At 33.3% G+C, this 461,373-nt stretch carries 390 protein-coding genes, 3 other RNA genes, 2 pseudogenes and 3 riboswitches (2 of these 398 running past the window's edge); of the genes and pseudogenes, 178 read left to right on the top strand and 217 right to left on the bottom strand.

Annotated features, from left to right (window positions below):
- From metG to QYS48_RS12910, 3 genes are all read left to right on the top strand, one after another.
- A protein-coding gene (gene metG, locus QYS48_RS12920; RefSeq protein WP_308356270.1) for a methionine--tRNA ligase crosses the window boundary here: on the top strand, window positions 1-867 show its 3' portion. The gene continues 1,206 nt to the left of window position 1, outside the view; 867 of the gene's 2,073 nt are visible here — the last part of the coding sequence; the start codon falls outside the window, past its left edge; the stop codon is at window positions 865-867.
- Between the two features lie 80 nt (window positions 868-947).
- A complete protein-coding gene (locus QYS48_RS12915; protein WP_308356269.1) occupies window positions 948-1,604 on the top strand; it encodes a phosphoadenylyl-sulfate reductase in 657 nt (218 codons plus the stop codon).
- A 425-nt stretch (window positions 1,605-2,029) separates the two neighbouring features.
- Window positions 2,030-4,021: a sensor histidine kinase gene (locus QYS48_RS12910; protein WP_308356268.1), complete on the top strand. Its 1,992-nt coding sequence runs from the start codon at window positions 2,030-2,032 to the stop codon at window positions 4,019-4,021.
- Between the two features lie 112 nt (window positions 4,022-4,133).
- Here the strand turns inward: QYS48_RS12910 and QYS48_RS12905 are convergent, their stop codons facing one another.
- The 4 genes from QYS48_RS12905 to QYS48_RS12890 form a co-directional block, all read right to left on the bottom strand.
- Entirely contained in the window at window positions 4,134-6,779 is a 2,646-nt protein-coding gene (locus QYS48_RS12905; protein WP_308356267.1) for a hypothetical protein, read from the bottom strand.
- 6 nt (window positions 6,780-6,785) lie between these two features.
- A complete protein-coding gene (locus tag QYS48_RS12900) occupies window positions 6,786-7,568 on the bottom strand; it encodes a GLPGLI family protein (RefSeq protein ID WP_308356266.1) in 783 nt (260 codons plus the stop codon).
- A gap of 82 nt (window positions 7,569-7,650) precedes the next feature.
- A complete protein-coding gene (locus QYS48_RS12895; RefSeq protein ID WP_302101345.1) occupies window positions 7,651-7,872 on the bottom strand; it encodes a hypothetical protein in 222 nt (73 codons plus the stop codon).
- Window positions 7,873-7,967: 95 nt separating this feature from the next.
- Entirely contained in the window at window positions 7,968-8,237 is a 270-nt protein-coding gene (locus QYS48_RS12890; RefSeq protein WP_308356265.1) for a helix-turn-helix transcriptional regulator, read from the bottom strand.
- Between the two features lie 216 nt (window positions 8,238-8,453).
- Between QYS48_RS12890 and QYS48_RS12885 the strand changes: the two genes are divergently transcribed.
- A complete protein-coding gene (locus QYS48_RS12885; protein ID WP_308356264.1) occupies window positions 8,454-9,380 on the top strand; it encodes an SDR family oxidoreductase in 927 nt (308 codons plus the stop codon).
- A 33-nt stretch (window positions 9,381-9,413) separates the two neighbouring features.
- Here QYS48_RS12885 and mtaB read toward each other — a convergent pair whose 3' ends face one another.
- Window positions 9,414-10,736: a tRNA (N(6)-L-threonylcarbamoyladenosine(37)-C(2))-methylthiotransferase MtaB gene (gene mtaB, locus QYS48_RS12880; RefSeq protein ID WP_308356263.1), complete on the bottom strand. Its 1,323-nt coding sequence runs from the start codon at window positions 10,734-10,736 to the stop codon at window positions 9,414-9,416.
- A 337-nt stretch (window positions 10,737-11,073) separates the two neighbouring features.
- Here mtaB and QYS48_RS12875 point away from each other — a divergent pair, with 337 nt between their 5' ends.
- On the top strand, window positions 11,074-13,236 hold the full coding sequence (locus QYS48_RS12875) for a glutamine synthetase III (protein WP_308356262.1): 2,163 nt from the start codon (window positions 11,074-11,076) through the stop codon (window positions 13,234-13,236).
- 58 nt (window positions 13,237-13,294) lie between these two features.
- Here the strand turns inward: QYS48_RS12875 and QYS48_RS12870 are convergent, their stop codons facing one another.
- From QYS48_RS12870 to tsaD, 5 genes are read right to left on the bottom strand one after another with little or no spacing between them, the layout of a single operon-like run.
- A complete protein-coding gene (locus QYS48_RS12870; RefSeq protein WP_308356261.1) occupies window positions 13,295-13,816 on the bottom strand; it encodes an HNH endonuclease in 522 nt (173 codons plus the stop codon).
- Window positions 13,817-13,860: 44 nt separating this feature from the next.
- Complete coding sequence (locus QYS48_RS12865) at window positions 13,861-14,652, bottom strand: C40 family peptidase (protein ID WP_308356260.1); 792 nt, start codon at window positions 14,650-14,652, stop codon at window positions 13,861-13,863.
- A gap of 1 nt (window position 14,653) precedes the next feature.
- Complete coding sequence (gene smpB, locus QYS48_RS12860; protein ID WP_308356259.1) at window positions 14,654-15,118, bottom strand: SsrA-binding protein SmpB; 465 nt, start codon at window positions 15,116-15,118, stop codon at window positions 14,654-14,656.
- Window positions 15,119-15,147: 29 nt separating this feature from the next.
- Window positions 15,148-15,543, bottom strand: coding sequence for a hypothetical protein (locus QYS48_RS12855; protein WP_308356258.1), 396 nt, complete (start codon window positions 15,541-15,543; stop codon window positions 15,148-15,150).
- On the bottom strand, window positions 15,540-16,559 hold the full coding sequence (gene tsaD / locus QYS48_RS12850; protein ID WP_308356257.1) for a tRNA (adenosine(37)-N6)-threonylcarbamoyltransferase complex transferase subunit TsaD: 1,020 nt from the start codon (window positions 16,557-16,559) through the stop codon (window positions 15,540-15,542). The genes QYS48_RS12855 and tsaD overlap by 4 nt, the downstream gene beginning before the upstream one ends.
- Window positions 16,560-16,565: 6 nt before the next feature.
- Here tsaD and QYS48_RS12845 point away from each other — a divergent pair, with 6 nt between their 5' ends.
- The 7 genes from QYS48_RS12845 (at window position 16,566) to QYS48_RS12815 (ending at window position 26,624) form a co-directional block, all read left to right on the top strand.
- Entirely contained in the window at window positions 16,566-21,173 is a 4,608-nt protein-coding gene (locus QYS48_RS12845) for a translocation/assembly module TamB domain-containing protein (protein WP_308356256.1), read from the top strand.
- Between the two features lie 57 nt (window positions 21,174-21,230).
- Window positions 21,231-22,532, top strand: coding sequence for a deoxyribodipyrimidine photo-lyase (locus QYS48_RS12840; protein WP_308356255.1), 1,302 nt, complete (start codon window positions 21,231-21,233; stop codon window positions 22,530-22,532).
- A gap of 26 nt (window positions 22,533-22,558) precedes the next feature.
- Entirely contained in the window at window positions 22,559-23,437 is an 879-nt protein-coding gene (locus tag QYS48_RS12835; RefSeq protein ID WP_308356254.1) for a DUF2279 domain-containing protein, read from the top strand.
- A 15-nt stretch (window positions 23,438-23,452) separates the two neighbouring features.
- Window positions 23,453-24,439 carry a Smr/MutS family protein gene (locus QYS48_RS12830; protein WP_308356253.1) on the top strand — a complete coding sequence of 329 codons (987 nt, stop codon included), beginning with the start codon at window positions 23,453-23,455 and terminating at the stop codon, window positions 24,437-24,439.
- Window positions 24,440-24,540: 101 nt separating this feature from the next.
- On the top strand, window positions 24,541-24,939 hold the full coding sequence (locus QYS48_RS12825; RefSeq protein WP_308356252.1) for a hypothetical protein: 399 nt from the start codon (window positions 24,541-24,543) through the stop codon (window positions 24,937-24,939).
- An 87-nt stretch (window positions 24,940-25,026) separates the two neighbouring features.
- Window positions 25,027-25,414: RNase P RNA component class A (gene rnpB / locus QYS48_RS12820), an RNA gene on the top strand.
- A 55-nt stretch (window positions 25,415-25,469) separates the two neighbouring features.
- A complete protein-coding gene (locus QYS48_RS12815; RefSeq protein ID WP_308356251.1) occupies window positions 25,470-26,624 on the top strand; it encodes a sigma-54 dependent transcriptional regulator in 1,155 nt (384 codons plus the stop codon).
- Between the two features lie 7 nt (window positions 26,625-26,631).
- Here QYS48_RS12815 and QYS48_RS12810 read toward each other — a convergent pair whose 3' ends face one another.
- Window positions 26,632-26,763 carry a hypothetical protein gene (locus tag QYS48_RS12810; RefSeq protein WP_302101366.1) on the bottom strand — a complete coding sequence of 44 codons (132 nt, stop codon included), beginning with the start codon at window positions 26,761-26,763 and terminating at the stop codon, window positions 26,632-26,634.
- Window positions 26,764-27,080: 317 nt separating this feature from the next.
- Between QYS48_RS12810 and QYS48_RS12805 the strand changes: the two genes are divergently transcribed.
- Window positions 27,081-29,018 carry an ATP-binding protein gene (locus QYS48_RS12805; protein WP_308356250.1) on the top strand — a complete coding sequence of 646 codons (1,938 nt, stop codon included), beginning with the start codon at window positions 27,081-27,083 and terminating at the stop codon, window positions 29,016-29,018.
- Here QYS48_RS12805 and QYS48_RS12800 read toward each other — a convergent pair whose 3' ends face one another.
- Window positions 29,019-31,040, bottom strand: coding sequence for a transporter substrate-binding domain-containing protein (locus QYS48_RS12800; RefSeq protein ID WP_308356249.1), 2,022 nt, complete (start codon window positions 31,038-31,040; stop codon window positions 29,019-29,021).
- A 129-nt stretch (window positions 31,041-31,169) separates the two neighbouring features.
- Here QYS48_RS12800 and QYS48_RS12795 point away from each other — a divergent pair, with 129 nt between their 5' ends.
- The 4 genes from QYS48_RS12795 to cysM are packed head-to-tail and all read left to right on the top strand — an operon-like array spanning window position 31,170 to window position 34,765.
- Window positions 31,170-31,997 carry an ion transporter gene (locus QYS48_RS12795; RefSeq protein ID WP_308356248.1) on the top strand — a complete coding sequence of 276 codons (828 nt, stop codon included), beginning with the start codon at window positions 31,170-31,172 and terminating at the stop codon, window positions 31,995-31,997.
- Between the two features lie 53 nt (window positions 31,998-32,050).
- Window positions 32,051-33,070 carry a pirin family protein gene (locus QYS48_RS12790; RefSeq protein ID WP_308356247.1) on the top strand — a complete coding sequence of 340 codons (1,020 nt, stop codon included), beginning with the start codon at window positions 32,051-32,053 and terminating at the stop codon, window positions 33,068-33,070.
- Window positions 33,070-33,882, top strand: a complete 813-nt coding sequence (gene epsC, locus QYS48_RS12785; RefSeq protein ID WP_308356246.1) for a serine O-acetyltransferase EpsC — start codon at window positions 33,070-33,072, stop codon at window positions 33,880-33,882. The genes QYS48_RS12790 and epsC overlap by 1 nt, the downstream gene beginning before the upstream one ends.
- Before the next feature lies 1 nt (window position 33,883).
- The gene (gene cysM, locus QYS48_RS12780) at window positions 33,884-34,765 is read left to right on the top strand and encodes a cysteine synthase CysM (protein WP_308356245.1); all 882 of its coding nucleotides are present in this window, start codon (window positions 33,884-33,886) and stop codon (window positions 34,763-34,765) included.
- Here the strand turns inward: cysM and truA are convergent, their stop codons facing one another.
- From truA to QYS48_RS12760, 4 genes are read right to left on the bottom strand one after another with little or no spacing between them, the layout of a single operon-like run.
- Window positions 34,766-35,548, bottom strand: a complete 783-nt coding sequence (truA, locus tag QYS48_RS12775) for a tRNA pseudouridine(38-40) synthase TruA (protein WP_308356244.1) — start codon at window positions 35,546-35,548, stop codon at window positions 34,766-34,768. It lies immediately after the preceding gene.
- A 6-nt stretch (window positions 35,549-35,554) separates the two neighbouring features.
- Window positions 35,555-36,028, bottom strand: a complete 474-nt coding sequence (locus tag QYS48_RS12770; RefSeq protein WP_302101376.1) for a hypothetical protein — start codon at window positions 36,026-36,028, stop codon at window positions 35,555-35,557.
- A gap of 4 nt (window positions 36,029-36,032) precedes the next feature.
- The gene (locus QYS48_RS12765; RefSeq protein WP_302101377.1) at window positions 36,033-36,461 is read right to left on the bottom strand and encodes a DUF2141 domain-containing protein; all 429 of its coding nucleotides are present in this window, start codon (window positions 36,459-36,461) and stop codon (window positions 36,033-36,035) included.
- Window positions 36,458-37,321: a hypothetical protein gene (locus QYS48_RS12760; protein ID WP_308356243.1), complete on the bottom strand. Its 864-nt coding sequence runs from the start codon at window positions 37,319-37,321 to the stop codon at window positions 36,458-36,460. Before QYS48_RS12760 ends, QYS48_RS12765 begins: the two co-directional genes overlap by 4 nt.
- A gap of 237 nt (window positions 37,322-37,558) precedes the next feature.
- On the opposite strand from QYS48_RS12760, the gene QYS48_RS12755 reads away from it, so the two are divergent.
- Window positions 37,559-39,283 (top strand): amino acid carrier protein, encoded by a 1,725-nt coding sequence (locus QYS48_RS12755; RefSeq protein ID WP_308356242.1) that lies wholly within the window; start codon window positions 37,559-37,561, stop codon window positions 39,281-39,283.
- Between the two features lie 101 nt (window positions 39,284-39,384).
- Here the strand turns inward: QYS48_RS12755 and QYS48_RS12750 are convergent, their stop codons facing one another.
- Together QYS48_RS12750 and QYS48_RS12745 are read right to left on the bottom strand one after the other, a co-directional pair.
- Entirely contained in the window at window positions 39,385-39,750 is a 366-nt protein-coding gene (locus QYS48_RS12750; RefSeq protein ID WP_308356241.1) for a hypothetical protein, read from the bottom strand.
- Window positions 39,751-39,923: 173 nt separating this feature from the next.
- On the bottom strand, window positions 39,924-40,781 hold the full coding sequence (locus QYS48_RS12745; protein WP_308356240.1) for a fructosamine kinase family protein: 858 nt from the start codon (window positions 40,779-40,781) through the stop codon (window positions 39,924-39,926).
- Window positions 40,782-40,961: 180 nt separating this feature from the next.
- On the opposite strand from QYS48_RS12745, the gene QYS48_RS12740 reads away from it, so the two are divergent.
- The 3 genes from QYS48_RS12740 to QYS48_RS12730 all read left to right on the top strand — a co-directional run bounded on the left by QYS48_RS12740 (window position 40,962) and on the right by QYS48_RS12730 (window position 46,508).
- Window positions 40,962-41,465: a dihydrofolate reductase gene (locus tag QYS48_RS12740; protein WP_308356239.1), complete on the top strand. Its 504-nt coding sequence runs from the start codon at window positions 40,962-40,964 to the stop codon at window positions 41,463-41,465.
- A gap of 116 nt (window positions 41,466-41,581) precedes the next feature.
- Entirely contained in the window at window positions 41,582-44,158 is a 2,577-nt protein-coding gene (locus QYS48_RS12735; RefSeq protein ID WP_308356238.1) for a PAS domain S-box protein, read from the top strand.
- A 67-nt stretch (window positions 44,159-44,225) separates the two neighbouring features.
- Window positions 44,226-46,508: a DUF5916 domain-containing protein gene (locus QYS48_RS12730; RefSeq protein ID WP_308356237.1), complete on the top strand. Its 2,283-nt coding sequence runs from the start codon at window positions 44,226-44,228 to the stop codon at window positions 46,506-46,508.
- Here the strand turns inward: QYS48_RS12730 and QYS48_RS12725 are convergent, their stop codons facing one another.
- The gene (locus QYS48_RS12725) at window positions 46,509-47,051 is read right to left on the bottom strand and encodes a DsrE family protein (RefSeq protein WP_308356236.1); all 543 of its coding nucleotides are present in this window, start codon (window positions 47,049-47,051) and stop codon (window positions 46,509-46,511) included.
- 158 nt (window positions 47,052-47,209) lie between these two features.
- Here QYS48_RS12725 and QYS48_RS12720 point away from each other — a divergent pair, with 158 nt between their 5' ends.
- On the top strand, window positions 47,210-47,962 hold the full coding sequence (locus tag QYS48_RS12720; RefSeq protein WP_308356235.1) for an isoprenylcysteine carboxylmethyltransferase family protein: 753 nt from the start codon (window positions 47,210-47,212) through the stop codon (window positions 47,960-47,962).
- Between the two features lie 32 nt (window positions 47,963-47,994).
- Here the strand turns inward: QYS48_RS12720 and QYS48_RS12715 are convergent, their stop codons facing one another.
- A complete protein-coding gene (locus QYS48_RS12715; protein ID WP_308356234.1) occupies window positions 47,995-48,657 on the bottom strand; it encodes a hypothetical protein in 663 nt (220 codons plus the stop codon).
- The gene (locus QYS48_RS12710) at window positions 48,657-49,343 is read right to left on the bottom strand and encodes an SGNH/GDSL hydrolase family protein (protein WP_302124131.1); all 687 of its coding nucleotides are present in this window, start codon (window positions 49,341-49,343) and stop codon (window positions 48,657-48,659) included. Before QYS48_RS12710 ends, QYS48_RS12715 begins: the two co-directional genes overlap by 1 nt.
- Before the next feature lie 298 nt (window positions 49,344-49,641).
- Here QYS48_RS12710 and QYS48_RS12705 point away from each other — a divergent pair, with 298 nt between their 5' ends.
- Window positions 49,642-51,216, top strand: coding sequence for an OmpA family protein (locus QYS48_RS12705; protein ID WP_308356231.1), 1,575 nt, complete (start codon window positions 49,642-49,644; stop codon window positions 51,214-51,216).
- Here the strand turns inward: QYS48_RS12705 and QYS48_RS12700 are convergent.
- The 6 genes from QYS48_RS12700 to QYS48_RS12675 form a co-directional block, all read right to left on the bottom strand.
- On the bottom strand, window positions 51,204-51,560 hold the full coding sequence (locus tag QYS48_RS12700) for an MmcQ/YjbR family DNA-binding protein (protein ID WP_302101395.1): 357 nt from the start codon (window positions 51,558-51,560) through the stop codon (window positions 51,204-51,206). The genes QYS48_RS12705 and QYS48_RS12700 overlap by 13 nt on opposite strands.
- 39 nt (window positions 51,561-51,599) lie before the next feature.
- On the bottom strand, window positions 51,600-51,830 hold the full coding sequence (locus QYS48_RS12695; protein ID WP_302101396.1) for a DUF6728 family protein: 231 nt from the start codon (window positions 51,828-51,830) through the stop codon (window positions 51,600-51,602).
- A gap of 32 nt (window positions 51,831-51,862) precedes the next feature.
- Entirely contained in the window at window positions 51,863-53,818 is a 1,956-nt protein-coding gene (gene ispG / locus QYS48_RS12690; protein WP_308356230.1) for a (E)-4-hydroxy-3-methylbut-2-enyl-diphosphate synthase, read from the bottom strand.
- A 102-nt stretch (window positions 53,819-53,920) separates the two neighbouring features.
- Window positions 53,921-54,505, bottom strand: coding sequence for a 3'-5' exonuclease (locus QYS48_RS12685; RefSeq protein ID WP_308356229.1), 585 nt, complete (start codon window positions 54,503-54,505; stop codon window positions 53,921-53,923).
- A complete protein-coding gene (gene nhaC, locus QYS48_RS12680) occupies window positions 54,502-55,944 on the bottom strand; it encodes a Na+/H+ antiporter NhaC (RefSeq protein ID WP_308356228.1) in 1,443 nt (480 codons plus the stop codon). Before nhaC ends, QYS48_RS12685 begins: the two co-directional genes overlap by 4 nt.
- A gap of 58 nt (window positions 55,945-56,002) precedes the next feature.
- On the bottom strand, window positions 56,003-57,133 hold the full coding sequence (locus QYS48_RS12675; protein WP_308356227.1) for an FAD-dependent oxidoreductase: 1,131 nt from the start codon (window positions 57,131-57,133) through the stop codon (window positions 56,003-56,005).
- 121 nt (window positions 57,134-57,254) lie between these two features.
- On the opposite strand from QYS48_RS12675, the gene QYS48_RS12670 reads away from it, so the two are divergent.
- Complete coding sequence (locus QYS48_RS12670) at window positions 57,255-57,761, top strand: DUF4442 domain-containing protein (RefSeq protein WP_302124125.1); 507 nt, start codon at window positions 57,255-57,257, stop codon at window positions 57,759-57,761.
- A 56-nt stretch (window positions 57,762-57,817) separates the two neighbouring features.
- Here the strand turns inward: QYS48_RS12670 and QYS48_RS12665 are convergent, their stop codons facing one another.
- The 4 genes from QYS48_RS12665 to QYS48_RS12650 all read right to left on the bottom strand — a co-directional run bounded on the left by QYS48_RS12665 (window position 57,818) and on the right by QYS48_RS12650 (window position 60,338).
- A complete protein-coding gene (locus QYS48_RS12665; protein ID WP_308356226.1) occupies window positions 57,818-58,471 on the bottom strand; it encodes a tetratricopeptide repeat protein in 654 nt (217 codons plus the stop codon).
- A 141-nt stretch (window positions 58,472-58,612) separates the two neighbouring features.
- Entirely contained in the window at window positions 58,613-59,167 is a 555-nt protein-coding gene (gene def / locus QYS48_RS12660; protein WP_308356225.1) for a peptide deformylase, read from the bottom strand.
- A 3-nt stretch (window positions 59,168-59,170) separates the two neighbouring features.
- Window positions 59,171-59,584, bottom strand: coding sequence for a Holliday junction resolvase RuvX (gene ruvX / locus QYS48_RS12655; RefSeq protein ID WP_308356224.1), 414 nt, complete (start codon window positions 59,582-59,584; stop codon window positions 59,171-59,173).
- Window positions 59,585-59,588: 4 nt separating this feature from the next.
- Window positions 59,589-60,338 carry an iron-sulfur cluster repair di-iron protein gene (locus QYS48_RS12650; protein ID WP_308356223.1) on the bottom strand — a complete coding sequence of 250 codons (750 nt, stop codon included), beginning with the start codon at window positions 60,336-60,338 and terminating at the stop codon, window positions 59,589-59,591.
- 105 nt (window positions 60,339-60,443) lie between these two features.
- On the opposite strand from QYS48_RS12650, the gene QYS48_RS12645 reads away from it, so the two are divergent.
- Genes QYS48_RS12645 through QYS48_RS12630 form a run of 4 tightly spaced genes read left to right on the top strand, consistent with a single transcriptional unit; the run spans window position 60,444 to window position 65,519 of the window.
- Window positions 60,444-62,069, top strand: coding sequence for a S41 family peptidase (locus QYS48_RS12645; protein ID WP_308356222.1), 1,626 nt, complete (start codon window positions 60,444-60,446; stop codon window positions 62,067-62,069).
- 9 nt (window positions 62,070-62,078) lie between these two features.
- Entirely contained in the window at window positions 62,079-63,239 is a 1,161-nt protein-coding gene (locus tag QYS48_RS12640; RefSeq protein WP_308356221.1) for a homogentisate 1,2-dioxygenase, read from the top strand.
- 4 nt (window positions 63,240-63,243) lie between these two features.
- Complete coding sequence (locus QYS48_RS12635; RefSeq protein ID WP_308356220.1) at window positions 63,244-64,122, top strand: SUMF1/EgtB/PvdO family nonheme iron enzyme; 879 nt, start codon at window positions 63,244-63,246, stop codon at window positions 64,120-64,122.
- Window positions 64,119-65,519: an exonuclease domain-containing protein gene (locus QYS48_RS12630; protein ID WP_308356219.1), complete on the top strand. Its 1,401-nt coding sequence runs from the start codon at window positions 64,119-64,121 to the stop codon at window positions 65,517-65,519. Before QYS48_RS12635 ends, QYS48_RS12630 begins: the two co-directional genes overlap by 4 nt.
- Here the strand turns inward: QYS48_RS12630 and dnaA are convergent.
- A complete protein-coding gene (gene dnaA / locus QYS48_RS12625) occupies window positions 65,516-66,931 on the bottom strand; it encodes a chromosomal replication initiator protein DnaA (protein ID WP_308356218.1) in 1,416 nt (471 codons plus the stop codon). The two genes, QYS48_RS12630 and dnaA, sit on opposite strands and share 4 nt — an antisense overlap.
- Before the next feature lie 395 nt (window positions 66,932-67,326).
- Between dnaA and QYS48_RS12620 the strand changes: the two genes are divergently transcribed.
- From QYS48_RS12620 to QYS48_RS12610, 3 genes are all read left to right on the top strand, one after another.
- A complete protein-coding gene (locus tag QYS48_RS12620) occupies window positions 67,327-69,132 on the top strand; it encodes a methylmalonyl-CoA mutase family protein (RefSeq protein WP_308356217.1) in 1,806 nt (601 codons plus the stop codon).
- Window positions 69,129-71,276, top strand: coding sequence for a methylmalonyl-CoA mutase (gene scpA / locus QYS48_RS12615; RefSeq protein WP_308356216.1), 2,148 nt, complete (start codon window positions 69,129-69,131; stop codon window positions 71,274-71,276). The genes QYS48_RS12620 and scpA overlap by 4 nt, the downstream gene beginning before the upstream one ends.
- Window positions 71,277-71,381: 105 nt before the next feature.
- Window positions 71,382-72,557 carry a sorbosone dehydrogenase family protein gene (locus QYS48_RS12610; RefSeq protein ID WP_308356215.1) on the top strand — a complete coding sequence of 392 codons (1,176 nt, stop codon included), beginning with the start codon at window positions 71,382-71,384 and terminating at the stop codon, window positions 72,555-72,557.
- 63 nt (window positions 72,558-72,620) lie between these two features.
- Here the strand turns inward: QYS48_RS12610 and QYS48_RS12605 are convergent, their stop codons facing one another.
- Window positions 72,621-73,205: a hypothetical protein gene (locus tag QYS48_RS12605; protein WP_308356214.1), complete on the bottom strand. Its 585-nt coding sequence runs from the start codon at window positions 73,203-73,205 to the stop codon at window positions 72,621-72,623.
- Window positions 73,206-73,362: 157 nt separating this feature from the next.
- On the opposite strand from QYS48_RS12605, the gene QYS48_RS12600 reads away from it, so the two are divergent.
- Genes QYS48_RS12600 through QYS48_RS12565 form a run of 8 tightly spaced genes read left to right on the top strand, consistent with a single transcriptional unit; the run spans window position 73,363 to window position 82,931 of the window.
- Window positions 73,363-75,783, top strand: a complete 2,421-nt coding sequence (locus QYS48_RS12600; RefSeq protein ID WP_308356213.1) for a YfhO family protein — start codon at window positions 73,363-73,365, stop codon at window positions 75,781-75,783.
- Window positions 75,780-77,066 (top strand): glycosyltransferase, encoded by a 1,287-nt coding sequence (locus QYS48_RS12595; protein WP_308356212.1) that lies wholly within the window; start codon window positions 75,780-75,782, stop codon window positions 77,064-77,066. Before QYS48_RS12600 ends, QYS48_RS12595 begins: the two co-directional genes overlap by 4 nt.
- Window positions 77,041-78,471, top strand: a complete 1,431-nt coding sequence (locus tag QYS48_RS12590; RefSeq protein WP_369592734.1) for a BFO_1060 family glycosyltransferase — start codon at window positions 77,041-77,043, stop codon at window positions 78,469-78,471. Before QYS48_RS12595 ends, QYS48_RS12590 begins: the two co-directional genes overlap by 26 nt.
- Window position 78,472: 1 nt before the next feature.
- Window positions 78,473-79,021: an acyltransferase gene (locus QYS48_RS12585; RefSeq protein ID WP_308356210.1), complete on the top strand. Its 549-nt coding sequence runs from the start codon at window positions 78,473-78,475 to the stop codon at window positions 79,019-79,021.
- Window positions 79,018-79,707: a hypothetical protein gene (locus QYS48_RS12580; RefSeq protein WP_308356209.1), complete on the top strand. Its 690-nt coding sequence runs from the start codon at window positions 79,018-79,020 to the stop codon at window positions 79,705-79,707. The genes QYS48_RS12585 and QYS48_RS12580 overlap by 4 nt, the downstream gene beginning before the upstream one ends.
- Window positions 79,697-80,719 (top strand): N-acetylneuraminate synthase family protein, encoded by a 1,023-nt coding sequence (locus QYS48_RS12575; protein ID WP_308356208.1) that lies wholly within the window; start codon window positions 79,697-79,699, stop codon window positions 80,717-80,719. Before QYS48_RS12580 ends, QYS48_RS12575 begins: the two co-directional genes overlap by 11 nt.
- Window positions 80,712-81,545: a class I SAM-dependent methyltransferase gene (locus tag QYS48_RS12570; RefSeq protein WP_308356206.1), complete on the top strand. Its 834-nt coding sequence runs from the start codon at window positions 80,712-80,714 to the stop codon at window positions 81,543-81,545. Before QYS48_RS12575 ends, QYS48_RS12570 begins: the two co-directional genes overlap by 8 nt.
- A 9-nt stretch (window positions 81,546-81,554) precedes the next feature.
- Window positions 81,555-82,931, top strand: coding sequence for a glycosyltransferase (locus QYS48_RS12565; protein ID WP_308356205.1), 1,377 nt, complete (start codon window positions 81,555-81,557; stop codon window positions 82,929-82,931).
- Here the strand turns inward: QYS48_RS12565 and QYS48_RS12560 are convergent.
- A complete protein-coding gene (locus QYS48_RS12560; protein ID WP_308356203.1) occupies window positions 82,926-84,281 on the bottom strand; it encodes an alanine/glycine:cation symporter family protein in 1,356 nt (451 codons plus the stop codon). The two genes, QYS48_RS12565 and QYS48_RS12560, sit on opposite strands and share 6 nt — an antisense overlap.
- 247 nt (window positions 84,282-84,528) lie before the next feature.
- Here QYS48_RS12560 and QYS48_RS12555 point away from each other — a divergent pair, with 247 nt between their 5' ends.
- The 5 genes from QYS48_RS12555 to QYS48_RS12535 all read left to right on the top strand — a co-directional run bounded on the left by QYS48_RS12555 (window position 84,529) and on the right by QYS48_RS12535 (window position 91,238).
- Entirely contained in the window at window positions 84,529-86,790 is a 2,262-nt protein-coding gene (locus QYS48_RS12555) for a TonB-dependent receptor (protein ID WP_308356202.1), read from the top strand.
- 12 nt (window positions 86,791-86,802) lie between these two features.
- On the top strand, window positions 86,803-88,179 hold the full coding sequence (locus tag QYS48_RS12550) for an HmuY family protein (RefSeq protein ID WP_308356201.1): 1,377 nt from the start codon (window positions 86,803-86,805) through the stop codon (window positions 88,177-88,179).
- A gap of 2 nt (window positions 88,180-88,181) precedes the next feature.
- Window positions 88,182-88,622 carry a DoxX family membrane protein gene (locus QYS48_RS12545; protein ID WP_308356200.1) on the top strand — a complete coding sequence of 147 codons (441 nt, stop codon included), beginning with the start codon at window positions 88,182-88,184 and terminating at the stop codon, window positions 88,620-88,622.
- Window positions 88,619-89,554 (top strand): DUF6607 family protein, encoded by a 936-nt coding sequence (locus QYS48_RS12540; protein WP_308356199.1) that lies wholly within the window; start codon window positions 88,619-88,621, stop codon window positions 89,552-89,554. Before QYS48_RS12545 ends, QYS48_RS12540 begins: the two co-directional genes overlap by 4 nt.
- A 979-nt stretch (window positions 89,555-90,533) precedes the next feature.
- Window positions 90,534-91,238: a hypothetical protein gene (locus QYS48_RS12535; protein WP_308356198.1), complete on the top strand. Its 705-nt coding sequence runs from the start codon at window positions 90,534-90,536 to the stop codon at window positions 91,236-91,238.
- Window positions 91,239-91,349: 111 nt separating this feature from the next.
- Here QYS48_RS12535 and QYS48_RS12530 read toward each other — a convergent pair whose 3' ends face one another.
- On the bottom strand, window positions 91,350-92,597 hold the full coding sequence (locus tag QYS48_RS12530; protein WP_308356197.1) for a sterol desaturase family protein: 1,248 nt from the start codon (window positions 92,595-92,597) through the stop codon (window positions 91,350-91,352).
- A gap of 147 nt (window positions 92,598-92,744) precedes the next feature.
- A complete protein-coding gene (locus QYS48_RS12525; protein ID WP_308356196.1) occupies window positions 92,745-93,557 on the bottom strand; it encodes a LytTR family DNA-binding domain-containing protein in 813 nt (270 codons plus the stop codon).
- Between the two features lie 403 nt (window positions 93,558-93,960).
- Between QYS48_RS12525 and QYS48_RS12520 the strand changes: the two genes are divergently transcribed.
- The 4 genes from QYS48_RS12520 to QYS48_RS12505 all read left to right on the top strand — a co-directional run bounded on the left by QYS48_RS12520 (window position 93,961) and on the right by QYS48_RS12505 (window position 98,559).
- Window positions 93,961-94,773 (top strand): DUF3108 domain-containing protein, encoded by an 813-nt coding sequence (locus QYS48_RS12520; protein WP_308356195.1) that lies wholly within the window; start codon window positions 93,961-93,963, stop codon window positions 94,771-94,773.
- A 14-nt stretch (window positions 94,774-94,787) separates the two neighbouring features.
- Entirely contained in the window at window positions 94,788-96,473 is a 1,686-nt protein-coding gene (menD, locus tag QYS48_RS12515) for a 2-succinyl-5-enolpyruvyl-6-hydroxy-3-cyclohexene-1-carboxylic-acid synthase (RefSeq protein ID WP_308356194.1), read from the top strand.
- On the top strand, window positions 96,470-97,315 hold the full coding sequence (locus tag QYS48_RS12510) for a 1,4-dihydroxy-2-naphthoyl-CoA synthase (protein WP_308356193.1): 846 nt from the start codon (window positions 96,470-96,472) through the stop codon (window positions 97,313-97,315). Before menD ends, QYS48_RS12510 begins: the two co-directional genes overlap by 4 nt.
- A 116-nt stretch (window positions 97,316-97,431) precedes the next feature.
- Complete coding sequence (locus QYS48_RS12505; protein ID WP_308356192.1) at window positions 97,432-98,559, top strand: nitric oxide synthase oxygenase; 1,128 nt, start codon at window positions 97,432-97,434, stop codon at window positions 98,557-98,559.
- Here the strand turns inward: QYS48_RS12505 and QYS48_RS12500 are convergent.
- The 7 genes from QYS48_RS12500 to QYS48_RS12470 all read right to left on the bottom strand — a co-directional run bounded on the left by QYS48_RS12500 (window position 98,545) and on the right by QYS48_RS12470 (window position 112,621).
- Window positions 98,545-99,264 carry a DoxX family protein gene (locus tag QYS48_RS12500; RefSeq protein WP_302101446.1) on the bottom strand — a complete coding sequence of 240 codons (720 nt, stop codon included), beginning with the start codon at window positions 99,262-99,264 and terminating at the stop codon, window positions 98,545-98,547. The genes QYS48_RS12505 and QYS48_RS12500 overlap by 15 nt on opposite strands.
- Window positions 99,265-99,275: 11 nt before the next feature.
- Entirely contained in the window at window positions 99,276-100,613 is a 1,338-nt protein-coding gene (creD, locus tag QYS48_RS12495) for a cell envelope integrity protein CreD (protein ID WP_308356191.1), read from the bottom strand.
- A gap of 53 nt (window positions 100,614-100,666) precedes the next feature.
- The gene (locus tag QYS48_RS12490) at window positions 100,667-100,957 is read right to left on the bottom strand and encodes a transcriptional regulator (RefSeq protein ID WP_302101448.1); all 291 of its coding nucleotides are present in this window, start codon (window positions 100,955-100,957) and stop codon (window positions 100,667-100,669) included.
- Window positions 100,954-101,571, bottom strand: coding sequence for a hypothetical protein (locus tag QYS48_RS12485; protein ID WP_308356190.1), 618 nt, complete (start codon window positions 101,569-101,571; stop codon window positions 100,954-100,956). Before QYS48_RS12485 ends, QYS48_RS12490 begins: the two co-directional genes overlap by 4 nt.
- A gap of 68 nt (window positions 101,572-101,639) precedes the next feature.
- Window positions 101,640-102,203, bottom strand: coding sequence for a hypothetical protein (locus QYS48_RS12480; protein ID WP_308356189.1), 564 nt, complete (start codon window positions 102,201-102,203; stop codon window positions 101,640-101,642).
- A gap of 114 nt (window positions 102,204-102,317) precedes the next feature.
- Entirely contained in the window at window positions 102,318-112,286 is a 9,969-nt protein-coding gene (locus tag QYS48_RS12475) for a gliding motility-associated C-terminal domain-containing protein (RefSeq protein ID WP_308356188.1), read from the bottom strand.
- Window positions 112,287-112,288: 2 nt separating this feature from the next.
- Entirely contained in the window at window positions 112,289-112,621 is a 333-nt protein-coding gene (locus QYS48_RS12470; protein WP_308356187.1) for a hypothetical protein, read from the bottom strand.
- Between the two features lie 368 nt (window positions 112,622-112,989).
- On the opposite strand from QYS48_RS12470, the gene QYS48_RS12465 reads away from it, so the two are divergent.
- Entirely contained in the window at window positions 112,990-115,260 is a 2,271-nt protein-coding gene (locus QYS48_RS12465; protein ID WP_308356185.1) for an aconitate hydratase, read from the top strand.
- A gap of 169 nt (window positions 115,261-115,429) precedes the next feature.
- Window positions 115,430-115,975: a ferritin gene (locus QYS48_RS12460; protein ID WP_302101466.1), complete on the top strand. Its 546-nt coding sequence runs from the start codon at window positions 115,430-115,432 to the stop codon at window positions 115,973-115,975.
- Between the two features lie 38 nt (window positions 115,976-116,013).
- On the opposite strand, the gene QYS48_RS12455 is transcribed toward QYS48_RS12460, so the two are convergent.
- Genes QYS48_RS12455 through QYS48_RS12440 form a run of 4 tightly spaced genes read right to left on the bottom strand, consistent with a single transcriptional unit; the run spans window position 116,014 to window position 120,667 of the window.
- On the bottom strand, window positions 116,014-116,850 hold the full coding sequence (locus tag QYS48_RS12455; protein WP_308356184.1) for an alpha/beta hydrolase: 837 nt from the start codon (window positions 116,848-116,850) through the stop codon (window positions 116,014-116,016).
- 5 nt (window positions 116,851-116,855) lie between these two features.
- Entirely contained in the window at window positions 116,856-117,590 is a 735-nt protein-coding gene (locus tag QYS48_RS12450) for an MIP/aquaporin family protein (RefSeq protein WP_308356183.1), read from the bottom strand.
- A gap of 4 nt (window positions 117,591-117,594) precedes the next feature.
- Window positions 117,595-119,094: a glycerol kinase GlpK gene (glpK, locus tag QYS48_RS12445; RefSeq protein ID WP_308356182.1), complete on the bottom strand. Its 1,500-nt coding sequence runs from the start codon at window positions 119,092-119,094 to the stop codon at window positions 117,595-117,597.
- A 7-nt stretch (window positions 119,095-119,101) separates the two neighbouring features.
- The gene (locus QYS48_RS12440) at window positions 119,102-120,667 is read right to left on the bottom strand and encodes a glycerol-3-phosphate dehydrogenase/oxidase (protein ID WP_308356181.1); all 1,566 of its coding nucleotides are present in this window, start codon (window positions 120,665-120,667) and stop codon (window positions 119,102-119,104) included.
- 136 nt (window positions 120,668-120,803) lie between these two features.
- On the opposite strand from QYS48_RS12440, the gene QYS48_RS12435 reads away from it, so the two are divergent.
- The 13 genes from QYS48_RS12435 (at window position 120,804) to QYS48_RS12375 (ending at window position 136,204) form a co-directional block, all read left to right on the top strand.
- Window positions 120,804-121,565 carry a DeoR/GlpR family DNA-binding transcription regulator gene (locus tag QYS48_RS12435; protein WP_308356180.1) on the top strand — a complete coding sequence of 254 codons (762 nt, stop codon included), beginning with the start codon at window positions 120,804-120,806 and terminating at the stop codon, window positions 121,563-121,565.
- Between the two features lie 98 nt (window positions 121,566-121,663).
- Window positions 121,664-124,405: a hypothetical protein gene (locus tag QYS48_RS12430; RefSeq protein WP_308356179.1), complete on the top strand. Its 2,742-nt coding sequence runs from the start codon at window positions 121,664-121,666 to the stop codon at window positions 124,403-124,405.
- A gap of 2 nt (window positions 124,406-124,407) precedes the next feature.
- Window positions 124,408-126,006 (top strand): mechanosensitive ion channel family protein, encoded by a 1,599-nt coding sequence (locus tag QYS48_RS12425; protein ID WP_308356178.1) that lies wholly within the window; start codon window positions 124,408-124,410, stop codon window positions 126,004-126,006.
- A gap of 33 nt (window positions 126,007-126,039) precedes the next feature.
- A complete protein-coding gene (locus QYS48_RS12420) occupies window positions 126,040-127,200 on the top strand; it encodes a cystathionine gamma-synthase (protein WP_308356177.1) in 1,161 nt (386 codons plus the stop codon).
- 6 nt (window positions 127,201-127,206) lie between these two features.
- Window positions 127,207-128,892 (top strand): 1-acyl-sn-glycerol-3-phosphate acyltransferase, encoded by a 1,686-nt coding sequence (locus QYS48_RS12415; protein ID WP_308356176.1) that lies wholly within the window; start codon window positions 127,207-127,209, stop codon window positions 128,890-128,892.
- The gene (locus QYS48_RS12410; protein ID WP_308356175.1) at window positions 128,870-129,925 is read left to right on the top strand and encodes an NAD(P)H-dependent glycerol-3-phosphate dehydrogenase; all 1,056 of its coding nucleotides are present in this window, start codon (window positions 128,870-128,872) and stop codon (window positions 129,923-129,925) included. The genes QYS48_RS12415 and QYS48_RS12410 overlap by 23 nt, the downstream gene beginning before the upstream one ends.
- 182 nt (window positions 129,926-130,107) lie before the next feature.
- Window positions 130,108-130,881, top strand: a complete 774-nt coding sequence (locus tag QYS48_RS12405) for an AAA family ATPase (RefSeq protein ID WP_308356174.1) — start codon at window positions 130,108-130,110, stop codon at window positions 130,879-130,881.
- 3 nt (window positions 130,882-130,884) lie between these two features.
- Entirely contained in the window at window positions 130,885-131,799 is a 915-nt protein-coding gene (locus QYS48_RS12400) for a ParB/RepB/Spo0J family partition protein (RefSeq protein ID WP_308356173.1), read from the top strand.
- A gap of 1 nt (window position 131,800) precedes the next feature.
- Window positions 131,801-132,406, top strand: a complete 606-nt coding sequence (locus QYS48_RS12395) for a DUF5683 domain-containing protein (RefSeq protein WP_308356172.1) — start codon at window positions 131,801-131,803, stop codon at window positions 132,404-132,406.
- Complete coding sequence (dapB, locus tag QYS48_RS12390; protein WP_308356171.1) at window positions 132,406-133,116, top strand: 4-hydroxy-tetrahydrodipicolinate reductase; 711 nt, start codon at window positions 132,406-132,408, stop codon at window positions 133,114-133,116. Before QYS48_RS12395 ends, dapB begins: the two co-directional genes overlap by 1 nt.
- A gap of 3 nt (window positions 133,117-133,119) precedes the next feature.
- The gene (gene lepB / locus QYS48_RS12385; RefSeq protein ID WP_308356170.1) at window positions 133,120-134,241 is read left to right on the top strand and encodes a signal peptidase I; all 1,122 of its coding nucleotides are present in this window, start codon (window positions 133,120-133,122) and stop codon (window positions 134,239-134,241) included.
- A 118-nt stretch (window positions 134,242-134,359) separates the two neighbouring features.
- Window positions 134,360-135,262 carry an RluA family pseudouridine synthase gene (locus QYS48_RS12380; protein ID WP_308356169.1) on the top strand — a complete coding sequence of 301 codons (903 nt, stop codon included), beginning with the start codon at window positions 134,360-134,362 and terminating at the stop codon, window positions 135,260-135,262.
- A 9-nt stretch (window positions 135,263-135,271) separates the two neighbouring features.
- The gene (locus QYS48_RS12375) at window positions 135,272-136,204 is read left to right on the top strand and encodes a D-2-hydroxyacid dehydrogenase (RefSeq protein WP_308356168.1); all 933 of its coding nucleotides are present in this window, start codon (window positions 135,272-135,274) and stop codon (window positions 136,202-136,204) included.
- 45 nt (window positions 136,205-136,249) lie between these two features.
- On the opposite strand, the gene QYS48_RS12370 is transcribed toward QYS48_RS12375, so the two are convergent.
- Window positions 136,250-136,630 (bottom strand): DUF3127 domain-containing protein, encoded by a 381-nt coding sequence (locus tag QYS48_RS12370; protein WP_308356167.1) that lies wholly within the window; start codon window positions 136,628-136,630, stop codon window positions 136,250-136,252.
- A 140-nt stretch (window positions 136,631-136,770) separates the two neighbouring features.
- Between QYS48_RS12370 and QYS48_RS12365 the strand changes: the two genes are divergently transcribed.
- Window positions 136,771-137,052, top strand: a complete 282-nt coding sequence (locus QYS48_RS12365; protein ID WP_308356166.1) for a DUF3817 domain-containing protein — start codon at window positions 136,771-136,773, stop codon at window positions 137,050-137,052.
- Window positions 137,053-137,112: 60 nt separating this feature from the next.
- Entirely contained in the window at window positions 137,113-138,456 is a 1,344-nt protein-coding gene (gene purB / locus QYS48_RS12360; protein ID WP_308356165.1) for an adenylosuccinate lyase, read from the top strand.
- Here purB and QYS48_RS12355 read toward each other — a convergent pair whose 3' ends face one another.
- The gene (locus QYS48_RS12355) at window positions 138,457-138,972 is read right to left on the bottom strand and encodes an HAD family hydrolase (protein WP_302101488.1); all 516 of its coding nucleotides are present in this window, start codon (window positions 138,970-138,972) and stop codon (window positions 138,457-138,459) included.
- A 69-nt stretch (window positions 138,973-139,041) separates the two neighbouring features.
- On the opposite strand from QYS48_RS12355, the gene QYS48_RS12350 reads away from it, so the two are divergent.
- Window positions 139,042-139,809 carry a polyprenol monophosphomannose synthase gene (locus QYS48_RS12350; RefSeq protein WP_302101489.1) on the top strand — a complete coding sequence of 256 codons (768 nt, stop codon included), beginning with the start codon at window positions 139,042-139,044 and terminating at the stop codon, window positions 139,807-139,809.
- Here the strand turns inward: QYS48_RS12350 and QYS48_RS12345 are convergent.
- From QYS48_RS12345 to QYS48_RS12300, 10 genes are all read right to left on the bottom strand, one after another.
- Window positions 139,799-140,440 carry a hypothetical protein gene (locus QYS48_RS12345; protein WP_308356164.1) on the bottom strand — a complete coding sequence of 214 codons (642 nt, stop codon included), beginning with the start codon at window positions 140,438-140,440 and terminating at the stop codon, window positions 139,799-139,801. The two genes, QYS48_RS12350 and QYS48_RS12345, sit on opposite strands and share 11 nt — an antisense overlap.
- A gap of 73 nt (window positions 140,441-140,513) precedes the next feature.
- The gene (locus QYS48_RS12340; protein ID WP_302101492.1) at window positions 140,514-140,942 is read right to left on the bottom strand and encodes a hypothetical protein; all 429 of its coding nucleotides are present in this window, start codon (window positions 140,940-140,942) and stop codon (window positions 140,514-140,516) included.
- Between the two features lie 8 nt (window positions 140,943-140,950).
- On the bottom strand, window positions 140,951-141,856 hold the full coding sequence (locus tag QYS48_RS12335) for a hypothetical protein (protein ID WP_302101493.1): 906 nt from the start codon (window positions 141,854-141,856) through the stop codon (window positions 140,951-140,953).
- Between the two features lie 131 nt (window positions 141,857-141,987).
- Window positions 141,988-145,077, bottom strand: a complete 3,090-nt coding sequence (locus tag QYS48_RS12330; protein WP_308356163.1) for an ATP-binding cassette domain-containing protein — start codon at window positions 145,075-145,077, stop codon at window positions 141,988-141,990.
- An 89-nt stretch (window positions 145,078-145,166) separates the two neighbouring features.
- On the bottom strand, window positions 145,167-145,529 hold the full coding sequence (locus QYS48_RS12325; protein WP_302101496.1) for a DUF1987 domain-containing protein: 363 nt from the start codon (window positions 145,527-145,529) through the stop codon (window positions 145,167-145,169).
- Window positions 145,530-145,576: 47 nt separating this feature from the next.
- Entirely contained in the window at window positions 145,577-146,119 is a 543-nt protein-coding gene (locus QYS48_RS12320; RefSeq protein WP_302101497.1) for a SiaB family protein kinase, read from the bottom strand.
- A gap of 94 nt (window positions 146,120-146,213) precedes the next feature.
- Entirely contained in the window at window positions 146,214-149,663 is a 3,450-nt protein-coding gene (locus QYS48_RS12315; RefSeq protein WP_308356162.1) for a PAS domain S-box protein, read from the bottom strand.
- 28 nt (window positions 149,664-149,691) lie between these two features.
- On the bottom strand, window positions 149,692-150,516 hold the full coding sequence (locus tag QYS48_RS12310; RefSeq protein ID WP_308356161.1) for a GAF domain-containing protein: 825 nt from the start codon (window positions 150,514-150,516) through the stop codon (window positions 149,692-149,694).
- A gap of 192 nt (window positions 150,517-150,708) precedes the next feature.
- Window positions 150,709-151,302, bottom strand: coding sequence for a chemotaxis protein CheB (locus QYS48_RS12305; protein ID WP_308356160.1), 594 nt, complete (start codon window positions 151,300-151,302; stop codon window positions 150,709-150,711).
- A 22-nt stretch (window positions 151,303-151,324) separates the two neighbouring features.
- Window positions 151,325-152,155 carry a protein-glutamate O-methyltransferase CheR gene (locus QYS48_RS12300; RefSeq protein WP_308356158.1) on the bottom strand — a complete coding sequence of 277 codons (831 nt, stop codon included), beginning with the start codon at window positions 152,153-152,155 and terminating at the stop codon, window positions 151,325-151,327.
- A gap of 282 nt (window positions 152,156-152,437) precedes the next feature.
- Here QYS48_RS12300 and QYS48_RS12295 point away from each other — a divergent pair, with 282 nt between their 5' ends.
- Entirely contained in the window at window positions 152,438-153,796 is a 1,359-nt protein-coding gene (locus tag QYS48_RS12295) for a saccharopine dehydrogenase C-terminal domain-containing protein (protein WP_308356157.1), read from the top strand.
- On the opposite strand, the gene QYS48_RS12290 is transcribed toward QYS48_RS12295, so the two are convergent.
- The 8 genes from QYS48_RS12290 to folP all read right to left on the bottom strand — a co-directional run bounded on the left by QYS48_RS12290 (window position 153,793) and on the right by folP (window position 159,866).
- The gene (locus QYS48_RS12290) at window positions 153,793-154,476 is read right to left on the bottom strand and encodes a methyltransferase (protein WP_308356156.1); all 684 of its coding nucleotides are present in this window, start codon (window positions 154,474-154,476) and stop codon (window positions 153,793-153,795) included. The two genes, QYS48_RS12295 and QYS48_RS12290, sit on opposite strands and share 4 nt — an antisense overlap.
- 44 nt (window positions 154,477-154,520) lie before the next feature.
- On the bottom strand, window positions 154,521-155,000 hold the full coding sequence (locus QYS48_RS12285; RefSeq protein WP_302101505.1) for a hypothetical protein: 480 nt from the start codon (window positions 154,998-155,000) through the stop codon (window positions 154,521-154,523).
- Between the two features lie 37 nt (window positions 155,001-155,037).
- Window positions 155,038-155,490: a ribonuclease HI gene (gene rnhA, locus QYS48_RS12280; protein ID WP_302101506.1), complete on the bottom strand. Its 453-nt coding sequence runs from the start codon at window positions 155,488-155,490 to the stop codon at window positions 155,038-155,040.
- On the bottom strand, window positions 155,490-156,053 hold the full coding sequence (locus QYS48_RS12275; RefSeq protein ID WP_302101507.1) for a MarC family protein: 564 nt from the start codon (window positions 156,051-156,053) through the stop codon (window positions 155,490-155,492). Before QYS48_RS12275 ends, rnhA begins: the two co-directional genes overlap by 1 nt.
- Window positions 156,054-156,106: 53 nt before the next feature.
- Window positions 156,107-157,159 (bottom strand): aminotransferase class V-fold PLP-dependent enzyme, encoded by a 1,053-nt coding sequence (locus QYS48_RS12270; protein WP_302101508.1) that lies wholly within the window; start codon window positions 157,157-157,159, stop codon window positions 156,107-156,109.
- An 8-nt stretch (window positions 157,160-157,167) separates the two neighbouring features.
- A complete protein-coding gene (locus QYS48_RS12265) occupies window positions 157,168-157,941 on the bottom strand; it encodes an enoyl-CoA hydratase-related protein (RefSeq protein WP_308356154.1) in 774 nt (257 codons plus the stop codon).
- Between the two features lie 216 nt (window positions 157,942-158,157).
- A complete protein-coding gene (gene cdaA, locus QYS48_RS12260; protein ID WP_308356153.1) occupies window positions 158,158-159,012 on the bottom strand; it encodes a diadenylate cyclase CdaA in 855 nt (284 codons plus the stop codon).
- Window positions 159,009-159,866 (bottom strand): dihydropteroate synthase, encoded by an 858-nt coding sequence (folP, locus tag QYS48_RS12255; RefSeq protein WP_308356152.1) that lies wholly within the window; start codon window positions 159,864-159,866, stop codon window positions 159,009-159,011. The genes cdaA and folP overlap by 4 nt, the downstream gene beginning before the upstream one ends.
- A 36-nt stretch (window positions 159,867-159,902) precedes the next feature.
- On the opposite strand from folP, the gene QYS48_RS12250 reads away from it, so the two are divergent.
- From QYS48_RS12250 to QYS48_RS12240, 3 genes are read left to right on the top strand one after another with little or no spacing between them, the layout of a single operon-like run.
- Entirely contained in the window at window positions 159,903-160,448 is a 546-nt protein-coding gene (locus QYS48_RS12250; protein WP_308356151.1) for a DUF1599 domain-containing protein, read from the top strand.
- A 1-nt stretch (window position 160,449) separates the two neighbouring features.
- Window positions 160,450-161,541, top strand: a complete 1,092-nt coding sequence (locus QYS48_RS12245; RefSeq protein ID WP_308356150.1) for a BT_3928 family protein — start codon at window positions 160,450-160,452, stop codon at window positions 161,539-161,541.
- Window positions 161,542-161,544: 3 nt separating this feature from the next.
- Window positions 161,545-162,042 carry a shikimate kinase gene (locus tag QYS48_RS12240; protein ID WP_308356149.1) on the top strand — a complete coding sequence of 166 codons (498 nt, stop codon included), beginning with the start codon at window positions 161,545-161,547 and terminating at the stop codon, window positions 162,040-162,042.
- 32 nt (window positions 162,043-162,074) lie between these two features.
- Here the strand turns inward: QYS48_RS12240 and QYS48_RS12235 are convergent, their stop codons facing one another.
- Window positions 162,075-163,634 (bottom strand): hypothetical protein, encoded by a 1,560-nt coding sequence (locus QYS48_RS12235; RefSeq protein ID WP_308356148.1) that lies wholly within the window; start codon window positions 163,632-163,634, stop codon window positions 162,075-162,077.
- Between the two features lie 106 nt (window positions 163,635-163,740).
- The gene (locus QYS48_RS12230) at window positions 163,741-165,309 is read right to left on the bottom strand and encodes a hypothetical protein (protein WP_308356147.1); all 1,569 of its coding nucleotides are present in this window, start codon (window positions 165,307-165,309) and stop codon (window positions 163,741-163,743) included.
- A 15-nt stretch (window positions 165,310-165,324) separates the two neighbouring features.
- Here QYS48_RS12230 and proS point away from each other — a divergent pair, with 15 nt between their 5' ends.
- The 7 genes from proS (at window position 165,325) to QYS48_RS12195 (ending at window position 172,225) form a co-directional block, all read left to right on the top strand.
- The gene (gene proS, locus QYS48_RS12225; protein ID WP_308356146.1) at window positions 165,325-166,803 is read left to right on the top strand and encodes a proline--tRNA ligase; all 1,479 of its coding nucleotides are present in this window, start codon (window positions 165,325-165,327) and stop codon (window positions 166,801-166,803) included.
- A 31-nt stretch (window positions 166,804-166,834) separates the two neighbouring features.
- On the top strand, window positions 166,835-167,296 hold the full coding sequence (locus QYS48_RS12220; RefSeq protein WP_308356145.1) for an NfeD family protein: 462 nt from the start codon (window positions 166,835-166,837) through the stop codon (window positions 167,294-167,296).
- Window position 167,297: 1 nt separating this feature from the next.
- Entirely contained in the window at window positions 167,298-168,308 is a 1,011-nt protein-coding gene (floA, locus tag QYS48_RS12215) for a flotillin-like protein FloA (RefSeq protein WP_308356144.1), read from the top strand.
- A 113-nt stretch (window positions 168,309-168,421) separates the two neighbouring features.
- On the top strand, window positions 168,422-169,336 hold the full coding sequence (locus QYS48_RS12210) for a PhzF family phenazine biosynthesis protein (RefSeq protein ID WP_302101522.1): 915 nt from the start codon (window positions 168,422-168,424) through the stop codon (window positions 169,334-169,336).
- Complete coding sequence (locus QYS48_RS12205; protein ID WP_308356143.1) at window positions 169,329-170,402, top strand: glycosyltransferase; 1,074 nt, start codon at window positions 169,329-169,331, stop codon at window positions 170,400-170,402. The genes QYS48_RS12210 and QYS48_RS12205 overlap by 8 nt, the downstream gene beginning before the upstream one ends.
- 68 nt (window positions 170,403-170,470) lie before the next feature.
- Window positions 170,471-171,499 (top strand): DUF6588 family protein, encoded by a 1,029-nt coding sequence (locus QYS48_RS12200; protein ID WP_308356142.1) that lies wholly within the window; start codon window positions 170,471-170,473, stop codon window positions 171,497-171,499.
- A 135-nt stretch (window positions 171,500-171,634) separates the two neighbouring features.
- A complete protein-coding gene (locus QYS48_RS12195; RefSeq protein ID WP_308356141.1) occupies window positions 171,635-172,225 on the top strand; it encodes an outer membrane beta-barrel protein in 591 nt (196 codons plus the stop codon).
- A gap of 53 nt (window positions 172,226-172,278) precedes the next feature.
- Here the strand turns inward: QYS48_RS12195 and QYS48_RS12190 are convergent, their stop codons facing one another.
- Window positions 172,279-173,736 carry a HAMP domain-containing sensor histidine kinase gene (locus tag QYS48_RS12190; protein ID WP_308356140.1) on the bottom strand — a complete coding sequence of 486 codons (1,458 nt, stop codon included), beginning with the start codon at window positions 173,734-173,736 and terminating at the stop codon, window positions 172,279-172,281.
- A 285-nt stretch (window positions 173,737-174,021) separates the two neighbouring features.
- Here QYS48_RS12190 and kbl point away from each other — a divergent pair, with 285 nt between their 5' ends.
- Complete coding sequence (kbl, locus tag QYS48_RS12185) at window positions 174,022-175,209, top strand: glycine C-acetyltransferase (RefSeq protein WP_308356139.1); 1,188 nt, start codon at window positions 174,022-174,024, stop codon at window positions 175,207-175,209.
- 37 nt (window positions 175,210-175,246) lie between these two features.
- Here the strand turns inward: kbl and QYS48_RS12180 are convergent, their stop codons facing one another.
- On the bottom strand, window positions 175,247-176,326 hold the full coding sequence (locus QYS48_RS12180; protein WP_308356138.1) for a hypothetical protein: 1,080 nt from the start codon (window positions 176,324-176,326) through the stop codon (window positions 175,247-175,249).
- Between the two features lie 603 nt (window positions 176,327-176,929).
- Here QYS48_RS12180 and QYS48_RS12175 point away from each other — a divergent pair.
- From QYS48_RS12175 to fmt, 3 genes are all read left to right on the top strand, one after another.
- The gene (locus QYS48_RS12175) at window positions 176,930-177,079 is read left to right on the top strand and encodes a hypothetical protein (RefSeq protein ID WP_302101530.1); all 150 of its coding nucleotides are present in this window, start codon (window positions 176,930-176,932) and stop codon (window positions 177,077-177,079) included.
- 35 nt (window positions 177,080-177,114) lie between these two features.
- Window positions 177,115-178,923, top strand: a complete 1,809-nt coding sequence (locus QYS48_RS12170) for a tetratricopeptide repeat protein (protein ID WP_308356137.1) — start codon at window positions 177,115-177,117, stop codon at window positions 178,921-178,923.
- A gap of 74 nt (window positions 178,924-178,997) precedes the next feature.
- Entirely contained in the window at window positions 178,998-179,915 is a 918-nt protein-coding gene (fmt, locus tag QYS48_RS12165) for a methionyl-tRNA formyltransferase (protein ID WP_308356136.1), read from the top strand.
- On the opposite strand, the gene lpxB is transcribed toward fmt, so the two are convergent.
- The 6 genes from lpxB to QYS48_RS12135 all read right to left on the bottom strand — a co-directional run bounded on the left by lpxB (window position 179,910) and on the right by QYS48_RS12135 (window position 186,638).
- Window positions 179,910-181,016: a lipid-A-disaccharide synthase gene (gene lpxB, locus QYS48_RS12160; RefSeq protein ID WP_308356135.1), complete on the bottom strand. Its 1,107-nt coding sequence runs from the start codon at window positions 181,014-181,016 to the stop codon at window positions 179,910-179,912. The genes fmt and lpxB overlap by 6 nt on opposite strands.
- A gap of 10 nt (window positions 181,017-181,026) precedes the next feature.
- The gene (locus QYS48_RS12155) at window positions 181,027-181,677 is read right to left on the bottom strand and encodes a response regulator transcription factor (protein WP_302101533.1); all 651 of its coding nucleotides are present in this window, start codon (window positions 181,675-181,677) and stop codon (window positions 181,027-181,029) included.
- A gap of 124 nt (window positions 181,678-181,801) precedes the next feature.
- Window positions 181,802-182,521: an ABC transporter ATP-binding protein gene (locus tag QYS48_RS12150; protein WP_308356134.1), complete on the bottom strand. Its 720-nt coding sequence runs from the start codon at window positions 182,519-182,521 to the stop codon at window positions 181,802-181,804.
- 83 nt (window positions 182,522-182,604) lie between these two features.
- Complete coding sequence (locus tag QYS48_RS12145; RefSeq protein ID WP_308356133.1) at window positions 182,605-185,613, bottom strand: hypothetical protein; 3,009 nt, start codon at window positions 185,611-185,613, stop codon at window positions 182,605-182,607.
- A 7-nt stretch (window positions 185,614-185,620) separates the two neighbouring features.
- On the bottom strand, window positions 185,621-185,908 hold the full coding sequence (gatC, locus tag QYS48_RS12140; protein ID WP_302101539.1) for an Asp-tRNA(Asn)/Glu-tRNA(Gln) amidotransferase subunit GatC: 288 nt from the start codon (window positions 185,906-185,908) through the stop codon (window positions 185,621-185,623).
- Window positions 185,895-186,638 carry a lysophospholipid acyltransferase family protein gene (locus QYS48_RS12135; protein WP_308356132.1) on the bottom strand — a complete coding sequence of 248 codons (744 nt, stop codon included), beginning with the start codon at window positions 186,636-186,638 and terminating at the stop codon, window positions 185,895-185,897. The genes gatC and QYS48_RS12135 overlap by 14 nt, the downstream gene beginning before the upstream one ends.
- Before the next feature lie 22 nt (window positions 186,639-186,660).
- Here QYS48_RS12135 and QYS48_RS12130 point away from each other — a divergent pair, with 22 nt between their 5' ends.
- On the top strand, window positions 186,661-187,440 hold the full coding sequence (locus tag QYS48_RS12130; RefSeq protein WP_308356131.1) for a DUF429 domain-containing protein: 780 nt from the start codon (window positions 186,661-186,663) through the stop codon (window positions 187,438-187,440).
- Here the strand turns inward: QYS48_RS12130 and QYS48_RS12125 are convergent.
- Window positions 187,422-188,786 carry an MATE family efflux transporter gene (locus QYS48_RS12125; protein WP_308356130.1) on the bottom strand — a complete coding sequence of 455 codons (1,365 nt, stop codon included), beginning with the start codon at window positions 188,784-188,786 and terminating at the stop codon, window positions 187,422-187,424. The genes QYS48_RS12130 and QYS48_RS12125 overlap by 19 nt on opposite strands.
- A 121-nt stretch (window positions 188,787-188,907) precedes the next feature.
- On the opposite strand from QYS48_RS12125, the gene QYS48_RS12120 reads away from it, so the two are divergent.
- Window positions 188,908-193,137 (top strand): CHAT domain-containing protein, encoded by a 4,230-nt coding sequence (locus QYS48_RS12120; RefSeq protein WP_308356129.1) that lies wholly within the window; start codon window positions 188,908-188,910, stop codon window positions 193,135-193,137.
- A gap of 8 nt (window positions 193,138-193,145) precedes the next feature.
- Here the strand turns inward: QYS48_RS12120 and QYS48_RS12115 are convergent, their stop codons facing one another.
- The 3 genes from QYS48_RS12115 to QYS48_RS12105 all read right to left on the bottom strand — a co-directional run bounded on the left by QYS48_RS12115 (window position 193,146) and on the right by QYS48_RS12105 (window position 195,164).
- The gene (locus QYS48_RS12115; RefSeq protein WP_308356128.1) at window positions 193,146-193,751 is read right to left on the bottom strand and encodes a carboxypeptidase-like regulatory domain-containing protein; all 606 of its coding nucleotides are present in this window, start codon (window positions 193,749-193,751) and stop codon (window positions 193,146-193,148) included.
- An 11-nt stretch (window positions 193,752-193,762) separates the two neighbouring features.
- Entirely contained in the window at window positions 193,763-194,818 is a 1,056-nt protein-coding gene (locus QYS48_RS12110; protein ID WP_308356127.1) for a M42 family metallopeptidase, read from the bottom strand.
- Between the two features lie 154 nt (window positions 194,819-194,972).
- Window positions 194,973-195,164, bottom strand: a complete 192-nt coding sequence (locus QYS48_RS12105; protein WP_013453300.1) for a cold-shock protein — start codon at window positions 195,162-195,164, stop codon at window positions 194,973-194,975.
- An 82-nt stretch (window positions 195,165-195,246) separates the two neighbouring features.
- Between QYS48_RS12105 and QYS48_RS12100 the strand changes: the two genes are divergently transcribed.
- Window positions 195,247-195,726, top strand: a complete 480-nt coding sequence (locus QYS48_RS12100) for a histidine phosphatase family protein (RefSeq protein WP_308356126.1) — start codon at window positions 195,247-195,249, stop codon at window positions 195,724-195,726.
- On the opposite strand, the gene QYS48_RS12095 is transcribed toward QYS48_RS12100, so the two are convergent.
- From QYS48_RS12095 to QYS48_RS12080, 4 genes are all read right to left on the bottom strand, one after another.
- The gene (locus tag QYS48_RS12095; RefSeq protein WP_308356125.1) at window positions 195,727-198,495 is read right to left on the bottom strand and encodes a glycosyl hydrolase; all 2,769 of its coding nucleotides are present in this window, start codon (window positions 198,493-198,495) and stop codon (window positions 195,727-195,729) included.
- 127 nt (window positions 198,496-198,622) lie between these two features.
- A complete protein-coding gene (locus tag QYS48_RS12090) occupies window positions 198,623-199,348 on the bottom strand; it encodes a hypothetical protein (RefSeq protein WP_308356124.1) in 726 nt (241 codons plus the stop codon).
- Between the two features lie 73 nt (window positions 199,349-199,421).
- Window positions 199,422-201,497, bottom strand: a complete 2,076-nt coding sequence (locus tag QYS48_RS12085) for a helix-hairpin-helix domain-containing protein (RefSeq protein WP_308356123.1) — start codon at window positions 201,495-201,497, stop codon at window positions 199,422-199,424.
- Complete coding sequence (locus QYS48_RS12080; protein WP_308356122.1) at window positions 201,494-202,309, bottom strand: hypothetical protein; 816 nt, start codon at window positions 202,307-202,309, stop codon at window positions 201,494-201,496. Before QYS48_RS12080 ends, QYS48_RS12085 begins: the two co-directional genes overlap by 4 nt.
- A 4-nt stretch (window positions 202,310-202,313) precedes the next feature.
- Between QYS48_RS12080 and QYS48_RS12075 the strand changes: the two genes are divergently transcribed.
- Window positions 202,314-203,012, top strand: coding sequence for a toxin-antitoxin system YwqK family antitoxin (locus QYS48_RS12075; RefSeq protein WP_308356121.1), 699 nt, complete (start codon window positions 202,314-202,316; stop codon window positions 203,010-203,012).
- Here the strand turns inward: QYS48_RS12075 and QYS48_RS12070 are convergent.
- Both QYS48_RS12070 and QYS48_RS17100 read right to left on the bottom strand, forming a co-directional pair.
- Complete coding sequence (locus tag QYS48_RS12070) at window positions 203,009-204,151, bottom strand: BamA/TamA family outer membrane protein (RefSeq protein WP_308356120.1); 1,143 nt, start codon at window positions 204,149-204,151, stop codon at window positions 203,009-203,011. The genes QYS48_RS12075 and QYS48_RS12070 overlap by 4 nt on opposite strands.
- Window positions 204,152-204,364, bottom strand: a pseudogene (locus QYS48_RS17100) (POTRA domain-containing protein); the annotation flags it as partial.
- 268 nt (window positions 204,365-204,632) lie between these two features.
- Here QYS48_RS17100 and yidD point away from each other — a divergent pair.
- The gene (gene yidD, locus QYS48_RS12065; RefSeq protein WP_302104279.1) at window positions 204,633-204,842 is read left to right on the top strand and encodes a membrane protein insertion efficiency factor YidD; all 210 of its coding nucleotides are present in this window, start codon (window positions 204,633-204,635) and stop codon (window positions 204,840-204,842) included.
- Here the strand turns inward: yidD and lgt are convergent.
- Genes lgt through QYS48_RS12040 form a run of 5 tightly spaced genes read right to left on the bottom strand, consistent with a single transcriptional unit; the run spans window position 204,839 to window position 210,105 of the window.
- Entirely contained in the window at window positions 204,839-205,921 is a 1,083-nt protein-coding gene (gene lgt, locus QYS48_RS12060; RefSeq protein WP_308356119.1) for a prolipoprotein diacylglyceryl transferase, read from the bottom strand. The genes yidD and lgt overlap by 4 nt on opposite strands.
- Window positions 205,922-205,972: 51 nt before the next feature.
- Entirely contained in the window at window positions 205,973-207,817 is a 1,845-nt protein-coding gene (locus QYS48_RS12055) for a nitrilase-related carbon-nitrogen hydrolase (RefSeq protein ID WP_308356118.1), read from the bottom strand.
- Window positions 207,818-207,854: 37 nt separating this feature from the next.
- Window positions 207,855-208,586 carry a ribonuclease III gene (rnc, locus tag QYS48_RS12050; protein ID WP_302123836.1) on the bottom strand — a complete coding sequence of 244 codons (732 nt, stop codon included), beginning with the start codon at window positions 208,584-208,586 and terminating at the stop codon, window positions 207,855-207,857.
- 9 nt (window positions 208,587-208,595) lie between these two features.
- The gene (gene fabF / locus QYS48_RS12045; protein WP_308356117.1) at window positions 208,596-209,846 is read right to left on the bottom strand and encodes a beta-ketoacyl-ACP synthase II; all 1,251 of its coding nucleotides are present in this window, start codon (window positions 209,844-209,846) and stop codon (window positions 208,596-208,598) included.
- A 22-nt stretch (window positions 209,847-209,868) separates the two neighbouring features.
- Window positions 209,869-210,105 carry an acyl carrier protein gene (locus QYS48_RS12040; protein WP_013453317.1) on the bottom strand — a complete coding sequence of 79 codons (237 nt, stop codon included), beginning with the start codon at window positions 210,103-210,105 and terminating at the stop codon, window positions 209,869-209,871.
- Between the two features lie 155 nt (window positions 210,106-210,260).
- On the opposite strand from QYS48_RS12040, the gene QYS48_RS12035 reads away from it, so the two are divergent.
- Window positions 210,261-210,686: an IPExxxVDY family protein gene (locus QYS48_RS12035; RefSeq protein ID WP_308356116.1), complete on the top strand. Its 426-nt coding sequence runs from the start codon at window positions 210,261-210,263 to the stop codon at window positions 210,684-210,686.
- Between the two features lie 15 nt (window positions 210,687-210,701).
- Window positions 210,702-212,138 (top strand): pyruvate kinase, encoded by a 1,437-nt coding sequence (gene pyk, locus QYS48_RS12030; protein WP_308356114.1) that lies wholly within the window; start codon window positions 210,702-210,704, stop codon window positions 212,136-212,138.
- Window positions 212,139-212,201: 63 nt separating this feature from the next.
- On the opposite strand, the gene QYS48_RS12025 is transcribed toward pyk, so the two are convergent.
- The gene (locus tag QYS48_RS12025) at window positions 212,202-212,489 is read right to left on the bottom strand and encodes a hypothetical protein (protein ID WP_302101569.1); all 288 of its coding nucleotides are present in this window, start codon (window positions 212,487-212,489) and stop codon (window positions 212,202-212,204) included.
- Window positions 212,490-212,844: 355 nt separating this feature from the next.
- Between QYS48_RS12025 and QYS48_RS12020 the strand changes: the two genes are divergently transcribed.
- Window positions 212,845-215,118: a patatin-like phospholipase family protein gene (locus tag QYS48_RS12020; protein ID WP_308356113.1), complete on the top strand. Its 2,274-nt coding sequence runs from the start codon at window positions 212,845-212,847 to the stop codon at window positions 215,116-215,118.
- On the opposite strand, the gene QYS48_RS12015 is transcribed toward QYS48_RS12020, so the two are convergent.
- The 3 genes from QYS48_RS12015 to QYS48_RS12005 are packed head-to-tail and all read right to left on the bottom strand — an operon-like array spanning window position 215,094 to window position 217,702.
- Window positions 215,094-216,164, bottom strand: a complete 1,071-nt coding sequence (locus QYS48_RS12015; protein WP_308356112.1) for a mechanosensitive ion channel domain-containing protein — start codon at window positions 216,162-216,164, stop codon at window positions 215,094-215,096. The genes QYS48_RS12020 and QYS48_RS12015 overlap by 25 nt on opposite strands.
- Window positions 216,165-216,209: 45 nt before the next feature.
- Window positions 216,210-216,497, bottom strand: a complete 288-nt coding sequence (locus QYS48_RS12010; protein ID WP_302101574.1) for a hypothetical protein — start codon at window positions 216,495-216,497, stop codon at window positions 216,210-216,212.
- A gap of 23 nt (window positions 216,498-216,520) precedes the next feature.
- Window positions 216,521-217,702, bottom strand: coding sequence for an acyl-CoA dehydrogenase family protein (locus QYS48_RS12005; RefSeq protein ID WP_308356111.1), 1,182 nt, complete (start codon window positions 217,700-217,702; stop codon window positions 216,521-216,523).
- A gap of 121 nt (window positions 217,703-217,823) precedes the next feature.
- Between QYS48_RS12005 and QYS48_RS12000 the strand changes: the two genes are divergently transcribed.
- The 5 genes from QYS48_RS12000 (at window position 217,824) to QYS48_RS11980 (ending at window position 224,962) form a co-directional block, all read left to right on the top strand.
- Window positions 217,824-218,819: a tryptophan 2,3-dioxygenase family protein gene (locus QYS48_RS12000; protein WP_308356110.1), complete on the top strand. Its 996-nt coding sequence runs from the start codon at window positions 217,824-217,826 to the stop codon at window positions 218,817-218,819.
- Window positions 218,820-220,658 carry a membrane-binding protein gene (locus QYS48_RS11995; RefSeq protein ID WP_308356109.1) on the top strand — a complete coding sequence of 613 codons (1,839 nt, stop codon included), beginning with the start codon at window positions 218,820-218,822 and terminating at the stop codon, window positions 220,656-220,658.
- 18 nt (window positions 220,659-220,676) lie between these two features.
- A complete protein-coding gene (locus QYS48_RS11990; RefSeq protein WP_308356108.1) occupies window positions 220,677-222,251 on the top strand; it encodes an FAD-dependent protein in 1,575 nt (524 codons plus the stop codon).
- Window positions 222,244-222,612, top strand: a complete 369-nt coding sequence (locus QYS48_RS11985; protein ID WP_302123812.1) for a CoA-binding protein — start codon at window positions 222,244-222,246, stop codon at window positions 222,610-222,612. The genes QYS48_RS11990 and QYS48_RS11985 overlap by 8 nt, the downstream gene beginning before the upstream one ends.
- Before the next feature lie 151 nt (window positions 222,613-222,763).
- Window positions 222,764-224,962 (top strand): GAF domain-containing protein, encoded by a 2,199-nt coding sequence (locus QYS48_RS11980; protein ID WP_308356107.1) that lies wholly within the window; start codon window positions 222,764-222,766, stop codon window positions 224,960-224,962.
- Between the two features lie 32 nt (window positions 224,963-224,994).
- Here QYS48_RS11980 and hisB read toward each other — a convergent pair whose 3' ends face one another.
- From hisB to QYS48_RS11965, 3 genes are all read right to left on the bottom strand, one after another.
- A complete protein-coding gene (hisB, locus tag QYS48_RS11975) occupies window positions 224,995-226,092 on the bottom strand; it encodes a bifunctional histidinol-phosphatase/imidazoleglycerol-phosphate dehydratase HisB (protein WP_308356106.1) in 1,098 nt (365 codons plus the stop codon).
- Window positions 226,093-226,154: 62 nt separating this feature from the next.
- Complete coding sequence (gene rnr, locus QYS48_RS11970; protein WP_308356105.1) at window positions 226,155-228,320, bottom strand: ribonuclease R; 2,166 nt, start codon at window positions 228,318-228,320, stop codon at window positions 226,155-226,157.
- A 66-nt stretch (window positions 228,321-228,386) separates the two neighbouring features.
- Window positions 228,387-229,085: a 3'-5' exonuclease gene (locus QYS48_RS11965; protein ID WP_308356104.1), complete on the bottom strand. Its 699-nt coding sequence runs from the start codon at window positions 229,083-229,085 to the stop codon at window positions 228,387-228,389.
- Between the two features lie 238 nt (window positions 229,086-229,323).
- Here QYS48_RS11965 and pgi point away from each other — a divergent pair, with 238 nt between their 5' ends.
- The gene (gene pgi / locus QYS48_RS11960) at window positions 229,324-230,976 is read left to right on the top strand and encodes a glucose-6-phosphate isomerase (RefSeq protein ID WP_308356103.1); all 1,653 of its coding nucleotides are present in this window, start codon (window positions 229,324-229,326) and stop codon (window positions 230,974-230,976) included.
- 18 nt (window positions 230,977-230,994) lie between these two features.
- Complete coding sequence (locus QYS48_RS11955; protein ID WP_308356102.1) at window positions 230,995-232,233, top strand: NAD(P)/FAD-dependent oxidoreductase; 1,239 nt, start codon at window positions 230,995-230,997, stop codon at window positions 232,231-232,233.
- Between the two features lie 37 nt (window positions 232,234-232,270).
- On the opposite strand, the gene QYS48_RS11950 is transcribed toward QYS48_RS11955, so the two are convergent.
- Both QYS48_RS11950 and QYS48_RS11945 read right to left on the bottom strand, forming a co-directional pair.
- Window positions 232,271-233,776: a DUF4301 family protein gene (locus QYS48_RS11950; RefSeq protein WP_308356101.1), complete on the bottom strand. Its 1,506-nt coding sequence runs from the start codon at window positions 233,774-233,776 to the stop codon at window positions 232,271-232,273.
- 19 nt (window positions 233,777-233,795) lie between these two features.
- The gene (locus QYS48_RS11945; protein ID WP_308356100.1) at window positions 233,796-235,619 is read right to left on the bottom strand and encodes a glycosyltransferase; all 1,824 of its coding nucleotides are present in this window, start codon (window positions 235,617-235,619) and stop codon (window positions 233,796-233,798) included.
- A 227-nt stretch (window positions 235,620-235,846) separates the two neighbouring features.
- Here QYS48_RS11945 and QYS48_RS11940 point away from each other — a divergent pair, with 227 nt between their 5' ends.
- The 3 genes from QYS48_RS11940 to QYS48_RS11930 are packed head-to-tail and all read left to right on the top strand — an operon-like array spanning window position 235,847 to window position 240,495.
- Complete coding sequence (locus QYS48_RS11940; RefSeq protein ID WP_308356099.1) at window positions 235,847-238,267, top strand: glycoside hydrolase family 31 protein; 2,421 nt, start codon at window positions 235,847-235,849, stop codon at window positions 238,265-238,267.
- Window positions 238,268-238,286: 19 nt separating this feature from the next.
- A complete protein-coding gene (locus tag QYS48_RS11935) occupies window positions 238,287-239,495 on the top strand; it encodes a glycosyltransferase family 4 protein (protein ID WP_308356098.1) in 1,209 nt (402 codons plus the stop codon).
- A gap of 1 nt (window position 239,496) precedes the next feature.
- Complete coding sequence (locus QYS48_RS11930; RefSeq protein ID WP_308356097.1) at window positions 239,497-240,495, top strand: hypothetical protein; 999 nt, start codon at window positions 239,497-239,499, stop codon at window positions 240,493-240,495.
- 3 nt (window positions 240,496-240,498) lie between these two features.
- On the opposite strand, the gene QYS48_RS11925 is transcribed toward QYS48_RS11930, so the two are convergent.
- The gene (locus QYS48_RS11925) at window positions 240,499-241,632 is read right to left on the bottom strand and encodes a glycosyltransferase family 1 protein (protein WP_308356096.1); all 1,134 of its coding nucleotides are present in this window, start codon (window positions 241,630-241,632) and stop codon (window positions 240,499-240,501) included.
- Between the two features lie 119 nt (window positions 241,633-241,751).
- On the opposite strand from QYS48_RS11925, the gene QYS48_RS11920 reads away from it, so the two are divergent.
- The 6 genes from QYS48_RS11920 to QYS48_RS11895 all read left to right on the top strand — a co-directional run bounded on the left by QYS48_RS11920 (window position 241,752) and on the right by QYS48_RS11895 (window position 248,138).
- Complete coding sequence (locus QYS48_RS11920; RefSeq protein WP_308356095.1) at window positions 241,752-242,990, top strand: pitrilysin family protein; 1,239 nt, start codon at window positions 241,752-241,754, stop codon at window positions 242,988-242,990.
- A gap of 1 nt (window position 242,991) precedes the next feature.
- Window positions 242,992-243,636, top strand: coding sequence for an O-methyltransferase (locus QYS48_RS11915; RefSeq protein WP_308356094.1), 645 nt, complete (start codon window positions 242,992-242,994; stop codon window positions 243,634-243,636).
- The gene (locus QYS48_RS11910) at window positions 243,633-245,669 is read left to right on the top strand and encodes a LysM peptidoglycan-binding domain-containing protein (RefSeq protein WP_308356093.1); all 2,037 of its coding nucleotides are present in this window, start codon (window positions 243,633-243,635) and stop codon (window positions 245,667-245,669) included. The genes QYS48_RS11915 and QYS48_RS11910 overlap by 4 nt, the downstream gene beginning before the upstream one ends.
- A gap of 176 nt (window positions 245,670-245,845) precedes the next feature.
- Window positions 245,846-246,262 (top strand): response regulator, encoded by a 417-nt coding sequence (locus QYS48_RS11905; protein ID WP_302101599.1) that lies wholly within the window; start codon window positions 245,846-245,848, stop codon window positions 246,260-246,262.
- Window positions 246,263-246,292: 30 nt separating this feature from the next.
- Window positions 246,293-247,204, top strand: a complete 912-nt coding sequence (locus QYS48_RS11900; RefSeq protein WP_308356092.1) for a DUF3078 domain-containing protein — start codon at window positions 246,293-246,295, stop codon at window positions 247,202-247,204.
- Window positions 247,205-247,226: 22 nt separating this feature from the next.
- Window positions 247,227-248,138: a CPBP family glutamic-type intramembrane protease gene (locus QYS48_RS11895; protein ID WP_308356091.1), complete on the top strand. Its 912-nt coding sequence runs from the start codon at window positions 247,227-247,229 to the stop codon at window positions 248,136-248,138.
- Here the strand turns inward: QYS48_RS11895 and QYS48_RS11890 are convergent.
- The 3 genes from QYS48_RS11890 to QYS48_RS11880 all read right to left on the bottom strand — a co-directional run bounded on the left by QYS48_RS11890 (window position 248,132) and on the right by QYS48_RS11880 (window position 250,326).
- A complete protein-coding gene (locus tag QYS48_RS11890; RefSeq protein ID WP_308356090.1) occupies window positions 248,132-248,653 on the bottom strand; it encodes a hypothetical protein in 522 nt (173 codons plus the stop codon). The genes QYS48_RS11895 and QYS48_RS11890 overlap by 7 nt on opposite strands.
- A gap of 62 nt (window positions 248,654-248,715) precedes the next feature.
- Entirely contained in the window at window positions 248,716-249,825 is a 1,110-nt protein-coding gene (gene dnaX, locus QYS48_RS11885; protein WP_308356089.1) for a DNA polymerase III subunit gamma/tau, read from the bottom strand.
- A gap of 84 nt (window positions 249,826-249,909) precedes the next feature.
- Complete coding sequence (locus QYS48_RS11880) at window positions 249,910-250,326, bottom strand: 6-carboxytetrahydropterin synthase (protein ID WP_302101603.1); 417 nt, start codon at window positions 250,324-250,326, stop codon at window positions 249,910-249,912.
- Between the two features lie 91 nt (window positions 250,327-250,417).
- On the opposite strand from QYS48_RS11880, the gene rfaD reads away from it, so the two are divergent.
- From rfaD to tsf, 7 genes are all read left to right on the top strand, one after another.
- Complete coding sequence (rfaD, locus tag QYS48_RS11875) at window positions 250,418-251,371, top strand: ADP-glyceromanno-heptose 6-epimerase (RefSeq protein ID WP_308356088.1); 954 nt, start codon at window positions 250,418-250,420, stop codon at window positions 251,369-251,371.
- Window positions 251,372-251,417: 46 nt separating this feature from the next.
- Window positions 251,418-252,239: a mechanosensitive ion channel domain-containing protein gene (locus tag QYS48_RS11870; RefSeq protein ID WP_308356085.1), complete on the top strand. Its 822-nt coding sequence runs from the start codon at window positions 251,418-251,420 to the stop codon at window positions 252,237-252,239.
- A gap of 131 nt (window positions 252,240-252,370) precedes the next feature.
- Window positions 252,371-253,522 carry a BamA/TamA family outer membrane protein gene (locus QYS48_RS11865; protein ID WP_308356083.1) on the top strand — a complete coding sequence of 384 codons (1,152 nt, stop codon included), beginning with the start codon at window positions 252,371-252,373 and terminating at the stop codon, window positions 253,520-253,522.
- Window positions 253,523-253,784: 262 nt separating this feature from the next.
- Window positions 253,785-254,228 carry a 50S ribosomal protein L13 gene (gene rplM / locus QYS48_RS11860; protein WP_308356082.1) on the top strand — a complete coding sequence of 148 codons (444 nt, stop codon included), beginning with the start codon at window positions 253,785-253,787 and terminating at the stop codon, window positions 254,226-254,228.
- 11 nt (window positions 254,229-254,239) lie between these two features.
- Window positions 254,240-254,626: a 30S ribosomal protein S9 gene (rpsI, locus tag QYS48_RS11855; protein WP_302101604.1), complete on the top strand. Its 387-nt coding sequence runs from the start codon at window positions 254,240-254,242 to the stop codon at window positions 254,624-254,626.
- Window positions 254,627-254,658: 32 nt separating this feature from the next.
- Window positions 254,659-255,453: a 30S ribosomal protein S2 gene (gene rpsB / locus QYS48_RS11850; protein ID WP_308356081.1), complete on the top strand. Its 795-nt coding sequence runs from the start codon at window positions 254,659-254,661 to the stop codon at window positions 255,451-255,453.
- Between the two features lie 123 nt (window positions 255,454-255,576).
- Entirely contained in the window at window positions 255,577-256,407 is an 831-nt protein-coding gene (gene tsf / locus QYS48_RS11845) for a translation elongation factor Ts (protein ID WP_302123767.1), read from the top strand.
- Between the two features lie 138 nt (window positions 256,408-256,545).
- Here tsf and QYS48_RS11840 read toward each other — a convergent pair whose 3' ends face one another.
- The 5 genes from QYS48_RS11840 to QYS48_RS11820 are packed head-to-tail and all read right to left on the bottom strand — an operon-like array spanning window position 256,546 to window position 261,134.
- The gene (locus QYS48_RS11840) at window positions 256,546-257,169 is read right to left on the bottom strand and encodes a TIGR04282 family arsenosugar biosynthesis glycosyltransferase (protein ID WP_308356080.1); all 624 of its coding nucleotides are present in this window, start codon (window positions 257,167-257,169) and stop codon (window positions 256,546-256,548) included.
- The gene (locus QYS48_RS11835) at window positions 257,162-257,650 is read right to left on the bottom strand and encodes a rhodanese-like domain-containing protein (protein ID WP_308356079.1); all 489 of its coding nucleotides are present in this window, start codon (window positions 257,648-257,650) and stop codon (window positions 257,162-257,164) included. Before QYS48_RS11835 ends, QYS48_RS11840 begins: the two co-directional genes overlap by 8 nt.
- A gap of 13 nt (window positions 257,651-257,663) precedes the next feature.
- Window positions 257,664-258,929, bottom strand: coding sequence for a hypothetical protein (locus tag QYS48_RS11830; RefSeq protein WP_308356078.1), 1,266 nt, complete (start codon window positions 258,927-258,929; stop codon window positions 257,664-257,666).
- Window positions 258,930-258,966: 37 nt separating this feature from the next.
- Window positions 258,967-260,442 carry a glycosyltransferase family 2 protein gene (locus tag QYS48_RS11825; RefSeq protein ID WP_308356077.1) on the bottom strand — a complete coding sequence of 492 codons (1,476 nt, stop codon included), beginning with the start codon at window positions 260,440-260,442 and terminating at the stop codon, window positions 258,967-258,969.
- A gap of 2 nt (window positions 260,443-260,444) precedes the next feature.
- Window positions 260,445-261,134, bottom strand: a complete 690-nt coding sequence (locus tag QYS48_RS11820; protein ID WP_308356076.1) for a glycosyltransferase family 2 protein — start codon at window positions 261,132-261,134, stop codon at window positions 260,445-260,447.
- A 234-nt stretch (window positions 261,135-261,368) separates the two neighbouring features.
- Here QYS48_RS11820 and QYS48_RS11815 point away from each other — a divergent pair, with 234 nt between their 5' ends.
- Complete coding sequence (locus tag QYS48_RS11815) at window positions 261,369-261,761, top strand: Hsp20/alpha crystallin family protein (RefSeq protein ID WP_302101610.1); 393 nt, start codon at window positions 261,369-261,371, stop codon at window positions 261,759-261,761.
- Between the two features lie 129 nt (window positions 261,762-261,890).
- The gene (locus tag QYS48_RS11810; protein ID WP_308356075.1) at window positions 261,891-262,532 is read left to right on the top strand and encodes a hypothetical protein; all 642 of its coding nucleotides are present in this window, start codon (window positions 261,891-261,893) and stop codon (window positions 262,530-262,532) included.
- On the opposite strand, the gene dnaE is transcribed toward QYS48_RS11810, so the two are convergent.
- Both dnaE and QYS48_RS11800 read right to left on the bottom strand, forming a co-directional pair.
- Entirely contained in the window at window positions 262,529-266,830 is a 4,302-nt protein-coding gene (gene dnaE, locus QYS48_RS11805; RefSeq protein ID WP_308356073.1) for a DNA polymerase III subunit alpha, read from the bottom strand. The genes QYS48_RS11810 and dnaE overlap by 4 nt on opposite strands.
- A gap of 128 nt (window positions 266,831-266,958) precedes the next feature.
- Window positions 266,959-268,176, bottom strand: coding sequence for an FtsX-like permease family protein (locus tag QYS48_RS11800; RefSeq protein ID WP_308356072.1), 1,218 nt, complete (start codon window positions 268,174-268,176; stop codon window positions 266,959-266,961).
- A gap of 106 nt (window positions 268,177-268,282) precedes the next feature.
- Here QYS48_RS11800 and QYS48_RS11795 point away from each other — a divergent pair, with 106 nt between their 5' ends.
- Entirely contained in the window at window positions 268,283-269,383 is a 1,101-nt protein-coding gene (locus QYS48_RS11795) for a DUF1343 domain-containing protein (RefSeq protein WP_302101614.1), read from the top strand.
- A 211-nt stretch (window positions 269,384-269,594) separates the two neighbouring features.
- Window positions 269,595-270,200, top strand: coding sequence for a hypothetical protein (locus QYS48_RS11790; RefSeq protein ID WP_308356071.1), 606 nt, complete (start codon window positions 269,595-269,597; stop codon window positions 270,198-270,200).
- Here the strand turns inward: QYS48_RS11790 and queG are convergent.
- The 4 genes from queG to QYS48_RS11770 all read right to left on the bottom strand — a co-directional run bounded on the left by queG (window position 270,197) and on the right by QYS48_RS11770 (window position 274,566).
- Window positions 270,197-271,129 (bottom strand): tRNA epoxyqueuosine(34) reductase QueG, encoded by a 933-nt coding sequence (gene queG / locus QYS48_RS11785; protein WP_308356070.1) that lies wholly within the window; start codon window positions 271,127-271,129, stop codon window positions 270,197-270,199. The two genes, QYS48_RS11790 and queG, sit on opposite strands and share 4 nt — an antisense overlap.
- Window positions 271,129-272,157 carry a Holliday junction branch migration DNA helicase RuvB gene (ruvB, locus tag QYS48_RS11780; RefSeq protein ID WP_308356069.1) on the bottom strand — a complete coding sequence of 343 codons (1,029 nt, stop codon included), beginning with the start codon at window positions 272,155-272,157 and terminating at the stop codon, window positions 271,129-271,131. Before ruvB ends, queG begins: the two co-directional genes overlap by 1 nt.
- A 157-nt stretch (window positions 272,158-272,314) precedes the next feature.
- Entirely contained in the window at window positions 272,315-274,096 is a 1,782-nt protein-coding gene (locus tag QYS48_RS11775) for a M56 family metallopeptidase (RefSeq protein WP_308356068.1), read from the bottom strand.
- Window positions 274,097-274,179: 83 nt separating this feature from the next.
- Window positions 274,180-274,566 carry a BlaI/MecI/CopY family transcriptional regulator gene (locus QYS48_RS11770; protein WP_302101618.1) on the bottom strand — a complete coding sequence of 129 codons (387 nt, stop codon included), beginning with the start codon at window positions 274,564-274,566 and terminating at the stop codon, window positions 274,180-274,182.
- A 153-nt stretch (window positions 274,567-274,719) separates the two neighbouring features.
- On the opposite strand from QYS48_RS11770, the gene QYS48_RS11765 reads away from it, so the two are divergent.
- Window positions 274,720-275,448 (top strand): VIT1/CCC1 transporter family protein, encoded by a 729-nt coding sequence (locus QYS48_RS11765; RefSeq protein ID WP_308356067.1) that lies wholly within the window; start codon window positions 274,720-274,722, stop codon window positions 275,446-275,448.
- A gap of 7 nt (window positions 275,449-275,455) precedes the next feature.
- Window positions 275,456-275,749 (top strand): cupin domain-containing protein, encoded by a 294-nt coding sequence (locus QYS48_RS11760; RefSeq protein ID WP_308356066.1) that lies wholly within the window; start codon window positions 275,456-275,458, stop codon window positions 275,747-275,749.
- A gap of 14 nt (window positions 275,750-275,763) precedes the next feature.
- On the opposite strand, the gene QYS48_RS11755 is transcribed toward QYS48_RS11760, so the two are convergent.
- Complete coding sequence (locus QYS48_RS11755) at window positions 275,764-276,837, bottom strand: mannose-1-phosphate guanylyltransferase (protein ID WP_308356065.1); 1,074 nt, start codon at window positions 276,835-276,837, stop codon at window positions 275,764-275,766.
- Window positions 276,838-277,236: 399 nt separating this feature from the next.
- On the opposite strand from QYS48_RS11755, the gene recQ reads away from it, so the two are divergent.
- The 4 genes from recQ to QYS48_RS11735 all read left to right on the top strand — a co-directional run bounded on the left by recQ (window position 277,237) and on the right by QYS48_RS11735 (window position 282,596).
- The gene (gene recQ, locus QYS48_RS11750; RefSeq protein WP_308356064.1) at window positions 277,237-279,414 is read left to right on the top strand and encodes a DNA helicase RecQ; all 2,178 of its coding nucleotides are present in this window, start codon (window positions 277,237-277,239) and stop codon (window positions 279,412-279,414) included.
- A 92-nt stretch (window positions 279,415-279,506) separates the two neighbouring features.
- Complete coding sequence (purD, locus tag QYS48_RS11745; RefSeq protein ID WP_308356063.1) at window positions 279,507-280,790, top strand: phosphoribosylamine--glycine ligase; 1,284 nt, start codon at window positions 279,507-279,509, stop codon at window positions 280,788-280,790.
- A gap of 97 nt (window positions 280,791-280,887) precedes the next feature.
- Window positions 280,888-282,135: a regulatory iron-sulfur-containing complex subunit RicT gene (locus QYS48_RS11740; RefSeq protein WP_308356061.1), complete on the top strand. Its 1,248-nt coding sequence runs from the start codon at window positions 280,888-280,890 to the stop codon at window positions 282,133-282,135.
- Complete coding sequence (locus tag QYS48_RS11735; protein WP_302104287.1) at window positions 282,135-282,596, top strand: gliding motility lipoprotein GldH; 462 nt, start codon at window positions 282,135-282,137, stop codon at window positions 282,594-282,596. Before QYS48_RS11740 ends, QYS48_RS11735 begins: the two co-directional genes overlap by 1 nt.
- 39 nt (window positions 282,597-282,635) lie before the next feature.
- Here the strand turns inward: QYS48_RS11735 and QYS48_RS11730 are convergent, their stop codons facing one another.
- From QYS48_RS11730 to QYS48_RS11635, 20 genes are all read right to left on the bottom strand, one after another.
- Window positions 282,636-283,385: a carboxypeptidase-like regulatory domain-containing protein gene (locus tag QYS48_RS11730; RefSeq protein ID WP_308356060.1), complete on the bottom strand. Its 750-nt coding sequence runs from the start codon at window positions 283,383-283,385 to the stop codon at window positions 282,636-282,638.
- A gap of 61 nt (window positions 283,386-283,446) precedes the next feature.
- Window positions 283,447-284,226 carry a hypothetical protein gene (locus QYS48_RS11725; RefSeq protein WP_308356059.1) on the bottom strand — a complete coding sequence of 260 codons (780 nt, stop codon included), beginning with the start codon at window positions 284,224-284,226 and terminating at the stop codon, window positions 283,447-283,449.
- A 30-nt stretch (window positions 284,227-284,256) separates the two neighbouring features.
- Window positions 284,257-285,585 (bottom strand): DNA recombination protein RmuC, encoded by a 1,329-nt coding sequence (gene rmuC, locus QYS48_RS11720; protein WP_308356058.1) that lies wholly within the window; start codon window positions 285,583-285,585, stop codon window positions 284,257-284,259.
- A 125-nt stretch (window positions 285,586-285,710) separates the two neighbouring features.
- Complete coding sequence (locus tag QYS48_RS11715; protein ID WP_302101625.1) at window positions 285,711-286,391, bottom strand: energy transducer TonB; 681 nt, start codon at window positions 286,389-286,391, stop codon at window positions 285,711-285,713.
- Between the two features lie 84 nt (window positions 286,392-286,475).
- Window positions 286,476-286,847 carry a VanZ family protein gene (locus QYS48_RS11710; protein WP_302101626.1) on the bottom strand — a complete coding sequence of 124 codons (372 nt, stop codon included), beginning with the start codon at window positions 286,845-286,847 and terminating at the stop codon, window positions 286,476-286,478.
- Between the two features lie 2 nt (window positions 286,848-286,849).
- Entirely contained in the window at window positions 286,850-287,230 is a 381-nt protein-coding gene (gene gcvH, locus QYS48_RS11705; RefSeq protein WP_308356057.1) for a glycine cleavage system protein GcvH, read from the bottom strand.
- Window positions 287,231-287,301: 71 nt separating this feature from the next.
- On the bottom strand, window positions 287,302-294,447 hold the full coding sequence (gene sprA, locus QYS48_RS11700) for a cell surface protein SprA (RefSeq protein ID WP_308356056.1): 7,146 nt from the start codon (window positions 294,445-294,447) through the stop codon (window positions 287,302-287,304).
- Window positions 294,448-294,460: 13 nt separating this feature from the next.
- Complete coding sequence (gene ruvA, locus QYS48_RS11695) at window positions 294,461-295,054, bottom strand: Holliday junction branch migration protein RuvA (RefSeq protein WP_308356055.1); 594 nt, start codon at window positions 295,052-295,054, stop codon at window positions 294,461-294,463.
- On the bottom strand, window positions 295,051-297,330 hold the full coding sequence (locus tag QYS48_RS11690) for an NADP-dependent malic enzyme (RefSeq protein ID WP_308356054.1): 2,280 nt from the start codon (window positions 297,328-297,330) through the stop codon (window positions 295,051-295,053). The genes ruvA and QYS48_RS11690 overlap by 4 nt, the downstream gene beginning before the upstream one ends.
- A gap of 111 nt (window positions 297,331-297,441) precedes the next feature.
- On the bottom strand, window positions 297,442-298,542 hold the full coding sequence (locus QYS48_RS11685) for a DUF4837 family protein (RefSeq protein WP_308356053.1): 1,101 nt from the start codon (window positions 298,540-298,542) through the stop codon (window positions 297,442-297,444).
- An 11-nt stretch (window positions 298,543-298,553) separates the two neighbouring features.
- Window positions 298,554-299,939 (bottom strand): LysM peptidoglycan-binding domain-containing protein, encoded by a 1,386-nt coding sequence (locus QYS48_RS11680; protein ID WP_308356052.1) that lies wholly within the window; start codon window positions 299,937-299,939, stop codon window positions 298,554-298,556.
- Window positions 299,940-300,027: 88 nt separating this feature from the next.
- Window positions 300,028-301,452, bottom strand: a complete 1,425-nt coding sequence (gene gatA / locus QYS48_RS11675) for an Asp-tRNA(Asn)/Glu-tRNA(Gln) amidotransferase subunit GatA (protein WP_308356051.1) — start codon at window positions 301,450-301,452, stop codon at window positions 300,028-300,030.
- A 2-nt stretch (window positions 301,453-301,454) separates the two neighbouring features.
- Window positions 301,455-301,700, bottom strand: a complete 246-nt coding sequence (locus tag QYS48_RS11670; RefSeq protein WP_308356049.1) for a twin-arginine translocase TatA/TatE family subunit — start codon at window positions 301,698-301,700, stop codon at window positions 301,455-301,457.
- Window positions 301,701-301,851: 151 nt separating this feature from the next.
- The gene (locus tag QYS48_RS11665; RefSeq protein WP_308356048.1) at window positions 301,852-303,057 is read right to left on the bottom strand and encodes a peptidoglycan DD-metalloendopeptidase family protein; all 1,206 of its coding nucleotides are present in this window, start codon (window positions 303,055-303,057) and stop codon (window positions 301,852-301,854) included.
- Window positions 303,047-303,793, bottom strand: coding sequence for a DUF4292 domain-containing protein (locus tag QYS48_RS11660; protein WP_302123697.1), 747 nt, complete (start codon window positions 303,791-303,793; stop codon window positions 303,047-303,049). Before QYS48_RS11660 ends, QYS48_RS11665 begins: the two co-directional genes overlap by 11 nt.
- The gene (locus QYS48_RS11655; RefSeq protein WP_308356047.1) at window positions 303,777-305,537 is read right to left on the bottom strand and encodes a tetratricopeptide repeat protein; all 1,761 of its coding nucleotides are present in this window, start codon (window positions 305,535-305,537) and stop codon (window positions 303,777-303,779) included. Before QYS48_RS11655 ends, QYS48_RS11660 begins: the two co-directional genes overlap by 17 nt.
- A 6-nt stretch (window positions 305,538-305,543) precedes the next feature.
- Window positions 305,544-306,554, bottom strand: a complete 1,011-nt coding sequence (locus QYS48_RS11650) for a sugar phosphate nucleotidyltransferase (protein ID WP_302101648.1) — start codon at window positions 306,552-306,554, stop codon at window positions 305,544-305,546.
- A 63-nt stretch (window positions 306,555-306,617) separates the two neighbouring features.
- A complete protein-coding gene (gene dut / locus QYS48_RS11645) occupies window positions 306,618-307,052 on the bottom strand; it encodes a dUTP diphosphatase (protein WP_302123691.1) in 435 nt (144 codons plus the stop codon).
- 25 nt (window positions 307,053-307,077) lie between these two features.
- Complete coding sequence (locus tag QYS48_RS11640; protein ID WP_308356046.1) at window positions 307,078-308,556, bottom strand: polysaccharide biosynthesis C-terminal domain-containing protein; 1,479 nt, start codon at window positions 308,554-308,556, stop codon at window positions 307,078-307,080.
- 149 nt (window positions 308,557-308,705) lie between these two features.
- Window positions 308,706-309,491, bottom strand: coding sequence for an enoyl-CoA hydratase/isomerase family protein (locus tag QYS48_RS11635; RefSeq protein WP_302101653.1), 786 nt, complete (start codon window positions 309,489-309,491; stop codon window positions 308,706-308,708).
- A gap of 268 nt (window positions 309,492-309,759) precedes the next feature.
- Between QYS48_RS11635 and QYS48_RS11630 the strand changes: the two genes are divergently transcribed.
- Complete coding sequence (locus tag QYS48_RS11630) at window positions 309,760-310,884, top strand: T9SS type A sorting domain-containing protein (protein ID WP_308356045.1); 1,125 nt, start codon at window positions 309,760-309,762, stop codon at window positions 310,882-310,884.
- 205 nt (window positions 310,885-311,089) lie between these two features.
- Here the strand turns inward: QYS48_RS11630 and QYS48_RS11625 are convergent, their stop codons facing one another.
- From QYS48_RS11625 to fabG, 3 genes are all read right to left on the bottom strand, one after another.
- Window positions 311,090-313,138: an OmpA family protein gene (locus QYS48_RS11625; protein WP_308356044.1), complete on the bottom strand. Its 2,049-nt coding sequence runs from the start codon at window positions 313,136-313,138 to the stop codon at window positions 311,090-311,092.
- A 46-nt stretch (window positions 313,139-313,184) separates the two neighbouring features.
- Complete coding sequence (locus tag QYS48_RS11620; RefSeq protein WP_302101659.1) at window positions 313,185-313,679, bottom strand: hypothetical protein; 495 nt, start codon at window positions 313,677-313,679, stop codon at window positions 313,185-313,187.
- A 156-nt stretch (window positions 313,680-313,835) separates the two neighbouring features.
- Window positions 313,836-314,588, bottom strand: coding sequence for a 3-oxoacyl-[acyl-carrier-protein] reductase (gene fabG / locus QYS48_RS11615; protein ID WP_308356043.1), 753 nt, complete (start codon window positions 314,586-314,588; stop codon window positions 313,836-313,838).
- Window positions 314,589-314,648: 60 nt separating this feature from the next.
- On the opposite strand from fabG, the gene QYS48_RS11610 reads away from it, so the two are divergent.
- The 6 genes from QYS48_RS11610 to QYS48_RS11585 all read left to right on the top strand — a co-directional run bounded on the left by QYS48_RS11610 (window position 314,649) and on the right by QYS48_RS11585 (window position 320,105).
- Window positions 314,649-315,812 carry a glycosyltransferase family 39 protein gene (locus tag QYS48_RS11610; protein WP_302101660.1) on the top strand — a complete coding sequence of 388 codons (1,164 nt, stop codon included), beginning with the start codon at window positions 314,649-314,651 and terminating at the stop codon, window positions 315,810-315,812.
- 57 nt (window positions 315,813-315,869) lie between these two features.
- On the top strand, window positions 315,870-317,264 hold the full coding sequence (gene lpdA / locus QYS48_RS11605) for a dihydrolipoyl dehydrogenase (protein WP_308358436.1): 1,395 nt from the start codon (window positions 315,870-315,872) through the stop codon (window positions 317,262-317,264).
- A gap of 198 nt (window positions 317,265-317,462) precedes the next feature.
- Window positions 317,463-318,026: a sigma-70 family RNA polymerase sigma factor gene (locus tag QYS48_RS11600; protein ID WP_308358435.1), complete on the top strand. Its 564-nt coding sequence runs from the start codon at window positions 317,463-317,465 to the stop codon at window positions 318,024-318,026.
- Complete coding sequence (locus tag QYS48_RS11595; protein WP_308356042.1) at window positions 318,023-318,835, top strand: anti-sigma factor; 813 nt, start codon at window positions 318,023-318,025, stop codon at window positions 318,833-318,835. Before QYS48_RS11600 ends, QYS48_RS11595 begins: the two co-directional genes overlap by 4 nt.
- 111 nt (window positions 318,836-318,946) lie before the next feature.
- Entirely contained in the window at window positions 318,947-319,600 is a 654-nt protein-coding gene (locus tag QYS48_RS11590; RefSeq protein WP_302101663.1) for a hypothetical protein, read from the top strand.
- The gene (locus tag QYS48_RS11585) at window positions 319,563-320,105 is read left to right on the top strand and encodes a T9SS type A sorting domain-containing protein (protein WP_302101664.1); all 543 of its coding nucleotides are present in this window, start codon (window positions 319,563-319,565) and stop codon (window positions 320,103-320,105) included. Before QYS48_RS11590 ends, QYS48_RS11585 begins: the two co-directional genes overlap by 38 nt.
- Window positions 320,106-320,271: 166 nt before the next feature.
- Here the strand turns inward: QYS48_RS11585 and QYS48_RS11580 are convergent, their stop codons facing one another.
- From QYS48_RS11580 to QYS48_RS11565, 4 genes are all read right to left on the bottom strand, one after another.
- Window positions 320,272-321,180: a rhomboid family intramembrane serine protease gene (locus QYS48_RS11580; RefSeq protein WP_308356041.1), complete on the bottom strand. Its 909-nt coding sequence runs from the start codon at window positions 321,178-321,180 to the stop codon at window positions 320,272-320,274.
- 5 nt (window positions 321,181-321,185) lie between these two features.
- Window positions 321,186-321,977, bottom strand: a complete 792-nt coding sequence (locus QYS48_RS11575) for a rhomboid family intramembrane serine protease (RefSeq protein WP_308356040.1) — start codon at window positions 321,975-321,977, stop codon at window positions 321,186-321,188.
- A gap of 88 nt (window positions 321,978-322,065) precedes the next feature.
- A complete protein-coding gene (gene mutL / locus QYS48_RS11570) occupies window positions 322,066-323,910 on the bottom strand; it encodes a DNA mismatch repair endonuclease MutL (protein ID WP_308356039.1) in 1,845 nt (614 codons plus the stop codon).
- An 8-nt stretch (window positions 323,911-323,918) separates the two neighbouring features.
- Complete coding sequence (locus tag QYS48_RS11565; RefSeq protein WP_302101666.1) at window positions 323,919-324,251, bottom strand: hypothetical protein; 333 nt, start codon at window positions 324,249-324,251, stop codon at window positions 323,919-323,921.
- A 178-nt stretch (window positions 324,252-324,429) separates the two neighbouring features.
- Here QYS48_RS11565 and QYS48_RS11560 point away from each other — a divergent pair, with 178 nt between their 5' ends.
- The 14 genes from QYS48_RS11560 (at window position 324,430) to QYS48_RS11495 (ending at window position 342,139) form a co-directional block, all read left to right on the top strand.
- A complete protein-coding gene (locus QYS48_RS11560; protein WP_308356038.1) occupies window positions 324,430-327,381 on the top strand; it encodes a glycoside hydrolase family 3 N-terminal domain-containing protein in 2,952 nt (983 codons plus the stop codon).
- A 109-nt stretch (window positions 327,382-327,490) separates the two neighbouring features.
- Window positions 327,491-328,621, top strand: a complete 1,131-nt coding sequence (gene bshA / locus QYS48_RS11555) for an N-acetyl-alpha-D-glucosaminyl L-malate synthase BshA (RefSeq protein ID WP_308356037.1) — start codon at window positions 327,491-327,493, stop codon at window positions 328,619-328,621.
- A gap of 101 nt (window positions 328,622-328,722) precedes the next feature.
- The gene (locus tag QYS48_RS11550; RefSeq protein WP_302101672.1) at window positions 328,723-329,346 is read left to right on the top strand and encodes a sterol desaturase family protein; all 624 of its coding nucleotides are present in this window, start codon (window positions 328,723-328,725) and stop codon (window positions 329,344-329,346) included.
- Window positions 329,347-329,348: 2 nt separating this feature from the next.
- Window positions 329,349-330,155 carry an NAD(P)-binding domain-containing protein gene (locus tag QYS48_RS11545; RefSeq protein ID WP_308356036.1) on the top strand — a complete coding sequence of 269 codons (807 nt, stop codon included), beginning with the start codon at window positions 329,349-329,351 and terminating at the stop codon, window positions 330,153-330,155.
- Between the two features lie 59 nt (window positions 330,156-330,214).
- A complete protein-coding gene (locus QYS48_RS11540) occupies window positions 330,215-330,964 on the top strand; it encodes an NRDE family protein (RefSeq protein ID WP_308356035.1) in 750 nt (249 codons plus the stop codon).
- Between the two features lie 95 nt (window positions 330,965-331,059).
- Window positions 331,060-332,157: a VWA domain-containing protein gene (locus QYS48_RS11535; RefSeq protein ID WP_308356034.1), complete on the top strand. Its 1,098-nt coding sequence runs from the start codon at window positions 331,060-331,062 to the stop codon at window positions 332,155-332,157.
- A 10-nt stretch (window positions 332,158-332,167) separates the two neighbouring features.
- Window positions 332,168-333,685, top strand: a complete 1,518-nt coding sequence (locus tag QYS48_RS11530) for a magnesium chelatase (protein WP_308356033.1) — start codon at window positions 332,168-332,170, stop codon at window positions 333,683-333,685.
- Window positions 333,686-333,729: 44 nt separating this feature from the next.
- Entirely contained in the window at window positions 333,730-335,481 is a 1,752-nt protein-coding gene (locus tag QYS48_RS11525) for a tetratricopeptide repeat-containing sensor histidine kinase (RefSeq protein ID WP_308356031.1), read from the top strand.
- Between the two features lie 45 nt (window positions 335,482-335,526).
- On the top strand, window positions 335,527-336,267 hold the full coding sequence (locus QYS48_RS11520) for a TerC family protein (RefSeq protein ID WP_308356030.1): 741 nt from the start codon (window positions 335,527-335,529) through the stop codon (window positions 336,265-336,267).
- 38 nt (window positions 336,268-336,305) lie between these two features.
- A riboswitch (TPP riboswitch) is annotated at window positions 336,306-336,401 on the top strand.
- The gene (pnuC, locus tag QYS48_RS11515) at window positions 336,398-337,003 is read left to right on the top strand and encodes a nicotinamide riboside transporter PnuC (protein WP_302101680.1); all 606 of its coding nucleotides are present in this window, start codon (window positions 336,398-336,400) and stop codon (window positions 337,001-337,003) included. (Overlaps the previous riboswitch by 4 nt.)
- A complete protein-coding gene (locus tag QYS48_RS11510; RefSeq protein ID WP_302101681.1) occupies window positions 337,000-337,494 on the top strand; it encodes an ATP-binding protein in 495 nt (164 codons plus the stop codon). The genes pnuC and QYS48_RS11510 overlap by 4 nt, the downstream gene beginning before the upstream one ends.
- Window positions 337,495-337,549: 55 nt before the next feature.
- Window positions 337,550-337,644: riboswitch (TPP riboswitch) on the top strand.
- Between the two features lie 6 nt (window positions 337,645-337,650).
- Complete coding sequence (locus tag QYS48_RS11505; RefSeq protein WP_308356028.1) at window positions 337,651-338,571, top strand: ABC transporter substrate-binding protein; 921 nt, start codon at window positions 337,651-337,653, stop codon at window positions 338,569-338,571.
- Between the two features lie 8 nt (window positions 338,572-338,579).
- Window positions 338,580-338,676: riboswitch (TPP riboswitch) on the top strand.
- Between the two features lie 58 nt (window positions 338,677-338,734).
- On the top strand, window positions 338,735-341,026 hold the full coding sequence (locus QYS48_RS11500; RefSeq protein ID WP_308356027.1) for a TonB-dependent receptor: 2,292 nt from the start codon (window positions 338,735-338,737) through the stop codon (window positions 341,024-341,026).
- A 57-nt stretch (window positions 341,027-341,083) separates the two neighbouring features.
- Window positions 341,084-342,139 carry a DUF6687 family protein gene (locus QYS48_RS11495; RefSeq protein WP_308356026.1) on the top strand — a complete coding sequence of 352 codons (1,056 nt, stop codon included), beginning with the start codon at window positions 341,084-341,086 and terminating at the stop codon, window positions 342,137-342,139.
- A gap of 56 nt (window positions 342,140-342,195) precedes the next feature.
- Here QYS48_RS11495 and QYS48_RS11490 read toward each other — a convergent pair whose 3' ends face one another.
- The 16 genes from QYS48_RS11490 to QYS48_RS11415 all read right to left on the bottom strand — a co-directional run bounded on the left by QYS48_RS11490 (window position 342,196) and on the right by QYS48_RS11415 (window position 361,228).
- Window positions 342,196-342,615, bottom strand: a complete 420-nt coding sequence (locus QYS48_RS11490; RefSeq protein ID WP_308356025.1) for a DUF5606 domain-containing protein — start codon at window positions 342,613-342,615, stop codon at window positions 342,196-342,198.
- Between the two features lie 194 nt (window positions 342,616-342,809).
- Window positions 342,810-344,390, bottom strand: coding sequence for a cell division protein FtsZ (ftsZ, locus tag QYS48_RS11485; protein ID WP_308356024.1), 1,581 nt, complete (start codon window positions 344,388-344,390; stop codon window positions 342,810-342,812).
- 123 nt (window positions 344,391-344,513) lie between these two features.
- Window positions 344,514-345,830: a cell division protein FtsA gene (ftsA, locus tag QYS48_RS11480; protein ID WP_308356023.1), complete on the bottom strand. Its 1,317-nt coding sequence runs from the start codon at window positions 345,828-345,830 to the stop codon at window positions 344,514-344,516.
- A gap of 24 nt (window positions 345,831-345,854) precedes the next feature.
- Window positions 345,855-346,619, bottom strand: coding sequence for a cell division protein FtsQ (locus QYS48_RS11475; RefSeq protein ID WP_308356022.1), 765 nt, complete (start codon window positions 346,617-346,619; stop codon window positions 345,855-345,857).
- Window positions 346,609-348,006: a UDP-N-acetylmuramate--L-alanine ligase gene (gene murC / locus QYS48_RS11470; protein WP_308356021.1), complete on the bottom strand. Its 1,398-nt coding sequence runs from the start codon at window positions 348,004-348,006 to the stop codon at window positions 346,609-346,611. Before murC ends, QYS48_RS11475 begins: the two co-directional genes overlap by 11 nt.
- Window positions 348,003-349,109: an undecaprenyldiphospho-muramoylpentapeptide beta-N-acetylglucosaminyltransferase gene (gene murG, locus QYS48_RS11465; RefSeq protein WP_308356020.1), complete on the bottom strand. Its 1,107-nt coding sequence runs from the start codon at window positions 349,107-349,109 to the stop codon at window positions 348,003-348,005. Before murG ends, murC begins: the two co-directional genes overlap by 4 nt.
- A complete protein-coding gene (locus QYS48_RS11460; RefSeq protein ID WP_308356019.1) occupies window positions 349,110-350,291 on the bottom strand; it encodes an FtsW/RodA/SpoVE family cell cycle protein in 1,182 nt (393 codons plus the stop codon).
- A complete protein-coding gene (gene murD / locus QYS48_RS11455; RefSeq protein ID WP_308356018.1) occupies window positions 350,291-351,655 on the bottom strand; it encodes a UDP-N-acetylmuramoyl-L-alanine--D-glutamate ligase in 1,365 nt (454 codons plus the stop codon). Before murD ends, QYS48_RS11460 begins: the two co-directional genes overlap by 1 nt.
- A 150-nt stretch (window positions 351,656-351,805) precedes the next feature.
- A complete protein-coding gene (gene mraY, locus QYS48_RS11450; RefSeq protein WP_308356017.1) occupies window positions 351,806-353,023 on the bottom strand; it encodes a phospho-N-acetylmuramoyl-pentapeptide-transferase in 1,218 nt (405 codons plus the stop codon).
- Window positions 353,024-353,029: 6 nt separating this feature from the next.
- The gene (locus QYS48_RS11445; protein WP_308356016.1) at window positions 353,030-354,496 is read right to left on the bottom strand and encodes a UDP-N-acetylmuramoyl-L-alanyl-D-glutamate--2,6-diaminopimelate ligase; all 1,467 of its coding nucleotides are present in this window, start codon (window positions 354,494-354,496) and stop codon (window positions 353,030-353,032) included.
- Complete coding sequence (locus QYS48_RS11440; RefSeq protein ID WP_308356015.1) at window positions 354,496-356,592, bottom strand: penicillin-binding protein; 2,097 nt, start codon at window positions 356,590-356,592, stop codon at window positions 354,496-354,498. The genes QYS48_RS11445 and QYS48_RS11440 overlap by 1 nt, the downstream gene beginning before the upstream one ends.
- Complete coding sequence (locus QYS48_RS11435; RefSeq protein WP_308356014.1) at window positions 356,582-356,965, bottom strand: FtsL-like putative cell division protein; 384 nt, start codon at window positions 356,963-356,965, stop codon at window positions 356,582-356,584. The genes QYS48_RS11440 and QYS48_RS11435 overlap by 11 nt, the downstream gene beginning before the upstream one ends.
- Window positions 356,962-357,867 (bottom strand): 16S rRNA (cytosine(1402)-N(4))-methyltransferase RsmH, encoded by a 906-nt coding sequence (rsmH, locus tag QYS48_RS11430; RefSeq protein ID WP_308356013.1) that lies wholly within the window; start codon window positions 357,865-357,867, stop codon window positions 356,962-356,964. Before rsmH ends, QYS48_RS11435 begins: the two co-directional genes overlap by 4 nt.
- 5 nt (window positions 357,868-357,872) lie before the next feature.
- Window positions 357,873-358,319 carry a division/cell wall cluster transcriptional repressor MraZ gene (gene mraZ, locus QYS48_RS11425; RefSeq protein WP_302101696.1) on the bottom strand — a complete coding sequence of 149 codons (447 nt, stop codon included), beginning with the start codon at window positions 358,317-358,319 and terminating at the stop codon, window positions 357,873-357,875.
- A 350-nt stretch (window positions 358,320-358,669) separates the two neighbouring features.
- Window positions 358,670-359,809 carry a CaiB/BaiF CoA-transferase family protein gene (locus tag QYS48_RS11420; protein WP_308356011.1) on the bottom strand — a complete coding sequence of 380 codons (1,140 nt, stop codon included), beginning with the start codon at window positions 359,807-359,809 and terminating at the stop codon, window positions 358,670-358,672.
- A 21-nt stretch (window positions 359,810-359,830) separates the two neighbouring features.
- Window positions 359,831-361,228 carry an MATE family efflux transporter gene (locus QYS48_RS11415; RefSeq protein WP_308356010.1) on the bottom strand — a complete coding sequence of 466 codons (1,398 nt, stop codon included), beginning with the start codon at window positions 361,226-361,228 and terminating at the stop codon, window positions 359,831-359,833.
- 130 nt (window positions 361,229-361,358) lie between these two features.
- Here QYS48_RS11415 and QYS48_RS11410 point away from each other — a divergent pair, with 130 nt between their 5' ends.
- The 5 genes from QYS48_RS11410 (at window position 361,359) to QYS48_RS11390 (ending at window position 365,419) form a co-directional block, all read left to right on the top strand.
- Entirely contained in the window at window positions 361,359-361,865 is a 507-nt protein-coding gene (locus QYS48_RS11410) for a Rieske (2Fe-2S) protein (protein ID WP_302123604.1), read from the top strand.
- Window positions 361,862-362,413 carry a YceI family protein gene (locus tag QYS48_RS11405; RefSeq protein WP_308356009.1) on the top strand — a complete coding sequence of 184 codons (552 nt, stop codon included), beginning with the start codon at window positions 361,862-361,864 and terminating at the stop codon, window positions 362,411-362,413. The genes QYS48_RS11410 and QYS48_RS11405 overlap by 4 nt, the downstream gene beginning before the upstream one ends.
- Window positions 362,403-363,278, top strand: coding sequence for a DUF5777 family beta-barrel protein (locus QYS48_RS11400; RefSeq protein ID WP_308356008.1), 876 nt, complete (start codon window positions 362,403-362,405; stop codon window positions 363,276-363,278). The genes QYS48_RS11405 and QYS48_RS11400 overlap by 11 nt, the downstream gene beginning before the upstream one ends.
- Window positions 363,279-363,347: 69 nt before the next feature.
- Complete coding sequence (locus QYS48_RS11395) at window positions 363,348-364,247, top strand: glycerophosphodiester phosphodiesterase family protein (RefSeq protein WP_308356007.1); 900 nt, start codon at window positions 363,348-363,350, stop codon at window positions 364,245-364,247.
- Window positions 364,248-364,414: 167 nt separating this feature from the next.
- Entirely contained in the window at window positions 364,415-365,419 is a 1,005-nt protein-coding gene (locus QYS48_RS11390; protein WP_308356006.1) for an adenosine kinase, read from the top strand.
- A gap of 59 nt (window positions 365,420-365,478) precedes the next feature.
- On the opposite strand, the gene QYS48_RS11385 is transcribed toward QYS48_RS11390, so the two are convergent.
- Together QYS48_RS11385 and QYS48_RS11380 are read right to left on the bottom strand one after the other, a co-directional pair.
- Window positions 365,479-365,850, bottom strand: a complete 372-nt coding sequence (locus QYS48_RS11385) for a VOC family protein (protein ID WP_308356005.1) — start codon at window positions 365,848-365,850, stop codon at window positions 365,479-365,481.
- Between the two features lie 435 nt (window positions 365,851-366,285).
- The gene (locus tag QYS48_RS11380; protein WP_308356004.1) at window positions 366,286-371,025 is read right to left on the bottom strand and encodes a tetratricopeptide repeat protein; all 4,740 of its coding nucleotides are present in this window, start codon (window positions 371,023-371,025) and stop codon (window positions 366,286-366,288) included.
- Between the two features lie 131 nt (window positions 371,026-371,156).
- Between QYS48_RS11380 and QYS48_RS11375 the strand changes: the two genes are divergently transcribed.
- Window positions 371,157-372,239, top strand: coding sequence for an isoaspartyl peptidase/L-asparaginase (locus QYS48_RS11375; protein WP_308356003.1), 1,083 nt, complete (start codon window positions 371,157-371,159; stop codon window positions 372,237-372,239).
- 494 nt (window positions 372,240-372,733) lie between these two features.
- Window positions 372,734-373,861, top strand: a complete 1,128-nt coding sequence (locus QYS48_RS11370; RefSeq protein ID WP_302101711.1) for an acyl-CoA desaturase — start codon at window positions 372,734-372,736, stop codon at window positions 373,859-373,861.
- Window positions 373,862-373,951: 90 nt separating this feature from the next.
- On the opposite strand, the gene QYS48_RS11365 is transcribed toward QYS48_RS11370, so the two are convergent.
- The 6 genes from QYS48_RS11365 to QYS48_RS11340 all read right to left on the bottom strand — a co-directional run bounded on the left by QYS48_RS11365 (window position 373,952) and on the right by QYS48_RS11340 (window position 377,996).
- The gene (locus tag QYS48_RS11365; protein ID WP_369592733.1) at window positions 373,952-374,767 is read right to left on the bottom strand and encodes an ABC transporter permease; all 816 of its coding nucleotides are present in this window, start codon (window positions 374,765-374,767) and stop codon (window positions 373,952-373,954) included.
- Entirely contained in the window at window positions 374,764-375,666 is a 903-nt protein-coding gene (locus QYS48_RS11360) for an ATP-binding cassette domain-containing protein (protein WP_308356002.1), read from the bottom strand. Before QYS48_RS11360 ends, QYS48_RS11365 begins: the two co-directional genes overlap by 4 nt.
- Before the next feature lie 5 nt (window positions 375,667-375,671).
- A complete protein-coding gene (locus QYS48_RS11355; protein WP_308356001.1) occupies window positions 375,672-376,262 on the bottom strand; it encodes a DUF4252 domain-containing protein in 591 nt (196 codons plus the stop codon).
- Window positions 376,263-376,334: 72 nt separating this feature from the next.
- Window positions 376,335-376,865 (bottom strand): DUF4252 domain-containing protein, encoded by a 531-nt coding sequence (locus QYS48_RS11350; RefSeq protein WP_302101715.1) that lies wholly within the window; start codon window positions 376,863-376,865, stop codon window positions 376,335-376,337.
- A gap of 110 nt (window positions 376,866-376,975) precedes the next feature.
- Window positions 376,976-377,494: a hypothetical protein gene (locus QYS48_RS11345; RefSeq protein WP_302101716.1), complete on the bottom strand. Its 519-nt coding sequence runs from the start codon at window positions 377,492-377,494 to the stop codon at window positions 376,976-376,978.
- Window positions 377,463-377,996 carry an RNA polymerase sigma factor gene (locus QYS48_RS11340; RefSeq protein WP_308356000.1) on the bottom strand — a complete coding sequence of 178 codons (534 nt, stop codon included), beginning with the start codon at window positions 377,994-377,996 and terminating at the stop codon, window positions 377,463-377,465. The genes QYS48_RS11345 and QYS48_RS11340 overlap by 32 nt, the downstream gene beginning before the upstream one ends.
- A gap of 330 nt (window positions 377,997-378,326) precedes the next feature.
- Here QYS48_RS11340 and QYS48_RS11335 point away from each other — a divergent pair, with 330 nt between their 5' ends.
- Window positions 378,327-378,845 (top strand): hypothetical protein, encoded by a 519-nt coding sequence (locus tag QYS48_RS11335; protein ID WP_308355999.1) that lies wholly within the window; start codon window positions 378,327-378,329, stop codon window positions 378,843-378,845.
- A gap of 106 nt (window positions 378,846-378,951) precedes the next feature.
- Window positions 378,952-380,061, top strand: a complete 1,110-nt coding sequence (locus QYS48_RS11330; protein WP_302101719.1) for an alkene reductase — start codon at window positions 378,952-378,954, stop codon at window positions 380,059-380,061.
- Between the two features lie 139 nt (window positions 380,062-380,200).
- On the opposite strand, the gene QYS48_RS11325 is transcribed toward QYS48_RS11330, so the two are convergent.
- The 4 genes and pseudogenes from QYS48_RS11325 to QYS48_RS11310 form a co-directional block, all read right to left on the bottom strand.
- On the bottom strand, window positions 380,201-381,637 hold the full coding sequence (locus tag QYS48_RS11325) for a TolC family protein (protein WP_308355998.1): 1,437 nt from the start codon (window positions 381,635-381,637) through the stop codon (window positions 380,201-380,203).
- Window positions 381,634-384,795, bottom strand: a pseudogene (locus tag QYS48_RS11320) (efflux RND transporter permease subunit). The gene QYS48_RS11325 and the pseudogene QYS48_RS11320 overlap by 4 nt, the downstream one beginning before the upstream one ends.
- 26 nt (window positions 384,796-384,821) lie before the next feature.
- Window positions 384,822-385,907: an efflux RND transporter periplasmic adaptor subunit gene (locus QYS48_RS11315; RefSeq protein ID WP_308355997.1), complete on the bottom strand. Its 1,086-nt coding sequence runs from the start codon at window positions 385,905-385,907 to the stop codon at window positions 384,822-384,824.
- A 121-nt stretch (window positions 385,908-386,028) separates the two neighbouring features.
- Complete coding sequence (locus tag QYS48_RS11310) at window positions 386,029-386,439, bottom strand: hypothetical protein (RefSeq protein ID WP_308355996.1); 411 nt, start codon at window positions 386,437-386,439, stop codon at window positions 386,029-386,031.
- Window positions 386,440-386,800: 361 nt separating this feature from the next.
- Here QYS48_RS11310 and ssrA point away from each other — a divergent pair.
- The 8 genes from ssrA to QYS48_RS11270 all read left to right on the top strand — a co-directional run bounded on the left by ssrA (window position 386,801) and on the right by QYS48_RS11270 (window position 395,592).
- Window positions 386,801-387,206: a transfer-messenger RNA gene (gene ssrA / locus QYS48_RS11305) on the top strand.
- Between the two features lie 195 nt (window positions 387,207-387,401).
- Window positions 387,402-387,499: signal recognition particle sRNA small type (ffs, locus tag QYS48_RS11300), an RNA gene on the top strand.
- A gap of 226 nt (window positions 387,500-387,725) precedes the next feature.
- Complete coding sequence (gene fsa, locus QYS48_RS11295; protein ID WP_308355995.1) at window positions 387,726-388,382, top strand: fructose-6-phosphate aldolase; 657 nt, start codon at window positions 387,726-387,728, stop codon at window positions 388,380-388,382.
- Window positions 388,383-388,455: 73 nt separating this feature from the next.
- A complete protein-coding gene (locus tag QYS48_RS11290; RefSeq protein ID WP_302104297.1) occupies window positions 388,456-388,659 on the top strand; it encodes a fructose-6-phosphate aldolase in 204 nt (67 codons plus the stop codon).
- A gap of 1 nt (window position 388,660) precedes the next feature.
- Entirely contained in the window at window positions 388,661-389,371 is a 711-nt protein-coding gene (locus QYS48_RS11285; RefSeq protein ID WP_308355994.1) for an ATP-binding cassette domain-containing protein, read from the top strand.
- 43 nt (window positions 389,372-389,414) lie between these two features.
- Window positions 389,415-389,804, top strand: a complete 390-nt coding sequence (locus QYS48_RS11280; protein WP_308355993.1) for a hypothetical protein — start codon at window positions 389,415-389,417, stop codon at window positions 389,802-389,804.
- 298 nt (window positions 389,805-390,102) lie between these two features.
- Window positions 390,103-391,830 (top strand): tail fiber domain-containing protein, encoded by a 1,728-nt coding sequence (locus tag QYS48_RS11275; RefSeq protein WP_308355992.1) that lies wholly within the window; start codon window positions 390,103-390,105, stop codon window positions 391,828-391,830.
- Window positions 391,831-391,866: 36 nt separating this feature from the next.
- Window positions 391,867-395,592, top strand: a complete 3,726-nt coding sequence (locus tag QYS48_RS11270; RefSeq protein ID WP_308355990.1) for a T9SS type A sorting domain-containing protein — start codon at window positions 391,867-391,869, stop codon at window positions 395,590-395,592.
- A gap of 61 nt (window positions 395,593-395,653) precedes the next feature.
- On the opposite strand, the gene cdd is transcribed toward QYS48_RS11270, so the two are convergent.
- The gene (cdd, locus tag QYS48_RS11265) at window positions 395,654-396,127 is read right to left on the bottom strand and encodes a cytidine deaminase (protein ID WP_308355989.1); all 474 of its coding nucleotides are present in this window, start codon (window positions 396,125-396,127) and stop codon (window positions 395,654-395,656) included.
- A 96-nt stretch (window positions 396,128-396,223) separates the two neighbouring features.
- Here cdd and QYS48_RS11260 point away from each other — a divergent pair, with 96 nt between their 5' ends.
- The gene (locus QYS48_RS11260; protein ID WP_302101735.1) at window positions 396,224-396,616 is read left to right on the top strand and encodes a hypothetical protein; all 393 of its coding nucleotides are present in this window, start codon (window positions 396,224-396,226) and stop codon (window positions 396,614-396,616) included.
- A gap of 69 nt (window positions 396,617-396,685) precedes the next feature.
- Window positions 396,686-397,189, top strand: coding sequence for a hypothetical protein (locus QYS48_RS11255; protein WP_302101736.1), 504 nt, complete (start codon window positions 396,686-396,688; stop codon window positions 397,187-397,189).
- Here QYS48_RS11255 and deoC read toward each other — a convergent pair whose 3' ends face one another.
- Entirely contained in the window at window positions 397,190-397,837 is a 648-nt protein-coding gene (gene deoC, locus QYS48_RS11250) for a deoxyribose-phosphate aldolase (RefSeq protein WP_308355988.1), read from the bottom strand.
- 22 nt (window positions 397,838-397,859) lie between these two features.
- Between deoC and QYS48_RS11245 the strand changes: the two genes are divergently transcribed.
- Window positions 397,860-399,116 carry an aspartyl protease family protein gene (locus QYS48_RS11245; protein ID WP_308355987.1) on the top strand — a complete coding sequence of 419 codons (1,257 nt, stop codon included), beginning with the start codon at window positions 397,860-397,862 and terminating at the stop codon, window positions 399,114-399,116.
- On the opposite strand, the gene QYS48_RS11240 is transcribed toward QYS48_RS11245, so the two are convergent.
- On the bottom strand, window positions 399,109-399,588 hold the full coding sequence (locus QYS48_RS11240) for a hypothetical protein (RefSeq protein WP_308355986.1): 480 nt from the start codon (window positions 399,586-399,588) through the stop codon (window positions 399,109-399,111). The genes QYS48_RS11245 and QYS48_RS11240 overlap by 8 nt on opposite strands.
- Window positions 399,589-399,734: 146 nt before the next feature.
- Here QYS48_RS11240 and QYS48_RS11235 point away from each other — a divergent pair, with 146 nt between their 5' ends.
- Entirely contained in the window at window positions 399,735-401,207 is a 1,473-nt protein-coding gene (locus tag QYS48_RS11235; RefSeq protein WP_308355985.1) for an SDR family oxidoreductase, read from the top strand.
- On the opposite strand, the gene QYS48_RS11230 is transcribed toward QYS48_RS11235, so the two are convergent.
- From QYS48_RS11230 to QYS48_RS11155, 16 genes are all read right to left on the bottom strand, one after another.
- The gene (locus tag QYS48_RS11230) at window positions 401,168-402,196 is read right to left on the bottom strand and encodes a glycosyltransferase family protein (RefSeq protein WP_308355984.1); all 1,029 of its coding nucleotides are present in this window, start codon (window positions 402,194-402,196) and stop codon (window positions 401,168-401,170) included. The two genes, QYS48_RS11235 and QYS48_RS11230, sit on opposite strands and share 40 nt — an antisense overlap.
- Window positions 402,197-402,313: 117 nt before the next feature.
- Window positions 402,314-402,964 (bottom strand): protein-L-isoaspartate(D-aspartate) O-methyltransferase, encoded by a 651-nt coding sequence (locus QYS48_RS11225; RefSeq protein WP_308355983.1) that lies wholly within the window; start codon window positions 402,962-402,964, stop codon window positions 402,314-402,316.
- 92 nt (window positions 402,965-403,056) lie between these two features.
- Window positions 403,057-403,794: a phenylalanine 4-monooxygenase gene (locus tag QYS48_RS11220; RefSeq protein WP_308355982.1), complete on the bottom strand. Its 738-nt coding sequence runs from the start codon at window positions 403,792-403,794 to the stop codon at window positions 403,057-403,059.
- A 321-nt stretch (window positions 403,795-404,115) separates the two neighbouring features.
- Window positions 404,116-404,562 carry a hypothetical protein gene (locus QYS48_RS11215; protein ID WP_308355981.1) on the bottom strand — a complete coding sequence of 149 codons (447 nt, stop codon included), beginning with the start codon at window positions 404,560-404,562 and terminating at the stop codon, window positions 404,116-404,118.
- The gene (locus QYS48_RS11210) at window positions 404,513-405,823 is read right to left on the bottom strand and encodes a hypothetical protein (protein WP_308355980.1); all 1,311 of its coding nucleotides are present in this window, start codon (window positions 405,821-405,823) and stop codon (window positions 404,513-404,515) included. The genes QYS48_RS11215 and QYS48_RS11210 overlap by 50 nt, the downstream gene beginning before the upstream one ends.
- Before the next feature lie 632 nt (window positions 405,824-406,455).
- On the bottom strand, window positions 406,456-406,878 hold the full coding sequence (locus tag QYS48_RS11205) for a hypothetical protein (protein ID WP_302101744.1): 423 nt from the start codon (window positions 406,876-406,878) through the stop codon (window positions 406,456-406,458).
- On the bottom strand, window positions 406,865-408,097 hold the full coding sequence (locus QYS48_RS11200; RefSeq protein WP_308355979.1) for a hypothetical protein: 1,233 nt from the start codon (window positions 408,095-408,097) through the stop codon (window positions 406,865-406,867). The genes QYS48_RS11205 and QYS48_RS11200 overlap by 14 nt, the downstream gene beginning before the upstream one ends.
- Before the next feature lie 593 nt (window positions 408,098-408,690).
- Window positions 408,691-409,815, bottom strand: coding sequence for a DNA polymerase III subunit beta (dnaN, locus tag QYS48_RS11195; protein ID WP_308355978.1), 1,125 nt, complete (start codon window positions 409,813-409,815; stop codon window positions 408,691-408,693).
- A 235-nt stretch (window positions 409,816-410,050) separates the two neighbouring features.
- Window positions 410,051-410,983, bottom strand: coding sequence for a hypothetical protein (locus tag QYS48_RS11190; protein WP_308355977.1), 933 nt, complete (start codon window positions 410,981-410,983; stop codon window positions 410,051-410,053).
- Window positions 410,976-412,667 (bottom strand): gliding motility-associated ABC transporter substrate-binding protein GldG, encoded by a 1,692-nt coding sequence (gldG, locus tag QYS48_RS11185; RefSeq protein WP_308355975.1) that lies wholly within the window; start codon window positions 412,665-412,667, stop codon window positions 410,976-410,978. Before gldG ends, QYS48_RS11190 begins: the two co-directional genes overlap by 8 nt.
- On the bottom strand, window positions 412,655-413,389 hold the full coding sequence (gene gldF, locus QYS48_RS11180; RefSeq protein WP_302101749.1) for a gliding motility-associated ABC transporter permease subunit GldF: 735 nt from the start codon (window positions 413,387-413,389) through the stop codon (window positions 412,655-412,657). Before gldF ends, gldG begins: the two co-directional genes overlap by 13 nt.
- 4 nt (window positions 413,390-413,393) lie before the next feature.
- Window positions 413,394-414,302: a gliding motility-associated ABC transporter ATP-binding subunit GldA gene (gene gldA / locus QYS48_RS11175; RefSeq protein WP_302101750.1), complete on the bottom strand. Its 909-nt coding sequence runs from the start codon at window positions 414,300-414,302 to the stop codon at window positions 413,394-413,396.
- A gap of 71 nt (window positions 414,303-414,373) precedes the next feature.
- On the bottom strand, window positions 414,374-415,501 hold the full coding sequence (locus QYS48_RS11170; RefSeq protein ID WP_308355974.1) for a site-2 protease family protein: 1,128 nt from the start codon (window positions 415,499-415,501) through the stop codon (window positions 414,374-414,376).
- Window positions 415,498-416,130, bottom strand: coding sequence for an HAD family phosphatase (locus tag QYS48_RS11165; RefSeq protein ID WP_308355973.1), 633 nt, complete (start codon window positions 416,128-416,130; stop codon window positions 415,498-415,500). Before QYS48_RS11165 ends, QYS48_RS11170 begins: the two co-directional genes overlap by 4 nt.
- A 78-nt stretch (window positions 416,131-416,208) precedes the next feature.
- The gene (locus QYS48_RS11160) at window positions 416,209-417,486 is read right to left on the bottom strand and encodes an N-acetylmuramoyl-L-alanine amidase (protein ID WP_308355972.1); all 1,278 of its coding nucleotides are present in this window, start codon (window positions 417,484-417,486) and stop codon (window positions 416,209-416,211) included.
- A gap of 113 nt (window positions 417,487-417,599) precedes the next feature.
- Window positions 417,600-423,431: an FG-GAP-like repeat-containing protein gene (locus tag QYS48_RS11155; protein WP_308355971.1), complete on the bottom strand. Its 5,832-nt coding sequence runs from the start codon at window positions 423,429-423,431 to the stop codon at window positions 417,600-417,602.
- A 156-nt stretch (window positions 423,432-423,587) separates the two neighbouring features.
- Here QYS48_RS11155 and QYS48_RS11150 point away from each other — a divergent pair, with 156 nt between their 5' ends.
- The 4 genes from QYS48_RS11150 (at window position 423,588) to QYS48_RS11135 (ending at window position 430,745) form a co-directional block, all read left to right on the top strand.
- Entirely contained in the window at window positions 423,588-426,647 is a 3,060-nt protein-coding gene (locus tag QYS48_RS11150) for a CHAT domain-containing tetratricopeptide repeat protein (protein ID WP_308355970.1), read from the top strand.
- Between the two features lie 62 nt (window positions 426,648-426,709).
- The gene (gene recJ / locus QYS48_RS11145) at window positions 426,710-428,419 is read left to right on the top strand and encodes a single-stranded-DNA-specific exonuclease RecJ (protein WP_308355969.1); all 1,710 of its coding nucleotides are present in this window, start codon (window positions 426,710-426,712) and stop codon (window positions 428,417-428,419) included.
- 67 nt (window positions 428,420-428,486) lie between these two features.
- A complete protein-coding gene (lptB, locus tag QYS48_RS11140) occupies window positions 428,487-429,218 on the top strand; it encodes an LPS export ABC transporter ATP-binding protein (RefSeq protein ID WP_302101760.1) in 732 nt (243 codons plus the stop codon).
- A gap of 3 nt (window positions 429,219-429,221) precedes the next feature.
- Window positions 429,222-430,745 carry a GH3 auxin-responsive promoter family protein gene (locus tag QYS48_RS11135; RefSeq protein ID WP_308355968.1) on the top strand — a complete coding sequence of 508 codons (1,524 nt, stop codon included), beginning with the start codon at window positions 429,222-429,224 and terminating at the stop codon, window positions 430,743-430,745.
- Between the two features lie 54 nt (window positions 430,746-430,799).
- Here the strand turns inward: QYS48_RS11135 and QYS48_RS11130 are convergent, their stop codons facing one another.
- The 4 genes from QYS48_RS11130 to QYS48_RS11115 are packed head-to-tail and all read right to left on the bottom strand — an operon-like array spanning window position 430,800 to window position 433,859.
- Window positions 430,800-431,396 carry a thioredoxin family protein gene (locus tag QYS48_RS11130; RefSeq protein WP_308355967.1) on the bottom strand — a complete coding sequence of 199 codons (597 nt, stop codon included), beginning with the start codon at window positions 431,394-431,396 and terminating at the stop codon, window positions 430,800-430,802.
- Between the two features lie 7 nt (window positions 431,397-431,403).
- Window positions 431,404-431,892, bottom strand: coding sequence for a TlpA disulfide reductase family protein (locus tag QYS48_RS11125; protein ID WP_308355966.1), 489 nt, complete (start codon window positions 431,890-431,892; stop codon window positions 431,404-431,406).
- Window positions 431,893-431,928: 36 nt separating this feature from the next.
- Window positions 431,929-433,089, bottom strand: a complete 1,161-nt coding sequence (locus QYS48_RS11120; RefSeq protein ID WP_308355965.1) for a hypothetical protein — start codon at window positions 433,087-433,089, stop codon at window positions 431,929-431,931.
- The gene (locus tag QYS48_RS11115; protein WP_308355964.1) at window positions 433,086-433,859 is read right to left on the bottom strand and encodes a hypothetical protein; all 774 of its coding nucleotides are present in this window, start codon (window positions 433,857-433,859) and stop codon (window positions 433,086-433,088) included. The genes QYS48_RS11120 and QYS48_RS11115 overlap by 4 nt, the downstream gene beginning before the upstream one ends.
- A gap of 218 nt (window positions 433,860-434,077) precedes the next feature.
- Between QYS48_RS11115 and QYS48_RS11110 the strand changes: the two genes are divergently transcribed.
- Complete coding sequence (locus tag QYS48_RS11110; protein WP_308355963.1) at window positions 434,078-435,109, top strand: RluA family pseudouridine synthase; 1,032 nt, start codon at window positions 434,078-434,080, stop codon at window positions 435,107-435,109.
- Window positions 435,110-435,253: 144 nt separating this feature from the next.
- Here the strand turns inward: QYS48_RS11110 and QYS48_RS11105 are convergent, their stop codons facing one another.
- Window positions 435,254-436,411, bottom strand: coding sequence for a 1-acyl-sn-glycerol-3-phosphate acyltransferase (locus QYS48_RS11105; RefSeq protein WP_308355962.1), 1,158 nt, complete (start codon window positions 436,409-436,411; stop codon window positions 435,254-435,256).
- Window positions 436,412-436,591: 180 nt separating this feature from the next.
- Here QYS48_RS11105 and QYS48_RS11100 point away from each other — a divergent pair, with 180 nt between their 5' ends.
- From QYS48_RS11100 to map, 4 genes are read left to right on the top strand one after another with little or no spacing between them, the layout of a single operon-like run.
- Window positions 436,592-436,819 carry a hypothetical protein gene (locus QYS48_RS11100; RefSeq protein WP_302101768.1) on the top strand — a complete coding sequence of 76 codons (228 nt, stop codon included), beginning with the start codon at window positions 436,592-436,594 and terminating at the stop codon, window positions 436,817-436,819.
- Window positions 436,820-436,853: 34 nt separating this feature from the next.
- Window positions 436,854-437,156, top strand: coding sequence for a hypothetical protein (locus QYS48_RS11095; RefSeq protein ID WP_308355961.1), 303 nt, complete (start codon window positions 436,854-436,856; stop codon window positions 437,154-437,156).
- Window positions 437,157-437,159: 3 nt separating this feature from the next.
- Window positions 437,160-437,561 (top strand): BT0820 family HAD-type phosphatase, encoded by a 402-nt coding sequence (locus tag QYS48_RS11090; protein ID WP_308355960.1) that lies wholly within the window; start codon window positions 437,160-437,162, stop codon window positions 437,559-437,561.
- Entirely contained in the window at window positions 437,558-438,349 is a 792-nt protein-coding gene (gene map, locus QYS48_RS11085; RefSeq protein WP_308355959.1) for a type I methionyl aminopeptidase, read from the top strand. Before QYS48_RS11090 ends, map begins: the two co-directional genes overlap by 4 nt.
- Window positions 438,350-438,364: 15 nt before the next feature.
- On the opposite strand, the gene QYS48_RS11080 is transcribed toward map, so the two are convergent.
- From QYS48_RS11080 to QYS48_RS11070, 3 genes are read right to left on the bottom strand one after another with little or no spacing between them, the layout of a single operon-like run.
- Window positions 438,365-438,760: a VOC family protein gene (locus tag QYS48_RS11080; protein WP_302101771.1), complete on the bottom strand. Its 396-nt coding sequence runs from the start codon at window positions 438,758-438,760 to the stop codon at window positions 438,365-438,367.
- A 36-nt stretch (window positions 438,761-438,796) separates the two neighbouring features.
- A complete protein-coding gene (locus QYS48_RS11075) occupies window positions 438,797-439,846 on the bottom strand; it encodes a lysylphosphatidylglycerol synthase transmembrane domain-containing protein (RefSeq protein WP_308355958.1) in 1,050 nt (349 codons plus the stop codon).
- The gene (locus QYS48_RS11070; RefSeq protein WP_308355957.1) at window positions 439,843-440,589 is read right to left on the bottom strand and encodes a segregation/condensation protein A; all 747 of its coding nucleotides are present in this window, start codon (window positions 440,587-440,589) and stop codon (window positions 439,843-439,845) included. Before QYS48_RS11070 ends, QYS48_RS11075 begins: the two co-directional genes overlap by 4 nt.
- Before the next feature lie 179 nt (window positions 440,590-440,768).
- On the opposite strand from QYS48_RS11070, the gene dxs reads away from it, so the two are divergent.
- A complete protein-coding gene (gene dxs, locus QYS48_RS11065; RefSeq protein ID WP_308355956.1) occupies window positions 440,769-442,694 on the top strand; it encodes a 1-deoxy-D-xylulose-5-phosphate synthase in 1,926 nt (641 codons plus the stop codon).
- Window positions 442,691-443,464 (top strand): alpha/beta fold hydrolase, encoded by a 774-nt coding sequence (locus tag QYS48_RS11060; protein WP_302123488.1) that lies wholly within the window; start codon window positions 442,691-442,693, stop codon window positions 443,462-443,464. Before dxs ends, QYS48_RS11060 begins: the two co-directional genes overlap by 4 nt.
- 2 nt (window positions 443,465-443,466) lie before the next feature.
- Here QYS48_RS11060 and galE read toward each other — a convergent pair whose 3' ends face one another.
- The 4 genes from galE to QYS48_RS11040 all read right to left on the bottom strand — a co-directional run bounded on the left by galE (window position 443,467) and on the right by QYS48_RS11040 (window position 449,303).
- On the bottom strand, window positions 443,467-444,492 hold the full coding sequence (gene galE / locus QYS48_RS11055; RefSeq protein WP_302101774.1) for a UDP-glucose 4-epimerase GalE: 1,026 nt from the start codon (window positions 444,490-444,492) through the stop codon (window positions 443,467-443,469).
- Window positions 444,492-445,484: an SDR family oxidoreductase gene (locus QYS48_RS11050; protein ID WP_308355955.1), complete on the bottom strand. Its 993-nt coding sequence runs from the start codon at window positions 445,482-445,484 to the stop codon at window positions 444,492-444,494. The genes galE and QYS48_RS11050 overlap by 1 nt, the downstream gene beginning before the upstream one ends.
- 3 nt (window positions 445,485-445,487) lie before the next feature.
- A complete protein-coding gene (locus QYS48_RS11045; RefSeq protein WP_308355954.1) occupies window positions 445,488-446,786 on the bottom strand; it encodes a UDP-glucose/GDP-mannose dehydrogenase family protein in 1,299 nt (432 codons plus the stop codon).
- Window positions 446,787-446,915: 129 nt separating this feature from the next.
- Complete coding sequence (locus QYS48_RS11040; protein ID WP_308355953.1) at window positions 446,916-449,303, bottom strand: TonB-dependent receptor; 2,388 nt, start codon at window positions 449,301-449,303, stop codon at window positions 446,916-446,918.
- 91 nt (window positions 449,304-449,394) lie between these two features.
- On the opposite strand from QYS48_RS11040, the gene QYS48_RS11035 reads away from it, so the two are divergent.
- Complete coding sequence (locus QYS48_RS11035; RefSeq protein WP_308355952.1) at window positions 449,395-450,048, top strand: MarR family winged helix-turn-helix transcriptional regulator; 654 nt, start codon at window positions 449,395-449,397, stop codon at window positions 450,046-450,048.
- On the opposite strand, the gene QYS48_RS11030 is transcribed toward QYS48_RS11035, so the two are convergent.
- The 6 genes from QYS48_RS11030 to QYS48_RS11005 all read right to left on the bottom strand — a co-directional run bounded on the left by QYS48_RS11030 (window position 450,045) and on the right by QYS48_RS11005 (window position 455,474).
- Window positions 450,045-450,530 (bottom strand): sterol desaturase family protein, encoded by a 486-nt coding sequence (locus QYS48_RS11030; protein WP_308355951.1) that lies wholly within the window; start codon window positions 450,528-450,530, stop codon window positions 450,045-450,047. The genes QYS48_RS11035 and QYS48_RS11030 overlap by 4 nt on opposite strands.
- A 17-nt stretch (window positions 450,531-450,547) precedes the next feature.
- Complete coding sequence (locus QYS48_RS11025) at window positions 450,548-451,393, bottom strand: 4-hydroxy-3-methylbut-2-enyl diphosphate reductase (protein ID WP_302123474.1); 846 nt, start codon at window positions 451,391-451,393, stop codon at window positions 450,548-450,550.
- A gap of 8 nt (window positions 451,394-451,401) precedes the next feature.
- Window positions 451,402-452,244, bottom strand: a complete 843-nt coding sequence (locus QYS48_RS11020) for a phytoene/squalene synthase family protein (protein ID WP_302123473.1) — start codon at window positions 452,242-452,244, stop codon at window positions 451,402-451,404.
- A 12-nt stretch (window positions 452,245-452,256) separates the two neighbouring features.
- Complete coding sequence (locus tag QYS48_RS11015; RefSeq protein WP_308355950.1) at window positions 452,257-453,732, bottom strand: phytoene desaturase family protein; 1,476 nt, start codon at window positions 453,730-453,732, stop codon at window positions 452,257-452,259.
- An 11-nt stretch (window positions 453,733-453,743) separates the two neighbouring features.
- Entirely contained in the window at window positions 453,744-454,247 is a 504-nt protein-coding gene (locus tag QYS48_RS11010) for an RNA polymerase sigma factor (RefSeq protein ID WP_308355949.1), read from the bottom strand.
- 291 nt (window positions 454,248-454,538) lie between these two features.
- Window positions 454,539-455,474, bottom strand: coding sequence for a MerR family transcriptional regulator (locus tag QYS48_RS11005; protein ID WP_308355948.1), 936 nt, complete (start codon window positions 455,472-455,474; stop codon window positions 454,539-454,541).
- A gap of 157 nt (window positions 455,475-455,631) precedes the next feature.
- Between QYS48_RS11005 and QYS48_RS11000 the strand changes: the two genes are divergently transcribed.
- The gene (locus QYS48_RS11000; RefSeq protein ID WP_302101779.1) at window positions 455,632-455,934 is read left to right on the top strand and encodes a DUF4286 family protein; all 303 of its coding nucleotides are present in this window, start codon (window positions 455,632-455,634) and stop codon (window positions 455,932-455,934) included.
- Window positions 455,935-456,029: 95 nt separating this feature from the next.
- Here QYS48_RS11000 and QYS48_RS10995 read toward each other — a convergent pair whose 3' ends face one another.
- From QYS48_RS10995 to QYS48_RS10980, 4 genes are read right to left on the bottom strand one after another with little or no spacing between them, the layout of a single operon-like run.
- Window positions 456,030-456,248: a hypothetical protein gene (locus tag QYS48_RS10995; protein WP_302101780.1), complete on the bottom strand. Its 219-nt coding sequence runs from the start codon at window positions 456,246-456,248 to the stop codon at window positions 456,030-456,032.
- A gap of 1 nt (window position 456,249) precedes the next feature.
- Window positions 456,250-456,549, bottom strand: coding sequence for a thioredoxin (gene trxA / locus QYS48_RS10990; RefSeq protein ID WP_308355947.1), 300 nt, complete (start codon window positions 456,547-456,549; stop codon window positions 456,250-456,252).
- Between the two features lie 6 nt (window positions 456,550-456,555).
- Window positions 456,556-456,753 carry a heavy-metal-associated domain-containing protein gene (locus QYS48_RS10985; RefSeq protein ID WP_302101781.1) on the bottom strand — a complete coding sequence of 66 codons (198 nt, stop codon included), beginning with the start codon at window positions 456,751-456,753 and terminating at the stop codon, window positions 456,556-456,558.
- Window positions 456,754-456,762: 9 nt separating this feature from the next.
- Window positions 456,763-457,074, bottom strand: a complete 312-nt coding sequence (locus QYS48_RS10980; protein WP_302123469.1) for a rhodanese-like domain-containing protein — start codon at window positions 457,072-457,074, stop codon at window positions 456,763-456,765.
- Between the two features lie 148 nt (window positions 457,075-457,222).
- Between QYS48_RS10980 and QYS48_RS10975 the strand changes: the two genes are divergently transcribed.
- On the top strand, window positions 457,223-457,564 hold the full coding sequence (locus QYS48_RS10975) for a hypothetical protein (RefSeq protein ID WP_302123466.1): 342 nt from the start codon (window positions 457,223-457,225) through the stop codon (window positions 457,562-457,564).
- A gap of 37 nt (window positions 457,565-457,601) precedes the next feature.
- On the opposite strand, the gene QYS48_RS10970 is transcribed toward QYS48_RS10975, so the two are convergent.
- The 4 genes from QYS48_RS10970 to QYS48_RS10955 all read right to left on the bottom strand — a co-directional run.
- The gene (locus QYS48_RS10970; protein ID WP_308355945.1) at window positions 457,602-459,083 is read right to left on the bottom strand and encodes a M28 family peptidase; all 1,482 of its coding nucleotides are present in this window, start codon (window positions 459,081-459,083) and stop codon (window positions 457,602-457,604) included.
- A gap of 18 nt (window positions 459,084-459,101) precedes the next feature.
- The gene (locus QYS48_RS10965) at window positions 459,102-459,998 is read right to left on the bottom strand and encodes a bile acid:sodium symporter family protein (protein ID WP_308355944.1); all 897 of its coding nucleotides are present in this window, start codon (window positions 459,996-459,998) and stop codon (window positions 459,102-459,104) included.
- Between the two features lie 70 nt (window positions 459,999-460,068).
- Complete coding sequence (locus QYS48_RS10960; protein WP_308355943.1) at window positions 460,069-461,100, bottom strand: quinone-dependent dihydroorotate dehydrogenase; 1,032 nt, start codon at window positions 461,098-461,100, stop codon at window positions 460,069-460,071.
- 179 nt (window positions 461,101-461,279) lie between these two features.
- A protein-coding gene (locus QYS48_RS10955) for a DUF3276 family protein (RefSeq protein ID WP_308355942.1) crosses the window boundary here: on the bottom strand, window positions 461,280-461,373 show its end. 209 nt of this gene lie beyond the right edge of the window; only the last 94 of its 303 coding nucleotides appear in the window; its start codon lies beyond the right edge, outside the window; the stop codon is at window positions 461,280-461,282.

Here is a 461,373-nt window from a genome sequence, read left to right as displayed (position 1 = left end):
ATCAACCGTGCAGTAGTCCTTACACACAAATACTACGAAGGTAAAGTACCTGCAAGAAATGAACTTTTTGATTACGATCATGAGGTGATAAATGAATTGAAAAGTTTCCCTGATGTTATTGAAGAAAAGATAACAAACTACAAATTCAGAGAGGCTTTAAGTGCAATGATGGAATTTGCCAGACTAGGAAATAAATATTTAGCGGAAACTGAACCTTGGAAGCTACAAAAGGAAAATCCTGAGCGTGTAAAAACCATCATGAATATTGCCCTACAGATTGCGGCTAATCTAAGTATAGTGTGTGAACCATTTTTACCCTTCACTGCTGAAAAATTGAGGAAAATGCTTAATATCGAAGCTTTTGCCTGGGATTTAGCAGGTAGTATTGATTTATTGGAAGCAAATCACACGATCAATAAAGCAGAATTACTTTTTGAAAAGATAGAAGATGAGGTAGTTGAAAAGCAAGTTCAAAAACTTGAAAACTCCAAAAAAGAAAATAAAATGACTGATAAGGATATAGAAGTAGCTCCAATAAAAGATGAAATCAAATTTGATGATTTCATGAAAATGGATATGCGTGTTGGCACTGTAGTAAAGGCAGAAAAGATTAAAAAATCTAACAAACTTTTAAAACTAACTATTGACACTGGCTTAGATACAAGAACCATTTTAAGCGGTATTGCAAAACATTTTACTCCTGAAGAAGTAGAAGGAAAGCAAGTAACTGTATTGGTAAACTTAGCACCACGCCCTATGATGGGAGAAGTTTCTGAAGGTATGGTGTTAATGGCCGAAGATGCAGAAGGAAATTTGCAGTTTGTGCAACCAGGAAATAAAGTGAATCCTGGAAGTACGATATCGTAAAGTTTAAATAGTAGTAGGTTTTAAGTCCATAGATATAAGTTTATACTTACAACCTACTACTTACAACCAAATACTTAAACATGACTTTTAAAGAACTGGATAAAAAACTCAACCAATTTCAGAAAGATGGGAAGAAATATTTCACAACATCTTCTTTTCAATCACATAGCTTAGTATTATTACATATGCTAAGTGAAATTGATGCTGATATTCCAGTTTACTTTATCAACACCGGCTATCATTTTCCTGAAACAGTGGCTTTTCGTGATAAAATCATGAATGATTTTGGGCTTACTAATCTAGTCGATTTGAAACCACTTACTCCTAAGAACATGCAAAGGGATGCTGATGGAAAAATGTTTTTCACTTCTGATCCGGATTATTGCTGCTATTTAAACAAAACACAACCAATGGATGCCATTTTAATGAAGCATGACATTTGGATTAATGGGGTAAGAGCTGATCAAAGTAAAACACGTTCCTCCATGAAAGTTGAACAAGCTGCCCCACATGGAAGTACTCGTTTACATCCAATGTTAGATTGGAATTCTAAAATGATCCATGATTATCGCAAAGCAAATCATTTACCTAATCACCCTTTAGAAGCAAAAGGATATTTCAGCATTGGGTGTGAGCCTTGCACCAGAAAGTTTGATCTTGATATGCAGGAAAGAGAAAGCAGATGGTATGGCATGAATAAAACTGAATGTGGTTTACACACTGACCTGATTAAATAATATATAAACAGGCTAAAATTACAATAACCCTGAACTCAAATTATAACTTATCTAAGTTTAAAAATTTAGTTTGAAGTGATTTTTATTATGTATGCATAATATTTCAAAGGCTTTTGGATGATTTTAACCAATTTTTTTATTCAACTTACTAATACCATTCTATATTAAAACATCTCCCCTATTATGATATAATAAAGGCTCATCTAATAAATCATTGGTTTTAAATAAAAATATATTGTATTAATCTATAATATATGCATACATGATTTATTTATACTTACAATAATTTAAGCTATTCACCATTATATCAGCAATATTGGACTATTTCTTTATCTTGTACTGTTTGTCCTAAAATGTGATCTTGATTCTCTGTTTCAATAAGTAATTTTGCATTTAGGTAAATTTACTTAGTAATAAGATATAGCATGGCCAATAGGTTTTTTTCCATTTTTATTCTAACATTCATTCTATCTTTTTCATTGATAGCACAGAATGCTGTTTTTGATTTAAGAGATTCCAAATTGAATGAAAATGTTATTTCATTAACTGGAAATTGGCAAATTGAATTTGGAAAATTATTATCGGCAAAACAAATGGCTAATATCGATTCAGCAATATATGTTGGTATTCCACATAGCTGGTCAAATATTGATCAAAAAGGAATAGATTTTCCTTCCACCGGTTTTGCCACCTACTACACTAAAGTAATTCCTGATCAAAATGTAAATCAATTAGCCATAAATGGTAATATAATCAGTACTAATTATAAAATTATAGTTAATGATATTGTATTAGGTGGAGTTGGCAAGGTAGGTAAATCAAAAGAAGAGGCAGAATCTAATTATCAAACCAAAATTTATCCGCTTCCTAAAGCAGATACATTGGAAATTATCATTCAAGTATCTAATTACCATTACAGAAAAGGCGGTATGACCATGGCTCCAAAAATTAGCAGCTACATTAACTTAATTGAGGAGAAAGGTCAAAATATTGTACTAGCTTTTTTCCTAATTGGATCTATATTCTTTATGGGACTATATCATTTAGGTGCCAATCTTTTCAGAACACGCAGCAAAATGAATACATACTTCATATTAGTATGTTTATTTACAATCCTGAGAACCTTAAGCGTAAATGAATATATTTTAATAGAATATTTGCATTTCCCATGGTGGTTGAGCACTCGAGTAGAACTTATCAGTTTCTATTTATTATTAGCATTTACAGTTCGCTTTATTTACTATTTATTCCCTGAAAATATCCCTAATAAGTTATCAAGCATTACATATGTGGTAGGTATTGTTGCTTCAGTAATTACGGTTTTTTCTCCGATTTACTATTCCTCTTTCTTAGTACCGATTATGCAGACAATAACCGTTATAGTATCATTTGGAATATTATATTTTCTATTAAAAGCTTGTTGTGGAAAGAATAAAGAAATCCTAATCGCATTAATCGGCTTCTTACTACTTTTTGCAGCTACCATGGTAGAAATCTTAATTCATCACTCTCAACTAGTGAGTGAAACTGTTTTTGCATTGGGTGTTTTCTTTTATCTCTTTAGTCATGTTATAATCTTAGCAAATCGTCAAAACAATACCTATGTGAAAAACTTAGAGCTCAGTGAAGAATTAAAATCCTACAATTCCCTTTTAGAAAAAACGGTGAATGAAAGAACTGAAGAATTAAATACAAAAAATTCTGATTTGATTCAAAAAAATGAAGAATTGAAGCGAATAAATGATGAAAAAAATGGTTTAACTCACGTTTTAGCTCATGATTTAAAGTCACCTTTAAATAATAATAATGGCTTGATCAACCTTATTAAAATGGATGATTCATTAAATCCTCAAGTAGAAAATTATATTAGTAAACTTCAAAAATCTAACCAACAAGGTCTTCAGTTAATTGAAGACTTACTTCAATTATATAAAATTGAAAGTCAACCTGATTTAGAAATTGAAGAGATCAATATTGATTATTTTTTTGAGGAAGTAATTCATTTACATGAGGATAATGCACGTCTAAAAAAAGTGAATCTAATATGTGATATATCAACTGAGGCAAAAAAGTTTAAGACAGATGTGAAAAAACTTCATCGCATCATGAATAATCTGGTTTCTAATGCCATAAAATTTACCCACCATAATAAATCAATTTTCATTAAAGTTTCTAATAAAAATAGTGATATTAAAATCGAGATTGAGGATCAAGGAATTGGGATTAGAGAGGAAGAAAAGGATAAATTATTCCAGAAATTTCAAAAAATGAGTAATAAGCCAACTGCTGGAGAAAGCAGTACTGGCTTAGGCTTATCAATAGTGAAAACTTTAGTAGAGCAATTAAGTGGAACCATAACCTTCATAAGTACCTATGGAAAAGGTACAACCTTTACTTTATCTCTACCTAACCTATAATAAGCTAGCAAGCATCATAGCCTTCATAATATAAATTAACTAAATTGATACTAGCCCATATATATAATCTAAATGGACTCAATTAAACCCATTTTTTGGATCAAAGATTATTTCAAAAGCTATATTTAATTGAAAAAAGATAGAAATTATTCATCAAAGGAAAGATATTAGCTGAAAAACTAGTCAACTCGATATTGTTGACAGCAAGATTATTGTTATTGAGAATGTTATTTGCTCTTAGCTCAAACGTAAATTTACCATTTTCTGATTCAGTTCTAACTAAACTATTCAATATTGGATTAAACCCATCTTGCAGATTTTGAAAATGTAAAGACATAAATTCAAAAGAAAATAAGGTTCTAGGCAAAAATTTTAAATTTAATTTCGAATTATAATTATTGTAAGTCATTCGTACATCACGCTCTCCCCAAATATTCAGAATTGAATTGTATTTAACACCTAAGCTTAAATTAATAGAAGAGGTTAGTGATGATCCAGAGGTAAAGCTTAAGGCTTTTTGGGAAAGAATACTAGAGGCTTCAATATCTTCGATTACCAATGGAGTACTACTCGTTTTATATTCATAAATGAATTTAAACGTACTTTTAATTGATGGCCAATATTTATCTAAAGAGGAAGAAAAAAAGGATTGCTCAACATTATCTGCCTGAGAATATTCGATTGAAACAATTTCATCTTCAAAGGATATTCTACTAAATAATTCATTTTCTGCTCTGACTAATCCAGCCTCAAGACTTCCGCTGATGAAAGTATTATTCATATCACTTAAAGCAATATTAGCAGCTATTACATCCCTTTTGACTAAATCTTCGACCTCAGCTTGATAAGTTGCTGTAGTTCTATTATCAATTAATAAACTCGTGGATAGTAATTGAGTAGGCTCTAGTAAATTGAATTCTCTATGACCCAAAACTTTCATTTCAGCATTTAAATTTTGAAAAAACTTATCCTTGAAAACTGCCCCGATTTGAGGTTCTACCAAAAAATTAGAATAATTTGATCCATCTTTTGTATAATTTAAGTTTTTGAATTTTGGTCTAAAAAAAACTTTATGGTTCTTAAACCGCTTAAGGATTTCAGTTTCAACAGAAGAATTATTTACTGTTAGCTCTGAACTCGGATAGAAAAAATCTTGACCATCACCAATGTCTATTTGAGATGATGAGTGAATAAAGGAAACAGACAAATTTGTTTGCCAGTTATTTTTTAGTAGTCCAATAAAAGATGAGGTTGCTCCTACATTATATAATGCCTGACTTGATTTTTGTTGTAGTGAAGAATCTACGATGTCAAGTTGATCATTTTGTATCGATATTTCCTCAGTCAGATTATCAAAATTCCCTTCAACTTCTGTAGTAAAAACCCATTTAGAATTTAATTGACGTTGATAACTCACATTAGAATACAATAAATCTTTCTGAACCAACATCTGATCTTCAATTGTATTGAAGCTATTAAGATTTATGGAAGAAATATCTTCAATACTTTTTCGAAATTGAATTTTTGCTTTTAGGTCTTCTTTTTTGGATAATTGAGAAGTATATTCTATACCCTGAAAAAATTCTAATGGTTTTATATTTTGAAGCCTTTCCTGCTCAAAAATGAAGAAATTTTCCTCATCAATCAGATAGTTAATTGAATCTCTAAAATTAAAATTTATGTCATTATTATAGAAAGTTGAAGTAGATCTAAGACTCGAACGCTCGGATAGATTTACCAACATAGTATTAGATAAAAATTGACCTTGGTGGAATGTAAATTTATCCTCTGGAAAAAATGGCGGAGCCTCCAAACGTCCTTCTAAAATTTCACTAGATCCAAAGAAACCTTTATATTCCGCCATATTGATATCCATATAAGTTTCCAAATCATAGCTCTCTAAATCATATCCAGTATTATTTGCTGAAGCAATAAAGTATAGCTTCATGGCTTTATTATAGGATAATATATCAGCATCTCCCGAGTAGCGACTATTTGTACCACCTCCAAGTTTTGCATTCCCGAAAAAAGGTGATTTTAGTTCATCTTTTATTTTTAGATTTATTGCTACATCTTCTGACTTTTTAATACCCTTAAGTAATCTTAGATCAGAAAAATTTTTAAGCACTTCTATTTCTTCTATTAGATCAGCAGACAAGTTTTTACTTATAACTTTATAATTTGTGCCCGTCAAATCATCTCCATCAAGGAGAATTTTCTTTATAGTTTTACCCTGATATTTAATTTCACCTGTTTCATTATTTATCGAAAATCCAGGCATTTTCTCTAACAAATCTTCAACATTACTTTCAGTGCCATCGATGAAGGAATTAGCAAAATAAGAAATTGTATCGCTATCCTCAGATGAGGTTATTACATCCGGTATAACTTTGACCTCCTTCAAGAAATTTGATGAATCCATCGAAAGAACAACTAATAATGAGTCATTATTACTATGTACCGTAAGCTCCTTTTTAACATATCCTAGTCTGGAAAAGGTCAATACTACGCTATCATTTTTTGAGACCAAATCCAGAGAAAAATATCCTTTATCAGAACTAAAGGTATAATTACATACTTTTCCACTCACAACTTCCTGCGCTATCACGTAAGCAAAATCAACTGCGCTAGAGTCTTCAGAAAGGACTCGCCCTTTTAAAGTAATAGTATTTTCAGGATCAGATATTGGCTCTTGAGAAAAGACTGAAAGGACGATGATCAAATTCATGATCATTTGGATAATCAGGAACTTCCTCATAGTCCGCTAGTTGAGTTCTGTACTCTTTCTTTCTTTGCTTAAACCACCATCTGAAATCTCTATATCATCTCCGTCAGCCTGAGCTTGGGCCTGCAACTGCGCTATTATCGCCTGATTTCTTCGGTAATATTTTTCATATTCAGAATCTAAGCATTCTATAAATTTCTCTCTAGTAATAGTAGTGTTTTGAAACGGATTAGATAGATCAGTTATTGAAGCGGATAAATTCAAATCAACTAATCTAATATGCACTTCATTTTTATTGTCTGTTACACTTACAATCAGGCCAGGTAATCCATTAAATTTCCAAGGACCAACACTTATGGGTATAGAGGTCGTATACCAAACTGTATATTCTCTGCCACGAAAAGAGGTTGTAGCTTTTTGACAGGATAGACCAGCAACCTCTTTCTCTTCGTTAACCAAGGTCCAATCAAATTTTATTGGATCCAAATAGACCTCTGGTCTTTCGGAGCCGCAAAATTCTCTTACATACATATTAGGGTCCAAAATCGATCTCCATACTATATATCCTTGGTTATCAGTGTAGACTACTTGTATAGGGCCCATAGGATCATCGGAGTCAACAACCCATTTCTTTTTGTCATTTTCTTTATAAATAAATTTGGAAAATTTCTCATTAAAGAAAAGTGAAGCATCGAAGTCGAACTTATCTTCGGCTAATCTTACTTTATATTTTGCAAGTCCGTTAAATTCCTGAGCTATCAGCAAATAATTGAACGGAAAATAAAGCAAAATAAAAAGGAGGGTCATTTTTAAGCTTTTCATATCAAATATTTAGAGGTCATACGATAGTTGAGTTATTTAATAAGAAAACCCAGGCTCTTTGAAGCCTGGATTTTAATTTAATTTATTGCATAGATTTCCATTGCTGGTAATGTTTCATTACGGCTCGGCAATTTCCAGTTGCATAAAAACCACCGGGATCTTTTACTGTACATTTAGCAATTTCATAATTTTCTACAGAATCAACAGTTGATACTTCTGTTGCTTCAGCATTTACGCTTACTACAAACAGCATAGCAGCTGCTGCTACTGAAGCCAAGACTGAATTTTTGAATTTCTGAATCATAATTTTTGAATTTTAGTTTAGAAAATTTATTTATTGTGATCACAGATTAAATTTGGAAACCAAAAATTTAAAATGAATCACCCCAAAGGGTGATTTTAGGGTGATATTGAAAATTCCCTTATTAAATCTTCTTTAAGTAATTCGATGATAAATTGTCTAAACTCTTGCTTTCCTCTTAAACCAAGTTTTTTAATAATCCTTTTTCTATGAGTTTTGACGGTTTCTAAGCTAATGAAAAGAAGGTCGCTGATTTCCTGACAGCTTAAACCTTTTTTACAAAGAGATAAAACTTCTAATTCTTTAAAAGTCAATTTAGCATGTGAAATACGAGAATGTATAACATATGAATTCTTATTCAATAACATAATTTTAGGTTTTGGTTTGTTGATTTTTCAACTAAAATATTTTATACGATTCTAAAAACAAAATAAAAAATGTAAAATTATCACAATAACATATCCGTTTATTCATATTTAAACCAAGGAAGTTTATAAAATTTAAAAGAGTATTTTCAGTATTCTAATTTTTACAACAATCATTAATCACTTACTTTTGCAACTTGCAAAAGAAACATCAATCCTATGAACATATTAATTACGGGTGGAGCTGGCTATATAGGTTCAGCCTTAATTGAACAACTTCTTCCAGATGAGAAAATCAATAAAATTGTTATTTACGACAACCTCAGTAGAAACAATTACCATTTCTTTCTAGGTAGCAAATTACCAAAGCACGAAAAAATAGAATTTATCCAAGGAGAATTATTGGATACTCGAAAGCTCTCTAAAGCTTTAAATGGTATAGATACTGTAATTCATTTAGCTGCAAAAGTAACAACTCCCTTTGCCGATGCTGATCCTCATTATTTTGAGCAAAGTAACCATTGGGGCACAGCTGAACTAGTTTATGCCGTAGAAGAATCAAATGTTCAACAATTTATTTTTGCGAGTAGTATTTCTGTATTCGGTTCATCAAACGATATGGTAAATGAAGATCATCCAGCCAATCCTAGAACCATTTATGGAATATCAAAATTGAGAGGAGAGGAACACGTTGCTCGACTTTCCGATAAAATCAATACTCAAATATTAAGATTAGGTAATGTTTACGGGTATGCTAATGCAGTCCGTTTTGATGCGGTGATAAACCGTTTCATGTTTGACGCAAACTTTAATAAAAGAATTGCCATTAATGGAGATGGTAAACAACACAGACCTTTCATTTCTATTCAAAAGGTTAGTGATATCATCAAGCAAGTAAGCATGAGTAAGGGGATCCCTTCGGGATTTTATAATGTGGTTGATCGCAATTTACAAGTACTAGATATTGTAGATGCTTTGAAAGAAATTTATCCTGAAATGGAATTTACTTTTATAAATCAGCACCTAAAGCTGAGAGAACTTCTGGTTAACCCGGAGACTAAACTTAGTGAATACATCGAAATTCCAGAAAATACAAAAAGCTTAAAAGAAGAATTAATTGATTTTAAAAATCATTTAAGATTTTAAAGAAGGGATGCAGAAACTGCATCCCATTTATTTTCAATGAGTTAAAACCTCCGTTTCAACTTCATCAATTTCCATTAATCCTTGTTCATTAATTGAAGTCAGTTTTACTTTCTTCAATTCATTAATCAATATCGGATCATATTTGGCCACTACCCTAACATAATTATCAGTAAAGCCTTCCATCAAACCATCGTGAATATCTTTTTCAAATAAAACGACCTCTTCCCTACCCACATTTTCTTCATAAAAAGCTCTCTTTTTCTTTTCTGAAAGACTTCTAAGCATTTTAGAACGTTCATTTCTTATTTCCATCGGAACTACACCATCCATTTCAGGGGCATCTGTATTGGCTCTTTCCGAATAGGTAAATACATGCAAATAAGAAATAGGTAAATCTTTTAAGAAGTGATAAGTATCTAAGAAATCATCATCACTTTCACCAGGGAAGCCCACAATTACATCTACTCCTATGCAACAGTTTGGCATTAATTGCTTGATTTTAGCTACCCTGTCTTCGTATAGCTCACGAAGATACCTTCTTCTCATTTTTCTTAATATTTTATTGCTACCACTTTGCAACGGAACATGAAAATGAGGAACAAATCTTTTTGATTGGCTTACAAATTCAATAATCTCATTTGTAAGGAGATTGGGTTCAATACTCGAAATTCTAAATCTTTCAATCCCCTCCACCTCATCTAGCTCTTTTACTAAATCTACAAACCTTTCTTTTCGCTTTCCATCCTGAATACCAAAATCACCAGTATTCACACCTGTTAATACAATCTCCTTTACTTCTTCCTGAGCAATTTTCTTAGCACTTTCTATAATATTTTCAATACTATCGCTTCTACTTTTCCCTCTTGCCAATGGAATAGTACAGAAAGCACAGTGATAATTACATCCATCCTGAACTTTAAGAAAAGTTCTGGTTCTATCATTAATTGAGAAAGCATTATTAAAGCTTTTCGCCTCCTTTATATCAGAAGCTATTACTTGAGGTTTATCCTTTTTAGTAAAACCATCTAGTTTATCTATCAATTGAAATTTTTCTGCAGCACCTAAAACGGCATCAACACCTTTTATTTCAGATATTTCTTTTGGCTTAAGCTGAGCATAACAGCCAATTATGGTAATAAAAGCATCAGGATTTATCTTCTTTGCTTCCTTTACCACCTTTTTACATTTCTTGTCTGCGTTTTCTGTTACAGAACAAGTATTGATAATAAATATATCAGGATTGGCTTGAAACTCCACTTTTTCATAACCTCTGTCTTCAAACATTCTTGATATGGAAGAGGTCTCTGAAAAATTCAACTTACAGCCTAGCGTATAAAAAGCAACTTTTTTATTCATGCTCTTGATTTTGCAAAATGAGGTGCAAAGTTAAGCTTTATATCTGTGAATGTAAATCTTTTTTAACTATAGCCTTACTTAGTGAATAAATATTTAACAATTATAAAATGTGAGGGTTAATTTTAACAGAAATAGCAGATTTTCAATTAAATATATCTTATCGAGGATTAAAAATTGAAGATTACTGAACAAGCTACGTAATTACCTCTATTTTTTAACCTAAAAATATGTTTTTATCATATTTTTCAGAAAATCATAAATATTCTGCAACCTCAAATAATTAATTCTACATATTTTTAATTAAATTTGCATTGAATTTAAACCAAAAATCATAAAAATGGCTCATTTAAGATTTAATGCCCTTGATATCGTTTCCAGAAGAACAACAGAAAGAATCGAGGCTCCTTCCAACAAAATATCTGACTATTTTGCACAGGATGTATTCACTCTTGACGAAATGAAAGCAACATTAGCTCCTGACGTTTTCAAAAAAGTCAGTGAGGCTATAGACAAGGGTAAGAAAATTGATATGGATACTGCAGATCAAATTGCTTCTGCAGCAAAATCATGGGCAATTTCAAAAGGTGTGACTCACTATACACACTGGTTCCAGCCATTAACAGGTTCAACTGCTGAAAAACATGATTCATTTTTCAACGCACAAAAGAAAATTGAAGTTTTTGCAGGTTCTATGCTTGTACAACAAGAACCAGATGCATCATCATTTCCTAATGGTGGTTTAAGAACTACTTTCGAAGCTAGAGGGTATACTGCATGGGATCCTTCATCTCCTATGTTTGTTTGGGGCAGAACATTATGTATTCCTACCATTTTTGTAGCCTATACTGGTGAGGCTTTAGACCATAAAGCTCCTCTTTTAAAAGCCGTTGAAGCTGTAGATAAAGCAGCTACTAAGGTGGTTCAATTATTCGATAGAAACGTAAACAAGGTAAATGCATCATTAGGATGTGAACAAGAGTACTTTGTTGTAGATAAGGCCTTATTCAATTCAAGACCAGACTTAGTAATGTCAGGAAGAACATTATTTGGTCATAACCCAGCTAGAGGGCAACAGTTAGATGATCACTATTTTGGTTCTATCCCAAGTAGAATATATAACTACATGAAAGACTTTGAAATTGAATGCTTAAAACTAGGAATTCCAATTTCAACTCGTCACAATGAAGTGGCCCCTAGCCAATTTGAAGCAGCTCCTCTTTTCGAAGATATAAACGTAGCAACAGATCATAATAGCTTGATGATGGATGTTATGAGACGTGTAGCCGAAAGACATAACTTACAAATATTATTCCATGAAAAGCCTTTCGCAGGGTTAAATGGTAGCGGTAAACACAACAACTGGTCACTAATCACAAATACAGGTGTTAATTTATTCCAGCCAAGCAATAGCGCAAGAGAAAACTTATTATTCTTAGTTTTCTTAGTGAACACTATTAAAGCAGTTGCTGATCGTGGCGAGCTTTTAAGAGCTTCTATTGCTTCAGCAAGTAATGACCACAGATTAGGTGCTAATGAAGCGCCACCAGCAGTAATGTCTGTTTTCATTGGTTCTCAGTTAACTGCTGTATTAGATGAGTTAGAAGAAAAAGGGAACATCAAGATTGACAAAGGGGAAAATATGTACATGAAATTGGGCATTGATAAAATTCCTCAAATTATCCTTGATAATACAGATAGAAACAGAACCTCTCCATTTGCATTTACTGGTAACAAATTTGAGTTCAGAGCGGTGGGTTCTGATCAAAATGTTGCACAACCTATGTCAATCCTTAACTTAATTGTTGCTGAACAATTAAACGACTTCTATGCGGCCGTGAAAGCTGAAATGGATAAAGGAACTGATAAGAAAATTGCTATCGTAAATATATTAAGAGATTACATTAAAGAATCTAAGAAAGTAAGATTCGAAGGTGATGGTTACTCTGAAGAATGGGAAAAAGAAGCAGAGAAAAGAGGATTGCCTAATATTAAAAATACTCCAAGAGCACTACAATCATTTGTAAAAGAAGAAACTAAAAAGCTTTTCTCAAAGCATAATGTAATGACTCCTGAAGAGTTAGAGGCTAGAAACGAAATTTATTTGGAGAACTACATGATGAAAATCCAGATCGAATCTCGTTTAATGGGTGACATTGCTTTAAATCAAATTATCCCTACAGCAGTAAAATATCAAAACACATTAGCTCAAAATGCTAAAAACTTGAGTACACTTAAGTTAGACAATTCAGAAATATTGAAAAATATTGAATTAATCAGCGGATATACTAAAGACTTAAGAAGCTTAGTTCATGAAATGATCGAAAAAAGAAAAGAGCTTAATAAAATAGACGATATCAACGAAAGAGCTATCAAATACTGTGATGAGGTAAAAGAAGCTTATTTTGATAAAATCAGATATGCTGCAGATAAATTAGAATTATATGTGGATGATGAGCTTTGGCCATTGGCTAAATACAGAGAATTATTATTTTTGAGATAATAATCTAAACCAACTATTCACTTTATTAAAAACCGTTCTTTAAAAAGAGCGGTTTTTTTTATGCACTTAACTGTTTGGTTTTCAAAAAGGGCATCCACTTTTCATCAATATTTCCAGAAAAATCTCTAATAAACATCACATAATTAGGCTTAAAAGGCATTCTTTTCAATTTCATATCACTTTCTTCTGGCGTACTATTACCCTTTCTGGTATTACATCTTTTACATGCTGTTACCAGATTCGTCCATTTAGATTTACCTCCTTTCGATCTTGGAATTAAATGGTCTAGGGTTAAATCTTTAGAGGTGCCACAATATTGACATTCATGACCATCTCTTTTGAACACGTTCTGACGAGTTAACATTACACCTTTATAAGGCATAGTTACATAATTGATAAGACGTATTACCGAGGGAAAAGGATAGGATTTATCTACTGATCGTAGTTTTAAATCATCAGTTTTTTCAATCAATTCAGCTTTTTGCAAATAAAGTAGCAGAAAGGCTTTTGGAATGCTACACACTGTAATCGGACTATAATCCTGATTCAAAACCAATGCTCTTCTTGTACTAATTTTCATGCTTTCAAAAATTTTATGTAGCATGAAAATCAATCTTTATCTTATCATGCTAATATTCTTTTAATATCGGTTAAATAATGTGTGTAACCTTTTTGTTCAGCATTGAAGATACCATTTTCATCAAGAAAATCAATTTTTACTCGCCCAGATGCATGAATAATCTCCTGATTCTCAAGCAAAATACCCACATGAGTTACTTTTTTATCTTCATTTCTAAAGAATGCTAAGTCACCTGGAAGAGCGTTCACTAGGCCATCCACCAGCTTACCTTGTTGCACTTGTTGAGAGGCATCTCTTTTCAAATTATAACCACAAATTTTGAAAACCATTTGGGTAAAGCCAGAACAATCTATTCCAAATGGAGATTTACCTCCCCATAAATAGGGTGCATTTAAATATTTTTTAACTACCCCTTTCAGGTATTCAAAATCTCTTTTTGCACTTAATGATTTAGCCTCTCCATTAAAGCCTAAGTGTTCCTCTATTGCAAAAATCTCATTAGTTGAAATAGGAATTACTGAGCCAAGTGTAACTGAAATTAAGTTTTTTTGATATAAAATGGATGCCGTTAAATCTGTGCAAATTTTATAATCTGAATTATTTATTTGATCGAAATACTCTTCAGAAATATAATGGAATTGTTTACTGTCAATCCAACCCTGATAATGGTCAAAGTAGATCTCTATCTTTACCCATTTTTGATCTTTTGATATATCAATTACACTGTAATGGTCTCCAAATAACAATTGTGTTACCATTTCAGCAGCATCAGAAGGCTCCGCTCTTACAGGAATTATACTTAATCTAGAAATACCCTTTTGCCCGATTGATGTCATATTACAATTTCATTTTAGACAGTTCTCTTTTCACATCTTTCTCTTTGATACTGTCCCTTTTATCGTGCAGTTTTTTACCTTTTGCTAATGCGATCTCAATTTTCGCAAGACCTCTACTATTAATATATAATTTGGTTGGAATTAAGGTTAAACCCTTTTCTTCCATTCTCTTTTTCAACTTTTCTATTTCTTGCTTTTTAAGCAAAAGTTTTCTTTCCCGCTTTTCTTCATGATTATAGTGAGTTCCTAGTTCATAAAGACCTATGTGCATACCCTTCACAAAAACTTCTCCTCTATGGATATAGCAGTACGCCTCTTGCAAACTGACTTTATTCAATCTAATAGCCTTAATTTCAGTACCTTGCAAAACAAGCCCCGCTTGATAAGTGTCTAACCACTCATATTCAAACCTGGCTTTTTTGTTTTTAACAGTTACTGATTTACTAAAATCTTTTTTATCACTCATAATCTACTATTCAAGCAAAATTGAATACTTTATTTCGATAAGTTATTAAAAATATGATTTAATTTCTCTTTAGGTAATATCTTTTGCCCTGTAGTTCCCTTACTCACAATCCTATCTCCTACTTTTGCAGTATAGGAACAAATAATTTCCTTATCTACTATATCGTTAAACTCAGCTATAATGTTTACTTCCTCTCCTATTAAAGCTGGAGCTACATGTTGAATGTTAAGATGTGTACCTATTCCTTCCTCTCCTGCTTCAAGCATATCCAGTACAAATAAGCGAGTGGCCCATTCAATTTCTCTAGCTAAAGTAAAAGTAGCACATACATCATGAACAGCTTGCTTTTCAAAATGAGCAACATCTTTTTCAGTTACAATAAAACTGTGCCTTTTAATATCTCCCTTTCTAAAAACTGATTTCATTTCTTTTCAGCTGTAAATTTCATTCTAGGAATTGGTGCAGCATTCATGTCCAAAAATTCTTGGTTTTGATATTTGAAATGAGCTGTCATAGCAATCATTCCAGCATTATCAGTACAAAACTCAAATTTTGGGATATAAGTATTCCATTTTAATTCTTCACCAGTTTTTGCTAAAACTTCCCTCAAATATGAGTTTGCTGATACTCCACCTGCTATTGCTACTTCTTTAATTCCAGTATGTTTTGAAGCTTTTTTTAATTTTTGAAGTAAAGTGGTAATTAGCCTATGCTGAACACTTGCACAAATATCATCAAGGTTATCTTTAACAAAGTTATTATCTTTTTGACTATTATTTTGTAGGAAGTAAAGCACTGCTGTTTTAATACCACTAAAAGAATAATTAAATCCAGGCATCTCTGTTTCTGGAAATTTAAACTTTTCAGGATCTCCATTTTTAGCATGTTTATCGATCATTGGTCCTCCAGGATATGGTAAACCAATTATCTTGGCGATTTTATCAAAGGCCTCTCCTACTGCATCATCTTTTGTTTCACCTAAAATTTCCATATCTAAATAGTCATTTACCTTTACTATTTGAGTATGCCCTCCACTCACAGTTAAGCATAAGAATGGGAAGTTTGGCTTAGGATCTTCAATGAAATGAGCCAAAATGTGGGCTTGCATATGATTTACCCCGATTAATGGAATTTTTAAAGCGGAAGAAAGTGATTTTGCAAAACTGCTCCCTACTAAAAGTGCACCTAATAATCCAGGGCCTTGCGTAAAAGCTACTGCATTTAAATCCTTCTTACTTATATTTGCAGCAGATAAGGCTTGCTCTACAACTGGCACGATATTTTGTTGATGAGCACGTGAGGCTAATTCCGGAACTACACCTCCGTATTTTTCGTGAACAGATTGTGTGGCAATAATATTGTTGATTACATTTCCGTTCTGAATTACTGAAGCTGAAGTTTCATCGCAGGAAGATTCGATCGCTAAAATATTGATATCCATAAAAATTTGAAAGAGGAGAATAATATAACGCAAGGTATTAAAAAAGGTATTGCAAAAGCAATATTATGGACCTTCCTTATCATATTTTTTTCCATGAGTGTATTGGTCTTGGCTATGCAATCCTCACGAATACAAACTTCGGTAGCCAAATATGGAAGTGATTATTTAAGCAAAAAATTAGGCTTTGAAATTACTATTGAAAAAATCAATATTGAGTGGTTCGATCAAATTTCACTAAGTGGTTTAAACGTTAAAAATAAAGACAATAGTCCGTTTATAGATATTGAATCTATTTCTATTGATTATGATATTAAGCAACTGATAAATGATGAAAGCGTCCTTTTCGATCAATTAGATCTTAAAAATGGAAGAGTAATGCTGATTCGAGAAAAAGGGAGTATTTATTTTAATATAGATGAATTAGCGTATGCCATTCGGAATTTATCTTCCTCAGAAAATGACAGTAGCTCAAAACCAGCTAAAAAGCTTCTAATTAGAAATGCTAATCTTGATAATATTATTCTAGGTGTTGCTAATTTAAATGCAGATTCTATTAAAGAAGGATTTAATTATAATCAATTTGTACTTCATGATTTAAATGCAAGGCTGAAGAATTTCTCTAGTAAAGCAGACACAATCCAAATGCAGGTTCAAAGCTTAACCGCTCATGATTCAGTAACTGACATGGCAATTAATAAGCTCATGACTAACTTTGAAATATCTCAGAGCAGAATGGCTTTAACAAACCTAGATTTGCACCTCAACAATAGTACAGTTAAAGATTCTATTGTATTCAATTATAACAGCATTAGTGATTTATCTTACATTATTGATTCCGTTGATATTAAAGCTAATATTAAAAACTCAATTATTTACGCAAAGGATTTGGCTTATTTCGCTCCTTATGTCAATAGATATAAGGATAAAATAAATCTAAGCGGGCAATTTAGCGGTAAGGTAAAACGATTTAAGGCTAAAGATTTAAACCTAGAGTTTGGTGAATCAAGCTTTATCGAAGGAAATTTAAGAATAGACGGTTTACCATATTTTGATGAGTCCTTTATCAATCTAGATTTAACTAATTCCTCATTACTACCAGCAGATTTACAGCAATACATTAACGATAGTATTGTTTTTGAAAGAGTTCAAAATGTAGGTTTAACCAATTTTAGAGGGAATTTTATTGGATTCCCTACTGATTTCGTAGCCAACGGTGTATTTACGTCACCATTAGGAAGAGTGGAATCCGACTTAAATTTAAAAATATCACCAGATTCAAAAACCTCTAGTTACAAAGGGGCTCTAGCCACTTATAATTTTGACCTTGGGAAATTCTTGGATGCAGATTCTATCTTCCAAAAGGTGCAAATGAATGGAAATATAGAAGGAACTGGGTTTACTGTTAAAACCGCGAAGTTGAAACTGAATGCGAATATTAGTTTAATAGGAATTAATGGATATGAATATCAAAATATAAAAACTAATGCTGAGTTGGCATCAGAATTTTTTAATGGTACAATAACTGTCAACGATCCACTTTTGAAATTCAAAATGGATGGTTCTATTGATCTTCGAAATAAAGCAAACTTAATTAATGTTAATGCTGATTTAGATACTATAAACTTTAAAGAATTAAATATAACTCAAGATGATTTTATTCTTACTGCTAGAGGAAATTTGAATGGCAAAGGTATTGTACTTGATAGTATAGTAGGAAACACATCTCTGCAAAAAATTTATGCAGCATATAAAGGTAACACCTTACAACTCGATTCCTTAGTTATTCAAACTTCAAAAAATGATGGGGTTCGAAAACTTAATATCAATTCCGATTTATTTAGGGCTAATATTAATGGCGCTTATCAGTTTAGTCAGTTGGAGACTGATTTAATTCGGACTGTTAAAGAGTACCGATTAAACATCGAAAATGATCAAAAAAATATTGAGGAATATTATAGTAAGTTAGACTCATCAACAATTCTCGAAGAGTATGATGTGACTTTTGATTTTATAATAAAGGAGATTGATCCGCTTATTAATTTATTTGTACCCGAATTGCATATTAAAGAAGGTGCCACAATAGCAGGTCAATTTCAAAATGGCAAAAACAGCACCCTATTTATAAAGTCTCATTTTGATTCGGTACAATACGAAAGCAATGTATTTCTTCAAAATGATATTGATTTGAACTTCAGTAAATACCACCTAAGTCAGGATGTATTAGGTATTGGTTTCGTTAATTCTCAAACACAAAAATTTGATAAATTAAAGACAGAAAATTTATCAACTGAATTATTTTGGACTGGTCGTGAAATAAATTTTAGCACTTTCATTAAACAATTCGATAACGAAAACCATATAGATTTATCAGGAAAGTTAGAATTTTTAGAAGACACCTTAGATTTGAATATTGAGCAATCCAACATTAGGATATTAAGTAAAAACTGGAGCTTTGTTGATAACAATAGTTTAAAAATAGCTGATAATAATTATCAATTTGAAGATTTTGGAATTATTGCATCTAATGAGCACATCATAGCGAACGGTCAACTATCTACTGATTCAACAAAATCACTTTTAATTGATATTGATAGTTTTAGTGTTGCAAACATCAATGAACTAGTTGAAGAACATGATTTTAAGGGAACTGCAAATGGTTTTATTGAAATTCAAAATTTCGAGAATGAATTCCTTCTTAACACTGAATTGAGTCTAGTTGATTTCTATCTTGATGAATTCCTAATCGGTGATATAAACGGCTTTTCAAATTGGCAGCCAAGCCAGAAAAAACTTTTGATGGATTATCTGGTAACTCGTGAAGACAAAGACATTATAAAAGTTGAGGGGGCCTATCAACCCGCTGTAGCAGAAAATTCACTAGATCTTTCTGCTACATTAAGAAAAACAAATCTTGTGATTGTTGAGCCTTTTATAAATGATATCTTTTCTGAGATGAGAGGATTTGTAGATGGACAATTTAAGATCACAGGAAATTTAAGAAGACCTGTTATCAATGGAATTGGTAAAATTTCTAACGGAGGAATAAGAGTAAATTACTTAAACACCTACTATGATTATACAGGAAGTATCCGATTTGATCAGGAGAAAGTGACATTCGAAAATATGCAACTTACCGATGAAATGGGAAATAAAGGATTCCTCTCTGGTGATTTGCTTCATGATGGTTTTACTGACCTAAGACTAGACTTAAAAGGAGAAATGAATAGCCTTAAAGTTTTGAATACCTCGGCTAAAGATAATGAGCTTTATTACGGAACTGCCTATGCAAGTGGAACAGTAGCATTTCTAGGCAGTGTGGGGAATCTTACGATTGATGCCCAAGCTAAATCAGAAAAAGGCACGAGAATATTTATACCCGTAGAAAGCACTTCATCTGTAGAGCAGGAAGAATATATCCATTTCATAAATGTAAAAGATACTGCCAACAATACAACTCAAGAAATCAATACTGTAGATGAGGTTGATATTAAAGGAGTGACCATGAATTTCGATTTAGAAATAACTCCTGACGCATATGCAGAAATTATCTTTGATATTAAAGCAGGTGATATCATCAGAGGTAGAGGAAATGGAAAGCTCAGTATGAATATCGATACGAATGGTGCCTTTACAATGATTGGAGATTACACCTTAACAGAAGGTGGCTATAATTTCACTTTGTACAACATCATCAACAAAGAGTTTAGCATCCAGCCTGGTAGTCAAATCACTTGGGATGGTGATCCATATCGTGCTAATCTTGATATCCAAGCCGTTTACGAGCAAAATGTATCCTTACTTCCAATAATTGATATTGGCCAAGATTCGACCTTGGCTAGTTCTCCTGAATTGAAAAGAAGGTATCCTGCGAAAGTGTTATTGGATTTGCAAGGAGATTTATTACAACCAGAAGTTGATTTTGATATAGAGTTTTCAAATTTCCCTGATTATGTGACCACTAATAATGGTCAGATTCCACTTAGAACTAGCATTATTGCATTTGAATCTGAATTAGAAGCTGATGAGCAAGAGCTTAAAAGACAGGTATTCAGTTTAATTATCTTAAGAAGATTATCACCAAGATCATCCTTCGCAGTGAGTGGTTCTGTAGGTAATTCTGTGAGTGAGTTTTTATCCAATCAACTAAGCTACTGGGTAACACAGATAGATGAAAATCTGGAAATCGATGTGGATTTAGGGTCTTTTGATGAAGATCAATTTAACACTTTCCAACTGAGGCTTTCCTACAGCTTCTTAGGAGGACGCCTGAGAATAACTAGAGACGGTGGTTTTACACAAGGTGAAACAGATAACGTAAACCAAGAAATTCTCGGAATTCTGGGAGATTGGTCTGTTGAATATCTTTTAACACCTGATGGAAAGCTTAGAGCAAAAATATATAATAGAACCAATTTTAATACGCTAGATCAGTTTACAAATACGGCTACTACAAGTACAGGAGTGAGTTTAGTTCACGTAACCAGTTTTAATCAGATCAAAGAAATCTTTGAAAGAAATAAAAAACAACAAAATCAAAGCTCTAATGACCAACCCGAAAAAGAAAACCCTTCAAATCAGGATGCTGCATTAAGAGAAGAAGACGAAAATTCTTAATAATATAAAACCAAAGCTAAATTCATTGGTTAAAAACTCAAATTAAACCAATTAAGCGTGAATAAAATATCAATTTTCTGGTTCAGAAGAGATTTAAGATTATACGACAACACAGGATTATATTATGCACTCCAAGAAGATAATCCTGTTCTTCCCCTATTTATTTTTGATACTGAAATCTTAGATGATTTAAAAGATAAAAAAGATGCGAGAGTAACTTTTATCCATAATCAAATCTCCAAAATAAATGATCAATTAAAAGAAATAGGTTCAGGTATAGTAGTGAAAAATGGGAAGCCGGAAGATATTTTTAAAGATCTGATTGAAAACTTCGACATTCAATCTGTATTTACCAATAGGGATTACGAACCTTATGCTCTAGAAAGAGATGAAAAAATTGATAATATATTAAAACATCACGGAATCGGATTTTATGATTTCAAAGATCATGTGATTTTTGAAAAAGATGAAATTCTAACGGGATCAAATGAGCCCTATAAAGTTTTTACTCCATTCAAAAATAAATGGCTTGAGAAACTAGAAACAGGCCATTTGCATCCGTTTGAAATTAAATTAGTTAAAAATAAATTTCATTCCTTCTTCCCATCTGTACCAACACTAAATGATATAGGATTTGAAAGATCAAGTATTGAAATACCTGAAAAAAAATATGATCGAGATATTATAAATAATTACGATAAGGATAGAGACTTCCCGGCTAAAAATGGCACGAGTAGATTAGGCATTCATTTGAGGTTTGGTACTATAAGTATTCGAGAGGCAGTAAGTATAGCGAAAGAAACCAATGACACTTGGCTAAATGAATTAATATGGAGAGATTTCTACAGCATGATATTGGCTAATTTCCCTCATGTAGTGAGTAAAGCTTTTAAAGAAAAATATGATGCTGTGCCGTGGAGAAATAATAAGGAAGATTTCCAAAAGTGGTGTGACGGTAAAACGGGTTATCCTATTGTAGATGCGGGCATGAGAGAATTGAATGAAACTGGCTATATGCACAATAGGGTGAGAATGATTACAGCCAGCTTTCTAACAAAGCATTTATTGATAGACTGGAGATGGGGTGAAGCTTACTTCGCAGAAAAATTATTAGATTATGAGTTAGCTTCAAATAATGGAGGATGGCAATGGGCCGCAGGAACTGGAACTGATGCTCAACCCTACTTTAGAATATTTAATCCCTATAGCCAAACTGATAAATTTGACAAGCAAAATAATTACATTAAAAAATGGATTCCTGAATTAAATACTGATCAGTATCCAAAACCAATAGTTGATCACAAAGAAGCAAGACAAAGAGCTCTTGACACCTATAAATCAGCTTTAGACAATGCTTAGAAGGATATAATCCCTAATTTTGATTTATGAAGTCAATTCTAATTTTCTTAGGGGTTTATTTCGGCATTATAAATGCTTCCTTCAGCCAATCTCAATCAGATTCCATTAACAATAAATTTTTAAATAGAGTCATAATAACTGAGGCATCTTTGTATTCCGTAAGTATGATTGGCCTTGGTGCAGTTTGGTATCAGGGGAATGAAAATCAAAAATTTCAATTCTTCAATGACAATCAACAGTGGCTACAAATGGATAAAGCAGGTCATATTTATTCAGCCTATCATATATCAAACCTTAACTTTAATTTACTACAAAAATCAGGCTATACTCCGAAAAAAGCTATGCTCTTTAGTAGTATTAGTGCTAGCTTGATGATGCTTCCAATAGAAATCTTTGATGGCTTTTCAACAGCCTATGGTGCATCCGTGGGAGATGCTGTAGCCAATACCATTGGTGCATTTTTACCCTATCAGCAGCTACTTTTTAATCAAAATTATATTTATCCCAAATTTTCATTCTCTCGTACAAATTATGCTGATTTAAGGCCTAATACATTGGGCAGTAATTATATAGAAAATATTTTAAAGGATTATAATGGTCAAACTTATTGGTTAAGTACTGATTTTAATCTATTTAGCAGCCAAAACCGATTCCCAAATTGGTTACAATTTTCAATTGGCTATAGTGGCAATAATATGTTGTATGGAAATCCTGATCAAAATCTAGAAAATGGCTATCTGGCTAACAGACAGTGGTTTCTAAGTTTGGATCTTAATCTTGAAAAAATAGAATCAAATAAAAAGTGGGTAAAAACTGCTCTTGCAGTAATCAATATTATTAAAATACCGTTCCCAACAGTTGAATGGAATGGAAAAACTGTAATTTTGCATCCCATTTATTTTTAGTTAAAAAAAATAGTAATGAAAATAGGCGATAGAGTAAGGTTAATGAAAGGAACTGAAGAGGGTGTGGTAGTAAAGCTACTAGATAAATCTTTAGTAGAAGTTGAAATTGAGGACGGATTCGCAATTCCTGTTTTACAATCTGAATTGGTGGTGGTTTCGTCTGATGAAAGCTCAGCTTTTGACAGACCACAAACACAACCTAAAAAAACAACCCATAAAAAAGAAAGCACCAGTCCTAAACCCCAATTAAAAGGCTACCATTTAGCTATTATTCCTCTTAATGATCATCTGCATAGTCTATATTTCATTAATCCACTAAAAGAGGATATTGTTTTATTAGCAAATGAGGTGAATGGGAAAAATGAGGAAAAAACGATTCTGATTGATAAAGTTTTAAGTGAAAATTATTCCAAAATAACTGAAAGAGATTTAGACCATCTTAATACTTGGAGCCCATTTACTTTTACAATCTTGGTTGAAAATCCAAAGTGGTCGATTCCTATTAGACCAGAAAAAATCACTTTAAAAATCAGAGCAAAGGATTTTCAAAAAGAACTGATAGATATCCCATTTCTTAATAAAAAAGGATACTTGATCCCTCTATTTCAAAAAAGTTCTGAGTCCATACAACCTGACAAAATAGATCCTGAAAAGTTAAAGAATAGCTTTTTTGAAGGAAATGAGAAGCCGGAATTTCAATTCAAAAAAAATAATAATTCAAATATTCCAGAAATTGATCTACATATAGAATCAATTGATCCTAATTATGAAAAACTTCCAAAAGAGGATATTCTAAATATACAGCTTCAGAAATTTGAGCAAAAGTTAAATGAAGCTATCATGGCTGGATTAGATGATATAATTTTCATTCATGGAGTTGGAAATGGCGTTTTAAGAAATAAAATACATAAACAACTATCTCAGCACGATAACATTCAATTCTTTAAAGATACCCACAAAGAAAAATTTGGATATGGCGCCACATTAGTAAAGATTAAATAAAATTATTTCTTAATTTTATACAATAATTTACTAAATTTGATACTATAATTATTTAATACGCTACAGAATTATAAAATCTTTTAACCTTAAAGAATAGCCGTATGAACTTTAACGAATTTATGGAGTCATATGCCAACGAAGTAGGCGGACAGTTTCAAGAATATGACACTAACAAATCTGTTGTTATTTATCCGTTGGGAGGAAACAGATATCAAGCGGTATTAGGTACTTTAAAAAAGAGTGACATAACGGGTAAACCCAGTATAGAATTTACTTCTAAGGTATGTGAATATGACTCTTCTATAAATTTAGAAAGTTTAATTAGAGCAAACGCTACTTTTTGTACCGCACGGTTTGTTTTAGTAGAAGATTTTATCAGAGTTGAGGCTGCTATTCTTGAAGAAAGTGCTACTGAAAATGTATTGAAAGACATTATCGAAGAGGTTGCCACTGTTGCTGATGCTTGGGAACATAAACTTACCGGTCAAGATGTTCATTAATTCTTTTCTCTAATAATTAGAAGTTAATCCATAAACCCATTCTTCATTCCATTTTTTGGTCTTATTTTTGTTTAAAAGATTTTTGAAATTGCAAGCTGTCTTATCGCTCTTCGTATAATCGAAGGGAGGAAAGTCCGAGCAACATAGAGCACCGTACCTTGAGAAACCAAGGGTCTTGATGATATCAGGAACAGATAGTGCCACAGAAAACAGGTAGCCTTTAAGCTTGCTTATAGGTCATAGTGAAAAGGTGAGGTAAGAGCTCACCGTACTGAATAGTAATATTCGGGTGCACGGAAAACCTTTCGGGTTGTAAGGTCACATATATTTTTGCTTCCGATTTATCGGAATAAGGGCTGCTCGTCCGAAAATCCTTAAGGATGGTAAAAAGGGGTAGACTGCGTTAGATAAATGATAAGAGCATTTTCATTCATTTGAAAATGGACAGAACTCGGCTTATAGGCTTGCATTTTTATTTCTTTTATCTCAAAATTTAAATTGTGAGACATTTATTCACTAATTAAAAAGCTATGTCTAAAATTTTATTAATAGATGATGAAGCTAGTATCCGCCAGACCTTAAAGGAAATACTAGAATATGAAAAATATCAAGTTGAGGAAGTTGCAAATGGTGAGGAAGGATTAAAAAAAATAGAAAGCCAGCATTTTGATTTGGTTTTATGTGATATCAAAATGCCTAAAATGGATGGAATGGAATTGCTAAATGCCGTTTATGATAAAGGAATTGAAATTCCATTTATCATGATTTCTGCACATGGCACCATCGATAATGCTGTAGAGGCTACCAAAAAAGGAGCCTTTGACTTTATATCAAAACCACCTGATTTAAACAGATTATTGGTTTCTGTACGTAATGCATTAGATAAATCAAATCTAATTGCGGAAACTAAAACGCTTAGAAAGAAAGTATCTAAAAAATATGAAATGATCGGCTCTTCTAAGCAATTAGGAGAAGTTAAAGATACTATTTTAAAAGTAGCTCCTACTGATGCCAGAGTGCTTATAATAGGTGAAAATGGTACTGGAAAAGAACTAGTTGCTCGACAAATTCACGAACAAAGTGAAAGAGCTAAAGCACCAATGGTGGAAGTGAATTGTGCTGCTATTCCATCTGAACTAATTGAAAGTGAGCTTTTTGGACATGAAAAAGGAGCTTTTACTTCAGCAGTAAAACAACGAATTGGTAAGTTCGAACAAGCTAATGGTGGAACATTATTTTTAGATGAAATTGGCGATATGCCTTTAGCTGCTCAAGCAAAAGTATTAAGAGCTCTTCAAGAAAATAGAATTAATAGGGTCGGTGGAGATAAGGACATTAAAGTTGATGTTAGAATTATTGCCGCAACAAACAAGAACTTGAAGGAGGCAATAGAAAACAATGAATTCCGTGAAGATTTATTCCATAGATTAAGTGTAATAAGAATTAATGTACCTCCTCTTAAGGATCGAAAAGATGATATTCCTGAATTAGTTGAAAAATTTCTTAGTGATATTGCAGAAGAACATGGTTCTAAAAAGAAAAGCATGGACAAGGAAGCGCTTAATCAACTAAAGAATTATGATTGGAGCGGAAATATTCGTGAATTGAGAAATGTAGTGGAAAGGCTGATAATATTAGGAGCTGATAAAATCACAGCCACAGATGTAAAGAAATATGTAGATTGATCTGTTATTAAACAGATTGATCTTCTACTGTTACTTCATTTATAGTATCCAAATCATTATAAGAATACGTAGGGCAAGTTTTTTGTGCACAAGCACCAATAAATAGAGCGGATAAAATGATTAATAAAAATTTCTTCATATCAAAAATTGAAATACATTACATTCAAATATAAGTCCATTAATCTAAATTTTAAAATCTATTATAAATTTAATTACATTATTTATTAATTAATGCTCATATTTTGGAAATATAGATTTTAAAAAATTACATATTAAATATATTCTCACATCAAATTTTATAGCTTCCTCCAAAAAGTTCAATGGGAAGCTTCAATAATAAAAAATTATAAACCATATTCGATTCTCTTTAAGATCAAATTTGCAATAAGTAACCTAATAATGTTAAAAAAGACAATTCAAATACTCTTTTTGATATTGATCTCACCATTAATACTAATGGCCCAGAATAGCCAAATTGCTACTGAGTGGGAATGGTTTACAAATTACATTGAAGAAATAGAAAATAATACTGCCGAAGATTTATTAATCAATAAGGAAGAAAAGCTCCAAGCTGCAAAAGATATTGAGAATAAAGAATTAGAGAGTAAGATTGCCAAAGAATTAGCCTTAATCCATATTTATAAAACCAACAATTTAGAAGAAGCCATGCCTCTTTTAATAAGGGCTATGGAAATAGATGAAGCTTCTGAAGATGAAATTAGTTTGATTTTTACCTACTTAGGATTTTATAGTTTATTCGAAAAGGTTGAAGACTATTATTATGGTAAGGAATTTCTTAATAAAGCCTCTACCCTACTAAGAAATTATAATTTTCCTCCTGTTCGAATATTTATTAATCAAAAATTAGGTTATAGCTATTGGTCAACCGGTGAGACAGGCAAATCAATTGAGGAGCATCAAAATATTTTACAATACGCTCAAAAAGAACGAATTCCTAAAGTAGAAGCAAAAGCAAATACAGATTTAGCTAACATATATAAAGATATTAGCTCTCTTGATAAGGCCTTAGAACATTATAAAAATGCTCTATCAATTTACCGCAGAATCAAATCTCCAGTTGAAGAAGCGAAATGTTTGAATGAAATTGGGGACCTTTATCTGATTCGAAATGACAGTAAAAGAGCATACGAGAACTACATTGTAGCATTAGATATTTTAAATGATCTATCAAATGTAGAAGCTAACAGAGCATCAGTTTATAATTCAGTTGCAAATTATTATCTAAAAGAAAACAATCCTGGAAAAGCTGTAGAAAATCTAGCTATTTCAAATCGATTAGCTCAAAAATCCCAAAATCAATTACTGATACAAGAGACCTATGCTATATTAAGTAAAGCTTACAAAAAATTAAATAACTATCAAAAAGCATTAGAATACAGTGAGCTTTACAAAGCTTTAGATGACTTTTTGCAGAAAGAAAAGAATGATAGAAATATTTTAAAGATACAGAGTAGGTATACCATTACTCAAAAACAGAATCAAATTGATCAGTTAGAGTTAAATAAAATTCAAAAGGAGTTTGAATTAGAAGAAGAAAGAAAATTCAAAAACTTCCTGGCGATAATGGTGGTTTTAGCTGCTATCATAATGATTTTGATTTTTATTCTATTTATATCTCAACGTAGAAGTAATGCAAAACTTAAGACTGCTAATGAAAAAGTAAAAACGCAAAATCAGGAATTAGAAGACTTAAACAATACAAAAGACAAATTCTTCTCTATCATAAGTCATGACCTTAAAGGACCTTTAAACTCTCTAACTTCATTCTCTGGTTTACTTATGAATCATACCAGCAGTTTAAGCACTGAAGAAATTCAAATGCTGGCTAAGGATCTAGATAAATCCTTAAAAAACTTATTTGCCTTACTTGAGAACTTATTACAATGGTCAAGATCACAAACGGGTAATATTGAATTTAAAGCTGAGGAAATTGACTTGACTGAAATGTTAAATGAAAATAAGAAGTTACTTGAAAAGCAAGCTGACAATAAAAACATTCAAATAGAGGTAAAAAACACTAAATCAGTTAAAGCAAAAGCTCATCCAAATTCAATTACTACAGTAATCAGAAATTTGCTTTCTAATGCTATTAAATTTACAGAAGATGGCGGTCAGATTAAAATGGGAGTGGTTGAAGAGGAAAATCAATTTGTAGTTAAAATAGCAGATAATGGTGTGGGCATGCCAAAAGAGGTTGCGAGTAAGATATTTAGGCTAGACACAAAACATTCTACACAGGGAACTGCAAAAGAAAAGGGAACCGGTCTAGGACTTATTCTTTGCAAAGAGTTCGTTGAGAAAAACGGTGGTCAAATATGGGTAAAGAGTGAAGAAGGAAAAGGTACAATCTTCTCTTTCTCAATCCCTAAATAATTAATTTAGCGATACTGCATCACTGTAACTATTAACGGGTATAACCACTTCAATTAGTGTCCCTTTATCTTCCTTATTTAAAATATTTAGTTCTCCATTAAGACGAAAGACCACTTTTTTAGCCATGTAAAGCCCCATTCCGATATTAACATCACTTCTCTTTCCCTTAAAAAATACTTCAAATACTTTTTTCTGCATTTCTTCCGGAATTCCAACTCCATTATCATTGAAGCAAAATCTATATATACTTGAATTTTCTTTCTCAAAAGTGATACTTAGTTTTGTGTCATAATAATTATTATGCTCAAAAACGTTTTCAATCAACTGAAAGAATAAGCGTTTTATCAATGCTCTATCAGAACTTATAAAGTTAGAATCAGATAATATTTCTATCTTAATTTGAGCTCTTTTCAAATCCTTATTTCTTTTGAGAAATACAGATTCCATCACTTCATTAATTAATTCTTCAAAATCAAATGTGGTGATATTTACATCTCCATGAAGAATAAAGCTTACCTCCTTGAAATCATTAAATATTCGTTCTAATTTTTGAATACTCTTATTAATCAATTTGAAATAATTAACAACCTCTAAATTATCAGTAGTCATTTGACCAAGGCTAACTAATCCTAATACATTAGCAATGGGGCCTCTTACATCATGTGAAGTTTTATACATAAAGTTTGATAATTCTGCATTCATATCTTTCAAATTGAGATTTGCTTGCATCAAAGGCGTAATATCTTGCATAAACTGTTTGTAGCCTACTATTCTTTTATTTTTATCATACTGTAAGGAAGTGCTAGAAGCGAAAAAAGAGGTAGTACTAGTATTAGTTTTAAATTCATACTCAGCATCAAGAAAAACTACTTCCTTATTAAGAATTAAGTTTTTAATTTCTTTATCCTTCTTTGAAGATTCAATTGACATTAATTGGTGAATATTTACACCAAGAATTTCTTCTTCTTTAAAACCAATAATGGAATAAAATAAAGAGGATGCCCTTACTATATGATTTTCAAGATCTGTTTCAATCAGCATGACTGATGTAAAATCTTCAATTTTCTTCCTTAGATTTTCACTTTCTATTAATTCTAATTCCGCTTTATTTCGGATTTCAATTTCTTTTTCAATAAGAATTGACTTCTTCTGAATTAATTTTTGAAGTGAATAGATATAAAGCATGGCTAATAAAATTAAAACAAGAATGACCAAGGAAATTATGTTTACTAATTCTTTATTTTTTTCCCACCAACTAACATTAGGGCTAAGCCATTTTTGATAAATTCTGTCATATTCACCAGATGCTTTAATTAATCGTAACCCCCAATTAAGTGAGTCTAGCAATAGTGAATCTTTTTTATTTGCCACAAAACAATACTCGGTAATAAAAACAGGATCACTAGAAGATTGAACATTGGTAATATTTTCAGACTCCATTTTATAATTGGTTGTCATAAAAGAAGTGATTGCACAATCAGCTTCACCTTTTACTACTGCATCTATTGCGTCTGATTCAGAGGCATAAGTTTTTAATTCCTTTAAATCTAAAAAACCAATTTGGTCAAAATATTCTTCTATGATTGAAGCCTCTTGAATGGCAACTTTTTTACCTGATAAACTAAACAAATCCTCCACAGGATTTTTATCTGATCTAGTAAAAATTGAATAGTACACTAAGCTAAAAGGCTTTGAAAATAATATCTTCTTCTCACGATCAGAAGTCTTAAAATAGGCTGCAATATCCAATTCATTTTCAACTTCTAATCTATTTCTGATGATACTCCACCTATCCGCATATATCTTTACATTCCAATTTAACTCAGTCCCTATTGCCCTTATGACATCAATATTAAAACCTTGAAATTCACCCTTATTATTTAAGTATTCATAAGGCTCATAAGATTTATCTATTCCATAATTGATTGATTTTTCTGGCAAAGTATTGTTACTTTTAGCTTGACCATTAGAAAAAGAAGGTAATGTCAATAATATATATGTTATGATAATTGGTAGCTTCACTAAAGGTTGATTAGGTTTCTTAACTATCTAGTTTTAACAATTAATTTATAAACTATATAGTATAAATACAATATTAGAAACCCTTATTATATAATTTTGTTATAGTTTAATATATAGGTAATCTTCAAAATGGAAGAAACTGCAAATACAAATGCTAAATGGAAGGTTAAGGCCTTTGATATCGTATTTAAAGCGGATAGTTTTTATGGGAAATTATTCGATGCTGTATTACTTATTGTAATATTTTTAAGTGTTCTGGCTGTTGTATTAGAAAGCGTTGCAGAAATTAGATTTAAATATGGAATTTATTTTCTGTGGGCAGAATGGATATTTACTGGCTTCTTCCTAATTGAATATATTTTTAGAATTGTTATTGTAAAATATTCCTGGCATTATATTAAGAGCTTTTTTGGAATTGTTGATCTACTTTCAATTTTACCCTCAATTTTAGCATTTTTTTTTGTTGGAGCGCAATCTTTAATGATTATAAGAAGCTTAAGGTTAATAAGGGTTTTCAGAGTATTTAAATTAACTCAGTATTTAGGGGAGGCTTCACAATTATCGGATGCTTTATTAGCAAGTCGAAAAAAAATAACTCTGTTTATTGGAACAGTGCTAATATTAGTCTCAATATTAGGGGCTGTTATGTATTTAATTGAACCACCAGAGAGCGGTTTCACGAATATCCCTAAAGGAATTTATTGGTCAATTGTTACCCTTACCACTGTTGGTTATGGAGATATTGCACCAATCACTCCTATTGGTCAAATGATTGCATCATTAGTTATGATTTTGGGCTATGGCATTATCGCAGTTCCTACAGGGATTGTTACTTCGGAACTTAACAAATCAAGATATGAAAGCATGAATATTTCATGTCCGCATTGCCAAGCTAAAAATCACAGTACAGATGCCCTATTTTGTTATAAATGTGGAAAAAAATTACAATCTGATTAAAAATGTAATGAAAATTCTGTCAACATAATTATAGGGTTATTCGTTGTACCTACATGGAAAATTCAGGAATAAATAAAATAGAAAAATTAAGCTTCCCTTGGCAAACTCAAGATCCGTTCTTGTTTTGTGTTCATCATGAAGATTTTTTTCCCAAGGGTAATAAGGATTTAGGGCCAGCTGCCTCTCTGGATGGGCGAATGATTGGCCAAGATTTTACAATAAAAGATGGATGGAGGATGTATCATGGAAGTAAAGTTCCAGGCTTTCCCGCACATCCTCATTGTGGATTTGAAACCGTAACTGCAGTAAGAAAAGGCTTAGTCGATCACTCAGATTCATTAGGTGCTGCAGGAAGATTTGGTAATGGAGATGTACAATGGATGACAGCTGGTAAAGGAGTGCAACATTCTGAAATGTTTCCATTATTAAAAGAAGAGGAAGAAAATCCATTGGAGCTATTTCAGATTTGGCTAAACCTTCCAAGAGACAGTAAAAAAGTTGAACCTCACTTCTCCATGTTATGGAAAGATACTATTCCAATTTACAAGCATGAAGATGCTAATGGAAAATTAACAGAGGTAGAAGTTATGGCTGGAAAGCTTGGAGATAAAACTGCACCAAATCCAGCTCCAAATTCTTGGGCAGCAAATCCTGAAAATGAAGTCGCAATTTGGCATATTAAAATGGAGCCTGGGGCTGAGTTTACTTTGCCAACATCCGAAAATAAGATCAATAGAAACCTATACTTTTTTAAAGGTGAAAGTTTCAAATTAAATGATACTGACTTTCCTCATTATCATGGCGCTGATATTGATCCAAGAGCCGATATCACATTAAAGAATGGCAATGAAGAAGCACGTTTATTATTACTTCAAGGAAACCCTATTAATGAACCAGTCGTTCAGCATGGACCATTTGTTCTTAATTATCCAGCTGAAGTGAGAGAAACGATAATGGAATTTCAAAAGACTGAATTTGGAGGATGGCCATGGCCTTCATATGAACATACTCATGACCGATTAAGAGGAAGGTTTGCAATTCATGCAGACGGTAAAGAAGAAATCAAAGATTAATGCAACAGGAATTTTTAAACGCTTTACATCAAGAACATAGAAATGCTTTAGGCTGTCCTTCACCAGATAGCATCATTGCTTTTTATGAATCACTTTTAGGCTTTATTTTTCCTGATTATGGAAACGAGAAATTATTAGAGATATCTCAAATAGAAGAGAAATATAGTCATCTGAAAAATGAATGGCACTCTTTACTTGAAAAGCGATGTAAAAAATTAAAAGAAGAGTTTCCAGGTGAAGAAGCGCTTCTATTTGATGATTTATTGAATATCAAATATGCTCTTGAAAAAGATGTGACTGCAATATTTGAAGGTGATCCGGCAGCAAAAAACAGGTTAGAAGTCATTAAAACTTATCCTGGGTTTAAAGCTATTGCTGCCTATCGAATTGCGCACTGTATATACAATGCTGGCTTCGTATTAATTGCCAGAATAATTAGCGAGCATGCTCACAGTAAAACTGGTGTAGACATACATCCAGCTGCAAAAATTGGGGCAAATTTCTGTATTGACCATGCAACGGGAATTGTAATAGGTGAAACCACTGAAATTGGTGATAATGTAAAAATTTACCAAGGTGTTACCTTAGGAGCAACAAGCGTTAAAAAAGAAAACGCTAGCCAAAAAAGACATCCTACTATAGGCAATAATGTTGTGATTTATGCTAATGCCACCATTCTTGGTGGTAAAACAATAATAGGTGATAATTGTATTATCGGTGGTAACAGTTGGATTACCAAAAGCATAGAGCCTAATTCCAGATTATATTATGATTCTGAAAATAAACATTTACACAAAAAATCATTAGGATAATATGTTTGTAGAAGACTTAGTGGGAAATACTCCAATTGTAGAATTAAAGAATATTCCCACAAATAAAAACGTAAAAATTTATTGTAAACTTGAAGGGCAAAATCCAGGTGGTAGTGTAAAAGATAGAGCTGCTTTAGGGATGATTAGTGCTGCCTTAGAAAGAGGTGATATAAAAGCAGGAGATAAATTAGTAGAAGCAACTAGTGGAAATACGGGTATTGCGCTTGCCATGATTGCTAAGCTTAAGGGCTTACATATGACTCTAATAATGCCTGAGAACTCTACAGCAGAAAGAATTCAAACAATGGAAGCTTATGGTGCTGAGGTAATATTAACTAAAGCTGAAGGCACTATTGAATATTCCCGAACAGTTGCAGAAGAAATGGCTGCAAGCGGTAAGTATTATATGCTTAATCAATTTGGAAATGCTGATAACTATAAGCAGCATTATAAAACTACAGGACCTGAAATCTGGAATGATACTCAAGGCAAAATCACCCATTTTGTTTCTGCTATGGGTACTACAGGTACAATAATGGGAGTATCGAGATATTTGAAAGAGCAAAATCCTGATGTTCAAATTGTGGGAACACAGCCAACTGATGGTTCAAAAATTCCAGGAATTAGAAGATGGTCTCCTGAATTTTTACCGAAAATATTTGAAGCAGAAAGAGTGAATAGAACCATTGATGTTAGTGAAGAAAACGCAACTGACATGACCAGAAGAATGGCAAAAGAGGAAGGTATTTTAGCAGGTATGAGCAGTGGAGGAGCTCTTTATGCTGCATTAGAAATTGCCAAAGAAATAGATTCAGGTGTGATTGTATGCATTACCTGTGACAGAGGAGATCGCTATTTAAGCTCAGGCTTATTTAAAGTATAATTATTTAAACTTTACATTTTTCACCATTAAACCTGAAGCTGCAGCATTGAATTTTTCAAAAGCAGCTTCTTTTCCTTTTAAGGTGTTTTCTAAATCTTTTATAGAAATCTCCCCCATCCCAATTTTAATTAAGGCGCCCATCATATATCGAACTTGATAACGCATAAACCCTTTTCCGGTAACAGAAAAAACGTAACTGTCCTCTGGAAAAAAACTAGCAGTTAATTCTTGATTAGGCTCTATCTTACTATCCTCAATGTATCGCTCTGTATTTTTATTTTCAGCATCTCCTGTCATAAAAAATTTGAAGTCATGTAAGCCTTTATATATGCTGGCTGCACTTATCATGGCCTCAATATCTAAAGGTGCTTGAATACAATTCATTAATGGCGAGGCAAAAGGATATTTTTCTTGAACTGAAGCAAAATAATAATGATAGGTTTTGAGTTCAACATCTTGAATAACATTGAATTTAGCGTCAACAACTGATATATTTTTCACTTTAATATCAGGGGGTAAGTTATAATCAAGCTCTTGAATAAAACTATCGAGCTCAAGCTCATGATTTGTAAAAAGCTCAAAATAAGAACTTTCAGCAGATACCATAGCGTCAGTCCTGCCAGATGCTAATATTTTAAATGTCTGCTGTTCGAAGAGAAATTTAAAAGTCCTTTCTAGCATTCCTTGAAGCGTTTTCACTTCCTTTTGAAATTGCCAGCCATGATATCTAAATCCTAAATATTGAATTTCAATTAAGTAAAAAAACTTATACCGTGAAGCCATTAATTTTTATTTACACAATACAGCGCTAACCTCAGAATGACCTCTATTGGTTCTGCAGCTCCAAGCATTCTTAATATCTACGACCTGCCAAATGCTTCCTCCTAATTTTAATTCAACCCTGTAATACTCATCTGCAATGGAATCATCTGGTATACTTTTCTTTTCAACCATCACTACCACATGAGTTATAAGTTCATTACCTGATAAACTTTTTGCTAAGATTTTCACATTTGGCCCTATCATTTGCTGTCCTGCTATTCTAATAGCAATCGTAATAGGGCTATATGCCCAACTAAGACGCATGCTACTTGCCTTTTCAATAGACTTATTGATTTCATCTATTTTAATATTTTCACCTTTTTCAAATACTTGTTCTTCTAAATCCCATAAAGGATCTTGAGTTTCATTTTGATCAGATTTTTGTGAGCATGAGAAAATAAATAATACAAATGCTAATGCTAAATATTTAGTGTACATCATTGAACTAATAAAATATTTTCATTTTGATTTTAAGAGGTTCTGTCCCCAAAGTGAATTTTGCTTCTTCATATTTTGGTGCACTGAACATATTCACAGCATCATTACTAGCACCATATCCTTCTTCAGGAGCACCTACAAAATTGGTATCCATTTCTTCATTTCCATTTTCATCATGTAAAAAAACAATGGCATAATCTCCTTCCGGAAGATTGTCTATAGATATCGTATGAATTTTTTGATTCACCTTAACTTTTTTATTGACCACTGCATTTTCGGCATTTCTTGGGAAGTCCTCAGCATTATCAAATACCGATAATAATATATGGCCTTTTTCATTTCTAAATTCACCTATTTCAATCTCTAATTGGGTTTGTGTATCTAAATGGAAGGATACTAATGCAAATAATAATGGGATAAATGAATTAATAATCATGGCTTAATGGTTAAAAGTTTATTTTCTAAATCAATATTTACTTTTCCAAATCTTTCCAATACATCAAAACTGATTAGCATAGATCTTGTCAAGTCTTTTGAAACAACGGCTTCCAGATCATTTAATTGTTGTTCTCCTAATCCTAATGAATTTAAATTAAAAACATGAGGGGGTTCAAATTCTTTCTTATCATCAATAAAGTGATAATAATTTCCTTGTTTCCATTCTTTATATCCCAATGTTTTGGTCTGAATTAAGGTCTTGGCAATATCTCGAGAAACAATTACCTCCTGTGAAGTTTTCTCTAAACCAATGTATATTTTTAATACATCATTAACCATCACAGGAATTTCAACTTCACCTGAATCACTCAATTGAATAGGAATTGAAATCTCATCCCTTTTAAAAGCCTCATCCATAAAAACCTTATCCATATTAGTTGGCTCTTCTGCTTTTTCAGGATATATCATTTTGAACTCATCAATTGACCAATCCGACCAGTACAAAATAAATTTTTTGTTCCCAAAAACGATTTTAATATCCTCCAGATTTGGCTTTGTTGGTTTACCAGCATTCCATCTTCCTTCGTACATCTCACCAGATTTAGCTATCATTCCTTTTAGGTCGCCATAAACCCAACTATCTAATCCACCTTGTAAATAAACTAATTTAAAAACATCGTCATTTTTAGCTAATGCAATTGAATAAGACCTGCTATTTCCAGATAAAGAGTAAACTCCTTCAATTGGTTCTCTGCCAACATTTATCCATTTCTGTTTTAAGCTGTCTAATTCAAACTGTGCTTGTATTGAAAAGATGGATATACAGCTGAATAGGAATGTGAGTAGTATTTTACGCATGATAAATAGGTGAAATTTTAAGATCAAGTCAAAGATAAAGGCAAATCCCTAAATAGTAAAAAATAGTAGAGTTAAAATCCACTTTGGCTTGGTTCGTTTAAAACCATTTATGTCTTAGAAATTTATCATTTCTACAAACCAATCATAAAAACAGTAGGATCAAATCATTTATCTAATGTAATTTTTGTTAGTTTTGTCACCATTCTAAAAAAAGTACACTAACTGAACTATAGCTTTATGCAAGAAGTAAATAATTTTCTGATTTTAATTGATAGCTTTATTGGTAGTGCAACTTGGTTTCCATACGCGCTATTAGGAACGGGTTTATTTTTCACGTTTTATCTTAAATTTCCTCAAATACGATTTTTTAAGCACGCTGTAAAAATTGTATCTGGTAAATTTGACCGTAAAGATTTACCTGGAGATACCTCTCACTTTCAAGCTTTAGCTACAGCATTATCAGGTACAGTAGGAACTGGTAATATTGCCGGTGTTGCATTTGCAATTCACTTAGGTGGACCCGCTGCATTATTCTGGATGCTTGTAACCGCTGCAATCGGTATGTGTACAAAATTTGTTGAAGTTTCACTTTCTCATAAATATAGAACAAAACTAGATGATGGTACAATGGCAGGTGGTCCGATGTACTACATGAAGAATGCAAACTTCACATTCAATGGTAAAAAAGTAAACTTAAAATGGTTAGCTGCAATCTTTGCATTTGCAACTGTTTTATCTTCCTTTGGAACAGGTAGTTTACCTCAAATCAATAGTATCTCTAGCACATTATTGGCTACTTTCGGAATCGACCAAGTTTTAACAGGAGCCGTATTAGCAGTACTTTTAGGTTTGGTGATTATTGGAGGTATTAAAAGAATTGCAGCTGTAACTTCTAAGCTTGTACCAGGAATGGCAATTATATATTTCATTGGTGCATTTGCAGTTATTCTATTTAATTATGAAAATATTATTCCTTCATTCATCGCTATTTTCGGAGATGTATTCACTGGATCTGCAGCTACTGGCGGTTTTATTGGAGCTAATATAGCATACGCATTTAACAGAGGAGTAAACAGAGGATTATTCTCAAATGAGGCTGGACAAGGTTCTGCCCCAATTGCGCACGCATCTGCAAAAGCAAATGAACCTTTATCCGAAGGTATGGTGGCAATTTTAGAGCCTTTTATCGATACTATCATTATCTGTACTGTAACTGGATTAGTTTTATTATCATCTGGTGCGTGGAATGAAAAGCATGTGAATCAATTTGAATATGCTGAAATTGAAATTCTTGAAAAAGAATATGTTGAGTCAAATGAGGGGCATAAAAATAAAATCTACATGCACATTAATGATGTAGAGAAGCTTCCTACTTATACAGGTGAGTTAAAGGTAGTAGACGGAAAAATTCAAAATGATGACTTTACTTTCATTCATAGTAGAAGTTTTGCCGATAACATTACAGTTTATAAAGATGAAGATTTATTAACCGATGAAGTGTTTACAGGATCTGTAGCCGTTACAAACGGAAAGATTTCTGATGATCGACCAATTAAGTTTATTGGTGAATCTTTGGTACATAGTGCGCCATTAACAGCTTTGGCATTTAAAAGAGGATTTTTTGGTGACTTTGGTCAATATATAGTTTCAATTGGTTTGTTATTATTCGCATTTAGTACAGCGATTAGCTGGTCATATTATGGCGACAGAGCAATGACATATCTATTTGGGCCTAAATCGGTTATTTATTATAGAATTGTATATGTTGTAGCCTTTTTCTTTGCAGCATTTCAAGATACTACTATTATCTGGACATTATCTGCGATTACCATTGCATTAATGACACTTCCTAACTTAGTTGGTATTTTATGGTTAAGGAAGGATATGAAGCGAACCATTTCTGAATATGGTGATTTCTTTGAAGAAAATTTCCCTGGTGAAGATCACCCTAAATTCAAATAGAAATAATTAAAAATACTATAAATAATAAAGGCTGTCCTCATGAGGCAGCCTTTTTTATAGATATTCCATAAAATTTTATTTTCACATTTTAGAAATTCATTTTAAAATACTTTGTAAAAGTTTTTGTTTCCTGAAGACATTAAATAATCAGCTTTAGTTAACAATCTTGTTAAAAACGCATTATTTTCATCTTCTAATTGATGGGATCCTTGATAAACAATCTCATCATTCTCTCCTAATACTACAATAATCTCTGCATTAGCACATTCTAAAATCCCTTCTCTTCTTAAATCATTTTCAATATTAGAAAATTCATAATCTAACTCTAACATTTCAATCATTTCAGTATCTGAATAGGAAGGAGTTTCTGATTTTTCCTTCGGATCAGCAAAGGCAGTTACACTAAAGGCTAAGCTAAAAATTAAGCTTAAAGCAATCATTCTGGCGGTGGTTTTAACAGTTTTCATTTTCTTAGATTTTTTGTGAATTTATTATTTTGTTATTGTTTCTATATCTAAGACGCTGCCAAAATTACAATAGTTGCAGATATGCATTTAAATGAATTAAACAGGCTTTTTGATTTTATACAAATGTAAAATAGTTCGAAATCGAACACATTTTCATTCACTTTCGTACATTTTCATACATATTTTTTCAAACTACTTATCACGGAATGGTAATACCCAGTACCAAATAAATTCAAATGGACTAATAAGGGATATAAGTTATATAAATCTATTCTTTCATTAAAATTTGGCTCTAACCGATATTGATTTTGATAACTATCATAAAACGTGCTATCAAAACCACCAAATAAATGAGTGAATGCCAAATCAATTTCTCGAAAACTGTAATGAACCGCAGGATCTATTAAATAAGGTCTATCATTTTCTCCTATTATGAAATTACCACTCCATAAATCGCCATGTACTAAGGAGGGTTTAGTATCTGGTAAAATTGAAGGTAAGTTTAAAAATAGTTTGTCAAACAATTTAAGTTCATTCCTACTCAGTAGATTCTTCTTTTTTGCTAACCCTAATTGTGGAGAAAGTCTTTGGTGTATAAAAAAATCACGAAAATTATCTTGCGGCTTATTTGATTGTTCTAAAGCTCCAATAAAGTTATTTTCTTCCCACCCATAAAATGGTGCTGGCTCCTTATGCATATTAGCTAATTGCCTTCCAAAATTTTCCCAAGACTGATGACTTTTTATTCCTGAATTGATGAACTCTAAAATTAATATTTCATAGCCATTCAGTTTTTTAAAACATATGATTTGAGGAGTTGCTATACAATTCAAATTATCTATAGCATTTAAAGCCTCCACTTCCTTTTCAATTATCCCCTCTATTTGATTATTAAACTTTACGAAATAACTTGTATCATTTAATGAATACTTATAAGCTTCATTGATACTCCCTCCTCCTACGGTAATAAAATTATTTACGCTTGCTTGATGAAAATCAGATATAAAAGCTCTTATAGCATTAGGAATCATAGCAATAAATTATTTGATGAACCCATTGAAGAAGATAAAATTTGATTAAAAATCAAAAAAGATAAAACCCTTAATAAATTAGTATTTTAAAACCTGAGTAAATGAATAAATTGTGTTTAATTCATAAAAGAATTTTAAACCTTAATTTTGAATACAAATTAATACTATAAATTTGATTCTATGATAATATCAATGATAGTCGCAAGAGCCATTAATAATGCAATAGGAAAGAATAATGACATGATATGGCACCTTCCAGATGATCTCAAATACTTTAAAGATAAAACACGTAACCACCACATTTTGATGGGTCGGAAAAATTTCGATTCATTAGGCGAGAAGTTCCAGCCATTACCCAACAGAATAAATATAGTCATTACCAGAAATAAAGAATGGGAACATGACGGCACCATTGTATTTCACAATATTGAAGAAGGAATACAATACGCAAAAGAAAATAAGGAAGAAGAATTATTCATAATCGGAGGTGGCCAAATTTACGAGCAAGGCTTACAATTTGCTGACAGGCTTTACATAACTGAAGTAAATGCAAAATTTCCTGATGCAGATGCTTTTTTTCCGGATTTTGACAAATCAAATTGGAAAGAAGTAAGTAGTGAGCATCACCCAACAGATGAGAAACATCAATTTGACTTTACATATAAAGTATATGAGAGAGCATAACTTATTCTATATGTTCGTGTACCTTTTCGCACCAATTAAAATTGCAAAAAAACTTGTAATCATGTAATTTTAGTAAGATAAAACTAAGTATTTTTTGCTGATTTAAATTTTTTAAAATGGTTGAAGAAAAGGCAATATCATTAAATAAAATTATGGCTTTAAGCCAAGATATTGCTTTTACACTTGACATATCAGGAAATTTCATATTCGTTTATGAGAATTGCGAAGAATTATTAGGCTATAAAGCTGATGAATTAATTCACCGCAACATTTCCAAATTCACTGCAAATAATAAAAATGAAATTGTTGAATTACTAAAAGAAATTCAGAATTCTAAATCTGTAAAAAATTATTCATTTTTATTTATCCATAAAAATGAAAATAGGCTCCCATTAAAAACAAAGATTCAATTTGATAAAAATACTGAGATTATATACTGCCTAGCCAGAAAAGAGGAGTTTGAAGACCCTGACAATATCAATAAATCTCAAATTCTACAATCCCCTATCTCCTTAATAAACAATACAAACAATCTGATATGGAGTATTGATAAGGATTATAAGCTATTAGCCTTTAATAAAAGCATGAAAGACAGATTTAAATCAAATTTGTATTATGATTTAAGTGTTGGAGTTAATATGCTTGAGATACCTCATCTAACTGAGGAATATTTAAAGATTTGGAAGGATCTTTATGATAGATGTTTCAAGGGTGAAGAAATTAATGTTGAGATTGCTCCTAACGGAAATCCTGAAATAGAGGAAGCTTGGATTCTTGCTAATCTTACCCCTATCTATGAAGACAAGAACATAATTGGCTTAGTTTGTCATTCCACTGATATTACCCATAAAAAGCAAATAGAAAACGAACAATTTAAAAGGTATGAACTAATTCAAAATATAATTGACCATATTCCCTTGGGAGTTGCTGTGAACATAATAAGTACAGGACAGCAAGTTATGATGAATAAAAAGTTTAGTGAGACTTATGGCTGGGAAGAAAAAGATTTAAAGGATGTAAATGCTTTCTTTGAAAAAGTATATCCTGATCCAACTTATAGGCATGAAATGATTGCCAAAGTAATGGGTGATATTGCAACAGGAGATGTAAATAAAATGCAGTGGAATGAAATCAGGGTTACCACTAAAACTGGAGATACTAAATATATAGATGCAAAGAATATTCCGCTCTCAGAATTAGATTTAATGATTTCAACTGTACAAGACGTAACAGAAAAGGTTAAAACTAAATTTGAAATTCAAAAAGCACTAGCCGATAAGAAAAATATTCTAGAAAGTATTTCAGATGCCTTTTACGCATTAGATAAAGATTATAATTTCACTTACCTTAACAAGAGCGCTCAAAAATTACTTAATAGAAATGAGAACGAATTATTAGGTAAAAACTTATTCAAAGAATTTCCGGAATTAAGCGAAACCGTTTTTAAAGGTTATCTAGAAAAAGTAAAAAAATCATCAAAATTAGCACAGTTTGAGTTTTATTTCCCTCCATTCAAAATTTGGTTTGATGAGTGTATTTATCCTAGTAAGGAAGGATTTTCCATTTACTTCAAAGACATAACCGAAAGAAAAATAATACAAGAAGAGCTAGAAAATGCGTATGAGAAAGAAAACGAAATATTAGAAAGCATTTCGGATGCTTTTTTAGCAGTTGATAATGATTATAATTTTATATATCTCAATAAAAAAGCTGAAAAACTCCTAAATCTTCAGAAAACAAATGCCATTGGTAGAAATATGTGGGATATTTTTGACTATACTAAAGATAGTATTGCTGCAAAAGAATATAATCTAGCAATTAAAAACAATGAAACTCGCTCTTTTGACTTTTATAATGATGTATTAAAAGTGTGGTTTAACATCAGAGCTTATCCTTCCAAAAATGGATTATCTATTTATTTTACGGATATCACACATGAAAAGGAGCATCAAAAAAAATTAGAAGCTTTAAACCTTAAGCTTAAGAAATACACAAAAAAGCTGGAAGAAAGCAATCAAGAATTAGAGCAATTCGCCTACATAGCTTCACATGATTTACAGGAACCGCTAAGAATGGTCTCGAGTTTCATGGAACAATTGCAAAATAAATATGAAGGTCAATTAGATGATAAAGCACAAACATATATAAACTTTGCAGTTGATGGTGCTAAAAGAATGCGGCAAATAATTATTGATTTATTGGAATACTCCAGAGCAGGTAATCAGGAAGAAAATTTAGAACAACTTGATTTTAATGAAGAGCTATCCGAAGTTTTAAGCTTATTGCATACTAGTTTAACTGAGAAAACAGTTGATTTAAATGTTGATGAACTACCTTCAGTTTTATTTAGCAAAACAGCGATAAGACAAGTTTTTCATAATTTAATAGGTAATGCCATTAAATACACCCTTAAAGATCAATCCATAAAAATTGACATCTCATGGAAAGAAGATAAAAGGTTTTTTATATTTAGAATTCAAGATAATGGCATTGGCATAGATGAAAAATATCATGATAAAATCTTTCAGATTTTCCAAAGACTACATTCAAAATCAAGCTATTCAGGCACAGGTTTAGGATTAGCAATATGTAAAAAAATTCTTAAGAAATATGGGGGTGATATATGGGTGGAATCAAAAGTTGGAGAAGGAAGCAGTTTCTTTTTTAGTATTCCTAAGAAAATAAAGTTGTAAAAAATTATAAGTCCGTCTATAAAATTGTTCAAACATGCGATCGCATTAATTTGTAGTATTGCCTCTTATGAATGTACGATCAATATATCTTACTATTGCATTTTTCTTTGCCTCAATAATTACTTCCTTTGCTCAAAATGTAGCTCAGGAAACAGTTTATAACCTTCAAAAAACAACTGAGAAGATTGTACTTGATGGAATTTTGAATGAATTAATCTGGCAAGAAACAGAAGTAGCTACTGATTTTTATATGGTAATTCCAGATGATAATAGATCTGCGGAATTGGAATCGGAAGTAAGAATGACCTACGATAATGAAAACTTCTATTTTGCCATTACTTGTTTTGATGGACAGGACGGCTATGTAGTACAATCCTTAAGAAGAGATTGGGACTGGCCCTTAAATGAAAATTTCAGCATATATATAGACCCTTATAATGATTTCACTAATGGCTTTTCATTTGGAATAACACCTTACGGTGTCCAAAGAGAGGGTACTATAGATGAAGGAACAAATGTTAATGAAGATTGGGATAACAAATGGAGTTCAAATGTAAAGAAATATGATGATAGATGGATAGCTGAAATCGCTATTCCATTTAAATCTATCAGATATGCAGAAGGTAATCGAAATTGGAATATCCAATTTTTTAGAAATCATTTAAAAAGAAATGAAAGAAGTAGCTGGATAGCAGTAGAACAACAATATACACCTTCCGCCCTTACATTTAGTGGTAAAGTATTGTGGCCAGAGGATCCTCCAAAAACAGGTAGTAATATATCCTTCATTCCTTATGTATTGGGAGATTTATCAAGGAATTATGCAGCCAATGAAACCAATTATTCTAAAAAAGCGAATGCTGGTTTCGATGCTAAAATTGGAATTACTCCTGGCTTAAATCTTGATTTAACGGTTAATCCAGATTTCTCACAAGTTGAAGTTGATAGGCAAGTCATAAATTTAAGTCGATTTGAAGTGAGCTTTCCAGAGAGAAGACAATTCTTTCTGGAAAATGCAGACCTTTTTAGCAAATTTGGCTTCCCTCAAAGCAGAGCATTTTTCTCAAGAAGGATAGGAATTAGTACCGATACATTAGGAAGAACTAGACAGGTACCTATAGTAGGTGGAGCCAGATTAAGTGGGAAATTAAATGAAAAACTAAGGCTAGGTTTACTAAACATGAGTACTGCTGAAAATAATGAATTAGGTATACCTTTTCAAAATTATAGTGTTTTGGCATTGCAACAAAATATATTTAGTAGATCAAATGTGGCATTCGTTTTTGCGAACAAGCAAAATATAAATATAGATAAAAGTAGAGAATTCAGTTCTTATAACCCTACAGTAGCCAGAAGGATAGTTCAAAATTCAGACACAACTGTAGAATTCAAGAGTTACAATAGAGTTGTAGGCTTAGAATATAATTTATTCTCTGAAGACACGCGCTGGGCAGGTGACTTTTATTATCAAAAATCATTCGATACCTGGAATGATGATAATACCTATAACCATGGAGCATTTTTAAGATACCAAGAAAGAAATTTTTCAATAAGATGGGTACACACAGCTATTGGAGATGGTTTTAATGCAGAAATGGGATTTGTACCAAGAGTGGGATATAATCAGGGATCTTTTAGTCCCAAATACATTCATTACCCCAAAAGTGATGCTATTATAAACCAAGAAATAAGCTTTGATATATCTTACACTTACAATAATGATTTTTCGAAAAATACTGATCGATCTTTCAGTGTAGATTATGGTGTATCCTTTACCAATACATCTTCCATTTCCGCACAATGGTCAAGAACATACCAATATATGTTCTTTGATTTTAACCCTATTGCTCCAATAGGAAATAGAATTTTACCGCAGGGAAGTGATTACAATTGGAATTCCATGAGATTAAATTATCAATCTGATAGAAGAAAACTTTTAAATATAGACGGATCTCTTACCTATGGTGGATTCTACACAGGAACTCGTTTTAATGCAGGAGGTCAGTTAGCATATAGATTCCAACCTTACGGTTCATTTGCTATTACTTATGATTACAATGCAATTCAACTCTCTGAAGGCTTTGAAAATGCTAACTTTTATCTCCTAGGTCCAAGGCTTGACTTTACTATGACGGACAAAGTATTTTTCACAGGATTTGCTCAATACAATAACCGATTCGATAATGTAAACTATAATTTAAGATTCCAGTGGAGATTTGCACCGGTTTCAGATGTCTTCCTCGTTTATACAGAAAACTTTGCCCCTGGTGGCCCGATAGATTTTGTACCTGGTGAGGACACAAAAAGCAGAGCCATCGTTTTAAAACTTAATTATTGGTTTAACCTTTAGTTAAAACTTAAAGAGTACATAGCCCTCTGAAACATTTTTAGAAATTGTAGTGAGTGCGGATGTAGCCACTTTAGTTTTAGACCATATTTCATCTCTTGCTAAATCCCGAGCCAATAAAGATTGACCGCACACAATCACTTCAGCACCGGCCTCATCCAGAGCTTCCAAAACTGGAATATTAGGATTTTTTGCAATTCTAAATTTTTCGAAATAATTACCGTTTGATAAAATATCTAATACTGCAGGTCCATGAACTACTACCTTTACTTTCAAATTTTCTTTTGGCACTCCTTGAATTCCATGTAAATTCATTAAGCGAGCAACATTATTGATCCAAAAGGAATGTTCTTCAGGATTTTTATTTTCAGATACTAATTCAATAAGAATCTTATATTCTTTATCGGGCTGAACTAATTCAACAGGATCCTCAATTTCATAAATACCACCATATCCTTTCACAATAGGATGTTGTGCTTCTTGAGCTAATATACTGGAGTAACTTAAAGATATTAATAGGGAAAGTATTAGTAATTTATGTTTCATTTTAGTGCGATTTTATAAGCTAAAAATAAGATGAATTTACTTTAATTCTGTATACTTATTGAGAAAATTGAAAACAATTGTCTTTTTCTCTTAATTGGCTTAATTATTTCACGATTTAGTAGTTACTTTGCGACCATAAATTTTGATATAAACAATTAATGGCTTTACAAGAAGAATTTGAAAAACAAGGAGTTTGGTTATTCAAATACAGAGGAACTTTACCTGTATTAATATTATTGATTGGTTTAGCAGTATATCTTTATTCTGTTTTAAACCCTGAAACATTCATAATTCAAGATTCACAAATAAAATCTTATTATTTAATATTCTGTATCGCTGTTAGTTTATTTGGTCAATACATAAGAGCATACACGGTCGGTCATACTCCAAAAAACACTTCTGGAAGAAACACCGAAAAACAACTAGCAGATTCATTAAATACAACGGGGATTTATTCTACTGTTCGACATCCGTTATATGTTGGCAATTTTTTCATGTGGTTTGGACCTGCTCTTTTAACAGAAAATATATGGTTCAATATTGCCTTCATATTATTCTATTGGGTGTATTATGAAAGAATTATGTTCGCTGAAGAACAATTCTTAAGGAGAAAATTTGGAGAAACTTATTTAAAATGGGCAGAAAAAACACCTGCATTCATTCCTTCATTTAAGAACTTTGTAAAACCTAATTTACCATACAGTTGGAAAAAGGTTCTAAAAAAGGAAAAAAATGGGTTTGCAGCAATATTTATAATATTTGCAGCATTTGATATTGCTGGGGAGTTATTAAAAGGATCTAAAAATTTTAATAATTATTTATTGATTGCAGCAGGCATTTCAATCATTTTATATTTAGTGTTAAAGGCTTTGAAGAAATCTTCATTATTAAGAACTGAGCCTAATAGATAATAAAAAAAGCTGTTTCAATAATGAAACAGCTTTTAATTTTCTTCATTTTTCTGTTCAGATTGATTTTCTTTCTTATCCTTTTTATTGAACAGATTCCCGAATATTTTTTTCTTATCATTTGAGGTTGAATCACTTGCCTGTTGATTTCCCTTACCTCCTTCTAATCTCTTTTCTTGTTTGGCTTGCGCTGAGTCTCTTTCAGCAGATTGTTGAATTAGAATATCATTTCCTACTAATAACATATAATTCACAAAATCAACATTGTAGTGAAAGCGTTTTGTATTATCCCAGGGATCAGCACCTTGTGCCAACTGTGCAGAATCTAATTCAGGTGTAAAAGGCACTTTTTCTGGAGCATCTCCCCCTTCAGCAATTTCAGGCAATCCATTTTCACTCACATTTAATAATGAATCAACCTCTTCGCTATATACATTCTTCTGATCGACTTGTAGCAATCCTTGTTCCTTCCAATAGCCGTATTTCTTTTCAGAAATACCATAGATATTGGTTTTATAGTGACCTGTAGATGTTGAAGCTGTTAAAACCAAAGAATCCCCTTGAAACAAGGAAAATCTCTTCCTTTGTTCTTCCTCATCTAGAATGTAGCTACTCTGAAATGCAGCACATACCATTTTATCTTTACAAGCCGTAAAGACAAAAACTAGGATAAAAAATATAGGGATATACTTCTTCATTATTTATTTAATAGCTGATACAAACCAGGTTCAATATAATCCGCCCATTCTTCATACATTTTGGCTGATGGATGTAAATCATCTTTAGCAACATAATCTGTATTCCAAATAGCCTTTAAAGATAAGGGAGTTATATCAAAAAACTCGACACCGTATTCTTCACATATGTTTCTTGCAACCTTATTGTATTTTTTAAGTTCTTTAGCAATTATAGCTCCATTTTTATTATTATTTTTAACAAAAGGAGTAACTCCATAATCTGGAATACTTACAACGAATACATTTTTAGCTTTCTTGTCTGCTAAAGTGATCGCTTTCTTTAATAACTCTTCAAACTCTTCTTCATATTGAATTATCCCATAACCTCTATATTGATTATTAACACCAATAAGAAGACTAACAATATCATAAGTAGTGTTTTCTAATGATTTATCTTTATTGATCGCCTCTATTAATTCATCCGTTGTCCATCCAGTGGTCGCTATTATTTTTTCCACTTCTATTTCAATCCCACGATCATTAAGTTTTTTGGAAAGCACAACTGGCCATCTTTCTTCTTCTTCAACTAACTCACCAATAGTGTAGGAATCACCTAATGCTAAATAGGAATATTTATCTTGTGACATTGATTTCATGCTAATCGAAAATACTATAAATACGATAAGGGCTGATTTAATGATTTTCATTGTTATTAATATAAATAAAATGCAAATTAAAATATATTTATTAGAATGGAAACAATCTTGATATGAACTTACAGTATTAATTACTATTCAATTGTCGAAAATTATGTACTGTTCATGCATTAGAATTGTACAAAAGTTCATATTAATGAAAATTTGATGGTTTTAGTGGATGAAAAGCTAAATTCATGACCTATAAGTATAGGTTTATCGAAAAAACTTATTTCATTCCATAAATTTTCCTTTTTTTTATAAATGTAATAAAATTCGAATAGTTGATTTGACTTTAACACGATAATTATTGAGACTCTTTTTAATCGCTACATATATATTACTTCCTTTTTTCGCTTTTACTCAAGATAAAATCACGACTGAAGGCCTGCCAGGTTCGGTAAATAGTAGTACCCAAGATGTACGGCCAGTAATTTCTGATGATGGAAAAAAAATATACCTAACCCGAAGATTTCATCCTGAAAACATCAGAGGAGATAAAGACTTTCAAGATGTATGGGTTAGTCAATTGGATTCTCGTGGCATATGGACCAAACCCAAAAACATGGGAGAGAAATATAATGATAAACGCCCAAATGATTTAGTGAGAGCTAGCAAAAATGATGATTCTTTGATTTTTGTTAATTCTAGATACAAAGGAATTAACTCAGAATTAGCATTATTTAAAAAAGGAAAATCAGACCCTATTGAACTGCCAATAGATGGATTTTACAATAAAAGTAATTATGTAGACTACGACTACAACTTTAAAAACAACATTATCATCATGGCGGTTGAAAGAAGCGATACTGAAGGAGATCAGGATTTATATTTCAGCATTTATGATGAAACAACAGGTAGATTTACCACACCTAAATCCATGGGGAAAGCATTGAATAGTGAAAAAGCTGACTTTGCTCCTTTCCTAACGAATGACGGATACACTATCTTTTTTGCTAGTTATGGCCATGGTGGACAAGGATCTGCAGACTTATTCATGTCACATAGAACAGGAGGCTGGGACGATTGGTCTGAACCTGAAAACTTAGGAAATGTAATTAATACTAAATTTGAAGAAACATATGTTTCTATTGATCCAAGCTTTAACTATTTATATTATGATTCTTACCCTCCAGGAGCATCTAATAGAAATATATGGAGAGCGACACTTTCAGATGAAATAAAAAATAAAATAACCGCAGCAAAAGAAAGAAAACAAAATAAGCCAGCCCCTCCTCCTGTTACAAAACAGGAAAAACCAATCCAAGAGCCAGAAGCAGAAACTAGTTTAACTGAAAATAACCTTGATGAAACTTCCAATGATACTCAGGAAGAAATTACCAAAACTGATGAAGTGCAACAACCGCCTGTGGAAACAGAAGAGGTAATTGCTGAAAATCCAGTTCCTATTTCCGTTAAAATTGACAGAGAGATGGATTATGTAAAAGAACAAGAGAGAAATAATAAAGGGTTTCTATCGACTTTAGGTAATAAATTAGGTTTTGGTGAGGATGAAGAGATTAATTTGATTGACGCTGGTGCAAAAGGTCAAAAAATCAATAGAAATATTTATTTCAAATTTGACTCCGAAAAAGTTCTAAGTAAATTCGACATGTTATTAGATGAAATTACTGCTATTCTTGAGGAGAAACCTCAATTAAAAATCTTACTTGAAGGACATACTGATGCAATTGGAGGTGAGGATATTAATATAGACTTATCATGTAAAAGATCTAATAATGTGAAGGAAGCATTAATCGAACGTGGAATAAATCAATACAGAATTGAAATTAGTTGTGAAGGTAAAGAAAGGCCAATTGCAACTAATGATGATGAATTTGAAGGTAGAGAATTAAATAGAAGAGTAGAATTTTATCTATTTTGATTTACTTCATCTCTTAGTTTTTTGGGAAGTTTTGATACAACCAAATCGTAGCTGTGATTTATCCAGTGATATATTTCATTATCAGTTAAACTCCCATCAAACTCAATTGTATTCCAATGCTTTTTATTCATGTGATAACCGGGTTTAACCGCTTCGTATTTTTCCCTCAACTTTATTGCTTCATTAGGATCACATTTTAGGTTTACACTTTGAAAAAGCTCAACATCAATCAGGGCAAATATTTTCCCTATTACTTTAAAAACCAATGTATCTTCATCAAAAGGGAAACTTTCCGTTACCCCATATTTTTGAAGGCAGAAGTCTCTAAAGTCTTCAATATTCATCTCTAATTATTAAAACTTCAGTTTTAAATAATGATAAAATTATCTAATGATCGCTCTAGTAACCATAATGATTAATGCAATTAGGAACATGACAATGGATATTTTATTAATGCCATGCATCATTTTAAGGTTAAAGTTATTGGGTGCATCTGGATCTTTTTTACCAAAAAGCCTGGCAAAATAAGTAGTAACTTCTCCTAATTGAAAATATCTTTTCCAATCTTGATTTGTCTCTTTATTTAAATCTTCTAAATCTTTCTGCTCTTTCATAAATATTTATTGAATTCGGTATTGTAACCAAACTAAACAGTTTCAGGTTCAATCCAATTACCATCTTCTCTAATAATATCAATTAATTCATCAACCGCTTTTTCAAAAGGAACCCCTCTTTTCATTACTTCTTGTCCTTTATATAAAGTTATCTTTCCTTTTCCGGAACCTACATATCCATAATCTGCATCCGCCATTTCCCCTGGCCCATTTACGATACATCCCATAATCCCAATCTTCACTCCTTTCAAATGATTAGTTCTAGATCTAATCATTGCAGTTGTTTCTTGTAAATCAAACAAGGTTCTTCCGCAGGAAGGACACGAAATATATTCTGTTTTAGAAATCCTAGTTCTACTTGCTTGCAATATATTGAAAGCCGTTTCATTTATAGCTTTGTCTCCTCCACAGTTTTCTGCTGCAATAAAGATTCCATCACCAAAACCATCAATAAGCAAACCTCCCATGTCAGTAGCTGAATATAGTTGAAGCGACTCAATCGGTAAATCTTTGTATGCTCTTCCAATTACGACTGGAATATCACAATTGCTTTCAGACAGCTCTAAGAATAGTCTTCTTTGCTCTGCCATACCATGTTTATTGTAGGTATCAATTAGCAGCACCGCTGTTTTATCACTTTTTAATCTTTGGATGAATTCTTGATTCAAATCACTTAAACAAGCGTAAATGAAGTTCAAAGAAGGATGCGTTTCTACTCCACCTAAATATTGGTCTGGTTTTATAAATGGAAATCTTCTGTCTTTATTTTTTTCTTTTAACCAAGTTTCATGAGAATGGATTATCCCCAAAGTACCAGGGATTTCAAAATCTACCTTCTTATGATTTGTAAAAATATAATCACATGCAAAGTCTGAGATTGACCATTTATCTAAAGGAACTGAGTAATTATAACCAACACCAAAGAAAGATGCAGGTGTAATTTTTTCTTTAGTTGAAAAATCAGCTATTACAACCGGAACCTCTTTACCTCCTATGTTTTCTGTTTGCCTTGTTTGTCTTTTCTCATATTCATAAGGGTTGAAATGGCAATTTTCAATGCTTGGGATTTCCTCATGGCCTTCCCTGTTTGAATATCGATCAGCTAATATTTTAGCAACTGGTATCTCTTCCTCTGGTTCCTCTGTTAATGAAACTCTTATGGTATCACCTAAACCATCTTCCAATAAAGTACCTATACCAACTGAACTTTTAATTCTACCATCCTCTGCTTCCCCAGCTTCTGTTACTCCCAAATGCAAAGGATAGGGTTTTAAACCTTCCTCATCCAATTTCTGAACTAATAAACGATAGGCTTGAACCATTACCTGTGGGTTACTGGATTTCATAGAAACTACTATATCATAAAAATCCATCTCTTCACAAATTCTTATAAATTCTAGTGCGGATTCAACCATGCCAAATGGTGTATCACCATACCGACTCATAATTCTATCTGATAGGGAACCATGATTGGTACCAATTCTTATTGCAGTACCATGCTCTTTACAAATCTGAACAAGAGGTTTAAATCGTTTCTTAATCCTGTCTAATTCAGCCTTATAGCTATCATCTGTATATTCTATATTTTCGAATTTCTTTTTATCGGCATAATTGCCAGGATTTACTCTAACCTTTTCAACTATTTTTGCGGCTAATTCGGCTGCGTTGGGTGTGAAATGGATATCCGCAACTAAAGGTGTATTGTAACATCTTTTTCTTAATCCCTCTTTAATATTTCTTAGATTCTCAGCTTCTTTTATGGAAGGTGCTGTAATTCTTACTAATTGACATCCCGCATCAATCATTCTGATGGATTGCTCAATTGAGCCTTCTGTATCCATTGTATCAACCGTAGTCATGGATTGTAGAACTATGGGATTATCACCTCCTATAATGATGTCTCCTATTTTTACGGGAATAGTTTTTCTTCTCTTATAAGAAACTAAGCTATTACAATACTTCTGAAATTTATTAGTTGAGATTTCCATATATGTTTACTTCCATCATTTAAACTTCAAAGTAAACAAATTGTTAGTATAACAACTATATTTAATTATTAATTTTAATGCTTTAAGGTGAGGTTAAGGAGATTATACCCAGCCAATTTCCTCAAATACTTCATATACTTTCAGGCCTAAATAGGCATCAGTAGCAGCATAATCCATTTGGGCCTCAGTTAATTCAGCTTTTTCCCAATTTGAAGTTTGTTGAGCCTTTGAAATTCTTTTCTTTAAAAAGATTGCAGTGAGATTTTTAGCTCCACTTTGTAGCATACCATTTTCTCTTGCAATAACGCCTATATCTTCAAAACCAGCAGGTTTGAATTTCCTTAATTTCTGTAAATCTTTTAAATCATCATGTATGGCAGCTCCTACTTTTATAATCGCAGGATCTTCAAAAATTCGAATTAGATCTCCAGGAAATCCACAAAGTAAATTTCTAATCAAAAATACTTCATCATCAGTTGCTAGTTGAATTAAAGAAACTGGATTGTATTGACCTTTTCTAAAAACAGGTTTTGCTTCGGTATCAAAACCTAAAATTTCAGCTCTCCACAATTTGGGAATAACTTCATCCCAATCTTCATCTTTCTCAACCAAGGTGATTTGACCTTCAAATTTCCAAAGCGGTAAATCCTTGATTTCTTCTTTCGAAATCTCCTTTACAATGTTCATTTATCCGAAATTCTTCTAATTTTTATATTTAGATAAGCAAAAAGAATAGTCATGAATGGACTTATAATATTAAAGAATGCATATGGAGCATAAGTCCAAGTTGAAACTCCTAACACCGAGGACTGCGTTGCCCCACATGTATTCCAAGGAATTAAAACACTGGTCACGGTACCAGAATCTTCTAAAGTTCTACTTAATACTTCTGGTTTCAACCCCCTCTCCTTATAGGTATCAGCAAACATCCTTCCTGGAACCACTATAGCTAAATATTGATCTGAAGCCGTTACATTGAAGAAAACACAAGTGGTAGCAGTTGAAGTAACCAAAGAGCCAGTTGAATTAGCTAATTTTATAATGGATCCAGTAATCACCTGAAGCATCTTAGTTGATTCCATAACTCCGCCAAAAACCATAGCACAAATGATTAACCAAATTGTATTCAACATGCCATACATTCCTCCTGTAGATAAGAGGTCATTAACCATTTGGTTAGATGTTGTAATACTAATGTCTCCATACATAGAAACCATTACTGCTCTATAAGATTGCTCAAAGAAGTTTCCCGTTCCACCTGAAATAATTTCGATGATTTGCGGTTGAAAAACTATTGCAAATACTCCACCTAACAAAGTACCGATTAATAAAGCAGGAATTGCAGAAATCTTTTTAACAATCATAAAAATTACAGCTGCAGGCACTAAAAACAACCATAAATTGATATTGAATTTATCTTGAATTGCTGCTTGAACCTGACCTACCTGTTCTATGTCTGTTTCAGAACTATTCATGAATCCTAAAACTAAAAATATAATTAAAGCTATTGCAATTGAAGGAATGGTAGTGTATGCCATATACCGAATATGAGTGAACAAATCTGTTCCTGCCATTGCTGGGGCAAGGTTGGTGGTATCACTAAGAGGCGACATTTTATCCCCAAAATAAGCGCCCGAAATAATTGCACCAGCCACAACCCCTTCACTCATCCCTAAAGTCTGTCCAATTCCTAAAAGAGCTAATCCTAAAGTGGCGATGGTACTCCATGAACTTCCGGTTGCAACCGATACTATTGCACTTACCACACAAGCAGCAAATAAAAATATTGTAGGATTTAAAATATTTAAGCCATAATAAATCATGGCTGGAACAATTCCGCTCAATAACCAAGTACCAGCAAGCGAACCTATCAACAATAAAATTAAAATTGATGACATTGCAGAACTTATACTGCTTACTATACCATCCAACATGGTTGACCACCTAAATCCAACTTTTAAAGCAATGACTGATGCTACACCAGCAGATAAAATTAACGCTATTTGATTTGATCCGTCTAATGTGGCGTCTCCAAAAAAGTAAACGTTTAAACTTAATAATGTGATTAAAAATAGTATAGGAATTAGTGATTGAATTAGGCTAGGCCTGATCTGCTTGTCCGTCATGTAAGTTAAATCAATATATTAATTTAAATTGAATTCGAAATATAATAAAAATAAGTCATCAGTCAGCAAGCAAATGATGTAATTCCTCTCCTACCTGAGTACCAATGGCGACTCCCATTCCTCCTAAACGCACACCAACAGCTATTCTATCTGATGTTTTTTTGATAATCGGTGATTTATTTCTGCCAAAAGCCATAATACCTGACCATTCCATATCAATAGTAAAATTTTGATTGGGTAGTATTAGATTGTTTAAATCATCTAGAATTGATGATTTAATTTTAGGATTGATTCCAAAACTGGTAGTGTTTTCTGTTTCTTTATCTAAATTTCTTCCTCCTCCAATCAACACTCTATTTCCAACATTTCTGAAATAAAAATAACCTTCATCATAATGAAAAACACCTTTAAACTTCAGATCCTCTATTGGTTTAGAAATCATTACCATTCCTCTTCCAGGATTTATATCTTCTTCCTTCAACCATTTATGAGCAAATGCATTCGTGCAAATTGCTACTTTTTCGGCTATTAGATCGATCGAATCAAAACTTGTTTTACATTTTAAAGACACGTGATGATCGTGCTCATTTATTTCTTCAACCTCAGATGCAGTGAAGAATTTTATCCCCAATTCACTACAAGCAGACCACCAACTTTTAATCATCTCACCAGTATTGATTTGACCTTCAAATGAATTTACTACAATGGTTTCTAATTCATCCTTATTAAAACCAAAATTATTAATGAGGGATGAGTCTAAACTGTATACATCTTTCTTGAATATACCCTTAAGTAAACTATTATAATGATCTATATATTCAAGAGCAGGCAATTCTGCCTTTCTAATCAATTCAAACCCACCGTTCTCTTCTAATCCAATGTTTTTATTTCCTAAAATATTTTGAAGTAATTGTAATCCCTTCCAGCGTTTTTCAACTAATGCTACCTGTTCATTTTCAGATAGACCCTTTCTATCATCTACCAGCTCGGTAATACTTCCAAAGCATGCAAAACCTGCATTTTTTGAACTAGCACCACTTGGAAAAATCCCTCTTTCAACAATAGCAATATCAGCTTTCGGATATTTCCTTTTAAGATGGTACGCAGTTGAGCAACCTACAATTCCTCCACCTATGATTATGTAATTATATTTTGATAGACTTTCTCTTTCCCAGAAACTTAACATCATGATTTATTTTAGAACAATAGTTGAAAAATAATTCGAATTAAGCGAGATTGCCCAATGAAACAGGAAGTATTTAATAATTATCCAATTCAAATTCAATTCAATCTGCTAAACAATCAATTTTATGAACTTAAATTCAATTGTAAATAAAGCTCAGCATTCAAAATTCTATTTATGGTTACTTAATCAAGGTTTAGATAGAATGATTCCTTTTAACAAACCCCACGGATTTAAAATTACATCTATAAATGAAGAAAAAATTCAAACATTATTACCCTATAAAAGGAGAAATCTGAATCACATAAAAGGAATTCATGCCTGTGCTATGGCTACAATTTCAGAATACACTACAGGATTGATGATTTTATATAAATTGGATGTTAAAAAATACAGAATCATCATGCAGAAATTAGAAATGGATTATCACTTCCAAGCAAAAATGGATGCAGTAGCAGAATTTAGTATAGATGATAATTGGGTAAAGAATCAGGTTGAAGAGCCATTGAAAACAAATGATTCAGTTGTGATACCTTGTGAGCTAAAACTATATGATAAAAAACAGAATCATTTAAGCACTGGAACTATTTATTGGCAAATTAAGCCTTGGGATAAAGTAAGAACTAAATTATAGGCACAAAAAAAAAACGCAAATGAATCATTTGCGGTTTTAAATTTATCTAACAAATTTTATTCAAATTCTGATGGATAACATTTAACATCATTACATCTTTCTCTGATCATCTCATACGCTTTCAAGTCCCCTAACTCTCCAGCTTTACTAAGGTCTAAACATCCTTCTGATAATTGACCGTATTCAATTCTTAAAACTCCTCTTAAGTAATAAGCATCTACATTGTCCTTATCTTTTTCAATGATCTTTGTACAGTCATTAATTGCATCTTGGTATGCTTCTAGTTGCTGTTTCGCCTGACCTCTTTTATAATATGCATCTAGATTATTCTCATTTATCTCGATAGTCTTTGAATAATCGTTGATGGCTCCGTAATAATCTTGAAGAAGATATTTTATATTACCTCTTTCAAAATAAGCTTCTGAAAATTCAGCATTTGCCTCAATCGCTTTATTATAATCTTTCATAGCACCATGTACATCAGCAAATTTTTGCTTAATATTACCTCTCATATAATAGGCTTGATAAGCATTTTCATCAAGCTTTATTGCTTCATTGAAGCTTACTATCGCTTCCATATATTCTTTATTTTCGAACTTCTTAATTCCGTTCTCAATAAATTCAGAAGCTTTTTTTGATTGAGCTTCTGCAAATGAAAAGCTGAATACTGTAATAAAGGCTATAATAAATACTCTAAATAATTGATTCATATCTTTTGAGAAAATGTTCTATTGCAATCATCGCAATAACTCTGCCACAATTTTATAGATTGTTAATATATTCTTTGATTAACAAAACTAATTATAAGTTTACTTAAAAATTCACCTAATTTCAAGCTGAACTTACATAATTTATTTTTTCATTGGAAACAGCATTTTATAATCGGCCTTAACCTTTCCTTTACTAATATTCGCTAATTTCCCTTTCAATAATCTTTTCTTAAAAGCTGAAACATGGTCTGTAAATAAAACTCCTTCTATATGATCATATTCATGCTGAATAACTCTCGCCACAAAACCATCAAATTCCTTTTCATGCTCATCCCAATTCTCATCAAAATACTTGATTCTGATATTTGGTTTTCTTTCTACATCTTCACGAATGTTAGGAATGCTAAGACAACCTTCTTCAAATGCCCACTCTTCTCCTTCTTCATCTAAAATCTGTGGATTAATGAATGCTTGCTTAATTTTAGGTTCATCACCATCATCAATAGGATCAGTATCAATTACAAATACTCTTAAACTTTTACCTATCTGTGGAGCTGCTAATCCCACTCCATTTGCATTATACATGGTTTCAAACATGTCTTCCACCAATGTTTTAACATCAACCTCCCCTTTTTCCAAGTCTTTTCCTTTTTTCTTCAAGACCGGATGCCCGTACGCTACAATAGGATATATCATACTTTAATAATCTTCTAAAAATTGTTGTAAAATGATAGCTGCGCTAACCTTATCTATATTACCTGATTTCTTACTCCTTTGTTTCCGTTTGGAACCAGAATTAATCATTGCTTGTAAAGCTTCTTGCGAACTGAAGCTTTCATCCTGCAAATGTAAGGGCATTGTGGGGAATTTCTTTCTAAAAAAATTAATAAATGCATTTACATGTCTAGTTGCATCCGTTTCTTCACCCTCTTCATTAGTTGGGTAACCGCATACCACGGCTTCTACCTCCTCATTTTGAAAATAATCCTGTAAATATTGAATTACATCTTTGGAATGAACGGTATCTAGTGGGGAAGCTATGATTTTTAATGGATCAGTGACCGCTAAACCAACCCGTTTAGTACCATAATCTATTGATAAAACCCTAGGCATTTTATTAATTCAATCTAATTAGAGAATCGTATTGCTTTCTTACTGATTTCTCTAACATTAAGGCTTTCGGAAATAAAACTTCATTTTCAATTTTAGCATGAACTTTCAATTTCTCTTCAAAGCGAGTCAATTCTGAAAACAAAACTTTAACATTTAATGGAGAGCTTTCCTCCACAGGATATTGATCCATTAAATAGCGGATTCCCTTCATTTCATCGTCATGAACCTCATGATCGATTGCAAATTTTTGCATATTGAAATTAGGGTATTTATAGAAAAAGGCTGATGGGTTATTTTTACGATCTTCAATTGCTTTTAATTGAGTAATGTAATCAAATAATGTATCCTCCTCCTCATATATATGGTGAACAAAGTCCTCAACAAAGAGAGGAAACACATCCTTAATCTCTTTTTCTACAGTAGCAAGATGATTTTCAGTGGTATTCAGTTTATTCACCAATTTTACCAAAAAAGGTAAATCTTTCTTAATGAAAATAAAGTGCGCATGCTTTAAATAAGTAATCACCAAATCAATCGGGAATGACAATAATTTAATATTTTCAATCTCTTCATTACGATTAATTTTTTCCAACTCAGCAATTACATATTTAACATCAACACCTTTGTTTTGACATACTTTTTCAAGTGTGTCTTCTTCAAACTCATAATATTCTATACCCAAATAATAAAGGACTGACGCAAAAACGTAATTATCAGCAACTAATTCCTTTATTTTCTTTTGAGAGTATTTCACTTTAACTAATTTAGGTAAATGACAAATGTAATTTAAAATTGGGGCTTTTCAACCCAACGATTTATTAATTTCGTGCGTTATTTATGAAAATAAAAATTCTTAAACGTGAATCAGAATAAAAATAGTTCATTTCAAATAAAATTGCCAATTATTGTTTTTACAACTCTGGCAGCTGGTATATTAATTGGTGCTACCATGGCCAATCCTTCAGCTAATAAGGACACTGTGCTTGAAGGAATTACCAGAATAAAAGAAATTCTTTTACAGGTAGATCAAAATTATGTTGAAGAGGTAGATACAGAAAAATTAGTAAACAGTGCTATCAATGGTATCATCAAAGAATTAGATCCCCATACTTCTTATATCCCTTCAAAAGATTTAGAAATGGTTTCGGCCGACTTAAAAGGTAATTTTGAAGGTATTGGAATTGAATTTAATATTTTTAATGACACCCTTTATGTAGTAGCTCCCTTAAGTGGTGGGCCATCAGAAGAAGCTGGCCTACAATCTGGAGATAAAATCATTAGTGTAGATGGTAAAAACATTGCAGGTGTTGGATTAACTAACCGACAAGTACATGAAAACCTGAGAGGTGAAAAAGGCAGTGAGGTAAAGTTAGAAATTATGAGGTCTGGCTTAAACGAAATAGTAGAATACACTATCATCAGGGATAAAATTCCTCAATATTCAGTTGATGTAAGCTATATGGTGGATGATGAAATCGGCTACATTAAAGTCAGTCGCTTTTCGGCTACCACTTATAACGAATTCATGGAGGCTTTAAATGGCCTTAAAGAGCAAGGGCTTAAAAAATTAATATTAGACTTACAGGACAATCCTGGTGGTTATATGGATAAGGCTATTAATATGGCTGACGAATTCTTAAAAGACAATGCCATGATTGTTTACACCAAAGGGAAAGAAAAGAGATATAATTCTGAAGCTAGAGCTATAAAAGACGGAAAGTTTGAAGAAAGTCCATTAATAGTATTAATAAATGAAGGCAGTGCTTCAGCTTCTGAGATAGTTTCTGGTGCTATTCAAGATAATGATAGAGGCTTAATAGTTGGCAGAAGATCTTTTGGTAAAGGTTTAGTGCAAATGCCTGTTCCTTTAAAAGATGGCTCTGAATTACGATTAACCATTTCTAGATATTATACTCCATCTGGAAGATCGATTCAAAAACCGTTTGGTGAAAATCCTGATGAATACAGACAGGAAATGAGTTCTAGATATGAGCATGGAGAGTATTTTGTTGCAGACAGTATAGAATTTAATGATTCACTAAAATACACAACTGCTAATGGAAGAGTGGTTTATGGCGGTGGGGGCATCATGCCTGATTATTTTGTTCCTCTAGACACAACTCAAAATTCCACTTATTTAAACCGATTATTCTTAAGCAACTCATTAAGACAATATACTTTCTCTTACTATGAAAAGAATAAGTCAAGACTGGAGAAGATGGGATTTGAGAAATATAATTCAGAATTTGAAATATCAGATAAAATGCTTGATGACTTAATTTCATTGGGCAAAAAAAATGATGTTCAATTTGATAAAGAAGGGTTTAATAAATCAAAAGAACTAATTAAGCTTTATTGTAAGGCATACATTGCAAGAAATGTTTGGAATAACAAAGGCTTCTACCCTATCTTTAATCAACAAAACGAAATCTTTAAGGAAGCGCTAAAACTTTTTGATCAAGCCGAAAGATTAGCAAAAAAATAACTTTTTAAAATGGCATATTACGTAAAGAAAGGAAACATCCCTCCAAAAAGACATACACAATTTCGTCAACCAGACGGGAGCTTGTATGCTGAGGAGTTGGTAAGTTCATTGGGATTTTCAGGTATTTATTCAAACTTATACCACATAAACCCTCCTACAAGGATAAAAGAAATTAAAAAATCAGTTGCCTATGGTACTAAACCTGATAAGGATTTAACCCTACAGCAAATACATCTTAATACTTCAGGTGTGAAAAACACAGGTAGTGATTTCCTTGATAGTAGAAAAGTTCTTTTAATGAATGATGATGTATCCATGGCTTTGTGTATGCCATCTAGAAAAAGTATGGATTATTATTATAAAAATGCTGAAGCTGATGAATTACTCTTTATCCACGATGGCAGTGGATATATGTATTCACAGTTCGGTAAATTGAAAATCCAGGCGGGTGATTATGTGGTAATCCCTAGAACTACTATATACAAATTAGAATGGGAAAGCAGTGATGTAAGATATTTAACAATTGAATCAGCTAGCCCAATAGAGACTGTAAGTCGTTATAGAAATCAGTTAGGACAATTATTAGAGCATTCCCCTTATTGTGAAAGAGACATTCATCCTCCTCAAGAATTAATCACAGAAGAAACAAAAGGCGATTATCATGTGAAAATTAAAAAAGGAGGTTACATACATCATTATGTATATGATCATAGTCCTTTTGATTTAGTAGGTTGGGATGGCTTTTTATATCCTTATACTCTATCAATTCATGATTTTGAACCCATTACGGGTAGAATTCATCAGCCACCTCCAGTACATCAAACTTTTCAGGCTCACAATTATGTGATTTGCTCATTTGTACCTCGACTATTTGATTATCATCCGCAAGCAATTCCTGCTCCTTATAATCATAGTAATATAGATTCAGATGAAGTACTTTATTATGTTGAAGGCAACTTTATGAGTAGAAAAGGAATTGATAGAGGTTCATTTACTTTACATCCTGGAGGATTACCACATGGCCCTCATCCTGGTACAGTTGAAAAAAGTATAGGCGCAAAAGAAACTGAAGAAATTGCGGTAATGCTTGATACGTTTAAACCACTTTATGTTACCGAAGAAGGAAAAGACTTTATGGATAAGAAATATCCTATGAGTTGGACAGAGTAGCACTATGATTAGATTTTTTTTATTTTCACACTTGTACCTCTATATGGTAGGAGTTTTTGCCCAAAATGATGATATATTAGTTGGATTTCAGGTTCCATTAGGAAACAACCTCTATACTTTTAAAACTGAGGTCCAAAATATCAACTATCTAGAGTATTTATATTATGTGAAAAAGGATTCCTCAACGGAATTTCATGAGTCACAATTACTAAAATTTGATCCCACGGATACTGTTTATAATGAGCAAAAGTATTTCAGAAACATTAAAACTAGATATTATCCTGTAGTATATGTAAACTACGAGCAAGCTACGAATTATTGCGAGTGGTTAGAAGATATATTGAATCAAAGAATGATGGATAATGAGGAAATAAGTGAAGAAGAATATAATTTAGATGTCAGATTACCAACCATTGAAGAATGGGTAAAAATGGCAATCAGATATGACTATGTACTTAAAAGAACACCTTGGTTGGAAAGTATAGCAGGATCGGATCAAGACAGATCGGAACTACAAGACATAATTAATAAGAATAATCTACGTATTTCTGCTGACGAGTATGAGGATAAAATTCAGATATACCTGAAAAAAAATCCAGTATTTATTATAGAAAACTTAGTTTATAAAGGCAAAGATGAATATTTAAATTATGTCCTAAATCTGAATGAAATTTGGGGGAGAAAAGATTATCAATCTTTGGAGAAGATACCTTATGATCTTAGAGGCAATGTGAGTGAAATGACTACTATCAATGGAATTGCAAAAGGTGGAAACTGGAAAACATCACAAGAAGAAATAGGTGTTTTTACAAACGTGAAATACAAAGAGCCTAGCAATATAATTGGTTTTAGATGCGTATGTGAACTGAAGAAGCAACAATGAAGTACGCAATTGTTGATATAGAAACTACAGGAGGATATGCAGCAAGAAATCGCATTTGCGAAATTGCTATTATTCTTCATGATGGGCAAAAAGTTGTTAAGGAATATCAATCTTTAATAAATCCAGAACGCCACATCCCTCCTCAACTATCTGCGATTCATGGCATTAATGATCAGATGGTGGCTGAAGCACCAAAATTTTATGAGGAAGCTAAAACTATTCATGAATTATTAGACGGTAATATTTTCGTTGCACATAGCGTGAATTTTGATTATTCCTTTGTGAGAGCTGCATTTCAAGATTTAGGTTATGATCTGAAATTAAAAAAACTTTGTACAGTCCGCTTAAGCAGGAAAATATTTCCTGGCTTAAAAAGCTACAGCTTAGGAAATATTTGTGACGACAGAGGCATACAGATTCATGATAGGCACAGAGCTTTTGGTGATGCTATCGCTACTGCCGAGCTTTTTACTCAATTAGTTGAAAATGATAGTGAAGGAATTATTGAGAAATCCTTAAAGAAAAATGCTTCTGTAGTGAATATTCCTGAAAACTTAGACCGGAAAGTTTTTGAAGAATTGCCAGAATCTCCAGGGGTTTACTATTTCCTAAATCAAAAAAATCAAATTATATATGTAGGAAAGGCTAAAAACATCAAAAAAAGAGTCAGCAATCATTTTGGTGGAACGAAATTAGAAGTCGCAAAACAAGCCTTTCAAAGTCAAATTCATCATGTAGATTACTACTTGACTGGCAATGAATTAATAGCATTACTTCACGAATCACATGAAATAAGAAAAAATTGGCCTAGATATAATAGAGCTCAAAAAAGCAATAATCCTGGTTATTCTATTTATTTATACGAAGATAGAAGGGGGTATAAAAGACTACAATTAGGTAGAAAGCAAACTGGAATGAAAAGTATAATACGATTTCCGAATCATGCATCAGGTTTTAGTTTTCTCAATGAAATGAGTAAAAAATTAAATATTTGCCCAAAAATGGCTGGAATACAGTCAAGCCCAGATGCCTGCTTTGATTTAAAACTTGGTTTATGCGAAGGAGCTTGTATTGGAGATGAATCATTAGAGGATCACAATGAAAAAATCGAAAAATTCATTGAGATCTGCAATATCGAAAAGAGTGATTATTTATTAATGGGTGATGGCAGAACCCTTAGTGAGAAAGCGTTTGTATTAGTTGAAAACGGGAACTATCAAGGCTTTGGCTTTTTCGATCAAGATGAATCTATCTCAGCCTGGAATGAATTCAAAAAATATTTGATACAATATCCTGACCATCCGGAAATAAATAAGATTTTAAATAGTGAACACGCCACAAAACACTACAAAAAGATTAAGAAGGATGCTTTTAAAAGTAAGGTTGAAAAAATTTAAACCTTTTTCATTTTAAATCTCTTTTTAAGCTCTTCCATTTCTTCTCTAAACCTTTTATCTACTTGCATCATATCATTTACTGATTGCACAGCATGAATAACAGTAGAGTGGTCTCTTCCTCCAAAATGGTAACCGATAGATTTTAAGGAGTGATTGGTATGTTCTTTACAGAAATACATTGAGACTTGTCTAGCGATAACTATTTCTTTCTTTCTTGTTTTCGCTTTTAAATCATCAATTTTTACAGCAAAGTGTTCTGAAACAGTCTTTTGAATGAAATCTATTCCAACTTCTGATTCAATATCGTGAACAATATTTTTGAGTGTCTGCTTCGCTAATTCTAGATCTATTTCTTTTCTATTTAGTGAAGCATGAGCAATTAAAGAAATCAAAACCCCTTCTAATTCTCTAATATTAGTATCTACTGAATACGCCAAATATTCAATAACATCTTCTGGAATGTGTATCCCATCACTTTCCATTTTATTTTGAATAATGGCAATTCTTGTTTCTAAATCCGGTTGTTGTAAATCAGCAGTTAAACCCCATTTAAATCTCGAAAGTAATCTATCTTCTAAGCCCTTCAAATCTCTTGGCGGTCTATCGGAAGTCATTATGATTTGCTTACCATTTTGATGTAAATGGTTGAAGATATGGAAGAATATTTCTTGTGTCCGCTCTTTACCTCCTAAAAATTGAACATCATCAATGATTAATGCATCTATATGAAGATAGTAATTTGAGAAATCTTGAATCTTATTATTTCGAAGAGCATCAATAAATTGATTTGTAAATTTCTCAGACGAGACATAAAGAACAAATTTCCCATTTAAAGTATCCTTAATCTCATTTCCGATTGCTTGCACTAAATGTGTTTTACCCAGTCCAACACCCCCATAAATCATTAAGGGATTGAAAGAAGTAATTCCAGGTTTTTTAGCCACTGCATATCCGGCCGAACGCGCCAATCTATTACAATCTCCTTCAATAAAGGTATCAAAAGTATAATTAGGATTAAGTTGTGAGTTCTGCTGACTTAAATCTACACCATTTAATGCAAATGGATTCAAAGGCTCTGGTCTCTCTTGTTCCTTTGGTTTATTGGATTTATTATTATTTGGAAGATTGATTGTAAAGGGCTTATACTGTTCGTTACCTTTATCTACAATAACAGAATATTCAAGTCTTCCCTCCGGCCCTAGCTCCTGGTGAATCACTTTTCTCAAAATATGAACATAGTGCTCCTCTAACCATTCATAAAAGAATTGACTGGGAACTTGAATCGTTAGAATATTATTTTCAAGTTTCACAGGCTCAATAGGAGAAAACCAAGTATTAAAACTTTGTTCTCCTACACTCTCTTTAATGGAGTGAAGACAATTATTCCATACTGATTTACAGTCTTTAACCATTCACATTAATAATTGGCGGATTTCAAATTTGAAGCCCTTTTTAAATCGGGGCTGACAAAAATGATAAAAAAATAGGTAAGAAAAAAATGGATTTTTACTTGACATAGCGTTAAATACATTTCAGTCAATATATGATATTATATAAGTTAAATTTTCTTTAAAAATTAACATTTTTTATTTGATTAAAAGATTTGGAGACAATTATCCAATTCAAAAACCTGACCAACGTTTAATATAATTAATAAATCTAACTCAAGATATAATCTTCTGTTTTAAATAGCTAAGTTATTCATAACTGAATTAAGCCATATCCCTAATTCACCTTTTATATTAATATCATTTAGGTATAGCAGGAAAAATATTAACTTTAACATTTAAACGACTAAATGAAGTAAATGAGCAGAAAAAAGCTATTCGAAGATTTTGGAAAAAGTTCAGCTATTGACTGGAAAAATCAGATCATTAAGGAGCTAAAAGACAAGCCTTTCGAAAGTCTTGTGACTAAAACAGTTGAAGGAATTTCGATACAGCCTTTTTACCATCAAGATAATTCAGATTTTAATTATCTAAACATTCAAAATCCGATACAAAATCAGCATGAAGCATTGCCTCCACGCTTTTGGGTTAATCAAGCTAAGATTGTCATAGAAGATGAAAAATCAGCCAATCAAAAAGCTCTACAAGTTTTAAATCAAGGTGCTGATGGCATCATCTTTAAAATTTCTAAAGTGGATTACGATCTTGAAATACTTCTTAAAGATATTAAAGCTGAATATTGCAGCATTTCATTTCAATCGGACGAACCCTTTTATTCATTTATAAAAAAATATATTAACTACATAAATTCTCACAATATCGATAGCCATAAATTAAGTGGGTTTTATTTATGTGATATTATAGAATGTAGAGATGCTGGAAACATCGGTTTAAATGATAAAGATTATGAAAGCATTGCCGAGCTAATTAAGCATGCCGATGAATACCCTAACTTTAAACCATTATGCATAAGTAGTAATCTATTTCACAATTCGGGTGCTAATATAACTCATGAGTTGGGACTAACTTTAACAAAGTCAGTAGAGTTTTTAGATAAATTAACTGATCAAGATTTAAAAGCAAGCAGTATTCTCAAATCAACCGTTTTCTCAATTGCAGTTGGTAAAAATTATTTCTTTGAAATTGCTAAACTAAAGGCATTAAAGCTAAATCTTCTAAAAATCGCAGAAGCATACGAAAGTAAAATTGATGCTGATGATATAAGTATTCACTGTGACACCAGTATCAGGACAAAATCTGCATTAGATTTCAATGTAAACCTTTTGAGAAATACTAATGAGGCAATGGCTGCTATTGTGGGAGGATGTAATAGTTTATGGATTCAACCACATGATGAAGCGGCTGGAAAACCATCTAGTGAAACTTTCAAAAGAATTGCTTTAAATATCTCAAGCATTTTAAAAGAAGAAAGCCATCTTGATAAAATAGTAGACCCAACACAAGGAAGCTATTATATTGAGAACTTGATCAATGAAATTGCTGAAAATTCGTGGAAAATATTCTTAGAATTTGAGGAAGATGGCTCGTACAATCATCACTATGAGAATGGTAATATCCATCAATTAATTGACACTGATGCTGGTAAGGCTGAACAAAAATTATGGTCTAGAAAGGATGTAGTAATTGGAGCAAATACCTTCCAACTAATTGGAGAGAATGTAAGCGAATATCTAGATACTGAAGAAAGTGGTAAAAGTTTAGAAGCCAAAAGACTTACTGCCACAATCGAACATATGAGATATCGTATTGAAAAATTAGTGAAAGAGAAAGGTGAAAATTCAAGACCAATGGCTGAAATCATTTCTTTGGGCACTGATCCAGTAACAAAAGCAAAAGCTGATTTTGCCTATAGCTTTTTAGGTATTGCAGGTATTGGTATAGCCTCTGAGAAAATTGAAAAAGAATTAAGCCAAGTAAAGGATTCAAATGAAGAGGTTTCAATTAGTGTTTTATGCTATTCTGACAAGCCTTCTGATTTAAATGATTTCATTACTAATCAAAATAAAATCATATTGATTGCTGGGCAAGAAGAAGATGAAGAGCAACTGAAAAAACTTGGTTTATATGGATGTATCAACAGAAATGTAGATACTAAAAGATTTTTAGATAATTTATTAAAAGACTTAGGAATAGCACTTATATGAGACCTGATTTTTCAAAAATTCAATCAAAAAACATAACTGCTGAACATAAGAAAGCAGAAGGCAGAACTGAATGGAAAACAGCTGAGAAAATTGTTATTCCACCAGTTACTGATAAAAGTAACATACAAGAAGCTGAACATTTAGGTTTTATCGCTGGTAAAGCACCTTATTTAAGAGGACCTTACAGTACTATGTATGTAAAGAGACCTTGGACTATTCGACAATATGCAGGTTTTTCTACTGCAGAAGAATCGAATGCTTTCTACAGAAGAAACTTAGCAGCGGGCCAAAAAGGACTTTCAGTTGCTTTTGATTTAGCTACTCACAGAGGTTATGATTCCGACCACCCAAGAGTTGAAGGAGATGTGGGAAAAGCGGGAGTAGCAATTGATAGCATTTTAGATATGAAAGTACTCTTTGATCAAATTCCTCTTGATAAAATGTCGGTTTCAATGACCATGAATGGAGCTGTAATTCCAGTTATGGCCTTTTACATTGTTGCAGCTGAAGAACAAGGAGTGAAACCAGAACAATTATCTGGTACTATTCAAAATGATATTCTAAAGGAGTTTATGGTGAGAAATACCTATATCTATCCACCTAAACCTTCAATGCGCATCATTTCAGATATTTTTGAATATACCAGTAGAAATATGCCAAAATTTAATTCAATCAGTATAAGTGGATACCATATGCATGAAGCGGGTGCTACGGCTGATTTAGAATTGGCTTATACCTTAGCGGATGGATTAGAATACATTAGAGCTGGTATTAAGTCTGGATTAAAGATTGATGAGTTTGCTCCTCGCCTATCTTTCTTCTGGGCAATAGGTATGAATCATTTTATGGAAATTGCCAAATTGAGAGCTGGAAGATTACTATGGGCTAAAATTGTAAAGCAATTCAATCCTCAAAACCCAAAATCTTTGGCATTAAGAACTCATAGCCAAACATCAGGCTATAGTTTAACTGAGCAGGATCCTTATAATAATGTAGCCAGAACTTACATTGAGGCAAAAGCAGCTGCATTAGGCCATACTCAATCCCTACATACAAATGCTCTGGATGAAGCTATTGCATTACCAACAGACTTTTCAGCTAGAATCGCTAGAAATACTCAGTTATTCTTGCAAAATGAAACGCAGATCACTAAAACTGTTGATCCATGGGGTGGCTCTTATTACGTTGAATACTTAACCGATCAATTGGTTCAAAAAGCTTGGAAATTAATTGAGGAAGTTGAAGAAATGGGCGGCATGACCAAAGCTATAGAATCTGGCCTACCCAAAATGAGAATTGAGGAAGCCTCTGCTAAAAAGCAAGCGGGAATTGACTCAGGACGAGAAGTTATTGTAGGAATTAATCGTTACCAAACTGATGAAGAGAGTGATATCGAATTGAGAGAAGTTGACAATACTGCTGTTTTAAAGTCTCAAATTAAAAGACTTGAAAAGTTAAAGGACGAACGAAATGAAGAGGATACTAAAGTCGCCTTAAATAATTTAGCTGAGTGTGCTAAATCTGGAAAAGGGAATTTATTAGAATTTGCAGTTGAAGCAGCTAGAAAGAGAGCAACTTTAGGTGAAATATCAGATGCTATGGAAGAATCATTTGGAAGACATAAAGCTACTATTCGATCAATTCAGGGTGTATATTCTGGTGAAGCGGGGAATAGTGATGAATTCAAACAAGCTCAAAAATTAGCGAATGAATTTGCTGAATTAGAAGGAAGAAGACCTAGAATTCTAATTGCTAAAATGGGTCAAGATGGCCATGACAGAGGAGCTAAAGTAATAGCCACTAGTTTTGCTGACTTAGGATTTGATGTTGATATAGGACCTTTATTCCAAACTCCTGAAGAGTCTGCTATGCAAGCTGCTGAGAATGATGTTCATATAGTTGGAGCTTCTAGTTTAGCTGCAGGGCATAAAATGTTAATCCCTAAATTGATTAATGAGCTTAAGAAAATCGGTAGAGAGGATATTATGGTTATTGCTGGTGGTGTTATTCCACCAAAGGATTATGATTTCCTTTACGAGGCTGGAGTTTCAGCAGTATTCGGACCTGGAACTAATATAGCAAAGGCTGCAATTCAAATATTACAAAAGCTTATGGAAGTAGATGAATTAGAAAACGATAATTAACATTTTACCTTCAATCAATTAAACATAAGTGAATATAATTCGAATAAATAATTAAACATTTAGGTATTTTATATCTTTAATTGAATACACATAAAACAAATGAATATGAAATTGTTAAAATTTATAATACCAGTCTTAGCCGCTAGTTTCCTAATTGCCTGTGGTGGCAATTCAAAAGAAAATAAAGCTGAGGAATCAACTAGTGAGGAAAAAGTAGAAGCAAAACCATCAACTGAGATGGATAGCTTATTATCAACTTTAAATCTTCCTGAAGGATTTGAAATATCGGTTTATGCAGAAGTGCCAAATGCTCGTTCGATGGCTTTATCTGAATCTGGAACTTTATATGTGGGGAACAGACAAGAAGATAAAGTTTACGCAGTAAAAGATACTGATGGAGACGGAACAGCAGATAAGAAATATATTTTAGCTGAAGGGTTAAATATGCCTAATGGTGTTGCATTAAAAGATGGTGATCTTTATGTAGCAGAGGTTAGCCGTATTTTGAAATTCGCTGATATAGAGAATTCTCTTGAAAGTCCATCATATGAAGTTATTTATGATGAATATCCAACAGACAAACACCATGGTTGGAAATATATTGCGTTTGGACCAGATGGTAAATTATATGTACCAGTAGGAGCTCCTTGTAACATCTGTAATAATCCAGACAAACCTGTATATGCAAGTATTACGAGAATGAATCCTGATGGAACTAATATGGAAGTATATGCACATGGAGTTAGAAATACGGTAGGCTTTACATGGCATCCGGAAACTCAAGATTTATACTTTACGGATAATGGTAGAGATATGTTAGGGGATGATATTCCTCCCTGTGAGTTGAATGTAGTCACAGAAAAAGGACAGCATTTTGGGTACCCATTCTGTCACGGAGGAACAATTAAAGATCCTGAGTTTGGTGACATGAGATCTTGCGATGAATTTAAAAAGCCATACAGAAACTTAGGTCCTCATGTAGCCCCATTAGGATTAAAGTTTTATACAGCTAATCAGTTCCCAGAGAAATATCACAATCAAATTTTCATAGCAGAACATGGGAGCTGGAATAGATCAAAAAAGATCGGATATAGAATTCAAATGGTAAGCAATACTGATGAAGGTGAACCAACATATGAAACATTCATTAACGGCTGGTTAGATCATGAAAAACAAGAAGCTTGGGGTAGACCAGTTGATGTATTATTAAATGATGCAGGAGATATGTTAATCTCTGATGACCTTAAAGGAGTTATATATAAAGTAAGCTACAAAGGATAATTTCAAATAATCTATAGAGTTAAAAAGGCGAATCAATCGATTCGCCTTTTCTTTTTTTGCTAATTATTTATTAACTGGAGTTATCATGATATGAGCTCTATGTGTACCCGGATCCATAATCCAGGCACCACCTGGCACCATAGGCTTAGTTGGCAATCCTGTTGACTCAGCCGTAGCAAAAGGAATATATACTACATATCGTAAACTTGCATTTTCTACTTCTCCTGTTTCTTTATTATAACTGGCATTTACTCCAGATAAAACATGTAATGTACTCGGGTGGTCAGGCATTTTGAGTGTTCCTGCCTTTGCTTCCTTTTCTCTTATTTCAAATATCTCGCCCCTCTCCTTTCCTTCTGCACGTAATTCATCTCCTCTTTTCATAAAAGGTTGTAAATCCTTATGGTAGCAAGCAACACTAAAACCTTCTTTATTAGGATCATCAGCCACACAAATCTGCTCATTTGTACCTTCTCTTAAAAGTACTTTTTTACCATCAGAATCAAATCCATAAACCGTGGCTCCCTCCTGCTTTTCAGGTGGAGCAGCCTGAACAGCTGCTGCTATCTGCCCTTCTTTATCAGGAATCTGAGCATCACAAGAAATTAAGCTTATTAAAAAAATCGGGATTAAAAAAAGTTGTTTCATGAGTATGTTAATTGGTCTAACTTATTAGACAAGTTAAGCAATTAGTAGATATTATCTAAATCAAGCTAAAAACACAATAAAAATGAAGCTTTAAAAGTCATGATCTTGGCCTAGGATCAAGAAATAACTATTATTGTAATTCCAAAACACAAAAAGCATGAATATTAAAAATATCGCTCCTCATATTATTGCTGTCCTTATTTTTATCATTTTAAATATGGTAATGTACTGGCCTCTTTTCATGGAAAATAAAGTCCTCAATCAAAATGATGTGATTCAGGGCAAAAGTGCTAACCAAGAAATTAATGAGTTTAGAGAAAAAACAGGCGAGGAAGCATTATGGACAAATAGTATGTTCAGTGGAATGCCCGCTTACTTAATAAACACGCAGTGGTCGGGTGAACTATTAAAATACATTCCACGAACTATAGAAAAAATAATACCGACACCTGCCAGCCACACATTTATTGCAATGGTAGCTTTTTATATTCTGCTGCTGGTATTTAAAGTAAATCCTTACCTGGCAATCGGAGGTGGATTAACCTACGGGCTCAATAGTTTTTTTCTTATATCAGTTGAAGCTGGGCACATTTGGAAAGTAGCTGCCATCAGCTGGATGCCAGCCGTATTAGCCGGAATAGTTTTAGCTTTTAGGAAGAAGTATTTATGGGCGTTTGTATTAACAGCCCTCACAATGGCTTTAGAGATCCGATCCAACCACCTTCAAATTACCTACTATTTATTATTAGTGGTATTGGTGTTTGGTTTATTCCAGCTAATTAACGCTATTAAAAACAATACTTTGCCTGATTTTGCTAAAGCGATAGGCGTCTTGACCGTTGCTGTTCTTTTAGGACTAGGAGCAAATCTCGGGAAAGTCTGGACTGCTTATGAATATGGTCAGTATTCAATTAGGGGGAAAGCAGAATTAAGCACCAATACTGAATCATCAGGCGGACTAGATAGAAGTTACGCCTTCGCCTGGAGCAACGGAATCTGGGAACCATTCACATTTATGGTTCCTAATTTCTACGGAGGAGCAAGTCAGGAAGAAGTGTCAATGACCTCAGATTTAGCCAAAGGACTTGAGTCACGAGGAGTCAATAAAGGACAAGTCAGGTCATTTGTGAAAAATGTACCTACCTATTGGGGTGATCAACCCTTTACTAGCGGTCCTTACTATATGGGTGCTGTTATTGTATTTTTCTTTATTCTGGGAGCTATATTTGTTAAAGGTCACATTAAGTGGTGGTTGATATCTGCCTCAGCCCTGGGCATCATATTATCATGGGGGAAAAACTTCGAGCTATTCAATTATTTTATGTTTGACTACTTCCCTGGCTACAATAAATTTAGGGCTGTTTCCATGACTGTAGCTATGCCTTTCTTGTGTATGCCGCTACTTGCTTTCCTAGGATTACGAGACATAGCCCAAGCTAATTGGCCGGCTGTTAAAAAACAGTTTTTGACGGCAGTTGCAATAGAAGCAGGCCTGTGCTTGCTTTTTGTACTAGCTTCTTTTTTAATGGGGTTCCGCGGTGATGTTGATGCTCAATTAGGAGATCAAGCCTGGTTAATTGATTTGATTCGAGAACATAGAGCAGATATGTTTAGAACCGATGCTTTCAGGTCTTTTGCTTTTATTATTGCAGCAGCGGGGGTACTTTACTTTTGGAAAGAAAACAGAATAAAAAAAAGTGTTGCTATAGGACTAATAGTAGGTATTCTAGTGGTTGATCTAGTACCCGTATCCAAAAGGTATTTGAACGATGAAAATTTCGTTAAAGAGAGTAGAGATGAATTAGTTCAGAAAACTGAAGCCGATAAAAAAATACTCCAGGAAGAGGGACATTATCGTGTACTGAATCTCAACAACCCTTTCAATGAGGCAAGAACATCTTATTATCATTCCTCAATTGGGGGCTATCATGGTGCGAAAATGAGAAGATATCAAGACTTGATTGAAAACCATCTTCAGGGAGAAATTAGCCAGGTGATTGAAAGATTGCGAAGTGGTAGCACAAACTTTTCAGATTTCAGTGTGATAAATATGCTGAATACCAAATACATCAAATTTGGAAATCAGGCCGGTCAGGTAATTGATAATCAATCGGCAAACGGAAATGCCTGGTTTGTGCAGGAAGTTGTGACCGCTTCTAATCCGGATGAAGAAATTGCAGCCTTGTCAAATGTAGATACCAAACAAGAGGCTGTTATCAATACGAATAGATTTGAACTATCTCAAAATCAGTTTACCGCAGGAAGTATTGAATTAGTTTCATACAAACCAAATGAACTGATTTATGAAAGCGTGAGTAAGTCTGAAGGCTTGGCTGTATTTTCTGAAATCTACTATCCGGAAGGCTGGAAAGCATATATTGATGGTAAAGAAGCAAAAATACTTCAAGCAAATTATGTTTTGAGGGCTTTAAAGATTCCTCCAGGAAATCATAAAATAACATTTGAATTTAAACCGGATGCTTACTTTATAAGTAATAAGGTGATGATGGTTTGTTCTATTTTGATTTTAGTTCTATTCATCGGAGGCTTAGCTTATCAGATCAAGAAATCCATATGAAAAGAGTCCTGATTATTACCTACTACTGGCCTCCATCCGGAGGTATTAGTGTATTAAGATCTTTAAAAATCGCCAAATATCTCCGGCAATTTGGCTGGGAACCAATAGTATTCACAGCAGAAAATGCCCATTACCCCTACTATGACGAAAGTGGCTTCAAAGATATACCACAAGGCATCAATGTGCTAAAACAACCAATAGTAGAACCATTTAAGATTTTTAAATGGTTAACGGGTAGAAAAAAAGAGGACTCGCTGAATTCAATAGTTCAGGTAAGAGATAAAAAACAAAATTTCTTGGACAAATTGGGAATCTGGATAAGGGGAAATTTCTTTATACCTGACGCTCGAAGTCTCTGGATCAAACCTTCAGTTCGATATTTGAAAAAATACCTTAAAGAAAATAAAATTGATGCTATTTTTTCTGATGGCCCACCACATACCAATAATAGGATTGCTTATCATCTTGCTAAAGATTTAAATCTACCCTGGCTTGCTGACTTTCAAGATCCATGGACACAAGCTGATTATTATCAGATGATGTATATCACGAATTTTGCTCATAAAATTCATTCTAAGATGGAGCAGGACATCTTCCGTAAGGCTAAAAAAATAACCATTGCGAGTCCTTCCTGGAAAAAAGACTTAGAATCAATTGGAGCAAAAAACGTGGACGTTATCTATTATGGATATGATGAGGACGATTTCAAAGACTTAAAAAGAGATCATGACAACAACTTTTTTGACATTGTCCATATTGGGCTACTAGGCATAGATAGAAATCCTGAGGGTTTATTAGAAACTTTATCACAGATTAAATCCTCGAGAAAAATTAGGATTATTTTAGCTGGTCAAGTTGATCAACAGGTAAAAAAAGAACTGAGCGCAAACAAATCGGTTGAAGTCATTTATAAAGGTATAATATCACGGAAGGAATCTCTGCAGCTGGCAATGAACGCTCATCTACTTTTATTACCATTAAATAAAGCTGATAATGCCGCTGGCCGTCTGCCTGGCAAGCTATACGAATATTTAAGGACATACAATCCTATTTTATGTTTAGGAAAATCAAATGGGGATGCAGCAAAAATTATTCAAGATTGCCAGATTGGAAACAGTTTTGAATATGAAGATTTAACCGGAATAAAAAACTTCGTGGAAACATTGCTGAGTCAACCTAATTCCATAAAGATCGATAAAAGTGTTATAGAAACATTTTCGAACGAAAATCAAACAAGAAAGCTTTCTCAATATCTGAATGAAATTTATGAGCCGCAATTCTAAAAAACTAAAGGTATTTTGCTTTCTTGATAAGGCCTTAGGACGAGATACAGAAATAATGTTACCCGTCTTGCATGGACTGGAAACAGCCGTGGCTTGCGAATTGCAAATATTATTTATCTGGGATATCTATAAAATAGAAATAGAGAAACCTGATCTAATCATATTGCCAAACGCCAAGGGCCATCATATGTATTTTGAAATTGCCAAGTATGCCTATCAATCAGACATCAAAGTCTTCGCCCTGGAATCTGAGGGCAATTTCAGAACAGATGGAAGTTTTCCCTATTGGGGCTACAATAAAGATCAATTCTTCTATCAGGACTGGGTTACGGCCTGGTCACCACGAACACTAAAATATATCAAGAATATTGCCCCTGCTGAGCAAAAAGATAAAGTTGTGCTTACCGGAGCAACCGGCTTCGATCGCTATGTATTCGGAAAATTTATCAGCAAGAATGAGTTTTTAAAGAAATATAATAAAGAAAAGTATAGCAAAATCATAGGTTATGCCGGTTGGGCATTCGGTAAAATTCATAGTGCCCATAAAAAAGAAGCGCTCACCCACATTTTTCCTGATGATATCCAAAAAAGATATGAATGGGTGGAGAAATACCGGCTATTTGTACGAAATATCTTAAAGCAAGCCATAGAGAACAATCCGGATGTTTTATTCCTTTTTAAAAGACATCCAAAAGAGGCCTTTGAATCTGATTTATCTGAAGGGCCAAATGAAATGAATGAGTTACTGAACTATGACAATGTGCTCTATTTTCGTCAGGATGAACAAATTCATGATCTAATAAATGTTTCTGATTTCTGGATGGGCTTTGAAACAACTACTGCCCTAGAAGCATGGATGCTGGGAAAACAAACCATATTAATCAATGATGATACAGATTTCCCAAGGAATAATCTTCACATCGGTTCCCCAAAAATATCCAGCTATCCCAAGTTACAGGAGATAATCAATGAATATTATAAAAAGCAAGATATTGAAATCTTTAATCAGCCAGAATTCAAGAAAAACAGAGAGCTTTTAGTGAGCGACACCATTGGCTATGCTGATGGTAAAAATCACCTCAGAGTACTGTATTTTTTGCTTAAGACATTTGATTCTATTGAGCCTGGTCATTCCCAGCCTAAATTAAATTTACGTGCTCTGAGACTGTATTTCTTGATGCATATGGGTAAGTATTTCTATAACAAATCCATTTTTGAAAAGCTCCCCTACTTCCGCAAAACTATATATGTTTTTGAAAGTATGTATTTATCCGGATTGAAAGAGAGGAGAAAAGAAGTACGCTCCGACATCGATAATTTCTACAAAAAACACCATATTAAAGAAAAATTAAAAGCAAGAGATTGGGAATCGATCTTGTCTTTAAATTTCTTGAAGCAGACTTGAAATGGCTAATCAACTTAGAAAACATCTGAAATTCAGCTGGAAAAATCGATGGAGGATTTTTGTAGAAAGAAAGCGTTTAAAGCATCTTGGTAAGGATGTTTTTATCGACAAAAATGTAGAATTACAGCGATTTCCAAAGAATATTTCGGTCGATAATAATGCAGTGCTTAAAGAAGGCTGTAGGATATGTGCGTGCAATGAAACAGCTACTGTTTCAATAGGTGAAAACACCACTGTTGGATTCCACACTTTTATTTTCGCCTCTAAGAAAATCAGCATAGGTGATAATTGCCTGATTGCCCCTTTTGTTTACGTAGTCGATAGTGACCATTCTTCAAAAAAGGGAACACTAATTAATCAGCAGGGAAATGTAACGGCTGAAGTCTCCATTGGAAATGATGTTTGGATCGGTACAGGGGCAAAAATTTTAAAAGGAACTATCATTGAGGACGGAGCCATAATTGCTGCAGGAGCGATTGTTTCGGGACATGTGAAGAGCAATGAAATTTACGGTGGTATACCAGCCAAGAAAATAAGTGAGAGAAAATGAAGGTTGGTATTATTGTAGTTTGTCGTTATAATTCATCACGTCTGCCGGGAAAAATCCTCAAATCAATAGAAGGAAAGCCTCTGTTAGCCTATATTCTTGAAAGACTGGAACAATCAAAGTACAGCGAAAATATAGTGGTAGCCACTTCTGATCAAGCCACCGATGAACCTATAGTAGAATACTGTAAGAACCATCAAATCCCTTACTTCAGAGGGGATTTGATTAATGTAAGCCAGAGGTTTGCAAATTGTATGAAACACTTCAATTTTGACTATGGTGTTAGAATTAACGGTGACAACATTTTCACCGACCATAAACTGGTTGACCAGGCTATAAAAATAGCCTTATCTGAGCAATATGATTTTGTTTCAAATGTGAAAGGCCGAACATTTCCTACTGGCATGAGTGTAGAAGTGGTTTCTTCTGAGTTCTACCAAAAGCAGATAGTCAATTTTAATGAAGATCGTTATTTAGAGCATGTTACTCTTTTTTTCTATGATCATGAGGAAGAGGGTCAGATGTATTTTTTCACTAATGAAGAAATGGAAGAAGCAAAAGGCTTAAAAATGGCGGTCGATACACAAAATGATTTTAACTTTGTAAGATCTATTATTAGCAAAATGGATCAAGCCCATTTTACTTATGATTGGAAAGCAATCACAAAAATATATTTGAATGCAAAATAACTGGACTGGTAAACACGGACCTTTATTAATAGCAGAAATCGGAGGAAACCATGAGGGTGACTTCGAGTATGCAAAAAAATTGACTCAGCTCGCTATTGATTCCGGAGCCGATTATGTGAAATTTCAGATTTACACAGGCGATGGATTGGTAAGCAAATTAGAAAGCCCTGATAGAAATAAGCACTTCAAAAAGTTCGAGCTCAGTAAAGAGCAACATATTGAACTAGCGAAAATGTGTTTAGATCAGAGCGTAGGTTATACTGCTTCAGTTTGGAATTTCGATGCTCTTGACTGGATAAATCCCTATATGGATTTTTTCAAAGTGGGATCAGGTGACCTAACAGCCTACCCTATGCTGGCAGAATTGGCGAAGTTTAAAAAACCAATTTTAATTTCTACAGGCTTAGCAAGTGAGAAAGAGGTGATTGATTGTGTGGAATTTATTCGATCACAAAATGAATTTTATAAAGATAAAGACAGCATAGCAGTTCTGCAGTGCACTTCCATGTATCCTATTAAGGCTTCAGATGCTAATCTGAATGTAATGGATAGATTCAGGGAATTGCTCGATTGCAGAGTAGGGTATTCTGATCATACTGAGGGAAGTTATGCTATGGAAATAGCAGTTGCTATGGGAGCAGAAATACTGGAATTTCATTTTACTGATGATAGGACTGATAAGACCTTCCGTGATCATAAAGTATCATTAACTAAAGATGAGGTTAAAGAGCTGATTCAAAAAGTGCAGTTGATAAAAGAATTACAGGGCTCTTCCGAAAAGAAAGCGCTACCCATAGAGATAGATAATGGCCATGATAAATCTTTTAGAAGAGCTATTTACCCTTCGCGAGATATTGAAAAGGGTCAGGTGTTAAGCGCAGAAAACCTAACAGTATTGCGACCAGCACATGGTATTGATCCTCGTGACTGGGACAAGGTGATAGGCAAAAAAGCCCGGACATCATTACAAAAAAATCAGAAACTCTCTTTTAATGATCTAAGCAATGAATAAGGAAGATGCATGTAATCTGTGTGGCAGCACAAACAATTTCAAAATTATTTCTGAAGTCACAGAAAAGCCTAAGCTTGAAACGGATTATGGAATAGCTGCTCAGCAATATTCCAGAAAAATCTGCCATTGCTTAAACTGTGGAGTTTATTTTAATTCTTATGCTCCTGAATTACTACCTGAGAATTTCTATACAGGCTTCTACAATAACTCCATAGATTCAGGAAAATTAATTGAAAGATTCAATAGAATCACCTCTTTGCCAATTGAACAATCGGACAATAAACAACGTGTAAGTAGAATTATTAATTTTCTATCTAACAATACAAGTTTTGATTTTGAGGAAGTAGAAACATTGGATGTTGGGACTGGTACTGGGGTTTTTGTTCACGAATTAAAAAAATATATTAATAAGGTAAACTGCGTTGATCCTGACCCTCATTCTATAAGGTTAGTGAAACAGCAAGTGCAGGTCGAAAATGCCTGGATTGGTTCAGTTAATGATATTCCTGACGAAAGTAAATTTGATTTTATCAGTTTTAATAAAGTATTGGAGCACGTTGAAAATCCTATACAATTACTAAAAACATCTGTTTCTTATCTCAAGATGGGCGGTATCATTTATATTGAACTTCCCTACTCAGACTTAATTATTTCAGAGGGAAAAGAAAAAGAAAGGGCTGAATTTTTTGTAGAACATCTGGCCATCTATAATGAACCTTCAATTAACTTCTTGATCAACAAAGCCGGATTAAAAAACCTGGAAATAGAGGTGATCATGGAAGCTAGCGGGAAAAACACCATCTTTGCATTTTGTGAAGTCAGTTAAATTCAATTTATGGTTTTAAATCCACTAATAACGGTATATATAACTAATCACAATTATGATGCTTATTTAAAGCAATCAATAGAAAGTGTATTACATCAAAGCTTTCAAAATTTTGAATTGTTGATTATAGATGATGGCTCAACAGATAATAGCAAAGATATTATTGAACAATATAGGGCCCATGAGAAAATATCTGTGATTTATCAGCAGAACAAAGGTCTGAATATTACCAATAATATCGCAATGAGGGCTGCTAAAGGTAAATATTTGATGCGACTTGATGCAGATGACTTTTTAGAAAAAGAAGCTCTCGCAGAGATGAGTGATGTTTTAGAGAGCGATGATGAATTAGGATTAATATTTCCTGACTACTATTATGTAGATGCAGAAGGCAACAGAACCGGGATCGAAAAAAGACATAATTTTGAAAAAGAAGTCTCTTTGTATGACCAGCCTGCTCACGGGGCCTGCACCATGATAAGACTTGAATTCCTAAGAAATTTAGGTGGGTATAACGAAAGCTTTACTTGTCAAGACGGTTATGATTTATGGATAAAATTCATCACTCATCACAAAGTAAGTAATATTAATATCCCTTTATTTTCTTATAGAAGGCATGGCCAGAATTTAACAACTAATGAAGACAAAATCCTAAAAACGCGAAAGCAAATTAAGTCTGCATTCGTTGATGAGCATTTTAAATCCCCAGCTACCCTTGCCATCATCCCCGTAAGAAACACTTTTATAGGAAATATAAATCTTCCACTCTTTGAAATAAATGGAAAAAGTCTCATCGAACAGAAAGTAGAATCTGCCCTTGAAAGTAAAAAACTAAAAAGAGTAATAATTTCCAGTGCTGATGAGGAAATTCTTGGGTACATCACCAACAAATTCCGCGACAAGAATAAAGTAGGTATTATTCAAAGACCTAAAGCTTTTGCAGAGAAAAACCAAAGTTTGAACGATACGATCAAGCAGGCTTTACAATTTGAACTGGAAAATGATCGAGCCTACGAAGCGATAATGACTTTGGCTATTGAGTATCCGTTTTTAAATGCTGAAACCATAGATGAAGCTGTGGATACATTAACTTTATTTAAATCCGATGCCGTTTTAAGTGTAAGGCCAGATAATCGTTTATATTATCAGCATAATGGGAAGTCTCTCAATCCAATTCTTAATCAGGAAAAATTTACTAAGTTGGAGAGGGAAGCTCTTTATAAAGGAGTAGGTGGCATTGTACTGTCAACCATGGATAATTTTCACAAACATGGAAATATGTCAGAAGGCAGAATCAGTCATGTAGTTGTTGACCAAAAATCTGCCTTCGGTATCTTTAGTAGTTTTGATTTTGAAATCTATCAAAACCTGAGAAAAAGCTTATAAATCCTCCCTAGCAAAATAAACTTTTGCAGCTTTCATCACTTTTGGAGCTAAAATAAAAGCTGAGATCATAGTTGGAAAAGCCATTAGCGCATACATGCCATCAATTAAGCCTATTACTGCTCCTAATGAAGCAACAGAACCCCAGACTACCATACCAATATAAAAGTACTGGTACCATCGAATATGTTTGGCTCCGAATAGATAAGCAAAACATTTACCTCCATAGTAGGAATAGCTAAATAAAGAGGTAATGGCGAACACAAATAGCGCTAATACTAGCAAATATCTTCCTCCCCAGAGCGAATCATCAAAGGCCTTTATTGTTAAGGTAACACCGCTAATTCCTTCTGTATGGTCTTGCCAAATTCCAGTGATGAGAATGGCTAATGCGGTCATCGTACATACAACAATAGTATCTATTGCAGGCCCCATCATTGCTACTAAACCTTCTCTAACAGGTTCATTTGTTTTGGCTGCACCATGTGCCATAGGCGCTGTACCTATTCCTGCTTCATTAGAGAAAGCAGCTCTTCTTGCTCCTGCAACCACTATAGCGCCTACTGCACCACCTAAAACTGAATTTGCGGTAAATGCATCAACGAAAATAAGCTTGATGTATTGAGGCACTAATTCATAATTCAACACTAAAATTGCCACTACAGCAATTACATACACTGCAACCATAGCGGGGACCATGCTACCCGCTACATTACCAATTCTTTTTATACCTCCTAGAATTACTAATGCAACGATTATCGCCAATACAATACCGATAGCTAATTTAATTCCAAAAGTTAATTCAATCCCTAATGGTAAAAGTAAACCCTCTCCTATTGCAGCTGTAAGTTGATTGGATTGAAAGCTTGGAATGGTACCAAACATTCCAGCTATACAAAATAGAACTGCTAAAGGCTGCCATTTTTTACCTAATCCTTCTCTAATTACGTACATGGGTCCACCTTGTAAGTGTCCTAAAGAATCTTTACCTCTATACATTACAGCCAAAGTGCAGGTGAAAAATTTAGTAGCCATTCCTACAAAAGCACTCACCCACATCCAGAAAATCGCTCCTGGCCCTCCCATGGTAATGGCTACTGCTACACCACTAATATTCCCCATTCCCACTGTAGCTGCTAGTGCTGTTGATAGGGCCTGATAATGGTTAATATCGCCTTCTCCCTTCTCTCCATCATACTTCCCTCTTAAAATTTGGACAGCATGTTTAAAATAGCGAAATGGGATAAACCTTGAATAAAGCAGGAAAAATAAACCACCTCCCATTAATAGTAATAAGAGTGGTGTTCCCCACATTACGTTGCCAAAACCAACTAATATCTCTTTTAATGTCATTTACCTTAAAATCTATGATTTGCTAAAGTAGTAAAGAAATGAAGAATAGAAATGAAGATTCTTATTTTATATTTCTTTCAATATTCAATCTAAACATACTTTTTGGCCCATTCTGATATTAAAGCAAAGACCTTTAATTGCTATTATCAATCAAATTTATAAAACACATAAATTATTTTTATTTGGATTGATTATAAATAGTGGATATGTTTGTGCTATTATTTTTAATCAATCTAAATAGACTTAAATGAAAGCAATTAGTACTACCCTATTTTCTATCCTATTTGCAATCAATTTGCAGGCTCAGCTTAGAATTGAAATTACTGACCCAAATAATAAGGGAATAGAGGAAGTATTAGTTGCTGTTACGGAAATAAACTCTTCTAAACAATATCTAAAATGGACTGATAAAAATGGGATCATCAAAACATCTATTAGCAGCCCAGTCATTTTAAGCATTTCGCATTTGGATTATAAAACATTGATCGATACCATTTCTATTACTGGAAATTATCAATATCGACTTTCACCAAAAAATCAAAATCTCAAAGAGGTGGTAGTGACGGGTCAATACGAACCAGAATCTGCAAAAAATGCAGTCTATAAAGTGAGAAGTATTGGTAAAGAACGCTTTGAACAACAAGCTGCAAATGATATACAGACAGTACTTTCTCAGGAACTGAATATCCGTTTTAGTAGAGATAATGCAACAGGAAATGCCAATTTTCAAATGCAGGGTTTAAGCGGCCAGTATGTAAAGGTTTTGGTTGATGGGATTCCCCTCACTGGAAAAAGTGGGACCAATAATGCTATTGATCTCAATCAAATTGATATTAATAATATTGAAAGAATAGAACTAGTGGAAGGTCCCATGGCCGTAAATTATGGTGCGGACGCTCTTGCAGGTGTCATCAATATCATTACTAAAAAGACTAATCAAGATAAGCTAGCGCTTGGAATCACATTACATGAAGAATCCGTTGGAGACAATTATTCCTTTTTTTCAGAAGGTATACATTCTCCTTCATTGTCAGTAAACGGGAAAATTAGTGAACATATCAGCGCTATGGCGAGTACAAGGAGATACTCGTTTGGAGGATGGGTAGGAAATGGAAGTGAAAGAGACCGAGAGTGGTATCCCAAAAACCAGTGGCTTCATAATGCCAAGCTGAATTATACTTCCGAAAAATTCGATATCACCTATTCTACCCAGAAGATGCAGGAGGAAATCTTAAATCTTGGCCCTGTCAATAACAATAATCCATTAAGAGATCCATTTTCAATAGATGAAAGTTATAATGCCAATCGATGGATGCATCAAATTCAAGCTAATTTTGACCTGGGAAAATGGAATCTTCAATCGGCTAATTCATTTACGGATTATGAAAGACTAAGCAAAGAGTTCCGAACCAACGCCATTACACAGGAAGAAAGTCTTACTTCCGAAAATCAACAGGATACCATTTTTTACAAAGACTGGTTTAGTCGAAATACTGTTCAAGGCAATATTCTACAGGTTGGAAACTGGAAAGTGAGTGGACAATTCGGTGCTGAAATTCAATATGAGCAAGCAGGTGGCACCACACTTTCTGATGGAAGTAAAGACTTATGGAATACTGCCTTCTTTGCTTCTACAGAAATCGAAATAGGCGAGTCTCTAAAAATAAGGCCGGGAGTAAGATATACTTTAAATAGCCTCTTTGAAACGCTACCGACTCCTGCTCTAAACTTGAAATATAATATAAGTGATAACCTTCAACTGAGAGTTGGCTACGGTAGAGGATTTAGAGCTCCATCAATTCGTGAACTATATCACGAATTTATTGATGCCAATCATAACATATTGGGGAATGCGAATCTACAGCCTGAAACTTCGCACAATTTCAATGCTGATTTCAACTTTACGATAAGTGGAAAGCAGGAATTTAATATCAGTGCTTTCTACAACGATATTAATAATATGATTACATATTTTATTCCACAACAGGCTACGGCTGCAACAACTTATAGGAATTTAGAAAATTTCAGAACCAACGGAATTAATGCGAGATGGAATTACACATACAGTAACTTCACTTCTAATTTAGGAGTAGCCTATATTGGTCGATACCAAAGACTATCTGACGAATATCAGGTGAACGAAATGCTTTACTCTCCTGAAGCAAATGCCAATCTTACTTATAATTGGCAAAATCCTGGAATTAATTTTGGACTGTTCTACAAATTCACTGGAGCAAATCAAGCTTATCGAGAAACTATAAATGAAGAAAATAATACCATTGTGGAGCTCCAACAAATGGATGCTTTTCACTGGCTAGACTTCACCCTGTCAAAAGCATTTAAGCATGGGATTCAAATTTCTAGCGGGATAAAAAATCTGACCAATATCACAAGTATCCAAAATAACTTTACTGGCGGTGGGGCGCACAGTGGCAATAATACTGGACAAACAGCCATGGCCTACGGAAGAAGCTATTTCCTAAGAATTAATTATCAGTTTAATCAATAAAAATAAATAAAGATGAATAAAATAAGTACCATTTCTTTAATGCTCTTAAGCTTCATAATTGCGATTTCCGGGTGTAAGGAAGAGGAGCAAATTGCCCCTATTAACCTCAATTTTAACAGTAGCAGTCTCAATATAAATGAGGAGAATCAAGAGGCCCAAATTTCATTAGTGTTTTCCAGAGCCACCACTGAAGCCGGAAGTATTTCACTGAGTATTGAAAGCCCCAACTTAGTTTATGGAGCAGATAATGATTTCTATACTGAACCGGCAGCAGAAGGTAATCAAATGATTCTTAACTATGAATCAGGACAGAGCGAATTAACTTTTACTGTTAAAGCGGGTAGTGGCCTTAACATTAACAATGATGAAAATATAGAATTTTTGATTAATTCAACTGAAGCTTTTCAAATTGGACAGAATGCTTCTATAGAAGTAGCATTTTCAGAGAATTTTATAGCACAATCAGGCACAATAAAAATGAATGCAGGTGGTCCTGATTTTACACAACAAGCCTTTGTTGATTTAAGCAAACTTCAATCTAACTCGCTAGATAAATCAATTTGGGACCTAGGTTTTTACAATGGATCAGGACATCATGTTAGGCTTAATTCCACCGCTCAGCTGATGGCTCGCCCTCTTGATAAAACAGATTTAGCTGCCGTTACTGCGGAAGATACGGTAGGTTTTGCCAATGAAATGCAAATTGGATTTACCGCAACACCGCCAGCAGCAGCTTGGATTGATGAACCAAATGGGGATCTTTCACAAACCGCTATAGCACCCATAGCATCAAATGAAGAGGAAAACAAAGTATACATCATCAAAAGAACAGGGGAAAATGAAGCTTGGAAGAAAGTAAAAATCACTCAAGATGGAGATGGTTATACTATCGCTTATGCAAATATAGGTGATACAAATTTCGAAACGGCTCAAATCAGCAAATCTGATAGCCACAACTTTGTCCATTTTGATTTGGATAATGGAATCGTGGACTATGCTCCTGAGAAAGAAAATTGGGATTTAATGTATGGAACCTACACTGAGAAATTCCCTTTCATGGGATCTAGTATTCCCTACAGTTTTAATGATTTTATCATCATAAACCGCCATAATACTTCAGCAGCTTTGGTAATGCTAGAAGGAAATACTACTTATGAAGGCTTCAATCTTCAGCAAGCAGAAAATTTAGAGTTTAAGAGCGAAATCAATTCCATTGGTTCTTCGTGGCGACAAGGAGGCGGGCCAGGAAGCTCTCCTGCTGTATTTGATGATCGGTTCTTCGTGATTCAAGATAGCCAGGGAAATTATTACAAAATCAGATTTATTAGTCTGACTGATGAAAACAATGAAAGAGGCTTGACCACTTTTGAATATAAAATTTTGAAATAAAGATGGGAAAGTTCATCAGCATATTCTTCATTATTGTGCAGTTAGGTTTAGGTAGTTTATTTGTGTATGCAGGTGTTCGGAAATTTATTCCGAGCCCTGACCGCAAATCATCTAATACCGAAATTGTAAAAGGCAGCACAAAGGATCAAATGATTCAATTCATCACAGGATTGAAAGCCAACACCTACTTCTGGCCATTTTTAGGAGTAGTTGAAATCATAGCTGGTTTGCTATTGGTGAGTCAATTTTTTGCAGTAGGGGGCGCTATTCTGCTAACTCCTATTACTTTAAATATATTCTTATTTCACATTTTCCTGAAACCCGATGATGTAACGGGAGGAATTATGTCAGGACTTTACCTCTTAGGGTCCATCCTAATCATTTTAAGAAAACATAAAACAATTACAAATTTAATTTACACTAAAAAACCCTTTCAATTATGAAAAGAATAAGTCTATTACTCATGCTTGTTGTATTCGTGATGAGTGCTCAAGCGCAGAAAAAGAAAAAAGCAGATGACGTAAAAGCCATCATGGATATGTGTGGCTGTTATGAAGTAGAGTTCAATTTTGCAGAGACCTTCTCCCCGATCAAAGATTACGAACAGCATGAGAACTATCGCTCTGCTGGCCTTGAATATGTATTTCCTGTGAAAAAATCTAAGGATAAAATTGTATTACAGCATTTATTAATAGTAGGTGATACAATGATCATCAAGCACTGGCGTCAGGATTGGCTGTATGAAAACACTGATCTTTACACATTCCAGAAAGACAACACATGGAAATACAATGGATTAGATAAAAAAGAAGTTGAGGGTCAATGGACTCAGAAAGTGTATCAGGTAGATGATGGACCACGATATGAAGGAACTGCTTCATGGGTTCATGTTGATGGAAAAAGCTATTGGGAATCTGTGGCTGATGCACCACTTCCAAGAAGGGAATTCTCTAAAAGAGATGATTACAACGTAATGGTAAGAGAAAATAGACATGAAATCACTGAATACGGTTGGCTACATGAGCAAGACAACCAAAAAGTGGTTAGAGGTGAAAATGACGAACTTATCGCCTGGGAAAAAGGATGGAACACCTACACTAAAACGGAAGATGGAAAATGCCAAGTTGCAGCAGATTGGTGGGAAGAGCATGAAATATACTGGGCCGATGTTAGAGCCGTTTGGGATGAATTATTTGCTTCAAAAGAAACGGTGAAAATCAAGAAGCGAGTAGACGATAAAGTATTATTCATGCAGCTATTTGCTTTGCAAGATGAACTACTAGCAAATGATTACGATAGCCAAAAAGCGCAAACTGAAATCAAAGTAGTAATTCAGAAATACTTAGATAGTGATCAAAGGCTATCAATGAAGTAATTCATTTTTAAAGTTAAACTCAATTAAATAAATCGATTGACTAAAGTCCTCGGGGGTCGGTTTTTTTTAAACCTTTCACCGGCCCTTTTGAGGCACAAAGCCATCAATCGGTTCATAAATATATATCGAATCTTAGGGTCTTCAATACTCCCTTCTATAGCTAGTATAAAAGGCTGATTGTCAAGTGTCGGTAAAGTTTTCAAAGATTAAAAACACCGAAAATACTTTTATACATCGCTTTCCAAGCATCAATTCAAAAGTCGTATACAGATTGTCATAACTCACCATCATTCAATTACTCAAGATTAAATTAATTCGCTTCTGAACCTAGCTAAAAATTCCATTGCTTCTTATACATCTATACTTTATTAAGCCAATGATTAGCTTCAAAAGGGATCTCAGTAATAGTACTTTATCTTAACTGATAACCATCAACAAGAGTAAAACGCGTAAAAGTTTAAAATCGTGATAATCCCATTTCAAATATAACTCCTCTCCTTCCGAACCTATAAAACCTAAAGACTGTAAAAATTCAAACTGAAAAGTTGTTGGAATAAGTTGCAATGGATTTAATGAATATTTTGAGTGATTTCAACAGCTAAAGCCGAAAATCATTTAAATATAGCACTTAAATAAAAAGTGCATTTGTAGTTACTTTATAATGCCTGCCAGATCTATATATACTTATTTATAATAATTGAGCTAACACAGTTACCGTAAGTAAAAACGGTGAAGAAGGTTCTTCACAATCATGGTCAGGGAAAGATTATTCATTTTTAGTACTATTTTGAATATCGTAACAATTCATTTCTTGAGTAATAATACAGAGAGCTGTTAATAGATTAAAAACAGAAGAGCTAAAGACCAAAATATTTTCAATGTAAAGGATGATTAATCATCTCTAAAATAAAGGTAAATCATCAATTATAAAATCAGTTTATACTTTATACTGTAATAAAGGTTTTTATACTTTTGTTACATGAATCAAATGAATATAGAGCAGAGCTCACTAATTTCTCAATTGCAACAATATCTTGAAAATGTTGAAGTAAGAACAGATTTTGAACTACAAGAAATTTCTGTTAATAAACTTTATGAGCATCATGGAGAAGAATTTGAAGAATTAGCTGATGATCTTGATTTTAGTTTAAAGGATCTTTTAAATAAAGATTTAAAGTTCAAATTTGAATTACTAAATCTGCAGCCTAGCAATATGAATCTATTTTTAGATCCTGAATATCATTTCAACCGCTACAGATTGAAAACCTTAAGGAACATAATTTATGATAAGATCCCATTTATGGATATTCAAAAATGGCGAAGCTATTGCAGGTCAAAAGAAAAAGAAGCATATAAAGGAGGCTTAGTAAAAGGAATTTGGGATCATAAGCTTGCAAAGGATATTTTTGGCAACTCTGAGGAGCCAGGTTACTTTGGCGATAATGGGAGTTCTGGTTGGAAACTCATTGCAATCGCAAACTACTGCCTGGATTTATATAGTAAAGATCAAAACTTACAATTTATAAGGCTTTGCCCATATGATAGTTTTATGAGCAATGGTCAAATTGAACTGCTGGGAAATTCTCTTAAACTGAGAAAAAATGAGAAAGCTATTCAAAAAATGTTAAGTCGGAAAATAGGTTTCCCGCTACCAAATGAAAATGATAAAAAAGAAGATGAATAAAATCAGAAAAGCGAATAAGAATAGTTGATTATTAATAATATAATCTAATTCATTCTTTCTGCTTTTCTGATTATTGTTCTATGAAATATGGAGTGAATTCATCAGCTTTAATTATATCGCCTCCTGATGCAGCTTTTGATTCTTATGATTAAAATGATACCCTGCATAGCTTATACTTAAACCACTAACGATTAAAATAAAGAAGGTAGACCAACTGGTAAAGGACATGATTTCAGCCTGATGAAGAACAAAAATTAAAGAAAAGGCCATAAATAAAATTCTAACCACTTCCATTCCTAATGCCCATCTTTTAGATTCTAGAATACCGCTCCAACTGATAATCATCATGAATAAACCTGATGAGAGGATGAATCTTTCCCAAAATCTAAGCGGTAGATTCATATTGATAGTAAAAGACATAAAAGCAAGCCCTATAATAAGCTGTACGATTAAATAATTTTTACTATTCTCAAGAGAAGAACTTTTATACTTTACTTGCTCAGATTTGTTGTATCCTATTACAGATGGTAATGGCTCGTCTACTAAATCCGCAGGTCTCCAACCAGTAGGCATAAACCAAATCCTTAATTTATCCTTAAAACTTTTTGTGTTTTTGGCATCATCCCATAACTGCTTCCAAAACTGAAAATTTAAATTAATAGGATGCCATGTTCTGGGAGGGTGAGTAACTCCATAGCATACTTCTTCTTCCTCAGGTTCAAAAGAACCAAATAGTTTATCCCAAATAATAAGGAATTCGGAGAAGTTCTTATCAATATATTGTGGATTTACACCGTGATGCACACGGTGATGAGATGGAGTTACAAAAAATTTCTCAAACCATCCCATTTTTTTAATAAGTGAAGTATGATGCCAATAAGCTAATAATAGATGAACAGCAGCCATTGCATAAACTATTTCAGGCGAAAACCCTATTACTACTAATACCCAATCAAAAAACAAAAACTGAAAAAGTCTTTGAGTAAAACTAGCCCTTATCCCTACAGATAAATTCATTTCCTCAGAAGAATGGTGAGCCATATGCGCTGCCCAGAAAATATTAATAGAGTGACCCAAACGATGAAACCAATAGAATATAAAATCTTGCAGCAATAATAAAAGTACCATAGTATACCAAGTAACTTCTATCCGGAATGGTGTTAACTCGAATAAAAAGCCGTACCACTTATAGACAAAGAAAGCGACTGCCAGATTAATACATTGATTCCCAATTCCAGTTCCCAAATTGGTAATTGTATCCTGAAAGGGGTAATTTTTCTTCTGAAAACGTAAGGTGATTATAATTTCAATTAAAAAGAGTAAAACCACTATCGGTGTGATATAGGTGTAAACGTTCATAACATAAAATTTAAATGAGAGTTGCTTTAAATACTTCTTAAAAGTTATTAAAAGCTACTTTTCCAAATAAATCAAAGTGGTTAAACACTATTTCATTATGGTCAAAAATGGAGATTTGGGACGAAATTGTATTTTTGTAGGGGCGAATTATTCCTTCTTTAAGCCAGAAATTGCTGTATAATACTTTCCTGATAGAGGTATCTCTGAATTATAATACTTAAGAACCAAACTAGCTTTTTGTCTATGACCTTTCAACTGTTGAATATACCAGGGAGCAATAAGATAGGACCGATGACAATAGTGTAAGTGCTTTACTTGCTTTTTCATACTTGATAAAGTACTTCTCATAAGTATTTCCTCAACATCACTTTTTTCGTTTAAAAAAACTATTCTAACGTAATTATCTTCAGCTTTTATAAAAATTAATTGAGTGAGTTTTATTTTTAATGTGTCATTTTGATTTTTGCCTATTAATAAAACTTCGGGGTTTTTAATTTCTTCATGGGATATTATTTCACCCTTAGTATACCTAACATATGCGAGTAAGGGTAGCAATAGCAAAGCTATAGGAAGTATAAATTGATATGAAAAAGTAAATAAATAGTCCCAAGAGATAGCAATTTGCTTAGTTACTATAATATCATAGGAGTAAACCAAAATTGATGATAACAAAAAAAGACTGAGAAAGTACAGTAGTTCAAAAATAAAAATCCAATATTTTTTCAGTTTGAACACTATTAACCTCTCTGCTGTCAACAGTAATAAATCTGCTATAAAAATGCACATTCCATAACCCGCTAACATTAAATTTTTAAATGGTAAATATTTTTCGCCCGTATCAAATGGTTTTAAAAATAATAGAATAAAAATAACTAAAATGGTTAATACTAGACTGATAGCTAAACGCAGTCTTAATTTGTAAATCCAAGGATATCTTTTTGTTAGTGAAAAATCAGACATTGTGATAATAAACGAATTGGATTATGCATCATTTAAAGAATAAAACTAATCAATTAAATCTTAGCAATCCACCGTTTGAATTAAACGAAAATAAAGTATTTCATTGCAGGAAGTGTTTCTTATTTAATAAAGCAAACTTATTTTCATTGAAATAAATGACCTTAAAGAAAAAAAAGAATTAGATGTTCTATTTCTTTTCAATACAATAGGGTGCATACAGATTGTTGAAAAATTGATACTAATATAGACTTTTATAGAAACCTATTTAATTTGTAAAACCAATAGAAGCCTTTGCAAAGCAAATGCATCCTTAAATTAGATATGAAGTTTCAATGAAAACCTCAAAAAACAAAATAAATTAAAATCACCTTAACAAAAGTGGTTAAAATCGTTTATTCATTTTATGAAGAAGTATCTACTTGTCCTCACAGTCTTTTTAGTACCAAATCTTATTCAAGCACAGTGCTTGGAGCAAAATCAAGCCTATAAAGCAGGCGAAGAAATCTGGTATGATGTAAAATATAATTGGGGAATTATTTGGGTAGATGCAGGTGAGGTGATGTTTGCAGTAGAAGACGCAAAGTGGGAAGGTTATGATGCTCATTGGTTTAAAGGCTATGGTAGAAGCATGCCAAAATGGGATTGGGTATATAAGGTAAGGGATACCTTTGATGCTATTGGTACCCTTGAACAATTAAAACCTCTTTATTTTCATAGAAACACTAGTGAAGGGAGCTATAAAGTCAATAATAAATATTGGTTCGAAAAAGAAAAAAACGTCATTAAGACAGAAGTTTACAATTCTGATGCGGAAGAAACCACAACAAAAACGGTCAGCTATGATGACTGTATTTGGGACGTACTTTCAGCAATCTATTATGCAAGAAATTTAGACTTTACAAACTATAATACCGATCAAAAAATACCCTTCAATCTCATAGTAGATGGAAAAGTTCATAACCTGTTTGTTCGATATCTAGGAAAAGAGCAATTGGAAATGCCAGATGAAAAAGTCTATAATACTATAAAGTTTAGCGCTCTTTTGGTTGATGGGACTATTTTTGATGGAGGAGAAGACATGACAGTATGGGTGACTGATGACCAAAACAAAATACCACTTAAAGTTCAAGCAAAAATTCAGGTAGGTTGGGTAAAAGCCTTTCTTAAAAAGACAAAAGGGTTGAAATATGGTGATATTACTCCTCTCAATCCCTAAATTGCAGTCTGATTATGGAACAGCAAATTATTAATAATATAGCAGAAATTTGTCATCAACATGGTATAGAAAAAGCCATTATATCCCCTGGTAGTCGAAACGCTCCACTTACCTTGGCTTTTGCACGTCACCCTAAAATTCAATGTTATTCCATAAGTGATGAAAGATCAGCCGCCTTTATTGGAATGGGTATGGCTCAAGCAGATCGTAAAACTGTAGCTCTGATTTGCACTTCTGGATCAGCTGCTCTAAATTATGCTCCAGCTATAGCTGAAGCCTATTTTCAAGAAATACCACTTTTAATTATTACAGCAGACCGACCACCTGAATGGATTGATCAATGGGATGGACAAACTATTCGACAAGAAAACATTTATGGTAAACATGTAAAAAAAAGCTTTAATCTTCCAGTCGATTTAACCCACAAAGATGCACAGCATCAAACTTACAGATTTGTAAATGAAGCTATTATAGAAAGCAGTTCAAATGTGCATGGGCCTGTTCATATCAATATTCCATTTCGTGAGCCCTTTTATCCTGAAAAGGATGCGCCATGGAAATATGATAATGAAGTACCTCTGATTAAAAAGTTTAGCGGTACAAAATCATTATTAACTTCAGAGATTAAATCCATTCAAGATGAGTTAAAGCAATATTCAAAAATAGCCATTGTTTTAGGTCAGGAGCAATATGAAAACGAATTTTTAATTGAATTAGATCATATTACCCAAAAGCTCAATATACCCATCTATGCAGATATCATCTCCAATGGACACCGCTTAAAAAATGCTATTCATTTTACTGATACCATCGGCTTGAGAATCCTTAAAGAAGGAAATCATGATTTAATTCCAGAATTAGTGATTAGTTTTGGAAAAAGTATAATATCCAAAAACCTAAAGTTATTTCTAAGAAAGAATGTCAACACGCAATGGCATATAAAAGAACATAATGCTTTCATAGCTGATCCTTTTCAAGCCATAACAAAACAAATTGAAATCAATCCACAATATTTTTTAGCTGTATTGAATAAAGAATCTTCTCAGCAGTTTTTAAAAGATTGGAAAGATCAAAATGATCAGGTATCGACTATAACTAATAAATTTTTAGCAACTCAAAAATTCAATGAATTTTCCATTCTAGCAGATTTAATAGATAAAATCCCTGATAAAAGTAATTTGCACTTAGCCAATAGTTTAAGCGTACGTTATGCCAATTTTATTGGCCTTAAAAACAGAACTGCAATTAAAGTTTGGGCAAATCGTGGAACAAGTGGTATAGATGGTTCTACAAGCAGTGCTGTAGGACATGCTATTTCAAAAGAAAAAGAAGCTCATTATTTAATCACAGGAGATGTGGCTTTCTTTTATGATAGAAATGCATTTTGGCACAAATACCCTTATCCAAATCTTAAAATCATTCTGTTAAACAATCATGGGGGTTCAATTTTCAGAATGATTAAAGGGCCTAAAGAACAGCAAGAATTGGAAGAATTCTTTGAGACAGAACAAAGGCTAGAAGCCAAAAATCTATGCAATGAATTTGGTATTGCACATTTTACAGCTGAAGATGAAGAAAGTTTTAATACTATTAAAGATAGATTTATAAGCTATCCTCAGTCTGCTTTATTGGAAATTAAATCCGACAGCAAAATCAACCAAAAAATATTTGAAGACTTTAAAAATCAATTTAAATCATGAGTAAAATAAACTGGACGACTGTAAAAGAATACAATGACATCACCTATAAAAAGGCAAATCATGTGGCAAGAATTGCTTTTAATAGACCTGAAGTAAGAAACGCTTTCCGCCCTAAAACTACTGCGGAGCTTTTTGACGCCTTATTGCATGCAAGAGAAGATGATGACATAGGTGTAGTACTGCTTTCTGCTGAAGGACCATCTCCTAAAGATGGAAAATATGCCTTTTGCAGTGGTGGTGACCAAAAAGCCAGAGGAGAGCAAGGCTATGTGGGTGATGATGGAGTAGCGCGCTTAAACATATTAGAAGTGCAGCGCTTAATACGCTTCATGCCTAAAGTTGTAATTGCAGTAGTACCCGGTTGGGCAGTTGGCGGTGGTCATAGTTTACATGTAGTATGTGATATGACTTTAGCCAGTAAAGAGCATGCTATCTTTAAGCAAACAGATGCTGATGTAACCAGTTTTGATGGTGGTTATGGCTCTGCTTATTTGGCTAAAATGGTAGGTCAAAAAAGAGCAAGAGAAATCTTTTTTCTAGGAAGAAATTATTCTGCACAAGAAGCCTATGAAATGGGTATGGTAAATGCTGTTATACCTCATGATGAATTAGAAGATACTGCTTATGAATGGGCTCAAGAAGTATTAGGAAAATCACCACTTTCAATCCGAATGCTGAAATTTGCCTTTAATGCTACCGATGACGGTATGGTGGGGCAACAAGTTTTTGCTGGCGAAGCAACTCGCTTAGCTTATATGACTGAAGAAGCTAAAGAAGGTAGAAATGCATTTTTAGAAAAGAGAAAACCTAATTTTGAAAAATTTAAAAGAGTAAGTAACTAATACTAACTCATATTTTCCTGAAGAGCTTTCTTGTATTAAGCACAGGAAAGCTTTTTTTATAAACAAAATCCGCTTCAATTATTTATTCGTAATAATTATTAGTCAGAACAATTCTAATGGAGACAGATTACAATAAAGCATCTCAGTATATCCATCAATATTATGAAGAAAATAAGCTTGAAGGTGTTGATAAAAGACTTCAAGAAATTCAAAATGAACTATCTTTAAAGTCATCTTACACTTTAACCAAATCAGAATTAGAATACGGCTGTAAGCTAGCCTGGCGAAATAGTAATAGATGCATTGGAAGGCTTTTTTGGAATAGCTTGAAGGTGAAGGATAAAAGGAAAATCAATACTGCTGAAGAAGTTTTCCAATCCTTAAAAGAACATATAAAATTTGCTTTTAATAAAGGCAAAATAAAATCCGTAATTTCTGTATTTAATCCTGAGAATGTCAAGATTTACAATCAGCAACTGATAAGATATGCGGGTTATAAACTGGAGAATGAAAGCATAAAGGGAGATCCTGATATGCTCGAATTTACTGAATACTGTGTTGAATTAGGATGGAAACCTTTATTTGGAGATTTTGATGTATTACCGATCGTGATTCAAATACGAAATGAAAAGCCTCAACTATTTCAGTTACCTGATGACTTAATACCTGAAGTGAAATTGGAACACCCAACTCACTCCTGGTTTAAAGATTTAAATTTGAAATGGTATGCTGTTCCCATTATCTCCAATATGGTTCTAGAAATTGGAGGTATTCAATATCAAGCTGCACCATTTAGTGGGTGGTATATGTCAACAGAAATTGCATCAAGAAACTTAGCTGATAGTTTTAGGTATAATAAACTACCTTTAATAGCCAAATTTTTAAATTTAGACATTTCTAAAAATAAAAGTTTATGGAAAGATCATGCTTTATTAGTTTTAAATGAAGCAGTACTTTATTCATTTGAAAAAGCTGGTGTTCAAATTGTTGACCATCATTCTGCATCAGAGCAATTTATGCAGTTTGTCAGTCTGGAAAATAAAAATGGAAGAGAAGTTACTGCAGATTGGAGTTGGCTAGTTCCTCCGATGTCAGGAGCTGCATTGGATGTTTTTCATAACGAATGGAGTAATAAAGTTACAAGTCCTAATTTTTATTATTGTTCACCCTACTGGAAAGAGGAAAATAAAAAGGACATCTCTACTGTGAAATGTCCTTTTCATATTGATTCAATAAGTATTTAAAGTTTCATAATTATCTATGCATTCATTTAATGAGTTGCCTTTAACATGGATACACTCACAAAATTCAAATCCTTTCTTCTCATTATCAGTATTCTCGAACTGTTTTTTACAATCCTTTAGGGAATTTCTTGGCATTAATTCAAAGCCTTTCAAGAAAACAATAATAGTAATTGCTACAGAAAGAAATACGATTGAAAAAAATATATAGGGAAAGCTGTTATTATATTTTAGCGGTTTTAATTTCTCAGGATATTTTACAAAGTTTTTAAAAGGTAAAATGAATCTTAATTTATCATAATGCCATGCTAAAATGTATAAGTTAGCTAAAACCATAAGTGGTGAAGTAATAAAAGAGCCTTCAAATCTAACAGCAATACTTAAAACCATAATATTTAAAATAATAGGAAGATAAATGAGTGCTCCTAATAAAACAGTTCTTGGTATTAGAAGTAAAATAGCTGCAATAACTTGAGCATAGCCAATGAAAGTGTAATAAAACCCGGTCTGATGTAAAGCCTCCAAATAGGCTCCCATGGGATGAATTACGGAAAGACCGCTTGCAAACCTCTCTCCTACTATTTTTACAATACCTGCTACTATAAAGGCATATGATAGAGCCAGTCTACAGAATATTGAAAATAACCAATACCACCTATTGCTTTTCACTTCTAAGTAGAATTGGTCTATTTTTGATAAATTATTCATAATATCATTATCTATTCTTCTTTTGAAGACTGAATATTATACCAGTCAATTTTTCTTGTAAAATACATAGTTAAAGCTAAAATTAAAGCCAATCCTATACTTCCAATTAATAAAGAATAATCCGCAAGTTGTAAAGTAACATATACAAATCCGTAGATAGCAATTAGCGTTATTACCAAAATAGTAACCATTTTAGGAGCTTTGATGATATAAAGTGCATAAAAAGAGATCATTCCGACTATACTGAATGTAGATATAATATATGCTAAATCGAAATTTGAATGTTCTGAAATGGATACGAGAAGAATGTAAAACAAACTAAGTGCAAGGCCTACCAAAATATATTGAAATGGGTGAATCTTTTTCTTATTAATAACCTCTACTAAAAAGAAAACTAGAAAAGTTAATGCAATCGTCATTACCGCATATTTGGCAGAACGTTCTGATTTCTTATAATCATCCACTTCATTTAAAAGGTTAACACCAAATGAAGAGGCTTCCATTTTGCTCAACATATTTCTGTTGGACCAACTTTGAGGATAATTTCTATTTAACTCTAATACATTCCATTTTGCATTAAAGCCATTTTCATTCAGCTCTCTTTCTTTTGGTAAGAAATTACCCGTAAAGCTTGGGGAACTCCATTCTGATTTTAAAGATACTTCAGTAGTTGAACCTAATGGAATAAAGGTTAAATCTTGACTTCCTTGCAAATCAACGGAAAAATTAAAATTGATGGTATTAGATGTATCTAGATTTTGAGGATACATGGTAATTCCAGAATTAATCAATTCAGGAATTTTACTGCCAGATTCTACTTTAAGAATTTTGTCTCCCCATTTAAATTTAATGTTATTTCCAATCCCCCTTAAATCAGAAAACCCAATAGTTAAAAAGGCTTTATTATATTGAATTTCTTTAAGATGATTTTCATCAATATTTAAATCAAAGCCAAAAGAACCCTTGACATCAATTTTGGAATCATAAACTACTACTTCATATATTCCACGTCTTAACTTCTGAGGATTTAAAACACCTTTAATATTTAAATCTTTAGGTAAAACATAATGATAAACTGTAGTTTCAACTAATTTATCATCTTCCTTAAATTCATATAAAAGTGGAATTACCAATACAGGACCATTTACCTGCTGACTATTCGCCCATTTAGCACTGACTTCATTTATGGCTTCTGTTTGTAAAGCCTGTCTTTCACGAATTACATCTTGAATCATTGCGGTTGGAATTAATAAAAGCAACATTAAAATTGTAATCGTTAGAAGTTTTAACATAACTGAATTTTTCAACCAGTTTGTCATTTTGTCGAATAATGTGTTTTCATTTTGCATAGTTTATATTTTTAAGAGTACTTTGTATTTCAAAGTAATAGGTTAAAAAAATATTATTTTAGTAAATTTTCAATTGCATTAATGTGAGCCTTAAAAGCACTTTTTCCTTGTTCAGTAGCTTTGTAGCTTGTACTTGGCTTTCTTTCTATAAATTCCTTTTCATATAGTATATAATTTTTCTTTTCTAAATTTTTCAAATGACTCGCTAAGTTCCCATCCGTAACCCCCAACAACTCCTTTAATGAGTTAAAATCAACTTTATCATTTACCATTAAAGCCGACATAATACCAAGTCGCACTTTATTTTCGAATGCTTTATCAAGTTTATCTAATATCTTTTTCACGATCCGTACTTCAAGCGCATTCTAATTCCATACACAATATGTAAAACTCCAAAGCCAAGAGCCCACAGAAGCAGTCCATATCCTATAAAATACAAACCAATTAGGCCTAGTAATATCTGAGCAATACCTAAGCTTCTTATATCATCTAAAGTATATTTACCCGCATTTACTAAGGCTAATCCATAAAAGATCAAAGTAAGTGGCGCTATGATTCCTATGAAGCCATTTGTCATTAAAATAATGCATACAATGCCGCCAGTAAATAAAGGAATAGCTAAATTAATTAAGAGTAATTTAGAGTGTTTATTCCATAATTTCTGATTCTTCTTTTTACTGGTTTTATGAGTTAAAAATATAACAGAAGTGACAGCTAATACTATCGTTATAAAGGCAAGAGTTAAAATATTTTGAATTGTATAATTTGAGTAGCTGATCATTTTATAGCTATAAAAGCTGCTTTCTACATATATTAGCTCATAAGCTATATAAGCAGAAATTAAAGCTATCACACCTGCGACAACACCAGATATTCCACTTAAAGAAACAAATCGACCAGATCGATCCATCATTTCTTTAATCTCTTTTATGTCCTGAATATATTTTTCCTGATCCATTATTTTACTTTGTATTTCAAAGTACATTGAATTAATTAATAATAACAAGAAAATATTAAATTAATTTTTCAATTTTTTGAATCAGAAAAACCATTTAGCCACTGATTTCTGTTTTCTCTTCGTTCCTCTCTCCTTTCTTGTCTGAGCTTACGTCTATTTCTCTTTTTTCTAGCTTTCTGCCTTTTCTGTTTTGTTTCTTTACTTAATACATAATGGATTGAAACTGCGGCTGAAAAATCAAACCAGTCTGTATGGTTAATATGATAAGAAGGTTTTACATCTGTAGAAATTGTAATAGGTAGTGTAGGTAATTTTAATTCCAATCCTCCTATTAAATCATAGCCATAGTAGGGGCCCAATTCTTTTTCATTTCCATAATGTATACCTAATCCAATGAATAAATTAAGGCCTTTTCCCAAAACTGGAATATGGTATTTTGGTAAGATGGAGAACTGGTAAGAGTTTGCTTTAAACTCAGTAATCGCCTCTGCACTAATCTTATTGTAGACTTTCTGCTTTAAGCTTATTCCATATTGACCCTCTCCTATTCTGCCCCCTAAAGCGGATCCATATTTCTGTCCTAATAGGTTCGTGCTAATTAAAAGTAAGATGAGAGTTAGATAAAATTTCATGCTCATCAAACGATCAGACTTAAAATACATTATCTAAAAACTGCAGAAGAGCTTAAATAAAAAATGCCAAGCTTGCTTAAGCTTGGCATTTCTACTGAAAATTTTATTGAGAAATTATCTTCGACCTCTTATGATTTCAACCCATCCACTTTGAGTATTACCATCTACGGTTAATTGATAGAAATAAACTCCATCTGGGTTATCTCCACCATCCCAAAGATTACTATTTCTATAATTACTATCTCTATACACGATAGTACCATTTCTGTTTGTTACAACTAATTCAGCACCATTATCTGGTAAATTCAAGATTCTAAAGAAATCATTCTTACCATCATTGTTAGGCGTAAATACGTTCGGGATAAATGGACTTCTGTCGAAATCAACTGTGATATCAGAAGAACCTTCTCCGTCAAATACTAGTTTACTACCGTCAGTACCACATCCGAATGAATCATAATACTCGATTTCATAAACACCTGGTAATAGGTTATCGAAAGTAATAGTTTGATCAGAACCGAATTCTATTGGCTCTTCGGGTAAAATATAATCCGCACTGTTATTACCACCTAATGGAGTTAATAAGAATATCTGAGCAGAGTATCCATTTGCGCCTGAAGTAGGCTCAACTAACCTAATACTGATTGAACCATTCGCTTGATCTGGCCTTGTAGTAGGCATAGGATTCATATCCGATCTTTCCCTTTCTATACCTGGAGGCAAGTTTGGTTCAGGTACAAGCTCTACATTCAATTGATTTACTGGTGCATCAATAAAGATCGCTGCATTATCAGACTCAATTACACTATTACAATTGTCAGGCTGCTGAGTCAATTTAATTATATAATCTCCTCTTGCAATCATTCCGTAGATACTTTGATCTATCAAGAACATTCTGCTTTCAGGAATTGAATTCAACGTAAAAGTTTGAGCCGGATCAACATCATTCCCTTCATACACTTCAATATTCAATGGAATAGTTTCGTCAGCCACAATATTTGATATTTCAATTGAACCAGACTCTTGGAAACAAGCTACATCATTCGATTGAATATCAAAAGTAGGGATAATGGCGCCACCATTTATGGTTACAAAATTATCTGCTGAACAAGCTTGATCATCATCAGTCGCTCTTATTGTCCAACGATATCTTGCCCCCTTCTCGAATGGAATATTATTATCTAAATCAAATTGAGAAATGATAAATTCTCTACTTCCATTTGTATTGATATTTAACACATATTCTGAAGTGGTAGTATCATTTACTTTATTTAATATTAAGTTATATGGGCCAGGAACATTATCAATTGTAGCTTGATCAATGGTTACTGAAATTCCTTCAGGATCATCCACACAATTATTAGTAGGATTTATTTCAACAACTTCCGCTCTGATCTCATTCGGAGAAACAATTGATCTAATATCAAATGTTTCAGAACAACCCGTGTTATCCGTAATAGTCAATTCATTAGCGTTCCTTGCCAATCCTGAAATATTTCTTTCGCCATCTAATTCAACTACGTCACCATCAATTGAATATACATAAGGCGCCACCCCACCTGTAACCTCAGGTACTTTAATTACTCCAACTTCTTCTGCTGTTGTACAACTCGCTTGAGTTACCAAAGTAATATTTGCATTACCTACAAATTCAATAGGTTGACTTAGATGTTGAATATCGATAGTTATGGATTGTTCACATTCTGAAGTACCTCCTTGATCACTCACAAGAATACTTCTTTGTGCTGTTAAACCTGTGATTGGTTCTCCAGATATAAATTCATTCCAAATAAATCCATCTAACGAATAAAAACCACTTCCAATACCATCCAATTCAATCGTAACTGAACCAGTATTATCACCAAAGCAAACCACATCAGTTTTATCTACGACAGTGGCAGTAAATCCTCCAGATCTTTCGATATTAAAGTTTCTACTATTTGGCTCACATACTCCAGGATTATCAATATTAGTAACTACTAATTCAAACAGACCTAGTGTATCCAACTCTAATGTCCATTCTCCAGAGTCAGTTGTTATGGAGTCAATAACTATTCCAGCGGTATCCAAAATTTGATAGAAATACTCCCCTTCTAACTCAAAATTGATTAAGATTTGAGCAGTTGTTGTATTACAACTTGGTTCTACTACTGTTAAATCAAGAGCACTATTAGAAACCTGAGTAGGTTCATTTATTATAATGTTCTTAACAGTATCAACCTGACATCCTCCAGTATTATTAAATGCAATACCATATTTAGCCGGAGCTAAATCAGTAAACAATCCTGTTGTATTCGTTTCAATCTGCGTATCTGTTGAATCTAATAATACAAAGTCAAATGTTCCATCTATCGTTACTTGAATCTGTCCAACTGGGTTATCACAGGTTGCATCAGAAGTATTGACTAATGGAGTTATAGATTGTTTTTGACCAACCAATACAGATTTAGCGCTATCACAACCTGTTAATGGGTCATACAAAGTGATATCATAACTTCCCGAGAAGAAAGTAGTATCTAACTCTACTAATCCTCCATTACCTGGGTTTGCAAATGATAAAGTATCAGTAGTATTAATTACTGCTTGTAAATTCGGTGCATTACTTACATTTTGAAGAAATAAGAATACTAAACCGTCTTGAACACCTGAACAAGTTGCATCTTCTGTAATAAATGAGAATTTAGTGTCTTCGCATTCAAAATTTAAGAAATTTATTACAACTGTTTCAGAATCTGTAGAACCAGAACACACTCCTACAGTAGTATTAACTGTATAAGTGAATTCATAAGTACCAGTTGCCGCTCCACTGAAATCTACATTCCCTGTTACACCGTCAACCGTCACGCTTGTTAATCCACTTATTTGAGACCAACTTCCTCCAGCATCCTCGTCATCCAATAGAGTAAATAAATCAAAAGGACTGTTAATAGATGTTAAATTTGCAGCAGGTGAACTATTAAATGTTCCTGCACTTAGTGGTTCGCTAACATTGACCGTTACTGTCGTTACGGCATCCACACATGGTGCCGTGCCACTTACTGTATACTCAAACGTATAAACGTCTGCTACCGCTCCGCTGAAATCTACATCTCCGGTTAAGGCTGTTACCGTCACCGCTGTCGTGCCAGTCGCCTGTGCCCAGCTTCCGCCTCCATCCTGGCTGCCGTCTAATAAACTGAATAAATCAAAACTTGAAGTCGTATTACATACATCTGCTGCCGGTTGCGCTACCCCTGAATTCGGACCTTCTACTATATCTACTTGTACGGTGGTTATTGATCCAGGTCCACAAGCATTGTTAACAGCATATTCAAAGGTATAAGTATCCGCTACCGCTCCACTGAAATCTACTTCTCCAGTTAGGCCGTCTACCGTCACCGCTGTAGTACCAGTCGCCTGTGACCAGCTTCCGCCTGCATCCTGGCTGCCGTCTAATAAACTGAATAAATCAAAACTTGAAGTCGTATTACATTCTGTTACTGGAGCTAAGGCTACTCCTGAGTTTGGTGCTGATTCTGATACATTCACCGTTACTGTCGTTACGGCATCCACACATGGTGCCGTGCCACTTACTGTATACTCAAACGTATAAACGTCTGCTACCGCTCCGCTGAAATCTACATCTCCGGTTAAGGCTGTTACCGTCACCGCTGTCGTGCCAGTCGCCTGTGCCCAGCTTCCGCCTCCATCCTGGCTGCCGTCTAATAAACTGAATAAATCAAAACTTGAAGTCGTATTACATACATCTGCTGCCGGTTGCGCTACCCCTGAATTCGGGCCTTCTACTATATCTACTTGTACGGTGGTTACCGCATCTAAACAGGCGCCTGCTCCTGTTACTGTATAGTCAAAGGTATAAGTATCCGCTACCGCTCCACTGAAATCTACTTCTCCAGTTAGGCCGTCTACCGTCACCGCTGTAGTACCAGTCGCCTGTGCCCAGCTTCCGCCTCCATCCTGGCTGCCGTCTAATAAACTGAATAAATCAAAACTTGAAGTCGTATTACATTCTGTTACTGGAGCTAAGGCTACTCCTGAGTTGGCATCCTCTGATACATTCACCGTTACTGTCGTTACGGCATCCACACATGGTGCCGTACCACTTACTGTATACTCAAACGTATAAACGTCTGCTACCGCTCCGCTGAAATCTACATCTCCGGTTAAGGCTGTTACCGTCACCGCTGTCGTGCCAGTCGCCTGTGCCCAGCTTCCGCCTCCATCTTGACTGCCATCCAATAAACTGAATAAATCAAAACTTGAAGTCGTATTACATACATCTGCTGCCGGTTGCGCTACCCCTGAATTCGGGCCTTCTACTATATCTACTTGTACGGTGGTTACCGCATCTAAACAGGCGCCTGCTCCTGTTACTGTATAGTCAAAGGTATAAGTATCCGCTACCGCTCCACTGAAATCTACTTCTCCAGTTAGGCCGTCTACCGTCACCGCTGTAGTACCAGTCGCCTGTGCCCAGCTTCCGCCTGCATCTTGACTGCCGTCTAATAAACTGAATAAATCAAAACTTGAAGTCGTATTACATTCTGTTACTGGAGCTAAGGCTACTCCTGAGTTGGCATCCTCTGATACATTCACCGTTACTGTCGTTACGGCATCCACACATGGTGCCGTGCCACTTACTGTATACTCAAACGTATAAACGTCTGCTACCGCTCCGCTGAAATCTACATCTCCGGTTAAGGCTGTTACCGTCACCGCTGTCGTGCCAGTCGCCTGTGCCCAGCTTCCGCCTCCATCTTGACTGCCATCCAATAAACTGAATAAATCAAAACTTGAAGTCGTATTACATACATCCGCTGCAGGTTGCGCTACCCCTGAATTCGGGCCTTCTACTATATCTACTTGTACCGTGGTTACCGCATCTAAACATGCCCCAGCTCCGGTTACCGTATACTCAAAGGTATAACTATCCGCTACCGCGCCACTGAAATCTACATCTCCGGTTAAACCGTCTACCGTAACCGCTGTAGTACCAGTCGCCTGTGCCCAGCTTCCGCCTCCATCTTGGCTGCCGTCTAATAAACTGAATAAATCAAAACTCGAAGTCGTATTACATTCTGTTACTGGTGCTAAGGCTACTCCTGAGTTGGCATCCTCTGATACATTGACCGTTACGGTCGTTACTGCATCCACACATGGTGCCGTTCCGCTTACTGTATATTCAAAAGTATAAACATCCGCTGCCGCTCCGCTGAAATCTACATCTCCAGTTAAGGCTGTTACCGTAACCGCTGTAGTACCAGTCGCCTGCGCCCAGCTTCCGCCTCCATCTTGGCTGCCATCTAATAAACTGAATAAATCAAAACTCGAAGTCGTATTACATACATCCGCTGCAGGTTGCGCTACCCCTGAATTCGGGCCTTCTACTATATCTACTTGTACCGTGGTTACCGCATCTAAACATGCCCCAGCTCCGGTTACTGTATACTCAAAGGTATAACTATCCGCTACCGCGCCACTGAAATCTACATCTCCGGTTAAACCGTCTACCGTAACCGCTGTAGTACCAGTCGCCTGTGCCCAGCTTCCGCCTCCATCTTGACTGCCGTCTAATAAACTGAATAAATCAAAACTCGAAGTCGTATTACATTCTGTTACTGGTGCTAAGGCTACTCCTGAGTTGGCATCCTCTGATACATTGACCGTTACGGTCGTTACTGCATCCACACATGGTGCCGTTCCGCTTACTGTATATTCAAAAGTATAAACATCCGCTGCCGCTCCGCTGAAATCTACATCTCCAGTTAAGGCTGTTACCGTAACCGCTGTAGTACCAGTCGCCTGCGCCCAGCTTCCGCCTCCATCTTGGCTGCCATCTAATAAACTGAATAAATCAAAACTTGAAGTCGTATTACATACATCCGCTGCAGGTTGCGCTACCCCTGAATTCGGGCCTTCTACTATATCTACTTGTACCGTGGTTACCGCATCTAAACATGCCCCAGCTCCGGTTACCGTATACTCAAAGGTATAACTATCCGCTACCGCGCCACTGAAATCTACCTCTCCGGTTAAACCGTCTACTGTAACCGCTGTAGTACCAGTCGCCTGTGCCCAGCTTCCGCCTCCATCTTGGCTGCCGTCTAATAAACTGAATAAATCAAAACTCGAAGTCGTATTACATTCTGTTACTGGTGCTAAGGCTACTCCTGAGTTGGCATCCTCTGATACATTGACCGTTACGGTCGTTACTGCATCCACACATGGTGCCGTTCCGCTTACTGTATACTCAAAAGTATAAACATCCGCTACCGCTCCGCTGAAATCTACATCTCCAGTTAAGGCTGTTACCGTAACCGCTGTAGTACCAGTCGCCTGTGCCCAGCTTCCGCCTGCATCTTGGCTGCCATCTAATAAACTGAATAAATCAAAACTTGAAGTCGTATTACATACATCCGCTGCAGGTTGCGCTACCCCTGAATTCGGGCCTTCTACTATATCTACTTGTACCGTGGTTACCGCATCTAAACATGCCCCAGCTCCGGTTACCGTATACTCAAAGGTATAACTATCCGCTACCGCGCCACTGAAATCTACCTCTCCGGTTAAACCGTCTACTGTAACCGCTGTAGTACCAGTCGCCTGTGCCCAGCTTCCGCCTCCATCTTGGCTGCCGTCTAATAAACTGAATAAATCAAAACTCGAAGTCGTATTACATTCTGTTACTGGTGCTAAGGCTACTCCTGAGTTGGCATCCTCTGATACATTGACCGTTACGGTCGTTACTGCATCCACACATGGTGCCGTTCCGCTTACTGTATACTCAAAAGTATAAACATCCGCTACCGCTCCGCTGAAATCTACATCTCCAGTTAAGGCTGTTACCGTCACCGCTGTAGTACCAGTCGCCTGTGCCCAGCTTCCGCCTCCATCTTGACTGCCGTCTAATAAACTGAATAAATCAAAACTTGAAGTCGTATTACATACATCCGCTGCAGGTTGCGCTACCCCTGAATTCGGGCCTTCTACTATATCTACTTGTACCGTGGTTACCGCATCTAAACATGCCCCAGCTCCGGTTACCGTATACTCAAAGGTATAACTATCCGCTACCGCGCCACTGAAATCTACCTCTCCGGTTAAACCGTCTACTGTAACCGCTGTAGTACCAGTCGCCTGTGCCCAGCTTCCGCCTCCATCTTGGCTGCCGTCTAATAAACTGAATAAATCAAAACTCGAAGTCGTATTACATTCTGTTACTGGTGCTAAGGCTACTCCTGAGTTGGCATCCTCTGATACATTGACCGTTACGGTCGTTACTGCATCCACACATGGTGCCGTGCCACTTACTGTATACTCAAACGTATAAACGTCTGCTACCGCTCCGCTGAAATCTACATCTCCGGTTAAGGCTGTTACCGTCACCGCTGTCGTGCCAGTCGCCTGTGCCCAGCTTCCGCCTCCATCTTGACTGCCATCCAATAAACTGAATAAATCAAAACTTGAAGTCGTATTACATACATCCGCTGCAGGTTGCGCTACCCCTGAATTCGGGCCTTCTACTATATCTACTTGTACCGTGGTTACCGCATCTAAACATGCCCCAGCTCCGGTTACCGTATACTCAAAGGTATAACTATCCGCTACCGCGCCACTGAAATCTACATCTCCGGTTAAACCGTCTACCGTAACCGCTGTAGTACCAGTCGCCTGTGCCCAGCTTCCGCCTCCATCTTGGCTGCCGTCTAATAAACTGAATAAATCAAAACTCGAAGTCGTATTACATTCTGTTACTGGTGCTAAGGCTACTCCTGAGTTGGCATCCTCTGATACATTGACCGTTACGGTCGTTACTGCATCCACACATGGTGCCGTTCCGCTTACTGTATATTCAAAAGTATAAACATCCGCTGCCGCTCCGCTGAAATCTACATCTCCAGTTAAGGCTGTTACCGTAACCGCTGTAGTACCAGTCGCCTGCGCCCAGCTTCCGCCTCCATCTTGGCTGCCATCTAATAAACTGAATAAATCAAAACTCGAAGTCGTATTACATACATCCGCTGCAGGTTGCGCTACCCCTGAATTCGGGCCTTCTACTATATCTACTTGTACCGTGGTTACCGCATCTAAACATGCCCCAGCTCCGGTTACTGTATACTCAAAGGTATAACTATCCGCTACCGCGCCACTGAAATCTACATCTCCGGTTAAACCGTCTACCGTAACCGCTGTAGTACCAGTCGCCTGTGCCCAGCTTCCGCCTCCATCTTGACTGCCGTCTAATAAACTGAATAAATCAAAACTCGAAGTCGTATTACATTCTGTTACTGGTGCTAAGGCTACTCCTGAGTTGGCATCCTCTGATACATTGACCGTTACGGTCGTTACTGCATCCACACATGGTGCCGTTCCGCTTACTGTATATTCAAAAGTATAAACATCCGCTGCCGCTCCGCTGAAATCTACATCTCCAGTTAAGGCTGTTACCGTAACCGCTGTAGTACCAGTCGCCTGCGCCCAGCTTCCGCCTCCATCTTGGCTGCCATCTAATAAACTGAATAAATCAAAACTTGAAGTCGTATTACATACATCCGCTGCAGGTTGCGCTACCCCTGAATTCGGGCCTTCTACTATATCTACTTGTACCGTGGTTACCGCATCTAAACATGCCCCAGCTCCGGTTACCGTATACTCAAAGGTATAACTATCCGCTACCGCGCCACTGAAATCTACCTCTCCGGTTAAACCGTCTACTGTAACCGCTGTAGTACCAGTCGCCTGTGCCCAGCTTCCGCCTGCATCTTGGCTGCCGTCTAATAAACTGAATAAATCAAAACTCGAAGTCGTATTACATTCTGTTACTGGTGCTAAGGCTACTCCTGAGTTGGCATCCTCTGATACATTGACCGTTACGGTCGTTACTGCATCCACACATGGTGCCGTTCCGCTTACTGTATATTCAAAAGTATAAACATCCGCTGCCGCTCCGCTGAAATCCACATCTCCAGTTAAGGCTGTTACCGTAACCGCTGTAGTACCAGTCGCCTGTGCCCAGCTTCCGCCTGCATCTTGACTGCCATCTAATAAACTGAATAAATCAAAACTCGAAGTCGTATTACATACATCCGCTGCAGGTTGCGCTACCCCTGAATTCGGGCCTTCTACTATATCTACTTGTACCGTGGTTACCGCATCTAAACATGCCCCAGCTCCGGTTACCGTATACTCAAAGGTATAACTATCCGCTACCGCGCCACTGAAATCTACCTCTCCGGTTAAACCGTCTACCGTAACCGCTGTAGTACCAGTCGCCTGTGCCCAGCTTCCGCCTCCATCTTGACTGCCGTCTAATAAACTGAATAAATCAAAACTCGAAGTTGTATTACATTCTGTTACTGGTGCTAAGGCTACTCCTGAGTTTGGTCCCGGGTCAACCGTAATTCCTGTGATAGTAGTGGTACAACCATTATCATCAGTGATTGTAACATCGTATGATCCTGGAGATAATCCAGAAATATCTTGTGTTGTGGCTGCATTGCTCCATGAATAGAAATAATTACCTCCTCCATCAGGTGTCCCGCCTGAAACATCTATATCTATGGATCCACTCCCAAGATTATCACAATCATCTGTAACAGTATTTACACTAGCGACTAATTGCGTTGGCTCAGTAATATTAAGATTTGAAACTTCCCTAATACGGAATGGTGCATCAGCAATTGCAGAAGTTACTCTGATTTTATATGTATATCCAGGACCTAAACCTGAAACCAAAGTTGGATTATCATTAGCTCTAATACCAAAGCCTGGAAAAGGTGGTTGATAAGTAACAGAACCATCAGAAGTTGAAATTGCATCATTAAGAACAATATTTGTATCAGTTGTACCTGAAATTGTTGCAATAGGAACATCTGAAAATCCATCCGTCAATGAAAATTCTACTGTAAAAGGTGCGGTTCCTGAAGTTATATTTAAAGTTATTTCGCCATCGCCTCCATCAAAACAACTTACATTTTGGGTTACAGAAGCATTAATGCTTAATTGAGCATATGTGCTCTTTGGAGAAAAAGCAGCTGCTATGCTGAAAAATAAAATTAATATTGCCGCGTAATTCTTTCTCATACTTATAATGTTAATCCAGATAATTGTCTTGTACTACAGAGAGGTTCAGCATTTGAATATTTAACCAAAATTTTATAAACCTTACCTTCTTCTATATTTAAGAATTCCAATTGAGAATTACCATTCCCACTTTTTTTCTCTTGAGAGAAATACTCTCCATTTTCAATATATAATAACTCGGCCGAAAATTGTCCGGATGCTTCAATTTCAACGAGAAAGCTTGATTCTTTTATCTCTTTTAATTCAAGTTTAGAATTGCATGGATTATTACTAAAACTTGAAAGAAAGAAAAAAGCCACTATTAAAAGGCATATATGAGTTAATTTACTTCGCATTTTAAACACATTTAATTTCAAAAGTAAAAAAAGAATTTCTTTTTAAACTACAAATCTAAACCCTTTTGGTACATGTATCATAATTTTATCGAAAGAATAATATAATTCCTTAAGATTAGATACATACGGAGACAATTCCCCAACTAGATTTTTTATCAATTCAAATATAAGTGATCCAATAATATAAACAATAAAAAACAAGTAAAACTTTAAGTACTACAACTTAACTTTCTATAAAACAGTATTTTATATCGATAATTAGAATTTTTACAAATATATATTAATTAATGTTTCTACTTCAATTAGCAGGTTCAATTTTATATCTTTGCAGAAAATTGATCAATTTTTAAAAATTAAACATACAAAATATGGCTTTTGATATAGACATGATTAAAGCTGTTTATGCTGGGATGAGTGAGAAAATTCAGGCAGCAAGACAGGTAGTCAACAAACCTTTAACTTTATCTGAAAAAATTCTTTATTCTCACTTATGGGATGGAAATGCTAAAACGGCATTTGAAAGAGGGAAATCTTATGTGGATTTTGCTCCAGATAGAGTAGCAATGCAAGATGCCACTGCACAAATGGCATTATTACAGTTTATGCAAGCTGGAAAAGATAAAGCAGCGGTTCCCTCAACTGTACATTGCGATCACTTAATATTAGCTAAAGAAGGAGCAAAAGAAGATTTAAGAAGTTCATTAACCGCTTCTGGTGAGGTATTCAACTTTTTAGAATCCGTTTCAAACAAATATGGAATTGGTTTTTGGAAACCAGGAGCTGGTATTATTCACCAAGTAGTTTTAGAAAATTACGCATTCCCTGGCGGTATGATGATAGGTACTGATTCTCATACCGTAAATGCTGGTGGTTTAGGCATGGTAGCCATTGGTGTTGGTGGTGCTGATGCTGTAGATGTAATGGCGGGTATGCCTTGGGAGCTGAAATTCCCAAAATTAATCGGTGTTAAATTAACGGGTAAAATGAACGGTTGGACTTCAGCTAAAGATGTTATTCTAAAAGTGGCTGGAATCTTAACCGTAAAAGGTGGAACAGGATCTATTGTAGAATACTTTGGCCCTGGTGCTCAGTCATTATCTGCTACTGGAAAAGGGACTATCTGTAATATGGGCGCTGAAATCGGTGCTACTACCTCTACTTTCGGATATGATGATGCAATGGAGCGTTATTTAAGATCTACAGATAGAAATGATGTTGCAGATGCTGCAAATGAAGTTAGAGAACATTTAACTGGTGACGATGAAGTATATGCTAATCCTGAGCAATATTTCGATCAAGTAATTGAAATCGATTTATCTACCTTAGAGCCTCACGTAAACGGTCCATTTACTCCAGACAGAGCAACTCCTATTTCAGAATTAAAAGCTGAAGCTGAGAAAAACGGTTGGCCTACTAAAGTGGAGTGGGGATTAATCGGATCATGTACCAATTCTTCATATGAAGATTTATCAAGAGCTTCATCTATAGCAAAACAAGCGGTTGAGAAAGGATTAAAAACTAAATCAGAATTTGGTATCAACCCTGGTTCTGAACAAGTTAGATATACGGCAGAAAGAGATGGTTTACTAAAAATATTTGAAGATTTAGACGCCACTATTTTCACTAATGCTTGTGGACCGTGTATTGGTCAGTGGGCGAGAACAGGTGCGGATAAAGGTGAGAAAAATACTATTGTACACTCTTTCAACAGAAACTTCTCAAAAAGAGCTGATGGAAACCCTAATACACATGCATTTGTAACATCACCGGAAATGGTGGCTGCAATTGCAATAAGTGGTGATTTAGGATTTAACCCTTTAACTGATACCTTAACTAATGAAAAAGGTGAACAAGTAAAATTAGATCCTCCTTTTGGTGCTGAGCTACCTGAGGAAGGTTTCGCAGTAGAAGATAATGGTTACCAAGAGCCTGCTAAAGATGGTAGCAATGTTGAAGTTAAAGTTGCTCCGGATTCAAAAAGGCTACAATTATTAGAAGGATTTGATGCATGGGATGGTAAGAATATCTCCGGTGCTAAATTATTAATTAAAGCTTTAGGTAAATGTACTACCGACCATATTTCTATGGCTGGTCCTTGGTTAAGATTCAGAGGTCACTTAGATAACATCTCTGACAACTGCTTAATTGGAGCTGTAAATGCTTTCAACGAAGAAACTAACAAAGTAAAAAGCCAGATTACTGGCGAATATGGTGCGGTTCCTGCTACTCAAAGAGAGTATAAAGCAAAAGGAATCCCAACAATTGTAGTGGGTGACCACAATTATGGTGAAGGTTCTTCTCGAGAACATGCTGCAATGGAGCCAAGACACTTAGGTGTTAAGGCGGTATTAGTTAAATCATTTGCTCGTATTCATGAGACCAACTTGAAGAAACAAGGTATGCTTGCTTTAACATTTGAAAACGAAGCAGATTACGATATAATTCGGGAAGATGATACATTCAACTTTACTGACTTAGAATCATTTGCTCCAGAAAAGCCAATCACTATCGAGGTAGTTCATGCTGATGGAAGCAAAGATGTAATCAAAGCAAACCATACATATAATGACACTCAAATAGGTTGGTTTAAAGCGGGCTCTGCTTTAAATAAAATTAAGGAAGAAGCTGCAAAAGCTTAATCATTTAATAAACTCCAAATTGAAAAGGTTATCATTTAATATGATAGCCTTTTTTTATACCCTATTTAAACTCAATCTATATTTAGATACAATCCAATTTCATATTAGGATTTAGGTCAACTAAATTGGTTTATATTATGTATAATGCATAAAGAAAAAGAAAAAAATCATGAAAGATATAATTACACCTAAACGTTCATTAACAGAAGAAACTGAAAAGAGATTAAATGAACAGATAGTAATGGAGGGAAAATCTTCTGCCTACTATCTATCTATGGCCTCTTGGTGCGAAACTAAAGGCTATGAAAATTCAGCTAAATTTTTGTATGAACATTCTGATGAAGAAAGAGGTCATATGCTTAAATTATTTAGCTACATAAATGAAGCAGGTGGACATGCTTTACAACCTGCCATCACAGACATAAGACATGAATTTAACAGCTTAAGAGAAGTTTTTGAGTTGATACTAGAGCATGAAATAAAAGTAACTAAATCAATTCATGAACTAGCTGATCACTGTTTCACAACTAAAGATTTTACAACTTTTAATTTTCTACAATGGTTTATCACTGAGCAAAGAGAGGAAGAAACCATCTCAAGAAGAGCCTTAGAAATATTTGATATTATTGGTGAAGAGGGTATGGGATTATGGCATATTGATATTGAACTAGGCAAACTTCATGGAATTGAATCCACTGGAGAATCACAAGTCTAACAAATATTTAAAAAGCAAAAAACCTCATAGCCATACGATTATGAGGTTTTTATTTTTTGCATCCATTCTAAAACATCTTGCATTAAGTTCTCAAAATCAACATCATGATGAATCTCATGCTTAGATTCAGGATAACTTTTAAAAGAAAACAATTTATTATCCTTAGATAAACTTTCAGTAGCATCGTGGGAAATTATATTATCCTTTTGCCCATGAGCCATAAAAATAGGATGTTTAAATTTACCGGTATTATGAATCAGGTACTCACCCCCTTTTGAAATGGAAGAAAACAGCTTTGCCGAAATTTTACTATGAATTAATGGATCATTCTGGTATTTCTTTACCTCCTCCTCAATACTTGAGATATCATTTGCATCCAACTCTGTTGATTGAATTAAGGCAGGTATAATATCAGCCACCCAATTTCCTAAATTCACCTTCCATTTTGGAGGTTCAAATGCTAATTTAATCCAGGGTGAAGTTACGATTCCTGCTGTAAGTTCGTCTGACTGATCATTTACCATATAATTCAGCACAATATTACCTCCCATACTATGACCATACAGGTATAGATCAGCTTCTAAAAAGCGGACCCTTACTGATCTTATAAAATATTCAACATCTGTCAAAAGCTGATCTAAACTAGGTGCATGCCCCTTTTTACCTTCAGAATTTCCATGTCCTCTTAATGTTAGAGCACATACTGCAATATTTTTCTCATTGAAGTAATTAGCTACTTTACTAAAGCGTCCAGCGTGTTCACCGTGTCCATGTATAATTAATATTATGGAATCAGGATTCTCAGAATGAAAGTATTCCTGAGTTTCTAATTTTAAATTATCCGAAGTATGGAAATGATTTATTTTAGGAATCATGAATGTTATTTTAGAATTAAAAAAATGAAGGCAGCAAAAGCAGCACCTGAAAGTGGGCCCACAATAGGAATCCAACTATAAGACCAATCACTGCTTCCTTTTCCTTTAATAGGCAAAAGCTGATGCATTATCCTTGGACCTAAATCTCTAGCTGGATTGATTGCATAACCAGTTGTCCCTCCTAATGCCAAACCAATTACCCATACTAAAATAGCCACAGGTAAAGCTCCTAAATCACCTAATCCAATGGGAGTTTCATCATGATTCATGAGCTGAGCGGGTGTTGAAAATAAAATCACGATAATCAAAACAAAGGTCCCAACAAACTCGGAAATAAAATTAGTCTTTACATCTCTGATTGCGGGTGCAGTTGCAAATGGAGCAAATAAGAGCCCTTGATCATCCGTTTCAAGAAAATGTTTCTGGTAGATTAACCATGCTACAAAAGAACCAACTGCCGCCCCAAGAATTTGAGCCGGTATATAGATCCAAAGTAAATCCCAGGCAAAATCTCCCGTAATAGCTAAGGCTAAACTAACAGCAGGATTTATGTGTGCCCCACTATACGGGCCCGCAACCACCACGGCTATAAAAACACCAAATGCCCATGCCGTTGTAATTACCATCCAACCAGACTGACTTCCCTTAGTTTTGGGAAGTACAACGTTAGCTACTACTCCTGAACCCATCAAAATCAGTAAAAATGTTCCTAAAAACTCTGCTATAAAATAATTTGTCATGATTTTATGATTCTAGCCAATCTTTGCTTCGTTCAACTGCCTTATTCCAAAAATGTAATATTTTTTTGACTTCTTCTCTATCCATCGCTGGTTCATATGATTGATCTGCTTCCCATAAAGATTGTAAATCATCCATACCCTTCCAGTATCCTACTGCTAATCCCGCCAAGAAAGCAGCGCCTAAAGCGGTTGTCTCGGTAATTTTTGGTCTTGTAATAGTGCAATCTACCAAATCCGCTTGGAATTGCATTAAAAAATTATTTTCAGAAGCCCCTCCATCAACTCTCATTTCCTGAGTTTTTTGACCAGCATCTTTTTCCATTGCAGAAAGGACATCATTAACTTGATAAGCGATAGCTTCTAAAGCGGCTCTTGCCATATGTGCTTTTGTGGTTCCTCTTGTAATTCCGAAAAATGTGCCTCTTGCATCCTGATTCCAATGTGGAGCACCAAGTCCTGTTAAAGCAGGCACGAAATAAACGCCTTCATTATTTTCTAAAGATGTAGCTAGATCTTCTGACTCACTTGCTTTTCTAAATAATTCAAGCCCATCTCTTAACCACTGAATAGCGGCTCCTCCAATAAAGACACTACCTTCTAATGCATATTGCACTTTATCACCTATTTGCCAGGCTACAGTTGTTAATAATTTATTATTAGATTTAACAGGCTTATCCCCGGTATTCATTACTAAGAAGCATCCCGTTCCGTAAGTTGTTTTTGCCATTCCTGGTTCAGAACATAGTTGACCAAAAAGTGCTGCTTGCTGGTCTCCAGCTATGCCTGCAATTGGAATTTTATGAGAAAATAAATCTCCAGCTGTTGTACAATACTGCTCACTACTCGGCTTTACTTCTGGCAACATAGAGGCAGGAATCTCAAATAAATCTAATAGCTCTTTGTCCCATTTCTTCTCATGGATATTGTAAATCATAGTTCTACTAGCGTTGGAAATATCTGTTATATGAGTTTTTCCACTAGTAAGTTTATATACTAACCAACTATCAACAGTTCCGAAACATAGTTCACCCTTTTCAGCTTTTTCTCTAGCGCCTTCTACATTATCTAATATCCACTTTATTTTAGTTGCTGAAAAATATGCATCAATAATAAGACCTGTCTTATCATTTATTTTATCGGATAAGCCTTTCTTTTTTAATTCATTACAATATGCAGCAGTTCTTCTATCTTGCCAAACGATCGCCTTATGTATTGGCTTTCCCGTATTTCTGTCCCATACAATAGTGGTTTCTCTTTGATTAGTTATCCCAATTCCTGCAATTTGGGTTGGAGTAATATTGGCTTTTGTAATTGCTTCCGTAGCTACTGAAGCTTGAGAAGTCCAAATTTCATTTGCATCATGCTCTACCCATCCTGATTGAGGGAAAAACTGTTCAAATTCTTTTTGAGCTACTGCTACAATTTCAGCTTTTTCATTAAAAAGTATAGCCCGAGAACTTGTTGTTCCCTGATCAAGGGACAAAATATATTGAGATTTATCCATAATAATATTAAGGTTCAATTAAATAACGTTTTGCCAATTTATTAAAATCTTTTAATTGCTTATCAACCCATTCTTGATCTTTTCCTAATTCTGCAGCCATTATTTCCGCCACTTTAGGTGCCATTTCAATGCTTGATTGGGCATCTAAAAATAATATTCTAATTCTTCTGGCTAAAATGTCCTCTACCTTCATTGCTATTTCATTTCTACAAGCCCAAACCACTTCTGCAGCAGTATAGTGATAATTAGGGTGCAGTCGCTCATTCATTTTTGAATCAGAATCTTGCAATGATTTTATATCAACTCTATCACTTCCATATACTCCTAAATAATCAATCGGCTTATCGTTGGTAAACCCATGAATTTTTAAATCTGAGGAAGTGCTTTTCTGTAATTTTTCTCCCGTGATTTTTGTAAAATATTCTACTGTATCTTCTCCCATTTTTCTGAAGGTAGTCCATTTTCCCCCAGTTAATGTTACCAGATTACTATCCGATAAAATTACTTTATGGCTTCGGGAAATCTCTTTCGTTTTTTCACTATCATCAGAGGGAGCAGCCAATGGTCGTAATCCTGCATAAACAGACTGAACATCTTTTCTTTCGGGTTTTTTAGTCAAATATTCCTGAGCAGTTTTTAACACAAAATCAATTTCCTTTTCTAAAGCTGCTGGCTCTAGTTTAGGTTTTTTTCGCATGGTATCCGTAGTCCCTACCACTATTTTATCATGCCAAGGAACCGCAAATAGAACTCTCCCATCACTTGTTTCTGGTATCATAAGCGCATCATTACCCGATAAGAATGATCGATCCAAAACCAAATGAATACCCTGGCTCGGTCTGATCATTTTCTTAGCTTCAGGATTATCTAATTGAAGTATTTTATCTGCAAATACACCAGTAGCATTCACCACCATTTTCGCTTGAATATCATAGTTCTTTTTGCTTAACCTATCACATACTGATAAGCCAGTGATTTTACCTTCTGAATTTTTATGAAGCGCATCAACTTTAAAATAATTCAAAACAGCACCTCCTTTTTGATCACAAGTTTGCGCAACATTTAACGCTAATCGTGCATCATCAAATTGACCATCATGATAAACAACCCCGCCTATTAATCCTTCTTGTTTAATTGTAGGTAGTTTCTCAATCGTTTTGGATTTTGAAATAAAAGTTGATTTCCCTAAGCTAAGTTTACCAGCCATCCAGTCATACATTTTTAAACCAATAGAATATTTCATTCGATCAAAAAATGAATAAATAGGAATAACGAAAGCTTGATTATGCGCTAAATGCGGAGCATTTTTTAATAACCTACCCCTCTCCTTTAAAGCTTCTAATACTAAGAAAACATCTCCTTGTGCTAAATACCGAACTCCGCCATGAACAAGCTTAGTACTTCTACTACTTGTTCCTTTAGCAAAATCAGCTTTTTCAAATAAAGCAACACTCAAACCTCTTGACAGTGCATCAAGCGCTACACCCAAGCCCGAGGATCCTCCGCCAATGACAGCTACATCCCATACCTTTTCTTGATTAGATATCTGCTTTATATTTTCTTTTCTTTTCATTTCCTTTCGTTTGTTTCAAATATATAACAAAAAGAAAACTTTCAAAAGCATAAAATAGATATATGAAAGTATTTTAGTTTCTATATCTTTGTTTTAATTTCTTTTTATTCCTAATAATTATATTTTTGGAACCGATATGACAATAGCTGAAAGACATAAATACATTCTAAATCAATTACAGGAAGATGGTTTTGTAAGTGTAAATAATTTAAGTGCAGAGTTAAATGTTACCAGAGTAACCATAAGAAAAGACCTTAGATTATTAGAAGAAAAAGGATTATTGTTTCGGTCTCATGGTAGCGCTACACTTGTTTCTCCCTATGTAAACGAAAAACCTGTAGATGAAAAAGAGTTGGTTAATGTAGAGGAAAAACAAGCGATAGCTAGAGCTGCTGCAGAATCGCTCAACATGAATGAGGCTATCATAATTGGTTCAGGAACTACCGTAAATGCCTTCGCTAGAGCCATACCAAGAAACATTGAACTAACAGTTTTGACTTCTGCGATGAACGTTACTATGGATCTTTTGGATTGCAAAGACATAGAAATTGTGCAGTTAGGTGGAGTGGTTCGAAAGGGTAGTTCTTCAGTGGTAGGTCATTATGCTGAAGAAATGATGCAAAATTTCGCATGTAGTAAACTTTACCTGAGTGTTGATGGAATAAGCTTAGAACATGGTTTCACTACATCAAATATGATGGAAGCTCACTTAAATGCCAAAATGATTGCTGCTGTACAAAAAACTATCGTTTTAGCGGATGCTAGTAAATTTGGTAAAAAGGGATTTGGTAAAATATGCAACCTAGAAGACGTTGATCAAATCATAACAAATAAAAGTGCTTCTAAACAATATATTTCAGCTTTAGAGTCAAAAGGAATTGAAGTAACATTAGTGTAAAATACAGAGATATTACCTTCAATATATTTAGCTGATGATACAGCCATAGTGATTAATAATCCTATATTTGCATAGTAACAAAATAAAGGCTTTTACATTTGAGAAGAATTTTAATCATACTATCTCTATTCATTATTATTTTGGCTAGTGGGTATGGAATTTATTACTACTGGGACAAGCAAAAAAGTTTAGACGCTTGGTCACTAGTACCAGAAAACACATTTCTAGTTTACGAAAATAAAAACCTTGTATCTTCCTGGAACGATCTTCAGGAAAACCCAATCTGGCAAGATTTACTTAAAATAGAATACTTTAATTCCTTAAAAGAAAATTTTGAGGCATTGGATAGTCTATCTGGAAATAATGGAATGCTCGATGAAGTGTTCCGAAATAATCAGCTTTTGATTGGAATGAATGTAGTAGCCAATGATGATTTTGATTTTGTATTCTATCAAACTTTAAAGAATACCGAGCAAATTCAAATTATTAAAAGCATAGAATCTAAGTTTAATGAATTTGATAAAACTGAGCGTGTATTTAATAAAAACACGATCTACGAATTAAAAAGTAAATCATCGGATAAGCTATTCAGCTATGTGCTATTGCGTGGCAATTTCGTGGGTAGCTTCTCTCCTATTCTGGTTGAAGATGTAATTAGAAATCTTGAAAAAGATGAAGTTAATTTTCAAGAAAGTATTGATGAGGTATTCAAAATAGCAAATTTTCAAGATGATCTTGGGAATTTATATATCAATTTCGAACGCTTAGATCGTTTTGTGAAAATTTTCACCAAAAGTAATGAAAGCACCTTTTACCAGGTATTATCTAATTTTTCTGAAGGTGCTTTTCTTGATTTGTTTTTAGATGGAGATGAATTGTACTTAAATGGCTATACTATTCCACAAGATTCTCTTAGCTTCTTAAACACATATCAAAATCAAAAAGGAGGAGAAGTGACTCTGGAAAACTTTTTCCCATCTAAAACTGCTTTTGTGATTCATGAGCGCTTCAGTAATCCGGCAATATTCGATAAAGCGAAAGTCAATTATTGGAATAGGATTGATGAACAGTATTCCAAGGAAAGGGATCAAATAGCTCAACTATACGAAACTGATTTCAGAGAATTTCATCAGTTTATGGCTGGGGAAAATGCTCAAGTAATATTAAATAGCTCACAATTTATCAATGAAAATAAAAAGCTGGTTTTCATTAAGATGAATGATAAAAACGAAGGGCTTAACAAATTTAACAAGCTATCTGAACAAGCTGCTATTCTAAATCAAGATACTTTATACTATGAAAACTACGCAGAAAATGAGATTAGAGAATTAGCCATTGAAGAATTCCCATATTTTCTATTGGGTAAGAATTTTGACGGTTTTAAGACCTCATTCTTTACCACTATTGAAGATAACATTGTTATCAGCAACGATATTCAGTCACTCAAAGAATTAATACTAGATATTGAAACTGAAAATACCTGGGGAAAATCAATAAAGGAAAACCAATTTATAGAATCCTCTCTGCAAGAGTCGAACCTGAATATTTTCATTAATCTACCTCAAGTATGGTCAATCATTCTCAAAAATTTAAATGATAAATGGAAAAAGAACCTACAAGAGAATGAGTACCCTTTAAAAAACTTTGATATGCTCGCCTTTCAATTCAGCAATGAAAATGAAAGATATTATAGCAATGTAGAAATTATCCATTCTAACAATAAGGTCAACAATGAGCTAAAGTATTTTGACGAGGTATTAACAGCTGAAATTCCAGCTCCAATTATTAGCAAACCATTTGTAGTCAGAAATCACAATACTGGCCTATTCGAAACTTTAGTCCAAGATTCAGCTTACAATCTACATTTAATCTCTTCTCAAGGGGATATATTATGGTCAGAACCTTTGAGTGCCCCTATTATTGGAGATGTATTCCAGATGGATTACTACCAAAACAACAAGTTACAATATGCATTCGCAACCACTGAGAAGGTTTATATATTAGATAGAAATGGGATTGCACTTGAGTATTTTCCTAAGTCATATGGAGACGAAAAAGTTGAAAATCAATATTTTAATCTAATTGATTATGATAAAAGTAAGACTTACAGATTATTGGTTGCTAAAGAAAATGGCGACATTTATTTAGTTAGCAAATATGGTGATCCTTTAGGTATTTGGGATCCATTAAAAATAAATGATAAAATAGCGGCTAGACCAGAACATATCCGAATTAGAAGCAAGGACTTCATGGTAGTTTTGCAGGAAAATGGCTTAATAAATGTCATGAGTAGGAATGGAGAAATGAAACCCAATTTTCCGATTGACATTAAGGATAGATTATCCGGTAACTTATTTTTTGAAGTAGGCAATAACTTTGAAAGTAGCTACTTAGCTACCATCACAAATGGTGGTGCGTTGGTTAAAGTTAGTTTTACAGGTCAGATAAAGGAAAAAGACCAATTGTATATGCCTAATAAAGAAACACTTTTTAAAATTGTTAAAAATGCTACTGAGCGTAATTATTTATTAGCACGACAAGACTTGAGTAGAGTTAGTCTGTTAAAACCTACTGGTGAAACCATGTTTGAAAAGGACTACATAAATCAGGAGGAAATGGAAATTCAGTATTATGAATTAACAGCTAACAAACAAATTATTGCTATAACAGATAAAAAGCAAAATTTCACTTATTTATACACCAGCGAAGGACAATTGATTAATCAGCAACCTATCGAAAGTGTAGCAAAAATAGCCATGATTTACTACAACAAAGATAATGAAGTTCATGTCTATAAGTGCCATGACAATACATTTAGCATACTAAAATTTAATATTTAAGAATGAGATACTTTTTAATTGCTTTCATATTCTTAATTCATAATGCATTAGGACAGAATAATGCTTCCACAAAGCTTAATAGTCCAAAAGCAACCGTAAATACCTTCTTAAAAAACCTTCAAGAAGACAACTTCAAACCTGAGGAAGCAGCTAAAACATTAAACCCCAATTATGTTAAAGGGATTGATAAAGAGTTAATCATCACGCAATTAAAACAAGTACTGGATGGTGCAGGTGTATTGATTGAGGCAGATGAAATTCCAGATAATCCTGATTACTCAGACTCTACGGGTCAAAATAGATACTATCTAACTGAAATTGAGTTTCCCGATATCTATATTGAAAAACAAAAAAGTAGATGGTACTTCAGTAAAAGAACAATACAAAAAGTTCCTGAACTTCATCAAAAAATATACCCATTTGGAACGGATAAACTGATGAACATCCTTCCTAAAATGGGATCACAGCGTATATTAGGTTTACATACCTGGCAATATATAAGCATATTAATCCTAATTATTATATGCGTATTGATTCATAAGGTATTAAGCTGGTTTTTTGACTGGCTCTTTTTTCAATTGCTAAAAAATAAAGGATTCGGAAATATCGCTCATGATTATATACTACCAGTAGCCAGACCATTCAGTTTATTGATTATTGTAGGCATTTTGATAATTCTAGTTCCAGTTCTACAATTACCCATTACATTCAATCATTACTTTATTCTTCTTTTAAACGCACTATTACCATTATTTGGCACCATAATGGCGTATAAGATAGTGGACATTTTGGGCGAATATATGCTTAAAAAAGCAGCTCAGACAGAAACTACAATGGATGATCAGATTGTACCTATTCTGAAAAGGGTATTAAAGATATTCGTGATCATTATCGGTTTCTTATACATCCTTAACAATTTAAGATTTGACATAACGGCCTTACTTGCAGGTATTTCTATAGGTGGTTTAGCCTTTGCTTTAGCTGCTCAGGATACAATTAAGAATTTCTTTGGATCACTAATGATCCTATTTGACAAACCATTTCAAATTGGAGATTGGGTTACAGCAGGAGATATAGATGGAACTGTAGAAGAGGTAGGTTTCAGATCTACAAGAATAAGAACTTTTAGAAATTCTTTAATTACAGTTCCGAATGGAAAACTTGCCGACATGGCCGTGGATAATCATGGTTTACGGAAATACAGAAGGTTTTATACGACTATTACGATCACTTATGATACACCTCCACATCTGATTGAAGCATTTACTAAAGGTCTAAAAAGAATTGTTGAAGATCATCCTTACACCTGGAAAGACTTTTACCATATTTATTTTAATAACATGTCTGCCTACTCTCTTGATATCATGTTTTATGTCTTCTTAGATGTACCTACTTGGGGAGAAGAGTTAAAATATAAAGAAGAACTATTATTCAGTATTATGAAATTGGCAGAGAAATTAGGAATTAATTTTGCGTTCCCAACACAAACTCTGCATATGGAAAACTTCCCTGGGCAGTCATCGTTGTCTCCGCAATACCAAGATCAGAATGAGATTTCAAAAAAGTTAAATGACTTTTTCGGTTCTTCTAATCCAAAATAAGGTTATTTTTAAATCTGAATTAAATTTAATGTCATGAGTAAGTCAAAGAATTACAGATTTGGAACTAAAGCAATTCACGCTGGGGTAGAACCCGATTCTGCAACTGGTGCTATAATGACTCCCATTTACCAAACTTCGACTTACGTTCAATCATCACCCGGTAAACATAAGGGGTATGAATATAGCCGATCTAATAACCCCACACGAAAAGCTTTAGAAAAAAGCATTGCTGCTTTAGAAAATGCTGATTACGGACATACTTTTGGTTCGGGCTTAGCTGCCATTGATGCTGTTTTAAAAACGCTAAAAGCAGGGGATGAAGTAATAAGTACTAATGATTTATACGGTGGTACCTACAGAATATTCACTCAAATATTTGAGGGGTTAGGAATCAAGTTTCACTTTATCGATATGAGTGATGCCAATGAAATCGAAAAATATATTAATGATAATACAAAATTGATTTGGGTTGAAACTCCTACCAACCCAATGATGAACATAATTGACATAAAAACCGCTGCAAACATTGCTAAAAAGCACAATAATATAGTGTTATGTGTAGATAACACCTTTTCAACTCCTTATCTTCAAAACCCATTAGATTTAGGAGCAGACCTTGTAATGCATTCTATCACAAAATATATTGCAGGTCATTCCGATGTAATTATGGGTGCGCTTGCAACAAACAATAAAGCCTTATCAGAAAAATTAGGGTTTATACAAAAAGCAAGTGGTGCAGTTCCAGGGCCTCAGGATTGTTTTTTAGTATTGAGAGGTATAAAAACTTTACATCTTCGGATGCAAAGACATTGTGAAAATGGCGTGACAGTGGCTAATTTTCTAAAAACCCATCCTAAAGTTAATAAGGTGTATTGGCCAGGATTTAAAAGCCATCCAAATCATGATATTGCAAGCAAACAAATGCATGACTTTGGAGGAATGATTTCCTTTTCATTGAAGGATGATACTCAAAAAGCTGCAATTGAAATTTTAGAGAAATTTGAAGTTTTCGCATTAGCTGAATCATTAGGAGGTGTAGAGTCATTATGTGGTCACCCTGCTAGCATGACACATTCAAGCATCCCCAAAGCTGAAAGAGAGAAGATAGGATTAACCGATTCACTCATTAGACTAAGTGTAGGAGTAGAAGATATAGAAGATTTAATTCAGGATTTAAAGCAGGCATTAGGATAAATCGAAATGAAATTAAAGCGATATAGAAGTAAACGTAAATATGAACCTATTCTTCCCGGCCCCAGGGAATGGCCAGTGGTACAGCTCAGTCGTAACCGAAAAAAATTCATAAAGGAGGTTATTGATGAAGCTTACGAGAGAATAAAAAGCAACACTCGAAATAAGACAGCTTTAATTGAAGAGTTAGAAACTACTTTATATAAAGAAAAAACCAGAATCAGACAAACCCCCTGGAAGGTAGACCCAGATGATGAATATGAGTTTTGGGCTAAGGTAAAGCACGATTTATTAGAAATTTCTCAACAGAAAACGAAAGATGAGAAAAAAGCAAATGAAATCCTTTACAAGATAATTGAAAGATATGCTGAAGAGATCGCTGGGAATTTCAATACGAGCCATTATAGATTCGCAAGAGGCTTAGCTACCTTTGGTTTTAACAGACTTTTGAATGCTGCTCGAGTTAAGAAATTAGGCGGCTTTTGGAGTAATCAACTTACCATGAATGATAAAATACAAATCAATGGTGAAGTTGAAAAATTAAGAGAATTAGCAAAAAAAGGCACTGTTGTTATAGTGCCTACACATTCTAGTAATCTTGATTCCATATTAATTGGATGGGTAATTTATACTTTAGGATTACCTCCAGTTATTTATGGTGCTGGCCTTAACCTATTCAACATTAGTATCATTGCCTATTTCATGAATAGTTTAGGAGCCTATAAGGTAGATAGAAGAAAAAAGAATATGATTTATTTAGAAACCCTAAAATCATATTCAGCATTAGCCTTAAAAAAAGGTTGTCAGAGTTTATTCTTTCCTGGTGGTACTAGATCGAGAGATGGCAGAGTTGAAAAAGATTTGAAATTAGGATTACTAGGCACTGCTATAGAAGCTCAAAGATCTAATTATCAAGAACATGGAGATAAGGCAGAAAAGATTTTTATTGTTCCTGTAAGTTTGAACTACCACTTTGTTTTAGAAGCACCTAGCTTGATTAGGCAATACTTAGAAAAAAGAGGGCAAGAGCGTTATTATGTGGAAAATGATGAGTTTTCTTCTTCCTACAAAATCATAACCTTCTTATTTAAATTCTTTACCAAAGGTTCCGATATTTCAGTATCAATTGGTGAGCCTATGGATATATTAGGCAATAAAGTAAATTGGGAAGGTGAAAGTTTTGATTCAACAGGCAAAGCAATATCACCTAAAGAATACTTTATTTTCCAAGATCAAATAACAGTAAACAAGCAAAGAGAGTCAGAGTATACAAGAATGCTCGCAGATAAAATAGTAGAGCAATACAGTATAATAGCTAGAGTTTTTTCAAGTCATCTAATTGCATTTACTGCTTTTGAAATGATTAAAAAACGAAATAAGAAGTTAGATCTATTCTCTTTATTAAGACTTCCTGATGAAGACTTAGTCATCAATTTTAATGAATTCAGAAATACTTGTCTGAGAATAAAAAATAAAATTGATGATAGAGTTTCAGAAGGGAGAATGTCTCAGGCAGAACATATGAATGAAGATATTGACAATATTATTCAACACGGTCTTTTAAACTTAGGAATGTATCATTCAAAAAGACCACTCATAAAAACCAAGGAAGGTGATATCACCACTATGGATATCAATCTATTATATTTTTACAGAAACAGATTAGATGGGTATGGCCTCGAAAAATATATTTAATAAACCGATTGGAGTTATTGGCGCTGGAAGTTTCGGCTTGGCGGTTGCAAATCTGTTGGCTGAAAATACTGATGTTATTCTTTATGCAAGAAATCAGGAAACATTAAAAAGTATAAATGAAACTGGAGAATGGAACAGTTATCAAATTAATAAAAAAATTGAAGCTACGGATGATTTAGAACACCTAGCCAAAAGTTGTGATATTATTTTTCCAGTGGTTCCATCGGCCAATTTCCGGGAAATGATTAAAAGCTTATCCCCTTTTTTACATCCCTACCATATATTAATTCACGGTACAAAAGGTTTAAACCTTAACCTTCCTGAAGGTAAAAGCTTACAAGATATGAAGATGCTCGAAAGGCACCATATCAAAACCATGAGTGAAGTAATAATGGATGAAAGTGTTGTAGTAAGGGTGGGTTGCCTAGCAGGACCAAACCTCGCCAAAGAAATCTCGCAAGGAATGCCTGCAGCCACTGTGGTAGCGAGTCATTTTAATGAAGTAATTCAAATAGGGCAACAATTATTAAGAAGCGATCGCTTTCAAGTTTATGGAAACCCCGACTTAATTGGTATTGAACTTTGTGGTGTACTCAAAAATATAATTGCTATCGCATCAGGGGCATTATCAGGTCTAGGATTAGGAGAAAATGCCCGATCTCTTCTTATCAGCAGAGGAATGGCTGAGATGATCTACTTGGGGAAAGCACTAGGCGGAAATGTACGTTCATTTATAGGATTAGCCGGTATTGGTGATTTGATGGCTACCTCCCACTCTACCTTAAGTAGAAACTTTACGGTAGGAAAAAGATTAGCAGAAGGAGAAAATCTTAATGCAATTTTAACAGACATGGCTGAGGTGGCAGAAGGAGTAAATACCATCATGATTGCCAAAAGAATAGCAGAAAGTTTTAAAGTTAGAGCTCCTATAACCGAAATACTTCATCGTGTATTATTTGAAGGACTTACAATGGAAGAAGCTGTGCAGTATTTAATGAAATATCCTCTGAATGTGGATGTAGATTTTATATAGATTCTGATAAAAGCAATATGAAAAATCCATTCAATTTCTCATATAAAATTTTATCTTTGTGGTTCGCTAAAAAATTTAGTAGCTGAAATAGAAACTTGCTCGGTTCTCCAATATTTTACGCAAGCCTAAATGAAAAGTCAGCTTACTGAATAACTTTTTTAAAGCTAAAATTTAAAAATCATATGGGTAAAGTAATTTCAATTGCTAATCAAAAAGGGGGAGTAGGTAAAACAACATCAGCTATCAATTTGGCAGCAAGTTTAGCCGCATTGGAGTATAAAACATTAATTGTTGATGCTGATCCACAAGCCAATTCTACCTCTGGTATAGGATATAACCCAAAAGAGATAGAAAGCAGTATTTATGAATGTATGGTGGATGAGGTTGATGCCCAAGACATCATCGTTGAGACTGATTTAGATTATTTACACATTTTACCTTCGCATATTAACCTAGTAGGTGCCGAAGTTGAAATGGTAAACATCAAGAATAGAGAAGAGCGTATGAAAGAGGCATTGAAAAAAGTGCGGAAAAAGTACGACTTCATTATCATTGATTGTTCTCCTTCATTAGGTTTAATTACGATTAATGCCCTTACTGCTGCTGATTCCGTAATTATCCCTGTACAGTGCGAATACTTTGCCCTTGAAGGTCTTGGTAAATTATTGAATACAATTAAAATTATTCAAACTCGCTTGAATAAAGATTTAGAAATTGAAGGAATATTGTTAACCATGTATGATGTTCGTTTGAACTTATCAAATCAGGTTGTAGATGAGGTAAAACAGCATTTTAACAAAATGGTATTTGAGACTTTGATCCCTCGAAATATTAAATTGAGTGAATCACCAAGTTTTGGATTGCCTGCAATTGCTCATGATGCTGAAAGTAAAGGAGCAATAAGTTATTTAAATTTAGCAAAAGAAATCATTAACAATAACGGATTAGGTAAATAGCGGATGGCAAAGAAACCCAGAAAAGCATTAGGAAGAGGCTTAGGCGCTCTTTTAGAAGATTCGGATTCTAATAAGGAATCTTCAAAAAAAGGTAATCAGGATATTACAGATTTCTCAGGCGGAGCTTCTATTAACGAAATTTCAATTGAGGATATTGAAGTAAATCCTTTTCAACCAAGAACTGATTTTGACAAACAAGCATTAGAAGAATTAGCGGAGTCAATAAAAGTTCAAGGAATTATTCAACCCATTACGGTTAGAAAATTAAGTAAAGATAGTTACCAGCTAATATCAGGTGAAAGAAGAACCCAAGCTTCAAAATTAGCAGGACTAAAAAGCATTCCAGCCTACATAAGAACTGCTGATGATCAGCAGATGCTTGAAATGGCTTTAATTGAGAATATTCAAAGAGAAAATCTTAATTCTATTGAAATAGCACTTAGTTATCAGCGATTACTAACAGAATGTGATTTAAAACAAGAGCAATTAGGTGATAGGGTAGGTAAAAATAGATCAACCGTTAATAATTATTTAAGATTGTTAAAACTTCCACCTGATATACAATCAGCTATCAGAGATAAAAAAATTAGTATGGGGCATGCTCGTGCTATAATCAATATTGATGATATATATAAACAGCTGGATGTTTTCAATAAAATATTGAAAGATGATCTTTCTGTAAGAAAAGTTGAAGCATTAGTTCGTGAACTCACAAGTGGTGAAGGCAAAGAAAAAGATAAGCAAGCAAAAGCTGAGATGCCATATGAAGCAAAACAAGTTCAAACTAAACTTTCTTCACATTTTGGCACTAAAGTTGGTATGAAAATTGATAAAAATAACAAAGGAGAAATTAAAATTCCTTTCTTATCTAAGGATGATTTAAATAGAATTTTAGACATTCTTTCAGTAGAACTTTAAAATGCAAAAATCTTTATTCGTTTTCATATTTTTATTTGCATCTGTATTTGCAAAAGGTCAAGAGTTACAAAGAGCTGATTCTTCAAACCTACGGTTAGCAAATGAAAATAAAGAAATACAGCAATTTCAATCTCAAGATACTATCCATTCCCCAAGAAGAGCAGCCTTGTATTCGGCTATTATTCCGGGAATGGGTCAGTTTTACAATGAAAAATATTGGAAAATACCAATCGTTTATGCATTAGGAGCCTTAGCGATTAATCAAATCAAACAAAATCATCAAAATTACTTATTGTTCCGGAATATATACATCAACTTGAATGATGGTATAGCAGAAAATAATGATCAAATTCAAAATTACATTGACATAGGATTCGATTTGGAAAGAAGTAATCGTACAATTGACCGATACAAGAGAGATAGAGATTACTGGATAATCCTTTCGGGCCTTTTCTATATACTAAATATTGTTGATGCTACGGTTGATGCCCATTTAAGGGAATTTAATATAAATCCCGATTTAAGTTTAAATGTACAGCCTGAAGTTAAAAGAAATCCTTACAATAATATGACTGCAGGTTTAACGCTAAATTTTAGATTGAAATAATGAAAATACTTCTAATTGGTCACGGTAAAATGGGAAAAGCTATAGAGGAATATGCCATTCAAAGAGGACATAGCCTAGTAGCCACAGTTGATGTAAACGATACGCTGATGCCTACTTTAGCTGAACAAGCCGATGTGGCGATAGAATTCACCCACCCTGAAGCTGCTTTTGAAAACATAAAATTCTGTTTGGAGCATAATTTACCTGTTTTATCAGGAACTACCGGCTGGTTAGATAAATTATCCGAAATCGAAAAAATATGTCAGGAAAATGATGGAACATTCTTATATGCATCCAATTTTTCAATAGGTGTAAATTTATTTTTCAAACTGAATAAGTTCTTAGCTAAGCTTATGAGTCCTCACGACCTCTATAAGCCCTCTATGGTAGAAGTACATCATACTCATAAGAAAGATGCGCCTAGTGGCACTGCTATTACTTTAGCTGAAGGTGTAATTGAAGAACATATAGGATATTCATCGTGGAAAAACGATAGCAATGTAAAAGATAATGAGGTTCCAATTACTTCAGAAAGAATTGGAGAAATACCAGGTACACACAAAATAACTTACAAGTCAGAAGTGGATCAAATTAGCATAGAACATGAAGCTTATAGCCGAGATGGCTTTGTTCAAGGTGCTGTTTTAGTAGCCGAGTGGTTACCAGCTCAAAAAGGAGTTGTTAAAATTGATGACTTCTTAAAATTATAAGATATGAAAATTCCTTTTTTCAATAAAAAAAAGAAACCTGCTAAGCCCAAATCTAAATTAAGAGAATGGGTAGATGCATTAATTTTTGCTGTAATTGCAGCTACAATAATAAGATGGGCTACTCTTGAAGCTTTTGTGATTCCTACGCCATCAATGGAAGGAACATTACTAGTTGGTGATTATTTGTTTGTAAGTAAATTACACTATGGACCAAGAACACCTAGAACACCACTTCAATTACCTTTAACTCATAGAAGATTTTATGGAACTGAAAATGTGCCTGCCTATTTAGACTGGATTCAACTTCCTCAAGTGAGAATTCCCGGGTTCAGTGAGGTAAAAAGAAATGATGCAGTAGTTTTTAATTATCCTGAGGAACTCCAATATCCATTAGATTTAAGAGAATACTACATTAAAAGATGTGTTGGAATCCCAGGAGATAAAGTGCAGGTTATTGATGCAACTTTATACATAAATGATGAAAAAGCTTATGTACCTGAAGATATACAGTTTAGTTACTTTATAAAAACTAAGCAAACCATTAGAGACAGGGTTTTTGAAGATTATAATATATGGGACAAGGTGTATGAACCAGGGTATGGATATCGAGTACATGCTGAACCAAAAGATATAGAAAGAATGAAATCATTAAATTTTATTGATGATATCATATTTTCTCCTACCTATAAAAATGGTCAAATCCTTTCTACAGACAGCACAGATGTAGATCCATCTACTTTCCCTAAAACACCGGAAACAAATTGGAATAAAGATTTTTACGGCCCTATTTATGTTCCGAAAGAAGGGCAAACCATAAAAATAAATCATAAAAACCTATTAATGTACGGTGATGTACTTAGGTATTACGAACACCTTGAAGATGTGCAAATTAAAGACGATAAATTATTCATTGAAGGCCAACAAGTAAATGAATATACATTCTCTCAAGATTACTTCTTTATGATGGGAGATAATCGTCACAATTCATGGGATAGTCGCTATTGGGGATTTGTTCCTAAAGATCACGTTGTGGGAAAAGCATTGTTTATCTGGATGAGTATGGATCCTAATCAGTCATTTTTCAATAAAATAAGATGGGAGCGTATATTTTCTGGAATTGAATAAGCATAACAAGTATTAAATAAAAATTTAAGAAAGCCCTTCAAAAGATTTTGAAGGGCTTTTTAATTGAATATGGTCTGCATATTTGTAAAGACCGCTACTTATATAGAATTTTGCATCTATGAACAAAAAGTCAATGCCTGCTAATCAAGAGCTTAAGCGCTATAAAATTGAAAAAGATAGTGAATTATTTAAGTATCTTATCGAATTCTTTTCTAGTAAAAAAAAGCCTTTACTAAAATCAATAATGGGAGGTGGTCAAATCCGAATAAATGGGGATGTAATTACTCAGTTTAATCATCCTTTAAAAAAGGGTGATACAATGGAAATCAATTGGTCTAAACCATCAAAAAAGGTAAAGCTTCAAAAGTTAAATATTATTTATGAAGACCAAGATTTAATTGTAATTGAAAAAGAAGCAGGTTTATTATCTGTTGCCTCTTTAAAGGAAAAAAAGAAAAATGCAGTTCAGATTTTAAAAGAACATGTTGAAGCTGTTGGTCCAAATAGCAGAGTATACATTATCCATAGGTTGGAAAGGGAGGCTTCTGGAATATTATTATTTGCTAAAAGTAAAAAAGTACAAGAGCTGCTTCAAAACTCTTGGGAAGATTATGTAATTGATAGAAAGTATGTTGCGGTAGTAGAGGGTAAAGTGAAGCAAGCAAATGGAACCTTGAAAAATTATCTAAGAAGCAATAAAAACAATCGAGTATTTGTAGTGGACACTCCAAATAATGCCACTGAAGCCATTAGTCATTTCCATGTCTTAAAACAATCTAATGCATATTCAATGCTTGAATTTAGATTAAATACGGGTTTTAAAAACCAAATTAGGGTTCAGATGGCTCACTTCGGACATCCCGTAACCGGTGATAAAAAATATACAGCCAAGAAAAATCCTTTGGGTAGAGTGGCTTTACATGCAAATCTTATTGAATTAAAGCACCCCATAACTGGGGAACATTTAAAGTTTGAACTAGTTCCCCCTTCAAACTTTCGTAATTTAGTTGCGAAGGCATAATCAAAAATTATGGCTAAAAAGAATATACTTACTTACGGGAAACTAGCTGAAGGCTTTCATGATTTCATAAAAGAAGAATATGAAGAATTGAATTGCTTAGTTGCACAAAACAAGGATGAAATCAGTACTCTACTTCCTGATTGTCAGTACATAGGAGGATTCAATTTTTTAAAAGATCAAAGCATAGACCATTTAGAATGGATACACTCTTTTGGAGCAGGAGTTGATAGTTTCATGAGATTAAACCTTCCAGAAAACTTAAAACTGACCAAAACAAAAGGTAAAATGGGCCAGAGAATGGCTGAATATTGTTTAACCTACATACTTGAAGATTTAAATAAATCTAATTTATATAATGTAAATCAATCAACTAAAACATGGGACCAAGTAGTGCCTAAATCCCTCTCAAAGCAAAGTGTTATCATTTTTGGAACGGGAAATATCAGTACAGACATAGCCCAAGTTCTACAACCGTTGGTTAAAAATATTGTGGGGGTAAACACCAGCGGAAAGAACAAGGAATTTTTTGATGTATGCGTCCCAATTGAGAAATTTGAAATTGATAATATTGATCCTGAAGCAATCATAATTAATACGCTACCTGCTACCGAAAACACCTATAACATTTTTGACTCTTCATTCTTTTCCTCTCTTCAAAATGCATTTTTTATTAATATTGGTAGAGGCCATTCTGTAAATGAAGATGACTTATTAATTGCTTTAGACAAAAATCAACTACGAAATGCCGTTTTGGATGTATTCAAAGAAGAGCCTTTACCAAAAAGCTCCAAGCTTTGGGAGCATTCTAAGTGCATAATTACACCTCATATTTCTGGAATAACTTTGCTTGAAGATGTGAAACAAAGTTTTAAAATAGCTTATGAAGCTGTAATCAAAGGTAAATCAAATAACCTAATGGTAGATACTGAAAGGGGCTACTAATTGCCTTCCTATTTATCAAGGTAAATAGGAAGACAATTTCTTTAATTAAAATGGTAATTCATCATCTTCACTTGGAGGTGGTGGAGTATCTTGAGCTCCGGAAGCTGGTGGGCCCGCAGGAGGTGGTGTAGATGCATTTGGAATTCCACCTAAATTCCCATCAGAAGCTTTTTCTACTGACCAAATTTTTACATTTGTATACCACTTGCCATTATATTCTCTGCTATCAATATTTATTTTTGCCGTTAGCTCTTCCCCTTTCTTGATATTGAAACCATCTATTTTATCACCCCAAGCCTCTGCACATACTTTTTTAGGATATTGTTCTTGAGTTTCAATTATATAAGATTGTTTTCTCCACTCTCCATTCTTTCCTTGTCCCTTTTCTTCAGGAAGAATGTCAATAACTTTTCCTTTTAACTCCATTTATTCTACTAATTTATTCAAAATACAAAAATGTTAAATATTATAACACCCACCTAATTACAATAGTTATTTATGTAAAAAACATTGGTTAAAACTAAACTAGCGACTTTCTTTGCATTTCAATATAATAATTAACAATTATGCTTCAGGCACTTAGAATAACCGCCATATTAGAAGGAATTTCATATTTATTACTAGGAATTACTATGCCGCTAAAATATTCAATGAATATGCCCCAACCTAATTATTTTGTGGGTATGGCTCATGGAGTATTATTTATTGCTTACTGTTCATTGGTAATCATTGTGGCTAGCAAATATAAATGGAATTTGAAACTTAGCTTTTTATCTTTACTTGCTTCCTTAATACCATTTGGAACTTTCTATGCTGACTGGAAATGGTTTAGAACTATAAAAGCTTAGTCAACATTCGCTTCTGCCTCGAATCTAAATTACTTATCTTTGCCCTTTAAATTTATAACCATGAAATTAACTACTTTAACTGCTATATCTCCAATAGATGGACGCTACAGAAATAAAACACAAAACCTTGCTGAATTCTTCTCAGAATGGGGTTTGATAAGATATAGAGTGCATATTGAGGTAGAATATTTCATTGCATTATGTGAGCTACCATTACCTCAGTTAAAGGATTTTGATAAAAGCTTGTTTCCTAAAATGAGATCCTTGGTCTCTGATTTTTCGGAAAAAGATGCATTAGTCATTAAGGAAATTGAAAAGACTACAAATCATGATGTAAAAGCAGTCGAATATTTTTTAAAACAAAAATTTGATGATTTAGGAATTGGAGGCCAAAAAGAATTTATTCACTTTGGTTTAACTTCACAAGACATCAACAATACCGCCACTCCTTTATTATTAAAAGAGGCTACTGAAAAAGTATATTTACCGCTCTTAGGAGAAGTTAAAGAGATCGTAAGTAAATATTCAAATGAGTGGAAAGGTGTTCCTATGCTGGCTAAAACACACGGGCAACCTGCTTCCCCTACGCGACTAGGAAAAGAAATTCATGTATTTGCAACAAGGATTGAAGAACAACTAAATTTATATAATACAATACCTTTTGCAGCCAAATTTGGTGGCGCTACTGGTAATTTTAATGCGCATCATGTTGCCTATCCTAATATCAATTGGAAAGAATTTGGTGATAACTTTTGTGAAAAATATTTGGGTTTAAAACGATCTGAACCCACTACTCAAATAGAACATTACGACCATTTAGCAGCTTTATTCGATAATTTTAAAAGAATTAATACGATTCTATTAGATTTAAGTAAAGATGTATGGCAATACATTAGCATGAACTATTTTAAACAAAAGATTTCTAAAAATGAGGTTGGTTCATCTGCGATGCCACATAAAGTAAATCCGATCGATTTTGAAAACGCAGAAGGTAATTTGGGAATTGCCAATGCACTTTTAGAGCATTTAGCAGCAAAACTTCCAATATCAAGATTGCAAAGAGATTTAACGGATTCTACCGTTTTAAGAAATATAGGAGTTCCTTTAGCGCATGGAGTCATTGCGTTTGAATCGCTTAAAAAAGGATTAAATAAACTGGAGTTAAATCAAGGTGCTATCAAATCTGATTTAAATGAAAACTGGGCTGTAGTAGCTGAGGCTATTCAAACTATTTTAAGAAGAGAAGCTTATCCATCTCCTTATGAGGCTTTAAAAGCTTTGACAAGGAAGAATGAGAAGATTACACAGAATACAATCTCTGAATTTATTGATCAGCTTGATGTTTCAGATACGATAAAAAATGAATTAAAAGATATAACTCCTTTTAATTATACCGGTATTTAATCATATCAATATAATATTTTGAACTGCACCCCATAGATTTTCTTCATGGGGTGTTTCTTTTTCAGGGCTTTCTTTATCTCCGATAAGTATACCTTTTACACCAACTCGCTCAGCAGCCTCAATATCCCTTTTTGAATCTCCTACCATAAATGAAGCATTTGGATCGATATTCCATTTTGCCATAGCCTTTTCAAGCATTAGGCTATCAGGTTTCCGTAATAAGGATTGAGTGGTAATTGGATGATGTGGACAATAATAAAGATCATCAATAAAACTTCCCGTTTGGCCTTGTAAATAATTATGACAATTCATAACATCTTCGGCTGAATATAGCCCTTTCGCAATTCCTGCCTGGTTTGTAATAACTATCAATAAATATCCGTTTTCCTTTAGCATTTTTAAAGCATCAGGAACACCATTTAATATATTAAAGTCATTTAATTTATATGTATATTCTCCTCTTTCTTCATTTAAAACTCCATCTCGATCTAAAAAAATACATTTTCTACCAGTCATAAAATTCTTTTGTGTAATTGATCGGCAATATCAGAAAAGATTTTTTAGTTTTGAAGTTCATAGCGTTTTATGAAAGAGAATTTAGTAATCATACCGACTTACAATGAGCGTGAAAATATTGAGGACATCATTCGCGCAGTTTTTCTTCTGTCAGAAAGATTTGAGATATTAATTATTGATGATAATTCACCAGATGGAACAGCTGAAATTGTAAAGTCATTACAAGAAGAATACTCTGGACAGTTACACATCATAGAAAGGCTTGGTAAGCTAGGACTAGGTACAGCTTATATAGAAGGTTTTAAATACGCTTTAAAGCATAATTACGAATACATATTTGAAATGGATGCTGACTTCTCTCATAATCCATTAGATCTCTTAGAATTGCTTAAAGCATGTAAAAAACCAGATATACAATTAACTATAGGTTCTCGTTACAAAACAGGAGTAAATGTAGTGAATTGGCCGATGGGAAGAGTTCTCATGTCTTATATGGCTAGCAAATATGTGAAATTCATAACAGGTCTTCCTGTTTATGATGCTACCGCTGGTTTCATCTGTTATCACAGGTCAATTTTAGAAACCATTAAACTTGAAGAGATAAAGTTTATTGGTTATGCATTTCAAATTGAAATGAAGTTTACTGCCTGGAAATACGGATTTGGAATTGAGGAAGTCCCAATAATTTTCACAGATAGAAGTAAAGGGGTTTCTAAAATGTCAAAAAAGATATTTAAAGAAGCTATTTTTGGCGTAATACAAATGAAAATAAAAAGCTGGTTTAAAAAATATAAACCAGCCTCCGAATTAAAAACACGTCAAAATGCTACTGCTTAATAATATCTTTTAATGAATCAATGTGAATATCATGTTTCCCTTTAAATTCAATATGATTCACTTTTAAATTTAGTTTATTAATCAATTCCTCTTGTTCTCTTTCCCTTTCTTCATTTATAAACTCATCCTGATCTCCTCTTAACATATACACTTGCTTATCTTTAAGTATATCTCCTAAGTGTTTAAAGCTAACATCTGGTGGAAAAGCACCTGAATGTAAAATGAGTTTCTCAAATTGAAAATCTAACTTCTCTGCCCATCTGCAGACAGTAGCAGTTCCTTGTGAAAAGCCTAATAAAGTGATTTTCATATTTGAGTTTACCTTTTCTAATAGTTGATCTGCTAGAGCATTTAAATAAACTATGTAATTTTCAATATCTAAAAGCCTTTCTTCTTTTGTCATCCATGATGACCCAACTCTGCCATAAAAGCCTTCTAAATAAAATTTTGATAACCCTCCTGGTGCTATTATAACCCTTTTCTCATTTTCAATATCCTTAAACTTCCTAATAAAGTATTGAGGCAATTGACCATAGCCATGTAAAACAAACCATAATTCTTTTGTGTGATCTGTTATTTCTCCAGTTTGATAATAAACTGCTTTATGTTGAAAACTTACTGTTTGTCGCATTATGATTCAATAAAAAAGATTATAAATAAAAAAAGCAGGTAAAACCTGCTTTTAAATTATAATGTAGTCACTATTAACGCTTAAATCCGAGGACACTACCACCACAATAATTGGAGCTTCCTTCAAAAGTAAAAGTTATATAATAAATGCCTGTTACCTGGCACGGAAATGCTATACTAGATAAAGTTGACCCCTCATATTTAGTGGAAGCTACTTTATTTCTATTTGAATCATATAATGTTAAAACGATTCCATCTGTACCAGAACCTTCATTACAAATCATTACTTGATATGTAGCTCCTTTAGTGAATACGTAAGAGTATTCTACCTTATCTTTTGCTCCACCTTGACCATCGATATTATAGCTCTTCAAAAAAGTAAAGCCTGATTGTAATTTAGGAATACATGCTTCAACATGTTTTTCAGTATTACACTGAGCAAACGATTGTTGTACAGAAGCAGTTACAAATATAATTCCTAATGCAAAGATTAGCTTTTTCATATAATTTCTTAGTTAATAATGTTCTTTCTAATTTCGTAAACCTGATTTCTGATAGACTCAATATTCTCGTCCTTCATTATAATTTCACTTGTACTGTTGTCCTTAACAACAAGCATGCCATCTACAACTTCATATGTAGGTTCACGATAAACAGTTTTAATTTCTATTTTATTAAATTCCTCCTGTAGTTTAGTAAATCGATCAGATAACTGCTTGATGTTTGGATCATTATCTTTGTAAAATGACATCAAAAGCACTACGTTATCCATAATTACTTTTTGTTCAGCTATTGTCTCTTTTAATTCTTCATTATCAGGATTTTTTTCAGACACCCTAGAAACTATATATAATGCCTCTAGCCAGCCACCTGATAACAACAAAATACTAAGGTTAGAACGTTTTTGCTCTTGTAAGTAATTGTTGATGTTATTGAAGTTCTTAGTTGTGATTAGCAATAAAGAATCTAAGTTTTTACTATTAGTAGCCAACCTTTTGATAGTACCAATATCAAAGAATTGTCCGATGCTTAAATCATCTGCTAGTGATTTGATTGAATTCAAATAAAATAAAGCATCTTGATTTTGCTCATAAATATTTGTATAACCTAAATCAGTACCATAAACACCAAGCGCTAATGCTTTTTTATAGTTACTGTTATAATCTGAAATCTTTTCCGGATCGTTCAGATATTCTTTATCGTATTTTGTCTCAGATTCTTTTAATAAGGTTGAAATTTCCAAAGGAGACGGAATCTGCTGAATGATATCAGATATGACATCCTCAGAAATAGATGGTTCTTCTATTTTAACAGAATCCAACACACCGGATATTTCATCTGCGGAAGGTTTTTTCTTCGAGTCACAAGAAGAAAGAACTGTAAGGATAGCCAACAGTCCTAAGAGTATGTTTTTCATATAATTCTTTTTTATCATAACAAAAATAGAAATTCCCTTAGTTAATACAAATTCTCCTTTTTTAAAATATTTATTTTTTTAACTCTTGCTATAAATCCATCTTTAACTGAAGCTAGCAAGTCGCACTCAACTTAGGAATCTTTTTTCTTCAATTTAATATTACCAAAAAACTCTAAAGCTTTTCTAAACAGCTCAAAATATAGCGTAATATATAAAATTAAAGACATGAACCATATAACAAGTATGTTAAAATAAAAAGTATCCATGTAAATCCCTGCAAAATACTTTTCAGGAGCAAAGAAATGTGTCCTATAATTTAATGGATTATTGGGTTTTTCCGGTGTATTGAAAACAGGATCAATCTGTTGAATCAATTCACCTTTAAATTCAATAACCCTATCCTCAACTGTGAGGTTTCTTACTAAATCAGATAAACTTTCATTAAAATATAGATCTTTAGCTTCATTTAGATTAAACTGATAAGCTGAATCATTTTCTAAATGGAATTGTAAGGTCTCTTTCTTTTTAACTGCTAAATTAAATTCATTTATATAATGATCTCTCAATTCATCGGTATAGCTACTGATCATTGATATTTTCTCCTTATTGATAGATTCTGGATTTAGCAATTGCTCTAAGTCCTTGCCTTCTAAACTACCTTTGAAAGGCTCTTTATTGATTGCATTATAGATAATCTCAATTGCATTTTCTGTCTCTTCCTTCGCTTTTATTTCATCAGAACCAAGATTATTTTCAATCACTCTAAGTTTTTCCCTGATTTTTTTAGTTAAGAAAGAAGATTTAAAATCAGCCGTCTTTTCATCAGACTCGATATCATAAAAATATTCCTGATATCCATTATTTTTAAACATGTCAACCGCTAACGCTTCATATGCCCATCTTGACGTCATTAAATCAGCTACAATAGGCACCTTACCTTTTGTACTTATGAAATCATTTAGCTTATCAAAACTAAATAATAAACCACTCAAAATCATTTGAGGTATTAATAATAAAGGAATTAGGATGTAGACTGTAACAGCTGATTTAAATGCTGCACTTACGTTCAGACCTAAAACATTGGCAAAGCATGAGGTGGTAAATAAAATAGCCCACATACTAATGGTGGCGTCTCGTATTTCCAGTACTAACACACCTATTATAACATAAGTTAAAGTTTGAATAGCTGATAACGTAAATAAAATGGTGATTTTAGATAGCAAATAGCTATTCCAGCTTAAATTCAAGAATGACTCACGTTTAAGAATTTTTCTATCCCTAATAATCTCTTCCGCACTAACTGTTAGCCCCATAAATAAGGCCACAATGATACTCATCAATAAAAATGCAGGTAAATTATCATTAAATCTGTAGATATAATCATCCCCTGTAGGTGCACTTCTGTATTTAATAATGAATGCAAGTAATAGAGCAAGAAATGGAGCTTCTAATAAGTTAATAAATAAATACTGTTTATTGCTTAATTTAGAAAGCGTATCCCGAACCGTGAAAATTACAGTTTGCTTTAATTTATTAGGAATAGCTAAAGTAGATGGTGGGGCTTTTTCTTCTTCTTTAACTGGTTTATGATCAAAATGATCATGATAAAATTCTCTCCACTGAGTTGGATTAACTTTTCTTTTATTGGTTAGCTGACCATATTCATCTACAACTTTCGCCTCAACTATATTAAAAATTTGTTCCGGGTTAACATTACCACATGTTGGACATACTCCCCTATCCGCATCAACTTGATTAGTTGTTTTCTTAAAATAGGTTACGGCTTCAACTGGATGTCCATAGAATATCTGGTAACCTCCTGTATCCATTATAACCATCTTATCAAACATTTTATAAATGTCAGATGATGGTTGGTGGATTACTACAAATATAAGTTTACCTTTCAAGGTTAACTCTTTCAGTAAATCAATTACATTTTCTGAATCTCTTGATGACAAACCTGAAGTTGGTTCATCCACAAACATTACGGCAGGCTCTCTAATTAGCTCCAGTGCAATATTTAGTCTTTTCCTTTGTCCACCAGAAATAGTTTTATCTAAAACTCCTCCTACTCTTAAATCTTTTCTTTGTTCCAGTCCAAGATTCTCTAAAGTATCCATCACTCTTTGATGAATATCTTCTTCAGACATATTAGCAAAGCAAAGCTTAGCATTATAATACAAGTTCTGGTAAACTGTAAGCTCTTCAATTAGTAAATCATCCTGAGATACATATCCTATGATCCCTTGAAGCTCCTCTTTATCTTCATTTAGATCTAAACCGTTAATTTTAATATGGCCGCTAGTTGGAGGATGAATTCCAGCCAACACATTCATTAGAGTGGTCTTACCAGCTCCTGAAGCTCCCATTATTCCGACTAATTCTCCAGGCCCTTCAAAAACATTAACGTTTCTTAATCCTAGTTCCCCATTTGGAAACTGAAGCACAATATCTTCTGCATTAAAAGATAAATTAACCTGTTCAGCATCGGATAAGAACTTTCGAATTAATTCAGAATAGTATAAGGCTGCACCTTTAGGTGTTTTAATAGTACTACCATGAGAAAACAGATAAACAGAATCTGTTTTCATGATAAAACCATTTAAATTTATTTCTTCAGTGCCAGTGTATTTTACAAAATACATATCGACACTTCTAACATTCAAGAATAGTATCTCTCCGTCTATATCAGCATGAACATGAAGTGCATCTTCAGCCGGAGTATCATTATTAACAGCTAAGATATCCTCAAATTGAACAAGTTCTTTTGAATCAGACTTGATTACAAAACTTTCAATTAGCTTAAACTCATCTTTAACAATGTTAAAGACATTGGAAACCGTATCAATGATTTCCATTCTTTGAGGAGTAAAGTTTTTGTCAGCAGAAACCATTTCCAAAAGCTTTATAAGTACAACAACTTTCTGCTTTTGGGTTAGAGTTTTATTGATCTTTTTACAGATTGCAAGAGTACGAACAGAGTCTCTTACTGAGGTGAGTTTTTTCTTTTTAGCTTTTCCATCTTCTTCCTCTTTTTCAGGTTCAACACCCCAGCCTACTAACTTATCGTAAAGCTCTAAATATTCTTTAATAGAGTCTTGGTCGAGCTCTTGCTGGAAGAAACCGATAACAAAATTTCTTTCTTTTTCGGTTACCCCTCCATCCTGCTTGGTGATAATTCCAAATAGTTGAGTTAAGGCTTTGAGTATCTCTTCACTCATATAAAAAGACGGTTTTTACTAATTATTGATAAAAAACAATAGGCCATTCTTATCTATGGCCTATAAATGATAAATAAATTTATCTAGAATTAATACGTTTTAAATTCGAATGGAATTTCAACCAATTCTGAAAATTCCTCTCCTGCTTCTTCCATATCTTCATCATCTTCATGGAAATACCAATCAATAGTAACCCCATCAATATCCTCTAGAGATGAAAGCACATCCAAAATTAATTTTGAAGAAGCCGTATTAAAATATTCTAGTTTAAAAGTAAATAAAGTTTCAGGATTAGGATCTTCTCCGTAAGCAGAAATCCAATCTAGTATTGGTTGATAAAACTCAGCTGAATCTTCAGGTAAAGAGCGTCCTGAAATTTCAAATATACCATTTCCTTTATCTAATAATATTTTGGGGGTATCTTCTGTTCCTTCTAGGTTAATGATTTCCATATTTAATTTTATATTTTATAATTTAAAGTTAAACTAAAATTTAGATTTTAAAATCTCAAAATCGTAGTGGTTAAAGAAAAGAAATAAAATCCTTCTCCCATGTCTTCAAAATCATATTCTAATTTTTGACCAGACTTACGCGCCATATCAACAAATCCTAAGCCAGCACCACCTTTATCGGATAAGCTATTTGATTTAATAATATCCTTATACATAGCCTTTAATCCATCTTTATCTAGTTTATTTATGCTATCAATTCTCTCTTTCAGAGAATCTGCTGTTTCCTTATCAACTGGATTACCACTAGTCACTACATATCTATCGTCTTCTTTACCAATAATAAAAATTGCAGCATTTCTTTTTGCTGAAAGTGGATTAAAATCATCAGAATGTTTTACAATATTTTGTAAACACTCTACCATTACATTAAATACTTTCCGTTTAATGCTAGACTCCTCACCCATAGAATCCATGTTTCTTTCTGCCATTGCCAAAACTGACTTGGTAATTTCCTGGGTGAACTCACCCTCATATACCAAAATAAGGTTTCTAGACAGCATGGTTTTATGTAGGTCGTATATATACTTCATGTTGTTAATAGGTTAAAAAGCCGATTTAAATAACAGCTAAATTTATTTCAAGCCTTAAATTAAATAATTTTATTAATAATTAAACTTTTACTAGTTAAAATCTAATACCGATTAACAACACATCATCTGTCTGTTTATAATCAGCTTTCCAGTTTTCCCAAGCTTCATCAAATATTACATGCATTTCATCCATGTTTTTACCATGATTATCGACTATAGTCTTTCTCAAACGCTTAGGTCCAAATTTTCTATTTTGTGGCCCACCAAATTGATCTGGGAATCCATCTGAACAGAAATAAATTGAATCTCCTGTTTTATACTTAATCTTATGATTATCAAAATTGGTTTGGTTACGATAAATACCACCACCAATTGGGAATTTATTACCTTTAATTTCATCTAACTCACCATTGGCATGTAAATAATATAAAGGCCTATGAGCTCCGGAGTATTCAATTTGATTTTTCTTCTTATCTATTTTACAGAATGCGATATCCATACCATCTTTTGTAGTGGAATCATCTCTATCCTGTCTTAAAGTTGATGTAACTCCTGCATCTAACTTATCTAAAATCACACCAGGATCAGTGATTTTTTGAGAGCGAACAATATCATTTAACAAGAAGTATCCAATTAATGATATTAAGGCACCCGGCACACCGTGTCCTGTACAATCCACAGCTGCTATGTAAATTACATCATCTACCTCTATGTACCATGGGAAGTCACCACTTACCACATCCTTAGCTTTATACAGGATAAATGAATCAGGTAGCTGTTGTCTAATCACTTGATTGTTAGGCAAGATTGCACCTTGAATCCTCTTCGCATAATTGATAGATTCCGTAATCTTTTTATTCTTAGAAGCAATTTCTAATTCAATGGCTTTACGATCTGTAATATCATGAGAAACTACTAATACAGACTCTAATACTTTCTCTTCGTCATATTCAGGAATAGCATTTACCTGCATGACCCTATCTCCCATTTCAGAAGGGAAATCTACCTCTTCAGTTACTTTTTCGTTTTCTTCTCTAACTCTATTTAGTAATTCAGCCCAAGCCTCAACGATTTTCGGCTCAATATCAGCTTCATGCAATCCCTTTTGAATTACTTCATCAGGCCTTTTACCTGTATAACGTTCAATCATCGGGTTCACATAGAAGAACTTACCTTCATTATCAATTCTGGTAATTAAATCTATTGAGTTTTCAGAAAGCGCCTGCATTTTACTTCTCATGCGCTCTTCCTGCTCAGCCCTTCTTCTTTCAGTAATATCTCTGGTATTGAATATAATACCTTGGATGGCAGGGTCTTCTAATTGATTAGTTCCTGTAACCTCTACCCATACATATTCATTATCACTGTTTAAATACTGATGCTGCATAGTGATTGATTCATCAGGATTATCAACCAAATGCAAGAATTGCTGATGTACTTCATCTTTAGAATCTGGATGAACTTTATCAAGCTCCGTGGTATCGATAATATCTTCCTGTTTGTATCCTAAAATCTTCTCTACTGAAGGAGAAATATATCGAACCGTACCGTCCTTTTCATAAATTGTAATAACCTCAGAAGCATTTTCAAGAAGCAACTGCATACGTTTCTGAGTTCTATTTACCTCTTCGATCTGATCCTCTAACCTTTGGTTAGTACGCTTCAACTCTTCTTGAGTAGCTTCCATCTCTTCTGCGTTTTGTCTTAAAACTTCTTGTTGTTCTTGAAGCTCCTGACTCATGGTTTGAGACTCAGCCAATAATTTACGCGTTCTTTCATTTACTTTTATGTTGAATACCGTTCTGGCAATAATCAAACTAATTTCTTCAACAAACTTTATTTGACTAGAATCGAATCTATGGAATCCAGCAAATTCTAAAACACCATATACTTTTTCATCTGTAATTAATGGTACAATTAGTATACAGCTTGGTCTTTTATCCCCTAGCAAACCTGAAGTAACACTTATATAGTCATAAGGAATTTCAGTTCTTAATAATGTATCTTGTTCAATAGCTGATTGCCCTACAAGTCCTTCGGCAAATTTGAATTGAGCCTTTAGATATTTCTTTTTATTGTAAGCGTAGCTTGATTTCATTTCAAGGAAATGATTATCTGAATCATCATCATTAAGCACATAAAATGCACCTTGAATAGCATCAATCTTCTTAGTAACATACATCAAAATTTCGTCACCAAGCTGCTCTAAATCATCATTACTTCTTAGGATTTCGCCAATTTCAGCAACACCGGTAACAATCCAGTTACGTTCCTTATCTCTAATTTCAGCTTCCTGAATAGAGTTACGCATGTTAATTAATGAATTACCTAATGTATCTTCCTCAGATATAGGTTTGAAGTCAGCTTTAAAATCACCTTCTCCAATTTGCTTTGCAAAATTTGCAGTATTCTTTAATGATGAAACATAACCATCTAAAATGGTAGCCATTTCACCAATTTCATCATCTGAATTTTTAGGTACATTATTCGGAAGTATACCTTTTCCTAATAGTTTTAAAGTTTCTTTTAATGATAAAATAGGGTTTAATAAAACTCTTGAGAAAATAACTGAAATAATAAGTGATAATATGAGAATGATAATTCCAGTATATACAAATTTGCTTATTAAGCCAGATAATTGCTTATTGACCTCCTCCTGCGTAATAAAGGATGAAATCCCCCACCCCACTGTTGGAATTGAAGTCCAGGCAGAAAGGACATCCTCATCCATATAATTAACATCTTTCGAATATCCTTTCTGACCCAGTGCTGCCTTTTGAACTCCAACAGAATTATTATCCTTTAGCATTACAAATGATGGAGCTAAACTGTCATTTTTATGCTTTAGTTTAGATAAATAAAGCGCTTTGTTATCTTCTTGAGCAGTTAGGATGCTCTCAAATGATTTGAAATTGGTTTGATTAGAATTCACTATTTCATAAATGGATTCCATTTTCTTTGCCATTATTAATAATCCTGCAGGACTATTATAATCATCAATTAATGGCATACCATATAAAACATACTCTGTATCACCGAAATTTTCAGGAGTATTAAAAGTAGCTGAATTAATAGCTAGTTTGTAGAATGATTCATTTAAATCCTTAATGTTTGAACCTGTATTAAGTTGTTCAATAGAGTTATTAGAATTGAAAATAATATCACCACTTAAATCAGTAATCATTACTGCATCAATAGAGTAATTTTCAACAAATGATCTGATATCAGTTTCTATTTCATATAATATTGCTGATTGAAGGCTATCAACATTTAAGGTTGTGTCTTCTTCCTGATATTTTCTAACCCCGCTTTGAATTGAAATCAAACCTGATATGTGATTGGCATTATTTTGAATCCCTTCAAATATATTATCAATCTTATCAGCCTTCTGATTAGTATGAGACATTAATTTATCAAAATTCAATTTTTCGATTGAATCTCGATTCATGTTATAGGTAATAAAACTAACCGTGATAACACTCACTAATACCACAAAAAGTAGAATTGCAGTAATTTTAGTCCCGATTTTTATGTTTTTAAACATATTGAATTCTTTGATACTAAAAAATGAATTATTTTTCCTCTGTTTCTTTTGGTTTAGCTTTATCTAAATCATTTGCAAGCAATGCTAAAGATCTTTCCACTAAAACTTCTTGAGTATTGTTAAAAGCTTTGAAAGAAGCTATTTCAGCAACACCTAATAATTTATCATCCTTCATGATAGGACATAAAATAAGATGAGCAGGATTAGATTCTCCCAAACCAGATAATATCTTGATGTAGCCTTTCGGAATATCTGTAATATTAATTAATTTTTGTTCTTTAGCTACTTGACCTGCAAGGCCTTCACCAAATTCGTATGATACTGTTTGACTTTCAGGTAACACGAAAGCATATGCAGCAAATAATTTGATTACATTTTTACCATCCAGTTTATCTGCTAAATAAATGGCCGCTTGACTCGCTTCCAATTCATCTGCTAAATGAGATAATAGCTTTTCGGCTTTGGCTTTAACATCAGAAATCTTCTTGAGGGTAGCATTGATTTCTTTTAAATCATCATCAATATTGGAATCATCATCTTGTGATTGCTCATTCTTCTTGTTTTCCTTCTTCTCTTTAAATTTCTCAATGTAGACTACATTATTGTCATTATCAGAGCTTTTATTGAATAAGTGAAGTAAAATAGCTAAAAATCCCAGTAAAACTGAAACACCAGCAAATAAATACAACTCATTCAGTATTGGCTTCATTTCTGATACCTCATCTAAACTGATTAAATGCGTAACATTTGCTATTCTTTCAGGAAAAATAAACAGATAGTAAGCTAACCCTATGATGCTCAGGGTAAAAAGTAAAGAAGTAATAAGCGCTAAATTTCTATATAATGCTTTCATATAATCACAACTCTGTTAATGAAAATGTAACATTATTTTCTGAAATCTAATTATTAAACTATCATCAGAAAGTAACTACATCTTACAATCAACTTTTTCAAATTGTTGAATTCTAAATAAATTACGTTTGTTAAAAAACAAACATTACCAAATATATATAATTGTATTGCTTTTAAGGCAATAAATTAAAAATCATTTATACATTTTGTCCAATTCTTTAAGGAATTGAACGATCTCTTGGACTTTTAAAACATAATCTATTTCTGTAATCTTTTTTGCTGCTGTTGGCATAGTATCAATCATACATTCTTCAGGATCTTGGATAATGGTCAAACCTTTTCGGTCTTTTATTCTTTTCATTCCTAAAGCTCCATCTTTATTTGCTCCAGATAGCAAAATACCGATTAATTTATCTCTATAATTATAGGCTGCAGTCTCTAAAGTAATATCAATTGCAGGTCTTGAATTATTAAACATTTCTTCGGTCGATAAAGCAAAAGAGTTTCCTAACTCAACGGATAAGTGATAGTTAGCCGGTGCTAAATATACCTTCCCTCTTTTAATGTTTTCCTTATCATATGGCTCAACAACTGGCTTAATACTTTTAATAGATAATGCCTCAACAAACCCATTTCGCACATGTTTTAGTCTGTGCAAACATAGGATAATAGGTAAGCTGAAATCAGCAGGAATTGAAGATAGTATTTGAGTTATCCCTTGAAAACTACCTGCAGATCCACCGATTACTATAGCCTTATATTTATTATCGAGATTAAATCGAGCCATTGAGTACTTTTTTGTACAGACCTCAGTCTTTAATTTTCTTATAAATTTTTTCTTCGTTATTAACTACGATAAACTTATTGGCAATTTCACACCATATTAAAGATTCTTTAGAGCCAATGACCAAATAGCCATATTTAAATAAGCTTTCATGATGTTTCTTTAATACTTCATTTTGCAGGTTTTGATTGAAGTAAATCATCACATTTCTACAAAGAATTAAGTCAAATTTATTGAAAACCACACCTTGAACTAAATCATGTTCCCTAAAAGATACATTTTCTATAAGTGATTTATCCATTACGGCTTTACCGTTTTCTTCCTTGAAATAATCTTTGAAATTATTCTTCCCTTCGAATCGGATATAGTTTTTTTCATTTAGCTCCATATTTTTCATGGAGTAATGACCTTTTTTAGCTTTTTCCAGTATTACTTTATCAATATCGGTTGCAATAATTTTTGCTTTATGTAAAATACCCATTTCCTTTAGTAAAATGGCCATAGAAAAAACTTCTTCACCAGAGGAGCAGCCAGCGTGCCATATACTAATAGTGTTATGATTTAATAGTATATTGGGAATTACGTTATCACGTAATTCTCTCCAAAATGGAGGATCTCGGAACATCTCAGTCACATTTACTGTGATCTCAGCAATAAATTCATCGAAAAAGGATCTATCATCTTTTAGTCTTTTGATTAACAAATCTGCAGACCCAAATTTATAGAGCTCCATAATTCTGAGTATCCTTCTTCGAAATGAGGACATGGCATAATTGGTGAAATCATATCTGTACTGTTCTTTCACCAACTCAGTTATGCGCCTCAAATCCGATATTTCTATATCCTGTCTATTCATTTGAATTACATCAATTCTACTTTAAAACTATATCTCATCCCAATTAATAAAAATCATCTTAAAAAATATGCTAGATGTATGATTTTATATTAATTTCTTTGAAAATCTAGTCAATACTTCGATTAGCTTAAAAATAATAAAATGTCATTTAATATTAAGATTAATTAATTATATCTGCAATAATTAAGCATTGTTCTTACAAATTGTTATGGAAATAACATATTTCAATATTTTTTACTCATCTGAGTTTTTTGTGCTTTTCATATTAATAACTTTGTCGTTGTGGAAACTAAAAAAACTATGCAAAACATCTTACTTTTAGGGGCGGGTCGCTCTGCAACTTCACTTATCAATTATTTAAAATCTAATGCTGAAAAAGAAAATTGGCATATTAAAATAGGAGATTTTGATATCAAACTAGCTGAGGAAAAAGCCGGAAATCATCCGAATACCTCTTTTATCCAATTCGATATATTAAATGAAATACAAACTCAGGATGAAATCGCTAAAGCTGATTTAGTTATTTCTATGTTGCCTGCAAGATTTCACCCAAAAGTAGCTACTGCTTGTGTTGATTCTGGAAAACATATGGTAACAGCTTCTTATAATAGTCAGGATATTGAAGATTTATCTGACATTGCAAAAAGTAAAAACATTCTCATTCTGATGGAATGTGGTTTAGATCCGGGTATCGATCATATGACTGCAATGGAAGCAATGGACAAAATTCATGAGCAAGGCGCGAAATTAACTTCTTTTAAATCCTATACAGGAGGATTAGTAGCGCCAGAAAGCGATAATAATCCATGGCACTATAAATTCTCATGGAATCCTCGAAATGTGGTATTAGCAGGACAGGGAACAGCGCAGTTTATAAGAAATGGGAAATACAAATACATACCCTACCATAAATTATTTAGCCGATATGAAAAGATTGAAGTAAATGGATTAGGAGATTTTGAAGGCTATCCGAATAGAAACTCACTTAAATATAGAAAAGTCTATGGTATTGAAGAAATCCCTACTCTTATTAGAGGGACATTCAGAAAAGCAGGATTCTGCGATGCTTGGGATGTATTTGTGCAATTAGGGGTAACAGATGACACTTACAAAATGGAGGCCCTTGATGAGATGACAATTCGTGATTTCTTTAATGCTTTCTTACCCTATGATAAAGTTAAGCCTATAGAAGAAAAACTATGTGATTATTTAGGTTTAGAAATGAACTCTGAAACCTTTAAAAAACTTAAGTGGTTAGGCATTTTCGAAGACAAGAAAGTACCCATTATGGAAGGAAGTCCTGCACAAGTGATGCAAGCTATTATGGAAGCAAAGATGAGTTTAGAGCCTGAGGACAAAGACATGATTGTTATGCAGCATCAGTTTGAATACGAACTTGATGGCAAGAAATATAGACTGGACTCATCAATAGTTTCAAAAGGAGATGATCAGTTAGAAACCGCTATGTCGAAAACTGTTGGTTGGCCAATGGGAATTGCTATCAAAAACATTCTTAATCATAACATCAATCTAAGAGGTGTTCAAATCCCAACAAAGAAAGAAATTTACGAACCCATTTTAAAAGAATTGAATACAATGGGTGTACAATTCAATGAAAATATAATTGAGATTGAAGACTAAAATATAGTTAAGAAATCTTTCATTAGTGATATATAAAAGGGGTGGAAATTATTATTTTCATCCCTTATATATATCTTCCCATTTTGGATTTTTGTACTAATCTCTTCTCTTTTAAAAGATTTAAATAACCTAATTGTCTTCGAATTAGGCTTATGCATTAAGCAAATACTTTTAAAACAGTTAAATCCTAATTTATTGATTTCCATTTCAAAGAGCTTCATTTCAAATTCCGGAAGCATAATATGAAGCTCTCCCCCATCAGCTATATTCAATTCTATTCCTTTTGCTAAATCCTGAAAAGATAATTGGTCAGTATGATATGCTGTATTTTTAGCTTGATTTAACTTGGACTGTAGATGGTTATTGAAAAAAGGAGGATTAGTAAATATTAAGTCATATTTTGAACCAATATTATATTGCCTAAAGTCTACATTTATAGCATTTAGCCTTTCATGCCAAACTGAATTATCAAAATTATAGCTAGCCTCATTGGAAGCTTTTTCATTAATATCAATTGCATCAATATGTATATTTTCAAATCTCTGAGCGAGTATTAATGATAATACACCAGTACCAGTTCCGATTTCTAATACACGATTTACCTTATCAGGAATTTCTAATTGTGTTGCAAAAACGGTTGCGTCTGTGGTTATTTTTGCTGCATTGTCTTTTTGCTTCACAGAAAACTTTTTGAATATAAATTCAGACACAACTGTAAGTTAAATTAGAAGTAAAATCTAAATGAAATTCCGCCTCCAAACCAAATACCAGGATTAGGAGTAAAATCATAGGTTGGTTTTAAGTCTATCCCCAACACCCAAGGAATATTAGTGAATACATATTCCAATCCAATAACTCCATCTAAGCCTATTGTAAATCCTCTTCCTCTGCCTTCGAAATAATAGCCTGGACGTGCAATATCAGCATTAAAAAAACCTGCATGAAAACCACCTCCATAATACCATTCTAAATATGGTATATCAAAAGCATTTGATTGTTTTTCATACAAAGCAGTAATTTCAAAACCTCCTCTATAGGCTGAAACTATTGCTTCTACAGCATCCTTTTTAGTAAAAAAATACTTAGCATTTAAACCGGTAGGAAATCCACCTCTTACTCCTACAGCTGTTTTATAATTTTGAGCTTTAGAAATAGAAACGCTTAAAATAAAGATACTGATTATTAAAAAACCTATTTTATTCATATCACCTTGAAATCAAAAAGCTTATATCAAATTAAGCTTATATATTTTTTTCAAATCCTTCATCAATAGCATGTGGGCCATTTTCAGCTTTAAACACTGCTAGTTGATCGCACCTTTCGTTATCAGGATTTCCAGCATGTCCTTTCACCCAGTGAAACTTCAAATCATAGCCTTGGCTTACTTCAAGATATTGCTTCCATAGGTCCACATTTTTCTTTCCTTTGAAGCCTTTCTTAACCCAGTTAGACAGCCATCCTTTTGTAATGGAATCCACAACGTATTTGGAATCACTATAAATATGAACAGGATATTTTTTAGTTTTTAAACTTTTAATAGCTACAATAATAGCTAATAATTCCATTCTATTATTAGTAGTATTTCTAAAACCAGCAGATAGCTCTTTTACTTTGTCTCCAAAACGAAGCACAATACCATAGCCACCAGGGCCAGGATTTCCTAAAGCAGAACCATCTGTATGTATTACAATCATTAAAAGAAGTTTTTAAATAGTTTTATTGAAATAGCTAATAAGATTATACCAAACACCTTTCTTAAAATACTGAAGCCTGCTTGACCAATTTTTCTTTCCAACCATCCACAAGTTTTCAAAACTACAAAAACTAAAAGTAAATTAATGACTACTCCAATAATGATATTTAAAGTTTGATATTCTGCCTTTAAAGATATTAATGTAGTCATCGTACCTGCTCCTGCTATAAGGGGAAAAGCTATTGGCATAATAGAGGCACTTGAAGCAGAGCTGTCTTCATGCTTAAATAGCACTATACCAAGCACCATTTCCATACCAATCAAAAACATTACAATCGCACCAGCAATGGCGAAAGACGCTACATCTAATCCAAATAATTTAAGAATAGATTCCCCTAAAAAAAGAAATACAATCATTATAATACCAGCCACAATTGTAGCTTTACCCGACTGTATGTGACCTAATTTTTTCCTTAGATCCATAACAATTGGCACAGAACCCAAAATATCAATTACCGAAAATAGGATAAGTGATACTGAAATAATTTCTTTAAAATTCAGCATGTCTAAAAATTTTGCGCAAAAGTACAATAAATAATTAGCTTCTTACTAAAAATTTATACTTGCTGAAAGAAATTAATTAATTCAATATAATGTTGGTTTGGAATAGCTGGGAAATTTGCAATTCTAAGGGTTGTATCTTTTAATTCCCCATAACCATTCCCTAAGATAAAACCCTTTTTATCAGCAACTTGCTTTATACTTTTTAGTTTACTTTCATCCGTAGACAGGCAAAAAACAGTATCAGATTGAAATTCAGGATTTGTTATAATGGGAGTTAAATAATCTATGTCATTTAATTGATTGAAAAATACTTCTTTACGCTCAATCAAGTTCTTATAAATCGCTCTGATATTTTCAACATTTTGCATCAATCTATTTAAAAGAAAGATGTTACTAATGTTAGGAGTGTAATGCGTTTCATTCTTGCGGGCATTTTTTAAAACGAAATTAAATGAATTATAAAATTTATTATCACCAATTTCTTTTGCTACCCCTATTGCTTTTGGGCTTACAACCATAATGGCCATTCCCGAGGGCAAGCCAAAACATTTTTGAACTGAAGCATACCAAATATCTCCTAAATCCCAGTTTAAGTCATAGCCAGCCATAGAAGACGTTGCATCATAAGCTATTAAGCTATCTGGAAAAAGATTCCGTATGTATTTTTGATAGCTTTCAGGAATTGCATAACCATTGGAAGTTTCGTTATGCGTTAAAGCAATTAATTCAGGAGAATGTGTTGGGTTTTTAAATTCAGGAACTTCGGAAATGTTAAATTCCTGCCCTTCAGATGAAGGATGAATCTTAGATGTATAATTAAACCACTTTTCCCCAAAAGCACCATTATAATGATGCATTGAGGCATTCTTAACAAAAGATTGTGCAATGATTTCCCAGCATTCCGTTGCTGAGGAAACCATTACAATCTCATAATCTAATGGGATATTTAATTTTGATTTTAATAAGGTTTTAGTAGAAGCAAAAAGCTCATGGAATGAATCTGATCTATGATTTTTCTCCAAAATACCCAAATCCATCGCCTCTTGAAAATATGTTGCGATTTGAGGATAGACTTTGGAAGGTCCTGGATAAAAATTATAATTCATTATTCGGATTATTTCCCTTTAAAATCAGGCTTTCTTTTTTCAACAAATGCATTCATACCTTCCGTTTGATCTTCAGAAGCAAATGTTAAATAAAAGTTTTTACGTTCGAAATGTAAGCCTTCATCCAAATGCGTTTCAAAGGCTCTATTTACTGATTCTTTAGCTAATTTTGCGGCTACTGGAGACATCTGAGCTATTTGTTCTGCTAAATCTGAAGCTGCTTCTAAATACATCTCAGTAGGAACAACTTTATTTACCAAGCCATAACTCATAGCTTCTTCAGCACTAATAAAGTTACCTGTTAAAACTAACTCCATTGCTTTAGCTTTTCCTATAGCACGAGTAAGTCTTTGAGTTCCTCCAGCTCCTGGCATTACTCCGATTTTGATCTCTGGCTGACCAAATTTAGCGGTTTCAGATGCTACTATCATGTCGCAAGTCATGGCTAATTCACAACCACCGCCTAATGCGAAACCTGACACTGCCGCAATTAAAGGCTTCTTTGTTTTTTTAATTTGATCCCAGGTACTGAATTGATCAACATTGAGCATATCAATTGCAGTTTTTCCTGCCATTTGCTTGATATCTGCTCCTGCCGCAAAGGCCTTTTCGTTTCCAGTTAGTATGATTACTCTAACGCTGTCATCTTCATCTAAAGTTTGTAATGCATTTTTCAATTCTGTCATCAATTGCAGATTTAATGCATTTAATTCTTTTGGTCGATTAAGATTTATTAGCGCTATATGCTTTCTATATTGATTATTTACTTTGATAAATTCCATAATGTAAATATCAAAAAGCAGTGGGGTATAAAAAAGAAAAACCTTCTTTTTTCAAAGAAGGCTTTTCGTGTTAAACAGGTGTATGAATAAAATTTGTGTTTGTATAGGTATATACTGTTCGCAATAAAAAAGTAACCCCTGTCTGAAAACTTTTTTGAATTTTATCTGAAATAAAATATAACTAATTGATTATCAATTACAATGATTTTATAAAATCTATTGAACTACCTCTTGAGGTGAAGATTCATTTTTAGAATCTTTAGATTTTTCCTTAGTGTCTTCAGATAGGTACTCATTTATTTTAGATCGTATTTCTTGGTTGGAAAGATTATGGAATATTGTACCGTTTCTGGCAACTGATAATTGTCCGGTTTCTTCTGAAACAATCAAAATAATGGTATCAGTAGCTTCCGACATTCCAATTGCAGCTTTATGTCTTAATCCAAATTGAGCAGGAACGTCTTTCTCTGTCACTGGTAAAACGCATCTTGCTGCAGTTATTCTTCCTTTATGTATTATTACAGCCCCATCGTGCAAAGGACTGGTTTTATTAAAAATTGAAATTAATAATCTTTTTGAGACAATAGCATCAATTGAATCACCTGATTCTGCATAAAACTTCAATTCTGATCCTTTTGATAATACAATCAAAGCACCTGTATTAGTACCTCCAAGAGATTTAGAAGCTTCTATCAAAGGTGTAATATTAAATTCATCCCCTCTTTTACGTTTTTTCCAAGGTAAATTAGATAAGAATCCGTTTTCGGAATTAAAAGAAGTAGTTTTCCCTAAGAGTAACAGGAATTTCCTAATTTCTTGCTGGAAAAGGATTATGGCTGCAATCACCCCAACCCCCATAAATTGTCCTAAAATAGCAGAGAGCAGTTCCATTTCTGCTGCACGAACAACCAAATAGATTAAATATAGTGATAGGAAGCCTACAAAAATACGTACCGCAACACTTCCTCTCATCAGGCTATAAACCTGAAATAAAAGAAAACTCACTAAGGCGATATCCAAAACATCGACAAAACTGACTTCTAAAAACCCTATGTTAAATCCAAATATCAATTTTTCAGTTGATTATATAATTTTATCGTTTCTTTCGCCTCTTTCACATCATGAACCCTTAATATACTAGCTCCATTCATTAATGCAACCATATTTAAAGCCGTTGTCCCGTTTAAAGCATTCTCAGCATTAGTCTCTAAAGTTTTATAAATCATTGACTTTCGAGATACTCCAACTAAAATAGGACAATCTAATACTTCAAAATAGGTTAAATTATCAAGTATTTCATAATTCTGCTCTCGACTTTTTGCAAAGCCAAAGCCAGGATCAATGATTACATCATTTATTGCTAACTTTCGAAGTTTATTAAGCTTCTGACTTAATTCAAAGGTTACATCTTTTATAAGGTGATCATATTGATTCAGTTTCTGCATTGTGGCAGGTGTTCCTCTCATGTGCATCAATATGTAGGGGACATTCAAATCTGCCACCCTTTGAAACATTTGATCATCTAAATTACCTCCAGAAACATCATTTATTATAGATGCCCCGGATTCAATAGCCTCTTTTGCTACATCAGATCTAAAAGTATCTATTGAAATAACTAAATCAGGGAATCTCTTGTTTACGGATTCAATTAAAGGTAAAACTCTTTGCTTTTCCTCATCAACAGCAACGTCTTTAGCGTTTGGTCTAGTCGAATATCCACCTACATCCAAAATATCTAAACCATCATCAAGCATTTTCTCTACTGTGTGAAGCGCATGATCCAATTTTAAGTTTTTTCCGCCATCATAAAAGGAATCGGGAGTAGTATTCAAAATCCCCATCACTTTGGGATCTGACAAATCCATTAAGTTCCCTTTTACAAGAAGTGTTTTTTTATGAGAAAATGCTTTATCTTTCGCTTCCAAATATTTTTAAAGTAGAATTTTAAATTAAAACGCTATTTGATGACCCAAACCGAGAGCGAATATAAGGAAGTTATTGCGCTGTGTAAAGATGTTTTTGAAAAGAAGACAAAAGATTACGGTACGGCATGGAGAATTTTAAGATTACCCTCCATAACTGACCAATTATTTATTAAAGCTCAGCGAATAAGATCAATTCAGGAAAAAGGTACTCAAAAAATTGAAGAGGATATAAAAAATGAATTTATCGGAATTATTAACTACTCTATAATAGCCATTATTCAAGAATCCTTAGATGAAAAAGCTCCCCTGGAAATTTCTGCAGATGAATTAATGCCCAAATATCAGGCAGTGGCTGACGAGACCTTAGCATTATTACTTGATAAAAATCATGATTATGGAGAAGCATGGCGTGATATGAGAATCAGTTCTATAACAGACATCATTTTAATGAAACTTTATAGAGTGAAACAAATTGAAGATAATCAAGGTAAAACTTTGATATCTGAGCCTGTAAAAGCAAATTATCAGGATATGATTAATTATGCCGTTTTCTGTTTAATCAAATTAAAAGAAAAAAAATAATATGAGAACAGTTATTGATATTGTTAGATATATAGTTGGAGGTTTATTCGTATTTAGTGGTTTAGTAAAGGTTGTAGACCCTGTGGGAACAGCCATAAAACTAGAAGAATATTTTGCGGTTTTTGCTGGGGATATTGCTTCATTCTTTTCAATTTTTGAGCCTTATGCTTTAGTTATAGGAATCGTTTTAAATGTGTTAGAAGTAACATTAGGAATTGCCCTAATGATTAGGTGGAGAGTAAGATACACAATGAATTTGCTAAGCATCATGATTGTATTCTTCACTTTTCTGACCTTTTATACGGCATACTTTAATAAAGTAACAGACTGCGGATGTTTTGGAGATGCCATTACTTTAACTCCTTGGCAATCCTTCACAAAAGATGTAATTCTATTAGTTCTAATAGGGTTCTTATATTTTAATATTGATAAAATAAAAGAAAGTACATTTGGGCCTAAAAATGTAATAGTAGTCTGCGTTACTGCAATTAGCTTACTTTTATGTATCTATTCTGTAAAGCACCTTCCTATTATCGATTTTAGAGCTTACAAAATTGGGACTAATATTCCTGATGCTATGAAAGCGAAAGAAAACCCAAAATTTCAATATACTTTTGAAAAGGATGGAGAAGAAATCAAGTCTTATGAGTATATGTCTGAGGAAGAGGGCTATAAACTAGTGGGACATGAAATTACAAACCCAGAAGCCTCTACTCCTAAAATAACTGATTTTGCTTCGTGGGATGAATCAGGTGATAAAACACAATATCTTTTGAATGGGCAGAAACTTTTGATAATTGCATATGATATTGCTAATGCTAATACTGGTGGCTTAATAGAAGTCAATGATCTTTTATCAAGATTAGGCCCAGGTATTGAACCCATCATATTAACTTCTTCTTCAGCGGAGGATGTACTCAGAATTAAAGCATTGCGAGGGCTAAAAGCTAATTTCTATTATGCAGATGCTACAGTTTTAAAAACTATTATTCGGTCTAATCCTGGCTTAGTTTTAGTTAAAGATGGAACTATTTTAGATAAATGGCATTTTAATGATGTACCTAACCCAATTGATGTCAGAGAAAACTTATAATTAATGCGATATTTTCTTTTAGGGCTTCCAGGAAGTGGTAAAAGCCACTGGGGAAAGATTTGGGCCCGTGAAACTAGAAATTCATTTTTTGACTTAGACGAGGTAATTGAGAATAATGAAGGAGAGAGCATAAAAAATATTTTTAAAACCGAGGGTGAAGACCATTTTAGAAACTTAGAAAGCTTTTATCTTAATAAATTAATAGATAATTATCATGGATTAGTTCTATCAACCGGAGGTGGTACTCCTTGTTTCAATGAAAATTTAAAACTTATGGCCAGTGCAGGAAAAACAATTTTCCTAAATCCACCCATTGAGGATATTGCTTCAAGAGTATGGAAACCTGAAACTAATGTGAGGCCAATGTTCAATCAATGCAAGTCTAAACAAGAAGCTTTTAGATTATTAGAAGATTTAAAAACTAAAAGAATTAGATACTACGAACAGGCTGAAATAATACTAGAAAGTTGGGATGAGACTATAATAAAAAAAATAAAGTAATAGAAGGCCAGTTCAGTACTGGCCTATTTTAATTATAAACTCTTACCTATTGTTAGCCTGAAATTTGAAATATCTGATTCCGATCTTATTACGTCACTACTCATATCACTACTAGAATAAGCAACAAAATCAGGATTATCAAAACTGCTCAATCGGTATGTTGCATCAATAAAAAATCCATTCTTTTTCATTATACCAATTCCAGCAGAAATTGATTGTCTATTAAGATTGAAATTTTTATAAGGATTATCAAAATAAGCGTAACCTACTCTGGCCCGAAAAATATTAAGCCTTCCTTCTGCCCCAACTTTTAAATTAAAAGTACTATTCAAATTATTTCCAACCTCAGGGACATCTCCATCAAATGCTCCATTTGTACTACTATATCTTGCCGAAGCATAATCAACATATTCCAAATCTGCTGTTATAAACCCATATTTTGATATGAAAGTAGTAGCACCAACAGACACTTTTTGGGGTAATCTTAGGCTATAAGACGGGACTTCATTAATTATTTCTTCTTCATAGCTAATATTCTCTTCACCTGTTTCAGGATTAAAGAAAAAGAAAGTTTCCATAGCTATGTCTTGTGTTTCGTTCATGGAAATAAAAGTTGGACTAGTATAAGAGAAGCCTACATTTAAAATGTTTATGGGTTTATAAATAGCTCCTAAAGTAAAAGCAGCTCCAGCACCAGTAATCATAGTTTCTTCATTTAAATCCATGTAGTTAAGAAATGAATTATCTGGGGTCTCTCTAAAACTCCGTACCATTCTATAATTAAGAAAATTCACATTAAGTGCTGCTCCTATATATATCTTGTCATTATAGTTTGCACCGTAGGAAACATCCAAAGTAGTAATTCCACTATAGGTGTCAATATTTTCTCTCTGATCTGCTGATTGTGTTAAATAACCACCCGTATCCCCATCAAAATCATATCGATCTATTAAAAATGTATTATTCTCAGTGTTAAAAGTCTGTAATAAATAAGTTTGATAAGCTAAGTAGGTATAAGCATTTGAATTAGCTACATCATCAATTTCATTTTGTGTATTAAATTCTCTGAAACCATTGTCACTTAAAAAAGGAGTTAGGGCATTTTCAGTAAAATCATAAGCAATTCCGTTTTCATTTTGACTTACAGTTCCGTTATAATTAATGTTATTATAGAAACTTTGCTTTTGATTTATTGCTAATCCAAAAGCTCCAGAAATCCATTTCGAATCTGCATATTCCTCAAATCGGTTTTGCAAAACAAATCCCAAATTAGGAATTTGAAAATTCCCTCCCACATTAAAAGTATTATTCCCTTCATAGGTTGAGTTGAATTGTCCTAGTCTTAAAACAGGAGAAATAGCCCATGAAGATCGATTATAAAATCCTAAACCAGCGGGGTTAGCTGAAATACTACTGATGTCACCACCTAAAGAAACATTAGCTCCACCTAAGCCGACAAAGCGAGCTGAACCTCCTCCATCGGTCTGACTGAACCTAACAGCGTCAGCAGTGTATAAAGGCACTTGAGCTGATGAATCAAAAGCCATCATTACACTCGCAAAAACCGCAAATATATAAACGGACGTTTTCATTTTACTAAATTTAAAAAGTTGAAGTTTAGACGTAGTTGTATTGTAAATACTCTGAAAAGTAAGGGTTAATTTAAAAAAAGCACCCTTTAACAGGTGCTCTTAAATATTATCTACCACCTCTTCCTCCTCGGGAAGAGCTGCTTCCTCTTGAACTACTACTAGAGGACCTGCTGCTAGAAGATGATCTACTACTTGATGAAGATCTGTTGTAAGAGCTACTTGATCTTGAAGAAGAAGATGATCTTCCAAATGAAGAAGAACTTCTACTCGAACCGGATGATCTTCCAAACGAAGAACTACTTCTACTTGCGCCAGTAGATCTACCAAACGAGCTGCTACTTCTGGAACTGGAACCGAAACCACTCGATCTATCAGAATTAGAGCTTCTTCCTGAAGAATATGTAGTTCTATTAGTTCTAGAACTATTGTAGTATATTGAATTATCTACAGCATTATTAGATCTACCTGTTCTACTACTCGTGTAAGAAGACCTAGTTCTATCTCCATTGTAAACTGCAGTTCTTGCTCCTCTATCAGAAGTAGATGCAGTTCTCGCATATTCTGCTGTCCTAGATGATCTACTGTAAACTGGATTATTTGAACTTCTAGGTGTAGAAACTCTACTGCTTGCAGTTCTTGCAGAAGTTGCAGCTAATCTTGATGATCTATCAGCTGTGTTGGTACTTCTTAATGCAGTTCTGCTTCTGTCCGTACCAACATTTCTACTTGCATTATACGAATTAACATTTCTGCTTCTTGTACTTGCCACTCTTGTATTATCTACAGATCTAGTAATTCTTGGCCTACTAGTATAAGTTCTGTTTCTTCTGCTATTGCTGTAATCACCATAAAATCTGTTTTGATATAAGCCAGTATAATAACCATCGTAGAAGCCATTTCTATAACCATTATGATAAGCCCATAAAGAATTTCCTCCCCAGTAAGGGTTTCTCCATGGATTCCCATAGGCATATGGATTACCCCAGAATGGGTCATAGAAAAATGGATCGTAGAAACCTCTTCCGTATCCTACAGACCAATAAGAACCACCCCATGAATTCCAACCAAATCCAACATTGAAACCTGGACGATAAAAGAAAGGGTCGTAAAAACCTCTATTAGCCCATGAATTAAACATCCACGGATCATTCCATCCATACATCCATGAATTCATACCATAATAATTATAGATCTGAGTTTGAGCCATACGATTCCCAGTTTGGGGGTTTCTCCCTTGTCTGGCTGCACTTTCATCATAATACCAGCCTTCCTCAGTGTTTTCAGCAACTGGTGGCGCTTGATTTAGCTCTGCATTATTTTCTTTTTCATTATTTTTTAAATCACGAAAATCTGAATCCGATTCAAATTGATCATAATCATAGCCCGATTTTTTTAATTGCTCTGCTCTGCGTTTCTCTTCCAAAGCAATCTTTTCATTCAATACTTTTCTATCTTTGGAATTAAAATAAAGGTCATCATTCTCAACTTTTAAATCAGATTGAGAAAAACCTATGTTCGGCATAAAAAATATGCTAATAAATAGTATAAAGCTTAAGGTTTTCATGGCTACATAATTTAATGTTTCTAATTTTACAACGTTTATCATCGCAAATTGATTTCCAATATATGAAATCTCTTTGTGATAATTAACATTAAATATTGATACAAACTTCATACCAAATTATATAAAATGGCGAAAGGATTACCAAAAAGAAGTGAAGATTACTCGCTTTGGTACAACGAATTAGTAAAAAGAGCGGATTTAGCTGAGAATTCAGCAGTTAGAGGAAGTATGATCATCAAGCCCTATGGTTTTTCCATTTGGGAAAAAATGCAAAGACAATTGGACGATATGTTTAAGGAAACAGGTCATCAGAATGCGTATTTTCCTTTATTCATTCCAAAATCATATCTTAGTAAAGAGGCCGCTCATGTTGAAGGTTTTGCAAAAGAATGTGCAGTTGTTACCCATTATCGATTGAAAAACGATGAAAATGGTAAAGGTATAATTGTAGATCCAGATGCTAAATTAGAGGAAGAATTAATTGTAAGACCTACCTCTGAAACTATCATTTGGAATACTTATAGAAATTGGATTCAATCCTATCGGGATTTACCTCTTTTAATCAATCAGTGGGCAAATGTAGTAAGATGGGAAATGCGTACTCGTCTTTTTCTTAGAACAGCAGAATTTCTTTGGCAAGAAGGACACACTGCTCATGCTACTAAGCACGAAGCTATTGAAGAAACCGAAAGAATGATCAATATCTATGCTGAATTTGCTGAAGAATTCATGGCATTACCAGTAATAAAAGGATTGAAATCTGAAAGTGAAAGATTTGCTGGGGCTCTAGAAACGTATTGTATTGAAGGACTTATGCAAGATGGAAAAGCATTACAAGCTGGAACATCGCACTTTTTAGGCCAGAATTTTGCTAAAGCTTTTGATGTAAAATTTGCCACAAAGGATGGTGGAAAACAAGAATATGTTTGGGGAACTTCCTGGGGCGTTAGTACCAGATTAATGGGGGCCTTAGTAATGGCTCACTCAGATGATGACGGGCTTGTCTTACCTCCTAGATTAGCTCCAATTCAAGTAGTAATTGTTCCTATTTTTAAATCAGAAGAAGATCAGAACAGAATTGCTGAAGTAGCAGAAAAGCTAAGAAAAAGCTTGAAGAAAAAAAGGATTACTGTGAAATTCGACAATAGAGATACCCATAAGCCTGGATTTAAATTTGCAGAATGGGAATTGAAAGGAGTGCCTTTAAGAATTGCAATTGGGCCGAGAGATTTAGAAAATGGAACTGTTGAATTAGCTAGAAGAGATACTAAAGAGAAGAATACAGTGAATATTGAAGGTATTGAATCAATTATTGAGGATACTTTAGAAGCAATTCAAAATAATATTTACAAAAAAGCCAAAGACTTTAGAACTGAGAATACAGTAAAAGTTGATACATATGAAGAGTTCAAAAATATTATTGAAAATAAAGGAGGATTTGTAAGTGCTCACTGGGATGGAACTGCTGAAACAGAAGAAAAAATAAAAGAAGAAACGAAGGCTACTATCAGGTGTATTCCTCTTGATGCTGAAGAGGAAGCAGGTACATGTATTTATACTGGAAAACCGTCAAATAAAAGAGTGCTTTTTGCAAAAGCTTACTAATTTTAATTATTTTTAGTTTTATTTGCATCATATGGTAGGTATAATATTTCTTATTTTAGCTGGCTTAGCATTAATTATAGCTGAGCTTATTTTTGTTCCAGGCACTACATTTGTTGGAGTGATCGGCCTTTTACTTACCATAGTAGGTATCTTCATCGTTTTTGATGATTATGGAAATATAGCTGGTTATTGGACAGTTGGAATCACTGGAATTGTTACTGTAGCAGCTATTATCTTTAGTTTTAAATCAGCATCTTGGGATAGATTTTCTTTAAAATCTAGTATTAAAAGCAAAGTAAATGATTCAGATGTTTATACATTTCAGGTTGGCGAAAAAGGTAAAACTATTTCTGATTTAAAACCTATTGGAAAAGCTGAAATATTTGGTAAAGTTTACGAAGTAAGAAGTAAGGGGGAATGGATAGGTGCAGGACAAGAAATTCAAATTATAAAAATAGATCATAAACGAATATTTGTAGAACCAATTAAATAATATGGACACATCATTAATCTTTATTGTAATCGCAGGAATAGTATTATTTTTTGTATTCCTGTATTTTGTACCTATCAACCTTTGGATAACCGCGATATTTTCTGGTGTTAAAGTAGGTTTATTCGAGCTTGTTTTTATGAGAATCAGGAAGGTTCCGCCAAGAATTATAGTGGAATCTATGATTACCGCTACAAAAGCAGGACTAGAAGTTACTACCAATGAATTAGAGACACACTACTTGGCAGGTGGTAATGTCCCTAATGTAATTAAAGCATTGATTTCAGCAGATAAAGCAAATATTACTTTAGGGTTTAAGCAGGCAACCGCTATTGATCTTGCGGGTAGAGATGTGTTTGAAGCTGTTCAAATATCAGTTAATCCGAAAGTAATTACAACACCTAAAGTTGCAGCGGTTGCTGCAGATGGTATACAATTAATTGCCATTGCAAGAGTAACCGTTAGAGCAAACATCCAACAATTAGTTGGGGGTGCCGGTGAAGATACAATCTTAGCTCGAGTAGGTGAAGGTATAGTTACTTCTATCGGTTCTGCTAACTCACATAAAAATGTATTAGAAAACCCTGATAAGATTTCTAAATTAGTATTACAAAGAGGATTAGATGCAGGTACTGCATTTGAAATACTTTCAATTGATATTGCGGATGTGGACGTTGGGGCAAACATTGGCGCCAAACTTCAAACTGACCAAGCATCAGCAGACTTAAAAGTTGCTGAGGCAAAAGCAGAGGAAAGAAGAGCTATGGCCGTTGCTGAAGAACAAGAAATGAGAGCTAAAGCTCAGGAAGCAAGAGCAAATGTAATTCAGGCGGAAGCAGAAGTACCTCAAGCTATAGCAGAGTCATTCAGAAGTGGAAATCTAGGGATAATGGATTATTACAGAATGCAGAATATTCAAGCTGATACTGATATGAGAGAGTCTATTTCTGGCAATGACAAAGGAACTAGTTCAGGAAAAAAATCTTCTGGTGGTAAAAAAGGAGACGATAAATAGACAATAATTAACAATTAATTTAAAGGCTCATTTTTTAAAAAAATGAGCCTTTTTTATGCTTTTCGGATACTTTATTATGCTATTTTGTTCAATCTTTTTTACTAATTTAGAGCATGAGCGAAACTATACAATTTCAAATAATTGATGTTTTTACATCTGAACCTTTCGGAGGAAATCCTCTAGCTATTTTTGATGATGCTGATAATTTATCCTCAGAACAGATGCTTAAAATTGCTAAAGAATTAAATCTTTCGGAATCAGTTTTTTTGAATAAGCCTGCTCATGATGGTGATGTAAAAATGAGAATCTTTACGCCAGGTATGGAATTGCCAACAGCGGGCCACCCTACTATTGGAACTGCATTCTATTTGTTGAAAATAAAAGATATAATACCTAAAAATGATTTAGAGCTAATTTTAGAACAAAATATTGGAGATTTAAAGGTTCAGTTCCAGAAAGAAGAGAGTGAAATCTCAAAAATATTAATGGAACAACCACTACCGAAATTTGAACAAACCTTTAAAGATAAAAAATTAGTGTCTTCTTTAATATCTGTTAAAGAAGATGATATTGAAGAAGATTTTCCATGCAGAATTGTGAATTGTGGTAATCCATTTCTAATTATCCCATTAAAATCAAAAGCTGCAATTGATAATATGAAGTTAAATAATGAGCTTTTCAGCGAAATCTTAGATGAAATATTTATTACAGGAGTAATGGCTTTTTCATTAGAAACAGTTAATAAAAATAATTTGACCTACAGCCGAATGTTTGCTCCACATATAGGAGTACCTGAAGATCCTGCAACGGGCAGCGCACATGGCCCATTGGCTTCATATTTACATAATTACAATATGGCTGATTTGAGTACCATCAGAATAGGCGAACAAGGCTATACTATGCAAAGGCCTAGTCAGATAAAAATGAAAATTGTACAAGAAGCAGGTAAAATTTCAAAAGTATTGGTTGGTGGATCATGTGTACATGTTGGTAGTGGTGAAATCATTATACCTCAAATAAATGAGTAAAAAGCAAATATTATTTGTTTGTCCTTACCCAACTGATGAAGCTCCTAGTCAGCGATTTAGATTTGAACAATATTTCGAAATTTTAAAATCGTATGGCTATAAATACGACATTGCACCCTTTCTTAATATAAAAGCATGGAATATTTTATATAAAAATGGTTCATCAATCCAAAAGTCAATTTGGATACTATTATCTTATTTCAAGAGAATTGCACTTTTATTTTTTATTAGAAAATATGACCGAATTTTTATACATAGGGAAGCATCTCCAATTGGGCCTGCATTTTTTGAATGGTTTAGCGTTAAAGTTCTGAAAAAGAAAATCATTTATGATTTTGATGATGCGATTTGGTTAGATGATCCTAATGAAAAAGGATCCTTAAAAGCAATTTTAAAATGGAAAAGGAAAGTCAGAAGTATTTGTAAATGGAGTTATAAGGTAAGTGCAGGGAATCAATATTTAGCTGATTATGCAAAAAGATACAATCAAAATGTAATTATAAACCCTACAACCATAGACACTGGCTATCATGAAAATAAAGTAATCCAAAAAGAAAATGAAAAAATCACTATTGGATGGACTGGAACGCATTCTACCTTACAATATCTATCTCCCCTAATTCCTATTTTAGATCAGCTTAATCAAAAATATGACTTTGAGTTATTAATTATTTCCAACCAAAAGCCAGATTTTAATGTCAATTACATACGATTTATAAAATGGAGTAAAACTTCTGAAATTGAAGACTTGAATCAGATTGATATCGGAATTATGCCATTATCCGATGATATATGGAGTAAAGGGAAATGTGGTTTTAAGATGCTTCAATATATGAGTATAAATAAGGCTGTCATTGCTTCTCCTGTAGGTGTCAATCAAAAAATATTAGAGGAGAGTAATGCTGGTATAATAGCTTCAAATGATTCTGAATGGATAAATGGTTTGAAAAAATTATTGGATAATAATGACTTAAGAAATGAATTAGGTAAAAGAGGACGGAAGTATATTCAAAACCACTACTCTGTCAAATCTAATACTGAAAACTTTCTGAAATTATTTGATTAATAAACTAAATTTAACTTTTAAATATAAAATCAATACTTTTACATACGTTTCTACTAAAATTAAATAATATGAAAAGAATAATTACAATACTTTCATTAGCGATTTTTTGTATTGCTAATATTCAAACCACTAAAGCTCAAGAATTTGAATCTTTGATTCAAAGTAGTTTAGGTGATGCCAATACTTATTTAAAAGACTATATGAATCCATTCGCTGCTTCATTAGGTAATGGATTAGCAAATGGTTGGTACAATACTGCAAAACCACACAAAACATTAGGTTTTGATTTAACTGTGAATATGAATTTTGCTGTAATACCAGATGCCGCTTCTCAGTTTGAATTTGTTGCTTCTGAATATAATAATTTAAGACTAATTAATTCATCTGATAATATGCTTCCTACTTTTACTGGTGGATCTACCGAAGCACAATTAGAGATTTTTGGATCTAGAGAAATTGATGGTCAAACTTATGATTTCGAACAAGCAATTGGTGCACCTGATGGTTTCGGTTTAAGTGATTTACCTGGTCCTCTAGCAGTTCCGACTCCTACTGTGCAGTTAGGTGTTGGCATTGTAAAGAATACAGATTTAATCTTAAGATTAACTCCTGAAGTTAATGTAGGTGATTTAAGTTTTAGATCATTCGGATTAGGTGTTAAGCATGATTTCAAACAGTGGATTCCTGGAATGAAGTTATTACCGTTTGATTTATCAGCTTTAGTAGGCTTTAATAGAATTACTACTACCTACCAAATTGATCAAGCAGCTGATCAATTTGCTGAGTTCAATGCGAGTGCTACTACTGTTCAAGCTATAATCTCTAAAAAATTATTATTCTTCACTCCTTATGCTGGTTTAGGTGTAAATATTGTGAATTCTAACTTCGCTATGAAAGGCGATTATGTATTCAACCAAGGTACTCCTGAAGAAATAGATGTTACTGATCCAGTTGACATTGCTTTCGATGGAGCTGGTGGCCCAAGATTTACTGTTGGAGCTAGAGTGAAAATTTTATGGGTTTTAGCTTTAAATGTTGATTATACTATCCAAAAATACAACACTTTATCTGTTGGATTAGGATTAAATATCCGTTAAAAAGAAAAAATAACAAAAAAGCTCAGATCAAAATTTTTGATCTGAGCTTTTTTGTTTATTACCATAATACACGTTTAACAATTAAATGAATATTTTTTAAGTTATAATTGCATCTGAAATTTAAAATCAACTAAAATGAAAAGTAAATTATTAATTATTGCCCTTATAGTTATAGCACATACTGGCTATACCCAAATCAGCTCTGGGAACTTATTAATTGGCGGAAGTGCTCAATTTAGAAGCTCTGATAATGCTGATATTCAAAGCATTACGATTTCACCCAATATTCATTATTTCATTAATGATAATATTTCTTTTGGTGGTACTTTAGGGTACAATACCCAAAGAAATAATATTGGTGCTAACGATTTTGTAAGGACTAATACATTTTCGATAGGTCCTGAAGCTCGATATTATATGGAATTAGGAGAAAGCTTATTTTTCTATGGAGCCGGAAGAATTGGACTTGGCTTTGGTGGATCAAATGCTATTACTGGTAATAGCAATACAGACCTAAATGATTTATCAACTTTTTCATTTAACCTAAATCCAGGAATTTTATTTACACCTGGATCTAAAATAGGTTTCAATTTTGAATTGAATTTATTTACTTATAGAAGAGTTTCGAATACACCGGCAGGAAGCAATACGAGTGCTATATCAAATGAAATAGTTTTAGGACCAAATACTTTCACACCTACTTTTGGTCTTTTTTATATTCTCTGAAACTAATTTTAAATAAAATATTGATAAAGCCTCATCTAAATTTTGATGAGGCTTTATTCTTTATTATTAATTGGAAGGTAAATTTTTGCTGTGGTCCATTCTCTATCTTTACTTTCCACATTCATAGTCCCTCCTATCTTTTTCAGTATCTCTCTACTGTTATATAAACCCATTCCATTTCCATTTGATAATTCTGTTCCTCTATAGAACATATCAAATATGTGAGGTTTAACCTTTTCAGGGATTCCAATTCCATTATCAGTAATTTCAATTAAATGGAAATCTTCATTTTGGGTAACAGAAACCTCAATTTTAAAAGCATCTTTCCCTGTATCTCTGTATTGAAAACTATTTTTAAGTATGTATTTAATGATAATTTCTAATCTATCATCATCAGTTCTAATGCTATAATCATTAGGTATTTTTAGTGTTACTTTTGGCTTAAGATTATAAATATTATTAACAAATAATATTAATTGCTCAACCAAATCTCTGAGGTTAACTTCTTTTAAATTAACATGTGTATGAATATTTGTTGCTACATTACTTATATCATTCACAAAGCCATTTAACAGCCTTAAATTCAATCTTAAATGATGTTTAAGTTCGTTAACTGTTTGAACGTCTGAAATCTCAATTACCTTCAATAGTCCTTCTAAAGAAGCAACAGGACCTCGTATGTTATGAGATACACTGTACAAAAACTTATCTAATTCGTGGTTAATCTGATTTAAAGCTAAATTCTGTTTTGTAATCTCTTCCGAAAAATGAATGTTTTCAGTTACATCTTTTAGAATAAAAACATAACCATTATCCGATTTTTCAATTGAGTCAACTTTTACAACTGTAGCATCAATGAATATTTCTTTTGATTTACTAAAATTCCTGATGACACAAGAGAAACTAATTTCCTGAAGGCCAGATTTAAGCTTATTAATTTTGTTCCAAAACGCAGAAATATCCTTTATATAAATGGCATCTATAAACTTAAATCTATTTTCAAACTCACGACCAAATAACTGTTTTATTCTTTCATTATACCAAATGGATTCAAATTCATCATTGGTGAAAATTATGCCACTAGGGATTTTGTTAAGTAATTTGTTTTTGTTTAATGAGGCTAAAAAGTGATTTTCTGATTTAGTTGCTTTATTCTCTAGGTTAAATTTTTCTAGATTTAATATTTGTACAAGAGCCTTACCATCTGAATTATATAATTTATTAAAGTAAATTTTAAACCCATCAGCTTGAAAATTAATAGTTTGATTGAGTCCAAACTCTTCAACTTTATTTTTAAAATAATCTAAAGCATCAGATAAAAGTTCTTTATTTTTTAAAAATTCATCGTTTATTTTTAAAATTTTGCAAGAATCCAGATCAATGATAAACATTGGATCATTACAATTTTCAAATACATCTGCAAAAGCGATAAAGCTCTTATCCATATCTTGATTTACGGAAAAGGGAACATTAAGATTCTTAATCAGTTTATGGTCTAAATGTTCAATCATATTTCAAATTTATACCCGATTCATAGTATAAAAAAATGGCTTAATCGAAATACATTACAGTTGTATAAATTGAATTGAAAATAAAAATAGTGCCTTTTATTTGGGTTATTAAGATAAAAGTAAGTGGAATTACTTATTGATCAGTTATTAAAAACTGTAATTTCACTTAGCTTACATTCAGAAAACATTAAAAAAAGGAATAAATAATACAGTTTTATTATTAAAGTTTTACTGGAGAATAATCCAATGAAACTTATCTTTGCTTAAAGTCAAAAAGAAAACAATATGTACGGAAATCTTCAAAGTAAATTACAAGGTGAACTTGAACAGCTAGAAAAAGATGGCCTTTATAAAAAGGAAAGAATTATTACTACTCCACAGGGAGCAGCTATTAAAACTGATACTGGAAAAGAAGTACTAAACTTTTGTTCTAATAATTATTTAGGTTTATCATCTCATCCAAAGGTATTAGAAGCTGCAAAAAAAACCTTAGATACTCATGGATTTGGAATGTCCTCGGTAAGGTTCATTTGCGGTACACAAGATATCCATAAAGAACTAGAGCAAAAAATAGCAGATTTCTTAGGCACAGAAGATACCATATTATATGCTGCAGCATTTGACGCTAATGGTGGAGTTTTCGAACCAATTTTAGGCCCGGAAGATGCTATCATATCCGACTCTTTAAATCACGCTTCAATTATTGATGGTGTGAGATTATGTAAAGCGGCAAGATATCGTTACCAAAATAATGATATGGATGATTTAGAAGAGCAATTAAAGAAAGCTGAGGGAGCTAATAGTAAAATTATAGTGACTGACGGTGTATTCTCTATGGATGGCTATGTGGCTCAATTAGATAAGATTTGCGATTTAGCTGAAAAATATGATGCCCTTGTTATGGTAGATGATTGTCATGCTACTGGTTTTATTGGTAAGACAGGTAGAGGTACCCACGAACTCAACAATGTTATGGGTAGAGTGGATATTATTACTGGTACTTTAGGAAAAGCATTGGGCGGTGCTATGGGTGGATTTACTTCTGGTAGAAAAGAAATCATTGATATGCTACGCCAAAAATCAAGACCTTATTTATTCTCCAATTCCTTAGCTCCTGCAATTGTAGGAGCATCTATAGCTGTTTTTGATTTATTAAGTAGCTCTACTGAACTTAGAGATAAGTTAGAAAATAATGTTAATTACTTTAAAGAGAACATTAAAAGCGCAGGTTTTGATATAAAGGATGGTGATTCAGCAATTGTTCCTATTATGGTTTATGATGCTGCATTATCACAAAAATTTGCAGACAGATTGTTGGAAGAAGGAATTTATGTCATTGGATTTTTCTATCCTGTAGTACCAAAAGAGCAGGCAAGAATCAGAGTGCAGTTATCAGCTGCTCATGAAAAGGAACATTTGGATATGGCAATTGATGCGTTTACAAGAGTTGGAAAAGAATTAGGAATTATATAAGTATAAAAACCGGAGCAATATTGCTCCGGTTTTATCATTAACCTAAGTGATATATGGAATCTTGTTTGGCCTCATATATCCTAAACATCGATCTTATATAATCTTCCATCTCTTCAGAAACTGTCTTTATTTTAGAAGATATTTCTTGAAGATCATTTCGATCGAATTTTTCAATGTCAATTAAATTAGTAAGACCTTTCATAGTTACTACAGGTCTTCTCATGATATGGGAAATATCAAATATAATTTGATCAAGCAAAGTAGAGTAAGCCTTTTGTAGATTGAAATCTTCAAGGACTCCAAAGAATTTAAATCTACCATCTTCAATTCTTTTGATATAAAGCTTAATCAAATAGTATCTTTTCTCCATTGTTTTGTTAGTACAACCATAAACATATTCCATATTATGATCTCCTCCTACTTGTCTGATATTTTCATAAAAATCAGATAGAGGCATGCTCAATAGCTTACTAAGCCTTTTACTTTTTGATTCCTCAAATTCAAAAGCAGGGTGCTTTCTCATAAGGTGCTTACTAAATTTAACATCTAATATTTCCGAATCCTGGTTAATTTCTGATTCAAAAAAAGAAGAGGGTAAATTATCAAAATTCAATTGGTAAAGTGAATGATTAATTAGTTCATCTAAATAGGAATGAAATATTGAATTAATATATTCACCTAATGATTCCATCTTTTGAAATAATTGATCAAAATCATTTTTATGATGATCAGGCAACATAATTCCTAGCATACCCTTAATTTGCTGATCATCATCTACTAAAGGATAAATAAGTAATTGTCTACCCTCTTCAAAATCATTAAAAATATCAATTTTATTAAATAATGTGTGCAGTTTAAAATCTGGCACATAAATAACTTCTTGTTGTAATCGAGCTATTTTAGACTTAAATGAATTTATATCTAAAGTTATTTCAGTATGTTGATCATTTTCAACAGAATAAATTTGTTGGAAATCTTCATCCCATAATACCAAAAATGAACGTGTAGAATCTGTAACTTCTGCAAGCATTTTTAATGCAGGATTCATTTTCTTTTGCAATAGATGATGCTTGGCTAGAAAGGTACTCTTTATGGATGTAGTACTGGAGTATGTCATCTTATGCGGTTTTAATGATAGCCCCTATGCTACATATGTATATTTTTTATTAAAGCTAAAAAAACCCTCTAAGATGGAACAAATGATATCTTAACAACAATAGGGGAGAAGTTATCTATCACTTTTAATATGTCCCATCTTATCGGGTGATGTCGCTATATAATTAAAGGTCTTGGTTGAATGCCTAAAGCATAATTGATTAACGACATTTCAAAGGTAGCACAGTGAGAACTTCTGTCAAACACCATAAATGGGGTATTTTAAACTATTTTAGGGGTAGTTCTATTTCAATTTGGTGGTTAATAATTTAATTTTAATCTGATGATATAATACTAATGAAAAGCCTAAGAAATAGTTAAAACCCAGCTTTACCATTGATTTTCAACAATTTAAAAATCTACATTATTATTTTATTATAAAGATTAAAGTCGATTAAAAACCCCATTTTTATTTTAATTTCACCCCTTTTTTATTGGATAGAATAAGAATAGGTAATAAATATAAGCCCAAATAATAATTTAAATAACCTCTAAACTAGTGTTTTCCAATTAGTTAAATAGTCCTAATATTGTAAAATCATTAACAACACTAAACAATAGGATTATGAAGACTTTAAAAACAATCAAATACGCATTAATATTAGCTTCAATATTTACATTCTCAGCTTGTGAATTAATCGAAGAACCAAATTTTGATACTACTGAATGTACTTCAGGATGTAGTGAATCTACAAATACTGATATCGAAGAGTAATTTTTTTTGTAATCTCATTATAGTATCTTAGAATAATGAGATCATTAATAATAATCTGGTTACTTTTCATCTATTCTCTGAATACCATTTGCCAAAAGTCAGAAAATACATTTTATGAAAAAGCTAAATCTTTACGATCTAGAAAAGAATATGATTCATCAATAAATTATTTTTTAAAGGCGGTTGAATTATTCAAATCAAATAATGATTCATTGGGGATCTCAAAATCATACAATTATTTAGGAATCAATTATAATCAAACAGAAAATAAAGAATTAGCTCTAAATTATTATTATGATGCCATAAGAATTAATAAAAAATTAAATTACGATAGAGGTTTAGTTAGTAATTATAATAATCTAGGTAATTACTATAATCCTTCCAATATAAAATTAGCACTTGAATATTATAAAGCTGCAAATAAATTAATAGGGAATACTAAAGATAGAAGAAAGGCAATAATAAATATGAATATTGGTACTATTTATGCCTCTAAAGATACTATTTTCTCTAATAATGATTCAGCAATTTATTATTATTTAAATTCACTCCAATCATTTAATAAAATAAAGGACACATTTAATATTGCTTCCATTTATCATAATTTAGGTGTCTTGTATGAAAATGAAGAAAATTTAGATGCATCTATCAAAAGTTATAACAAAGCATTAGAATTATCTAAATTTTTAGATAATGATTACATGGTTGCCCAAGAATATATGTCTGTTGGTAATATTTTATTAAAAGAAAAAAAATACCAAGAGAGCCTGGATAAATATGAAAAAAGTCTTCAATTGGCAAAAAAGGTTGGAGATGAATATAGAAAAATGCACTTATATTCAAATATTGTTAAAGTGAAAATGCAATTAGGTGAAGTTCAAGAAGCATCTAATTTTTTTGAAAAATTTAATAACCTCAGAGACTCTTTATATAGTACCGAAAGAATGAAAGAGGTTAAAAACCTGGAAACTAAATACGAAACCGAACTCAAAGAAGCTGAAATTAAAGAACAGCAAAAGGCTATTGAGCAGAAAAACTTTCAGAAAAATTTATTCCTTGGCCTCAGTTTCTTCTTAGTATTATTGGTCATATCTACTATATGGTTCTTCCTTCAAAAGCAAGATTACCTTAAAAAATTGAAGAATGAGGAAATTGCAAACATGAAGACAGAACAGGAATTAAAAGAGCTTAATGCTATGATGCACGGCCAGGAAGAAGAAAGGAATAGAATTGCTAGTGATCTGCATGACAGATTGGGTGCTCGACTATCCTCAATAAAATTATTATTTCAATCAGGTCAAAATGGAGATTCTGAAAGCTTAAGGGAAAAATTGCTAATCAATATTAATGAAGCCATAAAAGAAACCCGAGAGATCTCCCACAATTTATCTACCGATATGTTAAGTCGTTTTGGACTTGAAACAGCCTTAAAAGACATTGTTAGAACTATAAATGATGCAGAGAAAATAAATGCTGATTTATCAATATACGGTTTACAAAAACGCTTGAGTCTGGAAATAGAAAGGAATATCTACCATATAGTTTTAGAATTAATTAATAATACTATCAAACATGCTGAAGCTCAACAGATTTCTATTCAGATAAGCTTGGTAGATGATGAAATTAATTTGTTTTATGAGGATGATGGTAAAGGATTTGATGTACAAAATGTTGTAGATTCAGGCTTAGGTATGAGAAGTATTTACGCTCGTATTAATACTATTAATGGTGCTGTTTATTTTAATTCAAAACCTGGACAAGGTATTAATGTTGTCATGAATATCCCTGTAAAAGAGGTGGAAGAAAACATTAAAAGTCAAAATTACAAAAGCAAACTTGCTTAAAATTAACTCCTCCAATTTTAACTTAATCACTAGTTCCTCTTAATAATTCATATCTACATTCCTATCTTTGTGATATGAATAAATTAAGAATTGTATATATGGGTACTCCTGATTTTGCGGTACCTTCATTAAAAATATTAGTTGAAAATAAATATGATATAGCAGCAGTAATTACTGCTCCAGATAAGCCTAAAGGTAGAGGTCAAAAAATGTCAATTTCTCCAGTGAAGGAATATGCACAGTCTGTAGGTTTAAAAATATTACAGCCGACCAATTTAAAAGACCCGAACTTTCAAAAAGAACTTAAAGACTTGAATGCTAATCTACAAGTAGTAGTTGCTTTTAGGATGCTTCCAGAAGCGGTATGGTCAATGCCTGAAATTGGTACATTTAATTTACATGCATCCCTCCTGCCACAATATAGAGGAGCAGCTCCTATCCATTGGGCGGTTATGAATGGAGAAAAAGAAACTGGTTTAACTACATTCTTTTTAAAACATGAAATAGATACAGGGAGCATAATTATGCAAGAAAAAGAATCTATTTCAGATGTGGATACCACGGGAGAAGTTTACGAAAGACTTATGAAAAAGGGAGCTGATCTAGTATTAAAAACGGTTCAAGCTATCGAAAATGATGATTATGCGCTTACTCCGCAAGATGAGAATCAAAAATTGAAGCATGCTCCTAAATTATTCAAAGAAAATACTGAATTGAAATGGGATCAGCCTGCAGAAAAACTCTACAACTACATCCGGGGATTAAATCCTTTTCCTAGTGCATGGGCAATTATAAATGATAAAAAATATAAAATTCATTCCTCTTCAATAGTTGATAAAAATAAGACGGGAAATATTGGAGAAATTATAAGCGATCATAAAAGCTATTTACATATTCAATGCAATCCTGGTATTATTTCATTAGAGAATATTCAACCTGAAGGTAAAAAGAAGATGCCAACCGCTGATTTTTTCAGAGGAAATAAATTATAAAGAATCTTGCTGGATATTTTTAATGATTAACTCAGCTGTATTCTGAGAAGTATTTTCAGAACCTAGAATACTTCTCAGTTCTTCATATTCAGTTTTTTGTTTTTTAAATTTTTCACCTTGAGGTAATATCATTTGTAATTCATTTGCAATTTTTTCTACCGTAAAATCCTCCTGAATTAACTCTTTAACTACCTCCTTACCCATGATAAGGTTTACCAGAGATATAAACTTTACTTTAACTACTCTCTTCGCAATTGCAAAGGAGATCTTACCTGCTTTATAAACGACTACTTGAGGCACTTTAAATAAAGCAGTTTCAAGAGTTGCGGTACCAGATGTCACAATCGCAGCTTTTGCATGACTTAATAAGTCATAGGTTTGTTCAAATAATATATCAATGTTTGCTTCATTTTCTACATTTCCATATAATTCTGAATCCAGATTATTAACACCAGCAATTACAAATTGCTCTTTAGGGAATTTTTTTGTGACCTCCTTAAGGTTAGCAAGCATATGTAAAACCTCCTGCTCTCTGCTACCTGGTAAAACTGCTATCACTTCCTTATTTCTATATTTAAACTCAGGATTGGGCTCAAAAGCTCTAATAGCATCTAAAAGAGGATTGCCTACATAATCAACATCAAAATGAAAACGTTTGTAAAATTCCTTTTCGAAAGGAAGAATTACGTACATATGGTCAACATTGCGCTTAATGTTAAAAGCTCTTTTTTGATTCCAGGCCCATATTTTTGGGGAAATATAATAATGAACCGCAATATTATTTTCTTTGGCAAATTTGGCAATTCGCATATTAAAGCCAGCATAATCAATAAGAATTAAGGCATCTGGTTTATAATCCAGCAAATCCTTTTTACAGAATTGAATTTTCTTACTGATTTTACCATAATTTTTAAGTACCTCCCAGAAACCCATATAGGCCATTTCTTTATAATGGACTACTAAATCCCCTCCAGCTTTTTGCATTTTATCTCCGCCCCAGCAACGAACGTCAGAATTAGTATCAATTGATTTGAGGGCTTGAATTAAGTTTCCTCCATGTAAATCTCCAGACCGCTCCCCTGCTATTATGTAATACTTCATAATTCTAGATTTAGCCTAAATAACCTTTCTCATACGCCATTTTCACCATATGAGAAACGTTCTTAGCTTCAAATTTTTGAAGTAATAATTTTCTATAAGAAGTAATAGTATTGGGAGAAAGGTCAAGTTTATCTGAAATTTCACCGGATGTATCTCCTTCACTGAGCAGTTGCAATATTTTTCGTTCTGTATCGGTTAATTTAACACCACCATCAGATTCTCCATATACTCTCATTTTCATGGCCATTTTTGCCATTACATCCTGAGAAAAATAGGTCTTCCCTTCCATTAATCGTTTTACAGCCGATAATATTTCTGTTTCACTAACATTTTTGAGAACATAACCGTCCACTCCAACATCTAGTGCATTTTGAATATATCCTTCTCTATCAAACATGGAAAGGATCAATATTTTAGTTTCAGGAAATTTTTTCTTAATTTCTTCAGTAGCTTCAATACCATTTAAGACAGGCATATTTAAATCCATGATGACTACATCAACAGGATTTTTAGCAAGAAAATCTAATACTTCCTTTCCATTTGAAACCGTTCCAACTATTGACAACTCCTCTTTTGCAGATAATATTGATGACATACCACTGGCTAGTATTTCGTGATCATCCGCAATCAATATTTTTATTGGGTAAGATATCTCAGTCATAATCAATATTAAAATTAAGCAATCTTAATTAGAATTGTGCAATAATAAGGATAATTGAATGATTTCAACTATCCAATAATGAATCCTTGATTATAAGTAAAATAAGAATTGTAAAAAGTAGAATTTAAACCGCCTGTGTTCCAACTCTCGTGATGTTATCATTAACATTATCACTTTCAACTAATCCATCACGCATTCTGATAATTCTATGAGCGTATTGAGCAATATCATCCTCATGCGTTACCATCACAATTGTGTTGCCCTGATCATGTAATAATTGAAATAATTCCATGATTTCATAAGATGTTTTGGTATCTAAGTTTCCTGTTGGTTCATCTGCAAGAATGATACTAGGATTGTTTACAAGGGCTCTTGCAATAGCTACACGCTGTCTCTGACCACCCGATAACTCATTGGGTTTGTGATACGCTCTTTCAGCTAAGCCAACACTTCCTAAAACCTCTAATGCTCTTTCTTCTCTTTCAGACTTGCTATAACCCGCATATACTAAAGGCAGCGCTACATTTTCTAATGATGATTGTCTTGGTAATAAATTAAAAGTTTGAAAAACAAAGCCGATTTCCTTATTCCGAATTTCTGCTAAATCATTTTCGGAAGTTTCACTTACATCTTGACCTGCCAATTCATATTTTCCTCTTGTAGGAGTATCTAAGCAGCCAATGATATTCATTAGTGTAGATTTTCCTGATCCGGAAGGTCCCATGAATGCCACATATTCTCCCTTTTCGATATTGATAGATACAGATTTTAAAGCCTCCACAGTTTCAGTCCCCATTCTGTAGATCTTTGCAATATCTTGTGTTTTTATAACGGCTTGTCCCATTTATTTTAAATTAATTGATAGTTATTTAGTGAAATTTATGACAGAAGCATCAATTCCTCAAATTAAATTTGATGAACGGAATTTTACCACGGCATTTGTTCCATTTTATTTTTAATTGAATCGTATTGAGAAGAAAAATTCTCCCATTCGTCAGTACTTAACATGGTTGCTAGTTCTTCATAAGAATCTTCAGCATAAGAACTCAAATTTAATTGAAGTGCTTGTAAAGCATATAATTTTAAAATATTACTATTCCCTGAATTCAAACGGCTAGCTTCTACTAAAATTTCATAAGCTTTTTCTAATTTCTCCTGTTTATTAAAATACTTAGTACTCAAAATAACTGCGGACTCAAAAAATGCATTCTCATGTCCTAGCTTATTCATCACTTTATCTAATGATTTTCTATCATTAGTATTTTTCAATTTATAAGCTTCCCACACTAATTTATAGTTATAAGGATAAACTTGTAATTTAGACTCCTTTACTTGATTAACCAAACTCTCATCATCAGTAAAAGTAACTAAAAGTGCGATTAAGTTATTTTTATATATCGATAAGCCTTCTTCACTAATTGGTATATTCAAATTCTGCAATATATCCTTAGCTTGCTTGAATCGAGCATTTTTGATATGAGATTCAGCTTCATTTAAACGTAATAAGGATAAGAATGGAGAATTAGTTAAGCTATTTTTAATTGAATCAATTGATTCTTGTTGTAATGAAGTATTAGTTTTCAACCACAAGTATTTAAAACTGTCAGGTAATTGGTCTACATTTCCCAATAGCATTTGATAAAGTGGATCATTATCTAATAAATCATCAGAAATAGACTCCGCATTTACTTGTTTTTGATACAATTGAGCCGCTTCAAATAGTTGTTGATTCAAAATTAAAGCTATTGTTCTATACGTATTGGCTTTACTCATTTTTAAATCTGCTGCTTTAGCAAAATGATTTTCTGCTTCACTGTAAGCCTTTTGATCTAAATACCATAATCCATGAAGTAAATAATAAAAGCCGGCATCGGCAATGTTTTCATTTTCTAGTTCATAAATGTAACTATAAGCATCATTTATTTGACCAGAATAATTTAAACGAGCTGAGGAAACATATTTTAAAGATTTTGCGAAATCCTTATTCTCAGCTTTACTAATCAACCAGTTGATTGAATCAGAACTGAATGGTTTATTTTCGATCGTTTTATTTAAGGATTGATTAAAAATTAAAGAAAAATCATTGTAAGTTAAAACTTCAGGCATATCAGAAGCTGAAAGTACAACAGTGTCAATATACTTTCGCTTTCTATTTGCTAAAGCAAAGTAATTAGCCTTATACGGGACACTTTTTTCATTTAAAATACCAGTTTCAGGTAAATCTTCGTCAATACCTTTTTTAGTGAATAAAGCCAATCTATTTACACTAGACACTTCTTCAATTTCACTATCTGAGGCAGCTCTATTTGCTGCATCAAAATAAATAAAGGAGGAGTCGGTTTTATTAAGACGTTCGTAAACTAAGCCTCTCATGTTATGCAAATATGCATTATCAGGAAAGTCTTTTTGAGCCTCTTCTAACGTAAATAAGGACTCGAATATTAAATTTGCATTTAACTGCGCTTGCACTTTATTCAAATAAGCTTGAACACTCGGTCTTTTATAATTTGCTTGTGAAAAATAAGATGATGCTTCCGCCCAGTTTTTCTTCTCATATTCACTTTTACCTATCTCAAAGTTATGCTTGTGAGAAGTTACCGCATATTGTCTCGCAATTTTATAAGTAGTGAGAGCTTTCTCCTCCTCTCCTATGTATTCATAATAATCTGCAAGGCCATTATAATATCCTGATATTGCCTGATAGTAAGGTAAATAAGAAACTCTTAAAATTAACACTGCAACAATTCCAAAACCAACCGCTCTAACCAAATTGTAAGGAATATTAACTGGTCTGAATACTACAGGATATATTCCTAATCCAGAATTTAGTAATGCTACAAAATTATAGAGGACATAAAAGAAAAATAAAACGCCAAATCCAATATGAGAGAAGATGATCATATCTTCAAAAGTATCAATCAAGGGATCATTTCCAGTTCTAAAAATCCAGATCAAGACAGCAAAAGCCATAATTCCCATGGCTAAATACACATATCCACCTAGTGGCCTGAATATTAATTGCTTTTCAATTAATTCGCTTCTTTTTCTAAATCCCCAAATCCCTAGTATTGCAGATATTCCTAGAAGTACGAACTCATCCAAATAAATAATTTCAATACTGAGCAAGCCATCATTTTTAGCAAATGTTAAGCCTACATAAATTAAATAGAGCATTGAAATGATGATGAAGTGCACTAAATTTGAACTACCATCTCGATTCTTCTTTGCTGCCAACAAGTAAAGAATATGTAGAATTATATCATAAGCTACATTGAAAATAAAAATGATAGCAAGTATCACAGGAACTATAATACCATGGTGAGTAATAAATACTATTGGTGCTTCTACGGTTGAAGCTGTATTAATCAAAATCAATATTGCAGTTAATAAAACTGCAAAAAATAACCATCTTTTAAATAAACTAGCTTCTTCATTAAAAGCATGAAAGTAATAACCCACTGCTAAAATCAGAGTTACAAAAACGAAAGTAAATAACTGATTTTCAAAACCAAACAATCCGAGGAATTGTATTTTCAGTGTGATAATCCATATCACAAAAACTGATTGAAGAATAATAAACCACCATCTGCTTAGGTATGTTGAAGCGGTCATTAGGATAGAAAAAGCTAAAAATATTATAGCTGTTAATAAATAGGTATCTGATACTTGAAAGCCATTTCCTAATGATAAAAAAGATTGAAATACTATATAACTTCTGGCTGGAACCGCTAAGTCAAATACAAAGTTATGTACGTTTTGTAATGACAATTCTATACTTTGAGTCTTTCTTACCACTTCTTTAGGAAAAGCTATATCATAGCTATTCACCTGAGAGTAAAAACTAAAAGCCATTGTAATGACAAAAAGAAAAAGGAGCACCTGATAAATGCTCCTGTATTTATTTCTCCAGTTTTTCCAAAAATTAATATTATTCATAAGGTAATTATTCAATTACTTTTGGTACTCTAATATAGTTAGCATCCTTTTTAGGAGCATTTTTTAATCCCTGTTCATGAGAAAGTTGATTTTTTACTTCATCATCTCTCATTTGATTAACTTCAAATGACATAGAATCTAATGGTTCCACATTATCCGTATCTAACTCTTGAAGTTTCTCTACAAAAGAAAGCATATTATTCATGTCAGCAAGCATTTTATCCTTTGAATCTTCCTCAAATTCTAATCTCGCTAAATGTGCTATTTTCTCTAATGTTTCTTTATTGATACTCATACTCAATTTGAGTTTTTAATTCCTCAGAAATAATATCAAAAACCTTTTCTTTTAACGCTGGTACATCCTCCATATTGAGCCCCTCGGTAGAAATTGGTTCATGATAAACCATCCTCATTTTTCTTCTTGAAATCAATGGAATTTTTTCGTCTGGTAAAATTATCCAATTATCTGGAAGCGTCACAGGTACAATTGGAATTTGTTTTATAATTGCTGCTCTAAACGCGCCATCTTTAAATCGAGCCATTTCAGGAATTTTCCTTGACAAAATCCCACCTTCAGGAAACATCACTAAGGATCGATCCTCTCCCATTTTTTTTAATGCTAATTGAAATGCTTTGTAGGAATGCGTTTTACTTGCCCTATTTACCGTAACATGCAGCTTCTTAAACATATAACCGAATAAAGGTATTTTAGCTAAAGAACTTTTGCCTACATACACTACTGATTGAGGGGCAAAACCAAAGCTTACAATATCCAATAATGAAAAATGATTTGCACAATATACATATTGCTGCTTTACATCAATATATTCTTTTCCCTTAAATTCTTTTTTAATCCCTACTAAAAACAATGCGATATTCGCCCAAATTCTATTGACAACGATACAATGACGATGCCAATTTTTATTGAAAATTATAATCAAATAAAAAGGAAATAAGATTATGAATAATCCTACAAAAACAATTGCACACCAAAAAGTGTATATTTTCTTGAAAAAGTTTCGCATGCGTAAAGGCTAAAATTAGCAAATGACAAAAGAACTAAAAAATCAGGAAATATCCATTGGCTGGGATGTTGGTGGTTGGAGTGGAAAAAATCATGGACTTTGTATTTTAGAAACATTTAATGGTGAATTAAGGCTTACTATGGCTGAAAAACTCACTATTTATGCAATAAAAGAAGAAATTGAAAAAATTATAGCAGAAAAATCGGATACACATAAAATTACACTAGGAATTGATGCTCCCCTACAGTTTCCAAAATTATTTCAAGAGATTATAAAAAGTAATCCCATTAATATTTTTCAATCTAATCCAACTCAAAAGGAAAATCCTATTGCTTGGAGGCAAACTGACTTATTTATTAAAAAAGAATTTGGGAAAACTCCATTAAGTCCATCCTTTAGTTTTTTAACTAGCAATGCTACCGTTGCCATTACCCTATTAGGTGAATTAAAATCAAAAGGAATAGATTTATCTATTTTGCCCTTTGATAAAATCAGCTCTATAAATGCAATTGAGGTTTATCCAGGACTATTGAAGAGCAAAAAGATCAAAAGTAGTTTAGCATTTAATGTTTATCAGAAGATTTTAAGGGAAAGCCAGTTTCAAAATATAGAAGGGTTTGAATATTATTTTGGTGAGGCTAAAGTAAAAACAGATGTTGCAGACGCGGTAATATGTGCCTTGTACGGATTGGGTTTAAATGGCCATATAAAATCCATTCCTAATCTTGAAACAACCATTCCTTCTAAATACCTTGATATCTGCAAAAATGAAGGTTGGATTTATCATCCAGTTATTTCTTGATTAAATTTATGTGCTAATAAACGGGTTTTATTATTAAACCTAACAAATAAAATTATAGCCGTTACACTAAGTCCAATTAATAAACCATACCAAATTCCTTTTTCCTGAAAATCAAAAACAAAAGCTAATAAGTAACCTGAAGGGAGTCCAATCACCCAATACGCCATAAAGGTAACAGCAGTAGGTAATTTAACATCCCCCATACCTCTTAATGCGCCCAAACCCACTACCTGAATACCATCAGATAGTTGAAACAAAGCAGCTATGATTAACAATGATGAGGCGATTTGAATTACACTTTGATCTGAAGTATATAGAAAAGGCAGTAAATCATTCATGCTCATAAAAAGAATTCCAGTAAAACTCATGAAAATTATAGCCATCAAAAAACAGGTGAAAGCAGCAATTCTCAAGGTAGGAATATCTCTTTGTCCTAATTGATTGCCAACTCTTACCGTTGCTGCTGCTGAAATTCCCGTTGCCATCATATAACTTATAGAAGCTAAATTCATTGCTACTTGATGAGCAGCCAATGGTGTGGCTCCCATCCAGCCAATCATAACAGCAGCTGAAGCAAATGCACCTACTTCAAATATATACTGAAAACCAGTTGGGACACCAAGATTTAACAATTGTTTGAATGATTTTTTATTCCAAACTGTAACTTTAAAATGTGTCCAATACTTTTTAAATTGATGGAAATATAAAACAAATATAATCATTCCAATTGCCATCAAAACTCTTGATATTAAGGTAGCCCAACCAGCTCCTACCAATCCTAATGGTTCAAACCCAATTTTCCCAAATATTAAAATATAATTTAAAATGATATTAATGACATTTGCGGACAAAGTAATATACATAGCCTGCTTTGTCATAGATAAGCCTTCTGCAAATTGCTTAAAGGTTTGAAAAATCATAAAAGGAAGCAAAGAAAATCCTATTATGGCAAGATAGGGCTTAGCCAATATAATAACCTCTTTAGGCTGATTAAGAATATCTAATATATAGCCTCCAAATAATAATAAAATGAAAAGAAGTAATCCAAATATAAAATTGATCACGAAACTGTGCTTTAAAAACCGCATTGAAGCCCTATGGTTTCCTTCTCCGTCTGCTTGAGCTACCAAAGGTGTTAATCCAAAAGAAACGCCAATTCCAAACATCATCGTAACACTAAAAACTGCATTCGCTATTGATACCGCTGCTAGCTCATTTGTACCTACTCTCCCAACCATAACAGAATCAGCCGCTCCTACTAAAACATGGCCCAATTGGCTCAAAACAACAGGATAGGCTAATAAATAGTTGCGCTTGAAGTGTTCTTTAAAATCTCGAGCTTTCATTCAATTCAATTTGGAACGCAAAACTAAGCATATAAAACTGTATTTAAGGAAGAAAATAAAGAGGAATCCATAATATTTTTATTATCTTTATCTTATATTTTTTTGTAATAATTCAATTACTATGCGCTCATTAAGTATATTTCTAAGCTTTATATTTTTTACTATTCTGGTTTCCTCAATTCAGATTAATTGTAGCCTAGGTCAAAGTGTAAAAAAGTATAATAAATACATAGAAAAAGCAGCAAAAAGCTTTGAAAAAGGTAAGTATGAAAAAGCACTCAGCCTTTCAAAAAAGCTTGAGCAGAAAAGCACAGAGAAATTCGGCAATCAAAATCAATTTATAGCGGTAGCTAAACTTAAACAAGCAAAATACAATTGGGCCTTAGGTCAATTTACTAACTATTATAAGCTAAATGATGAAGCCATTGAAATCAGCAAAGCAGCAAATGGTGACAAATCTATTAGCCATGGAATCAATTTGATTGATGCTTCACAAAATATGGTGAATTATGGTAATTATGTTTTAGCCTATGATTACTTGATTCAAGCAATTGAAATATTTGAAAAATCACCTGAAGCTGGAGAAGCTTATATGAGTGATTTAAAACTCAGAAAAGCAGAAATATTAACAGCAATTGGACAATACAATCAAGCATTGAAATTAATTAATCAGGAAGAGCCCTTTTATTTACAAAGAACCTTAAATAAAGATGGTAATGTTGATAAGGATGAATTAGAAAGACGGTATCAAGATGCTGCAAGGCTTATCACTTTAAAAAGTAACGTTTTAAGACATAAGGGAGAAATCAGACGAGCTGATTCTGCTTTTTCTGTTGGTGAGAACTGGATAAAAGATAAGCTCAATAGAAGAAATAAATATTTTGCAGAACACCTTTATCTGTTTGCAGAATTCTTAGAAGAAAATGGAACTAGAGAATTACCATTTAGCTACTATAGTGATGCTTACGTTTTTTCTATCTCCTCAAATGGAGATCACCATCCTCAAACCTTAAAATATTTAGAAAAGTTAATTATAAACACAATTAATGAAGATAACATCAATAGAGCATTAGCTTACTATAAAGATTTAGATAAAATATTAAAATTAAATTTTGAAAAAAGCAGTTCTCATTTTGTAAAGCTTGCTTCCATCTCATTTATATCTGATCTTAAAAAAGGGAAAATAGAAAAAGTTGAAAAAGCAGCTCAAAAGCTTACTGAAGATAAAAATTTACTTCCCTCTGATCATCCGATTAATATAGACTTGCTATATACTTTGAAAGATGTGGCAAGTGCCAAGAATCAATATCAAAATGCCCAACAGTATCTAAAAGAAATTGTAAAATTAAAATCACAATTATACGGAGATACAAGTATAAACACTGCATTAAGTAGAATTGACTTAGCTCATCATTTATTAGACTATAGTGATAATTTTGAAGAGGCAGTTGGGATTTATGAAAAAGAATTTTTCGGAAAAGTAGAGAATGAAATCACATCTAAACATTATAAATATGTTCCACTCTTGAATCACCTTGCTTCAGCATATCAAATTGATGATGATTATGAAAAAGCTTCAAAAATGTTGGATGAAGCGCTTTTGGTGACAAGAGAAAAATATGATAATCAAGATATAGATTTTGGAAAAGAATTGAACCTGATTGCAGACCTTCAAATAAAAATTGGAGAGTATGAAAAAGCAGGTGAAAATATAAATGAATCACTAAAAATTTTAGAAAACTTCAATAGTGATTTTAATATAGTACATTATATAATGGCGCTAGAAACCTATGCGAAATTAATGTCTATAAAAGGTTTCTTTGATGAATCAGAAGAGGCTTTAGAACTTTCCCAAAAATTATATTCAAAGTCAGTCCCTAGTCCGGAATATAATCCTTTGACTTCTTCATTAGAATTAGCTTCTGTTTATATGCAAGTTGGTAAATATTCAGAAACTGAAGAGATTTTAACTCCAGCTTTAAAGAATTATGTAACGCTTTATGGAAAAGACAGCAGAAAACTAATACTCCCTTTGACTGATTTTGGTAGACTGGAGCTCATTAAAGGAAACTATACCAAAACCGAAGAATTAGCGAGAAGAGCCTTAGAAATATCTGAGAAGATTTTCGGAATAGAATCTACTAAAAATGCACCTGCTGTATTATTGTTGGGTGAGTTATACGAAACATTAGGTGATTTCGACAAATCTGAAGAATACTATAGTAGAGCTATTACTATTTTAGAAAAACAGTTTGGAAGAGATCATGTGGATGTAGCAACAACTATTTCAAAATTGGCAATCGTAATGTTTTATGAAGGAGGCGAAGAAAATGATGATGAAATCCAAAAGCTACTATTTGAAGCGAAAGAAATTATTGGAAAAAGATTTTCAACAAAAAGCCCTCTTTATGCTGATTTATTAAAAGACATGGCTCGTTTCTTCATATCCGAAAATAAGCTAGATGAAGCCCTAGATTATTTAGCTCAATCCGAAGAAATATGGATTGAAAAGGCAGGAAGAAGAAATAACATTAAAGCAGCAGATATACACATTTTAAGAGGTGATATATATTATAAACAAAGAAAATGGAGAGAAGCTGAAAATGAGTATGAAGAAAGCCAAAAAGTAAATGAAAAATTCTTTAACGATAAGCACCCAGAATATGTAAAAGCTACTTCAAGATTGAGTAAGGTTTACTTTATGAACGGTGATGAAAGAAAAGCAAAGCAATACATTGATGAGGTAATGTTTAATTACAATCGATTTATTAAAGAATATTTCCCTGCCTTAAGTGAAAGAGAGAAGACAAAATATTGGAATACTATTAAAAATGACTACAACTACTTTAATACCATTGCTTTAAAATTTTATGATCGCTATCCAGAAATGATTGAATCAGTGTATAACAATGCACTTAAAACAAAAGGATTATTGTTGAGCAGTTCTATAAAGATGCGAGAAAGAATTCTTAATAGTAATGATTCCACTCTTAAACAGCAATATTTTAATTGGTTAGATAAGAAAGAACTTCTATCTAATGCCATTTCTATGAGTTCGGAACAACTGGATAATGAAGGTATAAATGTAGGACAGCTATCAAGAGAAGTAGAATTAATTGAAAAATCATTAAGTCAGCAGTCGGATTTATTCAGTGAAGGTATAACGCAAGAAGATCTTGATTGGAAAAAGATTAGACAGACTTTACAGCCTAATGAAGTAGCAATTGAAATGGTAAGATTTAGATATTTCGACCATTATGTTACCGATTCTGTTGTTTATCTTATGTTAATTCTAAAAAATGACACAGAAAGTAAGCCTGAATATGTAGTGATGGAAAATGGAAATGATATGGAGTCCAAATTTTTCAACAACTACAGAAATGCTATTAAATACAGAGTAAAGGATAGCTTCTCGTACCGTAATTTTTGGGAACCAATTGAACAAAAAATAGGGGAAAATAAAACAATTTATATTTCAGCTGATGGTGTTTATAATCAAATAAACCTAGAAGCTATTCCTCTTCAAAATAATCAATACTTGATTGATAAAGCTAACATAGTACTACTTAGCAATACCAAAGATTTGTACCTAAAAAAGTCTGAAAAAGAAAATAATCAAGAACAAAAATCAGCTCTCTTATTTGGTGATCCAAAGTTTTATATAGCCTCTAGAAATGACTACATAAGTGAATTTAGATCTGGAGCTACTCAAATAAGTGATTTACCGGGAACCCAAAAAGAAATTAATGCGCTTACAGAATTATTCCAGAAAAATGGATGGAAAACCTCAAGATATACTAAAACAGAAGCTGCAGAAGAAACAGTAAAAAATACCAAAAGCCCAAATGTATTTCATATTGCAACCCATGGATTTTTCACTGAAAAAGAAGATCGAAATCCGGATAATAGTTTTGAAAATAATCAAATGAATCAAAACCCGTTACTTAATACAGGTTTAATGCTTAAAGGTTCTGGAGATTTATTAGCTAAAACAAGATATAACTATAATTTAGAACCCGGGATTTTAACGGCTTATGAAGCCATGAATCTTAATTTTGATAAAACGGATTTAGTCGTTTTGTCGGCTTGTGAAACAGGGCTTGGTGAGGTACACGGAGGCGAAGGAGTATATGGATTACAAAGATCCTTCTTAGTAGCAGGAGCTGAAACTCTTATCATGAGTTTATTCAAAGTTTCAGATGAAGCCACACAAAAACTGATGGTTTCATTTTATGAAAAATGGCTAGAAACTGGTGATAAAAGAAATGCTTTTATTGATGCTAAAAAGGAAATCCGTAATGAATACAAAGACCCAATCTACTGGGGTGCATTCGTTATGATTGGGTTATAAGTAAGTGATTAATCCTTATTGTATTTCTTCCAATCACGAATAAAATCAGTCCAGGTCATAGGATTTAAGAAATTATTAGGAGGAACTATGCCTGTCATTTCATAAAGGCGGGCATATCTCCATTGATCATAATAAGGACTATTCTGATCGTATTGTTTTTCTAATAAAAGATTGAGTTCTCTTTTAAAATTGTTTAATTGATATTGTTGAACATCCGTTAGTTCCTTTTTAACAATAGTATCCGTAAAATAATCTGCATCAGGTAATGGATAAACTGTTACCTCATCTAGTAATACATTTTCTCTTACCATTAATTCTATTAAAGAATACGTTTTACCCTCCAATAATTCTGGAATGATAAATGTAGACGTCTGGTATCCAACACTTCTAAAAACTATGGTATCTCCAGGAAACGCTAGAAATGAGAAATAGCCTGAGTTATCAGCAACCGTTCCAGATTTACCATCTCCCATCAGGATTGTGGTAAAAGGTATTGCTTCCATATTTTCAGCATCTAAAACGACTCCAGTAATATTAATTGGGTCATCCTTTTGAGCAGATGCGCCAAAAATAAACAGAAAAAAAATGACAGCTAAAAAAAGACTATTTCTCATAAAATTAAAAATTAATGATCCCAGTTATATTTATCTAAGGTTTCTAAACAAGCATTTAGTAATTGAACGGAATCCATAATATCTTGTTTATGGGCCATTTCAATTACTTGATGTAAATTACGAGTGGGAATAGAGATCGCTCCTGCAATCGCTCCATTTTTACCCATTCTTTGCAATCCAGCGGTATCTGTCCCACCTGCAGTTAAAATTTCAGGTTGCCATTTAATGCTATTTCTATCCGCTGTTTGTTTCATGAATTCTACCATTCTGTAATCACAAATGGTCATGGCATCTAAAACTTTTATAGCGGTACCCTCTCCTAGAGAGGTAACTTTTTCGTGTGATTGAGCACCTGGTAAATCAAAAGCAATAGTAGTATCTAAAGCAATACCAAAATCAGGATTGATTTTATGCGAAGCTACATTAGCACCTCTCAATCCTACTTCCTCTTGAACTGTAAATACCGCATAAACATCATACGGGTGGTCTTTCAAGGTTTTTAATGCTTCAATTAATACAAATACTGAAACGCGGTTATCAATTGATTTACAGTTTACACAATCCCCCATTTCAATCAACTCACGTTCTCTGGTTACAGTATCTCCTACTGACACTATTTTCTCAACCTCCTCTTTCTTCATCCCTAAATCAATAAAGTAATCTGTAGTTTTAGACACTTTATTTCGTTCTTCTGGAGTCATTACGTGAATAGGTTTGGATCCCATAACCCCAATTACATCCTTCTTACCATGAACAATTACTCTTTGTGCAGTCAAAGTTTTAGGATCGAAGCCTCCTAAAGTAGTAAACCTCAAAAAGCCATTATCATCAATATGGGTAACCATAAAGCCAATTTCATCCATATGGGCAGCTACCATCACTTTTTTGCCTTCAGGATTGGTAGATGCCTTTTTTATTGCATGCACATTACCCATATTGTCGACCTCCACTTCATCAACCAATGGTTTTACTTGCTCAATTACAAGTTCTCTGATTCTTTTTTCATGACCCGGGGCTCCAGGAGTCTCACATATTTTGGATAATAACTCTATATCTAAATTCTGCATTTTTATAATTTTTATTTCTCAAAATTAATTGAAATATACTGCTATAAAATAATTTAAAATGAAAAGAATTGTTTGAAGGATTAAAATATGGGCACAAAAAAAGCCGATTGAACAACAATCAGCTTTAAATTCAGAATTTATAAATTATTTAAAATTATACTCTTCTGACACCAATGGCATTTAAGCCTTTTTTTCCATCAGTAGTTTCGAAAGTAACTTTATCGTTTTTCTCGATATCGTCCTCTAAACCACTTACGTGAACGAAGATTTCGTTCTCTGTTTCGTCTTCAATGATAAATCCAAAACCTTTGTCTTCATTGAAGAACTTTACTGTTCCAGTACTCATAAATAAATTGTTAGTAATTAAAATTTGAGGCAATATACATTTTTTGATCTGTATCGTTACTATTGTAGCATATTTATTTTATATGAAAAAATTGTTAATAGTTAGACATGCTAAGTCAAGCTGGGATAATCCTTCCTTAAATGATTATGACAGACCTTTGAATGATAGAGGAAAAAGAGATGCCCCTAAAATGAGTTTTTGGTTATCGAAAAAAGCTAATGTTGACTTGATTCTATCGAGTGGTGCAAGAAGAGCTTTGGATACAGCAAAGGCATTTCAAGCAACGCTTCATAGCCCATTAGAAATAGATGATAAATTATATCATGCTAGCTCTAAACAGCTTCTTTCAATTATTAAAAGTGTTGATGATGAAATTAATTCTTTAATGATAGTGAGTCACAATCCCGGAATAAATGATTTGGTGCATTATTTAAATTCGGGATTTCAAGAGAATGTGCCAACTTGTGGAATCTTACATTTTGACTTTGAAGTAAAAAAATGGAGTGCCACATCTAATAAAAATGCCACACTCCAATTTTTTCAATATCCTAAGAATTTATAATTACTTCACTTCAAAAGCTTGCTCATAGGATTCTTTAGCCATTGATATCTTAAACTTATATTTTCCTTTTCCAATAAAGCTATTATTCAATTTACAATCCCATGTATATGAATTAAAGCCTTTCTGAGAGGTCTCAGTCCATGAATGAATAGAATTCCCTTCTTCATTAATTAATTCAAATTTTACAGCCGCTTCTTTAGAAGAATTATTATATAATGGTAATTCTAAACTTGGAACATATTCTTTAGAATAAGGATGTGTTTTCTCACCCCATCTTTCGCTGTAACGAATATTATCTAAATCAAATGTTATTAATTCTTGTGAATCAGATTTTTCAGCAATTTTTTGAATCGGCTTTACATCCAACACATACATACTTCTTCCATGAGTGGCCACGACCAATTCAAGATCTCTTGGGTGAACAATTAAATCGTAAGTAGCAACGTTAGGAATTGCTCCCATATGCATCCAGTTTTCTCCATCATTAATACTGGTATATAAACCATGATCAGTTCCTATATATAACAAACCTGCAACTTTCGGATCTTCGTATATCACATTAACTGATTCTTCGGGTAAATCGCCACTAATTGACTTCCAGTTTTCTCCAAAATCTGTGCTTTTATACACATAATTCTGGAAATTATCATTACGATATGCCGTTAAAGACAGGTAAACGGTACCTAAATCATGTTGAGATGGATGAATACTTGAAACCCATAAATCATCAGGAATTCCATTATTTAGCTTTTTAATACTTTGTCCTTCTTTTAATAACCAGACGTTACCATCATCAGTACCAAAATATAATGTACCAAAATCTAATGGTGATTCAGCAATTTCAGTAACCGTTGCAAAAGGAACATTTCCTTCTTTCGGACCATTGGTTAAATCGTTTGTAATGGCTGACCAGCTATCACCTTGATTTAAACTTCTATACACTTTCTGAGCTCCTATGTAGATAATGTCTGGATTATGATGACTCATTACAACTGGCGTTCTCCAATTAAATCGCAATCTATCTTCTCCTATATTATGCTTTGGAGTTATATACTTTCTATCACCAGTAGATCTATTAATTCTGTAGTAATTACCAAATTGGAATCCGACATATACAAGATCTGAATTTCTAGGATCAGCTGAAACGTACATACCGTCTCCACCAAAAAGTCTCTCCCATTGACCTCTTTCATTAGGAATAGTTCGGGAACTACCTACCATAGTTCCATTATCTTGAAGACCACCATAAATATTGTATGGTTTTTCCATATCCACATTCACAGTATAAAATTGCCCAACAGACATACTATTTTTATGATCCCAGGTAGCTCCGCCATCATATGAAATATATAACCCTCCATCATTTCCTAATATGATGTGATCATCATCCACAGGATTAATCCACATAGCATGATGATCAGCATGAACATCTCCTATAGTATCGGTTCTATTAAATGTTTTACCACCATCTCTAGAAACTACTAACGGAACACCTAATGCATAAATCGTTTCTGGATTTTCGGTGGCTACACGAATTTCACCGAAATAATAACCATAGGTATAATAAACACCTGATAAATCATAATCATGGGTCTTCTGCCATGTTTTTCCCTGATCTACCGATTTATACACTACGGCACCTTTCACATCAGTATCAAACAAAGCTGCATTTGCATCGCCTAAGTAATCACTTAATGCTTTAGGTTGATAAACACCTTTTTCAACATCATTCTTAACATTAACAGCAGTATATCTTTTAGGGAAATTATTGCTATCTAAGAACTCATCTAAAGCTTTATTATCTAATTTTAAAAAATCCTTAACAGACATTTCCAAAAAGTCTGCTTGAGTTAAACCTTCTTCACCAGATTTTTTTTCCCTTTTTTCTTCTTTTTGATAATCCATTAAGGCATACATGATATCAGGATTAGACAGAGAAATATCTAAACCAATTCTACCAGTAAACTCATTATCATCAATCCCATTCATTGAAAGTGTCCAATTATCACCTCCATCAGTAGACATATAAACACCTGAACCTTCACCATTGCCTTCAAAATCCCAAGCATATCTTTTTCTTTGCCACATACTCGCCCAAAGCATATCAGAATTTTCAGGATGAATAATTAAGTCTATAGCTCCCGTCTTTTCATCTACATAAAGTACTTTATTCCAGTTTTCACCACCATCTGTAGTTTTAAAAACTCCTCTCTCCTCATTATCTGAATACAAACCTCCCATTGCAGCTACCCATACTGTATTTGGGTCTTTAGGATGTACAATTATTCTTCCGATATGCTGACTCGCAGGCAAACCTATAAATTCCCAACTCTCTCCTTTGTTTGTTGATTTATAGATTCCAGAACCTGCATAACTACTTCTACTAGAGTTATTCTCACCTGTACCTACATATATAATATTCTCATTCGAAGGGGCCAATGCAATATCTCCAATAGTTAAGGCCCCTACATTATCGAAAATCGACTTAAAACTTATTCCATTATTTTCAGTATGATACAAACCTCCTGATGCATAAGCGATATAAAATTCTTTTATATTTTCATGATTAACCGCAATATCTACAATTCTTGCTCCTTGAATTACAGGTCCAACATTTCTAGCTGGATAATTTTTTAAAAGTGAGTTATTCGCTAACTGTTTTCTGTTTTCAATACCTTTCAAAATAGAAGATGCTTCTGTTGGCTGAACTTGAGCCCAAGAAAGATATGAAACCATCAATAGGATGATAGAAGTGAATATTCGTTTCATAGTTTTAGTTTTAGTATGAACCGAATATCGAATATTAAAAGGAGAAAATTAAATTAAAATATATAATCGGATAAAAAACTGGATAATATGTGTTTTCAAATACTATGTATATAAATTATAAACATAATTATTCGGACTTTTTGAAATAAACTCTGACTTGAGGTTGGTTCCTATCTTCTCGCTGCTTTTCGTACCAAATAGTATTATTTGCAATATTGAAACTTATAAAAGAGTTTTGCTTAGTCTTTTGATCGAAGAAATCTAATTTAGTTAGAGAACTATTTGCTTTCCAAAAGCCAACATTTTGATCCCCTTTTTCATTCCCATTATAAAATCTACCATCATCTGCGAGCAAAATCCACCGGTTAGGAAAAGCATATTTATCCGTATTGTTATAACCGTTCACAGTTACTTTATCAATAATCCACTTCCCAACAAGAGCCTCCTCTTGCATAATTTCAAGTTTTGGCAACTCCTTTTTACGCTTTAACTCAATTTGGAAATGATTATGCTTATCATTTAAAAAAACTAAATTATCAGCAGCTTTTACTTTCCATGTCTTAGTGTCATCAAATGGTGTCCCTTGCATCATAACCAATTCATTTTTATCAGGATGAATCAACCAACTCTTCTCACTTGCAGTATCTAATAAACCAATCTGATATGTTCCTTCTTCTTCGAAAACCAGATACCTTGTATTTTCATCTAAATAGTCACTTGTCATGTTATGCCCATTAGCTTTCACTGAAGCTATATACCAATTACCAAATAACATTTCTGGTGGGGTGGTATAATTACAGGATGTTATAAAAAAGATTATAAGTAATAAAGGAATCAGTTTTAAGGAACGCATTCAATATTTTTTTATCACTACAAATTATAAATTTAAAATGTTTCCGTTCAACTTAAAATAATTTCAGGAAAAATCAGATTTTGAGCATCATTTGAAATTTAACTTCAGACTTTGTATTTCCATTTATTTCCTCATTTCCTGAACCGATAGAATCCAGATCTAAATATCGAAACTGAGAATATCTAGCCCACAGCTGTAGATTTTTAGAAAATTTATATTGAGCTAATACGTAATTTCTAGTACCAGTATTTTGATATGCTGGAATTGAAAACGCATATAAAACATCTTTCTCATAAACATATTGCCTATTTTCATAATCATCCGTATCGAAAATAGAATAGCGTGTACTCAATCTGAAATTACCCAAATCAAAATTAATATCTTGAATTATAGCCATTCCATTTGTGTAAGATTCCTCAATTAAATACTCTGAAAACTGAGCTCTCATTTTAAAAGAAATAATACTTTTAGGCCTGAGATCTAAATTCACTATATAATTTCTTTTTTGACCATTTGCCAATCCATAAAGATTTGACTCATCTAAAGTTTCTACATTTCTCTCTTTATTTTCGATGCGAAATTGTGAATAGAAATTAATTTGTCTGTTGAATTTATAATTAAATCTAATCAATGATTCATTCCCTTTCGAAGGAGCATCTGCACGAAATTTTAACCATGGAAAAATAAATTGATCATGGTATGCTGATATACTTAACTTTCTAAACGGCTGGTATTCAAGCCCCCAATAAACTCCCTTTTCATTTATATTCCTGGTATTCTCACCAAATGCATTTCCATAAAATGAATGAAAATCTTTTTGATAATGCCTAAGAACAATACTAGTTTGCACATTAGATGCAAGAGAAGCTATAAAACCACCAACACTACCAATTCCCTTTGATGAACTCATGGCTGATTCTCCAAAAAAATGAAAATTTCGCCAATAGTAATTTACAAATAAGCCATAATTAGAGTTTTGATCTCCACTAAATTCAAATTGATTGTATTTAGTGTTTTGACGAAAATAGGGCCTATCATAAATAGTTTGAATAAAATTTAAACCCACATTTAATTTTTGATCTGTAGTTGTGAAAAGTAGATTTCCACCAAAATTCTGCGCATTGATAGCATTCTTTGCTTCCAATTCTGAATTTGTTCTATGAAACCCATTTAATCTTATGGATGAAAAATATTCTTCTTGGCTTAGTGCCGAATCTATTTCGGTGCTGGCATCTATTGAATTATAACTGTAAAATGAAGTGAAATCTAAATTACTATGAATTGAGTAGGTAGCAGCTATTCCTCTAAAAAAATTGGTTTCCAAAACAGAAGTGTAAGGCAAGGCCCCTAAATTACTTCTTCTGGCAGTAGCTACTGTTTGGCTACCTTTTCCTACAGAAAAACCTGCACCAAAAAGTAAAGACTGACCTAATTGCAATTGATAATCACCTAAAATTATATTTTTCAATTTCCCAATATTTTCTAATTGGGCATGAAAAGACCAATAATCCATACCATATTGGCTCTGGCCTGGATTCCATGACAATTTTTCTCCTGCATCCTTCTCGGCAGTAAACCCAAAGCTAAAATCATCATTATGACTTATCCTAAAGCGCGTATAAACTCTATTGGGGCTACCTAAATATGGATTATCTGTTTCAATATCATACCCAGCCTTAGGCTCTATTACCCTATCTGACCGAATAATCAAATAATTATTTTCTTCCTCTAATATTCTTCTCAATAAATATCTATTATCTGATTGTAAACCGTCATCAATAATACTTATAAAGGGTAAGATTGATTTTATGGTTTGCAAATCAAATTCAGGGACAGCTTGCAGTTCATAAATAGAAAGAAAATCTCCATTTTTTGCACGATAAGCTAAAAATTCATTTATCTGAATATTACTTAATATCAATAATGATTGTAAATCTTGTCTATTAGCCTTATTTAAGTTTATGGGTGATTGATAAATTTGAAATAAAGATTCATATACATCTTCATAATTAAGCTCAGAATCCTGAATTGGAAAGTTTCTTTCAATGAAATCTTCTAAGTCAAAGTCCTGTTGTTGCGCATTAATTATGTTTATTGAAAATAATTGAATCAGAATTAAAATACTCAATATGTAATTCTTGAGTATCATCTTCTTTTTAAACTGTAATGAATTGAAATACTATGGGAAATGCCTAGCTCGGCATGATTACTTAAAGCATAATCCCAATTAATATCTATAAATTCAATTCCAAGTCCGTAAAAGGTTTGATATGATGCGCTTCTCATGCCCGCTCTTAAGTAAAACTTTTTAAGAAAATTATATTCCGCTCCTATTTTTAATTGAGTAGGAAATAATATATCTTTTTCAAGTTCCACATTGAAAAGAATGTATTCCTGTGGAGTATAAGAAACTCCCATTTTTAATAGGGTTGGAATTCTTTGTGCTGAAACTGAACCCAACTTGGATTGAGATATATTCAAAGCTTGCGCTCCTATTTTTAATTTTGGTGTAAGGCTTGCTATTCCGCCAAAATCAAATGAAAATGCATTTCTAACTCCAAAATCAAGTACACTTACTTGAAGGTAATTAACATTGAGACCGATTTTAATTATTCCAATTTCGGTTGCATAGCCCAATGTAGCTTTATGCTCATTGTAAATATCTCCACCAAATCTCATTACGTTAATAGCCGTATATCCAAATGGTAATTTACTGGTAATTCCTACAGCCATAATATTCATGGAGGGCAATGAATATTTATTTTCATAAGAAGCTCCAACTTCAATTCCACTTGTTGAGGTTATACCAGCGATATTCCTGTAGGAGGACCAATATCCTTCCATTGCTACAGTAGCATCGGCAAGACCAATCACTTTAGCTGATACGGGCGAATAAATGGATTGCGCTTGTAATTGAACGACTATAAGAAGTAAGGTTAGGCTGATAGTTAAAAACTTCATGTTTTTGAATAAGAAAACAAAAGTATTTAATTTAGATAATAAATATATAGAAATAAATTTGATTAATAATATTAAATATTGCTTTTACACAATTTTGACAATTTGTTTATTCAAATATGGAACAGCAAATTCTCAAATTGACACAAGTTATTATGATTCAGGCAAGATAAAAGCTGTTGGAGAAGCAAAAAAGGGTATTAAGGAGAATGAATGGATCTACTATTTTCCAAATGGAGAAATCAATTCTATTGAGCATTATAAATCAGGTGAGCTTCATGGTAAATTGATAAAATTTCATGAAAACGGAAATTTAAATGCCGAAGAAAATTGGGTTAATGGAGATTTAGAGGGGAAAGCTACTTACTATTATAGGAGCGGAAGAATTGAGAAGCAGGGAGAATATTTAAATAGCAACTATGATGGATTATGGGAATTTTATCATAAAAATGGAAAGCTAAGACAAGCTGGCAACTATGAGAAGGGGCTTCCTGACGGTCCATGGAAATTTTATAATGAAGACGGTCAAATCATTCAATCTGGTAGCTATACCGAAGGTAAAGAAAATGATCATTGGGTTTATTATGACAATAAGGGTCGTAAAACTTATGAAGGAAATTACGAAATGGGAGAAAAAATTGGGGATTGGTACTACTTCAATAGATTTGGGAAAAAGAAATTAGTTGATAAAAATAAAATAGATTAAATACCAGATTTTACATTAATAAAGAAGCCAGTCTCATTTAATGCATTAATTGAATATTCTAACCTTAAGACTGCATCATAAAAAGTAACCAAATCAAGCCCAGCACCATAGCTGTATATGTATCTATTTGATAATAATGGACTAACTGATATTCTACTTCTATCACTAATATTATTTTGTACATAGCCATGATCAAAAAACACTTTAAAGTAAGCTGCAAAAGGTACTTTTCTAAATTGTTTCAATGGCATAAGCCTGCCCAAATTTGCTTCAATTGAAAACAGTTCTTTTTTCAATTCAGTTTTATGCATTACGTAATGTTGACCCTGGATTACGTATAGTTCATATCCTTTTAGTAAATTATTTGAAAAGCCTAAACCCTCAAAGTTATTATAGGGTTGAAATTTAGGGTAACTAGTGTAAGCAGTAAATGACGAGGCAATATTAAAATTGTACTTCAAAGGTTTATAGTAAGCTAATAATCCTCTAAAATTTCCTTGGTCTATATCTTTAAAAATACCTAATCCAATTTTTGTGAATCTGGCATCAATAAGAAACCCTTTTAAAGGGTAATTATTCCTATCTCTAAAATCTCTTCTAAACCTATAGGATAAGCCTATATAATCTTGTTCAACATCTTGATTTTGACCCAAATACTCACTATTAAACTGTAATACCTCATCAATTATGGTTGTTCTGGAGTATACCAAATTTAATGAGTGAGTATTATAATAAGATTCCCTGTAGTTAAAGAAAAGAAAGCTATTCATCGAGTTAGAGATGATTTGCCGTTCACTATCATCACCAAAAATGCTATCCGCATCAATGAATAAACGTTTATTCTCTACATTTGAGTAATCAACCTGATCAAATTCACTGTATGAAAAACCAAGCCCCATGCCAAACGTTTGAGCTTTATTCAAATATGGAATATTATAAGCAAAATTAAACCTCCTTTTAAATCCAAATTGAGCCATTGCGGAAAGGCGTTCATTTAATCCTCTTACATTAAACTGATCAAATTTAAATCCATATTCAAATCGATCAGTTGCTGCATTCTGATTAAAAAGCCAATCACTAAAATTTCTGTCTGCTAATTTAAATATCACACTAGGCCAGATATACCATCTTTCTTCCACAAAGAAAATTACTTGAATATGATTTTCATCTGAATTTTCAATAAACTCTATTTCTGCCCTTACAGAATTAAAAAGTCCGGTGTTAAAAATCTTATTCTCATCAAGCTTGATTAAGTCCTTTAATTCTTTAAAAGGATAACTTACATTAGTCTGTAAATCAATTTCTCTGGTAATAATCTTTCGTTTAGTTTTTTTATTACCTCTAATTTCAATTTTTTCAAGATATAGTATTTGATTTTGAAGACTATCTTTAAGCTTATTTTCAATGCTTTTATTATCGGAATTTAAATTAACTGAAACCTGACTTTTTGCGTTAGGTAGAAAGATCAGGGTTACTATACCTAAATATATAATATACTTAAAGATTAAATTAAATCTTAAGTGTTTTAGTAATTCAATATTTAGATTAGTTAATTTTATAATCTTTAAATTTAGTTTTAATCAATTGTCTAATTCCAGAAAAAATACTGTTACAAAAACCATACGAAAAGTAGCCACTTGGCCTATTCTCTTTTATCAATATGGGATTTCTCCTTTTTTTCCTTCTGCTTGTCGCTTCACTCCTACCTGTTCAGAATACACCAAACAAGCAATTTTAAAACATGGTTTACTTAAGGGTTCAAAATTATCAGCAAAAAGAATTTCAAAATGTCACCCATGGGGAGGGTCAGGTTATGACCCTGTTCCTTAAATTCTATTTTCAGCTTTTAATGATTGAAAAATGAAATATACTCCTGCCAAAACAAGTGGAATACTTAACCACTGCCCCATATTTAAGCTTAAATCATCTTCAAAAGCTACTTGATTTTCTTTTATAAACTCATATAAAAATCTTAACCCAAAACAAGCAATCAGGAAGATACCAAAAAGCCTTCCATCTGCCAACCCACTTCTGTTTTTATTCCATAAATAGAATAATACTAGAAATATAAATACACATGAAATCGCTTCGTATAATTGTGCTGCATGCCTTGGCACTCCATTTCCATAGGTGGTTGCATATATAAATCCGCCTTTTTCATTATAATCGAAAACTGCATCTTTAGGAACTATCAAATGCTGAGTAATACTTTGCTCTTGCAGTTTATCAAGAAGCTGATTTTCAGAAAATCTTTTCACATCTTCCAATTTATTTTTACTATTGAAGGCAATTTGCAACTTAACTGGATACTCATATCTGCTTTCATTTGATCCTTCTATCAAATTCGATCTCTTTACTTTTTCCACCTCTACATCTTCTATTGCAGATGTTAAATAATTCACTCTCAATTCAACTTCACGGCCAAAAACAACTCCATATGGTTTATCTGTTGGCTCGCCAATGATTTCGGAATTCATAAAATTACCAGTCCTAATCAACGCCCCAGTTATCGCCACAACAATAACGATTCTATCCAAAATCCATAAATAGCTTATATGCTTATACTTACGTGAGAAAAGATAAAGAGCAATTAATATCCCCGCTGCTCCACCATGACTTGCTAATCCACCTTCCCAAATTTTGAGAATATCCAGAGGGTTACTTAAGTATCTTGTGGGCTCATAGAATAATACATGTCCCAATCTTGCCCCTATGATAGTGGCTAAAACCATATATAAGGTCAGAATTTCAACTTGCTTTTCTTTCTTACCTTCTTTTTTGAAAATGTAGAACATTACTTGCTGAGAAATAATAAATCCCAATGCGAAGAGTAATCCATACCATCTTAATTCAGTAAATCCCAAATCAACAATATAAGGCTTGGGCGACCATACAATATAGCTAAGCATATTTATTTTAGTTTAACACAAAATTAGGGTAAAAAGAGAAATCTCAATGATTTATTCTGCTTTTTCAAGCTCTTCCAATTCTTCTTTAAATGAAGAAGACAAAATAGGAAACCTACACCAGGTTTTAGGATCTACATTATAATCATCTAGATGGAAAGAAACCGCTATTCTTTCTCTTTTCCACTGATTTCTTGACCATAATTTAAAAAACTTTTGAATAGAGGGCTTAAGTATAGATTTTTCACCATTCCAAGTTAATCTTAATTTTTCATATATTTCTAAAGGTGAATAACGATCTCTGATGGCTAATTCTTCTATAGATTGCAGTAATGGGTAGGGCATTAAATCACTTTCATCAGATTGCGATTTTTCGGAAGGTCTTAATTCGGCTGTAGGCCGAAGACTATTTACATAACTTAAACTAGCATAGCCTAACTCTTTTTCCGCCCACTTTAACCATTGAATAATGAAAGGCTTATCAATTGCAGCAATTGGTGCGATACTGCCACTTGTATCACCATCCATGGTGGTATAACCCACACTTCCTTCGCTTCTATTAGAGGTAGTAAGTAATAAAGCATTATTTATATTAGCTAAAATCCAAATAATTGGAGATCTAGCCCTTGCTTGAATATTTTGTAAAGCAATATCGTCTTGGTCCCAATTCAGCTGTCTTCCAATACTTTTAGATATCTTTTGAGTATACCCTTCTACCTCATCATCGATGGACCAATTATAAAAAACAGCTCCTATTTCATTTGCCAATTCCTTTGCTGATTTAAAAGTAGCTTCTCCTGAATTGACCGTACTTTGGTAGGCGGTTGTGAAAAGTCTTTTAGCTATCTCCTTTTCTGGAGCTTTTGAATCTTTAATTCCCTCGTACCATTCAATTTTATGGATTCTTTCGAGAAAAACTGATAGGCTCAATTCCTTAAGTCCCAGTTTTATCATTTCAGCTACCAAAACTGCAGTTGAAGAGGAATCTGCACCACCACTCAACGACAGTACAAAACCATTGCTATAACTTTTTCTTAAATAATCATATAGAGCCAGGCTAACAGCTCTTCTAAATTCTTGATTTATATCTACTTCAGGAATAGAAATTGATTTCTCATCATCGGTATCCCATGTTCCTATTTGAAAATTTTGAAAAGAAAGCAACTCATTTTTGAATTTTAATTCTCCGTGACTTGCTATTATCAATTCCCCATCATAGATCATTCTACCTGCCTCATTGCCTAATAAATTAGCATAAACATATATACAGTTATAGTTTTTAGAACTATCTAAAACTAAGTCGTTTCTGCTTTTAGTCTTATTAAGTGCAAAGTGACTAGCCGAGGGGTTTAAAATTATATCAACTCCTCTTTTACATAATCTATTGGCTGGACGATCCTCCCTCCAGGCATCTTCACATATCTCTAGTCCTATCGTGAAACCTTTGTAATCAACAGTATAATCTCCAATAGGAATAATTCTATCGTCTATTTTGATTTCCGTTTGCTTTCCAACTGGCCATTCCATAAACCACCTTGGTTCATAATGCACACCATCTTTTGCTAAGTTTTGTTTTGGAATGATATATTGTATTTCATTATGATCGCAAAAGGCAGCACAATTATATAAATCACCTTCAAATTTAATAGGAAGTCCCACAACAAATGCCATGTCAGGTGCTTCAGGTAATATTCTGCTTACTAATATATGTAAAGCCTTTTGCCACATCCAATCAGATAAGAAAACGTCTTGGCAACCGTACCCACAAATAGTTAATTCAGGAAAACATAAAAGTTCAACCCTTTGAGATTTAGCTTCTTTTAATGCACCCAATATATTTAGAGTGTTACCTGTCCAGTCTAATGGAATTTGATTAAGAGTTGCACCAGCAATTTTCATAATAATAATTTTAGAATTGCTGCTTAGAATTATAATTCTAAGACAGTTTTAATTTTTGGCAAGCTTTAAAGGCAGCATTTTGCTCTGCTTTCTTTTTATTAAGACCAGCTCCTTTTGCTATTTTTTCTCCATCAATAATGATCACGGCTTTGAATTCTCTTTTCATCCCTTCTTGTTTGTGGTCTTCTATATCAAAGCGTAAAGATCTATTTTTCTTTTGAGACCATTCAATGAGAATACTTTTATAATTAGTATTGTTTTCAATTATCTCATCTAAATCGAAATGGGGAATAATTAGTTTATTGATGATAAACTTTTTACAGTATTTATATCCTCTATCTATGTAAACCGCACCAATGAAAGCTTCCATCATATCACCATAAATCGACTTAAAGTGATATTTGCTTTTAGAAAAATCAGCCTCAAGCATCTGACCAATTCCTATTTTCTTTGCCAGTAAACTTAAAGATTCTCTGTTAACAATACGAGATCGGATTTCAGTAAGAAAGCCTTCATCTTTAAAAGGATATTTTTTAAAAAGGTAATCTGCTACAACTGCACCTAGCACTGCATCACCTAAATACTCCAGTCTTTCATTTGAAGCTTTAAATCCATTTGGTAATGTTTTGGCTACACTTGAATGTTGAGTAACAAGACGGAATAGCTCTAAACGAAAAGGCTTGTAGCCGACAATAGATTTAACTGCAGCTACAAGCCTTTTATCATTTTTATTTAATTTTTTGAGAGAAGAAAGAACGCGTCTGATCAAAGTTGGAAATTAATCTAACTTTCTTAAAACAATTGAAGTATTATGACCTCCAAAGCCAAAAGTATTACTTAATACTGTCTTTACTTCTCTTTTTTGCGCTTTGTTAAATGTGAAATTCAATTTTGAATCGAATTGATCATCATCAGTGAAATGGTTAATAGTAGGAGGTACTATTTGTTTTTCCAAAGCGAAAATACAAGCTAATGCTTCGATAGCTCCAGCTGCTCCTAATAAGTGGCCTGTCATTGATTTAGTAGAGCTAATATTTAAGTTATAAGCATGATCACCAAATACTTTCTTAATGGCTTGTGACTCACTCAAATCTCCTAATGGAGTTGATGTACCATGAACATTGATATAATCAACTTCAGTGGGATCAATATTAGCATCTTCCAATGCATATTTCATCACATTAGTAGCACCTAGTCCTTCTGGATGTGGAGCTGTCATATGATAAGCATCAGCAGACATTCCTCCACCTATTACTTCAGCATAAATCTTTGCTCCTCTGGCTACTGCATGTTCATATTCCTCTAAAATTAGTGCAGCTCCTCCTTCACCTAATACAAAACCATCTCTGTCTTTGTCAAATGGTCTAGATGCAGTAGAAGGATCATCATTTCTTTCCGATAAAGCCTTCATTGCGTTAAATCCACCAATTCCAGCTTCAGTAACTGAAGCTTCTGAACCGCCAGAAATAAAAATATCTGCCTTACCTAATCTAATGTAATTATATGCATCAATCAATGCATTTGTTGCTGATGCACAAGCCGATACCGTTACAAAATTCGGTCCTCTAAAACCGTATTTTATAGAAATGAGCCCTGCACAGATATCAGAAATCATCTTAGGGATGAAAAATGGATTGAAGCGAGGATTTCTGTCATTAGAAACAAAATTATCTACCTCGTCTTGAAAAGTTTTTAAGCCTCCAATACCAGAACCCCAGATTACTCCTGCTCTATCTAAATTAATTTTAGATAAATCCAGCTTAGAATCTTGGATTGCCTGCTCAGCGGTAATCATACCATACTGAGTAAAAGGATCCATTTTCCTGGCTTCCTTGCGATCAAGATAATCCTCAGCTTTGAAGTTCTTTACTTCGCAAGCAAACTGAGTTTTGAATTTGGATGCATCAAATTTAGTAATGGGACCGGCTCCGCTTGTACCCTTAGCCAAGTTCTCCCAATATTCTTCGACAGAATTACCAATGGGTGTTAAAGCACCCAGTCCCGTTACAACTACCCTTTTTAAATTCATAAATGAATTATGAGCTATTAAATTATTTTACGTTTTCTTCTAAGTAAGAAATGGCCTGACCTACAGTACCAATGTTTTCTGCTTGATCATCTGGAATAGAGATATTGAATTCCTTTTCGAATTCCATAATCAATTCCACTGTATCAAGTGAATCTGCTCCTAAATCATTGGTGAAACTTGCTTCTGCAGTCACTTCTGACTCTTCTACACCTAGTTTGTCAATGATAATTGCCTTTACTTTCTGTGCTATTTCAGACATTATTTTAGAATTTTAGTTTTAAATACACCGCAAAGAAATGTATTTCCCCCATTAATGTCAAACTATTTTTTTCCTTTCGTACAAGTATTTTCCTTTATTCCTCAACTTTGCACTTCAGACTTTAGATTAAATCGAATTATTTATAACTTAAGGTTATGGACAAAAAAATGTGGAAAGATACTTTTACGGTTGATTTCAAATTATTAGCCATCTCGTCTCCTATTCCTGATTTTCAAATGGCTTGGAATATTAATCAATATACAAACTTCACATTAAAAAGGGTAAAAGATCATTTTATTGAATTAAAAAAAGATCAATTTCTGAATACTTCATGTTTTCAGTTTAAAACAGACCATGTTTCAATAAAGTTATTGAAAAATAAATTAAATGATAGTGAGGCCAAACAAGTGTTTCTAATTCCTGAGATGAAAAATATTGATTATTTCCTTCTTATTCAAGATGATACGGAAGAATTACAAATACTTAATGTAAAAAGTACACTAAGTAAAATAAAAAATGTAATTTTGGTTCAAGTTTTGGATGCCGATCGCCTAAAATCGGTAGTTAACTTAATGACTTAAAAAAGATTATAGATAATGAAAAGAGAAAACATCAAATTCAACAAATCAAAAATTGTAGCGACAGTTGGCCCTGCTTCCAACACTAAAGAAATGCTACAAAAATTAGTGAAAGCAGGTGCAGATGTTTTTAGATTAAATTTCTCTCATGGCGACCATGAAACTCATCAACAAACATTAGGCTATATTGAAGAAATTAATAAAGAATGGGGAACCAACATCAGTATACTTCAAGATTTACAAGGCCCTAAAATTAGATTAGGGGACATTGTGAATGGTAAAACTGTCATAAAGGAAGGTGATGAATTCATTATTACGATTAATGAGATAGAAGGTGATAGCAAAAAAGCCTCTACCACCTACCAAGGATTACCATCTGATGTTAAAAAAGGAGACACGATCCTGATTGATGATGGTAATATTCAATTAGAGGTGATTTCTTCAGATAAAACTGATGTAAAAACCAAAGTGATTTATGGTGGTGATCTGAAATCCAAAAAGGGTATAAATCTTCCTTTTACAAAAGTTTCTGCTCCAAGTTTAACTGAAAAGGATTTAGAGGACTTAAAATTCGGGCTTAAAAACGAGGTTGATTGGATTGCTTTATCTTTTGTTCGTTCTGCTGCTGACGTTTTAGATTTAAAAAATAGAATCCGCTACAATGGTAAAGATTGTAAAGTAGTTGCTAAAATAGAAAAGCCAGAGGCTCTTAAAGATATCGACAATATCATAGCCGCTACAGACGCTGTTATGGTTGCACGTGGTGATTTAGGAGTAGAAATCCCAATGGAAGATGTTCCGTTAGCACAAAAAATGATCATTAAAAAGTGTAATGATGCTTGCAAACCTGTTATTGTGGCAACCCAAATGATGGAAAGCATGATTGAGAATCCACGCCCTACAAGAGCAGAAACCAATGATGTGGCTAATGCAATTCTTGATGGTGGTGATGCCGTTATGCTATCAGCTGAATCAGCGGCTGGTCAATACCCGGTTGAAGCAGTTTTGAGTATGTCAAACACTATAGCTAGCATTGAAAAACATACTTCTATTTACCATAAATATGGACATGTTCATCGAGATTCAGAAACCTTCTTTAGTGATAACCTGGTACAAACTGCATGCAAATTAGCAGAAGAGACAGGAGCCAAAGCTATAGTTGGGATGACCAAATCTGGTTATACAGCCTACAGGTTAGCAAGCCATAGACCTAAGGCTGGCATCTTTATATTTACAGGAAATAACGATTTACTAGAAACTATCAATTTGGTTTGGGGAGTAAGAGGTTATATTTATAATAACTATGAGAGTACGGATAAAACTTTTGCTGATATAGAAAAAATCCTTAAAAAAGATAAGCACGTTGAAACTGGAGATATTATAATATTGATGGCTAGTATGCCAATTAAGGAGAAGAACAGAACTAATATGTTAAAAGTAACTGAGGTGAAATAAAGTTCTTTTTATAGCATTAAGAAAGCCATTGAATTAGATTCCAATGGCTTTTTTTATTTAAGATTATTTAAAATTTTCTTTAATCTTTTCAAAAGAACTTTTAATTCCTTCTAATTGATCCTCTGCTTTCGACTTTAATTCTTCCCAATCCTTTTCATCAGCATTTTCAATTTTATCAAGAATCTCTCTAGCCTCCTCCATTTTTGACTCAAGCTCTTTACCTTCTGGGCTTGCTTCTAGCTGACCTTCAGCATATGCACCCTTTGTTTCTGCTTTGAGCTTATCAAAATCTGCTTTCCATTCTTCATATTGTGAAAAAATCTTTTGCTTTAAAGCATCTTTAGTATCCATAATTTTTATTCTATTAGTTTAAAAAGTTCTACTATTAATAACCCATTAGAATATATATTGTTACATTAAACCCCTAATCCTTCCTTAATGAGGTGTTTTCAAGCTTTTTCATGTCAATTAATTATACTATTAAATAAATGAAATAGAATTCAAATCATTGTTCTTACAAAAGCGTATATATTATTACGAATTAGGTATGAAAACCTAGATTATTAAATCCTTAATATTTAAAGAAAAAAAGTTAAGCACGGATAATTATAAAATAAAAAAAAGAAACACTATTATTAATCCTAAGAAAAGATAAACTTTAGCTATCGACTTTTAAACTAAATTTCAAATAGGAAATGATGTTTTTATGAAAAAACACTTTAATACATTTATCTATTCATTTCCGATACAATTGGTATTAAATCATTTTAAAAAAAACCAATTATTACTACTCTGTTGGGTTTTATTATTTTCAATTATAAATGGAGGATTCGGAAAAGGTCTTGGTATCCCCTACTTATTCTTATCACCTGAATATTTAAACTCAGTAAGTTTCTCCAGTTATTTTATTGTTGGCCTCACGGTTGGTGGATTAATCGTTGCCTTCAATATAGCTACTTATATATTAGATGGTTATAAATTCCATTTCATAGGAGTTATTTCAAAGCCATTTTCAAAATTCTCTCTGAATAATTCAATCATTCCAATAGCCTTTATCATAAACTATATCATTCAAATTATCCATTATCAGATGGTTTATGAATTTATTGGATTTAAAGATGCCTTATTCCTAGCCTCCGCTTTACCTATAGGTATTTCTGTATCAATATTTTTCCTGCAGCTTTATTTTTGGTTCACTAATAAAGACTTCAGAGAGGTTTTAGCTGAAAGAGTAGAAAAAAGAATTAAAAAACTTACAATAGGAAGAATAGCAGCAGTAAAATATCATAAAGACTTAAAGAAGCATGACCATTCGGTTGTAGGTTATTTCGATTTGAAATTCAGATGGATAAAAGTCCAGCACAAAACAAATCAGAAAATATTTCACGTAATCAATAGCATTTTTGACCAGAATCACCTTAATACTGTAATTGCTGAATTCTTCATTTTCTTTATCATATTAGTTTTAGGTGCCTTTAGAGATCACCCATTTTTTCAGATACCCGCAGCAGCCAGTGCAGTTTTATTTATTAGTATAATTTTAATGGCCATTGGAGCTATCACTTTCTGGTTTAGATCCTGGGCCATTACGGGTGCAATTGCCATTTTCTTTTTGATTAATTATCTGACAACTATAGATTTTTTAAGTAAAACCCATTATGCACATGGCTTAAATTATGACACCACAGCAGTAAAATATACTCAATCGAAAATCGATCAAATTATAAATGATAACGCCATTGCAGAAGACAAAGCAACCGGTCTAAAAATTTTAAATAATTGGAGAAGTCAATTTCAATCCAAACCTAAAATGATATTATTAACTGCCAGCGGTGGCGGACAAAGAGCTGCTTATTGGACCATGAAAGCACTTCAAACTGCTGATAGTATTACGAAAGGTGATCTATTCAAACATACTGTAAGTATATCAGGTGCTTCCGGAGGACTTATTGGGGCTGCTTATTTTAGAGAATTAAAATATTTAAAAGAAAAAGGCGAAAACATAAATATATACAGCTCTGAATATCTTTCAAATATTGGAAAAGAAGCGCTTAACCCTATAATTTTCAGCCTACTGACTAACGATATTTTCATAAGATATCAATATTTTGAGTATGAAGGTTTCAGCTATCCAAAAGACAGAGGATATGCATTTGAGCAAAAGCTAAATAAAAATCTGGGTGGAATTTTAGATAAAAGAATTAAGGATTATCAACAAGCTGAATTAAGTGCTAGAATCCCTATGCTCTTCTTAGCGCCTACTAGTGTAAATGATGGCAGGAAATTATATGTAACTCCTAATAGTAGCTCATATATGTCTAAAAAAGCGATTAAAGATGATTCACTAAATTCATTGATGGACAATCGAAGTATTGATTTCCTTCGGATGTTTGAGCATTATAATGCCGAAAATTTAAGCTTCTTGACAGCTTTAAGAATGAGTGCTTCTTTCCCTTATATTACTCCTAATATCAATTTGCCTAGTGAGCCAACACTAGAAATTATGGATGCCGGTTTGGCCGATAATTTTGGAGTTAGCGATGCCGTTTTATTTCTATACAATTTTAAAGAATGGATTGCGGAAAATACGAGCGGAGTTGTCATCTTAACTATAAGGGATTCTAAAAAAGCAGCCTACATCAATGATGGACAAAATCTGTCCATTATTGAAAAATTATTTACTCCTATCAGTAATATTTACAATAACTGGTCAAACGTACAGGACACCCGAAATGACCTTTTAATTGAGTATGCTCATGAATGGTTTGATGGTAACCTAAGCCATGCCATGTTATCATATGATGCTGGAATTGATCCTTCCAGTGATAATGGAAGCAATATGAAGCACATTTCAGAAAGAGCATCTCTTAACTGGAGATTAACAGGCAGAGAGAAATATAACATCCGTAATGCTATTAAGAGCAAAGAAAATCAAGAGACTCTTGAATGGTTAAATCAAGTTTTAGAGTCTGGCAAATGATTAAGTTCCAACCTTGTTTTAGGTAAAGCTTCAGGATATTCTTTTTGAATAAATGTAATAATCTCTTCTCTTACATGACATCTTAAATCCCATGAAATCATTGAATTCTTAGCAGACATGAGCAAACGAATTTCCATAGTTTTTTCAGAAGCTCCTGTAACTTGAACTATTTGCGAATTACCGTCCCAGAGTGCTGTATCTTCTAGTATTTGTTCAAACTTCCTTCTTATAGCATTAACTGGGATGGTGTAATCAGTGTAAATAAAAACAGTACCATTGATATCAGAATGTCTTTTAGTCCAATTTTCATATACCTGTTCAGTAAAATAGGTAATGGGTAAAACCAAGCGTCTTCTATCCCATATTTTTATCACAATGTAAGTGAGGTTAATCTCTTCTACCCAACCCCATTCATCTTCAACATAAAGTGCATCACCAATTTTAATAGGTTGAGTAAATGCAATTTGTAGGCCTGCTAAAAAATTGGCTAATGTCTTTTGGGCAGCAAAACCAATGATAATACCGGCTACACCGGCAGAAGTAAGTATTGTAGCCCCATACTTCCTCACACTATCAAATTGCATGAGAATTAGGCAAACCGCCACAAGAATTATCACGAAAGTGATTAACTTTCTAAAAAACACAATTTGAGTGATAACTTGCCTACCTTTTACATCACTATCATCATTAAATTTTCCATAAAGAACATCCTGAAGAAAAAACACAAGCCTTATTACGACTATAGTAAAAGAAACTATAATCAATACTTCGGTAATAATATGTAAGGCCGATCGGAAATCTTCTTCTAATCCAAACTTAGGGATAAGGGTATGAATGATGAGTACTGGTAGAAATAAAAATATACTCCCTTCAAACCTATCCTGTAACAGTTCTACAGTTCTTCTGCTTTTCTTTTTATTTAATAAAAACAGAATTTTAAAGAATAAGAACCTTACGATAATCCCTATTAATAAAGAAATGAATGAAACAACAAGTAATCTAAGATAAGGCTCTTTTATTCCTAATTCAGATAGTAATGATATCATAAAATTGATTTCTTCTAAAGAAAAAAAGTCGGGATTCCGACTTTTTTATTTTAAGTTTTCTTTGGTTTTGTTTATACTTTCTGAAAAAGCTTCAGCTGAAGTAAAGAATGCTTCACTGAGCTCTTCCACTGCGATTTCACCAAAATGCTCTATTCTATTATATTTTTCCTCTAATTCATTCTTCAAGCGATCCATACGATCAATGTGTTCTTGCAATTCATCCTGAATTTCTTGCTGATGACTTCTAGTTTGAGCCTTTAAAGCTTCGTAATCAGAAAGCAAAGATTCCATTCTTTTTTTAGAGGTATTTTTAAAATCATCTAGATTAGCCATAATACAAATGTTTGATTAAAAAATTATTCAAATGCAGGGATTCCAGTAATCTCTCTGCCTAGTATCAATAAATGAATGTCGTGTGTACCTTCATACGTTACAACAGACTCTAAGTTGGCCATATGACGCATCATTGGGTAATCTCCAGTGATTCCCATACCTCCATGGATCTGTCTTGCTTCTCTTGCTATGTTCAATGCTACTTCAACTGCATTTCTTTTCGCCATTGAAATTTGAGGCGTTGTAGCCTTGCCTTCATCCATCAATTGAGCAATTCTATAATTCAATAATTGAGACTTGGTGATTTCAGTAAGCATCTCCGATAACTTCTTCTGCGTCAACTGAAAAGAAGCAATTGGCTTTCCAAATTGATGACGCTCTAATGAATATCTTCTAGCTGAATCATAACAATCCATAGCCGCACCAATAGCTCCCCAAGCGATACCGAAACGAGCTGAATCTAAACACTTCATTGGTGCACCTAATCCAGATTTTCCCTCTAATAAATTTTCTTTAGGAACTTTCACATTATCAAATACTAACTCTCCTGTTGCACTAGCTCTTAAAGACCATTTCCCGTGTGTTTCAGGAGTTGTGAAACCTTCCATTCCACGCTCAACAATTAATCCATGAATTCTACCTTCCTCATTTTTAGCCCAAACTACTGCAACATCGCATTTTGGAGAATTAGAAATCCACATTTTAGCACCATTCAATAAGTAATGGTCGCCCTTATCTTTGAAATTAGTGGTCATTCCGCTTGGATTTGAACCATGATCAGGCTCAGTTAATCCAAAGCTACCTAACCACTCACCAGAAGCTAATTTCGGTAGATATTTATTTCTTTGTTCCTCATTACCATAAGTGTAGATCGGATACATCACTAACGACCCTTGAACAGATGCAGTTGAACGCATACCTGAATCTCCTCTTTCGATTTCCTGCATGATTAATCCATAAGAGATATAATCTAAACCTCCTCCACCATACTCTTCCGGAATAGTTGGACCAAAGGCCCCTACATCACCAAATTTCTTTACTATCTCATAAGGAAAATGCGCATTTTGGGCCCATTCTTCTATATTGGGACTGATTTCTTTTTTGACAAAATCACGGATAGATTGTCTAATTAATTTATGCTCATCCGTTAATAAGCTATCTAAACTGTAAAAATCAGGTGACTCAAATTGATCGTTAGTATTCATAAATATTAGTCGTTTTTATTTTTTTGCTTTGTAAGCTCAATTGAATAACGCAAATTTAAAAGTATTTTCAAGAATCCTTCAATATTGTAGGATTTTGAGCAAATTCAACACTTTTTTATAAATGGAGAAAAAACAAATTTCTGCAAGTCTCGAAAAACTAAATCTTAAATACCAATCAATGGGGCAAGATTTATCTGCTTATTTGGATGGCTTGCTTTTATCAAATTACACTACTTATTGGGATTACATAAATGTTGATACTTTATTGACTTTACAAACTCCCAAAACTGATTTTCCTGATGAAGAGATATTCATCATTTATCATCAAATTACTGAGCTTTATTTCAAAATGTGCTTAAATGAGATGGAGCAAATTGCACATAATGGAAAGGAAATCGGTGAGAATGGCGAGGACCTAGGTTGGAGATCAGAATTGGATGTAAATTTTTTCATCCAAAGATTAAATAGAATGAATCGTTATTTCGAAACGCTTACAAAATCATTCGAAATCATGGTTCAAGGAATGGAAAAAGAGCAATTTCAAAGGTTTAGAATGGCTTTACTTCCAGCTAGTGGTTTTCAGTCAGCTCAATATAGATTAATAGAATTTGCCTCTACTCCATTAATTCAGTTAGTGAGAAAAGAAAAAAAGCAGGAGTGTGAGAACAGTTCAATTGAAGAGCAATATGAATTTGTTTATTGGAAACAAGGAGCAACCGAAGTAGAAACTGGAGAGAAAACACTAACGCTAAAACAATTTGAGAAAAAATATAAAAATGAATTTATCAGCTGGATAAAGCGTTTTGAGAATATTAATATTTATAAGAAATATCTATCATTAAGTACTGAAGATCAAAATAAACCTGAATTAAAAGAAGCATTAAGGAATTTTGATTTGAATGTGAATGTTTTTTGGCCGTTAGTACATTATAAATCAGCAGTTAGGTATTTACAACAAAAAAACAAGGGTGTACCCGCCACAGGTGGTACAAACTGGCAAGAATATCTACCCCCAAGATTTCAAAAAAGAATCTTCTTCCCAACTCTATGGACAGAAAAAGAAATCGAAGATTGGGGAAAAGGCTGGGTTGTAAAAGAAATATTCGGAGAAGAATAAATGAAATTTGCTTTAAGTATCATATTATCCATTATTCCAATCCTTCTTTATTCCCAAAGTAAAGAGGTTAAGGTTTATTATGACGATGAGCGAAATATGTTGAAAGAAAGGTATTTCGTTAAAGATTTGGACCCTAGTGTGCTATATGGTACTTATGAATCCTATTACATTTCTGGAGAATTAAAAAGCAAAGGTCAATATGTGGATAATGAGACCTACGGTCAATGGAAATACTATTATGAAAGTGGCTCTTTAAAAATGCAGGGGCAACTAAAAGACAATTCTAATCATGGTCTTTGGTCTTATTATTTTGAGAATGGAAAGCTTAGAATGCAGGGTAAAATCTTTGATGGAAAAAGAGAAGGTAATTGGAAATACTATTACGAAACTGGGATATTAAAGAGTGAAGGTGAGTATGAAAATGATCTAAAATCTGGATTATGGTCTTATTATTCTGAAAATGGAGAGCTAAAAGCAAAAGCAATCTACAAAAAGGGGGATGGGATATATAAAGAATTTTATCCAAATGGAAGTTTAAAATCTGAAGGCTTTATAAAGGACGAAAAGAGCGATAGTCTATGGAAAAACTATTATGAATCTGGAAGTATAAAATCAAAAGGCAACTATAAAGAAGGGGCTAAACAAGGAAAATGGACTTACTATTATGAAAATGGTTCCCTATCCGGTGAAGGCGAATATATTGATAATTTGAGTCATGGGAAATGGGTATACTATCATCCTAATGGACAAATAAGTGCTGAAGGAGCAGAAAGAGAAGGAAAGAAAGAAGGGTATTGGAAATTGTATTTTGAAGATGGTGGATTAAAAGGTGAAGGAGTTTATGATGCTGGTAGCGGGGAATACAAAGAATTTTATGAAAGCGGTAAGCTGAAACTAAAAGGCTCTGTTGTTGATGGAAAAAGTGAAGGCACATGGGAATACTACTATGAAACGGGTGAAAAGGAAGGTGAAGCTGAATTTTCAGAAGGAAAAGGCGAATATACTGGATATTACCTTAATGGTGATGTCAAAATGAAAGGAGAAATTAATGATGGCATTAAAGTGGGGACATGGGAATTGTACGATAATAAAGGTGAAATTGCAGGTTACTATAAACCCATATATGAAGATTATGAACCTCTTTTAAGAACAGCTAAAAAGGATAATGATAGTACTGAATCAAATCCACAATACAACAAACCAGAGTATCGATATAAATCGAAGGGGAGTTCTTATTTCAAAAGTAGAAACAATGATTTCCCAACTTTAATACTGCAGGTAAACCCTTTCAATATGTTATTTGGCGATTTGCAAGTTGCTATAGAACATAATATTCAGCAAAGAATAGGCTATGAATTATTATACCACACTTTCAGAAACCCTTTCTTTGCAAACTCTCTAAACCTGAGAGCGGGAGATAACTTCTTTGAAGGATTTGGCTTTAGTTTTCGACAAAGATTCTACCATAAAGATTCAAAATTCGGAATGCCTTATTTCGGACATTCAATATCGTATACCAATGTTAATAGGTTTAAATTTTATGAAAACAGTGATGACCAGAATGAAGTACTTTCTGCAGAAATGAATGCGCAAGGAATTCGATATGGTTTATTGGTAGGTAGTAGAATACTTCAAAACCTCAATGACAATGGATTTACATTTGACATTAATCTGGGAATAAATTTTAATTATTATTTCTTCGGTGATATAAAAAACGAGGGGCAACAAACTGCTATATTTGCAGATATTACAGATCAGCCATTCAGGGTTCAACCTATAGTGGGGATTTCTTTTGGTTATGTGTTTAAACTGAAAAATGTAAAAACTTTGAATCCATAGCCATAAAACCAATTTAAAATGATAGAGAAAGAAGTAGTTTTAAAGCCAGAAGAGGCTTTCAACGAAGAAGTTGTATTATCAACTATAAAAAATAAGTTACAACTTAAAGACTCTCAATACTTCAGAATAGCAAAAAGATCAATTGATGCTAGATCAAAAGAAGTTAAGGTAAGAGTAAAAGTTGAAATCAATAATGATACTCCTTTAGCAGATAGAATAAACTATAAAATATCTGACTTACCTAAAGTTCATGAAGCCAAACAAACTGCAATTATTATTGGTGCAGGTCCGGCAGGATTATTTGCAGCACTTAGATTTATTGAATTAGGCTGGAAGCCTGTCATATTAGAGAGAGGAAAAGATGTTCGTTCCAGAAGAAGAGATTTGGCAGATATTAACAAAAAACATATTGTAAATTCTGAAAGTAATTATTGCTTTGGAGAAGGTGGTGCTGGCACCTATTCTGATGGAAAACTCTACACTCGCTCAAAGAAAAGAGGCGATATTTATAGAATTCTGGAAATTTTGGTTGCTCATGGTGCCAAAGAAGACATCATGATTGATGCACATCCCCATATTGGCACTAATAAACTTCCAAAAATCATCCAAAGTATACGTGAAAGTATAATTGAACATGGTGGTGAAGTACATTTTGACACCAAAGTAACTAGCTTTCAGGTAGAAAATAACGAGTTAAAAGGAGTAAAAGCTAATGATAAAAATTATATAGCGGATGCTTATATCTTAGCAACAGGTCATTCAGCCCGAGATATATTCCACCTGCTTCATGAAAGTAATATTTTAATTGAAGCTAAGCCTTTTGCTTTAGGGGTTAGAGTGGAACATCCTCAACGGATAATTGATCAAATTCAATATAAATGTGATGATAGAGGAGAATACCTACCTGCCTCATCTTATGCATTAGTACATCAAACCTATTTTAATGATAAAAAAAGAGGGGTATTCTCTTTTTGCATGTGTCCAGGTGGTTTTATTGTTCCAGCAGCCACCGAAAGTGGAGAAATAGTGGTAAATGGAATGAGTCCATCAAGAAGAGATTCGAAATATGCTAATTCAGGAATTGTTGTGGCAATTGAATTGGAAGACATGCTTCAGTATGAAGATAAGGGGCCTTTTAAAGGATTAACATTACAAGAGAGCATAGAGCAGCAAGCTTGTAAAATTGCTGGAAATACTCAAGCTGCACCAGCTCAACGACTAATTGATTTCACACAAGGAAAATTAAGTAAGGATTTACCTGACACTTCATATCAACCAGGATTGGTATCCACTCGAATGGATGAAGTTTTACCTCCATTTATTGCAGAAAGATTGAAAACAGCTTTCAAAGCTTTTGGAAAGAAGATGAAGGGGTATTTTACCAATGAAGCAATTATTGTGGGGGTTGAAAGTAGAACTTCCTCCCCAATTCGTATCCCTAGAGAAAAAGAATCGTTAGAACATACGCAAACGAAAAGGCTCTTTCCTTGTGGTGAAGGTGCAGGCTATGCGGGTGGTATTGTTTCAGCTGCAATGGATGGTGAAAGATGTGCGGAAAGAGCTGTTGAATTATACAAAATTAAAAATGAGTAAAAAAACAGTTATAATAGGAGCTACTCCAAATCCTTCAAGGTATGCTTATTTTGCTGCCGATAGATTATCCAATGCAGGACATGAATTTGTACCTGTTGGCATAAAAAAAGGAGAGGTATTTGGAGAAGAAATTCAAGATATTAGAAAATCACCTGAGGTTAAGGATGTGGATACCATCACACTCTATCTGGGAGCTCGACATCAACCAGAATATTATGATTATTTATTATCGTTAAATCCTAAAAGGATCATTTTCAACCCAGGTACAGAAAATCCTGAACTTTCTAAAATGGCTCAAGAAAAAGGAATAGAAACTGAAAACGCCTGTACTTTAGTGATGTTAGGCAGTGGGATTTATTAGTATTATTCAACGAAATATTTTTCAAAAAAGCAGTATATTAAGTTTTCAATAAATCTTTACAGAAAAATTAAACAATCATTAATAATGGTTTTTTAATAGCTTAACAGCTTAAGCTAATTTCGATTTTATCTTCGTAGAAAATTAACTATAAATGAAGATAAGAGATCTAGCTATCCGTAAAAAATTCATACTAGCATTTTCAATATTATTAATCGTAATGCTCTCAGGGGCATGTATTTTAGCCCTGCTATGGTCTCAAATCAATAATTATCAGAAAGTAAAATCTGATATGGCTGAAATCATGATGAAATTTGATAAAGCCCAGAAAATTGAGCAAGACTTTCTGATTTTCGGTTGGAAAGATCCAGATTTTTTAAATAATGGAAAAAGTAAGTTCACTCTAGATTTTTTCACTCAATTAGACTTAGTAGAGCAAGAAATACAATCTAAAATCTCTTCCGATTTTATAAATGATAAAAGTCTTAGTCAGGATTTTCATTCCATATTAACTTCTGCCAAAAGCTACCGCAGTTCTTTTGACGAGCTGCGAAAATTACTTTTGAAAAGAGGATTTAGAGATCATGGACTTGAAGGTGAAATGAGAACCTTTGTGCATGAGGTTCAAGAATGCATTTCTGCAGAGGAAAAAGTGTTTGCATTTAGTTTAAGAAGACATGAGAAAGATTTCGCTTTGAGGAAAGATATGGGCTATGTAGATAAACTACATAATACCACAGATGAATTTATTTCTTTTATTGAAAATGCAAAAACGGAAGAATTTCCTCATATGATAAATTCATACAAGAGGTCTACAATTAATGCTATTCGTGCCTACAGAAATCATTTCGACAAAATAGTTCAGACTGAAATTGAAATTGGCTTAAATGAGAGATCAGGTCAATTTTTAGAGTTAAATAGGTATAAGAACCAAACAGAACCGCAGATATCATTATTATACAGTAAAATCAACTCTAAATATCAAGAGATAAACCAAAAAGCATTTTATGTAGTAATTAGCACATTTATAATCCTATTAGTTACTATCGCACTATTAGTTTTTTATTTACGAAAAACTGTATCTAAACCTATCATAAAGTTGGATAACATTACAAAAAAAGTTCTTTCAGGTGATAGTAATGTTAGTAAAGAACTTAATCACCAGTCAGTTGATGAAATTGGAAGTCTATATAGAAACTTTCACCAAATGCTTGAAAATCTTGAAGAAAATCTTCATCTGATAAAAGAAAAAAATCAGTCTTTAGAAAAGAAGAATACAGAAGATCTAAAGCAAAATTGGATCATAAATGGATTGAGTCATATTAGCGATTTAATGAAATCAAGTCAATCTGACTTAAAAGATTTTTCTTACAAAATAATAAGTGAGGTAGTAAAATATATTGATGCTAATCAAGGAGCCTTCTTTATTCTAAATGATTCAAATGACCATAAAGAAGCCTTTATGGAATTGAAAGGCTCATATGCCTTCGACCGTAGAAAATACATAAAAAAAGAAATCAATAAAGGTCAAGGGCTTGTAGGGCAAAGCTGGCTTGAAGGTGATATACTATATCTAACTGAAGTTCCTACAGGATATGTTAACATCACGTCAGGCTTGGGAGAAGCACCTCCCCGATCTATTATAATTGTACCTTTAAAAACAGAAAACCAAATTCTTGGTGTATTAGAAATCGCCTCTTTCAAAGCTTTGGAAAAACACGAAAAAACCTTTTTAAAGGAACTTTCTTTGAGATTAGGGGCAGTTATTGAGTCGATTAAAATGCAAGAAAAAACGAATTATTTACTTAAGAATTCTCAAGAAATGACTGAACAATTAAGGTCACAAGAAGAGGAAATGAGACAGAATATGGAGGAATTGCAGGCTACTCAAGAAGAAATGAGTAGAAATGAAAAAACTTTGCACCATAAAATTAACTTCAAAAATCTTCAAATTGATATGATGGACGGGTTACTTGGTAAAGTTTATGAAGGCGTATTATTTTTTGATCATAATTTTAGAATTATATCTAGCAATAATTACGTTTTAAAAACCCTTTCATATTCAGAGGCAGATTTAAGTGGTAATCATCCTGATTTAATTCTAAAGTCGCACATTGAAAAAGAAATTGAATCACTCTATAATGATCCTTCTTTTATTTTAACAGGTGTATCTGAAAGAAAAGAAAGCAAAATAATGGATAAATATGGCAGTTCTTATGATTGCAGGTATGTACTGACTAAGGTTGAATACAATCAAAAGATTTATTACTCTATACTATTCAATAAAACTGAAGCTGAGTTTGGGAAAAAAGTCTTAAAACACCTGTTTCAAACAAAAAAAGTAAATATTTAGAAAGGCTAGATAACACTAGCCTTTCTTCTCTTTTATAATGCACCTTTTGTGGAAGGCAGATCATTCAATCTGCTTTCATCACGGCTGACTGCCATTTTTATAGCTCTGGCCCAGCCTTTGAATATGGCTTCAATCTTATGGTGCTCATTATCACCGCTGACCTTAATATCTAAATTACATTGAGATGAATCAGAGAATGATTTAAAGAAATGGAAAAACATTTCAGTAGGCATGTCCCCTACCATTTCTCTCTTGAATTCCGCATCCCAATTTATCCAAGGCCTTCCACCGAAATCAATTGCTACTTGAGCTAAAGCATCATCCATAGGTAATAAAAAGCCATATCTATATATTCCTTTTTTATTGCCCAATGCTTGTTTGAATGCCTCTCCTAATGCTAAAGCCGTATCTTCTATGGTATGGTGCTCATCAACTTCTAAATCGCCATCAACTTGAATACTTAAATCTAATCCACCATGCTTACCTAACTGATCCAGCATATGGTCAAAAAACTTTAAGCCAGTTGAATTATTGGCATTTCCGCTTCCATCTAGATTCAATTCAATCTTAATATCCGTTTCATTCGTTTTACGATTTATATTGGCAGTGCGAGCAGGCTTAACTAAATATTCAGCAATCTGTCTCCAATCTTGAGTTGAAAAAGTAGCTTCCTTTAAATCTTCTCCAATAAAAATAGACTTCGCTCCCAAGTTTTCCGCTAATTGAACATCCGTCTTCCTGTCACCAATCACAAAACTATTTGCCAAATCATACTCCTCAGAAAAGTATTTTTTCAAAAGGCCCGTCCCTGGTTTACGGGTATCTTTTCCTTCATCTTCAAAGGTTCTATCAATATGTTGCTCTGCAAAAGTAATCCCCTCAATTTCTAATTGCTTCAACATTTTATTATGAGCTGGCCAGAAGGTATCTTCTGGATATGAATCAGTTCCTAAACCATCTTGATTTGTAACCATTACCAATTCATAATCAGAGTTTTGAGCTATGAATTGCAATGCACTTATGGCATAGGGTAAAAACTCTAACTTTTCGAGTGAATCAACCTGAAAATCAATCGGTGGTTCTTGTATAATTGTTCCGTCTCTATCTATGAATAATACTTTCTTTTTCATCGTCTATAATTTGAAAGCCCAAAATTAGGGATTCAACTTAAAATTTAAATCTTGATTGTGAATTATACTTCTTCTTTCTCGCAAAACTCTAAATCGATAGTTCTTTTATCGATATCAGTCGCTTTTACTCTTACGGTCACAGGATCACCCAAGGTTATCATGCGCTTATTATTCTGACCAATTACACGGTAATTCTTTTCATCGAATTCATAGTAATCATCCGTCATATCAACCAAGCGAACCATACCTTCGCATTTGGTTTCAATGATTTCTACAAATATCCCCCATTCGGTAACCCCCGTTACTAATCCATCGAAAGCTTTATCCTCAACAGAAGCCATGAATTCAACTTGCTTATACTTGATAGAAGCACGCTCAGCATCAGATGCTCGTTTCTCCATTTCTGAAGAATGTAAACATTTGCTTTCATACTCTTCAGCATTTACTGACTTTCCTTCATCTAAATAATGTTGCAATAGTCTATGCACCATTACATCAGGATAACGTCTTATTGGAGAAGTAAAATGAGTATAATATTGAAAAGCTAATCCAAAATGAAATGAGTTTTTAGTAGTATATTTTGCCTTAGCCATGGATCGAATAGCTAAGCTTTCTAATACATTCTGCTCTGGTTTTCCTTGAATTTCATTCATTAATGAGTTCAATGATTTTGCAACCGCCTTTTCTTCAATTTCTAGTTCATGACCAAATCTTTTGGCAAACATTGAAAAGGTAGAAAGCTTTTCTGGATCAGGATAATCGTGCTGACGATAAACAAAAGTCAATTTTTGATCTCCTTTTTTCTGGGTGGCGACAAACTCCGCCACTTTTCTATTGGCTAACAGCATATATTCCTCCACCAATTTATGGGCGTCCTTCCTAACTTTTGGAATAACTCCCAATGGCTTTCCATTTTCATCTAACTTGAATTTCACTTCAACTGATTCAAATGCTATGGCCCCGTGCTTAAATCGGGTTTCCTTAAGCTTTTTCGCAATATTATTTAGAGTAGTAAGTTCTTCAGCATGATCACCAACTCCAGTTTCAATAACTGCTTGCGCCTCCTCATAAGTAAACCTTCTGTCAGAATGAGTCACAGTTCTCCCAAACCATTGATTATGAATCCCTCCTTTTTGATCTAATTCAAAAACAGCAGAAAAAGTAAATTTATCTTCATTTGGTCGAAGTGAACACAGTCCGTTTGATAATCTTTCCGGTAGCATTGGAATTGTTCTATCCACTAAGTAAACCGAAGTGGCTCTGTGGAATGCTTCTTCTTCTAATAATGTCCCGGGTTGAACATAATACGTAACATCCGCTATGTGGATACCGATCTCATAATTACCATTCTTTAGTTTCTTGAAGGAGATGGCATCATCAAAATCTTTTGCATCCTCAGGATCGATAGTGAAAGTCGTAGTTTCACGCATATCCCTTCTTTTGGAAATTTCTTTATCTGGCATTTTATCACTGATCTGCTCTGATTCTTTGATAACTGCTTCTGGAAATTCCATTGGCAGTTCAAATTCCGCCATTATGGAGTGAATCTCAGCCTCATTTTCTCCAGCCGGTCCTAAAACTTTCACAACTTTAGCTTCAGGCTTTCTATCCTGCCCACCCCAGCTAGTAATTTCAGCAATCACTTTATCTTGGTGTTTAGCACCTCCAAGTTTATCATGTAGGATAAAGAAATCAGTGTGGATATATCGACTGTCAGGAATCATAAATGCATAGCGAACAGACTTGTCTATTCTACCTACAAATTGAGTTTTAGCTCTTTCCACTATTTCAATTACTTTTCCTTCTTCCCTACCATCTCGGTTTTTCTTAATGACTACGACTTTGACTGTATCATTATGCAAAGCGCCTTTCAGATTATCAGTTTTAACAATGATATCGTCTTCTCGCTCAGCAGATATTATATAAGCTAATCTAGGATTAACATGATCAACTTTTCCAATTATAAACTCAGGCTCCTTGTTCGAAACATAACTCGCGCGGGAAGCTTTTTCAATTTTCCCTTCATTTAATAATTCTATTAAAACCTTATCTATTAATCTTTTAGCCTCAGCAGTATTGCTTCCTATAGCTTTGGCAATATTTCTTACTGTATACGATTTATGAAGATTAAAATCCAATATTTGCTGAACTTCATTTTTAAGTTCTGGTATACTCTTTATTGGCTTTTTAACCCTTTTAGGTCCTTTTTTATTTCTTTTTTTACTCATATTTAAATTTAAAATATTTAGCTCAGGATTAGATTAAGCCATTGTGAAGGAATTAATATAATTCAATCATCCTGAAACTTTAGTGATTTGCTCTTTTTCCAAGATAGGCTGCCCTTTTAACTTAAGGTACAATTGAGAAGTGAGCAATACATCTTTTTCACAATATTCGGCAATTCTATTTAAATCACCATCTTTATAATAAACTTCATATACTTGGCTTCCATCAATATCATCTTTGCTTGTTGGCAAATCAAATATATGGGCCAATAAATCTAACTTAGTGTAATTTTTTCGATCTCCAAACTTCCACAACTCAAGTGTATCTAAAAAAGGAGTTTGCCATGGTTTCATGGATGCAACGTCTAAAATAGAGGGAAGTTTTAATCCATTTATTAATATCCTTCTGCAAATATAAGGAATATCAAACTCTTTGATATTATGACCGCAAATTAAAGAGTCAGAGTTATCCACTTTATGTAATACTTGAATTAGTGCTTCTAGAAGCTCTTTTTCATTATGGTTCTTAAGAGTTAAAAGTCTTAAGGTTCGGTTATCATCTTCTCCATACAACCAGCCCATTGATATTACAATTATTTTTCCAAATTCAGCATATATCCCTGCTCTTTCATACAGCTCTTCCGCTGTTTCTTTTTCTTTAGCAAAAAATGATGATTTGTGTTGCCATAACTGCTTTTCTCTTTCACTTAATGCGTTATAATTTGGCGACTGCGGAATTGTCTCGATATCAATAAATAGTATTGCCATGATTATTATTTTAGGTTGAAAGCTGTTTGAATTTATGCAAAATTTCCATCTATAAATAGTACATAGCTTCGAAAGCAAATATTTCGTCTTAAATAATCAATGTTTGTTCTATTAGTGCAATAGGAATACTTATTGCCATCTAATACTTACATAGCTAAAACAAAAGTAATCTAAAGTTATCTTTTTAATGGATAGGCTTTAACTTTGCGGATTATTATTAGAAAAGAAATTATTTAGAATGAAATATATATCACCTATTCAGACATCTAATTGGAAAAAGCTAGATGAACATTTTCAAAATGTGAAAGATATTCATCTTAAGACTCTGTTTGAGCAGGAAAAAGGAAGATTTGAAAAATTCACCATCAATACAGAATCTTTATTTATAGATTATTCTAAAAATAAAATCAATTCAGTCACTTTAGATCTTTTACTTCAATTTGCAGAAGAGATGAAATTGAAAGAAGAGATTGAAGCAATGTTTTCAGGAGATAAAATTAATCAAACTGAGAAGCGAGCTGTGCTTCATACTGCTTTAAGAAATTTCTCTGGTAAAGCTGTTTATGAATCAGGAAATGATGTAATGCCTCTAGTTGAGAAGGTTAGAAAGCAAATGAAGGATTTTAGCAATAAAATTCATTCTGGTGAGTGGAAAGGATATACAGGTAAAGAAATTAAACATATTGTTAATATTGGAATTGGTGGTTCAGACTTAGGGCCTGTAATGGTAACCGAAGCTTTGAAACCTTATAAAGTTGAGGATATTGAAAGTTATTTCGTGTCCAATGTTGATGCTACTCACATTGCTGAAGTTCTGAAGAAAATAGATCCTGAAACCACCTTATTTTTAATAGCATCAAAGACCTTCACTACTCAGGAAACCATGACTAATGCACATACTGCTAGAAATTGGTTTCTTGAAAATGGAGGAAATGAACCTGATATTAAAAAACACTTTATTGCATTAAGCACCAATAAGGAAGGGGTTGAAAAGTTTGGTATTGATCCTGCCAATATGTTCGAATTCTGGGACTGGGTTGGCGGTAGATACTCACTTTGGTCAGCCATAGGTCTGTCTATTGCCTTAAATATTGGCTATGATAATTTTGAAGAACTCCTTAAAGGAGCTCACGAAATGGATAATCATTTCCAAAGCACGCCATTTGAAAAAAATGCCCCTGTAATTTTGGCACTAATCGGATTATGGTATAATAATTTCTTCAATGCAGAAACTGAAGCTATTTTACCATATGATCAATATCTACATAGATTCGCTGCCTATTTCCAACAAGGAAATATGGAAAGTAATGGTAAATCAGTCGATAGAAATGGTAATCCAGTGAATTATCAAACAGGACCAATCGTTTGGGGTGAACCTGGAACTAATGGTCAGCACGCATTTTATCAATTGATTCATCAAGGTACCAAAATGATACCATGCGATTTTATTGCTCCGGCTAATTCTCATAATCCTATCGGAGATCATCATCAAAAACTTTTAGCTAATTTCTTTGCACAAACAGAAGCTTTAATGAATGGAAAAACCGAGAAAGAAGCCAGAAAGGAATTAGAGAATAAAGGCTTGAGTTCTGATGAAATTGAGAAATTATTGCCGTTCAAAGTATTTAAAGGAGATAACCCAACCAACTCTATTTTATTAAAAAAGGTGACACCTAAATCATTGGGTAGCCTAATTGCATTATATGAGCATAAAATATTTGTTCAAGGGATTTTATGGAACATATTTAGTTTTGATCAGTGGGGTGTTGAGCTAGGAAAACAATTAGCTGGACTTATTCTACCTGAATTAGATCATGACAACCCAGTAATTGGTCATGATGCTTCTACAAATGGGTTGATCAATGAATACAAAAGAATGAAAGAAAAGTAAGCGTAACCTTATTATTCATTGACTAAAATAGTTGTTATAGGAGCTGGTGCAGCAGGAATTTTTGGAGCAATTAATATTGCTGCTCAAAATCCTGAAGCAGAAGTTATAGTATTAGAAAAGTCATCAAAGCTTCTATCGAAAGTGAAAATTTCTGGAGGTGGAAGGTGTAATTTGACTAATGTTATCTCTGAGCCTAAAGAGTTGATTAAGAATTACCCACGAGGTAATAAAAAGCTTAAAAAGGCTTTTGAAACCTTTGGCACAAAAAGTACTATTGAATGGTTTGAATCCAGAGGTGTGAAAACAAAAGCTGAAGCTGATGGCAGGATGTTTCCCATTTCGGATGACTCTCAAACAATTATTGATTGCCTTTTGAAAGAGTGCAATAAATTAGGCGTTCAAATTAAGACCAAAGAGGGCGTAAAGGAAATTAAGCCAACAGCTAAAGGATTCATTATTCATACTAATAATTCTAGCTATGAATGTGATAAAATATTAATTGCGACTGGGGGTCATAATAAGATAGAATCTTTTCAATGGCTAGAGAAGCTTGGGCATAATATTTCGGTACCTGTACCTTCCTTATTTACTTTTAATTTACCTCAATCAAATATCACTAAACTTTCAGGAATCAGTGTAGCTGAGGCAGAAGTTAAAATTGCCGGAACAAAGCTCTCTTATACTGGTCCATTATTAATTACACATTGGGGACTAAGTGGCCCCGCTGTACTGAAATTATCCGCTTTTGGTGCCAGGATACTAAACGAAAAAAATTACGAATACTCTGTAATTATTAACTGGGTTGGATTTAAAAATGAAACAGAAGTAAGAAATCATCTATCAAAATTTCAGTCAGAAAACCCTAAAAAGAAACTGTTTAATAGTAATCCTTTTGATCTTCCGAAACGGCTTTGGGAATACCAGTTGCAGGAATGTGAAATAGATGAGGATTTACGCTGGAATAACTTCTCAGGTAAAAAATTAAATAAATTGGTTAATAACCTGATTGCTGATTTATATGAAGCTTCTGGTAAAACTACTTTTAAGGAAGAATTTGTAACTGCTGGAGGTGTAAAGCTTGGGGATATCAATATGCAAACGATGGAAAGTAGAAAGTGCCCAGGTGTATATTTTGCGGGTGAAGTTTTAGATATTGATGGAATAACGGGTGGTTTCAATTTTCAAGCAGCCTGGACTAGCTCTTTTTTAGCAGCAAACGGAATTACTGAAAGTCTAAAAACTAAAAAAGCTTCCTAAATAAATTAAGAAGCTTTTTGATATGTATTTTTTCACTCTATCCTGCTTGATGTTCTTCTCTTAATAAATCATTAACTGTTTTCACAGGATTAAAAGTTGACAAAGGAACCTCTACAAAAAGAGTGATCCAATCTGACATAGCACCATTCCAAAGACCTGGTAGTTCTAATGCTTTCAATTCTTTTCCATCTTTCGATTTACTTGTTATAAATCCAGTTTCCGGATCTCTGTATTTAATTAAATCAAACTTTTTACCATGCATATCTTTAATCCCGCAAACCAAGTCCACAGGATTAAAATGAGTTGCATTTTGAAGTGCCTTTTGAGCTTCCGGATTGTCGGGATCAATTTGTGAAGTTTCTGCTATTTGTAAACTCAAGGATCCATCTTTTTCTTTAACCCAAAAAGGACCTCCACCTGGCTCACCCGTATTTTCTACCATACCGCATACACGAATAGGTCTGTGGAGTAAGTATTGTAAATACCCAACCTTTTCAGAAAATTCTAATTGATCATAATCATCTTTAAAAACTAAGAATAATTCCTTTTTAGCGAAAGTCTCAACTTCCAACAATTCTAATTCATTGATGTTTCTTTCCAATTGATTGAGATAGCCAAAAAGTTTACTCTGAACACTCATCAGCAAACCTGCCAGAGCTTTTTTATAATGGATAGTATTTAATTTAAGATGATCTGGAACTACATTATCAATATTCTTTATAAAAACGATATCGTGATCCAAATCATTTAAATTCTCTATTAAAGCACCATGACCAGCTGGGCGAAATAATAAACTTCCATCTGAATTATGAAAAGGCGTATTATCTGGATTAACTGCAATTGTATCTGTTTCAGGTTTTTGTTGTGAAAAGGTTATTTCAAAATCATTAAAGCCCTTTCTAACATGAGCTGCATGCTCTTCAAATAATTTCTGATGCTCAGGTGAGACTGTAAAATGTAACCTTACTTTTCCCTCAACTCCTCTAGCGTAATTCTCTCCTTCCGTAAAGTGCTCCCCTACTGGTGTTTTTACTCCAGATTTATAGTCATGAAAATCTAATAAGCCTTTAGGAAGGTTGCCGTAATTCAATCCATCTTCAAGCAGTAAAGATTTTATGATTTTATGGTACTCTTTATTTTTCAATGATGAATCCAAGCTGTTCCCACTTTCTTGCATCTTCTCATCTAACGCTTTCGAAAAAGCAAACTTATGAATATTGGTAAAGAAGGTTTTTAGAAAATCATCTTTCTCAGCCATAGATTCATCTTCTTCCAAAAAGGCATATAATCTTTTGAACATCCTGCTAGCAGCACCACTAGCCGGAACAAACTTAATCATATTGTATTTTTTGGATTGATTTTCAAAAATCAATATAAATTCATCAATGCTCTTTTCTGATAATTTTAAAAGCCCATCCCCCACAACTGCAGGCCTATCAATATTTAAATAAGGAAAGCCTTTTTTAAATCTACCTAATTGCTCTTCTACCACCTCAACATCTTTTCCAGCTCTTTTTATCTCTTCAGTTAATTGATTGTTCATTTGTTTTGGTTCTAAAGTTTTAAAAATAAGTTTCTAAAGCCATTTTGTAACTTTTTTCGTAGGCCTCATATAAGTTTTTCCAATCAAAAAATTCAGATAAATCCTCTGATCTATTTCGCATATCTATTCGTTCTCTGCTTGTAATCTGAGTAAAATCCCACATGACATTTGTTAATTCCTCTGCTGCTTCATCAAAACTCTTATTTGCTCTTTTTACTATGAACATTCCGTGTTTTCGATCTCCTATTTCTACATTCTTCATGTAATCCCCAAAGCCTGATAAATCAGAGGTGACCGAAGCTACTCCACGTGCTAATGATTCAAGAGGAGTATATCCCCATGGCTCATAATAACTAGGAAAAACCCCTAAATGGCAGGCACGTACAAAATCGTCATACTCCATCCCAAATAATGGGTTAGTAGAGGAAATAAAATCTGGATGATAAACTACTTTTACTTTATCAGATTCCTTGTTCACTAAATCTGAACTACGCAGAAAATTTAATATTGCATCCTTTTCATCATCCACCAAATTATGCGTCACAACGGGAGGCAACCCACCTGATTTCCAAGTTTGAATTGTCCTTCTATGTCTTAGTTTCCAATAATCATCCACTAAATCATTCAGGTTTGGAAGCTTATGGTCACCTGTACTTGCCGCAGCCTGTCGGTATAGCCTATTCTTAATTTGTTCTACGATAGCGTTAGAATTTGTGTTTATTTTATCCAGCATAGCCCTGGCATTCAATACTTCAGGGTTTATTGAAGTTATAGGCTGCTTAGTAATAAAAAACATAACGACAGTCAATGGGGACTTAGCCTCTTTGAGACGATGATTTAAGCGCGCCAAAGCTTCAAGAGTTAAATCATAGCCTTTATTTGAATACTCAAACCTACCCGATGTAAAAAAGTAAAGGGTTTTATTTAAGTCGAAAGAATAGCTCTTAAAAAAGTGTCCCATTATAAACTGCTCCAGTAATTGCTTATACTTATGATGCAAATTCTGTACTTCATGCAACACGGAAAAACGCTCAATGTTTAAACCGTTAGGAAGAATTTTATCCGGATTTCGTCCTAACAAATGAAAGCACTCCTTACCTGTCACCTCACTTACAGTAGTAAATACATGGGCTCCATGAACACAGGCTCGCTCTAATTTTACATTAGCTTCCACATTAAAATGAACCGCTTCTTTATGCCAATCTAAAAATGGAAGATGATCATAAAAGTTTGGATCATTCATTGCTAAATATCTACCTAATAAGGTAGCATGCGTTGTAAATACGGTTTGTAATGGAACTTGATCTTTTCTTAAGTTTGGAATCGCTGACCCTGCCATCCACTCGTGAAAATGAGCTAAAGGTTTGATTTTTTTATCTAAGGCCACTCGTGTTAATTCAGATAAGAATATGTGAACCATATAACCAAAAGCAAGCACTTCATCCATCAAAGGATCATAATTTTTAAAATCAATCCCATGATTTTGCCAGTAATAATACTTGATATTTCCTAGTTCATGAAATACAGATTTGTGATCGAATAAAAGTGTTTGGGGCCTGCCCGAAACCAACCAATAACCCGATTTAATATTTAATCCCTTTTGCCTACAAACTTCCAGCGCCTCATCAATAACAGCATGTCCAAAAGCAGCCTCTTCAAAATCAGTAGCCGCTTCTTTTGGAGCATATGGCCCTAACAACAAATAATTATTGCCCCAATTTTTAACCATTGTAGGGACTTTTGACCTAATAACAGTGTAAATTCCTCCAACTTGATTACATACCTCCCAGGCTATTTCAGTCAAAATGTGTTGACTGTTGTCAATGCTATTATTTTCTTTCATTATATGAGATTTTCCATAGAATAAACCAGATTTATCAATTTATAAGAATAATCTGAAATAAAGATGGAATAGCTAAAAAAACAGTAATTAAGGGTTTAATTATTGCATCCTTATTTATAAAACTTAATTTATAAAAAAATAAGCAAAATACTTAGTGTAAAAATTACAATAAGTAGTTAATTTGTATCAAATATTAGCTCTAAAAAGCTAAATACTAATACATTAATATGGAAGAGCAAAAAGATACCGCCCAAGAGTCTACTAAGGATTTTGAAGGCAACTACATAGAAAAATTTCAGGAGAAACAAGAGGAAGAATATTATCCTGGTGGGATAATTAGCTGGAAGCAAAAGAAAGGAAAACTTAGAATATATGCACAGCATTCCACAATGGAAATATCCATTATCAGTCCAAAAATTCTAAAGTTTAGATACGCTAACGATGGCTACTTCGAGGATGATTTTTCCTATGCAATCGATCCTGAGTTTGAAGTTGAAAACAATCACTATGATTTTGAAGCTCAGGATAAATGTTTATTGATTAAAACCGAAGTATTAAAATGCTTTATTGATAAATCAGACGCTACTATAAAGATTTTAGACCAGAATGATAAAGTCTTAGTAGAAGACGAAAAAGGCTATCATTGGAAGGAAGAAAAAAGATTTGGCGGACATGTTGTGATTTCTACTTTAAAATCTGCTAAGAACAAAAAATATTATGGCTTAGGGGATAAAACAGGGCGATTAAATCTAAATGGTACCAGACGGGAATTATGGGGAACTGATTGCTATGGATATGGAAATGATACTGATCCTGTCTATAAAAACATTCCCTTTTTTATGGGCTTGACTGATGGACAGGGATATGGTATTTTTTTGGATAACTCATTTAGAACTTTCTTCGATTTTGGACATGAAAGAGAAGAAGCTTTAAGCTTCTGGGCACAAGGCGGTGAAATGAGATACTATTTTATCTATGGCCCGCAATTAGAACACGTAGTGCAGCAATACACTACCTTAACAGGTAAATCTCCACTACCTCCTAAATGGGCATTAGGCTATCATCAAAGTAAATGGAGTTATTATCCTGAAAGCAATGTGAGAGAATTAGCGAAAACTTTCCGAGAGAAAAGAATTCCATGTGATGTTATTCATCTTGATATTGATTATATGGATGGATACCGATGTTTTACATGGAATAATGAACGATTTCCGCAGCCTAAAAAAATGATTGAGGATCTTAAAAATGATGGTTTTAAAACCATTGTAATTATAGATCCTGGAATAAAGATAGACCCACTTTATACGGTTTACCAACAAGGTGTTCACCACAACTATTTTTGCCAAAGAATGGATGGTGCTAGATTGAAAGGCAGTGTTTGGCCCGGGCCTTGTCACTTCCCAGACTTCACCAATCCTGCGGCTAGAAAATGGTGGTCAGGTTTATTTGGTGGATTATCGCAAGATGGAGTAGCCGGAGTATGGAATGATATGAACGAGCCTGCTGTTTTTGAAGAAGGTACTTTTCCAAGAGATGTAAGACATGATTATGATGGACATCCTTGCAGCCATAGAAAAGGGCATAATGTTTATGGAATGCAAATGGCCAGAGCTACCTACGAAGGACTAGATCAATTTGCAGGAAATAACAGAAGCTTTACTATCACGCGTTCTGCTTATGCGGGTGTTCAGAGATATAGTTCAGTATGGACAGGTGATAATTTAGCATCATGGGAACATTTGAGGATTGCGAATATCCAATGCCAGAGATTAAGTGCTTCTGGAGTTTCGTTTGCAGGATCAGATGTAGGCGGATTTATAGGTTCACCTGATGGAGAATTATATACTCGATGGATACAAATGGCCACATTCCATCCGTTTTTCAGAACGCACTCATCAGGAGATCATGGAGACAAAGAACCTTGGCAATTTGAAGAAAAGTATCTCAATATAGTTAGAAGATTCATTGAGTTTAGATATGAGTTAATGCCTTACATCTACACTACATTCTGGAGATATACCGAATATGCTACTCCAATGTTGAAATCCATTTCAATGGCTTATCAGCATGATACTGAGACTTTGGACAGAGAAGAGGAATTCCTATTAGGAAATCACCTTTTAATTTGCCCAGTATCGGAGCCAAAAGTAAAAGATAGAATTGTTTACATCCCTGAGGGTAACTGGTACAATTACTGGACTGATGAATTGGTATATGGCAAAAAAGAAGTTAAAGTATTGACACCTTTAGATCAAATTCCACTTTTTGTAAAAGAAGGTGCTGTGATTCCTATGCAAGACAAAATGCAATATGTAGATGAATTCATCCCTGAAAATATAAAGTTACATCTTTACAAGGCTCTTTCTGAAACCAAAAGTGAACTTTATGAAGATGATGGTTTAACCAAAGATCATGAAATGGGAATCAGCACATGGCATACATTTATTCAAAAACCTATTGATAATGGAATTGAGTTAGAACACATATTGGATTCTGAGTTTGAATCAGGCTCTTCCGGCTTTGAAATAAATCTTCATGGATTCGAAAGTATATCAAGGGTAATAGTAGATGATGTAGATATTAATTTAAATGGAAGCAGATCTTTCGTAGTGCAACGAGAATTTACTACATTAATAATACATAGCTAAAAACCTTAAAACTAAGAACATGGAAATTTTAATGATAGGCCCCGGAAAACCAAATCCTCAGAATAGTGGATTAGGAATAGCTTGCTATCATATAGCAGAAAATCTTGCTAAAAAGGTTCACTTAAAACTTTTTGCTGTACAAGAGGCTGAAGAAGTGGTAGAACAAGAATATGAGCAAAGTGAGGTGGCACATATCAATCAGCAAACCTTAACGAATAGAAAGCAAATTAATGCTGATCTAGTGCATTTATCTATCAAAAGTAAACTAAATCCATATTTTTATGCTTCCGGAGTTGAAGTTGAAGAGCATTACAATGAAAATATAGATTTATCAATCCATGAAGCTTTAGAAGATTTTAGCCAAAAAGTAATTTCAAAAAGCAGAAATCTAGATTTTGATGTTATTTATGCTCACGACTGGACCGCAATTCCATCTTCTATAAAATTACATGAGCTATTCAAGAAACCGTTTGTTTTGCATGTTCATGCATTAGATTATGATAGAAGCGGTAAAAAGACGAACTCATGGTTATTTGATTTGGAAAAAGAAGGAATGCAAAAAGCTGATTTAGTGATTGCAGTGAGCCATTACCATAAAAATGTGATGGTTGAAGAATACGGAATTGCTGAATCTAAAATTAAGGTGATACATCATGGATTAGCTCCTATGAATGTATCAAATTACCAAACTCCATTCAATGAACATATAATTCTCTTTTCAGGAAGACTTTGTGTTCAAAAAGGAGCAGATACCTTTTTAAAAATTGCCAAAGTATTGGCTGAAAAGGAAGAAAATATTCGTTTTATTATAAGTGGCCAAGGTGAGCTAATGGAAGAATTGATTGCTAAGGCCAATGAAAGTAATTTACTAGATAAGATACATTTTACTGGTCATATTCCCCAAGAAGACTTATTTTCAGTTATGCAATCATCAGATGTAATGGTTATGCCATCAATCTCTGAACCTTTTGGATTGGCAGCATTGGAAGCAACAAGTTTAAAAGTTCCAATTGTAACCTCAACTAATTGTGGTGTAAATGAGGTGCTTGAATACGTTCAAACTGCTGAAGAGAATGACATTGAAGCTTTTGTTATTGCTATAAGAAACGTAATAAATCATAAAAATAAATTTAAAAAAGTTGCCGAAAAGAATGCAGAACTCGTAAAATCTAGAAACTGGGAACATGTATCAAATGAAATACTTGACAGTATAAAGGAGGTTTTATAAAATGGATAATTACCAAATCATACATTTTAATCATCCTTTAAAATTAAAGGAATTATCATTTCTGGATATTGGAAAAGGTATTGAGGCAATTGATGAGTCTAAGAGTACTAGTCAATTCAAGTCAAACTTTCAAAGTAATATCCTGCCGCAGCTGAAAAAGGTTTTAAAAATGGCTAAGGAAGATCAATTTCCTATCATCTATTTTAGCATACCCTTTTTAGAAGCTCTAAAAAAAGAAGACAATAATACTTTACTAGAAATTACGAAAGCAGTAAACAAGGGTAAAATTCAGGTCATTGGGTCTTGCTACTTTCATTCCTTTAGTTATTTATGTTCTCCTATTCTTTTCAGAAAAGAAGCTGAATTATATCTTAAAGCTTTACACAACTTCTTTGATCAAAAACCTGGCTTATTTATAAATACAGCCTGTCTTTATGACGATACAGTTGCTGAAATCATAAGCAGCATGGGCTATCAAGCAATCATAGCTACCGCAAACCCATGGCATCTTGCTGGTAAGCATTCAGGCCAAGTCTATCGTTCAAACACTAAAAATCAGTTTAATGTATTGCTATCAAATGGTGATGGGCCTGATGATTTTCAAATTAGCCTTATAAATGCTTACGGAAGTGCTTATGAAGCGAATTTGATTGATGATAAATTAGGAAATAGTCACCAAATGCAAGAATTGTTCATGCATCAATCCGAAGAAGAACATTCTGTATATGCAGTGAGCCTTCCCTTAAGTTCGCCATCTTGGCAACATAAAATTCCAGATTATACAAACAACCCTTTACAAAAGGCATTACTAAAACAGATCTCAAATCTGGTGAAAGAACATGCCTCAAAACTAAAAGAGGAAGATTTAAAATTATTAATGTTATTAGTGCAACCAGATCACCTATTACAAATTAATCAAACCACCAAAGAAGATGGATATAATAATTTCATTAGTAGCATGAACTGGATTACAGATATTAGCCTACGAAATAGAAATTAAAATTTATTTTTTGTAGATTTTCATTAAATCATGAGCAATTTCCTCTTGAGTAAACTTAGCAAGATGCGATTCTACATTATTCAATAATTGCTCATTAAAATTATTGTCTTCGGCTAATTTAACCATTTGACTAGCTAAACTCTCATGATTTTTAGGATCAGCATAAAGTGCATGCTTCCCTCCTGCTTCTTTCATTGCTGATTGATTTCCCGCAACAACAGAAGTTCCCACTGATAATGACTCTAAAACTGGGATTCCAAACCCTTCAAAACTAGAAGGGTAAACTGAAGCTAAAGCACCTTTATAAAGATATGGAAGATCAGAAAAAGGTGTTTTATTATATATCCTGACATTATGGTCTAATCCCAAATTAGTAATTTCCTTTTCGACCTCTGCTTGATAGGCTGTTTTCTTGCCAACAATAAGGAGTAATAAATCATCTTTTACCTGATTTAGTACCAACTTAAATGCCATCACTAAATCTTTAGCATTTTTTCTATCCTCAATAGAGCCTACATATAAAAAATAAGGCTGATGTAAATTATAATGATCGAGGAGATACAATAATCTTCTCGTCTTTAATTCTTGATTATAAATAGGATGAACACCCTGATACACAACGCTTATTTTATCTTCAGGGTAACCAAAAAATTCAATTAGATCCTGCTTAGTTTGTTCACTTACAGCAATTACTTCATCCGCATTATTGCAAGCTGATTTAAACTTCTTCTTATAGATTTTCCTATCAATTAACGGATAAAACTCAGGATATCTTAAAAAGATTAAATCATGAATTGTAACAACTTTTTTAGTAGAATTTTTAAGGCCACTAGGCAATTCATTGCTCAAACCATGAAAAACATCCACATCGTGTTTTTCAGCAATTCGCCCAATTCTCTTTGATCTCCAAATATTTTTTAAACTGCCTAACTTCCATAATCCTGATGGTTGAATGGTTGATTCCTTATTTTCTTTAAAAAAACTTAATGCTTCCGAATGTTTAGATAATTTGGGAGTAAATATTGAATACTCTTCATCAGGGTAGTATTTTCTTAGTGAAGAAATAACAAATCGACTATAATTCCCTAAACCGGTAAAATTGTTAAAAGCACGTTTGGCTTCGAAAGCTATATGCATACTAAAAAATTAAATCCTTAATTTGATTTTGCCCAAAACTAAATAAAATTTCCTTTGTCCTACTCATTACTTCATTAAAAAGAAAGATAATTGTAGTTTTGCAGCTAAGTGGGGAATGAATGAATTTATATAATATTAAGACTTTAGAAAACGGAATCAGGGTTATACATCAACCTGTTAGCAATTCAAAAATTGTTCACTGTGGTTTCGCATTAGATATAGGGAGTCGCGATGAAAAACCACATCAAGTCGGTATTGCTCACTTTTGGGAGCATATGGCTTTTAAAGGGACTAAAAAGCGCAAAACTTTTCATATTCTAAATAGGCTCGATTCTGTTGGGGGTGAGTTAAATGCCTACACCACCAAAGAAAAAATATTTTTTCACGCTTCAGTGTTGGAACAATATCTTGATAAAGCAATAGACTTACTTGTAGATATTACTTTTGAATCCATATTTCCTGAAAAGCAAATCGAAAAGGAAAGACAAGTGATTTTGGAAGAAATGGCCATGTATAAAGATTCTCCTGAAGATGATATACAAGACCAATTTGACGCCTTAGTATTTTCAGGTCATCCATTGGGAAATAACATTTTAGGTACTGAAGAGAGCCTGAAAAGCTTCCACAGAAATCACTTCTTGGAATTTTTAGAAGAAAATTTAGATACTGAAAGGATAGTGTTTTCTATTGTAGGAAATATTTCAGAAAAGAAATTAGATCGTTTCATAAAAAAATATTTGGAACCTATAGCTCATCATAAAAGGAAAAGGGAAAGAATAAGTTTTGATCACTATTTACCAAGACGATTAAATTTCGATAAAGAAATATCTCAATCACAATGTGCTATAGGCACTACCGCCTATCCTATTCATCATCCAAAACGGCTAGCCTTTTTTATGTTAGTGAATATCCTTGGCGGACCTGGCATGAACAGCCGATTAAATATGGCCTTAAGGGAGAAATATGGCTTTGTTTATGCAATTGATGCCGGTTATCATCCGTTTACTGATACTGCCCTGTTCAGCATATTTTTCGGGACAGACCCAGGTCAACTGCCGAAAAGTATAAAGCTTGTAAAAAAGGAATTATTAAAATTACAAAATAAGCCTTTAGGCAGCATGCAACTTCATGTAGCCAAACAGCAACTTATGGGGCAATTAGCAATGGCAGAGGAGAACAATATGAATTATATGCTCATGTTAGGCAGGAGTTTATTAGATAAAGATAAAATTGAATCCTTAGATGAGTTATTTAATCAGATAAGGAATATTTCGGCTTCTGACTTACAAGACACTGCACATGAAATTTTTAATGAGGATAGATTGAGTATTTTAACCTATACAGCTAAAAGAAGATGAAATGGAATTTCTAGATCCAGACTTAGAGAGATATGTTGAAGCTCATACCGAAAATGAAAATGAGCTTCTCTATAGAATAAATCGAGAAACGCATACTGAAGTTTTAAAACCCAGAATGTTAAGTGGGCATTTACAGGGTAGAGTACTTTCCATGATTTCTCACATGATTCAACCTAAAAACATATTAGAGATAGGCACCTACACTGGTTATTCTGCATTATGTATGGCTGAAGGTCTTCAAAATGATGGTAAACTCATTACGGTAGATGTTAATGAAGAATTGAAAGACCGACTAACTGAATATTTTAATGAATCTGATTTTGCAGAAAAAATAGAGTTAAAGATAGGTAAAGCATTAGATATTGTGCCAAAGCTGGATGTTGAATGGGATATGGTTTTTATTGATGCTGATAAATCAAATTATCAAAACTATTATGACATCTGTATAGACAAGGTTAAAACCGGAGGTTACATTCTAGTTGACAATGTTTTATGGAGCGGGAAAGTTTTAGAAAAAAACAGAAAAAAGCTTGATAAAGATACAGAAGCTATGCTTAATTTTAACGAATTTGTACATAAAGATGAGCGTGTACAAAATGTACTATTTCCAATAAGAGATGGCTTAATGATTTTAAGAAAAAAATGAGATTGAAATTCCCTTTACTATTACTATTTATTTATCCATTGTGCTTTATTGCAAATGCTCAACAAGTTCCCTCAAGAATTGCATTTGCTAATATGGATTTAAGATTAACCTCCGATGCAATTCGTGACATTCAAGCAGATGTAGATGCATTAACAAGAAGTGAAAAATACTTTCAGAAAAAACTGGAAAGGGTAGATATGTACATGCCTATAATCGAAAGAATTTTTCAAGAAGAAGGCTTACCTGAAGACTTTAAATATTTAGTAATTCAAGAAAGTGCATTAGTATCAGACGCTGTTTCTAGCAGTAATGCTGTAGGCTTTTGGCAGTTTAAGGAAATATCGGGTTTAGAAAATAACTTAAGAATAGATCGCTATGTTGACGAGCGAATGAATATCGTTTCCTCTAGCCGTGCTGCTGCAAATTACTTAAAAAGTCATAATGAATATTTCGACAATTGGGCCTATGCCTTAATCGCTTATCAAAGAGGCCGTGGTGGCGCTATGGATGTGGTAGATGAAAGCAATTTCGGGAAAGATAAACTAAAGATAACTAGTGATACGTATTGGTATTTGAAAAAATATCTTGCTCATAAAGTGGCATTTGAAAATGTATTAGGAACATCTAAAACTCCCTACTATTTAAAAGAAGTATCCTCAAAAAAATCCGACAACCTAAAAACTATTGCGAAACAGGAAGAAGTACCCTATGAACTTCTTGTTGAATATAATAAATGGTTGAAAAGAAGCAAAATCCCTGAGGATAAGGAATATACTATTGTTGTTCCACTGAGTAATCTTGAAAAGATAACCAAATTACAGAATCAAAAAGAAGCTGAGTTAGATCATTTACCAGGAGATATAAATGATAAAGAGCAGCAAAAATTCCCCTTAGTAGACCACTACCCTAGTAAATCTGATCGATCTATCCCCCATAAGGTAGAAATAAATGGATTAGACGGAATTTATGCTCCAGCTGGTTATACAGTACAGAAATTAGCTGAAGTGGCAGGAATAGAACAATATAAATTTAGAAAGTTTAACGACCTTAAAATCAGAGAGGAGTTAACAACAGGAAGAATTTACTATTTAAGAAGAAAAAGAAATCGAGCTAAATTTTATTATCATACAGTTACTGAAAGTGAAACAATGTGGGATATCAGTCAGAAATATGGAGTAAAACTTAAGAAACTATATAGGAAAAATAGAATGGAACCACCTGCTCAACCGAGAGTAGGCAGAGTATTATGGTTAAGACAAAATCGTCCTGCTAACGTAGAAATTGAATACAGAACAGCACCAAAAGTAGAGAAAGATGAGCCAAAACAGCAAGAAGTGATAGAAACTGTCATCAATGAACAACAGCCAGATACAATTCATAATAATCATGATTCATCGAAAAATGCTATCAACCCAATTCATGAAAAACTTAAAGATTCAATAGTGATTTCTTCATCAGATTCACTTATTTCTGAAACATTATCCGATAGCAATAGTACAGAAGTAGATACTGTATTAATAGAAGAAAAGACAGAAGAAATTGATTCTACAGAAGTTGAAGTAGGTAAAAATATAATTGAAGAGTCAAGCAAAGAAGAGGATATTAAATTCGAAAATGAAAATGAGTCTGTCCAAGCTGATTTGATGGAATATACAATAAGAAAAGGGGATACATTTTTCTCTATTGCTAACCGCTTTAATATGAAAATATCTAATCTTTTAAGCGTCAACGAATTAAACATTAGAGACACCCTTTCAATTGGTCAGATTATTAAAGTAAATAAAGTAGAATATTTTGAAAACCCTTCAAAAGAGGGAAGTCAAACTGATGATGAAGCTATGAAAAACAGCGCTTCTGAGGCAGCTGACCAATCAAATGATTCAAAGACCATTGAACATAAAGTAGAATCTGGAGATACAATGTATGCGTTAGCAAGAAAATATAATGTTAGCTTAAAAGATATAATGGAGTGGAATAACAAAAATGATTACACCTTAAAAGAAGGTGAATTAATTCTAATCAAACAGAAATAAAAGAAACAATTACATTAATTCTTAACTACATTGTCTTACATTTGTGGCATCTATCGAAAAAATAGTGTATTTCGATAGAATTATGTTTCAAATAAAAAAAACTTTACTTATGTTTAGAAATAACTCTAAACAGAGTAATAAGAAAGTTGATCAATTAGATTACAAGGGTAAATTACATGGTAACAGCTACAAAAACTGTTGATTTAGTGATGCTTGTCGATGACAATGATACTGATAACTTCATCAGCAAGCGTATCATAGAAATAACGGAATTCGCAAAATATGTCGAAATTAAAAATTCAGGTAAAAGTGCCTTAGAATATTTAGAAGATCATAAAAATGATCCTGACAAACTCCCTAACATCATCTTTCTTGATATCAACATGCCTATAGTTGATGGATTCGTATTTCTATATGAATTCGAAAAATTCTCTGACATTGTAAAAGATAAATGTAAAGTTATAATTCTATCCAGTTCAGATAACAAAAGAGATATAGATAAGATCGTAAACAACGATCATGTAATTAAATTCATTACCAAACCGCTTACTGAGAACGCTCTTAACGAGATTCGTTCTTTGGATTTAAGCTAATTTTTAAATCAACATCAACATTTTCTGGCTATGAAAATAATTAAAGCTATTATTTTTCTGATTTTAGTGAGTGCAACAAATGCTATAGCACAAACTGATAGTATTGCTGCAAACACTGACACTTCATATTGGGATAAAGGCGGTTTAATTAACATAAATTTTTCTCAGGTTGATCTAACCAACTGGAATGGTGGAGGTAAAAGCTCTATATCCATTGGAGGACTATCAAACTTCAAAGCAAATTATGAAAAGGGTAAAAATGCTTGGAGCAATAGATTAGATTTAGCCTATGGTTTACTAAGACAAGGAGAAAATGAAAATCCTTTTATCAAAACAGATGATAATATAATTTTAACTTCAAGGTATAGTAGACAGCTAAAGAAAAGAATTTTCATCTCAGGAATGGTTGATTTTAGGACCCAATTTGATGAAGGTCTGAATGAGGAAAACGAAGTAATTTCGAGATTTTTAGCGCCTGGTTTTCTCTTAGCTAATATTGGCCTTACCTATCGATACAAAGAAATATTTTCAGCTTCTTTTTCTCCACTTTCATCTAAAACAACAATTGTAACCGATGATAGCCTATCTAACGCTGGGGCTTATGGTGTTGAAATAGGTGAAACCACAAGATTCCAAGGGGGTATTAACTTTTCTTCATCTTTCCAAAAAGACATTTGGGAGAATGTAAACCTTTCGACAAACCTAAATATGTTTGCTGATTATGAAAAATTAGGAAATATTGACATTAATTGGGAAACTGCATTAATCTTTAAAATCAACAGTTTCTTATCTGCTTCATATAGCACCCAATTAATTTATGATGATGATATTAAATCTAAAGAAATTGTAATTAATGAAGCTTTAGGAGAGTTCCGATACGTACCCGGCATTCAATTCAAAAGTGTAATGAATATCGGCTTAAACATTAAAATACCTTACTAGCTTTCAAACTTGTTAATCAATTTTGCTCAACCTTATTAGAACCAATTTTAAGGAATATGTGGCTTTCCTTAAAAACCCAGAACCGAACCCAAACAAAAGTGCAGATGACTCTGAAAGTAAATGGAGTAAGCTGTTTATTTTTTTGTTAATAGATGCGATACTTATTTCCCCTATTCTATTTCTTTTATACATATTAGAAGAATTTAGTAATATCGATTTAAATAACCATTCTGTTTCAAACATTGCCAATGAATATGGGATTATTATACTCATATTAGCAGGTGGTATTCTATCCCCTCTTATAGAAGAAATTATTTTTAGGCTTCCGCTTCATTATAAAAGAAACTATTTATTTAAATTTATTGGTCTTTTCATTGGGAAAGAGAGAGTTAAAAATTTTTGGTTAAAGCATTTCAGAATATTTTTTTACCTTTTTGTAATAGCGTTCGGTTTTGTCCATATTTTTAATTTTCAAGAAAAATCCATTTTGATATGGATTCTATTACCATTGCTTGTAGCCCCTCAAATTATAGGCGGTACAATATTAGGATACTTAAGAATAAAACTAGGATTCGGATGGGCTTTTCTACATCATGCAATTTATAATACTGTTTTAACAATTCTTGCTTTTTCTACACACTTAAATCAGGAAGTTTCTATTAATAACTCAGATTTTAAACTTAATATAGAAGTCGCAGAAAACAAGTACAACAACGAATCAAAAGTTGAAGATACTTCTGATTTTGATTTTAAAACTATTGTTAACACGCAATATGCAAGCTATAATTATATAGCGGATAAACTAGGTTGGGAAAAGATTGACAAAAAAGAGAATTATAAATATTACAATATCTCTTTGGAGATGAAAAACTTAGATTTAAATAGTGATTCTATTCTTCAGCATCATCTCATTAAAATAATTAAAAATCAATAATCAGGATCCAAGCCGAAAGTATCTCGCAATTTACCAAGAAGAGGATTTTCCTTCATCATAGCATCAAATTTCTCCTTTGGAGTGTACGGCCTTTCTGCTGCCTTCTCGATATTCACATGATGTTGCAATTGAATTTCCTGATTTTGAAATTTAGCTCGAATAAAGTTTAGAAAATCAGCCTTTATTTTTTCAATACCATCAACCTCAACGGGATTTGATAATTCAACCGTAATCATCTGTTCTTCTAAGTGAATGGAGTTTTTTAATGAGTTCTCAACTAAAGGTCCTACTTTATTTTGCTCAACGAACTGATTTACTACTTTCTTTAACTCCTCTGCATTTAAATCTAGCTTCTGAACAGTTGATGTACTCATTTCTTCAGATGATTCTTCAGAAGAAGTGCCAACTATTGGATTAGGTTTTTTCTCTTCAGTTTTTTTCTGAACGGACTCTCCTGGCTTTGGAATTGAAGGAGCTGACTTTAATGGCTTATTCTGTCTGGCCTTAGCAGCCATCTGGTCAGCAATGGAAGTCTTTTTTACTGAAGATGACTCATCTTCAGAGTCAGACTGCTCACTTAGCTTACTTTTTTTTTTAGAACTTCTTCCTGCTGCTTCGCTAAATCAATAGCACTATTGAGCTTTGCTAACTTCATCAAAGCTAACTCAACTGCCAATCTCTGATTTTTACTCGCTTTATAGGATTGATCCGTTTGATTGAGAATCTGTAAACCAGATAGCAAGAATGAAGCGTCAACATTCTTCGCTTGCTCCTGATATTGCGCTTTTACTTGATCCGAAACTTCTAATAACTCTAGAGTAGAGGCATCTTTGCAAACTAAAAGGTCTCTAAAATGCGAGGCTAATCCATTTACAAAATTATGACCATCAAAGCCATTCTTCAGGATTTCGTCAAACAGTAATAATGCTTCAGGAATTTTTTCACCATTTAAAGCGTCCGTCACCTTGAAATAATAATCATAATCTAAAATATGAAGATTATCAATGGTAGTTTGATAAGTGATTTTTTTATCAGGCGAAAAGGTAACAATTAAATCAAAAATAGAAAGTGCATCACGTAAAGCTCCGTCTGCCTTTTGCGCAATTAAGTGCAAAGCAGCATCTTCTGCTTCTATGCCTTCTCTATCAGCAATTTCCTTCAAATGATCTGATATATCAGATACTTTTATTCTATTAAAATCATAGATCTGACATCTGGAAAGAATAGTTGGGATTACCTTATGCTTTTCCGTTGTAGCCAGAATAAAAATTGCATAAGACGGTGGCTCTTCCAATGTTTTCAAGAATGCATTAAATGCTGCATTTGAAAGCATGTGAACCTCATCTATAATATATACTTTATATTTTCCGTGCTGAGGGGGTACTCTTACCTTATCAATAAGATTTCTAACATCATCCACGGAATTATTAGAAGCTGCATCTAGCTCATAGATATTTAAGGAAGAAGAACCCTCCATATTATCTACATCAAAATCGTTGATCAGTCTGGCCAAAATTCGAGCGCAGGTAGTTTTACCTACCCCTCTAGGACCACAAAAAAGTAGAGATTGCGCTAAATGATCATTATCAATAGCGTTTTTTAAAGTAGTAGTAATGTGTTTTTGTCCTACTACTTCATCAAATCCTTTTGGTCTATACTTCCTTGCTGATACAACAAAATTTTCCATTAGCGCAATTTATAAATACACTTTCGATTTTAAGGAATCATTGGCATTTTATTATGAAAAAAATTTAGAGGCTTTCATTATTAATTAGCCATAATATTCCACAAAATTCCTTGGAGTCTCATAAAGAGTTAATTTATGTAAACTCGCCCCTTTTTGTAATTCTTTAACTTTCGGCTCAAGTATTCTCCAGAATTCTGCAATAATGATCTCACAACTTGCCATTTTACCTTTAAGAAATGGCACATCCATGTTTAAATTTTTGTGATCGACCTTATCTATTACTTCTGATTTAATCAGATTGCTTAATTTTTTCAAATCTACCACAAAGCCAGTTTCAGGATCTGGCTCACCCTTTACTGTCACAATCAATTCAAAATTATGACCATGCCAGTTTTCATTTGCACAAGGACCAAAAACCTCTTCGTTCTTTTCCCTACTCCAGTTTGGGTTAAAAAGCTTGTGAGCTGCGTTAAAATGTTCTTTACGATTAACGTAAATCATGCCAATTTCAATTTTTAGGCTGCAAATATACGTTTATTCATTTATAATAAATAGTTTTGTTCAAATAGCTTAATTCAAAAACATACATCTCATGATAATAGTTACTGGCGCTGCAGGTTTTATAGCTTCAAATTTGATTAAAAAGTTAAATTCTGAAGGATTTAACCACATAATTGCGGTTGACAAGTTTGACAATGCCGATAAAAATAAAAACTTAGAAGGATTAAAAATTCAAGAAAAAGTTGAAAGAGACGTCTTTTTTAATTGGCTTGAAAAACAAGATCCTAAAATGATTGAGTTCATTTTTCATTTAGGAGCTAGAACGGATACCACTGAATTTGACAAAGAACTATTATCACAGTTAAACACCGAATATTCTAAAAAGATCTGGTTAAAGTGTATAGAAATGCAAATTCCATTAGTGTATGCAAGTTCTGCAGCCACATATGGTTTAGGAGAATTAGGCTATGATGATGATGAAAGTAAAATCCCTCATTTAAAACCACTTAACCCATACGGTGTTTCCAAGAACGAATTTGACATTTGGGCACTGAACCAAAAGGTAAAGCCTTTTTATTGGACTGGTTTGAAATTCTTTAATGTGTATGGACCTGGAGAATATCATAAGGGAAGAATGGCAAGTGTTATTCTTCATGCTTATCGTCAAATTTCAGAAAGTGGTAAAATGAAATTATTTCGTTCACACAATCCTGAATTTAAGGATGGAGAACAAATGAGAGATTTTGTTTTTGTAAATGATGTTGTTGATGTCATGATTTGGTTGATGCATCATCGTAAAAATTCTGGCATCTACAATCTGGGCAGCGGTAAAGCTCGTACATTTTTAGATCTAGTGAAAGCAGTATTCAAATCTATGAAAATGAAAGAAGATATTAGCTTTATTGATACTCCTGAAGATATCAGAGATAAATATCAGTATTTCACTGAAGCTAATATGGAAAAATTAAAGTCAATTGGATATCCTAAGGATTTTACCTCACTAGAAGAAGGAGTTGACCAATATTTACAAAACATAAAAAAATAATTAACTATATTCAGTTTATATAAAGTATCACTAAAACTATAAAACTATGTTAGAACAACTTGATCCAGATGTACTAGAGAAAATTCAATCTTATGGTATTGAATTTGGAATTGCATTGATAAAAGTGATTCTGATTTTCGTTATAGGACGAATTTTGATTAGTTACATCATGAAAGGAATCAAAAAAGCATTTAAAAAGTCCGAGCTTGATGTTTCTTTAGCTTCCTTTTTAACTTCTTTTTTACGTTTTGTATTTTACATTGCTTTAGTATTAGTTATAGCACAAAGCATTGATATTAAAATAGCAGCATTATTAGGAGTATTAGGTGCAGCAGGTTTAGCAATAGGCTTAGCCTTACAAGGAAGTCTATCGAACTTCGCAGGCGGTATTTTGATACTCATTACAAAGCCTTTCAAAGTTGATGATATTATTGAAGCTCAAGGGCATATGGGAGTAGTAGAAAAAATTGATATACTCCACACTCATCTTCGAACATTTGATAATCAATTAATCATAATTCCAAATGGAGGCTTAGCTAATTCAAGTGTTAAAAATGCAACAGCTAAAGATACCAGAAGAGCTGAATTGAATGTGGGAGTAGCTTACGGGTCAGATCTTCAAAAAGTAAGAGAAATTATTTTAGGTGTTTTATCGAAAGATGACAGAATTAATCCAGACCCAGAACCAGTAGTGAAATTTACTAATTTTGGAGATAGTTCTTTAGATTTAAGTGTTAGAGTTTGGACCTCTACGGACAATCTATGGCCAGTTTACTTCGATAATATGGAAGCCATTAATAACGAATTTGTGAAACAAAACATAGAAATTCCTTTCCCTCAAAGAGATATACATATGAGAACTAAATAAATTATTTAAAATCAGAAATTTAAATAGCCTTTGTAGTTTCAAAGGCTATTTTTTTTTCAAATATTTTTCAAAATATAGATGAAGATATACTTCAATATCGTTTCTTTGACTAAAGTTAAAAGAATAAAAGCTTGAATATATCATTATCGAATACTCTAAAAGTAATTTTCATAAGTACTTTAATAAGCCTTACTAATTTTGCACACGGACAGAACATCGTAAGCAAATACATTAATAGTATAATCAATGATACCAGTGACATTCAAAAACCCCAGTTCTTGATCTACCCTACCTTAGCTTATTCGCCTGAAACCAGTTGGGAATTTGGCTTAAGCTCACTGCTCGTTTATTATGCAAATCAAGATACCACGAATCGATTAAGTGAAATTAATGGATTTACTTTTTTCACCCTTGAAAATCAGTATGGCTTATGGTTCGATCATGCCATTTATTCCGATGAAGACAAATGGTTTTTACTGGGTAGAATAAGATTCCAAAGTTTCCCTCTCTTTTATCATGGAATTGGAAATGATACACCTGAAGAATATATTGCTCGAGTTGATGCCAATCAAATATTCATAAAAGAAAGAATATTACGAAAAATCAGAAAAGATGTGTTTTTAGGTTTTGAAACTGATTTTCAGCGCTTATCATCTGTGAATTTCAATCCTGCTGAAGAAATTAGCGAGCCACAAGAATTACCATTAGGAAGTAATGGTTCAACTAACCTAGGTTTTGGAATAGGTTTAGTTCATGATAATCGACATAATGTATTGAATGTTAGAAAAGGCTTTTTTTCAGAGCTTGCCATGCTTCACTATAATCAAGCCTGGGGCAGCACCTTTAATTTTACATCCATAATTTCTGATACTCGACTTTACAGATCGATAGGTAAACACAATGTATTTGCCTCACAATTATTAGGACAATTCAATTCAGGAGACGTTCCTTTTAATCAATTAGCTCTAATGGGAGGTGAAAGTATTATGCGCGGCTATTACTATGGAAGATATCGGGACAGAAACCAAATAGCCGCACAAGTAGAATATCGGTTTTTACCAATTCCTTTTAACTTCACCGATAGAATTGGAGCCGCTGTTTTCGCAGGAGCTGGCAAAGTATTTCCAGATATGCGTAATTTTAACTTAGATAATGTAGTAGTATCAGGCGGTGCAGGCTTAAGATTTCTTTTATTCCCTAAAAAAGATATTTACACTCGATTAGATGTTGCATTTACTGCTGAGGGCACAGGATTCTATCTTTTTATAGGTGAAGCTTTTTAATTATAGTAATTTAATAAAATTAGTTTCAAATAATTAATTCCAGAAAGGTTAAGACTTCATTTATATTTACTAATTTTGCAGCCACAAAAAATAGCAATTATTGACTGAAAACCAGCGCATTTTTTCCTTAGTATGTTGTTTTTCAATTAATAAGCTTCTATCTTTGTGTCCCTTTTAGCGGATAGTGCGCCCGATCATAAATGTTAACTATCTGTAAAAAGCTAATTAATAAGGAGTTAAGAACTAACAAAAAGAAAAAATAGTGGATACGCTTAGTTACAAAACCGTCTCAGCAAACAAAGCAACAGTTGAAAAAGACTGGGTTGTTGTGGATGCTGCAGGAAAAGTATTAGGTAGATTTGCCAGCGATGTTGCGAAAATCCTTCGTGGTAAAAACAAGCCGAGTTACACACCTAATGTTGATTGTGGTGATAACGTTATCGTTATCAACGCAGACAAAATATTGATGACAGGCAAAAAATGGGATGATAGAACGTATCAGACTTACACAGGATATCCTGGTGGTCAGCGTGAAATCACACCTCGCCAGCTAAAAGCTAAATCATCTACTTTATTAGTAGAGAGAGCGATTAGAGGTATGTTGCCAAAAAACAGATTGGGCAGAGACTTGTTCAGAAACCTTTATGTTTATGAAGGCGCTGAGCATGGTCATGAAGCACAAAAACCTAAAGTTAAAGAAATCTAAAAAATCAATAGATGGAAATTATAAACACCATTGGAAGAAGAAAAACATCTGTTGCTAGATTGTACATGCAATCTGGTAAAGGTGCTATTACCATTAACTCTAAAGACGTTAAGGATTATTTTCCAACTGAAATTCTTCAAGCTATCGTAAATCAACCATTTGCTACTACAAAAACTGAAGGTTCTTTCGACCTTAAAGTTAATGTTGATGGTGGTGGTGTTGCTGGTCAGGCTGAAGCTGTTCGTTTAGCTATAGCTAGAGCTTTATGCGAAATTGATCCTGAGCACAGACCTGCACTTAAAGCAGAAGGATTTCTTACTAGAGACCCTAGAATGGTTGAACGTAAGAAATACGGTAGAAGAAAAGCTAGAAGAGCATTCCAGTTCTCTAAACGTTAATTTTTACTTACAAACAATAAATATAAACACTTATGGCTAAGCTTGAGTACAACGACTTACTTGAAGCTGGTGTCCATTTCGGACACTTAACAAGAAAGTGGGATCCAAAAATGGCTCCTTACATTTTCATGGAGCGTAATGGCATCCATATTATTGACTTGAACAAAACTTTAGCTGCTTTAGATGAAGCATGCCACGCGATCAAAAATCATGTTCGTTCTGGTAAGAAAGTTTTATTTGTAGCTACTAAAAAGCAAGCGCAAGATATCGTTCAAGAAGAAGCGAAAAGATTAAACATGCCTTATGTTACTGATAGATGGCAAGGTGGTATGTTAACTAACTTCGCAACTATCAGAAAGTCATTAAAGAAAATGGCTAATATCGATAAATTACAGAAAGACGAATCTTATCTTAATCTTGCAAAAAGAGAGAGATTAATGATTCAGCGTGAAAGAGAAAAGATGGAGCGTGTATTAGGTGGTATCGCTGATCTTAACAGATTACCATCAGCTCTTTTTGTAATCGATATCAAAAGAGAACATATTGCAATCAAAGAGGCTCAGAAATTAAATATCCCAGTTTTCGCAATGGTTGATACGAATTCTGATCCTACGCAAGTTGATTATCCAATTCCTGCTAATGATGATGCATGGAAATCAATTAGCTTAATCTTGAAATCTTTCGGTAAAGCTATTGAAGAAGGCTTAATGGAAAGAAAGCAAGAGAAAGATGATGCTAAAATGAAGCAAGCTGAGGAAGAGAAAAAAGCAGTAGATGCTAAAGCTGAAACTAAAAAAGAAGACGCTTCTAAAAAATCAGCTGAATAAATCATTATTCATGTAGAATATTGAATAACAATAAAATTGAACATCGGACAAGATTCGGTGTTCATTTTTTTGTTTAAACCCATTCAAGAAATAAAGTATATAACACACTAAAATCAAATAAGCATGGCTATTACAGCACAAGAAGTAAAAAAGCTTAGAGAAATAACAGGTGCCGGCATGATGGATTGCAAAAAGGCATTAACAGAAGCTGATGGTGATTTTGACAAAGCTATCGAGATCTTAAGAAAAAAAGGTCAAAAATTATCTGAAAAAAGAGCAGATAGAGAAACTACAGAAGGTAATGTATTCATCAAAACGAATGATGATCAGTCACAGGCTTTCTTGATTTCTTTAACTTGTGAAACTGATTTCGTATCTAAGAATGAAGACTTCCAGAAATTTGGACAAGAAATCATTGAGAAAGTTGCTGCTGAAAAACCAGCTGATATGGAGGCTTTAAAAGCTATCCCTTACGAGGATATCACTATCGGTGAAAAAGTTATTGAAATGGTTGGTAAAATCGGTGAGAAAATCGAAATCAGCCACTACGAGACTTTAGAAGGAGAAAAAGTAGTTTCTTACGTTCACGCTGGCGCTAAATTAGGTGTATTAGTATCATTGAAAAACACTGGTGATGTTGATGTAACTGATGCTGGTAGAGATGTTGCGATGCAGATCGCTGCTATGAACCCTGTAGCTGTTGATAAAGATGGCGTTGATTCTTCTGTAGTAGAAAAAGAAATCGAAATAGGTAAAGAAACTGCTAGAGCTGAAGGAAAACCTGAAGAAATGTTAGAAAAAATCGCTACTGGTAAATTAAATAAGTTCTTTAAAGAGAATACTTTATTAAGCCAAGCATTCGTAAAAGATAACAAAACTTCAATTGCTCAATATTTAGATTCAGTGAACAAAGGAATGACTGTTACTGAATTCAAAAGAGTTGCAATTGGATAATCATAAAATCTAATTTTTAAATCTTTGCTAAAGCCTTTGAAATAATTTCAAAGGCTTTTTTTATATCCAATTTGTCTAGTCCTGAAAAATCAGAGAACCAGTATGTTAAGCGAACACAACGAGATTATAGTTACGCTTTCAAATTAAAAGTTTATTTCTCTCCTCTTCTGGAATAGTATTAAAATCCTCTTCATTATCAATATCGACTAATTCATTAAGCAATTGATGACTTAGGTTCAAATTTTTAAAATCTAAAATAGTATCCGGAGCTACAGTATCAGTACTCCACCTTTTATTATGAAAGAATTCTTTATAGAATTTATTCATCCCTAATAAATAATAGCCACCATCATTACTCGGACCTAAAACAACATCTTTATGCTCAAGAGCTAAAAAAGCGGATTCTAGAGTTTCTTTATTCAGAGAATAGCAATCACTACCCATAATGCAAACTGATTCGTATCCGTTATTAAATGCATCTTCAAATGCAGATTGCATCTTTACTCCTAGATCAGGATTTGAGTTTTGAATATGCTTGTAGAATGGTGGGTTATTGGGCCATAAATCATCTTTATCGATAAAGGAGGAATAATAAACAGCCTTATCAAAGGCTAATTCTTCTACTTCCTCTTTAGTTTTTTGAAGCATATTTTTATAAAAAACTAAAGCCTTTTCATCTCCTATTGTAGCTGCAAGTCGAGTTTTACATTTACCTAGCTCAGGATTCTTAACAAATATGATTAATAGTCTTTTCTTATTCATATACCTTAATCCCTTTACCTTCTTCTAACCATTTCCCCCATCTTTTATTATAGGTATGCACACTATCTGTCACTTCCCCTTCTTGATTCACTACATCAAAATTTTCATTCTTCCACTGGAAAATACCTCCATATAGGTTTTTAACATTTTGATAACCAGCCTCCTTTAACTTCTCTCCTATTTTCTCACTTCTGTAGCCAACTGAACAATAAACAATAATCTCCTTATCCTTATCAATTTCACTTACTTGTTCTATTTCAAATCGATCGTAATCAATAAATTTAGCATTAGGCAGATGGCTAACAGCATATTCCTTTGCTGAACGTGTATCAAGTAATACAGTATTTTCGTCATTAAGCTTTTCTGACACCTCTTTAGGTTGAACTAAGTTTACCGTATTGCTGTATATTGATTTTAATTTCTGATCATAAGTTTGTTGACCACAGGCTACTAATGATTGCAGAAACGAAAGTATCATCATATTAATTAGTATTTTATGCATAAGAATTACTTTTCTTTATTCTCCTTTTATAGAATAACTCAAATACGATAAAAATGATTAAAGAGATGTATTCAATTGATATCAAGGATAAATTCTGGATATAACCACTTTCGGTGTATCCCCAATACGTTACAAAAATTAGAAATGACCATACGATCGGGAACCAATATTTTGAAATAATACCTAAGACTAAAAGAGGTAAAATGTACCAGGGGTGCACGGTAGTAGCAAAAAGTAGATATATGAAATAAGTCCACATCATTCTCTCTGCAAGCTTCATATCTTTAATATTAATCAAATTAAATATTACCATTGTTGAAAAAGAAATAAGTCCTAAAATGGGGCCTGCAGTGCCAATTATATTATATCCCTTAGCTAGGAAACCAATTTCACGAACCAAGAAATATATACTTGCATTGAATTCAAAGTTCTTAAAATATAAAGTAGAGCTACTGAATATGGCTTTGAACACATCCGAAAATATAAAGGGTAGAAATATAATAGCTACTAGGAATAAGCTTAATACTATGTATTTGAGATAGTCTTTTAGAGATAAATATTTAAAGAAACTAGCTAAAAAGATTAGAGGAAATAATTTGAAGCTAATTGCTAAGCCAAGCGACAAGCTACTTATTGATTTTTTTTTCTGATTAAAATAATAAATGCATAATACTAAAAAGAAAATTACAAATACTTCAAAATGAAGATTACCTACCAATTCTAAAACCACAAGTGGATTAAATGCATAAAACAATAAGGATTTGCCATTCAAATTTAATTGCTTGAATACCTTTAATAAAAAATAAAAGGTCCCAATCTCAGTAAAAATTATAAGTAACCTCAAAGCAATTATACTTGCGAACAGCTTATCAAATAATGTAATTACAATAAAAACGAGCTGGTTAATAGGAGGATAAATACTGAAGTATTCGGGTGAGTTAATTTTTTCGAATAAAAATTTAGCTGATTCCGATCTTTTTAAAAATTCTGAAGGGAGAATACTGTAAGCATCATATCCATCCCACCATAATCTTCCATCCCATATAAAACGATACACATCATCAGATAAATTCGGGACTAGAATTATTAATAATAACCTGAATAAAATGGCATAAGAAATTATTTCTCGAACATTAAATTTCTCCTTTTGCAAACAGAGATATAGGTAAATACCAAACAGTAAAAAGTATTGAGAAATTAATAATGTACTTTCAAATCGCTCTGTAAAATAGCTAATACTAATAAGCAAAAAACTCATTATTAGTATCGCGATATACTTCAAATATTGGTTCAAACTATTTGAATTGAGGCCTTACTGAATGGTAAAAAACGGTTAGGAAGCCTAACATCAACATTAGGTGAAAAATCACTAAACCGTAATCCTTTAAATTAAATCCAAGGTAAATAGCAAAGGCAAAATAAATTGCAAGGAAAGCTTCTAAAACACTTAACCAGCTAAATTGTAATTTGATGTATTTATTATCTTTCCAACTTTTGTTTTTATCAGAAATATTAAATTTTGGTGTTCTAATAAATGCAGATTTAAAACCTAACAAACCCTCAGCAACAGCTAATGCATTGTGTAGAGACAAGCCCATTGATACCGTAATGAACAAGGGGAAAGTTTTAAAGAAATAAGCCGCATGTTTTTTAGTTTTCATTAAATGCTTATTCGCCACCCAGTAAAATATTGCAATTGAAAAGAACCCTAATAAAAATACGCTCCCAATTTGAAATAGTATTTTTAATTCAGGGTGAATACTCTTAATCCACAACATAGGGACACTTAAAATGGCAGTGATCAAAATAGCTATAAAAATTGAGCTATTGAATAAGTGAAAAAAAGCATGAAGCTTATTGGAGATCGAAAGATTCGATTTAAAAACTTTAGCAATATTTTTTCTGGCCGTTTCCGCCCCACCTTTATTCCATCTAAACTGTTGTGATTTTATGGCTGGCATTATAATGGGGAGCTCTGCCGGAGATTCTACATCCTCTTTATATAAAAACTTCCATCCTTTTAATTGAGAGCGGTAGCTTAAATCCAAATCTTCGGTTAATGTATCGGCTGACCATCCTCCCGCATCTTCAATGGTTTTTTTTCTCCAGACCCCGCCTGTTCCATTAAAATTAATAAAGGAACCTGCATTATTTCTTCCTACTTGTTCGATGGTAAAATGGGCATCAAGTCCAAACGCCTGTAATCTGGTCAAGATAGAATAATCTTTGTTTACATGACCCCAACGAGTTTGAACCACACCGATTTTTTCATCTTGAAAATGTGGGATGGTAGCTTTTAAAAAATAAGGCTTTGGTAAAAAGTCAGCGTCAAATATGGCAATAAAATCAGCATCCGTTTGCTGCATTCCATACTGTAAAGCTCCCGCTTTAAAATCAACTCGATCAGGTCTAAGAATTAATTCTATATTCTTTCCATACGCCTTCCACTCCTGAACTTTTTCCATAAGAATAGAAGTTGTTTCATCAGTAGAATCATCCAAAATTTGAATTGAAAGTTTATCATTTGGATAATCTAATTGACATACAGAATCTACCAATCTGCTTACTACATACTTTTCATTATAAATGGGCAACTGAACACAAACTTTTGGATATTCAGATTGCATTTCAGGAGTTGCACTTTTTTTATACTTACGACTCCTTTTTTGCTTCAAATAATGATAGGTAAGATGCAATTGTCCTAAGCTGAAGAAAAATATAAAGAGCAAGCTAATTGCATACAATATGATGATAAGCCATTCCCAAGTCATGCTTATATATATTTAAAAATCGTGTATAATATTTTATATCCAGCCATAAAAGTACCGTAAACTGTACCCGAAACTTTAGATTTACCAATTCGGTTCCTGTATTTCATAGGAACTTCTGTACATTTCAATCCTTTCTTTGCTGCTTTCACCTGCATTTCAACAGTCCAACCAAATGTTTTATCACTCATAGCTAAATCTTGAAGCTTTTCCCATTTAATTGCTCTGAAGGGACCTAAGTCGGTAAATTGATAACCGTAAAAAAGTCTAATCAAACGTGTTGCTAACCAATTACCAAATACTTGTGGAATGGTCATACTCCCTGATTCCCTATTGCCTAAAGCCCTTGAGCCAATAACCATATCCATATTATTTTCAATGATAGGTGCCACAAGTTCATTTAATTGTTCAGGGTAATCCGAATAGTCCGCATCCAGAAAAACAATAATCTCTGGATTACTATCCTTGTTGCTGACATAATCTAATCCTTTTAAACAAGCATTACCATACCCTTTAATAGGCTCATCTAAAACTATAGCCCCGGCTAATTCCGCTGCAGCTCTAGTCTTATCAGTAGAATTATTATTAACCACAATAATCTCCTCAACAGAATCTTTTGGAATATCATTCACAACTTTTCCTACTGAATTTTCCTCGTTAAAGGCGGGTATAATAACAACTATTTTTGAGTCCATTGGCTTAATTAGAGTGCAAAAGTACAAATTCAAGCGTTCTAATATGTCTTACTTTAGACAAAAATCCTGTTTAACTTATAAAAAATAACTATTCCAAGATATGTGAATCATATCCTGCAGTCCTTTTGTCAGTTTGTATTGTAATTAAATGTCATTTTGACCTATATCAGCAAGTATTCTTATTTGGAACAAGCTTTGATGTAAGTACATCAATTATTTAAAAATTCAGTGATTATGAATTTATTAGAAAACAAAGACATATTAAGAAGCTTACTATTTCAAGGTGATCAATTAAATACCCTTGCTGGTGGAATTGCAAAAGTGAATTTCAATATAGAAAATCAAAATGATGGGTTTTTAATTACTGTTGAAGCGCCAGGTATTTCAGCAGATCAGCTTAAGGTGATTTCAGAGCGTAATTCGCTTCATATATTTGCAAACATGAATCATCCAGCTGAGAATTTAGGTGTTATGATTCCTTTGTTTTACAGAAAGGTTGATTTACCAATTTTTGCAAATACAGATGAAGTAGAGGCCGTTCATCATGACAGAAAACTAGAAATATTTGTTCCAATTGGAAAAGATAGTGCTAAAAGCAAGAAAGAAATCAATATCAAACAAATATAATGCTGCGTGACAGGAAGATACCTGGCATTGAATTCTCCCTAAAAAGTCCGATCATTAAAATGAACGGGCTTTTTTTATGTCATAATTATTTATAATTTTATTTATTATCAATTCTTAAGACCAAAACCAATGAATAAAAAAGCAACCCTACTTTTAATTTTATCCTTTTACTTTTTCAACAGTTTTTCACAATTAGAAGAAGAAAAGCCATCTTTATCGTATTATGGAGGGAGAGGTATACTAAGTCATGATTTAATTATTGATGGTAGTCATTATTTTTTTGGCGTTGATAGGCCTGTTTGGAAGTTTTTCTACCTAGCAGGTCAATTCAGCTACATGCATGCGAAAAATGACAATCTTTTTAAACCTGAAGGTTTATTTGTAACAGGGCATTCTTACAACTTAGTAGCACAAATGGATATCAATGCAAGAATTAAAATAGGTCCAATTGTAATCATTCCTCATGTAGGATCTATGATAAGATATTCAGATGAAATGATACAGTATTACAGTGTAGTTTACAGAGGGAATTCAGAATATCCGTCTTCAATAAACCCTGAAAGGCTGGAGGAATATCAGGGATTTACTAGAGGTTTAGCAGTTGGACTAAATCTTGAGTACATGATTTATGATCACACCTCATTAGGAATACGAACCGATTTCCAGGAATATAATAATGCGGCAACAAGTCTAAATACGATATCTTTTCAGTTTCGAACTAACTTTAAAGCACTTATAGGCGAAGTAAAAAAATCACTTTGTTCTAATTAAGTCAAAATTCTATAATTCAAATCTGGTATTCTACCTAAACCTTCTAATAACTCATTACTAGGGTTCACCTTATATTTTCTAGATTTGGTTTCAACTCTGTAGCCATTTGTTTTATCAAGAAATTCTAATTTTACTTCACATTCGCCCTTAAAGGTTTGGCATAGATTATCTAATTCTACAATTAAATCTTCAGTAATAGCATTCAGATCTAAACTGATCGATAAACTTTTAGTACGTTTATCTCTTAATTCCGACAGGAGTTCGATATTACTAATCTTGAATTCTAAGCCTTGATCTCCCCACTTTTTACGAGCTACTCTTCCTGAAATAAAGATAAACCAACCATTTTCTAAGAATTGCTTATTGCCTAAATAATCATCTCCAAAAAGGAAAAAGGTAAACGATCCACCGTAATCTTCCAGTTGTAGGGTACCAAAAGGTTTACCAGTTTTGGTTTGCCTATGAGCAACGGCAGTTACGATACCCCCTACTTTCACTTCATTTTTGGCAGCCAGACTTTCTAAATCATTTAACTCTGAAACTGGAGTATTGCAGAAACTTTCCATTTCAAATTTAAACTCATCCAACGGATGACCGGAAATGAAGAGCCCTACTACTTCTTTCTCAATATTTAGTTTTTCTAGCTCAGAATAAGGTTCCATCTCAGCCACTTTCGGTGGCGGAATGGCAACACCTGCATCTCCACCAAAAAGTGATGTCTGAGCGCTGTCTTTCTCTTGTTGAAGCTTTTGAGCATATTTAATTATCTTTTCAATGAGTGTTCCTTCACCATTATCAGATACTAGGAATTGTTTTCTGTGATAATCTTTAAAGCAATCAAAGCCACCTGCCATAGCTAAGGCTTCAAAAGTCTTTTTATTCACACTTTTTAGAGGAATTCTTTCTGCAAAATCAAAAACATCCTTGTACTGACCATTTTCTTTTCGCTCTTGGATTATACTTTCAACAGCTGCAGCACCTGCTCCCTTAATTGCAGCTAAACCAAAACGAATCTGACCATTTTCATTTACTGTAAACCCTGCATTTGATTCATTTATATCAGGACCTAAAACTTCAATACCGGCTCGCTTACATTCTTCCATAAAGAAAGTAACATCAGTGATCTGGTTCATATTATTACTCAGTACTGATGCCATGTATTCTGCTGGATAGTGAGCTTTTAAATAAGCCGTTTGGTAAGCTACCCAAGCATAGCAAGTTGAATGAGATTTATTAAATGCATATGCTGCAAATGCTTCCCAGTCTTTCCAGATTTTTTCTAAAACATCTTTTGGATGACCTTTTTCTGCACCCTGATTAATGAATTTAGGTTTTAATTCTTCTAGTAAAGCAAATATCTTTTTACCCATTGCTTTACGTAAAACATCCGCTTCACCTTTGGTAAAGCCTGCAAGCTTCTGTGATAATAGCATCACCTGCTCCTGATAAACCGTAATACCATAGGTCTCCTTCAGATATTCTTCCATTTCAGGAAGGTCATAGCTGATTTCCTCACGGCCATTTTTACGATTAACGAAATTAGGAATGTATTCTAATGGACCAGGACGATAAAGGGCATTCATCGCAATCAAATCCGAAAACTCTGTTGGTTTTAATTCTCGTAAATATTTTTGCATACCAGGAGATTCATATTGGAAAATACCAACCGTTTCTCCTCGCTGGAATAGCTCATAGGTTTGCTGATCATCTATTGGAAAGGCATCAGGATCTAGTTTAACCCCATGTCTTTCTTCTACAATCCTGACTGCATCCTTTATTAGAGTTAGGGTTTTTAAACCCAAGAAATCCATTTTTAGTAAGCCAGCATTTTCCACCACAGCATTATCAAACTGGGTGCAATACATGTCAGAATCCTTGGCTAAAGCTACAGGAACAAATTTTGTAATATCATCTGGTGTAATAATTACACCGCAGGCATGTATTCCTGTATTACGAACCGAACCTTCTAATACTCTAGCTTGATTAATCACCTTAGCAGAAGCATCATTAGCTTTAGCAAGATTTAATAATTCTTCTGCTTTGCTGATGGCCTCACCATTATTCTTAAGCTTTGCTGAAAGTTTCTTTTTATCAGGCGCTAAATCAAAAAGTGCTTTTAATTTTATATCTGGCACCAACTTCGCAATTCTATCAGCATCCATCAATGGTAATTCCATAACTCTGGCAGTATCACGAATTGCAGATTTAGCTGCCATTGTACCATAAGTGGTGATTTGGGCTACTTGATTGGCTCCATATTTATCAATTACATAATCGATAACTTTTTGTCTACCATGATCATCAAAGTCAATATCAATATCGGGTAATGAAACCCTGTCTGGATTTAAGAAACGCTCAAATAGTAAATCGTATTTAACTGGATCGATATTCGTGATACCGATACAATAGGCTACTGCTGAACCAGCAGCTGACCCCCTACCCGGCCCAACTGATACTCCCATTTCGCGAGCGGCTGTAGTGAAATCCTGTACAATCAAGAAATAACCAGGATATCCCGTTCTTTCTATTGTTTCTAGCTCAAAGTTGAGCCTTTCTTCAATTTCAGGAGTAATGGTTTCATATCTCTTTCTGGCACCTTCAAACGTAATATGTTTTAAATAGGCATTTTCCCCTCTATTTCCACCATCCTCAGCATCTTTAGGATCAACAAATTCTTCTGGAATATCATATTTAGGAAGAAGTACATCTCTTGCTAACTCGAATCCTTCAATTTTCTCAGCTATCTCAGCAGTACAAGCAATTGCTTCAGGATAATCAGCAAAAAGCTTTTTCATTTCATCAGGTGACTTGATGTAGAATTCATCATTGGGTAAACCAAAACGATATTCTCTTCCTCTTTTGCCTACATATTTTTTAGGTTTCCCCTGAGCACCTGTAGTTTCTCCATCCTTTACACAAAGTAAAATATCCTGCGCTTCCGCATCTTCCTTATTGGTGTAATACGTATTATTAGCAGCAAAATATTTAACATCATATTTCTTAGCAAACTTCAGTAAAACTTCATTTACTTTTTGCTCTTCAGGGATACCATGTTGGTTTAATTCAATGTAAAAATCTTCACCAAATTGTTCCTTCCACCAAACAAAAGCCTCCTCAGCTTGTGCTTCACCTGCATTCAGAATTAAAAAAGGAACCTCACCCCACAATCCACCTGTAGTAGCAATAATATCTCCTTTGTATTGAACTAAAGCTTCTCTGTCAATTCTAGGTACATAATAAAAACCTTCTACAAATGCGATAGAAGATAATTTAGCCAGATTATGATATCCTGCCTTATTCTTAGCTAACAAAACGGTTTGGAGGCCATCATCCTTATTTTTTTTATTTTTTCTATCCTGCGTTAAGAAAAATTCACAGCCCACAATGGGTTTAATTCCAGCTTTATTAGCATCTCGTACAAAATTATAAGCTCCCATCATGTTACCATGATCTGTCATGGCTATTGCAGGCATCCCTAAATCTTTTGCTTTATTTACCATTGAAGGGATTTCTGTAGTAGACTGCAAAATAGAAAACTGAGTATGACAATGCAGGTGTACAAAAGGCGTTTCGCTTAATTGTGAGATATCTGCATTTTTAGCTTGCTTTAAAGCATCAGCTGCTGCCTTTTCTTCATTTTTTGAACTAGAAGCAAAATTTGCAGCATCTAATTTAGGTGGCTCATAATTAATAGCTTCAATAGGGGTATCGCCTAATGGTTGAACCGCTTTTTCAGAAATTAAGCCAAAGAAACATTTTGCAGTAGCATCAACATCATATGCAGCATCATGCGCATCTGCAAAATCTTTACCGAATAGCTTTTGATGAAGCTCTGTTAATGTAGGCCATTTGTACTGTCCTCCTCTTCCACCAGGTATTTTACAGAAATTTGTACCTGCATCTTTGGTATCGATTATTGGCTTATCCGTTAATACAGTTTCCGATAGTTCTTTGCGAAGCATCTCTGCTCCCATAATTGAAATATCAAAGCCTATATTATGACCTACTACCACATCTGTCTTTTCTAATATGGCTTTAAAGGCTTCCAGTACTTCAGTTAGTGGCTTACCCTCTTTATGTGCTCTTTCGGTTGAGATTCCATGAACCTTCTCAGCATTGTATGGAATATCGAAACCCTCTGGAATAATGATATGATTTTGAGCATCTAATAACTCACCCTTTGCGCCATGTAATTGCCAGGCAATTTGCACACATCTTGGCCAATTATCTGCATCACTCAATGGAGCATTATAATTTTTAGGAAGTCCTGTGGTCTCGGTATCGTAAATTAAATACATAGAATTATAGCTGAGAAGAAAATATTTTTGAGAATTTGAAATTAGTGAAACACCAGCAAAAACGGAAAGCTAAAAAATGAAATCTTATCAAATTTTCGATGGATATTAAACTGAAACTTTAGTTTCTTTTAATCAAACCGAATGGCTTTTATAGGCTTCATTCGAGCTATAAACCAGACGGGTATAAACAATGATATTAGAACAACAATAAGCACTAGTAAATTCAATCCTAATATCATTCTAAAATCCCAAAGAATAGGAACAAAATCCATATAGTAGTTCTCTTGATCGAGTGGGATTAGATGAAAATAATATTGCAAAACTGCCGCCCCAATAGCCACTAAATTACCCCATAATAATCCTTTAAAAGTTAGTCGTAGTCCACTCATCAAAAAGACTTTCCTAATTAATCTATTTTGAGCTCCCATCGATTTCAACATTCCAATCATTGGAGTTCTTTCCATTGTTAAAATGAAGATAACAGCCACCATGTTGAAGCAAGCAACAAAAAGTATTAAGGCTAAAAATAACTGGACGTTTTGTCTTAATAATTCAAGCCATTCAAAATATTGCGGATATTTTTTACTGGTAAGATTCACAAAGTGATCTGCTTCTACTGCATCAAAAACAACAGATTCAGCTTCCTCTTCATCAGCATCATCGTTTAAAAAAACTTCATAACTGCCGACTTGATCATCGGACCAATCATTAAGACGCTGAATCATTTTAATATCTCCAATGATGATTCGCTCATCAAAATCTTCTAGTCCTGTTTCATATATTCCCACTATCTCTAATTGTCTATAGCGTGGCGGATTTTGGACAAAATACATAAACACTTTTTGTCCCATTTCTAACTTTAATAGTTTAGAAATCTCTTTACTGATAATGATCTCGGTTGTATAGCTATCAGTTTCTAACTTAGGGAATCTTCCTTCAATTAAATTAGATTTGAAGTTGGTCGAGTCATAATCTACTCCAATCCCTTTAATGACAACGCCTTCTACCGCCTCCTCAGTCTTTAATAATCCAGCCTTATAAGCGATACCTTGAAGATGATCAATAAAGGGAAAATTCTTATGATTTTGAAAAAAGTCAGTTTCAGTAGAAATTGGAGATTCATCAAACGAGTTGCTTAAAGTATATTTGGTCACTTGCATATGACCTGCAAAACTGTAAACCTTATCTTTTATGGTTTTCTGAAAACCTCCTAAAATTAATAATGCCAATAGCATTATGCCTAATCCTATGGCAATACTGCTAATTGCAATCTTGTAAATACTAGCTGAAAATTGCCCAGTTTTAGAATTAATCGTACGTTTCGCTATAAAATCAGGTAGATTCAAGAATAAACTATATTTTTGATTTATGATTCAAACTGCAAATTACAATATCATAAGGAAACTCATTCCGCTTTTGGGACTAATTTTTCTGCTTTTAATAAATGCTTGCATGGCTCAAGAGAAACCACCCGTTCCAGGTGCTTATCAGATGAATGAATATTTGAAAATATTGGAAGGTAAAAAAGTGGGAATGGTAGTGAATCAAACCTCTGTGATTAATGATACTCATCTAGTGGATTCTTTAAGATACTATGATATTAATATTAAAAAAGTTTTTGCTCCAGAGCATGGTTTTAGAGGAAAAGCAGATGCAGGCGCTACTGTGAAATCTGGCTATGATGAGAAAACTGGCTTGCCTATCATTTCATTATATGGAAAAAACAAAAAACCAAGTAAAGAGCAGATTGAAGATTTAGATATAATAATATTTGATATTCAAGATGTTGGCACTCGTTTTTACACCTACATCAGTACTATGCATTATGTTATGGAAGCATGTGCTGAAAATAATGTAGAATTATTGATTTTAGATCGCCCGAATCCTAACGGAATGTATATCGATGGACCGATTCTAGAAATGGAAAACCAATCTTTTGTGGGTATGCATCCCATTCCGATACTTCATGGACTAACAGTTGGTGAACTAGCAAATATGATTGAGGGAGAAAAATGGTTGAAAAATGAAGTGAGTTGTAATTTTATGGTTATTAAGAATCAAAATTACTCGCATCAATCAACTTATTCTTTACCTATAAAACCCTCTCCAAATCTTCCTAACGATTTAAGTATTGCTTTATATCCATCTTTATGCCTTTTCGAAGGCACAGTTGTAAGTGTAGGAAGAGGAACTAAAAAACCTTTTCAGCAAATAGGGCATCCGACTCTAACGAATTACACTCATCATTTCACTCCTGTGAGTATGCCAGGAAGTAGCAAATACCCTCCTTTTGAAAATGAAAAATGTTTTGGTTTAGATTTTACTTCAAAGGAATTTGAGAATGGTTTCACATTGAAATATCTGATTGACTTTTACAAAGCCTTTCCGAATAAAGATGAATTTTTCAACAATTTCTTTATCAAATTAGCTGGTACAGAATCCTTGCAAAAACAAATTGAAGCTGGGTTTTCAGAAGATGAGATTAGAATGAGTTGGCAAGCTGAGCTTGAAGCTTACAGAAAAAAAAGACAGAAATATTTAATTTACAAATAAACCCATTCCATAATAGAATTTTTAAAAAGTTGGTTTTCAATATATTGAAAGTAACACAACTAATTTTTAAATAAAAAAATCAGACACTCACTAAAATTTCAAGCTCAAAAATTTGTAAAAAAAAGTATGACATTAATCATGTTTGCTCCTTACTAATCTCAGTGCAAGGTCGCTCTGTTTAACCGATTTTTGTATAAAACAATTGGAAAAGATGGAAGGCACTGTAGTTAAAAGTCAAGAAAAGAGTACTAAAGTAGATGATTGGAAAGCTGCAAGATCATTTTATTCCTGTAAAAATGGCATATGTGATGGTTGTCTTTCAAAATATGAATTTAAAAACCAACTCATTTTACCATTGTCTAAACTGAGTGACAAAGACTTTAAATTTGATATTAACAACTTTATCAAAAGCCTTGCTAAATTCAAAAGACCTATTTTATTCTACCATCAAAATATCCCCATTGAACAAAATGCCTTAATTAAATTCACAGGTCATGAAAACTTTGAAGATTCATTTAAAGTTTTAAAACCCTTTTTGCCTGAAACCACTATTCCTGCAACCATTATTTCACCTTACAACCTAAGTAAAAATAATAGACTAAAGGAGCAGCAATTAGTGAAACTAACAAAGAAATTTTTTGAACCTTTGGGCTTCATAAAACTTCATTTACATTCTGTTGCAGAATTTCACAATTATGGTAAACAAGAAAATATAGGCTTACTCTGCATGCCTTTAAAAGATTTACCTGATTACATTCAGTTTGCTAGAAATGCAGAAGCAATTGATGAGATTATCCCAACAATTTTTCAGCCTTAAGCATTATTGATATAATTTATATTTCGCATCAAACCAGAATACTTCGTTCTTTTAACCGCTGATTTTCGAAAGATTTCACTAAAGACTTCTTGCGTAAGCTCTTGCCAATCTCTTTTATTCAATTCTTTAAGTTTGGAATGAGGTTTAAATAGGGGTTCTTGATGTGGTTTAGAAAATCTATTCCAAGGGCAAACATCCTGACAAATATCACAGCCGAAAATCCAATCCTCCATTTGATTTGAAAACTGTGATGGAATCTCATCTTTTAATTCTATGGTAAGATAGGAGATACATTTTGAAGCATCAATTACACCGTCCGCAACAATTGCATCAGTGGGGCAAGCGTCAATACATTTTGTACATGTACCACAGTAATCTTTTATTGGTCCGTCTTCTTCAAGTTCTAGATCAATGATTAATTCTGCTAAAAAATAAAAACTCCCTCTTTGTTTATTCAAGAGTAAACTATTTTTACCTAACCAACCCAATCCACTTTTAGCAGCCCATTGTCGTTCCATGACTGGTGCAGAATCTACAAAAACTCTTCCATCAACCTCTCCTATCTCTTGGTGAATTCGGCTCATGAAATCTTTTAGCTTATCCTTTACTACAAAATGGTAATCTTTCCCATATGCATATTTTGCAATTTTATAGGAATCACTTTTTGAAATATCTTCCTCAGGATAATAATTATACATTAAAGAAACCACCGATTTAGCTCCTTCCACCAGCTTAGTAGGATCTAGTCTTTTATCGAAATGGTTTTCCATGTATTTCATTTTTCCATGGTATCCTTTCTTTAACCAGTTTTCTAATTTTGGAGCTTCTTCTTCTAGAAAACCAGCTTTTGATGTACCGCAAAAGTCAAAGCCTAAATCTGAAGCAATGGATTTGATGAGCTTAGTATTTCTTTCTTTAAGGGATAACATTAATCAAATAAACTACCAATTCTTCCAGGAGGAACACTTCCGATATGTTTATAGGCTAACTCAGTAGCTTGTCGACCTCTAGCAGTTCTTTTAAGATAACCCTCTTGAATAAGAAAAGGCTCATATACTTCTTCAATTGTATCCGCTTCCTCACCCACTGCAGTAGCAATGGTTCCAAGTCCAACCGGCCCACCTTTAAATTTATCAATAATAGTGGTCAAAATTCTATTATCCATTTCATCAAGACCGTGCTGATCTACATCCAAGGCATCTAATGCAATTTCTGCTATTGATTTCGTAATCGTCCCATCTCCTTTAATTTCTGCAAAATCACGAGTTCTACGCAATAATGTATTCGCAATTCTAGGAGTTCCTCTACTTCTTCTTGCAATTTCAAAGGCTGCATCTTCCTCCAAAGGGGTGTTCAAAATGGCGGCTGAACGTTTTATGATTTTCTTTAATAATTCAGCATCATAATATTCCAACCTGGCATTAATACCAAAGCGGGCTCTCAATGGTGAAGTTAGTAATCCAGAGCGAGTAGTTGCTCCTATTAAAGTAAAAGGACTTAAGCTGATCTGAACAGACCTTGCATTGGGACCACTATCTAGCATGATGTCAATTCTGAAATCTTCCATGGCAGAATATAAATATTCCTCCACTACAGCATTTAATCTGTGGATCTCATCAATAAATAAAACATCTCCTTCCTCAAGATTAGTGAGCAATCCTGCTAAATCACCTGGCTTATCCAACACAGGGCCAGATGTTATTTTAATATTTGAATCTAATTCGTTGGCAATAATATGAGATAAAGTGGTTTTCCCTAAACCTGGAGGGCCATGTAGAAGAACATGATCCAAAGGTTCAGCCCGTTTCTTTGCTGCCATAACAAAAACCTGAATGTTATCTACAGTCTTTTGTTGACCTGTAAAATCACCAAATGACAGGGGTCTTAAAGCTTTTTCAAACTCCTTTTCCTCAGAGTTCATATTATCATCATCACCAGTCAAGAAATCTTCTCTCATACCATTTTTAGATTTGTGGCAAGTTAATCAAAATTGAGCATTGAGATAAATTAAAATTTATCAATGAAGTAAATTTTAATTGGAGAATATTTCATAAACAAAAAAAGCCTGATATTTCAGGCTTCTTTAAAGTTGATAGTCTACCCGTTTAATTTTTTTATTTGAGATTTATTTCTATGGCTCCGTTTTTAGCTCTTTGACCATATTTATCAATAGCCTTTTCTCCTTTTAAAACCACTATGTTTTTTATGTCATTTGGAACTATCAAATCAGGCTTAAATCCTAGTTCCTGTGCCTCTCCATCAATTACATAAAGAATATTATATCCATTAACACCCAAAACTCCTAATACATTACCCTCTTTCGATTCCATGCTTACTTCATCTGTATAATTTCCTGAAGGAGTTAGGTAGGCCACCTTAATGAGTACTTTATTCTTTGCAGAATTATTTTCTTTATTTGATTTCTCTTCATCAATAGTCAGAATTTCTATGGTTCCTTCACTTGATGATTTATTCTTCATTACAATTCTGATCTCTTTAATGTATTTACCAATAAGATACTTTTCAAAATTGTAATAAAAATCTATTAACTTACCATCAAGCTTAATTTTGATATTTGAATCTTTGTCATTTTTATACTTTTCAATAAGCTGTTCTAATAATTTAAGATTGTCTTGATTAAAAGGTTTTAAATAATCAAGATTTAATGATTTAAAGCTGCCTGTTTGAGATATTTTTCTCGGAGCAATTCGAGTAATTTTTAAGCTCTCCTTTTTATCTAATAAATTCTCTTTATCACTATTAATTATATCAGAAGATAAATATATTTCTGTAGCAGCATCTTTATTTTCTGATGATTTATAATCTAAATTTGAGATATCCTTCTGTTCTTCTGAGTCTTTATCATGAATTAGATTATTTTCGGTTTCATCATTCTCATCAGGCTTGAATATATCAGTAGATACATTTTTTATTGATTCTTTCACTTTATAATTATCAATTTTAAACAATGTAAAACTGGTTAATAAAATGAATGATAGCATTAAGCTTATTATAGGCTTTAACCCTATATTTCTTTCTGGCTTTTGATCAAAAATTCGCATGATTCTAATTTTAAGGTTTGAATTTTTATTTGAAAATGGAATAGCCAATGATATAGATTGTCTGTAAGCTTCCATATTTACCAATGCATTTGCATATACTTTTTTGTTTATCAATTTAATGACGTGGTCATCGCATCGGTTTTCTCTTTCATATCTAATATTTTTGGCTAAATACCACATTAAAGGATGATAAAATAAAACCACTTCAACCAACATAACCAGCATATTGACAATATAATCATTATGCTTAATGTGATATAGCTCATGAAGTATTACAGCCTCTAGTTGATCTTGGGGTAATGTTGAGAAAAAGCCTATTGGAAAAACAATTATTGGTTTGATAAAGCCATATGTAAAAGCTGAATTAAAGTTTTTACTTTCTATTAATTTTATTGATTTATTAATATTTAATTGTTCAGCTTTTTCTTTAATAAAACGATACCAATAATTTGGAATACAATAATGGGAAGAGTTTAAAAGTTTTTGAGAATAAAAATAAGCCCCGCTTACTTTAAGCAAGTACAGAACTACTCCAATTATCCAAAATAAGCCAATAATTTTAGAAATATAATCATAGGACCATAAATGTACAGATTCACTTAGATTAAGGTTATTATTTGAATTTGTATTATTGGATTGAATAAATGAAATAATTGTAAAGCTATTCTCTTCTTGATTATTCTGAACTAATTTTAAAGATTGACTAGTATTATCATTTAAAAAAAGAGTAGCCCCAATATTTAGTGATAAAAAAATGATTAAAATGAATACATTCTTATAGTATCGATCTGTTGAAGTTTGCTTAGTAAAAATTAAATCAAAAAACTTAATCAATGGATATAAAATTAGGCCTATAAAAGCACTAATTATTACCCAGTTACCAAAAGTTTTTATAATCTGAAAACTTAGAATATCCATTACTTATCTTTATTTTCTTGTTGCTCAATCCATTTTTTCAGCTCAGAAAGTTCTTCTTTACTGTTCGTTTGATTCCCCAATAGGTGGAGCATCATTTCTTTAGATGAACCTTTGAATAACGTTTTAGTCAATCTATTAAAAATGCTGTTTTTTGTAGTAGTCTCATCCAAAATAGCGAAGTATATAAATGACTTTGTCTCCTTTGTTCTACTTACCATTTTCTTTTCAAACATTCTTTGAATCTGTTTCAAAGTGGTTGTATATCCTACTTTCTTTCTCAGCTCGATTCTTGAATGAATTTCCTGAACTGTTTGGCCCGGTTTAGCCCATAATTCTTGTAGAATTTCAAGTTCCCCATCAGATGGTTTTTGATCCGCCTCTTTCATAAAAATTTATTTACACTTCAATTATACGACAATTGTCGTAATAAAAAAATAATAAAACGACATTTGTCGTATTTTCAAAATATTTGTCCAAACACCTCTTTAAGTTTAGCCTAAATCCGTATATTAAAATACAATTAGGCTTTAAATAAAGAAATGAAATCGATGGAGGAAGACATCCATAGCGGAAAAGGTTTTTTCGGAAGACAGCAGAATTACTTATCGGAATTTGTATATGGAGGAATAGATGGAAGTGTCACTACTTTTGCAGTTGTTGCTGGTGCTGTAGGAGCAGGACTAGATAATAGCATAATTATCATATTAGGATTTGCTAATTTGTTCGCTGATGGATTTTCCATGTCTATTGGTGCATATATGTCTGCTAAATCTGAAATACAGCATTTCGAAAAACAGAAAGCGATTGAGTATTGGGAAATAGAAAACTTACCTGAAACTGAAAAGCAAGAAATTAGAGACATCTATATTGATAAAGGATTTAAAGAACCATTATTAAGCCAAATTGTAGATGTAATTACAGAAGATAAAGACAGATGGGTGGATGTAATGATGAAAGATGAATTAGGCATAGTTAAAAATGATAAATCACCTTTTCAAATCGGACTATTTACTTTTGTTTCTTTTTTAATTATAGGATTAATTCCTCTTTTTGTTTTTGTAATAGACTACTTTAATGTAAATGTTGATAACAAGTTTTTATGGTCCAGTTTAATGACTGCCATGGGATTTACTATTATAGGTTACTTAAAATCAAAAGTGACTAATAACTCTATATGGAAAGGAATATTAGAAACTTTATTATTAGGTGGATTAGCGGCAGTTGTAGCTTATTTTGTAGGAGATTTCCTAGAACAAATAATAAACTGAAATTAGTATGAAGCACATAAAAGAATTACATGAGAAAAATAAAGGTGTCTCTGCTAAACCGATTTTTAAAAGCAGTTTAGGAGGTAATACCACATCAATTCAGTTATTGAAAAATGAAAAGCTAAAAGAACATAGCTCTAAAACAGATGCACTTTTAATCTGCATTGAAGGCAAGGTTTTATATCAAGATAAGGACAACAATAAATATGAACTAAAGCCAGGATATTATGTCGAAATCAAAGCTAATGTAAAACATGAACTAGAGTCTATACTAGAAAGTCACTTGATCTTGATAAGATAATCCAAAAAAGGAGATTATATAAAACTGTCTCCTTTTTTAAGTTTAACAGAATTTACAATTTCTTTAATTTCTTTTTCTGCGTCTTTTTTACAGATTAGGATTATTCCATTTTCTTCTGCCACTAAAAAATCATGTAAATCTTGGATAACCACTAGATCACTTCTATCAGTTGTCACTATATTACCTGTAGAATTAAAACTCATTACATTTTCATCTAAGGCATTATCATATCTATCCTTTTCTCTAATCTCATGAAGGCTTTCCCAATTTCCTAAGTCTGACCAACCGATATCTGTCAATAAAACCTTTACATTATCAGCTTTTTCCATAACACCAAAATCTATGGAAATATTAGGGCTATGAGAATAGGCCTTATTTACAAATAGCCTTTCATTTGAACTGTAGTATTGAGTATTCCCCTCATTAAAAATTTCAGCTAAATCAGGTAAATACTCCTCAAATGCCTTTAAAATGCTTTTAGCTGACCAGATGAAAATACCTGCATTCCATACAAAATCTCCACTTTCTATAAACTTCTTAGCTAAGCCAATTTCTGGCTTTTCAGTAAAAGTTTTTACTTTCTTTATTGTAGCTGAATCTGGAATATATTGAATATATCCATAACCTGTTTCAGGTCTGTTTGGATGCATGCCCAATGTAATAAGCTGATCATTTTTAGAAGCACTATCTAAGGCTACTGCAACTGATTGTAGAAAAATATCCTCTTTTAATATTAAATGATCTGCAGGAGCAATTACCATATTCGCATCTGGATTTTTACTCGCTATTTTGTAGCTAGCGTATGCAATACAAGGAGCTGTATTTCTTTTATACGGTTCCAGTAATAATTGATCACTACCAATCCCTTTGATTTGGTCTTTTACGATTCCTTCATAATCCTTATTAGTAACTATAAAGATATTTTCTCTAGGAAACTTAGATAAAAACCTCTCATAAGTCATTTGAAGTAGCGTTTTTCCAACCCCTAGTATATCATGAAATTGTTTTGGTTTAGTAGATGTACTAACTGGCCATAAACGCGTACCTGTTCCGCCAGCCATTATAATTACATAATTATTATTGTTCATAGAGTTTATGGTTCTGAGATGAGCTGAAAATCAAAATAAGAGAAAAAAAATATTTGATTTTATAGCATCAGTAAGCTTAACGCTTAGACTGAAAAATAAGTTGTATTATGAAATTTCAAGAGCTCAAAACTGCAAAATTATATATAAAAATTAAAAGTCAACTTGCGATACATATTTTTTAAATTCACTTTAAACAGAGTAAACCAATAATTACCCTTCGAAAATGATTATTTCGCGCATTACCTTACACTAAATGAAATATAATATGACAGTTTTCGCTTATACTTTTTAATAATTTTTACTAAATTCAAAGTATCTCATAATTAGACATTAACTTTGAGATAACATTAGCAAATAGAAGAAAAAGTAAAGTTAAAATAAGCAATTTGTGCTAAAGAGATGATAGAAGAGCAAGAAGCTACTTTAAAACAAAAATTAAAAGAGGTATTTGGATATAATCAATTCAGAGGAAATCAGGAATTGATTATGCAAAATATAATAAAAGGCCATAATACTTTTGTTATTATGCCTACAGGAGCAGGTAAATCCCTTTGTTATCAATTACCTGCCATTGCCCAAGAAGGAACAGCATTAGTGGTTTCACCCCTGATTGCCCTAATGAAAAACCAAGTTGACACTTTGGTAGCCTTAGGTGTGAATGCGGCATTTTTAAATTCAACCCTAACAAAAACAGAAACTAAAAGGGTGAAAAAAGAAGTAATGAGTGGAGACTTAAAACTTCTTTATGTAGCACCCGAATCTTTAACGAAAGAAGAAAACGTTGAATTCCTTAAGCAAGCAAACATATCATTTGCTGCTATTGATGAGGCTCACTGTATTTCAGAATGGGGTCATGATTTCCGTCCAGAATACAGAAAGATTAAATCGATCCTTCAGCAGATTTCTAATATTCCAATAATTGCATTAACTGCAACCGCTACTCCAAAAGTGCAACTTGATATACAGAAGAATCTTAATATGGAGGAGGCTAATGTATTCAAATCTTCCTTCAACAGAGAAAATCTCTATTATGAAGTTCGCCCTAAAAATCAGGCGAAAAAGCAGCTTATAAGATTTTTGAATGAACGGAAAGGAAAATGTGGTGTAATCTATTGCCTTAGTAGAAAAAAGGTTGAAGAAATTGCAGAATTCCTGAATGTTAATGGCTTTAATGCAGCTCCATATCATGCTGGATTAGAAAGTGGTGCTAGAATGAAAAACCAGGACGACTTTCTAAATGAAGATGTTGACATCATTGTTGCTACAATTGCATTTGGAATGGGTATAGATAAACCTGACGTTCGTTTTGTAATTCATTATGACACTCCAAAATCAGTAGAAGGCTATTATCAAGAAACGGGTAGAGCTGGTAGAGATGGCTTAGTAGGTGATTGCTTAATGTTTTACAGCTATAACGATATCTTAAAGCTTGAAAAGTTTAATAAAGACAAGCCAGTAACAGAAAAAGAAAATGCAAAACTCTTATTAGAGGAAATGTCTTCTTATGCTGAATCATCAGTTTGTAGAAGAAAACAGTTACTTCATTATTTCGGTGAAGAATTTGGTGATTACTGTGGTAAATGTGATAATTGCTTACATCCTAAAGAGAAATTTGAAGCTAAAGAAGAAATGATAACAGTTTTAAAAACTGTAAAACTCACGAAAGAACGTTTCGGAATTAATCATTTAGTAAATGTAATAAGGGGCTCAAATGATCAATATGTTACCAGCTACGGACACAATGAGCTTGAAGTTCATGGAGTAGGCTCTGATAAAGATCAAGAATTTTGGAAATCTGTAATCAGACAAACCATGCTTTATGGATACCTTGAAAAAGACATTGAAAATATTGGAGTCCTTAAATTAAATGATGCAGGAAAGAAATTTTTAGAAGCCCCTACTGATATTCAATTCACAGTTAATCATGTTTATACGGATGATGGAGACGAAGACCAAATAGAAAAAGAAACCGTTTCAGCCAATTCATTTGATGAAACATTATTTTCTCAATTAAAAGCTTTACGGAAGAAGGTTGCAAAGTCTAAAAATCTTCCTCCATATGTAATTTTCCAAGATCCATCTTTGGAAGAAATGGCTACAACCTACCCTACCACTCAGGATGAACTTGCAGCAGTGAATGGTGTAGGTTTAGGAAAAGTCAGAAAATTCGGAAAACCTTTTATGGAGCTTATAAAAGAGTATGTGGATGAAAATGACATTATAACAGCAGCAGATGTAATGGTGAAATCATCTGTTAACAAGTCAAAAATGAAAATCTTCATCATTCAGCAGGTTGATAAAAAAATCGACCTTGAAGAAATTGCTGAAATGAAAGACATATCCTTTGAGGAGTTGATAGATGAAATTGAACTAATCTGCTATTCAGGTACAACCTTAAATCTGGATTATTACTTAAATCAAATCATTGATGATGAAAAGCAAGAAGAAATTATGGATTATTTCTTGTCATCAGAATCAGACAGCATAGATGATGCAATGGATGAGTTTGAAGATGAATTCAGTGAAGAAGATTTAAGGCTGATGAGAATTAAGTTTTTATCAACTTACGCAAACTAATTGCTGTCCTAGTTAAATCTGGGACATTTTTTTCATTAGTTTTACTATTAAAATCTCATCCTTAATAGGATGACTAAATTAGAACAAAATAGATGAATATATTAGTACTAGGCTCTGGAGGCAGAGAATATGTTTTTACTGAAAAAATTAAGGAAAGCGAGAACTGCGGGAATTTATTTGTAGCACCAGGTAATGCGGGAACTGCTCAAATTGCTAAAAATATTGATATTAACCCCACCGACTTTGATAATATTGCTGATTTCTGCTTGAAAGAAAATATATCTATGGTAGTTGTAGGACCTGAGGCTCCATTAGTAGCAGGAATTACGGATTACTTTTCTGAAAAAGAAGAATTAAGGAATATCCAAGTAATAGGACCAGGGAAAGAAGGTGCTAATTTGGAGGGGAGTAAAGAATTTGCAAAAAGCTTTATGCAAAGACATAATATCCCAACAGCAGCTTATGCAAGTTTCGAACAAGCTACCTTATCAGAAGGACTCAATTACTTAAAATCTTTAAATCCACCATACGTACTGAAAGCAGATGGACTTGCAGGTGGAAAAGGAGTGGTAATCTGTGAGAACTTAAAAACTGCTGAAAAAACTTTAACAGAAATGCTTCAGGACAAAAAATTCGGTGAAGCTAGCAGTAAAGTAGTTATTGAGGAATTCCTGAATGGTATAGAATTATCCGTATTCGTTTTAACTGATGGCGAAAATTATAAAGTTTTACCAGCTGCTAAAGATTACAAAAGAATAGGAGAAGGTGATACTGGCCTAAATACTGGAGGAATGGGAGCTATTTCGCCAGTGAAATTTGCTGATGCTGATTTCATGCAAAAAGTAGAATCTAAAATCATAAACCCTACAATAAAAGGCTTAAAGAAAGATAAAATTAATTATCAAGGTTTTATTTTTATTGGCTTAATGAATGTGGCAGGCGAACCTTATGTTATTGAATATAATGTAAGAATGGGAGATCCTGAAACCCAGGTAGTATTAGCCAGATTAGAAAGTGATCTTTTGAAGTCATTTGAAAGTTTAAGATCTAAATCACTACATAAGGAAGAATTTAAAATAAGTGATAATACAGCAGCAACTGTTGTATTAGTAGCAGGAGGATATCCTGAAAGTTATCAAAAAGGCAAAGTCATAAAGGGACTTAATGAAGTTGAAAATGCTAAAGTTTTCCATGCAGGCACCTCTTCTAAAGATGGAGAAGTAGTAACAGCGGGTGGAAGAGTATTAGCCATTACAGGCATGGGTGAAGATTTAAAATCAGCCCTAAAGAAGGCCTATGATGGTGCTAATAAAGTTTGCTGGGATGACATTTATTACAGAAAAGATATTGGCCAAGATTTATTGGCTCTAGAATAGAGATTAATGAATATCCCTCTACTTGTCTTTTGAGGAAAAGGTATTCAGAATAATCAATGTATAACACTGCATTAAGCAGTTAAAAATAAAATATAGTATGGGATGCTCATCATGTGGTACTAAAAATAAAGAAGGAGCCACTAGTGGTTGCCAGAACAATGGAGGTTGTAGCACGGGAGGATGTAATAAAATGAATTCTTTCGATTGGTTGTCCAATATGGATTTCCCTAATTATGATAACTTCGATGTAGTTGAAGTTAAATTTAAGGGTGGTAGAAAAGAATTCTTTAGGAATATACATAATCTTGACTTAGTAACAGGCGATCCAGTGGTGGTGGATGTCCCAAATGGACACCATATTGGTTATATTTCTATGCAAGGCGAGTTAGTACGCTTACAAATGCAGAAGAAAAAAGTTAAGAATGATGATGAAATAAAAGCCGTTTACCGTGTTGCTACTGATAAAGACCTTGAAAAATGGTATGAAGTCCAGAACAGGGAAATGCCTACCATGTACAAGGCAAGGGAAGTTATTCAAGAGCTTAAATTAAAAATGAAGCTCTCTGATGTTGAATATCAAGCTGATAATTCGAAAGCAACCTTCTTTTACTCAGCTGAAGAAAGAGTTGATTTCCGTGAATTAATCAAAAAACTTGCTAGCGAATTCAAAATCAGAGTAGAGATGAGACAAATCTCCTTACGTCAGGAAGCTGGCAGATTAGGGGGTATTGGAAGTTGTGGAAGAGAATTATGTTGTAGCACTTGGCTTACAGACTTTAAAAGTGTTTCTACTAGCGCAGCCAGATATCAAAACCTGTCTTTAAACCCAAGTAAGTTATCTGGTCAATGCGGAAGGCTTAAATGTTGTCTTAATTATGAGCTAGATACCTATATGGATGCATTAAGTAACATCCCTGAGGTAGAAAAGCCAATTCAAACTAAAAAAGGCACTTTGACTCTTCAGAAGACTGACATATTCAGGAAAATTATGTGGTTTAGTTATTCTGAAGACAATATTTGGCATCCTGTAAAAGTAGAAAGGGTAAGCGAAATTATTGCACTGAATAAACAAGGCGAAAAACCAGACACTTTGATGGAAGACGTGCTTGAAATTGAAGACTCAGTGCAGATTAATAGCGATTTAATAAAACTAGACCGGAAATTTACAAAGCCCAAAAAGAAAAAGAAGAAAAGCGGAAAATTCAGACCAAATAAGGTGAAAGCTGTAGAAAAGACTATAAACCAAACCAATAAAGACAAGTCTCAAGCGAAACCTAAAAAACATAAAAACAAGAAAAAGTTTAATAAAAACAGAAACCCACAAAATAAAAATAAGAAAGATTGATGAGGTTTATTTATATTATTTCAGCCATAATATTATTCACTTCGGCTTGTACTGAAGATAGATATTTTGAGGAAAATATTGATTTCACCGACAGAAGTTGGAATATGCAGGATTCCGTTCTATTTCAATTTGAAATTGACAGTATAGAACTCCCCTACAGAGTTAAACTCAATTTAAGAAACACAATGGATTATCCCTACAGGAATATATATGTCCAGTATTATCTAAAAGATTCAAGTGAAATTCTAAATGAAAATCTTCAAAATATAAAGCTATTTGAAGCCAAAACAGGAAAACCTTTTGGTGATAGACAAAGTGAAATATATTCCCATCAATTATTAATTCAGGATTCCGTTTATTTCCCCAAAAAAGGAAAATATACTATTCAACTAGAGCAATATATGCGTGAAAAAGAATTAGAAGGAATAGTTTCTGCGGGAATTAAGATTGAGCAATTATAATAATTTGATTGCTTTATCTTTATTATATTTAATACTCGATTATCCTTTCAGAGTTTTATACTTTTCAAATTCTTCCAAAATTCTGGAAGCAATTTCATAATCACTAGATCGTTGAACAAAGGCTTCATCCAAATCAAGATATTGAATAAAATCTGTTAACTCATCTCCTTTTAAACCGGTTAAATCTTGAACTAATCCAGAATTATACTTTTTACTATTTTGAATAGCATTACCCTGATTGGCAACTGTCTGGTAATACTTTAGCTTTTCTTTATGAGACTTACTTAATTTCTTTACTATAAAGGAAATGGGTTTATTAATAGCATAGCCAAGTGAATTAGTATAGCTAGGGTCATAATTTTTAGGAATTTTTGACATAGGTTTATTAGGTTTCATTCCATATGGTACAAAAGCATCATCCTCAACAACTCCCATATCTACAATTTTCCTACGAAAATCTGATTCTGTTTCAGGCATATTACTGACCCTTACCTCATCTAATTGAATATTTGCTTCGCTTAATACAATTTTCAAATATTTCTGATCCCCTACAATTAATTGCTTTGTATTATAATTGATATTTGAAACTACTAAAGTATCTCCTTTATTAACAGCTAATTTGAATTCTCCTACATCAGTTGAGATTGCCATTATATTTGCACTAATATTCACAATGTGGGCTCCTGAGATAGCTTCTCCAGATTCGGATAAAACGATACCATTATGATCTTGAGCAGTAATTGCCGTAGAAAAACTAAATAACAATATGAAAAGTAAACTTAATCGCATTAACTCTAAAAACGTATTTAATTTAAGACTATTATATAAATTAAATTCAAAATGTGAAATCCTAATCCTTAAACTTTTCTAATTTATATTCCTTAAACGAATTAATTATCAATAAGGTAATTTCGTAATCTGAAGCTTCCAAAATATATTTGTTATTAAGATTTAAATAACTCATAAAGTCCATTAAATCTTCACCTTCCAAAGCTGTCAGTTTATGGATTAGTTCCTTATTATATTTTTTATCAATTATAATACGATCATCAGATGTGGCCTTTAACTCATAGTATTCCATTTTAGATTGGTATTTTTTATCGAACCTCTTTCTAAAATAAGACAATGGAAGTGTAAATGAGGGATTAAAATCTTCATCAGCCCAAAACTCTAAACCGGACTCTTTCTCGAATTGCTTTGGTATCTCTCCCATTGACTTAGCAGGCGTTACTCCGAATGGGATGAATTTTTCATCAGTTTTTACTTCTGTTTTTAATATTCTCCTTTTAAAAGCAAATTCATCATTAGGTAAATTATAAACTTTAATTTCATCTAGTTGAGTAACTTCTGCATCTAGCTCAATATTTTGAAAGGATAATTGTTTTACAACAACTAATTTAGATTGATAGGATATGTGAGAGATAATTAAAGTATCACCAATTGAAGCCTCAATTTTAAACTTCCCATCCTTAGTTGAAATAGACTGTGTATTGGTATTTATATTTCTTAAATGGGCACCAAATATTGAAGAATAATTATCAGCATCATAAACTAAACCTGAAATCTGACTTTGACTAAGTACAACTTGACTAAAAATTAAGATTAGGTTGATAGTAAAAAAGATACGCATGTAACTGCAAACGCATCTCTTATGTTATTATTACTCACTTGACCTATCCAGTAATCGTTTATCTATAGTTTTGGTGGTTTTTGCACCCAACTCTCTCAAGATTTCTGTCCTTCTGATAAGATTCCCTTTACCCTCATATAGCTTCTTCATAGCATCAGAATAACTATTTTGAGTAGTTTTAAGATTATTACCCACTTTTAGTAAATCATCTGTGAAATTAGTAAACTTATCATATAAGGCTCCTGCCTGAGTAGCAATTTCTATCGCATTTTTATTTTGAAGATCCTGTTTCCAGATATAGGATATAGTTCTCAATGTGGCCATCAATGTGGTTGTACTAACCAATACGATATTCCTATCTAATGCTTTTTCATATAAACTGTGGTCTTCTTTTAAAGCAATAGTTAAAGCAGGTTCATTTGCAATAAACATTAGTACATAATCAGGTTGATTGATATCATATAAGTTTTGATAGTTCTTATCTCCTAATGTTTTGATATGAGTATTAATGCTATCTAAATGATTTTTAAGAAACCTAGCCCTTTGAGTATCATCATCAGCATCAAAATAATTACTATAAGCCGTTAAGGATACTTTTGAATCCAATACCAAATACTTATCATCTGGCATTTTAATGATATAATCTAGCCTTTGGTTGGAGCCTTCTTCATTTTTATAGTTTTTCTCTTTTTCATAATGAACATCCTTTTGAAGTCCAACTTTTTCTAAAATAGCTTCCAGTTGCATCTCACCCCAATTACCTTGAGATTTTGAATCACCCTTTAATGCTTTAGTTAAATTTTCAGCTTCTTTTGTAATCTGCTGGTTCAATTCTTTCAAAGAAGATATTTGTTCTTTAAGTGCACTGTTCCAAACTAAGCTGTCTTTATTACTTTTCTCAACCTTCTCTTCAAACTTTTCAATACGTTCTTTTAGTGGATTTAATAGCTCTCCTAAATTCGTTTTATTCTGATCTGTGAATTTCTTGCTCTTCTCTTCAAAAATTTCTTGAGCTAGATTTTTAAACTCATTTTTAAATTGTTGTTGTAGTTCAGCTAGTTCAGCTTTATGTTCATCTAACTTAATTTTAAGATTTTTATAATCTGATTCAACAGTGGATAATTGTCTATTTAACTGTACATTTTTTTCTCTTTCTTTGCTATGAGCATCTTTTTCTTCTTTTAATTCAGCGTATAAGTTCTCCTTTTGGCTCATGGCTACGGAAAGATCCGTTTGCAGCTTTTGTTTTTCATTATTTATCTGATCAATTTCAGCACTATTATTATTTTGGGATTTTAGGATAAAATAAGCTAATACTCCTCCAATTACTAAACCAATTACAACTGCAATAATTTCCATAAGAATCCTAAGCTAGATTTCAATAACAAAATTAAGTATTCCAATTAAATGACCAGTGTGAAAATAAATTAAAAGACAAAAAAAAAGCCGGATAAACCGGCTTTTCTATATCATGATATTTTCAATTAATTCAATACAAAACGGATAGGTATAACTCGCTGAGAACGAACTGCTCTACCTCTTTGTCTACCTGGCGTCCATTTTGGAGAGTTTTTCACCACTTCCACGGCTACTTCATCACAACCTCCACCAATTCCTTTAACGGCAGTAACGTCTGTTAATGAACCATCTCTCTCGATCACGAACTGAACGTAAACTACACCTTCAATACCCATACGCTGTGCTTGTCTTGGATATTTATCGGCAAGTTCGTTACCTACATAATCGTAGAAAGCTTGAATACCACCTTGAGGCTCCGCTTGTTGCTCAACAATCTGGAATACCTTATCAACTTCTTCCTCTTCACCTTCTTCTTCGAAAACGAGATCTTCAATAACTGTCTCTTCAGTCATATCCATATCCAAGTCTAATTCGATATCTTCTTCAATCTCTTCCTCATCAGGAATCTCGATGATTTCAGGAAGCTTTACTTTTGGTGGCGGTGGGGGTGGCTGCTCCGTTGGTGGAATCTCCATGATTTCCTCCATGTCATCATCAACCGTACCTAAATCCATGGCCGGCCCTTCATCGTAAAATTTGTACTCGAAAGCAAAAAACACCAAGGAAATGGAAATAACCAATCCTATATTCAAAAAAAGCGTTGACTTTTTGTTGATGTCTGCTCCCGGATTCTTTTTAAGTTCCATAATTAAACATCGTTTAGATAGTAAAACTATTATTTAATGATTTAAATTCAAATTATACTCTTAATCTTTTCGAATAATTTCAAATTAAATTTTATAAATCAGATAAAATACAAACCATCCTGCAAAAACTCCAACTGAGTTTGCCATTATATCTGTAAACTCCAAACCTCTTTCAGGAATTAAAGTTTGACCTAATTCAATTATCAATCCGTATAAAAAGCTAATACCTGTTGCCAGTATTTCAGCATTATAACGAAAATACAAAAAGGTATATTGTTTGGAAAACCCTAGAATAAAAAGGAAGGTCAGTAATGCAAAAACAATAAAATGAGCAATCTTATCGAAGCTAAGAACATCCCATATATTAGTTAGCGGCATTGACTCCCCTGGCGTTAAACCCATTAATAGTATGAGTAAAGACCAAATAATCCCAAACAGATTATACCTTAAAAACATCCTTACTCTCCAATTAATTCTTTATAATCAGCTGCTGATAATAAAGAATCAACTTGTGATGCGTCAGAAAGCTTTACTTTAATCATCCATCCTTTTTCATATGGGTCTTCATTTACTGATTCTGGTGCATCTTCCAACTCTTCGTTGAATTCTAATACAGTTCCTTCTACTGGCATAAATAAATCAGAAACAGTTTTTACTGCTTCAACTGTACCAAATACTTCACCTTCACCAAGTTCGTCATCTATAGTTTCAACTTCTACATATACAATGTCACCAAGTTCTCTTTGTGCAAAATCAGTAATGCCAATAATAGCAGTATCACCTTCCACTTTAACCCATTCGTGATCTTTGGTGTATTTCAGATTTTCAGGTATGTTCATCCGTTAAATATTTAAATGATTATTAATTAATGTTTCTCAAAATTACACTCTTTTTTCGGATGCAAAAATAATTATTGCAATCCAAATCGAACTTGTACACCAAAGGAGGTATTTGTGGTTGGAAATGAGTTTTGAACCCTCGGTTCATTGAAATTTCTTTGAAAATAAAAATTCAAATTCAATCTATCATTCACTGTATAATTTACCGTTGGTCTTAATTGGAAATTAATTGTACCGTCTACCAATACATTTCGACCATCGTCTAATGTTCTTTGAACTACTTCGGTATCTCTGACAGTAACACTTAATTGCATTGTTAAGTCATTATCAAGAGAAACCGTTCTGCCACGTACTTTGAAAGGTAATGTGAAATTTGGATCTGTAAAGCCTATATCTATTACTATATCATTGCTTTTTTGATCTGTTATTTGAGAAGTTTCTGTACTTAAAGCTACATTTCTCTCTTTTTTGTATTCAAATTTAGCTGTCAGCCTTCCTGAACTTCTCATACTCACTCCTATTAATGGAGAAAATCTTTCTGAAATTAGAACTTGGCCAATAGTATAAACGGGCAAATAAAATCCGCTATCTGATACTGCTGATGGTAATGGGTAATTATTTTCAATGTTATTACTTAAGTTAAGTTCTTGTTCATTCCCATAAAATGCATTATTAATAAAATTGTTAATGGTTAAAGTAGATACATAAGCATGACTAAGACTGATACTTGGAAAAACCTCCTTAATCGCTTTAATATTTGACAGGCCCTTATAGTCTACTCTCCAATTTGGCAATGGTAACCGTGGAAACGGATTGGTCTCTATTTCTGAAGCTCCTACTCCTGTGTAAGCAGCCAAAAAAGAAGGAATCAAAATATCCTGATGATTTAATTGATACTCTCCACCATTTTGATTTGCGGTTGATAATCTTTGCCTTAAAACTTCTCTGTTTTCTCTTACTTGTTCAAATAATGGAGAATTATCTACCTCAGTTCTTACAAAAGCAGTATTGATCATATTGTAGCTCATTACAAAATTTCCACTTCTTGTTGGCGTAAGATTTACAAAAGCATCTTCATCATCACTAAATCTAAATAACTCACTGTAATTCTCATTAAGCGTTCTATTTACATCTAATTGGACACTTAAATCTTTTGCCGGTTCTAAGGTAGCCTTAATATCTAGCGTCTTTACAATAGACTGAGTGTAAAAATTAGATTGGGAATTTGATCTTGCTAACCAGTCATTTTCTGCAGCTCTAAATCGTATAGTAGGATCCTGACTTCCTAATATAAATGGTATTCCAGGAGCCGTTAAAGATGAATCTAACCCGAATAAATATGCTCTGTTTCTAAAGCCAGGCAGCAATGTACCGCCACGTTCCGAATAGCTTCCAGTAATATTCTTAACTGACATTAATAATTTCAATAAGCCTTTAACAATGGGGGCCCCGGGTTTATTCCAAGTTGTATCTGGCTGATTCGCTCTTCTACGCGGAGGATTATTGATGCTATTCAGGATTTTAACTTTATTGTAAAGCTTATTCATATCTAACCTAGAGTTCAATCCCCATTCACTGCTATTTTGTATGATATGTCCTAAAGTATCAATTTGATTTAAAGATCCAGATGTCCAGTTGAAATCAACTTTATAACGTGCTTCAGCCGAAACCCAATCGGTGAATGGAATTTTTGCTAATGGCAATTGATAACCTGTTACTACCGATTGGTCAAAATTTTTCATTCTACCTAAATTCTGAAGATTAGTTAAAATACTATCGCGTTTTACTTCAGTATTAATCTCTCCGGGAGCCTCATCAATTATAGAAAATGCTCTTGCAGAATAATTGATATTCACATTCTCAGTCAAGTTCCAGTCTAAATTATAAGTTCTATTTAAAGTAAATGATTTCTGAAATTGAGGCTCTATTCCTTCTATACCCAATCTGTCGTTTCTTAATTGTGTTTTAACATAACTTCTATCTAAGTCAGCTCTTAGTCCAAAAGTTGAAGGTAGTGGATTGATATTGATATCCTGGATTAATTTTAAATATGGAGAATTTAGAAAATCAACATTTTTCAATGGTGCAATATTGGCATTTGGAAAACCATAATTATACCCCACTGCCCCTTTGTAATTTCTGGTCTCGAAAGAAGCAGTTTGAAGATTACTTCTATTTATATCGCTATAAGCGTAGGTGAAATCGAAGTTTGAAATGGCAAAAGGTAAAACCAACTTATCGGTTTGCTTTCTTTCTTTCCTAACATTTGTAAAGTTGATACTTCGCCTTACTTCTTGATCAATCACTAAATTCCGGTACTCCTCAGCTTCACTTACTGTTTCAAAACTCTCTATTGCTTGGATTAAAGGAATGTCTGGGTCTCTCGGATCAAAGAAAGGCGTAGCTGTAAAGGTTTGATAGCCTAAATAAGCTGGGATTTTTATTCCTGATTCATCGCCAAAGAATTTGCCTAAGCTAATATTAGCTGAAACATCATAGGCTTCAGTAGTTTCTCTTGTTCTTTGTGCAATATTTTGTTCAATTCCTCCAAAGCCTACTGTTGAATAATTTGTACCTAATGTAATATTAGCAAAATCAGCTAATTTAGCATTTAAGGTAGCATTGGCAGCCCATCCGTTAGTTTGATCAAAGTCTGTTACTCTCATTTCATTTGCCCAAACACAAACGTCTTTTGGTAAAGTACTTCCCCCATCAGGATTTCTGATACCTATCATAATGGTTTGAACGGAACTCATATCGGGCCTACCTCTTACAGTTAATGTGTATTTACCCACTTGCTCTGAATAAGGAAGAAGAATATTTTGATTTCCTAATACTCGGTTCCTTCTTGATTTAAGTCTATATAATTCATTAATATCCAGATCAATTTCATTTTCTAAAGGCCAGATTTCACGAGGATCAGTAGTTTGATAAGGCGTGACTTTTAAGGGGAGTTCAATCTCATAGTAGTTATCATCAAAATCAGTTCCCAATCTTACAAAAGCAGTAACATCATCATCATTTACATTAGCTCCCTGCGCATGAAGGAATAATTTTAATGTGTTATAGTTCACTAGATCAAAATTCACATTTTTGAATGCCGCTACTGCTTTTCCATCTTCCAAATCATCTACACAGAGCTGTACTGATTTTTCATTTTGACGAACAGGATTCGCTACAGCCGCAATATCTTGATCTCGGGTAATTCCAGGTGGTAATTGATAAGGTACTTTACCTGGACCATTTTCCGAGTTGGCTTCAATACTTACTGCAGATATCACTAAGTTGGAAGGCTTTTGCTCTGGAGTTTCAATTATTCCTGATCTTGACAAAGCGCCATTATATTTTCTCCATTGAGAACCTACCAATCTGAAATCAGCCATTCTTAACACTACCGGTTGTTCAAAATCTGTCAAAAGAGTTCTGATATAGCGAATAGTTTTAAATCCTTGAATTTCCCCTTGAGTTCTAGTTGGGTTCCTTACGGGTATTCTAAATAGATACCATTTTACATTTTCATTTTCACTTGATGCAGTTACTTCATCTACAATCAATGGGTTATTCGCTACATTTAATGTGGATTGTCTTAAATCCACTTCATATTCGTAATATTCTTCTAGAGTAGAAACTGTTCTATCATTATTTAAATCTTCAGAATCTGGGTATCGGCTTCCTGAAGGATTAAAACTTCCTTCACCACTACTAGCAGGAGTGTTTCCTTCCATATTACTGAAATTTTTATATCTTTCTACTATTGGCGCTTGTTCTGCATCAAATTCATCGCCCAAGAAATACCTGAAATTATCAGCAGATATATCACTGAGAATTCTGTTTTTAGCCTCATCAGATATCGCTGAATTACTATTAATCTCGTTTACAAAATCACTATAAAATTCTTCCTCTTGATCATTTCTCACCCCATCTAAACCTACATCTTGATTTTCCCTTGCATCAGGATCCGTTGAGAATACATCTGTTATCGGTGCATTAGAAGGTACTCTTGCCTCTTCTGTAATGTCCACTTCAGCAGTATTATCATAATTTGCAGGTAATCCATTTTCATAGGCTAGCTTATTATCGGGTAAAATATCTTCTGAGACACTCCCCAGATTAAAGTACAATTTACCTCCTGTTGTATTATTAGTAGCATCTTCAGTTCCATCATCCACCACACCTCTTTCTGTTTCAATGAATGGATCAAGTAACCAAAATTCAATGTATTCAATATTATTTTTATCAAAATCAACCTCAGAAGTAATGGCTCTGGTAATACCTGCCCAGTTTTGTCTAGGATTTTTTAGCCTACCCTCAGCAGTTAAATCAGAATTGAAGTTATACATACCACGCTCTTCTGGGAAGTAAGCCAAGTCGAATGTCTGTTGGGCGTTGATTCCAATGTTCTGATCCCTGTTTTTATAAATTTCTTGTGCGGGTACATATCTAGCGTAATGATTTTCCTTTGCCTCATCAGTTAATTCGGGTATATTTTGCCCACTTCTATTATAAAAACTTAAATCGATGTTATACCAAGCTAGCTTAGCTCTTTTCTTATTAGCTCCCCATTTACCTTGTCCAAAAAAACGATTGTCTTGTGTAGCTGGAGTGGCTGCCATATTCCAACTCACAAAATCACTTCCGAGATTATTAACCGTTACAGATTGCTCAAAATCATCTAAGTAGGCTGTACCTTCACCATCCACCTGACTACTAGTACCCGGTATTAATTGGGCAAACTCTCCTCTAAAAGTTAAAGAAGAAGGCACTTTGGTATCTATAAAAGGAATGAAATCGACCATTTTGGTTAAAAATGGAACTTCATCATTATAATTTAAATCCACCCCCCATTTGGTATTACTAGATGGTTCTGAACCTATTGTATATCGCGATACTCCCAATGGCCTTTGGGTATGCCTTAAGACAGTAGCTCCAACATTAAATTTATCACTTACTACATAATCGAAACGAGTACCTATTAATGTTTTAGACTGGAAATTAAACATATCCTCAGTTTCAAAGTCAATATCCAAATCTCTTCCTGAGTTCAAAATACCTTCATTCAATATGATAACTCTGCCTAAATTATAATCTACGCGATAATCAATTCCCTCTTGAAGAGGAGTTCCCCCTGCACTAACTCTAACAGAATTCTCAGCTATATTTAATCCAGGAAGTGCAATTTCAGTAGAAGAACCACTTTCATATTGCCCTTTAATAAAAAATTTATCTTTGGAAGTAAGCTGCTGAGCATCATTTTTAGTAGACTCATAAAGCGTATTAAAAACATATTTACTTTTAAAGGTTTGCTCATCATCCCTAAACTGCTGATCTAAACTGCTTCCGAATGGCTCCAATACTGGAAATATAATTTTTCCTTCTTGCTCATTGATAGTAAGTCCATTTATATAATCGAAATTTCCATCAGGTTGCGGATCATTATTTTGATTTAAGCTATCCAAATTGAACAGTCTTAATAATGGAATATCTCTTAATGAGCTTTCATGAAGACTAGGATTATCCTGTCCTGTTCTATCATCACGATAGATGATTCTAAGTTGAAATCCTTCCTGACTTATCTGATTTCCTTGAAGATTGTAGATGTTTTTCATCATCAAATCCCAGCTAGGAACATCCACATTGATTTTTGACGGTCTTAATAGCTTTAATAATACTACTTCATCATCCGAGCGGCTACCATAATTTTCAGCCATTTCCCCTACTTGATAGCGCTGCCCATTATATGTATACTCATAGGCAACAGCTAGCATCTCATCATTTTGAAGTTGTCTTCTTAAAGAAAGATACCCCAATTCCTTATTAAAATTATACTCCGTAGCATCTAGCTTTCTCGCTACGTTAATAATTTCATAATCGACTGTTCTAGCTAATTCTGGACTTGAGGTTTCTAAGGAATTAAGGAAATTATCATAGCTTTTATTGTAAGTATTGATTTCCTCCCATAGTCCGTTCGCATCATTATCTGTGGGACTATTATTAGGTGTGCCAGAATTTAAGTATTGCAATTGGTTGGTATTATTAGGATTTGCTTCTCCCAAATCCATAAAAGCAGCAATTGATCGAAGATTTTGAGTATTTTGATTTCTATTTAGTATATAGACCTCTACCCTTCTAATATCTAAGCTGGAATTAATTCGAGGCAGTCCTTTTAACCATCTTTCATAATTATTTCTGAAAAAATGCCCTAAAAAGAAATGCCTATTTTCATCATAATCAGATGATCTCACCTGGAACTCTTGCCTTTGTGCCCCTCCTTCTACTTTTACGCTTTCTGCCTTTCCTCTTTGAGTAGATGCTACACTAGTTACAAACAAATGACCAAATTGCATTTGAGTTTTAACTCCAAAAAGGTTTTGTGCTCCTGACATTAAAGAATTATTGACTGGCATACTCACATTACCGATCTCAATTTTCTTTAAAATCTCTTCTTCATATCCAGTATATTCAACCTTTAAGTCATTTTGGAAATCAAAAGAGTTGTTATTTGCAAAATTTGCTGTTACAGCTAACTTCTCTCCTACTTTCCCTACTGCATTCATATTGATTTGCTGATCGAATTCAAAACTTGAATATCGTTGCTGCTGAACGGGCAAGTTTGGATTTTCATTTTTAGTAAATCGGCCTCCAAAATCAAGGGTAATAAATCCATTTGGAATGAGCTCAACAAAACTACCCCCAAAAATTCGATCAAATACAGGACTTACATACAAAGGCGGAATCAAGGATCTGCCACTCACAGCACTTTCTCCATCTAATCCTAATGATCTTTCCTTCCAATATTCTTTTAAAATTCGATCATCTTGATAATTGGAAAACTCCTGAAATGACATAGAAGATGTTGGTCGGAAATCTATATCACCTATAGTTTCATAAATGGAATAATTAAAACCTGTATCAATTTCAACGTCTACATTTAATGCCGCAGGATCTTCCAATAGTAATGGACTATTCCCTAAATCATTAGAAAATGGATCACCGTATCTATCTTGCGCCTGATAAGTAGGTCTTCTACTGGGTTGATAGTTACGTACACTATCTACTTTAGTAGTATCAGATTTAACAGTGTCTTGTTGCTGCTGAACTTCCTGAAACAATTCAAATGAATGCTCGTTTGAATTAGCGTATAGGTATATCTGTCCTACTATTAAGAATAGGAAAAAGAGTACTGTCCGTAAAAGAAGTTGAAAGCTCCTACTTTGCAAAATACAATTTAGTTTAAGCTGATTTTAAGGCTTGCTTTATTAATTGCTCTAAAGTAATATTTTCCTTATTAGCTTGCAATATCTTATCAATAACCTTTTCAGCAGAATTTTTAGCGAATCCTAAATTTATCAATGCTGATAACGCTTCCTTGCGCAAGCTATTGTTTGAAATAGTAGAAGTTTGAGCAGATTCAGTAATTAAATCTTCTTTTTTATATCGATCTTTTAATTCAAGAATTACCCTCTGGGCTGTTTTTCCTCCAATTCCTTTAATCGATTGAATTTGTTTTACATTTTCAGCTACAATTGCTGACTTAATTTCATTAGGATTCATAGCGGAAAGCATCCCAATTGCTGTGGATGGACCTATTCCTGAAATCCCAATCAAATCTAAAAATACGGCTCTTTCTTCTGGCAGAAAAAAACCATATAAAGTTTGAGCATCTTCTTTTACATGGAAATGTGTTAATACGCGGGCTTCCTTTTGACTTTTGAAAGCATCATAGGCAGAAAGCGGAATATTAACATGATAACCTACCCCCCCAACTTCAATGATGAGGTGAGTAGGTTCTAATTCTATTATTTGGCCTTTTAAAAATGATATCATGATTTCATCCTATTCTGATGGTCTTGAGCATCTACTACAGAAATAGCTACCATATTCACAATTTCACGAATAGAACTGCCAAGTTGTAGAATGTGAACTGGCTTATTCATACCTAATAAAATTGGTCCTATTGCTTCCGCATTTCCTAATTCCATCAAAAGCTTGTAGGCAATATTACCAGAAGCTAGATTAGGGAATATAAAGGTATTAGCCCCTTTTTCGGCCAATTCAGAAAAAGGATAAGTTTCCTTTAATAACTCTTCATTAACGGCTATATTGGCTTGAATATCTCCATCAATAATTAAATCTGGCCACCTTTCTTTTGCTATAGCTCTTGCTTTAGCTGTTTTCTCTGGTATATCACCTTTACTACTTCCAAAGTTAGAATATGAAAGCACCGCCATTCTTGGCTCAAAACCAAAAACTTTTGCTCCTCTGGCAGTTAAACCAATAATCTCCACTAATTCATCTACAGTTGGGTTTGTATTTACTGTAGTGTCTGAGAAGAAGAAAGTTCCCTTTTTGGTAAGTAAGATATACATACCTGCAACTCGCTTTCCTGCCTCTGCTCCAATTATTTCAAGTGCTGGACGGATAGTTTTTGGATAATCCTTAGTTAAACCAGAGATCATAGCATCTGCTTCTCCTAACTCTACCATCATACTACCAAAATAATTTCTTTCACGCATAATTTTGACAGCTTCGTATTGGGTTACCCCCTTACGTTTTCTCTTATTGTAGTAGACTTTACCATATTCCTCTCTTTTCTTGTCATCAATGTAATTATCAATGATTTTTACATCGTGTAAGTCTAGTTGATGCGTCTTAATTAAGGATTCAATTTTCTGCTTATTTCCTAAAAGAATTGGTTCAGCAATACCCTCATCTATTACCATTTGTACCGCTTTGAGTATGTTGGCATTATCCGCTTCTGCAAAAACTACTCTCTTAGGATCTTTTTTAGCAATGGTTAAAATTCTATTCATCAACTTCTGATCAACCCCAATTCTCTTTTGTAAATCTACATCATATTGAGACCAATTAGTGATTCTAGTTTTAGCCACTCCAGAATCCATTGCAGCTTTTGCAACTGCAGGTGAAATAGTAGTAATCAATCTAGGATCCAGCGGTTTTGGAATTAAATACTCTCTACCAAATACAATCTTTTGATCATCATATGCTTTATTAATCAATTCTGGAACTGGCTGCTTTGCCAATTCAGCAATGGCATAAGCAGCGGCCAATTTCATTTCCTCATTAATTGCAGTAGCTCTAACATCTAAAGCTCCTCTAAAAATATAAGGGAAACCAATAACATTATTCACCTGATTAGGATGATCTGATCTGCCAGTGGCCATGATAATGTCTTTTCTAGCCGCCATTGCTTCCGCATAAGGTATTTCAGGATCAGGATTAGCTAATGCAAATACAATTGGATTATCCGCCATGGCTTTTATATGACTTTTATCAATAACATTTCCCGCAGAAAGTCCCAAAAATACATCGGCTCCTTTCATTGCATCCTTCACATCATTGATATCTGATTTATCCTGAGCAAATAGTTTTCCCATCTCACTCAAGTCATCTCTGTCTTTAGTAAGTAAGCCCTTTCTGTCAAACATATAAATGTTTTCAAGCTTAGCACCTAAGGAATTATATAGTTTAGAACAAGATATAGCAGCTGCTCCTGCACCTAATACAACAATTTTGATGTCTTCAATTTTCTTATCAACTAACTCCAATGCATTGATTAGTGCAGCACCCGATATGATAGCCGTTCCATGCTGATCATCATGCATGACAGGAATATTCATTTGTTCCTTTAATGCGGTTTCAACTTCGAAGCATTCGGGAGCTTTTATGTCCTCTAAATTGATCCCACCAAAAGTAGGCTCTAAGGATTTTACGATTTCAATAAGCTTTTTAGGATCTTTTTCATTGATTTCAATATCAAATACATCAATTCCAGCAAATTTTTTAAAAAGTACTCCTTTCCCCTCCATTACAGGTTTTGAAGCATCCGGACCAATATCCCCTAATCCTAATACTGCTGTACCATTTGATACTACCCCTACTAAATTTCCTTTAGCAGTATATTTATAAGCATTTTCTCTATCTTTTTCAATCTCCTTACAAGGTTCAGCAACCCCAGGAGAGTAGGCCAATGCTAAATCAGATTGAGAACTTAACATTTTTGTAGGTACAACCTCAATTTTACCTGGAGTACCCTGCATATGATAATTTAAAGCATCTTGCTTACGAACTTTTTTAGCCATAATAGTAATATAAAATATCAGAAATGACTCAATTGAATTTGAAAAATATATCCAATTGAATAAGTATAAAATTATTTAGAATTGCCTACTTCGATAGTAGGTTTAAATGGATTAATCCTCTATACTTTCAGGAAATTTAGCGGTACCCATAATTGCTTTTAATTTACGCATGGATTCACGCTTTGATTCTCCTGGAGCATCAAGATAGCCTTCCATATAGTACAAATCACCGGAGTCTTCATTTGCAAATAAATAACCTACAAAAGCACCCCCACGAGAATTATCGGAATACTTCCATAACCCTCTCGTTCTTAATGTGTAGTTATTATTTAAATTGATTGTATCTATCACAAATTCTACTTCATCCTGACTGGTTAAGTATAAATCAGGTATGTCTTCATCTGTGATATACTTTTGTCCTAATTCATTTCTTAAAGATTTAATATTAGCGGGGTCAAAAATTGATTCATCCGTATAAGGCATTTTTACAATCCAGATATTAAATTCTTCATCATTGCCCAATTCTCTTAACCAAACAAAATCATCTTGTTTGATTGCAATATCGAATCCTGCTGGAATCATTAACTCAAGATTTAATGAATCCTCAATATAATTCATAATCCCCTTCTGAGCTGTTTTCTTATATTTTGAAATTAATCTTTCTGCTTCCTTATCATTGAAAAACTCTTTAATTCCATCACGGTTGGCTTTTATATTCTTGATTAACTCTTTCTCATTACGACCAAATAAATACAATACCTCTTGACCACGAGCATAAACGTCCTCTTGATTAAAAGAGAAAAGGTTTGGATTTTGCTCAATTTGATTCAATGAGTTTTCAGTAAAATACTTTTTCATGTATTTCCCTTCCGGCTTATTATTATCTAGAGTTGCCACAAACATCAAATTCTGTGAGGCTTTGAAGACACTATTAAATTTACTCGGATCTACAGGTTTTAGATCATAAAGGGCTTCATCTTGTGGTAGAACTTCAACTTTTGACACAAGAATTTCTCTTAATAAATTTCCTAGTTCACCATCCCAAAGGCTAGGTGGTATTACTAATATTACCTCTCCTGATTCACCTCTTGCCTTTTGCATAGTGGAATTTTCACTTTTCTCACCAGCTTTTTTATCATTACTACATGAGAAAATAAAAAGAGATAGTAATACTATTAAAAATAGATTATATAATTTTTTTAATAAGTGCATAATGAAAGTTTTTATGAATTTTCTTTAATCTTAAGAATCTGTCCGGGCTTAATCCCATTACCCTCCAAATTATTCATTTTTTTCAACTTCTCTACAGAAAGACCTTCAAATTTTCTGGAAATATCCCATAAGGTATCTCCGTATTGAACTCTATATTGGCCAGATTTAAGTGCTACCCTCTGGCTATTTAAGTTATTCTGGCTTGCTGCTTTTAATTGCATATTCACATTATCATAAAAGCCATCCTCAATCCAAATATTTAAGTTTTGTCCTACTCTAATAGTAGTTCCTCTAATATTATTCCATTGCTGAATATCCCCTATTCTGACATTATAAGTTTGAGCAATTTTACCGAGAACATCTCCTGGCTTCACCTTGTAAGCTAGCTTTTGTCTTCCATAAGTACTCCCTAATTCATTTCTTGCTAATCGTTCAAAATGCTCTTTTCCTTGACTCGCAAACTTCATGATCTCATCGAGATGGGAATCAACAAATTCTTTTTGATCAGAAGGGATTCTTAATTGATAACTTGCGTGATGATCAGAAATAGCTCCATGCTTCAATTCAGGATTAAGCTCATTTAAAGTTTCTATGCAAATACCACTATGCTCTGCAAATAAAGATAGATTTAAAAATTCATTTATGGTTACAGTGGAGTATTCCGGCAAATATTCATACTCATCAATAAATAAATTATGCTCCTCTAAGTAATTCATACTGTACATAATGGCTATAAATTGAGGAACATATGACCGGGTTTCTCTATATAAATAAGGGTATATTTCCCAGAAGCTTTTTTTATACCCACTTCTTCTGATGGCTTTTCTAACATTACCTGGGCCTGTATTGTAGGCTGCAAGGGCTAATTGCCAATCATTATAAAAATATTTGTAAAGGAATGATAAATAACGACAAGCAGCATCAGTGGATTTTTCCATATCCATCTTTTCATCCATGTACCAGTTTTCATGTAGTCCATAATCTAATCGTCCTGTAAGAGGCATAAATTGCCATAAACCAACTGCTCCAGCTGGTGATTGAGCTTTTGGATTTAAACCAGATTCTACAATTGCTAAATATTTCAACTCTTCAGGCAAATCGTATTGCGCTAAATATTTCTCAATCATAGGAAAATATTTGGTCTGCAGTTTAGCTACTTTTCTAGTATAATCTCTATCAGTTACAGTAAAATAATTGATAAATGAATTAACTATACTATTATAAGTTAGGGGGATTTCATTTTCAATGGAGGAAAGTCTTTCCTGAATAATTTCATTATTGAATTCAGGAATAAATTCGTATTCATGATTTAAAACAATCAAACTATCTGAAACAGAATCCATTTGAATTTCAATAGTATCTGATTCCTCAATACTATCTGCTTGTTGTAAATTCATTTGATATGCTTCTACATTCAAAGAAGTGTAAATCAAAAAAAGCACAGCGATATATTTACTGACAATCTTCACCCACATATTAATAAAATTAGGAATTCATCAGATAATTAGAAAATGCATACAACTCATTTTCTTTAAAAACATCCGTCATCACCTGAAGTCCAATCGGCATGTTTGATTTATCTCTACCATTTGGAATCGAAATTGCTGGTATACCTGATACATTAGCTTGAACGGTAAAAATATCTTCCAAGTACATCTCCGCAGGATTTTCTCGATCAGAATTAAGTGGAAATGCGGTACTTGGAGTCGTTGGCATTATGATAAAATCATATTTTGAAAGAATATCTCGAGTTTCATCTCTAATTATTCTTCTTACTTTTTGTGCTTTTGTGTAGTAAGCATCATAATAACTAGCTGACAGCACAAAAGTACCTAGCATAATTCTTCTCTTGACTTCCTCTCCAAATCCTTGAGTTCTAGAAAGCTTATACATGCTTTCCATATTATAGGCTTCTGGGGCTCTATATCCATATCGGACGCCATCAAAACGAGATAAGTTTGAACTTGCTTCAGCTGTTGTTAATATATAATAAGTTGGTAGAACATAATCTAAATGAGGAAATGTGACCTCCTCAACTTCATGGCCTTGTTCTTTTAGCCAGTTTAACCTTTCTAAGGTTGAGTTTTTAATTTCTTCTTGCAGGGCTTCATTTTCAATTGTTTCTTTTATAAAAGCAACTCTAGCCTTTTTATTAAAAGATAATTGCTTTGAATATTCAGGTACTTCCTTATTAGAAACGGTACTGTCATAATCGTCTGAACCTGAAATGACTTCAAGAATAAGAGCATTATCTTCAATGTTCTTTGAGAACACTCCGATGCAATCGAAGGAAGAAGCAAATGCTATTAATCCATATCTAGATACTCTAGAATAGGTAGGTTTAATGCCGACAACACCACAGAATGCTGCTGGTTGTCTAACTGAACCGCCCGTATCAGTACCTAATGCAGCCATGCATAATCCAGCTTGAACTGAAACAGCTGATGCTCCTGAAGAACCTCCTGGTACTTTTAAATTATCATCAGCATTTAATGTAGGACCGAATGCTGAATTTTCATTTGAAGAGCCCATTGCAAATTCGTCACAATTCTGTGATCCAATAATGATGGCATCCTCGTCTAAAAGTCTTTGAACTGAAGTAGCGGTGAATTGAGATTCAAAACCTTCTAATATTTTAGATGCAGAACGAACTTCTTTATTCTTCTGCACTAAAACATCCTTAATACCTATCACTAATCCGAATAGCTTGCCTAAAGATTGACCAGAATCTATTTTATTCTGTAATTCTTGAGCTTTCGAAATAGCTTCAGAATGGTAAACATCAAGAAAAACATTAAGATGTTTATTCTCCTCTATTGATTTAAGATAATGTTCTACAACTGAAACAAGGGTATAGCTCCCCTCCCTCAGCTCATTCTGAAGCTGCTGTAGACTGTGATAGGTCTCCAATATTATTGGTCTTTAGTATTGCTACTTTGAGTGCTATCAGTTTTAGAGGTAGTGTTATGAGAAGTACCTCCGTCTTCAATATTGTCTTTAATTTCTGTAGTAGCATCCTTAAATTCTCTGATACCTCTACCTAAACCTCTAGCTAAATCAGGTATTCTTTTAGCACCAAAAAATATTAAAATTACTAACATGATTAAAAGGATTTCCCATCCTCCTAAACCACCTAAAAATGCAAATACTGTGTTCATTGCTTGTTATATTATAAATGTAAATGTAAAGTTAAAGAATAATTGATTGCCTAACCAACCCCTTATCAAAAATTGAGTAATTCTATTTCAGAAAGTCTTATTATCACACAATAGTTCATCTAATCTCAAAAAATAATAGGTGAGAATACTTTTATCTTCTAAAAAGCCATTGTTCAGGATTCATCTTTTGATTGTTTTTCCAAACCTGAAATTGAATTTCTGAAGTACCGTCATTGTCGGTATAAACTATCCCTAGTGGTTGTTTTGCGGTGACTTTATCTCCTTTTCTAACGCTCACCTCTTTTAGCTTAGCATAAACTGTAAAATACTCACCATGTTGAACCATAACCACATTATTCATACCTGGTATAAATGCTACATTTCTGACTTCCCCATCAAAAACAGCTCGTATCTCTTGATTTTCATTAGTTTGGATATCTACTCCGTCATTTTTGATTTGAATATTTTTATAAACAGGGTGCGGGTGAGTACCGAATTTTTGTGAAATAAAGCCAGAGCTTACAGGCCAAAACAACTTATTTCGGTTACCAGCAAATGAATCTGATAATTCTTTTGCTTCTGGTGTTAAAGCAAACTTTGTGGAAGATGCTCCCTTTGAGCTTTTCTCAATTTCCTTTTTAATTAAATCAGCAATTATTTTCTCTAAGTTTTTAACTGATTTTTTTCTATCTTCTATTTCAGATTTTATTTGTTTCTCTCTTTTGTTGAGCTCTGTTACTAAAGAGCTTTGTTGTTGCTTTAATTTATTTAGCTCTCTATTTCTGAAAATTTGTTCTTGCAAAAGTGTACTTTTTTCTAGTCTAACTTCTTCTACACTTTCTTTTTGACCTATCAATAATTGTTTGATTAACTCAATTTGTGCAGCTTGTTCTCTACGAATTTTCCCATAATATTCCATATACTTTAAACGCATGAACATTTCATAAAAAGACGAGGATGCAAACACATATGCTAGCTTACTAAGCGATTGATTACTTTTTTGAGTGGCATACAACATTTTGGCGTACTCAACTTTCATTTTTTCCAAATCACTCTCCATTGAATTGATAATACTTCCAATCTCATTGAGCTTTTGATTCAATAAATTCAGTTCATTTGAAATGGAATTTGTTAAGGATTGCTGAGCCTGAATTTTATAATTCAAAGCATTTAATTGACCAATTGTAGCCCGCTTTTTGGAAGTTGTTTGATTTAAAATTTTCTCCGCTTCACTTATCTTTTGGAGATTCTCCTTTTTTTCTTTTTCTAACTCCTCTCTAGATTTTTGAGCATAAGAATCGTACCCAAAAATTAAAAAAAGACTTATAAGGCTAATATGGAAAAAATTAATTTTCATATTTACTTGGTACGCTGAATGGGAAAGAGATTGGAGTATTTCCTACTTCTACTTTTGAATGTTCGATTTGCACTTGGGTAGATTCTTCACCTTTTGTGCCTGCAGATATGATTTCAACAATTGCATTGAAGGGAAAGGCTTGTTGATCAACCAAATTAAATTCTGAAAATATAATTTCCATTTTACTTCCATCTGGAATTTCTCTCACCTTAATATTTTGGACTTTTCTGTCTTTAGCAGAGGCAGTAGTTTCCAATTCAAACCTTCCTCTTTTTTGATTAATCATTAATTCTCCTGCCTTTTTTGAGAAGTTATCATCATTTTTAAACTCAAAAACCTGATTTCCTAGCAAAATAGACTGTATCATTTCAAAATCTATTTCAAAATTCAAACTATTACTCAAGGATTTGAAATTATACCGATAAACATCCTTATTCACTCTATCCAGAAAAACTATTGTATCCTGACTTATAAAGCCTCTTGCCGCTTCAATCCCGAAAATAGGTGATACAGAAACCCAGATTATGCTATCTCTCTTCATTCTTATGCTAGCACTTGAGCTTAGGTTTCGGTCGGGAGAACTAAACCGAATTTTAGATTTTGCTTGTAGATAGTCAAAATCAAATTTTTCTAATGCATATTCCTTTTCCACAGATGAAGTAGGTAAAATCTTTTTACCACATGAAGTGAAGACTAAAACTGCGAAACAGATTAATACACTAAATAGACGCGTCATAATATTTTTTTTCAGATATTTTTTTGTCAATTAAATCAGAAGCCCCTCCTAAGGATTTTGCCTTCTTCCATACCTCTAAAGCCCTATCCTTATCGCCAGTTTTGAAAAGCGCATCAGCATAATGTTCAACTATGGTAGCGGAATTACTATTTTCCGCAGCTTTTTCTAAATACTTAAGAGCCTCTTCATACTCTTCCTTTTGGAATAAAACCCATCCGTGGGTATCTAGGAAGGTAGCATTATCAGGGTTCGCTTGCACCATTCTGGATGACAGTTCTTTAGCTCTGTCTAAATTTTCTTTTCTTAGAGATAAATAGTAGGCATAATTATTTATAGCAAAATAATTACTAGGATTAGCTTCAATTGCTTCTTCATAAGACCTAAATGATTTATCAAACTGCTGATTAGCATGGTAGGCATCACCCAATTGAGCCGCAAAAGTGCTTTTTAATCTTGGGTTACCATAAACAATAGATTTGCCTTGCTCCCAGTTCATAATGGCCATTTTATAATTCTTTAATGAAAAATGACCTGATCCACCATATAAATATAATACAGGCTGATTGGGGAAATAGGTCAAGGCTTCATCAGCATATTTTACCACATTTTTATAATTGGCACTTTCCATCTCAATGGATAATAAGTTTTGCCATAATTGAAGATTATCACCATTAATGTTTACTGCTTTACTATAAAAATATTTTGCACTATCTTTTTGATTCAATGCGAAATATAAATCACCATTTGCTGCATAAGCATTTGCATCAGTAGAATGAATTTTTATAATATTTTGACCTAATGCTTTCAGTTTTTTTTGTTCATTTTCAGATGTTATTTTTTGAATTAGTGCAACGAAATTATTCAGTTTATCTTCTAAAGGTATTTCCTCTGAAGTAAAAGCCTTTTCAAAATATGGTAGTGCTAACTCAAATTCTCCATTTTGCCTGTAAAGCTTAGCTAATTCCATTTGAACCAAAGCTTGATTTGGATAATCGTCCAAATATGATTTCAAATAATTAATAGCATCATCTTTTTTATCATTTGACAACATGATCTGAGCTACAGAAACAGCATAATCACCAATTTTCGGATAAGCATTTACTAATCTTTTTCCTTCCTCAATGGCTTCTTTTAATTTATTCTGCTTTAAATAAATTTTTTGCTTTTGAGTACTTACTTCTTCTAAAATACCTATCCTACTTTCGATTCTGTCATACGTATTCAGCGCCATATTAAGATCATTACTATATAAATAAAGCGCTGCAAGCTCTAATAAATAATCATCTGGAGCATTTTCAGAAAATTTATATAAATTTTCGTAAGTCTGAATTGCTTCAGAAAGACTTCCTAATTCGGTTTGTATTTCTGCTTTTAAAGCTTGGTAGTAATAATTGGATTGATCTTTCTCAGTTGATTTAGAGATGTAAAAAAGTGCTTGATTCTTATCATCACTATCCTTTAAAATTTTAGCGATTTGATAATTTAAAGCGGCATTTTCAGGCATAATTTGATGAGCCTTCATAAAACTATCCAAAGCTTTTGCTTTATCATCGATAGCTAAATGATGCATACCTTCAACGATTAGGAATTCTACATTAAAGCGATCCACTTTTAAAGGATCAGCTTCAGGTAATATATCTTCTTGTTGAGGTGTATCAGGAACTTGAGCGTACCCAAGTTGAGCCATCGCAATTAAAAGCAATACAAAAATGCTACTTACACTATTCCCTACCCTATTTAACACTATAAATTATTCAATTACTTTGTTGTAATCCCCTATACTCAAATCTTTAGCTGCTCCATTGTAAGAAACAAAATTCCCGAGCATACTGTCTTTAATTTGAGCTTCAGTAATATTTGTATTCGTTTGAATTATACTATTCTTAATTCTGCTATCTGCCACCTTAGTATCATCTCCTATGGAAACATGAGGACCAATAACTGAGTTCTCAATACTTACATTTTCACCCAAATACACTGGCGGGATAATAACTGAGTTGTTTATACTTGCTGATTCACTAATTAAATTCTCATGCTTAATAAACTCTAAATATCTTTGATTGGTATAAACGGTTGCATCTTTATTTCCGCAATCTAACCATTCAGTTACCGTACCAGGGCGTAATTTTACACCCTTATCTTTCATATTCTCAAGCGCGACAGTAATCTGAAATTCGCCTCCTGCGTCTTTAATATCATTATCTAAAAGATACTGTAACTCTTTTCTTAAATCTTCTCCTTTTTGGAAATAATAAATCCCGATGATTGCTAAATTAGAAACAGGAGTTTCAGGTTTTTCAATAAAATCAGTAATGACATTATTATCATCCACTTTAACCACGCCAAAAGCTGAAGGATCATCTACTTTCTGAGTCCAGATTATACCTTCTTCAGAAGTATCTAATTTAAAATCCGCTTTAAAGAGTGTATCCGCAAAGGCTACGACTGTATTTCCATCCAATAACTCTTTAGCACACATGATAGCGTGTGCTGTACCTAAAGCTTCTTCCTGATAATGGATAGAACCTTTTGCACCTACCGATTCAGCTATTTTTAGAAGACTTGCTTCAATTTCTTTGCCGAAAGATGATTTAATTATAAATCCTATTTTATCAACGTCACTTCCACAAACCTTAGCAATATCTTCAACTAACCTTTGTACAATAGGCTTACCCGCAATTGGCACTAAAGGTTTAGGGACGGTAAGTGTATGAGGTCGCATGCGTTTCCCCATGCCGGCCATAGGTATAATTATATTCATTTTTCTATATTTTTATTGAACCATAAGGTTCTTTTAACATCGATTTTATAAAACTTCTTCAAGTTATGATTTTCCAGTGCTACCAAATCCACCGGCACTTCTTTCAGAATCTTCTAGAGTTTCTACTAAATTCCAATCAATTTGTTCATGTTTAGCTATGACCATTTGCGCTATTCTTTCTCCATTTTCGATCAGAAAGCTTTCATCTGAAAGATTAACTAATAAAACTTTCAATTCCCCTCTGTAGTCAGCATCAATTGTACCAGGACTATTAAGCACCGTTATTCCATGCTTGTAAGCTAATCCACTTCTGGGTCTGATCTGTGCTTCATAACCTTTGGGTAATTCCATAAATAGGCCTGTAGGAACCAATACTCTTTGCATGGGCTTCAAATTAATAGGCTCTTCCAAATTAGCTCGTAAATCTAAGCCTGCTGAACTTTCTGTTTGATAAGCTGGAAGTTCATTATTTGATTTATTGATAACGTTTACTTTCATAATTAGAATTCTAAATTCAAAAGTATCAATTTAATTTATTGGAAAAAACCCTTTTGCGTTCATATAAATATACAATTAGGATAAAAATCAAAGTAATAAGTACTCCTAACGTATAATTCAGCCAAGATGAATCAGGTTTGAAATAAAAATAAGTAGCAATAAGTATTCCTGAGATTAAAATATTTAAAAATATCTTCCCTACCTGATATGGAATTTTAAAATACTTTTGACCGGTAAAATAACAATACACCATCATGCTAAAATACGCTAAAAGTGTTGCGATAGCTGCTCCAGTATAACCTAAAATTGGTATTAATATCAAATCACCTACTAACGTAACCAAGCCTCCTAAAACACTAATATAAACTCCATAATAAGTCTTATCTGTAATCTTAAACCAAATACTTAAGTTTACATAGATTCCAAAGAATAATTTTCCTAAAAGTAAAATTGGAACTAAGAATAAAGCATCTCGGTATCCTGAGCCTCGAAGGAAAATCTGACCAATTAAATCAGCATTTAAACTCACCCCCACCCATATTATCAAAGAAAGAGAAACAAAATAATACAATACTTTCGCGAATAACTCTGGCGCTTGTTTATCTTCTGCCTGACTAAAAAAGAATGGCTCTCCTGCATAACGAAATGCTTGTACTGCTAGCGCCATAAAAACACTTAACTTAAAGGCCGCAGAATAAATACCTATTGCAGCTTTTGCGTTTATTCCAGCATAAAAATCTTCTGGAAGAAGAAATTCGAATAATATTTTATCTAATTGTTCTACTGCAATACCAGCAACTCCCATTAATAATATTGGCCATGCATAAACCAACATTTTTCTTAATTTTATCCACTGTATTTGAAGATGAGCAGAAAAGATCTCTTTGTATAAAATCAAAATCATTGAAATATTCGCTAAGAGATTTGCTAAAAACACATAACCAATTCCAACGCTTTCTTTCGAATCCCAATTCATAAATCCTTTTTTTGCCAAATATGGGAAAAGCATTAAGAAAAGAATGTTGAAAGCTATATTTAAGACTATACTGCTCATTCTGGTAAAAGCAAATTTCTTTGCTTTATGCTCTAATCTTAATTTAGCAAGAGGAATAGCAATAATTGCATCGATAAAAAAGATTACCGCAAGGTAACGTACAATGTAAGTTTCAACAGATAATTTAAGAAAATCGATAATCTGTTCTGAGAATAAAAATATTGCTGTACTGAAAATTAAGGAGCTTATTAAAATGGAAGTAAAGGCCTGAGAATAATAGCTATTATCTTTCTCTTTTGTAGAAAACCTAAAAAAAGCGGTTTCCATTCCATAGGTATAAATAATATTTAAGAAAGCAGCATAAGCATAAAGCTGATTTAGACTACCATATTCCGCCTCCAAAAAAATTGCCGTGTGAATGGGTACTAATAAGTAATTTAACAATCTTCCCAAAATGCTGGGTAATCCATATAAACCGGCTTCAGATGCTAACTTTTTAAGTGGATTCATCGCTGGGGGTTGGATGTTGGAAGATGGAAGCAGGAAGTTGAGATAAAGAGATTAAAAATAGGGAGATAACTACCAAAAAGATAATTTAACTCCCTATTTACCATTTCTATTTAATTACTAATTAAAAAATTACTAATTATTACTTAAACCTACTCTCCTTTGAACTCTGCAGCTCTTTTCTCTAAGAATGCTTTAGTACCTTCTTTAAAATCTTCAGATTTACAGCAAGCAGCAAAACTATTAGCCTCCGTTTGATAACCATTCTCTTCACCAGCATAGTAAGCATTTACGCTATCGATTACCATACCAATTGCTAATGGTGCTTTACTATTAATTTTATGTAAAATAGAATTAGCTAAAGTCATTAATTCTTCTTGACTTTCGGCTATATGATTCACCAAACCTAAATTTTTAGCTTCTTCGGCACCAATAAAATCAGCAGTCATCATTAACTCTAATGCTTTACCTTTTCCAATAAGCTGTGTTAATCTTTGGGTACCTCCATAACCTGGGATTATTCCTAGATTCACTTCAGGCTGCCCAAATTTAGCATTTGGTGTAGCAATTCTCATGTGGCAAGACATGGCTAATTCACATCCTCCACCCAGAGCAAAACCATTAACCGCTGCAAGCACAGGTTTATGGCATTTCTCAATCATTTCGAAAACTTCCTGACCATTCTCAGAAAACTTTCTGCCATTCATCTCATTTAATTCTGAAATTTCAGAAATATCAGCTCCCGCCACAAAAGCTTTTTCACCAGCTCCTGTGATGATTACTGACTTTACTTCAGGATTATCATAAATATCTTGAAAGGCTTCACGCAGCTCTTCAATGGTAGCTATATTTAAGGCATTTAGTTTTTCGGCTCTATTGATGGTGATGGTTAATACACCATTGTCATTAGCCAGTTGTAGGTTTGCAAAATCAGCCATAAATGATTTAAAGTTTCTATGAAATCACAAATATAGCGTATGTAGCCCCAACCACAAAGGGCAAATGGTATTATTGAAAATTGAATCAAGTGCTTTTATTAAGAAAATAAGCCTTTATCGAACCATATCTACATTTAACCTATTAAAATAACTCATTTAAATCCAACTATGTGCTGATTATCGTAAATAGTCATACTTATGTAAGAAAGGCTAGTATTTCAACTAGTTTTTAAGAACTGAATAGTATCATTAGACGTATATTTGCATTATGAAAAAGGTAGGAATATTAATTCTGTTATTAACAAGTTTTCAAGCTTTTAGCCAATCAAGTTTTGATGAGCAAACTGGAGCCTGGACTGCAAACTCAACCTGGAATGGAAGCAATGCGCCAGGAACCACTGGTTTGAAAAATATAAATATTACGATTAACGGTACTGTTACTAGGACTGGTAGTTTGGATTTTGATCAAAATGCAAACATAACCATCAACAACAATACAGATGACAGTGATACTCTAATAGTTACGGGTGATCTTATTTTTAAAAACAATACTGTTTTAACAATAAGAGGATCCAGTATATTAATTATACTTGGCAACTTAGAATCTAATAACAATATTAATGTTTCTTCAAGTGGTAAATTGGTAGTAGTAGGCTCTGCTTCTACAGGAAATAATACTAACATATCGAACAGTGGTGATTTTTATATTTTAGGTACAAATAATTTAGGAACTGGAGGAGGCAGTAATTATGCTGGTACTACACCTGGAGATGCTCAAGATTTGGTAGATAATGATCAAGCTTTAGCAGATTATCTTGTTAATGATCTAGGAGTAGTAAATTCAACACTACCCATTGAACTAAAATCATTCTCAGCATCGATATTTAACAATAATATTAATCTAGACTGGATCACAGCCAAAGAAGAGAATTTCTCACACTTCGAGCTTGAGCGTTCTTTAGATCAAAAAAATTGGGAGCAAATAGGAATAGTTCAAGGACTAGGTGAAAGTAATTCAGATGTTTATTATGACTTTACTGATGAAAACGCTCCTTTTGGTAAGCTTTATTATCGTTTAAAATCTGTCGACATTGATGCTACTTTTGAATATTCACCAGTTTTAAGTATTGAAAAAGGTTTTGAAGGGAATTTAAGAATAATGCCGAATCCTGCTCAAAATGCTTCAAATTTAAAGATATATGTTCCTGCCAAATTCAAAGAAAATATTGATTACGTAGGTTTATTTGACTTATCAGGAGTTAAAATTCAAGAATTCAGAAATTTTGATACTCAATCAAGTCTACAAATTGAAAAAGAATTGAAAGCCGGTATGTATATTTTAAAAGTAAATCACAATAGCTTACAAGAAAATATCAGAATAATAATTCAATAACAAAATATAGATCAACAATAGGGTTAGCCTCGCAATTATTGCGGGGCCTTTTTATTTTAATAGGTGACAAATTTACAGGTTTTCAAAAGTTGTCAAGTTATTGATAAAGAAAAGATTTTTTCTGATTAATTGATTCTGACCACTTAAAAATATTGCCATAATTAAATACTTGACAACAAGTCAACATAGTAACTTGTCAACTTGATTAGTTAAAATCAAATTCATCAGATGATGATTGCTCTGGTACTTCTTCCTCACTCTTAATTTCTACCTCTGTGGTTCCTTTTTTGAATTTAGCTTCTTCGGCTTCTCTCATTTTACGAGCAATCTCCTTATCGTATTCCGTTACTTTAAATTCAGTTCTACGATTGGTTTCATGTTCCTCTTCGGTTTGAGCATCCTGAATTATAAGTTGACTTTCACCATATCCTCTGGCCTTAATTCTAGATGGATCTATACCCTGAGATATTATATAAGCCACTGCAGACTCTGCTCTTCTTCTTGAAAGATCTTGATTATAAGCTGCCTCTCCACGTGCATCGGTATGTGAACTTAATTCAATTTTAATTGGAGGGTTGTCTTCCAAAATTGTAACTAATCGATCTAATTCTTTTGCGGCATCCGCTCGGATATTAGCCGAATCAAAATCATAATAAATATTTTCTAGCTCAAAGGCTTTATCTAAGATGATTTCTTCAAGCAAAATTTCGGTTTCAAAAACCTTATTAGTGATCAAAGCATCTAATTTAGATTTATCCAGGGTTTTACCTATAGTCGAAAAGGTTTTTCGAGTGGTGAAATAATTTTCTTTCTCGGCTATAATGAAATAATTTTCTTCTTCTGACACTCTGAAATTAAATTTCCCATCTTGACCCGTCATAATTTCCCCTAACAATACACTATCAGAAGAGAATAATCTAACGCTAGTACCTGGTAATATCACCTCATCATTATTTTGATTACGGGTTGTACTAACTCCTGCTAAAAAGTAATTAACGATTTTAAGGTTAGGGTCTTCGTTTTTCCAAGTATAGATATCATCTCTGCCTTCTCCACCTGGACGATCGCTCGAGAAAAAGCCTCTATCTGGGGAATACATAAAAACGGCAAAATCATCCTTATTAGAATTCATAGGCTTTCCAAGATGAGATATAGTGATTTTACCTCCTTTTCTTTCCGCTACGAATATATCTAGCTTTCCTAAGCCTGGATGGCCATTTGATGAAAAATATAGTTTCCCATCTTGGGAGGTTGAGGGAAACATTTCATCACCTGGTGTATTAATTCGATCTCCTAAATTTCTAACATTACCCCATTGTCCACGACTATTTACTGTAGCAGAATAAAGATCCACTCCGCCAAAACCTCCCTCTCGGGTGGAAGAGAAGTAAAGTGTTCGGCCATCTTCACTAAAAGCAGGAGTCGAATTCCAAGCATTTGGATCATTAATCCGCATTAATTCAGGTTCAGACCATTGTCCACTGCGATAACGAGTAATGTATAAATTTACATCGTTTTGGCCTTTACGCTTGCCGGTATTTCCACGAGCAAAAATCATAGTTCTACCTCTAGGACCAATTGCTATTGAGCCTTCATTTGCATCAGGCCAATTTATAATAGGAGGTAATTTTTCTATAGTAGTAGTATCAACATTTGCCCCCCTTGATTTCACTTGATAGATATCAGAAAAATTATCTCCTGTAGCTTTATAAATTCTACTGTCTTCATCACGGGTTGAAGTAAAATAAAGTTTATCATCATTAAAAAACGGAGCATACTCAGCTGCCGGTGTATTTATTTCCTGAAGGTTTTTAACTGTGTAAAAAGTCTGATCTTCTAATATTTCATCAATATTGTAAAGATTATTTAATTGAAAATTAGCTAATTTTTTAAATTCATCATTATTAGCATTGGGTAAGTAACTCTCTAATACTTCTTTGGCCTTTTTATAATTTGAATTTGCTTTTAATGACAAAGCATAATTATAATATACCTCATCTTCCTGATAACCTGAATCAATTGCAGCTTTATAATAAGGGGCTGCAATTTCTAATCTATTGGAAAGCCTATAGGCTTCAGCCGTATAAAACAATGCTTGAGCAGCATTTTCATTTTTCCTAATAGCTGATTGATAGAGATCGATAGCTGAATTATACTCTCCTTTTTCAAATTTCTTTTCTGCTTTTTTATAAACAGAACAAGCATTAACAATTAAAAAGGTGAATATTAAAAATATGTACGCTTTGGTTTTCAATAGTTTAGTTTTTTACACTACTATAAGAACGAAAAATAGTATAAAATTATACTTTCTCTTTAAAAAATCTTGACATCCAACTTTCAGAAGCTGGTATTAACCATTTTGAATTAAAATCAGCTTTTGTTGTCACCATATTATTAAAAGTAAGTAAATCAGCTGATATTTCGTTTCCTTCAACCTTAGATTTAATGGAAGGAAGATTTTCTAAAACTACCTCCTCACCTTTTAGGAATGCAACTTTACTTTTATCCAATAAATTAATATTTAATTCATTTTCGATTGCTCTAATAAAGTGAACCGATTTATCAATTGAACAGCCCGTAGCTTGTGATTTAGTTTCATCCACTGCGAGTACTATAAATTGATCATATTTCACTTCAATGCTAGCATGTAAAGTTTTGTTATGGGCCGTCCAAGAATCAACAAATGCTTTACCATTCATTAAAATGAATTCCTTTTCATTTTCAGTTAATTTTCTATCGGCTTGATAAACCCACAATCTTGAATTATCATCTAAATCACTAAAATCGGTATACATATCTAAAAGTAAATTATATCTTATTAATCGATCAGCTTAACGAGCATTCTCCTCATTAAGTTTGAAGAATTTGTTTAACTACATAAGAAGAATTTGCTGAAAAAAGTTTCTAGCTATAATCATTGATATAGCTAGAAACTTAATTTTGAATTTTGATTAGGTTAACATTCCACCGTCAACCTGAATTACTTGACCCGTAATGTAGGATGACATATCAGAACCTAAGAAAACGCATAAATCAGCTACGTCCTCAGGTCTCCCGCCTCGTTTCAACGGAATAGCATCTCTCCATCCTTGTACGGTTTTTTCGTCTAATGCATCCGTCATTTCAGTTTCAATAAATCCCGGAGCTATGGCATTTGATCTAATGTTTCTGGAACCAAGCTCTAAAGCCACTGATTTCGTAAATCCAATTATACCAGCTTTTGAAGCAGCATAATTCGCTTGACCAGCATTACCTTTTACCCCAACAACTGAAGTCATATTAATAATAGATCCGCTTTTTTGCTTCATGAAAGTTCTGTTGGCTGCTTTCACAGTATTGAAACATGATTTTAAATTGATATTAATGACGTCATCCCACATTTCCTCCGTCATTCTCATCAATAAATTATCTTTAGTGATACCCGCATTATTTACCAAAATATCTAGGCTACCAAAATCAGCTACAACCCCTGCAATTAATTCTTCTGCTGCTTTAAAATCGGAAGCATCAGAACGATAGCCTTTAACTTTTACTCCATAAGCATCAGCCAATTCCTTTTCTAAAGCCTGACCTTTTTCCATACTTGATAAAAACGTAAAAGCAACATTAGCTCCTTGCTCAGCATATTTTTGGGCAATGGCTTTACCAATCCCTTTAGATGCACCTGTTATAAGTGCAGTTTTTCCATCTAATAGTTTTGTCATAATAGGTTTGAAGTTGATTTTAAAAAGTCTAAAATTACAAGGAATAAGCTAATTAAGAAAATGAATATTAAAATAGCCTCTAAAAGAATATTTAATCGGTACGAATGGTATTTCCTTAGCTTTATTCTTCTTTTAGCGTTAAGTACTCATTTATACTCTTCATGGGGTGGTTTAATTTGGACTATTGACTCAAATACTTATTGGACAGCTTCAAGAAATATTATAAATGAAGGGAAACTAACAGCTGCTGATGGAGGCGCCTATGTTTTCTGGCCACCACTGTTTCCCATTACACTAAGCTTATTTAGTGAAAGTAGTTATTATGTATTTCACAGCTTCAGTTTCTTACTTGGTCTATTCTTTATTTATCGATTCTTAAAATTAAAATATTCAATTACGCTTAGTTTGATGGTCTTATCGGTATATACACTAACAGTATATCCTTACTTACTATCAAGTTTCCTATGGACTGAAGTTAATTTTATACTATTCCTATATTCAGGATTGTATTTTTTTCAAAAGTGGAACATGGATGAAAATAACCACAAATATTTAATGCTTGCTGGAATCCTGTTTTGCTTAATGTGTTTGCAGAGGAATGCTGGAGTTTTTATAATGGTAGGATTGTCGATTTATTCTATCGTTTTATATTTTAAAAACAAAGACTTCAAAAAATTATTTTCAACAGGATCCGCATTAAGTATATCTGTAATACCAGTAATTCTTTGGAATATCAATAGAAGAATATTGTTCCCTGAAGAATATTACATTTATCAACAACCATTTTTGGCTGATTTTTTAAAAAATTTTAAAATGGTTTCAAATGAACTAATAAGATTAGTTTTGCCAACCGATACTGGATTAAACTCCTACATCATTATCATTCTGCTTTCAATAATAATGATGTCAATTATTTACAAAAAAGAAAACTCTTTAATAATCACATTAATTACAACTTACATTTTTCTTTTTATTACACTACCGTTACTTGAAAAAAGCGAGATTGGAAGATTCCTAGCTCCAATCATACCATTAATAATTCTACAAACAATTTCATCATCAAAATATTACATAATTAAATTAGACAATAACAAAATTAAAAATGCTTTAATCTTATTTTTCTCAATCGTTCTATTATATAATATTGTGAGAACTGTAAATAATGTTGAACAATGGAATTATAGAAGTGTTCATAATCCTAAGTCTGCTAAAATTTTTTTCTAGTCCCTTTTCCATTAAATTTGTCAGCAGAAAAAAGATTTCAAAATTTAACTAATCAATATTATGGCATCAAAATATGATATTATTGTTGTGGGTTCAGGCCCGGGTGGTTATGTAGCAGCTATACGTGCTTCACAGTTAGGTAAAAAAGTAGCGATCGTTGAAAAAGAGAGCTTAGGAGGTATATGCTTAAACTGGGGATGTATTCCTACAAAAGCCCTATTAAAAAGTGCCAATGTATTTGAATATATAAGCCATGCAGAAGATTACGGTATTAGCGTAAAAGATGCAAAAGCTGACTTCACTGGAATGGTAAAAAGAAGCCGTGGAGTTGCTGAAGGAATGAGCAAAGGTGTTCAGTTCTTAATGAAGAAAAACAAAATTGAGGTTATTGATGGCTTTGGTAAACTTAAAAAAGGCAAGAAAGTAGAAGTTGACAATAACGGTAAAAAGACTGAATACTCAGCTGATCATATCATATTGGCCACTGGTGGTAGAGCAAAAGAATTACCGAACCTTCCTATTGATGGCAAAAAAATCATTGAATATAGAAAGGCTATGAGCCTTGAAAAACAGCCTAAGAAAATGGTTGTGGTAGGTTCTGGTGCAATAGGTGTTGAATTTGCTTATTTCTACAATTCAATCGGTACTGAAGTTACCATTGTAGAATTTATGGACAGAATCGTTCCAGTTGAGGATGAGGAAGTTTCTAAAGCATTAGCAAAAACTTATAAAAAAGCTGGAATTAATATCATGACTAGCTCTGAAGTAACTTCAGTTGATACTAAAGGAAGCGGTTGCAAAGTAACCGTTAAAACCAAAAAAGGTGAAGAGAAGTTAGATTGCGATGTAGTTCTTTCTGCAGTTGGAGTAGCTACTAACTTAGAAAATATTGGTTTAGAAGATGTTGGCGTTTCAACTGATAAAGGAAAAGTATTAGTTGATGATTATTACAAGACTAATGTAGATGGGGTTTATGCTATAGGTGATATAGTTCATGGACCAGCATTAGCTCACGTAGCTTCAGCCGAAGGTATTATCTGTGTTGAAAAAATAGCGGGAGAAAATCCAGAACCTTTAGATTACAAGAATATACCTGGATGTACGTATTGTAGCCCTGAAATTGCTTCTGTTGGATATACTGAAAAACAAGCAAAAGAAGCTGGATACGATTTAAAAGTTGGTAAATTCCCATTCTCTGCATCAGGAAAAGCTAGTGCAGCAGGCGCTAAAGACGGTTTTGTAAAATTAGTATTTGACGCGAAATATGGTGAATTACTAGGTGCTCATATGATTGGTGCTAATGTTACTGAAATGATTGCTGAAATTGTTGCAGTTAGAAAATTAGAAACTACAGGACATGAATTGATCAAAACGGTTCATCCTCACCCAACTATGAGCGAGGCCGTGATGGAAGCTGCGGCAGCTGCTTATGATGAGGTGATTCACATTTAAGAGACATCCTCAACCCTGTCAGGTTTTATTCTTAAATAAGGAGTAAACAGGATAACAAACTTCCACCTTGCTTTCAAAGTGAAACCTGACAGCTTACAATACCAATAAATTAAAATAAAAAGCTGTTTAGCAGATTTAATCAAATGAATCTAATAAACAGCTTTTTTATTGCCATAATATCATTTATTTTAGCACAACATTCTTAAACTTATACCTATAGCACAACAAATTAAAATATCTGAAGAAGTTCTTATATCAGAACTTAAAGCACAAAAAGAGAGTGCATTTGAATATCTTTATGATAATTACAGTGGTGCTATATATGGTGTTATACTTCGAATAGTAAAATCTGAGGATGTAGCACAGGAGGTACTTCATGATTCCTTTATAAAAGCATGGAAAAATATTAATTCATACAGTGCCGAAAAAGGTCGATTATACACTTGGTTAGTCAATATTAGTAGAAATGCTTCAATTGATAAGTTAAGATCAAAAGAAATAAAGAAAACTAGCAAAACCGATTCAGTATCAGACAACGTACATAAGATTGACAATGCAAATTCAACTGAACAATCTATTGATGGAATAGGCTTAGATAAGGTTTTAGATAAGCTACCTGAAGATTTAAGATTTGTAATTGAGCAAATGTATTATAAAGGGTATACGCAATCTGAAATCGCAGAAGAGTTTGATATTCCTTTAGGAACTGTTAAAACGAGGGCAAGAACTGCTATGCGTTCATTAAGAGAATTATTATTGTGAGTAAAATAGAAGCATACATATCGTCTGGAGTAATAGAAGCTTTTGTTTTGGGTCAGTTAAATGAATCTGAAACAAAAGAGCTATTACAGTATGCAGAAGAGCATGAGGAGGTAAAGCAAGCGCTTGATGAAGCGGAAGAAACTTTATTTCTTTTAGGAGAAAAAGATAAAGTCGTTCCACCAGCCCATGTGAAAAATACACTTTTTGATGAATTAGGGATTAAATCATCACAAGCTAATAATGGGGTTAATGTAGAAACTCCAAAATCATCAAATACAATTAATTTTTACCCATATTTTTCAGCGGCTGCCAGTATTATTGCCATATTAGGTATTGTATTAAGTGTTTATTATTACAATTTATGGCAGGATACAGAGTCAAGGTTATCTACCATCATTGCTGAAAACCAAACGATGGCCCAGCAATACAATGTGGTTAAAAACCAGATGGATCAATATGCCGCTAATATTGAAATTTTACGTCAGCCAGGGATTGAAAATGTTCCAATGAAAGGGCTGGATATTGCCCCAGAAGCTCAAGCAATAGTGCATTGGAATAAGAAAACGAACGAAGTCTTTTTAAATGCTAAATCTATGCCTTCCAATGATGTGAACAATCAATACCAATTATGGGCTATAGTAGATGGAAATCCTGTTGATATGGGCGTTTTTGATGTAGCAGGTGACATGACCAGCTTTTTAAAAATGAAAACTACAGAAAATGCTTCTGCCTTCGCTGTTACCCTAGAGCCAAGAGGTGGTAGCGAAAACCCTACCCTAGAAAACATGTATGTAATCGGACAGATATAACCCCTATACTCTAAAATTAGGTTACCGCATATTCTCCTACTAATCAGATATTTAAATAAATAAATCTTTTTATTACTTTTGTAGTTGCAATAACTAATTAATGCTACTGCTATGAAAAGATTAATATTAATTTTCATATCACTATTTTTACTAGATAGTAAATTATTAAAATCACAGGATTTTCAAACTTTCTCTGATGATTTTACAAATTGGAGTAATAATGCAGGCTGGAATGGTACAGATAGTCCTGGAAGGTTCATCAATGGAGATGAAGTGGAAATTAATGGAAATGTCATTTATGATGATTCAAATTACGGAGGTGGCCCGCTAGTTATTGATGGGACTGACGCGACCGTTTTTGGCAATGACTTAAGAGGATACCTTATTATTTCTAGTGGAAGTACCTTACTAATAAGAGGAGATTTAGAATTACCTGCTGGAGGTAGAGTAGTAGTCGAGGATGGCGGTACTTTAATTATAGATGGTAACTTTAATAGTACAGGTGGTGGGTTTTTCTTTAGTGGGGGTGATACTAGTAATGAAGGAAGAGTTGCTGTAACCGGAAATTATACCCAAGGTGGATCAGGAAGCTACAGTGGCGGTGGTGAGGTAAACGTAGCTGGTACAAGTACAGAGTCCGAGCCTGATGGCACTGGCAATCCTCAAGGAGGTCAAACAATCCCAGCTGATTTACAAGCTATCATCGATGATCCTACTACTTTACCAATTGAGCTTAAAAAAGCTCGAAGGAACCTTAACTCATAATAACGCTATAGAACTTAACTGGGTAACTGCTAAAGAAGAAAACTTTTCCCATTTTGAAGTTCAAAGATCAATTCATAATAAAGATTTTGAAGTAATTGGAACTGTTAAAGGACAGGGAGAAAGCAATAGCGATGTTTCTTATAACTTCACTGACAATAATGCTCCTTATGGAATCATCAGGTATAGATTAAATGCTATTGATATTGATGAAAGCTTTGAAATATTTGAGGCCATTGAAATTAAAAAAACGTTTAGTAATCAGCTAAAAGCATATCCAAACCCATTTCGAGAAATCACAGACTTGAAAATAGTAGTTCCTGAAGATTTAGGAAAAAAGCTAGATAAAATAAATTTATACAACTATTCAGGTAAGTTAATTTACACTGAAATGGATTATGAGCCATTTAACAGTCAAATTGTAATTGGCAATCTCAAAGCAGGAATGTACATTTTGAATATCACTCATAATGGCTTAACAGAAAGCATAAGAGTGATAAAAGAATAAATGCTCTGAAAACAAAAACAGTTTAAGTTGATCTCTTAAAAGGTTTTTTATCTGTTATTAGAATTATGTTTATGTCTATCAGAGCATAATCTAAAATATAGATATCAAAACTCTATTTTAGCACTAACTCAATAATTCGTAATAACTAATTACTAATTATGATTCATCACTTCTTACTAGCGTTAAAAAGCTTTTGCTTTTCATCTTTGCTTAAGCTTTCATAGCCTTTTTCTGAAATCTTATCTAATATTCTATCAATCTCTTCTTGTTCAGATGCAGAAGAAGAACTACTTGATGTTGAAGTACTGCTTGACTTTTGATTAGATGATTTACTCTTTTTGTAAGTCACTTTGATCTTTGGCTTTGATTTGAAAAGATTCTGAAAAAAACCTAAGGTCATTTGAATCCACAGACCGAAGTCCGTCCCTGCTTGAAGACCTCTAACGTAAAGAAAGCCAATTGCAGCACCCCCTAAGTGAGCAATATTACCCCCTGCATTCGGGCCAGCAGAATTCAATAAAGATAACACTATGTAAACCGCAACTATGTATTTTATTTTAACTGGTCCTATTAATATCAAATGGAATCTATGATCAGGCAATAAGGTTGCAGATGCTGTTGCCACTGCATAAACTGCAGCTGAAGCTCCTACCATACCAGAGGTGGTTCTGTCTGCAAGAAAAGGTATTAGGTTATAGGCTAAAATAAATACAACCGCTCCTGCCAGTGCTCCTAAAACATATAAGTTGACTAATTTGGCACTACCCAAATATTGAGAAATGAGCATTCCAAACCAATATAAAACCAACATATTCAATAATATATGAAAAAAGCCGGCATGAGAAAATGCATAGGTAATGATGGTCCATGGTCTGTAAATAAATCGACCTAAATCAGGTGGGATAGTAAATTGAGCATCTACTATTGCATATAATTCATTAGTACCAGAAAAAGCTCCTATTACTCTAATTAATCCTAAACCAACAAACACAATGGCGTTGATAATGATTAATTGATTTAATGCATTATTTGGTCGCTTAAAGTTTTGTCTTAATTCATCAAAAAATCCTGCCATCTTATTTAATAAAATCTCTTATTATCTTTCTGCCATACCTTTAACAGAATAAATCCAATTAGCATTCCCCCAAGGTGAGCGTAATGTGCAACATTATCTCCAGGAGCATTCTGTATGCCTGCATATAACTCATATAATCCATAGAAGGTTACAAGGTACTTTGCTTTGATGGGTATTGGTGGAAATAACAAAAACAGTTCTGTATTAGGAAAAAGCATACCAAAAGCTAATAATATCCCAAAAACTGCACCTGAAGCACCAATTAAAGGTACATTTGCCTGAAATCTTACTACTTCCTGAACTCTTTGAATACTCGCATTTAAATACTCCTGGCTGTTCGGGTTTTCACCGAAAGCATCTATGAAATCATACCACTGGCGGTACACATAATTAGCATTATTATTGATGAAAGATACGAAACCTTCATAATTAGGATTATTTATATATTGTTGAGCTGCTGATTCTAATTGTTGCATTTCAATGAAATTTACAACTCCAAATAGCATTCCTGCCCCTATGCCGGTCACCATATAATAGATGAAAAAGCGCTTAGAACCCCAAAACCTTTCCAACATTGGACCGAAGATAAACAAGGCAAACATATTCCCCAGTAAATGGCCAAAACCTGAATGTAAAAACATATAGGTTATAAACTGAAAGGGCTTAAAAGACTCTGCAAATATGTAGCGTAATCCAAAAAGGTTGGCTAAATCAAAATTTAGAAGCGATGGGATTAAAAGTAATCCAATATTTATCAGTAAAAGGTTTTTAACAACCGGAGTTAATCTCGCGAACATAAAATAATTTTAAATCAATAAAGTTGATCGACTTATTAAATACTTAATCAACTATAATAAAGTTACCAATATCTAAAAAAGATAATTTTTAATTGAAAAAGCTGCCAATTTTATTCAGGTCAAAAATAATAAAAGTCGAATTACCTGAAGGTGCATAATTAGGGTTTTGACATGCAAATAATTTATCTATTAATGCATTCATTTCTTCCGCGTTAAGTTTTGCCCCAGCTTTAACAGCTGATCGCTTGGCTAATGATCGAGCAATATTTTCGTTTTTAGATACACTTAAGACATTTTTATTATGCTTAAACTGATCAATCAATCCCTCAAATACAGATTTCACAGAGGTATCGGTTAATTCAGTAGGTGCTCCATTAATCACTACCGTATCCTTACCAAAGGAAGTAATTACAAAACCTAAGGCTTTTAATTCCTCCTCCATATCCATTACTAAGGCATAATCTGAAGCAGACAATTGTAGTTGCTCTGGAAAAAGAAATTGCTGTGAACTTCCATCATTATTTTTCAAGTGTTGATTAAACTTCTCAAACAATATTCTTTCGTGAGCAGCTTGCTGGTCAACCAACATTAAACCCGACTTTACTTGAGTTGCAATGTATTTATTATGAATCTGAAAAATGCTGGTTTTACTATCTCCCCATTCCTGATTTGGGCTTACGGCTTTTACCTCTTCATTAATAGAACTTCCAAAAGTCAGTGATTGCTGACTCTCATCTATCACTTCTTTTTGATCCTCTTCCTTACTTATTTTATCACTTAATTCTTGAAAATTTGATAGGATTTTATCCCATTCACTATCGCTATCCTTCGACTTAAATTTTTGATAATTTGATGACTTTGTTGAAAATTCATCTACCCTACTTCTTCTTGGTGCATTAAAACTAAAATTCACATCACTATCAAAATCTAAAGCAGGTGCAACATTGTGAGCACCTAATGCCTGACGGATAGCAGCAGCTAATATTCCATACACCATACGCTCATCATCAAATTTAATTTCAGTTTTCGTAGGATGGACATTCACATCAATCTTTCTAGGATCAATTTCCAAACACAATACGTAGAATGGATGAGCATCATTTGCTAATAAGCCTTCAAAGCCGTTTACGACTGCATGATGTAAATAGCCACTTTTTATATATCGATTATTGACAAAGAAAAACTGCTCACCTCTGGTCTTTTTAGCATATTCTGGTTTTCCTATATAGCCATAAATTTTAAGCTGGTCTGTAGTTTCTTCACAAGCTACCAACTGCTCTTGATAGTTTTTGCCAAATAAACCGACTATTCGTTGGCTTAATTTTCCTGCATTTAACTGATAAACATCGGTATCATTTTGATGAAGACTAAAAGCCACTTGAGGATTAGCTAATGCCACCCTTTGAAATTCATCAATAATATGACGCATTTCTACAGGGTTGGATTTTAGGAAATTTCTTCGTGCCGGAACATTATAAAACAAATTCTTAACGGAAATCGAAGTTCCACCAGTATAGGCAGTATGGGTCTGCTTTTTTACTTCAGAGGCCTCAACTTCTAACAAAACCCCTAGCTCTGCATCCTCCTTTTTAGTTTTTAGCTCAACTTGGGAAACTGCAGCAATAGAGGCCATAGCTTCACCTCTAAACCCCATCGTTTTGAGTTCAAATAGATCTTCGGATTTACGAATTTTTGAGGTAGCATGTCTTTCAAAACACATTCTGGCATCCGTTTCAGACATACCTATTCCATCATCAATTACTTGAATTAATTGTTTACCTGCATCTTTTACAACTAATTTAATTTTTTTACTCCCGGCATCAATTGAATTTTCCAAAAGCTCCTTCACTACAGAAGCTGGTCTTTGGACTACTTCACCTGCTGCGATCTGATTGGCAATTGCATCAGGCAGTAATTGTATAATATCAGACATTTAAAAAATTAACTTCTTCGTTTTCTTAATATGATGTATAAAGGGATTAGGAGAAAAAGTGCGAAATATACATTCGCTCCATACATTAGATACCCTCCTATTGATAATCCTACAATTACTATCATCAATAATTGAAACAAATCAGCAGATCGGTTTGAACTTCTCCTATTCCTGTACGCTTCTCTAATACTTTCTACAGAACCGCCATTACTTTCATTTTTTATTTCCTGTCGAATTCTAGCTGTTCTCTTATCTAGATCTTCTTTTACGGGATCGTAATATCTTGGCTGGATTTCAAATCTTTGATGGCGTGGAAGCCTAAAAATGGATGGAAATTTCATAATTATTCAATTTAAGTCTGATAAATTAAGAACTAAGATGTTTATATGTAAGTTAAATTTAAATTCTATTGAAATGATTCCAAATTAATTCAACAAATTAGCGTAGTAAAGAATAATTAATCTTTACATAACAAACTTAGCGCTTATTTAGCTTTTATCATAAAATCAAAACTGCCTCATGATTAAAAAAGTTTTATACCTTCTTTTTCTTTCGAGTTTAAGTGTTTTAAACACAACGCTATCGCAAACTAAATCTTATCCTAATTGGGTAAATCAAACCTACAGGGATATGACTTTAGATGAAAAGATAGGTCAACTTTTTATGGTTGCGGCTTATTCCAATAAAGATGCTCAGCATGTGGAAGACTTAGCGATTTTGATAGAGAGTTATAATATAGGAGGCTTAATATTTTTTCAGGGCGGACCAGGCAGAGAAATTGATATTACGAATTATTTACAATCAAAATCAAAAATACCTTTATGGATCGGAATGGATGCAGAATGGGGATTAGGCATGCGGTTAGACAGCACCATGAATTTCCCAAAGCAAATGACATTAGGCGCTATTCAGAATAACGATTTGATATATAAAATGGGTGCTGAAATTGCTCGTCAAGCTAAATTAATTGGTGTACATGTCAATTTTGCACCAGTTGTAGATGTCAATAATAATATCAAAAATCCTGTGATAGGTTATCGTTCCTTTGGTGAAGACAAGGAGAATGTAGCTCAAAAAGGAGTGGCATACATGAAAGGAATGCAGAATAATGGATTGCTAGCAAATGCTAAACACTTCCCTGGTCATGGTGATACTGATTCTGATTCTCATATGACCCTTCCAGTAATCCGCCATTCTAAAGAAAGATTAGATGAAATTGAATTATACCCTTTCAAAAAATTAATTGAGAATAATGTAAATAGCATGATGGTGGCGCATCTACATATTCCTGCTTATGATAACACGCCTAGCAAAGCAACCACTTTATCTAAAAATGTGGTTACAGATTTACTTAAAACCAAATTAGGTTTCGATGGACTAATTTTTACCGATGCCCTTAATATGAAAGGAGTTAGTAATTTTTATGAACCAGGAGAAACAGATTTACTTGCTTTTAAAGCAGGAAATGATGTTTTATTGTTTCCGATGAATGTGCCCAATGCAGTTAAAATGATTAAAACTGCTATTAAAAATAAAGAAATTACGGAAGACAGATTAGAAGAGAGTGTAAAGAAAATTCTAAATGCAAAATATAAACTAGGACTAAATGAAGGTTTTAAAAAACTAGATAAGGAAAATATTTTTGAAAAACTGCATACTACTGAAGCACATAGCTTGAATGAAAAGCTGTACGCTGAGGCTGCAACACTAGTGAAAAATAAAAAGAACTTTATCCCAATTCATATACTGGACACCACCACTTTCGCCTCACTTTCTTTAAGAGGAGAAAAGAATAGCACTTTTCAGAAATTCTTAAATAAATATGCCGATTTCACTCATTATGATCTCCCAAAAGGAAATTATGATCTTGGCGATTACACTCGATTAATGGATCAATTGAGCCAGTATGAAACAGTAGTAGTAGGATTACACAATATGAATAATTCTCCATCGAAACGATTTGGGCTGAAATCTGAGGACTTATTATTTCTCCAAAACTTATCTGAAAAATCAAATGTAATCATTACTGTATTTGGAAATGCTTACAGCTTAAAATACTTACAAAATTTCGAGCAGGTTTTATTAATGTATGAAGACAATGATTATACACAAAAACTAGCACCCCAAATGCTTTTTGGAGCAAAAGCTATTAAAGGGAAACTGCCTATCAGTATTTCAAATGACATTAAGGTAGGAACCGGTATTATCACTAAACCTTATGATAGATTTGGTTACAGCAATCCGCTTGATGTGGGCATGGACCCTAAAATACTTTCAGAAATTGATGCTATTGCGCAAGAAGCAGTAGATACCGAGGCAACTCCAGGTTGCCAAATTTTAGTAGCCAAAGATGGCCAAATCATTTACGAGAAAGATTTTGGTTTTCAAACCTATCATAAATTTTCTGAGGTGAAAGAAGAAACCATTTATGACTTAGCCTCCATCACAAAAGTTGCTGCTACACTTCAAAGCATTATGTTTTTATATGATAGAGGTATAATCGATCTAGATGAGAAAATAGTAAAATATCTTCCTGAGCTTAAAGGCAGTAATAAGCAAAACATGACTTTGAGGAATATACTAACGCATCAGGCAGGTTTAGTGCCTTACGTTCCATTTTGGAAGCAAACACACGATATGTTTGGTTTAAAAACACCGCTTTACCAGAATTATGAAGCTTCTCTTTATCCTAACCAATTAGCTTCTGGGCTATATGGTCATCAAGTTTTAGGGGATTCCATTTGGCAATGGGTAATTGATTCAGAATTATTAGAAAAGCCTAAGTGGAAAAAAAGATACGATTATCGCTATTCTGATATGGGCTACTACATTATGCAAAAAATCAGCGAACGCATGATGAATATGAATTATGAAGAATTTCTGTATGAAAACTTCTATAAACCATTAGGTATGAAAACGATGGGATTCTTACCCTTATGCAGATTTCCAGAAACACAAATTGCTCCTACAGAAAATGACTTACTATTCAGGAATGATTTAATAAAAGGCTGGGTACATGATCAAGGTGCCGCAATGGTGGGTGGAGTTGCAGGACATGCTGGTTTATTCAGCAATGCCAAAGACTTAGCCATATTAATGCAAATGAACCTATGGGATGGGTCTTATGGTGGAGTCCGATATTTTAGTAAGGGAACAGTTCCCTATTTCACCAAAAAGCAATTTGATGAAAATAGAAGAGGCTTAGGCTGGGATAAACCAGTAGAAGAAGATGGCCCTTCTCCTACTTCACATTACGCATCTTCCTTAACTTTTGGCCATACTGGCTTTACTGGAACCGCAGCATGGGCTGATCCTGAATTTGGATTGGTTTTTATTTTCTTATCTAATAGAATATACCCTGATGCATCAAATAGAAAGTTAATAACCTCTAACATCAGAACTCGAATAATGGATGTGATTTACCAATCAATTTTTGAATACGAATCGCAGCATGAAGAATACGTAAACTAAGTTACAAGCAATAATATACTTGATTGGTATTTTTGATTTTTTAAACATATTGAGTGAGCCTTACGTTTTAGCTTTCATCAATAAAAGATTATTACTTAATAGAGAATAAATGAATATTGGAATAGTGTGTTATCCTACCTTTGGGGGGAGTGGGGTTGTAGCAACAGAATTAGGAAAAGCTTTAGCAAAAAACGGACATAATGTTCATTTCATCACCTATTCACAACCTACCAGATTAGATTTTTTTAATCAAAATTTATTCTATCATGAAGTAGATATTAGAACTTATCCTTTATTTCAATATCCACCCTATGAGCTTGCCTTAGCCAGTAAAATGGTTGATGTAGTGGAACATGAAAATCTGGACTTATTGCATGTGCATTACGCCATACCTCATGCCTCAGCAGCTTTCATGGCAAAGCAGATATTAAAAGAAAAAAATATTAATATACCTGTAGTTACCACACTACACGGAACTGACATCACTCTAGTAGGTAAAGATCCTTCTTATGAACCTGTAGTAACCTTTAGTATTAATAAATCTGATGGCGTTACTGCAGTATCAGAAGACTTGAAAAAAGACACTTTGGAACATTTTGATATCTATCAACATATTGAAGTTATACCAAATTTCATCGATTTAAGCAGATTTAAGAGACAAAAGAAAGAGCATTTTAAAACGGCTATTTGTCCTAATGGAGAAAAATTAATGGTACATACTTCGAATTTCCGAAAAGTAAAGAGAGTTGAAGATGTTATCCATGTTTTCAATAATGTGAGGAAAATTATACCTGCAAAACTCCTATTAGTTGGAGATGGGCCTGAAAGAATAAAAATGGAAAAGCTATGCCGTGAATTGGGAACATGTGAGGATATAAGGTTTTTAGGGAAATTGGAGGCAGTTGAAGAAGTATTATCGGTTAGTGACTTATTTTTAATGCCTTCTGAAAAAGAAAGTTTTGGATTAGCTGCCTTAGAAGCAATGGCATGTGAAGTTCCAGTATTGTCTTCAAATGCTGGCGGTATTCCTGAGTTAAATATAAATGGTGTTACTGGCTTTACTTGTAATGTTGGTGATGTGAAAGATATGACTGAAAAAGCATTGTATATACTTGCAGATGAGCATTTGGATACATTTAAGAAAGCTGCCCTTGAAAGAGCCAAAGAATTTGACATCAGCAATATCTTACCACTATATGAAAATTTCTACGATAAAATTTTGAAGACAGAACCAGCCTAGAAATTTTCTATCCAATTATATAGAACAATTAAGTAGTTTGATCGTTTCAATTTCATATTTAACCGAAAACATACTTTTTAACACTGTCACTTTTATTGGATATGGAAATAGCACAAGACAAAAACATAAAGGGCTCTGGTACAAAAAGATTATTTAACAACCCTATTTTAGAAAAACTATCAAGAAGTCATTTTTCAATTCCACTGAGCATTTTAGCGATAATCTCTACCTATCTTGCTTACTTAGCATTAACTTATTTCAATATTGAATTAGCCAATTTTCTAACCTTATTTTTTATTGGTTTTTTTAGTTGGACTTTAGGTGAATATCTCATTCATAGGTTTGTGTTTCATATGGATGACGACAAAAGATGGAAAAGGTGGATAACCTATACCTTTCATGGAATACATCATGACTATCCAAAAGATAAAGATAGGATAGTGATGCCCCCTGCTGGTGCCATTCTTATCAGTAGTATAATTTTTGGTGCCTTCTGGTTGATAATAAAGGAATACGCTTTTGCATTCGTGCCAGGCTTCCTAATTGGATATTTATTATATGCCTTTATTCATTATGCAATTCATGCATATCAACCACCCAAAAACTTTTTAAGATGGTTATGGATATATCATAGCATCCATCATTACAAACATCCAGATAAATATTTTGGAGTTTCTTCTCCTATTTGGGATTTTGTATTTAATACAATACCTAAGAAGAAGTAGTAATGTCTTCTATTAGCATTTTAGGTTGTGGTTGGCTTGGATTAGCCTTAGCTGAAGAAATTATCAAAAGAGGTTTTAAGGTGAAAGGAAGTACAACCACAACTGAAAAAATATCACAGTTACAATCAAAAGGAATTGAGGCTTATGAAATTGAATTACCAAATAATAAATTTGATAAAAGCTTTTTCGATACAGATTTTTTAATAATTGACATCCCTCCCAAAAGCTCAAAAGCAGGTGTAAATCATCACTTTGAAAGTATTAAAAGCATTATTCCCTACATAAAAAACGATCAAAAAATAATATATATAAGTTCAACCTCTGTTTACCCTGATGTTGATCACCCTATAAACGAAGATCATGAATTAGATAAAAATTCAGATAGAGCCAATGCTTTAATACAAGTAGAACAACTACTCCTCAACACTTTCTATGATCGCTTAACCATTATAAGATCTGGAGGATTATTAGGCTATGATAGAATACCTGGCAAATATTTCGCAGGTAAAAAAGTAAACCAATACGATCAAAAAGTAAATTATTTACACAGAGATGATGCTGTTGGAATAATAATAACTGTGATAGATAAAAAAGCCTGGGGCTGCATTTTGAATGCCGTTGCTCCACAGCATCCAACTCGGAAGGAAGTTTACTTAAAAAATGCAGATGATTATAGCTTTGAATATCCCATATTTGAAAATACACCTCAAGAATTAACTAACAGAATAATTGAAAACTCTAAAATTGAACAAATCTTAGATTATTCATTCATTTACCCTGACCCTCTACACTTTTTTTATATTAATTAAAGAAATCACTTCCATTAATTTTTATATTTTAGTATCATTCGAAAGTATTTTCAAAAACTATGTGTACACTTACCTATTTACCACTTTCGGAAGAGCAATATATTCTCACCACAAATAGAGATGAAAGTCCTGAACGAGGTCAAGCAGGTTTCCCCTCTTATCATCATGTTGAAGGGAAAAACATCATATATCCAGCTGACCCTAAGGCAGGTGGTACATGGATTGCAACTTCTGATAATGGAATTAGTGTATGCTTATTAAATGGTGCAAATGAACCACATGAGTTCAATCCTCCGTACAGAATGAGTAGAGGAAAAGTGGTAATTGAAGCCATTGAGTGTATAAAACCAGACGAGTTTTTTAAGAATTATGATTTCTCAGGTATTGAACCCTTCACAATGGTGGTTCTTTTCCATGATCCTCAATTGAAAATACTTGAATTCAAATGGGATGGTAATAATACATCTCTTGAAGAAAAGGATGTAAGCAAACCTCAAATATGGGCTTCTGCTCAACTTTACACTCAACAGGCTATTAACAATAGAAAAGAATGGTTTGCAAAATGGTTAAAAGAGAATCAGAATTTCACTGTTGAAGCTATTAGAGATTTCCATAGAAATGCAGGTTCTGGTGATTTAGAAAATGATATGGTAATGGACCGGGGTGAAGTAAAAACAGTAAGCATTACCAGTATTTATTCTTTAAAAGGTGTGATTAATATGGCACACAAAAATTTATTAAATGAAAAATATCAAGAAATCACATTATCTCAACACGTAAACCAAGAGTTTTCACATCATATTCTATAGCTCAGGCTACTACCAGAAAATTTTAATTCCAATTCTTTTACAATTTTCAAGCTTATCAAGTAACATTCATCTTCTCCTTTTAGTTAAGGAAAGATATGTTAGGTTACCGATTCACTAAATATTTAGCCCACAAAGATTTATCAGACACAACCTTTGATCAATTATTCAATGTATTCAATGAATTATTGATCATAACTGGAGGTGATGTAAGTGAAGCTTTGAGCTGGCTTACTAATATTGATAAACAATATAATATCACAGATGACAAATATGGTCTTGGTGATTTTATAGAAGACCTGAAAAAGAAAGGGTTTATATCTGATAAGACACCCGATGGGTCGTTTGAAATTACAGCAAAGACCGAACAAACTATCAGAAAAAGTGCATTAGAAGAAATATTTGGTAAACTTAAAAAATCTGGAAAGGGAGAGCATAAAACTAACTTTACAGGATTAGGAGAAGAGCCAGGTACTGACAGGAGGAATTATGAATTTGGTGATCTCTTGCATCAAATTTCAATGACCGATTCTTTGCGAAATGCTCAAATTAATCATGGTCTTGGAGATTTTCAACTAACAGAAGATGATCTTGAAATAGTAGATAGTGAATACAAAACGCAGACTTCTACAGTCTTAATGATTGATATTTCACATTCTATGATTTTATACGGAGAAGACCGTATTACGCCTGCTAAAAAGGTGGCTATGGCATTGGCTGAGCTTATCACTAAGAAGTATAAAAAAGATACACTAGATATTATCGTATTTGGAAATGACGCTTGGCAAATACAAATAAAAGATTTGCCTTACCTTCAGGTTGGGCCTTATCACACTAATACGATTGCTGGCTTGGAATTGGCCATGGACTTACTAAGAAGACGAAAAAATAAAAATAAACAAATTTTCATGATTACGGATGGGAAACCTACCTGCATGAAACAAGGTATTAAATACTATAAAAATAGCTTTGGATTGGATCCTAAAATCCTTAATAAAACCTTGAATTTAGGAGCTCAATGCAGAAGATTGAATATTCCAATTACAACCTTTATGATTGCCTCTGATCCTTATCTACAAGAATTTGTAAAAGAATTCACAAGTGTAAATAACGGAAATGCTTATTATAGTAGTTTACAAGGATTAGGAAACTTAGTATTTGAAGATTATAAAAGAAATAGAAAAAAACGATACTGAAAACAATTTTATGAGCTACGAAAAACTCTTATCATCAGATAAATTAAAAATTACCACTCTCAAAGATTTAATGCAAAGTGGGTATCAACCAAAATCAGTTAAGGAAGAGCTCAGAGATAACCTCATAAAGAAAATGAGGGCTGGAGAAAATGTTTTTGAAGGCATTTGGGGATATGAGGATACAGTTATCCCTGATATTCAAAGAGCAATACTATCTCGTCATAACATTAATTTATTGGGTTTAAGAGGTCAGGCTAAAACTAGAATAGCCAGGATGATGACCTTATTGCTAGATGAATATATACCTGTATTAAAAGGATCAGAGCTTAATGATGACCCTATGCAGCCATTATCCCGTCAAGCAAAAGACATACTAGAGGAAAAAGGAAATGATGCTGAGGTAATATGGATGCATAGAGAAGAAAGATATACAGAAAAACTCGCTACTCCCGATGTATCGGTAGCAGATTTGATTGGTGACGTAGATCCTATTAAAGCAGCAACTTTAAAATTACCTTATTCAGATGAAAGAGTAATCCATTATGGATTAATACCACGCTCTCACAGAGGTATATTTGTGATCAATGAGTTACCGGATTTACAAGCAAGAATTCAAGTAGCTTTATTTAATATATTACAGGAAGGAGACATCCAAATAAGAGGGTTCAAGTTACGTTTACCATTGGATTTACAGTTTGTGTTTACTGCAAACCCAGAAGACTATACGAATAGAGGAAGTATAATTACACCTTTAAAAGATAGAATTGATGCACAAATTATAACGCATTATCCTGAATCAATTGCCATTGGTAAGAAAATCACTTCTCAAGAAGCAGCTATAAAAGAGGTTCAGGATGAAACAGTAGAGCTAAATGATTTATCAAAAGACTTAATTGAACAGATTGCAATAGAAGCTAGAAATAGTGAGTATATAGATGAAAAAAGTGGTGTATCAGCAAGGCTTACAATTTCTGCTTACGAAAGTTTAGTAAGTGCCGCAGAAAGAAGGTCATTGATCAATAATGAGAAAAAAGTTTATGTTCGCATGTCTGACTTCACAGGAGTTGTTCCTGCAATAACGGGTAAAGTTGAGCTAGTATATGAAGGAGAACAAGAAGGGCCTGGTATTGTAGCTCAAACATTAGTAGGCAAAGCGATACGATCTCAATTTGATCATTATTTCCCGAATCCTGAAGAATTAAGAAAAGATAGAGAGAAGAAAAACCCATACAGACCCATCAGCAAATGGTTTAATGATGGAGAAAAAATAGACCTTCTTCATGATGACAATGAAAAAGAATACAGAAAAAAACTGGATAAGGTTCCAGGCTTAAAAGATTTAGTAAAAGAACATCATAAAAAGCTGAATGAAAAAGAAACTTACTTTATGATGGAATTTGCACTTCATGGAATGGCTGAATACAGTTTATTGAGTAAACATGCCTTGGCAAAAGGACATAGTTTTAAAGACCTGTTAAGCAGCATGTTAAACTTTGAAGAATCAGATGAAAATGAGGATGATTTTTAATTATAAATTGTATATTTGATAGGAACCATCAATTTATAATCTAATTGAAAATTGCTGAAGACCTTATTGGGGGAATAAAGGAACTATTAGCTGATGCTCATAAATTATCAAAACAGAATATACCTTTAGCGATAAGCATCACTGAGAAAGCGCTTTTCAAATCCCAAAAAATCAAAGAAAAAAACATCATTCATGCAGATGCATTGAATCAATTATCCTTGTTGCAGAGAAAAAACAAGGAATATGCAACCGCTAGGTCTTTGGCAGAAAGAGCTCAAGCCATTTCTATAAATATAGATTATGATAGAGGAAGAGGTGATGCATGTTATAATTTAGGGACTATATTTAAAGCCCAAGGTAAGTTTAGCGATGCATTGCCTCATTTTATTGAAGCAATCAATCATTACGAAAGCATCCAAAACAAAAATTTCCACTCAAAATCCCTATGCCTTTTAGGTAACATTTATGAAAAGTTTCAAGATTTCAAAAATGCTAAAATCGCTTATGAAAAAGCTTTAGATGAGGCAGAGGCGCTTAAAAATGAAAATCTGATTAGCGATATTTATTTAAATCTAGCAAGTGTAAATCTTAAAATTGATAGAATAAGTAAGGCTTCCTATTTGATAGAAAAATCAATAAAGCTAAAAGCTAAATTAGATCAGAAAGAGAAGCTAGCTAATGCACATTATGTAGCAGGAAAAATCAAATCAAAATCAGGCGATCTTAAAACAGCCGAAGAATATTTTAAAACAGCTATTTCTTTATATTCTGAAGGCGATTTTAAGGATGGCTTGGTGGAGTGTATGGAAAAACTTGGTGGAGTTTACATACAAGAAGAAAAGATTAAAGAGGCCATTTTGCTTTTAGAAGATGCGGCTGAAATTGCAGAGAAGATGGATTTAAAGAATAGTCTATTTAAATGCCACCATTTATTGTTCAGATGCTTCAAATCCATTAATACCTCCAAAGCGCTATTTCACTTAGAAGAATATGTACGATTAAAAGAGGAAACCAATCAACTATATATTCAAAATCTTGTAAATGGTTATGAAATTATCTCCCAACTAGAAGATTTAGAAAAAGAATCGGAAATCGAGCAAGAACGTGCTTCTATTATTGAGAAGAAAAACACTGAATTAGATTCTTTTTTTTATCGTGTTTCACATGATTTAAAAGGCCCTATAGCTTCTTTATTGGGCTTAAGCGATTTAGCAGATAAGGATATCAAAGACGCAGAAGCACGTCAATATTTCAAAATGTACGATCATCAAATCAGAAGATTGAATATGATCGTGATGGAACTCATTAATATTACCGAATTAAATTATAAGGACATAAAGCTGACTCTAATAAATTTCTATGAAATTGTTGATAATTGCATCTCAGCCTATACTTACCTGCCTAATTACTCAAAAATTAGCTTTTCAATAGACATTGAAAGTAATCTATCCTTTAAATCAGAATGGTATATCATTAATACAATCCTTCAAAACCTAATTGAAAATAGCATAAAATATATTGATGCTGAAAAAGACCAGCCGCGAGTGGAAATATCAATTTTCAAGAAAAAAGAGCTTATAAATATTAAAGTAAGTGATAATGGAGAAGGAATAGATGAAAAATACCATAGTAAAATATTTGATATGTTCTATAGAGCAAGTGAAAACGCAAGTGGTACTGGCTTAGGTTTATTCATCATGAAGAGAGCTATAGAACGTCTCAAAGGAGAAGTGTCAGTAGAAAGTGAAAAGAATGTAGGCTCTACATTTCTTGTAAAAATTCCAATTACACATTAAAATTTATAAATTTAATGTTTATTAATTTATCTTTTTAACGTCTTTATGGAATCACTCTTGACTGTCGATGGGATTATTAGTCTTTTGTCTTTAACCCTGATGGAAATTGTTTTAGGTATAGATAATATCATATTTATATCCATTTTATGTAATCGACTTCCTGAAAGCCAACAGTCACAGGCTCGAAATTTAGGGCTGTTTTTAGCCCTAATCATGCGAATTGGATTATTATTTGCCGTTACTTGGTTAGTCGGACTAAAAGAGCCATTTCTAAGTGTATTTGATTTCGATTTAACCTATAGAGATGCCATCTTAATGGCAGGTGGTTTGTTTTTAATATACAAGAGTACAACCGAAATCCATGATAAACTTGAAGGGGAAGAAACTGATGTGAAAAATTCACAAAAGATAAGTGGCTTTACATCCGTTATCTTTCAAATCATTTTACTTGATATCGTTTTTTCATTCGATTCTATTTTAACTGCAGTAGGATTGGTGGATAACGTTGCCATTATGATAGTAGCTGTAATTATCAGTATAGGTATTATGATATTAGCCGCAGGCAAAATTAGCAGTTTTGTAAATAAACATCCAACAGTTAAAATGCTAGCTTTATCCTTCTTACTGCTAATTGGGGTTTTATTATTAGTAGAAGGTTTCCATGTACATGTACCAAAAGGATATATATATTTCGCAATATTCTTCTCATTATTGGTTGAAGTATTAAATATGAGGATGAGAAAAAAAACAAAACCAGTGCATCTAAAAGAAAAATTCAAGGAGTAAAAGAATTTTGCCTAGTCGAAAGCTTATGTTACCTTAGCATAATTATTAAGGGGTGCCACATGATAACGGGCTGAGAACATACCCTGGACCTGATCCTGATAATGCAGGCGTAGGAATTAATGTTATTCAAATGGAAATTTTACAAGAACTTTATAAAGGCCTACTCAATATGGGATGGCTTGAAGGACTAGGTGTATTCTTTGGAATACTCTATATCTATTTTGCTGCAAAAGAAATGATTTGGTGTTGGTATGCTAGTCTGATTAGTGTTAGCATTTATTTGATAATATGCTACCAAGTACAGCTTTACGCAGAAATGGGTTTAAATGTGTACTATTTAGGCACCACAATATATGGATGGTGGCACTGGCGTAATCCTAGTGAAAATAAAAAAGAGTTACCGATCTCTAAAATGAAATTGAAGGAACATATTTTATTTATTTTAGTCGGATTTACATTTACCTTCGGATTAGGATATTTTCTTATTGAAAATACAGATGCTCAACTCCCCTATCTAGATTCATTTACTACTGTTTTTGCAGTGCTTACCACTCTCTTAGTTACGCGTAAAGTCCTTGAAAACTGGATTTATTGGGTATTTATTGATACTGTAGCCGTTTACATCTATTTTCAGAGAGAATTATATTTGACTTCCTTATTAATGGCCGCATACGTAATTATAGCAGCAGTCGGCTATTTGAATTGGCGTAAGCTTTACCGTACAAAATACGCATGAAAAAGATTGCCATAATAGGACCAGAAAGTACCGGAAAAAGTACGATTACAGCCCAATTGGCTAGATATTACAATGAACCATTTGTAGAAGAATTTGGAAGGAAATACCTAGAAAAAACCAATGGAACGTATAATCGAGAGGATTTATTAGCCATTACTAAAGGTATGATTGAATCAGAAAAATCTCTTGAGAAAAAAGCAACTAATTTTCTTTTTTGTGATACTGATTTAATTATGATGAAGGTATGGTATGAGGTTAAATATGGTGAATGTCATCCTTTGATTTTGGATCAACTTAAAAAGAAACCTTATGATTTCTACTTGCTATGTACCCCAGATTTACCTTGGGAAAAAGATCCCTTGAGAGAAAACCCTAATATGAGAGAAGAGCTTTTTGAACGCTATGAAAAAGAATTAAAACAATATGGGTTCTCTTATGGTATAGTGAGTGGAACAGATAACCGATTTCAGAATGCACTGAAAAAATTATAAAATTGAAGAATGAGGTTTAATTTTTGCAAAGCATAAAAATCCATCTTATACTTGCAGCATCAATAAGGGGTGCCTTAATATAACGGGCTGAGAGTATACCCTTGACCTGATCTCGGTAATTCGAGCGTAGGAATTTTGAACTTTAATTTACATACAATGGAACTAATAAGACTAGCATTGGATTGGACTCCTAACACCAATCATACTGGCTTTTTTGTAGCTCAAGCAAAAGGTTTTTATGATGAAACAGGAATAAAAGTGGAGATCCGTTCTCCGGAATTAGATAATTACTCCAGGACTCCTGCAAAATTAGTAGAGGAAAAATCAGTTGAACTTGGCATAGCTCCTTCTGAATCGGTTATTAGTTACCAAACTTTAAAAAACAAGCCAAATTTGACAGCCATAGCAGCCATCCTGCAAAAAGATGCAAGCGCGATTGTGAGCTTAGCTGATGGAAGTATTCAAAATATTAAAGATTTGGATGGGCAAACCTATGCTTCATATAATGCTCGTTTTGAAGACCATATAGTAGAAGCAATGATTAGGAAAGATGGTGGCAAAGCGGAATTCAATAAAAGTACTCCTGATAAATTAGGGATCTGGGATACATTATTAGAGGGCAATGCGGATGCAACATGGGTATTCATGCCATGGGAAGGTATCTTAGCTAAAAATAACGGAATAAAATTAAATGAATTCAGACTTGATGAATACAACATTCCTTATGGATACTCTCCTATTTTGATTGCCCACTCTGAAACTCTAAATGAAAAAGAAGAAGCGATTTCTAAGTTTTTAAAAGCTTCTGCAAAAGGATTTCATTTTACCCAAAATTATCCTGAAGATGCTGTTAAAATACTAGCTGCTTCAGGAGAACAAGAAGAGCTGAAGGATGAAGAGTTTTTATTAGAAAGTCAAAAGGCAATCAATCCATATTATACCAATGAAAATGATGATTGGGGCCTAATGCAAGATAGTAGATGGAAAGATTTCGTAGATTGGATAAAATCTGAAAAACTAATTGGTAAAGAAACTTTATCTAATCACAAATCATTATACACTAATAAGTACTTATAAAATATTACTCTTTTGAGTAGGGGTGCCTTAATACAACGGGCTGAGATTATACCCAATGAACCTGATGCTGGTAATGCAGTCGCAGGGATTTTGGTTAAGGAAAATGAAGGAAGTAGTTACCCCGCTTCCGCAAGTTTCACTAACAATTATTTAATTTATCAACATGTTACATTTAGTCAAAAAAGCAATTTTAATTGCTACAGCAATTTTATTGCCACTGACAGTTTTTAGTCAGCACACAATCAAAGGAACTGTAAAATCGGAAGGAGAAAATGAACCTTTAATTGGAGCCAATGTGATTCTATTGCCAATCTCCAAAGGGAATACCTCTAATCAAAATGGAAAATTTGAAATCAATAATATTCCAAATGGTGACTACACCCTGAAAGTGAGCTATGTCGGCTATAAAACGCTCGAAAAAAGCATAACTATTAATGAGAACAGAACTTTTGAATTTCAACTTGAATCAGATAAGGTATTATCTGAAGAAGTAGTAGTAAGTGCTATACGTGCAGACAAACTTGCTCCTATCACACAAACAACTTTAAATAAAAAGGAAATCAATTCTGTGTTTAATGGGCAAGATGGGGCTTTTGTATTAGAACAATTATCTCCTTCTATACAAGTAAACTCAGATGCTGGAACTCGTTTCACCAATTATGGCAGCATGCGATTAAGAGGAATTGACCAAAAAAGAATTAACATTACGCTAAACGGAGTACCTCTAAATGATATGATGGATCAGGGGGTTTTCTTTTCAAATTTCACGGATATCACTAGGAGCATGGAAAGTGTGCAAATACAAAGAGGAGTTGGAACAAGTACTAATGGAACAGCCTCTTACGCAGGTTCCATCGGCTATGAATCCGAAAAAATTAATACCGAAAAACCTGAAGCAACCGTTACTTTACTAGCTGGATCGTTCAATACTTGGCAAGGAACAGCAGAAGCTAAAACAGGATTGATGGATAATAACACAGCCTTTTATACAAGGTTAAGCAGAACTTATAGCGATGGGTACAGAGATCATTCCGGAAGTGATGCCTATTCTTTCTTTTTCAGCGGAGGATGGTTTGGTGAAAAGGATATTATAAAGATCAATGGATTCAACGGGAGAACTAAAAATGATTTGGCTTACTCTCCTGTTCCTGAATCTTTAATTGAAGAAGATCCAAAAACGAATATTAATAACCCCAATGATATTGATGATTTTGGTCAATCATTATTACAATTAGAGCACACTCATTTTTTCGGTGATAATTCCACATTAACTTCTTCTGCCTACTATGGTGGAGCTGGTGGAGATTTTCCCTTTACATATAATCTAGATAGTGTTACTCTTCAAAGCATTAACTACCCGCTTTTTAATGACCATTTTGGAGTAATGAGTTACTTCAATCAAAAATTCACAGATTTTGAATGGACAACTGGTGTTCATGCTTATCGCTTCAAAAGGGAAAATATTGAGCAATTGGTACCTAATTTCAGTAATCCTTATTATCAAGACCAATCAACAAAAGACGAAATAAGTGGTTTTATAAAGGGAACTTACAGAATTGGAAAATTTAGCCTTTTGGCAGATGTACAAGCTCGTTATGTCACCCTGGAAATGATTCCTGACATTGATTTTCTAGGGGAAAATAGAAGCATCCCTACTTACGACTGGACTTTTATCAACCCTAAAATAGGTGTTACCTATGAAATTAATAGCACTTTAAATACTTATGCATCATTTGGTCGTTCAGGCAGAGAACCTACAAGAAGTAATTACTTAGGCGACACTCAGATAAATGAAGGAAATATTGACAGTTTACAAAATCAGGGCTTTGTGAAACCAGAATTTGTAAATGATTTTGAAGCTGGGATTCGTTACAATACGCAAACAGCGAAATTCAATTTCAATGCCTTTTATATGGATTTTGAAAACGAAATTGCTCCAATTGGTGAATTCATCCCTCAATATTTTATCCAACTTTATGAAAACCAAGCTGCTTCCTTCAGAAGAGGAGTTGAGTTCGATTGGCAATTCATTCCGTTGGAAAACTTTATATTTTCAGGTAATGCTACTTATATGCAAAGTATCATCAGTGAATATCGACCAGAGGGCAGCAATGAAGTTTTTGAAGATATCAAAACACCTTATAGTCCAGAATATTTTGTGAATGCCCAAATTCAATATCAACCCATTGAACAATTTGGTTTAAGCTTTCACACTAGATTTGTGGGAATGAGCTATACTGAATTAACCAATACCGAGAATTTTGTGCTACCGAGCTATTCAGTCGCAAATGTAAAGTTGTTTTCTAATTTATCTGAAAACTATCGGGTAGAATTAGAACTCAATAATATTTTTAGTGAACAATATTATACGGACGGTGCTCCAGTTGGAAATGAAATGGGATTCTTTGTTCAAGCTCCTGCACATTTTTATGCAACTTTCATTGCCAAGTTCTAAAATGATCAAGGTGGTTAGGAAGTAAATTCCTAACCACTTTCTTAATACATAAAGCTCATGCAAAATAAAAAATTCATTCCTTTCTATGACATTCGAAAATATCCAGATGATGTATTAGTAGTAGATGCTCATCATCCTGAAGCTTTTGATTTATCGCATTGGAGAGGTGCAGCTGTTCCTGATAATTGTGAAGCCGATACCAGTACGGAAGTAGTTCTTAAAGCCATTAAAAATAATTTAGCTGAACTTAGTAGAACCTATGTTACTAACAATCATTATGATATTGATGGATTTTTAGGCGTATGGGCTCTATTCAATCCTGATATTGCAATTCAGCGATATGACTTATTAGTTGAAATGGCTCAAATAGGAGATTTCAGAGAAATAAACTTTGAAAACCCTAATTGGAAAAAAGCTCTAAAACTTGTTTGTTGGCTGAATGAGGAAGAAGCCCAATTGTTCTACCCTCCTTTTGGAGCTCCAGAAATTGCAGAAAAAGAAATGGAAGCCTCAGTCCCTAAATATTTGCATTTCCTTGAAGCATTTACTGAACAAATAAATTTAGTAATAGATGAAATCCCTAGTACTGAAGAATATGAGATAGTATCTGAACATCTAAACAAAAAAATAAATAAAGAAACACTCTCTGATATTAGATTGCATATAGTTCAGGCTGAACAACCGCTTCATTATTATGCCTTGTATAGCGAAAGTTCTTCCTCAGATATTGTAATGAGTATTTACTCCAATAATAGATATGAATTAGAGTTCAAATATACTACCTGGGTAAACACTACGAGAATGCATTATCCTAGAATTGGCTTAGATAAGCTATGCGATCAACTGAATGCAGTTGAAACAAGCGGTAAAAAATGGGAAGCTGAACATTTTACGGATACTGCCCCTATTCTTAGACTTAAGGGTAAAAAATTAAGTAAGAAAGAGAGATTTCAAAGTCCTTGCTTTAGGCCTATCTATCCGTCAAGTATCAAGGCAGATGAGTTTAAAAATATATGCATTGAATATTTCCAACATTACTATAAAGGCTTAGAAAAAGGAGAAACACTAGATTGGAAAGAAGTAAGAAGAATCAATCGAGAACTATTTGAATAATAAAAAAGGCATCTGTAATCACTCAGATGCCTTATCGTTTATAAATCAAATCAAAATCACTTACTCTCCTCTTCACTTTTTGCAGTCAATACTTCAGGAGCTTCTTTTAATAAGATGTTATACCAGCTTACTAATTTTTTAACATCTGAAGGATATACCTGATTTTCATCATAATTAGGCAACACATGCTTTAAAAACGCCATTATTTCTTCTTTTGAAGATTTATTATCAATACCTAAATCATCTCCAAACTCTTCATTCATAGTATTAAAGATTTTCTGTAAGGCAACGTTTCCTTCGGCATCGGTAGTATATATAGATATTTCATCTAGTATAGATACTCTATCGTGAGCGTGAGCTACTAATTTCTGTTTTTTATTGTCCAGAGACTCTAGAATAACACCTGTTCTTGATGGTTTAACAACTTTAAATAAACCTCCTTTTCCACTTACTGATGCAATATCTTTTAATTCCATGTTTTAATATTCTTAAAATTGATTGACGAATTTACAGTAAAGATTTTCGTTTTCACAAAATTAAGGAGCTGTTTTTAATTGATATTAGTTTTACCATAAATTCTCATGGATTATGGATATTTTAACTTTTAAAATAAAAAAGCAGCTCCGATTGAAGCTGCCTTAACACCTGTTTATTATGACTTAAAATAAAATCAATCTACATTATCATGTAAAAACTTATTATTGCCTAGTATCTGATTATCATCATTTAAATTAAAACGTGATATGTTCTTTTCAGAAGAATGCGGAACATCTTTCAATTTTACTTGCTTACGCTTATAAGCGGGTACTTCCATTTGCTTGTAGGCTTCAGGAGTATTCGTATGACCACCATTTAAGTTTTTAAGCTTCTCTATTCTTTCAATAGATCTTCTTCTTAACATTTCCTGATGTTCAGCTTCACGTTTATCTAAATCATCTTGGTTCCCCATATTTTCCGTATGATCTACAATTTCATAATCATGAGATAAACTTTCTGTGAAATCATCAGCATACTCATTTTCTTCTTCTATATATTCAGGCTCTTCCTGTTTTTTAGAAGGAAATCCAAATGAATAGCCTCTTTCTTCATCAGCATTAGGTCTAGATTCTTGCTGTGTATTTCTTTTTTCAAAAGTAAAGGGTCTAGAGTCAGTTTTTGGTTCTTGCTTAGGCTTATCTTCCTTTTGTTCGTCACCAAAAAGCGTTATCTGCTTATTAGAATCTAAATCATATACCTTACGGGCCTCTTTATGAGGAATAGCATTTTCTTTGTATCCAGTTTGATCGAAACCAGTTGCAATAACTGTTACAGACAATCCTTCACCTAAAGTTTCATCCACACCATGACCGAAAATCACCTCAGCCTCATCTCCAGCTCTTTCTTGAATATAATCTGTGATCTCAGTTAATTCATCCATCTGGAGTTCTGCTTTTTCACCAGAAATGATGGATAACAATATTTTTTGAGCTCCCAAGATATCGGTATTATTCAATAAAGGAGAAGATAATGCTTCCTCTGCTGCTCTTAATGCTCTACCGTCACCATCGGTTTTGGCAGATCCCATAACAGCTGCACCAGCATTTTTCATAACAGTTTTAACATCTTCAAAATCCACGTTTACCTGACCTGGAACTGTTATGATTTCAGCAATCCCTTTTGCTCCTGTTGTTAATACATTATCTGCTTTCGCAAATGCATTCCCAATAGTAAGATTTCCGTGAATCTCTCTCAACTTATCATTGAGAATAACCAAAACCGTATCACAGTTTTCCTTTAATTGACGAATACCTTCTTCCGCCTGTCTGACTTTTTTCTTGCCTTCAAAACTGAATGGAGAGGTTACAATTCCAACCGTTAGGATATCCATTTCTTTAGCTATACGGGCGATTACAGGAGCAGCTCCTGTACCAGTACCTCCGCCCATACCAGCCGTAACGAAAACCATTTTGGTATCATTACCTAGTAAGTCTCTAATATCTTCTTTGCTTTCAAGGGCCGCATCTTTTCCTTTTTCAGGATTAGCACCAGCACCCAATCCGCTTGTCAGATTAGTTCCAATTTGTAATTTGTTAGGCACAGGACTTGATTTGAGTGCTTGTGAGTCAGTATTACATACTATGAACTCTACATCTCTGATGCCCTGATTAAACATGTGATTAACAGCATTACTGCCACCGCCACCAACACCTATTACTTTAATAATAGATTTATGGTGTTTTGGAATTTCGAATTTATAAGCTCCTTCAGTCATAATATCCGTGTTTTATATCCTTTCGATATCATTCGATATATAATTTTCTACATTAAAAATCTCTTTAGTACTCAACATTAGTAACCTCTAAAGATTTTCTTGTAATTGCCTAATAGGCACTAATTAATAGTCATCTTTATCGTCAAAATCATCTATCAAAAAGCTCTTGGTCTTATTGATAATTTTTGAAAAAAAGTCTCCTTCTCTTTTTGAACCTTTCTGCTTATGGTTGATAAACATATTCTGATTATTCAACTTTGCTTCAAGGTATCTATTTTCTCGTTCATCAATGGAACGATAACCTGCCAATACTAAACCAACTGATGTGGCATACATCGGGCTTTTAACAGCCTCTATTTTTGTTCTTCCTAAATGCTCATTTGGATATCCAATACGAGCATCCATTCCTGTTAAATATTCTACTAATTGACGAGCACTATGCATCTGCGACCCACCACCAGTTATTACAATTCCACCAGCAAGGCGACCTTCATAACCTGACGCTAATATCTCTGCATGTACTAAATCAATAATCTCTTCCATTCTAGCTTCAACAATATGAGCTAGGTTTTTAATGGATATTTCTTTTGGCGCTCTATTTCGTAAGCCAGGAATTGAAACAATTTCATTTTCACTTGCTTCAGTTGAGATAGCTCTACCAAATTTAGTTTTAAGTAATTCAGCCTGCTGTTGCATTACCATACATCCTTCCTTGATATCAGAAGTAATGATATTACCTCCAAAAGGAATTACGCCTGTATGTCGGATTATATTTTCATGGAAGATCGCAATATCAGTTGTTCCACCCCCTATATCTACTAAGCAAACTCCCGCTTCTTTTTCATCATCTGATAATACAGCCAAGCTAGAAGCTAAAGGCTCCAATATCATATTTTCTATATCCAAACCTGCTCTTTTTACACATTTTTGGATGTTATTGATTGAATTAATATCAGCAGTGATCACATGGAAATCAGCTTCAAGGCGAATACCTGTCATTCCTACAGGATCTTTTATACCGTCATCATAATCAACCGTATATACCTGTGGCATTACATGAATTATCTGATTACCAGCAGGAATTACCATACGATGCATATCGTTGGTAAGGCGATTAACATCCTCCACGGTAATTTCTTCCTCTCTATCATCACGTGTGATACTACCTCTTTGTATTGAACTTCTGATGTGATGACCTGCAATCCCTACATTCACCACTTTTATATCGATACCGGAATTATCTTCTGCTTCTTCCACAGCCTTTTTGATGGCCAGAATAGTCTTCTCAATATTGATGACTTTTCCTTTTACCACACCATCAGATACGGCCTTACCCATACCTAAAACATCTAGTTTACCATAATCATTTTTATGGCCCACTATCACGCATATTTTAGTGGTTCCTATGTCTAATCCGACTACTATTTTATCATTTTGCATATCCATGTATCGCCTTAGGTTATTCTATTCACAAATGATTTGTTCTTTAAACTGTAAATTTACACGATCGTATCGATTCCACCCGCGATCGGGCAATATCTTATCATAAAAAATTTTAAGTTTTGATAATTTATCAGAATAATTATACACCGTCCCAAATTCGATCAACTGTTTAGTAACCTGTGGGTATATATTTATTATCCCTCTATCATCTACTTCTAATTGTGCAAACTGTGCACTCCAAAATTTATCTTGCTCTATAAACTTAATAAAATGAAACAAATCTTTTCCAGCTTGATCAGCTAGCATATCCTTTTCTAAATAAGGATTAAAAAAATCTCCAGACAACACCATTACTCTAGCAGTAAATCGATCTGAAACTGGAAGTATTTTCCCTTGATCACTTATATAGTGATCTTCACCGTTTGGATCAAATATTCTTGCAATAGGTCTGGCCTGAACTGCATCTACCATCATGTTCCCAGCCAAGTCTCTATATACCTCTGCCGTTTGGATAAACTTATGTGCATTAACCCTTTCTTCCAAATCTTTTAATTTAAATTTTTCATATGGAAGATTCATAATCATTTCATTGCCATTCTTGGTTAAAAGGCTGTTAATATCAGCTTCATTTAAGAAAAAGTTTCCTTGCTGATTTTCAATATTAATAATGATCTTTTTGCATAAGACTTCATTCTGCTTTTTGCTTACAAAGCCAATAGTTACCAAAAATATTATAATTGGTAAAACGATCTTCAGGGCAATATTTAAAGACTTTTTAAGCTGCATACTGCTTTTCAAATATATTTTTTAAGGGTTTTACTAATTGATCAATATTTCCTGCTCCCATAGTGATAAAGACCTCGAAATCTTTATTTTGTAAATACTCAATTGCCTTTTCTTTTTCAATCTTAATCTTTTCATTAGCTTGGATTGATTCCAGCAACATATTGCTATTCACACCTTCTATTGGCAACTCTCTTGCAGGATAAATATCTAACAATATGACTTCATCCGCCAGACTTAAACTTTGTGAAAATTCAGAGGCAAAATCACGAGTTCTTGAAAACAAATGAGGTTGAAATAATACACTCACTTTTTTACCTGGGTATAAAGATCTCACGGATGTAAGCATGGCTCTGATCTCACTAGGATGATGAGCATAATCATCAATGAAAACAAAATTTTCTGATTGAACTATATATTCAAATCTTCTCTTTACACCCTTGTATGACTTTATTCCCTTTTGAATTAATTCAGGTTTAATTCCAAGTTGATACGCTACTGCAATAGCCGCAACTGCGTTTTCAACATTATGAAAGCCAGGAACTGACAATTCGAAACCTTCAATTGTATTATTTCTAAAAGCTACATCAAATACAAATTTCGCATTCTTAACCTGAACATTTAAAGCTCGTATATCTCCAGCATTAATGCCGTAAGATTGAGGTTTAGCTTTTATCTTTTTATTAGCTATTTCATCCCAAAGACCATCCTTAATATAAATATCACCATTTGGATTCACCTTCTCTAAAAATAAAGAAAAAGACTTTTTAAGTTCTCCTATTTGACCATAAATATCTAAGTGATCAGCATCTGTAGAAGTAACAATTGCGATATTAGGTTTTAAGGTTAAGAATGACCGATCATATTCATCAGCCTCTACCACAATAATAGCTTTTTTATAATCCTTTTCATTCATGACCATATTAGTACCATAATTGGTAGTAATGCCACCTAAAAATCCTGCGATATCTTTATTGCCACTTTTTAACAAATGAGCCACCATTGAGCTTGTAGTCGTTTTACCATGGGTACCCGCAACTGCAACTGTAAACATGCCTTCTGTTAGCAATCCTAAAACTTCAGATCTTTTCAACATCTCAATCCCTTTTTCTTTCAGAAAATTAAAACCAATATGATCTTTAGGAATTGCAGGAGTATACACTACAATATTTTTGGTACTTGATTCAAATACAAATTCAGGAATTGCCTCTACTTCATCATTAAAATGAATGTGAATTCCTTCTTCAATTAGTTTATTTGTAAGGTCGGTTGATGTTTTATCATAACCATAAACATTTATCCCATTATGGTGAAACCAGCGAGCAAGTGCACTCATACCAATCCCTCCAATCCCGATGAAATATGCGTTATGTATATTTTTTATATTCATTCAATCATTTTAAAAATAATCGATACTATATCTTGAGTGGCGCTTGGTTTTGCCATTTTCTTAATATTTTTCGCTAATTCAGTCTGCTTATCTTCATTTTGCAACAGTGATAAAGTAGTAGGCAATAGTTCTTTTATAGAATTCTCATCTTTTACTATTTCAGCAGCATTTTCTTTAACCAAAGCCATTGCATTTTTAGTTTGATGATCCTCAGCTACATTAGGTGAAGGCACAAATACAACAGGTTTAGCTACTACCGCCAATTCTGAAACAGATAGTGCTCCTGCTCTAGAAATAATAATATCAGCTGCAGCATAAGCAGCCCCCATATTTTTAATGAATTCTAATATTTTAACATTATCTAAATTAGCCTTGTCAGATCTTGATAGCATTTCTTTATGATAAAGTCTGCCTGTTTGCCAAAGCATTTGAATAGTATCATTATTCAGTAATTCTAAATTCTGAACAATGCTTTCATTAATTGTCCTTGCTCCTAAACTTCCTCCTAAAACCAGTATAGTTTTCTTACCTTCTTCTAAATCAAAACTTTTTAAAGCTTCTTTTTTAGCAGGTAAGTTCAATAAATCTTTCCTAATTGGATTACCAGTTATATTAAGCTTCGATTGAGAAAAATATTTTTCCATTCCATCATAAGCCACACAAATTTGCTTCACCTTTTTTCTTAACCATTTATTGGTTAAGCCAGCATAGGAATTTTGCTCCTGTAATAAACATGGTATTCCAAGATTTGAAGCGGCTCTTAAAGTAGGGCCACTAGCATAGCCACCAACTCCAATAACAGCATCTGGCTTGAAGTTTTTCACAATCTTTTTTGCCTGCTTTAAGCTATTCAATAATTTAAAAGGGAAACTCAAATTCTTTATGGACAAACTTCTTTGAATGCCTGCTATCGGTAGGCCAAATATTTTATATCCAGCTTCTGGCACTTTTTGCATTTCCATCTTACCCTCAGCACCTACAAATAAAATTTCAGCATTAGGCAATTGATTTTTAATCTCATCAGCAATAGCTAATGCAGGAAATATGTGACCGCCAGTGCCTCCTCCACTTAAAATAAATCGATATGGTTTTTGCATATCCATTTAAGCTGCTTCTTTTTTAGGTAAGTTTGAAAATTGTTTTTTACTCAATGCATCGGGAGTTTCTTCTATTTCTCCTCTGCTTACGCTTAATATTATTCCCATTGCTATACCTGTAAATAATAAAGAAGTCCCTCCCATACTTAATAGGGGCAATGGTAAACCTGTAATCGGCCCTAAACCAACCGCGACAGCCATATTTACCATGGCTTGAATTACGATCGCGAAACTCAGTCCTGCAGAAAGTAATCCTCCGTAGGCCCTACCACTGGCAGCTGCCGCTTTCATTCCTCTATAGAGAAGAGTGAGATACAATAAAATTACAATGCCCGCTCCTATCATTCCATATTCCTCCACTACAATGGCAAAAATGAAATCAGAAAATGCCTCTGGCAGGAAATTTCTTTGTGAACTATTTCCTGGACCTTTACCTGTAATCCCTCCAGTGGCTACAGCGATATAAGATTGCTGAGCTTGATACGGTACATTTTCTTTATTGATGAAATTTTCAACTCTACTGATTGCTGTCTCTCCCCTTTGCCCTACTACCATTGCTATACTAACCGCAAAAACACCCACAAAAGCCAACATGGCTAAATACTTCACGGGTATTCTACCAATAAATAAAAGTAGCATACAGGTTAAGAATAATAATATTGCGGTCGATAAATTAGTCATGGCAATTAAACCACAGATTAAACCACACCACCCTAACATTGGGATAAGTGACTTTTTAAAATCATGAATATTTTGTTGCCGCTTCGAAAGCATCCCTGCCAAATTGATGATTAAGGCTAGTTTTGCTAAATCAGATGGCTGAAAAGATTGATTAATGAAAGGAATCGTGATCCACCGTGATGCACTATTCAAATTCACACCAAACTGCCATGCAAAAATTAACAATGGAACAGATAACCATAAGGCCAATCTTGACAATTTAGAATAATATCTATAATCTATTTTATGGGCTACCCACATAGCTAAAAAGCTTAACAATACTAAAAAGCTATGTCTTATTAAGTAGTATTCAGTATTTCCACCAAATTTGAAATACGCTATACTTCCAGTGGCACTGTATACCACCAAAATACTAAGCATCCCTAAAGCAAAGACCACAGACCAAATTACCGGGTCTCCTTTAAGGTGTTTATCTGTCCAAGCCTTTATGTTTTGAATATTAAGCATTACTGTGATATTTTCTTTAATTCGATTTCTCTCTCTAATAATTGAAAAGCTAAACGAAACTGATTTCCTCTATCTTCATAATTTTTGAATAAATCAAAGCTGGCACAAGCTGGAGATAATAAAACTACCTCTCTATCTTTCGATAGATGATATCCAATTTTTACCGCTTCCTGCATAGATTGTGTTTCCTCTATTATTGGGCATCTATCCTTAAAGTGCTTCTTAATCTTATCATTATCTTTTCCTAAACAGATAATAGCTTTCACATTTCCACTAACTGAGTCTAACTGGCTATAATCATTTCCTTTGTCGACTCCACCTACTATCCAGATAATTGGTCGACTAAAAGCTTCTAGGGCATAATAAACTGCATCTACATTAGTAGCTTTAGAATCGTTTATAAATTCAACACCATGTATGTTACCAACAGATTCAAGTCTATGCTGAATGCTCTTGAATTTTGGTAAACTCTCTTTAATTTGATCATCTTTAATTTTAGTCAGTTTCGCAGTTAAAATAGACGCCATAGCATTGATTTTATTATGTCTTCCTTTTATGGGAAGCAGTGATTGTGAAAAATGATGTTTTTTGTCCTCTATATTGATTACGATCTCAGAAGAATCAGCAAATGCATTTAATGATTGATTTGTAAAGCCAACATTTAGGATTTCCGCTTCAATATTATACTTCGGTAATGCTTCATTAATCAGTTGATTGCCTTCAACCAAAATGGCAAAATCTTCCTCAGATTGATTTTTGAATAGTGAAAACTTAGCGTTCACATAGTTTTCAACTTTATAGTGATAACGATCTAAGTGATCTGGTGTAATATTCAAAAGTACCGCGATATGAGGCTTAAAATCAACAAAGCCATCAATCTGGAAACTGCTACACTCCAATACCCACCAATCATAATCCTGATCAACTAATTGAGCAGCCATACTTTTTCCAATATTCCCCCCTAAACCTACTGACAAAGCTGCTTCTTTTAGCAAATGATATGTCATCATGGTAGTAGTAGATTTACCATTGGTTCCCGTAATCGCAATTATTTTCCCTTTTGTGAATTGGTAAGCAAATTCAAGCTCATCTATCACTTTGATGTTTTTAGCTACAGCCTTTTTAATTATCTCAACCTCTGGATTTATTCCAGGGCTTTTAATAATCGTATCTGCATTTAATATTTTTTCTTCAGTGTGTTTACCTTCTTCAAATTGAATATGAGCATTGTATAATTTTTCTTTAAATGAGTCAGATATGGTTCCAAAATCAGACACAAAAACATCATATCCCTTTGCTTTTGCTAGCAAAGCAGCACCTGTTCCGCTTTCTCCTGCTCCTAATATGATGATTCTTTTATTCACTGTCTATTTTCTTATTTCTATTTATTTCTAACTTACTTCTATCTATTTCAATTTTATCTAACTCCGGTCTGACCTAAGGTACCGACCTACTCATGATTCAATTTTCTCTTTTAATGCTATCCCAATTTCCCCTTTGGGGATTAAAGGGCTTTATCTTAATTTTAAAGTTGCTACTGAAATAATGGCTAATAATATTCCTACAATCCAAAATCGGTTTACAATTTTTGATTCATGAATTCCTTTCTTTTGATAATGATGATGAAGCGGAGACATCAAGAATATTCTTCTTCCTTCTCCGTATTTCTTTTTAGTGTATTTGAAATAACTTACTTGAATAATCACAGATAGATTTTCAATTAAGAATATCCCACATAAAACAGGTATTAAAAGTTCTTTTCTGATTACAAGAGCCAGTACAGCAATTATCCCCCCGATAGAAAGACTACCTGTATCCCCCATAAAAACTTGAGCTGGATGGGTGTTATACCATAAAAAGCCTACGCAGGCCCCAACAAATGCCGCACAGAAAATCACAATTTCTCCACTGTTTGGTATAAACATGATGTTGAGATATTGCGAAAAAATAGCATTACCCGATACATAAGCGAAAATGGCTAGAGCTAAACCTATTATAGCTGAAGTTCCAGCCGCTAGACCGTCAATTCCATCAGTGATATTAGCTCCATTGCTAACTGCTGTAACGATGAATATCACCCATAAAACATAAATGATAACCGTATAACCATCAGGTAGAAATGGGAAAATATTGCTGTAATCAAATTCATTGTTTTTGAAGAAAGGGATAGTCGTAACCATCGACTTCACATCTTCAAATGAGCTTTCTGTCACCATTTCAACACCATCAGAAACGCTTACGGGATCCCCAAATTCCCTTACTGTCACATCAGGGTGATAGAACAAAGTTAAGCCCACAATAAGCCCTAAACCAATTTGTCCGAATACTTTGAATTTACCCTGTAAACCTTCTTTATTCTTTTTAAAAACTTTGATATAGTCATCTAAGAAGCCTATTAACCCCATCCATACGGTTGAGATTAATAATAAAATGATATAAATATTATCAATTTTTGAGAACAGTAATACTGGAATTACTATAGCAAGAATAATCATTATCCCTCCCATCGTTGGAGTTCCAGCCTTTTCAATTTGTCCATCCAAGCCTAAATCTCGAACCGTTTCGCCTACTTGCTTTCTTCTTAAGGCATTGATCAATTGCTTGCCGAAAGTAATTGTAATCAAAAGTGAAAAAAGCGTAGCCATTCCAGCTCTGAAAGAGATGTATTGAAACACCCCTGCTCCCAGAAGATCTAATTTTTTATTTAAGAAGTCGAATAAATAATATAACACCCTATTCTATTTGTTATGTATTAGATTTAACATTTCATTTACTACTTCCTTATCATCGAAATGGCTTCTTTCTCCTTTAATTTCCTGATAAGTTTCATGACCTTTCCCGGCCACTAATATGATATCTCCCTTCTGAGCGAAGCTGCAAGCAAGCTTAATAGCTTCTTTTCTATCAGGAAGATTTGTTACTTTTCTTATTTGCGAAATCGGCACTCCTTTTTGCATATCTGCAATAATGGCTTCAGGCTCTTCATATCTTGGATTATCCGAAGTGAGAATCACTCTATCGCTATATCTGCAAGCAATCTCAGCCATAACTGGCCTTTTTTCTGTATCTCTATTCCCACCACAGCCTACTACAGTTAATACTTGTTCATTACCCGTTCTGATGTTATCAATAGTATTCAACACATTTTCTAATGCATCAGGAGTATGTGCATAATCCACTATTGCAGTAATACCTGCTTTATTGGGTACTTGCTCAAATCTCCCATTGTTCAATTCTATTTGAGATAAGTGCATCAATACTTCTTCACTATCTTCTTCTAATAGATTAGCAGTTGCGTAAGCCGCAAGTAGATTATATGCATTGAAATAACCGATCTGTCTGAACCAAACATCTTTCTGATCCACTGTAAGCTCTAATCCCTGGAGTGAATTGTTCAATACTTTTGCTTTGTAAGTCGCCATCATTTTTAAGGAATAAGTATTCTTTGAGGCTTTACAATTCTGAAGCATCACCATTCCTCTTTTATCATCCACATTTACTAAAGCAAAAGCATCTGATGGAAGATCATCAAACAACTTTTTCTTAGCTTTTATATAATTATCAAAAGTCTTGTGATAATCTAGATGCTCATGGGTAATATTGGTGAAAATAGCACCTGCTAATTTTAGACCCGCCATTCTTTCCTGAGCAATCGCATGGCTACTAGCTTCCATGAAAACCATAGTGCATCCATGATCTACCATCTTGCTCAATAAAGCATTCAACTGTAATGCATCAGGAGTCGTATGAGTTGCAGGAATTACCAGATCATCAATTTGATTTTGAACCGTGGATATCATTCCGGTGTGATATCCTAAACTCATAAATAATTTATGAAGCAAGCTTACGGTAGTAGTTTTACCATTAGTACCTGTAACTGCAACTAATTTTAATTTTTCAGAAGGATGATCATAATAGTTATCGGCCATGATCCCTAAAGCCTTAGCAGAATCCTCAGTTTGAACATAAGTAACTTCAGGATGAATATTATGCGGGATATCTTCACAAATTACAGCTACAGCACCTTGCTCAACAGCTTTGCTTATATAATCATGACCATCTACTTGAGTACCTTTAACGGCTACAAAAACATCTCCTGATCCTACAATCCTCGAATCGAATTGAATAGCATCAACAGAAATATCAGTAGCACCAGATATGCTCACTAATTTTACTTTGTATAATATGTCTTTTAAAATTGCCACTAACCTACTTCTAATTTAATAGTGCTACCTTTTAATGCTCGCGATCCCGGATATTGAGATTGCTGCATCACTCTACCTTTACTTCCTTTTACTTGTACTTGAAGACCTGTATTTTCTAATAAATAAAGTGCATCTCTTAAAGTCATTCCTCTAACATCTGGCACTAATCCATTTTGATGTTGATTATTTGGTTTCCATTTAATTGAATTGTTATGAATAGAAGCTCTTACCCAGTCTACATCTTGAGATTCTGCGTGGTTAGAAACACCTAAATAGTTAAGCATCGAAGCTAAATCACTTCTATTCCCTGCTTGTACTACAGGGAATATTCCTTCCTCAGGCTTCTCCTCCAATTCGTACTCATCGTGCATATTTAAATCTAGCGCATAAATCTTATCTGCAATTTCTTTGAATACCGGAGCCGCTACATCAGAACCATATTGCTGATATCCCTTAGGATTATCCATCACAACTATAGCTGAATATTTTGGATTATCCGCTGGAAAATACCCAGCAAAAGAGGTGTAATACTGCCTTACATATCTACCATTCTTTAGACTTTGGGCTGTACCCGTTTTACCAGCAATTTTATATTCTGCATTGTTGATATTGGAGGCTGTTCCTTCCTCAACAACTCCTTCAAGCATTTTTTTAAGTTTTTTAAGTGTTTCTTCAGAGCATATTTGATCACTGATTACACTAGTTTTGAAAGTATTAATTTCCTTATCTGTCTTTTTAATTGATTTCACTAAAAGCGGACGGATCATTTTTCCATTATTTGCAATGGCATTATATAAGGTTAGTGTATGAAGCGGAGTTAATTCCAAACCGTAGCCATAAGCCATCCATGGCAATGTAATACCACTCCATTTTTTAATAGGTGGAATATTAGGTTTACCCTCTCCTACCATTTGAAAACCTAAAGGCTGTGTTAAACCCATAATTTTCAAATAGTCCAAAAATCTTTGAGGATTTTCTCTAAAGGTTTCATCAATTAATTTAGCAATTGCAATATTGGAAGATTTTTTAAAAGCTTCTTCTATAGTAATGGTACCGTAACCACCCGGCTTATGATCTCTTACCGTTTCTTTATAAAATTTTAATTGGCCATCACCAGTCTCTATGGAGTCTGATAATTGAATTTCTTTCTCTTCCAATAAAGCCATATAAGAAGCTAATTTGAAAGTAGAACCAGGTTCTCTTAATCCATGACTTCCCACTGCATAGTTATAAACCTCACCATACTTACCATTCTTCAACTTTTTAAGATTAGAAATGGCTTTAATTTCACCCGTTTCAACTTCCATTACAACCACACAGCCCATATCCGCATCATGCTTTATCAAATGTCTTAAAAGTGCTGATTCTGATACATCTTGTAAGTTTATATCAATAGTAGTTTGGATATCAAATCCATCTTTTGGTCTTATTTCAGATCCATCATTTACAGGTCTCCAGCTACTGCCAGATATTTTTTGAAATAATGCTTTGCCGTTAGTGCCAGCTAAATATTTATTAAAACTGTATTCTAATCCTGCTCCATAATCATTCTCATTCAAGAAGCCTATTGTTCTAAAAGCTAGATTAGAGAATGGACGGAATCTTTTATCTGTTTTAGTAAAAATTACTCCTCCACCTAATCTTCCTTCTCTGAAGATAGGCCAGGTTTCCATTTCCTTTTTCTTTTGATAACCAATTAAATCTCTTGTTAAGAAGATATACTGCCTTCCCTTTTGTCTAGCAGAAGTAATTTTTTGTTTATAATAAGTCTTACTATTTCCAAAGTTTTTAGCTAGCATTAAGCTTAAAGAATCAATCCCTTCTCTAAAAAGTTGTTCGTCAGCGATAGTCGGATCAAAAGCCACCTTATAAAAAGGCAAAGAAGTAGCTAACAAGCTCCCATTATCGGAATATATATTTCCTCTGGTAGCTTTCACTTCCTGATAACTCATGGTAATTTCTTCTGCCATCTTTTTCCATTTTTCACCATCCATCCATTGGATATGGAAAATCTGATACATGATAGCCCCAGCAAAAATTACAATTGCCAAAAATGCTAGTCTTACTCTTAGTAATATGGACTTCTTAATATTCACCTTTCTCTACTACTATTTTAAAGGGTGGTTTTTCTGACTCTTTTAATCCTAATTTTTTAACTTTTTTAGCCACTTCAGATTGCTTCGAAGCAAACATATATTCTGATTTTAATGTGGTATAATCTGCTCTAAGATCTTCTACTTCTTGGTGCAATTTGTCAATTTTTCTAGTAGTTTTATCAGCATAATGACTGTTCCCTATGTAGAAAATACCCATAGCCACTAAAAAAAGAACATAGGGAAGATACTTTACTGGTAAGCCAGCATCTTGAGCATTTCCACCTATTCTCTTATCTAATCTGGAAAAGATGCTTCCAGAAGATGAGTCCTTTGCTTTATTTTTATCCTTTGCTTTAAAAGTGTTCCCTTTCATAACTTTTCAGCAATTCTTAATTTTGCACTTCTTGCTCTATTATTTCTCTCAACCTCTTCTTCATCAGCTACTACGGGCTTGCGAGTTAAGGCTTTAAAAGGTTTTAATACATTACCATAAAAATCTTTCTCTTCATGGCCGTCTAATTTCCCTTTATTGATATAATTCTTTACTAGCCTATCTTCAAGACTGTGATAGCTCATTACAACCAATCTCCCACCTGGTTTTATTACTTCTTCCATTTGAAGTAGAACCTCCTCTAAAGCCTTCAATTCTTCATTCACTTCAATTCTTAAGGCTTGAAATACTTGAGCATAATATTTATTCTCTCTACCTCTTTTGGCAAATTTCTCCAAAACAGCTTTAAGCTCTCCTATGGTATTAATGGGATTATTATTTCTGGCTGAAACTATAGCAGCTGCTAAAGTTTTTGCATTTCTAACCTCACCATATAGCCCAAAAATTTTATGTAAGTCTGCTTCACTGTATTCATTAATGACCTGTTTGGCAGATAATGAAGCATTTTGATCCATTCTCATATCCAATTCAGCGTCAAAACGAGTAGAAAATCCTCTTTCTGCTTTATTAAACTGATGGGAAGAAACTCCCAAATCAGCTAAAACTCCATCGAGCTGTTTAACTCCATACAGTTTTAAATACTTCTTAATATATCTGAAATTTGCTTGAACAAATTCAAAGCCTGGATGATCAATGGTCTCAGCATTTGCTTCAGCATCTTGATCTTGATCGAAGCTGAATAACCTACCATCGGTTAACTTCTCTAAAATTGCTTTAGTATGTCCGCCTCCGCCAAAAGTTAAATCGGCATAAACTCCAGATGGCTTTATAGCCAATCCATCCAGACATTGCTGTAACATAACCGGTTCGTGATATTCGCTCATATTGATTAAGATTCAAAAAGGTGTTTCTCAGCTAATTCAGAAAATTCTTTCTGGTCCTTAATCAGGTAATCATCATATTTAGATGGTTCCCATATTTCAACTCGATTTCCCATCCCCACAACAATTGACTCCTTTTGAAGTCCAGCAAAGGACATCATATTTTTAGGAATCAAAATTCTTCCTGCACTATCAAGTTCAACGATTGCATTGCCCCTAAAGAAATTACGCTGAAGATTTCTGTATTCAGCATTAAATTCATTCAAGCCAGCGATTTTAGAAAATATCTTTTTGTATTCAAGCATAGGATATAATACCAAACATGGTTCAAATCCTCTGCGCACGACAAGCTCATCACCGCTTCCCTCTGGAAGGCTGTTTTTGATCTTGGCTGGCAAGACCATTCGCCCTTTGGCGTCTAGCTTACAATCATATTCACCGGTGAAGAATGCCATGCTTACATTTTACACAATTTCTTATATGCAAAGCTAAAACAATATGCGACATTTCATACCACTTTCCCCCACTTTTTTACACTTTTCTTCAAAAGATTACATTTTCATCCCCAAATTTTAAAAGAAAATATAGCTTAAAAGCATTTTAAGGCCAGGAAATAAAAAATTAGAAGTGAAATTTCAAGAGGTATTAATACGACATAAGATACTGATAACCAGAATAATAAGACTGTATATAATTATTGAAAGATTAGAAGGTAAAGGATTGTAAATCAGAGAGAAGTGAAAATTATTAATTATTTCAGCACGTGTAATATTTGAAATTAAGAATTTTTCAGAAAAAGTGATTTTCATCTCAATAAGGATAGAATTTCGGCTCTATTCGCATCTAATTCTGGTGGTGGGGGAAGGTGGGAGATTTTTTCCATAAATTGAATTTCCCCCACAAAATGTCTTAATCCGTGGGGGGTTTCACCTTCTTGAAAAATCATTTCGGAAGCTTCTTTTGTTTCAAAAACTTCATCAATCGATTTCAAAACTCCAGCGGGTACATTTGCTGAATTTAGTTGATGAATCAATTCTTCAGCCAGAATATTTTCAGCTTTTTCTAAAAGATATTGATTTAAGATTTCCCTATTTTGAACGCGCTCAGAATTCGATTTAAACCGCTGATCATGAACAATATTTCCCAATCCTAAAACCTTACAGAGGTTCCTGAATTGTTTATCAGTTCCAACGGCCAAAATTATTTCTTTTTGGTTTTTCGTTCTTAACACTGTTCCATAAGGAGCAATATTAGGATGCTCTGTACCCATCTTTGTTGGAATATGTTTAGCAACCAGATAATTCGTAGCTTGATTTACCAAGGCTGATACAGCTGATTCAAATAAAGAAATGGAAACTTTTGAACCCACCCCATTTTTTAAAAGGTTTATATAGGCCAGTAAAATTGCTTCTTTAAGCTGATGAGCTGCTAATACATCCACAAGGGCAACCGGCATCTTTAAGGATTTCCCACCAGGTTCACCATTCATCTTCATAAATCCACTTTCTGCCTGAATTATAGCATCATAACCTACCCTTTTATCATGCTCACCATAACCAGTAATTTGACCATATATAATTTTTGGATTTAAAAATTTTAAGGATTCAAAATCAACTTTAAGCTTTTGAGCATCGCCTGACTTATAACTTGCAATCACTACATCTGAGATCTTTACAAGTTCATAAAATACAGATAAATCCTCCTGATTCGATAGATCTAAAGCAATGGATTTTTTACCGCAATTCGCTGAAGAAAAATAGGCAGAAACAGAGCTTTCGTTTTCTTCATTCTTTAGTTTCCAGGATCGAGTTACATCTCCGCAACTTTTGGGATTCTCTATTTTGATTACTTCAGCCCCCAACTCAGCAAAAAACTGACCAACAGATGGGCCTGCAAGCACATTTGCTAGTTCTAAAACTCTCAATTCTTTAAAAATACCCTCCATAAACTTTAGATCATTACGATTCTAAACTTCTGTTAACTTCCATTTACCTCTCTTAAACCAAATAATTGAAATAATGGCAAGAAGAGCGAAAGCCGAAACAATCCCAATATAGACACCATTTGAACCAAAACCCATTTGATTTGCTATATAATAAGCCAAAGGGATTTGAAATAGCCAGAAGCATACAAAATTGATGATAGTTGGGGTTTTAGTATCTCCAGCTCCGTTGAAGGCATGACTCAACACCATTCCGTAAGCAAAAAAGATGTAGCCAAAGCAAATGAATCGAACTGCTTTAATGGCTTCAGCTTTTACTGCTGCTACATCTGTAAAAATTCCAACGATTTCATTTGAAAAGATGAAAAACACTAAAGAAACTGTAAATAGGAAAATCACATTATAACGAGCAGCGAGCCAAACTGACTTCTCTGCTCTTTCGGGAAATTTAGCCCCCAAGTTTTGACCCACTAAAGTTGCTCCTGCATTACTGATTCCGAAGGAGGGCAGTATGGTAAAAATAATAATGCGGAGTGCAATGGTATAACCTGCTAAAACTTCACTGCCAAAATTTGAAATGATTCTAACCAAAAATATCCAACTGGCGGATTCAATTAAAAATTGTCCTACCCCACCCGAAGCAATTTTCACTATTCTTTTTATAATAGAAAAATCAGGTTTTAAATGATGAAAAGAAACGCTTATTACTCCTGTTCCTTTCAATAAATGATAAAGTTGATACAAGACTCCAATACTTCTACCTATGGCCGTGGCAATTGCAGCTCCAGTAACTCCCATTTCTGGGATTGGCCCAAATCCAAAAATGAATATTGGATCCAATATCATGTTTAAAATATTGCTCACCCATAAAGCACGCATTGCAATGGATGCGTTTCCAGCACCTCTAAAAATTCCATTTATAAGAAATAGAAGCATTATAGTTCCATTACTGGCAAATAGAATTTTAGTATACCATTTCCCTTCTTGGATTAAAGCCTCAGAACCTCCCATCAATCGTAATATATCTTCCCCGAAAATGAAGCCTGAAACACTTAAAACAATAGAAATAAACACAGTTACAATTATCGCTTGTACTGATGTATGAGCGGCTTCTTTGTTTTTCTTTTCCCCTATTCTTCTTGCAACCATAGCAGTTGCAGCCATACTAAGCCCAATACCTAATGAATAAACTATTGTGATCACGGACTCGGTTAAACCTACAGTTGCTACAGCATTAGTGCCAACTTGAGCAACAAAAAATACATCAACCACTGCAAAAAGTGATTCCATAACCATTTCCAGAACCATAGGAACTGCCAATAAAATTATAGCTCTGCTAATCTTTATATTGGTTAAGTCTTCATTTGTTCCTTTTATGGCATATTGAAGGAAAACAATATATCTCTTAATTCTTTGTAGCATAATTACAGATGAAAATGCAAAGTAAATCTATTCTCAACTTAAGTTGACAACTTATACGCCTTTTTTCAGAGAACTGTATATCAAAACATTAAATGAAAGTGGCGGTTATTGAGGAACTAAACTAAAGACTATGGAAAAGATTAAAACTAGAATTAAAAAAGGCTCCTTAACCGAAGAAAGAAGAGACTTTCTTAAAAAAGCAGGTGGCTTTGCTGTAATGAGCATGTTTGGATTATCATTTTTCACTTCATGTAGTGATGAAAATGACCCCACTCCTGACAATAATTCTTCTAATCCAACTGATGGTGGAAATACAACAGAAGGAATTCAAATTGATGGAAACACAATAACTATTGATTTAACTGTAATAGATGAATTAAATTCAAATGGTGGTTGGGTACTGATTGAAGAAGCCCAAACTTTAGTGGTTAATGATGGTGAAATTAAAGCCTTAACTTCTGTTTGCACTCACTCCGGTTGTGATAAAGATTGGTCCTTACAAGGAGGAAATTTTGTATGTTCTTGTCACGGATCTGTATTTACAACAGACGGAGAAGTAGTTAGCGGCCCAGCAAATGGTGATTTACAAAAATTTAGTGTTATTGTTGAAGAAGATATAGTTACAATAACGAAATGAAGAAAATTCTTATACTATTTCTTATATGGTGTTTTTCAGAGAACGCATTGTCACAAGCCTATATTACTGATGATGGTTCTATCAAATTTATCTCCAGAGCGCCACTTAATGAGTTTGATGGAAATTCTAGTTATTTGAATGGTTTAATTGATTTAGATAAAAACCTAGTTGATTTCTACATTGATTTGAACACCATAAAAACTGGGATTTCACTTAGGGATTCTCATATGAGGGATAGCTATTTAGAAACTAATGATTATCCTTATGCAGAATTTACAGGTACGATAGAGAATATTGAGCAGATTAATAAACAAACTTTAAAGCGTGGTTTAAAAGTGGTTGCTAAAGGAGATTTCACCATTCATGGTGAAAAACAACAAAAAGAAATAAATGGAAGGTTAAAATTAAATGATGAAGGGAAATTAATTCTAGAAGCTAAATTTAAAGTAGCCTTGAAAGACCACAATATTGAAAAACCTTCCCTCCTAGGTTACGAACTTGCTGATGTTCAAGATGTAGAAATTAAAGCCATTTTAAATGAAAAATAAAAAATATTATTTTTTAGCATTAATATTAGTCTTCTCAATGGTGCAAACTAGTTATGCACAACTAGAACGTAAACTTGTAAATAAAAATCCTGATGTTGAACTCACATTTGAGGCCCCAAGAAATATAAATTTACTTACAGTTGAACCTTTAGGTACTAACAATCTTCATTGGGCAATTATGCATACTTTTGGCACCATTGATAATGGAGGACAAAACCTTTGGGGCATAGATAACGGAGCAAATATTAGATTAAGTTTTGAATATGGAATTAGTGATAGATGGTCTGTTGGCTTTGGAAGAAGTAGTTTAGACAAAGTATATGATTTTTATACACGATATCATATTATTAAGCAAAAGCTAGATGATTCAACACCACTTTCAATATCCGCTGTGTTGAATTATGCTGTTAATACTAGCAATTATAAATTTTTAGGAACGGAAAACCCCACATTCAGACAACGTTCCTCTTACTTCGGTCAAATTATGTTGGCAAGAAAGTTTAATAAAAAATTAAGCCTTCAAATAAGTCCTATGGTCGCATATTTTGAAGACCCTCAAGATATATTCCTTAATAACAGCACGGAAGAAATAAATGCGGCTTTAGGCTTCTCTGGAAAATACAGAGCATTCGGCAGAAGTACATTTACCGTTCAATTCATTCCTAATTTAACTAATGGCTTAAGACCAAATGTTGGGATTGGCTATGATTTGGAAGCTGGTGGTCACGTTTTTCAAATGTATTTTGTTACAGGCTCTAGTTTAAATGAACAATATTTACTGAGCTCACAAAATGGTGTTGTTGGCGAAGGTTTTCGATTAGGCTTTAACGTTAATCGAGTTTTCTCATTGGGGTCAAATGAGTAACATTTAACATTTGGATAATTTATATCTAAATTAATTTTTAGTAATTAGGAGTTATAAAACTACTTTAAAATGAAAAACCTAATAATTGTCTCATCAATTTTATTCTCGATCATTAGTTGTAAACAAAACTCTGAAAGCTATGAAAACATCGATTGGCAAGGTCATCGAGGTGCACGTGGGGTTTATCCTGAAAACACTTGGGCTGCCTTTCAATATGCTTTAGAACAAAACATGAATACTTTAGAAATGGATGTTGTCATTTCAAAAGATGGCAAAGTCGTTCTATCTCATGAGCCATTTCTAAATCATAAAATTTGCCTAGATACTGCAGGAAACCCAATTCCTGAGGCAGAGGAAAAAGAATGGAACATTTACAAAATGAACTACTCTGATTTACAAAAATGCGATTGTGGAACTATTCAAAACCCTGATTTCCCTAACCAGAAAACTGCCAGCTCATCGAAACCGCTTTTAATTGACATTATAAATAAAACAAAGTCTTATTGTGGTGAAAAAGGAATTGAATTACCTCATATGAATGTTGAAGTAAAATATGAGGAAGAAATGAAAGGTGAGTTTCATCCTGAAATTAAAGAATTTAACAAACTTGTATACAATGTGCTATCTGCAAATTACCCATTAGAGAAATGGAATATTCAATCATTTGATTTTAATGTATTAAAACACTTTCATGAAAATTACCCAAAAGTAACTTTAGCAGCTTTAGTATTTGAAAGTGGTGCATATGAGCAACAATTTGAAGACTTAGGCTTTACACCTGAAATTTACAGTCCTTATTTTCAATTAGTTGACAATAAAATGTTAACTGAATTACACGAACAAAATGTAAAGGTGATTCCGTGGACGGTAAATGAGGAAAAAGATGCCAAGAGACTTATAAAATTAGGCATAGATGGCATCATTACAGATTATCCGGAATTAGCCGACAAATTCCGTAAGAATCCTTAATTTTGCCTAAATATTAGAAATTAAAAAACCTGTTAGCTTTGAAAATTTAATAGCGAATTCGCTATTTTATTCCTCTTTAATTTTAATAGAAAAACCTAACAGGTTTCTGTTTTCGTTAAACTAAAGCGATCTCAGATTCACTAATTATAAAATACTAATTAATATTTATGTCTAATAAAAAATACGACATTTACGGGATTGGAAATGCCTTGGTAGATATCATAACTGAAGTTTCAGAAGAGTTCGTTTTGGCAAACAAGGTCGAAAAAGGCGTTATGACCTTGGTAGAAGAAGAAAGACAAGCGGAGCTATTAAATTCTATGAAAATCACTGAAGAACACATGCAAGGTGGTGGTTCAGCTGCTAACACATTGGTTGCTTCTAGTCAATTTGGCGCAAAAGGATTTTATTCTTGTAAGGTAGCTAATGACATGGAAGGTAAGTTCTTTTTGAAAGATTTAAAAGAAAATGGAATTGACACGGTTTTAACACCTGAAACTGCGCCTCACGGTAATACAGGAAAAGTATTAGTGATGACTACTCCTGATGCTGAAAGAACAATGAATACTTTTTTAGGGATAACCTCTGATTTTTCTGAAAAGGAAATTCATGAATACGCATTAAAAGATTCAAAATATTTATACCTAGAAGGCTATTTAGTAACATCAGAAAGTGGTTTAGCAGCTATGCAAAAGGCTAAAAAAATTGCTGAAGAAAACGATGTAAAAGTAGCCCTTACATTCTCTGATCCATCTATGGTTAAGTATTTCAAAGAACAAATGGAATCAGTAGTGGGTGCAAGTGTTGATATGTTATTCTGTAATGAAGAAGAAGCAGCACTTTTCACAGGAGAAAATGATATAAAAAGTATAAGAGAAGAACTTAAAAAAGTAGCAAAAAAGTTTGCAATCACTCAAGGTAAAAATGGAGCTATCATTTACGATGGTGATACCTTTATAGATATTGAACCTTATCAAGTTCAAGCAATAGACAGCAATGGTGCTGGTGATATGTTCGCAGGAGCATTTTTATTTGCCATTACACATGGGCATAGCTTCGCAGATGCTGGGAAATTAGCTTCTTTAGCAAGTTCTAAAATTGTAACACAATTAGGCCCAAGGTTAACCTGGCCAGATGCCAAAGAAATCCTAAGCAGATGGACAGCTGAATAATAGGATGAAAAAATGATCAAATGCCTTTCGATTTCTCGAAGGGCATTTTTTTTTTCAAATCACCTATGCTGGTCTATTAAAATCGTATTACCATCAGGATCCTTTAAGATAATATTTGCAGGACCTTCTTTACTTCCATCAGTTTCCTGTATTAGTTCTAATCCTTTTGATTTCAAATCCTTTTCAATTTTTCTAACATCATCACAAGGATTGATATCTTCTCCATTCTCATTCCATCCTGGATTAAAAGTCAGAATATTTTCTTCAAACATTCCTTGGAATAAGCCTACTAAAGAGTTCTCATTTTTCATGATGAGATAATTCTTATCTAAATCTCCACTTAAAACTTGGAAGCCTAACTTTTCATAAAATTCTTTGGAAACTTTAAGATCTTTAACTGCTAAGCTTATTGAAAATGCTCCTAATCTCATAATTTGATTGTATTGGTTCTTCAATCAAATTACAATTTTTTCAATAAAAAATGCATTCCGTAGCTGAATGACTTAATGTTTAGCAGATTTTAATTTCAATATTAAAAGATTAACTACAAATAAAGCGATCATTGTTATAGATATCATCAATATGTAAGTAGTTGCAAATGCAAGATTATGGCCAAAATTTAACCCCACTTCATATACAGAAGCACTATCGAAATTAGTGAAAATCGAATAAACAAAAGTGAGTAAATAGGCAATGCCAATGAAGCTAAAAATAATTTTGAGGAATTTTTTAAGGTTTAGGTTGATCATAACAAAAGTATTTAAGGTTATTAAAATTCTAAGTCATATGAATTCATAAGTTTTCATTTATATTTTTAAAGTTAAAAAAATATGGCAAGATCAGCATTCCTGATCCTGCCTAATATCTTAATTACAATATTGATTTAAATAATAATTAACGCTGCTGTCACCTAAGCTTTTCGCTTTATTCCAATCTTCACAAGCTTCAGCATCATTTTCCAATTGATAATTTATATTTCCTCTTAACTTATAATAAGAAGCGTCATCATTTTTTAATTCAATTGCTTTGTTTAAATCTTTTAAAGCTGGAAGAAAATTTTCAAGAACAGATTTAACATTTCCCCTGTAGTAATATGCCGAAGCATCCTCTGGGTTTAACTGAACTACTTTATCATAATCTTGTAAGGCCCCTTCCCAATCTTCGGTTTCTTCTCTTAAAATTGCTCTGTTGTAATAAGCATCTGTATTATTAGGATCTAAAGTGATGGCCTTAGAATAGTCTTCAGCTGCATATCTTACATTCCCTAAATACAAATAACACTGAGCCCTATACAAATAAATTGAAGCATCTGCTGGTGATGCCTCAGCAGCTTTGTTAAAATCATCTAAGGCTGCTTGATAATCTTCTAATTCTAAATACGACCTACCTCTTTTAAAATAAGAATCTGATTTAATAACATCTCCTTGAATTGCTCTTTCGAAGTAAGATACTGAGCCCACCCAGTCTTCTATTGCATAATATGATTCTGCTTTTATGTAAAATACTTGAGGGTTTCCTTCATCTAAATCTTCCAAAGCATCCACATCATCAATTACACCTTGATAGTTTTCCTTTTCATATCTTGCTACTGCCCTATTTTCATAAGCTCTGGCATAATCTGAATCTAAGGATAGCGCTTGATCATAATCTTTTATCGCTTCATCAATGTTCCCTTGGAGCTGTTTAGCCTTACCTCTATTATTAAAATAAACCGCCTCATTTATTCCACCAGAAATTGCAGTATTATAATCGCTAATAGCTCCCGACAAATCATCCAATCTAAATTTAGTATTCCCTCTTAACGCATAAGCTTCATACAATTCTTTGTTGGCTGCAATTGCAATGTCAAAATCCTGAAGTGCATTCTGCCAATTGTTTAATGCATAATTGGATTTCGCTCTAAACAAATAAAGTTGATCCGCTTTGCTGCCAAATTCTTCGGCTTTATCGAAATCAGATAAAGCAATTTCATATTGCTCATTTCTAAAATTAATTACCCCTCTGTGATAATAGGTTTCAGGGTGCTTATCACCAAATGTAACTGCTTGATTCAAATCACTTAAGGCCGGATCAAGTTCTTCCTGTTGGAAATAGGCGTTACCTCTACCATAATATAAATCTGATGATTGATTCCCCATTTGAAATGCTTGATCCATCATATTAATGGTTTCACCATAATTCTCAAGATTATAATAACTCAATCCCATGCGCACATAAGTGTTATTGTCAACCTGACCCAATTCAACAGCCTTATTAAAATCAGTTAATGCACTCTCCCATGACTCTAAAAAGAAATGAGCATTTGCTCTATTTAATACACCTTGCGGATAATTAGGATCTATGGTAAGCGATTGGTTATAATCCTGTAAAGCTGCTTCGTAATTTCCAAGCTTTGCTTTTGCTTTACCTCTGTTGTTATAAATGATTTCATCTTTTTGCCCTAAAGCAATAGCTTGATCATATGATTTAATTGCATCCTTAAACCTATCTTGACGGAATAAGGTATTAGCATAATTAAAATGAGTTGTTGGATTCTGAGACCCAAAACCTATCACTCTTTGAAGGAATTTACTTGCTTCCTCATATTGTTTTCCTTCGTATAAAGCATTACCCAAGTTTTCAACTACTTCTTTGTCTGTAACACCTTTGTCAATTGCTTTAGATAACTGTGTTGCTGCTTCTCGGAAATTTTCAATTGCAAAAAATGCATTCCCTATGTTGGCATATAATTCAGCTTCATCAATTCCACCTTCAATTGCTTTTTGATAATCGCTTATGGCTGGTCTATAATCTTCTTTGTTATATAAGATATTTCCTTTGAAATAATGTAATTGTGCATTTTTAACACCACCCGAAATAGCTGCCTCCATGTTTTCAAGCGCTTTATCAAACTGCTGTGTTTGATAATAGGCTAAACCTAGCATTTCAGCTACTTGAGGACTTTTATTTTCAATTTTCTCAAGATCACTGATGGAACCACTATAATTCTTTTGCTGATAATAAGCAGTACCTCTATTGAGTAAGGCTTGTTCATAATCTGGCTTTTCTGTTAAAGCCAAATCATAATCTTTAACGGCTTCAGCTACCTTATCCTGTAAAAATTTAGCTTTCCCCCTATTGTTAAATACAATAGGATCTTTGGCTCCTAAATTCACAGCTTTTGTATAGGCCTCTTCAGCTCTAATTAAGTTTTGATTTCTAAAATATAAATTGCCTAAATTAAAATAAACATCAATAGATTTACTTCCCATATCGGAGGCTTTGGACAAGTCCATAATAGCCATATCTGCTGATTTCATTTCATTGTAGGCCAAGCCTCTTTTCTCATATAAGTTTATGCTTGTTTCACCTTGCTCTTCTGCTTTTGTTAAAGCTTCAGCAGCACTTCTAAAATTTCCAGCTTCAAATTGAGACTGACCTAAAGCATAGTATACTTGCTGTGTATTTTTCCCGCCTTGAATAGCAGAATTCAAAGCTCGCACTGCCTCTTCATAATTTTTCGTTTCGAAATAAGACAAGCCTATTATTTCATAATTATCTGCAGATCTATCCCCTCTCTGAAAAGCTTGCTTAACCGTTTCAATGGATTGCTCATACTCCTTTTTATTGAATTGAGCTTTTGCTAAAGCAGAAAATAAATCTGCTTCATTATAGGAGGCTTCTTTTGCTTTATTTAATGCAGCTATAGCTTTATCCCAATTTTGATTGGCATTTGCCATAAAGCCTTGATAGAGGAATAGCTTAGCCCCCGATGAACCTGATGCGATTGCTCTTTCAATGTTAATTTTAGCTTCTTGAGTATTCCCTGCTTCATATAATAAAATAGCATATTCTTCAAAAACTTCTGGTGACTTTGCTCCAGCTGCAATGGCTTTTTTGAAATACGAAATGGCTCCTTCATTTTGATTTAATTCAATTTTAGCTTTTGCTGCATTTTTGAAAAGAGTAGTATCGTTTACACCAAATGAAATAGCCCTTTCTAAATTTTGAATTGATTCTTGATATGCTCCTCTTTCATATTGAGCTGTACCTAGCAATTGAAAAATCTCTCCATCATTCGCACCTCTTTCTACAGCAGCTTTAAAATCAGCTATTGCTCTATCACTTTGGGAATCCTTTAAATAGGCAATCCCTCTGTTTTTGTAAGTTTTAACCTCATTATTGCCTCCACTAATTGCTTTACCGTAATTAATGATCGCTTCACTGTATTTCTCAGTATTAAATTGAGCTTCTGCTAATTGAAGAAATACTTCTTGATCATTAGTACCTTGCTGAATTGCTTTTTTGTAATCTTCAATTGCTTTTGACCAATCCTCCGTTTTGAAATAAGCGGCTCCTCGGTTTTCTAGTGCAGTTTGATAATTAGCTTTTAATCCTAATGATGTAGTATAATCAGCAATTGCAGCCTCATATTTTTCAGTTAGAAATTTAGCTTTTCCTCTATTATTGAATAAGATCTCAGATTCATATCCCAACTTCTCTGCCTGATCATAAGCATTTATTGCGTTGGCATATTTCTCATTTTTGAAGTACGCATTCCCTAAATAATAGCTCACTTTCGGATCTTTGAATTCTAATTCAACTGCCTTTTCCAAATCAGGAATGGCTTGACTTATTTGATCCAATTCGTAATGAGAAATCCCTTTGTAGGCATGCCATTTAGCTTCATTAACTTTTTCTTTTTGAGCTTGTGCAAAATCATTAATTGCTTCAGTATACTTATTAAGCTCAAAGTATGCGAAAGCCCTAATTGAATAAGCTCTAGGGCTAGATTTTATTTTAAAAGCATTGGTTAGATTTGAAATTGTCTTATTATAATCTTTAGCTTCAAATGCTGAGAAGCCTGCCATCTTCCATGCAAAATCATCTTTCGGATTTTGGTTAGCAAACTTTTCAAATGTATTAATTGAATTAGCCCAATCTTCACTTGCATAAGCATTCAATGCAGATAATAAATGTGCGTTTTCACTAATCCTATTGGTAAAATTTGAAAACCCATTGGTGATTGGGTTGGCCTTTTCTAATCGAGATATATCAATAATTACGGCTCCATTTATGCCATCCGCCTTATTTAAAATAAAGCCTTGAATTTTATCATTTTCTACAACAGCTGCTCCAATAGCATATTTATTCAGATTATCAGGTATTACGGCAAAAACACCATATCCTTCTATTTCAGAAGCACTCGCTACACTAACATTCGATTTTTTCACATCCTGTATAGCATCAGCTCTTAGCATATTAAAACTGGCTCCTTTCTTAATAATTCCTTCCCCAAGATTAGCCTTTTGGAATTTAGTAGTCAGATTATTATCGACTGCAAATTTCACTAAGCCACTAGCTGGATCATGAGCATTTATAGTAGAAATATTATGAACGCTGCTATCCTGAGTAAATACTTTAGCGCTCGTGGCTCCTAAAAAAAGGTTCTGATGTGTGACCCCAGTTCCTTGGCCATCAATAATTATTGCAGTTCCTTTTTGAAGAGGTTGACCAGCACCATTATAGGTTTGAACAAAATATAAACTTTGCTCAGTTTGAGAAAAAGCAATTGCTGAACTAATAAAAAGAATTAGGGTCAGTATATTTCTATATATTTTCACCATGAATTAATGATTTAAAAAGATTGACGAAAATTATTGAATTTTTGGCGCTTATGGAAGAAAATAACCGCTTTAGTTATACATCTTGGTTAAACTAATTCTGTTAATTAAATTGAAATCTAAATTTTATAACTATGAAAAAGACATACCAAATCATTTTTCCCTTATTCATTATCTTAATTCTAGTGGCTTGTGATCCTACAACAAGGAAATCCCCCGAAGAAAACGAAATTAGTACAGAACAAGTAGGTGGACCAAAAGAAGTAATGCAAGGCCCTATAAGCCTTGTGATTCATGGAGGAGCAGGTACTATTAAAAGGGAAAATATGACTGAAGAAAAAGATGCTGAATACAGAGCTAAGTTAGCAGAAGCATTGGAAGCAGGTTATGCTAAACTAGAAGATGGTGCTCCAGCAATGGAAGCGGTTATAGCAGCTATTCAGATTATGGAAGAATCACCACTTTTTAATGCGGGGAAAGGAGCAGTTTTTACAAACGAAGGTAAAAATGAGCTTGACGCGGCCGTTATGGATGGAAAAACAAGGAATGCAGGAGCAGTTGCGGGTGTATCCACTATCAAAAGCCCTATTGAAGCTGCTTTATCTGTTATGAAAGATAGTCCACATGTGATGATGGCTGGAAAGGGAGCTGAAAAATTCGCTGCTGAACAAGGCTTAGAAATCGTTGACCCAGAATATTTCTTCACCCAAAGTAGATATGATGCACTTCAAAGGGTAAAAGCAAGAGAAGAAGAGAAAGGAAGAAGTGCGGCATTATTAGATTTTCCAGATAGTAAATTCGGTACAGTAGGCTGTGTAGCGTTAGATAAAGATGGAAATATTGCGGCTGGAACTTCAACAGGTGGAATGACCAACAAAAGATATGGCAGAATTGGTGATGCACCTATTATTGCAGCAGGTACTTATGCCGATAATCTAACGTGTGGTGTTTCTGCTACGGGCCATGGAGAATATTTCATTCGATCGGTAGTAGCTTATGATATTGCCGCTAAAATGAAATATGCAGGAATGAGTTTAGAAGCTGCTGCTAACAAAGTAGTGTATGATGAGTTAGTTGAGTTTGGTGGTGGCGGTGGAATCATTGCCTTGGATAGAGCAGGAAACATCACCATGCCTTTCAATACATCCGGAATGTACAGAGGCTATATGAATGAAAAAGGCACACCTAAAGTATATATATACGAAGACGAAAAATAGAATATCTCAATACAGTAAAGAGCTATGTTTCATACGCATGGCTTTTTTTATTTTAATCTATCTGATTTAAATACTTTTGTATACACCTTCCCCCCCTTCTAATTTTGTATAGATTATGTAGAGGTCATTCCTCTAATGATTAAACAAAACTGTATTTTTTTAATATATCTCAAATATTATTTGGCTGGGAATTTAATCTATCCTATGTTGAAGTTTTAAGAATACTTTAATTACTTATGTATAAGTAATTAGCTATAATACAATATAAAAGAGATATTTAAGAATCTACACATATTGAATAAGTAAAAGCTAAATAAAACTAATCCCCAGCTTTTCAAAAATTTCAATCTCTGTTAAAATCTTGAAAATGTATTTTTTTAATACACCAAAATCCCTTCGATATAAAATTGATGGAAAGTTGATTCGTCTAAAATATCCCCAAATATGGTATTAATGCTTTATTTAAAGGTAACTTGTAAGATTAATAATTGCATATGACCAAGAACACAGTAAAATTTAACACAACAGACAATCGGGAATTTGTTAGCACTTTAAGATTAAGAGTAAATCAATATTTCAAAGATCAAAAAATTACAAAATACGCGAATAACCGAATGAAAATTAAAACAGCTTTTATGTTATTGCTGTATTTTATTCCGCTAGTACTAATGCTTAGCGGTATTATCAATAGTGTTGGATTAGTAATTGCTATGTTTTTTGTAATGGGATTTGGAATGGCAGGAATAGGCTTATGCGTTATGCATGATGCAAACCATGGCGTTTATTCGAAAAATAATTTAGTAAATAAAGCTTTAGGCTTTACAGCCAACTTTATTGGTGCTTATCATATTAACTGGAAGATACAACACAACGTATTACACCATTCATTCACCAATATTAATGAATACGATGAAGATATTGACAAAAAGGGCATCATAAGATTTTCACCACATCAAGAAAGAAGAAGCTTTTTTAAATTTCAGGCATTTTATGCTCCAATACTATACGGCTTAATGACCTTTTATTGGTTGATAGCTAAAGATTTAGATCAATTAATACGATACAATAAGCGAAATTTATTGAAAGCTCAAGGTTTAAGCTTCTCAAAAGGACTGGCCACAATGCTATTTCATAAAAGCTGGTATATTATGCTTACGTTGGTAGGTCCAATATTAATGACAAGTGTAATTTGGTGGCAAGTAGCCTTAGGCTTTTTATTAATGCAATTTATTAGCGGTTTGATCCTTGCTTTAATTTTTCAACCCGCACATGTTATAAATGAAACTCAGTTCTATGAAGTAGATGAAAAAGGAAGTGTAGAAAATAATTGGGCAATTCATCAATTACATACTACTTCAAATTTCGCTAACTCATCATCATGGTTTTCATGGATTGTTGGTGGCCTTAATCATCAAATTGAGCATCATTTATTCCCAAATATATGCCACATTCATTATAGCAGTATAGCTCCTATAGTTAAGAAAACAGCAAAAGAATTTGGCATACCTTATCATCATCATAAGTCATTCTATGCAGCTTTAAAGAGTCATTTTTCTTTATTAAACCAATTAGGAAATGGGGAATATGATAAAAAATTAGCTTTAGCTACTGTTGCTAGTTAAATAGCCTTTACATCAAAAAAAGCCCTGAAGTTGATGAATTTCAGGGCTTTTCTATTTCAGGACGTCTCAACGTCACAAATTATTTAAAATCTAATTTACATCTCTCTTTGCAATCAATACATAATTTAATGCAACACTGATGACCAACCAAGCTAAGGCAATAATTGCACTACTTACTTTTACATAATCTTGAATTTCCATGAATACATACCGTTGAAATGGGATTTCAATCAAATTATTTACCGCATGAATTGGGAAAAGTGTAATTAACCAATGATCATCAAATTTATAATTTAGAATCCCTACTATGGCTGGTTCCAAAAATATGGCGTAAAAACACAGTCCTATTATAGCAAAACCTGCTTTTTTCAATAAAATAGATATGAGCATAGCCAGATTAAGGAATGTAACCAGCTCTAGAAAATGAGCTAATAAAAACTCCATATCGTTTATATACATACTGAAAACGAAATTAGTCCCGTAAAACAGTCCCATTAAAGTACCTGCAAGCCAAATCACCAACATATTAAACAAACTAAATCCAAAGATTAAAGTCTGTTTGGCAATTAAGAACTGAGAGGGCGACATTCCATCAATAATGTTCTGTCGGATCGTCCTATAACTATATTCATTAGTTACTGAAATGATCACTATGAAAGCTAAAAAGAACTTTAAGTAGGATGCCAAATAAGTGAGATTTTGCCATACATCCGGAAAATCATAAAAAGGAATAATATTTGGGCTAATCCCTTGAAATTCAACACCTGAATTGGTCATCCAGGAAAGTAAAATTTTAACGCTACTCATGATCAGCAATAGCAATAAAAAATACAGAGAAGCTAACCTTATGAAGGTTTTATAATTTTTCAGCTTTAGCCATTCGATTTGTAAATATTTCAATATCATTCGTTTCCGGATAAAAGTTGTAAAAATTGTTTCTCTAATGACTTATTGATATATGAAAGATGAGTTAAGATGATTCCATTTTTAATTAAATATTGATGGAATTCATGAATAGGGGTGTCATTAGACAATTGCACCTCTAACCTACCTAAATTATTAAGTTTCATATCAACAAAAGCAGGGAATTTACTGGCTACTGATTTCAGATTATCTAAATCTTGTGCCATTAGTTCAATCCCTTCATTTCCCATTAGGCTTTCGGCAACAGTTCCTTGGAATATCTTCTCACCTTGCTTTAATACAGCAAAATGAGTGCATACTTTTTGCACTTCATCTAGCAAATGACTCGCCAAAATAATGGTCTTACCTTTTTCAGCAATATTGATAATCAGCTCTCTGATTTCAGCTATACCTTGAGGATCTAAACCGTTAGTAGGTTCATCAAGTATTAACACTTCAGGGTCCGACAGCAAAGCAGAAGCAATGGCTAAACGCTGTTTCATACCCAAAGAATAACTTTTAAATGGCGAATCCGCTCTATTCCCTAAACCCACTTGGGTTAATACTTCTAAAATTCTTTTTTCTGGAACCTCCTTAATTTTACAAACAATCTTCAGATTTTGAATCCCTGATAAATAAGGATAGAAAGTAGGGCTTTCTAAAATAGCACCCAAATTTCTTCTTTGAGCTGCTGTGGGTTCCTTACCAAACCATTTATAAATACCAGAATCCTTTTGAACAACCCCTAATAAAATTCCTAAAGTAGTACTTTTACCACTTCCATTTGGCCCTAACAAGCCAAAGACTGTTCCTTTTTCAACTTTTAATTCAAGATTATTAACAGCCTGAATTTTGCCATAGCGTTTATTCAGTCCTGAAATCTCTAGTATATTTTCAGCCATAAATTTTATTCTTCGGTTGTCGTATTTTTTTCTACCTCTTCATCAATTTCATCCTTGTAAGCCTCTCTTATTTTGCGCGCTTTCTCTCTCTGCTTTTCTCTTTTATCCTTATCTTGGATGAAATCTCCGATAGGGCCAAAATTTAAATCTGACTTCATGAGTTGAGGAAGTTTAGATATATCAAAGGCACCTTCTAAAAAGCCTACAAAAATACCTTCTTTCGTTTCTGCAGTCGCAAACAAAATATCATCTCTGCCCTCAGGAGTTTTAACCTCTATATCTGATCCTTCAATTCTGGCGGTAAAAATAGATTCCCAACCCGTAAAGTCCTGATTGCTTTTCCATTCCTGAAATTTCATTTCATTTGAATCTGATTTCAATTGTATCTGAAGAATATGAAGCTTTTTGATTCCTTTTGTCGCCTCTGCAAATTCAGGATTATTATTAGCATTAATCATCTTTATATTGCTAGGATAAAGATTGATGTTTAAAGTATGAATACCTTCTTCTTGAAGGCTTTTTAATGGGTCTTCTATTTTCTTCTCGCAAGAAAATAAAACTAATGTTGTTAGTAGAGATAAGATTAGTAGTCGCATAGTTATTTTTAATTTAAATAGAAATAGCAAGATAGGCTAAGCCCATCTTGCTAAAGAAGATTTTACCTTAAATTATTTATTATTCTCATCCATTTCTTCAAGCTTTTCTAAATTTTCCATTCCTGAAATATTTAAACCATTAGCCATTTTCGACATTTGTTTCAAATCGATATCTCCAAATATACTAGCGGCTACGAAACTACTGTCACTACCCACTAACATTACTAACTCACTTACCATACCTCCTTTTTCTTGAATTAGAAATCGAATATCAGAATCACCGTCTCTCACGGTCATCAATTCGTCATAACCTCTGGCAAAGGCTTTATTTGCTTCAGAAAATAAAGATGCTCCATCACTTGTTTTACTGTTAGCAATCAACTTAATACCTTTTAAACCACTTACTGCCTTCTTCATGGCTTCACCATCTTCTCCTTCTACTTCAAAATTTGAGAATAATTCAATCATTCGCTGGTTCACTGAAACTATAGTAAATGATTCGTTCGAAGCATATTTATCATAAAATTTCATGAACTCCGAGTTCTGTGCTTGTGCTGCCAAACTTACTAAAGCTAAAACAACTATTAATCCTATCTTTTTCATTTTTATTCTATTTTTATTTGTATTCACTTATAATTATTAATCACTAAGGTTTTAGATATTTTAAGTACAGTATTCGAATTTATGTCTAGACTCCAGTACTCAAATCTTTTTTAACTATCTCCTTTTTCTTTATTCTGTTTTCTTTCTGGTTGAAATGTATTTTTCACTTTCTCCTGTGCTGTATTGATCATTTCCAACGAGCTTAAATGTTTTCTACTATGATTCATCATAGAAGCCATCAGTTCTAAAGTAGCTTTAGCCTCTAAATATGCTTTTTCTTCTTGCTGAGCTAGTTCCCTTCTTTCTTGTTGCATCGGCATCCACCAAGCAAAGAAACCAAGGGCAAAGGCAACTAATACAGAAGCTGCTATTTTCATCCAATTCCACTGGTCTTTTGATTTTGACTTTTTATGAATTTTATTCATCACTTGATCATCAAAATCATCACCCAGCGTTAGGTTTTGTTTCAGTTCTTCCTGGCTTTCAAACCATTCCGCCATCTGTAACAACTCTCCCTCTAATTTATTTTTATTGGCTTTCAGTTCACTTTTGAACTGCATTTCTTCTACTTGGCTAAGCTCTCCTAACCAGTATTTTTCAAGCCAAATTTCTAAAGTTTTTAATGCCATGATCATTTATTTTTTGCATGCTAGCTTTCAAATATTTTCTTGAGCGATATAAATCAGTTTTTACTTGTGACTCTGAAATTTCTAAAGTCTCAGCAATTTCCTGATAACTATTACCCTCTACTTCTCTTAATATGAAGACTGTTTTTTGCTTCTCGCTAAGTTGCTCTAAAACGTCTTGCAATATTTTCCATTGGTCTTGCCAAACAGAAATTGTGCCTGGATCTTGACCAAAAGTCTTTTCTAACTTGAGTGAATCTTGATGCTTTTGAACTGTCTTTTGCTTTCTAAGTCTATCAAGGCAAATATTTTTTACAATTTGCATCCCCCAAGCTTCAGGGTTTTCCACCCTATCCCAATCCGATCTTTTATCCCAAATCTTAATTAAAGCCTCTTGAACTGCATCTTTAGCCTCTTCTTCATCTTTCATGTAAAAGAAGCTGAAGCGATAAAGCTTATTCTTTTGACTCAGGTAAATATTTTTAAAATAGTTCTCTTCGTTCATTTCATGTGTTTAAAAATGTTATTCATCGGCCACATGGAACTTGACAAAATAAAAGAGTGAAATTCTTAATTCTTTTTAAACTCTCGTTTTGTTTCGTTTCATAAAGTAGATGCACAAGTGAATTAAAAGTTACAGCAAGTTGAAGTAATTTTTTAAATCTTATCCTATAACGATATAATTTATTGATTTTCAGTTAATTAATTTTATTAAAAATATTAAAATTAATTTAGATAGTGTCAGGAATAGTAGAATCCGCTATATTCAGATTTATTTATCTGTATTATGAGATCGATTTTTTGTCTATTAGCGATTAGCCTATTTACTAATTTTATGATATATTCTCAGGAAAGAGAAAATCATCTAATCTTCTGGGAGAAATTAGAAGCACATTGTGGAAAAGCATATGCCGGAGAAGTAGTAACCGCTCCAGTTCCTGAAGATTTTCAAAAGAAAGATCTAATCATTCATTTTAAGTCATGTGGGGAAGGTCAAATAAGAGTCCCCTTTGTAGTAGGTGAAAACAGGTCAAGAACCTGGGTTTTTACATTAAGCGATCACAATATTGAATTAAAACACGATCACAGAAATAAAGATGGAAGTCCTGCGGAAATAACTATGTACGGAGGTACCAGCCCTAATACAGGTTTTGAACAAATGCAGTATTTCCCAGCAGATCAACAAACAGTAGATATGATTCCATATGCTGCTGGCAATGTATGGTGGGTTAGTATTTCAGATTCAGTATTCACTTACAACCTTAGAAGAGTCAGCAGTGATGACCCAATCCGATTAGAATTTGATTTAACTCAAGAAGTAGAAGCACCTGTATCACCCTGGGGTTGGGAATAATCCGAAATTGTCAGCTGGCTTACAAAGAATAGTCCTTCTTACTGTAACCTAAACTTCAATTAGGGAGTGTACTAGTTTTATCAATAAATAAAAGATAAAACTTAATATGGATTATAATCAAGCACTCTTAAAACCTTTCAAATTAGGAGACTTAGAATTAAAGAATAGAGTTGTAATGGCTCCAATGACCAGAAGCAGAGCAGATAACGAGCAAAAAGCTGCGAATGCTGAATTACAGGGACTGTATTACAAACAACGTGCTTCTGCAGGATTAATCATTACAGAGGGCTCTCAGATATCAGAAAAAGCGGTTGGATATATTAACACACCAGGAATTCATACTAAAGCTCAAACTGAGGGATGGAAAGAAGTTACCAAAATGGTGCATGATGAAGGAGGTAAAATATTTCTTCAATTATGGCACGTAGGTAGAATGTCTCATCCAGATTTTCATAATGGTGATCTCCCACATGCACCCTCTGCGATAAATCCAAATTCAAAATCTTATACTCCAGAAGGATTTAAAGAAACTGAAACTCCGAAGGAAATGACATTGGAGGATATCAAACAAACCATTCAGGATTTTAAAAATGCTGCAGCAAATGCTTGGGAAGCTGGATTTGATGGTGTTGAAATACATTCTTCTAACGGATACCTGTTACATCAATTCTTTAGTTCTACTTCTAATAAAAGAACTGATGAATATGGCGGTTCAAAAGAAAATAGATCAAAAATCCTATTCGAAATTATAGATGCAATTAAAGAAGTAATGCCTGAAAACAGAATTGGCTTGAGGTTAAATCCTTCTTTACATGGCATTTTTGGAATGGAATTAAATGAAGAAACAATTCCAACCTTTGATTATATAATAGAAAAATTAAATGATTACGATTTAGCTTATTTACATTTATCAGAACCATTTAATGATGTTTCTGAGGTTGAACATGCTGTTACTGATATAGCAAAAAGATATAGGCCGATTTACAAAGGGAACCTGATGATCAATGCTCATTTTGATAGAGAATCAGGCAATAAAGTAATTGAAGAAGGTGATGCTGATATGGTAGCATTTGGCAAACCTTATATTTCAAATCCTGATTTAGTGGAGCGATTTGCTGCGAAAGCTGAGTTAGCAGAATATGATACTGACACCTTCTACACCCCTGGTCATAAAGGCTATACGGACTATCCTAAAATGGAAGAAATAGAAGCATAATGAATGAAAAAAACCACTCCAAAATGGAGTGGTTTTTAGTAATCGAATCAAAAAGTCCCGACTCAAGCGAATAACCATAAATAAAAATCACTTGAAGTCGGGTATTAAATAGAACCACTATTTAACTATGAAAAAGTAATTAATTCCAACCACCACCAAGCGCTTGATAAATATTAACTTTAGCATTCATTTGTTCTCTTTTAGTTTCTACCAATTCAAACTTAGACTCCAAGGCATCTCTTTGAGTTAATAGTACCTCCATATAATCTGCCCTAGCAGATTTGAATAGATTATTCGCTATCTCAATGGATTCATTAAGTGCCTGTACTTCTTGCTGTTTTAATTCATAGCTTTTATTCAAGTTATCAACTTTGGAAAGCTGATTTTTCACTTCCATGAAAGCATTCAATACCGTTCTATCATATTCATAAACTGCTTGAATTTGCTTAGCATTGGCTGTATAATAATTCGCTTTAATTGCCCTTCTATTAATTAAGGGAGAAACTAAGTCTCCTGCCAAATTAAATAGCATCGACTCTGGAGTTTGAATTAAATAAGTAGGATTAAAAGCTTGCAATCCTATACCGGCAGTAATATCGAGAGTAGGATAAAAATTAGCTTTAGCTACTTTAATATTTAGCTTTCTAGCTGCTAATTCCAATTCTGCTCTTCTTATATCCGGTCTGTTTTCCAATAGTTGAGACGGAATACCTGCCTGAATACTGTCCGATAATATTTCTATAATATCTTGAGTACTTCTTTCAATAGGCTGCGGATATCTACCAAGCAGATAATTGATTTTATTTTCAGTCTCAATTATTTGCTGCTTAATTCCATACTGCAAAGAGCGCGTATTTAATACTTCAGCTTGAAATTTACGAACTGCTAATTCAGTAACCCTCGATGCTTGTTTCTGAAGTTTTACAATCTTTAAAGCATTTGATTGAATCTGGATATTCTGATTTAGAATTTGCAATTGATTATCTAAAGCCAGTAACTCATAATAGGAATTCGCAATTTCTGCTACCAATTGAGTGATTAAGAAATTCTTACCTTCTTGAGTTGCTAAATACTCCTTTACTGCAGATTCTTTAGCATTTCGCAATTTACGCCAAATATCAACTTCCCATGATGCAATAGCACCTAATTGAAAATCTGGAACAGGTTCCGGCATTTCTCTACCGGGTTCAATATCGGTAGTAGCCTCACTGGCTCCTTCTGGAGTATAGCGCGCTTTTTTTTCAACACCACTTCCTGCTTTAAGATCTAGGTAAGGAAGATACTCTCCCTTCCTAGCTCCTATTTCAAATTTTGCAATGGCGATTTCCTGAAACATAATATTCAATTCCTGATTTCTATTTAGCGCAGTATCAATTAAGGCCAGCAAATGTGGGTCAGAAAAGTATTCTTTCCAGTTCAGCTGAGCCATATTAGTACTGTCTTGCTTTGCACTAAATTTTTTAGGAATTGAATTATTAACCGATTTTTCTATTAATGATGGGGTTTTACAGCTTGTCATAAAAAAGACTGTAAAAACAACCCCCAATCCTATATATAATAATCTTTTATTCCTCATTTTTTATCTTGATGTTCTGTTAAAGGATATTCTTCTTCATATTTGATGAGGTGTTTACCATCTGCTAGTTTCGCAAAAATGTAGTATAAGCCAGGTACTATAATTACACCGAATACAGTACCAAATAGCATTCCTCCTAAGGCTGATGCCCCAATCGTTCTGTTACCTATTGCTCCTGCACCAGAAGCTAACACCAATGGAATTAGACCTGCAATAAAAGCGAATGATGTCATTAAGATTGGCCTAAACCTCACTTTGGCACCTTCAATTGCTGCATTGAATATACTGGCTCCTGCTTGTCTTTTCTGAACAGCAAACTCAACTATCAATACAGCATTTTTACCTAATAGACCAACCAACATTATCAAACCAATTTGAGCATAAATATCATTGTCCAATCCTAACATTTTAAGCAATAGGAATGAACCAAATACACCCACCGGTAGTGAAAAGATAACAGTTAAAGGAATTATGAAACTTTCATATTGTGCTGCTAATACTAGGTAGACGAATATGAGTACGATTACGAAAATGTATAATGACTCATTTCCTCTTTGAGCCTCATCATAAGAAAGGCCTTCCCAGGCTATATCATAACCTTTTGGCAGTGTTGTACTGGCTACTTCTTTTATAGCCTCAATTGCATCTGCAGTAGTATAACCCTTTGCAGGCAAACCTCTGATTGCTGCAGAATTATACATATTATATCGAGTCACCTCATTGGGCCCTTGTTTTTTCTTAAGCGTCATAAAGGCCGAATAAGGAACCATCTCGCCCTCTTCATTTTTAACATATAAGTTTAGTACGTCCTTAGGCAATCTTCTAAACTTCGGATCAGATTGTACATACACTTTAAAGAATCGTCCAAATCGGATGAACCCTTGTTCGTAGGTACTACCAATCAATATGTTCAGATTTTCCATTGCTTTTCCAATAGAAACCCCCTTCTGCATGGCTCTTTCATTGTCAATCACCAATTCATATTGAGGATAGTTGGCTGCAAAGAATGTGAATAGACCTGAAAGCTCTTTTCGTTCTCTTAGGTTATCCATGAATTGATTATTTATCTTTTCAAATTCCTGATAGTCAGTATTCGTTGTTTGATCTAATAATCGCATGGAGAAACCACCAGAGGAACCGAAACCTGGAATTGCAGGTGGCTCAAAGAACTCAACTATGGCTCCTAAATTCTTTGATTTTTCCTCGAGTTCTTCCATAATTTCTTTTACAGAATGCTCACGTTCAGACCAGTTTTTTAAGTTAATCAAACAAGTACCAGCATTTGAACCTCTACCTTCTGTCATGATTTCATATCCAGCTAAAGAAGATACGGTTTCTACTCCTTCAATTTCTTCACAAATTTCCTGAAGACGTTGCGAAACTTCATTGGTTCTTTCAAGCGTTGAGCCTGGAGGAGTTTGAATGATCGCATAAATAGTACCTTGATCTTCACTTGGAATAAAGCCTGTTGGTAAAATTTCATTTTCTAAAAAGATACCAGCACCAAAGGCTAATAAAATACCAAAGGTCAATACTCTCCTATTTACTATTCGCTTCAATAGCCCTGTATATGATCCCGTTAATTTATCAAACCCTCTATTGAAACTATCTAAGCCTTTGGTAAGGAAGTTTTTCTTTTGCTCTTTACCATGATTATTTTTTAACAACATTGCACAAAGTACTGGTGTAAGCGTTAAGGCTATAATTGCTGAAATCACAATCGCACTGGCCATTGTAATAGAGAACTATCTGTAGAAAGTACCTACAGGACCGCCCATAAAAGATATTGGTAAGAACACCGATACCATAACCGCTGTAATAGCGATAATTGCACCACTTATCTCTCCTAAAACCTTTTGCACTGCCTTATAAGGTGTGATCTTAGGGTTTTCTGCAAATTTAGCATGAACAGCCTCCACTACTACTATGGCATCATCTACCACAATACCAATGGCGAGAACTAGAGCGAAAAGCGTAACTAAGTTGATGGAGAGTCCAAAAAATTGTATGACAAAAAATGCTCCTATCAGAGATACTGGTACCGCTAAAATTGGGATCAAAGTAGAACGCCAATCGCCTAGAAATATAAACACTACAAGAGCAACCAAAATGAAGGCATCTCTTAAAGTATGTGTTACCTGTTCAATTGAAGCATCTAAAAATTTAGATACATCATAACTGATTTTATAATCAACACCAGGAGGAAAATCTGCTTTCATTTCCTTCAAGGTTTCTTTTACTTCAGCAATTACCTCACTGGCATTACTACCGTAGTTTTGCTTTAGTACGATCGCAGCAGAAGGCTTACCATCTAGATTAGAATAGATATCAAAAAACTCACTTCCTAATTCTACTTTGGCTATATCTCTTAAATGAATACTCTCCCCTTCAGCATTGGCTCGAATGATAACATCTTCATATTCCTCCGGTTGATTTCGCCTACCCTTATAAGTTAAAACATATTCTAAGGATTGTGCTTCAATTCCGGAACTTCTACCAATTCTACCAGGTCTACCCACAATACTTTGTTCTTCCAAGGCTTTCATTACCTCTTCAGTAGAAATATCATATGCTCTCATACGATCAGGATTCAGCCAAATTCTCATAGCATACTTCCTACTTCCTAGTATTTGAGCTCGGGCTACCCCTTTAATCCTTTGGATTTCGGGGATCATTTTCACATTAGCATAATTATATAGGAATTTTTCATCCATATTTTTGTCTTTCCCATATAAGTTGACATACATCAACATACTTGGCTGTATAGGGGTGATCACAACTCCCTCTCGTTGAACGAGTTCCGGAAGGAGTGGCATCACCTGGTCAACCCGGGTCTTGACTCGAATTACAGCTTGATTGGGATCTGTTCCAGGTTCAAAAATAACCCTTAATGTGGCCTCACCAGCACTGGTGGCATCTGTTGCGATATAACGCATGCCTTGCACACCATTAATTGAGTTTTCCAATGTAACTAGTGTAGATTTCACTAATACGTCAGCACTAGCACCTGGATAAGCAATAAAAATATTAACTGTAGTAGGTGCAATCTTTGGGAATTGAGAAATAGGCAATTGCCTAATCGCTAGCATTCCCACGAATACGATTATAACCGATATCACAATAGCCAATACCGGTCTATGTATAAACCTTTTAAACATTAATTCTTAAGTTTTAGGATTATAAATTACTCTGCGTAAAGCGCTAATTGTGCAATTGCTTTAGAAGGCTCTTCGAAATCGTAATGGATTTCATCATTATCTCTTACTAGCCTTAACCCTTCTAGCAAGATTTTGTCGCCTTCATTCAAGCCATCTGTTACAGCGAAAAGATGTGGTATCTCTTCACCTATCTTTATTTCACGTTGGTGAACACGGTTTTCCTCATCAATAACGAAAACATACTTCTTTTCTAAGTTTTCGAATGTTGCTTTTTGCGGAACTAATAATGCATCCGTTAGAGGAATATTCATTAATATATTTCCTGTTTCACCATGCCTTAATAATCCTTTTGGATTTGGAAAAGTAGCTCTGAACGGAATATTACCCGTTTCGTGATTAAAATCAGCCTCAATAGTTTCAACTATTCCGGTTTGATCAAAAACTTTATTGTTAGCCATGAGCAAATTCACACTTATTGTGCTGTCTCTTTCAACATTGCTCATATAGTCAAGATATTCTGCTTCAGGTACATTATAATACACCCACATTTTAGTATTGTCGGATAAATGTGTAAGCAGTTCTCCTTCTTCAATTAAACTACCCTGACGAACATGGAAACGGTCAATAATCCCATCAAATGGAGCCCGGATTTCAGTGAAGTCGAGATGTACTTTTGCCAAGGCTAACTCTGCCTTAGCTTTTTCATACTTTGCTTTGGCCATTGCTAATTCAGTAGGTGATACAATATCACTATCGGCCAAATTCTTGGTGTTTAAAAATTCAATCTCTGCAAAATTCACTTCTGCTTCAGCTTTTTGAAGCTCAGCCTGATAAAGCCTAGGCATGATTTTGAATAATAATTGGCCTTTTTTTACAAATTGACCTTCATCTACATATATTTTTTCTAAATACCCTCTTTCCTGAGCTCTTAATTCAATATGTTGAATGGAATGAATTTGACTTACATATTCTTTTGTAAATGATGTATCCATTCTAACCGGAGAAGTAACTCGAAATGTTCTTTCAGCTTCTTCTTCATGATGTTTATTTGATTCACAACTAGTAAAAACTACCAAACTAGTGAAAGTGAATAGCATGAGTAATTGCCTCATAATATGATAACTAATTTTAATTTTTTAAATGAAATTGGTTTGAGCGATCGATAAGATGCGCTTAAAGTGCATAGATTAGATGCGTAACATCTATTAAATTGCGATTTGTGGTTTTAAAAAATTAAACTAGGTAGTCTTTCCAGCAATGGAATAGTATGTAAAGGGGAATTTTATAACTCTTTGCAACTACAGTATTAAAAGTAGTATCAAAAGAATTTAAGAATGGATCTGCTAAACCTTCTAACTGAGTATTAGAAAATTCACTATCATAATCATTATCTGAATTTTCTTCATTCTCTTCTTCTCCATTTTCTTGTGAAGATGTATCGTCTTGAGGTAAATCTGATATGGGAGAATGATCCTTGGAATCTTGATTTGAAAAGAAAGTAGAAAATTCTTTTGTTGGCGTATCAAAAATAGAAATTTCAGAATCATCATTAACAACTGCTGCATTGGCAGATACAATAATTCCAATTGACAATAAAATGTGCCAAAAGAATTTTTGGAATATGTTGCTAGTTGATTTCTGCATTTACTTTTTTGAATTATCCGCAAATATAGATTTTAATCGTTGAAATAAAGAAAAAGTTTTTGAAATCTATATTTTAATGATTTTACATATGTTATAAATAGCTCATTAAAATAATATTATAAAACTATATGGATTACATGAAGCACATTAAAAATCAAATAAAACGGGAATTATTGTGGACGAACCCTTAAGTTTAAAAGCTAAATCTGTCTCTATATCATTCACTTACAAAAGTAATATTTATTATAAAAAACTTTATTTTAAGATAAACGTGTCAAAGAATTGAGTAATACAGCTTGCAATTTTATGTAAAGTTGTACATTTGTAGCCCTTTAAAAGGAAGGAGCAAAAATTGACTTATGGGGTTGACCGGTATTGACGGTAAGTGTGAATTATGTATTAGCATGCAGGGTGGAGAATGTACATCCTTAAGTAATTCATTCCAACTATAATTGGCGAATCTAATTACGCCATGGCTGCATAATCTTAAATTTTATTTAAGATAAAGCTTTAAGGGTTGAGTCCCCAAAGGGATTCCCCGGCCACATTCCTCGTTCCTTCGTTTTTCCGGGAGCGATCAAGGAGTGTCGACTAGGAGAAACTAGCGTGGCGATGCTATTAAGCCATTGCGAAACTAAAATAGCTAAGGCCTGCCACAGGACTGTTACTTTCCATAACAGGCTCGAAAACCCAATTAGTAACTAAGCATGTAGAAAATGCATCGTTTCCTTATCCGGACGAGGGTTCGAATCCCTCCAACTCCACAATAAAAGCCTATTGATTGATTTCGATAGGCTTTTTTCGTTTATTGGGGACTACATTGCGGGCTACAATAATTGTTTCACTTTGAAAGTGATTTCTCTAGGCAGAATTAACCTACTGTAATTCAACCGATTTAATAATTATTTAATATTTTTCTCCATTCACTGTTTACATTTCCAATCATTCTTCCTACCTTTGCATCGGCAAATCGGCACGACCAGCTCCTGCTGAATTCCCCCAGGACCGGAAGGTAGCAAGGGTAGGCGGTCGTAGCGGTGCGATGTTGGTTTGCCATTTTTCTTTCCCCTCCCTCTTCTATAATAAATCAACTTACGATTGTAAACTCTTAATAAGACTAAGGTCAGACTTAAATCTGTCAGGTTTTGTTTTGGCTTTTTATGATAGTTAATGTCATTTTGTAGTATAGTTATTTCTAGTAACCTGACAGGTTTGAGATAAGTTTTTTTCAATTAATCTCTTACCTTTGCATCAGATTAATTGAATTCAAAATAACCTTTCTACAAATGAAATTTTTTATCGATACTGCTAATTTAGACGAAATCAGAGAAGCCTATGATATGGGGGTTCTTGATGGCGTTACAACCAATCCTAGCCTAATGGCCAAAGAAGGCATTACGGGTGAGGAAAACATTAAAGCACATTACAAAGCCATCTGTGATATAGTGGATAATAATGTGAGTGCTGAAGTAATCTCAACTGATTACGAAGGCATGTTAAAAGAAGGAAGAGAACTCGCTAAAATCGATGATAAAATCGTGGTGAAAGTGCCCATGATCAAAGAGGGTGTAAAAGCAATCAAGCAATTCTCAGCCGAAGGCATCAGAACCAATTGCACTTTGGTTTTTTCTTCTGGTCAGGCTTTATTAGCCGCTAAAGCAGGCGCTTCTTATGTATCTCCATTTATTGGCAGATTAGATGATATCTCAACGGACGGCTTGACTTTAATTGAAGACATCATCCGCATTTATGATAATTATGGGTATGAAACTGAAGTTTTAGCAGCTTCTGTTCGTCATACTATGCACTTAATTGAATGTGCAAATATGGGAGCTGATGTAGTAACATGTCCATTGAAAGTAATCACAGGATTATTGAAACATCCATTGACTGATTCTGGTTTAGCTCAATTCTTAGCAGATCATAAAAAAGGAAATAAATAAAAGAAGAAATATGAAAGATGAAATTTGAAAATATCCTTTCTTATTTCATCTTTCAACTTTCATATTTATAAATATGTATATAATAAAAGTAAAAGGTAAAGCTAAAATCCCTGATTACATTCAGTTAAGGGACGATAACTTCGTTCTCATTGCCTACTTCAGAGCCGACAGACCCTTAAAGAATTTAGATAAATATGGATTGGAAGGTAAAGAAGAAGCCTTGACAAAAGTTATAAATGAGTTACCTTTCGGAAAAATTCAAGCTCTAGATATATAATATGTCTTTCTCTAACGAACCTGTAATCCGCATTGAAAACGCTACTATCTTTCAAGAAGATAGAGCCATTCTAAGTGACATCACTCTTAAAATTGAAAAGGGGGAATTCGTTTACCTTATTGGGAGAACAGGAAGTGGAAAAAGTTCATTTATGAAAACCCTTTATGCTGACTTAGATTTAAGACTTGGTCAAATGGAGGTTGCAGGATTTAAAATTAATGGCATTAGCTCCAAACAAATAGCGCAGCTTAGAAGGAAAATTAGCGTTATCTTCCAGGACTTTCAATTACTAGCCGATAGAACTGTAGCTGAAAATCTTTATTTTGTAATGAAAGCTACTGGCTGGAAGGATAAGTCGAAAATGAAAAATCGAATGGCTGAAGTTTTAATGCAGGTTGGATTAGGTTCTGTAGATAATAAAATGCCTCATCAACTTTCAGGTGGAGAACAACAAAGAGTGGTTATTGCACGAGCTTTAATTAATGAACCTGTGCTACTAATTGCTGATGAACCAACTGGTAACTTAGATCCAGAAGTTTCAGAAGGTATTTTTAAATTGTTTACCGATATCAATAAAAGTGGTACTGCAATTTTAATGGGTACGCACGATCACAGCTTTCTAGATACTCATCCTGCAAGAGTATTAAAATGCCAAAATGGTAAGTTGTTAGATTCTAAAAAAGAAGATTTTGATTTTAAAAGTAATTATTAATCAATTCTGATAACTTTTAATTGCATTTCTTATTATTAAGAATATGCAAACATCTAATCAAAGACCTGAAATTTCCTCCATACAAAATGGGGCTGAGAGCAATCCAATTGAAGCCTTTCAAAATCAATGTTTAAGACCCATCATTAAGCAGATACATCATCAAATCTTATTTCATTTCTCGATTTGTATTTCGTTAAAACATAAAGGGAAATACTTTGAAACTCCTGAAGACCAAAAAGCAAATTATATTCTTAAAGTCTTAAATACTGATCAAAATTATAAGTTAGAGTTGAAAGGCATGATATTAGGACATTTTACAGAGCAAGAATTCCAGATTTACGCCAATAATTACAAAAAAATAGACAAAAGAATTTTCTCAATTGTAACCGAAAGAATCCTAACTAATCAGCAAGACTTAAAGAAAATTTACTGAACTCATATTTTGAAAGAAATAAAAATTATTATCAAACATAAAGTATAATTATAACTGGCTTTAATTCAATTTCGAACATATCTAATTAGATAAAACCATAAATTAAATAAACATTTCTACCGTTCAATCTTGCAGCAAATACTCATCCCTAATAATGTAAGTTTTATCGAAAAATGTAAGGTAAAGCATACTTACTTATAGGTATATTATTCTATATCAGTAGCATATATAAACTCCTTTTAGTATTTTAAATAATCGTTACAGTAAGAAACTGACTTTATTTAAATATTATTCTAAAATGAAAAAATTATTTACTACACTCGTTTTATTATTTTTCATAGCTACTTCCATGCTAGCTCAAAAGCTTCCTTTCCAAGGATATTTGGAGGAATCTGGAGTACCAGTGGAAGGAACTCGCGACTTCACCTTTAACTTGCCAGCTTACGGCTGGATAGAAACCTTTTCAGCAGTACCTGTTACAAACGGGGTATATAATGTGGTTTTGGGTTCAAATACACCTTTACCGAAGAATATCTTTGGAGGAGTTAGTGAAATATCTATGAATGTTGGTGTAAATAGTACCCCAATTGGCAGTATAACCTTGTACAAGCCATTGGTTAGTGCGAATACACTATTAGATGCAGAACGTGACATGACTATCATTGGCCCAAATGATAGTACTAACCTTAAAATGGGTAGTAATAATTTATATTATGGTAGTGTGAATTTTTACGACTCTTTAGGGGTTCAACAAGGCTTTTTATCAGCGGATCCTGCCGGTGGAAGGCTACAATTAAACCAAAGAGATGGTGGCGGTAATTTTTCAAGTGCCGTTGTAATGAGAACTAATAACACTTCAAGTACTGCACAATTCTGGGGCCAGAATACTACTGCTGATGGAATCACACTGATGATAGAAAATTACATCACAGGAAATCAAATTGACCTTGGCCCTCAAATGTCAGGGAATTATAGAAGATCGGGTACAGACTGGAAAGATAATGCGGGAAATTTATTAGCTGCAATTGGTAATACAAGAGACGAAGGAGGATCTGATCCTACAGGTCATTCCGGTTATTTATCGTTATGGGGTACCAATAGCTTTAATGCACAACTAACTGGAAAGAGATGGATAAATAATGATTTACCTATTTTAGAATTATTTGGTATTAATGATAATGGTTCAGGATTTTGGTTAAGCAATGTTATTGCTGAGGTAAATCCTGGTACTGGAACTGATAATTACGGCAGTTTGCTAATGAGGAATACTGATAATGGCAACATTAGTACAGATGGTCTATTCTTAACTTCAAATTTAAATGCAACTAGTGGTGGTGGAATTGAGGTAAAAGATAACACTAGTGCAAATAGAATTATTTTAGAAGGACAGACTGGTCTTATCTCATCTGAAAGACCATCCGGTGGATCAGCAGTTCGCCTATTCCAAAACTCAGGAAATGGTGGCATTTCGATAGAGAATGCTGCTCAAGATGTTAATTTTAATTACGAGGCGGAGATCAATATACTCGACATGTCAAATGCAGGGGCACCTACTATAACAATAGATGGTTCAATCGGAGACATTACAGCAATAGGCCAAATTGATGCCGATATTTTGTCATCAACATCGGGTACAGTAATTGCATCAGACAGGAGATACAAAAAAGAAATTAACACACTTGAAAATGCGTTGGATAATACATTAAAAATGAGAGGTACTTCATATTTCTGGAAGGACGAGAAAAAAACTCAGAAAAGACAAATAGGAGTAATTGCACAGGAAGTAGAAAAGATATATCCTGAATTTGTCCATACAAATAAAGATGGATACAAAGCCGTTAACTATGCTCAAATGACTGCCGTTCTAATTGAAGCAGTGAAAGAACTGAATGCTAAAATTGAAAACCTGGAAGCTGATAATAAAGAGTTAACTACAGCTTTAAATGAACAACAAAAACTAAATGATAGAATCACCAAGTTAGAAAAACTGCTTTTGGAAAATGCAAAGCTTGCCACTAACGAATAATAATCAATAAATGGTTTCATCTTAAAACGAAACATTATGAAAAAAATATTATCGTTAATCATATTAGCAACACTTAGCTTAAATGTGTTTTCTCAATCATTGCAGAATAACACCTATACAATAAGTGGCGAGAAGCTGGTGAATGGAACTACTAGCATGACTGTGAGCGGAAGTGCTTATAGCACCTCTCCTATTTCATCTGGAGGAACCATTTTGGCACCGGGTTTTCAAAGCTTGTTTAGATCGCAGAATAATCCTGTAACAGCGAGCATTATTGATTCATTGGCTTTGGTTGATTTATATAATGCGACCAATCCAGGAGATACAGCTTGGATTTCTGCAACAGGATGGTTAACTGCTCCGCTTGCGGATTGGCAAGGCGTTTCTTTAGGGCCTACAGGAAGAGTAGAAGAAGTTTGGCTGGCTGATAACAATTTAACGGGAACGATGCCCGAGTCAATCAAAAATTTAGATTCACTCAAGCGTTTCTATTTTTGGAACAACCCTAGCTTGGAAGGTAATCTTTTTGATATCCTTGTGAATTTCTCAGCTTTAGAAAGAGCCTCAGCACATGATTGTGCGTTCACTGGCCCTATTTTACCAGAGATATTTAGACCTGGCTTACTAGAGCTAAGATTATTTAACAATCAAATTACAGGACCTATCCCGACTGAAATTGGAAATGCTCCAGATCTACAGCAGTTTCATTTTGCCAACAATCAACTTAGCGGGCCTATTCCAAATACAATAGGCAACTTAGATCTACTAACAGAATTAAATTTAAGTCAAAATGATAGCATATCGGGAACAATACCTCCAGAGATAGGTCAAATGGAATTATTGACTTTTCTTTTCTTGGAAAATTGTAGCCTTTCAGGAGCAATACCGGCTGAAATCTTAAATGCCCCTTCATTAGTAGAATTATGGATATCGGGAAATGATTTTTCAGGAACTTTACCTGATGTTTTAAATATGCCTAATTTCAGAGCACTCCATGCAGGAGGAAATAGAAACCTTTTAGTTGATTTACCAGATAATCTTGGAGAATTAACTCAATTGGAAGTGTTAATTATCTGGAATACAAGACCAAATGGTGGTCCTTTTCCTGAAGGTGTTTACAACCTAACAAATCTCAGAGATTTAGATTTGTCTGAACAACGTTTCACAGGTTCAATTGATGATAGAATAGGAAATCTAACCAATTTATTTTCCCTATACTTGAGAAACAATTTACTTTCAGGAGCTTTTCCTATTGAAATTACCAATGCAGCAGAGTTGCAAACCCTAGATTTGCGTGGAAATTCATTCAACTTTTTACCAGATATCAGCAGTTTATCAGGTTTGAATTTTGTTTTTCTGGATAGAAATAATTTTCAATTTGAATCACTTCTTCCATATGTAGGAACTACAGTTGATTTCTCATATGCACCTCAAAATCCAATTGGTGCTCAACAGGATATAGATGTTACAATAGGTGGTTCCACTACTATTGAAAGTGCAATTAATAATGAAGCAGATGCAGAATATATCTGGATTCAGAATGGTGATAGCTTGACTAGTCAAATTGATATCAATTTAACTATTGATAATTACAATACGGCAAAATCGGGTAGATATGTATTAAGATCAACCCATCCATCTTTACCTGATTTAGTTTTAAATAGCGCCCCTATCAATTTAAAAATCCAAGGTGGAAGAAGAAACTGGTATGTCGATAACAGAGCGGGGACTATTGCTGATTTTAGATCCTTATTTCAAGCAGTTGCAGCAACTAAGGCTGGTGACACATTATATATAGCAGGTTCAAATGAAATATATGGAGGAGTTATTATTGATGGTGCCAGAGTATTAATTGGGCCAGGCTATTTCTTGGCTGAAAACCCTAATACTCAATTCAATACTCAAGCTGCTAATATTGATTTCATTGATTTATCTTTTGCAGCAGCAGGTACTGAAGTTTACGGCATATCTTCAAGATTATTGAGATTAAATAACCAGTCTTCTGCAGCACCGGATACCTTGAAGAATGTTAGAATAGTTGGTAATAGAATTCGACAATTGTCATTAGGTGATAAAAATGATGGGATTGATGTAGAGAGAAACTATATAGGTAGATTTGAATTCACTGCAACATCAGTACAAAATGTATTTAGATCTTACGATAACATTAATGCATCAAACAATATTATCGACACTGTAAAAACCTTCTTCGATGTAATTAACTCGAGTCGAAATGGCTTAAATAATGTTGTTTTCAATTATAATAATATAAGAGTAATAAATGACAGTATTAATGATGTTAGCTTTACCAATAACATCATTGGTAATCAAGGAAGCGGAAGTAATACTTTTAGCGGAAATATAGCTTACAATGCTGGTCTCTTTACAAATGGCTCAGGTTCATTTACTATTGATAATGATTTTGTACCAGTTGATGCGGCATTACCACAAGGTGCTTTTGCAGGAACAAATCCCTATCAATTAAGTGGCTTACCCCCTGTTCCGTCTATTTATAATATTACAATTGGAACCAGATTATCCGCTGCAGTTAGTGTGAAGAGTAATTCTTCAGAAAATATTCAGAGAATTCGGTATCTCTACAGAAGAAATAATGCATCCTCTACTCCATTTAATGTGAGAGGTTTTACACCTGCTGATGATATTCAAATAGAATTCCTTCCAAATAGATCATCTATTGAACCTAATCAGACTTATAATTTAGTATTTCAGGCAGTAGACGAAAGTGGGAAAAGAAGTCATAGAACTTATATCCCTTATGAAACGATTGCAGGGAATGTTTCAGGTTCAGTAGTAGATATTGAAAATATTAATGTAAATACAGGAAATGTTAGATTATTTGCCATAAATCCATTTGCTAATAAGTATGATACTGCAGCAGTTCAAGCTTTAGGAGGTGCTAACACCTTTAATTTTGAAAATCTAATTTTGGGAGATTATATAATTTTAGCTGATCCTGATCCAGTTGATTATCCTGATTTGATTCCAACTTATTTGGGGAATACTTTGGACTGGCAATTAGCTGATACTTTATTCTTAGAAACAAGTGTTTCAGATATTATAATAGAGGTGGAAAAAGAACCCGCTCCTTTAACCGAGCCAGGCTCAGAAATCGCTGGTTTCCTAGAAGAGGAATTTGAAGAAGCAGATTCTACACTTAGAGCTTTGCCAAGAAGAAGAGTTTCGGGAGCTGGTGTAAGTGTAAGAAGGTTAACGGGTTCTTCGCGAAATACAAATGGTAGTCTAAGGCTTATAGAAAATAATTATGTTTTGGTAGCTTATTTAAAAACCAATGAAGATGGTGAGTTTGTTTTCCCTAATCTACCAAGTGGTGACTACAGAATACGAATAGAATATCCAGGGGTTGAAGTAGATGAAGCTACGGATATTGATTTTAATTTAAGTGGACAACAAGGTGAAGTAGTCAGTGTAGAAGCAGTGGTGGAAGATGGTAAAATTACAGTTACTGAAACTGGAAGAGTAACTGCAAACGAACCTAATAAAAAGGTTTCATTTAGTTTTTATCCGAATCCTGCTCGAGATGAATTAACCTTAAAATTGAAAAACTCTGCAACATCAAATGAGATATTAATTTATGATGTTAAAGGTGTTTTACATAAAAGGATGAAGCTTATAGAAGGTGAAAATAAATTTAGTATTAGCGATTTAGCTGTAGGAACTTATATCATTCAAATTAAGGATGATGCAGGTAATTATATGATGTCAAAGATGATAAAACAATAAATCGTTAAAGAGTCTAACCCACTGAAAATACTCACTCTATACTTTAGGGTGAGTATTTTTTTTAAAAGACAAATGAGAATGGGAATAAATCGGTTGGCTTATCGATTAGGATAAAATTATCATCTGCATCCGTAAAAAGTATTTCAAATCCTTGTTGATGTCTTTTTTCAAATTCTAACATAACTTGTCTACATCCTCCACAAGGTGGCGCACTTGCTAACGCCTCCTCTCCTCTTCTAGTAGCTACAATTGCAATCCTTTTAAATTTCTTGTTTGGGGCTTGAATTCCAGCTCTATACATAGCCGTTCTTTCAGCACACAATCCGGCTGGGAAAGACGCATTTTCCTGATTGGTTCCAGTTATTATTTCACCATTTTCTAATTCAATTGCTGCCCCTACAGTAAAATTTGAATATGGAGAATGTGAATATTTCCGCGCTTCTAACGCAGCTTTCCATAATTTTTGATAATCCTCAGAGAGTTCAGTTATTGAACCGTATTTTTTATAATCAATTTGAATCGTATCCTTTTTCAACTGTCATTTTTGTTTAAATGGGTTACAATATACTATTTACTTCAATTTATGTTTCCTAATGATCACAATATTTTTGGCACCTAACGTTTAGTAAACATGAATAAATTTTGTTTTGTACTTGTAATTATGGTGTTATTTATGGCGAGTTGTAAACAACAGCCCATTAGCCAATCAAAATCAGAATATCAAAGTCCTTCTAGTTTAAACCCTGAGGAACAAACTAATAGGTATAGCAGAAGAGCTCCAGTAGCTCAGGAAACCTGGTTCTTTGGTTTATTGAAAAAGAAACAAAAACTAGACTGGGGAGATCAATTAGTATTGGAATATTACGAAAGAATGGAAGAAAATGCCAAAGAAAAGCGTAAACAAGCCAAAGAAATGGAGAAACCTCAATATTCTGATTGGACCTACTTCGGTCATAAAAGAAAACCAAAAAAACGACCACCTGAAAAAATGAAGTTCTGTGAAGAATGTGGCATTAGGCATTAAACTTTTATTTTAAAGCCAAAGCCTTCACATTTTATGGTTTTGGTTTTATATTTGAAAAAATAAATTTTAATGAGGCGCAGATTTTTTCCTTTTGATAAAAATTATCTATTAGAAAATGCTCAAATGGAGCTTAAAGATTCCTTACTAAATCATATAGTTGAGATAGTAAAGGATATTTATCTACTGAGATATAATCCTTTGGGTTTAAAAGATAAATCAATTGAAAAAATCATAAATACTACCGATTACAATCTTCAGGAACTTTCCAGTTTTTATGATGAGTTAGCAGGATACTATAGATATAAGTATAGCTCTAACCAGTTAGAATTGCTATTCGATGGTAGAGACCATCAAGATAAATACCAAGAAGATTGGACTGAAGCCTTGAGGAACTGGATTATAGAATTTTCAAAATCAAGACACTTTTTAAAAGCTGTTTTGGAAACTGCTATTTTTTACCCAAATGACAAACAGTCTCAATTAGCCTATTCTAGATTAAAAAATTACATTTCAGATCACTTTCAAATTAAAATCTATAAGCATAAAGGAATTGTTCCTTTAAAAATTGCCTAATTATTTTTTACAAATAGCTGGGCCAGATGAAGTTCCTATTCTTTCTGCTCCGGCATCAATTAATTCAATAGCTTGATCATACGTTTTAATACCTCCACTAGCTTTAATCCCTACATGATCAGGTAAAACAGATTTCATTAGTTTCACATCTTCTACCTTAGCCCCTGATGAGGCAAAACCAGTTGAGGTTTTTACAAAATCAGCACCAGCATCAGCACATAATTTACAAGCTTCAACTATTTCCTCATTATTTAAATATGCTGTTTCAATAATAACCTTTAATATTTTCCCATGCTCGTGCGCTAACTTCCCTATTTTTGCCACTTCTATTTTTGGCCACATCATTTCCGATTTAAAAGCAGAAATATTTAAAACTAAGTCTAATTCATCAGCACCATCTTTAATAGCCTGTAAAGCCTCTGCTTCCTTTGTTTGACTCATTTGATACCCAAGTGGAAATCCTATTACGGTAACCAATTGAATATCTGATTTACCAATATCTCTTTTTGCTTTTTTAACCCAAAATGGTGGTACACATATTCCATAAATATTATAATCAATTGCCTCTTGAAGTAACATTTCAATATCAGATGATGTTATTGTGGTGCTTAAATTAGTATGCTCAATGTATTTTTGTATATTTCTCATATTGTTTACTTAATTGATTAAAATGATTAAAAAGTGTATTCTTCATGCTTTTTTAACCTTACTATTAATAACATCTGAATATAAAAATGTTTCAGGTCAAAGTATAAGATTTGGCTTTGAAATAAACGAAGGTAAAAATAGTACTATAATCCCTTTCAAGCTCAACAGTAATTTAATCATTGTAGACGTATTATTTGAAGGAGTTATTCCACTAAAATTTATAGTAGATACTGGTGTTACTAATACAGTTTTAATTGATAAAACATATAGCGATATTTTAAATATAGAGCCTGACAGAAAACTAACACTAGTTGGAGCTGCTGGCCTAAGAGAAGTTGAAGCATTTATAGTTAATAGAACCAGTATAAAAGTTGGAGAGGTAACTGGAAATAATATATCATTATTAATACTTAAAGAAGATTACTTAGACCTAAAAGAAAGGATTGGAGTTAAAGTTCATGGCATTTTAGGATATGATTTCTTCAAAAACTTCATTGTGAAAATAGATTATCATAATGAAATATTGAAGATTTTTAATCCATATAATTTTAATCGCCCTTTATTCTTTTATGAAAGAATTAATATGTCTGTTGAAAATAGTAAACCCTATATTTTTCAAAATATTGCTGTGAATGATTCAACAGTGATAAAAACGAAGTTAATGATAGACACTGGCGCTTCACATCCTTTAATGCTGCATAAAAATAGTAATGAATATCTAAACCTTCCTGAAAAAAATGTCCGAGATATATTAGGTGCCGGTATCGCTGGAAATATTGAAGGTCATGCAGCTAGAATTCCTAAACTTTATATTGATAAATATAAACTTGAGCAAGTTGTAACGAATTATCCAGATTCAGGTGCTTATCATGATATCATTGTTAATACAGGTAGAAATGGAACTATAGGGGGTGGTGTTTTAAAAAGATTTAAAATGTATTTTGATTATGGCAATGAAACACTATACATAAAACGAAATGGTTTTTTAAAGAAAGAATTTAAGCATGATATGAGTGGCTTATCAGTAATTGCCAAAGGTGAATATTTTTTAGAACCCTATTATGAAATTGAAAGGGTTCGTGAAAACACACCCGCCTGGGAGGCAGGAATAAAAGTAGAAGATAAAATTATGAGCTTAAATGGAATAAGAGGTAAAGATCTAAGCCTAGAACTAATTAATAATACTTTAAGTAAAAAAGACGGTAAAAAGATAAATCTTACCGTCAAAAGAGGTGATCAAATTCTGGAATTCACTTTTTACCTAGAAGCTTTTATATAAACATTCTTTTTAAGCTTCTTTTACCAGATCTATACTTAATTTTGAAATACTGTTGAGTCTTCTTGAATTTTACAGCGTTCCTTAATGCATTATATATTCTAAGCTCACTAATTCCATCTTTCATCAAATACTCTTGTACCCCAGATGTAATTTCTTCTCTATTCTCTGATTTCAATAAGGTTATAGAAATCATGTCTTTACTTAAAGCATTAACATTTTTAATAATAGTTTTCAAAGGGGCAATACCTAAATTATCATCCAAAACTATGCAGTTAGGGTGCATTAAAGTAATTTTACTTAATACATCTTCCTGAGTAAAAGCTGTCTCAATCCTTTTAATTTTACCCTTTAATTTCGACAGCTTGTCATAAATACTGCTCATTTCAATAGGGTTATTTCCCACTAATAACACACTGATATCGTGATTCATATTTGCTTTCTTCCCAAGACTAAGTGTTTTTATCCCTTCCATAACCCTATGACTATATTACAATTTATTATTTATTTTATACAATATACAAAAGCAAACAGACAAATACTAGACTATTTCTATAACTCACAATATTTTATCGACAAATATCAATTACAACTTTTATTGCTTGAGTTGGTTTTTAACTTATGAAGATTTTATTAACTGGTGCGAATGGATACATAGGTAGAAGACTATTGCCAATTTTAGTCATGCAAGGGCATGACGTTATTTGTTTTGTAAGAGATAAAAGAAGGATTGAATTAGAGGACAGATTAATTGATAAAATAGAGTTTTATGAGGCTGACCTTTTAAAACCTGAAGAACTAGAAAATCTTCCAAAGGATATCGATGCAGCATATTATTTAGTTCATTCAATGGGTAGCTCTTCAAGAAAATTCCAGCAAATGGAACAAGAGACTGCGGAGAACTTTGTAAAAGCAATAGACACGACAAATTGTAAACATATTGTTTATCTAAGTGGAATATCAAATGACGAATATCTCTCAAAACACCTAAGCTCAAGAAAAAAAACAGAGTCTATTCTTAACAATGCAAAAGCCTCCCTTACAGTATTAAGAGCAGCAATCATAATTGGCTCAGGTGGTGCATCCTTTGAAATAATTAGAGATATAGTAGAAAAACTACCTGTAATGGTGGCACCTAAATGGTTAAGAACAAAATGCCAGCCTATTGCGATCCGAAATGTAGTAAACTATCTCTCTGGTATTATTGGAAAGGAAGAGGCGTATGGCAAAACATTTGACATTGGAGGGCCAGATATACTTACTTATAAACAAATGCTTCTCATTTTTGCAGAGGTTCGTGGTTTAAATAGGTATATATTAACATTACCAGTATTAACCCCACGTTTAAGTTCTTACTGGCTTCATTTTGTTACCTCAACTTCCTACAAAATTGCAAGAAGCTTAGTTGATAGTATGAGAAACGAAGTAATTGTTCAAAACAAAGGAATAGAAGAAATAGTACCTCAGCAGCTTATTACATACAGTGATGCAGTACAAATGGCATTTGATAAAATTGCACAGAATGAGGTAGTGTCAAGTTGGAAAGATGCATTAGCCAGCTCTAAAATCAATACAGAATTATTAGAATTCGTCAAGGTTCCTTTTCATGGTTGTTTTGTAGATAAAAGATCATCTTTCTTTGAAAGAGACCGATCTGAAGTTTTAACAAATATCTGGAAAATAGGTGGCGATAGAGGTTGGTATTATTGGAATTTCTTATGGAAGATTAGAGGATATATGGATAAAGCAGTTGGAGGCGTTGGACTAAGGCGTGGAAGAAGAAGTCCTGATCAATTAGTCGCAGGTGATTCATTAGACTTTTGGCGTGTATTAGTTGCAAATAAAGAAGAAGGTAGACTTTTATTATTTGCAGAAATGAAATTGCCTGGAGAAGCATGGTTGGAGTTCAAACTTTCAAAAGAAGATGGAAAGAATAAGATTACACAAACCGCTACATTCAGACCCCACGGGTTATTAGGACGGCTTTATTGGTATAGTATCATAGTATTTCATGAATTTATTTTCAATGGAATGATGAAGAGTATTATCAATCATCAAGAAAATGATAATCTAGAATTAGCTGATATCAATTGAGGATTGTGAATATGCTGATGTAAAATACTAACCAATATATCTTCTGTTTCATTTTCATAATTTATACTAAAATAATCTTGCTGTAGTATAAAGTTTTCAATATCACTGATATATTTTAAACTTAATTTTTTTAATACAGAAACTCCCATTTCTTCCAATGCAGCGGCATTGCATTTTTGCTCATACTGTGACATCATTGGAATGACTAATAACTTTTTCTTTAAAAATAGAGCTTCAGCAGGACCTTCAAATCCTGCTCCGCAAATTAAGCCTAAACTGGATTCTAAACTTTTAAGATATGACGTATTATTAATTGGTGTAAATTCAATATTATCTCTATTGTATTTCTTATTACTATGTTTTGTAAAAACTTGAAATTTAGCTTCAACTCTCATCAGTACTTTGGCTATTCTCTCATCACTATAAGCAGGTAAATAAACTGTAAAATAATCCCCCTTTTTGGGTTTTAAATTTCTGATTTCTTTACGTATAACCGGGGTAAAAGTGTTTTCTGAATACCTTCTAAAGTGAAACCCATAGTTAATTTTTGATGGTGCGTAATATTTTAAAATTAGGTGAGATAAAAATTCAAACTTTTGGGGTCTTGGGGAAAAAGGATGAATAACTGAAGATTGATGACTCAAACCAATACATTTCTTAAAACGAAAAACGCAAGCCCATGCAGATACTGGTTCAAAATCATTTATAATAAGATCATATTGAGAAAGTTGCAAACTCATAATTTCTCTTATTAATCGAATCGGCTTAAATTTTTTAATGGTCTGCCATATATCAATACCTCCATTTTTTCCAAAAATGAAACTTAAGCCATAAAAATGATATTGTATTGAATATTCTAATTCAACATCTGCTTGAATTCCACTGATCAAAACATCTACTGATGCATACTTATTCAGAATAGGAATTATTTCTCTTGCTCTACTCACATGCCCATTTCCAGTACCTTGAATTGCATATAATACTTTCATTACTTTTCATTTTTCAGAAAGGTACTTATGTAATATGACTTGAATATCAACTCAAAATCATGAAATGATAATGGAATTATTAACTTACTTAATAGTATAGAAAATGGTAGGCATTAATTATCTCCAGCCCTCTTCACCTTTTAGTGGCACAAAACTAAAATTGGAAAATACTTCTTTGGATATCTTTCTGTCAGAAACCTTTGTGAGCCTTAACATCTGTTGAGTCGTATTATCACCTACAGGGATAACAAGACACCCTCCTATTCTTAATTGCTCAATTAACGAATTAGGGACTGTTGGAGCACCAGCAGTTACTATAATCTTATCGAATGGCGCATGAGCCTTCAATCCTTTTGAACCATCTCCTTGAAAAAAATGAATTTTGTAACCTAATTGAGGTAGGAAGTTCTTAGTCCTCTCATAGAGTGGCTTTTGATATTCAATCGTATATAGGTTGGCTCCTAAATCATGCAAAACCATTGCTTGGTAACCTGATCCAGTTCCAATTTCTAAAACTTTATCACCTGGTGAAATATTGAGTAGTTGAGTTTGAAAGGCTACAGTGTAGGGCTGTGAAATTGTTTGCCCATGGCCAATCGGAAAAGCTTTATCCTGATAAGCATGTTCAAGAAATGCATTTTCAAAGAATATATGTCTGGGTATATTCCCCATAGCTTCTAATACTCTTTCGGAATTTATCCCTTTCTCTCGCAGCTTCTGAATAAGCCGCCTACGCATTCCCTTATGTTTATAGCTATCCTCAACCATTTTTCAAACTTATAAAATTTTGAGGATTAGAAGTGAACAATCATAAAAATAAAAGGTAGAATCTCATTAAGAAATCCTACCTTTTCTGTTGTTTAATCAATACTAATGGGTTCCTTTTTTAACCTATCCTCAATCACTTGCTCAATTTCAGGTAAAGAACTGTATAATTGTTCGTAGTCATCAATAATGAAGTACTTCGTTTGAAACTTATCTTTTCTGTAACTACTATCAATTATTTTTCCTACATCGTAATTAAAATGCTCTGGTTCATCAGAAATTGAAAATTTAGTTTCCCCTGGTGAAGAAATAATACCAGCACCATAAATTCTTAAATCCCCCTCTTCACGGATTAAGCCAAACTCAATTGTAAACCAATAAATACGACTGAGTAAATGAATTGCCCACTCATTATCCAAATGTTTTAATCCAATTTTAGCTAATCCTTGTAAGAAGTCTACAAATGGCTGGTTCGTTAATAATGGAATATGTCCAAAGACATCATGAAACATGTCTGGTTCTTCTAAATAATCTAACTGTTCACGAGTTCTCAACCAAGTGGTAGCTGGAAATATTCTATTACTTAATAATTCAAAGAATTTATCATCTTCGACAATACCAGGAACAGCCGCTACTTGCCAACCTGTTAGCTCTTTTAAATATTTATTAGTTTCCTTGAAGTTAGGAATAGCTTTTTCAGTAAAATGGATTTTATCAATTCCATCTACAAACTCCTTAGTAGCTACTTTTTTAATATTTTGAAATTGCCTTCCAAAAAGGATTCCCCAAACATCTTGGTCTTCAATTGTGTAATTTTCATAAATCTGTTGCATGTTGATAATAATTAAATTTTAATGTTAGTGTTTAAATTTGGACATAAAAAAAGCCCGATTCCATTGGAACCGGGCTTGGTATATTTTTTATTTAAAATATGTCTTACAAAATATGCATAACACTACCATTACCGATTCCTTTCGGGGACTGATAATAGTAATAATATGTGTTGTGCGTAAAATTCATTGAGGCAAATATATGTAGTGATAATTATAAAACCAAATTAATTTCAATTATACATAATTATTTAATATCACTGGCATAACCAATAATAAGATATCTTCATTTTCATCCATATCAGAAGGGAATAGTAAGCCTGCTTAATTAGGCTCTTCATAATTAATTAAGGGTCTGTTGTCTTGCTCAAGATAAAATTTCAAATAAATTGAATCTCCTTTTTGAACTTTTAAATTTTCAAACACAACCCATTTATACCCAATGAACCCTCCTGATATCTCAAAATCACCTGGCATGACATCTAACATAAATTTCCCAGAATCAATATTAATTAAAACTCCATTAACTGAAGCTCCAGCATCCACTGTCTGATTTGAAGATTCTTTCAAATAAAATGCTCCTCCCAATTTGGTATATCCATCATTAGACCTTTCTCGACTAATCTGATAACTTCCTCCTTTTGCACTATCGGGAATTCGGACGTACCCACCTCTATTAGATGAACACGACATCAGCAAAAACAACATCAATAATCTAACATTAACAGCCTGCATTGTTCCCCTTCTGATTTGCATTACCTTCTTGTTCATCTTTAATTATATTTAGTACTCTATTCCTACTGGAACTAAAACGATACTCTGATTGAAACCAAGTTGTTTCTTCAAATATAACATTACCCTGGTCATCTGTTAAGGGATCTCCATTTTCATCAAGTTTTGTCCAATGTGTTAATCCTCCCCAAGCCAAATCTTTGTAATATTGTGGAGAGAAATTTTCTTCACTAGAGTACCCCTTTAATGTTCCATATTGATTCAAAGCTACTGCAATTTCATTTACAAAATTTCTCACAAACTCTGCATGCTGAATAGAATTTGCATCACCTCCAAATTTTTGCAAAGCATAATCTCTAATTAAATCTGGATACTTAGTCCCCACTTCAGTAGGAATATTTCTTGAATCAGCTAAAATAATTGCATGTACTGCTTCATGTAAAATCGTTCTAGCGATAGATAAATCAGAAGCATTTTGAAATTTATCCGTATCAAATGTAGATGTAACAGTCCCCGTTACACTATTATATTGCTGACTAGTGAATGCATTTTGATTTTCTGGTAAGTCTCCATCTTTCACCTCCCAATTATATCCATTCAGGTCTCCAGCAAATTTTTGTATGATTTCACCTACTCCTTTATTTAAATTCTTTAAGTCAGTCATAATTGACTGCATACATGGTTCAAGCTGAGAATCATCAATCTTTTTTTCCAAATTATGTGCTTCCACTGCATCTTCAACAGTAGGATTACCTACAATGCTTATACTTCCATCATTATCATCTATTCCTTCGGAGCCCCCACCAGTTGGTATTGGAAATGTCTCACCACCACCACTCTCTCCAGTGCTCCCAGAAGTACCTCCCCCATCATTGCAAATCAATTCAGTATGTATATCGGAACCATGAACAACTGTACCACCAACCTCAATCGACCAGGGAATCTCAAACATAATTTCATAACAATCACCTATTATCCTGCCTGTTTCATTTTGAGCATTACTTTGACTTGTATAATTATATTTCTCCTCCAAATCATGAATGGTGTATATAGTTGCATCATCCTTATAAGTGATTTTAACAACAGCATAATTCAAATTATCAGTATTCCTGCTTTGAACTATAATTAAATTACTTATGATTAAATTATCTCCTTCCTTTTCTACTGGTAATGGCAAAGTGTAATTGATTTGGGCTTCCTTAGGGTCTCTTAAAACATTTAGCCAATCAGCATTTTCTGTATAATTTGTACTATTTCGAGAACTCACACTGTTTAACTCTCCGCTTACTTTCTTTTTCAATCTCTGAATTTCGCTTGATGATTCAATAGATAATTTAATTTTAGCATTTTCCTCAATTTCAAAATCATTTGGGTTTATCTAATCTTGAACACCACAAGAAAATAAAAAAGAAAGGAAAAGAAGATTGAATAATATAGCTTTAAAAAAATTCATCATATTAGTAATTAAGGTTTGATTTTTTTCTTCAAAACTCAACCTTCAGTGGCTCCAATATCAAAAAAACTTAGCTAGCATTTTTAGTCTGTCAATTGGGGTTTTCTGTAAGGTTTTATTTTGAAATTTTACAAATCAAAAAAAAAAATACATAAAACCAAAGTAAATCACATAATATATTTAGTTTTTAGTTTGATGTTCCAACATTAAAAAGTAATACATTAATACCAAAAAAGCTTTAATGGGACTTAGAGGATTATTTATTCAAATTATTACACCCTTAATAAATTGAAAAAATTAATATAAATTACATCCTGTTTTATGAGATTCTTGACACTTATTGACAATTAAAACCAGAACAATAATCATTTGAAATACAAAAAAACCTCTAGAAGAGGCTTCCAGAGGTTTCGAATAAATACGCCAATTTGACTTCAAAATAAAAATCAATAATATTTTCCATACCATTTAAAGCCTTATTAATTGCAATGAAATATTGGCGTTTCGTCCTTATCCAAATAAAAATCAATAATTAAAGTATCAGATTTAATTAAAGGTATAATTTCTGTATTTACTGTTTTATACCCAATTGAAATGGCTCTAAAAAAATATTCAACATCCAAATTTAAGTGAATTTTGAATTGATAGAAACCCGTAGCATCTGTTTGAACTTTTTCACAATAAAAATTAATGAATGTAGCAGCTAAAGGCTTTTTTGAATCTTGATCATAAACATTTCCCTTAACTACCAATGAGTCTCTCTCTTTGTTTTTAGATGATTGAAATTCAACGGTATATCCGCCCTTGTTATCATTAAGTCTAAAATCTCTATCATTATATCTATTACAAGACGTGCAAATAAAAACAATGTAAACCAATAAAAATAATTTAACATCCTGCATCTGTTCCTTTTTGAGTTTGTGAGATTTGACTTAAATCTTTTCCAGTTAGTTCAATAGAATTAACATTTAATATACGTTCCCGAACTGCAGAAGGTAGCTTCTTAAATATTTCAGTTTCCTGTAATCCAGCCCATGACATATCCTGATAAAATTGTCTGTGATGTGAATAACCTCTTTGAATTCCAAATTCTTTAAGAGCATCAGTAATTCCTTTAATAAGGCTTCTAGCAAATTCTTCATGATGTACAATTTCCCAATTTTGGTAAGTATTCCAATCTTGAACCATATCAGTATAAGTTCCTAAGAAATCTGGTCTATCAACATTATAATGAGCAACTAACTTAGCGTGTACAGCTTCATGCAAAATCGTCCTTGCCCAAGATAAATCAGAAGCATTTGGCCAAGATTTCGAATCGAATATTGATGTAGTAGTTCCTGTAGAGTTATTATAACGCGTTAAAGTCATACCTGTACCTTGACTTAGCTTACCTTCTTTTACCTCCCAATTATATCCATCCAAGTCACCAGCAAATTTTTGTATAATTTCACCTACTCCTTTATTTAAATTCTTTAAGTCAGTCATAATTGACTGCATGCATGGTTCAAGCTGAGAATCTTCAATTTGCTTTTCCCAATTATGTGCCTCCAACGCATCTTCAACAGTAGGATTACCTACAATGCTAATGCTTAAATCAATACCTTCGGTACCATCGGGTTCTGCTCCTGTCAGTTTTGGAAATGTCTCACCACCACCACTCTCTCCAGTGCTCCCAGATGTACCTCCCCCATCATTGCAAATCAATTCAGTATGTATATCGGAACCATGAACAACTGTACCACCAACCTCAATCGACCAGGGAATCTCAAACATAATTTCATAACAATCACCTATTATCCTGCCTGTTTCATTTTGAGCATTACTTTGACTTGTATAATTATATTTCTCCTCCAAATCATGAATGGTGTATATAGTTGCATCATCCTTATAAGTGATTTTAACAACAGCATAATTCAAATTATCAGTATTCCTGCTTTGAACTATAATTAAATTACTTATGATTAAATTATCTCCTTCCTTTTCTACTGGTAATGGCAAAGTGTAATTGATTTGGGCTTCCTTAGGGTCTCTTAAAACATTTAGCCAATCAGCATTTTCTGTATAATTTGTACTATTTCGAGAACTCACACTGTTTAACTCTCCGCTCAATTTCTCTTTCAATCTCTGAATTTCGCTTGATGATTCAATAGATAATTTAATTTTAGCATTTTCCTCAATTTCAAAATCATTTGGGTTTATCTCATCTTGAACACCACAAGAAAATAAAAAAGTAAGGAAAAGAAGATTGAATAATATAGCTTTAAAAAATTCATCATATTAGTAATTAAGGTTTGATTTTTTTCTTCAAAACTCTACCTTCAGTGGCTCCAATATCAAAAAAACTTAGCTAGCATTTTTAGTCTGTCAATTGGGGTTTTCTGTAAGGTTTTATTTTGAAACTTCACAAATCAAAAAAAAAAAAAAATACATAAAACCAAAGTAAATCACATAATATATTTAGTTTTTAGTTTGATGTTCCAACATTAAAAAGTAATACATTAATACCAAAAAAGCTTTAATGGGACTTAGAGGATTATTTATTCAAATAATTACACCCTTAATAAATTGAAAAAATTAATATAAATTACATCCTGTTTTATGAGATTCTTGACACTTATTGACAATTAAAACCAGAACAATAATCATTTGAAATACAAAAAAACCTCTAGAAGAGGCTTCCAGAGGTTCAAATATTTTGAAGTTAATTATTGTTCTTAAACGTAATTATTTAACATCACTGGCATAACCAATAATAAGATATCTTCATTTTCATCCATATCAGAAGGGAATAATAAACCAGCTTTATTAGGTGCTGACATATCAATACTAATTTCTTTGCTATCAAGGTTATTCAGCATCTCGATTAAGAATTTAGCATTAAATCCGATTTCAATATCATCTCCATTATGTTCACAAGCCATTATCTCACTTGCTTCATTAGAGAAGTCTAAATCCTCTGCGAAGATTTGTAATTCACTCCCATTAATTTTTAATCGAACCTGATGTGTCGTCTTATTCGCATAAATGCTAATCCTTTTCAAAGAAGCCATAAACTCTTGACGGTTGATGGTCATCTTGATGTTGTTTTCCGCAGGAATTACATTTTCATAGTCTGGGAAACGCTCATCCACTAATCTACAGATTAGTTTAATGTTATTAAACTTGAAATAAGCATTAGACATATTAAATTCTACCGCTACGTTTACATTTTCAGCAGGCAGGCTATTTTTCAATAATGAAAGTGCTTTTCTAGGAATGATAATTCCAGTACCTGCATCAGAAGCCACATCCACTCTTCTGTAACGGATTAATCTGTTACCATCGGTTGCTACAAAAGTTGTATTGGTTTCATCAAACTTAACATAAACACCACCCATAGCAGGACGAAGCTCATCGTTGCTTGTAGCATAAATGGTATGATTGATAGCGGTTGCTAAAACATCTGCTGAAATATCTACTGTATCAGGGTTTTCAACCTCCTGTACTTTAGGGAAGTCTGTAGCATTTTCTCCTGCAAGCTTATAGCGTCCATTGTCAGAGCTAATTTCGATACTGTAGGTTTCCTCATCTATTGAGAAAGTTACAGGCTGCTCTGGTAAATTTTTAAGCGTATCCATCAAAATCCTAGCAGGTACCGCAATACTTCCATTTTCCGATGATTCTACATCAATTTCAGTAATCATGGAAGTTTGTAAATCTGAAGCTGTAATGGTTAATAATCCATCTTGAATTTCAAATAAGAAATTCTCTAAGATGGGAACCATTGGATTGGTTGAAATAACTCCATTAATGGATGAAATTTGCTTTAATAATGCAGATGAGGATACTAAAAATTTCATAGTTTTTTATTTAGTGCTAGCTTTTAAAATAATTGTAAAAGCTCAGCTATAAACTTCTTGATTTTTTATTACCAACAAAGTTAAAAATTAATTTGCAAATCTATACTTTATAGCGCATTTCCCAACTAAAAATTAGTAAATGAAATCAATTTTTAATAAAAGACTGAAATGTGATATAAATTTAGTTAAGGAATTTGAGCTAAAAGCTTAATATGATAGAATAAAACTGGTACACTTAAAGCAATTTCTCTAATTCAATCCATATTTTCTCCATCCTTTCGTTTCGGATAGCTGCCCATTCCTTATCATTAATATGAACTAAATACGCATTAAAATCAGGGTTTTTAAAGAGCTTCAAATCTAAATCCTCATTATCATCTAAGGCATCAATGGCGATAGAACCTGCCTCTTGGAAGCTTTCTTTCTTTTCTAATGCAATATGATCAGAAGGTAAAAACTGATCCACAAAAAAATAATTGAATCGTTCCACAAAATTCATGACTTTGGCTGTATCTGCTTTTTCGTTCTGTAAGCGCAATAACTGATCTTCATACTTAAATACTAGTTCTTTTTGATTGGGCCTATCAATTGTAAGTGTCACCATATCTTGCCAAATCCCATCAAAAATAACTCTATCTCTCCAATCACTTTCTGATACTTCAAATATTCCTGCAACATAACTTTGGTAACCTGGCAGCTGTACTAAATAAACATCATCACCTTTAATAAAATAAGATTTTAAAGCTTGAAAATCTCCTCCCACCGTATAGGAATTAATTAATTCATTTTGACCATAAATATTAACACTCACTCCAGTATCCAATACTTGCTGTTTAATTTCTTCTGCAGTTTCATTTACCAAAGCTCTTTGAATACTAATTTCTTCTAATAATTTAAAAAACACTTGCTGCATAGAAGCATCTAATCGATATTCTTCATTTACTGTCCAATAGCTTGATTTCTTTTCAATTGTATTAGATATACCCTCTCCATTAATCTCTATTCTTGAAATATTTTCAAAGGCATTTTGAATTGAAAACAGATCCTTTTCAAAAGTAGTAGTACGCCTTTCGTATGGGTTATAATTATATACAATTATGGTACATAAGACCATAACAATTAAGATCGACAATAAAGATATATTCTTTTTGGATTGAGCTTTATTCATTGAATTTGGCATATTTTCTTTTCCTCCAATAAAATCTTATTAGTCCGAATAAAACAATCAAAAGGATTGGTAAGGCAACATTCAATAGTTGCATCAAAAGCTTATCTTCTTGAGCTTTCACCTTATCTAAGGGTCTAATTTTTAAATCTTTACTCCTAGAGATTATTAATCCGTCATCATCCAATAAGTAATTCAACATATTAAGAATTAACTGCTCATTAGCAAAGTTAGAGGGGCGATTGGCATAAGGATCAACACCTAATGGAAATGGTTGATTATTCTTTTTATTAATTTCACTTAAAAGCAAGTCACCATCAGAGGCCACAATAATTGAATTACTTTCACTTTTATTTAATCTTTTACTTTCATCTTTACCTTTAGGCACCAGTCTGTTTTGATAGGCTGAATTAAATTTCCCCTCTAACAAATAAGTGACCGGAACATTCTTTTTATTAAAATTCTCAGGTTTAACATCTTCTTTTAAACTTTCAAAACTGATATGGATAGGTCCATTTAAAACTCGAGTATAATCAGAAGTAAAAATTAATGGAGTTTTAGTTATGTCAGGAGCTAAAACAGTATCAATGGAACTTACAAATTTCCCATAAACTGCATCCATATTTCTAACTATGGGATGATCAGCGTAATTATTTAAGATGATATAATATGGCCATGGCAAAAGTTGTATTTGAGCATCCTTTCCCAAATTACCTGTAACAATAGGGAAATTTCCACTATTAACATCTTGAATGATATCCTTATTGACTCTTACGCCATATTTAAATAGTAAATCATCTAAGCCTGTTTCTACAGGTAATGCCAGTGCTCCATAATCCTTTATGGAGTCCACATCCATCATTAATCCATCTAAAAAGAATAAACTTTTACCACCATTCATGATATATTGATCAATATCGTATAATTCAGAATTAGAAAATTCCTTAGTTGGTTTTATAAAGATTGCAGCATCAAAATTCTGAAGTCTTGCAGTATTCTGTACCGGAATTAAATCATATTTCTGAGATACGGCATCCTTCAATCCTTTTAACACACTTCCTGATGCAGATTCTTTAGATTGATAGAGAGCAATACTTTTTCGATCTACATTTGCCAAGCTTTTAATAGCATTAGCGAGCTCATATTCAATATTCTCAATAGATTGAGTAATAGCTTCGCTAGCCCCAGCTGCATTATTACCGTTTAATAAAATTACAGGTAAGCTTTTTCCACCATATGATATTTCTGCTCCTGGAAAAATCAGTTTCTGAGATTTCTTTCCATCCTTATTATCGAAAACGGTAGTAGGCTGAATTCCCTTATCAATAAGGTATCTATAAAATTCATTTCTAGCGTTTGCTGAACTAGCTTGATCAGGATTCACAAAATTGTATTGCAGATTTCCATATGCATAAGTTTTGAATTGCTCTAAGGTTTGCTTTATGGCCGTCTGTAATCTTGTAAATTCAGAATTAATATCACCTTCTAAATAGACTTCAACATAAACGGGTTCTTCTAGATTTTTTAAGAGCGTGATCGTAGCATCATTCATAGAAAACCTATTCTCCTCTGTCATATCAATACGAAATATCTGATATCGAAAACCGAGATTAACTAAAACTACTAATGTGAATAGTATTAGAAATTTAAGTATGTATTCCGTTGATTTCCTTTTTAAGAATTCCATTTTCTTAATTTTAATACCATATAGGTGGCTCCAAGAAACAAGCTACTGATAGAAATGAAATATAATACATCTCTAAAATCAATCACTCCTTTACCCAATGCATCATAATGTGCCAACATACCAATTTTATCAATTTGAATATCCAACTCAGAAACAAAAGCTAAATCAGAAATAGAGGAGAATCCCATAAAAACTATGAAGCTTATGAAAACGGCAATGATGAAGGACACGATCTGATTTTCAGATAATGAGGATGAGAAAATACCAATTCCAGTATATGAAGAAGCTAGAAATAATAAGCCAATATAGGCTCCAATTATCCCTGCAGTATCTATATTCCCTACAGGATTACTCAAATAAGACAGTGAGAAATAGTATACTAATGTTGGAATAAGAGAAATAACAACAAGAACTAATCCTGCAAAATATTTACCTAATAGAAGTTTTAATTCTGTAATAGGTTTTGTCATCAATAGCTCAAAAGTACCGCTTTTGGTTTCTTCAGCTAAGGCCTTCATGGTTATGGCAGGAATAAGAAACATCAAAACATAAGGAGCTAGATTGAAAAATATCCCCATATCTGCATAGCCAAATTCAAAAATCGCAGTATCAGGAAAAACCCATACAAGCAGCCCCATACTGACTAAAAAAACACCCATTACCAGATAGGCAATTAGTGAATTTAAAAAGCTATTTATTTCCTTTTTAAAAATACTCCACATGGGATTAATTATTTTGAGTAAGTTTTCGAAACACTTCTTCCATATTCCCTTTCTCTAGAGAGATACCAATCAATTCTACATCATTTTGACCTGCCCACTTAAATATTTCTTTCCTAATATCACTTGTTGTCTCAAACAAATACTCAACCTTATTAATCATTTTAAGATTATTAACCTCAGCGTGTTGCGACCAATATGATAAATCAGATTCAGATTCTAATTCTACTTTAATAGTGAACTTCTCCTTTTCATCTGTTAATTCATTTACCAGCTGATCCGCTACAATCGTCCCTTCTTTAATAATGATTGCTCTATTACACATGGCTTGCACTTCCTGCATAATGTGAGTGCTAAGGAGCACTGTTTTATCCTTACTTATCGATAAGATTAAATTCCTTATTTCAATAATTTGGTTTGGATCAAGACCTGTGGTTGGCTCATCTAAAATCAAAACAGAAGGATCATGGACCAAAGATTGAGCTAAGCCTACTCTTTGTCGATAGCCTTTTGACAGTGTTCCAATTTGCTTATTCTGCTCTTTAGTTAATCCGCAAAGCTCAACTAATTCTGTAACTCTGTTCTTTAATTCAGAACCTGATAATCCATAGATACCTCCACAAAACCTAAGGAATTCATGAACATACATATCTAGATATAAAGGATTATGCTCTGGCAAATAACCAATATGTTTTTTTACTTCAAGAGGATTTTGGGAAACATCAATTTCATCAACCAATATTTGTCCAGAATCAGAGGGTAAAGTTCCCGTTATCATTTTCATGCTAGTTGATTTACCAGCACCATTCGGCCCTAGGAAACCTACTATATTTCCTTTTTTTATTTCAAAGGAAATAGTATTCACTGCGATTTGCTCGCCAAAAGTTTTAGTAAGATCCTTAACGAAAATGGACATTCAGAATTCTGTGATTTTGTTTGATGAACGCAAAAATAGCGTAATAATTATATATAATTCAAGTTCCTGAATTAATCTAATATTAAAGGTTCAAAACTAAAGCAGATGATAAATATTATAAGACATAACCATCCTAAAACTTTTCTTCCTGTACTCAAGGATCTATCATCTGAAGCTATCGGATGTTTTACCCCAATAAATCTACCTAATAAAAACACAAACAATAAATAACCAGAAAAACCTGTGATGGAAGGAAACAAATAGGTAGTTAAGTATTGGGCAGCAAACATACCAACCGCAATCATCCAAGTAGTACTCTTATCAAAGCCTAATCCTCTGAATGACATAAATAAAAAACCGATGTAGAAAACACTATATAAAAGCATTGAACTTATTGGAATTCCAGCAGTAATTAGACCCAGTCCTGCCATGAATGTGAATATCATATATAATCCAAAAGCGATATAAAAGTGGTTTTTTGCTCCAAAAAGACCATATATAACATGCCCACCATCTAGTTGACCGATAGGGATTAGATTTAAAGCAGTAAAGAAAAGTGCAAGAAATCCAGCAAATAAATAAGGATAATGAATAATCTCTTTATGATTTGGTAATCGATCAGGATCTGCAACATACTTTTCAAACCATGAGAATAATAGATTATTTCCTAGACTTAAACTAACTATCTCTTCATCATCATATACATGATTAGCGTAATCTAAACCATATTGCTCATACTCTGGATGAATTTCAAATATATATTCAGGTTCTGGTAAATTTGTAAATCCATAAAATAATACACCTAATGCAGCAATAAAACCAGCAATCGGACCTGCTATTCCAATATCAAAAAATTGTTTTCTTGATCGTATTGGTCCAACAATTCGAATTAAAGCGCCAAATGTACCGAAAGAAACTGAGCCGATAAATCCTAGCCACATTGGAATGTAATTGGGTAAAGTGACTTCAACTTTATGGTATTTAGCCGTAAAAAAGTGACCAAATTCATGAACAGTTAAAATAAATAGAAATGGGATTGAATACTCCATCCCAGCAATAAAATCTGTCCAAGAGTAATCAGGGGAATAAAATATGATTCTATTCGTAATCCATTCTGAACCCGCAAGAGTAGTGGTAATAAAAGTAATTACAAATAGTAATATCTTTTTTAAGTAGTAGCGAGCATTTTTCTCAATCATATTTCAGATAATTTACTGTTTAACAGCTCTATAAAGCCTCCATTTCTAGGTATATGAAGTGTATGAATACCTAATTGAGTAGCTGATTCTAAATTTAGTTTTGAGTCATCCATAAACAAAGCTTCCTCTGCAAGTGTTTGAGACTGCTTTAGAACATTTTCATATATTTCAGAATCAGGCTTTCTTTGATTTAACTCATGAGAAAAATAAACTTCATTGAATAAATCGTTTAAATGAGAATAAGGAAATGAATCTGATAAAATCTTATGAAACGCTTTTTCATGAATTGCATTCGTATTACTTAATACAATACATTTATATTCTTTTAGCAAAGCTTTCACCTCTTCTACCCTATTTATTGGAATTTGACCCAGCATAGCATTCCATGCCTTTTTTATCTCACTTTCATGCGCCTCTATCTTAAATTCCATTTTAAGTTGAGATATAAATTGATCGTCTGAAATTAATCCTTTCTCATATTCTTTAAAAACTGAGGCTGATAAATAAGCGTCTTCTACTTTTTGATTTGACAACCCAGATAAGTCTGAAAATGCAATGATTGTTTTCTCTACATGTAAATCAATAATAACACCCCCTAAATCAAAAATTATAGTTTTTATCTTCTGCAATTTTTCTCTTTATTTTAATGAATGCAAATATGGCTGTTCATCCCCCTAATTCAAAATAAGATATAAGCATTAGGTTTATTATAGGATCATAAAACGTTGTAGTTCCTGCTGATGAGAATTAAAAACTATTTGTAGAAAATAAATTCCTGATGTTAAAGTATTAGGTAATAGTACTTCAATCTTATTCTCCCTAAAATATAATTTCTCCCACTTAATATATTTACCTCTTTGGTCAAAGATCTGAATATATTGAATATCATTTTGTTGATTTTCATCTAATTCCAGATTAAATGAGAAGTTGTTTCGAATAGGGTTCGGATATAAATTAGTACTTAGAAGTGTATCAAATTCTATTTCAATAACTGGTTTATCTTCACCTCGACAAGTCGATACTTGAACATCTACATTTTGCCTAATCTCGTCAAGTTTTTCATAAACATTTATACCAGGGCATAATGTATTGCATCCGTCTTGATGACCTGCAATTACTCCAAGATTTGAATTTAACGGGTGGGAATTTGTAGCTAAAACTTCTAAATCATCTTTAAAAGCTTTCCAACTCAAAAGATTCTCCAAACTATTGAGCATGTCTTGCTCTGGATCAACAGTCTCATAATTCCCTAATAAACAAACTCCCATAGTAGTAGAGTTTGATCCACAAAAATGAGCGCCTATAACTAAATCCTGTTCACCATCTGCCGGATCCCTGCCGGCATATATAGCCCCATTGGGAGCTATCAGATAATTGTAACCTATATCAGACCATCCATTTTCCTGAGTATGAAAAATGTAAATATTTCGAACTGCAAGCGTATAGTCTGTAATATTATTTGAACCCGCTGAGTGATGGATTATTAAATTTTCAGTATCTGTGAAGCTTCTACTATAGCTTGGTTCAGCTAATCCTGACCTCCATTCATCTTGCGTTATAACACCTTCGAGCTGGCAATTATTCGAATCCTGCTTCGTTCTCATTTTTAATGAACTAGCGTAATTACCTTCTCCATTGATTAAAATAGCTTCAATCTGAAGTTTTGATTGATTTTTCAGCATCAGCTTTAGCTCAGATGTAGATTCGTTAAAATGAATTATTGTAGAGTAGAAATAATTTGAATTATCTAATTGGTGTGGACTGTTATGAAAAACTATACTCTCATCTTTTAATAAAAAAGAAATTTCCTTAAAGTCTATCTCATTTTTAGATTTTAGAGCAATTGCAGTAAATTCAAAATTCGATCTCAAATTAAATCTCTGGTTTGAGGAAATTTCTATTGGTATGGTGGTCAATCTTTTTTGTTGTGCCTTTAAGGAAGAAAGAGATAAGACTAAACATGAAATAGCAATGATTCTAAACATAATTCAATAATCTAATTATTATAACTTTAGTTTTGTAAAATTATTGAATATAGATCAAAAAAATAGGTCGATTCAAAAAATCGACCTATCTAAATTAAGAATTGAATTTAAATCTATTCTTTAATTACTTTATAAATTCCATTAATACCATTTGTTGATATTATCTGAATGAAATAAATGCCTGGAGCTTGATTACTTAAATTAAACTCATACTTATTATTTACATTCTTTTCATTAATGGACTGGATCAACTTGCCTTCCGCTGATAATAAACTAATCTTGGATATATCGGCCAAACTTATTACCTCAATTTTATCTTTTGCTGGATTAGGAAATAGCTTAACCTCCAAAAATTTATTAGGATTATTTGCCGTGTATCTAACTCTTTTTACAGAAATTTTCCCATTCTCAGAAGTTGCAGAAATTTCTAAAGCTTCTTGATCTTCGCCCGTTAATTCAAACACAATATCTGAATCTTCATCCATAGGAACACCTGGTCTGTCAAATTTTACCGTATATTTCCCAGCTGGGAGATTAGGAATAATAAACTCCCCATTTTCATCCGTTTCAAGATAAGCAACTAATTCTCCTTCCTCCATAACGGTTCTAAAGGAAATTTCTCTACTTGAACCTGTTAAACGCCTAACACTTACTCCCGCTCCCTTCACTCTCCTTCTAGGGAGCATTCTTTCTTCTTCACCAAATACCTCTTCAAAATATCCACTAAACCTAGAGGTACCATTAAGTTCCTGTGGCTCACCCTCCATGGTTACTGATAAACCATCTTGATCACTTCTATGCTGAATGACTTCAGCTAATTCCCAATCAATCGTATTTGGATAGTAAGTATTGATAAGATTAGGATAATCACTTTCATTATTATCAACATATAAAATGTAATCTCCCAAATCAAGATTTAGGATATCAAAAACACCTCCAGCTTTTAGATTAACAAAATATTCTCCGTTCGCCATTTGAACGCTGTCATACTGTTCTCCTTCTTGAAATTTGAATAGATGTACTTTTCCACTTTCCGTTGGAAACTCATTGGTATCAAACATTAATCCTGAAAGATTTGCGGTGGCTATGATGTTAACAGGATTTGATTTGATTCTAAAGTCTGGGCTAAGAATATTCAACATTTCATTCCCCACTTCTAATTGGTAACTACCCATCAATTCATAGGTAATTGAATCATATAAAATAGAGCTAGAATCTTTACCGTTCACTAAAGTACCATCCTTATACCACTGATAAGTGTTTGCTGAACCTTGAACCAGATAGTCAATTAAGAAGCTTGATCCATGTGGGAATCTTTTATCTTCGGTTACACCGAAATTCGCTTGGTTTTCAAAATTGAAAGAAGGCACAACCACTTGTGGTTCTAAATCATCAAAACCTAAAGCATTTCCACTAACATTTAAGGTCTCTAGAATTGGTAACGTACTCAAATCAGCCAAATTTTCAATAGCGTTATTGGAAACATCTAGAACTCTTAAACCCAGTATTTCTGCAATTTCCTCTGGAACAGAACCAGTTAAGTTATTTTCCGGTAAATTTATTTCTACTACTCGATTATCTTGAACAATTATATCATTAGGGTCATCCGACCAAGTTTCAGGATTATTTGCAGTTGTATCCCATACAATCGTGCTCCAATTTTCTCCACCCGTTGATTCGTATAATTTTTTTAATGCTGCAATATCACGCTCTAAGGATGAAACCTTTAAGTTGGTAATATTAGAATTGAGAATAAGGCCTGGAAAAAGTGAGTTACTTACTTCTACATAATAATTACCCTCGTCTGATCTTGCTACGCTACCAAAAGTAAGAATCGAATCCGTTGCACCAGCAATAGCTGTACTATCTTTAAACCATTGGAAAGTGTTAGAAGAAGCTGGCGCACTAACTTCTAAGCTTACTTCCGCAGCTAAGAAATCAATGTAAGATTCTGGAATAACATAGCTTGTGTCTTGATTGGAATAACTGAAGTCCGAAATTGATCTGTAGGCTTGTAGTTGCTCAAAGGTTAATCTATTTGAAGATACATTAAATGAATTCAGTTGCGCTGAAATGGGTACTAATGAAAGAATACTTGTGATATTATTTGATGCTAAATTTATTTGATTCACAAAATTTAGGCTCCCTAATTCAGCTGGTAAAGCTCCACTTAATTGTTTATTGCTCAGATTAATCGCAAATAAGCTATCATTCTTCATGCTTAAGCCTTCCCATGTGTTTAATTTACCTGTTAACCAATTTGTAGAGCTTGTCCAATTTGCGCCATCAAGACTATCATACAATGCAACCATTGCTAAAGAGTCTGATTCTAAATAATTAGATACTGGCAGCTTAATACTGTTAACAGCACTGTAGTTTGATGAATCACCGCTATTTGTATAAGCTTTTACAGCATAAAAATATAATTCAGAATATTCTGGTGCGACATAAGTCAAAGAATCGCTAAATACGGTTATAGTGGAATCTCCTGAAGATAAAGTATTGGGGTTATTGTCCCTTCCTATGTAAACTTTATAATTAACAGCATCATTTACAGCCGACCAGTTAAGACTAAAACCATTTGAATTCAAATTACTTAGGCTGACAGATGGTGGATTAACTTCCGTTGATTGTGGTGAAAAATATGCTACCGCTAAATCACCGTTTTCACGAAGCATAATTATATCTTTAACTTCATCTGCATTTAAATCTGCAACGGCTAAACCAGAAATTTTTGATCCAGGGTAGTTATAGGTATTGGATTCAGCAAAAGATCCTGCACCATCATTCAATAAAATATGAATTGCAGGATTATTATAATCTGAAATCACTAAATCTTGTAAGCCATCACCATCCATATCCTCAGCAACCATAACAGCTGGAGCAAAACTTAAAGCTACAAATGAATAACTAGTGCCGTCAAAAATTCGGATTTCATTGTTTATAAAATTAGAACTTACAATATTGTCTAATCCATCTCCATCGGGTGAGACTACAATTGATTGAAAAATCTCACCTACTGCAAAATTTGATCTGAAACTGGAGTTTGATTGACTGAAAAAATTTGTATTTGATAAATACCCACTATCTAGATCAATATAATTCAATTCCAAATCATTTTGACTCTCTGTAAAAAACACAGGATTCAAATCTGTTATTTCCTGGTTAAAGGCAGTACCAAAAGCAGGAGGTATGCTTGCATATGGAGAACAATTTTCTCCTGAAGAGATAATATTTGCTACTGCGATATTACTATTAATTCCCTCAGAAAAATCATAGATTGGGTAAATTATGTCCGTGAAGCCATCGTAATCTAAATCTCTTAAATCAAAGTCATTATAATTTATATTTGGATCATTAGCCCCATCCCCTAAATTTGTAAAGTTACCATTTCCATCATTTTGAAAATAAATAATACTGTTTATTGAAGAAAATGAAAAAGAAAGAACAAAATCGAATACTGGATTACCAGAAATATTTGAAAGCTCCAAGTCAATATCTGTTGGATTCAGTTGATTTCCCTCCACTATTAAATTGAAGGGTTCATAGGTAGTTTGACCTTCTAAATTCCTAAAATAGGCGACAGAGTCATAACTAGCAGTAGTAATGACCGCATCAATAGTATTGTCAGCATCTATTGTCCCTAATTTAAGAGTAGATTGCCCCAATGGAGCAGAACCATTTACATTCCCAACTACTGTTAAAGTATCGAATGCTGCGTTTAAATTACTTATAATTGTTGAATTCGAAACGGTGAAATTTCTCCTGCTATAATAAATTTTTCCATCATTAGCCACGGCCTTTAACTGACCTGATTGAGCACCAAACGGAACAGTAACTGTAACGCTATTTTCAGTTGATGATACAACATTTGATGACTTTGAACCAAAATAAACTGATTGTATAACCGGTCCAAAATTACCTGATAAATTTAAGGTTACACTTTCACCTGGCGCAGCAGAATTCTGCGAATAACTTACTATTTCTTTACGGTAATAGAATGGGTTTTGATTAACCGAAGTCGAAGCTAAACCAAGTCTTGCAGTATCAGCTAACGCAAATGAATATTGAACTCCACTAACAAATGAAGAATCTGTTGATGAAGAAATCCCAAGAACACTACCATTTTGAAAATTAACTAGAGCTAAAGAGTCCAAATTAGTAATACCCTCCTCTATTAAATCATATATGATTGGTTCAAAACTAGCATCAACATTTACATCGGTTAAACTACTCGTTATTTCCCAAGTATCCTTAAATCGATCCCTAGCTAATCCAGATGAAATAAAGAGTGTATCAAACTCACCACAGTAATTTGAAATGGGGTTTACCCGCACTAAATCAGTTTGTTGAAAGTCTTCATTATTATTAATTCTAATTTGCTTTAAACCAGTCCCATTACCAACAGCAAAGGTAAAGGGAGTATTTCCAATTTTTCCAAGTGGGGCTTGGACATAACTATCTTTCTGAATACCCGAAACACTTCCATTAGATCCAATGATGACCTCTCTTTGAAATCCTTCATAGAGATCAAAACCTCTAATTACACCATTTATAAAATTCAACTCATTTTTAATATATAGTTGAGAGATCGTTTCACCATAAGAAGCTGATATTTCTACACGGGTTCTACTATCTGAATTGGGTTCATCAGCTAGATTAATAATAAGATCATTATAGATAATTGAATCCTGAGCTATACCAAATCCGCTTAATTGTTGATATCCATTTCCAACCATATGAAGAATGGATTGATCTTGAAAATTAATTTTCCCTCCTGCTCCATTTCTTAAAAAATCGAAATACACAAACATCTCTGTATTTCCAGTGAAATTAACTTGAAACTCTTCATTTGTTTGCTGAATTGCGTCCATTTGAAATGACCCCACAAACACTTTTGAATTAAATATATTCGACTTATAAAATTGAGCACTATTAGTTCTATCATTAAAAAATGTTAACCTCCCACTTACATCTAAGGTCACGTTTTGAAGATTGAGATAATTACCCATAAAAGGTGAAAGAGCGGAGCCCAATTGTCGAATATCCATATTCCCTCCTACTTTTATTAATAAAGAATCCCCATTATTAAAGCCTTCTAATCTTAATGGAGTATCAGACAATATCTCATTTTTATCTATTATGAAGTTATTTCCAACAACAAGGCTTGCCTGATTTAAAGGGTTAGCGGTAATAAATACACCAACTGAATCGCTAATCTGAGCCCCAAAAACATCAGAAATTTTTAAATTATTATCAATGGTTAGATTCCCATCATTGATCCAAATTCCTGTATGGGGTGTCTCTTCAAAATTACCTACTATATTAACCTCATCAATTAAAATATTCTCTCCTGAATTAATAGTAACCTTATGATAAATATTTACTGCAGAATCAGCCGGTGGCACTACTCCTCCTGCCCAAATACTCGGATCTGACCAATCGCCATCTGCTATAGAGTTTATAAAAAATGGGTTGGTTTGAGTTTGAATAATCAGGGTATCACTATTTTCGTTACCTATTCTTTCTCCCCAAATTTTTATAAAGTAATCTTGACCAGTATTAAGTCCAGTAATTTCAAAGGAAGTGTTTAAACTACTTACGATAGCTGGATTATATAGGGGCAGAAAGGTGGAAAAGCTGTCTGCAGAAACTAAAATATTAAAATCAAATTCTGTAGCCGTTGAATTATTGAGCGATAATAATATGGAATTCTGTGTGGTTGATGAAACTTGTACATCTGGGCTTGGGATGGGATCTGCTACATCGAAGCCTTTGTCTGAAAGAAAACCTTTATCATGGGCTGTTCTTCCCTTTTCAATAATAATTGGCTCTGAGTAAGTCATTACACCAGAGCTACCGCTATTTAATTCAGAAGTATTGTTTCCAATAGCAATAAATTGAAAAAAGATGCTTGCCAATAAAAGTACAATAAATGTTTTCATGTAGTTATATAAAGTAATTCTTATTTTAAATCGAAATAAAAAACAAACAATAAAGTCTTTACAAAGTAAAAAAATATATAATATTAATCCTAATTATTATTTTTTTATTACTATTTTTTTGTAGTATCTTTAGCCTTACAATTGATTAGAATATTTATGAAAAATATAATCTCAACCTCTATTTTGTTTCTGCTTTTGCTTACAAGCGTAAATATAATAGCTCAAAATTCAAATTCTTCAATTTTCATCGAAATACAAGAAGCTTTTAATTCAGAGGATTACGAGAAAATTATTTCGAAAAAGTCAGAAATATACAAGCAGGTTAATTCCAAAGCTGATACTATTTCTGCCGAACTATTATATTATTTAGGAGACTCTTACTTAGCTTTTGATAGTCTAAAACTCGCGCTTCAGATTATGGAAGAGGAATTAAAAGTAAGGAAAAACATTAAACATACTGACCCATTATTGATTGGTGACATCCATTTTAACTTAGCCTATTACCAACAGTTGAATAGTGACTATCAAAAATCCATCGAAAATTTTAATGAAGCATCTGAGATTTATAAAAAACAATCCGGAGTAGCTGATCCAGGGTACGTAGAAAGTAAGATTGAATTAGCAAAATCTTACGGAATTATTGGAGATCATAGAACTTCAATGAAAATATTGGAAGATTTACTAAAAATTGACTTTGTTAAAGAACAGTATCAACATGTTGTAAACAAAGAATTAGGAATGGCTTATTTTGACATCGGCTACTATTCTAAATCTGAAGAAATACTAAAGCAAAATTTAGAATTTATTAAGAAAGTATTTGGTAAGGAAAGTATTGAATTTGCTGAAGGCTTAATAACTCTTGCTATACCTTATTATTACAGGTCGCAATATTCTGAATCTGAATTATTATATACTCAAGCCTTAGAGATCATATCTAAATTAAGTGGAAATGAATATTTAACAGAGAATACAAAAAATAATCTTGCGTTATTGTATTGGAAGATAGGTTTATATGAGGAAGCTATAGAAATTTATGAAGAAATCATTGAGAATGAGCCTAGTTTACAAAACGCTAGTACCTACAGTAATTACGCTCAAAGTTTAATTGCCGTAAATCAAAAAGAAAAAGCAATTGAATATTTCGATAAGTCTTTATCAATAATTAAGGATATTTTGGGAGAAGGAAGTGAATTATACATCAGAGTTTTAAAAGAAAAAGCCTTAGCCTTAAATGATGTTCTGGATTTAGAGAACTATTACAAGCTTATGGGTGAAAGTTATAGTGTCTCTAAAAAAATATTAGCAAAAAGTAATCCAGAATACTCTAAATACGAATTACGATGGGGAATAGCCAATTTTAGATTAAACGATATTAAACAAGCAGAGAAACACATTAAAGCTGCCCACAACCTAAGAGCAAAATATCTGAGTAAAAACCATCCTCTTTATGCTGAATCAAGTAAAGAGTTAGCTGAATTAAGTTGGTACAAAAAGGACCCTAAAAAAGCTAAGGAGTATTTCAATGAAACTTTTGATAATTATTTTGCTCAGATAGAAGCATATTTCCCTGCATTAAGTGAACAACAAAAGGCCAACTTTTATACCAATATTTTAAGATCAACTTTTGAGGAATTCAACTCCTTTGCAATATCCTATTACAAAGAAGATCCAGAATTACTGGAAGAGATGTATGATTATCAATTAGCAACTAAAGGGTTAATCATGTATGCTACTGCTAAGGCTAGAAAAAATATTCTAAATAGTGAAAATCAAGAATTGATTGACAAATACCAAAACTGGATCAGCACAAAAGAGCTAATATCGCAACTTTATTCGATGTCGAATGAAGAAGTTGAACAACAAGAATTAAAGCTCGACTCACTATTAAGCGTTTCGTCAGATTTAGAAAAAGAACTTAGTAGAGCATCTTCCGAATTTGCAGATGCATACACTGCAAAAAAATATAGCTGGAAAGATGTTCAAAAAGAACTAAAACAGGGTGAAGCCGCTATTGAGATGATCAGATACAGAGAATTTGTTCCCGATAGCAGCGGAATATTTATGAATAGAATAAACTATGCTGCATTATTAATCGATAAAAATTCTAAAAATCCAGAATTGATTCTTTTTGAAAATGGACTTGAATTAGAAAATAAATACATTAAAAACTATAGAAATGCTATCCGATTCAAGGTAAGAGATAATTACAGTTATAAATTTTATTGGCAACCCATAGCTGAAAGAACTAAACAATATGAAAAATTATATTTTTCTCCTGATGGAATTTATAATCAAATCAGTATAAATGTATTGTTTAATACAGCCAGTAAGAAGTATGTGTTAGAAGAACAAAACGTACAATTACTAACCAATACGAAGGATTTATTAGCCTACAATAAAACAAAATCGAATTCAAATTTAGCTGCTAACCCTACATTATTTGGATTCCCAAATTATAATAAAGGAATAACTGAAAGTATAACTGAAAATCAGCAAAGCGCTAGCGATATAGTTGAAAATGCAAGTTTAAATAGAGGTTTAAGAGGAAGTCTTCAGAGGTATATAAGAGGAAATGCATTAGTAACCGAACTTCCAGGCACAAAAGTAGAAGTAAACCAAATTGATAATATTTATAAAAGCAACTCTAATGAAAATCCGGAAACCTATTTGGAAAATGATGCAGATGAACTACAATTAAAAAGTGTAAAAAGTCCAAAAGTTTTACACATAGCCACTCATGGCTTCTTTTTAGAAGACAATGAAACTGCTAATACTGAGGAAGAAGATAAATACAGTGAAAATCCATTATTGAAATCGGGATTGATTATGGCTGGTGCTAATTCATTTATTTCTAGCGGACTAAATGAAGGAGCAAGACAGGATGGAATATTAACAGCCTATGAGGCCATGAATCTAGATTTAAGTGATACAGAATTGGTTGTTTTATCTGCCTGCGAAACAGGATTAGGGGAATTGAAAAATGGTGAAGGCGTTTATGGTTTAAGAAGAGCCTTCCAAGTTGCAGGGGCTGATGCTATTATTATGAGTTTATGGTCGGTTGATGATGCTGCTACTCAAGAGCTTATGACTATTTTTTACGAAAATTGGGTAAATGGAATTGACAAATTAACTGCTTTCAATCAAGCTCAGAAAACCATTAAGGAAAAATATAAGTCGCCTTTTTACTGGGGAGCTTTTGTAATGGTTGGTCAATAAATTAAAAATATAATTAGAGTAAAGGCTTCGTAAAATCACGAGGCCTTTTTTATTTTTGTGATATGTCAACTGAAAAAAAATGGATTTTAGCTCCTGAACCTGCCAAATCGCTGGTTTCACAACTAAGTGAATCAATCAATATCAACCCGATTTTATCTAAAATTTTAATAAATAGAGGTGTAACTAATTTTGAGGAAGCTAAAACATTTTTCAGACCTTCTATAGAGGATTGCCACGATCCATTTCTTATGAAAGATATGGATATTGCTGTAAATAGGCTACAAAAAGCCATTCAAAACAATGAATCAATTTTAGTATTTGGAGACTACGATGTAGATGGCTCTACATCTGTTGCCATGATGTATAGTTTTTTACAAAACCATTGTGAAAATTTATACTATTACATTCCTGATCGATATTTAGAAGGTTACGGAATATCTTATCAGGGAATTGATTATGCAGTTGAGAAAGAATGTAGTTTAATAATTGCATTAGATTGTGGTATAAAAGCCATTGATAAAATTCAATATGCAAATGAAAATAATGTTGACTTTATTATATGTGATCATCATAATCCAGGCGCAGAACTTCCTGAAGCAAAAGCTATATTAGATCCTAAAAGAAAAGATTGCAAATATCCATTTAAAGAACTATCTGGTTGTGGCGTAGGATTTAAGTTAATTCAAGGGTTTTGTATTCAAAATAATATTCCAGAACATCATGCTTTTGAATTATTAGACCTAGTAGCGGTTAGCATAGCATCAGACTTAGTATCTGTTACGGGTGAAAACAGAATTTTAGCTTTTTATGGATTAGAAAGAATTAACTTTAATCCAAGACCTGGCATCAAAGCACTATTAAAATCCTCAGGTCTTAATGAAAAAATCACAATTTCTAATCTAGTTTTTCAATTAGGACCAAGAATAAATGCAGCCGGAAGAATAGATCATGCACATTTAGCAGTTAAGTTGTTAACTGCCATTCATGAAGATCAAGCCTTATTAATTGCCGAAAAAGTATCCAGTAAAAACAATACTCGCAAAGGCTTTGATCAAAGTATTACTTCGGAAGCCCTTAAACTTATTGAGGATGATCATAAAATCCTTCATGCAAAAAGCACTGTATTATTTAAAGAAACCTGGCATAAGGGTGTAATTGGAATTGTTGCGTCCAGATGCATTGAACATTATTACAGACCAACCATTATTCTTACCGAATCAAATGGAAAAGCAACTGGTTCAGCACGTTCGGTTGATGGATTTGATTTATATAATGCTATTGAATCGTGTAAAGAACATCTTGATCAGTTTGGAGGACACAAGCATGCTGCTGGCTTAACCTTACCCATTGAAAATATCCCTCAATTTTCTAATGCATTTGAATCTGTAGTACAACAGAATATTACCGAAGATCAGCTTATTCCTAAAGTGCACATAGACTCCTATGTTAAAATTGATCAAATTACGGATAAGTTCTATTCAATTTTAAGTCAAATGGATCCATTTGGTCCAGGAAATATGCAGCCTGTTTTTGCAGCAAAAGATCTAAAATTGATAAGTAAACCTATCCTTTTAAAAGAAAAACATTTAAAATTAGAAGTGATGAACAAAGAGGGTCATCATACAATCAAAGCAATAGGATTTGGTTTAGGTCATTTAAAATCAAAATTAGAGGCTAGCAGTAATTTTGAATTAGCCTTTACCATACAAGAAAACCATTTCAATGGTACAAAATCTTTGCAGCTTTATCTAAAAGATATCCGCATTGAATAATTATTTTCGTTAATTTGCCTTTTGGGTATGTTTGTTGCTTCTCATGCAAATAAACAAAATAGACAAAATGATATTAAGAGCTGATAATCTTGTAAAAATATATTCAAAAAGAACCGTAGTTGATCATGTTTCAGTTAGTGTGGAACAAGGAGAAATTGTAGGACTACTAGGGCCAAATGGAGCAGGTAAAACTACCTCATTTTACATGATAGTAGGTCTAGTAAAACCGAATTCTGGAGAAATATTTTTAGATGATCAAAACATCACGGATTTACCAATGTATAAGCGAGCTAAAAAAGGGGTTGGCTATTTAGCTCAAGAAGCCTCTGTATTCAGATCCTTAACAGTTGAAGAAAACTTAATGGCTGTTTTGCAGATGAGAAAAATTAGCAAAGAAGCCAAGAATGAAAAAATGGAAAGCCTGCTTGAAGAGTTTAGCTTAAACCATGTGCGAAAAAATAAAGGGATGGTACTTTCTGGTGGCGAAAGAAGACGTACTGAAATTGCCAGAGCTTTAGCAATGGATCCTAGCTTTATATTATTGGATGAGCCTTTTGCAGGGGTAGATCCAATAGCTGTTGAAGAAATTCAAACGATAGTAGGACAGCTCAAAAATAAAAACATTGGTATTTTAATCACAGATCATAATGTAAACGAAACGCTATCCATTACTGATAGAGCCTATCTAATGTTCGAAGGTAAATTATTAAAAGCTGGTACTGCTGAAGATCTTGCGAATGATGAACAAGTAAGAAGAGTTTATTTAGGGAAGCATTTCGAATTAAAAAGAAAACTATAAACTATGGAATTCCTTCATTCTATTATGACATGGGTGATGAAGAAAAGAATCCACGAAGTGGAGCTTTTCATCAAATATCCTAATGAAGTTCAGAGTGAAGTGCTTCATAAACTAATTTATAGAGCCAGGAATACAAAATTTGGCCAAGAGTATAAGTTTGATGAAATAAAAGACTTTGAAACTTTTCGAGAAAGAGTTCCTTTACATACTTATGAAGAATTATTCCCCTATATAGATCAACTTCTAAAAGGTGACCAAAATATACTTTGGCCAACTGAAATTAGATGGTTTTCCAAATCTTCTGGAACTACTAACGATAGAAGTAAATTTATTCCTGTTTCAGATGAAGCCCTTGAGGATTGCCACTTTAAAGGGGGAAAAGATTTACTATCTATATACCTTAACAATAACCCAGAATCCAGACTATTTACAGGTAAAAACCTGAGCATAGGCGGTAGCCAACAAGTAAACCAATTCGACAATAATTCAAATTCATTTTATGGTGATGTCTCTGCCGTAATTATGAAAAACCTTCCGTTTTGGGTTCAGATTATTAGAACGCCAAGCCTTGAAATTGCTCTCATGGATGAATGGGAAGGTAAGATTGAAGCCATGGCAAATGCAACCATGAAGGAGGATGTAACCAGTTTAACGGGCGTACCTACCTGGACTGTAGTTTTACTACAAAGAATATTAGAGCTTACAGGAAAAAATGATATTTCAGAAGTATGGCCTAATTTAGAGTTATTTATACATGGTGCTGTTTCTTTTGTCCCTTACCAACCTCTATTCAAAGAGCTGATCAAATCACCAAGAATGAGTTATTTGGAGACTTATAATGCTTCAGAAGGCTTTTTTGGAATACAAGACTTGAATGATTCTGATGAGATGCTCTTAATGTTAGATTATGGGATTTTTTACGAATTTATACCATTAGAAAATGCTAATGAAAAGCAACCTAAAACTCTTCGTTTAGGAGAAGTTGAACTTCATAAAGTATATGAAATCGTAATCAGTACCAATGCTGGATTATGGCGCTATAGAATTGGTGACACCATTAGGTTTACTTCATTAGATCCTTACAGAATCAAGATCAGCGGTAGAACCAAGCATTTCATAAATGCATTCGGAGAGGAGCTCATGATTGAAAATGCAGAAAAAGCAATTGCAGTGGCATGCAATAAAACTGGAGTAATCATAGATAACTTTACGGCTGCTCCTAAACATTTAGCACAAGGAAAAAGAGGAGCGCATGAATGGGTAATTGAATTTTCTAAAGAACCCAACAACATAGAGGAATTTGCTCAAATTTTAGATGATGAAATAAGAAAGATAAACTCTGATTATGACGCTAAACGATATAAAGACATTGCCTTGCATTGCTTACTAATTCACAAAGTTCCTCAAGGAACGTTCTATGAATGGATGAGAAAAAGAGGGAAATTAGGAGGACAAAATAAAGTACCTCGCCTTTCAAATAGCAGAAAATATCTGGAAGACCTATTAGGCATGGTTAAACAGAAATAAAAAAAGCTGATTATAATATCAGCTTTTAAATAAATACCTTTCAAATGTAATTGATTAAGATGCCCATTTAATAGTGCATCCTATAGCTTTAGTTTTCTTTTCTGGTACTTCCTCGCCTTTCAAAACTGCATTAACTGCATCCTCTACATATTTTTTATCAGCCAAATCTGCTGATTTAGTATTATTATCAATTGCTCCAATATACTTTACTGTTTTATCAGCATCTAAAACATACACATGAGGTGTATTGGTAGCACCATAAGCTTTCGTAATTTCTTGAGTTTCATCATACACATAAGGAAATTCAAATCCCTTTTCTTTTGCTCTTACAATCATCTTATCATATGAATCCTCAGGTGATCTTTCATCATCATTTGGATTGATTGCAATTACTGGAACTCCCTTGTTTGCATACTTTTCATGTAAGGCTATAATTCTATCTTCATAAGCAACAGAATACGGACAGGAGTTACAAGTAAAAATAACCATAAACCCTTTAGCATCTTTATAAGAGTCTAAAGAAACCATTTTTCCATCTACATTTTTGAGGGAAAAATCTCTAGCGGTATCCCCTACTTTATATCCATTTTCTTTAATACTAAATGCAAAGAGAGCAGTTAAAATAATCGATAGTGCTAATAACTTTTTCATAGTTGTATTAATTTAGTTTTTGTTTTATTAGTGATGTTAATTCTCCTTCATGAAATTCCTTTTCATAAAAAAATTTCTTGCCATCTACAATCAGTAAGGTTGCTGGAATTGCTCCGGACCACTCAGGACTAACTTTGTCTATCCATGAATTATAGTCAAGGTTATTAATTAGATAAAGTCCTTTAGGATTCAATCCTTTTTTAGATGCAAACTTATCAGCTCTTGTAGCGTTTTCTTCAAAGTCTAAGCTCATATAGATGAAATCAACCTCCGGGAATTCAGCCTGAGCTTCTACAAAATAAGGTAACTCCTTAATACAAGGTTTGCACCATGTTGCCCAGAAATTAATCACAGTAATATTCTGAGAAGAAGTAGGTTTCATGAGCTCTTCTAATTGAGGGACATCAATAATTTTAATATTTTGATTCTGAGAAAAAAGTTGATTTGTGAAAATGAATCCAGAAAGGAAAATTATGACAGTGATTATCTTTTTCATAACCAAATATAAACGATAATTACTGCAAAATGTTGATCACAAAATCTCGAGTATCTCTTCTTTTGGGATTTTGAATATATTAATTCTTTCCTTGGTTCCAGCAAGAGTAATTTTAGAGAGTATAATCATACCTTCATCTTGGGTCGGTGCAATCTTAACCACCGCTAATGGATCAATTCCTCCAATGTACTTTATAGCCACTAGATCTCCTGAATTTTGATCATAAAAGTTCAATTTAATTCTACCATCTAGAGTAGTATAAGCATTGACCAAATATTCAGAATTGCCAACTGGAATGACTGCTGAAGTCGCTTTTTGTATACTCAGTCTGTCCCTGACATTTCCTCCACCTAAAAATTCTATTTCAACAGTATCCTGAACAATAGGGCTATAACTATTTACAAAGTACGACTGATTATTATAAAAATAATTAATAGCAAGTAGACCACTCCCAATCTCCGTAATTGAGTTGATTTTATCTTGAGCTTGACTTTCAATTAGTCCTGATTGAATACCCTGATCATTTGTATAGGTTAAATTTAAACTATTACCACGCAATCCATTAAAATATAATACCGAACCAGAATTATATGCACCTACAAAAAATTCTTCCTTTTTGGTTCGTCTAAAGGTTAAAATATTTTGATCCGTTAATTTCACAGTATCAAATCTTCTGGCCCATTCCATTGCAAAACCATCTTGTATTTTACTTAATACCATTCCTGTGGTGTCATTATAGGTTAAGAGAAGATATGTATTGGGATTGATAGTATTAAAAGCAAGAGGATTAGGATAACTATCATACGTTCTTAAAGGCTCAATTTTTTGCTCTAGATCATTTATCTCAAACAAAGTGGAAGTAGCATTTGGGTTAGTAGCTGCAATAAAATAATATTTATCTCCTTGCTGAACCAATCCCGCAATAGGATCTACGTACTGAGGTTCTAATTGTCTGCTCCACTGAAAATCTCCTCTGTTAGATACTTTCAAAACAAAAATTGTATTATTCGCTAGCTTAGAGAGTACTATATAACCACCTTCATTAGTTTCTATAACATCTAATGGAGTGTAATTGATCCCCTCTGATGGGTTATCAAAAATGCTATTAAATTTCTCAGTTGAATTATATTCAACAATATCCTCATCGCAGGCAGATAATAAAAAAAGAATTATAAATAAATAGATTAAACTTCTCATATTTCTACTGGCATAAATTCCTTTTTACTTAAATATTTTAGTGGGAAAATTATTCCAATTAGTGCCTCAACCGTCTGGAAATTTATATCATCCATTACGTCATAAGCTTCATTTTGTAAATTTTCATTAGCATATCTTGCATTTTGATTGTTTGCATTACTTAATCCATATCGAAAATTGGCTTCAGCCGTAATGTAAAAAGTATTGACTCTAAACCTAGCACCTACTCCAACAAACGCATCGGCTTTAAAAGGTGCCATAATTGATTTAATATCTTCATTTTTATTAAACTCTTGGCTTTCAATACCATTTTGAATAGTGTATTTAGTGTATTCCTTATTTGCATTTAACAAGAGTGAAAAATTTATGCCCGCTTGAGCAAAAGGAATTATAGCAGGCACACTTGGTTTTCTGCCTTTTCTATCCCAAAATCTACTGTTAACTTTTCTAAACATAAATCGAAAAAAAACAGGTAGATCCAGATAATTTAAACCATGATTATGAGTGAAATTAACGCTGTTGGATGTACCAGGCTGTTCTTGTAAATATTGAAATCTTACTCTACTAACTGAAGCATTTGTGCCTAATACCAATCTTTGTTCAAATTGATACATATAGGTTATACCGTATATCACACCTAAATTATTAACCTCTTGATATTGCTTATTATACAAGCCTTCATTTAGATTATTAGTTGGCTTTATAAGAGAATAACGATTGATTACATTTATTGTATTGTAGTTCGCACCAGCTCTAAATCCAAAATACATTTGAGAATTTTGAAAGGGATCTTTATTTAATTTATCCCAAACTGATTGCGCATTACATGTAATACTTATAAGCAATATAAACACACTGCACAGATACTTAAACATCATTTTTTTATCAAACACCGCATTAAAGATCAAACTTTTTATACTTCAATCAAAATAAATAGAAGGGTTCATTCGCACTATCTTTTTACTAACTTTACGCTCAAGAAAAAATTATGCAAGAAGATATATCAAACAATGAACAGGAAGATGATGGTTTATTTGAACATCATCAAATAAAAGTTGATCCTAAACAAGAGTTACTACGGATAGATAAATTCTTAATGGATAGATTGCCTAATGTAACCCGAAATAAGGTTCAAAAGGCAATAAAAGATGGGTTTGTACAAGTAAATGGCGACACAATTAAGCCCAATTATAAAGTTCATCCTAATGACAATATCAGAATTGCGTTACCTGAACCTCCACGAGACACGGAGGTTGTAGCTGAAAACATTGAGCTTGATATTATTTATGAAGATGATGATCTTCTTATTGTTAATAAAGAGGCAGGAATGGTAGTTCATCCTGCTCATCAAAATTGGACTGGTACGCTCGTGAATGCATTAGCATATCATTTTCAACAATTACCAGAAATGGAAGGAAATGAAGGCAGACCGGGATTAGTTCATAGGATAGATAAAGATACTTCTGGTTTATTAGTGATTGCCAAAACTGAACAAGCCATGACTCATCTTGCAAAACAGTTCTTTGATCACAGCATTGAAAGAACCTATTATGCTTTAGTTTGGGGGGAATTGGAAAATGAAGAAGGCACTATTGATGTGAATTTAGGCCGAAGTTTTAAAGATAGAAGAATAACGGATGCATTTCCTGAAGGGGATTTTGGAAGAACTGCGATTACCCATTATAAAGTAATTGAAAGACTCCGTTATGTAACACTAATCAAATGTAATCTGGAAACAGGAAGGACACACCAAATTAGGGCTCATATGAAATATATTGGTCATCCTTTATTTAATGACGCTACTTATGGTGGTGACAAAATTTTAAAAGGAACTCAATTTTCTAAATACAAGGCTTTTGTTGAAAATTGTTTTAAAGTAATACCAAGGCAAGCTTTACATGCGAAATCACTGGGTTTCATTCACCCTACTCAAAACAAACACGTTCAGTATGAAACTGAATTACCAGAGGATTTTAAAATGGTACTTGAAAAATGGAGGCATTACATCCAGTTTAATTAAACATCTGGATATTCATGTATTGCTACCATTAGTTTTAAATATTCAAAGATGGTTAAATTGATTGAACAGGCAGTAAATTAGGAAACTAAAGACTTAGATCTTACAATTCAGCATATAATGACTTTTGAAGTAAAGGCGAAAGTTTTATAACTCACTTTCAGCCAATCCTTCAACTTTAAGTTTGTTCTTAACAGGATTTGCATACATGGCTAATAATGGACCTTTCAATTCATCAAAGTCTGCAGAAAACATTTTAGCTTGATTTCTAAGATAATCTTCAAATTTCTCAGCTTCTTCTTTAGAATAGTAATCTGAAAAACGATTTTCAAACAACCAGTCATATGCGATGAAGTTATTAGGCCATAGCTTATAATTTTTATGAATTCGTTCATCAATCAAATCCGCTAATGCCTGCATTTGATCATTTTTATTCTTGATCTCTCTTATTTCTTGAAGTTTCTCATCCACTATTTTACCAATGGAAATATGAACTCTTCCTTTAACACCAGTTATACCTGCAATCATGCTTTGTAAATCATCCTCAGGAGTTTTTTCTATAGGTTGTCCTGCCAATTTGGAAGCAATTTCTCTTGCCTTTAAAACATCACAAGGATCATATTCATAAGAAATAGCCATTGGGGCAATTCTTAATGGAGCATAATTTTCATAAAAATCTTTCCCTCCACTTAAACCTATCATTTTCAATAAGCCCTGTTGAGTTTGATCATCTCCATCTTTTGTTCTACCCTCTCTTTGAGCAATCCAAATCGAGGTTTTTGCCTCTAAAATAGTATAGCGAATGTAGGAAGATAAAGTCTGTGAATAGGAATACATCTCCCTTGGAGCTACATTTCTATTCACAATAAAGTTTTTATTAAGTTTAGCTAAATCGGTCACCCATTGATTCACTAGTAAATTATTTCCAATGGCAACCTCTGTCGTATCTATGCCTAATTCAAATAGTAATACATTCAGAATGGTAGAGTCCAATACAATATCTCTGTGATTAGATATAAACAGGTAGGCATTTTCAGGGTTTATTCTATCGAATCCATCATTAGTAATTCCTTCTGAACTACTATCTAATACTCTTCTAGCAGTAGGATACATCATTACCTTCTGAAAATCTTTAACTGAACTCACCTCAGATAAAGACTTTTTTAATTCATCAATTGATTTTTCAGGAAATAATCTATTGGTAACCTGATCAAAAAAAGGATGCTGAATGAAACGCTTAACCGCTTCATTAACTTCAGAATCTTTATAAGGTCTAATCGAATCAAATACTTCCAAATACTCCATAAATCAAAAAATAGAAACACGAAATAAATGATTTTTACGTTAAAATCCCGAAAATAGATAGGAAATTCCCTATTTACACTCAAATTATCACTCTGGGAAAACTTCATATTCATTTAACAAGCACTTAATAATAAGTCGGTTACAAAATTGTAGCTTTGTATAAATTCAAAAGTATCAACCATGCATAAAGTCACTCCAAATTTTTACGCGGGTGTTAATTTCATCCAGATTTCTTGTTTACCTCAAGAGCAACAAGAACTTTTTAGCAATTGGATTCATAAAAGTTCTGTTATGGAAATGGAAATTAATAATATCAAATTAAATGATTGTGTAGATTATCAGGAATATACGTATTGGTTTGATTTTCAAAATCAGAATCAAAATTCATACTTAGATTCCAGTATTTAATATATCTTATTAGATTTGTGGTAAACCTACATCTATGGATTACCAAAAAGAATTAGTTGTTGTTTCACAAAAATTAATTCCTGATTTTGAATTTAATCAGCAGACCATCTCTGATAAAAATGGCTTTGTTAAGTCGATTAGTCCGTACCTTTCTCACCTATTAGATAGTGACTTTCAGAAATTAGTACAGATAATGTACCGTATAGATGTGTCAGAAAAAGAATTTGCCTTAACTTTGCAAGCTGGAAATGAGAATATAGCTGAAAAGCTGGCGGAATTGATTTATAACCGCCTTTGCTTAAAAGCTAAAATAAGAGCAAAATACAAAGCAAAGTAATTTATGCTAAAAATAGCAGTTGATTTTGATGGCACTATAGTTGAAGATCGATACCCAAATATTGGCAAACCTCAATTATTTGCTTTTGAAACTTTAAAAGCCCTTCAATCTCAGCAACACTTGTTAATATTATGGACGGTACGCGAGGGCAGAGCTTTAAAGGAAGCTATTGAATTTTGTAAAAAGCATGGTGTTGAATTTTATGCTGTAAATAAAAACTTTCCAGAAGAAGAATTAGAAGAAGGACAAAGTAGGAAATTAAATGTTGACTACTTTATAGACGATAGAAATATAGGTGGCTTTTTGGGTTGGAGTAAAACATGGGAACTATTAGGTAATTCACCTGTTGATTACTCATTACCAAAAAGATCATTTTGGGATAAATTAAAAGACTTGTTTAGATGATTCACTTGAAGACAAAAGAAGAAATAGAATTAATTCGTAAAAGTGCATTGCTAGTTTCTAAAACACTCGGCTTAATGGCCGAATTACTTGAACCAGGAATCACTACTTTAGAATTAGATAAAAAAGCTGAAGAATTTATCCGAGATAATGGTGGTGAACCAGGTTTCTTAGGTCTTTATGATTTTCCTAACACCCTATGCATGAGTCCTAATGAGCAGGTTGTTCATGGCTTTCCGAATAAAGATCCTTTAAAAGAGGGAGACATAATATCAATAGACTGTGGCGTTAAAATGAATGGTTTTTATGGAGATCATGCCTATACATTTGCTGTAGGGGAAGTAAAACCTGAAATTGAGCAATTATTAAAAGTCACTAAAGAATCATTGTATTTAGGTATTGAAGAATGTAAAGCGGGCAATAGAATAGGTGATATTGGATTTGCCATTCAACATCATGCTGAAAAACATGGCTATGGCGTAGTGCGTGAATTAGTAGGTCATGGATTAGGTAGAAAGATGCATGAATCTCCTGAAGTACCTAATTATGGTAAAAGAGGTAGAGGTGCCAAGCTGAAAGAAGGCTTAGTCTTAGCAATTGAACCCATGATCAACTTAGGTGGTAGAAGTATTAAGCAATTAGCTGATGGATGGTCAATCGTTACTGCTGATGGAAGATATTCTGCTCATTTTGAACACGATGTCGCGATAGTAGATGGAAAGCCCGACATTTTATCAACATTTGATTATGTTGAAGAAGCATTAAAGAAAAAAGGGTTAGCTATTTACTAACCCATATTAATAATATTAAACCTTTTCCCATAAGCCAGTGGGAACAATTTCTAATACATGGCCAATTGGGTCCTCAAAATAGGCAGAGAATTTCCCATTAGGCCATTTATGCTCGTAGGTTACCTCAATTCCTTTTTGCTTTAGTTCTTCTTTAGCTGATTCATAATCCTCAACTGGAACTTCAAATGCGATATGTTGCTTTCCTCTAGCAAAATGAGGAGGTGGAACATCTTGATGCTCACTAAAATCTGGATTAAAACATAATAATACAGAGGTACCTGATCTAAAAAAAATAAGCTTTTCTGGAACGTAAGTCATGATAGGTAATCCTAACTTACCATTATAAAATTCTTTAGCTTTTTCTAAGTCTTTAATGTAAAGACATACTTCTTTAATTTGATTGATCTGCATATCATCAAATTAGCAAAAAGCCTAGAATTATAAAACTTAATGTTTTTTCTTGAAGACTTTAGCGATCCAACGTGGCAAAACAATTGCTCCTAAGAAAAGATACGGATAGTAAGTCATTAATCTCCAGAAAATATTCGTGATAAATGTAACTGAGCCTAAATCTTCTTTAAAAAATTGCGTGAAAATGAATTCCGCAGTCCCGCTACTTCCTGGTGTTGGAGATACTAACATGGTAATCCATATCACTACGTGACGAGCAAATATTACAATATGATCGAAAAAGCTCTGATCAGTAAAGGCTTCAATAACACAATTAAGCATAGCATAACGAGCAGACCAGATAAATAAAGTAGATAACGAGATCTTTAGCCAATACGTAAAGCTTCTTCCTCTCAATTCTTTAGAAGCCATCATAATTTCAGAACCTTGCTCATAGGCTCCCTGTCTCCACCTTCTTAAGAAACCTATAGAGGTAATTTTTAATAAAATCCATCTGAACCACCGTGGATTTACTAATACTGCAAAAGCCATCACAAAAGTGTAAACCGCAATTAATGAATAACTTATAATAAAAAGTGCTGGTAAGCTTCTACCCAACTGACTTTCTACCATTGTATTTTGTGGAAAAATATAGCCCGATGCAATTAAATAAACGATTGGAGCCATCACTACAAAGTAAAGGTTGTCAAAAATGGCCGTAATCATGGTATAAGCCAAGGCTTTACCTAATTTCAAGCCTTCTTTCATGAGTATAAAAACAGCCACTGCTGTACCTCCAACTACTGAAGGTGTAACCGCTGAAGCAAATTCCCATAATATAATCACATAAATACTACTCTTCCATGACAGCCTTTCACCAGTTATCATTCTGATTCTGTAGACGTAACCAAGATCACGAGCAAATAAAACAAAAAAGGCTAAAGCAACAGGAAATATCTCAGCCTCAAATATTTTTGTTAGGTTTTCAACCGTTACAGAATCGTCTTGATAAAAAAGAAATGCGACTATAGAAACACCTAATAAAACGGGAATCCAAACCTTATTAGGATTTAAGGTTTTAAATACTTTCTCTTTCTCTAATTTCATTCAGCGACTTTTTCAATTTTCTCAAGCCAAAAATTATTGAATCCCTCCCCTACTGTGATGGTAATAAGTGAACTTTGTAATAATTCTAGAATAGCTAAAAAATTAAATATTACTGCGATTTTTTCTGGCTTCTCCTCAATAAAACTTGTAAAGGCCATCCGTCCATCTAATTCTAATCTCCCAAGGATATGAGTTTTCTGTCCTTCAATAGTATAAGGATATTGGACCACTTTATGCGAAGGTTTATTTTTCTCCAACTCATAGCGAGCCATTACATCCCTAAAAACACGTAACAATTTATACAGGTCTACATTCTGAAGTTCAGCTTCTACATTTATAGTTTCAGATAATGATCGAACCTCTTTCTTAACATTACCTCTTTTTTCTTTTTCCTGCATTTTGCCTTCCATTTCGGAAAGTTCCTGCAAAACAGATTTATATTTTTTGTACTCTAATAAATGTCGAACAAGTTCCTCTCGAGGGTCTATCTCATTTCCTTCTTCATCCATTTGAGGTCTGGGAAGCAGCATTTTAGCTTTTATTCTCATCAAAGTAGAGGCCACAAGGATAAATTCACTTGCCACTTCGATATTCATCTGTTCTAAATGCTTCAAATAATCAAGGAAATCATTCGTGATTTTAGAAATAGGAATATCATAAATATCCAACTCATCCCTTTCAATGAAGAAAAGAAGCAAATCGAATGGCCCCTCAAAAAGTGGTAATTTTATTTCAAAGCTCAATGTAGATGAATATTTAGTCGTTCTAGATTTTCAAAGATAATTGAATTTGAAAATATTGTAGGTTTATAAAAGGATTTTATCAAATAATTAGCTTTTTTAACGCAAAAAATTCGGTAATTTGTAAGTTGAAAAACATTTACGAGTAGTTTTTGTTTTTTGCATTAAACATTTGAAAACTTATGCTTATTCAACCCGGAGAACTTTTATCTAAAATAGATAGCCCTGCTCAACTTAGGGAGTTAAATCAATCACAATTAGTACAGCTAAGCCAAGAATTAAGACAATTCATTATTGATAACGTATCAATTTATGGTGGTCATTTTGGCGCTAGTCTTGGTGTTGTAGAATTAACTACTGCACTTCATTATGTATTTAATACTCCAGAAGATCAAATTATTTGGGACGTAGGACATCAAGCTTACGGTCATAAAATCTTAACTGGTAGAAAAGAAAAATTTCATACCAATAGAGTGTACAAGGGAATTTCGGGTTTCCCTAAAAGAAAGGAAAGTGAGTACGATGCTTTTGGTGTAGGACATTCTTCTACTTCTATTTCTGCTGCTTTAGGTATGGCTTTAGCCTCTAATTTAAAAGGAGATTTACAAAAACAGCACATTGCTGTTATCGGTGATGGCGCTATGACAGGCGGGATGGCATTTGAAGGAATGAACCACGCAGGTGCTTCTGATGCTAATATGATTATTATTTTAAATGATAATTGTATGTCAATTGATCCTAATGTTGGAGCTTTAAAAGAATATTTGACTGATATCACAACCTCTCACACTTACAATAAAATGCGTGATGATGTATGGAAGTTATTAGGAAAAGTATCTGGTTTTGGGAAAAGTGCTCAGGAAGTAGTTGGCAAATTAGAAAACAGCATTAAATCATTCCTTTTAAAGCAAAGCAATTTATTCGAATCATTAAACTTAAGATATTTTGGTCCAGTTGATGGGCATGATGTAAATCATTTAGTTCACGTTTTAAGAGACTTAAAAGATATTCCTGGACCTAAAGTATTACACTGTGTAACTACTAAAGGTAAAGGATTTGGCCCTGCTGAAAAAGATCAAACTAAATGGCATGCTCCAGGTAAGTTTGATAAAATAACTGGTGAAATACAAAAGAAACCTGTAACAAAACCTTCAGCGCCAAAATATCAAGAAGTATTCGGACATACTATTGTTGAATTAGCAGAGCAAAATGAAAAAATTGTTGGGGTTACACCAGCAATGCCTTCAGGTTCTTCATTAAATATTATGATGAAGGCCATGCCTGACAGAGCATTTGATGTTGGGATTGCGGAACAACATGCTGTTACCTTTTCTGCAGGTTTAGCAGCACAAGGATTGGTTCCATTCTGTAACATTTACAGTACTTTCATGCAACGTGGTTATGATCAGGTTATTCATGATGTTTGTATACAAGATCTTCCAGTCAATTTCTTCTTAGATAGAGCTGGATTTGCGGGAGCTGACGGTCCAACACACCATGGTAATTACGATATTGCCTACATGCGTTGTATTCCAAATATGATTGTTGCTTCACCAATGAATGAGGCAGAATTGAGAAATATGATGTATACCTCTCAACTTCCAAGAGAAGGGAAAGCATTTACTATTCGTTACCCAAGAGGTAAAGGAGTTATGCCAGAATGGAAAACCCCTATGGAAGAAATGGAGATTGGTACTGGAAGACAAGTAAGAGATGGAAAAGACATTGCTATTTTAAGTATAGGTCATATTGGAAATTATGCTTTAGAGGCTGCTGACAAACTAGCTGAAGAAGGAGTTGAAGCAGGTGTTTTCGATATGAGATTTGTTAAACCTTTAGATGAAAAACTTCTCCATGAGGTATTTTCCCAATATAAAAAGGTAATTACCGTAGAAGATGGATGCCTTATGGGAGGATTTGGTAGTGCAATACTTGAATTTATGGCAGAAAATGATTATTCTTCACAAGTGAAACGTTTGGGTATTCCGGATAGAATAGTTGAGCATGGTGAGCAAGCTGAACTACATGCAGAATGTAACTTCGATCCGGAAGGCATTTTTACCACAGCGCTTCAAATGGTTGAACAATCTGTACATGCTAAACTATGAGCATTCACTTTGAAGTATCCGGAAAAGGTTATCCGGTAGTTTTTTTACACGGTTATGGCGAAACACATGCCATTTGGGATCACTATAGAGAGAGATTATCTTCAAAATATAAGGTAATCACTCCTGATTTGCCTGGTTTCGGTAAAAGTGATAGCTTACCATATGAGCATAGTCTTGACATGGTAGCAAATTCCGTTTACGATTGTTTAAAAAGACAAAACGTTTCTGAATGTATCATCATGGGACATTCTTTAGGCGGTTATGTTACTTTAGAAATTGCTAAGAGATTTCCCAATATTGTTTCTCATATAGGATTAATACACTCTACTGCACTTTCTGATACAGAGGAAAAAAAAGAAGGCAGAGTAAAATCTATTGAATTTATACAGAAATACGGTGTAGCTAAATTCATCGAGAGTTTCGTCCCAATGCTTTTTCATGAAAATCACAGGGAAAGACTTAAAGATACTATTCAAACCATAGTTGAAGAAGGTAGTAAAATACCAGAGAAAACTTTAACGGATTACATGTTATCGATGAGGGATCGTCCTGATAGCATTGAATTTATTAAGGAATTTGAAGGCTCTATTTTATTTATCTATGGTGAAGAAGATGCCAGTATTCCTGTTGCCTTAAGTAAATCTCAAATAAAATTCATGAAACATCCCTATCTGAAAAACTTACCTAAGACAGGTCATATGGGAATGTTCGAACAAGAGGAAGAAGTATATCAAGCTATCTCAAAGTTTATTGAAGTAACTCATAAATAAAATTAGCTTTCTTTAGCTAAGGCTTGCTCCCAATCCCACGCAGACTTCAGCATCTCTTCTAAACCTCTTTTGGTTTTAAAACCTAGTTCGGTTTCAGATTTTGTCGTATCAGCATATACTGCTTCAACATCTCCTGGTCTTCTCTCAACTATTTCATAAGGAATTTTAATGCCAGTAGCTTTCTCAAAGCTATTTACCATGTCAAGTACTGAATAACCATTACCTGATCCAATATTGAATACATTAAATGAATTTTCGGATTGTTTATTAGCAAACTCCATCGCATCGATATGGGCATCTGCTACATCAGATACATGTATATAATCTCTAATACAAGTTCCATCAGCAGTATTCCAATCCCCACCAAAAATGTTGAGTTTATCCCTTTTCCCACTTGCTGTTTCAGTAATATAAGGAACCAAATGATGAGGTGGTCCTGACTGAAACTCTCCTATTAATGATGATTCATGAGCTCCAATTGGATTAAAGTACCTTAATGAGACTACCTTGATGGGATGTGCGACACTTGCATCTCTTAAAATATCTTCACATATTTTTTTTGTATTTCCATATGGAGAAATAGCTGGTTTTATTGGAGCCTCTTCAGAAACAGGTAAATTATCAGGATTACCGTATACAGTGCATGAGGATGAAAAAACAATAGAATGTACATCAAATTCATTCATACACTCCAATAAGTTAATAGTTGAAGTGAGGTTATTATAATAATAATGTAAGGGTTGTTCAACTGATTCTCCGACTAATAATACAGCCGCAAAATGAATAACCCCTATAATCTGGTTGTTATTACTCCAAAAGACTTCTTGTAACTGCTCCTTGTCCCTCATTTCTACTTGTTGAAATTCAGGACGCTTTCCAGTAATTTTTTCGATTCTTTCTAAAACAGAAACATCACTGTTAGAAAGATTATCAATTATCAAGGGGTCGTATCCTTGATTTATCAATTCTACAACCGTATGAGAACCTATATACCCTAAACCACCTGTAACTAATACCTTATTTGCCATTACTTCACTATGTATTTATCAAATTCTTTATGCTCCTTTTGGAATAACTTTTCTTTATCAAGTGACTTAAAATAATCATAAGTTATTTTCAAACCTTCTTTTCTATTCACTTTTGGTTCCCAACTTAATAATTCTTTCGCTTTAGTAATATCTGGTTGTCTTTGCTTAGGATCGTCTTTAGGAAGATCTTTATAGACCACCTTTTGTTTAGTACCAGTAAGCTTGATAATTTCTTCTGCAAATTCTGATATAGTAATCTCATCAGGGTTACCAATATTTACTGGGTATGCATGATCACTCAAAAGTAAACGATAGATTCCTTCTACTAAATCATCAACATAACAGAACGATCTAGTTTGAGAACCATCTCCAAAAACAGTCAAGTCTTCCCCTCTTAGGGCTTGCCCAATAAATGCTGGCAATACTCTTCCGTCATTTAACCTCATTCTAGGCCCGTATGTATTAAATATCCTTACGATTCTAGTTTCTAATTGATGGTAGGTATGGTAAGCCATTGTAATAGATTCCATGAATCTTTTAGCTTCATCATAAACACCTCTTGGGCCTATTGGATTTACATTTCCATAATAATCTTCCGTTTGAGGATGGACCATAGGATCCCCGTAAACCTCAGAAGTTGAAGCCACTAATATTCTAGCTTTTTTCTCCTTTGCTAAACCTAATAAGTTATGAGTTCCGTGAGCTCCTACTTTTAGAGTTTGAATCGGGATTTTCAGGTAATCAATGGGACTTGCTGGTGAGGCGAAGTGAAGTATATATTTTAATTCACCCGAGACATGAACATATTTACTCACATCATGGTGATAAAATTCAAAATATTCATTTCCCATTAAATGGGAAATATTATCCATAGAGCCTGTAATAAGATTATCCATTCCAATTACGTGATAACCTTCTTTAATGAATCTATCACAAAGATGAGACCCTAAAAAACCTGCTGCACCAGTGATTAATACTCTTTCCTTTCCCATGACTTATCGTCCTATACTAAAATATGTCAATCCTAATTCCTGCATCTGATCTACTTCATACAAATTCCTTCCGTCAAGAATTAAAGGCTCCGAAAGCTCTTCCTTAATAACATCAAAATCGGGCGTTCTGAATACAGGCCACTCTGTCATGATCATTAAAGCATCTGCTCCTTTCAATGCATCATAAGGATTTTCAGCATAAGTGATTTTATCACCTATCTGCCCTTTTACATTCTCCATTGCTTCCGGATCATAAGCCTGAACTTTGGCACCTGCACTAATTAAGGCTTCTATATTGTATAAGGCAGGGGCTTCTCTGATATCATCTGTATTCGGTTTAAAAGCCAATCCCCACATAGCGATGGTTTTTCCTTCTAAATTATTTTTGAAATACCCATTCAAATTATCCATTAAACGTGTTTTTTGTGTGGTATTTACATCCATCACAGCATTTAATATTTTGAAATCATATTGGGCATCTTTAGCCGATTTTGCTAATGCCTGCACATCTTTAGGGAAACAACTTCCTCCATATCCTATACCTGCAAATAAAAACCTTTTACCTATTCTGGTATCGGTACCAATTCCTTTTCTTACCATATCTACATTAGCACCTAAGCGTTCACATAGATTGGCAATTTCGTTCATAAAGGTAATTTTAGTTGCAAGGAATGAGTTAGCAGCATATTTAGTTAATTCTGCAGATCTTTCATCCATGAAAATAATAGGATTACCCTGACGCACTAATGGGGCATATAAACGCTCCATGATTTTTTTCGCCTTATCAGACTGAGTTCCTATCACTACTCTGTCGGGTTTCATGAAATCATCTACTGCAACACCTTCTCTTAAGAATTCAGGATTAGACACAACATCAAATTCAACCTTTGCATTTTTTTCAATAGCGTTGTGAACCTTATCAGCTGTACCTACAGGTACAGTGCTTTTATCAACTATTACAGCATATTTATCTAGAATATGTCCTAGATCATCCGCTACTTTTAATACATATTGTAGATCAGCTGCACCATCACCGCCTGGAGGGGTTGGCAAAGCTAGGAATATTACTTCAGCATCCTTAACACCTTCCTTAAGATCAGTGGTAAAATCTAATCTTTTTTGCTTTATATTTCTTTCAAAAATGGCTTCTAAGCCAGGCTCATAAATCGTTACTTTTCCTGATTGAAGCTTTTGAACTTTTACTTCATCTATATCAACACAAGTTACATGATTGCCTGTTTCAGCGAAACATGTTCCTGTCACTAAGCCCACATAGCCTGTTCCAATTACTGCTATCTTCATTTATATAGTAAAATTTTAATCCCGTGATTTAAACAAAGGATTGGTTAAATCCAATCCTTTATATTTTGATTCAAAATTAAACTATAATTTGATAGAAATTAAAATATTCTGGGATTTATGAGTACTAATTTAAAAATCTATAACTACTCCTAAATTCGGGAGTAATGAACTATTGCTTACGTCTTCAATCCTTACTAATTCCCTAGGTTGAATAATATCTCCCATATCATCTCTTCTCAAGCCAAAGCTAGGTTCTGACGGTAAGTCTTGAACAAATGCATTTTGTACTTCAAAGAATATGTTGAAAGTCCAATTGTCAAAGTTCCATTTTTTATCAATTCTAATATCGGTTTGGTTAAATGGATCTAGTAATAAATCACCTTGTCTTGAATAATCTCTTACAATAGAAGGATAAGCTCTAAGCGTTGCTTCCTGATCGACTGGTGCTAGTGGAGTTCTACCTAAGTATCTGACTCTTGCACTTAATTCCCAATTATTCCCAAACTTATAGCCCCCAGTAAATGTGATTAGGTTTTGATTATCCCATGTCGATCTTAAATATTCATCCTTATCAAAGCCTGTAAACTCACTTCTATAAAGCGTATAAGCTAAAATCGCATAAAAATCTTTTGTTAATTTACGTTGGTATAAAAATTCCATTCCATAGGTTCTTCCCAATCCAACGCTTTCAATTTCTTCATTACCTAAGACTGAAAAGCCTCCTCCTAAATTGGCAAGTGAAACACTGTCTATAACAGAAACTGGATAGTTATCATATCTTTTATAAAACCCTTCAATACTAAACCTAGAAGAAGGGGTTACTAAATATTCAATTCCAGCAACTAAATGATCACTTTGAATATATTCAGCATCACGATTTAAAAACTCTCCATTTTCATTTGCGAATCCTAAAATGGTATATGGAGGGATTTTATAATACCTACCAGCTGATGCATTTATAGTCCATTTTCGCTTTTCATCCAACGTATAAGAAATTGACGCTCTCGGACTGAAGGTTTTATAAATTTCATTTCCACTTTCCGTAAATGTGTTTCCATCAAACCTAAAACCAGCAGATAAACCTAATCTATCATTTAGAAAATTTCTAGAAGCTTGAGCATTTGCTCCATATCGGGTAAAGTTGAAGTTATTTTCATAACTAAACCCTCTTCTGTCGCCTGCAAAATCAGTGCTATTTGTATAAATAGCTTCTTGAACAATAAAACCGCTATTGATAGTCCAATCTTCCAAGAATTTAGTGTAATTATATCTCAATTTTATTTCTTGCTCTTGGGAATTATTGCTGAACACTAAGCCTTCTTGGTTTACATTATCTTGAAATTGCTCAAATTGATTATTTAAAATATTAGTGCTTAGTGCAGTTGTCATAAAGCCTGAATTATCTTTAAACCTTCGTTTCCAACTAAGACCAGATGTGGTACTCCATTGCTTAATTACAGGTATTTGGTCTAATACTGCTTGTTGTTCAGGACTAAAATCATCTGGCGCATTAATAGTTAAATCATCTATTGAACCTACACCTGTAAAAATTAACTCATTGTAATCATCAATTTTATGAGAAAGCTTGTATTGATAATCCCAGTAATCGGGTAAAAAAGGTAAATCAATCGCTTGAAACAGTAATTGCAAATATGATCTTCTTACTGATGCTATAAACGAAGTATTACTTCTTTCTTCATCTTCCTTCTTAAATAACGGACCTTCAGTTGTGATAGCCGCCTCACTACTACTTAAGCGAAAATTATTTCTAAATTCTCGTCTATTCCCATCTCTTTGGTCAAATTGTAGCACGCCTGACAAAACATTATCATATTGACTTGCAAAAGCACTTGAAGAAAGTGTAACTCCTTCAAAAAAAGAAACATTTAATAAGCCAACAGGACCTCCTGCACTACCTTGCGTACTAAAATGATTGATATTTGGGATTTCAATACCATCAAGATAATAAACGTTTTCATTTGGAGCACCTCCTCTAATAATGATATCATTCCTAAATCCTCCTACAGAGCCACTCACTCCAGGTAATGATTGCGCTACTTTCGCTATATCATTATTTCCACCAGGATAAGTAGCTATTTCTTCAGGAGATAATTTCTGTATTGATAAAGGTGTCTCTTCATTCTTTATAAAGGGATTAGCTCGCACTGTAACGCCTTCTAACTTTTCTATATCTTGACTTAATTCGAAATTAACGTTTGGAATACCCCCTGATCTTACTGTTACATTAAACCTAGAGCTCTTTTGATAACCAACATATGAGGCCGTAACTGTATAGGACTGAGGTTCAATATTTTTAATTTCATAATAACCATCAATATTTGTAACAGCACCTAACTGAGTTCCTTCAATTATTACACTAGCACCAATCAGAGGTTCTTCAGTTTTGGCATCCCTTACATATCCTCCGAAACTAGCCTTAGTCTGCCCGAATGATTCAAATGATGTTGTAAAAACAATTAATATTGTAATAACTAAGCTAAAAATGTAGCGTTTCATTTTTGTTTAAGTTTTAAATTTATTTTTATTACAAAACCATAACTTTTTTATTACAATGTTGTTTCAATATCGATAAAAATATTTTCAAAAAATGTTAGATAACGGAATCAAGCTTCTCCAACTTTATCAAAATTTCCTAAAAAAGAATCCAAATGCTAGTCTTAGTGACTTTGGGAAAAGTCTAGCATCATCTGATAAAAGTGAAATTCATGAGGATGAGATTGAAGAAATGAGTAAAAAAATGCCATTTCCATTTCCCGCTAAATCAGCAGATGAATATATAGGTTGGGCTTGGGGAAGATTAATGAATTTCAGTCAAATATGGGAGAAAAAAGCATTTGCTAATCAACCCATTCATAATTTAACTGAATTTGGAGTAGCTCTTTATGTATTAAGCCATGAAAACTGTAGTAAATCAGAAGTTGCAAATCATTCCTTACAAGAAAAGACCACCATTTTTGAAACTATAAAAAGATTGGTCAGAAATGGTATTATTAATGAGAAGGAGAATCTTAAAGATAAAAGAAGCAAACAACTATCCATATCTAAAAAAGGACAAATCGCTTGTTTTAGTGTTATGGGCACTGCAAATGATATCAGTAAACACCTGGTAGGAAATTTAAGTAAAGAGGAGAAAATCAATTTATTTGACTATCTGATCAAATTAGATGAATACCATCGATACTGTTATGATAATTATAAAGATGAAAACTGGGAGAAACTGAAAGAGGAGATGCTAGGCTAGGCTTTTGCTCTACTTTTATTTTCTTTTACCTCATACTTTTTAGGTGCATATAGAAACCCAAAAGCTTCAGCACCTTCCTTTGTATGGACTTCATGATGTATATAGTGTGCACGAATCATTCTTCTTAAATATGAATTTTTCGCTTTAAACTTAATTTTAACTCTTCTATGTACTAATATATCATGAAATAAAACATAGAAAACCCCATAGCATGCTACTCCTATTCCAACAAAAAGCAACCATCTAACTTCTGGAAACTCAATACCTGCCATTATTAAAGAAGCTGAGGGAATACTAAAAACCACTGCAAATAAATCATTTCTTTCTAAAGCATGGTTATGCACTTTATGATGAGATCTATGCCAAGTCCATAAAAATCCATGCATTATATATTTGTGGGTAAACCACGCTACCCCCTCCATGAAAAGAAATGTACCTACAACTAGAAAAGCGTAAAATAAAATGGTTAATACTTCTGACATATTTCTACAATAACACCTTAATATTTTAATAATTCATCTCTCACTTGCTCCATTAACCACATTGGAGTAGAAGTAGCTCCACAGATTCCTACAGAGTCGTTATTTGAAAACCATTCTTTGTTTAGTTCAGATATATTGGAGATGAAATAAGTATTTGGATTTTTATCTTTACAAACATTATAAAGCACCTTACCATTAGAGGATTTAGTGCCTGAAACAAAAATAACCTTGTCAAATTCTCCAGCAAAAGAACGTAATTCTTTATCTCTGTTAGATACCTGACGACAGATTGTATCATTTGCATTTACACTAATTCCTGCTTCAGTGAGTATCTCTTTAATTTTATAAAAGTTATCCGTACTCTTTGTAGTTTGGCTATATAAAGTTAATTCTTTAGGTAAGGTCGCAATATCCAGTTCATTTATATCCTGAAAAACAACTGCTTCCTGATTTGTTTGTCCTAAAAGGCCTTCCACTTCAGCATGCCCATGTTTACCATAAATATAGATTTGCTCTTTCTTATCAAAAGAATTCTTAATTCTATTTTGTAGTTTTAAAACAACAGGACAAGAGGCATCAACTAAAGTTAGATTATTCTCAATTGCTAATTTATAGGTTGAAGGAGGCTCTCCGTGTGCGCGGATTAATACCTTTTCATCTTTTAAATTTTTTAAAACCTCTCTATCAATTATTCTAAGTCCTTTTGCTTCTAATCTTTTTACTTCTTCATCATTATGAACAATATCACCTAAACAATATAGGTAGCCCTGTTCTTCAAGCATATCTTCTGCCATTTCAATGGCATAAACTACTCCAAAGCAAAAGCCTGAACTATTATCGATTTTTACATTTAGGTTCATCATGGGCAAATTTAAAGAGTGTTCAACTGATGTTTTACATAACTACCCAATAACAGAAATAGTTTTTTTGAATCTGGAACTCTTACTCTTTGTTCCATTATTTTATTTGGTGAAAACCGCTTAATCTTATCAAATAATTTCAAATAATAAGTATAGGCTAAATAAACACCCCATCTGGCACCTCTTGGTAATTCAACTATACCTTTGTAGGCATGATCAAAATCCTTTTGAATATCTGCTTCTATTTTTTCCTTGTGAGAAACGGAGAAATCATTAAAATCTACTCCTGGAAAATAAACTCTACCTCTTTCATAATAATCTGATTTAATATCTCTAAGGAAGTTTACCTTTTGAAAAGCAGACCCTAGGCTTTTTGCGAAGGGTAATAATCTTTGATATTCCTTTTCATCACCATCGCAAAAAACTTTTAAACACATTAAGCCCACTACTTCAGCAGAACCATAAATGTATTCCTCATAAGATTCCTGCTGATAATCAATATCTAGCAAATCCATTTCCATACTATGTAGGAAAGCTTCAATTAAAGCATGATCAATTTGGTATTGATTCACTACCATTTGAAAGCAATGTAAAACAGGATTTAAACTAATTTCATCTTTAATAGCAGTATAAGTATTACTTTTAAACTCTCTTAATAAGGACGCTTTATCCTTTTCATGAAAAGTATCTACGATTTCATCTGCATATCTAACGAAGCCATAAATTGCATAAATAGGATAATGAAATTTCTTATCTAGGCTTTTAATTCCTAAACTGAATGAAGTGCTATATCGATTAGTAATAAGCTTACTACACTCAAAAGTGGTCTGATTAAAAAGTTCTTTAGCATCCATAAGCTTTTATTTCTAACTTATATCTTTCATTACTTCTTTTCCAACCACTTGCCCTGAAATCAATGAAGGTGGTACTCCTGGACCAGGAACTGTGAGTTGGCCAGCGTAATAAAAGTTTTTAAGCTTTTTATTCTTTAATGATGGTTTTAAAATAGCCGTTTGTTTTAAGGTATTAGCTAAGCCATAAGCATTTCCTTTAAACGAATGATATTCATTAATAAAATCCTTATGGGCAAAACTTCTCTTATAAATTACATGATCTTTTATGTTTTCTCCTAATATTTTCTCCATTCTATCTAAAATTAAAGAAAAATATTTTTCCCTAATCTCCTCAGTATCCTCAAGTCCAGGGGCTACCGGCATTAAGATAAAGATATTCTCCTTTCCCTCTGGAGCTACCGAATCATCAGTTTTTGAAGGAGCACTCACATAAAATAAAGGCTCGTCAGGCCATTTAGGATTTTCATATATTTGTTTGGCATGAGGACCAAAATCATGATCAAAAAATAAATTATGATGAACCAATCCTTCAACTTTTTTGTCTAATCCTAAGTAGAAAATTAGTGAAGAAGGAGCCATTGTTCTATTTTCCCAATAATTTGAAGTATAGTTTCTGAACTCCATTGGCAAGATCGACTGATCGGTGTGCTCATAATCAGCTGAAGAAACTACAATATCAGCATCATAGGAATCCGTTTTAGTAATAACCTTTTTAGCCTTATTGCCTTCGCATTCAACCGAAACTACTTCTTGCTCTGTAATAAATTTAACCCCTTTCTCTTCCGCTAGTTTTACCATCCCCTCTACTATTTTATGCATCCCTCCATCTGGATACCAAGTACCCAAACTAATGTCCGCATAATTCATTAAACTGTATAAAGCGGGGGTGTTTTCAGGCAATGCTCCAAGAAATAAAATTGGGAATTCCATAAGCCTAATAATGCGCTCATTTTTAAAGAACTTTCTAACGTGGCTGTAAATGGATGAAAAAATGTCCATTCTTACCATATCAAAAAGTAATTTGAGACTCATAAACTCTGTTAATGATCTGCCAGGTTTATATACCAGGTCATTAATTCCTTTCTCATATTTATATGCAGCTTGTTTTAAGAATTCATCCAACTTAGGACCACTTCCGGGCTCAAGCCCCTCTAGCATATTTTTGAATTCTTGAAGATTTGCAGGAACCTTTAAAACATCATTTTTCCCAAAAACAACATGATAAGAAGGATCAAGTCTTTTTAAATTATAATAGTCCGAAACATTTTTACCAAAGGTTTGGAAATACTTTTCAAAAACATCGGGCATCCAATACCAACTTGGCCCCATATCAAAAGTAAAGCCCTCAGCTTTAAACTGACGGGCTCTTCCTCCTAGGTCTTTATTCTTTTCAAGAACTGTTACATCTAATCCTTTATCGGCTAGGTATGTTGCAGTAGATAAACCTGCAAAACCTGCTCCAATAACTACTACTTTATTTTTTGCCATTAAATTTTTGATTAAGCATAAATCTTTAGAGCACTTTTCAACTCTTTTCTGGCAATATGTATTCTATTTTTTACAGTTCCAATTGGTATCTCTAATTTTTCAGCTATCTCATGATATTTAAATCCTCTGAAATGCATCATGAAAGGTTCTTTATAAACATCATCCAATTTTGCAATCTGTTTCACAATATCAGCCATCGCAAAAGAACCATAAGCTGAGTTTTGAGCAATATTTTCTGTTGAATTGATAAAGTGTAAATTTTCTGTAGTATCAATGAAAGTTTTTCTTCTTACCATTCTTTGATAATTGGTAATAAAAGTATTTTTCATGATAGTAAACAACCAAGCTTTAAGATTTGTGCCTTCCGAAAATTTTTCACGGTTAGAAAATGCTTTCAGCACTGTTTCTTGAATCAAATCGTTTGCCTGCTCCATATCTTTCGTCAACCTCAATGCAAACGGTTTCATAGATTTTGTCATATTGTTAATCGCGTAACCAAATTCTAATGCTGTCATGATTGTTTAAGTTTGATGTTGTTTAACAAATCTACTTTTTAATTAAACAACTTCCAAATTTTTTGTTTAGTTTTTTAATTATTCTATTAAACAAAGTAGCGATAATCGAAAGCATATATTTTAAAAAAGCTATTTAGAATAGCTTAAAGCACGTTTTTATATGTACATACATAGATATATAAAAAATCATTATTGTTTAACTAAAAAATTTTTATGCTAAAGTTTTATTAAGGTAAATAAAAAAAGCCGCTTAATTGCGGCTTTGTTATTATCATTATATAATTACTAATACTATTCGTATTTCATATTTTTATTAGCTTCAGGTCTTTGGGGTGATAATTCAATATCTTTTTCATTAATAAAATCAATTAGATCTTCCATTTTCATAATGAACTCAACATTTTTCTTTCTTTTGATGTCTTGCCCAATCACCTGAAAACCACCTACAAATAAAGTAGCACTATTAAATAGTTCAGCTATCTCATCAATATATCCTTGTACCTCTGACTTTCTTGGGGCTGCAGTACAAATGGTTAAGACATAATCAGGAGTATGGATATCCTTTACAGAATAAAGATCAGATTTAGGAAGATTTTGACCTAAGTAAATCACCTTAAATTTTCTTGCTCTTAGTAAGTAAGAAGCAAACATTAAAGACAACTCGTGTAACTCTCCTTCTGGAAGAAACAGTAACCACTTCCCTTTTGATTCACTTTCAGTCACATATTGCCCATCAATAGCAACTGTCATTTTCTGACGAATTAAATTAGATATGAAATGCTCCTGAGCTGGAAGAATACTTCCAGTTTGCCATAGCATCCCTATTTTTGCTAAAAATGGATAAATAACATTCAGCATGGTTCGTTCAAAACCATACTTTAATATATTGTTATTTAAAATGTTTTCAAATCTATCTTCATCCATATCAATCATACTCAAGGTTAATGAGTTTATTTGATCTGGAAATCTTAGATTCGTTTCTGCAATTTTAAGAACCTCCTTATTAAGCTCATCTTCACTCATCTTAGCAATTTTGGATATTTTATATCCATTTTCTTTGAGTGTAGAGATGTTCAGTACTAATTTCAAGTCCTCATCGCTATAATATCTGATGTTTGTATCAGTCCGCTTGGGTTCAATGAAATTATACCTCTGCTCCCATATCCTTAGTGTATGGGCTTTAATTCCTGATAAGTGTTCTAAATCTTTAATTGAATAACTGCTCACAATGCTCCTCCTTTCGACTTACCTTTTAAGAATAAAAGTTTATTTCATTAGCTTAAAAAAACGGGTTGATAAGTAAAAAAATAACCACGTTTGTCTAAAAATGTTTTAAAAAGATTAAACTTAAAGTCAAATTTGTAAAAAAAAAATTTAAAATGCTATGATAATTTATAATGTGACCGTAAATGTTGAGAAAGATATAGAAGAAAGTTGGGTTAAATGGATGAAAGAAAAGCATATACCTGATATTTTGGCAACAGGCTTTTTCAATGATCATAGAATGTTGAGACTCTTAAATGAAACGGAAGGAGATGGCGAAACATACGCTATTCAATACTTTACGGACGAATTAGACAACTTAGAAAGGTATATGATGGATGAGGCTCCCAGACTAAGAGATGAGCATATCAAGAAATTTCAGGATAAATGTGTTTCATTTAGAACTTTCCTGGAAACGGTTTAATTAAATTTATTTATTTTAAACATTAAATATTTTAATCAAAAAAAATACAACCTATTAATTTAGGTTGTATTTTTTTATCATTTTGATCACAAAAACTATTTAAACTTCTTAACTGCTATAGAAATCAAAGTATATATTAGATAAACCCATGGTGCACCATGAAGAACTAAATCAAAATAATCCATACCTCCCATTCCTTCAGCTCCACCCAATAACCATTTTACTTTTCCAAAAAAGTGTGGTTCAGGCACATAAGGAGCTAAACCCAATGTAAGCACTGCTAATATTGGGTAAAACAAATTGTTCTTTTTCATATCACTTCGCTACCTGATTAATTTGATTCATTATGGTATTTGGGTCAACCACTCCTGCCTGACGCCATTTAATTTGACCATTCTGAAATAGAATTAAAGTAGGTATGCTTTGTACTTGATATTTCATTGATGCTTGCTGATTTCTGTCTACATCAACTTTAATAACTTTTACTTTCCCTTTCATTTTTTGAGCCACCTCTTCTAGATAGGGTGCCATCATTTTGCAAGGGCCACACCAATCAGCATAAAAATCGACCAAAACAGGTGTTTCGCTTTTAATTAAATCGCCAAAACTCGCCATAGCTTATTATTTTGCAGGATAACCTAAATTATCCAGTTTTGCTTTTACGTCTTCAAGAGAGGTTTCACCCTTTGAATCAAAATCTAACTTACCTGTAGGTATATCAACATTGTTTACTTGAATACCTTTTAAATCAGATAATCCATTCTTTATAGCTTCTACGCAACCTCCACACTTTACATTTTGTAGCTCTAATGATTCCATAAATATAAATTAAGAATTAGCGTATTGATTCCACGCATTAATTCCACCGTCTAAATTATATAATTTATCAAAGCCATTACTTGCCATAAAACCACATGCAGTACCGCTTCTGTTTCCACTTCTACAGTACACTAAATATGTTTTATCTTTATCTAATGCATTTATTTCGTTGGCAAAATCAGGCCCCATTATATTGATCATTTTAGCGCCTTCAATAAACCCTTCCTCCTTTTCTGCCGGAGTTCTTACATCAATTATTTCTGTATTAGGCTCTTTTGATAGCTTATCAAATTCCTCTGGACCTATATTTTTATGGTTCATAATAAAATTTTATTTATTAAACATTATTTTTATCAAAGATACGTTTTTTATGAGGGCATTGTTTGTAACTGGTGTTACAAATTACCAAATTGGATATAAAAAGTGCACACTAGGCTAATTAAAATTAATAAATCAAAATCCCATTAAAATGAAATATTATTTAATCATATTACTGTTTACCTCCATTTTTGTAAGTTGTAATGAAAACCCAGATGAAGAATTGGATTCAGAAATAATTAAGGTAGAATTATCCGGTACGGAAAAGTATTCTTTTACATTAAGGAAGGCAATTCCTGTTGAGGGTGGATTTGAAATAAGGGAACAAGCTAAAAACTTTCAAATCAGTAATGTTCAATTTGGAAAGTTTACTTATCAGGCTAAAGAAGGTTTTAAAGGAGATGAAATTATTGAGATTGTAGAAGTTGGCAGCATAGGTGATGATAATTTCACCGACTATTATAAATGGGTATTTAAAATAAAAGTGAAATAGCCCTCTACCGATAATAAAGGGCTATAGAATTTATATTTTAATCTTCATAAAGCATTTTTCCTGCTTCATAGTATTTATCACCTTCTACCCAAAATGGTGTTTCTTGGTCATTTGCAATTAGGCGAGCGGATAATACAAAAGCTCTAAAAAACTTCTCCATATAATCGTAATCTATGCTTTCCGGATTATCAGATTGCTGGTGATAATACTTCCCTATCTCTGCATCAAATGCAGTAAATCCCAAACTAAAAGTTGGTGCAGGAATACCTTTTCTAGCAAAATTCACATTATCACTTCTATCAAATAAGCCTTGCTCACCAGCAGGATCGTCTATTGCTTTTAATCCAAAAGCTTTAGAAGCAGTTTTTATATGTTTACCAGCGGTAGTTCTTTCCAACCCAATAATTGTAGTTAAACTCGTATCATTATATCCTCCATTATCACTATTGAAACAGTAAACCATATCTTCTAAAGGCAATAATGGATTTTCGACATAATATCTACTCCCCAATAATCCTTTCTCTTCAGCTGTAAATAAAATAAATAAGGCTGACCGCTTAGTTGGATTTTTAGCAATGCTTTCAGCGGCACTCATAACGGTAACCACTCCTACAGCATTATCTCGAGCACCATTATAGATTGAATCTCCCTCAGAATTTGCTTTTCCTATCCCTAAATGGTCATAATGAGCAGAATATATGATAAACTCATCTTTTAACTCAGGATCAGTCCCTTCAACCATGCCCACTACATTTTTTGAAGGCATTGGTAAGGCCATTGCTTCAGAAATTGAAACTTCAATATTCTTTCTGTTTCTTGCCATATAGGTTTTTAACCATTCTTCTTTAAAATCTTTAATCCATAATCTAAAGAAACTATTAGCTTCCTCTTTATCAGCAAAACCAATACCGCTTCTCCCCATAAAACCTTTAAATCGATCCCAATTTTTAGATTCCTCTGTATGAAGTTCAATTAAACCTAAAGCCCCAGCATCTTTGGCATAAACAGATTTTTTAGCACTTAATTGATAAACAAAATTTAGATCTTGATTATCCTCAGAACCTGCTTTAGCAACCGCTATTTTCCCTTTTAAATCTTTTCCAGTAAAATCCTCCTCTGAACCGTAGTCAACAAAAACATATTGATCAGTCGTTAAATTAACATCGGAACCTTCCGCCCTAATTAAATCTTCTGGAGCTACTTGCTTGCCACCTATTTGTAGAGCATAGGTTTCTGGAGCTACATTTTTTACTAAAGGAACTTCTTGAAAATATCCTTCAGTAGCCCCTGGCACTGGAGATACTCCATATCTTTGAAATGTGGTAGCGATATAACGAGCAGCTACATCTATTCCATGAGTCCCAGTTTCTCTTCCTGCTAATTCATCAGAAGCCAAGAAATATATATGACCTTTAATAGTATTTTTCTTTATAGTATTTCTTACTAATTCTTCATCTGATTGGGCAAATATGACAAAGCTCATCAGCATGAAGACTGATAAAATTGATAATTTCTTCATTATAGTTTTGTTATTTATTTAAGATAAAGATAATTCTTTTAATGCTTCTGCAGCATTTTGTTTTTTAGAGATCGCAATAACTACAGCAGCGGTAATAAACATCAATAAACTATAGATAGCAGCAGGAATTGCCATCTCTGTATTATTTAAAATTGCAGGACTTAGTGCCAATGCAATGGCAAGCGTACCATTCTGTATACCCGTTTCTATTGCAATCGAACTTCTTTGTCTTTTATTCAGTCCAAACAATTTCCCTAAGGCAAATCCCATTACCAATGCAGTTAGATTTAAAATTATAGCTGCTACTCCTGCCTGTTCGAAGTAAGGTATAATATTCGCTCTTTCCTTTAAAATTGCGGCTACTAAAATCAGTACAAAAAATACTGTAGAAATAATATTCATTGCCTTTTCAGATTTCAGAGCAAAGCGAGGCCTTTTTTGTTTAATAATCATACCGATTGCTACTGGAAAAATTGTAACTAAAAATATCTGAATAAAGGTTTTAAAAAAAGGCAAAGAAATGGCTTTTTCACCTGTCATATAGTGAGCTAAGGCGATGTTCAAAAGTATTGGAATGCTAAAATTAGTAACAATACTGCTAATTGCTGTTAAGCTTATCGATAAGGCTAAATCTGCTTTTGCTAAGTGTGAAATAAGATTTGAAGTTGCTCCTCCTGGACATAGTGAAATTAATATTAAACCTACTGCCAACTCAGGGACCGTAAATAATAAGGCAGCCAATCCGAATCCAATAAGTGGAAGTAATAGTAATTGACTAACTAATCCTATAATTGCAGCTTTTGGATAAAGAGCAACTTTCTTAAAATCATTAACGGTTAATGTCATTCCCATTCCTAGCATGATTATTCCTAAAGCCAGAGGGAGAAAAATGGCAGTTACAGCACTTTGTTCCATAGTTTAATTTTTTCTATGTAAAATGCTGAATTTAATTTTAATCTGCAATTCATGATTAAACTTTTGAATACTAAGCTTTTAGAATTGCCTTATTAATCTCCTTTATTAATGATGGTCCCTCGTATATAAATCCGCTATATAATTGAACAAGACTTGCTCCTGCCTCAAGCTTTTCAATTGCATCTTCTGCTGACATTATTCCGCCTACTCCTATAATGGGAAATGATGCGTTTGAATTAACATGCAAATATTTGATAACTTCTGTAGATCGGTTCCTTAAAGGTTTTCCACTCAATCCACCATTTCCAATACTTTTTACTCTTGTTTCATCAGTACTTAAATTATCTCTGCTAATAGTGGTATTAGTTGCTATTACCCCATCAATTTTTGTTTCGTTAACAATCTCAATTATATCATCTAATTGCTGATTAGTTAAATCAGGTGCTATTTTTAATAAAATAGGTTTAGCCTTTTCTTGTTTTTTATTTAGAGCCATTAAGTGATTAAGTAGTTTCATTAGAGGCTCTTTTTCTTGTAGATCACGCAAACCAGGAGTATTTGGAGAGCTTACATTTACCACAAAATAATCTACAAAAGGAAATAATTGCAGAAAACATTTTTCATAATCGTTAAAAGCTTCCTCATTAGGAGTCATTTTGTTTTTACCAATATTACCCCCAATAATCACTTTACTTTTCCTGTTTTTTAATCTTTGGATGGCAGCATCTAAGCCTTCATTGTTGAATCCCATTCGATTAATAATTCCTTTATCTTCTTTTAATCTGAATAAACGTGGCTGAGGATTGCCAGGCTGAGCTTTTGGAGTGGTGGTTCCTATTTCAATAAATCCAAAACCTAAAGATGCAAGTTCATCGATTAACTTTGCATCTTTGTCAAAACCTGCCGCTAGTCCAACGGGATTTGGAAAAGTTAGTCCAAAAAGTTCCCTTTCAAGTTTGGGAGATTTTAACTGAAAAAGGCTTTTATTAATAAAATTTGCACCCGGTAGGTTAAAAAAGAATTTTGTTAATGAAAACGCTAAATGATGAGCTTTTTCAGCTGAAAATAGAAATAGAAATGGTCTTATTAATGCTTTATACATCAGAAATATGTTGAGACTTTAGAATTGGTTCCAAAGTTCTAATATTGATTTAATAAAACCTTAATTTTGGTTAAAAATGTATAGGAGGAATGTAGAATAATCAAATAATATAGCCTCTAACAGAGGTAGAAGCTATATTATGTTTTAATAAATTTCATATAAAAGTAATAAGCATGAGATTAATCCCAACTCATGTCATCTTCGTCTTCTCTATCAAATTGAGTAAAGTCAAAGTCGGGCATTAATTCAGTTTTGATATGATCAACGCTCTCA

The organism is Marivirga arenosa, from assembly GCF_030503895.2.
GTDB classification, from domain to species: domain Bacteria; phylum Bacteroidota; class Bacteroidia; order Cytophagales; family Cyclobacteriaceae; genus Marivirga; species Marivirga arenosa.
Note: the sequence above shows the minus strand (reverse complement) of the source record. Positions and strands in the feature narration are given on the sequence as shown.

Excerpts from the sequence above, each read along its gene's own strand:
- QYS48_RS12915 (WP_308356269.1), top strand. The coding sequence starts at position 948 with ATGACTTTTAAAGAACTGGATAAAAAACTCAACCAATTTCAGAAAGAT.
- QYS48_RS12910 (WP_308356268.1), top strand. The coding sequence starts at position 2,030 with ATGGCCAATAGGTTTTTTTCCATTTTTATTCTAACATTCATTCTATCT.
- QYS48_RS12905 (WP_308356267.1), bottom strand. The coding sequence starts at position 6,779 with ATGAGGAAGTTCCTGATTATCCAAATGATCATGAATTTGATCATCGTC.
- QYS48_RS12900 (WP_308356266.1), bottom strand. The coding sequence starts at position 7,568 with ATGAAAAGCTTAAAAATGACCCTCCTTTTTATTTTGCTTTATTTTCCG.
- QYS48_RS12895 (WP_302101345.1), bottom strand. The coding sequence starts at position 7,872 with ATGATTCAGAAATTCAAAAATTCAGTCTTGGCTTCAGTAGCAGCAGCT.
- QYS48_RS12890 (WP_308356265.1), bottom strand. The coding sequence starts at position 8,237 with ATGTTATTGAATAAGAATTCATATGTTATACATTCTCGTATTTCACAT.
- QYS48_RS12885 (WP_308356264.1), top strand. The coding sequence starts at position 8,454 with ATGAACATATTAATTACGGGTGGAGCTGGCTATATAGGTTCAGCCTTA.
- mtaB (WP_308356263.1), bottom strand. The coding sequence starts at position 10,736 with ATGAATAAAAAAGTTGCTTTTTATACGCTAGGCTGTAAGTTGAATTTT.
- QYS48_RS12875 (WP_308356262.1), top strand. The coding sequence starts at position 11,074 with ATGGCTCATTTAAGATTTAATGCCCTTGATATCGTTTCCAGAAGAACA.
- QYS48_RS12870 (WP_308356261.1), bottom strand. The coding sequence starts at position 13,816 with ATGAAAATTAGTACAAGAAGAGCATTGGTTTTGAATCAGGATTATAGT.
- QYS48_RS12865 (WP_308356260.1), bottom strand. The coding sequence starts at position 14,652 with ATGACATCAATCGGGCAAAAGGGTATTTCTAGATTAAGTATAATTCCT.
- smpB (WP_308356259.1), bottom strand. The coding sequence starts at position 15,118 with ATGAGTGATAAAAAAGATTTTAGTAAATCAGTAACTGTTAAAAACAAA.
- QYS48_RS12855 (WP_308356258.1), bottom strand. The coding sequence starts at position 15,543 with ATGAAATCAGTTTTTAGAAAGGGAGATATTAAAAGGCACAGTTTTATT.
- tsaD (WP_308356257.1), bottom strand. The coding sequence starts at position 16,559 with ATGGATATCAATATTTTAGCGATCGAATCTTCCTGCGATGAAACTTCA.
- QYS48_RS12835 (WP_308356254.1), top strand. The coding sequence starts at position 22,559 with ATGAAGTCAATTCTAATTTTCTTAGGGGTTTATTTCGGCATTATAAAT.
- QYS48_RS12830 (WP_308356253.1), top strand. The coding sequence starts at position 23,453 with ATGAAAATAGGCGATAGAGTAAGGTTAATGAAAGGAACTGAAGAGGGT.
- QYS48_RS12825 (WP_308356252.1), top strand. The coding sequence starts at position 24,541 with ATGAACTTTAACGAATTTATGGAGTCATATGCCAACGAAGTAGGCGGA.
- QYS48_RS12815 (WP_308356251.1), top strand. The coding sequence starts at position 25,470 with ATGTCTAAAATTTTATTAATAGATGATGAAGCTAGTATCCGCCAGACC.
- QYS48_RS12810 (WP_302101366.1), bottom strand. The coding sequence starts at position 26,763 with ATGAAGAAATTTTTATTAATCATTTTATCCGCTCTATTTATTGGTGCT.
- QYS48_RS12805 (WP_308356250.1), top strand. The coding sequence starts at position 27,081 with ATGGCCCAGAATAGCCAAATTGCTACTGAGTGGGAATGGTTTACAAAT.
- QYS48_RS12795 (WP_308356248.1), top strand. The coding sequence starts at position 31,170 with ATGGAAGAAACTGCAAATACAAATGCTAAATGGAAGGTTAAGGCCTTT.
- QYS48_RS12790 (WP_308356247.1), top strand. The coding sequence starts at position 32,051 with ATGGAAAATTCAGGAATAAATAAAATAGAAAAATTAAGCTTCCCTTGG.
- epsC (WP_308356246.1), top strand. The coding sequence starts at position 33,070 with ATGCAACAGGAATTTTTAAACGCTTTACATCAAGAACATAGAAATGCT.
- cysM (WP_308356245.1), top strand. The coding sequence starts at position 33,884 with ATGTTTGTAGAAGACTTAGTGGGAAATACTCCAATTGTAGAATTAAAG.
- truA (WP_308356244.1), bottom strand. The coding sequence starts at position 35,548 with ATGGCTTCACGGTATAAGTTTTTTTACTTAATTGAAATTCAATATTTA.
- QYS48_RS12770 (WP_302101376.1), bottom strand. The coding sequence starts at position 36,028 with ATGATGTACACTAAATATTTAGCATTAGCATTTGTATTATTTATTTTC.
- QYS48_RS12765 (WP_302101377.1), bottom strand. The coding sequence starts at position 36,461 with ATGATTATTAATTCATTTATCCCATTATTATTTGCATTAGTATCCTTC.
- QYS48_RS12760 (WP_308356243.1), bottom strand. The coding sequence starts at position 37,321 with ATGCGTAAAATACTACTCACATTCCTATTCAGCTGTATATCCATCTTT.
- QYS48_RS12755 (WP_308356242.1), top strand. The coding sequence starts at position 37,559 with ATGCAAGAAGTAAATAATTTTCTGATTTTAATTGATAGCTTTATTGGT.
- QYS48_RS12750 (WP_308356241.1), bottom strand. The coding sequence starts at position 39,750 with ATGAAAACTGTTAAAACCACCGCCAGAATGATTGCTTTAAGCTTAATT.
- QYS48_RS12745 (WP_308356240.1), bottom strand. The coding sequence starts at position 40,781 with ATGATTCCTAATGCTATAAGAGCTTTTATATCTGATTTTCATCAAGCA.
- QYS48_RS12740 (WP_308356239.1), top strand. The coding sequence starts at position 40,962 with ATGATAATATCAATGATAGTCGCAAGAGCCATTAATAATGCAATAGGA.
- QYS48_RS12735 (WP_308356238.1), top strand. The coding sequence starts at position 41,582 with ATGGTTGAAGAAAAGGCAATATCATTAAATAAAATTATGGCTTTAAGC.
- QYS48_RS12730 (WP_308356237.1), top strand. The coding sequence starts at position 44,226 with ATGAATGTACGATCAATATATCTTACTATTGCATTTTTCTTTGCCTCA.
- QYS48_RS12725 (WP_308356236.1), bottom strand. The coding sequence starts at position 47,051 with ATGAAACATAAATTACTAATACTTTCCCTATTAATATCTTTAAGTTAC.
- QYS48_RS12720 (WP_308356235.1), top strand. The coding sequence starts at position 47,210 with ATGGCTTTACAAGAAGAATTTGAAAAACAAGGAGTTTGGTTATTCAAA.
- QYS48_RS12715 (WP_308356234.1), bottom strand. The coding sequence starts at position 48,657 with ATGAAGAAGTATATCCCTATATTTTTTATCCTAGTTTTTGTCTTTACG.
- QYS48_RS12710 (WP_302124131.1), bottom strand. The coding sequence starts at position 49,343 with ATGAAAATCATTAAATCAGCCCTTATCGTATTTATAGTATTTTCGATT.
- QYS48_RS12700 (WP_302101395.1), bottom strand. The coding sequence starts at position 51,560 with ATGAATATTGAAGACTTTAGAGACTTCTGCCTTCAAAAATATGGGGTA.
- QYS48_RS12695 (WP_302101396.1), bottom strand. The coding sequence starts at position 51,830 with ATGAAAGAGCAGAAAGATTTAGAAGATTTAAATAAAGAGACAAATCAA.
- ispG (WP_308356230.1), bottom strand. The coding sequence starts at position 53,818 with ATGGAAATCTCAACTAATAAATTTCAGAAGTATTGTAATAGCTTAGTT.
- QYS48_RS12685 (WP_308356229.1), bottom strand. The coding sequence starts at position 54,505 with ATGAACATTGTAAAGGAGATTTCGAAAGAAGAAATCAAGGATTTACCG.
- nhaC (WP_308356228.1), bottom strand. The coding sequence starts at position 55,944 with ATGACGGACAAGCAGATCAGGCCTAGCCTAATTCAATCACTAATTCCT.
- QYS48_RS12675 (WP_308356227.1), bottom strand. The coding sequence starts at position 57,133 with ATGATGTTAAGTTTCTGGGAAAGAGAAAGTCTATCAAAATATAATTAC.
- QYS48_RS12670 (WP_302124125.1), top strand. The coding sequence starts at position 57,255 with ATGAACTTAAATTCAATTGTAAATAAAGCTCAGCATTCAAAATTCTAT.
- QYS48_RS12665 (WP_308356226.1), bottom strand. The coding sequence starts at position 58,471 with ATGAATCAATTATTTAGAGTATTTATTATAGCCTTTATTACAGTATTC.
- def (WP_308356225.1), bottom strand. The coding sequence starts at position 59,167 with ATGATATATCCTATTGTAGCGTACGGGCATCCGGTCTTGAAGAAAAAA.
- ruvX (WP_308356224.1), bottom strand. The coding sequence starts at position 59,584 with ATGCCTAGGGTTTTATCAATAGATTATGGTACTAAACGGGTTGGTTTA.
- QYS48_RS12640 (WP_308356221.1), top strand. The coding sequence starts at position 62,079 with ATGGCATATTACGTAAAGAAAGGAAACATCCCTCCAAAAAGACATACA.
- QYS48_RS12635 (WP_308356220.1), top strand. The coding sequence starts at position 63,244 with ATGATTAGATTTTTTTTATTTTCACACTTGTACCTCTATATGGTAGGA.
- QYS48_RS12630 (WP_308356219.1), top strand. The coding sequence starts at position 64,119 with ATGAAGTACGCAATTGTTGATATAGAAACTACAGGAGGATATGCAGCA.
- dnaA (WP_308356218.1), bottom strand. The coding sequence starts at position 66,931 with ATGGTTAAAGACTGTAAATCAGTATGGAATAATTGTCTTCACTCCATT.
- QYS48_RS12620 (WP_308356217.1), top strand. The coding sequence starts at position 67,327 with ATGAGCAGAAAAAAGCTATTCGAAGATTTTGGAAAAAGTTCAGCTATT.
- scpA (WP_308356216.1), top strand. The coding sequence starts at position 69,129 with ATGAGACCTGATTTTTCAAAAATTCAATCAAAAAACATAACTGCTGAA.
- QYS48_RS12610 (WP_308356215.1), top strand. The coding sequence starts at position 71,382 with ATGAAATTGTTAAAATTTATAATACCAGTCTTAGCCGCTAGTTTCCTA.
- QYS48_RS12605 (WP_308356214.1), bottom strand. The coding sequence starts at position 73,205 with ATGAAACAACTTTTTTTAATCCCGATTTTTTTAATAAGCTTAATTTCT.
- QYS48_RS12600 (WP_308356213.1), top strand. The coding sequence starts at position 73,363 with ATGAATATTAAAAATATCGCTCCTCATATTATTGCTGTCCTTATTTTT.
- QYS48_RS12595 (WP_308356212.1), top strand. The coding sequence starts at position 75,780 with ATGAAAAGAGTCCTGATTATTACCTACTACTGGCCTCCATCCGGAGGT.
- QYS48_RS12590 (WP_369592734.1), top strand. The coding sequence starts at position 77,041 with ATGAAATTTATGAGCCGCAATTCTAAAAAACTAAAGGTATTTTGCTTT.
- QYS48_RS12585 (WP_308356210.1), top strand. The coding sequence starts at position 78,473 with ATGGCTAATCAACTTAGAAAACATCTGAAATTCAGCTGGAAAAATCGA.
- QYS48_RS12580 (WP_308356209.1), top strand. The coding sequence starts at position 79,018 with ATGAAGGTTGGTATTATTGTAGTTTGTCGTTATAATTCATCACGTCTG.
- QYS48_RS12575 (WP_308356208.1), top strand. The coding sequence starts at position 79,697 with ATGCAAAATAACTGGACTGGTAAACACGGACCTTTATTAATAGCAGAA.
- QYS48_RS12570 (WP_308356206.1), top strand. The coding sequence starts at position 80,712 with ATGAATAAGGAAGATGCATGTAATCTGTGTGGCAGCACAAACAATTTC.
- QYS48_RS12565 (WP_308356205.1), top strand. The coding sequence starts at position 81,555 with ATGGTTTTAAATCCACTAATAACGGTATATATAACTAATCACAATTAT.
- QYS48_RS12560 (WP_308356203.1), bottom strand. The coding sequence starts at position 84,281 with ATGACATTAAAAGAGATATTAGTTGGTTTTGGCAACGTAATGTGGGGA.
- QYS48_RS12555 (WP_308356202.1), top strand. The coding sequence starts at position 84,529 with ATGAAAGCAATTAGTACTACCCTATTTTCTATCCTATTTGCAATCAAT.
- QYS48_RS12550 (WP_308356201.1), top strand. The coding sequence starts at position 86,803 with ATGAATAAAATAAGTACCATTTCTTTAATGCTCTTAAGCTTCATAATT.
- QYS48_RS12545 (WP_308356200.1), top strand. The coding sequence starts at position 88,182 with ATGGGAAAGTTCATCAGCATATTCTTCATTATTGTGCAGTTAGGTTTA.
- QYS48_RS12540 (WP_308356199.1), top strand. The coding sequence starts at position 88,619 with ATGAAAAGAATAAGTCTATTACTCATGCTTGTTGTATTCGTGATGAGT.
- QYS48_RS12535 (WP_308356198.1), top strand. The coding sequence starts at position 90,534 with ATGAATCAAATGAATATAGAGCAGAGCTCACTAATTTCTCAATTGCAA.
- QYS48_RS12530 (WP_308356197.1), bottom strand. The coding sequence starts at position 92,597 with ATGAACGTTTACACCTATATCACACCGATAGTGGTTTTACTCTTTTTA.
- QYS48_RS12525 (WP_308356196.1), bottom strand. The coding sequence starts at position 93,557 with ATGTCTGATTTTTCACTAACAAAAAGATATCCTTGGATTTACAAATTA.
- QYS48_RS12520 (WP_308356195.1), top strand. The coding sequence starts at position 93,961 with ATGAAGAAGTATCTACTTGTCCTCACAGTCTTTTTAGTACCAAATCTT.
- menD (WP_308356194.1), top strand. The coding sequence starts at position 94,788 with ATGGAACAGCAAATTATTAATAATATAGCAGAAATTTGTCATCAACAT.
- QYS48_RS12510 (WP_308356193.1), top strand. The coding sequence starts at position 96,470 with ATGAGTAAAATAAACTGGACGACTGTAAAAGAATACAATGACATCACC.
- QYS48_RS12505 (WP_308356192.1), top strand. The coding sequence starts at position 97,432 with ATGGAGACAGATTACAATAAAGCATCTCAGTATATCCATCAATATTAT.
- QYS48_RS12500 (WP_302101446.1), bottom strand. The coding sequence starts at position 99,264 with ATGAATAATTTATCAAAAATAGACCAATTCTACTTAGAAGTGAAAAGC.
- creD (WP_308356191.1), bottom strand. The coding sequence starts at position 100,613 with ATGCAAAATGAAAACACATTATTCGACAAAATGACAAACTGGTTGAAA.
- QYS48_RS12485 (WP_308356190.1), bottom strand. The coding sequence starts at position 101,571 with ATGGATCAGGAAAAATATATTCAGGACATAAAAGAGATTAAAGAAATG.
- QYS48_RS12480 (WP_308356189.1), bottom strand. The coding sequence starts at position 102,203 with ATGAAATTTTATCTAACTCTCATCTTACTTTTAATTAGCACGAACCTA.
- QYS48_RS12475 (WP_308356188.1), bottom strand. The coding sequence starts at position 112,286 with ATGAGAAAGAATTACGCGGCAATATTAATTTTATTTTTCAGCATAGCA.
- QYS48_RS12470 (WP_308356187.1), bottom strand. The coding sequence starts at position 112,621 with ATGCGAAGTAAATTAACTCATATATGCCTTTTAATAGTGGCTTTTTTC.
- QYS48_RS12465 (WP_308356185.1), top strand. The coding sequence starts at position 112,990 with ATGGCTTTTGATATAGACATGATTAAAGCTGTTTATGCTGGGATGAGT.
- QYS48_RS12460 (WP_302101466.1), top strand. The coding sequence starts at position 115,430 with ATGAAAGATATAATTACACCTAAACGTTCATTAACAGAAGAAACTGAA.
- QYS48_RS12455 (WP_308356184.1), bottom strand. The coding sequence starts at position 116,850 with ATGATTCCTAAAATAAATCATTTCCATACTTCGGATAATTTAAAATTA.
- QYS48_RS12450 (WP_308356183.1), bottom strand. The coding sequence starts at position 117,590 with ATGACAAATTATTTTATAGCAGAGTTTTTAGGAACATTTTTACTGATT.
- glpK (WP_308356182.1), bottom strand. The coding sequence starts at position 119,094 with ATGGATAAATCTCAATATATTTTGTCCCTTGATCAGGGAACAACAAGT.
- QYS48_RS12440 (WP_308356181.1), bottom strand. The coding sequence starts at position 120,667 with ATGAAAAGAAAAGAAAATATAAAGCAGATATCTAATCAAGAAAAGGTA.
- QYS48_RS12435 (WP_308356180.1), top strand. The coding sequence starts at position 120,804 with ATGACAATAGCTGAAAGACATAAATACATTCTAAATCAATTACAGGAA.
- QYS48_RS12425 (WP_308356178.1), top strand. The coding sequence starts at position 124,408 with ATGAGATACTTTTTAATTGCTTTCATATTCTTAATTCATAATGCATTA.
- QYS48_RS12420 (WP_308356177.1), top strand. The coding sequence starts at position 126,040 with ATGAGTAAGTCAAAGAATTACAGATTTGGAACTAAAGCAATTCACGCT.
- QYS48_RS12415 (WP_308356176.1), top strand. The coding sequence starts at position 127,207 with ATGAAATTAAAGCGATATAGAAGTAAACGTAAATATGAACCTATTCTT.
- QYS48_RS12410 (WP_308356175.1), top strand. The coding sequence starts at position 128,870 with ATGGCCTCGAAAAATATATTTAATAAACCGATTGGAGTTATTGGCGCT.
- QYS48_RS12405 (WP_308356174.1), top strand. The coding sequence starts at position 130,108 with ATGGGTAAAGTAATTTCAATTGCTAATCAAAAAGGGGGAGTAGGTAAA.
- QYS48_RS12400 (WP_308356173.1), top strand. The coding sequence starts at position 130,885 with ATGGCAAAGAAACCCAGAAAAGCATTAGGAAGAGGCTTAGGCGCTCTT.
- QYS48_RS12395 (WP_308356172.1), top strand. The coding sequence starts at position 131,801 with ATGCAAAAATCTTTATTCGTTTTCATATTTTTATTTGCATCTGTATTT.
- dapB (WP_308356171.1), top strand. The coding sequence starts at position 132,406 with ATGAAAATACTTCTAATTGGTCACGGTAAAATGGGAAAAGCTATAGAG.
- lepB (WP_308356170.1), top strand. The coding sequence starts at position 133,120 with ATGAAAATTCCTTTTTTCAATAAAAAAAAGAAACCTGCTAAGCCCAAA.
- QYS48_RS12380 (WP_308356169.1), top strand. The coding sequence starts at position 134,360 with ATGAACAAAAAGTCAATGCCTGCTAATCAAGAGCTTAAGCGCTATAAA.
- QYS48_RS12375 (WP_308356168.1), top strand. The coding sequence starts at position 135,272 with ATGGCTAAAAAGAATATACTTACTTACGGGAAACTAGCTGAAGGCTTT.
- QYS48_RS12370 (WP_308356167.1), bottom strand. The coding sequence starts at position 136,630 with ATGGAGTTAAAAGGAAAAGTTATTGACATTCTTCCTGAAGAAAAGGGA.
- QYS48_RS12365 (WP_308356166.1), top strand. The coding sequence starts at position 136,771 with ATGCTTCAGGCACTTAGAATAACCGCCATATTAGAAGGAATTTCATAT.
- purB (WP_308356165.1), top strand. The coding sequence starts at position 137,113 with ATGAAATTAACTACTTTAACTGCTATATCTCCAATAGATGGACGCTAC.
- QYS48_RS12355 (WP_302101488.1), bottom strand. The coding sequence starts at position 138,972 with ATGACTGGTAGAAAATGTATTTTTTTAGATCGAGATGGAGTTTTAAAT.
- QYS48_RS12350 (WP_302101489.1), top strand. The coding sequence starts at position 139,042 with ATGAAAGAGAATTTAGTAATCATACCGACTTACAATGAGCGTGAAAAT.
- QYS48_RS12345 (WP_308356164.1), bottom strand. The coding sequence starts at position 140,440 with ATGCGACAAACAGTAAGTTTTCAACATAAAGCAGTTTATTATCAAACT.
- QYS48_RS12340 (WP_302101492.1), bottom strand. The coding sequence starts at position 140,942 with ATGAAAAAGCTAATCTTTGCATTAGGAATTATATTTGTAACTGCTTCT.
- QYS48_RS12335 (WP_302101493.1), bottom strand. The coding sequence starts at position 141,856 with ATGAAAAACATACTCTTAGGACTGTTGGCTATCCTTACAGTTCTTTCT.
- QYS48_RS12330 (WP_308356163.1), bottom strand. The coding sequence starts at position 145,077 with ATGAGTGAAGAGATACTCAAAGCCTTAACTCAACTATTTGGAATTATC.
- QYS48_RS12325 (WP_302101496.1), bottom strand. The coding sequence starts at position 145,529 with ATGGAAATCATTAACCTAGAAGGAACAGAAGATACCCCCAAAATATTA.
- QYS48_RS12320 (WP_302101497.1), bottom strand. The coding sequence starts at position 146,119 with ATGAAGTATATATACGACCTACATAAAACCATGCTGTCTAGAAACCTT.
- QYS48_RS12315 (WP_308356162.1), bottom strand. The coding sequence starts at position 149,663 with ATGTTTAAAAACATAAAAATCGGGACTAAAATTACTGCAATTCTACTT.
- QYS48_RS12310 (WP_308356161.1), bottom strand. The coding sequence starts at position 150,516 with ATGAAAGCATTATATAGAAATTTAGCGCTTATTACTTCTTTACTTTTT.
- QYS48_RS12305 (WP_308356160.1), bottom strand. The coding sequence starts at position 151,302 with ATGGCTCGATTTAATCTCGATAATAAATATAAGGCTATAGTAATCGGT.
- QYS48_RS12300 (WP_308356158.1), bottom strand. The coding sequence starts at position 152,155 with ATGAATAGACAGGATATAGAAATATCGGATTTGAGGCGCATAACTGAG.
- QYS48_RS12285 (WP_302101505.1), bottom strand. The coding sequence starts at position 155,000 with ATGAATAAAATAGGTTTTTTAATAATCAGTATCTTTATTTTAAGCGTT.
- rnhA (WP_302101506.1), bottom strand. The coding sequence starts at position 155,490 with ATGATTGTAATACATACAGATGGTTCTGCTTTAGGAAATCCTGGCCCT.
- QYS48_RS12275 (WP_302101507.1), bottom strand. The coding sequence starts at position 156,053 with ATGCTGAATTTTAAAGAAATTATTTCAGTATCACTTATCCTATTTTCG.
- QYS48_RS12270 (WP_302101508.1), bottom strand. The coding sequence starts at position 157,159 with ATGAATTATAATTTTTATCCAGGACCTTCCAAAGTCTATCCTCAAATC.
- QYS48_RS12265 (WP_308356154.1), bottom strand. The coding sequence starts at position 157,941 with ATGGAATTTATCAAAGTAAATAATCAATATAGAAAGCATATAGCGCTA.
- QYS48_RS12245 (WP_308356150.1), top strand. The coding sequence starts at position 160,450 with ATGAGAACAGTTATTGATATTGTTAGATATATAGTTGGAGGTTTATTC.
- QYS48_RS12240 (WP_308356149.1), top strand. The coding sequence starts at position 161,545 with ATGCGATATTTTCTTTTAGGGCTTCCAGGAAGTGGTAAAAGCCACTGG.
- QYS48_RS12235 (WP_308356148.1), bottom strand. The coding sequence starts at position 163,634 with ATGAAAACGTCCGTTTATATATTTGCGGTTTTTGCGAGTGTAATGATG.
- QYS48_RS12230 (WP_308356147.1), bottom strand. The coding sequence starts at position 165,309 with ATGAAGTTTGTATCAATATTTAATGTTAATTATCACAAAGAGATTTCA.
- proS (WP_308356146.1), top strand. The coding sequence starts at position 165,325 with ATGGCGAAAGGATTACCAAAAAGAAGTGAAGATTACTCGCTTTGGTAC.
- QYS48_RS12220 (WP_308356145.1), top strand. The coding sequence starts at position 166,835 with ATGGTAGGTATAATATTTCTTATTTTAGCTGGCTTAGCATTAATTATA.
- floA (WP_308356144.1), top strand. The coding sequence starts at position 167,298 with ATGGACACATCATTAATCTTTATTGTAATCGCAGGAATAGTATTATTT.
- QYS48_RS12210 (WP_302101522.1), top strand. The coding sequence starts at position 168,422 with ATGAGCGAAACTATACAATTTCAAATAATTGATGTTTTTACATCTGAA.
- QYS48_RS12205 (WP_308356143.1), top strand. The coding sequence starts at position 169,329 with ATGAGTAAAAAGCAAATATTATTTGTTTGTCCTTACCCAACTGATGAA.
- QYS48_RS12200 (WP_308356142.1), top strand. The coding sequence starts at position 170,471 with ATGAAAAGAATAATTACAATACTTTCATTAGCGATTTTTTGTATTGCT.
- QYS48_RS12195 (WP_308356141.1), top strand. The coding sequence starts at position 171,635 with ATGAAAAGTAAATTATTAATTATTGCCCTTATAGTTATAGCACATACT.
- QYS48_RS12190 (WP_308356140.1), bottom strand. The coding sequence starts at position 173,736 with ATGATTGAACATTTAGACCATAAACTGATTAAGAATCTTAATGTTCCC.
- kbl (WP_308356139.1), top strand. The coding sequence starts at position 174,022 with ATGTACGGAAATCTTCAAAGTAAATTACAAGGTGAACTTGAACAGCTA.
- QYS48_RS12180 (WP_308356138.1), bottom strand. The coding sequence starts at position 176,326 with ATGACATACTCCAGTACTACATCCATAAAGAGTACCTTTCTAGCCAAG.
- QYS48_RS12175 (WP_302101530.1), top strand. The coding sequence starts at position 176,930 with ATGAAGACTTTAAAAACAATCAAATACGCATTAATATTAGCTTCAATA.
- QYS48_RS12170 (WP_308356137.1), top strand. The coding sequence starts at position 177,115 with ATGAGATCATTAATAATAATCTGGTTACTTTTCATCTATTCTCTGAAT.
- fmt (WP_308356136.1), top strand. The coding sequence starts at position 178,998 with ATGAATAAATTAAGAATTGTATATATGGGTACTCCTGATTTTGCGGTA.
- lpxB (WP_308356135.1), bottom strand. The coding sequence starts at position 181,016 with ATGAAGTATTACATAATAGCAGGGGAGCGGTCTGGAGATTTACATGGA.
- QYS48_RS12155 (WP_302101533.1), bottom strand. The coding sequence starts at position 181,677 with ATGACTGAGATATCTTACCCAATAAAAATATTGATTGCGGATGATCAC.
- QYS48_RS12150 (WP_308356134.1), bottom strand. The coding sequence starts at position 182,521 with ATGGGACAAGCCGTTATAAAAACACAAGATATTGCAAAGATCTACAGA.
- QYS48_RS12145 (WP_308356133.1), bottom strand. The coding sequence starts at position 185,613 with ATGAATAATATTAATTTTTGGAAAAACTGGAGAAATAAATACAGGAGC.
- gatC (WP_302101539.1), bottom strand. The coding sequence starts at position 185,908 with ATGAGTATCAATAAAGAAACATTAGAGAAAATAGCACATTTAGCGAGA.
- QYS48_RS12135 (WP_308356132.1), bottom strand. The coding sequence starts at position 186,638 with ATGCGAAACTTTTTCAAGAAAATATACACTTTTTGGTGTGCAATTGTT.
- QYS48_RS12130 (WP_308356131.1), top strand. The coding sequence starts at position 186,661 with ATGACAAAAGAACTAAAAAATCAGGAAATATCCATTGGCTGGGATGTT.
- QYS48_RS12125 (WP_308356130.1), bottom strand. The coding sequence starts at position 188,786 with ATGAAAGCTCGAGATTTTAAAGAACACTTCAAGCGCAACTATTTATTA.
- QYS48_RS12120 (WP_308356129.1), top strand. The coding sequence starts at position 188,908 with ATGCGCTCATTAAGTATATTTCTAAGCTTTATATTTTTTACTATTCTG.
- QYS48_RS12115 (WP_308356128.1), bottom strand. The coding sequence starts at position 193,751 with ATGAGAAATAGTCTTTTTTTAGCTGTCATTTTTTTTCTGTTTATTTTT.
- QYS48_RS12110 (WP_308356127.1), bottom strand. The coding sequence starts at position 194,818 with ATGCAGAATTTAGATATAGAGTTATTATCCAAAATATGTGAGACTCCT.
- QYS48_RS12105 (WP_013453300.1), bottom strand. The coding sequence starts at position 195,164 with ATGAGTACTGGAACAGTAAAGTTCTTCAATGAAGACAAAGGTTTTGGA.
- QYS48_RS12100 (WP_308356126.1), top strand. The coding sequence starts at position 195,247 with ATGAAAAAATTGTTAATAGTTAGACATGCTAAGTCAAGCTGGGATAAT.
- QYS48_RS12095 (WP_308356125.1), bottom strand. The coding sequence starts at position 198,495 with ATGAAACGAATATTCACTTCTATCATCCTATTGATGGTTTCATATCTT.
- QYS48_RS12090 (WP_308356124.1), bottom strand. The coding sequence starts at position 199,348 with ATGCGTTCCTTAAAACTGATTCCTTTATTACTTATAATCTTTTTTATA.
- QYS48_RS12085 (WP_308356123.1), bottom strand. The coding sequence starts at position 201,497 with ATGATACTCAAGAATTACATATTGAGTATTTTAATTCTGATTCAATTA.
- QYS48_RS12080 (WP_308356122.1), bottom strand. The coding sequence starts at position 202,309 with ATGAAGTTTTTAACTATCAGCCTAACCTTACTTCTTATAGTCGTTCAA.
- lgt (WP_308356119.1), bottom strand. The coding sequence starts at position 205,921 with ATGCTTAGCTATATTGTATGGTCGCCCAAGCCTTATATTGTTGATTTG.
- QYS48_RS12055 (WP_308356118.1), bottom strand. The coding sequence starts at position 207,817 with ATGAAAATTGCTGGTGCAACTCTTAATCAAATTCCATTAGACTGGACA.
- fabF (WP_308356117.1), bottom strand. The coding sequence starts at position 209,846 with ATGAATTTAAAAAGGGTAGTTGTAACGGGACTGGGTGCTTTAACACCC.
- QYS48_RS12040 (WP_013453317.1), bottom strand. The coding sequence starts at position 210,105 with ATGTCTGAAATAGCACAGAAAGTAAAGGCAATTATCATTGACAAACTA.
- QYS48_RS12035 (WP_308356116.1), top strand. The coding sequence starts at position 210,261 with ATGGACAAAAAAATGTGGAAAGATACTTTTACGGTTGATTTCAAATTA.
- pyk (WP_308356114.1), top strand. The coding sequence starts at position 210,702 with ATGAAAAGAGAAAACATCAAATTCAACAAATCAAAAATTGTAGCGACA.
- QYS48_RS12025 (WP_302101569.1), bottom strand. The coding sequence starts at position 212,489 with ATGGATACTAAAGATGCTTTAAAGCAAAAGATTTTTTCACAATATGAA.
- QYS48_RS12020 (WP_308356113.1), top strand. The coding sequence starts at position 212,845 with ATGAAAAAACACTTTAATACATTTATCTATTCATTTCCGATACAATTG.
- QYS48_RS12015 (WP_308356112.1), bottom strand. The coding sequence starts at position 216,164 with ATGATATCATTACTATCTGAATTAGGAATAAAAGAGCCTTATCTTAGA.
- QYS48_RS12010 (WP_302101574.1), bottom strand. The coding sequence starts at position 216,497 with ATGGCTAATCTAGATGATTTTAAAAATACCTCTAAAAAAAGAATGGAA.
- QYS48_RS12005 (WP_308356111.1), bottom strand. The coding sequence starts at position 217,702 with ATGAATACTAACGATCAATTTGAGTCACCTGATTTTTACAGTTTAGAT.
- QYS48_RS12000 (WP_308356110.1), top strand. The coding sequence starts at position 217,824 with ATGGAGAAAAAACAAATTTCTGCAAGTCTCGAAAAACTAAATCTTAAA.
- QYS48_RS11995 (WP_308356109.1), top strand. The coding sequence starts at position 218,820 with ATGAAATTTGCTTTAAGTATCATATTATCCATTATTCCAATCCTTCTT.
- QYS48_RS11990 (WP_308356108.1), top strand. The coding sequence starts at position 220,677 with ATGATAGAGAAAGAAGTAGTTTTAAAGCCAGAAGAGGCTTTCAACGAA.
- QYS48_RS11985 (WP_302123812.1), top strand. The coding sequence starts at position 222,244 with ATGAGTAAAAAAACAGTTATAATAGGAGCTACTCCAAATCCTTCAAGG.
- QYS48_RS11980 (WP_308356107.1), top strand. The coding sequence starts at position 222,764 with ATGAAGATAAGAGATCTAGCTATCCGTAAAAAATTCATACTAGCATTT.
- hisB (WP_308356106.1), bottom strand. The coding sequence starts at position 226,092 with ATGAAAAAGAAAGTATTATTCATAGATAGAGACGGAACAATTATACAA.
- rnr (WP_308356105.1), bottom strand. The coding sequence starts at position 228,320 with ATGAGTAAAAAAAGAAATAAAAAAGGACCTAAAAGGGTTAAAAAGCCA.
- QYS48_RS11965 (WP_308356104.1), bottom strand. The coding sequence starts at position 229,085 with ATGGCAATACTATTTATTGATATCGAGACAATTCCGCAGTCGCCAAAT.
- pgi (WP_308356103.1), top strand. The coding sequence starts at position 229,324 with ATGAAATATATATCACCTATTCAGACATCTAATTGGAAAAAGCTAGAT.
- QYS48_RS11950 (WP_308356101.1), bottom strand. The coding sequence starts at position 233,776 with ATGAACAATCAATTAACTGAAGAGATAAAAAGAGCTGGAAAAGATGTT.
- QYS48_RS11945 (WP_308356100.1), bottom strand. The coding sequence starts at position 235,619 with ATGAAAGAAAATAATAGCATTGACAACAGTCAACACATTTTGACTGAA.
- QYS48_RS11940 (WP_308356099.1), top strand. The coding sequence starts at position 235,847 with ATGGAAGAGCAAAAAGATACCGCCCAAGAGTCTACTAAGGATTTTGAA.
- QYS48_RS11935 (WP_308356098.1), top strand. The coding sequence starts at position 238,287 with ATGGAAATTTTAATGATAGGCCCCGGAAAACCAAATCCTCAGAATAGT.
- QYS48_RS11930 (WP_308356097.1), top strand. The coding sequence starts at position 239,497 with ATGGATAATTACCAAATCATACATTTTAATCATCCTTTAAAATTAAAG.
- QYS48_RS11925 (WP_308356096.1), bottom strand. The coding sequence starts at position 241,632 with ATGCATATAGCTTTCGAAGCCAAACGTGCTTTTAACAATTTTACCGGT.
- QYS48_RS11920 (WP_308356095.1), top strand. The coding sequence starts at position 241,752 with ATGAATTTATATAATATTAAGACTTTAGAAAACGGAATCAGGGTTATA.
- QYS48_RS11915 (WP_308356094.1), top strand. The coding sequence starts at position 242,992 with ATGGAATTTCTAGATCCAGACTTAGAGAGATATGTTGAAGCTCATACC.
- QYS48_RS11910 (WP_308356093.1), top strand. The coding sequence starts at position 243,633 with ATGAGATTGAAATTCCCTTTACTATTACTATTTATTTATCCATTGTGC.
- QYS48_RS11905 (WP_302101599.1), top strand. The coding sequence starts at position 245,846 with ATGGTAACAGCTACAAAAACTGTTGATTTAGTGATGCTTGTCGATGAC.
- QYS48_RS11900 (WP_308356092.1), top strand. The coding sequence starts at position 246,293 with ATGAAAATAATTAAAGCTATTATTTTTCTGATTTTAGTGAGTGCAACA.
- QYS48_RS11890 (WP_308356090.1), bottom strand. The coding sequence starts at position 248,653 with ATGGCTGCTAAGGCCAGACAGAATAAGCCATTAAAGTCAGCTCCTTCA.
- dnaX (WP_308356089.1), bottom strand. The coding sequence starts at position 249,825 with ATGGAAAATTTTGTTGTATCAGCAAGGAAGTATAGACCAAAAGGATTT.
- QYS48_RS11880 (WP_302101603.1), bottom strand. The coding sequence starts at position 250,326 with ATGATTTACGTTAATCGTAAAGAACATTTTAACGCAGCTCACAAGCTT.
- rfaD (WP_308356088.1), top strand. The coding sequence starts at position 250,418 with ATGATAATAGTTACTGGCGCTGCAGGTTTTATAGCTTCAAATTTGATT.
- QYS48_RS11870 (WP_308356085.1), top strand. The coding sequence starts at position 251,418 with ATGTTAGAACAACTTGATCCAGATGTACTAGAGAAAATTCAATCTTAT.
- rpsI (WP_302101604.1), top strand. The coding sequence starts at position 254,240 with ATGGAAATTATAAACACCATTGGAAGAAGAAAAACATCTGTTGCTAGA.
- rpsB (WP_308356081.1), top strand. The coding sequence starts at position 254,659 with ATGGCTAAGCTTGAGTACAACGACTTACTTGAAGCTGGTGTCCATTTC.
- tsf (WP_302123767.1), top strand. The coding sequence starts at position 255,577 with ATGGCTATTACAGCACAAGAAGTAAAAAAGCTTAGAGAAATAACAGGT.
- QYS48_RS11840 (WP_308356080.1), bottom strand. The coding sequence starts at position 257,169 with ATGAATAAGAAAAGACTATTAATCATATTTGTTAAGAATCCTGAGCTA.
- QYS48_RS11835 (WP_308356079.1), bottom strand. The coding sequence starts at position 257,650 with ATGATGATACTTTCGTTTCTGCAATCATTAGTAGCCTGTGGTCAACAA.
- QYS48_RS11830 (WP_308356078.1), bottom strand. The coding sequence starts at position 258,929 with ATGAGTTTTTTGCTTATTAGTATTAGCTATTTTACAGAGCGATTTGAA.
- QYS48_RS11825 (WP_308356077.1), bottom strand. The coding sequence starts at position 260,442 with ATGACTTGGGAATGGCTTATCATCATATTGTATGCAATTAGCTTGCTC.
- QYS48_RS11820 (WP_308356076.1), bottom strand. The coding sequence starts at position 261,134 with ATGGACTCAAAAATAGTTGTTATTATACCCGCCTTTAACGAGGAAAAT.
- QYS48_RS11815 (WP_302101610.1), top strand. The coding sequence starts at position 261,369 with ATGAATTTATTAGAAAACAAAGACATATTAAGAAGCTTACTATTTCAA.
- QYS48_RS11810 (WP_308356075.1), top strand. The coding sequence starts at position 261,891 with ATGAATAAAAAAGCAACCCTACTTTTAATTTTATCCTTTTACTTTTTC.
- dnaE (WP_308356073.1), bottom strand. The coding sequence starts at position 266,830 with ATGTATTTAATTTACGATACCGAGACCACAGGACTTCCTAAAAATTAT.
- QYS48_RS11795 (WP_302101614.1), top strand. The coding sequence starts at position 268,283 with ATGGCTCAAGAGAAACCACCCGTTCCAGGTGCTTATCAGATGAATGAA.
- QYS48_RS11790 (WP_308356071.1), top strand. The coding sequence starts at position 269,595 with ATGGAAGGCACTGTAGTTAAAAGTCAAGAAAAGAGTACTAAAGTAGAT.
- queG (WP_308356070.1), bottom strand. The coding sequence starts at position 271,129 with ATGTTATCCCTTAAAGAAAGAAATACTAAGCTCATCAAATCCATTGCT.
- ruvB (WP_308356069.1), bottom strand. The coding sequence starts at position 272,157 with ATGAGAGAAGATTTCTTGACTGGTGATGATGATAATATGAACTCTGAG.
- QYS48_RS11770 (WP_302101618.1), bottom strand. The coding sequence starts at position 274,566 with ATGAAAGAGGCGGATCAAAAACCATCTGATGGGGAACTTGAAATTCTA.
- QYS48_RS11765 (WP_308356067.1), top strand. The coding sequence starts at position 274,720 with ATGAAATCGATGGAGGAAGACATCCATAGCGGAAAAGGTTTTTTCGGA.
- QYS48_RS11760 (WP_308356066.1), top strand. The coding sequence starts at position 275,456 with ATGAAGCACATAAAAGAATTACATGAGAAAAATAAAGGTGTCTCTGCT.
- QYS48_RS11755 (WP_308356065.1), bottom strand. The coding sequence starts at position 276,837 with ATGAACAATAATAATTATGTAATTATAATGGCTGGCGGAACAGGTACG.
- recQ (WP_308356064.1), top strand. The coding sequence starts at position 277,237 with ATGATAGAAGAGCAAGAAGCTACTTTAAAACAAAAATTAAAAGAGGTA.
- purD (WP_308356063.1), top strand. The coding sequence starts at position 279,507 with ATGAATATATTAGTACTAGGCTCTGGAGGCAGAGAATATGTTTTTACT.
- QYS48_RS11740 (WP_308356061.1), top strand. The coding sequence starts at position 280,888 with ATGGGATGCTCATCATGTGGTACTAAAAATAAAGAAGGAGCCACTAGT.
- QYS48_RS11735 (WP_302104287.1), top strand. The coding sequence starts at position 282,135 with ATGAGGTTTATTTATATTATTTCAGCCATAATATTATTCACTTCGGCT.
- QYS48_RS11730 (WP_308356060.1), bottom strand. The coding sequence starts at position 283,385 with ATGCGATTAAGTTTACTTTTCATATTGTTATTTAGTTTTTCTACGGCA.
- QYS48_RS11725 (WP_308356059.1), bottom strand. The coding sequence starts at position 284,226 with ATGCGTATCTTTTTTACTATCAACCTAATCTTAATTTTTAGTCAAGTT.
- rmuC (WP_308356058.1), bottom strand. The coding sequence starts at position 285,585 with ATGGAAATTATTGCAGTTGTAATTGGTTTAGTAATTGGAGGAGTATTA.
- QYS48_RS11715 (WP_302101625.1), bottom strand. The coding sequence starts at position 286,391 with ATGGAACTTAAAAAGAATCCGGGAGCAGACATCAACAAAAAGTCAACG.
- QYS48_RS11710 (WP_302101626.1), bottom strand. The coding sequence starts at position 286,847 with ATGTTTTTAAGGTATAATCTGTTTGGGATTATTTGGTCTTTACTCATA.
- gcvH (WP_308356057.1), bottom strand. The coding sequence starts at position 287,230 with ATGAACATACCTGAAAATCTGAAATACACCAAAGATCACGAATGGGTT.
- ruvA (WP_308356055.1), bottom strand. The coding sequence starts at position 295,054 with ATGATATCATTTTTAAAAGGCCAAATAATAGAATTAGAACCTACTCAC.
- QYS48_RS11690 (WP_308356054.1), bottom strand. The coding sequence starts at position 297,330 with ATGGCTAAAAAAGTTCGTAAGCAAGATGCTTTAAATTATCATATGCAG.
- QYS48_RS11685 (WP_308356053.1), bottom strand. The coding sequence starts at position 298,542 with ATGCACTTATTAAAAAAATTATATAATCTATTTTTAATAGTATTACTA.
- QYS48_RS11680 (WP_308356052.1), bottom strand. The coding sequence starts at position 299,939 with ATGAATTTACAACAAGCAGATAGTATTGAGGAATCAGATACTATTGAA.
- QYS48_RS11670 (WP_308356049.1), bottom strand. The coding sequence starts at position 301,700 with ATGAACACAGTATTTGCATTTTTAGGTGGTTTAGGAGGATGGGAAATC.
- QYS48_RS11665 (WP_308356048.1), bottom strand. The coding sequence starts at position 303,057 with ATGAAAATTAATTTTTTCCATATTAGCCTTATAAGTCTTTTTTTAATT.
- QYS48_RS11660 (WP_302123697.1), bottom strand. The coding sequence starts at position 303,793 with ATGACGCGTCTATTTAGTGTATTAATCTGTTTCGCAGTTTTAGTCTTC.
- QYS48_RS11650 (WP_302101648.1), bottom strand. The coding sequence starts at position 306,554 with ATGAATATAATTATACCTATGGCCGGCATGGGGAAACGCATGCGACCT.
- dut (WP_302123691.1), bottom strand. The coding sequence starts at position 307,052 with ATGAAAGTAAACGTTATCAATAAATCAAATAATGAACTTCCAGCTTAT.
- QYS48_RS11640 (WP_308356046.1), bottom strand. The coding sequence starts at position 308,556 with ATGAATCCACTTAAAAAGTTAGCATCTGAAGCCGGTTTATATGGATTA.
- QYS48_RS11635 (WP_302101653.1), bottom strand. The coding sequence starts at position 309,491 with ATGGCTGATTTTGCAAACCTACAACTGGCTAATGACAATGGTGTATTA.
- QYS48_RS11630 (WP_308356045.1), top strand. The coding sequence starts at position 309,760 with ATGAAAAAGGTAGGAATATTAATTCTGTTATTAACAAGTTTTCAAGCT.
- QYS48_RS11620 (WP_302101659.1), bottom strand. The coding sequence starts at position 313,679 with ATGTATACCGATTTTAGTGATTTAGATGATAATTCAAGATTGTGGGTT.
- fabG (WP_308356043.1), bottom strand. The coding sequence starts at position 314,588 with ATGACAAAACTATTAGATGGAAAAACTGCACTTATAACAGGTGCATCT.
- QYS48_RS11610 (WP_302101660.1), top strand. The coding sequence starts at position 314,649 with ATGAATATTAAAATAGCCTCTAAAAGAATATTTAATCGGTACGAATGG.
- QYS48_RS11590 (WP_302101663.1), top strand. The coding sequence starts at position 318,947 with ATGAAAAGATTAATATTAATTTTCATATCACTATTTTTACTAGATAGT.
- QYS48_RS11580 (WP_308356041.1), bottom strand. The coding sequence starts at position 321,180 with ATGGCAGGATTTTTTGATGAATTAAGACAAAACTTTAAGCGACCAAAT.
- QYS48_RS11575 (WP_308356040.1), bottom strand. The coding sequence starts at position 321,977 with ATGTTCGCGAGATTAACTCCGGTTGTTAAAAACCTTTTACTGATAAAT.
- mutL (WP_308356039.1), bottom strand. The coding sequence starts at position 323,910 with ATGTCTGATATTATACAATTACTGCCTGATGCAATTGCCAATCAGATC.
- QYS48_RS11565 (WP_302101666.1), bottom strand. The coding sequence starts at position 324,251 with ATGAAATTTCCATCCATTTTTAGGCTTCCACGCCATCAAAGATTTGAA.
- QYS48_RS11560 (WP_308356038.1), top strand. The coding sequence starts at position 324,430 with ATGATTAAAAAAGTTTTATACCTTCTTTTTCTTTCGAGTTTAAGTGTT.
- bshA (WP_308356037.1), top strand. The coding sequence starts at position 327,491 with ATGAATATTGGAATAGTGTGTTATCCTACCTTTGGGGGGAGTGGGGTT.
- QYS48_RS11550 (WP_302101672.1), top strand. The coding sequence starts at position 328,723 with ATGGAAATAGCACAAGACAAAAACATAAAGGGCTCTGGTACAAAAAGA.
- QYS48_RS11545 (WP_308356036.1), top strand. The coding sequence starts at position 329,349 with ATGTCTTCTATTAGCATTTTAGGTTGTGGTTGGCTTGGATTAGCCTTA.
- QYS48_RS11540 (WP_308356035.1), top strand. The coding sequence starts at position 330,215 with ATGTGTACACTTACCTATTTACCACTTTCGGAAGAGCAATATATTCTC.
- QYS48_RS11535 (WP_308356034.1), top strand. The coding sequence starts at position 331,060 with ATGTTAGGTTACCGATTCACTAAATATTTAGCCCACAAAGATTTATCA.
- QYS48_RS11530 (WP_308356033.1), top strand. The coding sequence starts at position 332,168 with ATGAGCTACGAAAAACTCTTATCATCAGATAAATTAAAAATTACCACT.
- QYS48_RS11520 (WP_308356030.1), top strand. The coding sequence starts at position 335,527 with ATGGAATCACTCTTGACTGTCGATGGGATTATTAGTCTTTTGTCTTTA.
- pnuC (WP_302101680.1), top strand. The coding sequence starts at position 336,398 with ATGGAAATTTTACAAGAACTTTATAAAGGCCTACTCAATATGGGATGG.
- QYS48_RS11510 (WP_302101681.1), top strand. The coding sequence starts at position 337,000 with ATGAAAAAGATTGCCATAATAGGACCAGAAAGTACCGGAAAAAGTACG.
- QYS48_RS11505 (WP_308356028.1), top strand. The coding sequence starts at position 337,651 with ATGGAACTAATAAGACTAGCATTGGATTGGACTCCTAACACCAATCAT.
- QYS48_RS11500 (WP_308356027.1), top strand. The coding sequence starts at position 338,735 with ATGTTACATTTAGTCAAAAAAGCAATTTTAATTGCTACAGCAATTTTA.
- QYS48_RS11495 (WP_308356026.1), top strand. The coding sequence starts at position 341,084 with ATGCAAAATAAAAAATTCATTCCTTTCTATGACATTCGAAAATATCCA.
- QYS48_RS11490 (WP_308356025.1), bottom strand. The coding sequence starts at position 342,615 with ATGGAATTAAAAGATATTGCATCAGTAAGTGGAAAAGGAGGTTTATTT.
- ftsZ (WP_308356024.1), bottom strand. The coding sequence starts at position 344,390 with ATGACTGAAGGAGCTTATAAATTCGAAATTCCAAAACACCATAAATCT.
- ftsA (WP_308356023.1), bottom strand. The coding sequence starts at position 345,830 with ATGCAAAATGATAAAATAGTAGTCGGATTAGACATAGGAACCACTAAA.
- QYS48_RS11475 (WP_308356022.1), bottom strand. The coding sequence starts at position 346,619 with ATGCAGCTTAAAAAGTCTTTAAATATTGCCCTGAAGATCGTTTTACCA.
- murC (WP_308356021.1), bottom strand. The coding sequence starts at position 348,006 with ATGAATATAAAAAATATACATAACGCATATTTCATCGGGATTGGAGGG.
- murG (WP_308356020.1), bottom strand. The coding sequence starts at position 349,109 with ATGGATATGCAAAAACCATATCGATTTATTTTAAGTGGAGGAGGCACT.
- QYS48_RS11460 (WP_308356019.1), bottom strand. The coding sequence starts at position 350,291 with ATGCTTAATATTCAAAACATAAAGGCTTGGACAGATAAACACCTTAAA.
- QYS48_RS11435 (WP_308356014.1), bottom strand. The coding sequence starts at position 356,965 with ATGAAAGGGAACACTTTTAAAGCAAAGGATAAAAATAAAGCAAAGGAC.
- rsmH (WP_308356013.1), bottom strand. The coding sequence starts at position 357,867 with ATGAGCGAATATCACGAACCGGTTATGTTACAGCAATGTCTGGATGGA.
- mraZ (WP_302101696.1), bottom strand. The coding sequence starts at position 358,319 with ATGGCATTCTTCACCGGTGAATATGATTGTAAGCTAGACGCCAAAGGG.
- QYS48_RS11420 (WP_308356011.1), bottom strand. The coding sequence starts at position 359,809 with ATGGAGGGTATTTTTAAAGAATTGAGAGTTTTAGAACTAGCAAATGTG.
- QYS48_RS11415 (WP_308356010.1), bottom strand. The coding sequence starts at position 361,228 with ATGCTACAAAGAATTAAGAGATATATTGTTTTCCTTCAATATGCCATA.
- QYS48_RS11410 (WP_302123604.1), top strand. The coding sequence starts at position 361,359 with ATGGAAAAGATTAAAACTAGAATTAAAAAAGGCTCCTTAACCGAAGAA.
- QYS48_RS11405 (WP_308356009.1), top strand. The coding sequence starts at position 361,862 with ATGAAGAAAATTCTTATACTATTTCTTATATGGTGTTTTTCAGAGAAC.
- QYS48_RS11400 (WP_308356008.1), top strand. The coding sequence starts at position 362,403 with ATGAAAAATAAAAAATATTATTTTTTAGCATTAATATTAGTCTTCTCA.
- QYS48_RS11395 (WP_308356007.1), top strand. The coding sequence starts at position 363,348 with ATGAAAAACCTAATAATTGTCTCATCAATTTTATTCTCGATCATTAGT.
- QYS48_RS11390 (WP_308356006.1), top strand. The coding sequence starts at position 364,415 with ATGTCTAATAAAAAATACGACATTTACGGGATTGGAAATGCCTTGGTA.
- QYS48_RS11385 (WP_308356005.1), bottom strand. The coding sequence starts at position 365,850 with ATGAGATTAGGAGCATTTTCAATAAGCTTAGCAGTTAAAGATCTTAAA.
- QYS48_RS11380 (WP_308356004.1), bottom strand. The coding sequence starts at position 371,025 with ATGGTGAAAATATATAGAAATATACTGACCCTAATTCTTTTTATTAGT.
- QYS48_RS11375 (WP_308356003.1), top strand. The coding sequence starts at position 371,157 with ATGAAAAAGACATACCAAATCATTTTTCCCTTATTCATTATCTTAATT.
- QYS48_RS11370 (WP_302101711.1), top strand. The coding sequence starts at position 372,734 with ATGACCAAGAACACAGTAAAATTTAACACAACAGACAATCGGGAATTT.
- QYS48_RS11365 (WP_369592733.1), bottom strand. The coding sequence starts at position 374,767 with ATGATATTGAAATATTTACAAATCGAATGGCTAAAGCTGAAAAATTAT.
- QYS48_RS11360 (WP_308356002.1), bottom strand. The coding sequence starts at position 375,666 with ATGGCTGAAAATATACTAGAGATTTCAGGACTGAATAAACGCTATGGC.
- QYS48_RS11355 (WP_308356001.1), bottom strand. The coding sequence starts at position 376,262 with ATGCGACTACTAATCTTATCTCTACTAACAACATTAGTTTTATTTTCT.
- QYS48_RS11350 (WP_302101715.1), bottom strand. The coding sequence starts at position 376,865 with ATGAAAAAGATAGGATTAATAGTTGTTTTAGCTTTAGTAAGTTTGGCA.
- QYS48_RS11345 (WP_302101716.1), bottom strand. The coding sequence starts at position 377,494 with ATGGCATTAAAAACTTTAGAAATTTGGCTTGAAAAATACTGGTTAGGA.
- QYS48_RS11340 (WP_308356000.1), bottom strand. The coding sequence starts at position 377,996 with ATGAACGAAGAGAACTATTTTAAAAATATTTACCTGAGTCAAAAGAAT.
- QYS48_RS11335 (WP_308355999.1), top strand. The coding sequence starts at position 378,327 with ATGATATATTCTCAGGAAAGAGAAAATCATCTAATCTTCTGGGAGAAA.
- QYS48_RS11330 (WP_302101719.1), top strand. The coding sequence starts at position 378,952 with ATGGATTATAATCAAGCACTCTTAAAACCTTTCAAATTAGGAGACTTA.
- QYS48_RS11325 (WP_308355998.1), bottom strand. The coding sequence starts at position 381,637 with ATGAGGAATAAAAGATTATTATATATAGGATTGGGGGTTGTTTTTACA.
- QYS48_RS11315 (WP_308355997.1), bottom strand. The coding sequence starts at position 385,907 with ATGAGGCAATTACTCATGCTATTCACTTTCACTAGTTTGGTAGTTTTT.
- QYS48_RS11310 (WP_308355996.1), bottom strand. The coding sequence starts at position 386,439 with ATGCAGAAATCAACTAGCAACATATTCCAAAAATTCTTTTGGCACATT.
- fsa (WP_308355995.1), top strand. The coding sequence starts at position 387,726 with ATGAAATTTTTTATCGATACTGCTAATTTAGACGAAATCAGAGAAGCC.
- QYS48_RS11290 (WP_302104297.1), top strand. The coding sequence starts at position 388,456 with ATGTATATAATAAAAGTAAAAGGTAAAGCTAAAATCCCTGATTACATT.
- QYS48_RS11285 (WP_308355994.1), top strand. The coding sequence starts at position 388,661 with ATGTCTTTCTCTAACGAACCTGTAATCCGCATTGAAAACGCTACTATC.
- QYS48_RS11280 (WP_308355993.1), top strand. The coding sequence starts at position 389,415 with ATGCAAACATCTAATCAAAGACCTGAAATTTCCTCCATACAAAATGGG.
- QYS48_RS11275 (WP_308355992.1), top strand. The coding sequence starts at position 390,103 with ATGAAAAAATTATTTACTACACTCGTTTTATTATTTTTCATAGCTACT.
- QYS48_RS11270 (WP_308355990.1), top strand. The coding sequence starts at position 391,867 with ATGAAAAAAATATTATCGTTAATCATATTAGCAACACTTAGCTTAAAT.
- QYS48_RS11260 (WP_302101735.1), top strand. The coding sequence starts at position 396,224 with ATGAATAAATTTTGTTTTGTACTTGTAATTATGGTGTTATTTATGGCG.
- QYS48_RS11255 (WP_302101736.1), top strand. The coding sequence starts at position 396,686 with ATGAGGCGCAGATTTTTTCCTTTTGATAAAAATTATCTATTAGAAAAT.
- deoC (WP_308355988.1), bottom strand. The coding sequence starts at position 397,837 with ATGAGAAATATACAAAAATACATTGAGCATACTAATTTAAGCACCACA.
- QYS48_RS11245 (WP_308355987.1), top strand. The coding sequence starts at position 397,860 with ATGATTAAAAAGTGTATTCTTCATGCTTTTTTAACCTTACTATTAATA.
- QYS48_RS11240 (WP_308355986.1), bottom strand. The coding sequence starts at position 399,588 with ATGGAAGGGATAAAAACACTTAGTCTTGGGAAGAAAGCAAATATGAAT.
- QYS48_RS11235 (WP_308355985.1), top strand. The coding sequence starts at position 399,735 with ATGAAGATTTTATTAACTGGTGCGAATGGATACATAGGTAGAAGACTA.
- QYS48_RS11230 (WP_308355984.1), bottom strand. The coding sequence starts at position 402,196 with ATGAAAGTATTATATGCAATTCAAGGTACTGGAAATGGGCATGTGAGT.
- QYS48_RS11225 (WP_308355983.1), bottom strand. The coding sequence starts at position 402,964 with ATGGTTGAGGATAGCTATAAACATAAGGGAATGCGTAGGCGGCTTATT.
- QYS48_RS11220 (WP_308355982.1), bottom strand. The coding sequence starts at position 403,794 with ATGCAACAGATTTATGAAAATTACACAATTGAAGACCAAGATGTTTGG.
- QYS48_RS11215 (WP_308355981.1), bottom strand. The coding sequence starts at position 404,562 with ATGAACAAGAAGGTAATGCAAATCAGAAGGGGAACAATGCAGGCTGTT.
- QYS48_RS11205 (WP_302101744.1), bottom strand. The coding sequence starts at position 406,878 with ATGCAGGATGTTAAATTATTTTTATTGGTTTACATTGTTTTTATTTGC.
- dnaN (WP_308355978.1), bottom strand. The coding sequence starts at position 409,815 with ATGAAATTTTTAGTATCCTCATCTGCATTATTAAAGCAAATTTCATCC.
- QYS48_RS11190 (WP_308355977.1), bottom strand. The coding sequence starts at position 410,983 with ATGAATAAAGCTCAATCCAAAAAGAATATATCTTTATTGTCGATCTTA.
- gldG (WP_308355975.1), bottom strand. The coding sequence starts at position 412,667 with ATGGAATTCTTAAAAAGGAAATCAACGGAATACATACTTAAATTTCTA.
- gldF (WP_302101749.1), bottom strand. The coding sequence starts at position 413,389 with ATGTGGAGTATTTTTAAAAAGGAAATAAATAGCTTTTTAAATTCACTA.
- gldA (WP_302101750.1), bottom strand. The coding sequence starts at position 414,302 with ATGTCCATTTTCGTTAAGGATCTTACTAAAACTTTTGGCGAGCAAATC.
- QYS48_RS11170 (WP_308355974.1), bottom strand. The coding sequence starts at position 415,501 with ATGATTGAGAAAAATGCTCGCTACTACTTAAAAAAGATATTACTATTT.
- QYS48_RS11160 (WP_308355972.1), bottom strand. The coding sequence starts at position 417,486 with ATGTTTAGAATCATTGCTATTTCATGTTTAGTCTTATCTCTTTCTTCC.
- QYS48_RS11155 (WP_308355971.1), bottom strand. The coding sequence starts at position 423,431 with ATGAAAACATTTATTGTACTTTTATTGGCAAGCATCTTTTTTCAATTT.
- QYS48_RS11150 (WP_308355970.1), top strand. The coding sequence starts at position 423,588 with ATGAAAAATATAATCTCAACCTCTATTTTGTTTCTGCTTTTGCTTACA.
- recJ (WP_308355969.1), top strand. The coding sequence starts at position 426,710 with ATGTCAACTGAAAAAAAATGGATTTTAGCTCCTGAACCTGCCAAATCG.
- lptB (WP_302101760.1), top strand. The coding sequence starts at position 428,487 with ATGATATTAAGAGCTGATAATCTTGTAAAAATATATTCAAAAAGAACC.
- QYS48_RS11135 (WP_308355968.1), top strand. The coding sequence starts at position 429,222 with ATGGAATTCCTTCATTCTATTATGACATGGGTGATGAAGAAAAGAATC.
- QYS48_RS11130 (WP_308355967.1), bottom strand. The coding sequence starts at position 431,396 with ATGAAAAAGTTATTAGCACTATCGATTATTTTAACTGCTCTCTTTGCA.
- QYS48_RS11125 (WP_308355966.1), bottom strand. The coding sequence starts at position 431,892 with ATGAAAAAGATAATCACTGTCATAATTTTCCTTTCTGGATTCATTTTC.
- QYS48_RS11120 (WP_308355965.1), bottom strand. The coding sequence starts at position 433,089 with ATGAGAAGTTTAATCTATTTATTTATAATTCTTTTTTTATTATCTGCC.
- QYS48_RS11115 (WP_308355964.1), bottom strand. The coding sequence starts at position 433,859 with ATGTATTTTGGATTTAGAGCTGGTGCGAACTACAATACAATAAATGTA.
- QYS48_RS11110 (WP_308355963.1), top strand. The coding sequence starts at position 434,078 with ATGCAAGAAGATATATCAAACAATGAACAGGAAGATGATGGTTTATTT.
- QYS48_RS11105 (WP_308355962.1), bottom strand. The coding sequence starts at position 436,411 with ATGGAGTATTTGGAAGTATTTGATTCGATTAGACCTTATAAAGATTCT.
- QYS48_RS11100 (WP_302101768.1), top strand. The coding sequence starts at position 436,592 with ATGCATAAAGTCACTCCAAATTTTTACGCGGGTGTTAATTTCATCCAG.
- QYS48_RS11095 (WP_308355961.1), top strand. The coding sequence starts at position 436,854 with ATGGATTACCAAAAAGAATTAGTTGTTGTTTCACAAAAATTAATTCCT.
- QYS48_RS11090 (WP_308355960.1), top strand. The coding sequence starts at position 437,160 with ATGCTAAAAATAGCAGTTGATTTTGATGGCACTATAGTTGAAGATCGA.
- map (WP_308355959.1), top strand. The coding sequence starts at position 437,558 with ATGATTCACTTGAAGACAAAAGAAGAAATAGAATTAATTCGTAAAAGT.
- QYS48_RS11080 (WP_302101771.1), bottom strand. The coding sequence starts at position 438,760 with ATGCAGATCAATCAAATTAAAGAAGTATGTCTTTACATTAAAGACTTA.
- QYS48_RS11075 (WP_308355958.1), bottom strand. The coding sequence starts at position 439,846 with ATGAAATTAGAGAAAGAGAAAGTATTTAAAACCTTAAATCCTAATAAG.
- dxs (WP_308355956.1), top strand. The coding sequence starts at position 440,769 with ATGCTTATTCAACCCGGAGAACTTTTATCTAAAATAGATAGCCCTGCT.
- QYS48_RS11060 (WP_302123488.1), top strand. The coding sequence starts at position 442,691 with ATGAGCATTCACTTTGAAGTATCCGGAAAAGGTTATCCGGTAGTTTTT.
- galE (WP_302101774.1), bottom strand. The coding sequence starts at position 444,492 with ATGGCAAATAAGGTATTAGTTACAGGTGGTTTAGGGTATATAGGTTCT.
- QYS48_RS11050 (WP_308355955.1), bottom strand. The coding sequence starts at position 445,484 with ATGGGAAAGGAAAGAGTATTAATCACTGGTGCAGCAGGTTTTTTAGGG.
- QYS48_RS11045 (WP_308355954.1), bottom strand. The coding sequence starts at position 446,786 with ATGAAGATAGCAGTAATTGGAACAGGCTATGTGGGCTTAGTGACAGGA.
- QYS48_RS11040 (WP_308355953.1), bottom strand. The coding sequence starts at position 449,303 with ATGAAACGCTACATTTTTAGCTTAGTTATTACAATATTAATTGTTTTT.
- QYS48_RS11035 (WP_308355952.1), top strand. The coding sequence starts at position 449,395 with ATGTTAGATAACGGAATCAAGCTTCTCCAACTTTATCAAAATTTCCTA.
- QYS48_RS11030 (WP_308355951.1), bottom strand. The coding sequence starts at position 450,530 with ATGTCAGAAGTATTAACCATTTTATTTTACGCTTTTCTAGTTGTAGGT.
- QYS48_RS11025 (WP_302123474.1), bottom strand. The coding sequence starts at position 451,393 with ATGATGAACCTAAATGTAAAAATCGATAATAGTTCAGGCTTTTGCTTT.
- QYS48_RS11020 (WP_302123473.1), bottom strand. The coding sequence starts at position 452,244 with ATGGATGCTAAAGAACTTTTTAATCAGACCACTTTTGAGTGTAGTAAG.
- QYS48_RS11015 (WP_308355950.1), bottom strand. The coding sequence starts at position 453,732 with ATGGCAAAAAATAAAGTAGTAGTTATTGGAGCAGGTTTTGCAGGTTTA.
- QYS48_RS11010 (WP_308355949.1), bottom strand. The coding sequence starts at position 454,247 with ATGACAGCATTAGAATTTGGTTACGCGATTAACAATATGACAAAATCT.
- QYS48_RS11000 (WP_302101779.1), top strand. The coding sequence starts at position 455,632 with ATGATAATTTATAATGTGACCGTAAATGTTGAGAAAGATATAGAAGAA.
- QYS48_RS10995 (WP_302101780.1), bottom strand. The coding sequence starts at position 456,248 with ATGAAAAAGAACAATTTGTTTTACCCAATATTAGCAGTGCTTACATTG.
- trxA (WP_308355947.1), bottom strand. The coding sequence starts at position 456,549 with ATGGCGAGTTTTGGCGATTTAATTAAAAGCGAAACACCTGTTTTGGTC.
- QYS48_RS10985 (WP_302101781.1), bottom strand. The coding sequence starts at position 456,753 with ATGGAATCATTAGAGCTACAAAATGTAAAGTGTGGAGGTTGCGTAGAA.
- QYS48_RS10980 (WP_302123469.1), bottom strand. The coding sequence starts at position 457,074 with ATGAACCATAAAAATATAGGTCCAGAGGAATTTGATAAGCTATCAAAA.
- QYS48_RS10975 (WP_302123466.1), top strand. The coding sequence starts at position 457,223 with ATGAAATATTATTTAATCATATTACTGTTTACCTCCATTTTTGTAAGT.
- QYS48_RS10970 (WP_308355945.1), bottom strand. The coding sequence starts at position 459,083 with ATGAAGAAATTATCAATTTTATCAGTCTTCATGCTGATGAGCTTTGTC.
- QYS48_RS10965 (WP_308355944.1), bottom strand. The coding sequence starts at position 459,998 with ATGGAACAAAGTGCTGTAACTGCCATTTTTCTCCCTCTGGCTTTAGGA.
- QYS48_RS10960 (WP_308355943.1), bottom strand. The coding sequence starts at position 461,100 with ATGTATAAAGCATTAATAAGACCATTTCTATTTCTATTTTCAGCTGAA.